The organism is Flaviaestuariibacter amylovorans (assembly GCF_039541815.1).
GTDB classification, from domain to species: domain Bacteria; phylum Bacteroidota; class Bacteroidia; order Chitinophagales; family Chitinophagaceae; genus Flavisolibacter; species Flavisolibacter amylovorans.
In genome coordinates this window covers 1-461,373 of record NZ_BAABGY010000006.1, presented here as the reverse complement: position 1 = coordinate 461,373, position 461,373 = coordinate 1, and the positions used below count along the sequence as shown (strand labels likewise).

The window sequence follows — 461,373 nt, the reverse complement described above, 5'->3', positions numbered from 1 at the left end:
ACAAGAACGCCGAGAACTTCATCGTGATGGTGGTGGGCGGTCCCAATGCCCGCAAAGACTACCACTTCAACAAAAGCGAGGAGCTCTATTACCAGGTGGAGGGCAACATTGTACTCAAGATCATCGACGACGGCGTACCCAAGAACATTCCGATCAATGAAGGTGATATGTTCTTGCTTCCCCCCAACACGCCGCACTCCCCCCAGCGCGGTGCCGGCACCGTAGGCCTCGTGATCGAGAAGATCCGCGACGAGGAAGCCAACGAGGAGGACGCCTTCATGTGGTTCTGCGAAAACTGCGGCAACAAGCTCTACGAGGAATATGCCTTCGTGAAAGACATCGTAAAGCAACTCCCGCCCATCATGGAGCGCTTCTACTCCAGCGAAGACCTCCGTACCTGCAAGAAGTGCGGACAGAAGATGGAGCCGCCGGTCAGAAAATAATCTAAAGATCTCGGATCGCAGATCGCAGATCTACTGCGTCGTCGGCGAGATCTGAGATCATCACATCCGAGATCTGAGATGAAAATCGATATTCACACCCACATCATGCCCGAGCACATGCCCAACTGGGTACGGAAGTTCGGGTACGGTGAGTTCATCCACCTCGAGCACCGCAACTGCAAAGCCTGCATGATGAAGGGCGACAAGCTGTTCCGGGAAGTGGAGGACAATTGCTTCAAACCCGACGCGCGGCTGCCCGAGATGGACGCCACGGGCGTAACCGTACAAGTACTGTCCACGATCCCGGTGCTGTTCAATTACTGGGCGAAGTCACAGGACGGCTATGAGACCTCCCGCTTTTTCAACGACCATATCGCCGAAACCGTGGCGAAGCACCCCGACCGCTTTATCGGCATCGGCACCGCGCCGCTTCAGGACGTGGACCTTGCCGTTCGGGAAATGGAGCGCTGTATGACGGAGCTGAATATGCCCGGCCTCGAGATCGGTACCAACGTCAACCAAAAGAACCTCGGCGACCCCGAGTTCCTCCCCTTTTTCGAAGCGGCCGAGAAGCTGGGTTGCGCCCTCTTTATCCATCCCTGGGAAATGCTGGGCGAAAAAGACATTCAGAAATACTGGCTGCCCTGGCTCGTGGGGATGCCGGCCGAAACCACGCGCGCGATCTGCTCGCTGATCTTCGGTGGGGTGCTCGAGCGCTTCCCGAAGCTGCGCATCGCCTTCGCGCACGGCGGCGGCTCCTTCCCCTACACGCTGGGCCGTATCGAGCACGGCTACGCCGTTCGCCCCGACCTGGTGCAGGTCGACAATACCGTGAACCCACGCGATTACCTGGGCCGGTTCTGGGTCGACTCCCTGGTGCACGATGCACGCACCTTTCAATACCTGCGCGACACGATGACCGACGAAAAGATCTGTGTCGGCTCCGACTACCCCTTCCCGCTGGGTGAGCATCGCCCCGGCGCGCTGGTGGAGGAGTTGCAACTACACCCGGCCGTGCGCGATGGCTTTTTACACCGCAACGCCCTCGATTGGCTGAACCTTAACATGAGCTGATATGAAGCAACTTCTTTCCCTGCTACTCTGCCTGCCCCTGCTGGCTTCGGCGCAGGATGCCACCGACTCGCTCACCGACCAGAAATGGTATCCGGAATACGAGATCATAAACGGCAAGCAGGTGCCTGCCCCGAAGGCGGGCATCCACGGCAACCACTGGATCTATTTCGGAAAGACCTTTTTCTTCGTCGACTTCCGCGGACCTAAAAAAGTAAAGCGGGGCCGCTGGAGCTGGAACGCTTCCACCCGTGCGTTTACCATCAACTCCGGGCAGGGCAAGAAAGCGGAGCGCGGCATTTACAAGGTGCGGCACCTGGGTGCCAACCGGCTCGAGCTCGAATTGCCTGATAAAAAGATCATCGGGATGAACAACGGGCGTGCGAAAGCATCTTGAATCACCCGTGGTTCGGAACGGCCGGAAAAGCTCCTTCAACTATTCACCTACTCCTCCTTTTCGTCGTGATCGTCTTTACTGCCCTGTGCCTGCTTCATCTCGCCCCCGCTCCGAAGCAGGATTCGCTACCCCTGCTCCTCGATCAGAAATGGTACCACAGCTTTTCCATAGAGGACGGCAGGAAGCGCTCCACCACCCGCAAGCCGCTGCACGAGCGGCCCTGGATCTACTTTGGAAAAGAAGGTTTTTTCGAGGACTTCCGCGGTCCCAGGGAGCACTATCGCGGCAGCTGGAAATGGGACGGTGCTGCACGCACCGTGACGCTTAACTGGGACATTGGCAAAAAGCCGCTGCGGATGGTGATGAACGTGCAACAACTGACCCGCGACACCCTGCTACTGGTATCCAACGATCCGTTCGCATCGGGAAACGGCTACCTGAGTGGCCGAACGAATTAGCACCGCCGGATCATTTTGTAATTCGTGAGGGTCACGCCGGATACCGCGACAGTCTGCTCCTGTAAGACGCGGAATCCCTGCTTTTCGAAAAAGGGGCGCGCGGTAATGCTCACATCGGAAGTGACGGTGGCCGCACCTTGGCTGCGGGCATAAACCAAGAGCGCCGCGATGAGGGCCGCAGCCACGCCACAGCGCTGGTGGTTCCGGTGCACATAGAGCAGATCGATATGGGTGCCGTCGAGCGTAACGGAAGCAAATCCCGCGATCGCGCCATGTCGCTCGCCCACAAGAAAATGTTGTTCCTCGATACGTTGTTGAAAGACGTCCGGGCGCGCCGCCCTGCCCGCCCAGGCCTGCACCTGCGCAGCGTTATAGTCGGCGCGATTCACGGTGAGGATGGTATCGCGGAAAAGCGCTTCAAGCTCCGGGGCGTCTGCCGCTGCAGCCGGCCGCAGGGTGATCGCGCTCATTTGGCGCCGAATAACCGGTCGGCGTTCTGCTCCATGATGCGGGCCACTTCCTGTGCGTTCGCATCCTGCTCCTTCAGCTTTCCGATGATGTTGTGGTAGCTCGCCTCGTCGCGGTCCTGGCTCATCTTGAATACGTGCTGGATGTCTTCCACTTCCACCTCGAAGCCCACGATGGCCGCGAGCAGCCGGCCGGTATATGCCTCCGGAAGGTTCTCGTACACCGTGGCGGAGCTGGCATTGCCGCCCTCAAAGAAGAGCGAGGTCTTCTGCAGGATGTCGACGAGGCCCGGTCCGTCGACGAAGCGCATCGTGCCGCGCACGTGCACCGAGCGGTAGTTCCAGGTAGAGCCTTGGGAGGGATTGCTGTACCAGGAGGCGCTAACGTACGTATGCGCGCCCGTGAAGACACACAGCACCTGTGGGTTGGCCTCGAAGGCGAGGTGGTGATCGTTCTTGCGCATCATGTGGCCGCTCAGGTACAGCTTCCCGTCGCGTTCCTCGATGAACACGGGGATCTGCGTGGCAACGGGCCGTCCTTCCGGCGTGGCGCCGATCAGCATGGCAAAGGGATGCTCGTGGATGAACTGCAGCACCCGCGCCGGGTCCTGCTCTTTGTAGTAAGGAAGGTTGTACATGACGGATCGCTTAATTTGCAGTGATGAGAACGGCCCTAAAACTAGCTTTTCTTTCCCTGACTGCCTTCTTGCTGGCGTATGGAACGGCGTTTTGCCAGGATGGAACACCGCCGGAGCCCGACGACGAATTCAACCTGTTCCTGCTCCTGTTCGGGCTCTGCGCCATCGTAGGGGCGCTGGTGCTATTCGTGTTGCTGACCCTGCTGGTGGCGGCCCTGATCCTCGGGCTCAGCGCCGCGGGTGCGCTTTCGGCCTCCCTCATTACGGGCTGGCAGCAGCGCTCGGTGGCCGCGGGCTTCCGCTCCTTCTTACGTACCGGGCTGACGGTGTTCGGAGGCCTCACCGGCGCCTTGTTGATGTGGCTGGTATCGATGTATTTCTTTGAAGACACGCAGGTGCTGCTGCTCTGCACGGTAGGCTTCGTGGCGGGAGCCCTCAGCGGGCTGCTCTTTGCCGGGTTGAGCATCGCCATCCTGCGCTGGAGCCTGCGCTTCGCTCAAAAGAAGCTGGGGGAGCGGGTAATAAAAGACAAAGAACACAGATGACACAGATCGAACGGATAATAACGGATCGAATCCGCGCTTATCCGTAGCCTCCGTTCCCCCGAAGCTTCGGGGCCGTGTTCCTTCTCTCCCGACACCCGATCTTACTCCACCACTTCCGCGATCTGCTCCGTGTTCATGTGCGCGTTGCGCATCGACACGGCGCGGGCCACGAGGCCGGCAAATTCACTGAAGGCCGACTTCGTGATCTCCTCGTCGCTCATCATGATGGGCATACCGAGGTCGCCGCCCTCCCGGATGCTTTGCACCAGCGGGATCTGGCCCAGGAAGGGCAGGTCGTACTCGTCGGCGAGGCGCCTTCCGCCTTCTTTACCGAAGATGTAGTATTTGTTTTCCGGCAGTTCCGCCGGGGTGAAGTAGCTCATATTCTCCACGAGGCCGATGATGGGCACGTTCATCTGCGCCTGCCCGAACATGGCGATGCCCTTCTTGGCGTCGGCAAGGGCCACGTCCTGCGGGGTCGTCACCACCACCACGCCGGTTACCGGAGCGGTCTGCATCACGGTCATGTGGATGTCGCCGGTGCCGGGCGGCATGTCGATCACGAGGTAGTCGAGCTCACCCCAGGCCACGTCGGTGATGAACTGGCGGATGGCGCTCGAGGCCATCGGGCCGCGCCACACCACGGCGTTCTTTTCATCTACCAGCAACCCGATCGACAGCAGCTTGATGCCGAAGCGCTCGAGGGGCACGATCATCGCCTTCTCGCCCACCTGGGTCATCATCGGGCGCTCGCCGCGCACGCCGAACATGATGGGCACGCTCGGGCCGTAGATGTCGGCGTCGAGGAGGCCCACGGAGGCGCCGCCCTGCGCGAGGGCAAGGGCCAGGTTGGCCGATACGGTGCTTTTGCCTACGCCGCCCTTGCCGCTCACCACGGCAATGATGTTGCGCACGCCGGGGAGCACGGTGCTCTTATCGGCCCGCACGGTGCTGGTGCTGGAGGTAAAGTTGACGGTTACGTTGGCTTCTTTATTGACGAGGAGCTTGATGGCGTTGACGGAGGCCTTCTGCATCATGTCTTTCATGGGGCAGGCGGGCGTGGTCAGCACGATGGTGAAGGATACGTCGTTGCCGCTGATCACGACGTCGCGGATCATGTTCAGGGTCACAAGGTCTTTGCCCAGGTCGGGCTCCTGCACGTTGCTCAGGGCTTTCAATATCTCTTCGGTGGTCATGGCTGGTGCTTTGTTAATGAAGTCGCAAAGTTAAGGCAAAGCGGAGCGCCCACCGGCTGCGGTACGGATCAACTGGACTATTTTTGAAGGGATGAAGAAATGGCTACCCCTTCTGTTCGTACTCTTTTTCGCCCAATCCGCCCGCGCCCAGTTCGAGACGACGAAAGACTCGGTGGTGCAGCTGTACGGGGTGGTGATGACCGCCGATTCGCTCGTGGGAATTCCCGCCGTCAGCATCACCATCAAGGGCCAGAACCGCGGCACCATCTCCAACAGCCAGGGCGTCTTCTCCATCGTGGTGCTGAAAGGCGACGTGGTGGAGTTCACCCACGTCTCCTATAAGACGAAAGTGGTCGACATCCCGCGCAGCCTCGTGGGCAACCAGCACAGCGTGGTGCAGCTTATGGTCGAGGACACGGTATACCTGCCTGCCACCATCATCCGCCCCCGCCCCACTCCCGCCCAGTTTGAGCGCGACTTCGTGAAGACGAAGGTTCCCGACGACGATATCGAGGTGGCGCGCCAGAACGTGAGCGTGGCCAAGCGCCGCGTGCTGATGCAGAACATGCCGCTCGACGGCTCCGAGGCCACCAGCCAGCAGTTCCGCAACGTGGCCAACCGCGCCGTTTATGCCGGCCAGCTGCCGCCGCAGAACATCTTCAACCCTGCCGCCTGGGCCGAGTTCATCAAGGCCTGGAAACGCGGCGACTTCAAGCGCAAATCCGATTAACACCGGCGCACATGAACCCCACTACTCCTGCCCGCACGGTGCCGGCGGTCAAAGCCGGACTGATCATTTCGATCGCCGTTTTCATTTTCTATACCTGTATGTACCTGATCGGGGATCCCTATCGCTATAAGGTGGCAGGCGCGCTCTACGAGCTCTTCTTCCTGCCGGCACTGGTGTTGCTGTTGTGCATGCCCCTCGTGTCGGGCTGGTTCGTTATCCGCAAGCGCGGCACCGACCGGCGCCTCGCTGCCCTCACGCTCGCCATCTCGTTTTTCTCCATTGCGATCTTCCTGATGCTGATCCAGCGGCACGGTGGTCATCAATAGGCCGGATACATCCGAAAAAAGCCCCCGACGGTATCGCCGGGGGCTTTTTTAATGGGGTATGGGAAGGATTAGGATTTAATACACGAGGTCCTCGCCCCACTCGGGAGGCGTTTTGGGGTCGCGGGTGCCGCCGGAGCGGTTGGTGGCTTTGTAGGTACGTTCGTCCCGGGTTTCGGGCGTAAACCGGTAGTTAGGGTTACTGTAGCTGCGGTTGGGCTCCTCGGCGACGGGGCGGCGCTCCGGCGCCCGGTCGTATCTGTTCTGCTTCATGGTTAGGGTTTATGGGGATAACGAATCGGCGGCCCGCGGGCGGCCTCCGCTTATTTCAGAAAAATTGATGCCAACCCGGCAGCGTCCCCCGTTTTTTCCCGGAAAACCGCGCCATGTCTGTTTACCAAGACAGGAAAGCAGCTTCAAACCCGGCAGGTTCGCGCAGGCGCGAACCTGCCGGGCTGTCGCCCGGGTCACGACGGCACAACGGCGCAACGGCACGACGCACTTTTTTTCCTATTCCCGGAAAGCCTCATAACGCTAATGTGGCGTTACCCGTAAAAAGCAGCTTGCGCTCGCATTTTTCTGCGCCTTTGCGTCTCCGCGAGCAACCCGCGTGCCGGGTTAAGAAAGGCAGGCTGTTTGCAGCCGCCCTTGCCTGTAAAAGCCAATGCCCTTAATCCAGCAGGAATTTCACATCATCCAGCGTCAGGCTTTTTACGAAGCCCTCCTCGGCCTGGATGAGCTCCTCCGAGATCGTGGCCTTACGCTGCTGCAGCTGGTAGATCTTTTCCTCGATCGAATCGGTGCAGATCATCCGGTAGGCGAACACAGGGCGCGTCTGGCCGATGCGGTGCGTGCGGTCGATGGCCTGTTGCTCCACGGCGCGGTTCCACCAGATGTCGAATAGGAACACGTAGTCGGCCGCCATCAGGTTGAGCCCCGCGTTGCCCGCCTTCAGCGAGAGCAGGAACACCCGCTCGGGCGCCCCGGCGTCGTTGAAGCGGTTGCAGAGCTCCTGGCGCTCTGCCACCGGCGTGCTGCCGTCGAGGCGCAGGGTCGCGATGCGCTCGCGGCTGAGGGCCTTCTCCAGCAGGTCGAGCATGCCGCTGTATTGCGAAAACACCAGCACCTTATGCTCCGGTACCAGTTGGGTCAGCTCCTCGAGCAGCAGCTGCGTTTTGATGGACTCCGTCGTAAATACGTCTTCGTCGCGCACCAGCTCCGCCGAGCAGCAGAGCTGCTTGAGGCGGGTGATACCGGCGAGCACGGCCATCTTGCCCTGCTCCACTCCTTTCTCCTCGATCTCCATCAGCACGTTAGCGCGTACCTTGTCGCGGATGCTCTCGTAGGCCATCCGCTGCTCGGGCTTCATCGTACACCAGAGCACCTGCTCGGTCTTCTCGGGCAGGTCGGTGGCCACCTGGCTCTTGGTGCGGCGGAGCAGGAAGGGAGCCGTAAGGCGGCGCAGGGCCTCGATCTTGTCCGTTTCGCCCCGGCGGTCGATGGCATCGGCATACTGCTGGCGGAAGAATTCGCGCGAGCCGAAGAGTCCGGGCAGCAGGAAGTTGAGCTGCGCGTAGAGGTCGAAGGTGTTGTTCATCACCGGCGTGCCCGAGATGGCGATGCGGTAGCTGCCCTTGAGCTCGCCCACCGCGCGGGTGATCTGCGCCGCCGGGTTCTTGACCTGGTGGCTTTCGTCGAGCACGATCGTGGCGAACACGGTTTCCGAAAGGCGCTCCACGTGCCCCCGTACACTATGGTAGGTAGCGATCAGCACCTGCGGTGCCGTACCGGCTTCGTCTTCAGGTTTTGTAAATAAGCCGATGCGTACGGAAGGCGCAAAGCGCTCCCACTCCTGCTTCCAATTGTAGACGAGCGACGCCGGGCACACGATCAGGTGCTGCCTGCCGGGATCGGCTTCGAGCTGGCGGCAGATGAAGGTGATCGTTTGCAGGGTCTTGCCCAGGCCCATATCGTCGGCCAGGCAGGCGGAGGCGCCTGCCTCGAGCAGGAGTTGCAGCCATTCGTAGCCCTTTTGCTGGTAGGGGCGCAGCGTTGCCTGCACGAGGGCCGGCACGGGGTACAGGATGTCCGTTCCCTTCTGCCAGCGTTGCCATTGCTGCCACCAGGCAGGGTTGATCACCGGCTTCAGCACCGTGGTCTCGGCGCTGTCGGAGGAACCGGTGAGCGCGAGCCAGCGCGGCACCGTGAAGACGTCCTTCTCGATGCGGGCATGGCGGATCAGCGTGGCCCAGGTGTCGAACCACTCGGTGGGCAGCACGCCCATGGATCCGTCCCGTAATAATACGATGCCCTGCCCGGCGAAGATGGCCTTCTGCAGCACGGGCAGGGGCACCTTCTCCTTGCCGAACTGAAGAGCGAAGCGGAGGCGCACCTGCGGGTCGCCCGGGGCCGACAGCAATTCCGTTTCCGTAACCGGCTTGTATTCCGAGCAGCGGAAATGCGTCAGCATGCTGAGGCCGGTGATGGTCACTTCCTGCTCGAGCAGCTTGTAGAAGGCATTGAGGAACCACTGCTTTTTCTGGGCCTCCTCGAAGGAAAGGTAGAAGTAGCCGTTGAGCTGCCCGTCGAAATTGGGGTGCAGCGCGCGGAGGCGGGCCACGAAGGCTTCCTCGGTGGCTTTGCGCCGCCGGATGGTCCACTCGGTGCCACCCGCCTTACGACGCAGCTCGGGCGTCCACACACCGTCTACCTCGATACCGCCGTAGCGCCAGGCGGGTGTGAACACGAGGTAGCGGCCGTTGAGCTCGGAGAGCTGCACGTGGTGCTCGGGCTCCTCGTCGATGATGTTCTCCTCGAAGCAGCCATTGCGGTCTACCGTATAATTACGGTCGAGCACGTCGAGCACCTGTTCGGAAAGCTGTGCCCCATCCTGCGCCCACTGCTCCGGGCGTACCGCCTGCAGCCATTCGAGCGTTTGATAGTCTTTGGTCGACAGCACCAGGAACGTGCTCTCCTTTGCCAGCAGGAAATAGTGGCGCGACCAGCTCTCCAGCGGCGTGCTGCCTTCGTCGGTTTTGACAAAGGCGCAGAGTTGCAGGCCGGCCCCTGTTTGCTCCACGCGGAAGTGCAGCGTGGGCGCGCCCGCCGGGAAGCGGGCCGCCTGCAGGCGTACGCGGTTGCCGTCAACCGGCATGCCGTGGAGCACCCGCAGGCCGGCAGATGCGTCGCGGAAGGCGCGGAAGCAACCGTGCAGGTAGTGAAGCGTACCCTGCTCGAGAAAGGCAGCGGCATCCTGGGAAGTGCGGTGCTCGCGGTATTTCTTCACAAGCTCTGCCCGGCGGGCGATGAGGGCCTCCTCGGTGAGCGCCAGAAGGGCCTGCCGGGTGGTGGCGGGCACGACGGCGAACTGCCGGTTCACGATCCGCACGGTAAGCCTGGCCGGGGGGCCGAAGGAGAACTTGACGGCCGGATCCTGCGGCATCACGTCGAGGCCCGGGTAGGGCTGGCCGGGCTTCTTCAGTTCGAGGCGCAGCACATAAACCGACGCTTCGGGTGCCTTCGTTTTTTGCATAGGGCGGCGAAAATAGTTTGAAGTTTGGAGTTTGCGGTTAGTGGTGACAGCTTCTGCCGGCGCTTTCCCGTTGCCGGTGGCGGCGGTGTTGATAAGTGGAAAAGTTTTCGGGGTTCAGGGAGGTTCAAGGAGGTTCAGGGAGGTTCAGGGAGGTTCGGAAAGGTTCTTAGGGTCAGCACCCGTAACGTCTCGGCGCGCCCGGCAACCTTCAGAACCTTAAAAACCTTCAGCACCCTAAAAGCCTGAACCATCCTGAACTCTTCTGAACCTTTCAAACCCGTCAAAACCTTTCAAAACCCTTCTTCTATATTTGCCCCCTCAAACCTTGCATATGAAGAAAATTGCAGTCATCGGCGCCGGCACCATGGGAAACGGCATCGCGCATGTGTTCGCACAGTCCGGCTTTTCCGTAGCGCTGATCGACGTGTCGGCCGAGCAGCTCCAGAAGGCCATCGCCACGATCGGTAAGAACTTCGACCGCCAGGTCGCCAAAGGCGCCGTGACCGAGGAGCAGAAAGCGGCGGCACTCGGCAACATCACGACCTTTACCGCCATGGAAGAAGGCGTCAAGGACGCTGAGCTGGTAGTAGAGGCCGCCACCGAGAACGTGGAGCTGAAGCTCACCATCTTCCGCCAGCTCGATGGCCTCGCCCCCGAAGGCTGCATCCTCGCCACCAACACCTCGTCGATCTCCATCACCCGCATCGCGGCCGTTACGAAGCGCCCCGAGCTCGTGATCGGCATGCACTTCATGAACCCCGTGCCGGTGATGAAGCTCGTGGAGATCATCAACGGCTACGCCACGAAGCCCGAGGTGAGCGAATCGATCGTGACCCTCAGCAAGCAGCTGGGCAAGATCCCCTGCGTGGTGAACGACTACCCCGGCTTTATCGCCAACCGCATCCTGATGCCGATGATCAACGAAGCCATCTACAGCCTCTACGAGGGCGTAGCCGGCGTGGAGGAGATCGATACGGTGATGAAGCTTGGCATGGCCCACCCGATGGGACCGCTGCAGCTCGCCGACTTCATCGGCCTCGACGTGTGCCTCTCCATTCTGCGCGTGCTGCACGACGGCTTCGGCAACCCGAAATATGCCCCCTGCCCGCTGCTCGTGAACATGGTTACCGCGAAAAAGCTCGGCGTGAAGAGCGGCGAAGGCTTCTACACCTACACACCGGGCTCGAAAGACCTCGTGGTGAGCGCGTCGTTCCGGAAGTAAGCGTTTTCCCATTTTCCGGTCGATCCGGGATAAGTCAAAATTCAAGAGTCAAAACTCAAAATCTCGAAAGCCCGAATCCCTGGATCGGTTGCAGTCAGCAAGCGATGCCGCGCGCAAGGCTTTTGACTTTTGAATTTTGACTTTTTACTTGAACGAGATACCAGACCTTCGGTCCATGGATCCTGAAGAGCAGCCCTACGAACAACCGGTCTATACCATCCCGCTGGACGAGGTGCTGGCGTTTGTACGCATGCAAACAAAGCGTCCCGACGCGGGGGCCGACAGCGACCTTTTCGCTGACCTGCACTGCACCGGCAAGTCGTTCAACAAGCTCGTCGAGGCCTTTGGACGGGAGTTCAATGTGGACGTGACGGGCTATAAATGGTACTTCCATACCGACGAAGACGACCACAGCATCGGCACGATGCTGTTCAAGCCGCCCAACGAGCGGGTACAGCGGATGCCTATTACCCCCGAAAAGCTGTGGGTGATGGCCAATGAAGGCCATTGGAACATCAACTACCCGGAGCACGAGCTCCCCTCCTCCCGCGCCGACATCTTCATCAACATCCTCATCTTCATCGCCGGCGCCCTGCTGCTGGCCTATATCGCGAAGCGCTGGTAGGCCCGGAGTTCCGGCCCCGGCCCCCTGTCCCCCGTAGGGGGAACTTAGGTCATTTCCTTCCCCACGATAGCGGTTCGTATCAAAGCACCAAATGTTGAATTTAGGAGGGGTGGAAAGTGCTTGCAAACCGGTGCCAGCCCACTTCATTTGTTCATATGCTGATATGTTCCTGTATTCACATTCTAGCCTCTTCATGTAGAAAGCCCCGGCGCATCGCGGGGGCTTTCGAATAAAACAAAGTGGAGCAATGGTCCAGGAAAGAAAAGAAGGCTCCACCTAAGTTCCCCCTAGGGGGACAGGGGGCCGGGGCCGCTACAGCGGGCCGCGCACCGACAGCGTATGCATATCCCGCAGCTTCTGCAGGCAGGGCTCCTCGTCTTTTTTCGGTACGCCGATCACCGTACGGCAAAACAGGAGGTTTTCCTGCTCGTCGATGGTGCAGCCGAAACGCTTGACTACGGTCATCACGTCGTTCATCAAAGTATAGTCGAATTGCAGCTCATAGCGCACGAGGATCGGCTTCTGGATGACGGGGGTAAGCTGCAGGGCAAAGGAGGCCGACGTTTTATAGGCGTTGATGAGACCGGGCACGCCGAGCAGGGTGCCGCCGAAGTAGCGTACTACTACGATCGCGGTGTTGGTGATGCCTTTGGAATCGAGCTGCCCCAGGATCGGCTTGCCTGCGGAGCCGGAGGGCTCGCCGTCGTCGCCCGCGCGGAAGTTGTTGCCATCGGTGCCAATGCGGTAGGCGAAACAGTGATGGGCGGCCTTGGGATGCTCCTCCTTGAGGGCCCGCAGGCGTTTCTTGAAGTCGTCCGCGCTGCCGATGGGAAAAGCATAGGCCAGGAAGGTACTGCCGCGGTCGCGGAACTCGGCGAGGGCTTCTTTTTCGATCGTGTGGTAATGCGTCATGCAGGTAGCGGCACGGCGGCCGTGCCGTCGTTTTTGAGTTGGGCCGCAAGTTAGCGCATCCGGCCCAAAGACCCTTCCGCTTTGCGATACGTGTCGGCGCGGTCGGTGCCCAGGACGCGGCTGTGGAGCAGCACGCCGCCGGAAAACTGCGGCGCCGGGATGCCGCTGCCCACGCGGAGCGCCGTATTGGTCAAAACAAGCGTTTCGTCCCAGAGGCCGGAATCGATAAAGCATTGCAGGAGCTGGGCGCCACCCTCCACGAGCAGGCTCTGCAAGCCGCGTGCGTGTAAGGTCTGCACAATGCGCTCCGCGAATCCCGGGGATCCGAAGCCGTCGAGGTGCACATATTCGAGGCCGTGGTGCCGTTCGTTCTTGCCTTCGTTGAGCACGAGCGTGGGCAGGTCGCCGCTGAACAGCCGCAGGCCTACGGGCAGGCGCCGGCGCCGGTCAAGCACGATGCGCAGCGGCTGCGCGCCGGGCCAGTGGCGTGTGGAGAGCTCCGGGTCGTCGAACAGCGCCGTGTTGGTGCCTACGAGGATGCCAGCGTGCGTGGCGCGGAGACGGTGCGTGAGGCGCGCGCTCAGCGCACCCGAGATGGCCGCGCGGCGCCCGTGCAGACCAGCCACCTGCCCGTCGGCCGACTGTGCCCATTTGAGTGTGATGAAGGGACGCTTCTCGGTATGGAACGTAAAGAAGGCGCTGTTGAGCGCACGGCATTCGCCCTCCAGTATTCCTACGGTAACATCGACGCCCGCGGCGCGCAGCTTTTCGATCCCTTTCCCCGCCACCAGCGGGAACGGGTCGCGGCAACCCACTACCACACGCGGGATCGCGTGCCGGATCACCAGGTCCGCACAGGGAGGCGTCTTGCCGAAGTGCGCGCAGGGCTCCAGGGAAACATAAAGCGTGGCCTCCGCAATGAGGGGCTTGTCTTCCTCCCGCACCGACTCCAGGCATTCCACCTCGGCATGCACGCCCCCGAAGCGGCGGTGCCAGCCCTCGCCGATTATACGGTCGCCATGCACCAGCACTGCGCCTACCATGGGGTTGGGCGCTACCGCCCCCCGCCCGTTGCGGGCCAGCTGGAGGCAGCGAAGCATATAGGTATCGTGTGGCAGCATGGGAGCGGTTGGGTTCCAAAAATAAAGAAAGGATTATGTTTGGCTCATGAAAACAGGAGCCGCCGAAAAAGAGCTTGCCCGCCAGCTTGAAGCCGTTTACGATGCCGGTGAAAGCGCGGCCGTGGCGACGCTGGTGTTCGAGGCCCTTACCGGCCTGGACCGCTCGCGGCTGCGGCTGCAGCGAGAAACCGGGCTGACCGACGAGCAGGTGCTTCGCCTTGAGGCCATCACGCGGCGGCTCTTGCAGGAAGAACCGGTTCAGTATGTGCTCAACGAGGCCTGGTTCGCCGGCATGCGCCTGTATGTTGACCCGGCCGTGCTCATCCCGCGTCCCGAAACCGAGGAGCTCGTGGAGTGGATCGTTTCCGACCTACGCGCGCGTGGCCTCGATGTATTTGACAAGGCTCCCAACGGTGCCGACCGCACCGAAGTGCTGAAGGTGCTCGACGTGGGCACGGGCTCGGGCTGCATCGCCCTCGCACTGAAGCAGCGGATGCCGCGCGCCGAGGTGTGGGGCTGCGACGTGAGCGACGAGGCGCTGAACGTAGCGCGCCGCAATGGCTCCACGCTCGACATCCGCGTCGACTTCCAGGGCGTGGACTTCCTGAGTGATGCCCAACAGACGCTGCTCCCTTCGGTGGACGTGCTCGTCAGCAACCCGCCCTATATCCCTTTGAAGGACCGGAGCAGCATGCACGGCAACGTGGTGCAATGGGAGCCGCATACCGCGCTGTTCGTGCCCGATAACGACCCCTTGCTCTTCTACGCGGCGATCGCCCGCTTCTGCAACCGCCGCCTGCATACGGGTGGGGTCGTCTACCTCGAGATCCACGAGGAGCTCGGCGCCGCTGTTACCGAACTGTTCCGGCATGCCGGCTACGCCAACGTAGAACTACGGAAAGACCTGCAAGGTAAGGACCGGATGGTACGTGTGAGCAGGATTTAGAGAAGGGTTCAGGAAGTTTAGATGGTTTAGAAGGGTTGGAGAACAGCCTGACCGCGGGTAAACGGCTGCGGGTAATAGAAAAGGGACGCCACAAAGCAACCCTTTACCAATTAACAAATAGACTAATAGACTATTTTACCAGTGCCACCACTTTGGCGTTGTATTTTTTGGCGATGTTCATGATCTTGAATACTTCGCCGTAATAAGCCGACGTATCGGCGTTCAGCACTACCGACGGGGTATCCACGGCCTTGCGCTGGTTCTCGATCTCTACCCGGAGCAACGTATCCATACGGGCAAAGTCTACCTGGCGGGTGCCGATATAGAACTGGTGATCCTTATTGATGCTGACGACGATGTTCTGCTTCGCCTTCGTGTCTTTGCCACCGCGCGGGTTATTGACCCGTACGAGGTTGGGGTTGGCGAGCGTAGCGGCAATGAGGAAGAACAGCAGCAGGATGAACAGGATGTCGTTCAGCGGGCCGGTGTGCACCTCGGTATGGGCCTTTAGTTTTCTGCGGATGTTCATGGGCGTTCGGGGATTCGGTGATCAATGACCTTATCGGGCGGGCTCCTGCAGTACGTCGATGAACTCAGCACTCGAGGCTTCCATCCGGTTCGCCGTCTTGTCGACCTGCGTGGTGAGGTAGTTGTGCGCGATATAGGCCAGCAGGCCGATGATGAGGCCCGTTGCCGAGGTGATCATTTTGGTGTAGATACCGCCGGCCATCGTCTGGATGGTGAAGTCACCGGTGGAGGCGAGGTTGTAGAACAGCTGAAACATCCCGAAGATGGTACCGAGGAAGCCGAACATCGGCGCGATACCCGCGATGAGGGAAAGAACCGACAGGTTGCGCTCCAGGCGGTAGAGTTCCAGCTTGCCCACGTTTTCCATGCTCTTCTCGATGATCTCGATATCCTTGCCGAGGCGCTGGATGCCCTTGTCGATGATCCGGGCCACCGGGTTGTTGATGTTCTTGGCATAGCTGCGCGCGGCCGATACGTTTCCGTTGACGATGTGGTCGCGGATGATGTTCATGAAGTTGGCGTCTATCTGGGACGCTTTGCGGATGGCCTGCAGGCGTTCGAAGAACATGTAGATCGTAAGCAGGAACAGCACTGCCAGCGGGATCATCAGCCAGCCCCCAAGCGTCAGCAGCTCATAGAATGAGATGGAGCCGTCGTTGTTGGCATCGGTGGCGGCGGCTGCGCCGGAGGCCAGCTTCGTGGCCGTGTCAAGTGTCTGCAGCAGGTTGATCATAGACTCGGTTCTACTTTGAGGTCGTAAATGTAATACAAGCCCCTATAACGCGGGCCGGTACGGCTTATTGTTCCGAAAATAAGAGGGAAAGCCACACTCCCAGTTTAACCGAAGGGCAACTTTGTCGGGGCTTTAACAACCTCACCCCCGGCTCCTCTCCGGGAGAGAGGGGTGCCTCTGTGGTGCCTACTTTATTTCTACGAAACGATCTTAACGCCGGGCATGCGCGTTTGCCAGCTGATACTGGTGCTTGATCCATCTGCGCCTATCGTATCGATCATAGCCTCCGAAGCCTCGGGGCTGCGTTCCTTCTCGCTCCCCGACAAAAAAGGAGCGCCGCAGCGCCCCTTCGATATTCGTTATTCGTTGTTCGTTATTCGATATTCATTTCCCTGCATTCCGGCCGGCTTGATCATCAGCGCCTGGATCTGCTTCATGGTGTTCTCCATGCCCTGCGAGGAGCCGTCGAGGAAGATGACGTTGCCCTTGCCGTACTCGGCGAAGTTCTTGATCGCTTCCGTCCACATGCTGAAGAGGATCACGTTGGTGTCGAGGTTGGCTTGCTTCATCTGCTCGGCGGCCTCGGTCATACCGCGGGCCACCTCCTGCCGGAAGAGCGCCACACCCTGCCCGCGCAGCCGTGCTGCCTCGCGCTCCGCCTCGGCGGCGATCTTGATGGCGTTACCCTCGGCCTCTGCCGATTTGGTTTTGGTGATCAGCAGCGCCTGGCCCTCGTTCTCGGCGGCCGCCTTCAGGTTGTTGGAGGCCACCACCTTGCTCATGGAGTCCAGGATGGCTTTGTCGAAGGTGATGTCGTTGATCTGGAGGTCGAGCAGGTGATAGCCCCACTCCTCGAGGGTATGGTCGATCTCCACCTTCACGTATTCCACGATATCGCGCCGCAGGCCCAGTACCTCGGCCTGCTTGCGGGTGGCCACAAAGGAGCGGATATTGCCTTCGATGGTGCGCACCAGTGCCTGCATCAGGTCTTTCTCGCTGATGAACTTGAAGGCCACCTTCTTGATCGTTTCCTCCTCGGCGTTCTGGACGGCGAAGAGCAGCATGCTTTTGAAGTAGACGTTGGCCTGGTCCTGCGTCACCGCCTGGAACTCGAGCTCCACCGATCGGTTCTGGATCGACACCTTGCGAAAGAGCTGCTCGAGCACGGGGATCTTGAAGTTGAGGCCCGGGCGCACGATGCGCTGGTACTTCCCGAACATCGTGATCACGCCGATATAACCCTGGTTGATGGTGAAGATGCCGCTGAAGATGATGAACAGCACCAGGAGCAGCCACCAGTAGTCGAAGATAAAGCCAACGAAGCCCGAAGGCTCGGTCTGGAGAAGGAACATAAGCAATCCATTTTGATTTGAGCTTAAAGATAAGCCTTGTGGTGTATGGACGCCGATAATGGAACGCGGGGCAATGTAACGGGTTTGTTCTGCATCTTCACCAGGCTTCGTGGCTGGTCCTTTTCAAAAACCCACGGCTGATCCTTCGCTCCAATCGGGATTTCAACGCGGGCCGGCCCTTTTCTAAAACCCACGGCTGAAGCCGTGGGCTGGTATGTTTCGAAAACCCATGGCTGAAGGCATGGGCTAGTGCGAGGCAACCATCCAAAACCAACTAAAACCATCCTAGACCGTTCAAAACCCTTTCCCTCCCCTACCGTATAAATACGTAAATGTCCACCCTGCGGTTGCGGCGGCGGCCCTGGGGCGTGCGGTTGTCGGCAATGGGACGGCTGCGCCCGAAGCCCCGCGCTGCCACCGGCACCTCGATGCTGTATTGCAGGTAGGTAGCCACTGCCTGCGCCCGGTTGGCCGATAGCTCCAGGTTCCACTCCTCGGTGCCCAGGCTGTCGGTATGGCCTTCCACCACCACCGAGTCGAGCACAAAGGCCTGCTGCTTGCGCATGAAGGAATCGAGCGCGAGCAGCGCCCGCTTGTTGAGCTCCCAGCTGTTGGTGGCAAAGAGCACGTCAGGCACCTCGAGCGTATCCACGTGCAGGATCTTGGTAGGTGGCAGCTCCACCGGCTTCGGCGGCAACTCGCTGTTGTCCTTGATCCGGCGCTGCAGGTACTCGTGGCGCTCGTCTTCCTCGTACACCCCTGCGGCGCGGCGGCGCCAATCCGTGCACAGGCGCTCAACGGGATCGAGGGGCAGCAGGGTCACATCGTCGATAAAGAAGAAGTTGTGGTGCTGAATGGCGGGGTGGCTCGGGTAGCGCCAATCGCCCCGGCGGAAGTTGCCAAAAGCAAGGAAGGCCTCGTCGCCCCGGGCCACGTAGTCGATCGTGATCCGCTGCCAGTTCGAATCGATCCGTGCAGCGCGCTCGCGGGCATCCCGGAAAAATACGGACGGCGTCCGCTCCGGGAACGGCTGCTTGTCGAACAAAGGATCATCGGCACGAAACGATACCCCCAGCGAGTCGATCATCGTGGGATAGGGCGACTTCACGAAGAACTGCAGCCGGTAGGTTTTGCCGCGGCGCATGGCGCACAGGAGGCGCGACCGTACGAAGGTGCGGAAATACGGCTTCTCGTAATTGCCGGCCACTACCGCGATGAAGCGCTCTCCTCCATGTGCCCGCCCGGCGCCGATATAATAATAGTCGAAGGAAGGGATCGTATACAGCCAGGCCTCCGGAGCGCAATGCACCCGGTACTCCGCGCAAATGTTCGGCTCCTCAAAGCCACCGTTGAGCAGCAGGCTTTGGGCAACCGCCCGTTGAGACAGCAGGAGCAGGATCAGCAGCAATGCGCGCATTCGGAAACAAACAGCCTTTTTCCGGGCCCGTCACGACGCCGGCTTTTCGGCCCAGATGCTGCATAAATGTACGATTGTTTCCACGGCTTTGTTCATGTCCTGCACACTCACGAACTCCTTCATCGAGTGAATGCCCTGCATGCCGGCAAACAGGTTCGGACAGGGCAGCCCCATGAACGACAGCCGGCTGCCATCGGTACCGCCACGGATGCTTTCCATCTTCAGCTCCAGGCCGCTACGGCGGATGGCTTCCTTCGCGTGTGCCACCACTTCGGGATGCTGGTCGAGCACTTCCTTCATGTTGCGGTACTGCTCCGTGATCGTGAACTCGTAGGAGGCGCCGGGATACTTTTCGAGTACGAGCTCCGTCAGCTCCCGTAGTAACTCCTCTTTGGGGCGGAGCAGCGCGGTATCGAAATCGCGGATGATGAACTCGAGGGTGCAGCGCTCGGCGATGCCCTCGAAGCGTACGGGGTGCACGAAGCCTTGCTTGCCGTCGGTAGTTTCCGGGGAGAGCTCCGACTGGGGCAGGCGTGCGAGCAGCTCGCCGCCGATCTTGAGCGCGTTCACCAGCTTGCCTTTCGCATAGCCCGGGTGCGTGATCACGCCATTGATGACGATCGTGACCGCATCGGCACTAAAGGTCTCGTCTTCGAGCGCGCCGGCCTCGCCGCCGTCGAGTGTATAGCCGAATCGGGCGCCGAGCTTTTGCATGTCCACCTTCGCGGTACCGCGGCCCACCTCTTCATCGGGCGTAAAGAGGATGCGGATGGCGCCGTGCTTTACCTCGGGATGCGTCATCAGGAAATGGGCGGCGTCCATGATCTCGGCCATGCCGGCCTTGTCGTCGGCTCCAAGCAGCGTGCTGCCCGAGGCGGTGATGATATCGTGTCCCTTCAACTGGTGGAGGTAGGGAAAGTCTTCGGGGCTGATGACGATGGTTGGATCGTCAGGAAGCGCGATGTCCTGTCCCGCATAATTACGGTGCAGGAGTGGCTTCACGCCGGTGCCGCTGGCATCGGGCGCCGTGTCTACATGCGAGCAGAAACAGATCACCGGCACCTCATGCTCCACGTTTGAGGGCACCGTGGCGTAGATGTATCCGTGCTCGTCGAGCTGCGCATCCCCGATCCCCATGGCTTTCAGTTCTTCCACGAGGATGCGGGAGAGGTCCTTTTGCTTTTCAGTGCTGGGCTGGCTCGCCGATTTCGGATCGCTCTGGGTATCTACCTGCACGTAACGCATAAAGCGCTCCGCGGCGGTGAAGGCGTAATTCTGGAACATGCCTCAAATGTAGGCGGTCTTGCGAAGTCAAAATTCAAAAGGCAAAAGTCAAAAAACTTAAAAAGCATCATTTCTCAACGGTTTCAGCTTCGTCTTACCTGCGACCGCAAATTCGAACCAGCATACCTACTCCCCAAGCCGATCACAGCATAAGAATGGAAGCTCCGTCCCAGTTGAAACGCCCCTTTTGACTTTTGAATTTTGACTTTTGATTTTCTGAACCCACCCGAAAAGAAAAAGGGCTGCCCGATGAGGAGGAGCCCTTTTTGAATTTAGATTTTTGACTTTTGCCTTATCAAGGCATGATGATGCGCGAGGTCGGCACGATCTCTACGAGCTCGAGGTCGAAGATGAGGTCCTGGCCGGCGAGCGGGTGGTTGGCATCGAGGAGCACGGAATCTTCACGCACTTCGGAGATGGTGACCGGGAACTGCTGGCCCTGGCCGTTGTTCATCATGAGCTGCATGCCTACTTCGGCCTGCATATTTTCGGGGAACTGATTTTTGGGGAACTCGAAGAGCATCTCTTCGCTCTTCTCGCCGTAGGCATCGCCCACGGGGATCTCGATGGTGCGTTTTTCGCCGGGCTGCATGCCCTTCACGCCTTCGTCGAAGCCACGGATCACCTGCCCGCTGCCCACCGTGAACTCCAGCGGCTCGCGGCCTTCGGAGGAATCAAAGGTTTCACCGCTGCGCAGCTTACCATGGTAATGTACACGGATCTTGTCGCCGTTCTGTACCTGTTGCATAGAAATTCAAGTTTTTAGTCTGCAAAAAATGTTCGTATGTCCTTGCGGCTTTCCCGCTTCCGGGATGCTGAACGTCCGCTTCGATCACCAGGTGGGGCAAAAGGGAGAAGGCGTTGCTACAAAGTCTCGCAAAGTACGTTTTTAACGGTTTGCCCGGCAAATTTTCCGGAATTTAGCAGCGCACAAAAGCAATACCATGTTTGCACGCATCCTTCCCGCCGCGCTCCTGCTGAGCCTCTTTGCCAGCTGTGCCGGTGCCCAGAAAACGAAGTCGACAGAGGCCGCTCCCGGCACCTCCGCAGCCGGTAATCCGGCAGGCGCGCAGGGCATTCTGCCCGCAGCCGAGCGCCCCGACCAATACCTGCCTCACCTGAAAGGAAAGCGCGTGGCGCTGCTCGTGAACCAGACCTCTACTGCGGGCGGCAAGCACCTCGTAGACGTGCTCCGCGCACAGGGTGTCACGCTGCAGGTCATCTTCGGGCCGGAGCATGGCTTCCGCGGCAATGCCCCCGACGGTGCCAAGATCGAGAGCAGCACCGACCCGGCCACGGGCGTGCCGGTGGTTTCGCTCTACGGCAAGAAGCTGAAGCCCTCGGCCGAAGACCTCAAGAACGTGGACGTGATGGTGTACGACATCCAGGACGTCGGCACGCGTTTCTACACCTACATCTCTTCGCTGCAGTATTATATGGAAGCAGCGCTCGAAAACAATATTCCCCTCGTCGTGCTCGACCGACCCAACCCGAACGGTCACTACGTCGACGGTCCAGTGCTCGACCGCAGGTTCGCCTCCTTCGTGGGGATGCAGCCCGTGCCCGTAGTGTATGGACTTACGGCCGGCGAGTATGCCCAGATGATCCTGCAGGAGGGCTGGCTCTCCGAGTCCGCCAATGCCGCCTACCGCAACCTGCAGCGTGCGCGCTATGCCGCCGGCGCCCGCTTCTTCCAGCTCCACGTGGTGCCCTGCGCCAACTATACCCACGGCAGCGTATACGCGCTGCCGGTGGCCCCCTCTCCCAACCTGCCCACCATGGCCACGATCTGGTGGTATCCCTCTACCTGCCTGTTCGAAGGCACCGTGCTGAGCGAGGGCCGCGGCACGCCGGCGCCCTTCCGCACGATGGGACATCCGGAGCTGCCGAAGACACTCTATTCCTTTACCCCGCGCGCCACTTCCGGCGCCCCGAATCCGAAGCACAAGGATGCGACCTGCTATGGGTGGCTGCTGCCCGAGCCTTCGGCCGCTACCGTCACCAGCACGCACAACAGGCTGCAACTCGGCACCCTGCTCGAGGCCTACCGCCTCTTCCCGCAGAAAGACTCGTTTTTCAAGGTGAGCACCTTCAACCGGCTCGCCGGCAATGATGTGCTGCTGCAGCAGATCCGGGAGGGCAAGAGCGAAGCCGAGATCCGCGCCAGCTGGCAGCCGGGCATAACCGCGTACAAAGCGATCCGCAAGAACTACCTTCTTTACCCGGACTTCGAGTAGAAAGAGCACGGATGCTACGGATCGAACGGATAAGTACAGATAGATACACACCATCCGTGTCAATCTGCAGCATCCGCCCAATCTGCGTTCTTTCTCGCCCCATCTTTGCCGCATGGAACTGAAGGATCTCCGAATTGTGTTCATGGGTACGCCGGACTTCGCCGTGGCTTCGCTCGATGCCCTCGTGCAGGCCGGTTGCCACATCGTGGGCGTCATTACCGCGCCCGATAAGCCCGCTGGCCGGGGCATGCAGCTGCAGGGCAGCGCCGTGAAGAAGTATGCCGCAGAGCGAGGGCTGCACCTCCTGCAACCGGAGAAGCTGAAGAATGAGGCCTTCCTCGAAGAGCTGCGCTCCCTCCGCGCCGACCTGCAGGTGGTGGTGGCCTTCCGGATGCTGCCCGAAGCCGTCTGGAACATGCCGCCGCACGGCACCATCAATGTACACGGCTCCCTGCTCCCGCAGTACCGGGGCGCGGCGCCCATCAACTGGGCTGTCATCAACGGCGAAACAGAAACCGGCGTCACTACGTTCCGGCTGCAGCACGCGATCGACACCGGCGACATCCTGTTGCAGGAGCGCATCCCGATCGGCGCCGACGAGACCGCGGGCGATGTGCACGACCGCATGAAGGAGACCGGCGCGCAGCTGCTCGTGCGCACGCTGCAGCAATTGACCGCAGGGACGCTGCACCCCGTGCCCCAGGCACACCTCGACCCGACCTCCCTCAAACACGCCCCCAAGCTGGTAACGGAAACCGGCCGCATCGACTGGACGAAGCCCGTACGCGACGTGCACAACCTGGTACGGGGCCTCTCCCCGTTCCCCGGTGCGTTTAGTACCCTTAGCGGGAAGATGCTGAAGATCTACCGCTGCCGCGTGGTGGCCGGCACACCGAACGAAGCACCGGGCACGCCCGTGACGGATGGAAAGACCTACTTGCACTTTACCTGCCCCGACGGCTACCTCGAGGTTGTAGCACTACAGCTCGAGGGAAAGAAGCGGATGCCTGTAGGCGACTTCCTGCGCGGCTATCGCTTCGAGTAGTTTCGCACCTACGCGCCAAAGACGCAACGAACGCCAATGAATGCAAAGAGGGAAAGCGATGCTTTCCCTCTTTGCTGCTTGCTCTTTGCGCAGTCTGCGCTCCTTGCGCGCCCCGAAGCCCCGGAGGCATAAAACTCAAAGCTTCAGCTTTGCCTGCAATTCCGGCGTCAGCGCGGCCTTCGGCAGCACGAGGCTGATGGTGTTGATGTTGAAATATGCTTCCGACACCAGCAGGTAGCCTTTGTACGGCCCCACCGTGCCCCAGGAGTTTTTCACGAGGAAGAAGGTGCGTCCGTCGCGGCTCTTCTCCACGCCCACGATGTGCATCAGGTGATCGTCCTGCGTTACAAGACTCTCGTACAGCGCTTGGCGGAGCGCAGCATCGGCCGGCAACTCAGGCGTTTCCGGGCTGATCTCTTCGGGCTTGTACTTCTTTTTTGCGTCGAGGAACAGAGCGAGCCCCTGCTCCTGCCGGAAGCCGTTGTTGCTGACGTCGGCGTCCCAGGTGATCGAGTAGCCCTTACTCACGGCGGTTTTCACGGTCTCGGTGAGCTCATTGAGCGGCAGGTTGTAGTAGCTGCCGTTGGAGAAGTTGTCTGGTACTTCTACGGCATAGGGCGTATAGTAGGGACGGTGCGTGAACGAGGTCAGGTTCACGAAATCGGCGCTGTTGAAGCGGATCACCTCGGCCGCAAACGACTTCGGCGTGTACTTCTTTCCTGCGTAGGTGAACTCGGCGGGCGGCGCTCCCATCCATTGGTCAAGAATGGCCGTGTATCCGGGCACCCAGTTTGCTTTTACCGCACCCGCCTTTACGACGCTGTCGACATAGCGCTCGAGTTGCTTGAACATTTTTGCGTGGTCGTATTCTTTCTGGCCCGAGCCGAGGCCGCTGTAAGCGCTTTCCGGCATGGCGCCGTACCGCTCCGTGGCGCGCACCGGGTCATGCCCGAGGCCGCCCTCGCTGAACTGGGTCTTGCCCAGCCGCAGGATGTAGTTGTGCGCTTTTTCGATATAGATATTGCGGACCGTGAACATCTCGCTCAGGTCGATCTCCGTAGCGGCGTTGACGATCGCCTGCGACTCGAGCATCGAGGTGGCGGAGAAGCTCCAGCAGGTGCCCGACATCTGCTGGTCTTTTACCGGTGTGGCCTTCACCACTTTCACGGCCAGGAAGCCGGGCAGCTGTATCTCGGTCTGGGCGTGAAGCGCGCTACCGGCCAGCAGCAGGGCAGCAAGGGTTGCGTACGAATGTTTCATATAGCAATTTTTGGAGGGATGCGGTGCATCGGTGAGTGCTTTTTTAAATCTACGAATCTTTGCGCACATCGGGGTTACAAATCGCATCAACCCCGGCAGCGGATCGGGAGAAGCAACATAACAAAAAGAAAGGTCGCCCGTAAGCGACCCATACAAATAAACTAATAGACCAATAGACTAATAAACCACCCGCACCGTGAACTTCTCGGCATCGCCCGTTTCGAGCACCGAGGCCGCGGCGTTGGAGAGCCGCACGTCGAAGCCGGTGTTCTGGCGGATGCCGCTCATGCCACCGAGGACCTTTGCGTAGACGGTCTTGCTGTTGGTGACGTTCACCACCTTTACGATGGTCCCGGGCTCGGCCCCGTCCATCAGGATGTAGTATTTCATGTCCTGCCAGCCGCTGGCCGTTTTGAAGATACCGGCGATGGCGTTCTGGTCCTTACCGGCATTCTGGGTGCGCAGTTGCTGCTCGTAATGCGTTTTAAAGAAGCCGCCACGGCCGTCGCTCACCGCGGTGCGGGGCGGGTTGCCGGCTACGGCCGGCGGCGTCACGGTTTCCACCTTGCGCGGCGGTGTATTGGGATCCACGGCAGGCGGATCGTTCTTGACCGGAGTATCGTTCTTGACCGGCGGGTCAACCTTCGGCGGCGTGGCGGTTCCGCTGCCTGCCGGAGGAGTGGCGGCCGTTGCTCCCGGAGTAGTGCCGGCAGCGCCTGCGCCCGTGGCTCCGGTGGCGCTGCCACCGAGGTAGCCCACCACCAGTTTTTGACCAACGACGATCGCATCGCTTTTCAGGTTGTTCCACTTGCGGAGGTCGGCCATCAGCACCTTCCCGTTCTTGCTGCTCACGCGGAACAGGCCTTCCTTTTCGCCCACCACGTAATGCACCGCGCGTCCCTGCGCGCCCGAAGCCTGCGAGAAGTTGGCGGCGGTAAGCGGGATCAGCACGGTCTGGCCCACGTTGAGGCCGTTCGCCATGTCGAGGCCGTTAAAAGCGGCAATCTCTTTCGGAGCAATGGAATAGGCGCGCCCGAGCGCATAGAAGGTCTCTTTGGCGGCAACGGTATGAACGAGGTGCGGGCCTTTGTCGCCGTGCTGCACAACGAGGTCCTGGGAGAAGCCCCAATACGAAAGGCACAGAAAGGCAAGCAGGATGATGGATCTTTTCATGGTGGTGGAACGTTTCAGTGTTCAGACAGGTAGCAGGCCGCCGGTGGGGCGGGTATACAAATATGTAGATTATTTTTCAAAAGTGGCGTCGTTGCCCGCGCTGCGGATGCGCCACTCGCGTGGGTAATAGTTGTTGAGGCGGTTGGGCAGCGCATTGATCCAGCCAAGCGGGTACCCTCCATACGTGACGGCCTGCCAGCCTTTCTGCGTGTCGAGCGCGAAGTCGGCCCGTTGCAGGTAGCGCACCGCCAGGGCCGCGTCGAGCTCCGTACGCGGAACCGAGGGGTGCAGGCGCGGACTCAGTGCGAGCGCATGATCGGGAATGAGCTTGTCGCGGATGGCCTCCCCGATACCCAGGCCTGCATTCTGGATGTAGAGCGCCCCTTGCAGCGTCGTGAACGACGAGAGCAGCGGCTCGGGCAGCGCGAAAATTCGCCCGCTGTGCCGCAGGAAGCGCAGCCCGTCGGCCTGCACCCAACGTTCGAGCGTCCCCGCTTCTTTGGCAGGCACAAGCTCGGGACGCTGCACTTTCCCTTTCGCAGCCGGGGCCGATTCGCGCTTGCGGAACGCCGCCAGGAAGAACCCCTCTCCTTTTACCTTGTCGGGGTAAAACCGGTAGCCCCAGGCGCCGCCGCCGGGCGACCGTACTTCTACGATACCCCAGCCCTCCTGCAGGCGAACCGGGAGCGACTCCACCGCGAAGCTTTCCGAAAGCCAGTCGAGGATGGCCTCGTCTTCCTCTGGCGAATACGAGCAGGTGGAGTAGATCAGCAGGCCGTCTTCCCTAAGCGCCGGCCAGGCATCGGCGAGGATGCGCTGCTGGCGCCCCTGGCACAGCTGTACGTTGTCGGTACTCCACTCGTTGATGGCCTCGGGATCGCGGCGGAAGAGGCCGGAGCCACTGCAGGGCGCATCCACCACCATTACCTCGAAAAAGCCGCCGAGGCGGGCAAAGTGCTGCGGGTCGTTGTTGGTGACCACCACGTTGTCGGCGCCCCACTTCGTGAGGTTCTCCACGAGGATGGCCGCGCGGCTCTTGATCACCTCGTTGCTCACCAGCAGCGAGCCTTCGGGCAGCAGCGACTGCAGGTGCGTGCTCTTGCCGCCCGGCGCTGCGCAGAGGTCGAGCGCAGTGAGCGGCGTGCTTCCGTCGGTATGCTGCAGCAGCGCCTGCTCCACGAACATACTGGAAGCCTCCTGCACATAGTAGGTGCCGGCATGAAAGAGCGGGTCGAACGTGAAAGACGGGCGCCGGGTTAGGTAATAGCCCGATCGGGTCCAGGGAATGCGCTCTGCCAGCGGCAGCTGCGCGCCGTCGGTGGGCTTGGCCGGGTTAAGGCGGAGAGATGTCACCTGCGCACCGGATTCATGAACGGCCGTAAATGCCGCGCGGTCGTAGCCGGGCACACCCTCGAGGGATTGCAGCAGTTTTTCGGGAATAGGCATGAAGCAAATATCTCAGATTTCAGATCTCAGATTTCAGATTTGTCGCAGACCGATCGCTCACTATAGGTGGCTACGGGGCTTTTGAACAATGGAACAGGGAATAAGGAACAGGGAACACTTTAGGCAGGAGAAGGAGAAGAAGGGAATTTTTAACGCTAAGAAGGGAAGGGGCTAAGGTTTTCGCTAAGAGCCCGGCTTGTCATTGATCTAATCCTACCAACAATGAAGATGGCTTCGATACATCGTACAAAAAGATCTTATGGATGAGAAGACTGGTCGACGCAGCTCAGAAAGCGCTTGATGCAATCATCCGCGCCGATCGTAATCAATCCGTGACATCTGCGTTCCTTCTCTCCTGTTGGCCCAATCGCTTCTCCAATCCCCATAAGAAAGGAGGAACGCGCGTCCCTCCTTCATCATTCAAAATTCCTTATTCCCTGTTCCATTGTTCCCCATACCTACAGGCTCTTGATCTCCCCGATCAGGTCCTGCAGCACCTTTTTGGCATCGCCGAACAGCATGGAGGTCTTGGGCTGGAAGAACAGGTCGTTCTCGATGCCGGCATAACCCGGCTTCATCGAGCGCTTGTTCACGATCACGGTCTTGGCCAGCTCCACGTCGAGGATGGGCATGCCGTAGATGGGTGAGGCCGGGTCGTTCTTGGCAGCGGGGTTCACCACGTCGTTGGCACCCAGGATCAGCACCACGTCGGTGGTCGGGAACTCGTCGTTGGCCTGCTCCATTTCCTGAAGGCGCTCGTAGGATACGTCGGCCTCGGCCAGCAGCACGTTCATGTGCCCGGGCATCCGGCCGGCCACGGGGTGGATGGCGTATTTCACTTCCACACCCTTTTCGTTAAGGAGCTTCTCCAACTCATGGCAGGCATGCTGCGCCTGGGCCACCGCGAGGCCGTAGCCCGGCACGATAAATACCTTGTTGGCATAGGCCATCACCACCGCCGCATCGGAGAGCGAGATCTCTTTATAAGCACCCTGGTCTTTGGTTCCTGCTGCAGCACCCACCGCCGCCCCACCGCCAAAGGAGCCAATGAGCACGTTCTTGAGCGAGCGGTTCATGGCACGGCACATCAGGATGGTGAGCAGCGTTCCGGCCGCACCTACGAGGATACCGCCTGTGAGCATCACCTTGTTGTCGTAGAGGAAGCCGCCGCAGGCCGCAGCTACGCCCGTAAACGAGTTGAGCAGCGAGATCACCACGGGCATGTCGGCACCGCCGATGGGCAGCACGAACAGCACGCCGTAGGCCAGCGACAGGAAAAAGAGCGCATAGAACAGTACATATACGGACGTATCGAAGTGCACGAACTTCAACAGCGGCGCCTGTATCCGTACCCTGTTGGCCGTATTCGTCAGCTCGCCGCTCACCGCGTCGGTAGAGAACGAAGAAGAGATGGTCGACAGCAGGATAACGGAGATGCCGATGATGGCCGCCAGCATCCCGAGGTTCACGAGGTGCTGCCCGCGGAAGGAGTAATCCTTGACCTTGCCATTGAGCTTGCCCCAGGCGATCATGGAGCCGGCAAAGGAAACCGACCCGATGATGAGGCCGAGGAAGATCACGGCCAGCTTGCCGTAGGGCACCGCCAGCTCGCCCTGCCCGATCACGGAGAAATCGCCGGGCAGCGCCACTTCCTGGATGAAGTGGCTTTTCAGGTAGTGGTTGAATTCGAGGATGGAGATGAGCGCGGCGCAGGCCCCGCCCATGCCATTGAAAAGGCTCACCATCTCGGGCATCGCCGTCATCTTGACGCGCCGGGCGCTCAGCACGCCGATCACCGTACCCACCACAAGGGCGAGAAAGATCAGCGGCAGGTTGTGCAGGCGCTCGCGCTCGAAGTTATTGAGCGGGTTCTGGTACAGGAAGATGGTACCGAAAATGGCGAGGGTCATGCCGCCGGCGGCGATGAGGTTGCCCTTCCGGGCCGTCTCCGGGTGCGACAGCATCTTCAGTCCGATGATGAAGGTGACCGAAGCGATGAGGTAGACGAAGGTGAGGATACTATCCAGTACGTTGAGGTTCTCTTCCATAGGACTACTTCTTCTTTTTCGATTTGAACATTTCCAGCATCCGGTCGGTCACCACAAAGCCGCCCACCACGTTGAGGGTGCCCAGCACCACGGCCAGGAAGCCGAGGGTGAGCGCAAAATAATCGTCGGACTTTGCCGAACCCATCACGATGATGGCGCCGATGATCACCACGCCGTGGATGGCATTGGCGCCGCTCATGAGCGGGGTATGCAGTACCGACGGAACGCGCCCGATGATCTCGATACCTACGAAGATCATCAGGATCACGATGTAGAACATTTCCCGGTTGTTGGCGATCCACTCCACTACCGGATTCACTAAAGGATTCATGTGCAGCTATTGAACGTGAGTTGATTTAGGTTTGATCAGGAGGCAAGTGTTCCCTGCAGGCGCTCGTGTACGACTTTGCCTTCGTGCGTCACACAGGCACCCTTCACGAGGTCGTCGTCCCAGTTGAGGTGCAGCGCACCTTCCTTCGTGGTGAGGAGCTGCAGGAAGTTCAGGATGTTCTTGCCGTAGAGTTTGCTGGCGTCGGAGGGCATCGTGGCCGGCAGGTTGGAGTTGCCGACGATGGTAACGCCGCCTTCCACCACGGTTTCGTTGTTTTTCGTAAAGGGCGTGTTGCCGCCGGTGGACGCGGCCAGGTCGATGATGACCGAGCCGGCGCGCATGCGGCGCAGCATTTCCTCCTGCACCAAAATCGGCGCCTTGCGGCCCGGGATCTGCGCGGTGGTGATGACGATGTCGGCCTTCACGATGCTCTCGCCGATGCGGGCCGCCTGCTTCTGCTTGTATTCCTCGGTCTGCTCCACGGCATAGCCACCGGCCTTCGAGGCATCGGCGGCGCCTTCCACTTCCACGAACTTGGCGCCGAGGCTCATCACCTCCTCCTTTACGGCGGGACGCGTATCGAACACCTCCACTACGGCCCCAAGGCGGCGCGCGGTGGCGATGGCCTGCAGCCCGGCCACGCCGGCACCCAGGATCAGCACCTTGGCGGGCGCGATGGAGCCCGCCGCGGTCATGAACATCGGGAAGTAGCGGGGATAAAGCTGCGCGGCAAGCAGCACGGCCTTATAGCCGGAGATATTGGCCTGCGACGACAGTACGTCCATGCTCTGGGCACGGGTGGTGCGGGGCAGCAGGTCGAGGCTGAACACCGTGTGGCCACCTTCCTGGAAGGTGCGCAGGCCGGCCGGATCGGAAAGCAGCTGGTACACCCCGATCAGCACCTTCCCGGCAGGCAGGGTGCCCTGCGGGCGATGGATGGCGAGGAGCACATCGGAAGCGGCAGCGACCTCCGCGGCCGTAGCAATACGGGCGCCGGCGGCGGTATAGTCGGCGTCGGGCGCATAGGCGCGGGCGCCGGCGCCGGATTCCACCAGCACCGAAATGCCTTTTTTGGTCAGGGCGGCCACTGCCTCCGGAAGCAGCGACACCCGGTTTTCGAAAGAGGGCTCTTGCAACACACCGATCGTCATAAGTAGGGCTGATTTCGTTACCCGCGAAAGGTAGTAGTTTTTTTAATGCCGGGCAGAGAGAAGGAACACAGATGAAACGGATGCTGCGGATCTTGACGGATACGGATCCGTTCTTATCAGCGAGATCCGTAAAATCCGTCTTCCCTGTCGCTTAGTACCGGATCGTGAAGTGCTGCCGCTCATGAAACTCCTGCCGGAAGAAGACGAAGCCGAGGAAGAACAGGTCGATGCTGCAACGCACCGCCGGGTGGGCCTTGATCTCCGTCCAGGCACGCTCCATCTCTTCGCTCCAGTGGATGTCGTCGAACACGAGCACGGTATCGTTGTGCCGCTTCCCGAGTAACTGGCTGAAATAATCCATGGTGGGCACGTAGCGGTGGTTGCCGTCGATGAAGGCGAGGTCCACGGAAGTGGCGCCGGCCAGGACTTCGGGGAGCACCTCGTCGAAGTTGCCCCCGAGCGACCGGATATTGCGGAGCCCCAGTCTTTCGAAATTCCGCTGTGCTACCGCCCGCACGGCGGGGCTGCCCTCAATGGTGGTGACGGTGGTGCCCGGCACGGCAGCGGCCAGGTAGGCCGTGGTAATGCCGAGCGAGGTGCCGAGCTCGATGATCGTTTGGGGCTGATGGAGCGCCGCGAGCCGGTACAGCACCTGTCCGTATTTCGGTGGCTTCACGGCCGCGCGGGCGAGCTGCGCCACCGTACGCTGCTTCGTGGGCTGCACCCGCGAGCCGGCGCCGAGGTCCTCGATGCTGAGCAGCGTCCGGTTATTCCTCAATTCTTCGCGTAGGGCGTCGATCGCCGGCGGGGGCTGCAGCTGCTGCCGGTTGTTGAGCACATCGAGGATAAAGCGAAAGCCAAAAGGCGAGTGCATGCCGTGCCCCTTGCCGTTATAGGCGGTGCGGTAATAGTGCAGGTATTTGAGGGCTAAGCGGGAAGAGCTGTACACAGCGGCGAAAATACGTGAATCGTCAATCGTCAATCGTGAGTGGGTCGCTTATGGACCGGCATACCAAAATCGATTGGCCAGGTCGTAGGAAGGCGAGGGAAGAGAAGAAAGGTTTCTAACCGCTAAGAAGCGAAGGTGCTAAGGTTTTCGCTAAGCTCACCAGGCTAGAAAATATCCTACCAACGATCCTACTTACGCAGGACCAGAAAGCAAAGCAACGACAGGTGGCCAACACATCCGCGCCTATCGTATCAAATCCGTACCATCCGCGTTCCTTCTCTCTACGCCGCTCCTTCACGAACCCGCTCCCAAACCTGGAACGTGTGCGGCCAGGGATTCTTATCATCGGCAGGAGCCGGTGTTTCTTTCACCAGCGCCCACTCCGTTGCGGGCAGCTCCGGAAACCAGGTATCGCCGTCGAAGCGGTGGTGGATGCGGGTAAGGTAGATGCGGTTCGCCTGCGGAAGCGCGCTGTTAAAGATCTCGGCGCCGCCGATGAGGAACAGCTCGTTGACGTGGTGGCGTTGCGCGGCCTCGATGGCGTCCTCCACCGAATGCACCACTTCCACCCCATCGTGCCGCCACTCCTGGTTACGCGTGATCACGATCGAATAGCGGCCCGGGAGCGGCTTGCCGATCGAGTCGAAGGTCTTGCGGCCCATGAGGATGGGCGCGCCCCAGGTGAGGTTCTTGAAATATTTCAGGTCGTTGGGCAGGTGCCAGGGCAATTGGTTGTCCTTCCCGATCACGTTGGCTTCGTCGGCCGCCACCAGCAGGCTCAGGATCATACGGCAACAGGGGCTTTGATGGCGGGATGCGACACGTAGTTCTCAAGGGTGAAGTCCTCGTAGCGGAACGCGAACAGGTCGGTCACTTCGGGGTTCAGGCGCATCGTGGGCAGCCCGTGCGGCGCCCGCTCCAGCTGCGTACGCACCTGCTCGAGGTGGTTCTGGTAGATGTGCACGTCGCCGAAGGTATGAATGAAGTCTCCGGAACGAAGCCCGCACACCTGCGCCATCATCATCGTCAGCAACGCATAGGACGCAATGTTGAACGGCACCCCGAGGAAGACGTCGGCCGAGCGTTGATAGAGCTGACAGCTCAGGCGCCCGTTGGCCACATAGAATTGGAACAGCGCATGGCAGGGCATCAGCGCCATCTGCGGCAGCTCGCTCACGTTCCAGGCGCTCACCAACATCCGGCGGCTGTCGGGGTTTGTTTTGATCTGCTGCAGTACGTCCGTGATCTGGTCGATGGTGCCGCCACCCGCGCCTTCCCAGCTGCGCCATTGCTTACCGTATACCGGCCCGAGGTTGCCGTCGGCATCGGCCCACTCATCCCAGATCGAAACGCCGTGCTCCTTCAGCCAGGCGATGTTGGTGTCGCCACGCAGAAACCACAGGAGCTCGTAGATGATGCTCTTGAGGTGCACCTTCTTGGTGGTCACCAGCGGGAAGCCGGCCTCGAGGTCGAAGCGCATCTGGTAGCCGAAGGTGCTGATGGTACCCGTGCCGGTGCGGTCGCTCTTCACGACGCCGGTATCCAGGATATGCCTCAGGAGATCCAGGTATTGCTGCATGCCCGCAAATTAGGTAAGAATCGCTACCGCCTATCCACAGGTAATCCACCAGTGCGAAGCGCGGCAATGGGCAGACAACCCTTTCGGGCCCTTTTCGTATATACTGGAAACGTCACCCCGGCGGTGACCCTTCAAAATAACGCGCACATGCATTACAAAGCCCTGCTCACGACCCTAGGCCTCGCGGCACTCGCTGCTTTTTCTGCCTGCTCCTACGACAAAGAGGAACTGGCCAACCCGAATGCCTGTAATACAGCCGGCACCACCTACCGCCAGCATATCCTGCCGGTATTGCAGAACAGCTGCTACTCCTGCCATTCCAGCGCGGCGGCCGCCCAGCACGGGCGCAACATATCGCTAGAAGGCTATTCCCAGGTACAGCCCTGGGTGCTGAACGGAAAGCTGCTGGCGGCGATCAACCATGCGCCCACCGCGCCGGCCATGCCGCAGGGAGGGCCCAAGCTCGACAACTGTACCCTGGCGCGCTTCTCTGCCTGGGTCGGAGCCGGAGCGCCGGACAACTAGACGTGAATCGTGAATTGTGAAAAGGTGCTCTCTACTTTCCAACCACCAACTCATTGCATGAAACAACTACTGCTTTTTGTATCGCTGCTACCAGCTACACTGCTGGCGCAGGATCGCCATCTCGACTCGCTGATGGGCACCACGCAGCCCGCCCACGGCCGCGCCTACGTCACCGGTACGTTCAAGGGCACCCGCATCATCAACCTGCAGTCTGTCGAAAAGGCGGCGCCGGGCACGCTCCAGTTCCTGATCCAGCACCGCTTCGGGGCGGTCAACGGCGGGGGCTATGAGTTCTTCGGGCTCGACCAGGCCACCATACGCCTCGCGCTCGAATACGGCCTCCACCGCGCCGTGGCCATCGGCGTCGGCCGGAGCTCGTACGAGAAGAACTACGATGCCTATACCAAGGTGACCCTGCTGCGCCAGGCACCCTCGGCCGTGCCGTTCACCCTCGCCTACTTCGGCTCGGTGGTGTACCGCGGGGAGCGCATGGCGCTGAAAGGATTCAACAGCGGCAATGCCCGCCTCTCGTACACCCACCAGCTGCTGCTCGCGCGCAAGTTCACCGACCGGCTCTCGCTGCAGCTCGCGCCTACGTTCGTTCATAAGAACCGCGTGCTGTCGCGCCTCGACCCGAACGACTACTACGCCCTCGGGGTCGGGGGCCGCTACCGGCTTACGAAGCGCTTTTCGCTCAACACGGAGTACATCGGGCGCCTCCCGCCCGCCAACAGGAGCGCGCCGGCCTACGCCGACTTCCACAACTCGTTTTCCCTGGGCGTCGACATCGAAACCGGCGGGCACGTGTTCCAGTTGCACCTCACCAATTCGCTTTCGATGCTCGAAAAAGGATTTATAACAGAATCTTCGGAAAGCTGGGGCAACGGCGGCGTACATTTCGGCTTCAATATCTCCAGAGACTTCACCTTCGGGCGGGGTAAAAAATCGAAAAAGACATGGTAAGCACCTTTCTTCCGCGCGCGGGCCTCGCCCTGCTCCTCTTCCTGGCGGCCGCCACCGGCCGTGCGCAGGCCCAGAACTTCCAGTTCGGTACTTCTACGGTGAGCTTCTTTTCGTCGGCGCCGCTCGAAGACATCGAGGCCGTCAACAAAGACACGCGCGCGGTGATCGATATGACGGCCAAAGCCTTCCTGATCAAGATCCCCATCAAAAGCTTCAAGTTCGAGTCGGGGCTCATGCAGGAGCACTTCAACGACAACTACCTCGAGAGCGACAAATACCCCGAGTGCATCTTCCGCGGCACCTTCACCGGCCCGGTAGACCTTGCGAAGGACGGCGACTACCCGGTAACGGCCACCGGCAACCTGCAGCTCCACGGCGTTACGCGCAAGCGCACTGTACCCGCTACGATCAGCGTCCGTGGCGGTGTGCCGTCCTTAACGAGCAAGTTCCCGATAAAGGTATCCGACCACGGGATCAAGATCCCGAAGATGGTGTTCAAGAAGATCGCGGAGACCGTCAGCGTTACCGTGAACGCTTCGCTCGCACCGTTGTAAACGCGTTTGTTTTATAGATACGAAAAGGCCTGCTCACCTTGCTGTGATGCAGGCCTTTTCTATGGGTGCGAACAGTTTTTCGGTGCGAATTCAAAAGTCAAAATTCAAAATTCAAAAGCGTCGCTATGGAGCAACCGGCCAACGTACAGGAGGCATCGGATTGAGTTTTTTTTGACTTTTGAATTTTGACTTTTAACCTAAAGAAAGCCGCAGAAAAAGGATTACCGTCCCCCTTCAAGCTTTTTCTTCAGTTTCGTGAGCCCGATGTTGAGGTCGGTACCGATGGCATCATCCATATCGTAGCAAAGCAGCATCAGATTGGTCGGATAGGCCATGCGGCCGTGCATGCCCCAGCGCACCTTCGTGCCGCTGCCCTCGGTCTCGGTCACCATCCAGGAGTCGGCATGAGCCTCGAAGGGCTCGATGAAGTGCAGGTCGTATTCGATGCGGCCGCTGGCGTCGATGCTTTTGATGGTCTGCTCGCCGGAGCCTACATCGTCTTTCTGGCTTTCCCAGGCCGATACGAAACCGGGCTGCGCGTCGGTGCCCCGGAATTCTTTCTTCATGGCAGGATCCATACCGGCCCATTTGCTATAGTCGTTCTGATGCTTCAGGTATTTCACGTAGGCAAATACCGAATCCTTGGGTTGCGCGATCACGACGGAGCGCTCCACGGTATATTCTTTCGGTAAAAAGAGGGCCACGATGAGCAGGATACCCACGAGGGCGAGTACGGCGATGCCGATGCGCTTGAGCAGTTTCATAAGCTTGTATTGATTGGTTCGGCGCCAAATATGCGGCCTTTTGCCCGGAAACAAAAGTCGTTTAGCCCACCGGTAGCGCTCCGCGCGGCGAATCGCCGTCCGTCGTCGACGAACGGCGCCCGACCTCGTTCCGGTGCGCCTGACGACCGTCCGGAGGTGTATCGCTCCGGCCACGGCTCACCCGTCTACTTCCCGTCCGGAGGCCTGCTGGGCCGGCTAGCTTTGATGCCATCAATCACCCCAAAATCGTTCGCCATGAAAAGCATCCTCCTCGTTCTCTTCTTCACCATTGCCTACCTCGCCCTCGGCCGCAATGCGCATGCCCGAGCCACCCGCTCTGCCGACACCCTGCTCCAGGCCGCAGCCGAAACGGGCTACTGGGTGGTGGAAAGCAACCTACAGCGCCCGAAGGAGGCCACCGTGTATTTCTACAATGCCGGCCACGAGCTCGTTTACCAGGAAGCCCTCCACGGCGTGCGCCTCAACCTCGACCGGCCCCGCACGGTACGCCGCCTCAACAACGTGCTCCGGGAAACCATCGATGCCCACAGCCGCAAGCGCACCATCGCCGGCAGCGGCACCCTCCTCGCTTCGCAATTCGCCCGCTAAGCCTTTCAGAATCCTCCTGAACCTTTCTAAACTTTCTAAACCCTCTAAACCTTTTCTCAAGCCACCCGCCCTTCCTTTCGGGGAGGGGCTTTTTCGTCGACGAAAGCGGGCTTTCTGTCTTCGATGGTCCTGCCCGCCTTCGGCAGCTCCACCGCTTTGGCTACTTTTGAACCCTATGGAAGCCTATCCCTTCATCTTTGCCAACGACCGGCGCACGCGGCTGCAGCGACACCTGCTGTTCTGGTTCACGTGGTGGGCCTTCCAGAGCTTTCTCTACTCCTTCGCGGCCGGCCTCAATATGGCAGCCTACGGGCAGCGCCTGCCGGTGGCTGCGCTCGAGTCGGCCCTCTTTCTCGTGCCGCATCTCTTTCTGGCCTATACGCTGATGTACGGCGTCATCCCGCAGCAGCTGCTGAAGGGCCGCTACGTTCAGGCCGCGCTCACCGTCCCGTTCATCTTTCTGGCCACCGGCGTCATCGCTTCCACCATGGGCATGTATGTGATCCTCCCGCTGCGGATCGCCGTGTTCGGACCGGTGCCGCGCTTTACCCATGCCAACGAGGTGCACTTCTTTCTCGGGCTCCTCGCGGGGCTGCGCGGCGCCATCACCATCGGCGGCCTCGCTGCCGCCATCCGCCTCATGAAGCTGTGGTACCTCAAAGAGCAGCGCAACGGGCAGCTGCAGCGCGAGAACATGGCCGCGCAACTCCAGTTGCTCACCGCGCAGGTGCACCCGCACTTCCTGTTCAACACCCTCAACAACATCTTTGCGCAGGCGCAGCCCACGGCGCCCAAGGCCGCACACCTCGTTACCGGCCTTTCCGACCTTCTGCGCTATATGCTCTACGAAGGCAGTAAGCCCGAAGTGCCGCTGCACCGCGAGCTCGCCCTCCTCCGCGATTATTTCCTGCTCGAGCAGGAACGCTATGGCAACGCGCTCGAGCTGAGTATCGACCTGCCCGAAGAAACCGGCGACCTCGCCATCGCCCCGCTCCTGCTGCTGCCTTACGTCGAAAACTGCTTCAAGCACGGCGCCAGCCACCTCCTCGAGCAGCCCTGGATCTCGCTGCAGGTAGCCCTCGAGGGTGATTGGATGAGGCTGAAGCTCCTGAACGCGAAGCCGCCCGAGGCGGTGCACCGCGGCAACGGCATCGGCATGAACAACGTGGCGAAGCGCCTGCAGCTGCTCTATCCCGGCCAGCACCACCTCGAGATCACCGACGGGGAAGACGTGTTTATCGTGAACCTGAAGCTGCGCCTCCGCCGCTGCGCGGAGCCGGCACCCAAAACAACGTTCCATGCACCGCAACCTGCCTGAGGGCCGCCCGCTTCGCTGCCTCGTGGTCGATGATGAGCCGCCGGCCCGCAGCATCCTCGAACGCTATATCGCGGACCTGCCCGCCCTCGAGCTCGCCGGCTCCTGCGCCCACGCGCTGGAAGCCCTGCAGGCGCTGCAGCAAACACCCGTGGACCTGCTGTTCCTCGACATACACATGCCGCAGCTGAAAGGCAACGAGCTCCTCAAGATCCTCAAGGCGCCCCCGCGCGTCATCTTCACCACCGCGCACCCCGAATATGCGCTGGAGGGCTACGAGCTCGACGTGGTCGACTACCTGCTGAAGCCGATCCGCTTCGACCGCTTCGTGAAGGCCGTAAACAAGCTCTATATGATGGAACGGGCGCCGCTCCCCGAGCCCGCGCGCCCGCCCGCGCCCGCCCGGCAGGAGCCGTTCATCTACCTCCGCGCCGACCGCCGCATGGTGAAGGTGCTTCTGCAAGACATCCTCTACGTCGAAAGCATGAAAGACTACGTGAAGGTGTTCACCGCCTCGGAAATCATCATCACCAAGCAATCGATCAGCGGTATGGAAGCCATGCTACCCGAAGGGGCCTTTGTGCGCGTCCATCGCTCCTTTATCGTATCGGTGAACAAGGTGCGCACCTTCACCCATGAATTGATCGGCATCGGGAACACCGAGATTCCCATCGGGAAGCTATACCGCCAAAGCGTACTCCGGGCCCTAAGCGGCGGCGGCACCCTGGCGGAGGGATAACGAAAAATGCGGCCCCTGAAGGCCGCATTTTTTATAAACGATTGCATTCAAAAACCTATTTCGCGAGCGACTCGAGCGCTTTCTTCACCGAGCCATGGCGGAGCAGCACGTCGCGTGCCTCGCCGTAATCACGGATGCCGGCGCGCTCCATGAGCATCTGCACCCCGCGGTCCACGAGCTTGTCGTTGGCCAGCTTCATGTGCACCATCTTGTTGTCTTCCACGCGGCCCATCCGGATCATGACGGTCGTGGAGATCATGTTGAGTACGAGCTTCTGCGCGGTGCCGCTTTTCATGCGCGTGCTGCCGGTCACCACTTCGGGACCCACCACCACCTCGATCGGGAAGTCGGCCTCGCGGCTGATGGGTGCACCCGAGTTGCAGCACAGGCTCCCGGTGGCGATGCCCCGGGCGCGGCAGGCGGCGAGGGCCGCGATCACGTAAGGGGTAGTGCCGCTGGCCGCGATGCCGAGTACCACGTCCAGGTCGGAGATATGGTAGGCCTCGAGGTCTTTCCAACCCTGCTCGCGGTCGTCTTCGGCGCCTTCTACGGCATTCTGGATGGCCTCGGTGCCGCCGGCTATGATGCCCACCACGAGGCCGGGAGGCACGCCGTAGGTAGGCGGGCACTCGGAGGCATCGAGGATGCCGAGGCGGCCGCTTGTGCCGGCTCCGATGTAAAAGAGGCGGCCGCCCTTCAGCATCCGCTCGGCAGCGGCTTCGGCAAACGCCGCGATCTGCGGAATCGAACGCTCTACGGCAGGTGCCACCGACTGGTCTTCCTGGTTGATAAGCGTCAGCAGTTCCGCCACGGGGCGCTGCTCGAGATGGCGGTGCGGGGAAGGGGCTTCAGTAGACCTGAAGAAGGGTTGTTGTCCGTTGGCAGGAATGTCTTTGTTCATGATAGGGATTTGGTATCCGGGTCGGGTGCGGTAAGCAAGTAGGGAGCCGGGCTGGCTCCCTACTTCAGCGGTTAAAAATACGGCTTAAAACGCAGGGTCTGCGGGGGTGTTGGGGTTGTTGTCGCGCTCCAGGAACGGGTACGGTAGGAAGTTGCGCTTGCGCTCCGTAAGCGGCCGGTTGAAGCGGCGCATATCCTCCAGGCGAAGCCCCGAAAGCGCGAGCTCGATGGACCGCTGGCGGTAGATCTCGTCCAGGATGGCCTGCTGGGTCGTCAGCACTACCGGCGGCAGGCCGGCGCCCACGCCGAAAGGATCGGCGGAAGGCTGCTTCGTGATGACCTTATTGAGCTCGATGAGCGCGTTGGCGAGATCGGGCGGCGTCATGCGGGCATAGGCTTCCGCCTTGATCAGCGTGATCTCGCCGGGCAGGTAGATGGGGCGGGCCGAAGCGGCGGCAGAATCGAAGCCGGCGATCCGGGACGCATAAGCGGCCGTCTGGTAAAAGCGGATCCGCCTGTCGTTGGGGTCGGGCTGCAGGCCGGCGGGAAGTCCGAAGTTCGCGGCAGCCGACACCACGTTGTTCGTAGAGGTGGAGGTCTCGAATACCGGGTTCAGGTTTACGGTATTGAAGCTGAACACCGACCGCTTCGTGAGATCCACCGCATTGGCGGCGGCGAGTGCCTCGGAATAATTACCGAGGAACAGCGAGTAGCGCGCCTTGAGGGCGTTGAGCGTATTGGGAATATCGATGCCGGACGGGATGTTGGCCAAGAATCCGGCGGTGATGGGGGTGGCGGCGATGCCGGCCTGCGCGGCGTTGATGGCCGCGATGGCACGGGTGTATGCGTCGGCACGGTCCACGAAAGTGACGCGCTCGCCGATGCCGGCGGGTACTTTCTCCCAGTACATAGCGAGGTCGCCCAGCGCCAGAGCCTTCATGATCGTTGCATAGGCCACGAGCCCGCTGGCGTAGCCGCGGTCGCCAAGACCGGCTGCGCCGGCGATGACCTGGTCGGCGTCATAGATGATCTTGTTGCTGGAGGTCCAGAGGCCGCCGAGGATCGTGTTGGTGCCGTCCACGGTGCCACCGCCCTGGCCCAGCTGGTACTCGGCGATATTGCCCTGGTTGATCACCGTGTACTGGTTGGTCAGCAGGCCGTCGAGGGTGATGCGGTTGAACAGCGAGGAGGCGCGGCCGGCGGTGTAGGTGCGCTGCAGGCCGGTGGCTACCGCCGTGAGGGTCTGCGAGGTCGTGAATGCCTGGTCGCTCGGTACGGAGGAGGGATCGGTGTAATCTTTCTTACAGGAACCCATGCCCAGGAGCAGGGCTGCGGCGCCTGCAGTATATATGAGTTTCGAAATGCGGTACTTCATGTTTTCTTGTTTTGAGGGTTAGAAACGGGCGTTGATGCCAAAGCGGAAGGTGCGCGGGATGGGCACGGCGCCGAAGTCGATACCACGCAGCAGCGTGCTCTGGCCGGCGGCGTTGACCTCGGGATCATAGCCTTTGTACTTGTCCCAGGAGATCAGGTTGCGTCCGCTGAGGCTGAGGGTCAGGTCGCTCAGGAACTTCACCTTGCCGAAGTTGTAGCTCAGCGACACCTCGCGCAGCTTCACGAAGGAGCCGTCGTCGATGCGCCATTCCTCGATCGCGTATACGCTGTTGATGTAGCCGCGGGGCAGCACGCCGCGGTGCTCCTGCTCGGCCACCTCGCCGTTGCCTACGCCCTGGCGGGTGCGCCAGTCGGCATTCCATACGTCCACACCCTGAACGGCATCAAGCTGCACGCGCAGGTTCAGCTTGCGGTAGCGGAGCTCGTTTACGAGCGAGCCGGTCCAGTCGGGGTTGGGGTCGCCGATCACCTTGCGCAGCGTGGTGCCCGTGGGCAGTCCCGTAGTGCCGTCGCGGCCGGGCGTAACCGTGGTGGGATCCACCTGCGTACCCCGCTCGATCTGCGGGAAGCCGCTCGCATTCTTGATCTGGTTGCCGTTGGCGTCGGTGGCGAAATAGGTACCGTAGAACACGCCTACAGGGTAGCCCTCCAGCAGCGCCACCGGCGCACCGGGGTTGGTGGAGAAGAGGGTCAGCGCGCGGCCGACCTCGAGCACCTTGTTGCGGTTGCGGTTATAGATCGCCGTTACCTGCCAGGTGATGTCCTTCGTACGCACGGGCGCGCCGGTGAGCACGAGCTCGACACCCTTGTTCTCGAGGGAGCCGAAGTTGTCGAGCAGGCTCGAAAAGCCCGTGGTGGGCGCCATCTGGCGGCTGATCAGCAGGTCGTTCACCCGCTTGTCGTACCAGTTGAACGTCAGGCCAAGGCGGTCTTTGAAGAAGGAGAGGTCGGCGCCTAGCTCCAGTTCGGCCTGGCGTTCCGGCTTCACGTCCTCGTTGGCGAGGCGGCTGCGGCCGGTGAGCGCAAGGCGATTGAGGTAAGGGGCGCTCGTGTAGGTGTTGAAGCGCTCGTAGGCGCCGATACCGGTGAGGTTGCCCGATTCGCCATAGGCCGCGCGGATCTTAAAGGTGTTCCACCAGGGCAGCGCTTCGCGGAAAAAGCTTTCTTCCGACAGCACGTACGAACCGCTGGCTTTCACATAGGTCTGGTTGCGCTGGTTTTCGCCGAACACGCTGGATCCGTCCACGCGCACGGCGCCGGTCAGGAACAGCTTGTTGCGGAAGCGGAAATTCTGCTGCACGAAAACGCCCGACACGGAGAGCTCGCTGCGGTCGTCGATGCTGGGCAACACCGTGGAGGCGCCGTTCACCGTTTCGATGAAGGGCGAAAGGCCGCGGCCCTGGAGCATCGAGTAGCGGTTGCGCTCGTACTGCACCGAGTAGCCTACCTGCGTGGTGGAGCCGAGCGACGGCGTGATGTTGAACTGGTAGTTGGCGTTGAGCTCGTTGTTGATCTGGAAGAACTGGTTGGAGGCGGTGGACGCGTAGCCGTTCAGCGTCGGGTCGAGGCCGGCGGCGCCGCCGAAGAAGGCCGTGCTCACGTTGTAGGTAAAGGGCGGGATGAAGGTGCGGCCGTTCTGCGTGTAGTTGTCGATGCCCAGCGTGTAATCGATCGACAGGCCTTTGAAGGGCTTCACTTTGAGGCCCATATTGGCGAGTACGCGGTTCGTTTCCTGGCCCTGCTTGAAGTCCTCGATGATCGACACCGGGTTCACACGGCCCCGCTCCCCTACTGCCTTCAGGTTACCGTTGGCGTCGCGGGCGAAGATGTCGTGGAAGTTGCCGAGGATGGTCACGGAGTTCATCGGCGAGAAGAAGGAGTTGCCGTCGGGCTTTTCGTTGGCGTTGGAGTTGATGTAGTTGAGGCCCAGGTTGAAGCTGACAACGTTGTTCAGCGTCTGGTCGATGTTCGCGCGGAAGTTGAAGCGGCGGAAATCGGTATTGCGGATGATGCCCTGGTTGTAGAAATACGAGCCCGACAGGTAGTACTTCGTCTTGTCGGTACCACCGCTCACGGCCACCGTATTGTCGGTGCCGGTGGCGGTGCGGAAGATATAGTCCTGGTAGTCGTACCGGGTCACCGCCGTGGTGTTGGTGGCCAGGGCCGGGTTCTGGGCGGTGCCAATGTTGGTGATCAGGTCCTGCGTGAACACGTCGGGGGAACCGCCAAACTTCACCGGCGCCTGGTTCACCCCGATCTTCTCGCGGAGCGACGAGCTCATCACCGAGGTGGAGAAGGTGACCTGCGGGGCGCCGGTCTTGCCGCGCTTCGTGAAGATCTGGATCACGCCTGCGTTGGCGCGCGACCCGTAGATGGCGGCCGCTGCGGCGCCGTTGAGGACCTCGATGCGCTCGATGTCGTCGGGGTTGATGTCCACCATGCGGTTCTGCCCGATATTCCCTACGAAGTTGTTGCCGTCGTAGGAATTCTGGGTGTTGGTAACGCGGTTGGTACTGTTGTTCATGATCACGCCGTCCACGATGTAGAGGGGCTCCGAAGAAGAGAGGATGGAGCTCACGCCGCGCAGGCGCACCGACATACCGCCGGCCGGGTCGCCGGAGTTCTGAACGATCTGCGCGCCGGCGGTCTTGCCCTGGAGGGCTGCCAGCACGTTGCCGGTGGCGCCCCGGGTAAGATCGGCCGCATTGACGGTGGCCACGTAGTTGCCCAGCGAGCGGCGGGTGGTACCGGCCGACACACCCGTCACCACCACCTCGTCGAGGCTGAGGGCGTCCTGGCGCATCGTGGCGTTCACCGTATAACTACTGGCCGAGCCCACTTCCACGTTGGACTCCACCGACTTGGAGTTGACGGCGCTGAACACGAGCGTGTAGCGGCCGGGGCGCAGGTCGGTGCTGAGGGAATAGTTGCCCGTGGCGTCGGTGGCCGTGCCGGTGCCGGAGTTGCGGATCATGACCGAAACGCCCGGGCGGCCGGTGCCCCCTTCGTCGGTGACCTTTCCGGTGATCCGTACCTGGCCGAGGCCCGCGAGGGAGCAGCCGAGCAGCACCAGCAGCATCAGGTGCTGCCGGAAGCGAAACAGTTTCGAAAGCAATCTGAGTGACATAAGCGTGTTTGTTGGTAAAAAATGGGGTTAGAGGATTTCGAGGCCGGTTTTTCTATAGTGCTCCAGGAGGGGTGCCTCCGGGGGTAGTTCGGTGATGATGGTATGGATGCGCGATAGCGGGCATACCTGTATCTTCTGCACGGTATCGATCTTCTCGGAAATGCTGAGGGAGACGACGCGCGCCGAGCGCTCGATCATGGCGCGCTTTACCTGTGCCACTTCCAGGTCGGAGTCGGTTAGACCCTGTGTTACATGGAGGGCGTTGGTGCCGAGGAAGCAGAGGTCGGCGTTGAACTGGCCGATGCGGGCTACGGCGTCGGGGCCCACGGTAAGCTGCGCATCGCGCGACACGCGGTCGCCGATGAAGATGACCTCGAGGTTGGGATGCCGGATGTATTCGTAGGCAGCCGGGAGCGAGCCGGTGATGAAGGTGGCCTGCAGGCGCTCGGGCAGGCAGCGGGCAAGCTCGATGATGGTGGTGCCGCCCGTGGTGAACACGAACATGCCGTCCTGTATGAGGTTGATGGCCTTCTGGGCGATGATCTTCTTCTGCTCGAGCGAGTAGATGTCGGCATTACCAAGGGCGGGGCGGAAGGAGCAGGAAATGGCCCCTCCGTGTACCTTGATAATCCGGCCGGCTTCGGCAAGCTCCGCAAGGTCGCGGCGGATCGTGTCTTCCGACACGCTGATCTTCTGGCTGAGGTCGGTCGACAGCACCTTATTGTGGAGGTGCAGCTGGTGGATGATAAATTCCTGGCGCTCGCGTTTCAGCATGGAGGGGAGCTTTTCTGAGCCAAATAAAGGCAAATGCTCACAAAAACGCAAGCCTACCGTCAAAAAACCGCACAAAACCGCAAAATGTTGAAGAAACCCGGTGAAGATCCCGGGCGACGGGTGTACAGCAGCGGCCAAAATAAGCCGCCTTGCCGATCCCAAACGTTCGTGAGCCCAACCGGTTCCAATGCCTGCGCCACGCCGGCGGTCCCTGTAAAATGAAAAAGTCTTGCCGGAGCAAGACTTTTTTTGTGGGACGTACTGAATTCGAATCAGTGACCCCTTCCATGTCAAGGAAGTACTCTAACCAACTGAGCTAACGTCCCGGGGGGTGTAAAAGTAAGGCAATTAGTAATTAAAATCTCAGATCGGTGATCTCGGATCTGAGATCTTTTGTGTTCCCATCTAAAAAGAGCACCAACTCTGGGGTATGGAGAAGATCACAGATCTGCGATCCGCGATCTGACATCTCACATTCCGCGGCGTTTCATCTCGCGCTGTAACAGCATGAGCTCGCGTCCGGTTTGCCCGCCCACGGAGGTGTTCTCCTGCGCACGGCGCATCAGGTAGGGCACCACGTCGCCGATGGGGCCAAAAGGCAGGTATTTGCTGACGCTGCAGCCGGCGCCGGCAAGGTTATAGGTGATGTTGTCGCTCATGCCGAACAGCTGGCTGAAATGCACGCGCGGGTGGTTCATCGGGAGGCCTTTCTCGCGCAGCAGCTGCACGCCGAGGGCGTTGGAATGTTCGTTGTGCGAAGCAATGATCACCGCCACCACATCGAGCTGGTCCATGCACAGCCGCACGGCGGCATCGTAGTCGCGGTCGGAGCTTTCCTTCGTAGGCTGGATGGGCGAAGGATAGCCCATCTCCTGGGCGCGCTTGCGCTCCTTTTCCATGTAGGCGCCCCGCACCAGCTTGGCGCCCAGCACGAAGCCGCGCTCCCGGGCCGCGTCCACCGACTGCTTCAGAAAGGCAAGGCGGTCGTGCCGGTAGAGCTGGATGGTGTTGTAGAGCACCACGCGGTCGCGGTTATAGCGATCCATCATGATCATCGTGAGCGCATCCACCGGGTCCTGGATCCAGGTCTCCTCGGCATCCACGAGCACGCCCACGTTGCTGCGCACGGCGGCCGTGGAAATGCGTTCCATCCGATCGGCCACGCGGCGCCATTCGGCAGCCTCGGCTTCGGAGAGCAGCGCCAGGGCGGCCTCGTAGCGCTTTACCAGCGAGGGAGCCTCGGTGGTGGCCATCAGCGAATCAAGGCGCTCCAGCAGCGCAAAGCGCGCAAAACCGGTGACCTTGATGCTCATGTAGGGGATGTTGGGCTGGGTGGCAGCGTAGTCGATCACGCGGATGAACTCCTGGCAGGCGAGCTCAAACGACTCCTCCCCTTCTTTGCCTTCGACGCCATAGTCGAGGATGACCTGCACGTTGGAAGCGGCGAGGCGGGCAGCCACGGTTGCGGTCTCGTCGAGGGTTTCGCCGCCCACGAACTGGCGGAAGATCGTTTTCCGGATGATGCCTTTCACCGGCAGGCCGGCGCGGATGCTCCAGGGAGCGAGGCGGGTACCCACCTGCACGAGCCAGGGCTTGCCCATCAGGCCGAACAGCCAGTGGGCTTGTTTAAGCTCCTTATCAGATTTGTTGGCAAAAGCAATCGCAGTGTTATCGAAGGATAAAGGGGAATTCATATGCGGGGCAAAGGTACAAGAACAACGGTTCAGAGGGTTCTTAAGGTTCTGAAGGTTTTTAAGGTTCCTAGGGTTTTTCTGGCTTCGCGCTTCCCGATCAACGCACGCCTATTGTTTTTTTACGGATCCTTCAGAACCATCACAGCCCCAAGAACCCGTCAGAACCATATCTCCCCCCGTACCTTTGGGCCCCAAATCACGTTTTTATGCAGACCAGAAAGCCCTCCGATAGCTATACGATGATGACCGAGCTCGTGCTCCCCAACGACACCAATGTGTTCGGTAACCTGATGGGCGGCCGCCTCATGTACTGGATGGACATTGCCGCCGCCATCGCCGCGCAGCGGCACTGCAACGCGCCGGTAGTGACCGCCTCCGTCGACAACATCTCCTTCGAAAACCCCATCAAGCTGGGTAACACCGTGCACATCGAAGCCAAGGTAACGCGTGCCTTCAATACGTCGATGGAAGTGCACCTCAAGGTGTGGGGCGAGGACTTCACGCAGCAGTTCAAATACAAGAGCAACGAGGCCTACTACACGTTCGTGGCGCTCGACCCGAACCGCCGCCCGCGCGTGGTGCCCGGCCTCGAGCCCGAGACCGACGAAGACCAGAAGCTGTACGAAGGCGCGCTGCGCCGCCGCCAGGTGCGCCTCATCCTCGGAGGTAAGATGAAGCCGGACGATGCCGTGGAGCTGAAGGCGCTGTTTACGAAAGACTGAAGTCTTCCAAGGCAAAATTCAAAAGTAAAAAGCTGCGGCTCGAATAGTCTCAAACGAAACGGCCACTCCGAAATGCGGAGTGGCCGTTTCTGTAAAAAAGGACCCACCAGGGACATCCTTTTGACTTTTGAATTTTTACTTCAAATAAGCCGAATACATCCACACCAGCTTCTCCTGCTCGCGGATATAATCGCTCATAAGGGCCGCGGTACCTTCGTCGCCGGCCTCACCGGCCGCGTCGGCGATGGAGCGCTGGAGCACGAGCAGCGATTGGAAGGAGTCGAGGATGCTTTGCATGGCTTCCTTGCCGCCCGAAATATTCTTCGCTTCCTTGATGGTGGCGATAGCGGTGTAATCACTGAAGGTGTGCAGCGGCGTGTTGCCCAGCGTGAGGATGCGCTCGGCAATTTCATCCACCTTTACGAGCAGGTCGTTGTAGAGTTCTTCGAACTTGGCGTGCAGCTCGAAGAAGCGGTCGCCGGTGATGTTCCAGTGAAAGCCGCGCGCGTTGATGTAGAACACCTGGTAGTTCGCCAGCAGCTGGTTGAGCTGGCCCGACAGGTCTTTCGATTTCTCCGTATCTAATCCGATCTTGTTCATATGCCTGTTTTTTTTGTGGGAGGATGCCTCAAATTTAGGGCCGGGACCTCACCCCCTGCCCCTCTCCAGTGGAGAGGGGTGCCTCTTTGGAAAATGCAGTACACCATTCGAACTTGTATTCAGTTTGAACATGCAGGTAATGCAATGCGACATTCGTGTAACAGTTCGGACTTTGTTCCGCAAACACAAAAAAGACCGCCCGAAGGCGGTCTGACAGATATTTAGGAAAATGACGCGGGAAGCGACCCCTTACTAATAAACCAATAGACCAATAAACCGAAAACTCACGCCGTGAGTTTTTGATCCTTCCACTGGTGCGGGCCCTGCATCATGAAGCGCTTGCTTTGCTCGATGGCGTCCATCACCTGCTCCAGGATCACCTCGGGAGCGGCGTCGTAGTCGATCTGCATCGGCTCCTTGAAGGTAACCGACAGCGGCACGCCGCGCTTCTTGAACTTGAGGCCTTTCTTGTCGAAGGCGCGCCAGAAGCCCTGGATCACCACGGGGATCACGGTGGGCCGCATCTGCTTGATGATGTAGGCGGTGCCCTTGCGGCCCGGCGCATAGGGCTTGGTAGTGCCCTGCGGGAAGGTGATCACCCAGGCCCGGTCGAGCGAGCGCTGGATCTTACGGGTGTCGGAGGGATCGAGGCCACGGCGTGTCTCATTGCCGTCCTTCTTCCAGGTACGGCGCACCGTGAGGGCGCCGGCAAGCGTGAAGAGCCGGGAGATCCACGAGCTGCGCATCGTTTCCTCCGCCGCCACGTAGTACACGCGGGTGAACGGGTTCAGCAGGTAATAGGGAATGCCGAGACGGTTCTTCTTGCGCCATTTCACCGCACAGAAGATGTGCAGGAAGGTGATGACGTCGGCAAAATAGGTCTGGTGGTTGGAGACGAACAATACGTTGCGGGTGGGCAGGTCCTGAATGTGCTCGGTGCCGCTGATCTTCAGCCGGTTCACCAGCATCAGGCCGGGGTAGGAAAAGATGCCCACGAGTGCATAGACGACCTTCCTGACCAGGGGGTACTCCGCCAGTTTTTTCCAGATACTCATTGGTTCAAGCAATTGGGCGGTAAAGGTACGTGTTTCGGAATTGTTAAGAGCGCGGCGCCCCGGTATGCATTTCCGTTACTTAGTAACTCTTACCGGTAACAAAAACGGCACACCATGAAAAAATCATTCCTCTCCTTCCTGCTGGCGGTCGCCTGCCTGGGCGCCCCGGCCCAGTCTCCGGCGGCCTCCTATCCTTTCCCCCGTACCATTTCGGTCACCGGCACGGCCGAGCAGGAGCTTGTGCCCGATGAGATCCATGTGCAGGTCGAGCTCAAGGAATACGGCCGCCCCGGCGCACCCAAAGTAACCCTCGACGGGATCCGCCGGCAGTTCCTGAACACGGTGCGGAGCCTCGGCATCGCCGACTCGCTCGTGAACGTTGTTTCCTACGATGGCTATAACGACGCGGAATGGTGGGAACGCAAGCGCAACCGCAAGGACCAGCTGCAGGCATCGGTCACCTACGGCGTCAAGCTGCGGAGCACGGCACAGGTCAACGAGCTGGTAGATCGCCTCGACCCACACGCGACCCAGAACTTCCAGGTGGCGCGGGTATCGCACAGCCGCATCACCGAGATCCGCCGGCAGCTCAAGATCGCCGCCGTGAAGGCCGCCAAAGAAAAAGCGGCATACATGGCCGAGGCCTCCGGCGACCGCATCGGCGAAACGGTGTCGATCAACGAGAACAGCGACAACGCCGACGGGCCCGTGTGGTGGCGCTCCGGCGGCATGATGACCAACACCGTGCTGCAGGGCCCGCGAAGCGAAGATGCCCAGGAAGGCGCACCCGGCTTCCAGAAGATCCGGCTCAAATTCGAGGTCGCCGCCGTATTTGCGCTGAAGTAGCCTTATTGGGCAACCAACGGCATCGTGGCCGATACCGGGCCCGAAAACGCAACGTAATAAAGACCTGCCGGCAACGCCCCGGTGCGGAGCTCCTGTTGCAGGCTCCCGCCCGTATGCACGCGCGCCACCCGGCGCAGCTCGAGGCCGGAGGCCGTATAAATACGGAACGTGTACGCGCCCGCCGGAAGCGAGGCCGCTCCGAACAGCAGGCGCTCACCGCGAAGCGGGTTCGGTTGCAGGCTAAGTCCCCGGGGCTGCTCCGCGCCAACGGGCAGCACGGCACTCAGCACGGAGCGCCCGCTCCACTCCCGCGCTGCGATGCGGTACCAGAGTCTGCCGGCGGGTGCGGTACGGTCGGCATACCGATAGGAAGCGCTTGCCCCGTTGTTGACCCGGGGCGCAACTGTGGCCACGGTGGCAAACCGGATCCCGTCGCTGCTGCGCTCCACCGCGTAGCTCGTTACCTGGGCTTCGGTGGCATTGGTGAACTCCAGCTGCGCGCCTTCGGAGCCGCGTTGTGCGCGCACGGCAGTAAAACGAACCGGCAGCACGCCCGAAACATTGGCCACGGCAAAGGGCGAAAACTCGCTCTGCTCTGTGATGGTAACCGAACGGGTGCCACCCGGGGTGCCGGCAGGCATTCCTGCGCTCCCTCTGCCTGCCCAGGCGCCGTTATGGTAATTGAACACGCGCACCGGGTCGCCCGTTTTGAAGTCAGCACCAACCTGGCCCGCGTCCTCGTATTGCAGCGTGATGCTGGCGCCCGAAGGCGTACCTGCCGGGGTGATGAACCAGGTGCGTTGTACGGACTTATCACTCTCCACAGGGGATTCCGCATTATACACGCCATCGGTCACCAGCACGCCATAGTCCATGCCGCCGCCATCGGAGATGACGACCGGGTTGTACGTGCTGCGCCCCACCGGGAAGGTCCGTGCGGCTGCACCGACATTCTTCAGGATCAACTCACCGGTACCGCTGGTCTTGATATAGACGGCTCCGGTTCTGATCACCTCGCCCCACACCGACAGATCGTAGTTGCCGATGTCGAGCATGGTATTGAGAAGGGTAACGTGGCCCAGCACGAAGGTGCTGGTGCCGAGGGTCTTGGTGCCGCCGCCCGTCACTACGAGCTCGTCGTAGTCGGCACGCCCCGGTATCACCTGGTTGCCGGCATAAGTGAACCAGACGCTGCTGTTGCTGCCCAGCGTCATCCCGTTGCTCACGGTCTGCGGCGATGCGGAGGTGGCGTGCTCGTAGGCGCCGTTGATGGTAATGCGGTTGCTGCTGCTGAAGGTGCCGTTATGGCCCTGGTGCACGATCTTGACACCGGCAGGCACCGTGATCGCGGAGCTGTTGCTCCAGGTGTCGTTGGCCCGAATGGTAATGGTCTGGCCGTCGCGGAAATCGCCCGACGGAGCGGTGGAAAGGCCCGACAGCGCCACCCATTGGTACGTGCCGAGCAGGAGCGTATATTTCTCCCAGTTGAGGGGGTTGTTGAGGGAAACGCTGCCGAGGAGGCCGTTTGACCGGTAATCGCCCGGTTGCTGGGCAGCGGCGGTAACAGTAAAAATACGGGACAGCAACAGCAGTGCCGCCAGGCTACGGAACAGAGACATGCACAGTTGGTTTTGGTTTGTTTTCGGATGCGGTTCCGTTGGCGGGACTACCAAGATACACTGTCGCGCTAAAGCTCAGCCCTAATGGGAGCAACCATTGGCGGCGATCAGGGATCATTTTAAAGCCGACTACCCCAAAACACTTATATACCGTATTAATACAATGCCCCGGCGCGGCACAAGCAGGTGGACGGGCATAAAAAAAGTCCCGACGTTACCGTCGGGACTTTGCTATTTGAAAATCGTTGAAGATTAAGCTTCGGGGGTGTTGCTGCCGGAGTTGTTCTTCTCTTCTTTCTGGAGGCGCTCCTTGATCTGGGCGAGGGCGCCGAGGTCGCCGAGGGTCGGCTTCTCGACTTTCTGCTGCAGGTTCTTGACGGCCTTCGTGGTCGACTCCGCGTTGGCGCGGGCTTCCTTACGCATGGCGTCTTTCTCTTCCTGCTTGGCAGCTTCCCAGGTGCGGGTGTGCGATACCACGATGCGCTTCTCGTTGCGATCGAACTCGATCACCATGAACGGAGCCACTTCGTCGGCACCTACGCTCTTACCATCTTCCTTCGCGAGGTGACGGTTGGGAGCGAAACCTTCCAGGCCGTAAGGCATCTGCACGATGGCGCCTTTGTCGTCCTTGCGGATAACGGTGCCTTCATGCACGGAAGTGATGGCGAAGGTGTCCTGCAGGGTGTTCCAGGGATCTTCTTCGAGTTGCTTGTGACCCAGCTGCAGCTTGCGGTTGTCCTTGTCGATGCCCAGGATGGCCACTTCGATGCGCTCGCCCACTTTCGTGAACTCGCTGGGGTGGTTGTAACGCTTCAGCCAGCTCAGGTCGGAGATGTGGATCATACCGCCGATGCCCTGGCTCAGCTCTACGAATACGCCGTAGGGGGTGATGTTCTTCACCGTGCCCTGGTGGCGGCTGCCTTCGGGGAAGTTCACCTCGATGTCGTTCCAGGGATCCTGGGAAAGCTGCTTGATCGAGAGGCTCATCTTGCGGCTGTCCTTGTCCAGGGTAACGATCTTGGCTTCATGCTCGTCGTTGAGCTTGAAGAACTCCTTGGCATTGATGGGGGTATTGGCCCAGGTGATCTCGGAAACGTGCACGAGGCCTTCTACGCCCGGCATGATCTCGAGGAATGCACCATAGTCTTCGATGTTCACGACGCGGCCTTTGACCACAGCACCTTCGTGGATGTTCTCAGGCAGCACATCCCAGGGGTGCGGGGTGAGTTGCTTGAGGCCGAGGGAGATACGCTTCTTCTCGTCGTCGAAGTCCAGAACTACTACGTTCAGCTTCTGATCGAGCTTCAGCACCTCGCTCGGGTGGTTGATACGACCCCAGCTGATATCGGTGATGTAGAGGAGACCGTCGAGGCCGCCGAGGTCCATGAACGCACCGAAGTCGGTGATGTTCTTCACGGTACCTTCCAGCACCTGGCCTTTCTCCAGCTGACCGATGATCTGGGCACGCTGTGCTTCGATATCGCTCTCGATGAGGGCTTTGTGCGATACTACGGCGTTCTTGATGGCTTCGTTGATCTTCACCACCTTGAACTCCATCGTCTTGCCTACGAACTGGTCGTAGTCGGTAACGGGCTTCACGTCGATCTGCGAACCCGGCAGGAAGGTCTCCATACCGAATACGTCTACGATGAGGCCGCCTTTCGTCTTGGAAGTAACGGTACCGGTAACGATCTCTCCGGTCTTGTGTACTTCAACGATGCGCTCCCAGGCACGGGTAATGCGGGCCTGCTTGCGGGAGAGGTTGAGGTTACCGTCGCGGTCTTCTTTCTCCACCACCATCACTTCTACTTCATCACCGACCTTCAGGCCCTGGATGTCGCGGAATTCGTTGAGGGAAACGAGGCCGTCCGACTTGAAGCCGATGTTCAGCACCACGTCGGTCTTGGTGATACCCACCACGAGGCCTTTGATCAGCTCGCCGTCGTTCAGCTGAACGAACGTGCCTTCGTACACCTTGTCGTACTTCTGCTGCTCTTCCTTGCTGTAGGTAGCTACGTTGCGCTTGTCGATGCTCCAGTCGAAGTCGTCGTGAGCGGTCTCTACGCGGGGCGCCTTCTCAGCCTTGGGGGCTGCAGCTTCGGCTACGGGAGCAGCTTCGGCAGCTTCCGTTGCGGCAGGGGCATTTGTTGTCGCGGTAGTGGCTTCCGTAGCTTCTGTCTGTGCTACAGGGGCCGTCTCCTGGCCTTCCGCGTTTTGGTTAACAATCTGATTTTCTTCCATAAAATTTCCCGAGGGTTTTGTTCGGGGGTGCAAAGATAGCCAATCCGCCCCATTCGGCACCCGGCTGAGGCCGCCCGAAACCGCCTTTTTGGCGATTTTTTTCATTGAAAATCAACGGGAACCGGCCGGCCGTTTCCATAGGGAGGGGATCGCTCAAAGGCGGCGCGCCGATTTAACGCGAAGGCGCAAAGAGGCCTTTCCCGGTTGTTTACGGGTACAGCCGTTGATTTGCAACAGCGAGCCTGCTGCGTTTCCCATTTTTTCAGGAGCGCGAAGAGGAAGCCCGCACGCGCGCTTCAGCAGGCTCGCCTCCCGCCCTTTTTCGCTAAGTTTGGGAATCCCATGAGGCACCACTACTGCTTATTCCTCTTCTTTGCCGGGCTGCCGCCGGGCCTCCGCGCCCAGACCGCTCCCCCGGAAGCCGCCGTTGGACTTTCGGGACACCTCGGCTCCTTCATCACCAAGATGAGCAAGGCCGACCTGCTCAAAGATTCTTACAGTGAGTTGGTTGCCGTAGAATGGAGCCGCAGCACGGCGCACGCACCCCGTACCCGCCTGGGCGCGGTGCTCCTGCACGGCAACTCGGGCAGCCGGCAATACGTCGGGGCAGTCACGGCCCTGCTGGGCTTTGTAGACCGAACCCTGGTCACGGCCGGACCTGTGCGCCTGCATGCCCGTCTGGGCATCGGGCCCGGACGGATCGCCCGCCCCTTCGACGCGGCCACCAACCCGAAGAACTCGCTGCTCGGCAGCCACCTGAACGCCGCCCTCCAAGGGTCCCTGTTCGGGGAGCTGCATATCGGCCGGCACTGGTCCTGGAACGCCGGTATCTCCTTTCTCCACCTTTCGAGCGGAGCGGCTTCGCTGCCCAACCTCGGGCTCAACATCCCGGCACTGACCACCGGCCTCTCCTACCGGTATGCGCAGACACCCCTGAAGCCGGTTCCGCCGGCACCGCCCGCCCGCCGCGCCCATTTCGAAACCTGGGCCTCTGCCGGGCGCAAGCAATGGCCGCTCGTCAACAGCCCGCGCCGCTGGGTGCAGGTACTCGGGATCGAATGGCAGCGCCGCTTCTCGGCAAACGGCCGCTATGGAGCCGTACTCCAGGTACTGCGCGACCCCACCCCGGTGTCGGGTGTCGATACACTCCAGAAGGCGCCGGGCGGCGGGGGCTGGCAGGCAGGGATCGGGGCCCAATACCTGATGGTGCTTGGCCGCCTCGAAGTGCCGGTGCAGGCCGGCGCGTACCTGTTCAACAAACGCGACGTCAACGCCTGGTACCAGACCTTGGGGGTACGCTACCGCTTCGCCGACCGCTGGCGCGCCGGCATCCACCTGAAGACCCATATGGGCCGCGCCGATTATTTTCACGCCGGTATCGGCTATCAATGGTAATGATGAAAACGCTTTGTTTTGCGATCGTACTGCTTGCGGCCGCCCTCCTTTCGGGATGCAGCCGCCCGGGCTGCTCCCAGCGCGCCGGTCGCGCGCAGCGCCTGCCCCGCACCGTTAATACCTTCTCCCACCTGGTGATCCAGGACAACATCAACGTGGTGCTCACCCAGGGCGACTCCTGCAGCGTCGACATCGAAACCGACGAAAGCCTCCAACCGGTGATCCTGGCCGAGGTGCACGGGCAGCAGCTCCACCTGCGCAATGCCGCCTCCTGCTCCTGGATCCGGCGCCCGGGCGAGTCCATCACCGCCTACGTCACCCTCCCCGACCTGAACCGGGTCGACTACCAGGGCTCCGGCAACGTCACCTGCACCGACACCCTGCACCTCGACTACCTTTCCGTGGAGGCCACGAACGGCGCCGGCACCGTGCGCCTCCTGCTCGACACGCGTTTCACGCTGGCCTACGTCAACAACGAGGTCGCTGACCTCGTGTTCGCGGGCCGCAGCGATTCGGCCTATGCCTACAGCGCTTCGCGCGGCGGCATCGACTTCCGAGATTTTGAAGTGAAACGGTTGGGGGCCGCCTTCGCTTCCGCGCGCGATGGCTACGTGTGGGCAACGGAAAGCCTGCAGGCAACGCTTTTCAATGCGGGCAACCTGTATTACCGCGGCACACCTGCGCGCATCGTCACCGATTACCGCAGCTCCGGTCGGGTGGCGCCGCTTCGCTAGAAGCTGTCTCTAAACCAATAGCGCGCTGGAGCATTGTGAAGCGTGAGGCGTCAGGCGGGAGAAGAAAGCCGTGCCTGTCGGACACTTAACGGCACGGTTCAAGCCTCACGCCTTACGACAATTTGCGGAGTGATCCATTTTAGTACGGCTTCTAGTCACCGCGCAGCAACAGGTCCGTCTTTCTCAGAATAAAATAGTTGAGGATTCCCCGGAACGAAAGTATTTCGATGGTGCGGGGGCGGTCTATCTCAAGCCGCTCCGTGAGCGCCCACTGGTCGATGATGCGGATCAGCGTGGCTGCATTCTCCTGGCTCAGGCGACCATCGGCATAGGGGTCGATCGGGATCCCGGTCCAGTGCTGATAGGTAAGAAAGATCGGCTCGAGTGCGGTAAGGCCGGCATCGTCGATGGAATAAAGGAGTTCCTTGCCGGTAGCATCATAGAGATCAAGCGCCATCTTCCGAAGTTACGCGGGCGTGCCGCTTCCTTTTAACCCGGCTGCGATCCACCCGCTCGTCCAGGCATGCTGGAAGTTGAAGCCGCCCGTGATGCCGTCGACGTCGAGTACTTCCCCGGCGAAATAAAGCCCCGGCACCTTGCGGCTCATCATCGTATTCGGGTCCACCTCGGAGAGCTGGATGCCCCCCGCTGTCACGAATTCTTCCTTGAAAGTGGTCTTGCCCTCCACGTGGAACACAGTGTCCGTAAGGGCGCGCACGAGCGCGTTCTCCGCCTTCGCGGGGAGGTCGGCAAAGCGCTGCTCCTCGGAGATACCCGACTGCCGGAGCAGGAAGTTCCAGAGGCGGGCGGGCAGCTGGCCCAGGTTGTGGTTTTCCAGCTTTTTCTGGGGATGCGTTTTACGGGCGTCGGCGATCGTGGCTTTCAGGTCGGCCTCGGTTTGCCCGGGCACCCAGTGCACGTGTGCTTTGAAGGAGTAACCGCCGGCGGCCAGTTCGCGGGCGCCCCAGGCACTGAGGCGCAGCACCGCCGGTCCGCTGAGGCCCCAGTGCGTAATGAGTACGGGTCCCTCCTCCTGCAGCTTGCTGCCTTCGATCTTGACGCGCGCCCGCTCCACGGCCACGCCCATCAGCGCCGTGATCGGGTGCTTCGGCAGGTTAAAGGTGAAGAGCGAAGGCGTGGGGTCGGCCACGGTATGACCGAGGGCTCGCAGCCAGTCGAACATCGGCGCCTTCGGGTAGCCGCCGGCCGCCACGCACACGAAGGGTGCGCGCAGCTCCTGCCCGCCGGCCAACGTCAGTACAAAGCCGTCGCCGGTCTTCTGCAGGGTCTTCACTTCGGCATTCATCCGGATGTCGACGCCGTAGCGGCCCGCCTCGCGCAGCAGGCATTCGATGACGGTTTCCGACGAATCCGTGACCGGGAACATGCGGCCGTCGGCCTCGGCCTTCAGGCGTACGCCGCGCTCCGCAAACCAGTCGATGCACTCGGCGCTGGAAAACTGGTGAAAGGTCTTCTTGACGAAGTTGTGTCCCCGCGGATAGCGCTTCGCGAATTCGACGGTGTCGAAGAGGTGGTGCGTCACGTTGCAGCGTCCGCCTCCGGATATACGCACCTTGGAAAGCAGCTTACTCGTCTTCTCGAGCAGCACCACCTTCAGCCCCGGGTGCATGCGGGCCGCATTCACCGCGCAGAAGAACCCGGCAGCGCCGCCGCCGATCACGATCAATTGTTGGGAGGAGTGGGACAAGGAGGTTTGATGTTTGGCGTCTGATGTTTGATGTTTCGGAACGATTTGCCACGTGGCTGAATGCGCTTCGGTGCCGGCCACCCACCTCAAACATCAAACTGAATAACGCGCTAATAGTCAGAAAACAACTCTTTATTGGCCTTCTCGGCAGCCTCGATCGGGGCGTAGTTGGAAAGTATGTCGGCCGTGCCCTTGCGTACACATACGTCGTGCTCGAAGTGTACCGACACCTTGCTGTCCTTGGTACGCACCGTCCAACCGTCGGAGTCGGTGAACACGTCCTTCCGGCCCATATTGATCATCGGCTCGATGGCGAGCACAAGGCCGTCTTTCAGTACCGGTCCCGAGCCGCGCTTGCCGTAGTTAGGCACTTGCGGGTCTTCGTGGAGCGAGCGGCCGAGTCCATGCCCCACGAGCTCGCGCACCACGCCGTAGCCGTTCTTCTTCTCGGTGTGCTCCTGGATGGCAAAGGCAATATCACCGATGCGGTTGCCTACCACGGCTTTTTCGATGCCCTTATAAAGCGATTCCTTTGTCACCTTCACGAGCTTTACCGCCTCCGGGCCGGGGTCGCCGATCATAAAGGTATACGCATGGTCACCATGCCAGCCGTCGAGGATCACGCCGACGTCCACCGACACCACGTCGCCTTCCTTCAGAGCGTAGTTGTTCGGAAAGCCGTGTACCACCACATCGTTTACGGAGATACAGGAGTTATACGGGTAGCCGTTGTAGTTGAGGAAGGACGGTATGGCGCCGTGATCGCGCACATAGGCGCCGATCACCTTGTCGATCGAAATGGTGCTGAGGCCCGGGCGCAGCATCGCGGCGATCTCCGCCAGCGTCTGGCTCACCAGCAGGGCGCTCTTGCGCATCGCCTCTACCTGCTCATTGGTCTTGTAATAAATCATCTGGACGGCAAAGATAATTCTCCGGGGCGGGGAAATTAAAAACTCAAAATTCAAAATTCAAAAGCGTTGGCGTCAAATAGCATTCCGCTGCAACTTCTCGCTACAGATTTCCGGAAGGTGCCTACGGGGAAACAAGCGTCCACCAGCAAGACAATTTTGACTTTTGAATTTTGCTTTTTGACTTAAAAAGAAAAACCCGGCAGCAAGCTACCGGGTTCTCTATAGAAAGGAGGTTCCTTCTTAAATGGAAGCCTGCGTCACCGTCTGGCGTCCCTGGATGCGACCGCCCTTCATGAGGCCATCGTACTGGCGCATGAGGAGCTGGGTCTCGATCTGCTGGAGCGTGTCGAGGATAACGCCCACCATGATCAGCAGCGAGGTGCCGCCGAAGAAGGTGGAGAAGTTGGCCGATACGCCGAGCAGCTGCGCGATACCGGGCAGGATACCGACGAGGGCCAGCAGGATGGCACCCGGGAGGGTGATCTTATCCATGATGGCGCCGATATAGTCGGCCGTGGGCTGGCCGGGCTTCACGCCGGGCACGAAGCCGTTGTTCTGCTTCAGGTTGTCGGCGATCTGCTTCGGGTTGAAGATAAGGGCCGTGTACAGGAAGGTAAACCCGATCACCACGGTGGAGTATACCACCATGTACCAGATGTTGGTATGGTCGGAGAATACGCCGGCGATGTTCTGCGAGGTCTCGCTGTTCTTGTTGAAGGAGAACAGCGTGGGCAGGAACATGATGGCCTGGGCGAAGATGATCGGCATCACACCGGCTGAGTTCACCTTGATGGGGAGGAACTGGCGGGCGCCACCACCGAACTGGCGGTTGCCGACGATCTGCTTGGCGTAGTTCACCGGGATCTTGCGCGTACCCTGAACGAGCAGGATACAGCCCATGATGATGGCGATGAGGATGGCGATCTCGATGATGAACACGAGAAGCATACCCACCGGCTGCGATTTGGCAGAGAATTCCTGGCCGAAGGCCTGCGGCAGGCGGGCGAGGATACCCACCATGATGATGATGGACGTACCGTTGCCGAGGCCCTTATCGGTGATCTTCTCGCCGAGCCACATCACGAAGAGGGTGCCGGCGGTGAGGAGCACCACGGTGGAGAGGTAGAAATACGACTGGTAGGCCGGAACGAGCGAAGCAATGTTCTGCTGCGTCATCTGGTTGAGGTAGCCCACGTAGGCCGAAGCCTGAACGAGGGTTACGATCACGGTGAGGTAGCGGGTCCACTGGTTGATCTTCTTACGACCGCTCTCGCCCTCTTTCTGCAGTTTCTGGAAAGAAGGTACGAGTACCGTCATCAGCTGCATGAAAATGGAGGCAGAGATATAGGGCATGATGCCGAGCGCGAAGATGGAAGCCTGGTTGAAGGCGCCACCGGCGAAGGCATCGATCATGCCGAGGATACCGCCCTGGTTCGCATCGGCCGCGGCCGGGTTGATCCGGATGCCGGGGAGCACGATGTGCGTACCGACGCGGTAGATGAAGATAAGAAGAAGGGTAACCAGGATCTTGCTGCGCAACTCCTCAATGCTCCAGATGTTCTTCAGCGTTTGGGTTAACTTTTTCACGGGAAATGTTTACGGTCCGAATTGAAAAAAAGACGCATGATCATTCATGCGCCTGTGCAATTTAAGGAAATTTACTTCACGATCTCAACGGAACCGCCGGCTGCTTCGATGGCTGCCTTTGCTTTCTCGCTCGCTGCGTTGATCTTGAAGGTGACCTTGGATTTCAGTTCGCCGTTGGCCAGTACTTTCACGCGGTCGGTCTGGCTGATGAGGCCGTTGGTATAGAGGTTCTCGAGGCTGAATTCTTTCAGCTCATACTTCTCAACGAGCTGGTCGATCTGGCCGAGGTTGAACACTTTGTACTCGATGCGGTTGATGTTCTTGAAGCCACGCTTCGGAACGCGACGCTGGATCGGCATCTGGCCACCTTCGTGGGCCATCTTGCGGGAATAGCCGGCGTTGCTCTGCTGGCCTTTGTTACCTTTTGTGGACGTGCCACCCTTACCGGAGGCTTCACCGCGGCCAATACGCTTCTCTTTGTGTACGGATCCTTTTGCAGGACGGAGTTCGTGCAGTTTCATACTGTTTGATTTTTACTTTCGGGGAATCGCCCCTCGCTTGTTAATGAATGGGATAATGGGAGAATGGGGTAATGGGATAATATGAAAACGGGAATTACCCCATCAGCACATTACCCCATTACCCCATTCGTTCTTAGGCTACTTCTTCTACGGTGATCATATGCTCCACCTTGCGCACCATACCCAGGATCTGGGGGGTGGCCTCCACTTCGCGGGAGGCGTTCATCTTGTTGAGGCCGAGGGCCTGCAAGGTGAGCTTCTGGCGCTCGGGGCGGTCGATGGGGCTCTTCACCAGCGTGATCTTGATCTTTTTCATGACAGTTTATTTGTGGTTTTACCAGGCTACGCAGGGATGTTTGTCATCCGGAGCGAAGCGAAGGATCAACCGTTGAATACTTTCTTCAGGTTGACGTTGCGCTGGCGGGCCACGGCGATCGGCTCACGCAGCATGGCGAGGGCCGTGAAGGTGGCCTTTACCACGTTGTGCGGGTTGGCGGAACCCAGCGACTTGGCCAGAACGTCGGTTACACCGGCGCTCTCGAGCACAGCGCGCATGGAACCTCCGGCGATCACACCGGTACCGTGAGCGGCCGGCTTGATCAGCACCTTGGCGGCGCCTACGCGGGCGAGCTGGTCGTGGGGAATGGTGCCGTGCATCACCGGAACCTTGATGAGGTTCTTCTTGGCATCTTCGATGCCCTTGGTGATGGCCTCCTGTACTTCCTTGGCCTTACCCAGACCGTGGCCAACCACGCCCTGCTCGTTGCCTACCACCACAAGGGCGGAGAAGCTGAACGTACGACCACCCTTGGTTGTCTTCACCACGCGGTTGATGGCCACAACCTTCTCTTTGAGTTCGAGGTCGCCGGCTTTTACTTTGTTTAAAGTTGCTTTTGCCATTTTCTTTTTTGACTTGATAAGCGCAATTGCTCAGTTAGGTATCAATGGGTCCGGCGGCCTCGAGGGGCCGCCGGGCCATCGTGATGAATTAGAATTGGAGGCCTCCTTCGCGGGCGCCTTCGGCAACTGCCTTAACGCGGCCATGATACAGGTTGCCACCACGATCGAAGACCACGGCCTCGAGACCGAGCTCCTTCGCCTTGCGGGCGATGGACTGGCCAACGAGCTTGCTCTTCTCGGACTTCGTGCCGCTCTGGGCAGCGATGTCCTTCTCGCGGGAAGAAGCGGAAGCAAGGGTTACGCCGTTGGTGTCGTCGATGAGCTGCACGTAGATATCGGAATTGCTACGGAATACAGACAGGCGGGGCTTCTGCGCCGTACCGGCCACCTTGCGGCGGATGCGGTAGCGGATGTTTTGTCTGCGCGTTAATTTCTGAGCTGTTCTCATTTTATTTGAGTTTGGGGCCTTGATACTGCCAAAGCCTCGTGTTATTGAAGATTATTTACCAGCAGCCTTACCAGCCTTCTTACGTACCACTTCGCCCTGGTAGCGAACACCTTTGCCTTTGTACGGCTCAGGCTTGCGGAGCGAGCGGATCTTGGCGGCAACCTGGCCCAGCAGCTGGCGGTCGATACCTTCGAGGGTGATGAGGGGGTTCTGGCCTTTTTCCTGGGCCGTGGCGACCTTGAGCTCCTGGGGGATCTCGAGGAGGATGTTGTGCGAGTAGCCAAGGGAGAGGTCGAGCAGGTTGCCGGTGTTGGCAGCCTTGAAACCTACACCTACGAGCTCCAGCTTCTTGACGTAACCTTCGGTTACACCTCGTACGAGGTTGGCAACCAGGGCGCGGCTGAGGCCGTGCAGGGCACGGTGGCGGATCTGGTCGGTGGGGCGGGTGATGGTGATGGTGCCATCGGCGACGTTCACAGTGATATCGCGGTCGATGGGCTGGGTCAGCTCACCCTTCGGGCCCTTCACTTTAACAACGTTGTCGTTGCCTACGGTGACGGTAACACCGGCAGGAATCGTGATCGGGGCTTTACCTATACGTGACATGATTTATACGTTTAAATGTGTTTATGCTTCCGTTCCACCGGCCGGTCAGCCTAGTATAGCTTCGGCTTAATGTACCGGTGGGATTCGATTAATAGATATAGCAAAGTACCTCGCCGCCTACGTTCTGCGACTTGGCTTCCTTGTCGGTCATCACACCCTTGGAGGTGGAGATGATGGCGATGCCGAGGCCGTTCTTCACGCGACGGAAGTCGGCAGGCTTCGCGTAGTGGCGCAGACCCGGACGGCTCACGCGCTCCAGGCTCTGGATGGCCGGGGTCTTCGTGGCTGCGTCGTACTTCAGGGCGATCTTGATCAGGCCCTGCTTGTTGTCGTCTTCAAACTTGTACTTCAGGATATAACCCTGGTTGTACAGGATCTCCGTCATGCGCTTCTTCAGGTTCGAAGCCGGGATCTCAACGATACGGTGACCGGCCATCTGAGCGTTACGGATGCGGGTCAGGAAATCTGCGATAGGATCTGTTACCATATTAAGGCCCTCCTACACCCCGCCGGAGCGGGATAATTGGATAATTTGAGTGTTAAATGTTGTTAAGTACACACCCCTCTCCTTGCGAAAAGGGACGCAAAGGTAGCGAAAAGATCTGAGGATGCCAGAGGTGATGATCTCAGATCTCGTTAAAGATCTGGGATCTCCACATCAGAGATCTGAGATCCGTTCTTACCAGCTGGCCTTCTTCAGACCGGGGATCATGCCGTTCAGCGCCATATCGCGCAGGGCGATACGGGAGATGCCGAAGTAGCGGCTGTACGCACGCGGACGGCCGGTGAGCTGGCAGCGGTTGCGCAGACGCACGGGCGAAGCGTTGCGGGGAAGTTGGTCCAGGGCAGCGTAGTCGCCGGCAGCCTTGAGGGCAGCGCGCTTCTCAGCAAACTTCTGTACCAGCACTTCGCGCTTACGCTGTCTTGCCTTTACGGATTCTTTAGCCATGTTATGAGTTTGTAATTTTTAGTTTGTAGTTTCTCGTTCGACGGAGCAGTGTGCTAAAAGCATTATCCCATTAGCACATTACCCCATCAGCACATTACTTCTTGATATTCTTGAAGGGCATGCCCAGCTCTTTCAGGAGCTCGTACGCTTCTTCGTCGGTGTTGGCAGTGGTCACGAAGGTGATGTCCATACCCGTGATCTTGTTCACCTTGTCGATGTCGATTTCCGGGAAGATGATCTGCTCGAGTACACCCATGGTGTAGTTGCCGCGGCCGTCGAAGCTCTTCTCGTTCACACCTTTGAAATCGCGCACGCGGGGAAGCGATACGGAGATGAGACGGTCGAGGAATTCGTACATCTTGTCGCCACGCAGCGTTACGCGGGCGCCGATGGGCATGTGCTTACGGAGCTTGAAGTTCGAGATGTCCTTCTTGGAGAAGGTAGCCACGGCTTTCTGACCGGCGATGGTGGTCAGTTCTTCCACGGCGATGTCCACGAGCTTCTTGTCGTTGACGGCACCGTTCACACCACGGTTGATCGAGATCTTCTCGAGGCGGGGCACCTGCATGTTGGAGGAGTAGCCGAAACGCTTCATGAGCGCGTTCACTACTTCGTCCTTATACTTCGTCTTCAGTCTGGGGGTTGCTGTTGTCGTTGCCATTACTTGATTTCCTCCCCTGATTTTTTAGAGATTCGAACTGATTTACCGTTGTTCTTCTGGCGCTTCACCTTGGAGCCCTGCTTGCCGTCCCACAGCATTACGTTGCTGATCTGGATCGGGGCTTCGGTCTTCACGATGCCACCCTGCGTATTCTGTGCGGAGGGCTTCGTGTGCTTGGTGATGATGTTCACACCTTCAACGATCACTTTACCTGCCTCTACCAGCACCTCTTTCACGAGGCGGGGCTTCGTCAGGTCCTTGTCGTCGCCGGCGATCACGACCACCTGGTCGCCCTTCCGGATATTGTACTTGGGTTTAAATCTTGTTTTCATTGTTGTTCCTCTTTGGGATGTTTATACTTTCCTGATACTGCCAGGAATACATTTTATTTCGTTCCGGATCACACCGGCTTCCGGGGCTTAGAGCACCTCGGGAGCCAGGGAGATGATCTTCATGTAGCCTTTGTCGCGGAGCTCGCGGGCAACGGGCCCGAAGATGCGGGTACCGCGGGGCTCATCGGAGGCGTTGAGGATCACAACGGCGTTGTCGTCGAAGCGGATATAGGAACCGTCCTTGCGGCGGAGCTTGTTCTTGGTGCGCACGATAACGGCTTTGGCAACAGTACCTTTCTTGATACCGCCGGCCGGGATGGCGTCCTTCACGGTCACCACGATCTTGTCGCCTACACGGGCATAACGCTGACCGCTGTTACCCAGTACGCGGATGCAAAGCACCTCTTTGGCGCCGCTGTTGTCCGCTACCATGAGACGGGATTCTTGCTGGATCATTTTCTTTAAGCTTTTGACCCCTCCCCGGAGGTGGGGTCGTTTAAAAACATTATTGTTAATGTAGTGCCGGCTGCCGCTCCTCCCCTTTCGGAAAGCAACGACCCACGACGCTTAGTTTACTTCACTTTCTCTACGATCTCCACGAGTCTCCAGCGCTTCGTCTTGCTCAGCGGACGCGTTTCCATGATGCGCACTACGTCGCCGATAGAAGCTTCGTTCTTCTCGTCGTGTGCGTGGAACTTGGTCGTCTTCTTCACGAACTTGCCGTAGATGGGGTGCTTTACTTTACGCTCAACAGCGACGGTGATGGTCTTCGTCATTTTGTTGGACGTAACCACACCGATACGGGTTTTGCGCAGGTTTCTTGCTTCTTCGGCAGCTGCTGCTGTGGTATTTACTGTTTCAGCCATTGTTATAAGCTTTGAGCGGTGAGCTGCGAGCCTTGAGCGTTCAACGCTCTTAGCCCAGGCCCGCTGCTAATTATGCACTAAGTTGTTTCTTCTGTAATTCGGTTTTCAGGCGGGCGATATCGCGGCGCAGGTTGCGGATGCTCATGGGGTTCTCCAGGGGAGACATAGCATGGGCGAACTCCATCTTGCGTAAGCGCATCTCGTCCTCCGCGATGCGGGCGGACAGGTCCTGGGCGTTGAGGCCCTGGATGCTCTTGGTGAAATCGGATGTCTTCGACATGATCTAAAGTTTAATCAGTTATTAAATGCTCCATGGCTTCGTTCCCTTCGCCATGTTGGCACGGCCCTTAGGCGGTGATGAGGTCGCGACGCTTCACGAACTTGGTCGCGATCGGCAGCTTGCCGGCGGCCAGGTCGAGTGCACCCTTGGCTACCTCTTCCGTCACACCGTCGATCTCGAAGATGATGCGGCCCGGCTGCACCACGGCTGCCCAGTACTCGAGGTTACCCTTACCCTTACCCATACGTACCTCTGCAGGCTTGTTGGTGATCGGCTTGTCGGGGAAAATGCGGATCCACACGTTACCTTCCCGCTTCATGTGACGGGTGAGGGCCTGGCGGGCCGCTTCGATCTGGCGCGCGGTGATCCAATGATCTTCCAGCGCCTTCAGTGCGTAAGAACCAAAGGAAATCGTGGCGCCACGCTTGGTGTTACCCTTCATGCGGCCTTTTTGCACTTTCCGGTGTTTTGTTCTTTTCGGCTGTAACATATTATTTCTGTTTTTGACCGGATCGCTCCGATCCCGTTATGTTATTGTTTTCAATTCGATTTCAGATTTCAGATTTCGGATTTCAGATTCAGAAAAATCTGAAATCTGACATCATCACATCTGAGATCTCTTAGCGACGGCCACCGCCACCGCTGCGGCCACCACGGTCACCACCGCCACGACCACCACGGTCGCCACCACGGCCGCCACGATCACGGTCGCGGTCGAAGCCACCGGTCGAGCGCGGGCCATTGGCCTGCTCGGCGCCGATTACGTTGGGGTTCAGGTCGCGCTTCACCAGGATTTCGCCTTTGCAGATCCATACTTTGATACCGATCTTGCCGTACACGGTTTGTGCAAACACGTTGGCATAATCGATATCCATACGGAAGGTGTGCAGCGGCGTGCGGCCTTGCATGAAGGTCTCGTTACGGGCGATCTCAGCGCCGGCCAGACGGCCGCTCAGCTTGATCTTGATGCCTTCGGCGCCCATGCGGAGCGTGGAAGCGATGGCCATCTTCGTAGCGCGCTTGAAGTTGATGCGGTTCTCGATCTGGCGGGCGATGGTATCGCCTACGATCATCGCATCGAGCTCGGGGCGACGGATCTCCAGGATGTTGATCTGCACGTCCTCTTTGCCGGTGAGCTTCTTCAGCTCTTCCTTGATGCGGTCGACCTCACCACCACCTTTACCGATGATGATGCCGGGCTTCGACGTGTGGATGGTCACGATCAGCTTACCGAGCGTGCGCTCGATAACGATCTTCGACACACCACCCTTGTTGATGCGGGCGTTGAGGTAAGTGCGGATCTTGTTATCCTCGATCAGCTTATTGGCAAAGTCTTTTTTGTTACCATACCAGTTGGATTCCCATCCACGGATGATACCTAAACGGTTACCAATAGGATTTGCTTTTTGACCCATTGTTCTGTATTGATACGTTTATTGATTAGTTGTTTTTCGCGTCTACGATGACAGTAACGTGGTTCGAACGCTTACGGATCTTGTAACCACGACCCTGGGGAGCCGGACGCATACGCTTCAGTGTGCGGGCACCATCCACGAAGATGGTCTTCACAACCAGCGCACCCTCGTCACCACCTTCGTTCTTCTGCTTCCAGTTGGAGATGGCGCTCAGTACGAGCTTGCGCAGGGGAACTGCGGTGTGCTTCGTATGGTGCTCCAGCACGGCGAGTGCTTTCTCCACCTGCATGCCGCGGATCAGATCGGCCATGAGGCGCATCTTGCGGGGTGACGTGGGATAATTTCTCAGTTTAGCTACTGCTTCCATTGTATTGAGTTTTTAGCGGCAAGGAGCGATTAACCCTTCTTGCTTGCGTGTCCTTTAAAGTTGCGGGTCGGAGCAAATTCGCCGAGCTTATGTCCTACCATGAATTCGGTAACATAAACCGGGATGAACTTGTTGCCGTTGTGCACGGCAAAGGTGTGACCTACGAAGTCCGGGGTGATGGTCGAGCGGCGGCTCCAGGTCTTGATCACGCCTTTCTTGCTTTTGCCATCGTTCATAGCAACCACTTTGTCTTCAACGTGGTGGGCTACATACGGACCTTTTTTAATTGAACGAGCCATATTCTAGATTCTGATTTCTGTTTTTGAATGAGGTTTTGCTTCGCTTACTTGGCCAGCTTCTTACCGTTCGAACGCTGGATGATCAGCTTGTCGCTGCTCTTGCCCTTCGTACGGGTCTTCAGGCCTTTGGCGATCTTGCCGGTACGGCTGCGGGGGTGACCACCGGAGGCGCGGCCTTCGCCACCACCCATCGGGTGATCCACCGGGTTCATCGCAACGCCACGGTTACGGGGCTTGATGCCCTTCCAGCGGCTGCGGCCGGCCTTACCGAGCGACTCGAGCGAGTGGTCGCTGTTTGAAGCAACACCTACCGTTGCATAGCAGTTGATCAGCACCTTGCGGAGTTCGCCGCTCGGCATCTTCAGAACGGCATATTTCTCTTCCTTGTTCGACAGCTGTGCGGAGGCACCTGCGGAGCGGGCGATCTTGCCACCCTGGCCCGGCTGGAGCTCGATGTTGTGCACCACGGTACCGAGGGGCATGTTCTTCAGCTGGAGGGCGTTACCGAGTTCGGGAGCAACGGCGTCGCCGGAGATCACTTCGGCGCCTACCTGCAGGCCCTGGGGAGCGATGATGTAACGCTTCTCGCCGTCTGCATAGTTCAGCAGGGCGATGAAGGAGGTACGGTTCGGGTCATACTCGATCGTAGCCACCTTGCCGGGGATGTTGTGCTTGTTGCGCTTGAAGTCAACAAGACGGTACATCTGCTTGTGACCGCCACCGATGTAGCGCATCGAGCGACGGCCCTGGCTGTTACGGCCACCCGTGCCCTTCTTGGACTCTACCAGCGACTTCTCAGGAACGTTGGTAGTTACTTCTGCATAAGCATTGCCGATGCGCCAGCGTGTGCCTGCGGTGATCGGTTTGAATTTTCTTACTGCCATGACTTATTCTTTATCAACATTTGCGGCTGTTGCAGCCCTTCGTTTTGAAAATGGATTAGATCGATGCGGTGTAAAGGTCGATGGTCTCGCCTTCGGCTACCGTTACCAGTGCCTTCTTGTAAGCGGGCTTCACGCCGGAGATAAAACCCTTCTTGGTGTAGCGGGTCTTGTTCTTGCCGGGTACCACCTGCGTGTTCACGTCGATCACGTTCACGCCGTAGAATTCCTCAACGGCCTTTTTGATCTCCAGCTTGTTGGCCTTGCGGGCAACTTTGAAAGCAAAGCGGCGCAGGGATTCCTGCTGGGCGTTGGCTTTCTCGGTGAGGATCGGCTTTATCAGTACTTCAGAAAGTTTCATCTGAAAAGTGTTATTGCGTTTATCAATTTGTTGTCGGCGCTCTGCTTGTCATCCCGAGCGCAGCGAGGGATCAGGCGGTTGCCTCTTCTTCGGAGCTGGCGAACATCTGCGCGGCGCTTTCGGTCAGCACGAGCACCTCGGAGTTCATGATGTCGTAAGTGTTCACGTCGGAGAGCAGCGTACCGAGTACAGAAGGAACGTTGCGGACGCTCATGTACAGGTTGTCGTTGTATTCCGGGGTGATCAGCATCAGCTTCTTGTCGCCTACTTTAAGGGCGTTGAGGGCGTTGAGCACGGTCTTCGTCTTGGGAACATCGAGGTTGATGTCTTCGATAACGTAGATGGCGCCTGCCTGGGCCTTGTGCGTGAGAGCGGACATCTTGGCGAGGTCCTTCACCTTGCGGTTCAGCTTGATGTCGTAACCGTGGGGCTTGGGGCCGAAGATGGTACCACCACCCTTGTAGAGCGGGTTACGGATGTTGCCCTTACGGGAACCGCCGGTACCTTTCTGCTTGTGCAGCTTGCGGCTGGCACCCTTTACTTCGGCACGGGTTTTCACCTTGTGCGTACCCTGGCGCTGGGCGGCGAGGAATTGCTTCACGGCGAGATAGATCGCGTGGTTGTTCGGCTCGATACCGAAGATCTCCTCAGGCAGCTCGACCGTGCGGCCGGTCTCCTGACCTTGTATGTTTAATACTTTCAGTTCCATGATTACTTCTGGATTAATACGATTGAACCAATATGGCCGGGAACGGAGCCGCTGACCAGGATGTAGTTTTTGTCGGCGAAGATCTTCACGACCTTCAGGCCTTTGACCTTCACGCGGTCGTTGCCCATACGGCCGGCCATGCGCATGCCCTTCATAACGCGGGATGCGTACGACGAGTTACCGATGGAACCCGGAGCGCGCTGACGGTCGTGCTGGCCGTGGGAAGCTTCACCCACACCGGAGAACCCGTGACGCTTTACAACGCCCTGGAAGCCCTTGCCCTTGGTGGTGCCGACGACTTCAACCTTTTCGCCTTCTTCAAAAATGTCTACTGTGATGGATTCGCCGAGTGCCTGCGTAAGAGAGGTGTTGCGGAGTTCCTTAACGACCTTCTTGGGGGAAGTGGAGGCTTTCGAGAAGTGATTGATCTCGGCTTTAACGGAGTGCTTTTCTTTCTTGTCGCCGAATGCGATCTGAAGTGCATTGTAGCCGTCGGTGTCGACGGTCTTAACCTGCGTTACAACGCAGGGACCAGCCTCGATGATCGTGCAGGCGGTTTGCTTGCCGCTTGCATCGAAGATGCTGGTCATCCCGATTTTTTTACCAATGATACCTTTCATGTTTGAGGGTTTACCCCCCCAAGGTTGTACAAGACAGACCCATATGGTATCACGGGTCTTCAATCCTGGTTCACCGGCGACCTTTTCCTTTATCCGTCCCTTGTGGACGTTCCCTGTAGCGGGATTCAGAAGTACCGTCGGCAAACAAACCTCGAAGGGCTTGTTTTATATATAAGCGCAGATTTGAGTTTGGAGCTGGCCGCCCTCCTATCCGCAGTATCGTGATCAGAGCTCTTTTCTCCGGTTCGCCAGCGTGATGCGTAGCGAAGCAGGTTGAGAGATGATTCTTATTTCAATATCGTGTGGTCCTTTCAGACCGATACCGCTTCCTGTGAAGCGGTACCTGTATCCTCAGCTTTTGCGGGTCTGCCCGCCAAAGCCTTGGCGTAGGCGGGTTAGGCCTTGATCTCTACTTCCACACCGGAAGGCAGGTCGAGCTTCGACAGCGCGTCCACCGTGCGGGAGGAGGAGGTGTAGATGTCCAGCAGGCGCTTGTGGGTTGCCAGTTGGAACTGCTCGCGGCTCTTCTTGTTCACGTGGGGCGAGCGCAGTACGGTAAAGATCTTCTTGCGTGTAGGCAGGGGAATGGGTCCTGTTACTACAGCGCCGGTGCTGCGTACGGTCTTGACGATTTTCTCGGCGGACTTATCAACCAGATTATGGTCGTAAGACTGTAATTTGATTCGGATACGCTGGGACATATTTCAAATAGCCATTTTTGGAATGGGAGTGCAAAGGTAACGGACCTGGCCATTCTTTCCAAGGGTTTCCCTTCTTTTTTCTGCAATAAATGCCTAAAATGCCTTTTTCGGGGGCGAGAACGCCAGTGCGGGCGGCAAACGGGCGCCAAAGCCCGGCAAAAAAAGAAGCCGGGCTCCTCCCGGAGCCCGGCCCTTACCTAATGAGCCCTCAAAAAAACGTTTAGAACTGGATCGTGCGCACGGTATCGGCCCGGTTCGCCACCACCGTCACATTTTCCGTTTTGGGAGCGTAGTTCGTGTTGGTCGGAACGAAGGCAATGCTGTAGGCGCCTGCGCTCAGCCCGCGGATCTGCCAGGCTCCGGCAGTAGTGACCGTGCCAGCTACGGTATCCACCCCCTGGATGGCGTATACCTTCGTCTGGAGGGTGTCGGGCAGCACAAGGCCGCGAAGGGAGCCGCCTGTCGACTGCAGGGTGGCGCGGATCACCGGCTTGAGCATATAGCGCCCGTTGCCGGTGCGGTGGATGGAACGGCCGGCGTCAAAGTCCATGAGGAGTTTATAGGCGATGCCGTCGTTGATCTCCTGGTTGATGTTGAGCTTGAGCCCGGATTGCTGCGCGCTGGGGGTTTCCAGGGCGTGACGCTGCCCGTCTACAACGACGTAGTTGTTGTCGCCAAGGAGCAGGCGGATCTGCTGGATGCGGCCGCTCCGGAGCGCTGTTTCTCCCAGCAGCGTGTCGCGGCCGTTGGCGAGGCGGAGCAGGTCGTAGCGCGCGATGCCCACGGAGTCGAGGCTTTGCCAGCCGGTATCTGCGCTGGAGTAGTTGATGCGGACATCGCGTACGTCAACAACCACGGAATCGTAGTCGCCGGGATCGTCGGTGAGGTACACCTGCAGGGTGGCGTTGTTGCTTTGGGTGCCGGGAATGTCTTTCTTGGAACAGGCGGCGAGGATCAGGCCAGCGAATCCGGCGATTGTCAGGATGCTTAGGAAATGTTTTTTCATCTTACGGTTGTTCGTTGTTCCGCCGGGAGCAAGAAAGATGCCAACCTGTTAAGGCTTCCTAAAAACAGGGACGCAAAACAGGTTGTCTCTTACCTGTTCTACAGGGTTCTTTCCGGCGCAGCGACGTTTCCCGGTGAAGATCGCAATCTTTAGCTGAACGCTGCATTTGAGACGGACCGGGCAAACCCTGTGTTTCAGTTTAGTGCTGTGGTATTCGTAGAAATACGATAGCCCTGCTCATTCGTGTCTAACCTGTTTCTCTTTTCCTTGTTCCTTGTTCCCTGTTCCTTATTTTTTATTCCGTGTTCCCTGTTCCCTGTTTTTGCGCCCCATGGCTAAAGCCATGGGCTGGTACATCTCGAAAACCCACGCCTGAAGGCGTGGGCTGGTTAGCGCTAACCACAAACTTCAAACTAAAAAAGAGCCCCCATCCTTTCGGACAGGGGCTCACTCACTATAAGCAAAAGCGGTAATTAATCTTCTACTTTCATTTTGCCTTTGTTCTTCGCGATCACTTCCTCCGCGATGTTGGTCGGGGCGGGAGCATAGTGCGAGAACTCCATGGTGGAAGAGGCGCGGCCAGACGACAGCGAGCGGAGCTGCGTTACGTAGCCGAACATTTCGCTCAGGGGCACCTTGGCCTTGATCACCTCGGCACCGGCACGGCTGTCCATGCCTTCCATCATACCGCGGCGGCGGTTGAGGTCACCGGTCACGTCACCCATGTACTGGGCAGGGGTGATCACCTCAACTTTCATGATCGGCTCGAGCAGCACGGGCTTGCACTTCTTGCCGGCCTCGCGGAAGCCCTGCTTGGCGCAGAGTTCGAAGGACATGGCGTCGGAGTCAACCGCGTGGAAGGAACCGTCGTATACACGCACCTTCAGGTTGTCGAGCGGGTAGCCGGCAAGTACACCGGTGCCCATGGCGCTCTCGAAGCCCTTCTGGATCGAGGGAACGAATTCGCGGGGGATCGAGCCACCGAACAGGTCGTTCACGAACTGGTACTTCTTGTCAGGGTTTTCTTTCAGGAACTCCTCGTCGGCAGGTCCCATCTCGAAGATGATGTCGGCGAACTTACCGCGACCACCGGTCTGCTTCTTCAGCGTCTCGCGGTGCTCCACGTTCTTGGAGAAGGCCTCTTTGTAAGCCACCTGGGGAGCACCCTGGTTTACTTCCACCTTGAACTCGCGACGCATACGGTCAACGATGATCTCGAGGTGCAGCTCACCCATGCCACGCAAGATGGTCTGGCCGGTATCCTCGTCCGTATTTACACGGAGCGTGGGGTCTTCTTCGATCAGCTTGGAGATCGCCATACCCATCTTGTCCACGTCGGCCTGTGTCTTCGGCTCGATCGCGATGGCGATCACCGGCTCGGGGATGAACATGTTCTCGAGAGTGATGGGGTGATCTTCGTGGCAAAGGGTATCGCCCGTCTTGATCTCCTTGAAACCAACGGCGGCACCGATATCACCGGCTTCGATGAAGTCGATCGGGTTCTGCTTGTTGGCGAACATTTTCATGATACGGGAGATACGCTCTTTCTTGCCGCTGCGCACGTTGAGCACGTAGGAGCCGGCGTCGAGCTTACCCGAATAGACCCGGAAGAAGGCGAGACGGCCTACGAAGGGATCGGTCATGATCTTGAACGCGAGGGCCGCGAAGGGCTCCTTGGCGTCGGGGCGGCGGATGAGCTCCTCACCGGTGTTGGGATCGGTGCCTTTCACAGCCTCGATGTCCACGGGAGAAGGCAGGTAGCGGCACACGGCGTCGAGGGCCGTCTGCACACCCTTGTTCTTAAACGAGGAACCGCACATCATCGGCACGATCGACAGGTCGATCGTAGCCTTGCGGATGGCCTCGTGCATTTCGTCTTCGGTGATCGAGTTCGGATCGTCGAAGAACTTCTCCATCAGCTTGTCGTCGTATTCGGCAACGGCCTCAACGAGGGCAGCACGCCACTCCTGGGCTTCTTCCACCATATCAGCAGGCACATCGATCTCATCGAAGGTCATGCCCTCGGTTTCCATGTGCCAGATAATGCCTTTCATCTTGATGAGGTCCACAACGCCCTTGAAGTCGTCTTCAGCACCGATGGGGAGCTGCAGGGGAACGGCTTTGGAACCGAGCATTTCACGCACCTGCTTCACCACCATGAGGAAGTCGGCACCGGAGCGGTCCATCTTGTTAACGAAGCCGATACGGGGTACGTTATAGCGGTTTGCCTGGCGCCATACGGTTTCCGACTGGGGCTCAACGCCGTCCACTGCGGAGAACAGGGCGATCAGGCCATCGAGTACGCGCATGGAGCGCTCCACTTCCACCGTGAAATCCACGTGGCCGGGGGTATCGATGATGTTGAATGCGTATTTTTTGGTGTTGGCGTCTTGCTTACCTTTTACGGTAGGGAAGTTCCACTGGCAGCTTACTGCGGCCGAGGTAATGGTGATACCGCGCTCTTTTTCCTGCTCCATCCAGTCGGTGGTAGCGGCACCGTCGTGCACTTCACCAATCTTGTGGATCATACCGGTGTAGCGCAGGATACGCTCGGTCGTGGTGGTCTTACCGGCATCGATGTGCGCGGCAATACCGAAGTTGCGTTGAAATCTTAAGTCTGCCATGATTATTGAATTGAAAAAAGTTGTTTTCAGGTTTGCGGCCGCAAACCCTTGCTGAGCATGCGTCCGGACCGATTCGCTTCCGGCCGTTTCCGGCAAGGTTCGATTCGGGCACGCAAAGGTAATGAAAAAGGAGGCAACGCGCACATGTGGAAAAACATTGTTTGTTAATCCGGGACGGCCGCAAATACGCTTTGCACCCCTCTTTTTTTATCTGTTTTTCCCTGTGCATAATTTTTGCAAATCATTTACGAGTTGTAATTTTCAACAGCAATTTGCAATCACTTATTAACCCATTAAACAAAAAACCCCGTTAAACATGGCAAAAGCAACCAAGAAGGCCGCCCCCAAAAAGGCCGCCGCCAAGAAGGCCGCTCCCGCTAAGAAGGGCGTAGCCAAGAAGGCCGCATCCAAGGGTGCCTCCAAAGGCGCCGCCAAAAAGGCCGCGCCGAAAAAAGCAGCCGCAGCCAATGGCGGCCGCGCCACTGCCAAGAAAGCCGCGCCCAAGAAGGCCGCCGCTAAAAAGGCAGCGCCCGCCAAAAAAGGCGCTGCGAAAAAAGCCGCCCCTGCCAAGAAAGGCACCGCTAAAAAAGCTGCTCCGGCCAAAAAAGGTGCTGCCAAGAAAGCCGCTCCGGCCAAGAAAGCAGCCCCGGCTAAAAAAGCTGCTGCTAAAAAGGCTGCTCCTGCAAAAAAAGGCGCCGCCAAGAAAGCAGCGCCCGCAAAGAAGGCCGCACCGGCAAAGAAGGCCGCGGCTTCCAAATCCTCCCCTGCTAAAAAAGCCGCAGCCAGGAAGGGCGGACAGGCGGCCGCTTCTAAAGGTGCACCCCAGAAGGCCGCGGCAGCCCGCAGCGGCGCCAGTGCCTCCCGCAGCGGTGGCAGCTCGTCGTCGCGCAGCGGCGGCGCTGCGTCCACGGCCAAGCGTGGTGGCAGCACCCGCAGCGCAGGCGGCGGTGGCGGCACCCGCAGCAATGCCGGCTCCCGCACCAACCAGCGTGCCCAAAGCGGTACTTCCGGCAGCGGCCCTACGGGCGGTCATTTCAACAACGCCGAACAGACCCGCAGCTCCAATACCAACGGCCTCGGAACTGGCAGCAGCGCCGATAGCCTCGAAAGCGGCACTTCGCTGCCCACCGGCACCGACGAATCGGGTGTTTCCTCTTCCGACGTGCTGGGTGGCGACACTACCGGTACCACGGGCGGCGCCATCGGAGGCGGCGGCATGGATGATACCAACGAGGAAATGTAAGCGTTTCCTGCACCTTCAAAGAAAGGCCCCGACGTTGCAGTCGGGGCCTTTCTTTTGGGAGATGCCCGGGCAGGGGAAAACGATCGTCGCGTCAACGGCCCCAAATGAAAGAAGCACCCTGGAAAGGATGCTTCTTCTGTTCGTATAAATCGAATGCCTTAGACTTTGAAGTGAGCGAAAGCCTTGTTGGCTTCAGCCATGCGGTGCGTATCTTCCTTCTTCTTGAAGGCGGCACCTTCACCCTTGGCGGCAGCTACGATCTCGTTGGCCAGCTTGTCGGCCATCGAGCGACCGTTGCGCTCGCGGCTATAGCGGATGAGCCACTTCATGGAGAGGGAGATCTTACGGTCGGGACGCACTTCGGAAGGGATCTGGAAGGTAGCACCACCGATACGGCGGCTGCGTACTTCCACGGCGGGCGTTACGTTCTGGAGGGCTTTCTTCCAGATCTCGTAACCGTCTTCGCCGGTCATCTTGGCCACTTTCTCAATGGCGGTGTAGAAGATCTCGAAGGCTACGCTCTTCTTACCTTCCCACATGATGTTGTTCACGAAACGGGTCACCAGCTTGTCGTTGTAGCGGGGATCCGGGGCTAACGGGAGTTTTTTGGCTTGTGCTTTACGCATAGTATTCTTTTTTCGACCAACAGGTTCTCAGGCGTTTTGCTGAGCTTCTTGATCGGTTTTAGAGGCTTAATTATTTCTTCTTGGCAGGAGCCTTGGCGCCGCCTTTGTCTTTCTTGGTACCGTACTTGGAGCGCGACTTCTTACGGTCTTTTACGCCGGCGGTATCGAGGGAGCCACGAACGATGTGGTAACGTACACCCGGAAGGTCCTTCACACGACCGCCGCGGATCAGCACGATGGAGTGCTCCTGGAGGTTGTGGCCTTCGCCGGGGATGTAGGCGATTACTTCCACCTTGTTGGTGAGACGAACCTTGGCTACCTTACGGAGCGCAGAGTTCGGCTTCTTAGGCGTGGTGGTATATACACGGGTGCAAACGCCGCGACGCTGCGGGCAGCTGTCGAGAGCACGGGATTTGCTCTTGGCGCGGATGATTTCTCTTCCTTTACGAACGAGTTGTTGAATAGTAGGCATTACGAACTTCGATTTATAACCCCAATTTTGGGACGGCAAAGGTAGGGATAAATTTCAGATCTCAGATTTAGGATCTCAGATTTTTTAACGCCACCGGCCGAAAAGATGAAAAAGCCCTGAAAAATTCGGCTTTTGTTGACTTTTCCCCGGCTCGCCCTCCCCTGTTCTTGTAAAAGAAAGACCGCCGGGCGGCGGTCTTTCAGGATAGCTTATTTACGTGCTTTCTGCTTTTTCTGCGGCACCGCTTCCACCGGCACGGGCGTCATCCAGCCGTACTTGTCTTCGCGGCGGCCTTCGCGGATATCGGTGAGCCACTTCTTGATGGTGGGGGCCGTACGCCACTCGTCCACGTTGAAGGTCATCACGAAGTCCTTGTAGCGCAGTTCCTTGATGTAGGAAATAGTCGCGGCCGTACCGGTTCCGAATACCTCGAAGAGGTGACCGGCCTTATAGGCGTCAATGAGCTCGTCGATCGAGATGGCGCGCTGCTCCACGGTGAAGCCCGCTTCCTCGAGCAGCGTCAGGGCGCTGTCGCGCGTGACGCCGGCGAGGATGGTGCCCGCACCGAGGTCCGGGGTCACTGCCTTGTCGCCGATGATGAAGATCACGTTCATGGTGCCGATCTCCTGCACGTACTTATGCTCGAAGGCATCGGTCCACAGCACCTGGTCGTAGCCTTTTTTCTTGGCTTCGGCCGTGGCGTACATCGAAGCGCCGTAGTTGCCGGCCGCCTTCGCGTAGCCGACGCCGCCGGGCACTGCGCGCACATACTGCTCCTCTACGTAGATCCGCATCGGGGCGTTGTAGTACGGGCCTGTGGGGCTCAGGAGGATCATGAACTTATAGGTTTCGGAAGGACGAACGCCGATCAGCTCGTCCGAGGAGAACATGAACGGACGGATATAGAGCGAGTGGTCTTCCTTATTGGGGATCCAGTTGGCATCGAGGGCAATGAGCTGCTTCATGCCTTCCATGAAGATCTCCTCGGGTACCGACGGCATCTGCATCCGCTCGGCGGATACGTTGAAGCGGCGGAAGTTGTCCTGCGGGCGGAAGATGAAGGGGTTGCCCTCGGCGTCCTTGTAGGCCTTGATGCCTTCGAAGATGGCCTGGCCATAGTGCAGGGCGGCGATGGAGGGGCTCAGCAGCAGCGGCTGGTAGGGCTTGATCTCCACGTTTTTCCACTCGCCGTTCTCGTAATCCGCCTCCAGCATGTGGTCGGAGAAATACTTACCGAAGGGAATGTTGTCGAGGTTCAGGTCGCGCAGCTTACTCTGCCCGGCTTTGCTGATTGTAATGTCCATAGAAGAGGTTGCAAGCATATCGTTGTCGTTTAAAGAAAAGGGTTGCGAGAAAAGGTGCTCATCAAAGAAAAACCTGCTACGCTTGCATTTGTGGGCCGCACCCGCAGAAGGCTTAATTTAGCGCAGCAAAGAAACGAAAAATAAGGGCACCCGCCGCCCTTCTTCCCGAAATCTAATGAACCTTAACGATATCCGCCTTACCCCGCAGCACCTGGCCGGACTCTACAGCAGCTCGCTCGTAGAGCTGGGGACCCCGTCGCCGGGCCACCCCCTGCCCCCTCCCGCCGCGGAGCCCGCGCCTGTGGCTGCCTCCCCCCTAGCCCCCCTCCCTGGCCCTCCCCCCTTCCTGGGCCAGCACGGCAAGGGGATCCTGATGGTCAACAACGACCCGGAAGCCCGCTTCATCGCCGACGGCGACCTTGAAGTTTTAACGAAAATCATGGGCCGGGCGGGTATCGGCCTCGCCGACATCGCCATCGTAAACTGGGCGCAGCTGCCGGCGCCCGATGGCCCCGCGCTGCTCGGAGCGCTGCCCAGCCGGCAGGTGCTCCTCTTCGGACTCGGACCCGACGTCTTCGGGTTGCCGGTGTTGTTCCCGCACTACCAGGTGCAGCAGCTGTCGGGGCGCACCTACCTCTGCGCGCCGCCCCTGTCGGTATTGGCCAATGCCGAAGAGGCCGTCAAGAAAAACTTCTGGACCTCCTTTAAAACCTGGCTCGGCTGATCATGGAACTCATCTTTGCCACCAACAATGCGCATAAGGTCGATGAGCTACGGGCGGTGCTTCCCCCGGGCTTCGGGATCCGCTCGCTCCGCGAGGCCGGCATCGACCAGGATATCCCTGAGCCGCACGATACGCTGGAAGCCAACGCGCTCGAGAAGGCTCAGGTGATCGCAGCCCGCACGGGCGGCGACTGCTTCAGCGAGGACACCGGCCTTGAAGTGGCCGCACTGAACGGCGCTCCAGGTGTGCACAGTGCCCGCTATGCCGGCGAAGACCGCGCTCCCACCGCCAATATGGACAAGCTGCTCCGGGCGCTGGCGGGCAAGCCGGACCGCAGCGCCCGCTTCCGAACCATTATTTGCTTATGTTTACGGGGCTCGGTGCATTATTTCGAAGGCATCTGCCCCGGAACGATCACTACCGCACCCAGCGGCAGCGGTGGCTTCGGCTACGACCCGGTATTTATCCCTGACGGGGGCGACGGGCGCAGCTTCGCCGAAATGAGCTTCACCGAGAAGGGCCGGTTCAGCCACCGCCGCAAGGCTGTGGATAAGCTGGTCGCATTTTTGAAACAAACCCACGAAAACCCGCATTGGTGAACCCCGCAAGCAACCAAATGATCTCGGAAAGCGACTTAATAGACGGGTGTATCCGCGGCGAGCGCCGGATGCAGAAGGAGCTCTATGAGCGCTTTTCGGCCAAGATGTACGGTGTTTGCCTGCGCTATGCGGCAGCCGCCGAGGAAGCGGAGGACATCCTGCAGGAAGGGTTCGTCAAGGTCTTCAACAAGATCGGCTCCTTCCGCAGGGAGGGCTCCTTCGAAGGCTGGATCCGGCGCATCATCGTCAACACGGCCATCGAGCACTTCCGGCGGAAGACCTACCTGCAGCCCATCACCGAGAAAGAGGAGCAGACCGTAGCTGGTAATTCCTTTTCGGTGCTGGACGCGCTCGCCGAGAAGGATATCATCGGCCTCGTGCAGCAGTTGTCGCCGGGCTACCGCACGGTGTTCAACATGTACGTGGTGGAAGGCTACACCCACAAGCAGATCTCGGAGCTGCTCGGCATCTCCGAAGGCACCAGCAAATCGCAGCTCTCGCGGGCTAAAGCCATCCTGCAGGAGCTGGTATATACGCATCTGGAACATAAAAAAAGGCAACCCGGATCATGAGTGAGCAATGGATTGAACGACTGAAGCATTTTGAAGCGCCGCCGCCCGCCACCGCGTGGGACCGCGTGGAAGAATCTTTGGATGCAGCCCCGCTGGCCGGGCGCCTGCAGGAGTTCGCTGCGCCCCCGCCACCCGCGCTCTGGGACCGCATCGAATCGGAACTGGATGCTCCGGCGGTAAGTACGGCCGATGAAGCACCGGTGCTCCCCCGCCGCCGCCGCAACTTCGTTCCCTACGCGGCCGCTGCCGCCCTGTTCGGCGCCGCCCTCATCACCACGCTGGTCCTGTTCAACCGCCCGGGCAGCAACCCCGTAGCCCGGCAGGATGATCCCGCGCCCGGCGCTGTTACCGTCCCCGGTCAAACTTCCGGCGAACCCGGCGTGGATACGGGCGCAGCGCAGACGGCCATCGCCGCTACTCCTGCTCCGGACGATCTGAATCCCGACCCCGCCTCCCCTGCCCGAGCCAATGATACCGACGGGCCGAAGCCCGACCGCTCCCGCACCCGCACCGGTACGCTGTCCGCCTCTATTGCCGGCGCCGACCGCTACCTTGTACGCACCCAGCAGAACGGCCACAAGGTGCGCCTTTCCAAAAAGGTGTCGCCCGTGTTCGACTGTGCCGAGCACAGCACCGGCTTCAGCTGGAGCCTTTGCCAAGTCAGCATCGGGGTACTGCAGGAGAAGCTGGCTGCCCAGCCCTCGGCTATCAACACCGATTTTGGTGGCCTCATCGACCGCATCATGGAACTGGAAGCCAAAACCACCGCCCGCTGATGGCCCGCATCAAGCTCACCCTGCCGGAGACCCTCCCGTTTTCGACCAACATTCCTGTCCGCATCACCGACCTGAATTACGGCAACCACCTGGGCAACCATGCCCTGCTGGGCCTCGTGCACGAGGCGCGGGTGCAATACCTCGCAACGCTGGGGGCCACGGAGCTTTCCTTCTTCGGCGCTGCGCTCATCATGAGCGATGCCGCCATCGAATACAAGAGCGAGGCGTTTTACGGAGATGTGCTCTGCTTTGAAATAGGCGCTGCTGAATGGGGCCGCGTCGGCTTCGAGCTCTACTACCGGGTCACGAAAGACGGGGGAAAAACGGTAGTGGCCCTGGCCAAGACCGGCATGATCTGCTTCGACTACGACGCACGCAAGGTCACGAGCGTACCCGATGCCGCCAAAGCCGCGCTGGGGGGATAGTTTATTGGTCTATTTGTCTAATGGTAAAGGGGTCGTCTACGGTGGAACCTTTTTTCCTGATCGGAGCTCCATCAAGGAGTTACCGTATCGGGTAAATCGACCCTGGAAGAACTTTGGCTTTTCATATCCACCAACCCCAAAACCTCTAAAACCTCCAAAACCTTATTCCCGGTTCCAGAGCTCCCAGGACGCTTCCGCCTGAAGCACCAGCATCTCGTGGCCGTTCTTGATGACGGCACCGCGCTCCTGTCCGTTCCTGAGAAAGGCGGTCACTTCGGGGTTGTAAACGAGGTCGTAGAGCAGGTGTTGCGGGCCGATGCCTTCGTAGGGAATGGAGGGAAGGTCGTCGACCTGGGGCCAGGTGCCTAGCGGGGTGGTATTGATGATCAGCGGGTGGGCCTGCACGTCGCCGGTAGTAAGCGTAGCGTAGGTAAAATCCGCATCGCCGCTGCGCGAAACGATGGAGACGCCGATACCGAGCTTGCCGAGTGCATAAAGTACGGCCTGTGCAGCCCCTCCGGTGCCGAGCACGAGTGCCCGCGTGTGCTGCGGCCCCAATAGCGGCTGCAGGGAGCGCGCGAACCCCAGGTGGTCGGTATTGAATCCCTCCAGCTTTCCATCCCGGATGCGAATGCAGTTGCAGGCGCCCATGGCCAGTACCGGCTCGTCGAGCTCCTGCAGGTAGGCGAGAATGTCGCGTTTGTAGGGAATCGTTACGTTGAGCCCGGCGAGGTCGGGGTAGCGCTCCAGCAACGCAGGGAACGCACGGACCGTGTCGAGCTCGAAGTTCTCGTACTGATGGTCCGTGCGGCCCTCGCGCCGGAATTTCTCCGTGAAGAAGGCTTGCGAGAAGGAATGCTTCAGGGTTTGGCCGAGCAGGCCAAAGCGGCGCATCAGGCCTTCTCTTTGGTCAGGAACAGGTGGAAGGTATCGCCGCGCAGGCCGATGCGCATCGCCTCGAGGGGCAGCACTTCGTTGGGAGCGATGTTTCCGAGGTTGACGTTGCAGCCAAGCAGCTCGATGAAGTATAGCTGCTGGGCCTTCTGGGGAGCTTCCCACAGGATCTTCTCGCCGGGGATCTGCGTCAGGATCTCCTGCACAAGGCCTTCGCGCACCTCGCCCGAGCCGCGGTAGATACCCACGTTGCCGGCCTCGCGTGCCTCGGCAATGACGTAGGTGGAGCCTGCGTTGAGCTCGGCGCGCATCAGCTCGATCCACTTATAGGGAGGGATGATGTGGGCCGCATCCTTGGAGCCCACCTCGCTGAGTACGGTAAAGTGCTTGGTAAGCTTCTCCACGTAGCCGCATTTCTCGGCATGGGGGATCTCGATGGAGCCGTCGCTGACTTCTACGTGCGTGATGCCGTAGTTCTTACAAACGTGGATATAATCGTCGAACTGGTTGCGGATCAGGAAGGCCTCGAAAAGCGTACCGCCAAAATAGATCGGCATGCCGGCTTCAGCGTATACTTTCAGCTTATCCTCGAGGTTGGGGGTAACGAAAGAGGTGCCGAAGCCCAGCTTCACGATGTCGACGTGGGGGCCGGAAACGGACAGGAAGTTCTTTGCTTCTTCTACGCTCAGGCCTTTATCCATCACCATGGTGAGGCCGGATGTACGGGGCTTAGCGATGCGTTCGGGTATCTGGGAGAGGTTGAAATTCATGGTGGAGCAGTTTGGGAGATGGCTTAATTGGGCGCAAAATTACGGAACTGTGCGGAAGCGGGGTAGCAAAAATGGCCGGCATTATGGGATGGCCAGATTCGGGAATCGGGAATCGGCAATGCGTTGCACTCAGGGCCAGTCATCCGAGCATACAGCCGTATCATAACAACCGGAAAAGAAAAAGCCGTAGGACATTCCACGGCTTTCTTCACCAATTTTCCGATAACCGGTAAATGACGAGGGTGAACCACCGGATCATACCTTCTCACTCCGGATTGCCGATTGCCGATTGCCGATTCCCGATTCACGCATCACGCCTCACGATCCTTGTCGCCGCTCTTCTTCCGTGCCCGCTTGTTCCGGGCGATGACCTCCACTACGGGCTGGTTCTGGAGCAGCTCGGGGCACAGCGCCACGAACTTGTTGAGGAGCCGCGGCGCCGCCTGTACGGCTCCTTCGAGCGTCAGCAGGCCTTCCTTGGTGCGGCCGAGCGCGATCTGCACCGCGGCGAGGTAATACAGGAACAGTGGCTTCCCTTCCGTATGCTGGAGGGCGGCATGGGCCTGCACCTGCGCTTCCTCGTAGAACTCGGCCTGGTACAGCGTGCGTATCAGGGCTTCCCAGCCCGATTTGTTGCGCGGCTTGTTGCCCACCACCGTCGAGAAGTAGTGGATCGCTTCCTTGAAGGCGCCGAGCTGCAGCTGGCATTCGCCCATCAGCAGGTTGTACTCGGTTTGCTGCCGGTTAAGGCGCAGGGCCGTCTCCAGCTGTTTTGCCGCGGGTGCCCACTGCTGCTCGTTGAAGTAGGTGCAGGCGATCTTATAATGCAGGCGGGCATCCTCGGCATTGAGGTGCACGGCCTTGCGATAGTGGAAGCGGGCCTGGGCGTAGTTCTTCAGGCGGTCGTAGCAATGGCCGATGGCCTCGTAGATGACGTCTTCGGGCTTGGCGAGCTCGAGCACCTTCTCGAGCGCCTCAATGGCCTCCTTGTACTTGCGGAGGCGGATGTAGGCATCGCCGATATTGCGGTAGGCGAAGTCGAATTTCTCGTCGATCACGAGCGCGTACTGGTAGGCGTCAATGGCTTTTTCATAAAGCTTGAGGCCCTGGTAAGCGGCGGCGAGGTTGAACCAGGCGAGCTCGCTGTAGGGGTGCTCGTCGATGATCGAGAGGTGCAGGCGGATGCTCTCCTCGTAGCGGCCGGTAAAGTCGGCCCAGAAGCAGATCTTGTAGAGCGCTTCCTCCGAGGTCGGGTCTTCCTGCAGGATCAGCTGCAGGCAGTCGAATACCTTTTCGAATTCCTCGTAGTCGTCATAGACGTCGGCGAGCTCGAAGAGCAGCTCGATCTTCTCTTCGCCTTCAAACTGGTCGATGGCCTGCTCGAGGATCTCCACGGCGCGGTCCTGCCGGTCGAGGGCGAGGTAGGCGTCGGTCTTGAGGATATAGAGGTTGATATCGGTGGCATCGAGCAGCTCCACCTTCTCCAGTACGTCGAGCGCCTCGTAGTACTTCCGGGTCGAAAGCAGCACGTCGGCCTTGCGCAGGAGCAGAGAAGCGGAAAACGGGAAATATTCGATGGAAAGCTCCGCGGCCTCGAGGGCCTTGGGAAAATCCTCCAGGTCGTCGAAGTAGTCGATGATCTTTTCGAAGGCATCCTCTTCCAGGAAAGTGGCGTCGCGGCCGGCACGCAGGTTGTCGTAATGCCGCAGCAGCTCTCTCAGGGTCTCTTTATCGTTCTCTAGCGGGTCCGTATTCATTCAATAGGTATCAGGTACAAGATACAGCTATGCAGAAAAGGGACCAAGTTTTCGGCCCTTACAGCTCAGCCTTTTGCACCGGAAAATAGACACAGTCGTGCAAAAAATCTTTTTATAATGTTAAAATAAATTTGTATCTTTGTAGTTATATAAACAAATGCGCTCCTTCAACGCACATATCATCCGGAAAAAGCTCATGACTGCAGGGTTCATCGCCCTGTCGGTAGCGGCTTTTGCTACGTTGGGTGATGGCCGGAGCGCAACCCGCCCGACCCAGCGCGGCGGTGCTTCCTATCACAAACTGCTGAGTGTTCGCCCCAGCGCGGCCCTTCGCCCGGGTTTCTCGCTCCGCTCCGGTTATGCCTATAAGGCCGACCGCATCCTGGAGCCTTCCGCACCGGTTCCCTTCGACCTGATGAGCACCACGGTAACTTACCAAAAGGGCAATACGACGTATATCCTTCCGCTCAAGAGCAAGGGCTTCCTCGACAAGGTGAAGATCAACCCGGCTCCCCAGAAATTCTAAGAACCAAAATCAATCCTTATACAGCCCCGCTCCCGCGGGGCTTTGTTTTTTACTGAGGGCAACCGCAGAACAGAAAACAACGAAACAAAGGCGATCAAGGAAAAGAAGGGATTCTTAGCGCTAAGAAAAGAAGAGGCTAAGGTTTTCGCAAAGGGGGTTTTGGGGTCTATCAGCAAAGGTCGCGTCTCTGCAGCATCCTCTATCGTACCCAAAAAGATCTTATTTGCTGCAGACTGGCAAACGCGGAGTGTAGGCAGTGCAAGAAATCATCGGTGTAAATCGTATCAAATCCATGAAATCTGCGTTCCTTCTCTTTGTTAGCCCGTCGTCATCCCACCGCCCCTAAATAAAAAAGGCCCCGCCAAGGCGGGGTCTCTGTAGTTCGATATTCAAAATTCCTTCTTCAATATTCGCTATTCCCTACCTACCTCCTTTCGGGCCTTTGCTTTCCTCGTACGACAGCACACGGAAGCCGGCCTTGGGCAGGTCAAACTTGGCAGCGGGCACTGGGTTCATGTTGATCTTCGAAACCGTATAGGTCACCTTCAGCGAGCCTACATTGGATTCATACTCCATGGCAAGCCCCGGGAGGTTGCGGTTTACATACTGGAAATCGGTGCTTTCGGGCACGAGGTCGGGCGTATACCACACCACGAAGGTGGATCCGTCGGCCAGCTTGCCTACCGCCTTCGTGCACTTGTACCCCTGGATCGTCTTCGATTCGCTTGTGAACGAGAACTTAACGTCCTCGTAACGGCGGTTCGCGTCTTTCCAGTTAGCGGGCGTCATGCGGATGATATACTTCTGCGGTCCGTATTCCTTTACGTTGAACACCGCCTTGGCCCCATCATCGATGATGGTGGCCTCGGTGCCGAGGGAAGAGACCATCTCCGTGCGGCTCTTGTTGCCCTTCAGGTACACGGTGGACGTGGCCCCGTCGAGGAAGTCGGCGGCGCGCGGTCGCTCCGTGCCCGTGTTGATCACGATGTCATACGTGATCGTGGCTTCGGTAAGCTTTTTCTGCGCCCCGGCCGAAACCGAGAGCAGCGCTGCCGTTATAAAAAGTAGACCTGTTTTCATTTCTATGGGTTCTGGGATATAGACGGTCTAAAGTAGCCATTTAGTTGCTTCACCGGCCAGTGGTAACAGGTACAAAGGGCAAATGTTAATAAAAAGCCCTGTTCCCCCAAGGGGGCACTTAGGCGGTGACAGTTCCTCCAGTAGCCGTCCGTCTCAAAGCTGAAGGAGTTGGATTAGGACATTACCCGATTGCCGGAATTGGAAGCAAATCGGCCCAGGCCTTCGTCACATGTTCGTACGTTGATAAAGTTCTTTATCCTCCCCGAACACCTGAAAATCAAAAGCCCCGACGGTTCCGTCGGGGCTTTTGAAACTAACTGCTTTGAGAAAAGTGCAACGTGAAAAGTATATCCGGCCTAAGTGCCCCCTTGGGGGGACAGGGGGCCTATTTCTTCTTGCCTTTATTCTGCAGCTCCTGCAGTTTGCGCTGCTGCTCCTGCATCGCCTGCATCCGCTCGGCCAGGCCCGGCTTTTTGGGCTTCTTGCGGTTTTCCTCGAGCTGCAGCAGGATCTTGTCGTGGTTGATGATGTAGTTCTGGATCACGAACTGGAGCAGCAGGGTGATCACGTTCGATACCGTGTAGTACCAGGTAAGGGCCGAGGGCAGCTTGTTGAAGATGAAGAGCATCACCACCGGGAAGATGTAGGGCATGTACTTCATCATCGGGTTGTCCTGCGTCGGCGTCATGCTCATGGAGTAGAGCGAGATGGCCAGCGAGGTCAGTACCGCCGTGATGGTGAAGAGGCTCAGGTGCTCGCCCAGCAGCGGGATGTGGAAGCCGAAGTTGATCGGCGCATCGTACTGCGACAGGTCATCGGCCCAGAGGAACTTCTCACCGCGAAGGGCTACCGCCGAGTTGAAGAAGCTATAGAGGGCAAAGAAGATCGGGATCTGCAGCAACGCGGGGATGCAGCCGCCAAGCGGATTCACGCCGGCCTCGCGGAAGAGCTGCATCTGGCCCATCGATACGGCCTGCTGGTCGCCTTCGTGCTTCTCTTTCAGCTTGTCGATCTCGGGCTTCAGGGCCTTCATCTTGGCGCCGCTGAGGTAGCTCGAATAGGTAAGCGGGGAGATCAGCAGGCGGATGAACAGCGTCAGGAGCAGGATCACAATCCCGTAGTTGCTCACAAAGCCGCGGAAGAAGTCGAATACCGGAATGATGATCCAGCGGTTCAGGTACTTCACGAAAGCGAACATACCGGAGCCGAGGTTCACCATGCTGGAAAGGTCGTTGCCGTATTGCTGGAGGATCTTGTAGTCGTTGGGACCGTAGTAGAGGCCGAGGGCGGCGGTGCCCGTGGCGGGCAGAACGAGCTTCATTGAAGCGGTGGCATTCACGATGAGCGGGTTGCGGGCGGCGGAATCGCCCTGCGGGGTCGTCCACTGCACGGTGCCGGAGGCAAAGTTGCTCTTGGCCAGCAGGGTCTGGTTAAAGAACTGCTGCTTCACGGCTACCCAGTTCACCGGCTTCTCGAAGGTGAGCGGGCCGGAGCCGAGCACGTTCTCGTCGTCGTAATCGCCGTCCTCGCGGTAGGAGATCGCCGACATCTGGCGCTCGTAGTCGATGTCTTTCTGCAGGGCCAGGGCATGGTCGCTCCAGTTGAGCGTCAGCTGCTGGCCCCCGGCAGCGGCGGTGGGCACGGTGAGGTTGAAGTCCATCATGTAGTGGCCCTTGCGGATGACGTATTGGTGCTGCACCGGGCCGTTGGGCGTGTTGAGCCGGAAGGTGACCACCTGGGAGCCGTCGGCGCCCGGGGCTACCTGGCCGCCGGTGAAATAGAAGTTCGAAACGCTGCTGGACGCGTTGGTGCCGGTAATAATGTTGTAGTCGATGCGATCGCCGGGAGCGCCACCAAGACGCACGAAGCCGCTGTCCGGGCCTTTGAAGCCCTTCAGCTCTACGTACTTAGGCTGGCCGCCCTTGTTGGTGAAGGCAACGCGGAGGAGGTCGGTCTCCACGGTGGTGAGTTGCTCCGTGCCGCGGATCAGCGAATCCATCTGGCCGGCTGCGCCCACCTGTGCCATCGAATCGTTGTAGCGGGCCTGGCGGGCCTGGGCGGCCGTATCGACTTTCAAGCGATTGATGGAATCCTTTTTTGCCTGCTCGATGCGGGCCTGCTCGTTGAAGGCAGCCTTTTCCTTGTTGATGTAGAAGAAGTAGCCGAAGAAAAGCACGGCCAGGAGCACGAAGCCCAATATGGTGTTGCGGTCAAAATTCATCCGAACCTTGTTTAAAGGCCGCAAAGGTAAGCATCCGGGCGCAAGCGGCAGGGAAAGGTTTTGAGGGGGGGGTTGGAGGTTTTAGAGGTTTTGGAGGTTCTGGGGGTTCTGGGGGTTGCGGGAATCGGCGGGTTGAAAAGGGGCACACCGGGTCGGTTACCGACAGCGCGGCGGTAGCCGCCGGCATCCACGCGCCGGTGGCCGAAAAGCGCGCCCTCCGCCCGCTCCTGCCTTACCTTTAGGACGAAACGAAGGCTCCTGCGGTACCACATCGCGGAGAAGAAAGTCTTTTCCGCCGCCCTCCCCCGCGCCGGCGGCAGGCTTTCGATCCGCCTGTTGCATCCCGCCCTTCCTCGCCAATCCTGATCCATGACCGGAAAAGACCGCATCCAAATTGTAAAGGGCGACATCGCGAAAATCGCCGTCGATGCCATCGTGAATGCCGCCAATACCTCGCTGCTCGGTGGCGGCGGGGTCGACGGCGCCATTCACCGCGCCGGTGGTCCGCAGATACTCGAGGAGTGCCGCGCCATCGTAGCCCGGCAGGGCGGTTGCGCACCAGGCGAGGCCGTGATCACGGGTGGGGGCGCGCTGCCGGCGAAATGGGTGATCCACACCGTAGGACCGGTCTGGAACGGCGGGCACAAGGGCGAGCGCGAAAAGCTGGCGGCCTGCTACCGCAACTCGCTCCGACTCGCGGAGCAGCACGGCATCCGCTCGATCGCCTTTCCGAATATCAGCACGGGCGTGTATCGCTTCCCCAAGGCCGATGCGGCCACCATCGCGTACAGTACGGTGCTGCTCTTCCTCGACGCCACCGATGCCATCGACGAAGTGCAGTTCGTGTGCTTCGACGACGAGAACTATACGCTTCTGCTGCAACAGCACGACAACGCACCCTCCTGAACGCAGCCGGCCCTACATCAGAGCGGCGCTCCTTTCTGCATTTTCCGGATCACCTCGAGTCCCCAGTCTTTGCTGCCACCGGTAGCCAGTGCCCGCGCGCGGGCTTTCAGCTCCCATTCGAGTGCTTCCTTCCGACGGCCAAGGCGGTACAGCAGGTGCGCATAGGTATCGAGGTACTCGGGCCGCATCGCCCCCTCCCCTTCGAGGGTGCGGGCGCTCCATCGCAATGCGTCCCGGAGGCGGACCGAATCTCCTTCGCGCAGGATGCCCCAGGCCAGGGCATTGAGCTCCCGCGGATCCGCATCGGCCGAGGCTCCATAGGCAAGCGCCGCATCGTATGCGGCTTTGTCGTTGCTGTGATAGGCGTAGAATAATTGCTTCACCCGGAAAACAGCGCGGCCCGCGAACTCGGGATAGGCCGCCCGCGTCTGCGCGGTCCAGCGCTCCCAGTCCGCTTCGCTCATCTCCGGGCGGATGCCGTTTTCAGAAAAAGCGTCGCGCACAACCATTCCGAGCAAGAGCTCGTGCAGGTGCGCGGCCGGCGCCACCATACCGAATGCTTCCGGCCGGGTGCGCATGAGCACAAAACCGGTATCGTGGGGCGTACGCGTCACGGTGTACAGGAATTCGGCGTTTTCGGCGGTGAGCAAGTCTGGCTGCGTGGCGAGGTAGGCTGTGCTGTACACCCGCAACGCGCTGTCGTCGTGGGCACGCCGCGCAAGCAGGGCGAGTCGGTGTAAAAAAGGCGCGTCGCGCCGGCCCGCGTTGAAGCGACGCACCTGCAACAGGTATTGCCGGCCCGTATCGAGCGCGGCCCGTCCTCTTTCCAGGAATTCCTCCGGTTTTGCACTGCCTGTTTCCCGGTGCACGAGCTCACCGTCGGCGTTGAAGAACAGGTAGGTGGGAAACACACCGATGGCATACTCCCGCAGGAAGGCTGCCGCCAGGGGATACCGCGCCCGGACATGGGGAGCGTCCGTCGCCGTCGTATTGAGCTGCAGCTTGATGTTGATGAAGTGCTTGTTGAAGTAGTCGCCGACGTCCTTCCGTGGAAATACGGTACGGTCCATCAGGCGGCAGGGCGCGCAGTTGCTGGTGTAGGCATCCACAAAGATGTACTTGCCTTCGCGGCGGGCCTCGTCGCGGATGGCTTGCCAGTCGGCACCCTTCCCGAACCGGATTCCTTGTGCAGACAGGGAGGCGACGGATAACATACAGACACTAAAGGCGACTGCCTTAAGGAAGCGCAGGTGCATGGGCTATTGGTTTAGGGGGCGTTGCGGGCAAGACGATCGCTCCTGCCGGCGGGCACCCAGGCTAGGATACCATGACCGCATCTATTCCATAAACCACCCAAAAAAAGAGACGCACCAGGTGCGTCTCTACTTCGATATTCAATATTCCTTGTTCCTTATTAGATATTCCCTAGATCATCTCGCTTTGCAGCAGCGGGTTCTTTGCGGAGGACGACCGGTTCTCGTTGTAGAGGCGCGCTGCGGCCACGAAGTGTACGAAGAGCGGGTGCGGCGCTTCCACGGTGCTCTTGAGCTCGGGGTGGTACTGCACGCCGATAAAGAAGGGATGGCCCGGCAGCTCCACGATCTCGACGAGGCCGGTCTCGGGGTTGCGGCCCGAAGCCACCATGCCGCCCTGCTCGTATTGCTCCAGGAAGGCGTTGTTGAATTCGTAGCGGTGGCGGTGGCGCTCCGTGATGGCCGTACTGCCGTAGATCTTATGGGCCAGCGTTCCGGCCTTGATTTCGCAGGGATAGGCGCCGAGGCGCATCGTGCCGCCCTTCGCCGTGATGGCCTTCTGCTCCTCCATCATGTTGATGACGGCGTCGGTGGTTGCGGGGTCCATCTCGGTGGAATGCGCGCCCTGGATGCCGAGCTTGTGCCGGCCGTACTCGATCACCGACATCTGCATGCCGAGGCAAATACCGAAGAAGGGCAGCCCGCTCTCGCGCGCATACTTCACGGCCGTGATCTTGCCTTCGATGCCGCGGTTGCCGAAGCCGGGCGCCACGAGAAGCCCGTCGAGGTTGGCGAGTTTCTCGGCGATATTATCTTCCTGGAGGAACTCGGAGTGGATCGGCACCACCTGCACCTTACACTCGTTAATGGCACCGGCATGGATAAACGCTTCGAGGATCGACTTGTACGCGTCCTGTAATTCTACATATTTGCCGATGAGGCCGATCGTGAGCCGCGCCTTCGGGTATTTGAGTTTGTTGAGAAAAGCCTTCCATTTCTCGAGATCGGGTTCGCGGTAGCCGGAGATATTCAGCTTCTTGAGCACGATCTCGTCAAGCTTCTCGTTCTGCATCAGCAGCGGTACCTCGTAGATGGTGCCGGCGTCGGGCGCCTCGATCACCGCCTCCGGCTTCACGTTGCAGAACTGCGCGATCTTTCGCTTGATGTCGTTGTTGAGCGGCTCCTCGGTGCGGCACACGATCACGTCGGGGAAAACGCCGTTCTCCGACAGCATCTTCACCGAGTGCTGCGTCGGCTTCGTCTTCAGCTCCTTGGCCGCTTTCAGGTACGGGATCAGCGTGAGGTGCACCACCAGGAGGTCCTCTTCGGGCAGGTCCCACTGCAGCTGGCGCACCGCCTCGATATAGGGCAGCGACTCGATGTCGCCCACCGTACCGCCCAGCTCCGTAAGTACGATATCATACTCGTTCTTCTGGCCGAGGGCAAGCATGCGGCGCTTGATCTCGTCGGTGATGTGCGGCACTACCTGCACCGTCTTTCCCAGGTAAGCGCCCTCGCGTTCCTTGTTGATCACCGTCTGGTAAATGCGGCCCGTGGTGACGTTGTTGGCCTGCGAGGTGTAGATATTGAGGAAGCGCTCGTAGTGGCCGAGGTCGAGGTCGGTCTCGGCGCCGTCTTCCGTTACATAGCATTCGCCATGCTCATAGGGGTTGAGGGTGCCGGGGTCGACGTTGATATAGGGGTCGAATTTCTGGATCGTTACGCGGAGGCCGCGGGCCTGGAGCAGCTTCGCGAGCGAGGCTGCGATGATGCCCTTGCCCAGGGAAGAAGTGACGCCGCCGGTAACAAAAATATACTTGGCCATCGTTTCAGATAGTTATGCAGGTGATCATTGCTGTTTAAAAAGAAGAAGTGCCGGTTCGACCAGCAGGGAGCGTCCGCCCCGGGAGGTCGTGCAAAGGTAAGCCGATTTTACTGCGGCAAAAAATAAGCCTGCCGGCAAGGGGATAACCCCTATGTTTTCCACATTTACTCCCCGAAAGCGTATCTACCACATCCGTAAACCTTTTTTCCTCGTTCCTGTTATGCATCAAAACCACATTAATGAAAAAAGCATTCGTATTCCCGCTGCTCCTGGCGGGCGCCCTGACCGCCTGCAGCGACAACAGCAGCTCCTCCACTACCGCTGACTCCACCAGCACCACGACCCAGACCACGACCACCGAGCCGGCCCCGGCCACGCCCCCGGCCACTACCGCCGAGCAAGGCGTATCGGTGGGCGGCGCCATGATGGTGCCCTCGAAGAACATCGTGGAGAACGCGGCCGGCTCTGCCGACCACACCACGCTGGTGACGGCCGTGAAAGCCGCCGGCCTCGCTGAAACCCTTTCCGGAACGGGCCCCTTCACGGTGTTTGCACCCACCAACGAAGCCTTCAACAAGCTGCCCGCGGGCACGGTAGAAGGACTTGTGAAGCCCGAGAACAAAGCGAAGCTGACGGGCATCCTCACCTACCACGTGGTACCGGGCGCGCTCCGCGCCGCCGACCTGAAGGACGGCCAGAAGCTCAAGACCGTGCAGGGCGAAGAGCTTACGGTAACCATGAAGGACGGCGCGGTGATGATCGATGGCGCCCGCGTCACGATCCCCGACGTCATCTCTTCCAACGGCGTGACCCACGTGATCGACGCGGTGGTGATGCCGAAGAAATAACTTGTGTTTTGGTTAACTACCGAAGGGCGGCGTCTGCCGCCCTTTTTCTATTGCCGCAACCGGCTTGTGTATGCGGCTACGGACGGCCGCAAGCGGCCTTGTTCACACGGCGGCGCGGCGGCGCGGCGGAATTACTTATCAGACACCCAAAGATTCCGTTCACAAGAAAGGTGATGCAGGAAAACTGTCGGTTGCTTTCACATACTCCATGCTCCGATTTAGCAAGTGATGTTGACGGAAGCGCAACAAAGAAAAAAGGTTTTCTCCGCTGCGTCGCCGTGCCGCTGCGTTGCCGCGTGAAAAAAAGAGGGCCGCTTGCGGCCCTCTTCTAAGAGTTTGCGAATAGCACTATTGCGATCAGAACGGACTGGTCGGGCCGGCCACTTCAGGCACCGCCTGCAGCATCCGCTCGATGGCCGTATCGTAGCGCTCTTTCCATTCGGAGATCCCTCCCCAGCCTTCCCCGTCGATCGTCAGGTGACCGCTGGTCACCGAGCCGAGGCGCTCGAAGGCCACGCCGGCGAGCGCATCCTGGAAGGCGGCGGCCTGCTGCGGCTTCACGCTTACGAGCACGCGGCTCTGGGCCTCGCCGAACAGGAAGGCATCTTTCCGGAGCTCCTTATGGGTCTCGATGGCGAAGCCGAGACCGCGGGGGAAACCGCTCTCGCAGAGCGCCACGAAAAGTCCGCCCTCGCTGAGGTCGTGGGCGGAGGCGATGCGGCCGTCAGCGATAAGCGCCGAAACCGTTTGCTGCAGCGCGTATTCCTCCTCGAGGTCGAAGTGCGGGGCCGGGCTGAGGGCCACGCCGCGGAGCTTCTGCAGGTATTCGGAGGAAGCGAGGTCGTTGCGCGACGTGCCGACCAGGTAGAGCAGATCGCCTTCGGCTTCGAAGGCCAGCGACATCTTTTTATTCAGGTCTTCCACGAGACCCACCATCCCGATCGTCGGCGTCGGGTACACGGGTCCGTCGGGGTTCTGGTTGTAGAACGAAACGTTACCGCCCGTCACCGGCGTTTCGAAGCGGCGGCAGGCGTCGCCCATGCCTTTCACGGCGTGCACGAACTGGTAATACACCTCGGGATCGAAGGGGTTGCCGAAGTTGAGGCAGTTGGTGACGCCGAGGGGCTGGCCACCGCTCACCACGATGTTGCGTGCGGCCTCGGCCACGGCGATCATCGCACCTTTGTAAGGATCGGCGTGCACGTAGCGCGAGTTGCAATCCACGGTCACGGCGAGGCCCTTGCCGGTTTCCTTTACCAGCACCACGGGCGCGTCGGTGGGCGCATTGGTGGAGGTATTGTTGGTGCCTACCATCGAGTCGTACTGGTTGAAGATCCAGCGCTTCGAAGCGATCGAGGGCAGGGAGATCAGTTGTTGCGCCACGGCCTTCAGGTCGCCGGGCTCGCCGATCGTATTGATGTCGAACGATTTTGCCTGTGCAAAGTAGGCGGGCTCGCGGTACTCGCGGTCGTATTGCGGGGCACCGCCGCCGAGCACGAGCTCCTGCGCCGGGATCTCCGCTTCGAGGGTGCCGTGCATATAGAATTTGAGCAATCCATCGTCGGTCACGGTGCCGATCACCGCACTTTCGAGGTCCCACTTTCTAAAGACGGCATTTACTTCTTCCTCGCGGCCTTTCGCCACCACCAGCAGCATTCGCTCCTGGCTTTCGGAAAGCAGCAGCTCCCAGGCCTTCATGTTCTGCTGGCGCATCGGCACCTTGTCGAGGTCGATGCGCATGCCGACGCCGCCCTTGGCGCTCATTTCGGCGGTGGAGCAGATGATGCCCGCGGCGCCCATGTCCTGCATGCCTACTACGGCGCCGGTGGCCAACACTTCGAGGCAGGCCTCGAGCAGCTTCTTCTCCTGGAAGGGGTCGCCCACCTGCACGGCGGGGAGCTCCTGCACGGAGTCGGAGGTGATGTCGGCGGAGGCGAAGGAGGCGCCGCCGATGCCGTCCTTACCGGTAGCGGAGCCTACGTACATGACGGGGTTGCCGGTGCCTTCGGCCGTGGCCGATACCGTGGCGCCGGCCTTTACGATGCCCACGCTCATGGCGTTCACGAGCGGGTTGGTATGGTAGCAGCCTTCGAAATAAATCTCTCCGCCAACGGTAGGAACACCGAAGCAGTTGCCGTAGTGACCGATGCCGTGCACGACGCCCGCGAGCAGGTGCTGCGTCTTCTCCTCCTCAAGCTTGCCGAAGCGGAGCGAGTTGAGGGCCGCGATCGGGCGGGCACCCATGGTGAAGATATCGCGGTGGATGCCGCCCACGCCCGTGGCCGCGCCCTGGAAGGGCTCGATGGCGGAGGGGTGGTTGTGCGACTCGATCTTGAACACGACGCCGTAGCCGTCGCCGATGTCCATGAGGCCGGCGTTCTCCTCACCTGCTTTCACCAGCATGCGGCCGCCTTCGCGCGGGAGGGTCTTGAGCCACTTGATGGAGTTCTTGTAGCTGCAATGCTCGCTCCACATTCCCGAGAAGGCGCAGAGCTCGTTGAAGTTGGGGGTGCGCCCCAGCTTTTGCGTAATGAGTTCGAATTCGGCTTCGGTCAGGCGCAACTGTTTGGCGGTGTGGGCAGTGATCTCCATGATGGGTGGGGTAAATGAGGGCACAAAGCTAAGGACCGGCGGCATTGAGCGGGCGGATGTGGCAAAATGGTGGAAATCGGACGCTATGCGTCCCGTCTATTGGTTTATTTGTTTATTGGTAAAGTCGTTCCGGCGCAACCTTCTTTACCGTGTTGCCCTTTCACACTGCGGCAAGATTCGCTTGAATGCATAAATGCCCGCTTGCGTTTTCAAAGGAGGCTTTTTGCAATTTGTCCTGCGCGAGCGAAAAAAACTTTGATCTGTTAAGCAGGCCATCCCCCATTGAATACTTTCCCTCCAGGTTCTTCTTACCAATACTCCCTGGCGGGAACCAACAATACATTAATGCCCTTGTCATCCCGAGCTTGTCGAGGGACGTTTCTTACCTTGCGCATAAATCTCCGGCTTGAAGTACCTGCTCTTCCTGTTTTACCTGCTCGTGTTCGTGTGGATGCTGCGCCGGATCGCGTTCTTCCGCAACTCGGGACTGACGCAGCGGCAGGTGCAGATCGTTTTCCTCGTGAAGGTGTTTGCCGGGATCTTTTACGGGTGGGTCGGGATCTTTTACAGCATGCAGGGACAGCTCGTAGACACCTGGTGGCTCCATATCCAGGGCCTCAAGGAAGGCCCGCTGCTCCGGAGCGACCCCGGCTCCTTTTTTGCCGAGCTGTTCCGCAACAACTATAAGCACGGCTTCGGCCGATTTCTCTCGAGCCGCGACTCCTGGTGGAACGACCTGCACACCAACCTGTTCATCAAGCTGCTTGCCCTGCTCAACCTCCTTAGCGGTGGCTTCTACTTCGTAAACGTGCTGTTCTTTGCCTTCGTCTCGATGATCGGGTCGGTGGGTCTTTTTCGCGTCTTCCACCAGATCTACCCCGACCGGAAATGGGCGGTATTCGCCGGCAGCTTTCTCGTACCCTCCTACCTGTTCTGGACCTCCGGCATTTACCGCGACGCCCTCGTGGCGCTCGCGCTCGGCCTCATCCTCTACTGCTTTTATTCCGGGCTCCGAAAAGGATGGACAGCCCGCTACCTGGCCACGCTGTTCTCCGGCCTGCTGCTGCTGCTGGTGTTCCGCAACTACCTGCTGGTGGTGCTGCTGCCGGCCTTGGTGGCGTGGTGGGTGGCCGCCCGCAGCCGCCGGCACCCGATGCTCGTTTGCGCCGCCGTCTACGCCGGCTACCTCGTCCTGTTCTTCAACCTGCGCTACCTCGTGCCGGCGCTCGATTTCCCGAGAGTGGCGGTGGAAAAGCAGGAAGACTTCTTTACCCTCATCGGCAATTCGATCATCCCGGCACCGAAGCTCGAGCCGACCTTCCTGTCGTTCCTCGCCAACGGCCCGCATGCGCTCGAGCTCACGCTCCTCCGCCCCTATCCCTGGGATGTCTACAACTTCTTTGTGCTCGTATCCTGCCTCGAAACCTACGGGCTGCTGGCGCTCTTCGGCTACTGGCTGGTCCGGCGCAACCGCGGTCAACCACTGGAGCCCTTCCTGGCCTTCTCGGTGTTTTTCGCGTTGTCCCTCTTCCTCATGATCGGGTTTACGGTCAATTTCCTGGGGGCAATGGTCCGTTACCGGAGTCTCGTACTCCCCCTGCTGGTGACGCCCATGCTGTGCAGCCTCGCCTGGCCGAAGCGGCAGAAGGCAAACGCATTAGTAAAATAAATATATATTCTTTTCCCCGGTGTTTGCACTGAATTTCACCCACTTTCTGCCGAAATGTTTGTCTAAATCTGATTTTTTATCTGAAAATGATGGGATTTTTCCGGAATAGGTGTTCTTTTGCGGAAAATCTATCTTTTTATGTCTTCGCTACGATTCCAGGCTTTGAAGGAACTGAGCACTACGGCGCCCACGGTTTCCTCCACCACCAAGATCACGGCTCTCTTCGCTGAAAACGTATTTACCCACCAGACGGCCCGCCAGTTCCTGGCCGACGAGGCCTACAAGAGCCTCATGGCCTCCGTGAAGAACGGCCAGAAGATCGACCGCGGCATGGCCAACCAGATCGCCAACGGCATCCGCGCCTGGGCCGAGTCCAAAGGCGTGACCCACTATACCCACTGGTTCCAGCCCCTCACCGGCACCACCGCCGAAAAGCACGACTCCTTCTTTACCCTGAAGAGCGACGGCACGCCCATCGAGACCTTCGACGGCGACGCCCTCATCCAGCAGGAGCCCGACGCCTCCTCCTTCCCTAACGGCGGCCTCCGCGCCACCTTCGAGGCCCGCGGCTACACCGCCTGGGATCCCTCCTCCCCTGCCTTCATCATGGACATCGGTACGGGTCGCACCCTGTGCATCCCCACGATCTTCATCTCCTATACCGGCGAATCGCTGGACTATAAGGCCCCGCTGTTGAAAGCCCTCGAAACGCTCAACCACGCCGCAGTAGACGTCTGCAACTACTTCGACAAGAACGTGCAGCGCGTTACGCCCACCCTCGGCTGGGAGCAGGAATACTTCGTGGTGGATGAAGGCCTCTTCAATGCCCGTCCCGACCTCATGCTCTGCGGCCGTACCGTGTTTGGCCACTCGCCCGCCAAGGGTCAGCAGCTCGAAGACCACTACTTCGGCTCCATCCCCGAGCGTGTGTACGCCTTCATGCGCGACTTCGAGCAGGAATCCTACAAGCTCGGCATCCCGCTGCGCACCCGCCACAACGAGGTGGCCCCCGCGCAGTTCGAGTGCGCCCCCATCTTCGAGGAGTGCAATATCGCCGTGGACCACAACACGCTCCTCATGGACGTGATGACCCGCGTAGCTACCCGCCACGGCCTCCGCGTACTCTTACACGAAAAACCCTTCGCCGGCATCAACGGCTCGGGCAAGCACAATAACTGGAGCCTCGCCACCGACACCGGCGTGAACCTCCTCGCCCCCGGCAAGACGCCGAAGACCAACCTCATGTTCCTCACCTTCTTCGTGAACACGATCAAGGCGGTTCATGACTATGCCGACCTGCTGCGTGCCTCCATCGCCTCGGCCTCCAACGACTTCCGCCTCGGCGCCAACGAAGCGCCCCCGGCCATCATCTCGGTATTCGTGGGCCAGTACCTCGCCAAGGTGCTCAACGACGTGAAGGAGCGCGTGGGCGACAAGTTCGACGAGCAGGACGAGAGCATGCTGAAGATGGACATCCACCGCTCCATCCCTGAGCTGCTGCAGGACAACACCGACCGCAACCGCACCTCGCCCTTCGCCTTCACCGGCAACAAGTTCGAGTTCCGAGCCGTAGGCTCCACCGCCAACTGCGCCAACCCCATGACCGTGCTCAACACCATCATGGCCGAAACCCTGAAGAACTTCAAGCGCGACGTGGACGGCCTCATCGAGAAGGGGGAGAAGAAAGAGATCGCTATCCTCCACACGATCCGCGAGTACATCGTTAGCTCCGAGAAGGTACTCTTCGAGGGCGACGGCTACAGCGACGAGTGGGCCCAGGAAGCCGCCCGCCGCGGCCTCGCCAACGTGAAGACGACGCCCCTGGCCCTCGACGCCATGGTGACCGACAAGGCCCTCAAGCTGTTCGAGGACCATAAGATCTACACGCACGCCGAGCTGGAAGCCCGCCACGAGATCGAGCTCGAGAAATACATCAAGAAGGTACAGATCGAAAGCCGCCTCATGGTGGACCTCGCTACCACGCAGATCATCCCGGCAGCAGTTCGCTACCAGAGCACGCTGATCAACAACCTCCGCGGCCTCAAGGAAGTAGGTCTCGAGGCAAGCGGCGCCTGCACCCGCGCTATGATCGAGAAGCTCTCCCGCCATATCGAGGAAGCCACCAAGACCGTAGAAGCCATGGTGGAAGCCCGTAAAAAGGCCAATGCCCTCACCGACACCCGCGAAATGGCCATCGCCTATTGCGAAGCCGTGAAAGAGCCCTACTTCGACAAGCTGCGCTACCACGCCGACAAGCTCGAGCAGCTCGTGGACGACCGCGAGTGGACCCTCCCGAAGTACCGCGAGATCCTGTTCCTCCGCTAAGACATCAAGCAATCGATACAGACGAAGGCCCCTTTCCAGGGGCCTTTCTTATTTGCACGCGGAAACCGCGGAACGTTTTCTCATTGCAGTAGCGTTCCTTAACGCTCGCATACACGCAGCTGCCTGAACCGCATTACGCGAAGCGGCTCATAAATAATTCGCCACACTACCGATGGCAGCGCGTAGGATAAAACGCGGAAGCGCCGACATGAAGGCGGCGCCTATCGCCGCTACTTTTCCGCGGTTTCTACCGGAGTCGTCAATCAGAAAACTGCCGGCGCCTTTGCAACAGGAACAACCATAGGTAGCAACCCGAGACCACCTGAGCGGGCTACCAGGAAAAGCAACGGCCGAAAAAAAAGGTTTCCGCGTTTTCCGCGCATTCCGCGTGCCCTACCTGCGCTTCAGCGCACCGAGGAAGATATGCTCGTAGCTCACCATAAACTGACGGCGCGAGATGCGGTAGATATCGGAGCCGAGTTCGAAGCGGTAGCCGAGATTGAGCTTGCCCGTGCTGTTGAAGATCAGCTGTACGGCCGGGGCGAGGTCGAGGTAATAGCGCTCGCTCCGGAGATCCAGGTTGCGGTTGCCCAGTAGTTCTACGTAGAGGTTCAGGTTCGTTTGCCGGTAGTCGGTGTAGGTGCGGGGAAGTACCAGCACACCTGCCGATACCGCGTATTGCAACGCGCTGAAGGTGTAGGGCTGCGGACGTACTTTGGCCCATCGTTCTTTGGCGAGCCCCTGCACCACGGAGCCCGTTGCCGAGAAGGCCCAGCGGTCGATCAGCTGCGTGGCGATGAGGCCGCCCTGCACGCCACTGTGGTCGCCCATCAGGTTAAGCTCGTTGTGATCGAGGTGGTTGCGGCTATACGCGGCGGCGGCAAACGCGGCCATCCGGAAATGACGGTGAACGCCGTCGAGACTCAGGAAGCGGTATTTGCCATAAAGGCGCGCCCCTTCCCAGATAAAACCCTCTCCGTGCATGTCGGAAAAGTTGAGCGACGCGTGCGCCATCCACTTCTTATTGATCCCGAACATGACCTCCGGCATGTGCCGCTGCCGGAGGTCAGGACTGTGCACGGTGCGCATGACCATTGACGTCAGCTTGGCGCTCACCGAGTGCGCCGGCATATTGGAGGCCGGCTCGGTATAGGGATAGAGCTCCTGCGCGGCCGCCGGCTTGGCCAACAGCGCTCCGCAGAGCAGATACAGGTACTTGCTCATGGTAAAAAAGGCCTCCCGCATACGGGAGGCCGGTTGAAATTAGATGATGACGTGAAATACGCGGGCGTCGGCGCCGCTCCTGAGGCAGCAGGCGGCGGCGCGGCCGGTCTTGACACAGGCCGCCTTGGAAGCGGCGCTCCATTTCTTATGCTCCTTTGCAGGCACGAATCCCTTGTCGACGATCGAAAAGGTGACCGGGCCGGCCGGGGCAGTGCCGGGTGCGTTCAGAAAATGGAAGTATTGTGTACCGATCTTCAGGTGCTCGTCCTTTGCCGGAGCAGCACCGTAGGGCAGCTCGGCGGTCACCTGCAGGGCCGCCACCGAAAAGCCGGCGTCGTCTACCGCGTGTACGAGCGCGTCGAAATCGACCGTGCTGTCGGGGCGGAACGAAAGGTTATACTTCTGGTTCTTGATATCCACCTGCACCTTCTCCACGAAGGGCACTTGCTCGAGGGCTTCTTTCACCGCCTTGGAGCACATGGAACAGGTGAGTCCGCTGGCCTGCAGGGAGGCGCGGGAAAACTGGGCCTGGGCGGCGACCCCTCCACACAGGAAGGCGATCACCAGGATGAGGGTGCGCATATGCTGTTGTTTGAGGTGAGGGATCAATCTTTGGTGCAGCAGGCTTTTTGGTCGCAGCCGCTGTCTTTACAGCAGCTCTGGTCCTTCTTGCAGTGGCCGTCGGTCATGCAGGCGGAACCCTTACACTTTTCCGAGTCGCAGCAGGAGGCGGCAGCAGCGGCGCCGCGCTCGTACTTGCAGCAGCTGTGCAGCTTACTGTAGGATTCGTCGGTAGCCTTGAAGCCGGGGGTATCGTAGCCTACGGCAGCGATGGCTTCCTGGATCTTCGCGGCGCTGGTGGATTTGCTGTTGTAGGAAACGGAGAGCACCTTGGAATCGGTGTTCCAGGAGGCAGAGGTGGCGCCGGCCTTCTTGGCGGTGGCCTCGATCTTTTTCTGGCACATGCCGCACTCGCCGGCAACTTTGAAGGTCTCTTTTTTGGTTTGTGCGGAAGCGGTGGCGGACACGAAAATGAGGGAGCAGGAAAGCAGGAACGAGAGGATCGTTTTCATAATAATGAGTTTGCAGACGTTAATGAAATAAAGGGTGCGTCCACAGATCGGCGTGGGCGCAGGGGGACGAGGGGCCCCGGTCTACAAACGGAAAACGCAGTTACGGAGATAGGTGTCTTGCCTTGACAGCAGTGGCGGGCCGTGCGCCGGCGGCGTGATGGCCTGGGCTGGCACCAGTTCCGGAACCAGGAACAGCGAGGCGAACGAAGGTACTTCGGCAGGCGCCATCAGCGAGAGCAGCGCGTAGTAAGCGCCCGTCGCGTCCTGCTGCACCTTCACCACCTTGACCTCGTCGTGGCAGCAGGCGCCCTTCTTTACTTTCATCCCGCAGGTACCGCACTCGTGGCGATCGCTCGCGCCGAGCTCCCACGAATCGAAGCGGTCCATGCAGAAATGCAGGTTCACCACGAAGCCGGAGCTTACCAGGAAGTAAGCCGCCAGCACGAATATGGTGATCGCCTTTTTCATGAATAGTGTAAAAATACTTCATCCCCGCCGAAAAAGGTGCTGATCGTGCTTAGGAGGGGCAATTTAACAAGGCAGGGAAAAGATAAAGGAGTGTTTTTTCACCGCTAAGAAAAGAAGAGGCAAAGGTTTTCGCAAAGAGGTGTCTATTAAATCATGGGGCTATGGGTTAATTCGGAAGGCGTTGTTGCTGCCTGGGCAGCTATCGAGGCAAACGCCCTGGCGCCCGGGTTAGAGCAAATCAACTCACCGTCCCATTCCTAACCCATCGCTGAAAACGCCGACACTGGTCTGACATCAATAAAATTATATGTGCAAGTAAAAGCCCCGCGTCAGCGGGCCCTATTCTTTGCGAATACCTTAGCTCCTTCTTTTCTTAGCGGTTAAAATCCCTTTTTCTCCTTCACTTGCCTTAGTTCACAAAGCCCCAGAAGATCCCGAACCGGATCAGCATGCCGGGATAGGGATAGGCAGGCGCCGCGAAGTTGTGCTCCCGGAAGCCGGCGGGGGCGCGGAAGCGGAGGGTGTTGAGGTTCTCGGCGCGCACAAAGGCCTTGAAGCCCCGGATCCGGAAATGGAAGAAGGCATGCAGGTCGGGGCGGTTGCGGATCTGGGCGCTGTCCTGGTAGCTGAACTGCCCGATCACCGGAGAGTAGGCATCGGCCTTATAAGGCGTGGCGTAGCGTCCTTCGAGGCCCACGGCCAGGCTAAGGTTGCGGAAGCCGAGGTTGCCCTGGTAGGCGATGCGCTGGTAGGTGTATACCAGGGGCACATGCACGGCGGCGTTGCCGGCCTGCTGCTGCACCCACACCTCGGCGTCCCAGTACACGTTCCGCGTGACCCGGAAGGTCTTGCGGGCGCTGAGCCGCAGCAGGTTGAACACGGCGCTCTCCTGCGCAAGCGTGCGGTAGCCGGTGACGTAGAGGTAGTTGGTGATCAGGAAGTACTCAGCGCCGAGCGCGAGGCGCAGTGCGGGATTGTATACATTGGCAAAGAAGCGGGCGCTGTTCTCCTTGAAGAAGTTCTTCGGCGCGTCGAGGTAAAACTGGCTGCGCGTGTCGTAGATGGCGGGCGGAGTGCGGTTCGTGTTCTCAAACCCGACCTGCAGGCTTCCGAGCTTGGTTCCCAGCAAGCGCTGCAGGCTCGCGAAGGCATGGAAGTCGCCGCGGCTCCAGCCGGTGAGGTGCAGGCGGCCAGAGGCAAGGATATCCCATTTCTGGCTGCGCGTGCGGTTGCGGTATTCGCCGTGCACCGAGATGTTGGCCCAGGAGAGCGTATCACGAAGCCAGCCTTTCAGCGACTGCAGCGTAGCCCCTACCTTGATGAACTGGTTCAGGTTTTTAGCATCCGGGAACTGGTAGGCGGAGAAATCGTTGGTCAGCTCGCGCCAGCGGTCCCGCAGAAATACGGTGTCGGGCGCCGTGTAGGGCGTGAACCGGATGCCGTAGGCATCGTTGTAAAAAGCGGAGTCGATGCGCGGGTCGCTGAAGGTGTACTTGTACTCGGCATAGTGCAGCGTATGCTCGAAGCGCACGCGCGGAAAGAAGAGCGGTACCACGGTGGAGTCGGTAACGAGCGAGTCTTTGCGGCCAAGGTCGTACTGCTGGCGCAACACGGCGTGGAAGTCGTTCTGGCGATTGCCGGTGACGAGGCCGCTGCTACTGCCCAGGAAGCCGCGGGTGCGCTGCGACCCGGCGGCGAGGCGCGTCGGTATGCTGAAGCGGTCGGTGAACCGGACGTCGTCGAGGTAATTCTGATCGGTCAGGATCCCGCCGTTTTCGGCACCATTGAGCTTGTTGGCGGCAATGACGAAGAAGTTATTATAGCGGCGGTTGGTAGACTGGTACCACGACGTGATGAGGTAGTTGTTGTGGTTTGTGACCTGGTTGTTGAAGACGCCCGGCGAGTTGATGAGCCGGTAGCGGAGGTGCATGTTCCAGGTGGGCTTCAGGTTCTGCGTGTGCGTGAGGTCGATGACCTGCTGCTGGCCGGCGCCCAGCACGTAGCCCAGCTCGGTATAGGGGCGGGTAGTGGTATAGAAGCGGGCGCCGTTCACGGTGAAGCGGTAGGCGTCGAGGGCATGAAAGCCGGGATCCCAGCCCCCGCCCTGCTGCGGATGGAACAGGATGGAGCGCGACGGCGATCCGATATTGCCCAGGAACTGGTGGTGCTTGGGGATCGGGAAGCGCTGGTAGAAATCGGTCACCGAGGAATCCAGCTTGTAGCTGCGTGCCGTGTCGAGGTAGCGGAAGGTGATCGTAATGCTGTCCTCGTTCTTGTTGCGCCGGCGGAGCGAGTCGCTGCCGCCGCCGCTGCCGCCCGAGTTGCCGAGGTTGCGGATCTGGTTCAGCACGCGGGGCTCCTGCGCGTCGGCGCGGGCCGCCGTGAAGAGCACGAGCAGCAGCATCCAGAAGGCCGGGAGCCGGTGTGTGCGGGCTTTGGTCAAAGCGTGCGGATCAGTTCGCGGAAGATGAGGGTGAGCTTGGGCTCGGCGGCATGGGCCGCTTCCAGCACTTCCTGGTGGGTGATGATGTTTTCTTCTTCGCGGATGCCAATGTCGGTGATGACGCTCATGGCGAACACGTCGATCCCCATGTGGCGCGCGGCGATCACTTCCTGTACGGTGCTCATGCCCACGGCGTGGCCGCCGAGCGTATGAATGAGCTTGTATTCGGCGCGCGTTTCAAACGTAGGGCCGGTAACGCCGAAGTAGGTGCCTTCGCGCAGCGGGATGCCGTTGGCCGAGGCGATCTCTTTGGCACGGGTGATGAGCTCTTTCTTATAAGGCTCGCTCATGTCGGGAAAGCGCGGGCCGAAGCGCTCGTCGTTGCGGCCGAGCAGCGGGTTGATGGTAGCGAAGGAGATGTGGTCGGTGATGAGCATGAGGTCGCCCACCTTCCAGGAAGAAACGGTGCCGCCGGCGGCGTTGCTCACGAAGAGCGTTTGCACGCCAAGGGCTTTCATGACGCGGATCGGGAACACCACCTCTTCGGGGCCATAGCCCTCGTAGAAGTGAAAGCGGCCGGCCATGGCGATGACGGGCTTGCCGGCGATGGTGCCGAAGATCAGCTTGCCCGAATGGCCTTCGACGGTAGACACGGGAAAGTGCGGTATGTCGGCATAGGAAACGGCGGCCGTGACCTCGATCTCGTTGGTGAAGTTGCCGAGGCCCGAGCCGAGCACGATACCGATGGTGGCGGAAGCCGTATTGTGGGACTGCAGGAAGCGCGCGGCCTCCTGGATCTTGTCGAATTGGTTCATCGCGGCAAAGATAGCCGTGCCGCCCGAACCCCTCGTTAATGAATTCCTTTTTCTATATTCGGCGCTCTAAAGCGAACACCGGATGAAACACCTGCTGTACCTGACTTTCCTTCTTCTTTTCCTGACATCCTGCAAAAAAGACGAGCTCGCCGAAACGGGCTGCCGCATTTCGAAAGTGATGCTGTATGACGGCACCGGCGCCCCCGACGACGAGGCGATCCTCTCCTACTCCGGCGACAACGTTTCCGAGGTAGCGCTGAGCGACGTCCGGTATACGATCACGTACAATGGCGAAGGCCGCGTGGTTCGCCGCACCTTCTTCCGGCCCAACGCTACGTCGCCCTTCCGCTACGATACCCTGATCTATGGCGCCGACCGTACACTCTCCCTGCTCGAGCGCTACAACCTGGGTGTAGGAGGCGGCTTCCAGCGCACCGACTCCGTGCGCCTCGCCTTCAGCAACGGGCAGCTGCAGGAGCGGCGCCAGTACAGCGTCCCGCCCTTTTCCTTCGGCGGCCCGCTGCAGCTGCAGGGCATCTTCCGCTATACCTACGCCGGCAACAACATCACCCGCCTCCAGCGCGAGCACTTCAGCAACGGCGCCCCGAGCTTTACCGTCACCGATGATTTCGAGGCCGACGCACTTCCGAACTACTACAACGGGCAGGGCGCGCAGTTCTACCTCGTGGATCCGACCATGGCCCAGGGACTGCTCGAAACGGTGCACAGCGTGATGATGGCCAATAATATCGTGCGTGTCCGCAGCAACATACAGCAGCCCCCGCTCGACTACCCCCTCACCTACCTTACCAACAGCCAGGGGCTGCTCTCCGAGGTGCGGATCAACGGCACGCCGCTGGTGGCCTACGCGTACGAGTGCCGGTAGAACTACGCATGAGGAGTACAAGCTCATTTGGGTACGCCGGTCCGGAACTACCGGTGCGGATACCGGACCCTTAGCACCGCGTCGCGCAGCGCCTCCACCAGGATGCCGGCGAGCAACAGCACACAGAAGTTCTTGAGCGGCCGCTCCTTCCCGATATAAAAGCCGAAGTGAAACCGGCGTTCGATACAATAGCCGGCAAAAAGGAGCAGGAGCACCGTTAGCGTGTACCGTACAGCCGGCCCTGGCTTCCATCGATTGACCGCGAAATTATAAGGCAGGGAAAGCAGGAAGAGCGGGTAGCCAATGATTACATAATAAAGCAGGTATTCGGCGAGCCCCCCGCCTGGTGGCGGCTCCGTGCCGGCAGCGCCCCGGAGCAGGAGGTCGGCGAGCGAGGAACAGAGCGACAGGATGACGACGATAGCGGCATAGAACAGCAGGTAGCGCACGGGCGCCCATGCCTGGTCTACCTCGGTCCTGATGTAGCCGAATCGCCTAGCTGCCATTCCCTAAAGATAGCCTCCGGGCGTCCGCCGGACGCTGCTGTGCTTCCTTTTGCCGGGGCGGAACGCCCGAACCTCCGCACCCGCCCGTTCCCTTCAAAACCTGTCGGAATGGTTCAAACGCCTTTCCCTATTTTTGCCGCAAATTTTTAGATCATGAATTTGCACGAGTACCAGGCCAAGGAGCTCCTGAAAAAATACAATGTGCCGGTGCAGGAAGGCTTTGCCTGCAGCACCGTACACGAGGCCGAAGAAGCGTATCGCCAGATCAAGACCACCTACGGTTCCCCGTTTGCGGTAGTGAAGGCGCAGATCCACGCCGGCGGCCGCGGTAAGGGAAAGATCAAGGAAACCGGTATCAACGGCGTAAAGGTGGCTAAGTCACTCGAAGAAATCACCGAGTTCTCCTCCAAGATCCTCAACGGCACCCTCGTGACGATCCAGACCGGCGAAGCCGGAAAGGTGGTAAACAAGATCTACGTAGCCCAGGACATGTACTACGACGGTCCTACGGAGCGCAAGGAATTTTACCTCTCCATCCTCCTCGACCGCGCCAAGGGCATGAACGTGATCATGTACTCGACCGAAGGCGGTATGGACATCGAAGAAGTGGCGCACAACACCCCCGAGAAGATCTTCAAGGAGTGGGTGCACCCCGGCGGCGGCCTCCAGGGCTACCAGGCGCGCAAGATCGCCTTCAACCTGGGCCTCAAGGGCGACGCCTTCAAGAACATGATCAAGTTCGTGACCAACCTCTATAACGCCTATGTGGGCGTAGACGCCGCGATGCTCGAGATCAACCCGCTGTTCAAGGCGGCCGACGACAAGATCATCGCCGTTGACTGCAAGCTCTCCCTCGACGACAACGCGCTGATGCGCCACTCCGACCTTGCCGCCCTCCGCGACGTTTCGGAAGAGGACCCGACGGAAGTGGAAGCCGGCAAGTTCAACCTCAACTTCGTGAAGCTCGATGGCAACGTAGGCTGCATGGTGAACGGCGCCGGCCTCGCCATGGCCACCATGGACATGATCCAGCTCTCCGGCGGCGAGCCCGCCAACTTCCTCGACGTGGGCGGCACCGCCAACGCGCAGACCGTGGAAGCCGGCTTCCGCATCATCATGAAAGACCCCAAGGTGAAGGCCATCCTCATCAACATCTTCGGCGGCATCGTGCGCTGCGACCGTGTGGCGCAGGGCGTGATCGACGCGTACAAGAATATGGGCAATATCGAGATCCCCATCATCGTGCGCCTGCAGGGCACCAACGCCGAAGAGGCCAAGAAGCTCATCGACGAGAGCGGCCTCAAGGTACAATCGGCCATCCTCCTCTCGGAGGCGGCGGACCTGGTGAACAAAGCAGTAGCCTGATGATCTCAGATGGGTGATCTGTGATCTCAGATCTTTGTAAAGGACCGCTTCGCGGTCCTTTACTTTTTTACTTTCGTCCCTCAGCGCTGAAGTGTTCGAAAAACTTAGGAAAAGTCCAGACAGGAACAGATCTGAGATCTGACATCATCACATCTGACATCAGAAAGCCCCGGCGCTTCGGCCAGGGCTTTCAAAGATGTAGGCGCAGTCATCAGGATAACTTGCTTTGTCGGAAACAGACGCCTATCGTTTTCACAGGAATCAGATCGATCCGGGCCGGGGCCCGGATCACATAGGGTACGGATCGGATCTGATATATTTGCCGTCGCTGCGCCGCACCCGGAGCAACGCCGCAGCTCATATGTCGGTCTCGAAAGAGGCCCAATTTAAATACAATTTCGCAAACAATTCACCCGATCATGAAAATACCGCAGCCCCCCGCCGACGTACATATACGGTCGATCGCTCCGGCCGACAATGCCGCTTTGGCCGGCGTGATCCGCCGCACCCTCGAGGAATTCGGCGCGGCCCGTCCTGGCACGGTCTACTACGATGAGAGCACCGACCACCTCTACGAGCTGTTCCGCGCCCCGCGCTCGGCTTATTTCGTAGCGGAACAGGAGGGCCGTGTGGTGGGCGGCGGCGGCATCTATCCCACCGAAGGACTTCCCGATGGCACCTGCGAGCTCGTGAAGATGTACCTGCTTCCAGAAGCCCGCGGCATCGGCCTCGGCAGCCACCTGATACGCACCTGTATTGCCTGGGCGGAGTCGGCCGGCTATACGCAGGTGTACCTCGAAACGATGCCCGAGCTCAAGAAGGCCATGAGTACCTACGAGCGCCTGGGCTTCCGCTACCTCAACGGCCCCATGGGCAACAGCGGGCATCATGGGTGCGAATTGTGGATGTTAAAGCAACTATCGCCGCGATGAATTGAATACTCGAGTAATTGAATACATGATTACTTGAATAACCGAGGGGAGGGCGGAATTCAGCAATCTTCCCGCCCCCTCAAGCTCTCGATTACTCATGTACTCTGTTAATCAGGTACTCCCCCCGCTCACCCTCCACCAATCGTACCTCATACACCGGGCTGAACAGGTACATCTTTCCCGTCTTCACCTCGAGGCCCCGGTAGCGCTTGCGCATTTTTTCCTTGCGCTGGAACACGCGGCCGTCGGAGGTCTGGAAAAGTCCGCCTTCGGGTACCGCCTCCACGAGCACAAGGCCCTCGGAGCCCTTATCGTATTTCTTCAGGGTACGCAGCAGCACCTCGTCGGCGCAGGAAGAGGCAGCCGGATTGTGTACGGAGCGCAGCAGCGCGGTGCGGATGTCGTCGGGGAACACGTTGTGCTCGATAAACTGCGCGAGCAGCTTGCCGAACAGCTGCTTCCACTCGGCGCCGTGGGGAGCCACCCGGTTGCCGTATTGCTCGAACGTAAGCAGGTGCGCCAGCTCGTGGAGCAGGGTGATGAGAAACGCATACGGGTTGAGCGTACCGTTGACCGAGATGCGGTGGTTCTGGTCGCGGTGCCGGTGGCGGTAGTCGCCGAGGATGCTTTTGCGCTCACGCGCTACCGTCAGGTGCACGTGGTACTGGTGCAGGTAGGCGGCCACGGGCTCGTAGGTGCCGGGCGGCAAAAAGCGGGCAAGCGCGTTGAGGGGTGCTTCCTGCTTAGCCATTGGCGTTCTCGCTGCGGTTGCGGAGCATCCGGGTGAGCGCCGATACTTCCACGAAGGTGTACACCAGGTAAAGGGCCATCAGCGTAAAAAGCGCAGGCTTATTCAACTGCTTCTTGAAGGTGGCGATGTAGATGAACGCCGCGATCACACAGAGAAACAGCTTCAGCATCACCGAGCCGTTGACGGAGCGCAGGAAGGCGTGCGGGTTGCTGCTTTTCAGGCCCCGGCTGCCCACCAGGAATGAGCCGATGGTGATCAGGAACAACAGCACGTTGCCGATCAGCAGCACGCTCTGGTCGAAGCCGGCGCGCTCGAGCGGCGCACGACCGGCGATGAAGACCGCGTTGAGGATCACAAACAGCAGCACGAGGGAAAAGTAAGGCTTGCGCGCGCGAGGGTTCATTCCGTTATTTTCTTTTGGAGGTATCGTTCACCAGTTTATAGATCATGATGCCCACGGCCAGCAGGGGCAGCAGCCACACGAGCAAAGGTAGGGGTATCCGTAGCCATTTGTCGGCCTTGAGGCCAAGCCAGACGCAGATGCCGATGGTGACGAACAGCTGCGCGCCGAGCCCGGCATAGCGCATCAGCTCCGATGTGTTGGACCTGCGCTCAGGCTTCTGCGGTGCGCTCATGTACTTTCTTTAAGGGAACGAGGGTCGTAACGGTGCCGCCCATCTGGCATTGGCCGTTGAAGGTGGCGGTGGGCTCTACCTGCAGCTTGCCGGCGGCGATATTGCCTTCCACCACGCAGGTACCCCGCAGCTGCAGGAGGTCGGCCACACGCAGGTCGCCGGTAACGCGCCCGGTGATGTCGGCCTGTTGGCTCTCGATATGGCCGTCCACAGAGCCGTCGGGGCCTACTACGATGCGGGCCGTGCTGGTGACGTTGCCACGGACGGCGCCGTCGATGCGGAGGTCATGATCGGATTGTACGTCGCCCGATACGGTGGTACCGGCAGCGATGAGGGTGGCCTTGTTGGAAGAAGCTTCGGGGGATTTTTCGCGGTTGAACATAGGGGGATTGGTTTATTGGTCTATTGGTTTATTGGTAAGGGTCGCTTCAGGTGCAGCAGCCTGCACGTAGCGCACCGGTCCCATTGCACCGGGTCTAAGATAACGAACCAAGACGTAAAAATGCAGGGGACAGCTACCTACTAGGGAATCTCCCGTACGCCGCACGCGAACTTCAAACTTCAAACACCAAACTTCAAACTCACTTTTCCTCTAACAGGCAAAGTCGTCCGTCCATGGTGCTGACAAGCAGGCGGCGCCCGGGCAGCACCCGTACGGTATTCACCATCGAGTTGTCGATCTTATGGGCCCAGCGTACGGAGCGGGTGGCGGGATCCACGGCATACACGACCCCGTTACGGGTACCGAAATACAGGATGCCTTCCGCTTCCACCAGCATCGAAGGAACATGCTCGTAGCCGAAGCCGGCGTGCAGCTTCCAGGCAGCGGGCACTTTCTCCCGCCCGGCAGCAACCGCCACGATCGTATCCTGCATCGTCTTCCCGTAGATCCAGCGGCCGTCGGCGGAAGCCCCGATGCTCTCGCGCACGGTGCTTTCGTTGCTGCGCCAGAGGGTGGCGCCGGTGGCACGGTCGATGGCCGAGAGGTAGCGGTCGGGCGCCACCACGTACACCGTGCTGTCGGTGATCACCGGGGTGCAGGCAGCGGGCGAGTAATTGATGACGGTTGACCCGGTGCTCCATTTCCACGCGAGCCCTTTCCGGTCGAGGTCGAGTGCATAAAGGTGGCGGTCCCAAGCGCCGAATACGAGCAGCCGGTCGCGGACTGCCGGCATGCCGGTTACGGGGCCCTGGAGGCTGTCGTAGCTCCAGCGCAACGCCCCGGTCGCGAGGTCGAGCGCGCGGAAGCGGCCGTCGGAGGCCCCGATATAGACCGTGCCCTCGTGCACTAGCGGCGACCCAAGCACCGCAGCGCCGGCGGCCGTTTTCCAGAGGAGCTTTCCTTTGGTGCTGAGGCAGTAGATATACCCGTCGGCCGACCCGAAAACAAGGCGCCCCGGCGCTGCGGCCGGCGAAGAAAAGATCGGCCCGCCGGTGGCAAAGGTCCATTTGCGCTTTCCGCTCGCCAGGTCATGGGCTTCCATCATCCCGTCCTGGTTGCCCACCACCACGAGGCGGTCGTCGACGACGGCTGGCGTGGAGATGATGTTGGCGGCCGACGCCACGGTCCACCGCGCCCGCACCTGCGGGTAGCGGGTATTTACGGTGAAGTCGGGGCGGGGAAAGGACTTCGTCCGATCATAGCGCTGCTCCCGGAAAGCGACGCGCATCCAGGTCTTCTCGTTGCCCGACAGCGGGCGGCGCTCGGTGAAGAGGAAGGAATCGGTCCGCACATCCACGAGGTTATAGCCGCCTTCGGCCTCTTTGGCCCGCAGGTTGGAGCGCCCCATCACGGCAGGGATCTCCTCGGCCTTCACGGGCCGGTTGCTGTGGCCGTGGCCGCACAGCGCCAGCACCGTGTTGTGCTCCTTCAGCGCGTCCACCACCTCGTACCAGTTGTCGAGGCCGTTGTCGAGCGGGTAGTGATTCAGGAACACCACCGGCTGCCCTTTCGGCACTTTGGCAAGCTCCTTTTTGAGCCAGTTCACATGGCCCCGCGGCACGTGGCCGTCGCTCATTCGCACGTAGGGGCCCGAGGCGCAGCCGATAAAACGAATGCCGCCGTGGTCGAAGGAGAAGCGGTCGTAGCCGAATACCTTCGTTACCGAGAGGCCGCCGCTTTCGCTCCAGCCCGTGTCATGGTTGCCGGGCACCACGAACCAGGGCACATTGAGGGAATCCAGGATCCGTTTGGCGAGGGCCAGCTCGCGGTCGGTGCCGAGCTCAGTGATGTCGCCGGTGACGACCACGAAGGCGATGCCGGTTTGCCGGTTGATGTCGGCCACGGTACGGCGCAGGTCTTCCTCCGACAGGCCGCTGGGCGAGCCGATGTGGGTGTCGGAGAGAAAGGCGAAGCGGAAGGGGGTTGTCTGGGCGGAGGAGGCCAGGGAGAATAGGGTGCAGAGCAGGAGGAGCAGTCTGTGTTTCATAGCAGGCGTGGTGTATCGTGAGCGGGTGAGCAAGTGAGCAAGTGAGCGGGGAGTGCGCGATGCGGTCACTGTGTGGCTGTCTATTGGTCTATTAGTCTATTGGTAAACGGTAAAGGGGTCGATTCTGGCAATAGTTTACCTTCTTGGTTCATCTTTTCACTGCTCACGCCTACGCTAAAGTTTCGGCATGCGGGGCACAGCCGACCTGCTCACCCGCTCACTCGCTCACCTGCTCACCGCCCCCCTCCAAATCGGGCTCAACGAGTTGGGTCGTATCCAGCTTCAGCTCCTCGCCGCCGCTGGCCAGCTGCCGCAGGTTCTCGATGTAGCGCGCCTGGTAGGCCACCTGCTTCTCGAGCGAGTCGGTGCGGTATTTCAGCTTGCGGTAGTTGTAGCCGCCCTGCGTGGAGCCATAGCCGGGGATGTAGTAGCGCACCGGCGTAAAGACCACGATGGCCACCGTGAGGCTCGTCAGCAGCACGAACACCGTGCACAGCGCCACGTACACGCTGAGGCGCGACAGGCGAAAGGTGACCACCTCCTCGTAGGTATCCTCATTCATCACCATGAGGCGGTAGCGGTTGCGGAGCCGCCGGAGGGTCGTGCCGGGATCGAGCTTGCTCATCTAGATTTCAGATTTCGGATGTCAGATTTCAGATTTCAGATTCAGGAAAGTCAACATCTGTCGGCAAATGTGAAATCTCGAATCCGAAATCCCAAATCGCACCGGCAAAGTAGCCCAGTTTCGGCTCTTCTGTAAAATATTGCACTCCTTTTATACTATTTTGCCTGAAAATCAGTTATTACACTCTTAGTTTGTGTTTGAATGAACCACCAACCCCGCTTCTGGCTCTTCCTCGGCCTGGTGCTGGGCAGCCTGTTTGCGCTGCCGGCCCGGGCGCAGCTGGGCTTTGACCTCGATATCAAAAAGCCCGAGCCCTACGACAACCGGGAGACCAAAGCCGAAAAAACACCGGACAAGCCCATCAAAATTCATAAGCGCGCCCTGCAAAACATGGTGACGCACTACAACTACTTCTACAACGCCAACGCGAAGATCAACGAGGTACTCGACGGCGCCAAGCAGTCGCACAAGGACCTCTATACCCGCCTCCTCCCCTTCTACCCCTACACCCTCGACGCCACTGCCGGCCAGGCCCAGCAGCTCGACTCGGTGGTGCTGAAGGCCAAGGCAGGCATCGTGCTCCACGACCTGCGCAACGACTGGATCGACAACCTATACCTCCTCTGGGGCGCCGCGTATTACTTCGAGAAGAAGTTCGACTCGGCCTATACCATGTTCCAGTTCATCAACTGGGCCTTTGCCGACAAGGAAAAGGACGGCTACTACCGCTACATCGGCTCGCGCATCGACGGCAACGCCGCCAACCAGATCGCCAGCCAGGAGAAAAAGCCGACCCTGGTCCGCCGCGCCCTCACGGAGCCGCCCTCCCGCAACGACGCCCTCGTATGGCAGGTGCGCACCCTTATCCAGCAGGAAGCCTACCCGGAGGCCGGCTCCCTCCTGAGCGCCCTCGTCAGCGACCCCGCCTTTCCGGCCCGCCTCCGCCCCCAGCTCGAAGAAGTGCAGGCCTATCTCTACTACCAGCAAAAAGCCTGGGACTCCTCCGCAATCCACCTGGTGAAGGCCCTCCCCGCGGCCGGCACCCGCCAGGAAAAGGCCCGCTGGGAATACCTGGCGGCCCAGATGTTCGAGCGCAAGGGCCGGATCGAGGATGCCAAGACCTGGTACGCCAAGGCCATCGACCACTCCGACGACCCCGTGATGGAAGTGTACGCCCGCCTCAACCTGATCCGCATCAACAAGGAAGGTGGCGACAACTACATCGACCGCAACATCGCCACCCTGCTCAAGATGGCCCGCAAAGACAAGTACGAGGAGTACCGCGACGTCATTTACTCGATGCTCGCACAGATGGAGATCGAGCGCGGCAACTTCCTGATGGCCCAGGAATACCTGCGCCGCTCGGCCAAGTTCCGCAGCGAGAGCCCGAACCAGACGGCCAACAACGAAGCCTACCTCGCGCTCGCCGACCGCTCCTTCGACCAACGCCTGTACAAGACCGCCGCGCAGTTCTACGATTCGGTAAAGCCCGAAGGACTGACGGCCGACGACTCGCTCCGCATCAACGAGCGCAAGCCCCTGCTCACCCAGCTGGTGGCCTACACCAATACCCTGGAGCGCCAGGACTCCCTGCTGCGCCTCGCCGCCCTTTCGGAAGACGAGCGCAAGGACTTCGTGCGCCGCATCTCCCGCCAGCTCCGGCGCGCCCAGGGCCTGAAAGAGGAAGCGGCGGCGGCACCCCGTGGCGGCAACGCCGGGGGCACCACGCCCGACCCCTTCACCACCGGTGGTACCGGCGGCACCGGCGGCAATCGCGGCGAATGGTATTTCTACAACGACAATGCGCGGCGCAACGGCGCAGCCTCCTTCCGCCAGATCTGGGGCGACCGCCCCAACGTCGACAACTGGCGCCGTGCCACCGACGTAACCACGCAGCTCCGCAAGACGGTGCCCGAAGCCACCCGCAACGTGGCCGGCACCGCAGGCCCGCGCCAGTTCGACGACCCGCTCTCCTTCGAGGCGCTGATGGACGCCGTTCCGCTGACGCCCGAAGCGCAGAAAATAGCCAACGACAGCATTCAGTATGCCCTCCGTGGCCTTGGCCTTCTGTACAGCAACGAAATGGGCGACTATGCCGCCACCATCGAAACCCTCGAGGGCCTGCGCAAGCGCTACCCCGCGCCCGACAGCCTCGACGCCGTGCTCTTCAACCTGTATTTCGCCTACCAGCATACCGGCAATACGGCCAAGGCCGAGGAAATGAAGCGTCTCCTCCAGAGCCGTTTCCCGCAGGGCCGCTACACCGCCATCGCGACCACGGGCCAGGACCCGGCAGCTACCAATAAAGTGCAGGCGGCCGCCGCCACCAGGGCTTACGAAAATGTGTACGACCTCTACCTCTCCGGCCGCTTCGTGGAAGCGGAGGCCGCCAAAGTGGTAGCCGACAGCATGTACCGGACGAATAAGTGGGAGCCGCAGCTGCTCTACATCCAGGCCGTGGCCCAGGTGAAGCAGCAACAGGACAGCGCCGCCACCCGCACGCTCAACACGCTGGTGGCCCAGGCACCCAACACCCCGCTTGCCGAAAAGGCCACCACCCTGCTCCGCGTGCTGGGCCGCCGCGCCCAGATCGAAGAGGAGCTCCGCAACCTCCAGGTGGAGCGCCCGGTGGAGGACTCCGTGGCCGTGGTACCCCCACCGCAGGTTGTGACAACAACGCCGACCCCGGTGGTTCCACCCGTGGTCCGCGATACCGTTGCAGCGCCCCCAGCCCCCCGCAGCGTACAGACGCAAACCTCGGTAACGGGCCGCCCCCGCGATACGGCCTCGGTATCCAATAAGCCCGTCGCCGGCAAGCCCCGCATCGATACGTCTAGCCGCACGCGCCCTGCAGTGCCGGTCACAACGCCCGGCTCACCGTACCGCTTCTACGGCGACTCTGCTCAATTCGCCGTCATCGTGATGCAAAAGGTGGATATCGTGTATGTAAACGAGGCGCGCAATGCTTTTGCCCGGTACAATGCCGGGAAAGGACGTACGCAGGAAGCAAGCGTAGTACCCGTCAACAACGACGTGAAGCTGCTGCTGGTGGGCCCCTTTGCCACCGCTGCCGATGCCATCGGCTACGTACAGGAAGTGAAGCCCATCACCCCCACGCAGATCCTTCCCTGGCTCAAAGGCGGCAACTACAGCTACAGCATCATTTCCCCGTTCAACCTGCAGGTAGTGCAGGCCGCGAAGGAAATGGAAGCCTACCAGAAATTCCTGGATAGCCGCCTGCCGGTGAAACTGTAGCCCCCTGTCCCCCGAAGGAGGCACTTAGGTCGACATGTCATTTCACTGCTGTGTTTTTTCTTAAGCAGAATGGCCCGCATCATCCGATGCGGGCCATTCTTTTCCGCTACAGCATGTTCCAAAGCAGGAGAAGAGTCCGGGCCGCAACAAATCTGAAATCCAAAATCTGAAATCTGAAATCCTTGCCTAGTTTTACGCAGCAGCATCTTGCCGTGCCTGGATTAAATTTTCCACGCTTCCAAAGCGGGAGTGGTGTGGCCGTCAACTAGTTGCCCCTTCAGCCCGGTCACGGTGCGAAATTTGGGGCTACCAGTGAGCGTTACAGGCACAGCGTTTGCTCATCCATAACACCTTCTATGAACAAGGCTACTCCGAAAGGCCCCGCGGGGCCCCAACCACCTAAGCCCGCCCGCAAGACGCGCCGCAGCGTACGCATTCTCTGGACCCTGTTCCTGGGCGGACTCGGCGCATTCTTCCTCATCATCGTACTGGCCCTCACGGGCGTATTCGGCAAGATGCCCTCGCTGAAACAGCTCGAGAACCCCTCGCTCCTGCAGTCGTCGGAGGTGTATGCACTCGACGGCACCCTCATGGGCAAGTATTACCGCGAGCGCGGCAACCGGTCCAACGTCGACTACCGCGACATCTCCCCCCACGTCATCCATGCGCTGGTGGCCACCGAGGACGTTCGCTTCTACAACCACTCGGGCATCGACTGGAAGCGCACCATCAAGGCGGTGGCTACCCTCGGCTCCGACGGCGGCGGCTCCACCATCACGCAGCAGCTCGCCAAGCAGCTCCTCGACCAGGGCAGCAAGAACTTCATCCAGCGCTCCGTAGAAAAACTGAAGGAATACATCATCGCCATCCGCCTCGAGCGCAACTTCACCAAGGAGGAGATCATCGCCCTCTACCTCAATGCCGTGCCCTACGGCGACAACGTATACGGCATCCGCAACGCGGCGCGTACCTTCTTTCAGAAAGAACCCGGCGTGCTCGATCCCAACGAGGCTTCCGTGCTCGTGGGCATGCTCAAAGGCAACTACATCTACAACCCGCGCGTGCACTACAAGCGCGCCTTCGACCGGAAGAACGTGGTGCTGGGGCAGATGGAAAAGGCTGCCTACCTGACGCCGCAGCAGGCCGCCGGCTACAAAGGGCAGCCCATCCCGCTCAACTACCGAAAGCTCGACGAGAACACCGGCTACGCCCCCTACTTCCGCGAGGTGCTGAAAGACGAGGTACGCGAAGCGCTCAAGGACCTGAAGAACGCCGACGGCGATCCGTACGACATTTACGACGACGGCCTCAAGATCTACACCACCATCAACCCGAAGATGCAGACCTACGCCGAGGAAGCCGTGGCCCAGCAGATGCCGGCGCTGCAGCGTACGCTCAACCAGCAGTCGAACATCCGCAACGGGTCGGTGTGGAAGGGCCGCGAGAACGTGCTGGAAGCCGCCATGAAGGCCTCCGACCGCTGGCGCTACAGCCGCGAGGAAGGGCTGACCGATGCCGAGATCCGCGCCTCCTTCAAGCAAAAGGTGCCGATGAAAGTCTTTGCCTGGAACGCCAAGCGCGAGAAAGACACGGTGATGACGCCGCTCGACTCCATCAAGTATCACCGCCAGATGATGCAGACCGCCTTCATGGTGGTGGACCCGATCACCGGCGAGGTGCGCGCCTGGGTGGGCGGTATCCACTTCAAGACGTATAAATACGACCACGCCAACATGAAGACGCAGCGGCAGGTGGGCTCCTCGATCAAGCCCTTCCTGTATGCGCAGGCGATGGAAGAGCGCGGCTTCGACTTCGACACCCCGGTTGAGGACGTGCAGCAAACCTTCGGCAAGGACCAGAAGGTGCCGGCTACCGGCAAGACCTGCACCGGCCGCACGGTATCGATGGCATCGGCGCTGGCCTGGTCGCGGAACTGCGCCACGGCATACATCATGAAGCAGGTAGGCCCCGACCAGTTTGCCCGCTTCCTGGGCGAGCACATCAACATTCCCACCAAGGTGGAGCCCCACCCCTCCATCGCCCTCGGCTCCTGCGACCTGTCGCTCTTCGAGATGGTGTGGGGTTATACGGTGTTTCCCGGCCGCGGCTACAGCACGCGCCCCAAGATGATCACGCGCATCGAGGACCGCAACGGCAACGTGATCGTGCGCACCGACCTGACCGCCGGTCGCAAGGAAGGCCTCTCGGAGGCCACGGCCTACAAGATGACCCGCCTCATGGAAGGCCCCGTAACAAAAGGCACCGCGGCCGGCCTCATGCAGGCCCTGGGGGCAGCGGAGATGGGCGGCAAGACCGGCACCACCAACGAGAACGCCGACGCCTGGTTCATGGGCTACAGCCCGCAGCTGCTGGCCGGTGTGTGGGTGGGCTGCGACGACCGCTTCATCCGCATCGAGAGCGCAGCCGGCTATGGCGGCACCGCGGCGCGCCCCATCTGGCAGTCGTTCTTCTCCAAAGTGTACGGCGACCCCACGCTGGGCATCGACCGGAACGCCAAATTCGTGAAGCCGCCGGATATGAACAACGACGCGCTCAACGCCGACGTCGGCAGTATTATTACGGATACGATCCCGAACGCCGAGGGCGAGGACATCGGCAACGGCGACGCCTCGGAATACACGCTCGATACCACTTCGGAGTACATCCCGCCGGAGTCGCAGCGCCCGCAGGACGAGAACGGCAACCCCGCGCAGCCGAATAATCCCAACAAGCCGAAGAAGGATACGACGCGCGCACCGAAGATCGGCGAGGCTACACCGCCGCAGGAGCCCGAAAAGAAAGGCCTCTTCCGCAAGATATTTGGCGGCAAGAAAGACAAGGACAAAGACAAGCCTGCAAACGATTACTGATACGAAGCCCCGGCCCAGCGCCGGGGCTTTTGGTGTCCGGTGCCGCTGTTTATTCTTCGGGGATGCATGCGCGTGAGCATTGGGGAATTACCGGCGCCGGTCGAGCCCGGGAAAAGCGTGTGTGCCCGCCCGCGGCAACGCATTAACATTTCTTTGACCCGGCCTGTCTGTGCCTGCCCTACATTTGTCCACCAATTCAGTAGACAATTACTCTCCGCACATGATCAGGACCAGCGCTCCTTTCCATCAAATGCCGCACATCGTACCGATCGCCGCCAGGCGCGCCGGCGGTTGTTGTTGTTACTGCTGATCCCCCCGCTTTTATTGCACAAACCCACTTCGTTAACCGACTGCGCCCTTTACCCGGGAACGTAGCCTCCTGCCTATACCGATATGTACCTGAACCCATAACGACTTAAGCCCCGGCAGCCATGCGGCAGTGTTCAACGATCGATGGAGCTGTCACTCATGGTCCCGCCGGGCACGAACCGCTTCCGGGCTGCGGCCTCGCCTGTGGCTTCGGCCGCAGCTCCCGGCAAGCCAAGCACTCGAACCCTCCAAAACCTTCCAAAACCTCCAAAACCCGTTCTCTTGAAGTCCCTCGTAGCATTACAACAAGAAGCCGCCGCCTCCGGCGCGCTGAAGCGCTCGCTCGGCGCCTTCCAGCTCATTGCCATCGGCATCGGCGTCATCATCGGCGCCGGACTCTTCTCCCTCACCGGCATTGCCGCCGCCAACAATGCCGGCCCGGCCGTGACGCTCTCCTTCCTGCTCGCGGCCGTAGGCTGCGCCTTCAGCGCGCTCTGCTACGCCGAGTTTGCCGCCATGGTGCCCGTGGCCGGGTCGGCCTATACATACGCCTACGCCACCTTCGGACGCCTCTTTGCCTGGATCATCGGCTGGGACCTTATTCTTGAATACTCAGTGGGCGCCGCCACCGTGGGCATCTCCTGGAGCCAGTACCTGGTGAAGTTTCTCGGTAGCTACGGCATTCACCTCCCGCCCCGCCTGCTGGCCTCCCCTTTTGAAACGGTGACGCTCGCCGACGGCAGCATCGTGAACGGGTTCATCAACCTGCCCGCAGTGCTGGTGATCGTGCTGATGACGGCCGTCATCATCCGCGGCACGCGCGGCTCGGCGCTGTTCAACGCGGTGGTGGTAACGCTCAAGGTCGGTGTCGTGCTCGTTTTCATCGCGCTCGGCTGGAAGCACATCGATCCGGCAAATTATTCGCCCTATATCCCGCAGAATACGGGCTCCTTCGGCTCCTACGGCTGGAGCGGCATCCTCCGCGGTGCGGGCGTTGTGTTCTTCGTGTTCATCGGCTTCGACATCGTGGCCACCATGGCGCAGGAAACCAAGCGGCCACAGCGCAACATGCCCATCGGCATCATCGGCTCGCTGCTCGTGTGCACCGTGCTGTTCATGCTGTTCGGGCATGTGCTGACCGGCCTCGCGCATTACACGGAATTCAGGAACAGCGCGGCGCCGGTAGCCATCGCTATCGCCGAAACGCCGTATCCCTGGCTGGCGCAGGCCATCATCGGCGCCATCCTCGTGGGCTATACCTCGGTAAACCTGGTGGACCTGCTCGGGCAGTCGCGCGTGTTCTTCTCGATGAGCCGCGACGGGCTCCTGCCTCCCGTATTTGCACGGTTGCACCCGCGGCATGCGACGCCTTACAAGAGCAACCTGCTCCTGTGCGTGTTCATCTCGCTCTTCGCCGGCTTCGTGCCCATCCGCGTCGTAGGCGAGCTCACCAGTATCGGCACGCTGCTCGCCTTCATCATGGTGTGCGCCGGCATCATCATTCTCCGCAAAAAGCAACCGGATGTACACCGCCCCTTCCGAACACCGCTCGTACCGCTGGTTCCGATCCTGGGGATCGTGAGCTGCCTGGCGATGATGGTTTCCCTGCCCGGCGATACGTGGCTGCGACTCATCGTATGGCTCGCGATCGGGCTCGGGATTTATTTCTTGTATGGAAGAAAGCGTCCGGCAACGGATGGCAGCGACATCCAGGGCACCGAAACGACTTCCTGACCAAAGCAGCGAATGACGGAACGCACATGCCTTTTCTCATTAGCTTGTATACTATGCGTTTACCCTTGCTTTCGTTGTTGTTTTTGTGTTGGTCTCAGGGCTGGGGGCAAAATGTGCTCATCAAAGGCATTGCGCGCGACACTTCCCGGGAGCAGAGCCGGGTGATCATTTATGTAAACGACACGTTGCTTCGCCATACAGCCCGTTGGCCCTCGGACGAATTCCCAGACTCATTGGAGACCCGGCAGCGGATCCGTAGCGATAAAAACCTGTGTCATTCAACCACGAGGAACGGCCGGTTCCGGATGCGGGTGCGCCTCACCGATAGCCTCTATTTTAAATCTTATCGTTTCGTAACGCAGGTACATGCCGTGTCGGACCTGGTGAAGCGCCGGCGCATCCGGATCCGGCTCGCGCCCGAAGTATGTGTGCCCTATGTTCCGCCGGCCCCTTGCCCCGATACGGTGGGGCAACACTATGCATTTATCGGGAGGAAGGTCAGCGTTCGGAGAAACCTCCAAAAACAGCCTTACTACTGTAATGTTCTCCTTTTACGTGACCCGCAGTTCGAAGCCGAATACGAGCTCGTTGAGCGCCTTTATGGCAATCCGGGCAGCGATACGATCCGCTTCACCGCTTTCGACCATTACGGCTTTCCGAAGTTTGCCGAATATCGCCACGTACTACTTTTTGTAAGCCGGTACTGCAGCGGCCTGATTCATCAGAAGTACCAGTTCTTCGATGTATACCGGACTACCGACGGACGCTGGGCTGCGCCGTACTCCTCGTACGACTACGAAAGGCGTGACAACGACAGCTCGATCCGGCCGGTGCCAATCTCCTTTGCCGAGCCGGTTGTTGTAGACGTTTCGGGCGGAGATTCGGCGACCATCGCCAAAGAATACCCTGCCCCCTACTACCGCATCGAGAACGGAAAGGCTATAGCATTGTATGGCAATTATATTCCCGAGCTTATCGAGATCAAGCAGCGTACGGTATTCAATAACCGGCGCATTCGTTTCCGGTAGCACACCGTCCTGTTAGCACCAATCGAGCAGGGGTCTAAATGAGCAATCGTTACCGATCCGGAATGCCCGCTTAATTCAGTAGGCCGGCGGTGTACAGGATGATGAACGTGAGAAAAGTGGCGTAGAAACACTATAAAAAATACCGTATTTCCTCCATTGTCCGGCTTGATAGAGGCCGCTACTTTCGTGGTATCGGGCTTTACCCTTAATACTTGTTCGGATACAGAGCCATTACGGCCGGCCGCCTCTTCCTGGGCGGCCTTTTTTTGATCCGCACGTGTCGGAATGGCGTCTTTTTTGTCCGACCAGTACAAATCGTATCCTATGGCCCTGCTCAGAACCTGGTGCTGCAGCCTTATGGCTGTCCTGCTGCTGTTTGGCTGCCGGAAGGAACCCGCGGCCACGGCGCTCCCCTCCTCCTTGCCTTCCTATCCCCTGCGCAGCAGTACCGACCTCGATACACTGCTCGCCGCCATCGGCGACACCCGCATCGTGATGCTGGGCGAATCCACGCACGGCACCTCCGAGTATTACCGCTGGCGCACGGCCATCTCGCAGCGCCTCATTGCCGAGAAAGGCTTCGACGCCATCGCCGTGGAAGGCGAATGGGCCGACTCCTGGCGCGTCAACCAGTTCATCAGCGGGCCCCGCCGCGACAGCGCCGCCGCCGTTACGCTCCTGCAACAGTACGACCGCTGGCCTACCTGGATGTGGGGCAACTACGAAGTGGCTTCGCTCGTGACCTGGCTCAACGCCTTCAACCAGGGCCGCGCGGAAAAAGCCGGCTTTTATGGCCTCGACGTATACGGTATCTGGGAATCGCTCCAGGAGCTCAGGCCGCTGCTGCCTGCCAGCGACTCGCTGCAGCAATATGCAGAGGCTGCGCGCCGCTGCTTTCAGCCCTTCAGCGCCGACCCGATCGGGTATGCCAGCGCGGTGGCCAACAGCTCGGCTGATTGCCGGGCCCAGGTGGAACGGCTGCACCGCGCAGCGGAGCGGCGCTACGGCAGCGCTACGGCCCGCTCTGACACGGCTTTTCTTATTCAGCAAAATGCCCTGGTGGCCTACAATGCCGAACGCTATTACACGGCAGCCGCCAGCAACAGCGCCCTTTCCTGGAATATCCGCGACGGCCACATGCTCGAAACGCTCGGCCGCCTGCTCGACCGATATGGGCCTGCTTCGAAGATCATCGTGTGGGCGCATAACACGCACGTGGGCGATGCCCGCTACACCGATATGGCGGCAAGCGGAACCGTCAACCTCGGGCAGCTGGCCCGCGAGGCCTTCGGACCCGAGAACGTGTTCCTGGTGGGCTTCGGCTCGTATAGCGGCAGCGTGATCGCGGCCGACGCCTGGGGCGCCCCGTATAGGTCGATGGCGATGCCGCGCGCGCGCCGTGGATCCTGGGAGGAGCTGCTGCACAGCCAGGGCACGGGCGACCGGATCCTCCTCTCCCGCGACCTGCGCAACGCCGGTCTCGATAAGCCCATCGGGCACCGCGCCGTCGGCGTTACGTACAACCCCGCCTCCGAGAACGGGAACTACGTACCCACGGTGATCCCGATGCGCTACGACGCGTTCCTCTATTTCGATCATACGAGGCCACTGACCCCGATCCCTGTGCGGCGGCGCAATGAGCCGCCGGACACGTATCCGTCAGGTTTCTAGCATCGGCACGCGGACCTACGATTCATGGCCGGAAAACTACAGGTCGCGCAGGATGCAGGGAGCAGGTGCAACGAATGCGGCGGGCCGGAGGTCAGGAGGGCATAAACCAACATTATGCGAAACACCTTGCTCCTCCTCTCTCTTTGCGGCCTCCTCGTAGCCTGCTCCAAAGAACGCATTCCCAACACGCAGCCCCCGGGTAATCCGGAGCACCCGGAGATGCGTTACACTGACCTGCAACATGCGGCGGTGCACTCCGGCTTCCGGAAGGTAGACCTTAACGGAGACGGGCAGCCGGACCTGCATTTCAAGGTACAGCTCGTGGCCGATAACGTGCTGCAGGTAACGAAGAAGCAGTTTTCGGTGCGTGCCGAGATCGGCAGCCGGCTTCTCATCAACGAGCAAAATGAGACACCCGTATTTCCACTGCTCGGGAAGATCGGCGAAGGCCATACCGGCTTCGAATGGTTTGAAGTGAACGAGTCGGTGCTGGCGGAGCGGCTCACCGGCGCCACCGATACCTGGTGGGATGGGCTCTGGAAGAGCGCGCAGCGACGCTACCTCGCTGTGCAGGTGTGGGTGGCCGGAAGGCCTTATCATGGCTGGGTAGAGTTGTCGGTGGATCGGGCCGGCGAGCAGGTGCTGCTGCACCGGGCAGCCCTCAGTGTGGCCGCCGACCGGGTGGTACGGGCCGGGTATTGAGTCCATTGCACTACCGGTGCCTCCGATTACGTACATTAGCCGCAAAGCCATCCATGGAACATTTTTCCACGCGCGACCTGGTGGTAGAGGTCGTACACAAGCTGTTCGTGTATACCGACAACCGTCAATGGGGACGCCTCCTCGCGGAGGTGTTCTGCGGCGAAGTGCAGTTCGACATGTCGTCGCTGGGTGGCGCCGCGCGCCGGATGGCGGCCAAGGATATCTGCCACGAATGGGAGCTTGGCTTCGAGGGCCTCGATGCCATCAACCACTTGTGCGGAAACCACCTCGTGAGCATCAACGGGCCGGAGGCAACCGTGTTCGCCTACGCTACCGCTACGCATTACAAGAAGTCGGCGACCCGCGGCAACACGCGCGAGTTCGTGGGCACCTACGACCTGCACCTCGTACGCACGGCCGTAGGCTGGCGCATCGACGGCTTCACCCACCACCTGAAGTATATGACCGGGAATATCGATTTTAAATAATGGGGTTATGGGTGAATGGGGTTATGGGAGAATGAATGAGTGGCCGTGAACGAGTTCCCGCGTCCGTCACCGACGGTACGGGCATGACTCCGCCTTGCGGACCATGTTTTCATTCTTCGCCCCTTCTTTTATTATTCGACATTCCTTGTTCGGCATCCGACTTTCCTTGTTCGACATTCGATATTCCTTGTTCGACATTCGATATTCCCAAGCTGTTTCCGCCGCATCTTTGCGGCATATGAAACGCCTGCTCACCCTTATCTGCGTACTTCCGTTATTGTCGTCGGCACAAGACAGCGAGACCGGCAACTGGTTCCAGTATTTCGGCAACCAGAAGATCAGCAAGCGCTGGAACTGGCACAACGAGGTGCAGTACCGCAATTATAATTTCGCCGGCGACCTCGAGCAGCTGCTCCTCCGCACCGGCTTTGGCTACAACCTCAGTGAGAACAACAACAACCTGCTGGCCGGCTACGGCTACATCATCTCCGAAAACTACGTTCCCGGCACCGATACGAAGGTCCGCACTACGGAGCACCGCTTCTTCGAGCAGTTCATCACCCGCCAACGCTTTGGCCGCGTATACCTGCAGCACCGCTACCGGATCGAGCAGCGGCTGATCGGGGACCAGGACCTGCGCTGGCGCTTCCGGTATTTCCTCTCGGCCAATGTGGCCCTCAACAAAAAAGAGCTGGCCAAAGGCGCGCTGTACCTCTCGGCCTACAACGAGATCTTCGTCAACGGCCAGCGCCCTGCCTTCGACCGCAACCGGGTGTATGGCGCGTTGGGCTATTGCTTCACCCCGGAGCTGCGTCTCGAGCTGGGCTATATGAGCCAGATCCAGGAAACCCGGCAGCGTCCGCAATTCCAGGTGGCCTTCTTTAACAACCTGCCCCTCACGCGCCGCGACCCTTCGTAAAAAAAGCGACCCGGTGCCGTACCGGAAAGGGTATCTTTAAGGACATACATTTCGATCAAAACCGACCTGCCATGTCCGAAAAGCTGTTTACCCCGAATATGCATACCGCTTCCATCCAGGTGCCCGTGGAGCCGGGCCCTCCTGCGAAGCTGTCTTCCCGCATCGCCTCCATCGACCTGCTCCGGGGCTTGGTAATGATCGTGATGGCCCTTGACCACACGCGCGACTTCTTTCACCGCTCCGCCTTCACCGACGACCCGCTGAACCTGCAGACGACAACGCCGGCGCTGTTCTTCACGCGCTTCATTACGCACTATTGCGCGCCCATTTTCGTGTTCCTTGCCGGCACCTCGGCCTGGCTGCAGGGCCAGCGCAAGTCGAAACAGGAACTAAGCGGCTTCCTCGTCAAGCGGGGCCTGTGGCTGGTTTTGGTGGAGGTGGTCATCATGACCTTCGGCATCTTCTTCGACCCGGGCTTCCACCTGATCATGCTGCAAACCATCTGGGCCATCGGTATCAGTATGATCTGCCTCGGCGCCGCGCTCTACCTGCCCTTCCGGGCCATCTTCGCACTTGGTGCGCTGATCGTGTTGGGTCATAACGCACTCGATTTCTATCAGGCACAGCACCAGGGAGCTTACTCGCCCGCGTATCACTTCCTGCACCTGCCCGGCGGTTTTCCCCTGGGTACCGACCGGTTCGTGTTTTTCGCCTACCCCGTGCTCCCGTGGATCGGGCTCATGATGATGGGCTACTGCTTCGGGCGGCTCTTCACGACGCTTCCCGACAAGGGACGTAACCGCACGCTGCTGCTGGGAGGAGCCAGCCTGTTGCTCCTGTTCGCGGCCCTTCGAGCTACCAATGCCTATGGCGATCCTGCCGACTGGTCAGGACAAAAGTCTGCGCTGTATACCTTCTTCTCGTTCATCAACGTCACCAAGTACCCGCCCTCGCTGCTTTTCATGTGCGTCACCATCGGGCCGGCGCTCCTGTTCCTGGCGCTCACCGGGAATGCACGCGGCCGGTTGTCCCGTATTATTACGGTATACGGCAGCGTACCCTTCTTCTACTATGTGCTCCATTTTTACATCCTGCACACGGTGTCGGCCCTGTTCTTCCTCGCGCGGGGTCACAGCGTCGCGGAGGGCATGGCGGTGACCAACGCTCCGAAGTTTTTGCCCCCCGGCGAAGGGTATGACCTTCCTGTGGTGTATGCCGTTTGGGCTGCCACCGTAATCGCCCTGTACCCGCTGTGCCGCTGGTTCAGCAACTACAAGCGCACGCACCGGCAATGGTGGCTGTCGTACCTGTAGCCGGCTTCTGCCCGACAAGGTGCCAACATCGTTTTACACCCGGGCATGTCACGCACCTCCCCTTAAAAACAAAAACGGCCGGTTGCTTACCGGCCGTTTGTTTTTGGCTTCCGACAAAAGAAGTCGTTTACTGCCCGGTGCGTACCGCGGCACCGGCTACTGTTGCCAGGCCTGCGCGGTGGAGGTACAGCTGCTGGTCGGCAGTGCGGAAAGAAATTTCGGCCCACCCGTGATACAGGCTGTCGCCGCGCTTTACCTGCAGCGGGAAGTATCGGTGCGTGGCTTCCTTCCAGGTACCTTCCCACCTCGGCGGTTCCGTGTTGCTCAACACCTGCTGGGCGATCACGATCGAGGAGGCATTGTACCACTCGTAGCCGGAGAAGGCGTCCTTCGTGATGGGTACATTGACGCCGAGGAAGGGCATCTCCTCGTTGTTGTTCACGGCAAAAAACGTATTAAAGGTGCCGAAGGCGTACCACTGCCGCTTGTCCGTCTGCGTCAGGGGATCACTGACGAGCAGCGTGCTGAATCCGATGTCGGCCGAGCCGTTCTGATCGAGGTCAAAGGAGGCATGCTTGCCGAAGCGGATCGCGGAATCCTTGAAGTCGGTATAGGTCATGGGCACCGGTGGCGCCTGCGGCGGGGCGATGTGCTCCCGCGTGCAGGAAACGATGGTGCCGCCGATCAGGGACGTGCCCAGGATAAGCAAAAGGAAGGTGTTTCTCATGCGGTGAAGTTCCGCACGCAACCGTCCGCTTCCGTTGCGGCCTGCACGAAATGACGAAGGAGCTGCCTGAATTGCAGCTCCTTCGTCCTAAGGAATTTTCTATCCGCGGATCAGGCCAGTGCGTGGCCGGGCCTGCGCTGACCGAGGATAGCCTCGGCCACCTGTAGATCTACGGGACGGGTGATCTTGATATTATCCTCCTCTCCTTCCACGAGCTCGATCTTCAGGCCATAGGCTTCCACCACGGTGGCCTCGTCGGTAAAGCGCTCCTTGTAGTCGATAGCAAAGGCCGACTGCAGGATGCGGCTGTGAAAAGTCTGGGGCGTCTGCACCAGCACCAAGCGCGTGCGCTCGATGGCTTCGTTGTCGGCAGCCGTGAGCAGGCGCACCGAGTCGCGGCAGGGCACCACGGGGATGGCCGACCCGTTCTCGAGGGCTTTGTCGTGGCAGCGGCGGATGAGGTCGGGCGTCAGCAGGCAGCGCACGCCGTCGTGCACGAATACGATGCCGTCTTCGTCGATGAGCTGGAGCCCGTTCTGTACGGAATGAAAGCGCGTTTCGCCGCCGGCCGTTACGCGGATGCGGCTATAGTCGAACCAGGCGTCGATGATCTCGCGGCCCATATCGGTGAAATCCTCGGGCAGCACCAGGATGATCTGAATATCGGGGTAGGCCTCCAGGAAGGTGCGGATGGTGTAATACAGCACCGGCTTGTCGTGGAGCAGCAGGAACTGCTTCGGCGTGGGCGATCCCATCCGGGTGCCGGTCCCGCCGGCCACAATGAGGGCATACTTCTTCATGGATTGCGCTTTTAAGAGGAGGGCAAAGATAACCCCGGAAAGGGTTCAGAAAGGTTCAGGAAGGTTCAGGGGAAAGTCAAAGTAAACTCTGAGTCCGTATCAAGCGGGAGCTCAACCCTTCTGAACCCGTCTAAACCCTCCTGAACCCTTCTACTTATAAATCCCGATCTCGTTGAGCCCGTCGCTGTTGCGGACGCCGCGGTACATGCCCTCGCTGTTGAAGAGGAGCGCGTGGTTGCCCTCCGCATCAACGCCGATCATGCCGCCTTCGCCGCCAATGCGCACGAGCTTGTCGTGCACCACCACGCGCATGGCATCATCGAGCGACAGGCCTTTGTATTCCATGAGGCAACTGACATCGTACGCCGCCACGGCCTTGATGAAGAGCTCGCCGTGCCCGGTGCACGAGATGGCGCAGGTGGCGTTATTGGCATAGGTGCCGGCACCGATGATGGGGCTGTCGCCGATGCGCCCCCACTGCTTGTTGGTCATGCCGCCGGTGGAGGTGGCCGCCGCGATGTTGCCGTCGCGGTCGGTGGCCACGGCGCCTACGGTGCCGAACTTCTTATCCGGAAACTCGTCCTTGTATTCGTTAGTGTGGTCGATCAGCACCTTGTCGGTATGCACCACGCTCTGCCATTGCTCCCAACGCGTTTGCGAATAGAAATACTCGTCGGGCTCAAAGGGCAGGCCTTGCGCACGCGCAAAGGAAACGGCGCCATCGCCGCTGAGAAATACGTGCTGGGTCTCCTGCATGATGCGCCGGGCCAGCGCAATGGGGTTGCGGAGGTTGCGTACGCCCGATACGGCACCGGCGCCAAGCGTACGCCCGTCCATAAGCGCTGCATCCATCTCGTGCAGGCCGGTATGGGTAAACACGGAGCCTTTGCCTGCATTGAAAAGCGGGTGGTCTTCGAGCAGCACCGTAGCCGCCTCCACTGCGTCGAGGGCCGAGCCGCCACGCGCAAGCACGGCATAGCCGCTGTCGAGGGCCGCCTGCAGCGCCGCTGTATACTCCTGCTCGAGCTCGTGGGTCATATCCGAGCGAAGGATGGTGCCGGCCCCGCCGTGGATCGCGATCGTGATCTTCTTCATGATTCAAAAGTAAAAATTCATCCCGAAGCCTCGGGCGTCAACAGACTGGAGGTACAATATTCTTACCGGTTCGGGAGATTCAATTCAAAAGTCAAAATTCAAAAGTCAAAAGCGCGTGACGACGCGACGATGGCGACAATAAGATGGCCACTGGATGGCACGAAAGCAATGAGAGTCCAGAAGGATTCCGGTTGCGATGGGCCGGACTGACGAGCCCGCAAGGAATTTTTGACTTTTGAATTTTGCTTTTTCACTTACCCTAAAAGCCGCTCCGTCTCCCGCAGCAGCTCGCGGCCGTCGATGGCAGCCGTGCCTACCACTTCGCACACGAGTCCGCCCGCGATGTTGGCAATGGCCGCCATCTGCTGCACGTCGCGCGTGGCGGCGTATACCAGCGCAGCCACGGCGATCACCGTGTCGCCCGCGCCCGAAACATCGGCGATGTTGCGGAGGTGCGAGGGCAGCAGTGCTGCAGTTTCACCCTGCTGGTAGAAAACACCCTTTTCCGACAGGGTGATGAACGAGATGCCATGCTTCAGGTGCCGGTACAGCTCGTAGTGGATGTTCTGCAGCTGCAGTTTATCGGCGTCGGCCGTGATGAGGTTGAGCGCTTCCTTTACCTCCTTCAGGTTGGGCTTGAAAATATCGACGCCCTTGTACGCGAAGAAATTCTTGCGCTTCGGGTCCACCGCGGTCAATACGCCGGCCTCCTTGCAAAGGGCGATGACGCGTTGAATCACGCCCTCCGTAAGCACACCTTTGTTGTAGTCCTCGAGCACCACCATATCGGGGCGCACCTCCTTGAGGAAGCGTTTGAAGGCATCTACCAGTGAGTCTTCGTCGGAGCGGTTGAGGTCTCGGGTGATCTCGGAGTCGAGACGCATCATCTGCTGGTTGCGCGAGATGATGCGGGTCTTGTTCGTAGTAATACGGTCGCGGCTGCGGATGCAGTAGGCGGTGTTGATGCCCTGCGAGCCGAAGAGCTGCAGCAGGCGCAGGGCGTCCTCGTCATCGCCCGTTACCGAAAGCACGAAGCTTTGGGCGCCGAGCGAATGCAGGTTGAGCGCCACGTTGCCGGCCCCGCCGATGCGGTACTCCTTATTGTCGAGCGATACCACGGGCACGGGCGCTTCGGGTGAGATCCGCTCCACGTGGCCCCACATATAGGTATCGAGCATCACATCGCCCACAACCCCGACCTTGAGCGAGGGAAAGCGACGAAAGAGTTCAACGTAATTCGGCATGGCGTCAGGCGGCACTTTTTTTCCGCGACAAAGCAATGAAATAAATCGGAATCCCGATCAGCACGATGCCCAGTCCGTAGTAAGGATATTTCCCCTGGAACATCAGCAGCAGGATGCAGAACGCGGTGCCCATCAGGATGTAGAGCATCGGCAGGAAGGGGTAGCCGAAGGCTTTGTACGGACGCGGCGCATCCGGGCGCTTGCGGCGGAGAATGAAAATGCCGGCGATCGTGAGTACGTAGAAGAGTACCACCACAAACGAAACCATGTCGAGCAGGTTGCCGTACTGGCCGCTCAGGCAAAGCAGGGCCGCCATGGCGCACTGGATCCAGAGGGCGTATTCGGGCACGGCGTGGCGGTTGAGCGTGCCAGTGGAACGGAAGAAAAGCCCGTCTTTGGCCATCGTATAGTACACGCGCGCGCCGGCGAGGATGAGGCCGTTGTTGCAGCCGAAGGTCGATACCATGATGAGTACGGCGAGAATGACGGTGCCGATGGAGCCGAATACCTCGTTGGATACGGAAAGCGCCACGCGGTTGTCCTTGGCGAAGGCGAGGTCCTGCACCGGAAGCACCGACAGGTACATCAGGTTAGCGGATACATAGATCACCGTTACGATGAGCGTGCCGAGGAACAGGCTGAGGCCGATGTTGCGCTGCGGGTTCTTCATTTCGCCGGCAATGAACGTGACGTTGTTCCAGGCATCGGAAGAGAAGATGGAGCCCACCATGGCGGCAGCGATGGCACCGAGGGCCGTGATGCCGAAGAGGTTCGTCCAGGAGTCGCCGGTGCCGCCCGTGCGGGTAGCATGCTGCTTGATCGTCCAGGCATCCGTCCAGTTAGTGTCCCAAACGTTCGACTTGGCCGCCAGGAACCCAAAGACGATGAGGCCGAACAGCGCGATCAGCTTGGCCGACGTGAAGGTCGTTTGGATCAGCTTCCCTCCTTTTACGCCCTTTGTGTTGATATAGGTGAGCAGGATAATGAGGGCGATCCCCACCACCTGTGCAGCTGTGATTTTGAAGCCTTCGGCAGATCCAAACAGGATATTGCCGTCGCCGAGCTCCGGTACGAGGTAGCCGAGGAATTTGCCGAAGGCAACGCCCACGGCGGCGATGGTGCCGGTCTGGATCACGGAGAAAAAGCTCCAGCCGTACAGGAAGCCGATAAAGGGGTTATAGGCCTCGCGGAGGTACACGTACTGGCCGCCGGCCTTCGGGTACATGGCCGACAGCTCGCCATAGCTGAGCGCTGCCGTAAGGGTCATAAAGCCCGTAATCAGCCAGGCGGCGATGAGCCATCCGGCCGAGCCGAGGTCTTTGAGCATGTCGGCGCTGACGATGAAAATACCCGAGCCGATCATGGAGCCGGCTACGATCATGGTGCCGTCGAGCAGCCCAAGCGAGCGCTTGAATCCGGTTTCTTCCTTTTGAACGGTCGTGTGTACGGGTTCGACCTGCAGTTCCGCCATGGTGATGATTTGGCGAAAGATAGGAAGTAATGTGCTAATGGGGTGGCTTCGGCTTCGCTCAGCCTGACAAAAGGTTTTTTGTCATCCCGAGCTTGTCGAGGGAGGGGTAATGGGGTAATGGGATAATGAGAAAGGTTCGGGTGGGTTCAGCAAAGTTGGGGCACCCGACGATCCGCCTCCCTTCCCTCCGGGATCACCGAGCGAATGCGACAGTTGCCTACGAAGCGCTGGGAATGGGTAGCCGCGGATGCGTCAAAAACAAGACCCCGCAATAAGCGGGGTCCCTAACTTCTTCATTCGATATTCCTCGTTCGATATTCGATATTCTCTTTATTTCTTCGCAGCGGCCTTATACTGCTCGTTGAGGCCTTTGATGACGTCGCCGGTGATGTTGAAAGCGGAATCGCGGTAGTAGAAGAGACCGGGCTCGTAGGAAACGATATAGCTGTAGGAGCCGTTCTTGTTATACTCTCTCAGGAAATCCTCGATCTTCTTGCGTACGTCGGTGAGCTTGCGCATCTGCAGGTCCTGGTACTCGGCCTTCAGCTGGCTCTCGCGGCTTTGGATGATCTGCTGGCGCTGGAGCATATCGCGCTGGGCCATCTCCGACTGCGTCTGGTTCATGTTCACGGCCTGGGCCTGGTATTCGGAAGCCTTGCTGCGGTAGTCCTTTTCAAGGCGCGACAGTTCATTGGTCATGGCATCTTCCTTCTTGCCGAGCTCCGATTTCACGTCCTTCACCATGGCATACGCGCTCTCGATGGAGTCCATTTCGAAATAAGCGATGCGGCAGGAGCCGGCGGGCGCAGAACCGGGGTTTACGGCAGCGGCTACGGCCGGGCGCGATTCAGTCGCTTTCCGGGAGGAGAAATGCAGGTAAAACAAAACACCGACGGCCACCAGTAAAACCACGTTCAGGGCAAGCAGGCCATTTTTCATGCAGACACGATTTTGTGCAAAATAACGGGCAAATGCCGGGATTGCCCGGCCGTGCGCGGACTTTTTTCAAACGATTAACAGCGGGTACAGCATTTGCTTCAGCCCTGCTAACTAAAGACGATTTTATGGGCATTTTATCCTGGATCTTACTCGGTCTTGTAGCCGGCGCCATTGCCAAGGCACTGAAGCCCGGCCGCGACCCGCAAGGCTGTATCGTAACGATGATCATCGGCATCGTCGGCGCCGTGCTCGGCGGCTGGATCGCCACGATGCTCGGCTGGGGCACCGTCAACGGCTTCAACCTCTACAGCATTCTGGTGGCTACCGGCGGTGCCTTCCTGGCCCTCATCATCTGGGGCGCGATCTCCGGTCGCAACCGCAGGGTCTGACGGGCACGCATAGCCGCGAACATATCGAAAGACGCAACTACGTTCCGCCTCGCGGCGGGATGTATCTGCGTCTTTTTCTTTGGCCACTACTAATGGACTCCCGGCGCAAGCGCCTGGCTTTTCCTAAAATTTGACGCGGGTTTCACGCGGAGACGCAAAGAAGCAGCGAGCGCAGAGATGATTGTGTTAAGTCGGATGCTGTTAATGCGATCCTGACCGGCTGTCGAGAAATAGTAATCGAACACGTTATACCTGAGGCCAGGAAAAAGTAGCGCCGTGCATCCTCTCGATTTTCGCCCTACCTCTTTCTGCTTCAAACACGCGGCGTTGTATTGAGTTCCGCAGGACTCCGAAAAGCGGAGGGCTTGCTTAGCTGAGATCCGCCTCCCGTAGTTCGCATTTCTCCGCGTGCACCGCAACTTTGCGTCACCGCGAGAAACCCGCGCACCGCTTTGCGAAAAAGTAGCCGCTTGCGGCGGATAACGTATGAGCCGGTGACTGCCGGAGCCAATCCGAATAAAAAAGGCCGTCCCTCGGGACGGCCTTCACTTTTTTTTCGTGGTTCGAAAGGCTCACCATGACATCTGTCATCCTAAGCCTGCCGAAGGATTACTCTTCCTCGTCGAAGGACATGGCCTCGCGGGTCGTCTGGAGGAGCTCATACTCTTCCTTCGAGCCTACGATCATGTTCTCGAAGTCGCGGAGACCCGTACCGGCCGGGATGAGGTGACCCGTGATCACGTTCTCCTTCAGGCCCAGCATGTCGTCGGTCTTGCCCTGGATGGCGGCCGAAGACAGTACCTTGGTGGTTTCCTGGAACGAAGCGGCGGAGATCCAGCTCGTCACACCCAGCGAGGCCTTCGTGATACCGAGCAGGGTCGGCGACGAAGTGGCGGGCTTGGCGTCACGGAACTCAACCAGCGTCTTGTCGTTGCGGCGGAGCGCGGAGTTCTCCTCACGCAGCTCACGCAGGCTCACGATCTGGCCGGGGCGCATCTTCACAGAGTCGCCGGCTTCCGTTACCACCTTCTTGTCGAAGATGTAGTCGTTCTCCTCGAGGAACTCGAACTTGTCCACCAGGTCCTCTTCAAGGAACTTGGTATCGCCCGGGTCTACGATCGACACCTTGCGCATCATCTGGCGAACGATCACCTCGATGTGCTTGTCGTTGATCTTCACACCCTGGAGGCGGTATACTTCCTGGATCTCGTTCACTACGTACTGCTGTACGGCGAAGGGACCCTGGATGTTGAGGATGTCCTGCGGAGCGATCTGGCCATCGGAAAGCGGCGAGCCGGCTTTCACGAAGTCGCCGTCCTGCGCCAGGATCTGGCGGGTCAGGGGCACGAGGTATTTGCGGGTCACACCGTCCTTGGCTTCGATGATGATCTCGCGGTTACCGCGCTTTACGGCACCCATGGTCACCACACCGTCGATCTCGGATACGATGGCGGGGTTGCTCGGGTTACGGGCTTCGAAGAGCTCCGTTACACGGGGCAGACCACCGGTGATGTCACGGAGCTTGCCGAGCACGCGCGGGATCTTCACGATCACCTGGCCGGCCTTCACTTCCTCGTTGTCGTCGATCACGATGTGCGATCCAGTGGGCAGGTTATAGGACTTGATCTCCTTACCACCCACGAGGATGGACGGGATCTTCGTTTTATCACGGGTTTCGATAACCACCTTCTCGCGGTGGCCGGTCTGCTCGTCCGACTCTTCGCGGTAGGTAACGCCTTCGATGATGTTCTCGAACTTGATGGTACCGTTCACTTCCGCGATGATCACGTTGTTGAAGGGGTCCCAGGTACAGATGACATCGCCCTTCTTGATCTTCTGGCCATCCTTGATGTTGAGGGTGGCGCCGTAGGGCACGTTGTTGGTAATGAGGAGGCGGTCGTTCTTCTCGTCCACGATACGTACTTCACCCGTACGGCCGATCACGACCTGGGCTTTTTCGCCTTCGTTGTTGGTGACCGTTACCGAGCGCACGCCGTCGAACTGGATGGTACCGTCGAACTTGGCGAGGAGGGTCGATTCTACCGAGGCGGAACCGGCCACACCACCCACGTGGAAGGTACGGAGGGTCAGCTGGGTACCGGGTTCACCGATCGACTGGGCGGCGATGATACCCACCGCGTCGCCGCGCTGGGCCACCGTGCCGGTGGCGAGGTTACGGCCGTAGCACTTCACACAGGTACCGCGCTTCGCTTCGCAGGTGAGCACCGAGCGGATCTCTACCGTCTCGATACCACGCTCTTCGATCTTCTCGGCGAGGTCAGAGGTGATCTCTTCACCCGCACCCACGAGGATGTCGTCGGTGATGGGATCGAATACGTCGTGCAGCGAGGTACGGCCTTCGATACGGTCGGCCAGCGGCTCGATCACGTCTTCGTTGTCCTTGAGGGCCGAGGTAGCGATACCGCGCAGGGTGCCGCAATCCTCCTCGGTCACCACCACGTCCTGGGCAACGTCTACAAGACGACGCGTCAGGTAACCGGCGTCGGCCGTCTTAAGGGCCGTATCCGCCAGACCCTTACGGGCACCGTGGGTGGAGATGAAGTAGTCAAGTACGTTCAGGCCGCCCTTGAAGTTGGAAAGGATCGGGTTTTCGATGATCTCGGAGCCCGTGGAGCCGGATTTACGCGGCTTGGCCATCAGTCCCCGGATACCGGCGAGCTGCTTGATCTGCTGCTTCGAGCCACGGGCGCCCGAATCGAGCATCATGTATACCGAGTTGAAACCCTGCTTGTCGGCCGCGAGCTCGCGGATGAGGGTTTCGGTGATCCGGGTATCCACACGCGACCAGATGTCAACCGTCTGGTTGTAGCGCTCGTTGTTGGTGATGAGACCCATGTTGTAGTTCTCCCACACCTCGTCCACTTCCACCTTCGCGTTGGCCACCAGTTCTTCCTTGATGTCCGGGATGATGAGGTCGTTGATCGAGAAGGAGAGACCACCCTGGAAGGCGGTACGGAAGCCGAGCTGCTTGATGTCGTCGAGGAACTTGGCGGTCTTCGGCACGTTCGTGATGCGAATGATGTCGCCGATGATCTCGCGGAGGTTCTTCTTCGTCAGCAGGGCGTTCACGAAGCCTACTTCCTTGGGCACGTGCTGGTTGAAGATGACGCGGCCTACGGTCGTTTCGATCAGCTTGCGCACGATCTGGCCTTCCTCGCGCACGTTGGCACGAACGCGGATGTGGGCGTGCAGGTCGATCTGCTTTTCGTTGTAGGCGATGATCACTTCCTCCTGGCTGTAGAAGGCCTTGCCTTCACCGCGAACTTTCTCGGTGTCGGTCGACTTCTTGCCTTTGGAGATATAATACAGACCGAGTACCATGTCCTGCGAAGGCAGGGTGATGGGCGTACCGTTCTGGGGGTTGAGGATGTTGTGGGCGGCCAGCATGAGCAGCTGCGCCTCGAGGATCGCGGCGTTGCTCAGGGGCACGTGCACGGCCATCTGGTCACCGTCGAAGTCGGCGTTGAAGGCCGTCGTTACGAGGGGGTGCAGCTGGATGGCCTTGCCTTCTACCAGTTTCGGCTGGAAGGCCTGGATGGAGAGGCGGTGCAGCGTCGGGGCTCGGTTGAGCATCACCGGGTGACCTTTCAGGATGTTCTCCAGGATGTCCCAGATCACGGCTTCCTTCTTGTCAACGAGTTTGCGGGCGCTCTTCACCGTCTTCACGATACCGCGCTCGATGAGCTTGCGGATGATGAACGGCTTGAACAGCTCGGCGGCCATGTCTTTCGGCAGACCGCACTCATGGATCTTCAGCTCGGGTCCTACTACGATTACCGAACGGCCGGAATAGTCGACACGCTTACCGAGGAGGTTCTGGCGGAAGCGGCCCTGCTTGCCTTTCAGCACGTCGGAGAGCGACTTCAGCGCGCGTCCGCCCTCGGCCTTCACGGCGTTGGACTTACGGCTGTTGTCGAAGAGGCTATCCACGGCTTCCTGCAGCATCCGCTTTTCGTTACGCAGGATCACCTCGGGCGCCTTGATCTCGAGCAGGCGCTTAAGGCGGTTGTTGCGGATGATCACGCGGCGGTACAGGTCGTTCAGGTCGGACGACGCGAAGCGGCCACCGTCCAGGGGAACGAGCGGGCGCAGTTCCGGCGGGATCACGGGAATGTATTGCATCACCATCCACTCGGGACGGTTGGAAATGCGGGTCTGGGCATCGCGGAAGCTTTCCACTACCGACAGGCGCTTGAGGGCGTCGGCCTTACGCTGCTGCGACGTTTCCGTTGCGGCGGCGTTGCGGAGGTCGAAGGAGAGCTGGTCGAGATCGATGCGGGCGAGCAGGTCATGCACGGCCTCGGCACCCATCTTCGCGATGAACTTGTTGGGGTCCTCATCGGGCAGGTACTGGTTGTCCTTCGGCATCGAGTCGAGGATGTCGAGGTATTCCTCTTCCGTGAGCAGGTCGCCGTAGTTCTGACCCTTGTCGGCACGGATGCCGCTCTGGATCACCACGAAGCGCTCGTAGTAGATGATGCTCTCGAGCTTCTTGGAGCTCATGCCGAGCAGGTAGCCGATCTTGTTGGGGAGCGACTTGAAGTACCAGATATGCACGACGGGCACCACGAGTTTGATGTGGCCCATGCGCTCGCGGCGGACCTTCTTCTCGGTCACTTCCACGCCGCAGCGGTCGCACACGATGCCCTTGTAGCGGATGCGCTTGTACTTGCCGCAGGCGCACTCGTAATCCTTGACGGGTCCGAAGATGCGCTCACAGAACAGGCCATCGCGCTCGGGCTTGTACGTACGGTAGTTGATGGTCTCCGGCTTGAGCACCTCGCCGAAGCTCTTCTCGAGGATGCTGTCGGGCGAGGCCAGTCCGATCGTGATCTTGGAGAAAACGGGTCTCGGACGATTGTCTTTTTTATTAAAAGCCATAGTGGACTATTTCAGATTTGAGAGCTTGGATTTCAGATTTGCCTCCGGTGCGACACATTCGCACCGGAGGCTCACTGAATGATATTTCTAAAGAACTGTTTCCATTCGAAGGTCACTCCGACCTAAGTGCCCCCTTGGGGGGACAGGGGGCCTAGTCATGGAAGTTCAGGTCCAGACCGAGGCCGCGCAGTTCGTGCACGAGTACGTTGAACGATTCGGGGATGCCGGCACGCGGGATGTTCTCGCCCTTCACGATCGCCTCGTAGGTCTTCGCGCGGCCGATGATGTCATCCGACTTGATCGTGAGCAGCTCCTGCAGGATGTTCGCCGCACCGTAGGCTTCGAGGGCCCACACCTCCATCTCACCGAAACGCTGACCACCGAACTGGGCTTTACCACCGAGCGGCTGCTGCGTGATGAGAGAGTAGGGTCCGATCGAGCGGGCGTGCATCTTGTCGTCCACCATGTGGTGCAGCTTGATCACGTAGATGATGCCCACCGTAGCCTTCTGGTGGAAGCGCTCACCGGTCTCGCCGTCGAAGAGGTAGGTGTGCCCGAAGGTCGGGAGGCCTGCCTGCTCGATGTACTGCGCGATGTCCTCCGTAGAAGCACCGTCGAAGATCGGCGTGGCGAAGCGCATACCGAGCTTCTCACCAGCCCAGCCCAGTACGGTCTCGTAGATCTGGCCCAGGTTCATACGCGAGGGTACGCCCAGCGGGTTCAGCACGATGTCGACCGGCGTACCGTCTTCGAGGAACGGCATGTCCTCGTGGCGTACGATCTTGGCAACGATGCCCTTGTTACCGTGGCGACCGGCCATCTTATCTCCCACCTTCAGCTTACGCTTCACGGCGATGTAGACCTTGGCCAGCTTGAGCACGCCCGCGGGCAGCTCGTCACCGATGGAGATATTGAACTTCTCGCGCTTGTAGCGACCGAGCTCTTCGTTGTACTTGATCGAGTAGTTGTGCAGGAGGATGTTGATCTGCTCGTCGATCACGGCGTCACCGGTCCAGCCCAGCGGGTTGATGTTCTGGTAGTCCAGTCCCGAGAGGTTCTTCTGGGTGAACTTGGCGCCCTTGCCGATCTGCATCTCGCCGAAGTTGTTGCTCACGCCGGCGGAGGCTTTCTCCTTCAGCAGGGTCAGCAGCTTGTCCATCAGCACTTCCTTCAGGTCGCTCTCGTTCTTCTCGTGTACTTTCTCGAGCTTCTCGAGCGCAGCCTTCTCGCGCACCTTGGCGTTCTTGTCCTTCTTCGCACGCTGGAACAGCTTCTTGCCGATCACCACGCCTTCGACACCGTTGGGTGCCTTCAGCGAAGCGTCTTTCGCGTCACCGGCCTTGTCGCCGAAGATGGCGCGGAGGAGCTTCTCCTCGGGAGTCGGGTCCGACTCACCTTTGGGGGTGATCTTACCGATCAGGATGTCGCCTTCCTTGATGTGGGCGCCGATGCGGATGATACCGTGCTCGTCGAGGTCCTTGGTGGCCTCTTCCGATACGTTCGGGATATCCGGGGTCAGCTCCTCTTCACCAAGCTTGGTGTCGCGTACTTCGAGCTCGTACTCGGAGATGTGCACCGAGGTGAACATGTCTTCTTTTACGACGCGCTCGGAGATCACGATGGCATCCTCGAAGTTGTACCCCTTCCAGGGCATGAAGGCCACTTTCAGGTTCTTGCCGAGGGCCAGCTCGCCGTCTTTGGTGGCGTAGCCTTCAGTGAGGAAGTCGCCCTCCTTCACCTTCTGGCCTTTCTTCACGGCGGGCTTCAGGTTGATGGAGGTCTCCTGGTTCGTTTTGATGAACTTGGTGAGGCGGTAGATCTTGAGGTCCTCCTCGAACGAAACGAGGCGCTGGCCTTCGTTGCGGTTGTAGCGCACGTGGATCTCGTTGGCATCCACGAACTCCACCACACCCTCGCCTTCGGCGTGGATCTGGATACGCGCGTCGCGGGCGGCACGGCCTTCGAGGCCGGTACCTACCGTGGGCACGTCGGGGCGGAGCAGGGGTACTGCCTGGCGCTGCATGTTCGATCCCATGAGTGCACGGTTGGCGTCATCGTGCTCCAAGAACGGGATGAGGGAGGCGGAGAGGCCCACGATCTGGTTGGGAGCCACGTCCATATATTGTACTTCCGCGCGGTCGAGGATCGGGAAGTCACCCGTCTCACGCGAAACAATCCGCTCTTCAGCGAACGCGCCGTTCTTGTCGAGCGGTACGTTGGCCTGGGCGATCTTGGCGGTATCTTCTTCTTCGGCGCTCAGGAAGGTCAGTTCCTTCATGTTCACCTTGCCGTTCTCCACCTTGCGGTAGGGCGTCTCGATAAAGCCCATCTCGTTGATCTTCGCGTGTACGCAAAGGGTCGAGATAAGACCGATGTTCGGACCTTCCGGGGTTTCGATCGTACACAGGCGACCGTAGTGGGAGTAGTGTACGTCACGGACTTCGAAGCCGGCGCGCTCACGGCTCAGACCACCGGGTCCGAGTGCGGAGATACGACGCTTGTGCGTGATCTCGGAGAGCGGGTTCGTCTGGTCGAGGAACTGCGACAGCTGCGAGGTACCGAAGAACGAGTTGATCACGGAGCTCAGCGTACGGGCGTTGATGAGGTCCACCGGGGTGAACACTTCATTGTCGCGCACGTTCATCCGCTCGCGGATGGTACGGGCCATACGGGCGAGGCCAACACCGAACTGGGCGTAGAGCTGCTCACCCACGGTACGCACGCGGCGGTTCGACAGGTGATCGATGTCGTCGATCTCCGCCTTGCCGTTGGTGAGGCGCACGAGGTACTTGATGATCTCGATGATGTCTTCCTTCGTCAGGGTCTTCTGCTCCATCGCGGAGTTGAGACCGAGCTTGCGGTTGATCTTGTAGCGGCCCACTTCGCCGAGGTCGTAGCGCTTGTCGGAGAAGAACAGCTTGTCGATGATACCGCGGGCGGTCTCGTTGTCCGGAGCGTCGGCGCCGCGGAGCTGGCGATAGATCACCTGCACGGCCTCGAGCTCGGAGTTCGAAGTATCCTTGTTGAGGGTATTATAGATAATAGCGTAGTCACCGCCCACATCTTCCTTCTGTACGAACACCGATTTGATGTCCATGTCGGAGATGGTGTCGATGGCTTCCTGGTCGAGGATCGAGTCGCGCTCGAGGATCACCTCGTTCCGCTCGATGGACACCACTTCACCGGTGTCCTCGTCCACGAAGTCTTCTACCCAGGAGCGGAGCACGCGGGCAGCCAGGCGGCGGCCTTCGTACTTGGCGAGGGATTTCTTATCACCCTTTACCTCGTCGGCCATGCCGAAGAGCTCGAGGATGTCCTTATCGGTCTCGAAGCCGATCGAGCGCAGAAGGGTCGTTACCGGGAACTTCTTCTTACGGTCGATGTAGGCATACATCACGTTGTTGATGTCGGTGGCGAATTCCATCCAGGCGCCCTTGAAGGGGATCACGCGGGCGGAATAGATCTTCGTGCCGTTGGGGTGCACCGACTGGCCGAAGAATACGCCGGGGGAGCGGTGCAGCTGCGACACTACCACGCGCTCGGCTCCGTTGATCACGAAGGTGCCGCGGGGGGTCATATAGGGGATGTTCCCCAGGAACACGTCCTGGACGATGGTCTGGAAGTCGATGTGCTCCTCGTCGTTACAGGAGAGGCGGAGCTTCGCCTTAAGGGGAACGGCGTAGGTGAGGCCACGTTCCATACACTCTTCGATGGTATAGCGCGGGGGGTCAATAAAGTAGTCCAGGAACTCCAGGACGAAGATGTTACGCGTATCCGTGATCGGGAAATTCTCTTTGAACACACGGAACAGGCCTTCTACGTTGCGCTTGTCCGGCGTGGTCTCTAACTGGAAGAACTCTTTGAACGACTGGATCTGAACGGCAAGAAGATCGGGAGTATCCGCAAGCTTGCCGATCTTTCCGAAATTGATCCGTTCATTCGTTGTAGTTGCTGGCATATGTAAAAAACCGGTTTAATGTTTCAGACGCGGCAATAGGCTACCATGCCCTCTTCTTAGAAAAGAAAAAAGCGCTGATATCCAATGAATTAAGGTAGAATTACCGACGTCAAAATGTTTTTGGCCAAAACTTAAGGAGGGCAAAAGTAAGAAAATTACCGTTGCGAACAAGTTTTTGCCCTCCTCAAACAATGTGCCCCAAATTTTTTTTGACTATTTTGTGAGATTGACCTATCAGGTCCCGTCTTTTCACCAGCCGGTGCCGGAAAAATCACGCTGATTCCTGGTCTTTTTCACATGGTGCCCCCTCCCGGCCGGGGTAGGTTTGGCTCATGAAGCCTTCAAGAGCCCAGACCGGTTATCTCTCCTTCTCCCGGAAGGACCGCATCGCGGCAGCCGGCTTCGTGCTGCTGTTCGGTTTCCTTTACTGCTTACCGCGCCTTGTTGCCCCGCCCCGCCAGATGACAGTAGTCGCAGACAGCCTGCTATATAATATGCCTCCGGATTCGCGGGCCGGCACTCCGGCCGGGGCCAATGACCCCGCCCCCGCCTACGGGCCCGGCGCCGCCGGCTACGGAACCGGTCCGGCAGCGCACCGATCCTACCCTCCTCCTTTCCTCTTCGACCCGAACCGGCTGGACGCTGCCGGCTGGCAACGACTCGGATTGTCGGACCGGGCCGCCCGGTCGATCCTGAAATACCGCGAGAAGGGAGGCCGCTTCCGGAAGCCCGAAGATCTCCAGAAGTTCCGGGCCCTCCCTCTCGGGTTCTACGAGCGGGTGGCTACCCATATTCAGATAGAACCCGAAGAGCGGCCTGACTACGTCTCGGCCGGCCCACCTGCAACCGCCCCTCCGGCTCCGGATCGACCGAAGCGACCGGTGGCAACCGTCCGGATCAATGAGGCCGACTCCGCGGACTGGGCAGCCCTACCCGGAATCGGTGCCACTTTGACAGGTCGGATCCTCAGGTACAGGAACCGGCTCGGAGGCTTCGTCTCCATCGACCAGGTGGGGGAGGTATGGGGGCTACCCGACAGCACCTTTCGAAAAATACGCCCGTATTTAATTTTTACTGGAACAACGGGTGTTCAAAAATTTAATTTGAACAGCGCCACCAGGGAAGAACTGCGCGCGCATCCCTACATCCGGTGGAGCCTTGCGAAATTGATCATCGAATACCGGGAACGGCATGGACCGTACCAGTCAGTAGATGACCTGAAAAACCTCGACCTCATGTCCGATTCCACACTGAAAAGAGTCCGTCCATACCTTTCGATTTTTTAATCATAAGCATCAATATATAAACTCTTTAAAGCAATTCACTCAATTTTAAATTGGCCCAAATAATGCAGTGAAAAATGGTCTATTCTGTCAAAAGGTCATACAAGACATCTAATTAACTGTTTATCAGCAATTAAAAGCACTAATTGATTATAAAAATATAGCATGGCAAGCCCTTGTTGACTTCATTTTTTAGTGTATGTATTTCAAAACTTTAAATTGACTTATCGTCGCTCCAGAAATCGAATCGGTCTGGAGGCACGACTCGAGGGCCATCTTCAGCTCAGCTTTTCCACATCAACACACTAAAACCGTACTTCTGTAAACTTAAATGATTGGTTTACAACAGTTTCACATAGATAGACTAAACTGTTAGCCGAAGTTCCACCATATTCCTTATTCTAGGGAGATAAGTTCGTGAAACAATTGACTACCAAGTTGCTAACCAACCAAAGGCATATTTTGGAGCCAGTGGGAGCACCTGATAAACTTAAATTTGAGCACGTAGTAAATGAGCCGGGGATTACAGCCTTTCTCCCACTTCTACCCCATCTCCTTGGAGGCCCTTTTTAGCCCATTCCAGCCAGCGCTCGGGTGGATGACCCGATGCATCAATCAGTAGAGAAAGGGGCCTAAATCAAGAAAAAAGACTCTTCGGCGATCGCGATATTTTCGTTCAAGGTAACTGCACATCTGTCAGTGAAGGGTAGGCTTGAGCGGATTGCAATGCTGGCCTGGTGGAAGGCAGTCACGCTCTGCTTCTCCTGCGTTTACAGCACAACCGATCCAGGTTAACTTGGAGCATCGGCGCGTTAAACCCTTGCCTATTCTTGGCCAAACCAAGTATATCTATACCATTAAGGGGATACCTCGTCTACCGCAAGAAGACTCGGTCTATTCCCTCCTACCTCTCTTTCTTTGGTCTTACCATTGCACCAAACTTGCTGAAAACCTCCCCTTTCTTTGATATAAACTAGAGCAACTACGCTCGTCTTTTAATGGAGTTGATTGAGTGCTCGTTTCCCGATCACGGGTAGAGTGATCGGGAAAAGCAGGTATCCAACTGCCCGGGAAGGGATAGGGCGGGCCAAGGAACGATTGAAAAAAGGACAGAGACACGGCACATTCAGCCAGGCTTTACCGGAGTCAAAGAGGCACCAACAACCTCCCGATTGGGGACGCGGATATTGGCCAGCTCAGCCAAAAGAATGTAGGTTTCCGCTCTGCTAACGACCCGGATGGGAGACGACTGCATCGGGCGAAAGACCCCGCAAGTCAGGCATTAGGACCGCATCCAATACGGCACGCTGTCCCTCGAAGGGAGAAATCAGGATACCGGGTTCAGTGGCTGGGAATGGCTATTCCAGCCCTCCTGCCCTTTGTAGCCCGGCGGCACACTCACCCCCAAGTGGAAAATGACCAGGTCACAAACACCGGTAACACCGTGTAGTCACCTCCCAGGCGTGAAAAAATTCTTTGGGATGCTGCCATGTTCGACCTGGATGCACAGCCGGCGCCGGCCCGGGAAGGGGCATTTGCAACTGAATGACTAGGGAATATTTGAGTCATTGAGCAGGTTACTTTGCGGTCCTTGCAGGCACAGTATGGGAGGTGTCCCACCTTTCTCGCTCCGAAGCGCTACGGCTGGCGTGAGGCGGCTGTAGCCAACGTTAAGGCTATTGCCCACGCCGTGCGGTCGACCTTTTCAGCACTGGAGCACGGTAGGTCGAACAGCCGCTCATGGGAAGGAGTACCCCAAAGTGCCGGTAAGCGAAAAAAATAGTAAAGGGATACTGAACGGCCCCGTGCAGCCCCGGTCGGGGCGCAGGGAAGTCCGGCGCGTATGCAAAAATGTGATCCATGGCTTGGTAAAGCCGTGAGGGGATCGTCGTTTCCACCGCTTTTGGGGCCTGAATAAGCACGGGAAAACCATCGGAAGGCCCCTGCGCAACACCTCCGGCAGCACTGTTTCCGGCCACTTCCTTCAAGGCTCCGGGAATAGGGATACGGCAACTCCACCGGGCACCCCGAAGGGGCACCGGAAGCGCCGTGCACAAGCTCCTGCAAGCCATTACGTAAAGGATAGCAGGCTGCTGCCGGAATAGTCTATTCCAAGGATCCGGGCATAGGTTCGGTTCAGACGCGGTCCGGGCAAGCCTGGCGGCAACCGACTCCGGAGTAGCCGCAAAAGGGATCCGGAGCCCGGATAACCGGCGCTCTGCCGCTCTTCGGATGCAACATAGGCTGTACGGGACGCTGGCCCGTGTAACCTAGCCCCCGAAAACGACGAAGCCCCGACGTTACCGTCGGGGCTTTATCTTTTCTGTCGCAGGAGGCAATTAAGCGATCTCTACGTCAGCACCAGCTTCTTTCAGCTTGGCGGCGATGTCTTCGGCGGTAGCCTTGTCTACACCTTCTTTCAGGGGCTTCGGAGCACCGTCAACGAGGTCCTTGGCTTCTTTGAGGCCCAGGCCGGTCAGGTCCTTCACGATCTTCACTACGTTCAGCTTCGAAGCGCCAGCGCTCTTCAGGATCACGTTGAAAGAGGTCTTCTCTTCTGCAGCCGGAGCAGCAGCGGCGTCACCGGAAACAACTACTGCAGCAGCAGCAGGCTCGATGCCGTATTCGGATTTCAGGAAATCGGCCAGCTCCTGTACTTCTTTCACAGTGAGGCCTACCAGTTGTTCTGCAAGATTTTTAACGTCTGCCATGGTTTAAAATTTTTTCCGGCTTCATCTCCCCGGTTTAAGGAGGGGATCCGTCGGAGGGTTTAAAAAAATTTTGCCTTTGATAAACCCCAAAGACAAGGGTTATGTAAAGGGCCTTTCGGCCCGTTGCATTAAGAAAAATTACTCGGCTGCGGGCGTCTCGCCTTCAGCAGCGGGCGCCTCGGGAGCGGAAGCTTCCGGAGCAGCAGGTGCGTCTGCGGCCGGGGCCTCAGGAGCAGCAGCTTCAGCAGCGGGAGCAGCTTCGGCAGCGGGAGCGGCAGCAGGAGCTGCTTCTTCCGTACCGGGCTTCTTGATGACGCCACCGGTCTCGTGGAAGTTCTGCAGGGCAGCCAGCACGCGCGAAGCGGGCGACTGCAGCAAGCCGATAACCTCGCCGATGAGCTCGTTCTTGGTCTTGATCTTCGTCAGCGCCTTCAGGTTGTTGTCGCCGGCGTAGATGTCGCCGTTGATGAACGCGGCCTTCAGCTCGGGCTTCTCACCCTTGCTGTCGGTACGGAAGGACGAGATGATCAGGGCCGGCTCCTTGGGGTTCTCCGAGAACAGCAGGGCCGTTACGTTGTTGAGCGACTCGAACATACCGCTGTAGCGGGTCTCGTCGAGGCTCTCGAGGGCCTTGCGGATCAGGGTATTCTTGGCCACCTTCATCTCGACGTTCTTGTCGAAGCAGGCGCGGCGCAGCTTGGAAACCTGCTCTACCGAGAGGGATTCCGTATTGGTTACATAGAAGTTATCGTACTGGGAGAATTTCTCCTTCAGCGCTTCGATCACTTCATTCTTTTGATCTTTGGTCATGTTGAACGCTTTTGAGTGTTATCAATACACTCCTCAAAGCCCCCATCCTTTCGGCTGAGGCCTGCGGAGGGGCTTTTTTAGTGGACGAATGATTTGGTGTCAACCGTGATACCGGGGCTCATCGTGGCAGCCATGGTCAGACCTTTCAGGTAGGTACCCTTCGCGGTCGACGGCTTGGCCTTGATGATGGCGTTGATCAGCTCCTGGCTGTTGTCAGCGATCTTCTCGGGAGAGAACGACACACGGCCGATGGAAGCGTGGATGATACCGGCCTTGTCTACCTTGAAGGCGATCTTGCCACCTTTCACTTCGTTCACCGCGCCAGCCACGTCGTTGGTAACGGTACCGGTCTTGGGGTTCGGCATGAGGTTGCGGGGACCGAGGATCTTACCGAGACGGCCGATCTTGGGCATAACCGCGGGGGTAGCGATGATGACGTCCACGTCGGTCCAGCCGCCGTCGATCTTGGCGATGAACTCGTCGAGGCCTACGAAGTCGGCGCCGGCGCCTTTGGCGGCAGCTTCCTGGTCGGGGCCGCAAAGCACGAGTACCTTCTTGGTCTTACCGGTGCCGTGGGGCAGGGTAACGGTACCGCGGATGGCCTGGTCGGCTTTCTTCGGGTCAACGCCGAGACGGATGTGGATGTCCACGGAAGCGTCGAACTTGCAGGTGGTCACCTGCTTCACCAGCTCAGAAGCCTCGCGCAGCGAGTATGATTTATTCGCGTCAACCTTACCGTTGATCGCTTTTCTTTTCTTGGGGATGAATGCCATTGTGAATTCGTTTTAAGCGTTCAGAAGTTATTTCGCCGGACCACCTTCTACCGTGAGGCCCATGCTGCGTGCCGTACCGGCTACCATGGAGGCAGCGCTCTCGAGGGTGAAGGCGTTGAGATCGGCCATCTTGTCTTTGGCGATCGCTTCTACCTGCTCCCAGGTCACCTTACCGACCTTCTGGCGGTTGGGCTCCTTGGAACCGCTCTGGATCTTGGCGGCGTCCTTCAGCTGAACGGCTGCGGGCGGGGTCTTGATGATAAAGTCGAACGACTTGTCGGAGTACACGGTAAGCAGTACGGGGAGTACTTTACCGGGGCGATCCTGCGTGCGGGCATTGAACTGCTTGCAGAATTCCATGATGTTCACACCTTTGGAACCGAGGGCGGGACCGATCGGGGGTGCGGGGTTGGCCTGGCCACCCTTGCACTGGAGCTTTACGTAGCCCGTGATTTCTTTTGCCATTTTCTTCGTGATTTATTGGTTCAAGCGACCCTCCCATCTCCGCGACGGAGGGGTCTCCCAAGTTCATCTTCCAGGCCGCGTTGGCGGAAGCTGCGGCGGCCTTTTCTCAGTTTGCCTTCCGGTGCGGCGCACCTTCAGACGGGGAAAGAACTAACTTTTGGGAGCGCAAAGGTAAGGATTCCGGTTGAAAAATTTAGCAACAATATTCTTTGCATTTGTTAATCCGGCCCATCCCCCGGCCCTTCCCCCAGCCCCTTCCCTGGGGGAAGGGGAGCTTGGGTACCCTTCCAAAAGGAAAATCTCAGTAAACGATGGGATTATTCCCAGGGTATCCTGCTTCATCATTGGGAGTTTTCCGGTATGGAGCAGAATCTGGAATACTATCATTATCAACGGGCGCTTTCAGGAAACTATGCCGTGCTGAAACGGTATGCCCAGCGGATGCGGGAAGCGCCCACGCCGGCGGAGGATTTGCTGTGGGGCTACCTGCGGGGCTCGCGGCAGCAGGAATTGCACTTCCGGCGTCAGCACGTGATGTATGGATACATCGTCGATTTCATCTGCCTGACGCGCTGGCTCATCGTGGAGCTGGACGGCGGCATCCACGACAGGCCCGAGCAACAGGCGTGGGACGCCCAGCGGACGCTGAAGCTTGAAGCCAAAGGCTACCAGGTATTGCGGTTTCCGAACGAAGCCGTCTTCGCAGCCCCTTGGAAGGTAACCACAGAGATTGTAGCGGCCGCCACTGCCCGCCCCCACCGCCCCCTTAAGGGAGACCAGCCATAGATAAGAAAAGTCAGCCAGCCCCTACCGGTTCAGGGAGCCCACACGTAAGCAGGGGAACAAAGCTCCCCTTCCCCCAGGGAAGGGGCCGTGGGATGGGCTGTTCTGTCACTTTAGATGACTGTTTTGCGGTCTGACACCACTGCGGAGCCGGTTGACACGCCTGCTCAGCAGTTTGACATCGCAGTTCTGCCCTTGAACATGACTGTTTTTCCGGACGACACGCCTGTTTGGGGCCCGGACATGACTGTTTTTCAAGTTGACAGCGCTGCCTCGCCCCCGACACGGCTGCGCTTACCCATACATGCGTGTTTTCTACCATACATGCGTGTTATTTATCATACATGTCTGCTTTTTACCAGACACGTCTGTTCCGGGCCAGACATGCCTGTTCTGATCCGGACGTCCTGCTCCGGGTGCGGCAACGTTGTTTTTAATGTGCAGAAGCCCGGAAACCGTCGTAACTTAATAGGAACTAAAACCTCCAGTCTATGGCACAACGTCTCTACAATCGCTACAGCATGCAGATGGCCGTTAAAGCCTGCATGGAAAAGAACCGGTCACGCTGGGCCGGCAACCCCTTCATCCCGGAAACGATGGACTACATCAGCGTCCGCCTGCGCAAGGCGCAGGAGCTCTTCGACAAGAAAGAGCAGGTCAGCACCGAGGGCCACACGCTATCCAAGAACGTGGTGCTCGACGGCATCGCCGCGCGCGCCTGGCTCATGTCGACCCGCCTGGTCGTCTTCGCCCGCAAGAAGGGCCTCCGCGTGCTGCTTACCGAGGTCGACCACCCGCGGAGCTACTTCGAGCGCGGACCTGAGGTGGAGCGCATCGCCCGCGCCGCCGCCATCACCGAAAAGGCCGAGCACTACCTGCCCCAGCTCGAGCCCTATAAGATCCGCATGTCCGATGTGGCCTCCCTCAACGCTGACATCGAGCAGGTGCGCCCCCTCTCTTCCGAGCGCGACGCCGTGGGCGACGAGGCCCAGCAGCTCACCAACTCCCTGCCGCGGCTGCTGCAGGAGGTGCAGGACAAGCTCTATGAGCTCGACGAGGAGATCACCGCCTTTATGGACGAATTCCCCGACTTCCAGGATCAATACTTCTACGCCCGTAGAACTACGGACCGCAAGGCGACGCACGCGTAGCCTGTACGGATTGCCAGGAAATTCCAGAGACGCAACGGCTGCGTCTCTTTTTTTGCGTTGTCCTGCGTAGGGGAACAGGGCCCCGAAGCCTTGGGGACGGATCCCGCGGATGTCCACGGAGCGATCCGTAATTATCTGTATCAACCGTGCCCCGACCTTTCGGGGCCGCGTTCCCCCTCGTATCTTGCACCGATGTCACCCGACCCCGCACCATACTGGCTACCCGAATCCGAGCGCGCGCACCTCTCCCCCGACAGCATCAGCAACCTCGAGGGCATCCTCCAGCGCGCCCTGGAAGGCGGCACCTACCTGCAGTTCGACACCAGCGAGTACTCGCTCGACGAGGCCCGCCTGCTCCTGCTCACGATCGTTGGCGTGGCCCAGTACCGGAAAGAATGGGTCGGGCACCTCGCCACCCACAAGCTGCACCTGCAGTTCCGCGATGAGGACGGCACCGAGCTCCCCCCTTCCGGCTGGCCCTATGCCGACGGCATCCAGGAGTGGTTCGACGACTTCCGCGCCTCCTGCCCCATCGGCTTCCTGCTGCTCGGCCAGGAAGAGGCCCTGCAGCTTGCGGTGGCCGGCGACATCATCAACAGCATCCCCGACGAAGAAGCGAAGCACGAGGGCGATCACACCACCTATTATTTTTCCGCCATGGAAGCGAAAGCCATGGAAGAGCGCGTATTTCTACAATGCCTCTACTTCCTCGAATACTGCGCGCCCACGGGCACTGACGCCACGCCCCATATCGACGCCCTGATCGACACCCTCGGGTGCAGCTTCAGCAGCGCCGACGTGCGCGCGCAATGGGAAACGCACCGTGCCGATCTTCGTGTCTCCATCCGGTTGAGCGAGAGCGCGTAATTCGAAGCAGACAGGTAATTTTTAGTCGCGAGCGCAACGTAACCCGTCATTGCGAGCGCAGCGTCCCGAAGCCTCGGGACGCTGCGCTCGCAATGACCGTCATCCAGCAAACCGTATAACTACATAAAGAAAGCAGCCCATTGGCTGCTTTCTTTATTCTCGCTAGTCTTACTCGTCGAACCAATTCACGATTGACGATTCCCGCCCTAGTTGGCCCGGTTCTTCTTCCAGCGCTTCAGGTCGAGGTAGTCGAGGAACCAGATCACCTTCACGGAGAAGTTGTTGTTCTGCGGGGCGTCGAAGGTGGCGTCGATGTTGCGGAAGTACTTGCGCTCGAAGCCGGCGTCGGTGTAGCTGTTGCCCATGCTTTTCCAGACCACGTTGAGGAAGGAGCCCGGCGCAAACTGGAGGGTGTACACGGCATCCAGGTTGAACAGGTTGAAGTTCTGGTGGTAGAAGGTAGCCGGGTCAGCAGTCATCGGCTTCACCGACCCGTCGGTCTGAAGCACGAGGAGCTCTTTCACCTCGAACCCGCTCCAGTAGTGGCGGGCGCGCAGCGTCACACCCGAGCGGTTGTTGAAGTTATACTTGAAGAACAGGATTTGCTCCACCGTGTTGCGGTCGCGGCGCGAGAAGGTCGGCCCCGCCCCCACCTGCGGCCCGAAGTAATAGCCCACGTTGTTGTGCGCCGGCGATAAATTGAAATTGTGCGTGATGGAGAACTTGTCGGAAAAGCGGTAGCGGTTCGAAAGGCGGTAGTCGAAGGCCCAGGAATCTTTGAAATCCGGGAAGTAGTTGACCCCGACCTCCGCGGAGATCTGGTACTTCTTCGCGCCATTGGTCTCCACCCAGTTGTAGCTGTTGATCTTGCGGCTCGTGCGGAACGGCGTAACTCCGTTGCGGGCCTCGTAGAAGTCGTTGCCCCGCGCGCTGAAGCCGACGAAGGAGCCGACCCACCACAGGTTCTTGAGCTGGGCGTTGCTGTTGAAGTTGGTAAAGAAGGACTGGTAGTCGAAGGGTTTGTCGCGCATCGACAGCGTTGCGTTGTAGTTGATGCGCAGCTGGTTAAACCACTTGCCCGGCTTCACCCACTTGTATCCCATCCAGAAGCTGTGATCGAGGTAGTTGTTGTTCCACATAAACCCGAGGTCGCTCTTGTCGTACTTGTTGTCGTAGCGCTCCTGGTACAAGTTGAAGTTAAAACGGCCGCCTGTCTTACCGAAGCCGAGCGAGTGCGCCATGCCGGTGACGGTTTGACCCTGGTGAAACAGGTTGCTGACCGACAGGTTGCCGTTCAGGTTCCAGGTGTTCTTCTTGTTGTTGAAGTCGAACATCGCGGAGGTGACGTTGGCATCGTAGTCGGACCCGTTGCGCAGCACATTCGTGTTGATCAGCGATACGGAGGAATTGTTCTTCAGGGTCTGGTCGAACACCACCACGTTGTAGTTGGTCAGCGGCGAGGTGAGGTACTTCTCCCGCTCCTTGCTCTGCGGGTTCTCGAGGGTTGCGTACATGGTCTGCGTGATGGCGTTGAACACGCCCACACCGAATCCCTTGCGGGTACGCCCCGAGATCTTGGTGGCATTCACGAGCTTCGATTGCGCGGGGTTCTCGATCACCGTGAGTCCCTTGTTCTCGGCATAGGCGCGCGCATCGTACTGGTGCAGGGGCGTTTCAATGCCGATCCGGCGGGGATAGAACAGGTTGCCTTTGTTGAACAGCTCGGTGCCTTCGGTAAAGAAGGAGCGGTTTTCCTGGTATTGTACTTCGAAGGGCGACAGGTTGAGCACGGTGTTGTCGCTCACTACCTGCCCGAAGTCGGGTACCAGGGTCATGTCGAGCGTGAAGGCGTCGTTGATCCCCCACTTCACGTCCATACCGCCGTTGATGGAGGTGTTCCAGTCTTTCTGGTTGGGCTCGTCGGTGGGAAAGTGGTTGGCGTAGGCGGAGAGGTAAGGCGAGAACTGAAGACGCAGCGGGGCCACGATCTTCTCGATGCCGGTCCAGAGGCCTTCCTGGTTGATGAAGCCGTTCACCTGCGGGTCTACCGGGTTCCACATAAACTGCTGCCCGGTCTTGTTGCGGCGGCGCGTGATATTGAGGCCCCAGGTCTGGTTTTCTTTGCTCACGAAGCGCAGCATCGAAAAAGGAATCCGCATCTCGAAGCTCCAGCCGTTGGCGTGGATTTTAGAGGCAGAGTTCCAGACAGCGTTCCAGGAGCCGTCTTCCCCGTTGGTGTTGGAGTAGCGGGCGTCGAATTGCTCGCCATAAGGGGTCACGTAAAATCCAAAGGCGTTGATCTTGTCGTTATAGGTATCGAAGGTGACGCCCACGAAGTCGTTGATGCCCACCACGTCGCGGCCCACGAGCTCACGCGACACGGAGTCGCGGGTGCGCTCCTTACAGAAGCCGGCCACGTATACGGCGGTATTGTCGTAGAGGATATAGATCTCGGTGCCGGTCTCGGGGCTTTCGGGCTTGCCGGCGGTGGGGCGCCACTCAATGAAGTTGGTCGCAGGTTGGGCTTCCTTCCAGGCGGCTTCATTGAGCTCGCCGTCGATCTTGAAGGCAGCGGTGGTGCGTTTCGCGGGAAGCTCCCGCCGCGGGGTCTGTGCGGTCGTCTGTGCTGCAGCTTGAAAAGAAATACCTGCCAGGAGCGCCAGGCTAAGTGCGGCTATTCGCATAAGTAGGTTGGGTTTTGTTCGGTCAGTTCGATACGAAATTAGACGTACTAATACGTTAGGAGGTTACCGCTTATCCCGGATTTAATTCTTTGGGAAGGCTTTAACAGGGGGAAGTATATTGGTCTATTTGTTTATTGGTCTATTGGTAAGGGGTCGTTCCGATTCGAACAATCCTTATCGACCGCTGCACCCGGTTTTGAACGCATTGGAGGTAACGACGAATCGGGCAAGGTCCGCGTGGCTTTGCAAAATCTGATCTGAGATCACAGATCAGAGATCATTTCCCGAGGTAATCCTGGAAGGTCTGCTGCTGCAGGGCCTGGCCGGCGCGGATGAGCGAGGCGTTATTGCCGGCGCTCTGCCCGATGGGTTGCCGGCCCACATTGTCGAACAGCACCCAGCTGCTGTCGCGCACAAAGCCGAAGCCATTGTTGAAGGAGAAGAAGGCCCAATCGGCCGGCTGCATGCGGAGGATATTCCGGCTGAAGGGAAAGAGCGCTGCCCCGTCGAGGCCAGCCTCGATCGCGAGGGTGGCGGCAAGGTCAAGCTGGGAGACCGTCTGGCGCCCAAAATGTTCCCTGCTGGCGAGGTGCACCGGGTTCAGCGCGCCACCCAATATGAGTACGGGGATCCGGAAGTTCTCGATACGGCTCCCGGTTTCGGGCAGCGCATGACCGTGATCGGCCACAATGACGAGGAGCGTCTTTTTCCACCAGGACTGCCGTTCGCAGCTGCGCACGAAACGGTACAATACACTATCGGTATAATGCAGCGAATTGAGGAAGAGATGCGCATCGTCGGTACCTGGGATGACGGTAGCGGCTGGTGTCTCGAAAGGCTCGTGCGAGCTCAGGGTGAGCCAGGTGGTAAAGAAGGGTTCTTGCACTGGCGCGAGGTCACGGAGCAGGCGCTCGGCCACGATGCCGTCGTGCGCCCCCCACTTCGAGTTCTGGTCTTTTGCGTGGAAGTCCGACTTCTCGATCAACGGATCGAAGCTATTGTGCAGCAGGTAGGATTTCAGGTTGGCGAATTCGGGCTCCCCGCCATAATAGAACGAAGTACGGTACCCCTGCTTCCGGAGTACGCCGCCAAGTGTATGGAGCCTGTTGGCCTTGTTCGGCAGCCGGATGATCGACGACTGGGGCAGCGCCGGATAGCCGCTCAGGATGGCCGGTACGCCCTTATCAGTACGGTCGCCGGAGGCCCACGCATTCCCGAAATAAAGTCCTTCCTGCTTCAGGCGGTTAAGCCCTGGCGTTACCTCGATACCGTCTATGGCCGTATCGATCATCTTGGCGGTACCGCTCTCCCAGATCACGAGGAGGATGTTGACCCGGTCCTGCTCCATGTCGGTACGGCGGAGGAGTTCCGATTCGCCCTCCGCCGTATCGTGCAGCAGGCTGTCGGCAATACGCTTCGCATCCGGCGCGCTCATGTAGGTATATGGATTCGTCTCGGAGCCTGCGGACGTCTCGCTTACCACGCCGAAGAGGAAATTCCAGGGCGCGTTGAGCGCGGCCTGGTTGGCGAAGTGGTTGGTGGAGAAGTAGACGGAGCTCTGGTTGAGCGGCGTTTGCTGCAGGCCGCCGCGCAGCGGGATGATGAGTGCCGCGGTGGCTCCGAGCAGCAAGGGCAGGACGATGTACCAGCGCTCGCGCTGCTGCAGCGTGGCTACGGTGCGGCGGAGGAGCCGGATCCCGGCGCGGCAGAGGGCAGCATACAGGAGCACAAATGCCAATGCATACCACCACACGGGCAGGTGGCTGACGGAGGCCCAGGCCTCGCGCGGGTTGGAAAGGTACTTGAGCGGCGTGGCGTCGATGCGAAAGCCCCAGATCTGGTACATGGGTACATCTGACAGTACAATCAGGAGAACGGGCAGTAACAGGAGGAGGCTGTAGACCTGGTACGGCGCCGGGCGGCGGAAAAAGGGAACGAAGACCGAGATCAGTAGAAATACGGCCACCGGAAGCGACAGGTAAGCGGCCATCGACGCGTCCATACGCCCACCGTACCAGAAGGAGCCGAGAAGCTCACGGGCGGGCAAGGTTCGGGAATGGCTCCACTGCAGCAGCAGGAAGACGCCGCGCGCCGCCTCGAAGAAGAGCAGCCAGGCAAGGAAGTAGCCGATGAGGAAGCGAAGGCGGGCGGGCATGCGCAAAAATAAAAAGCCATTCCGTTAGGAATGGCCTTATGAAGAATGTTTGAAGACTCAGCTCAGTTTCTCCACCTGCATGTAGTTCAGTTCTACCGGTGTGGAGCGGCCGAAGATCTTTACGGTCACTTTCAGCTTCTTCTTCTCGTCGTTCACTTCTTCGATGGTGCCGTTGAAGTCGTTGAACGGGCCTTCAATGATCTTGATGGTTTCACCGACGATGAAGGGCTCGCTCATGGAAGCGCCACCGGCTTCAGCCATCTCGTCCATCTTGCCGAGCATCTTGTTGACTTCGGATTTGCGGAGTGCGATGGGGTTGTCTTTACCGAGGAAGTGGATCACGTTGGTGATGCCGTTGATGATCTCGCGGAGGTCGTCGGAGAGCTTGCCGTCGGTCACTTCCACCATCACGTATCCGGGATAGTAGTTGCGCTCGCGCATCACTTTCTTACCGTTCTGAACCTTGTATACTTTCTCTACGGGGAGGAACACCTGCTTGACCACATTGCCCCAGCCGCCGCGCGACACTTCCTTATCGAGGTATTCTTTCACCTTGCGTTCCTTACCGCTTACCACGCGCAGCACGTACCATTTGGTCTCGGCCTGCGGGGCTTCGGGAACGGCGCCTTCCATATTGTTCGTTATGTTCTCTTCCATGATTCCGCTCGGGGATTAATAGATAAATTTCATCACGCTGCTGGAGATGAGGTCCATGGCGGCTACAAGGGCGGTGACCACCAGGGTGGCTACCAGCACGATCATGGTGGACTGCTGGAGTTGCTGCCAGGTGGGCCAGGTCACCTTCTGGGTCAGCTCGCGGAAGGATTCGCTGAAGTAGGTGGATACTTTGTTCATGATGGATATAGTGTTTTAGTAGCAATGCTATCAGCAGTACCGAAATCGGTGCGGCTGATAGCATTGCTGGTGCACGGGCGGAGAGATTCGAACTCCCATCAAAGGTTTTGGAGACCTCTATTCTGCCATTGAACTACGCCCGTAGGGCCTCCCCAACCCCTCCGGAGGAGGGGCTTAGGGAGGTTTGTAAAGATATGCTTTTCCTACTCACCCTTTCGGGGGATTTAGGGGGCACTTACTTGATGATCTCCGTAACCTGACCGGCACCTACGGTACGGCCACCTTCACGGATAGCGAACTTCAGACCTTTCTCCATGGCGATCGGCTGGATCAGCTTCACGGTGATGGAGGTGTTGTCGCCAGGCATGATCATCTCGGTACCTTCGGGCAGCTGGCACTCACCAGTTACGTCGGTAGTACGGAAATAGAACTGGGGACGGTACTTATTGAAGAACGGCGTGTGACGGCCACCCTCTTCTTTCGACAGAACGTAAACTTCTGCCTTGAATTCGGTGTGGGGCGTGATGGAGCCGGGCTTGCAGATTACCATACCGCGACGGATCTGGGTCTTTTCAATACCGCGGAGGAGCAGACCGGCGTTGTCGCCAGCTTCACCTTCGTCGAGGAGCTTGCGGAACATCTCAACACCCGTGCAGGTGGAGGTCAGGGGCTGGTCGATGAGACCTACGATCTCAACGGGCTCACCCACCTTGATACGACCGCGCTCGATACGGCCCGTAGCAACGGTACCGCGACCGGTGATGGAGAATACGTCTTCTACAGACATCAGGAAGGCCTGGTCAACCGGGCGGGGAGGCAGGGGGATATAGGTATCCACAGCTTCCATCAGCTCGTTGATCTTAGCGATCCACTTCTCTTCACCAGCGAGGGCGCCGGTAGCAGAACCCTGGATGATGGGGGTATTGTCGCCGTCGAAGCCATAGGAGCTGAGGAGGTCGCGCACTTCCATCTCAACGAGCTCGAGGAGCTCAGGGTCTTCAACAAGGTCTACTTTGTTCATGAAAACAACCAGGCGGGGAACACCTACCTGACGGGCGAGCAGGATGTGCTCTTTCGTCTGGGGCATCGGACCGTCGGTAGCAGCCACAACCAGGATCGCACCGTCCATCTGGGCGGCACCGGTGATCATGTTCTTCACGTAGTCAGCGTGACCGGGGCAGTCAACGTGAGCATAGTGACGGGAAGCGGTCTGGTATTCTACGTGCGCCGTGTTGATGGTGATACCACGCTCTTTTTCTTCCGGAGCACCGTCGATATCGTCGTAGTTCTTCTTTTCCGCCAGACCTTTCTTTGACAAAACATCGGTGATGGCGGCAGTTAAGGTTGTCTTACCGTGGTCAACGTGACCAATGGTACCAACGTTAACGTGAGGTTTATCCCTCTTAAAATTCTCTTTTGCCATTGTATTTGTTTTTAGTTGTGGACTACAAATTTATGCTTCCCGAAAAAACCTTCACTATAAGTATAGGAAGGGTCACTTGCGGCGCCCCGCACCTTTCGGTTCGTTCGCCTTCATATGTGGCCGGCGGCCCGGAGGCCACCTGCTTTTCGGTGGAGCCGTTGATGAGAAAGGAACTCACGACCTTCCCGCCAAAGCGGGATATTCGTCCTGAGCTACGGTCCCATCCGTACTCTGAGCCGTTGATGAGAATTGAACTCACGACCTCTTCCTTACCAAGGAAGTGCTCTACCCCTGAGCTACAACGGCTTGCTCCCATCAGCCCGGGGGCAGATAAGAAGTTTTCGGGAACGCCTTCGCTCAAGCTCCGGCGCTACTCGGTGGTCGCCTTTGCTAAGCTCCGGCGACCGGAGAGCGGGAGACGAGGCTCGAACTCGCCACCTATAGCTTGGAAGGCTATCGCTCTACCAAATGAGCTACTCCCGCGATTTTAATGTGCTAATGTGCTGATTGGCTAATGTGCTAATCAGCAGCACCGGTCACATCATCAAAGAACTACACATTCAGCACATTAGCACATTCACTAATTAGCAAATTGTGTTTGGTGGGCAGGAGAGGATTCGAACCTCTGAAGTCGAAAGACAGCGGATTTACAGTCCGCCCCATTTGGCCGCTCTGGAACCTGCCCGTTTTACCTAAAGAACTGTGAGCCGCTTGTCGGAGTCGAACCAACGACCTGCTGATTACAAATCAGCTGCTCTACCAACTGAGCTAAAGCGGCTTGTTTCACTGGTTCGCCCTGTAGCGAGATACCTGACCGACAAGCTTTAGCGGCTGCGCGGAGACTCTTGACATTCAGCGAACTAGTTTTAAAGAACTCCCCTTTGTTTTCGGGATGGCAAAGGTAACGGAATTCCTCACTTGGCAAAAAAAACACTAAATTTTCTTTAGGATTTTTTTGCGCGACACCCGTCTGTCTTCCCCGGTGCAAAGCGGGCGCGGGTTTCAGCCTTCGAAGATTGCCCCGGCACTGCCACTCCCGTGCCCCACGCGGGCCAGGCGGGCAAAAAAAAGACCTCCCAACGGGGAGGTCTCTGTAATTTTTTTGGCTCACGCAGCGGCGAGCTTTTCTTTTTTACGCTTTATCTGGTTCACCAGTGAATCGAACGCTTCGTCGAAGGATGCCTCGAAGGATTTGCTGGTCGCCTTCACGAAGAAGTCCGCCTTGGGCACATGCACCCGGATCTCGGCGACCTTGTCCTTGATGGTATGAACAACATTATCGAGCTTCAGAAAAACATCCACCTTGATGATCCGGTCATGGAACTGCGGCAGCTTGGCGATCTTGGTCCGTACAAACTCAATTAACTTCTGATCGGCATCAAAGTGCACCGTTTGAATGTGAAGGTTCATAGAATCTATATTTATCGATGAAACAATATGTAAAAGAGCTTCAGTGGCTGGCCGGGTGGCCTGCAATGAAGTTAAGGCAATTCTATTGGAACGGAAAGCAATTTTCCCGGAAAAAAATCAGTCCTAAGTAAAACTTTGGTCAGCCGGAGGAACGGGGTTAAAACCCGGTTAGAAAGGAGCTCCGCCGTATAGCAGGTTCTTCGGGTTCTGAAGGTTCTTAAGGTTTTAAGAGTTTTAAGATCGGGCACATTGAACTTGGAGGCCACCACCAACGAAACCTGCAGAACCCTAAAAACCTTAAGAACCGGTTCTAGGCTTTCGGGTGAAAATTTTTATGGATGTTCTTGAGCTTCTCGATGGTATTGTGGGTATAGACCTGGGTAGCGGCGAGGGAGGAGTGGCCGAGGAGCTCCTTGACGGCATTGAGCTCGGCGCCGGCGCCGGTAAGGTGGGTGGCGAAGGTATGCCGCAGCACGTGCGGGCTCCGCTTTTCGATGGTGGTGACGAGACTCAGGTACTTCTTTACAAACGTATAGACCGAACGCGGAGCCAGCAGCTTTCCCTTTTCGCTCACCAGCAGCACGGTGCGGTCGGCGCCGGCCACCGTCGCCTTTTCGATGAGGTAGGTCTTGATCTCCGCCAGCAGCGTGTCGCTTACCGGGATGATGCGCTCCTTGTTGCCCTTGCCCAGCACCTTGAGCGAGCCATTGGAAGCATTCACCGCGCTTTCCCTGAGCCCGATGAGCTCGGCGAGGCGCATGCCGGTCTGGTAGAGCAGCAGGAGCGCCAGGCGCTCGGTGCGCCCCCTGAAGGTGTCGGGGAACTCGACATAGGAAAACAGGGTGTCGATGTCTTTATCGGCCACGAACTGCGGGAGCCGCTTCTCGTTCTTGGGCGCCACCACGCGGCCCATCGGCGACTGGGCCACGGCGCCGGTCTTCAACTGGTACTTGAAGAACGAGCGGAGCGCCGAGATCTTCCGGTTGATGCTCTTGGCGGTAAGCCCGCCGTCTTTGAGGGCCGCGAGCCAGCTCCGGACAAAGGTATGGGTGATCTCCGGGAGGGCTACCGACCCGAACTGGAGCTCCAGGAAGTCGAAAAAGCCGGTCAGGTCGTTCTCGTAAGAGACGAGGGTGTGGCGCGAGTAGCGCTTCTCGAACTTGAGGTAATCGAGGAAGGACTGGAGCTGGGGATGGGCAACGGGCATAAAAAAAGAATAGCTGCAAGGTAGTGAAACCTTGCAGCTATAAGCTTATCGATGCAGAGGAGGGGACTGGCTTATGCCTCGATCTTACCGCTGGCGATCTGCTGCTTGTAGACGGCTTTCAGTACCTGTCCGCGACGACGGATCGACGGCTTGATGAACGACTGGCGCTCACGCAGCTGCAACAGGATCTTAGCCTTCTCGAACTTCTTCTTGTACTTTTTTAAAGCCTTGTCGATGTTCTCGCAGTCTTTAGAATCGATGATTAACATGCTATATACCTCCTTTGATGTTTTTAAATTTTCGAGCGGCAAAGATAACACCATTTCCGGAACCCTGCCAAAAGAAAATGTAAAAACCCGAAGTTTGCGCCATGTTTACCGGTATTATCGAAGCCTTCGGCACCGTGAAAGAGGTGATCGCCAACGGCGGGAACAAGACGTTCTGGCTTCATTCCCCCCTCGGCCCGGAGCTCAAGGTGGACCAGAGCCTGAGCCATAACGGCGTCTGCCTCACCGTGGAGGAGGTACAGCAGGAGCACTACCGCGTAACGGCCGTGGAAGAAACCCTCGAGAAGACCAACCTGCACACCTGGGGGCCCGGCACCCTGGTGAACCTGGAGCGCTCCCTCCTCCCCTCCTCGCGCCTCGACGGGCATTTCGTGCAGGGGCATGTGGACACGACCGGCATCCTGGAGCACATCGAAGACAAGGAAGGCAGCTGGGAGTTGCAGTTCTGGTACCCGAAGGCCTTTGCCCCGCTCGTGATCGAAAAAGGCTCCATCGCCCTCAACGGCATCTCGCTCACCGTTTTCAACGTGCGGAAAAAGCACTTCACGGTGGCGATCATCCCCTATACCTACAGCCATACCAACCTCCACCGCCTGCAGGAAGGCGGCATCGTCAACCTCGAGTTCGACCTGCTGGGCAAGTACATCAACCGGAAACTGCTCCTCTAACCACTCCAAATGAATTCAAACCGCCGCGACCTGCTGCTGCTGCTCAGCCTTTTTGTGCTTGTACACCTCGCACTGTACGTCAGGGGCGGGATCGGTACCGGCATCGAAGCCACCAAGTACATATACCAGGCCGAGTTGCTGCTGGATGGGCGCTTTCCCAGTGCGCCCAAATACTATTACTACCTGCCGATCATCCTGCTTACCGCCGGCGCAATCAAGACCGGATTGGGCTTCGGAGCCGTGGCGCTCGCGCAATCGGTCTTTTCAGCTTTCGCGCTGACTCTATTGTACAAAGGAACGCTACAAGTGTTCGGTCGGCAGGTGGCCTTCATGGCTTCCCTGCTGCTCTGCCTCTTCCCGCCCTTTTTCTCTTGGGACCTGTACTTGTACTCGGAGTCGATCTTCATCTCGCTCAGCCTTGTGCTTTACTACACCGTGTGCCGCAATGAGAAGTACAGCCAAAGATGGTTGCTCGCTACCGTAGCCATATTGCTGCTGATGTTCTTCACCCGTCCTGTAGGAGTGCTGTTCGCTCCGGCGCTGTTCGTCTATTCTCTGTTCCGCACCTACCTACGTCCCGCCGATCGTTACCTGACATCGGGCCTTTTCCTGTTACTCCTCGGGGTCATGTTCGTATTCATTGACCGCATCCTGCACGGCGGCGAAGACATGAATGCGATGAAGCCTTTGAAGGAGGAGCATGTGGTGTGCTTTGTGGCACAGAACCCAGGGGGCGCAACGCTCGACCTCAAGTACTACGACAACGGGCTGCGGGATATCGTTTATTATGTGACCCACAATCCCGGGCATTTTGCGAAGCTGATGGGGCAGCGCATTCTATCCTTCTTCAGCATGACCCGCCCCTGGTATTCCGCCGCGCACAACTGGGCGATCCGCGTTTTCACGGTACCGGTCTATGTCTTCTTTCTAATTGGCCTGGTCGGCCTTTTCCGGGAACGCCGAAACCTACAACTCTATCTGGTGGCGCTTCTGCTCATGTACCCGCTGGCCATCACGTTCCAGTGCGACGATTGGCATGCAAGGTTCACGATGCCCGTTTTGCCCGCCATTTGCGTGCTGGCCGCCTGCGGCTTTTCCGAAACCTGGAAGCGCATGCGCAAGTATCGGCTGGAGAAAGGCAATTGAAGCAAGGCCTGATGCCTCGCTCAAACGGTGCGCAGGCGCCGCTTCAGCCGGAGGAAAAACCGCTCGAAGAAGTGATAGGACAGCCAGCCAAAAGCAGTAGACAAGCCAAGGGTAAGCACGCACAAAAGCGCAAGCGTTCCATAGCTGTTCTTGTCCAGTTGCGGAATCGCAGCGACCAGGCGGCAAACAAGTACGATGGCGATGATGTGGAACAGGTAAATGCCATAGGAAATGCGCCCGAGCGCCCCCAGCCATGGAGCTTCATAGTTTACGAGACTGTTTTCGCGGAACGAGGCCATCAGCATGAAGCAGGCCATCAACCCAGAAATGTACTCATTCTGCACAAAGGGCAACTCCACTCGCAGGGCGATACTCGCTACCAGCACCGCATACACCAAGAGCTGCACCGTCGGTCTCCGGAAGACATTGATCCAAGGCTTTTGGTAAAAGTAGGCATACCCGAAGAGCGAGCCGATGGCGAAGGTGGAAAAGCGCGAGTACTGCAGGTAGGTGACCGCATTGTTGAAGAGGCCGAGTACGCGACTGCCGCCTTCGTGGCCATGCGACCAGGCGTGCACAGCATTCAACACCGGTATCGTCAATACCAAGAACAGGAACACATGCAGTATGTATTTGCGCGCCCAAAGGAACAGGAGGCCCCAAACCAGGTAGAACTGTTCCTCGATTCCGATCGTGTACGTATGGTGTACGTAAGGAGCCGTAGGGTGAAAGAAGGGTTCTAGGTGCGGCACGAAAAAGAAATAGAACTTGTTGGCATCTTCGGCTACAGGTGCATACCGTTCTGTATACCCGGGGATGCGCCACCATTCGGAATGCAGCAATAACAGCACCACGATGGAAATGAGGAGGTAGTAGGCCGGCCAAATACGAAGCACACGACGGCTGTAGAATTTCTTCAGGTCGACACGATGCCTGCGCTCGCTTTCTGTAAGCAGCAGGTAGGTGATCAGAAAGCCACTGCCCATGAAAAAGAACTGGATTCCGTAATAGCCGATAAGTCCAAGCACCTGCTCGTGGAAAGCCGTGAACCCGAAGGCCGTCATAAACGTGAACAGGTGATGGAGCACCACAAACGTAATCGAAAGGAACCGTAGTCCATCCAGTCCGGCTATATATCTAGGTCGTTCCATTCCGTCAATTTGGTAAACGCGCGCTGCCCCGGCGACGCCGGCAGGCATGGTTGCCTAAAGAACGTAATTTTTCGGGAACGTCAATACGTACGGTCCGGAAGCACGGCGAGCGTGTCTCGGAAGAGCGTCCGAAACAGCAAGCGGAACTGGTTTACGTTTGACACCGAATCATAATATACGCGTGGCGCCCCCGGAAAAGAAAGTGCCGCCAGGTTTGAGTACCGCAGTTTTGACCGGGGGACTTCCCGGCTGCCATGGTCCGAGAGCAGCAGGAATATGCTGCCCGGGCGGGCGGCTGCCCGCATCTGGCGGAGGTAGTCGAGGGCGAACCGGTTCGTATACTGGAGATACCCAAGGTAGAGATCCATCCGTCCCAGGTTTTCGGGACCGGTTGCGGAGGATGGGTTGGGGCGCCCGTTGGCCCCGTAATAATACGGTGCGTGAGGCATGGCAAAATGGGTATATACGAACCGCGGTTCCTGCGGTCGGCGCGCGGCTTCTGCCAACGTTGCTTTTGCCGCCGCCTCGTTGATGTCGCGGGCTTGGTTCACGAGCCCATCGTAAGCGGCCGTACCCTTGAAATACGCATAAATGATATTGCTGTACAAGTCCCGGTACAGGCGCTGCCCGAGGGTCTGGCTGCTAATAAGACGTGCACCTGACACTAAAAGCGTGTTGTCGTATGGCGCTGGGCTGTTCCGGATATCAAAAATGGACAGGTTCCGGATCTCATAGCCTTCCCTCCTAAAGCGGCGCACCACCGGGTTGTCATAAATCTGCGTGTAGCAAAACGTCAGGTTGGCGTCGGTGTAGGTAAAGCGGGGTAGGCTGAGGTAATTCATCTGGAAAAGGGAGGCCATCGAAAAAGGCGTATCCTGATAGTTCGACCGGCTGGCGGCTGCCACCTCGAAGCCAAGCCCCCGCAGACTATCGAGAAAAGGCCGGTTGTCGAAGCCCAGCTCCTGCTGCAGTTGAGGCAGGCCAGCATAGCCGTCCAGGATGATCAGATACACATCGGGCCGCGGACAGCCCGCGCAGGCCGCCAGGGCGGGCCCAATCTCAGCCCGCCCCCGGTTGCGGATGAACGCAATCCCGTCGATCAGTAGCAGTATGAACCAGAGTGGAGCAAGAAAGCCCAGAATTCGCCGTGTACGCCCCCGGTTACCCAGCCACATTACTGCGGCAGCCCAGGCGGCGAGCCAGATCGGCAGAAGAACTGAGTATTTCACTAAAAAAATCCCGGGAAACAATCCGGCGAGCCCGTCTTTCACCCCCCCGAAAAAGAAATAAAACGCCAGCGTGACGGTGGTGTCGAGAACGGCGCGTGACGGGTCTTTACGCCAGGCGCTGAACAGAAGCCACAGGATGCCCGCAGCCAGCAGATATTGCAGCAGCAATAGGGCCGCCTTCTGCACCGGCACGAAGGCAGCGTATTGAGCGAGCCCGTGTCCGACGAAAAACAGAGGGAGGCCGGCCAGCACCCAGGCAGCCTTCGGGTTAGGAGCACGCCTCATCGTCAGATACTTTTTCCTTTCATAGCCTTGCCGATCGCTTCGTCCATCAATCGCTCCGCGTAGGGTCGGGAGATCTCATTGAGCGCCTCGATAGCCGATTGAATGGCATCCTTATCCGTGCCTGCCACCTTGGCTTCGAGGTCCTGCATGGCGCTGCGCGTCACCTGTATTTCTTCGGGTGTGAGCCAGGCTTCGTTCTTTGTAATGAAGGTGCCTGTGGTCTCGAGCAGCACCCGCGCCTCGGTCTGCGCCTCTACCAGTGCGCGAAGCTTCATGTCGCTCTGTGCGTGCTCCAGCGAGTCGAGCAGCATGCGCTCCACCTCGTTGTCGGTGAGCCCATACTGCGGCTTTACCTCGATCGAGGTCTGCACGCCGCTGCGCAGCTCCTTTGCCTGTACGAGCAGGATACCGTCGGCATTGATCAGGAAAGAGACCTCCACCTTCGGGAAGCCGGCGGGCATGGCCGGGATGCCGGTGAGGCTGAACTCGGCAAGCTTGCGGTTGTCCTGCACGAGGTCGCGCTCGCCCTGGTACACCGAGATGCGCATGCCGCTCTGCCCGTCTTTCTGCGTGGTATATTGGCGCCCGGCCTTGGTGGGGATCTTGGCATTGCGCGGGATGAGCACGTCCATGAGTCCGCCCATGGTCTCGATGCCGAGCGAAAGCGGCGTTACGTCGAGCAGCAGCAGGTCCTTATTGCGGCCGGCGAGCACGTCGGCCTGGATGGCGGCGCCGAGGGCCACCACTTCATCGGGGTCCACCTCGGTATGCACGGGCCGGCCGAAGAAGTCGGCCACCGATGCGCGCACGAGCGGCACCCGGGTAGAGCCGCCCACCATCACTACTTCGGCGATCTCTTCTTTCGTCAGTCCCGCATCGGCGAGGGCATTACGGCAGGAGTCGATCGTGCGCTCCACGAGCGTGCGGATCAGCGACTCGAACCCAGCGCGGGTGATCAGAAGCTCCTGTCCGTCGATGATGGTGTTATAGCTATCGGTGACGCTCAACTGCTTTTTTGCTTCTTCAGCCGCGAGCCGTAACTGCTGTGCGAGCGACTTATCCGAAGAAATACGGGCATCGTCCCAGCCGGCCCCGGCAGTCCAGTGCCGCACGATGGCGCGGTCAAAATCGTCGCCGCCGAGGTAGGTATCGCCATTGGTAGCGAGTACCTCAAACACGCCGCCGGCGATGCGCAGAATGGAGATATCGAAGGTGCCGCCCCCGAGGTCGTATACAGCGACAACCTTTTCCTCGTCGTTGCGGAGGCCGAGGCCATAGGCGAGGGAGGCAGCGGTGGGCTCGTTCACGATACGGAGAACGTCGAGGCCTGCCAGGCGCCCGGCGTCGCGGGTAGCCTGGCGCTGGGCGTCGTTGAAATAGGCCGGCACCGTGATCACCGCCTTGTTGACCGGTGTTTTTAGGATATGCTCCGCGCGGGCCTTGAGGGCTTTGAGGATGAAGGAGGAGAGTTCGATGGGTGTATAGAACTTCCCGTTCACTTCCACCTTCACCAGGTTGTCGGTGCCGTCGTCGATGACCTTATAGGTGAAATACGGGGCTACGCCTTCCATGTCCCTATAGGATTTGCCCATGAGGCGCTTTACCGAAAAGATGGTGTTCTGCGGCTCGGTTACGAGGTACTGGCGGGCCTCCTCACCTACCGACATGTTGCCGCCGGGGCCGAAGTGCACGATGGACGGCACGAGGCGCGAGTTATCGAACTCCCGGAGCACGGTGGGCTGGTTGGTGCCGGGATGAATGATCGCGATGAGGCTGTTGGTGGTACCGAGGTCGATGCCCACGATCATCTCTTCCTGCTGCAGCGAGCCCGTGCTCATATTGATGGAGATCTTTGCCATAGCCTGCAAAGCTAACGCACAGCAGAAGAACCGGGTAGAACAAATGAACAGGGAACAGGGAATAAGGAACAAAGAATGGCTACCGCAAACCGGGCGACACCAGGGCTACTCCTTCACATCCGTATTCCCTGTTCCTTGTTCCCCCAAAAAAGGCCCCGCACAGCGGGGCCTTACTTCGATATTCATTATTCCTTATTCGCTATTCGATATTCTTACCGCATCAGGTACATCTTGCCGTACCCGCCCTTGAAGAAGCGGTCGGTCTTGTCCTTGGTATCAGCGTCGATCGAGTTTGTGGAGAGGTTGAACTTCTCCATCGACTTGCCATTGTGGTTGGTGATGATGCGGTACAGGTACACCCCGTTGCCGAGTTGCTGGCCATACTGGTCGGTACCGTCCCACTTGTACTCCGTGATGTTGCGGCCGATGTTCAGCGGGCCGAGCTCCGCCTTCGTGATCTCGCGTACGATCTTGCCGGTGACCGTCAGGATCTGGATGCGCAGGTTCTGCGGCACCTCGGCGCCCGTGATGGTGAACACGAAGGCCGTAGAGGTGGTGAAGGGGTTCGGGTAGTTGAAGATGTTGGAGATCGTAGCCTTATTGATTACCTGGAAGGCCACGCGGTACTCGATGCGACCGGCGCCGTTGCCGCTCTTGTCGCGGCCGCTTACGATCAGCTCATACTCCCCGTCCTCCGTGAAGTGGGGATTGAAGCGCACCTTGGCCTCATTGCCGGCCGACGTGGCGGGCTCGAAGCGGAGGGTGTCGGAGTTGAAGGCATAGCTGCGAACGTTGAGCTGCGGATCGCGCACCTGCACCGTCACCAGCGAGGTGTCGTCGAGCAGGCGGTACTTGGCCTCGTCCTTCAGGCGGATCTCGATACCCGGCTTCGCTGCCACGATGTCGCCGTTGAGGATGTGGCGGTTGTCGAAGGTGACGTCGAGGAGCGGGTTGAGGGTATCGCCGCGCACGAAGAAATTCTTGTAGATAAAGTTGTTGAAATGATACAGCTCCGGCTGGTCGTTGTCGGGGTTGACGTCGACGTACATACTGTTAGCTCCGATAAGGCGTGTATCAACCGGGAAGCGCACGTGCAGGGTATCGCCGGCAGGCAAGGGCTTGAAGCGGCCGAGCGGCAGCACGCGGGTCACGTTGTTGCGGTCGGTGATCACCACCTTCACCTTCAGGCTGTCGAAGGCCACATCGCTCACGTTCTTGAAGGCCAGCTTGAAGTCGAGGGGCTCACCCACGTCGAAGGTGTCCTTCATCTGGAAGAGCAGGTTCGGGGCTACAGCGCCTTCGGCTTTGGGTGTATAATAAAGACGCCAGTGATCGAGCTGGTATGGCGTAAACGAAGAGGTATCGGTTACGGTCATGTGGAGCTGCAGGTACGGGTAGGTGGCAGCCGGTACATTTCTGATATCCACACTCGTCTGCGTACGGCTGATGTTGCGAAGGAGTGTATCAACCGAACCGTCGGTTTTGATGCCGATCAGGTTCAGGGATACGGTATCCTGGCTGGGGGCTTCGAGCGAAGTACCACCCCAGTTGAGCTCCTTCCAGGCCGCCGCCGGACCAAAGCGCGGGCTCGTCATGGTGCCGGTGGAGTCGGTAGCCGGGGCCATTACCGTCATGGTCATCACGTCGAACTTGCCGACCGACATGCCCTGTGCCGGGGTAAATGAGGGTCGGTTCTTCTGGAATACGAACGCAAAGGCGCGCGGACGCGTCACCGAGTCGATGAGCGTGAAGCCGGCCTGCTTCAACACGTTGTAGAAAGTATGATTCGTGCCGTACAGGTTGGCATCGTTGATCCAGTGCGAAACGTACTGGTTCAAGTGGTCTTCGCCCCGCATAATACTGCGCAGCACCACGAAGTTGCCGTCGGGGATCTGGTCCAGGAAGGCCACCGCTTTCCGGCGGCCGGCCGTATCGTTGAGGAACTCATAGTTGAAGCGACGGAGCGTATTTGTACAGACAGCGCTGCCGTACTGGCCGCTGCCGTTGACCCACGGGCGGAACGTGGTCTTGTCGAACACATTGAACACCATGGAATAGTTACAGGCGTTGCGGATATAGTTTACCCCGTTCACATTGATCACGAGGTCGCCGGCCTGTCCCGTAGCGTATCCGGTGCCGAAGACGCCATTGCGGATATAGAGCTCATGCTGCACCGGGTTGAACTGATAGCGGCGGCTCGCCGAATCAAGTCGCATACGGCTAAAGCGGGTACCCTGGTGCTGGAAATAGTGCGATTGGTTGTAACCCGTGTCGGTGCCGGCCCGATAGAGGAAGGAGGCCTCCGCCCAGTTGGGTACGCCGCTTGTCACCACCTCGGCAACACGCCAGTAATAGACCGTGTTGTCGCGGAAGTTTACGCTTGGATTAAACTCCACGATACCACCCGGGGCATTGAGGTCATTGGAGACTTTCAGGGGCGAATTGAACATGGCCGTCGTATCAAGCTCCATCCGGTAGGTGCGCGTACTCGCGAACGGATTCGCCGTCGACACCACGAACTTCACGTTCTGGCGGTTTACGATGGAAAAGTTGTAAGGGTATACAGGACGCGCCTCGTCTTCGTAGATGAAGATATCCTTGGTGATGCTATTGTTGTTTTCAAAGAGTTCGTCCACGGCGCCATCGGCATCTACCGTAACGGTAATGCGGTTGAGTCCTTTGTCGCGCAGTGGCTCAATGGGCACGTCGATCGAGATCGAATCGCGGAAACGGATGCCGCGGAGGGTATCTCGGTAGATGACCAGGCTGTTGCCGCCCGGGAACTCGCGCTTCACCTCCACCACGATCGAGTCGCTCACGGCACGGCCCATGTTGAGCACCTGCGCGCGCAGGCGGAAGGAGTTGTCGGCGACCGATACGAAGCTCGGGCTCGTGCGTACCAGCGGGTCTTCGATCACGTAGTCGGGCTGGGCATGCGGGTTGAGCGTGATGGCCGGGTCGCCGTTGAGGTTGGATTCCTCGCAGGTGGCGCGGGCATAGAAGTCCTCCTGCGTGTTCACCGCAAACACGTCTTCGGTGGAGTGCATCAGGATCTCCCCGATGGAGGCGCCGTAGCTCTTGTAGGTAATATGCTGGTAGATCCGCGCGCTGAGCAGGTGCAGGTAGTCGGTGATCCCGAAGTGGCTCGAGGCAATAAAGCCGATGGAGCCGCGGTTCGGAGCCATGACGAACTGTTCCGACAACGTTTCCAGCGCGCTGAGGCGCGCCGAATTGCCGCTGTACACATTACCGACATTACAGCCAAGGGCCATGAACATCGGGTACTTACCCGGGTTGTTGTATTGATCCGGGTTGTTGAGGTTGTATTCGAGGTGGCTGGAGGCGGAGTGACCGAAGTAGGTGATCAGCGAGATGCCTTCGGTAAAGAGGCGGTCGAGCTCACCGCTGTTGATCTGCTCCACGGTGTTGGCGCTGTTCTTCAGAAAGGTGGTGACCTTGGCGCCGTACAGGGTGTCGGAGATGATCCTTCCGTACTGGCCGAGGTAGGCTGCCAGGATCGCGTAAAGCGTCGGCTCGGTGGAACCCGACAGGTGTACCACGTTCTTCATCCAGGCCTTGTCGGCAATGAGGGGCGACTGCAGGCGCTGCGCGGCTTCGTACTGCTTCACCTTGCTGAGGTAGGTCAGGATCTCGGTACCCGAGATCACCGAAAGGCGCCCTACCGGCGTACGCTGATTGGACGTACCGGGCTCGGCCGTGAGCATGTTGTCGGAGGCCGGGTTGCCGAAGGTCGGCACGAGGTTGAGCCGGGCCATGGTGGGCTGCGCTTCGCCGTTGCGGGCCGACACATAATTGACGCCTTTGCCGATAATAAAGAGGTGGCGCGGGTCGATGCCAAAGCGGTTGCGGGCAAAGCGCGTGAAGTTCACGATCGAACTCGGATGCATCTTGATGCCGAATGCGAACTGGTCCACGAGCTCGTCGATCAGGTAGACCTTAGCGGTATAGGAGCCGCCGTCGGTGGAGCTGCGGTAGGCACGGTAGGCTTCCACCGGGTTGGTACCGTTGACGGTCTGCGTGAGGGCCGCATTGGTCACGATCAGGTAGTTGCCCTGGTTGGCGGCGAGGTTGTAGTTGACGAAGGTGCGCGGCGTGAGGGTGCTTACCGTTTGGGCAGTCGCAGGCGTTTCACCGCGTACCATCACGAGGCGGCGGGGCGTTGCCGACGGCGGAAGCACGAAGCGGTACTGGCCGGCCGTGGCCGTGTTGGCCACGAGGCGAAGGCCGTTCGTCAGGTCGAGGAGCACGGGAGCGGCGCTGCCGGCGCTGAAGTTGCTGACCTGGATATATTGCCCCACGGCGGTTGCCGGCAGGGTGAAGTCGAAGCTGGTGGCATTGCCGAAGTTGAAGAGACGCGGGTAGGTGAGCTCATACTGATGGACCACCATTCTGTCGCTACCAAACGTAGTGACGTTGGTAACTGCCACGGAGGCCGTGCCGGAGGCAAAGCGCGTTACGGGTACCGCCACGCTGTCGGTGACCTCGTTGAAGTAGTTGATCGGGCCGCCCATCAGCGAGTCGCCGTTCAGGTTTACGCGGTAGCGGCGCGGGTTGGTAGCGGTGCCGGCCATGGCGATCCGGAACTGCGGCGTGGGTGCAGCGCCTGTATAGGGAAATAACCCCGTCAGCGACGTGGTGAGGGTAGCGTTGGTGGCGATGTTGCTGGAGCTCCAGCCCTCGGCGCGGTCGTAGGCCGACGAGTACATGTAATCACCCACATTCACGGCATAGCCCGCGGAGATCTGGTTCTTGAAATAGTTGCCGGCCTTGTGGATGAAGTAGGGTTCCGGTGTAAGCGATGTGCCGGCCACGTTGTTGGCGGTGGTTTCGAGGCGCTTGTTGTTGCCTTCGTTCACCGTGAGGAAGTAGGTTGCGGTGTCGGTCTGCAGGCTCCAGCGGCGGTTCATCTGGTAGGCAGGGTCGCGGTAGAGGATGTTGTCCGGGCCGCCGTCGTTCATCTCCCCCCAGAACTCGATGTAATCGCTGCCACCGAGGACACCGTTGGCCACCGAGGTAAACAGGGGTACTTCCTTTCCGTTGCGGAACAACTGGAAGTGTGGTGCCGGCACCGAGCCGAGGCCTGCCGCCGCGAGGGTCGCCTGCGGGATGCGGTACAGGCCGTTACTGCCCACTTTGAACTTGAAGTAGGTTTTGCCGTGGTCGATCCACTCGTTGTTGTATTGCTGGGCCTGGGCGGTAAACCCTGCGAGCACCAGTAATGCGAGTAAAATCCGTTTCATAGTAAGGTGTTTGGAGGTAGGATGATTGGATGTTTATTTATTGATCCCTCCCAGGTCGAGGCTGAGCGAGAACACATGGGTGTACAGCGCGCTGCTCTGGTTGGCGAGGTTGGTAAAGGCATAATCGATGCGGACGTTGCCGAGCCGGAAGCCGGCGCCGAGGCTCGGCTGGTAGATCCATACTTTTTTCTGGTTGGTCGTGTCCTTGTCGGCGAGGGCGCGCTGGAAGTTGTTGACGCCGCCGCGGAGGAAGAGGACGCCGTTGATGTTGGCCTCCAGCCCGATGCGGGGATCGATGTTGAGGCCGTTGGAGCTTACAAGGGTGTTGCGCTGCCCGTCGAAGGTGAGGTCGAAGTTGGCCTCGGCCAGCAGGCCTACCTTCTTGCCGAGCTTGAAGTCGCGGGCGGCGCCGAACACGAGGCGCGGGGCCGTCATCTCGGTGGAGCGCACGGGAATGTCGTTGTTGGTGAGGTAGAGGGCTTCCTTTTCCTGGTCGGTGAAGTTGAACGACCAGGTGTTGAAGGTGGTGGTGATGTCGCGGCCCACGAGCCCGAAGCGCCACTTCTTGACCTGGAGCTGCAGGCCGGCGTCGAGGCCGAAGCCCCAGGCCTTGGCGAAGGTGCCCACAGAGCGGTGGATGACCTTGGCGTTGATACCGAACTGCATCTTGCGGTTGCCCCGGTCTTTCAGCTTTTGAGCAAGGGAGAACAGGAAGGCATAGTCGGCCGAGGAGAAGGAGCGGATATTGTTGTAGTTGATGGTGCCGTCGGGCTCCACCAGGAAGAGCGTGTTGGGAATGTCGTCGACTCCGAAGCGCAGGGCCGTGATGCCGAGGGCGCGGCGGCCGCCGGCAAGGGGGGTGGCGAAGGAAGCATAGTCGTATTTGCCGATCCCGGAGAAATACTCGGCGTGCATCGCGTTTACCTGCTTATAACCGAGGTGGGTGAGGCCCGCCGGGTTCCAGTAGCCGGCGGTTCCGTCGTTGACGGAAGCCACCTGGGCGCTGCCCATGGCCAGGCCACGGGCGCCAACGCCGATGTTGAGGAATTCATTCGAGTATTTGCGAAACTGCGCCCCTGCAGACAGGGAAAGCAGCAACGCTCCACAGAGGAGCGGGCGGGACGGGTTCATTCGGACGATTTTCGGGTCTTCAATAGTTTTGGAGCTGTTCTGAGACAGGGCCAGGCTCTTTACAAATGTACTTCACTTTACGCGGTCAAGCGAATACCCCTAGCCCAACCGGTCCAAAACATCGGTTAATTTCCACTTTTGGAACAAATGGCATGCCTGAGTTAAGAACAAGGTTTAGGGGGTTTAGATGGTTTAGGAGGTCAGGGCCTCGCATATAAATACGGGTAAAGCCGGCAAATAGTTGGCTAGCAACCTCAAATAGGCCCTAGGCTCATTCGTTTCCATTAACCACCGGCTACCAATCCGTACCCCCAAACCGCCTAAACCTCCTAAACCCTCCTAAACCTATATTTGCGCCCATGAATCTCATCGAAGAACTGCGCTGGCGGGGCATGATCCAGGACATCATGCCGGGAACCGAGGAACAATTACTCAAAGAGCCTACAGCGGCTTATATCGGCTTCGACCCGACGGCCGACTCCCTTCATATCGGGTCGCTCGTGCCCATCATCCTGCTCGTGCACCTGCAGCGGGCCGGCCATAAGCCCGTTGCTCTTGTAGGGGGCGCCACCGGGATGGTCGGAGACCCCTCGGGTAAAAGCGCCGAGCGCAACCTTCTCGACGAAGCCACCCTCGACAAGAACGTGGCGGGCCTCCGGGCTCAGCTCGGCCGTTTCCTCGACTTTTCCGGCACCGGTCCTACGGCGGCAGAGCTGGTCAACAACTATGACTGGTTCAAAGGACTCGACTTCCTGAGCTTCATCCGCGATGCCGGCAAACACATCACCGTCAATTACATGATGGCCAAGGACTCCGTGAAACGCCGCCTCGAAGGCGATAGCGGCCTTTCCTTCACCGAATTCACCTACCAGCTCATCCAGGGCTACGATTTTTACTGGCTTTACCAAAACAAGGGTGTCAAACTCCAGGCGGGCGGCTCCGACCAATGGGGTAATATCACCACCGGTACCGAGCTCGTACGCCGTAAGGCGGGCGGCGAGGCCTTTGCCTTTACCTGTCCCCTCATCAAAAAGGCCGACGGCACCAAGTTCGGTAAGACCGAGGCTGGCAACGTCTGGCTCGATGCGGGCCGTACCTCGCCTTATGAATTCTACCAGTTCTGGATCAACGCCACCGACGAAGACGTGGTGAACTGGATCCGAATCTTCACGTTCCTGCCGCAGGACGAGATCAACGCGCTCATTGCCGAGCACGACGCCGACCGGAGCAAGCGGGTGCTGCAGAAGCGCCTTGCCGAAGAGCTTACCGTGTTCGTGCACGGCAAAGAGGCACTCGCGGAAGCCATCGCCACCACGCAGAAGCTGTTCGACAATGCGAGCGCGCCGGCCGAGAGCCTCTCGGTGGAGGACCTCGAGAGCCTTTCAGGCATCCAGAAGATCTCCTGCCCCCTCTCCCACTTCGAGAACGGCACCGACATCGTGTCCTTCGTGACCGAGTTCGGCATCTACAAGAGCAAGCGCGACGCCCGCGAGCGGATCCAGGGTGGCGGCCTCAGCCTCAACCGGCACAAAAGCACCGACATCAACCGGAAGCTCGACCCTTCTCTCCTGCTCCACGGCCAGTACCTGCTGGTGAACGAGGGCAAGAAGAAGGTCTACCTCGTAAAAGCGGAGTAAACGAATTGCCCCCAAGAAAAAGCCCCGGCAGTATCGCCGGGGCTTTTTCTTGGCCTTACTCCCCGTCAGGAATGTCGGCTTCCCGGTAAAAGATCCGCTTCCCGGCGGCAGCGCCGGCGTGCACCATCTCGTCGGCCCCGGCAGAAGAACCGCCGATGCGGAGTACGGCGTCGCAGTGCCCGATGAGGCGGAGGGCCACCGGGTGAAAGATCTCGTTGAAGGCATCGTCGCCGATGGCTTTGGAGCCGGCAGCCTCAATCAGCGGCAGGGCAAACCACTCGCCGAGTACCGGCAGGTGCCCGCGCCGGTAGAGGCGCAGGGCGCAGTCGGTCATGGCTTTGACATTGGCTTCGATCAGTTCGGGTTGGTCATTAGTGCCGGAGCGGTAGGGGCCGGCAACGAGGATCATCATAAGAAAGGGTTTTGGATTGTTGGAATGTCGGGACACGCCATGGAGCGTCCGTACGCGTGTTATAAGAAGGAAGGGGAAGCAGCATGCTGCATACGTGCGCTATAGCAGCTGATGTAGCGCGGCGTATTGCAGCAGCAGAATCGTTTTGCCGTCCCGTATTTCCCCGGAAGCGACCATGGCCATCGCCTGCGCAAACGGGAGCTCCAGCACCTCGATGTCTTCCTGCTCGTGGGCGATGCCGCCACCATCGTCGACCTGCATGCTGCGGTCGTATTCGGCCACGAAGAGGTAGAGCAGCTCCGTAACGGAGCCGGGCGACATATAGGTTTCAAACACCTTGCGCACCTCGTGCACGCGAAAGCCCGTCTCTTCCTCGGTCTCCCGACGGATGCAGTCTTCGGGGTTGTCGCGGTCGAGGAGGCCCGCCGGCACTTCGATCAGCAGGCCGTCGGGGTTGCCGTTCACAAAGGTGGGCATCCGGAACTGCCGTGTGAGGATCACGGTGCCGCGGGTGCGGTTGTAGAGCAGGATGGCCGCGCCGTTGCCGCGGTCGTAGGCCTCGCGGCTTTGCGCCTGCCAGGTGCCGTCGGCGCGGCGGTACTCGAAGTGGATCTTGCGGAGGGTATACCAGTTGTCGGAGAGCACTTCCGGCTGTACGTTGCGCACGCGTTCGTTCATGAAAGGAATTCGTTTGGCCAAATCTAGGTCCCCGCCGCCCCGCGCGCAGGCCTCTATGCATGAATTGTCGTTCTGTACGGGTGGGCTGGTCCGAATGCCTGATGCCCAATGGGTAATCCCTGCGCTGCGCTACGGGAAGACAACGTAAGCTGGTAATGAATCGAAAACCCACGGCTGATCCCTCGGCTACGCTCGGGATGACAACGTGGGCTGGTTCTCGATTACCGATCCAAGGCTTTACCAAGAGATGACGGTTATGTATTGTCGCACATAATGCAACCGTTTCTCTACTTCCCCCATCAATCCATTCTCCCATTAGCACATTACCCCATTAGCACATTAACTCACTATCTTCGGCTCCGTATGAAAAACGCACTGCTCCTGCTTGCCTTTGCAGGCTTCTCTGCCAAAGGCCTTGCCCAGACCAAGACTACCACGTTGCTAGTGGGCACCTACACCCATAAAGGACACAGCACCGGCATTTATACCTTCTCATTCAACCCGGCAGATGCCGCCACGGCGCCGATCGATTCGGCGAAGGCTTCCAACCCGTCGTTCCTCGTACCCGCTCCCAACGGCCGCTACGTGTATGCCGTGAACGAGGACGGGAAGGCCGACGGGGGCGGACGCCTGAGCGCCTTCCGCCTCGACAAGGGCCGCCTCTCGTTTATCAACAGCGTACCGTCGCAGGGCGACCATCCCTGCTATGTGATGGTGGATGAGAAAGGCCGCAACGTGGTCGTAGGAAACTACAGCAGCGGCACCGTAGCCCTCTTCGGCGTGGCGCCCGACGGTGGCGTCAGCGAATCCCTTGTCTCCTTCAATCACACCGGCAGCGGCCCGAACAAGGCCCGCCAGGAGGCGCCGCATGTACACGCCACGGTGCTGAGCCCCGACGGCGACTACGTACTCGTGCCCGACCTCGGCACCGACAAAGTGGTGATCTACCGTATCAGCAGCAAGAACAGCCGGCTCGACGCGCTCGACCGCTCCGTGGCCCTCACGCCGGGCTCGGGCCCGCGTCACCTTGATTTTCACCCCAACGGCAAGTGGGCCTATGTGACCCAGGAGCTGACGGGCACCGTGAGTGCGTTCCGCTACGGCAAGGGAAAGCTCGAGCACCTGCAGGAGATTTCCCTGCTGGCCGACAGCAGCAGGAAGGGCAGCAGCGCCGACATCCACGTATCGCCCGACGGCAAGTACCTCTATGCCTCGAACCGTAATCCTACGAACCACCTCGCCATCTTCCGCATTGATCAAAGTACCGGGCAGTTGACGCCGGTAGGGCACCAGCCTACGGGTGGCCTCGTGCCGCGCAACTTCTCCTTCTCCCCCGACGGGGCCTGGCTACTGGTCGCCAACCAGGAAAGCGACAGCATCACTGTCTTCAAAGTAGACAAGGTCACCGGCCTGCTCACGGATACGGGTAAGCGCGTCGCGGTGCCCAGCCCCGTGTGCCTGCAGTGGGTGGAGAAATAGCAGGTGAGCGAGTGAGCAGGTGATTTGTGCATTGCCCCATATTTCGCATGATTACATACGATAAGTGAGTTGTTTCAATACACTGACTTAAAGCCAGGAGAATCGATTAAACAACTACCAGCATCCATCACGGACCCGAATAAAAAGGGGCTGTCTCTTTGTATTGAGACAGCCCCTTTTCTATTCCAGAAGAAATTTCCGTAGTACCGGTAGCATGATTCCTTCTCGAGTTCACTTGCTCACCTGCTCACCTGCTCACCCACTACCATCCCCCGATCACCGTGCGCAGTTTCCCCCAGAGCTCGTTGTCGAAGCCGGATGAAGCGAGGGTGACGCCGCCCGCTGCGTTGCCGAGCCGTACAACTACAAGTCCGTGTGCCCGTGATACGTAGATCTTCTGGTCGTTCTTTCCGAGCGCGGCAAAAAGGTCGGCGGGCGCCTGCGGCAACAGGGCGCCGGGAAAGGTTTGCTGCGTCTGTGGCACCATAAAGGAGCTTTTCCCGTTGAGCCAGGTAAGGTAGCCGTAGGAGGCATTGAGGGCCTGCGTGCTGTTGACCTGCGTAGCCAACCAGCCACTGTCGGCGATTGAGGTGCCGCTCCACTGCCCCATGTGCTGCAGCAGAAGCCCGAAGCGGGCCGCGCTGCGCGCCGTACTGCCATAGATCAGATTATACCCGCTCATGAACCAGAGGCCGTTCATGCCGATGCGGTCGCGGACCCTCTGTGCGAAATACTGGTTGTACGAAACGCCGGTGGCCACCTCGATCACGTCGTGAAGCTTATTGTGCGCACCATTGTGATAGGCCCATCGCGTGCCGGCATCGGCACGATAGCGAAGGCAGGCCGGCGTGGTGCAGTCGTCGTCAGCAACGGCGTCGTCAAGACCGGAGGTCATGGTGAGGAGGTGCTTCACCGTAATAAGATTTTCTTTCGCGAGGGGGGCACTCGTCCAGCCGGTGCCGAGGTACTGCGACACCTTGTTGTCGATGTTGAGGCGTCCCTCCTGCACGGCGATGCCGGCGAGGAGAGCCGTTGCCGTTTTGCCGGCGGAAGCCCAGTACCAGTTCGAGTCGGCGCTGAAGGTGCCAAAGTATTTCTCGTAGGCGATGCGCCCGTTCTTCAGGATGATGAAGGCTTTTGTGTTTTTGCTTTGCAGCCAGGGTGCCAGGGTGTCGAGGGCTGCGCTGTTCCAGCCGGCAGTGGCGGGAGCAATCGTTTCCCAGGCGGGGCTGCCCGAAGGCGGGAAGTAAGCGGCGGCCGGCGCGACCGGTGGGGTTACCGGCGGCGGGTCGTCGTGCGTATTCTTCTTACAGGAAAGAAGCGCGAGCAGGAGCGCACAGAAAAGCAGTGGTCGGGTCATGGAAGGCAAATATGCTGTTTCTGACAACCAGGATCTCTGAAAGTTTAACGACCGCCGGAAGGCTCCGCCCCTTCGAGATAGGCCTTCAGGTCGAGGAGGCGCTGCCGCACCTCGCGTTGCAGGCGGCGGCGCGCGAAGGCGCCGAAGAGCACGAACGGGAACCGTAATGCGTACGCATATACGAAGACTACCTCCGTGCCGCCCGCGGCTTCCCTGAAGTTCCAGGAGCCGGCAAAGTCTTTAAAGAGCCAGGGGCCGCGCGTCATCTTTACGGCGGCCACGCGCGGCGGCCGGAACGACACATATTCCGTTTCCATGCCGAGGCCGTTGTGCGCCACGCACCAGGCCCGCACGCCGACGGCCGCACGGGGAGCACCGCCCAGCAATTCTGCTTTCACCAGGAAGGTATCCCATTCGAGCCTTCGGCTGTAGTCCTGCGTGATGTCGAACACCGCTTCAGGCGGGCGCAGAATGTGAATGGAGTCTTGCAGGCGCGGCAAGGCAAAAAGGTTTTAGAGGTTTTGACGGGTTTTGAAAGGTTGAGGGCGCAACCTTGCGACGGAGTGACGCGGGCCTATCAGGTTGTTCTAAGAACGGAGGCAGCTCTTGTTCGGTAGATCTACGGTTTGCCTGCAGCGCACCAGGCTCCGTTCCGGATCAGGGCTTTCGGGTGAAGATCCATTTGTCGTCCTTGTAGCCTTTCTGGAGCTCGAGCCGGTCGGCGCTGATGGCGCGTACCACCCACACCTGCTCTTCGCCTTCCTGGACGAGCACCAGCGCACCCTTTCCGGTATCCAGCTTCCACGTGCCGGCGGACTCCATCTTGCCCAGCTGCAGGCGACAGGTTCCGTCAGGGCGCAGGTCGAAGTAGGTGCCGGCAAAAAGCTCGGATACGATGCGGAGTTGCTCTTCGGTGCGGCCCGGCTGCTCGCGGCGCCGGAAGTACCATTTGCGGGCGAGCTGCTCCTTCGAAACCGCCACCGGTGCAGCGGCCGCAGGCTTCGGCCCCGGCGTCATTTGCGTTGTAGTATTCGCGCGACGCAGCTCGTATCCGCCCTTGCGGTCCATCATCAGCAGCAGCGCCGTATCGGACACCGACAGGAGGCGCACGTTGTTGGTCTGCCCGCGGTCGGAGGCCATGGTCAGCGTCTTGGTAGCGCCCACGTAGGCCCAGTTGCCGTCTTCGCTTCTGCCCATCATCGAAGCCCGGTAGCGGCCATCGGCGGAGAAGGTCATGGCCATATCCGCAAACATCTTGCGGGCCATCTCGAGGTCGGCAGGGGCGGCGCCGGAGGAGTCGATGAGGCGGAAGAATTTCCAGGTGCCGGCGATGGCGGCGTCACTTTGGGCGGAGGCATTCAGGCAAAGCAGCAGGAGTACGGGGAGCAGTAGCTTTTTCATGGTTCGTAAAGATATGCCAACCGGGAAGGCGGCGCTCCCGGGGAACCGGGAATCATACAAAAGCCGCCCGGTGGGCGGCTTTTGCTTTATTGTGGTACCATGGCGACGCGTCATGACGCATCGTTACCGGAGGGAGAAAGGAGGGCTATCTACTCCACATGCACCTGCTTCTTGATCAAGCGGCAATCCCCAACCACACTACGTTTGCTTCTTCATCTATCTTTGTAATTGACTATTTTTCAATTAGTTACAAATTATCTGTTTGGTTTTCAACGTTTTTGCAAGGTCAATTACCAAGATAGATCCAAACGAGTTTATGGCAATTGTTATGGCAATTTTTTACACCACCTTCAGGTTCTAAATCAATTTATATGGCTTCAGTCAACCTGATTTTGGACAAACGATCCACCAACAAAGAAGGGCAAAATCCAATCAAGCTGATCGTCAATTATGAGGGTACCCAACGTAGGTTCTCCATCCGGGAGTTCAGCACCCCGGATGCGTTCAAGGAACTATCCCGGTCCAATAAGCATCACCTGAAGGCCCGGTGGAAGGAACTCCAAGCCAAAGTCGATAAGGCAGAAGCAATCATTGAGAAGCTTGATTTCAACTTCACTTGGGAACGGTTCAAGGCCAACTTCAATACAGAGTTCGATATCGTAACCAAGGGAACCAAGATCCACTTGGAAGCCCTTTATCAACCGATGATTAATGAACACGAAGCCAACGGGCGGTTCAAGTCTGCGGCTCACTACCACAATTCAATCACCTCGTTGAAGAAGTTTGCCGGGGATGCGGTGACCCTGCAGGATGTGAAGGTGGAGTTCCTGCAGCGGTACAAGAAGCATATGCTTGTACAAGGAAGGTCGATTTCGACCGTATCCACCTACCTCCGACCGCTCAAGACGGTATACCTGAAGGCCATCAGCGATGGCCTGATTGGATCTGGATCCTACCCTTTCGGCAAGAACGGATATAAGATTGGCGCATCCAGATCAGCCAAGTCAGCCCTTAACCAAGATCAGATCGTGGCGCTCTGGAACTTCAAACCACGAACGGAGAAGCAGAGGCAAGCCAGAAGCTTTTGGTTCTTCTCCCACTTCTGCAACGGGATGGCCCCGGTTGATATCGCTCACCTGAAGTGGACCAACATCAAAAACGGCCATATCGTCTTTTACCGGAGAAAGACCATGCATAGCAACAACACCCCTGAACCGATCTTCATTGAGATCAATCCCCACATCCAAGCCATCATCGATGATTATGGATCCAAAGATGGTCCATTCATCTTCCCCATCATCGATCCAAAGGCCACGGGGAAGAAACAGTTCACTCAAGCGGAGAGGTGGGCTAAGGCGGTTACCAAGAGCCTCCGTTGGGTATCCAAGGAACTGACTCCCGGTGTGACCATCAACTTCTATTCAGCCCGGCATACCTATGCAAACAAGATGATGATTAACGGGGTACCGGTGGCCCACATTTCCGCAGGTCTTGGACACTCCGATCAAAAGACCACCCAAAATTATCTCGGCACCCTTCCGGCCAACATACAGAAGCAGTATTCAAGGATCCTTACCGACTTCATTGAACCTGATCGGAAGCCAATTCTGAAAGCAGTTTAAAAGCAAGGCCGGTGATCACCGGCCTTTTTTATAGCTTTATCCGCATGAAGAAAATCATCACTCTCCTTTTTCTGACCCTCCCCCTATCGATGATAGCTTCAAGTCAAACACTTCAACTTCTCCTTCAGCTTCGAAACAAGAAGCCGGAACAGATCGAAAACATCCTTTCCGGAACCCGGTGGTCCGTTTGGCAAGCATGGGGACCATCTGACTCGACCGTTGGTAGCATCACATATGCACTCGACAAACGATCTGACGAATCCCCGGCTAAAGCCTTACTCACGATAATGTTCATGAAGGGAAATGTCAGAAACCGTGTCCAATGCAATGTGTTCAGAAAATCTCAAAGTGACTTAATTGTATCACATATAAAAGCCGGTGGCTATAAGTATACCAACACTAAGTTTGAAGATAACCTGCTAATCAAAACATATCAGAAGGGTACCGAAGGGATTGAAACCCGCATTGACACAAAGGAAATCACGGTATATGAGTTCCATATATATGACCTATAAGCGACCATACTAACCCGGAAACGGGATAGATGGATTTCAAAAGGTTTCTAAGACAGCTTGCACTATTCGAAGGCATTCGGCTCAACGCCTATCAGGATCAAGTGGGGATCTGGACCATCGGGATTGGAACGATCCGGTATCCGGATGGAACCCCGGTTATGAAGGGTGATAAGATAACCCTTGCTCAAGCCTATCAATATGCGGAAGTTGAAGCAAGACACATGCTTGCTGCACTCACGAAGATGCTTAAGGTTCCGCAGACAGAAGAACAACTGATCGCCCTCCTATCCCTCCAATACAACATCGGCACAGCCGGTCTTGCATCATCAACGGTGATGCGATCCATTAACGCCAAGAAGGATATCGCCACGATTGAACGGGCATGGTTGATGTGGAACAAGGGAACCATCGATGGGAAGAAAGTTGAGATCCCCGGCCTTGCCACCAGAAGGAAAAGTGAGATCAAGATCTATAAAGGCTTACTCAAACCTTAATGCAAGAACCCCGGTGATCACGGGGGTTCATCATTAGAGAGCGTCCTGAAAAATAGTTTGCGACCTAAATACGGCCTATTGCTTGACCTCCGGGAGATCGGGCGGGGTCTTGATATCAGATGCTGGAGGATCGGCTGTATTGGGCTTAAAATCGGTCACGGTATCAACGATTGAATCCACCTTCTTATCAAGTCCATCAACGGTCTTTTCTCCCAACTTCCGGAAGATCCGAACCAGACCCTTGAGAAAGGGGATCTGCGGCATCAGCACCGACAAATTTTCTGACACCGATGTGAGTTCGTAAAATGCGATCAGCACCGTTATCACGAAGGATAGGTAATACCCGGCAATAATGGGAGCCATCAATGTATCGATGAAGAACACGGAGATCAGCAGGATCAAGTAGATACACAATTTTTCCAATAGACCCTTTCTCAACTTCCGGGAGGTGATGGGATCAGAGATCCTCACAGCCTTCATCAGCCCGGTTACCACATCAATGATTGTGAGAGCCGTAATGATGTACACATACGAATGGATTCCTGCGAAGAAGATCCAGATAGCAATCATGGCCTTGAATACGCTTCCCTCCAAAAATTGGTTCCAAAGCTTTTGCAATAACAGTTTAACGTAGTTCATGGGGGAATCAATCTTTGGTTGGTGTAGCGCATTCCTTTTGAGATCGAACCACGTTTAATACAAAGCGGAATACAACTCCGCTAACCCTATCGCCGGTATCATCCCGGAAGGGAACAAGGGAGGTGGATCGGTTGAACTCCCAACCCTCTGCGTATTGCAGGTAGGTCAGGAAATCTTCTGCGATCAGCAAGTTATCGCTGATAACCTCTGTTTGCAGATCCACCTGATCCGCAGCCACCATATCACCGATGGTCACCTTGAAGCTGTATCCAAGCATCTTTCCGGATACCGTGGCTTCAAGGAACTCAATATTAACCACCGGGTAGGACAAGTTTCGTTCAGCCGAAAATTCAAAATCATCGGCCCATACCACCTCGTTCACCTGACCGTGGTTGGTCAGGTAGGTGATAAGCTTCTTCTTGATCTGTTGGAGTGATAGCATAATGGGTTAATAGGCTCTTACTCCGAATCCTCCCAAGGACGGCTTTGAGGGAAGTCAAAGAGGGAAACATTGATTGATTCCTCATCTCCGTTGAATGCATCCGGGAACAGGTCTTTGGTGGCCACAGAGGTGACCCACCGACCGTCAAGCATCTGCCGGGCGTAAAATTGGTTGGCACCATCGGTCATGCCTTGCCATTGCGTGACCACGTTTTGATCGATTACGTAAACCATGATTAAACTTTTCTGCTTAGGCGGGCAAGCAATAGGTCAACAGCGGTTGACAATATGGCTACCTCAGATGTGGTCAGACCCTTACCGGAAATAAGGAACGATATCTCCTTATCGGTGAAGTAGTTTGCCACACCTGCGTTATTACAGGCACCGATATACATCGATATGTTCGGCGTTGATGGTGAGTTCAGGGTCGTGGAAGCAGCGATCTCAACCCCGTTCTTGAACAACCGACCATCCGTTGAATTGATTCGGGAGCCTAAATAGAAGCTGGATCCGTTCGTATTTCCGGACATACCAATCATACCCCCGGAGGTCATGATATATGCCGCAGCGGAGTCTGAACTACCGTTACTATAGTTATTGCCTCTTGAGTGAATCATGAACATCGAGTTGTTGGCAACACGATTACCGAACAGGCTCTCCGTTGTCATACCACTCGTTGACGTTGATGTTCTTGAATAAACACCCAAGTGAGCATCGTTGATTGTTGCTGCGCCGGAAGGACCGGGCCGGTATGTGGTCACACCGTAGTTACTGACCCCGTTGAACTTCACCCCCGTAATCCTATGGTCTGGACCACCCGCCCAAGTGATATTGTAGGCGGTGTTCTTGAAGCTTAAGGATTGGCTTTCGGCCATATTGCCAAGCAGGAACCACATCTCTGAGATCTTGGTCGTATAAAGAGAATTGGCCTTCAACGTGGTGACGAAGTTGTGGATCGCATACTTCTCTGTATTGTTCACGGTATAGCCGGTGGCCACCAACCTTGTGAAGTAAGCCTGAGCATCAGTATCAAAGGACGTGACGGTGTTCCTACGCTTTGAAAAGCCGGAAAGAATCATAGGTTAGGCACTTAGGTCACCGGCAAGAAGCCACGTATCAGCAGCTACCTTGATCAGCGTTCCCACCGAATACTGAACCCTTGTCTTATAGGCGGCATCGGCAGAATTTAGGGTCACTCCGGAAGCCGGGGAGAACGTGACCTGTCCTGTCCCGGTTTGGCTGAAGGATAAGCTGAATCCAATAGCTATGGTTGTTCCCGAAGGAATTGTGGCGGTTACCCCGGAAGTGGAGTTGAACCGAAGCAGCTTGTTGTTATCTGCAGCAGCGATGGTATATGTGGTACCGGTCAGGACATCGATGGTGATGTGAGGATTGACGGGGGTATACCCAAGGGCCGTGGTGACTTGCGAAGATGTTACACCGGTCAGGTACCCCGCATTGTTGGTAAAGCCGGAATTGGAGGTCGGGAAGGCTACCCATTGGCCATCACCCCGTAGGTATTGGGCGGTGGTCCCGCTGTAGCCGATGATGCGATCAAACTCAACATCACCGTTGGCCGCTGCGATCTCCTGATCCACATAATCCAACATGGCTTGGTTGGCCTGAAGGTGTTGGGGGATATCAACAACAGCCGTGAGGATCGATGTTAGTTGACTATTAAGTTGTGTTCTGGTTGGCATAGGTCAGTTATCGTTCAATGAACCATCCGATGGATCCGCTGCTTATGTTGGTATCGGGGTTGTCCGAATAGGTCACCAACGAATTCTTCTTCAGGTGGTCAATCAGACGCAGCTTAAAGGAAGCTGCATTGTTGTCATAGTAATTCTTTAATGCTTCCAACTCCTGCAGCGATACCGACTCCGCCCCATCATCACTTAAACGAAGGACACCCTTGTTTGTGACCTTATATTGGTTCAGGATAAGAAAGTCAGCAGCAACCGCCCAAACCATCCATGGCTTCACATAATCGTTAAGCACTTCAGTATAAGTTTCGCTGAGGGTGGTCCCGGATTGGATTTGATCGGCAACTGCTTGGATTAGGGATCCGTACAGGGTGGATCCAAGAATTTGCTTCAACTGGATCTCCTGAACTGAGTGAATTACCTTGGCTAAAACCTTCGCATCAACGTTGGATTCAACCAAGGCTTGATCCTTCAGATGGCGATCTGATATAAGCAGAACATTAGGCATAGATAGAAAAAGCTTTGATGGTTAGTATGTCAACCACACCACCCTTCGAGGTATTCTGCAATTCTGTAACTTTCAGCTTCAACCAAAAACAAACCGATGTTCGATTTCGAAGAAAATATGATTCCCAATTACGATACTGACGCATACGAAGCCGCTGAGACATTCTTTATGGAAACAATCCGACCCATAGCATACAAGTTTGTTAGGGAGAAAAAAGAAGAAGGATGGTCCTTTAACCTTGCCGACGATTATATTGCTAACCCCGGAATGGGAACAGTCAGCTTAGGATTCGAAATGCACAGGAAGCCAGAATATAAAGGCATTTTTGTTTCAATTAGTTCTGAACCTTGGAGTGAGGATATTGTCATGAAGGCAACCCACGAAAAGAACCTCAACATGCCATTCCAAGCCGAAGAACCTATAGAACAACTTACTCCTAAATTCATCGAGATGTACCTAAGTAATGCAGTACATTTCTTAATGCAGGTACCAGAAATGCCAGATGAACTTGAACTTACCCAATTCACAAAGGAAATCATGGATGATATCAATCAACGTAAAGGTCTTTAACCAATGGAAACTGCAATTATCCATAGTGCATTAATTACAGATATCAAGGACACTATAAACGCTATCCTTGACGAACAGAAGTCCCCGGTTTGGGTGGTCGAATATGATGATGGTTATTCATATAGGGAACGATATGACGATGCTTCTATCTTCAACTTCAGCTTCGCAAATACCAAGACATATGCTTGCATAAGTTTTTCTGTTCTGGCAGATCTTGATCAGCTTTCAGGAACATTAGTAGATACCTGCAACGCAAATGAGCGTATCGTATTATCGTATGATTTCGAACTGAAAAGTGTTAAACATATTTTCCATCTTATAAAGCTTTCAATCTATTCTCTGGAAACCGTGCGCCGTTTTACAGTTGCACCCTTAACCATAGACTATGCTTCCTCGTATCATAATGCGCTGTGGAGAGATTGACACAAAGCCTAATCCCGCATCTTCTACACACCAAAATAAAATTGACTGATATGAGCATCCCCGATTCAGTTCACGAATTCTTCCTTGACACCTTAATCCCTGCGACAGAAGCATTCATACAAGCATCTACGGCGCATTGGAACTACCACACAAAAGACAAAATCCCATCCACCCAAGATGGTCGAATAAGGTATGGTTTCGAAATTATCGGCCATACAACCGCAAACATATACTTCCGATTCGAAGGAAGAAATGATAGTGACACAATACAAATGAAAGCGTATGACGACAAGAACTTCAACTTACAATTCGTAGCATCCGAAACAGTCGATCAGCTTAACGCCGAATACATTCAAGCATTTATGAAGGGCGCAATACATAGCCTTGTAAATGTCAAGGCGCTCACCGACGATATGGATTTGGAACAATACAGAAATGACCTTATTGAAGAATAGATTCAGTTGGAACTACATTGTAGAAGCCGGGCGATCAACCCGGCTTCTTTATTACTTACTCTTTCGTTTCACCTTTAAAGCAGTCCATTGGTGGCGGCAATACGGGGTGGTCTTGTCCTCCACCGGATCGTACTTAAATCCCCCCGAATATCCGAACACATCATATCCGAAAAGCTGTGACATGCTCTGAATGTTTTCCCGGCTAAACAGCTTCTTGCTGTTCATCATCTTCACACAGAAGTCCCTTGAGGTGGGAAGCAGATCAGGACCATTCACCTCCGGTCGCTTGGTGTATCGGTACATGACCAACACCTCCCCCGAATCCGGGAGATCAGCGGTCTTATTGGGCTTCACTTCAATCTTTCCACCGGATCCGACATTGACCTTGAGTACGCCTGATTCATGGAGCCGGTTCAGGATATCGGACAGGTCACCGGAAGCAACCTTCACGTTGATATCTTTTGCGATCAGATCCCGAAGTTGGTCCACCGTGAGCGACTTGATATCTTTTTCGATCAGGTAATTGGCGATATCGGCGTCCTTGTCAAACTTGAACACCTTGCTGAAATCCTCCACGATCTCAAATTCATCTTCCGAATACCCGAGATCCTTCACCTGCTCATAATCTTCTTCGGTCAGCTTGCGGTGGGTGGGCTTCGGATCAGCAGCTACAACCGAAGTTTTTTTTTCAGACTCCATAGGCTCCGCAACTGGATCAGGCACCGGGGCTGCAGGTTCACCGATAAACCGATCTCCACCGGCAATAGGCGGCAATCCTGCTTCCTTTCGGATTTCGTTTATGGTCATGACTGCTTGCTTCATTGCATCGGCCAGAACGGGCTTAAAAAGCTGCTTGTCGGTGAAGGACACCGTGCCGGTGATGGCAGGAACCTCAGCGAACAGGGTATTGAAGGCTTGTTCAAGTGCGTCACGCTTCACACGTACATATGTTGCCTTGAAGATCTCGTAAGAGGTTTCAAGTTCCGCACCACCGAGTTCACCGGGCACCTTAACGCCAAAGAGTTGAGGTGAGGTGATTTGATGGGAGATGAAGATATCATCGGACACCTTCTTTCCAACTTCGATATAGGCATTAGCCCAATCACCACTTGACAGGTTCTTCACTTCAGCACTCTTGCCTTCCGGGGTCTGGAAATCGACTATCACCTTGGACCCATTCTCACCCGTATACGAAGCCTTCAGATCGTCAAGGATCTGCTGCTTCACTTCTTCAGGCACGTTCGAACCTTGGAAGAAGGTGATAAGCGAACTCACCGAGAAGTGGTTGGTGATGTTGTTGTGGTTGAAATCTCCTATGGCAATGCTTGTCAGGATCGACTTGATGGCACCCTTGTATTCGGGCGGGGTATAGGTGGTTTGGGTTGACGGGAAGTAACCATCATAGAAGAAAAGGGTGGACTTCACATCCTTATCATTGGCCTTCCAACGGTCGTACTGGACCGGCTTCTTACCCAATGACCAGTCCTCTGAGAACCAAAACTTGGTCTTGCTCTTGTTGGTCCTGATCCGGTGAGCGGGAACGTGATGCAGTTCGATTATTTCACCGAACACATTACGAACCACCTCAATCCCGAAGTAGTTGAACACAAGGAAGTCCTTCACACACTTCATCACCAATTCCTTGATGTTCTCCGCAGGGTTAATCTTGATGGTTACCGGGGTACCATCTTCATATTGAAGCCCCTCACCAATGATGTAGTTGGACTTACCCTCAATGATGGACGCATGGGTACCGCAGTCGTTAAACAGCTTCAGCAGGAAGTCAGGGTAGGTATTCGATGTACCATAGGTCACGTACTTATCATCGGATGTGTTCTTGCTTTCATAGGGCTTCGGGACCGAACTGGATCCGAAGTTCATGGAATGGATATTCTTGTTCTTCATTGGTGTTCTTGGATAGGATAGGCTTATTCGTGGATCAGGAAATCATCTTCCGTATCATCCACTTCTTGGATCAGGTATGCCTGATCGGTTGCTTGATCAATCACCTTCAGCATACCGGACTTAACCGGTGTACCATCGGCTTCAATCGTGAAGCTGTATAGACCCGGCTCCATCGGTTCAAAGGCCGACCCCGCAACGGTGTACTTGTCGTACCGATCAGGATAGGGTGATGTGCTTTCCGGGAGTTCAACATCATAGGTCACGTTGCTGAAGGTTGAATGAACCATCATATGGAGATTGGATGGAACTGGATCCAACCGCTCACTTACGGTGATGATGAATATGTTCCCTGAAAGGGCTTTATCTGCGATCAGCATATTGGATATCCTTTCTTTCGTAGTATGGCCCGGCAGGTCAAAGAAAAACCCCGGCGATTGACCGAGGTTCCACACGAAAACAAAAACACACGAAGGAGTTAGATCAGCGAAGCGATCAGAGTATCATCAACGATGGGAATCAGCTTGGTGCTGACACCTTCGAAGCCGATGGTATAACCAACCAGATCCGATTCAGCCGTACCAAGGCCACCTTCAAGACTGTTCATTTCAAGCTGACCATTGAGGCCAAGAACGAAATACTTGCCGGTACGGGACTTAACAAGAACCGATACGGGTTGATTCTGGACCGATTCAACCCAAGCTTTATTGGTAGCGTTTACATCAGCGATTACAACCGTAAGGGATTGGGTGAAGTACAGGGTACCATCCTGAGGGTTCTTGGTCATTACCTCTTTAATCCCGGCTGTCGATTTCAACAGACCGACTTCCACATACTTCTTACCGGACACAAGAGAGATATTGCTAATCACGCCACCAGATGTTGCGGTGTAGGGTGTTTGGCCGGACAGGTCAGAATAGGAAATCATATAGAGTTTTTCCAGACCACCAACCACACCTTCCGATCCACAAGAACGGGGCAAGGCCACAAGAGAATTACAAGCCATCTTTAAAAAGATTTATAGAAAGGGGCCGAAGCCCCTGTTAGTTTATTGGGTGGTGTTAGATAGAAGCAACACCGACTTCGGTTTCATCAACCACGGCAACACCAACGGAGAAGTTGTAGTCCAGATACCATTGCTTAGTCTCGTTGGAGAAACGGAGTTCAGCAGAGTCCATATCGGATTCACCATCAAGGCCAAGTTGGAAGTTGGAGATGCGACCGATGTAGATCTTATTCTTACCGTTCAGACCTGCGGTGGGCTGCAGCTTGATCGTGGTACCGAACAGAACCATATCATCAGTTGCCTTGTAGATGTTGGCGTTGGCCAGAGCAACCAGATATTCAGCGTACTTATCCTCACCGATGAAGATGCGAGCATCTTCGGCTTGGCGTACTTCAACCGGCATACCGAGATAAGCGGCCTGAAGCTTAGCGATCAGGGTGGAACCTGTAGCGGTGAGCGCAACACCGGCACCAACCTGCTTCATTATACCGTTGATATGCTTGTTGTTGGTGGTACCGGTCAGAGCCGTATCACCATTCCACAGCATCACTTCAACAGCAGCAGCGATCTTCTTGGAGCGAACATCCATCAGGTATGCAGCGAACTCCGGGGTGAAGCTTTCTTCGGGCGCTTGGCCTTTGGCAAGCATCGAAGCGAAGAAGGTGTTATGGAGCGACTTGGGACATACGTTCTGATAGTCGCTGATCGGCTTAACCGTGATGGTCTTGCTTGTCAAGGTAGTATTACCAACTGCGGTACGGCCACAGCTTGAGCCATCTTGGAAATTCGCATCGGTATCCATCTTCAGGATAGCAGCGGAACCTTTAACGCCGGATTGAACGGCACCGTTCTCAATGAACAGTTTAGCGGTAGTTGCATTGGCAACAGCTTTAAGGGCGATTGCTTTGGAGTTGTTGGCTACATAGGCCGACAGACCGGTTACATCAAATGGCATATTGGGTTTTCTTTTAGGTTTTGGATTATTGGTTGGGACTTTCATCCCGGTTTTTATAGTAGTATGCGGTCCCTGAACGGGTCACATCCTTACTTGGAGTTGAGGATCTTGGCGAGATCAACAAGCTTCTGTTCCTTGCTATCCTTCACGGTGTTGTTCGTGGAAGTTTGGGAGAACTGGACCGGCACCTTGGCAAGCTGAAGGATTGTCTTATTGAGATCAGCAGCGGCCTTGGTGAACTCGGCAACTTCTTCCTTCGATGCAGCGACTTCAACCGAAGCATTCATCTCATCCACCTTGGCGGCGAGATCAGCAAGCTTGGATTCCAGATCGGCAACTTTGACCTTCAGTTCGTCAACTTCAGGATTGGGTTCAGCGGGAAGATCTTCTTTAGGCTGTTCATCAGCGGGGACCTCAGCAGCTTCCACCGCATCTTCGGCGGGGACTTCTGCAGGTGCATCTTCACCTTCAATGGACTCGATCAGTCCATCCTTCACGGTGAACTTGAAACCATTGTCCAGTTCATAGTTGCCATCCGGAGCGGGTTGAAGTTGGCCATCGGCATCGATCAGTTCGACCTTCGATCCAACAGCTTTTTCGCTGATCTTGATCTCGGCTTCCGACCACACTTTGTTTTCTACGAAGTCTGTCATTAAGAGACGGACTGACTTCAGGAGTTGTTGAATTAGGTTCATTCTTATTATTTGGATTTTGCTTTATTCTGAAGCAGGTGATTCAACAGCTTGAGGGCGTTCATCAGTTCCTGTTCATCTGGATTGGTAGTATTCATGGCAGGTTCGAAGAATTCGAATAAACCTTCCACGCTGAAGCCTTTGACCTTACCGGCCTTGATCTCACCCCACACCTTGGGATCAGTCACCTTCACCCCGACCACCCAAGTACCATCCGGGAGATCCAGACCCTTCGGAGCGGTCATTCCCTTTTCGGAATCCACGATATAGGATTGGAATATGAAAGACTTGGCGGGGGTTGCGGTGTGATGCAGGTTCAAGTTGGATTGGAACCCCTTCTTGAAGTACACCTGTGCGATTTCCCTGATCGTATCCTTGCTGAAGAACACATTGTATTCAGTCCCATCTGGATCCTTCCGGAAGATCTTCATATCAGGCACCATTGCTGCGCCTAACAATTCCATCCTTTCATCATTGCTTGCGAACATCTCCCGATGGGCATCCTTGCTAAAGGCTAAGAAGTCTGATTCAATAGCCGGTTCTTCAACCAAGGCGATTGCATCCACGATGGATTGGGATCCTTCATTGATGCGGAGTTCATATAGGGGAAGCTTCATTGATAGTCTTTCTCAAGTAGTAGGACCATCAACGGGGAAAGACTTTTTCAGTAGCTTTAGGCAAACACAGGACTATGGCATACCAACCCCACCACAATGAATTCGACGCTTTCGTAAAACACTTTGGTAGATACACTTTCCATCCTACGCTTAGATCAGAAACACTAAAGAATCTTGGCCTAACTTCATATGACGTAACGAGTAGAAACTCAGGTTCACAGAGAGAGTCCAACCACGTTTTAGTTATTACATTGGAATTTGAAAAAGCAAGTATCTATATCCATGTCAAACTGGACGATTATACAGAGGTGGTAACGATGGAAGCCTGTAATGGAAATAACACCTTTCTTATTCTAACTCACGAATACCGTGTTCAAAATTTTTCAACCAAGGACTTCGTAGAATTCATTTTAGAGGCCATGTGGTACCTGAAATCTGTAGGATGGAGGACCGGAATGAAGAAGGGTATAGAATCCAATTGTAGTAGTATCCTTGATGAAGCAGAAATAGAAATTGCAGAACAAAGAGAAACCCCGGAATAACCGGGGTTCTTTACTTAGATACTTCCAAGCTTGTTGAGGAAGTTGGTTCGTTGTTCGTTCTCCTGAAGATCCCGATCCACGATGTACGCCTTCACCACTTGGTTCTGCGGATTGGTCACCCGCACATCTTGGGGTTGGTTGTTCGCTGCAGATGTGGCCATTGCGTTGATGATGGGGGCGGTTGAGATCGCCGGGGCTGATACCCCACCACCGCCTGATCCACCCTTCGCCGGAACATTAACAGCGGTGATGGCCTTCACCTGACGCATACCAGTAGCCACGATTGATGCCACGCTCACCACTTTCTGGATCGTACCGAAGGGTTCAGGAAGAACGGTCTTGGCCTTAATAACCTCGGACGCACCCTGATAGGTATTGATAAGGGCCGAAGCAATGGCCAACCCTTTACCGGCAACGGTCTGCTTGCCCACGATCTCAGCAAGCATATTGGCCGAATCACCCACAGACTTCAATGCGGCGATCTTGTTATCAGCTTCAAGCTTTGCAAGCTGCATCCTTGACTCCGAATAAGCAGCTTCATCATCGGTGATTTCCTTTTCATGCTTGGCCTTCAGGTTCCTAATCGCATCCTGATCCGACCCAAGCTTGGCAAGATCCTCTTGGAACTTCGCTTCCTTGAATGCCCTCTCCGCATCGTATACGGCGGTAAGCTTGGCAAGCCTCTGCTCCGGTGAATCATCCTCACTCACCTTGTTGTCGGTTTCCACCTTGATCAAGGTCGTTTCCGAATTGATGGTGTTCTTCCGTAAGGTTTCCGACCGATCCAGTTTATTCAACTCATCGGCTTTTAGCTTTTCAAGGATCTCCTTTTGCTTCGCATCGGCAACCTTGATCTGCTGATCGAAGTTTTCAATCAGCTTGCTCCGCTGTCTCTGGAACTCGGTGGTCTGGTAGCCATCAATGAACTCTGTTATCTGCTTCTGATACTTCTTCTCCACCTCAAGATCCAACCCGGCCTTCTCCTTAAGGATTGCGGTCTGTGCGTCACCCGCCTTCAGGTTGATCTCGGCAACCCGCTTGTTGTACTCCGCTTGGGATATAATCTTCTTGGATAGGGCTTCCTTTAGATCAGCAACTTCATCGGCTTGCGTCTGTGCGATCCGCTTCTTCCGTTCCTGATACGATGTATCGATATCCAATAGCTCCTTCTCCCGGTCATTCAACCGGGCTTCTATAGCCTTCCTATTGGCTTCCTCGGTGATACCCTGCAGTTCACCAAGGGCTTGCTTATACTTTTCATTAGCGGCCTTCAGGTCAGCGATCCGCTTTTCATTCTCGGCCTTCGCTTTATCTGCTTCCTGCTTTGCTTTATCAGCATTCTCCTTGGCCTTCTTCCGGGTGGCGTCAGCACGATCCGCATCATCCTGCATATCAGCAAGCTGATTGTCGCCCATCTTCTTCAATTCGGCTTTGGACGCTTCACGAACCTGCTTATCCAGATCGGCAAGGGCTTCCGCACTAAGCTTCTTATCCTTAATCGCCCGGTCGTATTCATTCCGGAGGTTGTTGTAGTGAGCGGATAAGGCTTTCTGTTCTTCTTCCCTACCTTTCTTCCGGACCGCCTTCAATTCATCTTCGGATCCCCCGGCTTTCTTGACCAAGATCTCTTGGGCCTTGCTGTTGAATGCGATTGCATCCAAGTTGTCGTTCAGGCTCTGGTTCAACCCATCCACCGTGTACTTCAGGCTTGCCTGTGCTTTCTCCGCTTCATCTGTTCCGCTGATCCAGTTGGTTATCATGGGAAGCAGGGCAGCGATAGCAACCACAAGGGCACCGATACCGGTGGAGATGATGGCTGTCTTAAGGGCTTTGAAGGCGAAGGAGGTGGTGTTGGTAGATATGCCAAGAAGCTTCATGGCCCCGGTGGCAAGGTTGGTCGATACGGCATTGATCTTCTGGAATGCTGCCGTCGATTGAATAACCGTCCCGAAATTCTTGAACGACTGCTTGATATCATCCACCGAATTGAGCGCATCAGAGAAGGCCATAAGCCCCTGCAGCTTGGCCATCGTTTGGGCCGCTGTCTCTGACTCAACTCCTAAAAATGCCATAGCCCCGGCGACACCCTGCACCGCACCGGTCGCACCTTGAGCAAGTGATACCAGACCCTGAAGTTTGTTGTCAGGATTAAACGCCTCAACTGAAGCATTGAACTCGGAGAACTCATCACGGAGGTTGGCCAACCTCGAAGCTGCTGTTGCAAACTCCTTGGAGGTGGTACCGAACTGCTGTGCAATCTTCTGCGCCTCGTTCGTGGCTTCCTTCAGTTCCTGCTTCAGCGTCCGAATAGGCTTATCAAGGGGGATATCACCCAACCCTTCAAGCTTCTCCCTTGCTTCATCAATACCTTGGTTCAACCCGGAGGTGTCGGCACCAACGCTGATTATAACCTGCTTCCGTTCTTCTGCCATGAAATCTATGTTTCATGGTTAGTAGTCCGAACTCTGCTAATTTGATAAAAGGCACTACCTTGGACGAACCAAAACCGAGCAATAATGAATCGCTATCTTTTGCCTCTATTTATTGTTGTAGCATGTTCCAAGAAGTCAGACAACACACCTTCTACACCAAGGGTGAATCAGTATAATCAATCCCAACTTGTAGGCGTTTGGATAAAAACATCAATGACAGCTTCACAGGCATTCACGTATAATGGTATTACGACCACAAATTACTTCGAAGCATTTCCTGCACTACAAGACAATCGATTCACGCTTAGGACTGACCTTACCGCATCAATCCGACCAAACGCCGGCCTAACTTATAGTAACGCATTTTGGAAAATAGAAGATGACAACTTCATGTGGAAACAGATCGCAAACTCGACATATTATTCGGAACCAATTATATCGGTAACTACATCAAGCTTTAAGACAAAAGGAAACTATACTGCAGCGAACGGCCAAATCCTTGAAGTAACATCAGAATTCACAAAGCAGTAATCACGGCATTGCGATCTTTTGAAGGCTCACCTTGGAAGTTGTCTTGTTATTGTCGTATTGAACCTCAAGGATCTTCCAATACGAGTGACCGATATCACCCATATCAATGAATACCGGTGTACGTAGATCCAGATTGGTGATATCCATTTCATTCAACCTTACCTCCACATCAGCATAGACCACATTGAGGTTGGTAAGATCCGTGGTCTGAGTGATGTAGTACAAATCATAGGCGGTCGGACAGGTGTTCACCTCTGGAACCATATCGAAGTACACCTGCTTGGGCGTACCGAAGTGGAGATCTTCAACCGGGGTCATGTTGAACAGACCCGGCTGATACCAATAGTTCCCGACCTGAGCATACGTGGTGACCCCGCTCACGATATCTGCGGTGGATAGCGAACCAGATACGACCGCATCCTTCGTAACCGAATAGGTTGAACAAGCCTTCAACCCGTTATAGAACAGGATCCGGATGTTGCTCTTGATCGGCTTCCGGGATGTGGCATCCACCTGATAGATAGCGGGGTGGACCCGCTTGGTTCCAAGGTATTGCACCAAGGGAGTTGGGCTGAAGATCAGTTCAACCTTCTTCTGATCAGAAAGACCATAGGCATCATTGAACTCAAAAGTTCCATAGACCTGACTCCAATTGGTTTTATAGGTCTTGTTCATGAAGTCCTGATCCTCCTTGTAGGTGAACAGGTACTTGGTAGGAAGGTGTACGTTGGGACGCACCCGGATCGATGCGGAGCGATCCAACTTGAAGGTCCAATCAACGGCATTGGTGGACAGGTTCAGCGGTGAGGCATACGCATAGAAATCATTATAGGTCTTAAAAATCAGGTGCTTCGACTTGGACTTCTCTGCGTACACATACAGGTTGAACATCCCCATTACCGACTTGATGAAGTCCATCTGCTTCACCCCCTGTGCGGCCACAGGAACCACAGCATCACCGTATTGGGTCAGGAAGGACAGCATACTTCCCGCTTGCTTCGGAAGCCTGAAATGAGATTCAGAAAGGGTATAAAATACCTTGACACCCAAGATCTGTTCGAAGGTCATTGCATCCCCAATCACTTCAATCCTGAGATACAGTAGTTCGTTCTCCTTGAATTCACGTTCCGGTATTTCCATCTCAAGGGTTGTGTTGGAAGCAAGACCGGAGTTGGCCGGAACGTTGATATCCTTTGACGCCACGATGGACCATTCCCCCGGATTGGAGAACTCCGGATCAGAAGATGATATGAATCCCCTGCTGCATAGCTGCAGCGATAACTTGACCGGGGTTCCGAAGGTGTTCGTGAAGCTGCTCATCTTCACCTTCATATACCCCCCTGTGGTGAAGGTCCGGTTGATGATGAAGGTGGTGTTGGCCTCACCGTTGAACGACCCGTAATAAGAGATCAGCGGCGATCCGGTGGTATCCAGATCCTGCAGCAACAACGCCCGGCTCATGTAGGTCTTATCGCCGGTGGCACCGTACTGTGATTGTCCCACGTTCTGCGATTGTGTTCCGGTGGTGGTTGCCGATACCGATACCGTGGTGGTCTGGTTGGCCACATTCTCCGCATTGTTCGGAATCACCAAGGAGTTGAAGCGATCAGTCAGGTCTGCTGATCCTGCGATCTCATAGGTATACCCGGACAGGGATGGCTGCTTGAAGATCCTATCAAAATATTCTTTGGCATAGATGGCCGGTCGGAAGTTGCTGATGTGGATCCTGTTGATATCGCTGTTAGCTTCAAGCTGCTTGAAGGTGTGACCGTAATCCATGAACCCGTACACATACCCCGACCCCTTCACGAAGGGAGAATAGGTGTACCCGGAGGTGGCTGCATTCCAACGTTGGGTACGGACCTCCCATGAATCCTTGATGGCATTCCATGTGAACTCATGCTTCAGATCAGACAGATCCAGAGCATCCATATAGGATTGGGATATCACCTCCCTGAACTCAATAAAGGATCCGGTGATTACCGTCTGATAGGTGATGTTCTGGTTCTTATCAACTTGGATCTCCGTGACCCTCATCGTACCCCGAAGCAGCAACACCGAATCTTCATAGATCAGGCAATCAACCTTCCTTAGCGGGCTATAGTTGAAAAACAACCTGTTCCCAAGTGCGAAGTCGGAAATTCTGTTAAGGTGATACAGATTGCCAAAGGCGTTGTTGTTCACCCCGGTTCCCTTGAAGTTGATGTGCTTGGTGATGGTATCCTTCCGCTTGCTGATATCCGAGAGGTCACCAACGGCGAAGGAGGTGGAGAAGTCCACCTGCTCACAATCCAATTCAACCCAATTGTCCCCATCATAGGGATCTACCAAATAAACCTGATAAGCCATGTAAGTTCTTTACGTGGTTAATAGGGCTTAGAAGCTGTAGGTCTGGTTCCCATAGGAAGTCGGATCCACGGCGGTGATGGTAGCGGAGTAGAAGTCACCCTCACCAGAAGGTACCGTGGCCACGTATTGTGAATAGGAATTTGTCGATCCTGGGGAAATCGTGGCCGTTCCGAATCCTGCAACCCCGGGAGAAATCCCATAATCAAATTCAATATTGATGGAGGTTTCCAATGTATGTGTAGCATAGGCGGTCACATACAACAAATCATCCGTTCCGTTATCCACCGAACTCAAGACGATGGAGATCGTCACATCATCTATGATAGCCATACAAGATCCATTGGCATTGGCATAAGCCTGACCACCCGAATCAAGAGCGGCAAGAGCCTGATCGTCTGCATCCTGTTGCGAGATCGTTGAACCGAATGTTCCACCCAATATGGTGTACTGAACCATTGTTCCCTGTAATCCAGATCCGCAATCGTTCTTTTGGAAGAAGTCGGATTGCTCCGTATTGAAGTAGATCGGATCCTGCTGACACAGGCCATAGTTATTGGCAAAGGTTTGGCCGTTATCCAGAACCCGGTCAAAAGCATTCTGATCCACTAATGACTGAGACACCGTGGAATAGTAATACCCCACCGGAACCCAAAACAGGAACGGCGTTGGGGTATATCCGGACGGACAGGTATTGAAGAACTCATCCTCATGACGTGCGTTCACATAATAGTTCCCGATCCCGGAGGTGATGGATGCTGTATCCCTTGTTGAGAACACATCCAACGGGAAGCGGTTAGCCATGTACGACCAAGCCGTTGATCCAACGGATTCCCATGACTTCACCTGATACTGACCATCCTTGATGATTCCGTACTGGAACGATCCATCAGCTTGCAGGAACTTATTGAGATCCTTCAGGATCTTGGCGTACTTGGTGCTGTTCCCCATCTTACGGTACGCAATAGCCACCGCATAGGAACCTTCCATCCATACTTCCGTTGAACCGGTGGTTGCCTTGTATCCGATGGCTTGAGTCACCGGATCGATAGCAGAATAGTTGGCCTCGATCCGGGCAAGCAGTTGGTTAGCCTTAATTACTTCCCCTTCTTCCTTCAGCATGTATACCCCAAGGAAGTTCGCTTCAAGATTATCGGTGATGGACGCACCATCCTCCTGCCTTCCACCCATAAAGCAGGTGGTACCGGATACCCATAGCTTGTCCATGATTACATCGTAGAGGTCCGAAGCGGCTTGGAGGTACGCAGAATGCAGCACCCGGCCGGCCTGTTTGAAGGCCAAGTAGGCTAAGATGTTATCGGGTGTTAAGGCTCGGTAATCCACAGGAGCCGGGTTAAAGGTGGAGTTGTAGTACGCACCCTGACCGGCTGTGACCAAACCACCATGAAGCCCGATGTTCTGGTTCACGGCAAGGTGCTGCAGCAGCTTGTACAGGTACTGACCCACCTGCGCCACGTTCGTTGCATACGGATTCTTCTCAAGGTAGAAACCAAGAGAGTACGCCACGGTTGCAATGGTGCCGGTCTTGAAGAACAGATCCGGAGCGGGGGTTACCCCGTTACCTGCAGGAGCGATATGATTCACCTTGAAGGGGATTTTACCCGCCTGATCTGCAGCAAGGATACCACCGGTGATTTCTTTGGCAAGCGAGAAGAAGCGACCACCAGAGGCGGCAAGGATGGCAAGGCCCGCATCATAGGTATAGTTGGAAGTTTTGGTATCGGTGTAATACTCTGGATCCGTGTTGGGGATCAGGAAAGACCTTGGAAGAACGCCCCTTGTGGTGGTCGCTGACATGACCACTTGGGTTGAAGCCCGGACAATTTTGATAAGAGATTGCTTATCCTGATCGTCAAATGTGAATTCATAGATATTGGTCGTGGGGATGCTCACAGCATCGATCAGTTCTTCACCCCCGTTCTCAACCAAGAACAGTCTTAGGAATACATCATCATAGAACCCGTTGGTAGAAGGTTCAGTTGAAGGAATAGTAAGAGTACCAGTTAGCGTTCTGATTGCCATTCTTTTCTTTAGTTAGTATTGGTGCGACCCATACGAAAAAAAGAAATACCGAACGCTTTTGAAATGTGCTTACAGACCCGTATATTTTTAATAATTCACTTACCGTTTTGAAAAAGTTCCGGCACGGAATTCTCATTAGCTTTACAGAAATGGATGGTTTAATAGTTGTCTAATAAACTGTCATAACATTCTAAACCTTTGTAGCCGGCAATTAATTAAAGCCATCTACAACAACTCTTATGAACTCTTAATCGACCAGATCAAAAGGAACTAAATCGATCTTGACTTAAGATTTGTTCCAGAATAACTGTTCGAAATTGATCTGAGTTTGTGGAGATGTTTAATTGTCGGCATCGCAAAGACTTTATTACCACTAAATAATTAGAAAAGTTTTAAACACATTAATGTGAATGAATATGCATAATACATTGACACCAAAATGTTTCGCAAATAATATCCACAATTGCACAGAATATTAGCACGATGTGGGCATTTTTTTCTTTGCCACCTCCTTTTTTACTGCTTTCTTGCCGTGTTGCTGAAACCTGTAATAATGCGGTATAATAAAAGTTACCGGATCCCGCTACAGGACTTGTTTTCAGGATCAGGCGGCTTTATCCACCGCCTGTTGATAAAAGAGGGACATCCGGACCAACCGTTTAATTTTAAACCGATTCGTATAAACTATTTTTGACATACACCACCGTAATTTAAAAACGAACGTAAATGAATGAAATTCTACAATCTGTAAGTGAATGGGTAAAAGAAAACAAAACAGAATTGGGTAAGCTGATAATACCGGCTCTCGCTTCGATCTACTCTTTAAGGCGTCACTTTGTTAGGACTCCCCGGCTCCTGCTTTGTAAGGATAGAGCGTATATCAAATGGGATGGCACTTCATTCGAACTAAAGTATAGGTTCGACCTATGCAATCAGGATAGGAAAAGGGCGCTCTATCCGCAAGCTTTTATAAAAACTATGTCTTTTATAGAAATGGGCGGATCTTATAAGTGTTGCACAATTCCGAAAAAAACTGCAGTTCCCGGCCATGATAGAATCTCGTTTGAAATAAAGTTGACGATATCTTCTTCGACCCTCCTTAATGAAACGATAATCAAAGATGTCAAGTCTAAGATTCACAAATGGGTTCCTATTGACGACTTTAATATAGAATGCTTATGTCTTTATATTCAATATCAGACGACAGGCGGCAAGAAGGTATTCCTACCCTACGAGGATCGCAAGCCAGATGCTGATCAGAAGATATTGACTAAAGAACCTTATGAAGCAAAACCTCTTACGAACATCTATAAAAGGGCCGCTTAAGCTTACCTATAGTTCTGTGAATAGTTCGTTGAATAGCTTCTTCCGGTATTTGGGTTGATACCATACCCCGGGATGTTGAGAACGATTGCATTCATCTGCGAATCGATGAACTCAATGCTTGACCTCGTTGTAGCGTAGGCTGTGACCCCTGCAGGGATTACACCGTCAGCCATAGTGAGTTCAATGCTCATCGTGTTTAGGGATCCACGATTATACTTGCCTCTTGGAATCTGGTAGGATGTTCCGTTTAGCATCGCCGGAACCAACTCGCCTGATCCCAATTCCACAAAGACCTGCTTGCTCCTATACAGTTCCTGCAACCAATAAGCTTCAGCATCACTAAGGTGAAGGCTGACCATGCGGGTTGTGGTGGTCGTATTATTTGAGATGATTACATCGGAGGGATTGAAGATCCCGCCCGACTGATCGCTATATACCCCCTCTGCATTTATCGCATGGGTGTTCCGCTTCATGCTGTTGCGGCTCACGTTGATCGTGTCCTGTGGTGCGATGAACTGATATGAATCTACCCCACCAAGGCTATTGATCCAGAGAACATTCACGTAGTCATAAGCACAATCAGCTTCCTCGTAGAAATAAACCCGTTCTTCCGACCGGGCGATTGCCGACTGATCCACGATATCCACCACGTAATATCCAACCCCTTCGAAGCTAAGGTTGGATGAATCCTTCATGGACTTGGGGGATACGTTCAACCGGTAAGCCTGATAGGTATCCAGATCTTCAAGGGCCGTGGTCACGCTATCCACGATGGACCCGGATCCGTCAAAGGTTCTCACCCTTGCATACAAGTTGCTGAAGCTTCCATCCTGAAGGAAGTACAGGTACTCCGCATTGATATCATTGACCTTGTTGTAGTTGGGCTTCCCTGTCAAGAATTGGGCGGTGCTGCTTTGGTTCACCACGTACTTCCCTTGGGTTAAGGTGGATCGCTCGATCCTGCCCAACTCCGCATTGAAGATGTAGCTGATCGCATCATCATCCGTGAACACATCACCATCCGTAAGAACGCCACCCACATTGGTAACCTCGGTGATTTCAATCTGGTAACCACGAACAAGCTTGGCCATCGGAGCAACCAGAAGGTAGGAATCCGTATTGACCTCCCACATCACCACGTTCTGAAGCAGCTTGGATAGATCGATATAGGATCCGTTCTGGTAGGCGGGTGTTGGAAAGATGTTCAAACTATTGATGATACCCCCGCTCTCCGCTTCGCTCACCTTCACCTTGAAGTACACAAGGTTGGGATCCGAACTGGATACTTGCCAGATCAGGTGATTGCCGGAAGGTGAGAAGGTGGAAGGTTTGGTTACGACTGAAATCATCCTACTTTTTTCAGGTTAGTAGTTATTAGGTTTTTCTTATCTTTGAAACTCGGAGGCTCGGGAAAGACTGAGTTCTCAACACTATGACCCTTTGGGTTCTTTTAGAAGCTTTTTGCTTTTAGATCGCAAACCAGATCGTACTAAATGATTTGACTATGAACGGCGAACAGAATTCCGCCGTTCCCACAGTACACCCGCCGTTGCCCGTTGTGTTTCAATTCAACAACTGTGAATTCAACAACACAACATTCGTATCACAATCACCTGCCGTTAATCAAAATGTGGGAACGTGTCAGAAGGACAAAAAGTGTCCCTTCCTGACAGTATGTAAATGGATTTTAAAGATCAAGAAGTTGGTGACCCTGTTCCTTCTTCTGGTTGCTTGGCTGTCGGCTCATTAGGCCAACGCCCAAGTGGGCAACCACTATGCGGGGATCTGCTCTTTGCCACCAACGGACAATGGCAGACCCCACATACATCCAAACCGAGCATATTGGTCTTGGAAGGACAGGTGTTGCATACTCCCAACCGCTCTTGGGATAGGGCTTCTATTGCCTGATCGGAATGAACCACGTTCTTCCACCCGGTCAGGATCTGGTTGATCTTCTTCATCAGCTTGGGATTGTTCTATTGCCTCCCCCGTCTCGGGGGTTGATATCAATCTTCTGATTGATCTGCTGTATTGCGAAGTCTGTGAACTGTGCGGTGAGATCGTCAATCAGCTTGGGAATCTCCTTGCTGTAGATCCGCCTTGGTCTGAAGCCCTCGTTGAAGATCTTGGTCGAGACCGCCCAAGCAGCACGTTCAATCTTCTGCTGATCTGTCAGTTCCTTGAAGGGCCGATCCTCCGATCTTTCCTGATCGGAAATCCTATCATCCATCTTTCTATGGTAATCGTTCTTGGCGGTCAGGAAGCCTTGCTTGCTCTTGACCCAATCGATGAAGGCTGAAGCCGGGGGACGCTTATCGGTGTAGCGGTGAGGCGTATCATATCGCTTCTTCTTGGATCCGTTCACCCCTCGGTCCTGAAAGATCAGGTGAGGGTTGGCCATCACATGAACTACATCCCCTACAACCTTGATGCTGATATCGGAGATCTTACCGGTGGTGACAAAGTTCTTTTCCTTGCTGATGTTGGCTTGGACCCGTTCAATGAACTCACCAACGATGGTTTCCAATACCGATAGTTCCGTATCGAATTGGGATTCATCCGTTCCAAGTCTTGCAGCTTGGGTGTTCAGCGCCCGCCTTGTTGCGGCCTTGCTTGCTCCACGTATGTTCTTAGCCATGATTCAATCTGTTCATTTCATTCTCCATCTTTATGATTTGGACCATCGATAGAACATCAATGGCCGGGCGTTCCATTACTTCAAAGTAGGTACACCGGGTGTAATCCGCTACTTGCTTTCCAAGGAAGAACCATCCGTAAGATTGTTGGATCTGCTTTCTTGCTTCCTGCTGATTCGCTTGCATCGTGTGACCGCCTTGGTCCATCCCTCCTGAACGATCAGCCTGATCGCCTTCCATGCTGTAGATCTGGATGTAGTCTTGAAATATTTTCTGACATACATCCGTAACGTAAAAAAACCGGACATAGCCTCCTGCGTCGATAGGTTCAAGATCTCATCCTCAGTCAGCTTGTTCTTGCTGAAGGCTTTGATCAGCAGGTGGAGGTTGGGAAGGGGATTCTTGGACAGTTGTTGGAAGGTCACGAAATCATCATAGGATACGGACTCAACATCCTTCCATTGGATAAGCCCTTTTTTAGAGGGCTTTAAAGGCTCCGATATGAATGCAAGCTTCTTCCCCATCTCCATGACGATAGAGGCAGGAAGGGCTTCTAATGCATCGATGGGGGTATTGGTGAGGACGGCCGCAACCCGGATGGTGTTATCCAGACCGGTGAACAGGTTCAATGGATCCTCCGGGTCTTGATCTGCGATCTCCACTTGGGTCAGCTTGATGTAATCCTTCAGCGGAAGTTCATCCCAACTTGAGGGGAGCGATTGGATCAGGGTCTTTGTGTTGATGTGTGCCTTCATGAAGGGTTAGTATCTTCCTGCCATGACAAGCAACATCTTCGAACTGATCCAATGGTTGATACGGATGGGGGTAACCAATGCGGATCGAAACCGCCCGAACTTCACAAATGACTATTGGATCTTGTTAAGAGAACTCGGACAGATGGATGATTTATCGAAGCAATGGATCCGGTCACAAATGGGTATTGATGCGGAGGTTCCATATCAGAAGGTTATCGAGATCCTGTTAGAACGGGAAATGAATGAAACGGAGTTGAAGCAATTTAACAAGCTACAAGGGGTCAGCAAGAGGGGTAAGAAGAATTAACGCCACCACCTAAAGCCATACACAGGAATTATTAAGAACCGCTCCTGATCGTATGCTATCTCAGCAGATCTACCTTAGAATCATGAACCGAATAGACCCCCAATTCGAGAAGGTGAAAAAGGCATACGGAAACCGATTAAACCGCTATGCAGTTCTACCTGCACACATGAATGACATGTATTATCACCGATGGAAGATTGACAACCCTGATGGTTCAATCCCTGACTATATGACTTATTTCTGCGAAAGGATGTTGGAACGTATCGAAAAGCTACCGTTATCAAGAAGGTCAAAAGCCATAAGGGATACATACCAGATGCTTCGAGATTACCGGGTGGAATACAACATTCCTCTCGACGGCATTCAAGAGCAACTTGATCAGCAGATCGTTTATGTTGATATGTTTGGCTGATCAGCGATACAGCCGCCAGTTCTGAACTGCCTGAACCTGATCCCGGAAGTAAGCTGCCATAGCCAAGGCCATCACCGTATCATCGTGGTACCCGCTCATGGCTTGGTACTTCACATGACCGGTGGGTGAATAGCTGTATTCGAAAACCATCATCTCCTGCGCAACAGGCTCAATGAACTTAACGTTCCCTGCTTCTATCTCCCGGATCAGGTGGATCAGGATCCTTGGCTTGGACTCCGATGTGAAGGTGAACCCCCTCACGTTCCTACAGTTTGCTTGGAGGGCTTCAACGATGGGTGCGCCTACCCCGGTCTGATCCACGATCTTCGGGATCCCTGCGGATAGCTTCTGGATCCTATCGATGGTCTGGTTGTACGGGAGTTGGAAGCGGTCATAATAACTCATGGCCCCTTCATCATCCAACCCGATAATCACGGTGTGGTCACCTGACCGTGCAAGGTCAATCCCGTATATCACCGTGGGGTTCCTGCTTAGGGCCGGGATGGTGTTGATCCGGATGTTCTCGGTACCAAATGGGTTGGCTGCATTCTCGCCCGGTATGGCCAGATACTCCTGATTGAATTGCGCAAGGGGCATAGAGGCTCTTGCTGCCTCTATTTCCTCCCGGCTGATAAATGGGTTGTCGTAGGTGCTAAAGTGGAAGGAAGCGTATCCATGCTCCCCATTTACCCCCTTCTGATACAGAGCATCGAAGAAGCCCCGACCCCTTGGGGTTGAGATCAGCAAAGCATCACCTGCATAGTCGGTCAGGGTCGGTCTGATCGATGTGTTCCATTCATGCTCAAGATCCGGGATGTACGCAGCTTCATCAACCACCAAGAAGTGGAACTTCCGGCCACGTAGAGAATTAAGGGCTTCACCTGAGAAGAACCGGAGCGATCCACCGGTGATAAGTTCAATGGTCAGTTCGCTCTTGTTGTCGGTCCTGATAAGCTGCTGTGGTAGGTACTGAAGGATCTCCTTGAAGAAGGACTTGGATAGGCCATACTCCGGACAGATGTACCCACAGGCTTCACCGTTCAACATTCGTTGAATGCATATGACCATTGCGATCAGGCTCTTGCCGAACCTGCGCCCGCACATCAATACCCGGAACCTTGCCTTGCTATCCAGTACCCGCTGCTGCGCCTCATGTGGTCGGGGTAACCTAATGCTGATCTCGCTCACCTATCGTTCATTTCTGCTATGCGTTTTATGGAGTACGATACCCCGGTGATACATTATTTGATTCTATCATATGTACCCAAATACCGATGCTAAGTCTTTTGGGAGGCCATAAGTGATTGAAGAACAACCACTTTAAAACAGGTTAACATAATCAGAGTTACCCGCCCGTTTAAAATGGAGGCTCCTGCAGCAGATCCTGATCAGGAATTGCTAAGGGTGTTGGCACTTCTATGGCCGGATCAATCATCAAGGAGGTGGGTGGCTGATCAGCATATTCCACCTTGATCGTCACCTGTCCATCCGTGGTGTTCTGGTTCTCGTTCTTCGACAATGTTGGAAGGAAGTATTTGCTGATCTTATCCAGTATCATCCAACGAGCCGTTGGACCCATCCGGTCCAGATCTTCTTCAAGGCGCTCAAGGTTATTGTCAACAACCTTCTGAATGAACTCTCTGATCTCCGCTGTTGATCGGTGCTTAGCCCCCTTTGGCTTTCCCTTATTTCCCTTCTTGAACCATCCATCTTCTCTTGGCATATGCTTCCGTATTTGCTCCGTTATTACATCTCCCATTGGGGTAGTATTACGATCTTGCATGGTTGATAAAAATTCTCATATTTTTGTCAAAACCCAAACTAAACTGCTATGATTGATCTTAGGAAGGCGAAAGAATTTGCCGCATTATGGGACACCTATACCGAACTTGAAAAAGAGTATGAAAAAGCTTATGCTAAGAAGCAAGCAGATTACATTCTACAATTGGTAGGTGAATTCAAAAGCTTCTTTGAAAAAAGTGGAATTGAGGTCGAAGAACCAAAATTGGTTGAGGATCCACCCCAGATTTTCACCAAGGTAGTTAAAACGAACCTATCTACTTTGTCCTGCACGCTCACGTTGAAATACACAAAGAGCAAGATAACTAACATCTCCCTTGTTTGGGCTACCGAAGATCTCACGCCCTGCTACCAGTATTTTGAAGCAAAGCCCGACAGAAAGCTTGAAAAACTGAAAACAGCCACTTCTAAAGACATAGACCAGAATATTGCAGCTATTTCAAATGCAATAGCTCAAATCAAACAAAACATAGCAAGCGACCTTACTTACCAAATCTGGTCAACCGGCGTTGACCACCGCCCATCGGAAGGCGGAACATTCATGAATCTGAAAAAAGTAAATTCCTTGACTGAAGTGTTAGATGGAATATATAAATAGAAATATCTATCCTCTGCATCTTTATTCCACGATTTGGTTCTCTAAGGTCATTCTTATTTTGTGCATATGAAATCGATTCTAACTATACTATTCGTGCTTGGATTCCTGATCGGATCAGCACAGTCCAAATGGGCAGAACTCATTACGGGTACTGAATACAAAATGTATTACAACACTTCACGAACTACAAGAGAAGGATCAATAATTACTGCATGGTTAAAAACAGTAGAATCGGGAAAGAGCCTTGCAAAAAGGAGACTGTCAATGCGAAAGCAATTTCCAGATTTTGCTGCACTTGCGCCCAAATTTTCTTATGAAATCATAAAAAGAGAGTATGATTGTGATGCAAAGCGTTATAGATTAAGAGGTATTACTGGATACACAACTGACGGGAAGGTTATCTATACATTTGTTTGGGATGAATTTGAGGCCGAATGGGAGGAAATAGTCCCGGACAGTAATGCAGAACTTACTCTTGATGCATTGTGTGAGGAAATACAATGAAATAACCCCCGGAATTCCGGGGGTTCTATTTTATTGGTCCTTCTTCTTAGGAGTTGCGTGATCCGCTTGAGGGTTTCAAAAGTTGGCAGCAATTGGTATATATTGGACTCTAAACCAATTAACATCATGGCAAATTTCCGCTTTGCTCAGTATGACGACACACATTATAACCTCCACCGGCTATCAGCAGTAAAGGTTGTTAATGACAATGACACATACCTGATCGCATACTTTGTTGGCGTTGCTGATCCTGTCGTTGTTCGAAAGGGCAGCACTCACGCATATCAATTCATTGGCGAATTGCACCAACAATCAGGAGTCGATCTATTAAGGCTTGTCAGATGAATAAACCCCCGGAATTCCGGGGGTTCTCTTTTAATCCTTCTTCTTACGTCTGGATCCGTTCTTGGATGTGGCGGGTGGATTCGTTGAAGCAGCATCTTGAGTTTGCTTGGCTTCCATCTTTAGTTGGGCTTCAATCCATCGGATGTATTCACGTTCGTAGTACGATTCCAGAACCGAGAGATAATGGATGATGCAGGAGGGACAGGCAAGGTCCATGCTTGTTGCCGTGGGATAGATGGTCAGGTAGACCTGCCGTAGCAGCAGCTTCTGATCTGCGTCCATCTTGGCTGATCCTCTACGCCTGTATTCCTGCAGGATCGGGAACAGGGTGGTTATTGCGTTGAATACTTCTTGTTGGTTCATATTGATACTCGTTTAATTCCGGCATCTTTTACGATGCTCCTTATCTGTTCTTCAATCATGGGGTATCTGATCCGGAATGCTTTTGGTACCACCCCCGATTTCTTGTTAAGCTTCAAGTATTCGTCAAGGGCTTGGAGGTTAAGTGGATCAAGCTTCGACCTGATCAGGCCCATGATGTTGATCTTGTTCTCATCTGGTTCCTCCGTGGTTGGATCCACCAAGGTTTGATGGCTGTGATGTTCACCTTCGCTCTCACCAGATTCCGTGGGACACACGAACTTCAATGATTGAAAGTTGGAGGTCCAGAGGATGTGTTGGCTCAGGGAGTGCTTGGGGTAATCCCCTCTTTTGGCATAACACTTCCATATCAGGATCCTAACGGCCAACCCGAAGATCCGCCTTGGGCTATCGTTGTACATCTCTGCGATCTCTTTGGCCTCCTTCCGTTGGATCCAGTACGCAACCTCTTGGATTGCATCATCCACGATCTGTGAATCCTTGGGTATATGGTTCCGGAATTGAATACCCTCAGCCTTCTTCCGGAATTCTTCGCTGTAGATGATTTCCCGGATCGCTTTTTCCTTAATCTGTTCGTGGGTTAGCTTACTTGCTTTCTTCAACGTTGGTGATGGATTTGGGCTTCTTATGCTCCTTTGAAGCGATCCATACCTGCAGGTGAAGGATTGGGTTGGCGATTAGGTCGATGATTGAATACCACCCCCGCAATAGCTTGTATCGGATCGGGATGTGGATCGGGTTGGGTTCTGTGCTTTGTTTCATAGGTTGCTTGGGTTTAATTATAGTTGGTTTTATTTCACTTGTGTAGCGTTGGAGGTGATGGTCTGCTTCGGGAATAGGTACATCCGGGACCAATAGTTATCACCCCCGCTCACCGTTCGCATGTACTTGCGTTCGCTGATCAGGCTCTTGAGGGTGGTGGTGGGTACTGTGTAGAAGGTGGGATCTCCGGGGAAGCTGAACACCCAATAGTCAGCTTGGGTCGTACTTATGCCTGTGGGCGTGGATTCTTCTTCATCCCGGATCTTGCAATACTCCACCGCAATGTTCCCGGTCTTGCTTGCCATCTTATCGTACTTCACTTCGAAGGTGGTGGTACGGTTGGTCTTGGGGTTGATGGCCGCAACATCATATGGAGTCGTTTCCATGTATCCAACGACCGTAACCTTATATCCCTTGCTGCGAAGCTTTGATCCGAATTCGTTTTCCTTGATTTTGCTTTGGTCGATATCTGACCAGAAAGTTGCGCCCATGTGCTGTTTATAGATAAATAGTCTGCAGGTGGACCAAAAGCTTTGAATCGTCAAAATATTTTCAAAATAAAAAGCCCCGCATAGAGATGCAGGGCGTATAGAGTGATATTTATGGACTTAATTATCGGTGATTATTTCGGCTTTGTCAAGCGGATCGGGAGATTTAGCGCATCAATCTTTTCCTTCTCCACGTAGCATGTGGTCACGGGATATCCTCCGAGATCCACGGTCTTGCTGACCGGCTCAATTCCTTGATCCTGCAGCAGCTTTTTGTAGGCTTGTTGGCTGATCTGGTACTTGGTCAATACCTCTGTTTGGCTGTAGTAGTTGTGTCTTGGGAACATCGGATCCGGTTGAATGATAAAGGTACCATAGGTATCGTTGAAGAAGATGTTCATTGCTCTGATTAGTTGCTGTTCTGTCATATCTATAAATATTCGTTGGTTGAGCAAAAGCTACCAATCAGACAGTTGTTGTATATTTCTAAAAATTAACTGTAAATGAGACGATCAACAGTAGCCCTTGCTATCCTTTCCTTAGCCTCTGTTTCAGCCCAGAGCCAAACGCCTTTGCTTACAAAGGCCATGATTTCGGCCCTTGGAAACAAATCAATCCTGCTCAATTACAAAGACACAGATGGACCCAAGGTTCTCGTATATAACTTGAAGTATGATGCAGCTACTAAGAAGTTGGCAATTACTAATATCACAGTAAACCATGACCGGTACACAGCAAGCTATAAGTCGAACCTCATTTTAGATAGCATTGGGAAAAGCCTCTATTTTTCAGGAGATGTATCCATAACAACTCAGAATGGACAACAAGGCGTTGTTGGCGGAATAGTTGAATTGAATTTTTATGAGTCACAACCGACAAAGGTCTACACCAACTTCGCTGTAAACTGCCAATGTGCCTTAGACCGGATCGGCCCATTCGGTTCCGCTAAAGTTGTCCCCAACGGTGAAGCTGCCAAGTTTCTTGCAGCAGTAAAGAATTCACCATCACCAACGAAGGCATATGAATTTCGCAGCGAACAATCAATCATGTTCTATGCATCTGGCAAGAACTTTAGGTCTGAAGATGGAATTACAGTTCGAATTAGCGAACCCCAGATCTACGTAAATCAGGCACCATCTATGTTAATTAAGTCCAAGTCCGTTATTGCGCCACACATCGGATCGATCCACGCAGTTTCGAACGACGGTGTTGCGGTTTGGATTACGGTAGATAGCCGAAACGAAAAGCTGATTATCCAGAAGAAAGAGTACAAGTTGGTGCGGCTCTAACTAAATCACCCCGCCCGGAATTTATTAACTTGGCTTATGGACAAGTCCCTGATTCCAATGCTGCCATCAAGCGAAGCGAAGAAGGCGTATGAACTTCTTCCTTGGAAGCTATTTGCTCGGCGCATTACACACAACCCGTATGTGAAGGCTTATCTAAATAAGCGGGACGGGGGAATCTGCTCATATTGCCAACAACCGACAGGTGATAGCCCGCTAATCCATCATATAAGCTATGACCATTGTTGCACCTATGGAATTGAAATTGGTATTCCGAAGGCGACAGAAAAGCGCCCGAACCGCATTCGCAAGACACCTGATTGTGAAAGTTGCCATCTTGATAATTCAGACCGCTTTGAAACTTGTATGGGTAAGCTAAGACTCGTTCATAGTATCTGCAATAAGCTTATAGAACACGATGCAAACGACTTACGTACTGACCATGACCAATCGAATAATTCATAAACCAACTATATATGTTCGGCCTATTTAAAAAGAAAGAACCCGCCAAGGCTGTTGAAACCGCATACCATTGCATCGGTGTGCGCTACGATCAGGAGATTAGCATCGATGGTGAGAACCTTGACAAGCTGAAGGAAGAACTGTTTGTTAAACTGAAGGATAAGGTCTATACCAGAACGGAGATCGACACCATCACGGAGAAGATCGGCTATGATATCTGGAAGTCGTTTGGATGGTTTGAAGCAACCCGGAAGGGCAATCCCGCTCCGGAGGTGAAGCGGTCCGTTGATCTGAAGTATCGCTTTCTTGGGTATAAGGATGGCTTGGTGTTCCCTGAAACCCAAGAGAAGGCCAACAAGCACCTGACCATCGGAATGTTCTATAAGCGCACCGAGATTGAGAATGCATCGATGCGGGCCGGGGTGAGCCTGTGGGACCGCTGCGATTGGGAGCAATACCGGATCCACAAGCTTTCCATCCCATCCAAAGGGATTGAAGTTGAATATCAAGAGAAGGATCCCAAGACCAAAGCCAAATAATAAAGCCCCCGTTGATCGGGGGCTTGTCTTTATTGAATCTTGCGGTTAGTACGTGCATCCAGAACCTCAAGTTTCAGCTTAGGATTGCTGATGTTGCTGATCGCAGCTTTCTTCTTCTCGGCTTGGTCTTGGATGAACCGGGTCACCTGATCGGGTGACCACATCTTCTTGACCTCTTGGTTGAAGGTTTCACCGATCAGGCTTTGAATCTGCCTCCTTGCTTTCTCCGGGTATTGAAGAACGAACTCCCGCACCTGCCTCATGTAGCTTTTATTAAGATCCTGAAGGGTGTGCGCATCCTCGGGTTGTTCCCGGACTTCAGGTTGAGGTGGAGGTACTTTCTTAGTTGAAGGCTTCACCGGAGGCTCCTGCGCTTCTGGTTGAATAGTACCTGTGTTGAGATCTCCCAATTCGGATACCTGATATTCCCAATCCTTATGACCCGAAGAAAGGATGATTTGAGTCTGGATCAGGTAGCCATGTTCAATCAGCTTCTTGGTTGCTGTCTTGCGTCTGCTTGCGCCCCATCCAAGTTCGTTGGCAAAGTATTCAAGACGGATCTTCCATCCATCTACGTTATTAAGAAGGGTGAACAGCAGGTGAAACGGGTCGCCGCTGATGTTCTTATCTCTTGCTGCTTTAAATGCAATACGACCGTATTGCTCCTTGTCGAAGTCGATTCTTTTAACCATTGTATATGCTTTTTCATGGGTTGGATAATTTGCTTTTTTTAAACGGGAAGCAAACCTCCGGGTAGCTACCCCGGAGGAACCCGCCACCATGAATGGTGATATTGATAAATATGACCATGATGATGTAAATCCGTAAAACGATAAAGATTTTATTTCGATGAATCAAGTGGGTGGTGAACTGATCGTGAATTGGGGTTGGGATACACAGCCTCACGGCCTTCACCGGAGTACGGTTACCGCCCCCGGTGTCACCATCCCCGGTGAACCCATCGATGGTGTTACCGTCCCCGGTTACCGTACCCTTAATTAGAATAACTCAATTAGAATAATTGAAATAGAATAAGAGAATTATATAAAGAGAAATAGTCTTAATAGAAGCGAAGCTGATTCCTTTTCTATTTCTCTTGGCTTATATGGGGTGGTGGTTCTCAATTGAGCGAAGCGATGGGTTATCCAATGGAGCGGAGCGACTATCTGCATGATCCACTTGTGGATCCGATCTACTTAATTGAAGTGGGTGTATCCAATGTGAGCGAAGCGATTGGTTCTTCAACTTAAAGTTTATCCAACCCCCGGTTGCTCCGGGGTTGGTCTTATCCAATTTAAATTAGGATTTACATCATCACGAAGAATAACCATACTTAACCAATAAAGGGTTAAGACCATGCTATACCTACACCTCGTATCTAACCAGAACTTCATCACCATACCACGATCAGCATCAACCATCACCCACCGGTTCAACGTGATTGAAACAATCGTTGGAGGTAACATCAAGTCACCATATGATGATGTGGACAGCCTTACCCTGTCCAACGAATACATCACCAACTTCAGCGAAGCGATCAGGAAGGGTACCAAGATCAAGGGTATCGGTATCCAAGTATACGTTCCGCTTGAAATGACTTCGGCTCACTACATCACCCGCTGTGCGGATCTGATCTCGGTGGATGATTATGTGGATCGTCTTGCATTCATCACCCCGTTGGGTAACGTGGTCATATCAAGCTGCAAGGGTAAGTTCCCGGAGCATGTGAACAGGAAAGGAGAACCCACCCTGTCAAGGTTCGCTGAGGTGTCGATCAACATCTTCAAACCAGAAACCGCATTCAACATGACACCGGTATATCTCAACTTCATCACCTCACCTCAATTCCATCTGGAACTTACGATGAATGCATTGGTGACCATCGACCGGATCCCGGACCACGGCAATCTCTGGTTCCAAGGGCTGAAGTACCAGATCGTTCAACACCTTAAGACCTTGGTTAATCACTACAACAGCCTGACCCTTTTAAAGGCCGTTTAAAGCCCAAATAAGAGAACCCCCGGAATTCCGAGGGTTGCGCTGTCTCGATCCAGATATGGTCAGAATGAAGCTGTATTGAGGCCGTGGCGGTGTTATGGCTTCGATGGTGGTGGCACCGACCGGACCTCAGTCTTGGGTTGGTTCTCCGGGAAGAATTTGCGCTTCAGGTATTCCTTGCACAAGTCACTTGCAATACTCATAACAAAAGCAATGACCGCAAACAGGAACCAAAACTTCTTTGGAATGTTCTCCCACCATTCCCGTCTTTCTCGCTCACTTTGAAGCTGCTGCAGGTAACCATATGGATCGCCTTTGAATTCATCGGGTAAGCGATCAAGGAATAAGGCCCCGTCTATCGACAGGTAATAAATCCAATTTCGACTAACAACATTATTCTGATCGATTTCATCATGTCTTCCTCTATCAAGTAACCATCCTTCACCAACTTAAGCCTTGCTGCAGATAGATCCGTTGGGCGCAGTCCAAGTGAGGTTGCCACCCTCTCGGTATCCTCTGCCGGATGAGGATTACGGTTACCATAGAAGTACATGAACACCTTATTGAAATCTATACCGATTTGGTTAGTCTGGTTTGCCATGTGACAAGTATAAGAAAAACCCCCGGCCTTGATTAGAGTTCCGGGGGTATAGCATGTATATATATTAGCGATGCTGTATAAACAGCCTACGACTGAAATTACAACTCAATCTCATCGTAAATCTTCTGTGTAATCGTGTTTCCATCTCCATCGTCACCATCTTCGATTGCAGAACCTACTGGATTCTTCGAGAAGCGCACAGTAGCCTTCGCTTTGTAATTCGTGTCTGTGGGATAAATACCCTCATGAAATAGCACATAAAAAGAATTAGTACTGAAGGGTGGAAGAATTACGTAACCTTCGGTGTTTACATTAACACCACCGCCGTTATATGCATGCACGATATTCACCTCTACCGCATTCCGCTTCGATCTGTTTATTAGAGTAATGGGGCCGGCTCCGTTTCCACCGTGCTCATGACCATTTCTCGCACCACTATTAATGTCTGCGTTATTAATCGAGGTTATCCACTTTATTTCATGTGGAAATGCAGCGTAAGGAAAGTCCAAGGAAATAGTGGCTGTCTGAAGCGGAGGCACCGTAAATTTTAAAGGCATGGCAATTAGGTTTTGTTGAACTTAAACTTACTAAAAGGATCTGAAAAGAAGAAACCCCGAACCTTGACCAGAGTTCCGAGGGTTTCCGGCCAAATCCTGATCGAAAAAACATCATCGGAATTTGGTATAGGTCACCTTCATATCATACACATCTTCAATGGCCACGATGCGATCAAACAATGCACCGAAGCCGAGCTTATCATACAATACCTCATTCTTCCGGTGGTACTTCCTGCGCATCTCCATCAGCAGGTTGAAGTGGAGTTGGATGGTGGCTTGATCTGGTTGAAGCTTGGGTTCCTTGCGAACCACGGTCAGGTGAGGATACTTTAAAGCAGTCATTGGATATGAGTTTGGACCCTGAAGCTACCACCCCCAACGACCGTGAAAAAGTCAATTACCAAGATAGCAGCCAATCTTTCGTTAAAGGGGTTTATCAGGTTTCAGGCAGGTACAGCACCCCGGAAAGGGTGTCTCAACTGTTAAGGAACTGTTAAGAACCGGTATATGGCAACTGTTATGGCAAGCAGGTTATGAAATGAGGGCAAAAAAGAAAGGGTTCCATTGCTGAAACCCTTGCCTGTATTGACTTTCCGAAGAATAAAATATGGTCTATTTATTCAACATGTACTTGTTTCTTGATCAGCGCGCCTTCGCGGGCTTCCATCAGGTAGGTCCGCTCCTTTACGAGGTAGCCGTTGCCTTTCTCGCAGAAGTGCACCTTCAGGTTTTCGATCGAGATCGGGTTGCCTTCGGGGATGTCGGCGATATTGGAGTACATGATGTCGTGGCCGTCGAGGATCATCACGAGGCCGGAGCCGATGGCTTCCATCTTGTTGCCCTCGGTGATGAGCATACCCGTGTCCTCACCAAGCCCGATACCGATGCAAGACGGGTTGGTGGCCACGGCCTGCGCCAGGCGCCCGAAGCGGCCCCGCTTCTCGAAGTGCGAGTCGATGATGACGTGGTCGACGAGGCCGAGGCCCGTGGTGATCTTGACCTTGCCTTTGAGGTGGGCTTGGGCGGCATCACCCTCGTAGATCATGGTGTTGCTCATGGCCATGGCGCCCGCGGAGGTGCCGGCGATGAGGAAGCGCGACTCATTGTGGTAACGGTGCAACAGGATCTGGCCGAAGCGCGTGCCGCCGAAGGTGGCGGAGAGCCGCAGCTGGTTGCCGCCGCTCATCATCACGGCGTCGCAATTGAGGAGGCGGTCGATATATTCCTGCTCGGCGGCGTCGGCACGGTCGCGGATGCGCATCACGCCCACGTTGGTACAGCCGATCTTGCCGAAAGCGTTCAGGTAATTGGCTCCCACCTCGTCCGGGATCATGGAAGCGGTGGTCACCACCTCGATGCGCGACTCCGGGCCGCCGGCTTCCTCTACGATGCGGCGGAGAATGCCGAGCTCGAAGAAGTTGAGGTTGTTGCGGCGGATCTCGCCTTTTTCGAGGTCGGTGCCTTTATCCTCGGCGCCGCCCACCGCGATGAGTTTTCCTTTAGGATATTGCTGGGTCATGTGGCTCTTACGATTGGACCCTGCCCGTTCCCTTCCGAAGGGAAGGACTTGGGAGCGGGGTTCCCGACAAAACTACAGTTTTGGGCCGTCGGGGGCCGCTTTTTTCTGTTAAATACAGGCGACGGACGGCGAGTGCGCCATTTCGGTGCCCCAGGAGGCTATTTTGACGGTAAAACCGGGGAAAATAGCATTGAACCCGGCGCAGGCGCCTGGCCCTTGCTAAAGCGGCACGCGGATTTCCCGCAAAGCCGCCAGGACGCGGAGACGCAAAAAGCTTTTATGGGCTAGCTCTTCTCATTTAAGAAGAAGCTTGACTTATTCGATCACTGCTCATCGGACCGCGCAAGCGCGGGGAGCGGGGCTGATGCCCCTGTCACGACGGCACAACGGCGCTCCCGAAGCCTCGGGAGGCACGACGGCGCGACATAGAAAAACAATCTGTTCTTTTTACTTTTCGTCGTGCCTTTGCGCCGTTGTGCCGTTGTGCATCGAGGCCGCTTGCGGCCGACCATTTCACCCTTTATTGATGATCATTTAACTCAAACAGCCTTTGAGCTGCGCTGCTTCACCCGTTGTACTTCATATTGCCCCAGGTAACATCTCTAAACTCTGGAATCCCGCGGGCGCCAGCCAGATCAAAGATCCGAGATCCCAGATCTGAGATCCGAATTCTCAAGATTTCCCCGCATAGCGCCGGATGCCGTCCACCAGCAGGTCAAGTTGCTTGAGGGTAGTATAGACGTTGGGCGTGATGCGGACACCGCGGACGCCGTTCCAGTCGATGGTGGTGCAGTGGATCTTGTAGTTCGCATACAGGTAGGAATCCAGCTCGTTGGGCTTCTTCCCTTCAAACGAGATCATCCCGATGGCGCCGCTCCACTTTGGGGCGAACGGCGTGGAGAGGCGCACGCCGGGGAGGTCTTTTACGCGCTCCATCCAGTAATTCTTCAGGTAGTACAAGCGCTCCTGCTTGCGCTTGAGCCCGATGCCCTCATTGAACTCGACGGCCTTGTGCGTGGCCTGCTCGATGTAAAAGGGACGGGTGCCGAGGTGCTCGAACTTACGGATATCATCAACCGAAAATTTTTCCGCCCCGTGCAGGGGCCAGAGCGCCGCGATCTTTTCGGGCCGCACCCAAAGGGCCCCGGTGCCGATGGGCGCATAGGTCCATTTGTGCAGGGAGGTGGCGAAGTAGTCGGCCCCGAGGTCCGGGATCCTGAAATCGAGCTGCGCAAACGAATGGGCGCCATCCACCAGCACGGCGATGCCGCGCTTCCGTGCTTCGTCGGCAATGGCGCGTACCGGCAACAGCTGCCCGTTCCAGTTGATCATGTGGGTGATGGTAACCGCCTTCGTGCGCGGCGTGAACGCGTTGACATACTGCTGCACGAGGTAATGCTCGTCTTCCGAAGGCAGCTGCAGGTCCACCCAATTGATCCGGATGCCGTCGCGCGCCGCGCGCTGCTGCCAGGAAAACACCACGTGGTTGTAATCCTGCCGGCACAGCACCACCTCGTCGCCGGCACTGAGCGGCAGCCCGAAGATGACCGTGTCGAGCCCTTCGGTGGCGTTGCGGTTGAGCGCCAGCTCATTGGGGTTGCAGCCGCCAAACGCCGCGAGGCTCCGCCGCAGGGGCTCCCGGCCCTGGTCCAGGATCCGCCACATGTTGAAGCTCGGCGCGCCGTTGCTAAAATCATAATTGCTTTTCATGGCCTCGGCCACGACGCGCGGTGCCGGCGATACGCCCCCGTTGTTGAAGTTGATCAGCCCCGGCGTACCGGTGAAGGCCTGCTGGATGTAGTACCAGAACTCTTCTTCGGCAGCAAGGTCGCCTGGCGCCACTCCTTCCGCGTCGCGCAGCGCGCGCTGCAGCCCCCGGCTCCAGGCCGGCTGAAAAACGGTACCGAACAATCCGGCGGCGGCGAGCCCGGCGGAGCGGAGGAAGTGACGGCGATGGGGCATGCGGGTAGTTTGAAGTGTGCAGTTTGGGGTTTGAAGTTAGGAGTTACCGCACACTCCGGAACTACCGCGGCCCATGGTGTACATACAACAACCTACAAAACCTTCAGAATCTTCAAAACCACCAAAACCTGATTTTGGGAGGCATGGCGATTGCAGCTACGGAAACCCGATTAACGTATATTGCTGACACTAACCCCTTGCAATGAAGATCCTCGAATTGAAAGTGCTGCGCGGCCCCAACTACTGGAGCGTCCGCCGACCCAAACTGATCCAGATGAAGCTCGACCTGGAGGAGCTCGAGCAAAAGCCCACGCATAAGATCCCCGGCTTCCGCCAGCGGATCGAGCAACTGCTGCCCTCGATGATCGAGCACCGTTGCAGCGAAGGCACGCGCGGCGGCTTCTTCCACCGCGTGGAGGAAGGCACCTGGATGGGCCATGTGGTGGAGCATATCGCCCTGGAGCTCCAGACCCTCGCCGGTATGAACTGCGGTTTCGGACGCACCCGCGGCACCGGCGAAAAAGAGGGTGTGTATTACGTGGTGTTCAACTACGAGGAGGAAGAAGCGGGGACCTATGCCGCCAAAGCTGCGGTACGGATTGCCCAGGCGCTCACCGACGGCACCGAGTACGACCTCGAGAAAGACATCCAGGAGCTCCGCGAGATCCGCGAGGAAACGCGCCTCGGCCCCTCTACCGGGTCGATCGTGAACGAGGCGCTGAAGCGCAATATTCCCTTTATCCGGCTCAACCGGCATTCGCTCGTGCAGCTCGGTTACGGCGTGCACCAGAAGCGCATCCGCGCCACCATCGCGTCCACTACATCGAGCATCGCCGTGGACCTCGCCGGTGATAAGGAAGATACCAAGATGCTCCTCGAAGCCGCAGAGGTGCCGGTGCCCAAGGGCGTCATCGTCCGCAACGAGGAAGAGCTCCGCGAAGCCATCAGCGACCTCGGCTACCCGCTGGTGCTGAAGCCTGTGGACGGAAACCACGGCAAGGGCGCCACCACCAACATCATCAACGAGGAGATGGCCCTCAAAGCCCTGGTGGAAGCCCAGCGCTACGGGCGCTCCGTGATCTGCGAAAAGTTCATCACGGGCTACGACTTCCGCCTCCTCGTCATCAACTACAAGTTCGTGTGCGCCGCCCGCCGCACGCCGGCCGCTGTGTGGGGCGACGGTGTCAGCACGATCCAGCAGCTCATCGACGAAACCAACAAGGACCCGCGCCGCGGCTACGGCCATGAGAAGGTGCTCACGCAGATCACCATCGACAACTTTACCTGGAAGATGCTCAACGATAAGGGGTATACGCTCGAGACCGTTCCCGCCAAAGGCGAGGAGGTGTGGCTAAAGCCAACGGCCAACCTGAGCACGGGCGGTACTTCTACGGATGTGACCGAGGAGGTACATCCCGCCAACATCTTCATGGCGGAGCGCATCGCCAAGATCATCGGGCTCGACATCTGCGGCATCGACATTATGGCGCCCAACCTCTCCGAGCCCGTATCGGAGAACGGCGGCGCCATCCTCGAGGTGAACGCGGCGCCCGGCTTCCGCATGCACGTGGAGCCCTCCGAGGGCCTGCCGCGCAACGTGGCCGAGCCCGTGGTAGACATGCTCTTCCCGCAGGGGGCCGACGGCCGCATCCCCATCATCGCCATTACCGGCACCAACGGCAAGACCACTACCACCCGCATCACCGCCGCCATTGTGCGCGCTGCAGGCCGCAAGGTGGGCTACACCACTTCGGATGGCATCTATATCCAAAACCAGATGATGATGTCGGGCGATACGACGGGCCCGGTATCCGCACAGTTTGTACTGAAGGACCCGACGGTGGACTTTGCCGTGCTCGAGTGCGCGCGCGGCGGCATCCTGCGCGGCGGACTCGGCTTTCAGCAGTGCGACGTGGCCATCGTCACCAACATCGCCGCCGACCACCTCGGTATGGGCGGCATCAACTCCGTGGAGCAGATGGCGCGCGTGAAGCAGGTGGTGCCCGAAACCGTGTGCGACAAGGGCTACGCCATCCTCAATGCCGACGACGACCTCGTCTACAAGATGAAGAACGACCTCAGCTGCAAGATCGCCCTCTTCTCAATGCGGGAAGACAACCCGCGCGTGATCGAACATTGCGCCAAGGGGGGCAAGGCCTGCATCTTCGAGAACGGCTACGTCACCATCATGAAAGACAGCTGGAAGGTGCGCGTGCTGCCGGTGAAGGATATTCCCGTTACGTATGGTGGCAAGGCGGCCCACAACATCGCCAACGTACTGCCCGCGGTGATGGCCACCTACCTGTTCAAAGCAGTTACGATCGAGGACATCCGCCACGCGCTCCGCACCTTCGAGCCCTCGGGCGTGCTGACGCCGGGACGGCTCAACTTCTTCCACCTGCGCAAGTGTACCTTCCTGGCCGACTTCGCCCACAACCCCGCGGGCGTGCAGCTGCTGAAGGACTTCGTGGGCCAGCTCAATTACCCGCAGAAGATCGGCGTCATCACCGGCACCGGCGACCGGCGCGACGAGGATATCCGTGCTATCGGCGCCATCAGCGCAGGCGCTTTCGACCACATCATCATCCGCATGGATAAAAACCTGCGCGGCCGCACTGCGGAGGAGATCGCCGGATTGCTCCAGGACGGCATCCGCAGCGTGAATCAGGAAGTGCCCGTGGAAGTGGTGAACGATGAGACGGCTGCCCTGCGCCGCGCCTACGATGTATGCGAGCGCGGCGCCCTCGTGACGGCCCTTTGCGACAAGGTGGAGGCTACGCTCGAGAAGATCGCGGAGCTCCGGGAAGCCGAGGAAACCGGGGCGCCGCAGCTTGCCACCCAGCGCGGGTGACGGGCGCTTTGGTAAAGAGGATCAAAAGATTATGCAGAAGATTCCGAATTTTTTTTGGTAGGAATCTGTGAACCTTTATTTTTGCACTCCCTTACAGGATTGAGCTATGGTGTAACGGTAGCACTACAGATTTTGGTTCTGTCTGTCTAGGTTCGAATCCTAGTAGCTCAACAAAGAGCCCCGCAACAGCGGGGCTCTTTCGTTTTCAGTACGTGGCGCCGACCGACCCTGCCAACGAGCCCGTGCAGTAACGCCTGGCATTCGGATGACGATATACGGGCACCCGCCTGGACCCGGACGAAGATGTCCGGAACGGACAGGCAGGCGCCCGCACTTCACGGCTGCAGCTAGCTACCCGCATTGCAACGGCAATTTTGATCATTCTGATTATCTGTGAAAAGACAATGGTGCGTCAGCGGAGGTCCGCGCCGCACGATCAACGGCTCCCTGCCCCTTCGGGCTGTGCGGCCAGCACCGGCGCGCTCATCGGCAACAGCACCGTGAAGGTGGCGCCGGCGCCGGGTTGTCCCTCGGCGCGGATGAACCCATGGTGCTGCTCCACGATCTTCTTCACGATGGCGAGGCCGATGCCCGTGCCGGGGTAGGTATGCGCCGGGTGCAGCCGCTGGAAGATCTCGAAGATCTTCCCGGCGTACTCGGCTTCGAAGCCGATGCCGTTGTCCTGAACCCGGATCTCGGCCCACTTCTGCTGCTGCCGAACCGCCGCGGGAAGCGAAAGCTCCCCAAGCGCTTCGCGCACGGCGGGCGGGAGCTGGGCCAGGGGCAGCACCCCGCCGTTGATGCGGATATGCGGGGCCACTCCGGGCTGCTGGAACTTAATGGCATTACGCAACAGGTTCTGGAACAGCTGGCCCAGCTGGGAAGCATTCCCGGGCACCGTAGGCAGGTCCGACACCTCGATTACGGCGCCACTCTGCGCGATCGACAACTCCAGGTCCTGCTGCACCTCGGCCAGCACTTGCGCCAGGTCCACCGCTTCGGCAGGGGCTTCGCCACGTCCGAGGTTGGAAAAGCGCAGGATGTCGTCGATGAGGCGCTGCATCCGTCCGGCCGACTGGTCGATCTTTTCGAGATAGCTCCTTCCCCTGTCGGAGAGAACGCCGGCTTCCGCCTGCAGCAGGGACGAAAAGGTAAGGATCTTGCGGAGCGGCTCCTGCAGGTCGTGTGAGGCCACGTAGGCGAACTTCTGGAGCTCGATGTTGGAGGCTTCGAGCTGGGCCGACTTCTCGCGCAGCGATTGCTGTACCTGGAACCCGTCGGTGATGTCTTGCCCGGTACCGATCATCCCGGTGATCTGGTCATCGCCGTCGAGCAACACCTCTCCTTTCGCCTGGATCATCTTGACGCTGCCGTCGGGCTGCAGGATGCGGTGGGTGAAGGGCTGGAATTTCTTGGTGCCGAACGCCTGCCGGATGGCCTCGTCCACGAAGATGCGGTCGTCGGGGTGCACCTTGTCGAGGAAGGCCTCGTAGCTGAGTCCGCCGCCCTGCGCCGGAACGCCGTAAACCTTGTACATGCCTTCCGACCAGGATACCGAATTCGTGCGGATGTCCCACTGCCAATGCCCCATGCGGGCGATCTCCTGGGCTTCGTTGAGTTGCTGTACGGTAAGGCGCAGCTGCGCTTCGGCCTTCTGCCGCTCTGCGACCTCGCGCTCGAGCTCCTCGTGCGACTTCAACTTGAGGGCCGTGGGCATCAGCTTGATGATGTGGAATACAGTTACCCAGCTCACCACACCGGTGACGAAGCGCACGAGCGCGCTGAGGCGGTAGGCCGGGAACCAGAAGATGACGGCGTCGAGCAGGTGCGTGGAGCCGCAGGCAAGGATAAAGGCGGCGAACAGGAAATAGGTACGGGTAAAGCGCGCGTTCACCCGGCGGCTCACGAAGCGCAGGATGGCCAGCGGGATGGCGAAATAAGCCGACCAGATCAGCAGGTCGGAGATGATGTACAGCCAGCCATGAAAATCGCTCCATTGGCCGCAATGCCAGCGGGGCGGCCAGTCGGAGGTATCGAATAAGTTACGGAAAAAGTCCAGGACGGATTCCATTCAGCAATTAGTTGGGTGCAGCAGCGAAGCCCGAAGATAGCAAATCGGGCGCACTACAGGGGCTGCCCGCACCGGAGCAGCGCCAGGCATTCGGAGAGGCATCCCGACCAGTTGCGGATGTTGAGGCCATAGGTGTTCCGGATCTTCCCGGTATCGAGCACCGACCACGCGGGACGCGCCGCCGGCGTCGGGTACTGGTCTGTGGCAATGGGCCGCAGCACGCAGGAAAAGCCGCAATGCGCTTTCACGGCAGCAGCAAAGCGGTACCAGGTAGTCGGTCCGTCGTTGCTGTAGTGGAAGATGCCCGGCACCCAGGTTCCGGACCCGATGATGTGGAGTAGTGCTGCAGCGAGGTCGGCGGCATAGGTAGGACAGCCCTGCTGGTCGTCGACGATGGAGAGGCTTTCCTTCTGCGGCATGAGGCGCAGCATCGTTTTTACGAAGTTGTGGCCGAATGCCGAATACACCCAGGCCGTGCGGATGATCACTGCGTCGGGGTTGACTCTGAGGCATAGCTCCTCTCCTGCTCGCTTCGAGGCGCCGTAGACGCCGATGGGACCGGTCGGGTCTTCCTCGCGGTACGGAGTATTGGCACTCCCGTCGAACACATAATCGGTGGAGAGGTGCAGGAGCCTTGTACCGGCATCGGCGCAGGCAGCAGCGAGGGCGCCCACGCCGTCGGCATTGACGCGGAACGCAGCATCCGGCTCCGACTCGGCCTTGTCTACCGCGGTGTAGGCGCCTGCGTTGATGCAATAGTCAGCGCGCGCTGCCCCGATCACCGATGCGATACGCACAGGATCACCGAGGTCGAGGGTGCTGCGGTCGTGAAAGGAAAATTGATAGGTCGGGAAGCGCTCCGCGAGGGCCTGCAGCTCCTGGCCGAGCTGGCCGCCGGCGCCGGTTACCAGGATCTTCATGCGGTGAAGGTAGCACGCAGGTCGCTAAAAAGCGGAAGCTGTGCGTCGCGCTCCGAAACGGTGGCTTCCGCAACATTCACCTTCCAATCGATCGCGAGCGACGGATCGTTATAGCGGATACCGCCTTCGCTTTCCTTGTTGTACAGGTGATCGCATTTATACAGGATGGCGGCCGTGGGCGACAGCACCGAGAAGCCGTGGGCAAAGCCGGCGGGGATAAACAGCTGGCGGCGGTTGGCGGCCGAGAGCTCGAGGGAAAAATGCTGGCCGAAGGTCGGCGAGTCGGGACGGATGTCCACCACTACGTCGAGGATGGTGCCCTCCATCACGCGGATCAGCTTGGCCTGCGCATGCGGGGGCCGCTGGAAATGCAAGCCGCGGATGACACCATAGGTCGACTGCGACTGGTTGTCCTGCACGAACCGGTTGGCGATGCCCTGCGCTGCGAATACCGCTTCGTTGTAGGCCTCGTAGAAGTAGCCGCGGCTGTCCTCGAAAACGCGGGGCTCGATCACCACGAGACCGGGAAGTGCACATGTACTGAAGTTCATATCGCTGGGCAATCGGCTCTTAAGAAACAGTTCCTCCTTCTGCCGGGAGGCATCGGGAGGAACTGCCTGATAAAATCATTGTCGGGCATCCCTGCATCAAAAAGAAGCAAGGCAGGGAAACATCGTTTAGAAGCTGAAGTACTGACGGCTCTTCACCTTGCTGCGGAACAGGCCCTTGATGTCGGCAACGAGGGCATTGTCCTTGGTGATGGAAGTGAAGAAGGCATCGTCATAATCCGCGTAGGGCTCGTGGCACACGGTCACGATCACGGCGTCGTAGTCCTTGCCGATCTCGGGCGTGAGGCCGAAGCCATACTCGTGCATGAGCTCGTCGGTGTCGGCATACGGGTCGTGCACTTCCACGTTGAGGAAGAACGACTGCAGCTCCTTCACCACGTCGGCCACCTTGGAGTTGCGGATATCGCTCACGTTCTCCTTGAAAGTCGCGCCCAGCACCAGCACGCGCGCGTTCTTGACGTCGCTCACGTTCTTGATGATGTGCTGCACCACCTTGCGGGCAAGGTAGTTCGACATGTTGTCGTTGATGTAGCGGCCGGCCAGGATGACCCGCGAGTTGTAGCCCAGCTCGGAAGCCTTGTAGGTGAGGTAGTAGGGATCCACGCCGATGCAGTGACCACCCACGAGGCCCGGGGAGAACTTCAGGAAGTTCCACTTGGTGCCGGCGGCCTCGAGCACCTCGTAGGTGTTGATGCCCATCTTGTCGAAGATGATCGAGAGCTCGTTCATGAGGGCGATGTTGAGGTCGCGCTGCGTGTTCTCGATGATCTTGGCGGCCTCGGCAACCTTGATCGAGGAGGCACGGTGCACGCCCGCATCCACCACCAGCTCGTAGGTCTTGGCGATCTCCTCGAGCGACTCGGCGTCGCAGCCGGAGGCTACCTTCACTACGGTGCGGATGGTGTGCTTCTTATCGCCCGGGTTGATGCGCTCGGGCGAGTAGCCCAGCTTGAAGTCCACGCCCATCTTGAGGCCGGAGAGCTTTTCGATGATCGGCAGGCAGTCCTCTTCGGTGCAGCCGGGATATACGGTAGATTCGAACACGACATAGTCGCCCTTCTTGATCACCTTACCGATGGTTTCGGAGGCTTTCTTCACCGGCGTGAGGTCGGGCACATTGTGCTCGTCCACGGGCGTGGGAACGGCCACCACGAAGAAGTTGGCTTCGCGCAGCTCCTCGAGGGTGTGGGTGAACTGGATGTCGGTGCCTTCGAAAGCGGAGGACTCGAGCTCATTGCTCGGGTCGATGTGCTGCTTCATCAGCTCCACGCGCTTCTCGTTGATATCGAAACCGATAACGGAGATGCGGCGCGCGAATTCAAGGGCGATCGGCAGGCCCACATAGCCGAGACCGACTACGGCGAGCTTTGCTTTCTTGTCAAGGAGTTCCTGGTACATGGTGGTTGGTAGTTGCTTAGTTCGTTTTCGTGAATTCTTTGGGTTGCTTGGTCCATTCCTCTTTCGGGAGGTTCTTGAAGTACTCGTAGGTAACCTTGAGGCCTTCGCTGCGATGCACCTTCGGCTCCCAGCCGAGGAGTTCCCTGGCTTTCGTGATGTCCGGCTTGCGCTGCTTCGGGTCGTCCTGCGGCAGGGGCTTGTACACGATCTTCACCGTATTGCCGGTCAGCTTCAGCACTTCCTCGGCGAAGTCCTTCAGCGAGATCTCGTCGGGGTTGCCCACGTTCACCGGCATCGTGTAGTCGCTCATGAGGAGGCGGTAGATGCCTTCCACGAGGTCGTCGACGTAGCAGAAGGAGCGCGTTTGCGAGCCGTCGCCGAATACGGTGAGGTCTTCGCCGCGGAGGGCCTGGCCGATGAAGGCCGGCAGGGCGCGGCCGTCGTTGAGGCGCATGCGCGGGCCATAGGTGTTGAAGATGCGCACGATGCGCGTCTCTACGCCGTGGAAGGTGTAGTAAGCGCGCGTGATCGACTCCATGTAGCGCTTCGCTTCGTCGTACACGCCGCGCGGGCCCACGGGGTTCACGTTGCCCCAGTACTCCTCGGTCTGCGGGTGCACCACGGGGTCGCCGTACACCTCGGAGGTGGAGGCCACCAGCATGCGCGCACCCTTGGCCTTGGCGAGGCCGAGGCAGTTGTGTGTGCCCATGGCGCCAACTTTCAGCGTCTGGATCGGGATCTTGAGGTAATCGATGGGCGAAGCCGGCGAGGCGAAGTGCAGGATATAATCGATGCGGCCCGGCACGTGGATGAACTTCGTCACATCGTGGTTATAGAATTCGAACTGCGGCAGCGGGAAGAGGTGCTCGATATTTTTCAGGTCGCCGGTGATCAGGTTGTCCATGCCCACTACATGGAAGCCTTCCTTGATGAAGCGGTCGCAGAGGTGCGAGCCCAGGAAGCCGGCGGCCCCGGTGATGAGTACGCGTTTTTGTTCCATGTTATGCGGTTACGGGTGTGGATTCGGTTACGGGGGCGGCCACCGGCTTACGGCCGATGCTCTCGTAGTGGAAGCCGAGCTTCTCGATCTCGCCGAGGTCGAAGAGGTTGCGGCCGTCGAAGATGGCGTTGCCCTTCATCCGCTCTTTGATGCGGCCGAAGTCGGGCGTGCGGAACTCGTTCCACTCGGTGGCGATGATGAGGGCGTCGGCGCCGTCGAGGGCTTCGTACTGGCTTTCGGCGTAGTTGATCACGTTGTCCATCACCTTGCGCACGTTGTTCATGGCTTCGGGGTCGAACACCGTTACGGTGGCGCCTTCGCCGATGAGGGCCTTGATGATGTAGAGGGCCGGGGCCTCGCGGATGTCGTCGGTATTGGGCTTGAAGGCCAGTCCCCAGAGGGCAAAGTGCTTGCCCAGCAGCGAGTCGCCGAAGTATTTCTTGATCTTGGGTACCAGGAAGGTCTTCTGGTCTTCGTTCACGGCCATTACGGATTCCAGGATGCGGAAGTCATACTGTACCTCGTGGGCGGAGCGTACGAGCGCCTGCACGTCCTTGGGGAAGCAGGAGCCGCCGTAGCCGATGCCGGGGAAGAGGAAGCGCTTGCCGATGCGGTCGTCGGAGCCGATGCCGCGGCGCACCATGTCTACGTCGGCGCCGAGCTTCTCGCAGAGGCGCGCGATCTCGTTCATGAAGGAGATCTTCACGGCGAGGAAGGAGTTGGCGGCGTATTTCGTAAGCTCCGAAGAGGCTTCGTCCATGAAGATGACGGGGTTGCCCTGGCGCACGAAGGGTGCATACAGGTCGCTCATCACCTTGCGGGCGCGCTCGGAGGTGGTGCCGATCACGACGCGGTCGGGCTTCATGAAGTCCTCCACGGCCACGCCTTCGCGCAGGAACTCGGGGTTGGAGATCACGTCGTATTCTACTTTGCAATTTTCGGCGATGGCGTCGCGCACCTTCTTGGCGGTGCCTACCGGCACGGTGCTCTTGTTCACGATCACCTTATAGTCGGTAAGCAGCTTGCCGATCTCCTTGGCCACGCCGAGCACGTACTTGAGGTCGGCTGAGCCGTCTTCGCCGGGAGGCGTCGGGAGGGCCAGGAACACGATCTCCGCGTCGCGGATGCCGTCGGCGAGGTTGGTGGTGAACACCAGTCGCTCCTCCTTGAGGTTACGCTGGAAGATCTTCTCCAGTCCCGGCTCATAGATCGTGATCTGGCCGTTGGAGAGCTTGTCTACTTTTTCCTGGTCGATGTCAACACAGGTGACCGTGTTGCCGGTCTCGGCGAAACAAGTGCCTGTTACAAGGCCTACGTAGCCGGTTCCTACTACCGCAATTTTCATGTTAAGTCTTTATTGGTTTATATAGTTAAGGACGGATTGAATGATGTGCTGCTGCTGGTCTTCTTCCATCTCGGTGTGGATCGGCAGCGACACGACGCGCTCGGTGAGCCAGTCGGTGACGGGCAGCTCGGTTTCCGGGAGGTTGAAGGAGGAGAACATCTGCTGGCGATGGGCCGGCACGGGATAATAGATCATCGAGGGCACGCCCTGTGTGGCGAGGTAGTCGACGAGGCCGTTGCGGTCCACGCCTTCGAGCAGCAGGGTATACTGGTGGAAGACGTGCTTGCCGTAAGCGGCGCGGAAGGGTGTGGTGATCTTCGGGTGGTTGGCGAATGCGGCATCATAGGCATCGGCCACCTTGATGCGCGCGTCGATATAGCGGTCCAGGTGCTTGAGCTTGATCTCGAGGACGGCGGCCTGGATGGTGTCGAGGCGGCTGTTGCAGCCCACCACGTCGTGGTAGTAGCGCTTGCTCTGGCCGTGGTTGGCCACCATCCGGAGCTGGGCGGCGAGGGCGTCGTCGTTGGTGAAGATGGCGCCGCCGTCGCCGTAGCAGCCGAGGTTTTTCGAAGGAAAGAACGAGGTGCCGCTCACGGTGCCGATGGCGCCGGTCTTGACGGTGCGGCCGTCGCTGTAATAGTAGTCGGAGCCGATGGCCTGGGCATTATCCTCGATCACGTGCAGCTTATGGGCTTCGGCGATCTTCATGATGGCCTCCATGTGGGCCGCCTGCCCGTAGAGGTGCACCGGCACGATGGCTTTGGTCTTCGGCGTGATGGCCTTTTCGATGGCGGCCGGGTCGATGCAGAAGGTCTTCGGGTCTACGTCCACGAACAAGGGTGTCAGGCGCAGCAGGGCGATGACCTCGGTGGTGGCGATATAGGTAAAGGAAGGGGTGATCACTTCGTCGCCGGGCTCGAGGCCGAGGGCCATCATGGCGATCTGCAGGGCATCGGTACCGTTGGCGCAGGGGATCACGTGCTTGCTGCCGTTGTAAGCCGAGAGGGCTTCGGCGAAGCGCCCGACGGCCGGACCGTTGATGAAGCCGGTACTGTCGAGCACCCCCAGCACAGCTGCGTCGATCTCTTCTTTGATCTTCAGGTATTGTTGCTTCAGATCAACCATCTGGATGGTGCGCATAACGAAGGGCGGTTTGGTAAAAAGTGGCGCAAAAATAGGAAAATATGGGTGGGAACAAGGGGAAGCCCCTACTTTTGTCCCTGCCCCTACTAACCGGGCTCCGGTGCTGTTTTACCCTGTTTTCATCGCCCTTTTCGCTGTCGGCGTCCGCATTGCCGGACTCTTCTCGTCCAAGGCAAGGGCCTGGGTGGAAGGGCGGCGGAATTGGGCGCAGCAACTCGAAAAGGAACTGGCCGGCAACACCGCACCGCTGATCTGGATGCATTGCGCGTCGGCCGGGGAATTCGAACAGGGGAAGCCAGTACTGGAAGCCCTCAGGCTGCAATTCCCGGGCCACCTCATCCTCGTCTCGTTCTTTTCACCGTCCGGCTTCGGGGTGGGGAAAAAATACAAGGGTGCCGACCACATCGTGTACCTCCCGCTCGACACCGCCCGGAATGCGCGCCGCTTCCTGGCCCTCACCAAGCCTTCCCTCGTCATCTTTATCAAGTACGATTACTGGTACCGCCACCTCCGTGCCGTGTACGAAGCGGGCATCCCGCTCCTGATGGTTTCGGCCATCTTCCGGCGCCAACAGGCCTTCTTTAGATGGTATGGCGGGCTCCACCGCCGGATGCTCACTTATTTCACCTGGCTCTTTGTGCAGGACGAAGCGTCCGTCGACTTATTAAAGACCATCGGCATTACCCGGGCTTCCGCCAACGGCGATACCCGCTTCGACCGGGTGGCCACCATTACCGAGGCGCCCGCTCCCCTCCCGCTCATCGAGGCATTTGTGCAGGGCGAAGGTCCGGTGCTCGTGGCCGGCAGCACCTGGACCGAGGACGAGCAGGTGCTCGCGGGCCTTTCTTCCCACGTGCGGATGATCATCGCCCCCCACGAGATCAGCACTGCCAACATCACCCGGCTCCGGGAGCTATTTCCCGGCGAGGCCGTGACGTACAGTGCGTTGCAGGCGGGCGGGGCGGGTCCGGCCGCGCGGGTGCTGCTGATCGATAACATCGGGATGCTGTCGCGGCTGTACCGCTATGGGCACGTCACCTATATCGGCGGGGGCTACAACAAGAGCGGGATCCACAATACGCTGGAGGCGGCCGCCTGGGGCAAGCCGGTGTACTTCGGACCGAATTACCAGAAGTTCCGGGAAGCGGTGGGGCTGATCGAAGCCGGCGCCGCGGAGTCGGTCAACAATGCCGAAAAGCTGCAGCAGCGGATCGACAGCCTGTACGAACACCCCGAGCACGGGGCACAGGTAGGCGAAGCCGCCGCGCGCTATGTGCGGGAAAACATCGGTGCCACGGGCCGCGTGGTCGCCTTCATTCAGGAAAAGCGTCTTCTTACGAGCTGATCGAACTGCTGCACCGTCTCGCTGCCGTCGGGCCAGCCCAGTTTCAGCTTCAATTCGCGGTTGATCCAGTATTCCGCCTCCGGCAGGATATGAAAGCCGTTGATGGTCTTGATGCTGCGCTCGTACATGGCCTCGTCGCCGCGGAACAGCTCGGAGATGAACAGGTAGCGGTCGTTGAGCGAGATGCCTTTGCGCAGGTCCTTGATCGGGCCGCCGGTCAGCTTTTTCCCCAATTCCACATGCTCCTGCTTCAGTCTGTCGTTGAGCGAGGCACCGCCCTCGCCGAGGGCGCGGTGCACCTCCGGGGAAGGAGCCTGCTGCGCAAGGGTGGGTACCTCCTCGAGCGGGTTGAAGGCGGGTGTCGTATAAGCCGAGGGCGGCGGGGTGGGCGGAGGCGTGTAGGCGGGCGGCGGGGGCTCGTAAGCCGGGGGCACATAGGCCGGCTGAGCGGGCGGGGCCGGCGCAATGACCTCGGGCTTTTGCAGCACATAGGGCTCCGGTGCTGAAGGAGCCGGCGCTGCCGGCTCCGGGGCAGGCGGCTCGGGCACCGGAGGTGCCTCCACCGGTGCTGCCGGCACTTCGGCCGGCGGCGCGGCTACCGGGACGATGGGTGCCGGTGCGTCCGGTTCCGCAGCTGCGGGCGTCTCCACAAAAACGGGCGCGGGGTTTACGGGGGCAGGCTCCTGCTGCGGAGCCGGTACGGCAGCAACGGCAGCGGCTACGGGCAGCGCGGGCATCAGTACCGCCACGCGGCCACCGGCCGGCAGGGCTGCCTGCTGCTGTTGCGCCCCCAGGGCGGCGTGTAATTCCTGCACGGTCTGCAGCAGTTGTGCGGGCGTGGCGCCGCCGGCTTCCTGTGCTGCTAATTTTTGGATCAAAACACGGACACGTTCCATTAGTTTCCAGTAGTTTTGGCGCCCCTCGAAAATAGATAATGAGGCCCTCGGGGACACCGTGGCTAAAAGTACGAACCCCACTTAAACAAGCGTCAAAAATTACGGGATATGTTTATCGAACCCCATATTAAAGGTGAATGCGGCGGATGGATCGAAGTGGTATGCGGGTCGATGTTTTCCGGTAAGACGGAGGAGCTGATCCGGCGCCTGAAGCGCGCCAAGATCGCGAAGATGAAAGTGGAGATCTTCAAGCCCGCCATCGACGTGCGCTACGACGAGGTGAAGATCGTGTCGCACGATGAGAGCTACATCCACTCCACGCCCGTGGATCATTCGGGGAAGATCCTGCTGATGGCCCAGGACTGCGACGTGGTGGGCATCGACGAGGCGCAGTTCTTCGACGACGGCCTGCCCGACGTGTGCGAGCAGCTCGCCTGCCGCGGCATCCGGGTCATCGTGGCCGGCCTCGACATGGACTTTATGGGCAAGCCTTTCGGGCAGATGCCCTTCCTGCTCGCCAAGGCCGACTACATCACGAAGCTGCACGCCATCTGCATGCAGTGCGGCAACATCGCCAACTACTCCTACCGCAAGATCCCCAACGAAGACCGCATCATGCTCGGCGAGAAGGACGTGTACGAGCCGCGCTGCCGTCGGTGTTACCAGCTGGATGGGGCCATATCGTGAGGCCGCTTCGCGGCTGTTTATTGGTCTATTGGCTTATTGGTAAGGGGTCGCTTACAACGCATGAGTCATTGCGCGGCTGGGAAGTCATTGCGAGCACAGCGTCCCGAAGCCTCGGGACAATCTCCCCCGTTACGCGAAGTGATCGGTTTCGTGGAGTTCTTGGCTAACGGTGTGGGCTGGTACCTATTGAAACCTACGGTGGAAGGCGTGGGCTGGTTGGTTATCTCTGACTGTAAAATGCGTTACCGGGTTCATCTTCTCACCCGCTCACCTGCTCACCCGCTCACCCGCTCACCCGCTCACAAAAAAAGCCCCGGAGGGCTCTTTCGTCATATAGCAGCAAACGATACGTCCTTACGATTTGGGCTTGCCGGTGAAGGTGCCTTTGGAGGTCATCTTCATCGGTCCTTCGAGCGCCAGGTTCACCTCGCCGTTAAGCACGAGGCCCGTCTTTCCGTCTACGCGCATCGTGCCGGTCTGGACGCCTTTCATGGACTGCTGGCCCGTCATGCTCACGTCCGATTTCGCGTCGAGCACTACGTTGCCGCCCTCGATGGCCTTCACCGTGTACGTGGTTTTCGTGTTGAGCGGGGTGCGCTCGCCGGCGAAGGTACGCGTCCAGGTGTCGCCCACTTTCACGGGCTTGTTCGGGAAAATGTTGAACGATTGCGAAAAGGTCTCCTTCAGGCTCTCGTCGTTGAACTGCTGGGAGAAGCCCTGCAGCACGCCGGCACGGGCTTCCTCGGGAAGTCCCATTGAATTCACCACGGCGTCGGCCATCTGCTGCATGCCCTCGATGGACACCACCTTGCCCTCGCGGTTCACCTTCATGGTAAAGGCCTTGCCCTTCATGCTGCGGAACATCTTGTTCATCATGCCCTGCATGTTGGCGGCTTCGGCGGTACCCGTGGCGGTGTCGCCTTTGTCGGAATCGACGGTGATGGTCTGATCCGGCGTCACCATATTCATGGCGATGCGGTCGTAGGTCATGCGCAGGGTCTTCAGGGAATCGGTCTCGTCGGTCACTTCCATCGAGTAGTCGCCCTGGATCCTGGAGTTGATCGTTTGCCCTTGCACCTCCTGGCCGATGGTGTAATCGACGGAATAGAGGAAGGTCTTGCCCTTGGGCAGGTTGAAGGCAAAATTGTCGGAAGCGTTGTTCTTCGACGAGTCGCTACAGTGCGCCAGCGTGAGGCAAAGCCCTGCGCCCGCCAAAAGTCTGATTAGTTTCATATCCGGGTTTTGAGGCCGGTAAAATAGAACATTTTGGACAGGGGGACGCAGGGAGGCGCTATTTTCGCCAAAAATCACCCCATCGGTTCCCTTTCGCAAATAGGCGCGCTGTTCCGCAAAGACCTGCTCCTGGAGCTGCGGCAGCAATACAGCTTCTACGGCGTCGTGCTGTATATCGGCGCCACCATCTTCGTCTTATACATGGCGCTCGAGTCGCCGGAGTCGCGCGTCTGGAACGGCCTCTTCTGGGTGGTGCAGCTCTTTATCTGCATCAATGCCGTGGCCAAGAGCTTCCTGCAGGAGGCGCCGGGGCGGATGCTGTATTACGGCACGCTCGTGAGCCCGGTGTATTTCGTGCTGTCAAAGCTGCTCTTCAACGCGCTGCTGATGCTGGCCATGAGCACGCTCTCCTACGGGCTCTTTTCGCTTTTCCTGGAGCACCCGGTGCTGCGTCCCGGTCCCTTCTTCGGGCTCGTGCTGCTCGGAGGGGTGTCGCTCTCGCTGGTCTTCACCTTCCTGGCAGCCATCGCGGCCAAGGCGCAGCAGAATGCGGCCATCATGGCCATCATGGGCTTCCCGATCATCATCCCGCAGCTGATCCTGCTGATGAAGCTGTCGATGGCGGCCTTCAGCACGGTGGGCACCTTTCCCACTACGCCCCTGCTGATGCTCGGCGCCATGGACGTGATGGTGGTGCTGCTGGCGTCGATCCTGTTTCCGTATTTGTGGAAAGACTAGCTAATGGGTTAATGGGTTAATCTGCTAATGTGCTAACAAGCAACGGTTTGCCGCCATCGTAGGGACACTTGTGATCAGGTACGAATGAACCGCACCGCATGCCCCCAAACAATCGTCGATCGGTTTTCGCGAATTAGCACATTAACTTATTAGCACATCAGCACATTCCCTATTTTTGCGCCATTGTTTCAAAACGGCGGCTCCGCCGTCCTTTCTTATGCGCAAAAGCTGGTGGAAAATACTCAGTGTCATCCTGCTGCTCTACGCCTTCGCGGCCGGGCTCAATGTGTTTGACCTGCCGGTATTCCAGGTGCCGCGCCTCCCCATCATCAACGAGTCGATCCGCAACCTGTATTACCACGTGTCAATGTGGTTCGCGATGATGATCCTTTTCGTGATCTCGGTGGTGCATGCCATCCAATACCTCTCGAAAGGGGAGCTTAAATACGACATCCTTTCCCGCCAGTACGCGGTGGTGGGCATGCTGTTCGGGGTGCTGGGCTACGCCACGGGCGCCATCTGGGCCGCCTTTACCTGGGCCGACCCCAATGGCGCCGCCGGCGGCAACTTCGCCGCCATCGCCCGTGAGCCGAAGCTGATCGGAGCCGCCATCGCCCTCCTGATCTATGCCGCCTACCTGGTGCTGCGCGACTCCATCAACGACATCGACAAGAAAGCCCGGATCTCCGCGGTCTACAACATCTTCGCCTTCGCCTTCCTCTTCCCCTCCATCTGGATCATCCCGCGCCTCCTGCCCTCCCTCCACCCCGGCGGCGAAGGCAGCGACAACCCCGGCATCGATCCGAAGAGCCTCGACTGGCGGATGCGCATCGTCTTCTACCCCGCCATCGCCGGCTGGACCCTGCTCGGCGTGTGGATGGCCACGCTCAAAGTGCGCCTCATGTACCTGAAGCAACGCGGCCTGCTCGAAACCGATCCCGTAAACGACACAACCAAAGACCGATGAAAAAAGCGCTCCTCCTGCTCGCGCTCCTGATGGCCCACGGCTGGGCCTCCGCACAGGGCGGAACGGCCGAGATGGCCGACGTCTTCCGCAGCAACGGTAAAATCTTTATTGTCTTTGCCGTCATCGTCACCATCTTTGCCGGGATCGTGCTGTACCTCGTGCGCCTCGACCGCAAGCTGAGCCGCCTCGAGAAACAACCCTATCACTGATTACGCGGCCGCCCTGCGGTGGCCCTCCTTATAACCTTTTAATCGATTGCTTAACATCTAAACTAAACGATTATCATGTCGGCTAACAACGAATACAGCTTTTACCAGAGCGTAGTCAAAAGCTTTGACAAGGCTGCCAAGTTCACCAAATGGGATCCAGGTATCCTCGAGCAGATCAAGGAATGTAACTCCGTGTACTCCATGCGCTTCCCCGTGCGTATGGACGATGGCCGCATCGAGGTCATCGAAGCCTACCGCGTGCAGCACTCCCAGCACAAAACGCCTACGAAGGGCGGCATCCGCTTCGCCGCCGAAGTTAACCAGGATGAAGTGATGGCCCTCGCCGCGCTCATGACCTACAAGTGCGCCATCGTGAACGTACCGTTCGGTGGCGGCAAAGGCGGCATCAAGATCGCCCCGAAGAAATACAGTGTATACGAGCTCGAGAAGATCACCCGCCGCTACACCGCGGAACTGGTGAAGAAGAACTTCATTGGCCCCGGCACCGACGTTCCGGCCCCCGACTACGGTACCGGCCCGCGCGAGATGGCCTGGATCGTGGACACCTACCAGAGCCTGCGCCCCGGTGAGATCGACGCCGCCGGCTGCGTTACCGGTAAGCCCGTGACCCAGGGTGGCGTACGCGGCCGCACCGAAGCCACCGGCCTCGGTATCTTCTACGGCATCCGCGAGGTCTGCAACATGACCGATGTGATGGAGAAGCTCGGTCTGACCACCGGCCTCGCCGGCAAGCGCATCGTAGTGCAGGGCCTCGGCAACGTAGGCTACCACGCTGCTAAGTTCTTCCACGAGGCAGGCGCCAAGATCGTGGCACTCGCCGAGTACGAAGGCTCCATCTATAACAACGACGGCCTCGACGTGGAAGCCGTGTTCCAGCACCGCAAGTCGTCGGGCTCCATCCTCAACTTCCCCGGCGCCCAGAATTTCGCCAAGAACACCGATGCCCTCGAGCACGATTGCGATATCCTCATCCCGGCCGCCCTCGAGAACGTGATCAACGGCGACAACGCCCTCCGCGTGAAGGCCCGGATCATCGGCGAAGGCGCCAACGGCCCCCTCACCCCCGAGGCCGACGAGGTGTTCATCACCAAAGGCACGCTCGTGGTGCCCGACATGTACCTCAACGCCGGCGGCGTTACCGTGTCGTACTTCGAGTGGCTGAAGAACCTGAGCCACGTGCGCTACGGCCGTATGGAGAAGCGCTTTACAGAGAACATGAACCACCACATCCTCGGCCAGATCGAGGAGCTGACCGCCAAGAAGGTGAGCGACTCCGAGCGCAAGTTCATCATGCACGGCCCTGAGGAAGTGGACCTCGTATACTCCGGCCTCGAGGAAACGATGATCACCGCCACCCGCGAGATCATGGAGACCTGGAAAGCCAACCCGCAGATCCCCGACATGCGCACCGCTGCCTTCGTGGTAGCCATCAACAAGGTGGGTACATCGTATGCCGAGCTGGGTATCTTCCCGTAATGGAGGATCTCAGATCTCGGATTTCAGATGTCAGATTTTTGGAGCCCCGCACCTTGTGTGGGGCTTCTTGTTTATGGTTTCTTGCACGAGCTCGCTTATTCAACGCAATGCCGTGGAATATTGAAAAAGTCGGCTGCAAGCTGCCTCTATGCGCAACGACACGGCGGCGCAACGAAGCAAAAGCGACGGTTTTTCTATCCTATCGTTGTGCGTTGTGAAACGGGGGCGGAAGCCCCGTATACCGTGCTCGCACAGTTCATTGGGCGCAACCTTATAATTCAAATAGTCTCTAGAAACCCTAAGAACCTTGAAAACCTTCAAAACCCTAAAAAACCCCATTACCCCATCAGCACATTACCCCATTAGCACATTAACTTCACCGTATGACTCCCGAACAAATGCAGGAGCGCTTACAGGCGCTGAAGGAAGAATGGAAGCAGTACGAGCACCTGCTGCAACCCAACTTTGCCTCGCCGGCCGAGTTCGAGTCGTTCAAGGCGGCCCACCGCGCCGAGTTTGAAAAAGCAAAGACCATCAAGGAAGAAATGGTGCGCCTCCGCTGGGCCCTCCTGAGCCCTGAAGACCGCGAGAAAGCCCAGGAAATGCAGCGGCTCATGCAGGATAAGGACAAGCCGGATTCTTAAGGAATACGATTCTTTCTTGCTTCGAAATGACTTCAAATCAAAAGCCAAAAGTCAAAAGTCAAAAGCTCCAGCAGCGGCAATGTGGTCCGCGTAGCCGTTCCCGGCGTTAGCCTTTTTGAATATTAACTTTTGACTTTTGACTTCCCCCCCACCGCCCCGCTCCTACCTTTAGCATCCCGCATTCGTGGTATGAAACCTGCGGGTATCCTTCTCATGCAACAACTCCGGAACAGCAGCTTCAGAAAGGATTTCATCACCCGCTTTCCCGGCGACGAAAGCGGCAGCCGCAAGCCCCGCCAGACGCCCGGCGTTTTGTGGAGCAAGGCGGAGCCCACGGCCGTACCCGAGCCGAAGCTACTGGCCTGGTCGGAAGCACTCGCCGCGGAGCTTGGCCTGGGAGCACCCGAGGCACAAGACGTAGAAATACTGGGCGGCAACCGCCTTGCCCCAACGATGTACCCCTATGCGGCCTGCTATGCCGGCCACCAGTTCGGCAACTGGGCCGGACAGCTCGGCGATGGCCGGGCCATTACGTTGGGCGAGCTGCCGACGCCCTCGGGCGTGCAGGAGCTGCAGCTCAAAGGCGCTGGTCCTACGGCCTACTCGCGCCGCGCCGACGGCCGCGCCGTGCTCCGCTCCTCCGTGCGCGAATACCTGATGAGTGAGGCCATGCACTATCTCGGAGTGCCCACTACGCGCGCGCTTTCGCTGGTGACCACCGGCGAGCCCGTGCTCCGCGATATGTTCTACGACGGGCACCCGGCCCATGAGCCCGGCGCCATTGTGTGCCGCGTGGCGCCTTCCTTCCTGCGTTTCGGTAACTACGAGATGCCGTCGGCCCGCGGTGAGAAGAAGAACCTGCAGGATCTTGTGGATTGGACCATCGACCGCTATTTCCCGCAGCACCAGGGCAGTGAAACCCGCATCCTCGACTGGTTTGCCGAGGTGGTGGCCCGCACTGCCCGGCTTATGGTGGAGTGGCAGCGCGTGGGCTTTGTGCATGGGGTAATGAACACCGACAACATGTCGATCCTGGGCCTGACGATCGATTACGGCCCGTATTCGTTTGTGGATGCCTTTGAGCCCAACTTTACGCCCAACACCACCGACCTGCCCGGACGCCGTTATGCCTTTGGCAAACAGCCCGCCGTGGCCAAATGGAACCTCGGCTGCCTTGCCGGGGCCCTGTTGCCGTTGTTCGGCAGCCAGGAAGCGCTCGTGGCGGTACTCGACACCTACGACGGCATTTATTGGAAGCACTGGTTCCGCATGATGGGCAACAAGCTGGGATTGGCCGAGCTGACGGCTGACGACCAGGCACTGATCGAGCAGGCCGAGCTGGTGCTCGGCACCGTGCAGCCCGACTACACGATCTTCTTCCAGCTGCTGGCTGATTATATCGGGTCGGAGCAGGATGCACTGGCCCATTTTACCCCGTCTTTCTACGGCACACCCACCGATGACCAGGAGGCTCTGCTGACCGAATTTATACGGAACTGGACCGCGCGCATCTCCGGCGAGGACCCGGAGGCGGCGCGCGCCCGGATGCAGGCGGCCACCCCACGCTTCATCCTGCGCAATTACCTGCTCTCACAGGCGATCGAAGGATTGGAGAAAGGTGATGACAGCGTCCTCCGCGAGTTGGAGGCGGCCCTCCGCGAGCCGTACAGCAACAGGCACGATAAGTTCATGCAGAAGCGCCCGGAATGGGCGAATGCAAAGGCAGGCTGCTCGATGCTTTCGTGCAGCTCGTGAAGCAATGTGCTAATGTGCTAATGTGCGGAATCAATCCGGTTCGGCATCGAGCGTCTATTTGTAAAGGAGGAGTGTCCCGCTGGTTAGCGCATGAAGCTGAGCGATGACTCGATGATCATCGTGATCACAGCGGAAACTCCTGTGGGACGATCAGCTGCGGCGCCATTTCTCAATCCTACCTGGCATCAAACCACTTGCAACCTAACTTCAAGCTTCACGCTAATCGGTATTGCATTGGCTCCGGAGACATCCGCGCTCGTCTTATGGATCGTAGAAATCGTCGTTCCCTTTCTTTCCCGGCGCCCTCATTCACGTACCAGCCCCTCTACAAGCGACTTCCACTGGAACTTGGAGGCCGCAGCGATCGCGCCGGAGGCAACGGCCAGGTTGCGTGCCTTGTCGACCAGCTTTTCCGCGGCGGTGTTGGGCTTCTCGTTGCGTCCATATACGGCGGCCGTAACGGTAGTGCCTTCGCGGCGCACCATGAAGGAGGAGGTAGCATCGTCGGAGAAGAAATGGGCCACGTCGGGACGCGGGGTATTGGGGTCGGTAGCCGGCCGTACGCGGATCGTCAGGTGCTCAGCGCCATCAGCTTCGCCCTCGTCGATCGCCTCCACCTGTACCCAATCGAAGCCCTCGCCGGTAACGCTGCCTGGCCCGGGTATATCGATCTTGAAATGGTCGCCGGCCTGCACGGTGCGGTCTACTTCCAGCCCCTCCGCATCGGTGAGCTGGAACACGGCAGTAGCGGCACCCGCCATGCGGTGCCAGTCGTTGACGTTGAGCAGCCTCGCTTTCAGCACATCGAAAAACGTATTCGCCTCGGCCTCCGAACCGAAGCTGCGGCTCGCCTCCGTATTGCTCTGGCCACCGCCTTCCTGCGGCGGCACCAGTCCTGTTTTCTCTGGATCCATGTCCATCAAACGAAAAAAGTCGTGCCGGGAACGGTACGACTGATATACGCCAAACAAAAAATCTTGGGATGTCAGATCTGAGATCTGCAGGAGTGCCACCCTTCGTTGCAATCTTCACCTGCATCAGATGCCAGGTAAAAGAAGAAGTCTATCGCACTGGAACAGATCCCAGATCCGCGATCCGAGATCTGAGATCTACAAAGAGAGTTTCCCCTCGGTGCTGTCTGCAATTTTGGAGTTGCCGGTAACGGCGCCCACGGCCATCTTGAGGAACTGGACCATCTTGCCGGTCTCGGCGTCCCAGTAATAGCAACGCTCGGGGTGTACGTGCAGCAGCGCGATATTGGGGTCTTCGGGGCCGTTGGGAAACCAGGGCTTCACCATCGGCGTGAACTTCTCCTTGATCTTTGCGCGATCCGTGACAACGTGCGAGGAGCCCCACAGGTCGAGGTAGCTCTCCTTGCCGGGGTGGGCAAAGGTGAGGTGCACCTTGTGCGTTTTTTCCACTTCCTCCACCTTGATGGAGCGGATATCGGTAAAGAACCAGAGCTTTCCGTCGGGATCGACATCCACCACCGACATCGGGCGCGTGTGGTCCACGGCATCGTCGGCATTGGTGATGAACATACATACGCGGATCTCTTCGACGAGCTTTTTCAGCTTCGCCTGGGCTTCTTCGTTCTGCAAATGCTTTTCCATATCTGTTGATTAAGGTTCCGGGCTCTTGCCCGCAGTGTGTGCTAAAACTTCATGCCATATCCGGGCTGTTCAAAAAACGCGGGAAAGAAGCCGGCGCAGGTAGGACAAAAAAGCGACCGATGGGCGTCAGGAGTTGTCCGCCGCATGCGGCTGGCTGTTCTCAAAGCACAATGCGGGTTTCACGCAAAGGCGGAAAGCCGCAGAGTACGCAAAAAATACTGATCTGTGGGAAGTGCCCGTTATCGCGAGCGCAGCGTCTCGTCCCGAAGCTTCGGACTTCGGGACAATCTCCGGCGTTACCTCGGGTGTCGGTAATGGTAAGTACCAGTTGCCGTGCCGCTACCAAGTACGATGGGCCTTGGTTTAGCCTCATGCGTAACGGAGGAGATTGCTTCGTTGCTGCCCACCTTCGGTGGTCATCTGCCTCGCAATGACCGCACGACACCCGTCCTCATGCGAAACGTAAGTTGCGCTGCGCCGCCCTTCGCCGCGCCGCTGCGCGAACGTCCTGCCGCAGGCAGGACCTAGAACTTGGATCGCTACCCCTACCCTATCTCCTTCGCCGCCTCTTCGGTGCTGATGAGCCCGATCTTGCGCGAATGCAGGATGGCTTCGTCGCTGTGCCTGAAGAAGCAAACCGGTACGCCTGCCGCCTCGATCTTGGCGAGTACTTCCAGCACCGCGGGGCGGCTTTTCTGGTACACGTCGCGGATATACACGGCATGGATCCGGCCGGGGAAGTGCCGCACGATGGACTCGTAGATATACGGGTCGCGCTGCGAGGAGTCGCCCAGCAGCACGAAGCGCTGCTTCGGGAAACCCTCCACGATGCGCACGATGCGCGCGAACTTACCGTTGTGGTTGCTTTGCCCGGTCTTCAGCAGCTCCCGCACCTGCTTCAGCACGTTGAGCAGGAATACGCCCCGTGGCAGGGCCTGCACCCTCGTGAATTCGAGCAGGTATTCGTACAGGTTCCATTCGGAGCTCGACACGTAAAAGAACGGGTTGGGCGCATCCGGCGTCGTATTGCCCTGCGCCAGCAGCTGGTAGTGGCGAACCACGCCCTCGAAGGGCCTCCGGCTGCGGGCGTTCTGGGTAAAGAGCACGTAGAGCCGCTTGCGGAGGTTGGCCGAATGCGAGATGAGAAACGTATCGTCGACGTCGGAGATAAAGCCGTACTGCGTCGCATACGGGATATACAGGCTGCCGGTACCCGTTTGCCGAACCTGTCCCCGGCTCCCGATCAGCTCCACCTTCAGCTCGTGCCAGCCCTGCTCCAGGGGCGGGTTGTCCTGCCACTCGAACTTGTAAAAGCCATCGCGGTCGGCGGTCGTTTCCAGTACCTGCCCCTGCCATTGCGTGCGCAGGCGTACATTGGGGAGCGGCTTCACCATAAAGAGGCGGAGCAGCGCCCAGGTATTGTTGAGCACGCTCTGCCGGTAGCGCCTGCGGGGCAGGGCGCTCTGGCGGAATACATGACCGTAGAGCACCAGCTGGCTCGCATGACCGTAGCCGTGGTATACTTTTATTACCGTTTCATTCGTCAGGCCGAGCCTGCGGAAGACCCGGCCCCGGACCACCCGTAGCCCTCGCCTCAGCCGGTGAACAATGCCCATGAACCCATAGATTTACAGAAAGGTAATGCAGAAAGAAGGCCAGCTTAAGTTCCTCTTCGTCATCAATCCCGTTTCGGGCGGCAAAGCCAAGTCCGACTGGGAGACGCAGATCCGCACCCACATGCGCGACTCGCCGCATGCGATGGAGTTCTTCCTGCTTACGGGCGACGCCGACGAGACCTCGGTGGCCCATCATATCGAACAGGTGCAGCCCGACCGGGTGGTGGCCGTGGGCGGCGACGGTACCGTGAAGCTGGTGGCCGAATTGCTCCAGGAGCGCCGCATCCCACTCGGGATCCTGCCCGCCGGCTCCGCCAACGGCATGGCCCGCGAGCTGGGCATTCCGCTCGACCCGGCGGAAGCGCTGAAAGTGGTCACCGGCGGGCAGGAGCAGGCCATCGACCTCATCCGCATCAACGACGAGGAGATCTGCATCCACCTCTCCGATCTCGGGCTCAACGCCATGCTCGTAAAGTACTTCGAAGGATCGAAAGGACGGGGTATGTGGGGCTACGGCCGAGCCATCTTCCGCGTACTCTGGCAAAAACAGAAGATCTACGCTACCATCCACACCGAAAAGGGCATCCTCAAGCGAAAGGCCTACATGATCGTGCTGGCCAACGCGCGCAAGTACGGCACCGGCGCCAACATCAACCCCGAAGGCAACGTGGCCGACGGCTACTTCGAAGTGGTGGTGCTCCGCAAGCTGAACCTCATCGAGATCCTGAAGGCGCTCTTCACCAACCGCTCCTTCAAGCGCGAGCGGATCGAGATCATCAGCACCCGCACGGTACAGATCCGTACCCAAAAACGCACCTACTTCCAGGTCGATGGCGAGTATCGCGGCCGCACGAAGGAAGTGAGCGCCAGCATACTTCCCGGTGCATTGGTGCTGCTGCTGCCTGCCCCCTGACCCCCGAAGGGGGAACTCAAGTCGCGGCTTTCCGCACGAATGCGATCAGGCGGTGGCATGGAAATTCGTGCGGTGCACTGAATCGAATCGTACACAAACTAAAACCCACATCTATGGACAGACTAGAACTGAAGGGCCAGTGGAACGAGCTCAAAGGCAAGGTTAAGCAGGCTCATGGCGACCTTACCGACGATGACCTGCGCTACGAGGACGGCAAGGAAGACGAGCTCTTCGGCCGCCTGCAGCAGAAGCTCGGCAAGACCCGCGACGAGGTCATCCATTGGCTCCGCGGATTGGGCAAGTAAGTCGAAAAAGAGAAACGATTGTTTCTCTTTTTTTTGTGCCCGCCGGAAAATAATTTTTGGAAGCGTTGTGTCCCGACCCTACATTCGTAGCAGTTCTTTCAATCACTTATCCAGAAAGGCTGAGGGTAATGGCCCTGAGACGCCTTGACAACCTGTCCCGACCGTAGCGTCGGGATAAGGTGCCAATTCCATCACGACCGCAGCGTCGTGAAAGATAAGTCAGATCAACGCTCTATTGTTTTCCAGTCAAAATAGTGAAGCGCTTCTGAGTTATCGGGAGCGCTTTTTTTATGTCCGTAGTGCACGACGGAGGTAAAGAAGGCCCGTACCGGTAAGCCCTCTGCGATAGGTATTTCTACAACATCAAAAAAAACCTATCCACATGAGCAACGCAACCCGCATCATCCACAGCATTCCCACCGACCCGCTTACCGGCGCCATCGCCGTACCCATTTACCAGACCTCCACCTTCGTGCAGGAAGCGCCCGGTGTTAACAAGGGCTACGACTATGCCCGCACCGGCAACCCCACGCGCGCCGCGCTCGAAAGTATCGTCGCCGACCTCGAAGGGGGAAGCACCGGCACCGCCTTCGCCTCGGGCCTCGCCGCCATCGACGCCGTGCTGAAGCTCCTCTCCGAGGGTGACGAGATCGTGGCCGTGGACGACATCTACGGGGGTGCTTACCGCCTTTTCACGCACATCTACGGCAAGTTCGGCATCAGCGTGCGGTATGTCGATACCACGCGTCCCGAAGAAGTATTCGACGCCATTACCCCAAAGACGAAGCTGGTCTGGATCGAATCGCCCACGAACCCCACGCTGAAGGTGAGCGACATCGCCGCCATTGCGCGCATCACGAAGGCCGCCGGCGTACTGCTGTGCGTCGACAACACCTTTGCCACCCCGGTGCTGCAGCAACCCCTCGCGCTCGGCGCCGACATCGTGGTGCATTCGGCCACAAAGTACCTCGGCGGGCACAGCGACCTCATTGCCGGCGTGGTAGTGACGAAAGACCCCGGGCTCGGCGCGCGCATCCGCTTTATCCAGAACGCCAGCGGCGCCATCCTCGGCCCCTTCGACGCGTGGCTGGTGATCCGCGGCATCGAGACCCTTTCGTGTCGGGTGCGCCTGCATTGCACAAACGCGCTGCGCGTAGCGCAGTTCCTCGAAACCCATCCCGCGGTGGCGGAGGTATTCTACCCCGGCCTCCCCTCCCATCCCAACTACGAAGTGGCGGCCCGCCAGGCCACCGGCTTTGGTGGTATCGTGTCGTTCTCGCTGAAGCAGGACAGCGAAGCAACAGCAGTCAGCTTCGTCACCGGCACGAAGCTGTTCCAGCTTGCCGAAAGCCTCGGCGGCGTCAAGAGCCTGCTTTGCCACCCGGCCACGATGACCCACAAATCGATCCCCGAGGGACAGCGCCGCGCGGCGGGTATCCGGCCTTCGCTCGTACGGCTTTCCGTGGGCCTCGAGGATGCCGGCGATCTCATCGCCGACCTCGACGCCGCACTCGCGCGCGTGGCTGCGGCGCGCACTACAGCCGTTGCCAATTCCCTCGCCGACGCATCCTGATGCGCACCGACGCGCCCTGGCCCGCCTCGACGGAAATCCTAATTATATCTCCCGCTTGGACACGCCATGGCGCGTCCCGTATCCCTTCATCTTATCATCGTAAGGACGCGCCATGGCGCTTCCCGACAGCAACTTAAAATCAAGTATGCCTAATCATCTCACCATCGGCCTCTTTGGCTTCGGCGTCGTCGGCGAAGGCATCTACCGCGTACTCGAAGAACTGCCCTCCCTGAACGCCCGCATCAAGACGATCTGCATCCGCGACCCGCATAAGCCGCGCGCTGCGCCGTCCGCTCTTTTCACCACCGATGCCGCGCAACTACTGCAAGACCCCGACATCAACCTGGTGGTGGAACTCATCGACGACGCAGCCGCGGCGTACCGTATTGTTACGGAGGCCCTGCGCAGCGGCCGCCACGTGGTGAGCGCCAACAAGAAGCTCATCGCGGAGCACCTGCCCGAGCTGCTGCGGTTGCAGCAACAACACGGCGGGTCCTTCCTCTACGAGGCGGCCGTGTGCGGCTCCATCCCCATCCTGCGCAACCTCGAGGAATACTACGATAACGACCTCCTGCATGCGCTCAGTGGCATCGTCAATGGGTCCACCAACTACATCCTCACGCAGCAGGCCAAGGGCCTCGATTATGCCGGCGCGCTGAAACAGGCGCAGGAACTCGGGTTCGCCGAATCGGACCCATCGCTCGACGTGGAGGGCTGGGATGCCGCAAACAAGCTGGCGCTCCTCCTCGCGCATGCCTGGGGCATCGTGACACCGCCCGAGGCGCTGCTCCGCAAGGGCATCACCCGCCTCCGGCCGCACGACTGGGCACATGCCCGTGAAAAAGGCTGGCGCATCGCGCTTACCGCAACGGCCACCCGCCTGGCCGACGGGAAGGTAGGCGCCCTCGTGCTGCCCCGGTTCGTGGACGAAGGCCACCCCTTGTATGGCGTGCGCGACGAATACAACGGGCTCGTGCTCGAGAGCCGCCTCGCCGACCGGCAGTTCCTCTCCGGCAAAGGCGCCGGTCGCTACCCGACGGCATCGGCGGTGGTATCCGACATCTCGGCCCTCTCCTACGGGTACCGTTATGCCTATAAGAAACTGCGGGCCGGCACCGGTGGCGGGCTGAGCGACGAGTTCAGCCTCGATGTCTTCGTGGGCTACGGCGAAGGCACCCGCACCGGCGCGAGCGCCTTCGACGAAGTGTATAGCACCTTCCATTCTGGCAGCGGCGGCTACATCACCGGCCGGATCACGGCGGCGCGGCTGCGCGCTACGGCATGGTGGCAAGATCCCGATGTTTCGGTAATCGCACTCCCTGAGGGCTTTACAGCTCCGGAGCGGACGCGCGTCAGCCGGGGAAAGGTGCGCGACTTGCTCATAGCTGAGCCCGTGGCCTGAGCTCAAACACACAAAAAGGGAAGCGCCCCCGGTGCACGTGCCCGCTTCCCTTTTTGTCCCCCCTTCGCTGTTCCGTGTTCCTTGCTACCTGTTCTTGCTGTTGCCCTCCACTGCTTCCTGTGCTGTCGGCAACGACTGTGCAAAGAAGAAATCTATGACCTAAGTGCCCCCTTGGGGGGACAGGGGGCTTTATCTTTGCGCCCTATGCATTATGTGACGGCACAGGAACTGACGAAGGCCTATGGCACCAAGCCCCTCTTTGAAGGGCTCACCTTTCACATCGCTGAAGGCGACAAGATCGCGCTCGTGGCCCGCAACGGCTCGGGCAAATCCACCCTGCTCAAAATCATTGCCGGCACTGAAGTGGCCGATACCGGCTCGGTGTGGATCCACAAGGACGTGGACGTGGCCCTGTTCGAGCAGGAGCCGCAACTGATGGAGAACGACAATATCCTCGACAATATCTTCCACCACCGCCACCCCGTCATCGATGCCATCCGCGACTACGAGGCCGCGGTGGATGCCGGCAACGAGACCGAGATTAATGCAATGCTGGCCCGGATGGACGAGCTCAATGCCTGGGACTTCGAGGCCAAGGTGAAGCAGATCCTGGGAAAGCTCAACATCCACCACCTGCAGCAGCCCGTGGGCACCCTTTCGGGCGGACAAAAAAAGCGGGTGGCGCTCGCCCGCACCCTCATCGACATTGGCTTCGAGCACCGCCACATCCTGCTGGTGATGGACGAGCCCACCAACCACCTCGACGTGGAGATGGTGGAATGGCTCGAGCACTACCTCAATAAAGAGAATACGACGCTCCTCATGGTGACGCACGACCGCTACTTCCTCGACGCCGTGTGCGAGGAGGTGTGGGAGCTGGAGAACGGCACCCTGTATATCCACAAGGGCGATTATGCCAATTACCTCGAGAAACGCGCCGCGCGCGAGGAGAGCGAAGCCGCCTCGCTGGAGAAGGCCCGCAACCTGTATCGCAAGGAGCTCGAGTGGATGCGCAAGCAGCCCAAGGCCCGCACCACCAAGAGCAAGAGCCGGCAGGATGCGTTCTACGACGTGGAGAAGCGCGCCAAGCAACGCGTGCAGGAGCAGCAGCTCGAGCTCCAGGCCAAGATGAACCGCCTCGGCGGTAAGGTGGCCGAACTCAAAAAAGTGTATAAGAGCTACGGCGACAAGGTGATCCTGAAAGGCTTCGACTATACGTTCAAGAAGGGCGAGCGCATCGGCATCGTGGGCAAGAACGGCGCCGGAAAATCCACCTTCATCAACGTGCTCCAGGGTATCGAGTCGGCCGACTCCGGCAAAGTCAACATCGGTGACACGGTGGTGTTCGGCAACTACTCGCAAACGGGCCTCGAGATCAAAGGCGACCTGCGCGTCATCGAGTACGTGAAGAACATCGCCGAGAACTTCCCGCTCGCCAACGGCTCCTCGTTGAGTGCCGCGCAGTTCCTGCAGCTGTTCCTCTTTCCGCCCGAGCAGCAGTTCACTTACGTGTCCAAGTTGAGCGGCGGTGAGAAGCGGCGCCTGCACCTCCTCTCCATCCTGTTCCGCAACCCCAACTTCCTCATCCTCGACGAGCCTACGAACGACCTCGACTTGCCGACGCTGTCGGTGCTCGAGAACTTCCTTCTTGAATACGGCGGCTGCCTCCTCATCATCTCGCACGACCGCTACTTTATGGACCGCCTCGTGGATCACCTTTTCGTGTTCGAAGGGGCTGGCGTTGTCCGCGACTTCCCCGGCAACTTCAGCCAGTACCGCGAGCAGCAGAAGCTCGATGCCGCGCAGGAAGCCGAAGTGCGTCGCGAGGAGAAGGCTGCTGCTCCGCCACCGGTGGCCGCCGCAGCGGCAGCGCCTCCAAAGCGCAAGCTCTCGTTCAAGGAGCAGCGCGAATTCCAGCTGCTCGAGCAGGACATCGCTGCTTTGGAAAGAGAACGCGCGGAACTCACCGACAAGATGGCCGCCGGCACACTCGGGTACGAAGAACTACAATCCGCCGCGGCCCGAGTTGCACAGATCAACGAGTCGCTCGACGAAAAGGAATTGCGCTGGCTGGAGCTGAGTGAGCTGGGATAAGCGCTGCGCGCTTGTTTATTGGTCTATTGGTCTATTGGTTTATTGGTAAAGGGTCCTTACAGCACGAACGTCCTGAAGCGCGCAGCGACAATGGTCATTGCGCGCGCAGCGTCCCGAAGCCTCGGGACAATCTCTCCCGCTACGCGGAGTGATCCTACAGGCCGCGGATCTAGGAACACACCGTTATTTGTGGAGATTGCTTTCCTTCGACTTCGCTCAGGACAGGCTCGCTCGCAATGACGTTGTCCGGCACTCCCGCTTGCGTCAGCAAGATTTCAGATCCGCGATCCGGGATCTGAGATCTCCCCCTTGGCCCTTGATTTGCAACAGGCGGCATTAGTCTGCTATGCAATCCTGGCTACACATACTGGAGCAACTAGGGCTCGTGATCCTGGTGGGGGGCGTGATTGGTGCCGAGCGGGAATACCGCAGCAAATCGGCCGGCTTCCGCACCATGATCCTCATTTGCCTCGGCTCCTGGATCTTCACGAGCATCTCCATGACCCTCACCCACAGCACCGACGACCGCATCGCCTCCAACATCGTCACCGGCATCGGCTTCCTCGGTGCCGGGGTCATCTTCAAGGCCGACAACCGGATCAACGGTATTACTACAGCCGCCACCATCTGGGTCACGGCGGCACTGGGCATGGGGATCGCCGACGGCGCCTATACCCTCGTGCTCATTTCTACGGGAGTGGCCCTCGGCGCGCTGATGGTGCTCACACCGCTCGAGCGCTGGATCGACCAGGTGAATCAGACGCACACCTACCGGATCGTAAGTGAATACAAGGAAGACCTGTTAAAGGAATACGAGAACCTGTTTGAAGAATGCAGCCTTCGCTACAAGCGGATCAAGCGCACCCGCAAGGGCGACAGCATCATCGGCACCTGGGTGGTGATGGGCTCGGAAAAAAACCACAACCGCTTCACGAAAACGCTGATGCACCACCCTTCAGTGAAAGAGTTCGAATTTTGACCCATCCCCGGCCAGCGCTACACGCGCAACCTTCGCCTTCGCTCGGTTGTCCACAGGGAAGGGGTGACTCCGTGTACCCCTGTCTCATGTTCGGATCATTACTTGGAGCTGAAAATGCCTGAGCGCCTACATAGGAAGCACACACCTGCTTTGTGACAGACGGTTTCCTTCGATGAAATCGTACCGGTCAATCATACAGACAGCGGCGCTGGGCGGAATTGTGCAAGAATGATCCATCTGCGGCCATCGTTTCAATCATACACCCCGAAGCTTCGGGGCTGCGTGCCTTCCTTCCATTACCCCATCAGCACATTACCCCATTACCCCATTACCCCATTACCCCATTCGCTCACTCTTTCTTCCATAGCCGCTCCTCGGCCATGCGGGCGAGCTGCTCCATATCCTGCCGGTTCATGCACTTGAAGTGGCCGAGCGGGCAGCGGTCGCGGCCGGTGCGGGTGCAGGGGCGGCACCACAGCTTCACACCCGACTCCACTGAGGGTGCGGGGTTGCGCTCGAGGACGCGAGTGCCATAGTAAGGGCTCATGCCCTGCGCCGGTACCGTAGAACCCCATACCGACAGGATCGGCTTCTTCAACGCGGCCGCGATATGCATCAGCCCCGTGTCGTGGGTGATCACCAGCTTCGCGCGCCGCAGCAGGTCGGCACTTTCGTGGAGGGAGAACTTGCCGCAGGCATTATATATTTTGATGGGGTCCACGCTCCTGATCTCCTCGCCACGAGCTGCCTCCTCCGGGCCGCCGAGCAAAATGATCGGGTGGCCGATACGGGCACATAAGGCTTTCAAGTGCGCTACCGGCAGCCGCTTGGTATACTTCGAGGCGCCGATTACGAGGGCGAGGTAGCCCAACTGGTGCGACGTGGGGATATCGCGCATCGGCACTTCGGCTTCGCGCGGAATGAAAAAGTCGAGGCCTTCGCCATCGTTCGCAACACCGAAGGGCGCCACCGCCGCAAAGTTGCGGTCTACCTGGTGCTCGCGCGGAAGCAGGTTCCACCTCAGGCTCGTGAACAACCGGTGTTGCCAGTTGCGCGCGGGCACCCGCAGCGGCTCCACGCCGATGGCCCCGGTGAGCAGCCGGGAGGCCTCGTCGTGCTGCAGATCCACCACATGATCGAAGCCGGCATCGCGGAGGGAAGTGGCGAAGGCATTCCCCTGCTCGTAGAAATACAGTCGGGAGAGATAAGGGTTCGGCTCCAGCACCGCACGGTGTTCTTTCAGCAACACGTAGTACAGCTCGGCGTCGGGAAACTTCTTCCTGAAGCAGCGCAGCACAGGTGTGGTGAGCACCAGGTTGCCGATGGCGCCGAAGCGGATGAACAAAACCTTCATGGATGATATCGGTTGAGTGATGGTACCGGCATCAAAATACGAAGAGGCCGGCAATACCATCGACGCCTTTGCGTCAGCCCTTCCGCCGCAGGAGCTCCTGCACGCGCTCCGCCACCAGCAACGGTGCAATGCCCCGCATACAGGCGCGGTCGTTAGGACAATCCTTGTTGCCGAATACGGAAGAAGGGCGGCAGGGCAGCCCGATCTGCACCGCGTTGGCAGGATCCTGCCGCCAGCCGTAGAAACCGAGCCAGGGATGGGTGCCGCCCCAGACGGACACCACGGGCACGCCGTAAAGAGAAGCAAGGTGCATATTGGCCGAGTCCATCGAGATCATGACGTCGAGCGAACCGATATGCCCGAGCTCCTCGCCAAACGACATCTTACCTGCCAGGTTATAGACGCGCGGGATCGCGCCTTGCCATTCCTCGAACTGCGCCGCATCGCCCTTACCGCCGAAGAGGAAGATGCGGTTGCGTTCATCAGAACAGAGGAGGCGGAGTACTTCGGCCATCAGCTCGGGCGGATAGGTCTTCTCCCGATAGGCAGCGAACGGAGCCACGCCGATAAAGCGGATGCCGGCTGCGCGGCCTTGCTGCATGTGGGATGGAACGGCGGTTTCCCGGAAGGGATAGGCAGCCGAAAGGTCCACGTCGTAGCCGAGTGCGCCGAATACATCGGCGTAGCGCTGGTGCATCGGCTTCAGCGGGCGGAGCTCCTTGTTGTGCGCGCGGGTGAGCTCCTTCTTTTCGGCGCGCCCTTTATCAACAGCCGCCGCCGGAACGAGCGTGAAGCGGAAGAACGAGCGGAGGATCTTGGTGCGGAGCACGTTGTGCAGGTCGGCAATGCCGGTGAACGTATGGGTGGCGCGCAGCTCGCGGAAGAGCCGGTAGAGCCCCGCCACCCCTTTGTGCGCTCCGTTCAGGTCGGCTGCCACGAAGTGCACGCGGCCCATGCCGGCAAAGAGCGGACGTACGAAGCCGGTAGACACGAACGTCACTTCCAGACCCGGGTGTTGCTGCAGCAGGAGTTGGATCACGGGCACGGTCATCGCCACGTCGCCGAGCGAGGAAAAGCGAAACACGAGCAGGTGCGGCCGCGCCCCCACGCTATTTGTTTTTTTGCTGGTAGAGCACCGGGTTCAGGCTTTCGTCGTTGTACATCTTCATCTGCTTGTACACCTTCATGAACTTGCGGCCGGCGGCGATGTCTTCGAGCAGCTGATCGATGGCCGACGACAGGTCGGTGCGCTGCTCGAGCAGCACGTTCAGCTTTTCCTGAGCTTTGCTGCGGTGCTCGTCGGAAGCTTCGGCACGCGTGGCCTCGACCTGCATGTGGTAGATCTTGAGTGCCAGGATGGAGAGGCGGTCGACGGCCCAGGCGGGGCTTTCGGTGTTGATGCTGGCGCCGGGCTGCGGCGTAACGGCGCTGTGCTGCTGCAGGAACCAGCTGTCGATATACTCCACCATGTCGGTGCGCTCCTGGTTGGAGGCGTCGATGCGGCGCTTGATAGCCAGGGCCTCCACCGGGTCGATGGCGGGGTTGCGGATGATGTCTTCGAGGTGCCACTGCACCGTATCGATCCAGTTCTTGACGTAGAGCAGGTGCTCCAGCGAATCTTTCGCATAGGGATTCCGCACCGGCGTGTCTACGTGGTCGGCCAGGTGGTAATCGTCGATGCTCTGCTGAAAGATGCGGTTACAGGTAGCGCTGATCATGGGCGCAAGTTAACAGGTTTATTGGTCTATTGGTTTATTGGTCTATTTGTATGGGCCGCCTAAAGCGCGGGTTTTCCTTCAGGAGGAAATTTTCTTTCTGCGGCGAATCAATCCAGAAACGCGGTACCTTATGCGGTTGCTTGAAATCTGAAATCGGAAATCTGAAATCGGAAATTTGAGATCCGAGATCCGCGATCTGAGATCACACATCTGAGATCCGAGATCATTCCTCCACGTAATTGAGGTCCTTGTGAAAGGTTTCTTCGGTGAAGTAAGCGGCGACGAGGGTGATGGCCATCACGAGGATGCCGGTAACGATGGCCGACTGCAGCAGGGCCCAGCCCCAGGAGTCCTGGAAGAGGTCCTTGAACATGAGGTTGATGAGGGGCAGTGCACCGCGTACCATGTTGGGAATGGTGGTGGCGGCGGTGGCCCGCAGGTTGGTGCCGAACTGCTCCGCGCCCATCGTTACGAAGATGGCCCAGAAGCCCGTGCTGAAGCCGAGGTAGCCGCACACGAGGTACATCCGGAAGTCGCTGTTGTTCCAGGAACTGAAGAAGAGGACGCCACCGAGGATAGTGAGGGCGTAAAACAGGTAAAGCGCTTTTTTGCGGCTGCGGAAGGCCTGGCTCACGAAGCCGATACCGATGTCGCCGAGGGCGATGCCCACGTAGGCCCACATGATGGCGCGGCCGCTTACGATGGCGTTGGTGCCGTACAGCTCCCCGGCAAAGCGGTTGCTCAGGTTCACCAGCACACCGATCACGTACCACGTAGGCAACCCGATGAGGATGGCCAGGGCGTATTTGCGGAAGCGCCGGCGGTCGTTGATGAACATCAGCATGTTGCCGCGCGATACGTTGCTGGCCTTTACTTCATGGAACATACCGCTTTCGGCCACTTTGATCCGCAGCAGGAGCAGCAGGATGCCCAGGCCGCCGCCGATCTGGTAGCAGAGGCGCCAGTTCTCATTGGTGAACTCGAACGTGAAATAAGCGCCCACTGCGCCGAAGAGCCCGATGCCGGCCACGAGCGAGGTGCCGATGCCGCGCTTTTCCTTCGGAAGGAGCTCGCTCACGAGCGTGATGCCTGCGCCCAGCTCGCCGGCGAGGCCGAGGCCCGCCACGAAGCGTGCGGTGGCATACTGGTCAACGGTCTGCACGAAGCCGGTCAGGAAGTTGGCCACCGAATAGAGCAGGATCGACCCGAAGAGCACGCTGAGGCGGCCTTTCTTGTCGCCCATGATGCCCCACACGATGCCGCCGATAAGCAGGCCCAGCATCTGCCAGTTGATGATCTTCGTGGAGGCGGTGAGCATCTCCCGGGCGTTGTTCTTATCCACACCGATGCCAACCAGCGAGGGCTCGCGTACGATGGTGAAGAGCAGCAGATCGTAGATGTCGACAAAGTAGCCGAGGGCGGCTACGATGAGCGCGAGGCTGAAGAGGGGCGTTTCCTTGCGGGGCATCACAGAACGGCGTTGGAGTCGTTTTCGTCTTTCGGCACTACGTGCTTCTTGGCGAAGAACAGCTTCCAGATCACCGGAAGCGTGGTGACGAGGATGATGATGAGGGCGATCATCTCGATGTGCTCCTTCAGGCTGAAGCCGAATCGGTTCATTACCCAGTCTTGCAGGAAGTAGCCACCGAGCATCATCGAGCACACCCAGGCAATAGAACCAAGGATGTTATACAGCAGGAAGGTGCTGCGGTCCATGCGTACGATGCCGGCGATGATGGGTGCGAAGGTGCGGATGACGGGAAGGAACTTAGCCAGGAAGATGGTGCCCTTGCCGTTCTTCAGGTAGAATTCCTGGGCGCGCATCAGGTGTTTCTTGCGGAACAGCCAGGTCTCCTTACGCTCGTAGATCATGGGGCCGGTCTTGTAGCCGAACCAGTAGCCTACGAGGTTGCCGAGGATGGACGCAACGGTCACGAGCAGGAGGATCAGCGCGATCTTCCAAGGCGCTTCTGTATCGTCGCCGATCTCTTTACAAAAGTTTCCAATATAAATTCCGGAAGCAAACAGGAGCGAGTCGCCCGGCAGGAAAAAGCCGACCAGCAGGCCGCATTCGGCAAAGACAACGAACAGCAGGATATACAAGCCGCCGTTCTCGATGATCCAGGTAATCAGGTCGTGGAGCATTACGGTAGAGGGTTCTTAAGGTTTTGAAGGTTCTGTGGTTCTGAAGGCAGAAGACCAAACGGTTTGCAAAGTTACGGACCGTACTCCCTCCCATTGGAAGGGTTGGGTGGGTTATTCGCCGAGCTCTCCTTCCCACTTGCTCACCACGGAGGTGGCGATCGAGTTGCCCACTACGTTGGTGGCCGTACGGAACATGTCGCAGAAGTGATCGATGGGCAAGATAAGGGCAACGCCTTCCGGCGGAATGTTAAACATGGCACAGGTGGCGAGCACCACTACGAGCGAGGCCCGGGGCACGCCCGCTACGCCCTTGCTCGTCAGCATCAGCACCAGCAGCATCGTCAGCTGCTCGCCCATCGGCATCTGGATGCCATAGGCCTGCGCGATGGCCAGCGAGGCGAAGGTCATATACATCATGGAGCCGTCGAGGTTGAAGGAGTAGCCGAGCGGCAGCACGAAGGCGACGATGCGGTCGCGGCAGCCGAAGCGCTCGAGCTCCTCGGTCAGCTTCGGGAACACGGCTTCCGACGACGTAGTGGAAAAGGCCACGAGCAGCGGCGACGAGATGCGGCGCATCAGCTCCTTCATCCGGTTGCCGAGGATCAGGTATCCCACGCCGAGGAGGAGCATCCAAAGCAGCACGATGCCGATAATAAAGTAGAGGAAGTAGTTGGCGTAAAACTCGAAGATCTTGAACCCGCGCGATGCAACTACGGCTGCAATGGCGCCGAAAACGCCGAGGGGTGCGAAGTTCATCACATAGTTGACGATCTTCAGCACGATGTGCGATACCCGCTCGAGGGCGTACACCACCGGCTTCGCATAGTCGCCGATGGCAGCGGCGGCCACGCCGAAGAAGATCGAGAAGACCACGATCTGCAGGATCTCGTTGGTAGCCATGGCCTCGATAAAGCTTTTCGGAATCACGTGCTCCACGAAATTCTGCAGCGAGAAGCTCTTTCCCTTCGTGGCGAGGTCGGCCAGCCCGGCGTCGTCGCGCTCGAGCCCCTTGATCAATGCGCCGGGCTCAAAGTAGTTGACCAGCACCATACCCAGCAGCAGCGATGCCAGCGAGGCCGTGATGAACCACAGGATGGCCTTGCCGCCCACGCGGCCTACTGCCTTAAGGTCGCCCAGCTTGGCGATGCCGACCACCAGCGTCGAGAACACGAGCGGCGCGATGATCATCTGCACGAGGCGGATGAAGATGGTGCTGAGCAACTTTACGTTCGTCGCAAAAGAGGTTTTAAAACCGGCCCCGGCCTGGTAATGAACGAGGGCTCCCGTGGCGATCCCCAGGATCATCGCAAGAATAATATATAATGTCAGCCGGCTTCCTTTATTCATATACACGCATTCGGAGCGCCGAAAATCGGAAAAAAACCGGGTGCCGCGAAACTTTAATTGCATGGCGGCTACACCCGCTCGTGGAAAACATCGCGGGCCGTTTATGAATTAATGTCTTATTTTACGACCCAAATTTTTTCTCAACAACCATTGTTTATGAGTTTATTTATCAAGAAGCCTCTGGACCAGGTGCTGGCGCAGGCGGCCGACAATGAGAAAGGCCTGAAGCGAACCCTCGGCGCAGGCAACCTCGTAGCCCTCGGTATCGGGGCCATCATCGGTGCCGGTCTTTTCGTGCGCACGGCAGCCGCCGCCGGACAGGCAGCGGGTCCGGCCGTAACGATCTCCTTCATCATCGCCGCCATCGGCTGTGCCTTCGCCGGACTTTGCTACGCCGAGTTCGCCTCGATGATCCCCATCGCCGGTTCGGCCTACGCCTATTCTTATGTGACGATGGGCGAGCTCGTGGCCTGGATCATCGGCTGGGCCCTCATCATGGAGTACGCCCTCGGTGCCGCCACCGTTTCGATTGCCTGGAGTGAATACCTGAACAAGCTTTTGGACGGCGGGATACCATACGAATGGTCGCACTCCCCCTTCGAAAGCATCACCGACGCCGCTGGCGTGGCCCACCGCGGCATCATCAACGCCCCGGCCCTCATCATCCTCCTCCTCCTGACGCTCCTCCTCATCAAGGGTACCCAGGAAAGCGCCGTGGTCAACGGTATCATCGTATTCATCAAGGTGGCCATCGTGATCCTCTTCATTGTGCTCGGCTGGCAGTTCATCCGCCCCGAGAACCACACGCCCTACCTGATTCCCGAAGGCACGCCCCCGGTGGTCGACAACGCCGGCAAGGTGCTCAACAGCTATGAAGGCGTGTTCAAGCACGGGTGGGGCGGCGTACTCGGTGGCGCGGCCATCGTGTTCTTCGCCTTCATCGGCTTCGACGCGGTATCTACGGCCGCCCAGGAAGCCAAGAACCCGAAGCGCGACATGCCCATCGGTATCCTCGGCTCCCTCGTGGTGTGTACCATCCTCTACATCCTTTTCGGCCACGTACTTACCGGTGTAGCGCCCTGGCGCGATTTCGTTGACCCCACCAAGGGCAGCGAAGCTTCGGTAGCCTACGCCATCTCACAGTACATGACCGGCTTCGGCTGGCTGTCCACGGCCGTTACGGTGGCGATCCTCGCGGGCTTCTCCTCGGTGATCCTCGTGATGCTGATGGGCCAGAGCCGCATCTTCTACACGATGTCGAACGACGGACTCATCCCGAAAGCCTTCGGCGACCTGCATCCCAAGTACAAGACGCCCTACAAGGCCAACTGGATCCTGTTCGTATTCGTGGGCCTCTTCGCCGCCTTCGTTCCCGGCGACGTTGCGGGTGACCTGACCTCCTTCGGTACCCTGTTCGCCTTCGTGCTGGTAAGCCTTGGTGTGCTGATCCTGCGCAAGAAGGAGCCCAATATGGCGCGCCCCTTCAAAACGCCGGCGGCTCCCGTTGTTTCCGTGCTTGGCGCCCTCATCTGCACCGGCATGATCGTGGCGATCGATACGCGCACCCTCGTGGTAGCCTTCTTCTGGATGCTGCTCGGTCTCGTGGTGTACTTCGCCTACAGCAAGAAACGCAGCACGCTGCGCAATGTGCCCCCGGCCAACTTCCTGCCCACGGCCGACGACTTCGAGCGCAACCGCCCGTAACCGTCCTGCACCGCATAGAAAAGCCGCCTCCCGGGCGGCTTTTTTCTTAACGGGAACCTGTAAATTTGCCCGCCTACGCTACCCTTCGACAAGCTCAGGGTGACAAATGCCTTTGTCATGGTGAGCGTAGTCGAACCACAAATCTCAAACAACAAACGTCAAACTCATTCTATGGGTCGCATATTCGAAGTACGCAAGTCCGCCATGTTCGCCCGCTGGGACAAGATGGCCAAGAACTTTACCCGGATTGGTAAGGAGATCATCATTGCCGTAAAGGCCGGTGGCTCCGACCCGGGCACCAACGCGGCCCTGCGCCGCTGCTTCCAGAACGCCCGCAGCGTGGGCATGCCGAAGGACCGCGTGGAAGCGGCCATCAAGCGTGCCCAGGGTAAGGAGCTGGTGAACTACGACGAGATCCTCTACGAAGGCTACGGCCCCCATGGCGTGGCCATCCTCGTGGAAACGGCTACCGACAACCACGTGCGCACCGTGGCCAACGTAAAGTCCATCTTCAACAAGGGCGGCGGCGCGCTGGGCAACTCCGGCTCCGTGGCCTTCCAGTTCAAGAAGATGGGTGTGTTCAAGCTGAAGCCCGAAGGCCTCAGCCAGGAAGACCTCGAGCTCGAGCTCATCGACTTCGGCCTCGAGGAGCTGGGTGAGGGCACCGGTGAGAACGGCGAAGAGGTGCTCGTGCTGCGCTGCGCCTTTGCCGACTTCGGCAACCTGCAGAAGGGCCTCGAAGAGAAAGGCATCAACCCTATCAGCGCCGAGCTCGAGTGGATCCCCACCACGACGGTCGAGCTCGACGAGGAAAAGGCCCAGGACCTGCTGAAGCTTGTCGACAAGCTCGAGCAGGACGAGGACGTGCAGAAGGTGTTCCATAACCTGCAATAGGATCTCAGATCTCAGATCTTAGATGTAAGATGTAAAAAACGGATCGCTACGCGATCCGTTTTTTGTGCCCCGACCTAAATAATCCGGGATCAGCTCTAAAACAATTGCGTCGCTTTGCTCCAGATCCCAGATCCGCCATCACAGATCTCAGATTGTTCCGTCGCTATGCGACAGATCCCAGATCCGAGATCACAGATCTGAGATAACTTGCAGGATGGAGCACCCGGTAGTACTCTTCGATGGGGTTTGCAATTACTGCAACGGAATGGTCAACCGTACGATACGGCTGGATAAGAAAGGCCGGATCCGGTTTGCGCCGCTGCAGTCGGCCGCCGGGCAGCGCCTCCTGAAGGAGCACCGCTTGTCGACAGAAAACTTCAATTCTTTTGTACTGATCGATGGCGGCAAGACCTATACGAAATCGGGCGCGGCCATCCGCCTGCTGCGCTACCTGCCCTGGTGGCTGCAGGAGGCCCGCGTGCTCTGGGTGGTGCCCCGCCCCTTCCGCGACGCCATTTACGACTTCATCGCGCAAAACCGCTACAAGTGGTTCGGAAAAATGGACCAGTGCATGATCCCGACACCCGAGGTAAGAGCGCGTTTCCTGGAGTAGAGAAAGAACACGGATTGTACCGATTCGGCAGATCAGAACGGATCAATCCGTGTACATCCGTCATATCCGCTTTATCTGCGTTCGTTCGCTCCTACCCCAGGTGGATCTCCCCGGTCATAAACAGGGCGCACTTGCCGGTCATGAGCACACGGCCGCCCTCGAGGCTGCACCAGAGATCGCCGCCGCGGGGCGAGAGCTGGCGGCAGTGCAGCTTCGTGGCCGACAGCTTCTGGGCCCAGTAAGGAACAATGTTGCAGTGGGCCGATCCGGTGACGGGATCTTCAGGGATGCCGGCTCCTGGATAGAAGCAGCGCGAAACGGTGTCGGTGTCGCGGCCCTTCGCGGTTACAATCACACCGATCGTATCGAGGTCCTTCATGATGGTGTAATCCGGCTCCACGTTGCGCACCGCGTCCTCGTCGGGGAGCACCACGAAGTAGTCGCGCGAGCGCAGCACTTCCACGGCCGTAGAAATACCTAAGCTCTCGAGCAGGCCTTTGGGCACGTCGCAGGGCTCGGGCATGCGCGCCGGGAAGTCGAGCGTATACTGTCCGTCGTGCGCCGACGCTTTCAGCGGACCCACCTTTTCCGTGGTGAAGTGGATCTCGTGCACGTGTGGCTCGAGAAAATTCTTGATGACGTAGGCCGATGCCAGCGTGGCGTGGCCGCAAAGGTCGATCTCGTACTCCGGCGTGAACCAGCGGATGTGGTACGACGCTTCGAGCCCGCCGGTAGCGTCCTCGTTCTTCACGAAGAAGACCGTCTCGCTGAGGTTGTTCTCCATCGCGATCTGTTGCATCAGCTCCGTGTCGAGCCATTCGGTGAGGGGCAGCACGGCGGCGGGGTTGCCTTTGAAGACGCTCTCGGCAAAGGCATCGACCTGGTATAAGGGGAGTTTCATACAACGAATTTAAGGGGCGGACGGCCGCTGCAAAAAGCCCCGGCATTGTTGCCGGGGCTTCGCGTTACACCAAAGGCGTCATCAGGGCTTTTTCTTGAACACCACCTTGGCCTGGCTGAATTTATAGGCCGGCTCCAGGAAGGCTACATAGTTGGGCCAGTTCGCTTTCGGATCAAAGTTCTTTTTGTACACCTTGCGGGTGGTCACCAGCAGCTTGTTGTCCTCCACCTTGGCGGTGCTCACGAACGTGCCGCTTTCGTTGTCGACCGAAACGTTCAGCTCCTGCAGGCCCTCTACCGAATACCCGGCGGGGATCGTAATGGAGATGTTGTTCTCGATGCTGCGGGCCGTGGAAAGGTAAATGTCTGTCTGGCGCTCCTTAAGCTCCGATTCCTCGAGCTTGATCTGCCCGCCGATCAGCTTGCCGATGTCGAACAGGAAATTGCGCCCGGCCTTGCTGATCATTTTCCTGAGGCGGAAGCTTTCCCGGAACTGCAACAGCGAGGTATCCCCGGAGCGACCGTCCTGCAGCAGCACGAAGTCGCCGTACTGATCCACGTCGAATTCGCTCTTCAGCGTCTTCTCGAAGATCTCCTTCCGGTCTTTGATGCGCAACTCCTTGTCCGGGTCGTCGTAGCGCGGGGGCTCCGGCGAGGCGTCCTTCTTTTTGGAAGCCACGAAGTATTTCTGGAAGTCGCGGTTCAGGTACTCGCGGTCGAGGTTGGCCTGGGCGATGACGTCGGATTTTTCGGCGCCGAGGTAGGAGCTGGTGCGCTCCACGTTGACCGCATCGAGGGCATCGGAAAAGGCGATCGCGAACTCCTTGCGCTCGAAGTTGTCGTCGGGGGCCGAGGCGGGTACCGTGGTGCGGTAATAGGAGTTGGCCTGCTCGTAGCCGATGCTGTAGCCTTCCACGCTTTCGAGGTAGCTGCGCGGGGTACCAAAGGCATCGAAGTTGTTGAATGCCTCGAGGTAATAGTATTTGCGTCGGCCTTTTACCTTCATCACGAAGTCGAGTTCCTCCATGAAGATAGCGTCGCGCCAGGCGCCGAGCTTCCGCGGCACGTACACGTAGAGCTCTGCCGGCAGGCGCTGCACGGCGAGGGCGCTGCGCAGGGCCGTGGAGAAGGTCACGATGTTCATCCGGATCTCGTCCTCGCGCTCCTCTTTCTTACCGGCCTCTTTTTTCTCCTGCTTCAGTACCTGCCGGTACACGCGGCGCCCGCTGAAGTATTTTTCGAGCTCCGAGTGCACCGGTCCTTTGTAATACATTTCCAGGAACGCCTTGCGCAGGCAGTAGTAGGTTTCCTTTACGATATCATCCTCGTTCTTGAGGGCACCTTCGGCGCGCTTGGCATTGATGTATTCGGTAGTGTAGGCCACGAGCGTATTCACCGTGGGCGTCGTGTACATCGCGGCACCCGCATAGGCCTTGTAGACATCCTCGATGTTGAGCCCCGAGCGGTCCACCATGGCTTCGCCGAGGCCTTTCGAGTCGGGGTCGTTGTCGGCGAGCAGCACCACGCGGAACTTCACGCTGGGCATGCTGCGCAGCTCGTAGCTCCAGCGCTCCTCCACGCTCTTTTCGCGATCCTTGTCGAGAAAGTAGTAGCTCAGGTAGGAGTTCTTGTCGCCATACACGGAAGCCTTCGGGTCGTAGCGCATATTGGGTGCCCCGTTGAAGGCACGGTAGCGCACCTTCATGCCGTTGGCCATGGTGAAGCGGTATTGCTGATAGAGCGTCGGGTAATTGTTGGAAAGCGAAAAGATAAAGGGTACGAACTGGATGCCGTTCGTCTTCATATCCCAGTCCATGGTGGAGCGGATCGTGTAGTCGATGATGTCGCCGACCTCGAGGTTGGGGATCGCGATCTTCATCTTCTTCACGCTCATCTTGTAATAGATCGGGCGGTAAATTGCCGGCACCTCCTGCTCGTCTTCAAGCGCGCTTTTCATGTCTACATCCACTGCCTGGCCGCCGGCCTTGATGACCTGGTAGGTGGCCTTGCCCTCGGCGCCCATCGTAACGTAATAGAACGTGGAGAACTTTTCGAGCGCCGCCTTGTCCTGCAAGCGCACCCGCTTGTGCACGTACTCGTTGATGCGCACCGCGTAGGGATTGCGGCCACCCGGGCGCGAAAAGAGGTATTCGACCTTCGAGCCGAGGATCACGGCACTCTCGTTCTTCCATTTGTCGGGTACGGTGGAGTTCTTGAATTCTTCCTCGACGGTGACGCCGAGCTCCGGTGCCTGCGCCAGGGCAGGCCGGCACAGCAAGGCGCCGAGGCAAAAAAGCAAAAGGCTACGGTACATACAGTAGTATTTGGAGGTTACTTGGTCAATACGACCTGTTCGTTGTAGAATTTGTTGACATCGGAAAGGAACGCATTCCAGGCCGGGAAGTCGGCCTTGCGCAGGATCGGCTTGCTGATGACGATCGTCTTGGTGTACACGATGGTCCTGCCCTTGCTGCTGTAGCTGCCCTCGAAAGAGCAACCGGGGCCGGCCTTCTTCAGTGCCGCGGGCAGGTAATCCACCTTGTAGCCTTCCGGAAGCTGCAGCTCCTTTTGAACGGTATAGTGGTACTTCTGACTGAACTCGTAGTCCGAAAGCCGGTCTGCCGGCATCTCGAGGTCGCCGAAATCCTTATCCCAATCGAGTCCCACGTACAGCTCGTTGCCGGTGCGGGTCACCTGGTTGCTGGTTTTCACCGTGTAGCTTACCTGCAGGGGCTTCTGGCGCTCGGTGACGTCGGAGTTCTTCATGTTGGCGACCACCACATTGTCGTTGCCCTTGCGGAGGTAGTTGCCCAGGGCATCCTCTTTCTTGTCGTTGCGGATGGTGGCATACACGCTCTGGAGCATGCTCTTCGACTCACCGTTGTACTCGATGGCGCTCGATCCGCTGAGGGCTACCCCGTCGATGGCAAGCTTTTCGGAAAGCTTCACCTTGTTGTGATCGGCGGGGAACTCGGGCACCTTTTCGATGATGTAGTTCTTACCGTCCTCGATGAGCACCTGCTTACCCTGGATACGCTGCGCATAGTCGTTAAGGGCCATGTAGTACTCGGTGCCGTCGAGATAGTATTTCTTCCCGCCGACGATCACCGTGCAGATCATGTGGTTGTCCACGGCGAGCGAAGGCAGCGTGTAGTCGTATGGGAGGTCCGAGGTGCCGATCCAGGTAAGGCGTGCGTCGAAGCCGGCGAGCTTCAGCATTTCCTTCAGCAGGTTTGCTTTTCCCTTGCAATCGCCGTATTTCTTCTGCAGCACGTTCTGAGCGGCGTCGGGCTTGAAGCCCATGATGCCGTCCTCGAAGGCGATGTAGCGGATGTTGTCCTGTACCCAGTAGAAGATCGCTTCGACTTTTTCCAGGTCGGTCTTCTTTCCGGCGGTAAGGGCCGTTACCCGCTCCTTCAACTCCTCGGGGCGGTTGCCGATCTCTGCGCACACGCTGCTGTACCAGCCATAAAGGTCTTTCACGCTTTCGAAGAGCGGCTGCCGGGCGCCGTTCGCGGTAACGGCCTTGCTCACGCAGACCAGGTGCGGCATGCTGTGGGCGCGGCTGGGCGCGTGCCCCTCGCGCGGGCTGGCGGGCACGTCCTTCATACGGAACGTGGCGACCGTGAGGTCGCCTTCCTTGCGGGTGGCCTTTTCGATGGGCGCACCGGCGAAGTTGAACTCCCGCAGGTCCACATCGAGCCAGGCCGGGATGCGGAACTCGATGAGGCGCTCCACAGCGGGCAAGTGTTGATTGAAGTAAACCGAGGTCAGGAACTTGACGTCGCGGTAGTGCTCGGTATAGGTGTAGGTGAACGGCTTGCCTTTCTCGGCAAGCGGAAAGCGCACCACGCACAGCTTCATATCACTGTGGAAGATGTTATCCTCCTGATAGGAGCCGCACAGCTTGTCCACCGCCACGTTCTTTCCTTCGGCGCTCGTGGCCTTCAGACCTTCGATCTGGAGCTCGTCGTAGTAAAAGAGTCCATCTTCGAACTTCATGAAGTCCTTCAGCGGCACCAGCTGGATCTCGGAGGTGACCCGGGCCTGCACCTTTCCCTCGCCCGGCTTCGGCGCGGGGTTGAGCTGGAATTCGACGACTTCCTTGAATACATGGGCCACCACATCGCGTTTGGGGAACTGGATCTTCCAGGCCTGCACCTTGTCGGCAAAGGAGGCCTGGGCCCCGGCGGGCATGGAAAGGCTAAGCGCGAGCAGGAACAGGAGCAGAACCCGGATCATGGAGGATGGTTTTGGTGTAGAAAAACAAGTTAAGGTTTTTTCCCCAAAACCGGCACCCGTAAGAATACGATAAAAAACAGGAGCTCGCCCCATCCCCGGCGGCACCGCCTCTACCCGTTCAGTTGCTCGTCCTTGTAGAAACGGGGAAGCGAGAGCCGGTAGCGCACGGCGATCCAGCGGATGGCGAAGATGAGGCCGATGCAGGCGATCTTGGAAACGTCCTCATTCAGCGGGGTCTTGCGGAGAAAGTAGTAGGCAGTGCCGCCGGCGATGCAGGCGAGCGCGTAGATCTCGCGGCGGAAGATGAGGGGCACGCGGTTGAGCAGCACGTCGCGGAGCACGCCGCCGAAGCAGGCCGACATGGTGCCGAGCGCGATGCAGATGGAGGCGCTGAAGCCTTTCTGCATCCCGATCTCGAGGCCGATGATGGTGAAGAGCCCGATGCCGAGCGCATCGAACAGGAAGAAAGCGGTTTGCAGGTGCTTCAGGTATGCGCCGAAGAACATCGTTGCGATCGCGGCGCTGAAGATGACGAGGATGGCCGTTTCGTTGGTGAGCCAGCCCACCGGCAGGTTGCCCACGAGGATGTCGCGGAGCGTGCCTCCGCCGATGGCCGTCACAAAGGCGATGATGAGCACCCCGAACGGATCGAGCTTCCGCTCCATGGCCGAAAACGCACCCGATATGGCGAACGTGGCCGTACCCAGGATGTCGATGAGGGAGAGGAACTGGCTGTAATGCATCGTGAATCGTCAATCGTGAATGGGTCGTTTGTGACCGGCCATTTCTTTCGTGTACCGAAGATCATGAAAAAAGCCGGGAAGCGGCGCTTTCCGGCTTTGAATATGGCGTAAGCCAGCACGCCCCACGGCGGCCGTCTATTCACGATTGACGATTCACGATTCACGTCCTCACTCTGCCATCATCTCCAGCACGTTCTCGAGGATCTCCTCGGGGTTCGGCTTCGAGAAATAGTCGCCGTCGGAGCCGTAGGCGGGGCGGTGGGCCTTCGCCGTGATGGTGCGCGGGGAAGCGTCGAGCCAGCGGTAGCCGCCCTGCTCTTCCATCACCTTGTTGAACATGTAGGCCGCGGCGCCGCCGGGCACGTCTTCGTCGATGAAAGCGATGCGGTTCGTTTTCTTCAGCGAGTCGAGGATCTTGTGGTTGATGTCGAAGGGAAGGAGCGTCTGCACGTCCACCACCTCGCAGCTCACGCCCTGCTGCTCGAGGAGTTGCGCGGCCTCGAGCACCACGCGGAGCGTGGAGCCGTAGGTCACGAGCGTGATATCGGAGCCGGCGCGCACCACCTCGGGGATACCGAGCGGCACGGTGTAGTCGAGCAGGTTGGCCGGCAGCTTCTCCTTCAGGCGGTAGCCGTTGAGGCATTCCACCACGATGCCGGGATCGTTGGCGCGCAGGAGCGTGTTGTACATGCCTACGGCCTGCGTCATGTTGCGGGGCACGCACACGTGCATGCCGCGGAGCGAGTTGATGACCATGCCCATGGGCGAGCCGCTGTGCCAGATGCCCTCGAGGCGGTGCCCGCGCGTGCGCACGATGAGGGGACAGCTTTGCTGGCCCTTGGTGCGGTAGTGCAGCGTGGCCACATCGTCGGAGAGCGGCTGAAGGCCGTAGAGCAGGTAGTCGAGGTACTGGATCTCGGCGATGGGGCGCAGGCCGCGCATGGCGAGGCCGAGGCCCTGGCCCATGATGGTGAGCTCGCGGATGCCGGTGTCGAAGATGCGGCTCTCGCCGTATTTGGCCTGCAGACCCGAGAAGCCTTGGTTCACGTCGCCGATGTAACCGAGGTCCTCACCGAAGGCCACCGTTTTTGGATTCGAAGCAAATAGCTGGTCGAAGTAGTTGTTGAGCACCTCGAAGCCGTTGAGCGTCGGGGCGTCTGCCGCAAAGTCGGCCTTCACCTCGGGAACCTTCAGGGCGCTCTTCGGGCCCTCGTTGTATAAATACGTATTGTACAGCGACGTGTTCTCTTTCTTCAGGTCGTTGTAATAGTCGCGGAGCCAGAAAGCGGCATCGTGGTTGCCGGCGAGGGCGAGGGCGGCCCGCAGCACGCGGAGCACGTCGCGGCGGAGCGGCTCGCGAAGTCCGGACAGCTCTTTCGACAGACCCTGCAGCTTGTCGGCGGCGGCGGGGATCTTGGCGGCTACGTCCTGCAGCAGGTCGGTAGCGCGGGTCACCTGCTGCTTTATCGGGGCGAGGTAGCCGTCCCAGGCGGCTTGCTTGCTTTGGCGCACCTCTTCGCGAACGGCGGTCTCGATTTCTTCGAGCTCGGATTCTTCGGCCAGGGCGTTGGCGATGATCCACTCCCGCATCTTTACGAGGCCATCCCACTGGCGCTCCCACTCGAGGCGCTCGGGCGTTTTATAGCGCTCGTGCGAGCCGGAGGTGGAGTGCCCCTGGGGCTGCGTCACCTCTTCTACGTGGAAGAGTACGGGGGTATGCGTTTCGCGGGCAATGCGGATGCCTTCCTCGAAGGTCTCGCAAAGCGCCGCGTAATCCCAGGCCTTCACCTTGAAGATGCGGAAGCCGTTGGTGCCGTCCTGCTGCTGGAAGCCCTCGAGCACATCGGAGATGGAGGCCTTGGTGGTCTGGTATTTCTTCGGAACGGAGATGCCGTAGCCGTCGTCCCACACGAACACGGCGAGGGGCACCTGGAGCACGCCGGCAGCGTTGATGGTTTCCCAGAAATGGCCTTCGGAGGTGGAGGCATCGCCGATGGTGGTGAAGCAGACCTCATTGCCCTTGTCGGAAAGGCCCGTTTCGCCGGCGAGGCCGGGGATGTTGCGGAAGCACTTGGAGGCAAAGGCGAGGCCGAGGCCGCGGACCATCTGGCCGGCGGTGGGCGCGATATCGGAGGAGATATTCTTGCGGTTGACGAGGTCGAGCCACTCCCCTTCTTCCCCTACCCAGCGCGTAGCGAAGTGGGCGTTCATCTGGCGGCCGGCCGAAAAGGGGTCGTGCTCGATGTTGGGGTCGGCATAAAGCTGGGCGAAGAACTGCTGCACGGTGGCGAGGCCCGACGCGAACATAAAGGTCTGGTCGCGGTAATAGCCGGAGCGGAAGTCGCCGGGGCGGAAGAACTTGGCCATGGCCACCTGGGCCACCTCCTTGCCGTCGCCGAAGATGCCGAACTTGGCTTTCCCGGTCAGCACTTCCTTACGGCCGAGCAGGCTTGTCTCGCGGCTCAGCACCACCCAGCGGTAATCCTCCAGCACGGCGTCGCGGAAGCGCTCGAAGGACAATCCTTCAGCCGACGGCCCTACCTCTTCGTATGTATGTTCCATGAGGCAAAAATAAGGTTCCGGCCGCCACCTTTAAAAAAAGCTAAAGCGTCGAAACGGCTGCCGGGTTTTGGCGGATTGTCTTATTTTTGAAGGGACAACGCTGATTTATGAAAAGACTGACCGTCCTTTTTGCATTCCTGCTTTCCTTTTCGGCGCTCCAGGCCCAGACCGAGGTGCTGCAGCTGAAGGAAACGGAATACAACTTTGGCAAGATCCCCCAGGGGAAGCCGGTATACCATGAGTTCGAGGTGCAGAACACGGGCTCCGCTCCCATGAAGCTCGACAATGTGTCGGCCTCCTGCGGCTGCACCACGCCCGAGTGGAGCAAGGAGCCGATGGCCGCCGGCGCGCCGTCCCGGATCAAGGTGGGGTATAATGCCGCCGCGGAAGGTCCCTTCGAAAAATTTATTACGGTTACATACAACGGAAACCAGACGAAAATCATCAAGATCAAGGGTGAGGTCTGGAAGGCGCCTGCCGGTGCCGCTCCCGCCAATGCTTCTGTTCAATTTTTAAAACAACAAATACAATAAGATGAGAAAACTCCTCCTTTTGGCTGCCGTACTGGTGGGTAGCCTCGCCGGTAATGCGCAAGACAAAAAGGCCGAAGAAGTGATCAAGGTAAACACCGAAGCTTATTCCTTCGGCAAGATCAAGCAGGGCGTGCCCGTAACGACCTACTTCGAGGTGACCAATATCTCCGACAAGCCCGTAGTGATCGAGAATGCCTGGGGCTCCTGCGGCTGCACCACGCCCGAGGTTCCGAAAGAGCCCATCGCGCCCGGTCAAACCACGAAGGTGAAGGTAGCCTACAACGCCGCTGCCATGGGTGCGTTCAACAAGGACGTGTACATCAAGCTGGCCGGCGTGAGCGCCCCCAAGAACGTAAAGATCAACGGTGAAGTAGTGGATGCCGCTTCCTTCGACAAGTCTGCCACGAGCGCCAAGCCGGCCGTGAAGCCCGCTGGTGAAGTAAAGACCAAGGTGAAGACCGAAAATTCCAAGACCAAGGTGAAAGCCAAGGCCTGAGGAATATCGAATAGTGAATAAAGAATATTGAATACCGAAGTGGAGCCCCGCAGTAGTGCGGGGCTTCTTATTTCGGGAAAACAGGGAATAAGGAACAGGGGAAAGAAGAAGGCAGGTGCCGCCCTTGCAAAGAGGTTTGGGAGTACCGTGCGGGCATCCGGAGAGAAGGAACGCAGATGATACGGAATTGATACGATTAACGCGGATGATTGCTGTTGGCCGGTCAGGCTGCGCACCTGCCGGCCTCCAGGCCGGGTAAGATTTTCCAGTACGATAAGGAATGTTTCGCCGGACACGACTTACCAATAAACAAATAGACCTTCTCTCCTTAGCGAAAACCTTAGCCCCTTCTTTTCTTAGCGGTAAAAAAAACACTTCTTCTCCTTCTTCTGGTTTCCCTTTTGCGGTCCGACATTCCTTGTTCCTTGTTCCGCTGTTCCCTAGCTTTGCGGCATGCTTCAAATCTCCCAGCGCGGCCAGCAGATGCCGCCCTCCCCCATACGCAAGCTCGTACCCTATGCGGAAGCCGCCAAGAAGAAGGGCGTGCACGTGTTCCACCTCAATATCGGGCAGCCCGACGTGGAGACCCCGCCCGCCATCCTCGATGCGGTGCGCAATGCCGACATCACCGTGCTCGAATACAGCCACAGCGCCGGCAACGAGAGCTACCGCCGCAAGCTGACGCAGTATTATAAAAAAGTAGGCATCAACGTAACCCCCGAAGAGATCATCATCACCACGGGCGGCTCCGAGGCCATCCAGTTCGGCTTCTTCACCTGCCTCAACCCCGGCGACGAGGTGATCGTGCCGGAGCCTTATTATGCCAACTACAACGGGTTTGCGGTGGCTGCCGGCGTAACGGTGGTGCCCATCACGGCCCGCATCGAGAACGGCTTCGCCCTTCCGCCCATCTCCGACTTCGAGACGGTGATCACGGAAAAGACGCGCGCCATCATCGTCTGCAATCCCAATAACCCCACCGGCTACCTCTATAGCCGCGAAGAGATGGAAGCGCTCAAGACCATCTGCCTGAAGCACAACCTGTACCTCTTCTCCGACGAGGCCTACCGCGAGTTCTGCTACGATGGCGCCTACATCTCGGCCCTCCACCTCGAAGGCATGGACGAGCACGTGGTGCTGATGGACACGGTAAGCAAGCGCTACAGCGCCTGCGGCGCCCGCCTCGGCGCTTTCGTGACCAAGAACAAGAACGTTCTGGCAGCGGCCATGAAGTTTGCGCAGGCACGCCTTTCCCCCCCGGGGCTGGCCCAGATCCTGGGTGAGGCCGCCGTAGACCTGCCCGAAGCCTATTTCGACGCCCCCAAAGCCGAATACATGGCCCGCCGCGACCTGCTGGTGCGTCGGCTCAACGCCATCGACGGTGTGTTCTGCCCCAACCCCGGCGGCGCCTTCTATGCCATCGCGCGGCTGCCGATCGACGACTCCGACCGCTTTTGCCAGTGGCTGCTCGAGTCGTTTGAAAAAGACGGCAATACGGTGATGCTCGCACCGGCCACGGGTTTCTACGGTACACCCGGTCTTGGCAAGAACGAGGTGCGCCTCGCCTACGTGCTGAACCAAAAGGACCTCTCGGCAGCTATGGATTGTCTTGATGCCGCGCTCAAGGTGTACCCGGGCCGCACGGAAGCAGCGCCCACGGCTGCCCTCGCGCAGTAGTTTCACGCGCCGCCGGCGGAGGCCGGCCCAAAGCCAGGCACGCAAATACTTTAAGAGACGCCCCCTCGGTGCGTCTCTTTTCGTTTTACGGGCATGCGTGCCTGTTGCAGTTCATTTGCGCTCGTTGCCCTGTTAGCGCCTTTGCGCGAAACGGTTGCCCGCGCCAGGAGGCGCGTAACGCCCTTGGGGAAATTGCCCCTCATTCACCCGGGGGAGCCGGCAAATCGGGCGCTGCGCGGTGCCCCTGCCTGAGGGCACAAGTTTTGCAAAAACTGCCGCAACACTTCATCTAAACAAACCCTGCAGTTATGGCAAATAACGAGAACTACGGCAGCTGGCATGCCGACAATGAATTCCAGCCCACAGAGGGACAAAGCGGCGTGGTCAACGTCGGGCAGACTGAGCGCCTGTTCAGCACCGCGATGGGCGCCTTCCTTCTTTCCTCCGGCCTCAGCAACCTGTTCCGCCACCCCGTAAACGGGCTGCTGAAAACGGCCATCGGCGGTTACCTCATGTACCGCGGCGCCTCCGGCCACTGTCCCCTTTACAGTACCATCGGCAAGACCCGCGACGTAGAGCGTACCCAGGCCATCAACATCCGCACGAACCTCATCGTGAACAAGCCCAAGGATGAAGTCTACCGCTTCTGGCGCAAGCTGGAGAACCTGCCCCTCTTCATGAAGCACCTCGCCTCCGTCACCGAGATCGACGAGAAGCACTCCCACTGGGAAGCCGTCATCCCCGGCGGCATCGGCCGCATCAAGTGGAACGCCGAGATCGTAAAAGAAGAGGAAGGCTACCTCATCGGCTGGCAGTCCATTCCCAACGCCACGATCTCCAACGCCGGCAAGGTGGTCTTCCACGACGCTTTGGGCGGACAGGGCACGGAGCTCGAGGTGGTGATCTCCTACCATGCCCCCGCCGGTGAGCTCGGCGCAGGCATCGCCAAGGCCCTCAACCCCGTCTTCGAGCGCATCATCCGCCAGGACGTCATGAACTTCAAGGAATACATCGAGACCAAACACGGCGCCACGGGTAGCGGTGCTTCGGCTGCAGCCACTTCCGGCAGCAACAGCAATAACGCCAATAGCAACAGCAACGCCGGCAGTGGCAATGGCGGCACCCCCACCATGAGTGCCAATACCGGCAGCGGCAGCGAGGGCGGCAACGCAGGCACTTCCGGCAACGCCGGCAGCAGCGACAACCCGGGATACCAGGCACACTAAGCACACCCGGCGCCTTGCCCATAAAACAAAAGAGAGACGCTCCCTCAGCAAGGAGCGTCTCTCTTTTTGTATACCAGCACCGGCAAACTTCCGCCTAGAATTAGTGTTTCGTTAAGCACAGAAACCAGCTTGTGTTAGATTTTTTTCGCCTTTGCGCCTTTGCGTGAAACCCGCTTCGAACCGTGAGCAGGGCCAGGCGCCTGCCGCGGGTTCATCCAAAGGGGGCTCCGGGCATGATGTGCGACATAGAATTTCGTTCCACCGGAGGATCGCTATCGCAGCGGCAAGAGCCCGGCGAGATAAACCCGCTATTCTACGATTAACAAAACGCTAGAAGCGGCAGCGATCGCCAAGCTGCACGGCCAGCGCTTCGAGGTCCTCGAAAAGAATCGGCTTCGTCAGGAAATCGACGTTCCACTGTTTAGCGAAGCTGCGATCCTCGACGCTGTTGGAGGTGGTGAACAACAGCACCGGGATGGCGGCATAGCCTGCATTTTGCCGGAGGAGGGCAAGCGTTTCGCGGCCGTCGAGCTGGGGCATATTGAGGTCGAGCACGATGAGCCGGGGCAATTCCGCTTCCGGGGTAGCGGCAAGCGCCTCGAGTAGCTCCGCACCGTTGCTGAAATGACGGATCCGGATATCCGGCACCCGCTCGAAGGCAAGCTGGAAGAGGTAGAGATCATCGAGATCGTCCTCGGCGTAAAAGATGGTGGGTTGGCGCATATGGTGGCCGCAACCGCGGCGGGTGGATTTTCGTTACGAATGAGGGGTTCCGGCGGTGCCGCCGCGCTGCACGAGCGCCTGCAGCCGTTGCTCGAGGTCGGCGATCCTGCTGATTACCTGGTCGGCCGGGGGAGCCAGCTCCGAAGAAAGTACGTATAGCACCTGCCAGAGCTCCAGCAGCTCCGCCGGACGCAGCTCGAGCAGGCCGGTACCGGGGGCATCGGCGATCAGCTGCAGGCAACCGGTGGCTGGGATGCGATTCAGTACCCGGCGGAGCAACAACTCGCGGCCGGCAGCGAGCAACAGGTAAGGCTGACCGTCCAACACGGCCCCGGGCCCTGCTACGGCGCGGCAGATCACCCGGTCGCCCGTACGGAAACGGGAGGCCATGCTGTCGTCCGCCACCTCGAACACGCGGTAGCTCCCGGGCGGAAGGCCAGGCATCGAAAACTGCGGCAGCGCCGCCAGCCAGGCGGGGTCCTGCCGGTACGCGGCGTACCAGGCGGCGTCGCGGCAGGATACCGTGGCCATGGATACGGGAGTAGCCGGGGGCGCGGCGGTCTCCCGTTCTTTAGTGCCCGTGGCGGGGGGCGCGGAAGCACGGACCGCCGGCCGCGGAAACCCGTTCGGCGGACCGCCGAAGGCATGGGCAAGGTCGCGGGTCAGGAGCTCGTCGATGCTGACGCCGAACACCTGCGCGAGGCGCACCAGCACCTCAGGGTCGGTGGGGCTCGAGAAGCCGGCTTCGTAGTTGGCGATCGTGGTGCGTCCAAGCCGGATGTCGTGGCCGAGCTGCTCCTGCGTTTTCGCGGAGCGCTTGCGCAGGTGCCTCAGGTTTTGTGCGAAGTAGGTCAAAGGATCGGGTTAAGAAGTGAATTTCCAATTATACTGACAATCGCGGGGCGAAAATGTCAAGATGTTGAACAAAGTTTAAAAAAAATCTTCGATTCTCCCAGCTAAACTTTCACAACAATGCCTAACCGTATAAAAACTAGCTGGCGCCAACCAGCCATATATGGATGAGGTTCACTTGTCTGGCAAGCAAGTGTGAGTTACGTGCAAGTCTACCCGCTTCAATAAAATTCTTCCAATCGAAAAAGGCCCTCCAAACAGGAGGGCCTTTTTCGATCGGCTCGCCGACGCGCGGCCAGCCGGTTCGATCTATAGCGTGCGGATGCGGATGTTGCGGAACCACACGGGGTCGCCATGATCCTGAAGGGCGATGCGGCCCGAGCGGAAGGTTCCGAAGCCGGGCATGTCGCGGAACTTGCTGCCGGCCACCAGCCGGCGCCATTTATCGCTCCAGAGGGTGGTTCGGAGCACCGCGATGCCGTTGAGGAAGAATTGCAGGTCGCCGTTGTGAGCAACGATACGGGCCTCGTTCCACTCCCCCGGCGGGCGTGCCGCTTCCTGTGCCACCACGAGGTCGTAGAGGTCGCCGGCCCGGTGCGACCGGATCTTGCCGTCGGGGTGCCGCTCATTGTCGAGCACCTGCATTTCGGGTCCCGTTTGCCAGGGATAGGCGTAGCGGGCGCTGTCTTCCTGCACGTAGAACATGATGCCGCTGTTGCCGCCGGCTGCGATCTTCCATTCGAGGCGCAGGTCGAAGTTGGCAAAGGTCCCGGCACTGACGAGGTCGCCGCCAGGGAGGGGCTTGCCGTTTTGTGCCGCGCGCGGATCGAGGTGGAGTGTGCCGTCGGCCACTTTCCAGGCCCCGCCGGCCTCCATGCGGCCATAGCTGTGCCAGCCCGTAGTAGTACGGCCGTCGAAGAGGGGGCGGAAGCCGGCCTGCCGCTCTTCGGCAGACAAGGAGCTCGTGGAGTCGGTGGTCATCGCATGCGGTTGCGCCGGGCGGCAGCCCGGGAGCCCGGCGGCCAGCAGCAAAGGGAAAAGCACTTGTGTCAAGTGGGTCATCGGCAGCAAGATAAGTCCTTGCCGCGCAACCCGGACCACGGCAACAGCCTCGGCAAAGAGCGGTTCACCGGCACCGTTAGCGCCCCAACTTCTCCAGTGCTTCCTGCTGCTTCGGGTCGATGTCCAGCGCCGTGCGCCAGGCCGCGCGGGCATCTTCCCTCCGTCCCTGCAGCCAACGCAGGTCGCCCTGCCGCAGCCATACCACTGCCGAGCGCGGGTGCTGCGCGAGCGCTACCTCGAGGAGTGCTTCCGCGGCCCCGGTGTCGACGTCGCGCCGGTTCAGCCGCTCCCAGATGCGGTAGGTCTGCGCATACTCATTTTCGTTCAGTGCGGCAAAGACCACCTTTGCCTCGGCATAACGTCCCTCCGCAAGCAACTCGGACGGGGTTCGCTCACCGGACGCCATCCGCGGCATCGCCTGCGCCCCGGTTTGGAAGGCCGTTCGGAAGGCGCGCACCGCGCCGGAGCTGTCGCGCAGGAAGTAGCCCGGCACCCCGAAGTCGGTCAGCAGCAACGTGTCGCGCCCCGTGGGGAAGCTGTAGATGGGCCGTCCGCCGTTGATGCGCTCCACGAGGTAATCGCCTTCGCGGGTAAAGGCCACCACTTCGTCGGTGCCTTTCCGGTAGCGGCCGCAGTAGCTGTCGAGCAAGGCGCCGGGCAGTGTCACCGGCAGCACTTCGTCGGGGAGGAAGTTCGTCCAGCCATATGCCCGCGCCACGGAGCGCCGCAGCTCGGTGCCGAGGCCGTTGAAGTCGTCGCCCGTATTCATCAGGATCACGACGCCCTTGCCGCCGGTGACCGAGCCGATGGCAAAGGCCGTAAACCCGGCATTAACGCCCTGGTGCTCGAAATACTTTCCATCCGGGCTCTTATTGTCCGTGCGCTCGAGCAGGAAGGCCCCCAGCCCCATCGACTCGCGGTAGGCGCCCTCGCTGATCGGGGCGGCGGGGCTGACCATCGCCTGCACTGTTTCCCGCTTCAGGAGCCGGCCCTTGCCGGCAGCGCAGCGTTGCAGCTCGATCAGCAATAGCGCGAGATCGGTTGCAGTCGTATAAAGTCCGGCGGCCGCCCCTTGCGGGTACACATAGGGCACACCCTTGAACCAGGGCGCCGCGGAATAGGCTCCCGACGCTTTCTTCTGAAATGAAGCCGGCAGCGGCTGCGCAAAGGTGGAGTGGCGCATGCCGAGGGGCCGGAACAGCTCCTCCTGCGCGATGCGCTCGAAGTCTTTTCCGAGGAGGTCGGTGAGCGCCAACTGCAATACCATCATGCCCCCGCCCGAATAACGGAAGCCCGCGCCCGGCTCGCTGTTTACGATCACCGGGTTGCAGTCGGTCCCGGGAGCGCCACTCAGTATCTGCACCACCGTAGGCAGGGGCGACTTATCGGGCAGGTAGCCCCAATAGGCGGATTGGGAGGCACCGCCCGTATGGCTCAGCAGCATCCGGACTGTCACTTCCTTGTTCCATTGGTTGGGCGGCAGCTTCCAGCTGCGCAGGTAGTGGTTTACGGGGGTGTCGGGGTGCATCCGCCCGCGCTCTACCTGCCGGTGCACCAACACGGCGGCCACGAGCTTGCTGATGGATCCGGCCGAGAACATCGTCTCACGCCCTACCGGCACCCGGCGCACCGTATCTGCCAGCCCGTACGACGCGGTCCAGTCGATGTTATAATTGTCGATGACGGCGATGGAGAGGCCCGGCACCTTGTATTCGGCCATGCGCGCCGGGAGGTTCCAGCCCGGGAAGCCACGCACGGGGGTAAAGGGCATCAGCCCGTTCTCGACGGCCTTTTTGCGGGACGCCGGGGTACCGCCCTGGGCGTTCGCACCGGAGACGAGCAGCAACAGAAGAAGCGAGGTCAGGATTCGAAGCATGAAGTGATTTTAGGGCAAGATGGCGCCACCGCTGCCTTCCGGTCGCCCCGATTTATGATCTGACCCCACCTTTTCCAGCGAGAGTACACGCATGCTGCCGGGGCGCACGGCGTTATATTCACTGGGCGCATGGCCGGTGTGCTTGCGGAAGGCCCGGTTGAAGGTATTCTTGGAATTGAACCCCGAGTCGAAGGCGATGCCGAGCAGGGTCTGCTGCTCCTGCTCGCCCGCCGCCAGGGCTTCGAGTACGGCACGCACCCGGTAATGATTCACAAAGTCGTTGAAGTTGACCCCGAAGCCGCGGTTGATGGTGCGCGACAGCGTTGCCGTATTGGTTCCCAGGAGGCGGGCCAGGGCGCCGAGGTTGAGCTCGGGGTCGCGGTAAGGGGCAGCCGAAACCATGAGGTCGAGCAGGCGGCCTTTCCAGGCAAGCAGCTCCGGGTCGGGCGGCTCCGGCTCGGGGTCGGTGGCGGGCAGCAGGAAGCCCGGCTCCTCGGTGCCGTTCCCGTGGAGCGGCACCACGCGGTATCCCTCCCCTTCGGCGGCAAACCGGAGTACGGTCCGCTCCCGGCTCATCAGCGCGTTGAGGCCAATATAGTATAGCAGCACCGCAAAGGCCAGGAAGGACCACCACTTGAACGTAAAGCCACCCCAGCCGGGCCAGATCAGGAACACGGCCAGGCCGATGGCCTGTACGGCGCCGAAGGCCAGGAGATACTTGCGGATCCAGGAAAAAACGGCGTTGCCGGCATCGCTCACCGACTCCAGCAGCAGGCGCCGGTATACCCGGTAGTAGCGGTAAGCAGCCCAGAGGTAACCCCCCATCGACACCATGCCGGCCACGGCGTACCAGGTGTCCAGGTCGCGGTCGTGCCCGTCGGCATAGAACCAAGGGCGCCCGAGCACGAGCTTGTCGGTCACGAACATGACGCAGCTGTAGCCGATATACAGCGCCGCCGGGAGGAAGTGCAGGAGGTCCCGCCTGCGGAAGGCAGCCTCGGGGTTCAACAGGCAGCGGGTATAGCCATAGAGCAGGGGGCCGATGAGGAAGCGGTGCTGCAGCGGCAGGTAAAAGAGCAGGTCGCGGTAGGGCTGCTGGCTGTACCAGCCGGCATGCCCGAGCATCCAGGGCGCGATATAGAGGCAACCCGCGACCAGGAAGGCGGCCAGCCAGTAGTACGCGGGCTGCCCTTCGGCCTTTCCCTTGCGCAGCAGCAGCGCGGCAAAGAGCAGTGCCTGCAGGAAGAACAGCAGCAGGAAGGAGCTATAGAACGAGAAGTGAAAGTGCATCGGGCGTCCCGGTTTTCACCCTGAAAGTACGTGCTCCGGCGCGTGCAGCCTTGGCATTTTGGCGGGAATGCGTCGCCGTTCCCAGGAAAGAGCAAAAAAAGAGCAAGCGACGGTTCGGCAAGCCTGCTCTTCCCGGGCCCCGCAGACGGGCCTAGCGTATCGCTACCCTTCGCTCCCGTTACAATTTTATAAGCTGCCGCTGCACGCTGCGCCCCGTGCGGGCATCGCGCAGCACGAGGATGTAGGTACCGGACGCGAGCCCGCCGACATCGAGTGTAGCCGTGTTGCCCGTAAAGGAAATGGAGCGGCCGGTAGCAGCGCCCACCTTGCTGATCAGCGTGGCGCTCAATTGCCCGCTGTGGCGGCCGGTGAACCGGATCCGGACCTCCGTGCGTGCCGGGTTGGGGCTCAGCGAGAGGTTGGCGGCATCGAAGGCCGCCGGATCCACGGGCCGCAGGTCGTTGAGGGCCGTGGCTACGCCGGCGATAACAGTCAGCGGGAAGGCCAGCGTGTCGCTTTGCGTGCCCTCGAGCAACGGGTGGGCATAGCCCACGGGCACCGTATAATTACCGGTCAGCGACGGCGTGTAGGAGCTGTCGCTCAGGAAGGTGTACCAGGTCCGTCCGTTGATGATCACGGAATCGGCAGGAACGGGATTGCTGACGGTATTGTCGGTTACGGGGCTCAGGCCGGGCACTGCGCTGGCGCGCCAGGTGATGCTGCCCAGGCGCAGCGGCGATTGCAGCGCAAAGCGGAAGGCCTCACCGGCTCGGACCGTGGTGTTGGTGGTGACCGTACCGGTGGCCGTGCGGAGCGCGGATTGGGCGTCGAGGTTACGCACGAGCATCCCGACGTTATAGCCGTAGCTCTCGGCAGAGCCCAGGCCATAGGTCAGTGCCGTGAAGGCGGAGTCGGATTGTATTTGTACGGATGCCTGCGCGGCCGTCCAGCCCTTGATCGCCACCTTGTAACCGGGGAGGCGCGGGTGGTCGTAGCTGTGGTCAAGGGCCGCGCTGCCGTCGATGCGCAGCGAGGCGAGCCCGGCGGCGGGAAGAATGACGGTTACATAATTGGCGGCGATGGCCTGGCTGTTGTTGCGGAAAAACCGGGCCGATCGGATGCCCTGGTCGAGAGGTGTCAGGAAGATCATCTCCGGGTCGCCGACGGAGCCTGCGTTGCAGGCCGATCCGCCCGACATGAACTGGCCCACCATGACCGGCTGATCGGATTCGATCAGCTCGGGTTGGTTGCTGGTGAAGCTGTACCAGCCGGTGGGGCTGGTGGGGGTCAGGATCGTTCCGTTGCGCCGCACCGTGGTGTTGGGCCAGCGCGGCACGATCTTGTAAACGCTCGTCTGGGAACTGGCAGGCAGTAGCGTAGAGGCGGTGGCGGCCGAGAAGGGAGCGGTAAGGTAACGGGTGCCCCAGGCGTTTGCGGGCAGCGATTGCTGGATGTCGTTGTCGCGGCCGGAGGTGGCGCCGCAGGCCGTTTCGCCCTGGGTGCGCGAGCTGCCCGAGAATACTGCGATCGGATGCCTTGCCCCGAGGCTGTTGGTGACCGAGCGCACGGTGCTGCCGGTGAGCTGTCCGCCGTTGCCGGACGCATCGGCCTGCCCGAGCAGCTGGTAGATCTCGCCCTTATTGAGCGTTACGGTAAAGGTCTGGCCGGCAGGCTTGCCCAGCCGGGTGGCCACCGAGGGCATGATCTGTACCACGGTGCTGTCTTCCTTCGCCACTACGTACAACCACGAAAAAGCCGGGCCGCCGGCGTTCACCTGCTCGCTGTTCATCGAGGTATACGAATAGCTCCAGGCGTCCGACGGCAGCAGCAGCGTGGCGCCCGACGACACCGTGGCGTAGATATGGGCATAGGCCACGATGGGCACATCGCTCTGGATGCGGATCGAGCGCGCGAATATTCCTTCGCCACCGTTGCCGCCAAAGGCCACCGGGGGCGACACGAGCCGGGCATCGGTGCTTCCCTGTTTCGGGATCGCAGCCGTTGTGATCGTGCTGTTGGCCGGAATGCTGTAATTCAGGACAGACGTGGTGCTGGCGCCCTTGATGGTAACCGTAACGTTGGCCGCCTGCTCGGCGCTGAGGTACAGCACCATTTCCTGGCTGTTGTTCTGACCGGGCTCCATGTACTGGTGGTGGCCGTAACCGACCCAGAAGTCCCGGCCCCGGTTGGAAAGCTGCTGGGCGCGGGCCGGGAGCGAGCCGGCCATCAAAGCGGCAGCCAGCAGCATGCCCGGAGCTAGTATGCGACGGAAAGGTTTTGGTAGCATTTGCGTTGTGGGTGTTTGGTGGAGAAGGCGCCCGTGCAATGCCGTATTCCTACAACCGAGCCTCATAAAGGTGGGTCAAAAAAACCGAACGGGCAAAATGATACGACCGCCGCGGCCCTGTTGGAGCAATGGGGCGAATACCGGTACCCACAGGGAGCGCCTCAGCCGCAACGGGAGGACCAGGCCCGCCCGAAACACGGCCGGCGGATCATTGCCCCGGTCGCCGGCGTCAGGCCTTTGCGGCGGGTTCCGGCGGCGATTCCAGTTGAGCGTCATGGAACTTGATCACCATGCGGCTCATCACCGATGTTGCCGTGAGGCCATGCACGATGATGGAAAGCAACACAGTGAACCCGGTTACGGCCCACAGCTGCCCGCGTTCGGCGAAGGTGGCTTCCATCACCGCGAAGGCCAGGTAATAGAACGAGCCGATGCCCTTGATGCCGAAGAATCCGATGGTCAGCTTTTCCTTCCAGTGCATGCCGGTACCCCAGAGGCTGAGTGCGCCGATGACCGGCCGCAGTACCAGCACGAACGAGATCGCGGCGCCCGCGAGCGGCCAGGTCAGGTCCTCCAGCAATCCCGCCACGAGGCTGCCGCCGAACAGCAGCAGCACGATGCACACGAGGAGGCGCTCGATCTGGTCGGTGAACGCATGCAGGGTCTTGTGCATCTTGTGGTGCCGCTCCACGCCCCGCAGGGTAACGGCGGTCACGAACACGGCAATGAACCCGTAGCCGTGCGCGGCCTCCGTGATGCCGTATACCAGCAAGGTGCAGCACAACGCAACGAATCCATCCCGCACCTTCGCGCCATCCACCATTTCGGGCAACCGGAAAAACAGCCAGCCGAGGATCCGGCCCAACAGCCAGCCCAGCAACACGCCCGCCGCCAGTTTATAGAGCAGCTCGTACTGCAGCCATCCGGTCCAGCCCTTTTCTTCCAGCCCGCCGGTCGCCATCAGTACGGCCAGCCAGGTGAACGGGAAGGCGGTACCATCGTTCATGCCCGCTTCGGCCGTCAGGGCCACCTTGGAGTGCGTATGGTCGCCTTCGCCGGGCGCGCCTACCTGCACATCGGCGGCCAGCACCGGGTCGGTGGGGGCCAGCACGGCGCCCAGCAACAGGGCAGCCGCCGGGGAAAAGCCCAGCCAATAGTAGCCCACCGCCGCCACCGCCGCTATCGACAGCAGCATGGTGATGCTGACCAACCGGAGGGGGACCTTCCAGTTGCGGAAGGAGAACGGGCGGTCGATCTTCAGCCCCGAGCCCATGAGCGAGATGATGACCACGATCTCGGTGAGGCGGAGCGTTGCCTTGTTGTAGGCGATCGGGTCGGGCAAAGGAAGGAAGCCGCTGAGCGTTGAGTAGATGAGTGCCCCCAGGGCCACGTACAGGATGCTGTACGAGATCTTGGTGGCCTTGGTAAACGCAGGCATCCAGGCCATGCCCAGGGCAGCAAGGCCAACCACGATGAGGATCAGGATATAGGGGTTCAAAGATGCGTTTGTGCTCCTGTCCGCAACAACTATGCCCCCGGGGTATGGTTCGGCCAGCCTGGCTGCCGGCAGCATCGCCCGCTGCGGCGGATAGCAACAGAAAATACAGGCCCGGTACGAATGGCCTGGCTTTGTTTTTTTTCGATATGAGGGCCAGGGTACGGGTTCCCGGGCCGACCCGAGCGGTGGTACCGACGGTGCTGCCGGGATCTGAATCCGAGGCAGCTCTTTGAAAGTAAAAGCCCCGACGAAGGTGTCAGGGCTTTGTACCGAGGAGCAGACTTGAACTGCCGACCTTCGGGTTATGAATCCGATGCTCTAACCAGCTGAGCTACCTCGGCAACTGTCCGCCAGAACGTTAGCCGTAGCGGAAAGGGCTGCAAAAATAAGGATTGCCGCCATTCCGGAAAAACAAATTTTGCCGCCTTTGGGCTACTTTGCGCCCATGAAGGCCCCCGAAGTCCTGATCCGCCCTGCCACACCCGCCGATGCCGCCGCCTGCCTCGCCATCTACCGCCCCTATATCGAGGATACCGCCATCACGTTCGAAGCCGACGTGCCGTCCGTTGCCGAATTTGCCGCCCGCATCGAACGCTGCCTCGCCACCTATCCCTGGCTGGTGTGCGTGGTCGACGGGCAGGTAGCCGGGTACGCCTACGCCGCGCCCTACAACGAGCGCGCCGCCTACCAATGGGCCGCCCTCTGCTCCATCTACCTGCACGACGCCTTCCATGGCAAAGGCATCGCCCGCCCGCTCTATGCCGCCCTCTTCGACCTCCTGCGCGTCCAGGGCTTTCGCTCCCTCTTCGCCCTCATCACGCTGCCCAACGACCCGAGCGTGCGCCTCCACGAGCGGCTTGGCTTCCTGCCCTTTACGGTGTTCGAGCACATCGGCTACAAGCTCGGCGCCTGGCAGCGCGTGGGCTGGTGGCGCCTCGACCTTGCCGACTTCCCTGCCGACCCACCCCTGCCCCTCCCCTTCCCGGAGCTGGACAGCGCCGATGTCGGACTGATACTCGCCGCAGCCATCATCAAGACCGAAGTAGCCCTGGGACGTCGCTAGCCGCCGTTCGGGGGCATGAGCTGCCCGACGCCGCCCGACCTGGCTGGCCCGCCCCTAGCTTTGCCCCGGCCCTCCGGGCATCACCAAAAAACAGGAAACCATGAACAACAAAGTAGCCTATATCACCGGTGGCAGTAAAGGCATCGGCCTCGGCATCGCCCAATCCCTGCTCGATGCGGGCATGAAAGTCGCCTTCACCAGCCGCAGCCAGGAAGCCGCCGACGAAGCGGCCCGTACGCTCGGCAACCCGGAGCGGGTGCTGGCCCTGCAATCCGACGTAAGCTCGCTCGCATCCGAGCAGGCCGCCATCAGGGCCGTTACGGAGCGCTTCGGCTCGCTCGACGTGCTCGTAGCCAATGCCGGCGTAGGCCATTTCGCGCCCATCGACAGCCTTTCCGAAGAGCAGTGGCACGAAACGATCGACACCAACCTCACGGGTGTCTTCAACAGCGTGAAGGCAGGCGTGGAGGGATTGAAGGCTTCAAAAGGCTATATCATCACCATCGCCTCGCTCGCCGGAGCCAACTTCTTCGAAAATGGGGCGGCCTACAATGCCAGCAAGTTCGGACTCGTCGGCTTCACACAGGCCATCATGCTCGACCTGCGCAAGCACGGCATCAAGGTCACCACCATCATGCCGGGCTCCGTGGCCACGCATTTCAACAACCACACACCGAACGAGGCCGACGCCTGGAAGATCCAGCCGGAAGACATCGGGCAAATGGTGGTCGACCTGCTCAACATGAACCCGCGCACGCTACCCAGCAAGATCGAGGTGCGCCCGGCGCAGGTGAGCAAGTAACGCTCCGATACCGCTGCTTACGCACAGAACAAAGCCCTCCGATCCGAGGGCTTTTTTCTGTGCGTATTGTCGCTACGTTCATCGACCAGCGGGCTGACCTCCGTCCTGTACAAAGAACGGAATATTGGCCGTCGCCACCTTGTTCTTTCCATCCGATGCGTACACGAACACGCGGTAGGCCCCCGGCTTCGTGGGCACCGTCAGCAGCACGGCTCCCGGGTGCTGGATCCGGAAGGGCGAAGCCGTCGCCTTCGGGCGGTCTTCATGATCGCCGCCCTCGCTCACCTTCACCACTTCGGGCAGCAGCTCCCAACGGTACTGCAGCCGGTCGCCGTCTGGGTCGGTGGCGGCGGCTTGCACGCGGTAGGCCTGCCCCGGCTTCAGGTAGATGCTTTCGTCGGCGCGGCGGCCGTCGAGCTCCATCGAAAAGAGGTGCGGCGCGTGGTTGCGCGGCCAGCGGCCGCTCCAGAGATACTGCATAGCGTCGGTCACCTCGGTCTCCTCTCCTTTCTCGGTAAAGAGTCCGTACCACGTGGGCGTCCGCTCCTGCTTCTGTCCCCAGAGAAATACATAGGAGCCAAGACACTTTGCGCGGTCGCTGGCGATCCCGTATAAATACCGGCTACGGTATACCGCAGCCTTCTCGGAACTCGTTTCCTCGATCGGCTGTTTCCAGGCCGTCTGCAGGCACTCCCAGTGCCCGGTGGGTCCCCATTCGGTTACGAGGTAGGCGCCGGTCCACCCAACGCGGGCGATGGTCTCGGGCAGCGAAGCAAGCTCGCCATAGGCATTGATGGAAAGCAGGTCGATGTCGGTACAGCGCTCCTTCACATAGTCGGCCACGGGCTTCGAAATACCGGCCAGCACCGTGGTGGTGGGATGATTCGGGTCGAGGGCGTGGATCATCTTCGAGATGTCGTTCACCGCGTTCCACACTTTAGGGTTCGTGTACTGGAGGTTGAGCTCGTTGCCGATGCCCCAGGCCAGCAGCGCGGGATGGTCCTTGTACTGCAGCACTTCTCCGCGCAGCCGCTCGAGCTGTTTCCGTACGGCGGCGGTATCGTTATAGTCGAAGCCGTGCCGCTCACGAGCAACGTCGAGACCGAGCAGCACCGTGAGGCCGTACTTCTGTGCCGAGTCGAGCACCTGCCGCGCTCCGCGGGTGCCCCAGGTGCGGATGGAGTTGCCGCCATAGGCCTTGATGCGACCGGGATAAGCGGAGCCGCCGGCGCCTTTCACGTAATAGGGCTGGCCATCGCGAAGCAAGCTGTATGAACCTTTGTTTTGCCGCACGGTTACTTTAACGGGGCCCTGGGCACAGGCGGAAGTGGCGAGACCAAGCAGGAGACAGAGCGGAAATAACTTCATAGTCGGAGATTAGGGCGAACCACAAATATCGGGGTGGACGCGGGCATCCTGGAGGATAGATCGCATGCTCCTATTTACCGCCGCAAGCGGCTGGCATTCGTAAAAGCGGGACGCGGGTTTCATTCCGCCGTTGGCGCGACAGGCTGCCGAGAGGCCAAGACGCAAAGGCGCAGGTCATAGAGGTTTAGGATCGACAACGGTATTCGCTGTGTCGTTGTACCGCCGTGTGCTTTATTCCTGACGCAGGTAGGAACCTGCCTTGGCGTACCCGCACCTTTGCGCCTCTGCGTGAAACCCGCGTCCACCTGTAAAAAAGCAAGGCCGCTTGCGGCCGCCAGGAAGGAAAGCTGCGAAGTGCCGCCGTATCTGCGCCTGCACTTCCTGCCGCAGGCAGGATCACAAACTCCGGACATAGAGTTCCTCCACCTTCGTGCGCGCCCAGGGCGTCTTGCGCAGAAAGGTCAGGCTAGACTTGATGCTGGGGTCCTTTTTGAAACAGTTGACGTTGATACGCGCCGCCAGGCCTTCCCAGCCATAGGTGGCCACGAGGTGCTCGAGGATGACCTGTAGGGTCTTGCCGTGAAGGGGATCGTTGGACATGGAATTCAAAAGTAAAAAGTAAAAATTCAAAAAGGTTTCTCCGGGATCTTTCCTATGGCCGGTTACCTTCAATCAGGCTGCATATGCTCTGAACGATAGCGCTGGGCGAACATCCGGATGAGCTCATCGCGCCGAACGCGTTGCCACAGAAGAAATGTAAGTGCCGAAAACATGCCGCACCAAAGCTTTTGAATGTTGCCTTTTGAGTTACCGCTTCTTCTTCGCCCCGCGCTTGATCGGCTTCCCGTATTTCTGCATCATCCGGTCCTTGCGCGAGATCACTTTGTTCACCTTCTGGTTCTTGGCCGATTTCTCGTGGAAGGCAGCGCCGCCCTCTTCTTTCTTTTTCGGTGCCGCCGACAGCTCCTTCATATACACCTTCGGTTGCTCTTCGTCGGTGAGCACCTCGGAGATTTCGAGTCCTTCCGGCAGGGCCAGCAACTGAAGCGGGCCGCCCAGGAAGGCCTCGAGCGCCGAGCGGGTTTCTGCATCGCGCCCGGTAACGAAGGTGAGCGCGGTTCCGCGCTCCTCGGCGCGGCCCGTGCGGCCGATGCGGTGGATGTAGTGTTCCGGCAGCTCCGGCAGGTCGAAGTTGACCACGTGCGTAACCCCCGTGATGTCGATACCGCGGGCCACGATGTCGGTAGCGATCAGCACGCGGTAGGTGCCGTCCTTAAAGCGCGCCACGGTATTGAAGCGGTGGTTCTGCTCCTTGTTGGAATGTATGAGGCCCACGGTGCCGGGAAACTCCGGCTCGATGAGCTCGTGCAGCGTATCGGCCATCTTGCGGGAGGCAGTGAACACCACCACGCGCTCCATCGATTCGTCCTCCTTCAGCAATAGCTTCAACAGGTTCACCTTCGTATGGAAATTGGGCACTTCGTAGGCCCGCTGTGTCACCTGCTCCACGGGCGTGCCTGCGGGCGCGGCCTCTACGCGCTTCAACTCGCCGAAATACTCATCGAAGAGTGCTTCCACCTCTTCGATAAGGGTGGCGGAAAAGAGCAGGTTTTGCCGGCGGGGCGGCAGCAGGTCGAGGATGTTCTTCAGCTGCGCGCGAAACCCGAGGTGCAGCATCTCGTCTACCTCGTCGATCACCAGCTTTCTGACCGAACGCACCTTGAAGGCGCCGGCCATCGCCAGGTCGAAAAAGCGGCCGGGCGTGGCCACGAGCACGTCGTAGCCCTGCTCCAGCTGGAGTTTCTGGGTGTTGATATTGACGCCACCCCAGATGCCCATCACTGTGGCGCCGAGGTAGGTGCACAACTGCTGCACTTCCTCCGTCACCTGCAGTACGAGTTCGCGTGTGGGCACCAGCACCAGGATCTGTGGGTCGCGCAGCTTATCGTATTTCCACTGGTTGAGCAGCGGCAGCAGGTAGGCGATCGTCTTGCCCGTACCGGTCTGTGCAATGCCGCACACGTCGGCACCGCTCATCACCACGGAAAACACTTTTGCCTGGATGGGCGTGGGCTGCGTAAAGCCACGCTCTTCGAGGGCGCGCAGGAGGCGCTTGTCGAGCTTTAGGTCCTGGAACATATCGGCGGTGAAGATAGTTTGAAGTTTGCTGTTTGCCGTTTGTTGTTCCGGCAGCCGCCCTGACTGCGCAAGAACAGGGATGGCGCGGATCTTATGGACAAATACGGATCAGTACCCGGGAAGATCCGTGCCATCCGCGCTCTTTCTCTAAATGCGAAGCGGGAAGCTTTCGCTCCCCGCTCCGGTGTTCTTCATCTATCAGCAACGCCTTCCGGATCATAGCCATTCATAGGAAGCGGTTTGTTATACATGCGAAGGATCGAGTTCCCGCTCATGGATCGGGTGCGGCGTATAGTCTTCCACCATCAACTGGCTGATCGGCCGGGGCTTCCTGCCGCGGTTGACCTTCGTGATCAGCTTGTCGAAGATGGCGTACATCACCGGCACCACTACCAGCGTCAGGAAGAGCGACGACACCAGGCCGCCGATGATGACCCAGGCCAGGCCGTTCTTCCACTCGGCACCCGCGCCGGAGGCCAGCGCGATGGGCAACATACCGATCACCATCGCGATCGTCGTCATCAGGATCGGGCGCAGGCGCGCGTGGTTGGCGTCGATGAGCGCATCGTAGGTAGAGGCGCCCTCCGCCTTCCGCTGGTTGGTGAAGTCCACGAGGATGATCGCGTTCTTGGCTACGAGGCCGATCAGCATGATGAGGCCGAGGATGGTGAAGATGTTGAGCGAGTTGTTCGTCAGCGCCAGCGCCAGGAAGGCGCCCACGATGGCGAGCGGGATCGAGAACAGCACCACCAGCGGGTACACGAAGGAGTTGTACAGCGCCACCAGGATGAGGTACACGAGCGTGATGGCCGCCAACAGCGCGATGCCCATCGAGCCGAAGCCCTCCGACTGGTTCTCCATATCGCCGCCCCACACCCAGCGTACGCCGGTGGGCGCTTTCAGGTCCTGGAACTTGGTTTGCCACTCGGCGGCGATGGAGCCCGTGGGGCGGCCCACCGACTGCGCCTGCACCGTTACCGAGGCGCTCTTATCGCGGCGGTCGAGCTGGCTCGGGCCGGAGCCTTCCTTGATCGTAGCGAACTGCGAGAGGCGGATTGCCTGCCCCCCATTGTTGATGAACTGCAAATTGCCCACGTCCTCCGCGCTCTGGCGGTTGAAGGAGCCGTAGCGCACATTGATGTCGTACTCGTTCTCGCCCTGGCGGAACTTGCCGTTCGTATTTCCACTGAAGGCCGTCTGCATGGTGGCACCCACCGTAGAGAGGTTGAGGCCGAGGGCCGCCATCTTATCGCGGTCCACCTGCACGCTCACTTCAGGGTTTCCCGTTTCCACGGAGAGGCGCATCTCGGTGGCGCCGGCCACGGTGCGGAGCTGGTCCATCGCGGCATTCGCGAACACCATGGCACTATCAAGGTCGGGAGCCGTGACGATGAGGGCGATCGGTGCCTGCTCGGCCGAGCCGAGGATCGATACGGGAACCGTCTTCACCTTGGCGCCCACCAGCAGGGGCTCGAGTTCCCGCTTCACCTTAGCGGCATATACATAGGAGTCGTCGGTACGTTTCTGCTTCGCTACGAGCTGCACGCCGATCTCCGCTTTATACGGCGTCGACTGGCTCGCGCCCATACCGTCGCTCGACTGGCCCACGGTGGTGATGAGGCGCGTTACTTCCGGCTTTTGCTGCAAGTATTTCTCGGCGGTCTGCACCAGGGCGTTGGTGCGTTCGATGGACGCATCCTTCGGAAGCTCCACCTGCACGAGGAACTCGCCGCGGTCGCTCTTCGCAAAGAACTCGGCACCTACGAAGCCGGCGCCTACGAGCCAGAACGAAGCCACCAGCAGGCCGAATACGAGGGCCAGCGTCGTCTTCTTGTGCGCGAGCGACCACTTCAGCAGGCCCGTTACCCAATTGGTAAAGCGGTTCAGCCCGCGCTCAAACGATACGATGATGCGGCCGAAGAAGGTCTTGCCGGTGATCTTCTCAAGGCGGCCGAAGCGCGAGGAGAGCCAGGGCACGATCGTGAACGACGACAGCAGCGAAAGCAGCGTGGCGATGGACACCGTCACACAGAACTGCTTCAGGATATCAGCCGCAAGCCCGGTGGAAAGCGCGATCGGGATGAACACCACTACGATGACGAGGGTGATGGAGGTCACCGTGAAGCCGATCTCCTTCGTAGCGTCGTAGGCCGCGCGCACGCGGTTCTTGCCCATCTCCATGTGCCGGTAGATGTTCTCGAGTACTACGATGGCATCGTCAACAAGGATACCCACCACCAGCGAGAGACCGAGCAGCGACATCAGGTTGAGCGTATACCCGAGCAGGCTCATCCCGATAAAGGTGGCGATGAGCGAGGCCGGGATGGCCACCATCACGATAAGCGCGTTGCGGATCGAATGCAGGAAGAACAGCATCACGAAGGCTACGAGCACGATGGCGAGGATCAGGTCATGGATCACGGCGTCGGCCGACTGCAGCGTATAGGTGGAGGCGTCGTTGGCCACGGTGAGCGTGAGGCCGCTTTTGGCATAGTCCTGCTGCAGCTTCAGCAGCTCGGCGCGCATCTGCTCGCTCACGGCCACGCCGTTGGCGTCCGACTGCTTGATCACCTGCAGCGCGATGGAGGCCTGCTGGTTCACGCGGGCGATCTTCTCCACATCCTTGGAAGCATCCTGCACGTCGGCCACGTCGATGAGGCGCACCTGCGCTCCAGCCGGCGTCGTGGCCACCACGAGGTTGCGCAGCTCGTCCACCGTGCGGAACTTACCCGACAGGCGGATGAGGATGTCGCGGTCGCGGGTTTGCAGCGAGCCGGTAGGGAAGTCGAGGTTGGAGGAAAGCACCGCCTGCTGCACCTGCAGGAGCGTGAGGCCGTAGCCCTGGAGCCGGTTCGCGTCGATCGACACCTGGATCTCGCGCTCCTGGCCGCCCACGAGGTTCACCTGGGCCACGCCCTGCACCCGCGACATCGTGGGCGCCACGCGCTGGTCGATGAGGTCGTAGAAGGCAGCCTCATCCAGCTTCGCCATGGCCGAGATGGTCATCACCGGCAGGTCGTCGAGCGAGAATTTATTGAGCGTAGGCGGGTCGAGGTCTTCGGGCAGGTCCTTGAGGATGCCGTTTACGCGGCGCTGCGCATCGTTGAGGGCATAGTCCACGTCGGAGCCGCTCTTGAGCGTGATGGTCACGATCGAGACGCTTTCAAAGGAGCGGGCCTCGAGCTTCTTGATGTTTTCCATCGCCGATACCGCTTCTTCCACCTTCTTGGTCACGGTGTTCTCCACCTCGGAGGGCGAGGCGCCGGGGTATACCGACACCACCGACACCACGGAGGGTGAGAACTTGGGCAGCAGCTCGTAGCCGAGCGAGGTATAGCTCAGGACGCCACCCAGTATTAATACGACAAAGAGTACGATCACCAGCGTAGGCCGCTTGATCGATAGTTCTGCAATTTTCATTTCTTTCCGTTTTAGTGCTATTGCGTTGCCCTCGACGCCGTAGGGCATCATTGCGAGCGCAGCGTCCCGAGATTCGGGACATCACCTGCGTTACGCAGACTGTTAGAAGACTAATGCGATCTCTGTGCTCAGATCACACACGATTTCGAGCATTGCGCGCTTTCCGGAGTTTGCTTTGCTGCGCTCGCAATGACGCTTCGCGCCCGCTTCACAGCAACCGCTCTCCGGCAAATAGAAAACCTACTTCAATGGCGCCACCTTAGAGCCGTCGCGCAGGTTGATCTGGCCGCTCGTGATCACCACGTCGCCTTCGTTCAGGCCCTGGAGGATCTCGACCTCTTCACCGATGGTGCGACCGGCCACCACGGGGCGGAGGCGCGCTACGTTGCTGCTATCGAGCACGAACACCTGGTTGGAGGCCGTGCTGCCCACAAAGGCCGTACGGGGCACCACCAGCGAAGGCGCGCGCTGCGGGAAGTCGAAAAGGGCGGTGCCGTACATACCGGCGCGGAGCACGTTGCCGGGGTTGGCGGCCAATGTTATTTCTACGGGGAAGTTGAGCGCGGCGTCGGCTTTTGGCGCGATGAAGGTGACGTTGCCGGTAAAGGAGCGGTCGGGAAACACCGACGCCTTCACCTGCACCGGCGCGCCGACCTTGAGGGCGGCTACCTGCGTCTCGTTCACCGTTACGGCGAGCTTGAGGCGCGATACGTCCACGAGCTCGAAGAGGGCCGTGCCGGGGTTCACCACCATGCCGGGCTCCACCATGCGCTTGTTCACAATGCCGGAGATGGAGGAGCGCACGCTCGAGTTGCCGGCGCGGATGCGGGCCTGCTCGAGGCGCGACTTGGCCGTAGTGGCCTGCAGGCGCACCTGGTCCACCTGCTGCTGCGTCACACCGCCGCTCTTGATAGCGTTCTCGAAGCGCTGCTGGTCGCGCAGGGCGCTCTGGTAAGCCGCTTCCGCGCTCTCGACATCGATATTGAGCTGGTCCATCTCGATAACGGCGAGGGTCTGGCCGGTGCGCACAAAGGAGCCTTCATCCACCAGCACGCGCGTCACGCGGCCGGCGTTCTCGGAGGCAAGATTCACCTGCTGCGCGGGCGCGAAGTTGCCGTTGACGTTGAAGGCAGCCTCGAGCTGGCGGCGCTGCACGGTACTTACCCGCACGGCCACGTCGGAGCCCGCTTGCGAAACGATGGCCGTCTTGGCGGCGTTCTTCTGCTTATTTTTCTGGAGTACGGCGGCAATGCCCCCAATTGCCGCGGCAACAAGGGCGAGGGTGACCAGGACACGTACGATGCGGTTCTTTCTCATGATCGATTTCTTGTAGTTGGTTGTTTTATTGGGTTAATGTGCGAATCCCACCGCGGGCCTTCACGAGCTGTACTTCCGACACGCGGTAGTTGAGCAGGGCCGCGGAAAGATTGCTGCGGGCCTCGGTGAGCGAGCGCTCGGCGTCGAGCAGGTCGGTAAGCGTGGCGAGGCCGTTGTTGTAGTTGTTCTGCGTGTTGCGGAACACCTCTTCGGCCAGGCCCACGTTGCGGCGCTGGTTGTTGAGGGTGATGATGTTGTTGTTGATCTGGGTGCGCGCGTTCTCGTAGGCGAGGTTCAGCTGCAGGCCCGTATTGGCGATGTCTTCATTCAGCTTACGGATGCTGACGTCGGCCTGCTTGATCCGGGCCTTTGTGGCGCCCCCGTTGAAGATGGGCACACGCAGGTTCAGCGACACCGAGGCCGTCCCGAACCAGTTGGCGCCCGCGCTCTGCCCCTTGAACACCGGGAAGGCGTTGCCCATGCCCATATAGTTGTAGTTGCCGCCAAGCGACAGCGAGGGAAAGTATTCGTTGCGGTAGTTCTCCTTCTGCTGCTCCAGGAGCTCGCCCTGCTTCTGCAGCACCAGGAACTCGGTACGCTTCTGCAGGTCGATGCTGTCGGTGGCGGGCACGGCCTGAGGCACGATGGATTCGGGGTTTACGTCGGGAATCGTGACCGGTGTGGCGATTGGCAGGCCCATATAGAGCTTCAGCTGGTGCTCGAGGAGCGCCACGCCGTTAATTACCTGCTGCCGCTGGCTTTGCAGGTTGGTGATGGTCACCTCGATGCGGTCCACGTCGATCTTTTTCGCGAGGCCGTTCTTGTAAAGGCTCGCCAGTACGCCCTGCACGCGTTGCGTATTGGCGATCGACGAGTCGACCACCGACACCTGCTGGCGCTGCACGAGCACCTGGTAGTAGGTGGTGGCCACCTGCTCGATGATCTGCTCCTCGGTGAGCTGCGCGTTGAGCTGGTAGAACTCGCGGCTCGTGCGCGCGGCCTTGAGGCCCGTGAACACCGATTTGTTGAACAGGTTCTGCTGCACCGAAAGGCCCGCAACCGCATTCCATTTTTGGCCGAAGGCCACGAGGATCGTTTCGTTCGGGTTGCCGCCGAAGAAGTTGGGCAGGGCCGACTTCTGGAGCAGCGGGTTGTAGGTAAGGCCGGCGGAGCCGCTTACCTGCGGCAGCGCTGAGGCGCGCACCTCGTCGATGCGGTATTCGGCGTTCTCGATATCGAGGCGGGCCTTCCGGGCTTCGGCGTTGGCCTTGAGCGCATAATTGACGGCGTCCTTCAGCGCCAGCGGCGAAGGAGGCGTAACGGGCGCCTGGGCGGTGGCCGCGGTGCCCAGCAGGGTAAGGCCCAGCAGCGTCCAGAGGGAGCGCCGGTTCGTCCTGCTACGGTTAGCTTGCTTGTGTGTCATTATTGGGGTTGAAGTGTTCGTTAATGAGTTTTCGTCCTTTTGCGGTACCGATCGCCTGCAGGTAGAATTCCGTGAGCGCACGAATGAGGCCCGTGGGCTCGGTGCGCCGCTCCGTAAAGCCGGCCGGGTTCAGTGCCGTGCGGAGCTGCTGCAACCGTATTTCCACGGCAAGCGCCTCCGGCACTTCGTCGCGGTACAATCCTTCGCGCTGCCCGCGCCGCAGGTTGGCCACGATCCGCGGCGTCATACAGGTCCGCCGGTATTCCAGCAGTTGCATCCAGGTGGCCGGGAAGTACCGCTCCAGCTCGTAAAAGAAGCCCGGGCTGATGCCGGCGAGTAGGCGGAACGGCACCCGCACCTGCAGTGCCACCTCGGCTACCGCGTTGCGGGCCTTCGCGGCACAGTCGCCCGCCTTTTCGGTGTGCGTCGCCAGCAGCCCCGCCACCACGCGGTCAACGAGCTCCTGCTTGTCGGCGAAGTGCTGGTAGAGCGTTTTCTTGGAGATGCCCGAAAGCCGGGCGATATCGTCCATCGACACGCTCTTCAGCCCATAGGCGAAGAAGAGCTCGCGGGCCTTATCGAGGATCAATGCTTCCATGCTTCGTTCTTTAAACCGTTGTAAAGCAGGTGGGCGAGCGCGGTCTGGCGCACGGTCACCTGCTCGAAATCGGCCAGCGAAGGCAGGCACTTGAAGTGCAGCTGCCGCGACAGGGCTGCGAGCGTTTCGATCAGGAGGGTGGCGGTGGCGTCGGCGTCCATCGGCCGCACCTCGCCGCGCGCGATGGCGCTGCGCAGGCAGTCGGCCAGCAGCCCCGCCTCGCGCCGGAGCACCTCGTGGAGGAGGCCGATGGCGCCCGCGGAGGGCTCGTTACTGCCGGTGTCGAGCTGGGCGATGAGCGGGTAATAGCTCCGGAAAAAGCGGGCGCGTACCGCCACGATGCCCTCGAGGGCCTTGATGATCGGAACGCCAGGGGCCAGCTCCTTCCCTACCGCCGCTATGTAGGTGTCGGTGATTTGAGCAATCACGGCGCGGGTAAGGCTCGCTTTATCCGGAAAATAGTAATGGAGTGCCTGCTTCGACAGCGACAGGTCCTCGGCGATCTCCGTCAGCGTCGTCTTGCGCACACCGAAGTGCGCGAAGCGCTTCAGGGCGGCTTCCAGGATCTGTTCGTGACGTACGGGCTGACTCATGACCTTTTTACCTTTTGACTTGCTGACTTTTTTAATTCAGAAGTCAAAGGTAAGGGCAAAAAAAATGCGATCAGCGATCGCAGGTCAGTCCGTTCATAAAGATCCGTGAAAATTCTTTCTCCCGTTTCAGGATCGCTGAGAACTGCTTGCGGTCGGGGAAGAAGTTCTGCTGCTGCGCCAGCGTGGCGAAGCGGAAGCCGTCGAGGAAGTCGAAATACAGCTCTGCGGTCTTTTTAGCGTTGTCGATCTTGAATTCCCCGGAGCGCTGCCCCTTTTCCATGATGGCGGTGACGCGCCCGAGCTCGCGGGCCCGCAGGGGCCCAAAGATCTTCTGGAGCGGCTCCGGCAGGTTCAGCGGGGTATACGACTTGAGGTGCTCGAGCAGCTGGTAGTATTTCAGGATGAATTCCGTCCGGTAATCCAGGTAGCGGTCGATGGCCTTGAAGGGATCGGCTTCGCGCTCCAGCTCGGCCTGCTGCTTGTCGGTGCCTTCCCCGATGATGTGCTCCAGCACCGCGGCATAGAGGCTCATCTTGTCGGGGAAGTAATAATACAGGAGGGCCTTGGAGATGGAGAGGTCGGCCGCGATCTCGTTCATCGTCGTTTTCGCCACCCCGAAATGCGCGAAGCGCCGGATCGCTGCCTCGAGGATCGCCTCCTTCTTCTGGTCCGTTGCCATAGTTCCCAAAGAAAGACATTATTCCGGAATGAGACTAGACTTGCGGGTTCGGCGTGCCGGTCAAGGATTTGAAGGAAGGAAGGTTTTTTTACCGCTAAGAAAAAAAGAGGCTAAGGGATTCGCTAAGAAGCTGTTTGAGTTAAATGATCATCCGGACAGGGTTAAAAGGTCGGCCGCAAACGGCGTTGATGCACGACGGCGCTCCCGAGGCTTCGGGAGCGCCGTCGTGCCGTCGTGACAGGGCGTCAGCCCCGCGCCCCGCGCTTGCGCGGTCCGATGAGCAGTGATCGAATCATTCAAATAGCCGCTAAGTGGCTCTTTCCGGACGCTGTCGTAGGCCGACGAACTGGTTGCACCGGGCTTTGTCCCAATGTCATCAGCGGAGGATCCGTACACCCGCCGGTCGCCCGACCCGGGCTATACGAGCTTCCTGCGCACATAGCGGTAGCTCTCGCGGATGCTGTCGAAGGGATCGCCCGGCGTGCTGTCCTGCTCCACGAAGAAGTGCTGCATGCCTGCGGTCTCTCTAGCGCGGAAGATGCGGCGGAAGTCGATCACCCCATTGCCGACTTCTGTAAAGTGCTGTTGCGGCGTCGCATCCATATCCTTCACATGCCAGAGCGGGAAGCGGCCCGGGTGCTTCCCGAAAAGGGCCACCGGGTCCTGCCCTGCCTTCGTGGTCCAGTACAGATCGAGCTCCATCTTCACCAGCGCCGGATCGGTGTCGCGGAGCAGGAGGTCGTACGGAACCTGCCCGTCGATGGGCGCAAACTCGAAGTCGTGGTTGTGATAGCACAGCTGGATGCCGGCATCGGCGCAGGTCTTGCCGGCCACGTTCAGGTCGGCGGCGAGGCGGCGGTAATTGTCGAGCGAGGAGCGCTCCGTTTCCGAAAGCCACGCCAGCACCATATAGCGCACGCCCACTTCCCTGGCATCGGCCACCGCCTTTTCCCAACCATTGCGGATCGTGCCGCGCACCGGCGTCCCGCTGTCTACGGTGCCGCCGTCGGTTGCGCCTTTCGGCACGTCGAAGCCCCAGCGGTAATGGTTGGAGGGCATGGTAAGACCTGCTGCGGCAAGTGCGGCGGCAAAGGCCTTCGGCGTCATCCCGTAGAATTGCTGGGTGCCCGAGTAGGTAGCGCCTTCCACATAGCTGAAGCCGGTAGCGGCCACGCGGGTCAGCGTCCCGGCAACGTCCCTGCTCATCGCATCGCGCACGGTGTAGAGCTGCACGCCCACCGGCTTGCGTTTCGGGAGATCGACGTAGGAGGAGGCGGCGGCACCGAGCGTAAGCAGGGACCCGGTGCGGAGAAAGGAGCGGCGGCTGATCATAGCTGGGAGTTTAGCGGCGGCCTGGGCCGGCCGCACTAAGATAGCCTGAAGTTGTCGCTAAATCGATCATTCCGCGGGTTGTCGTGAAGCGTGAAGCGTCAGGCTTGAGGAGGAGACTCCTGCAGCAGCAGCTTTCTTCTGACACCTCACGACTGTCCAGGGAGATCTTCGTGCAACCACCAATTCCCATACTCCCGACTCCGGATAGGCTTACTTGCGCCGGAACAAACGATCGGGAATGTCGAGGAAGCGACCGAGCGGCGCCTTGTTATCCCAGCGCAGCTTGTTGATGTATTTCTTCGGGGTCATGCCGGTGGCGTCGTGCCGGGCATCAAAGGTGCGCTCGCTGCGCGGGTTTTCGCGGCCCACCGGGGTGCCGGGCTGTCCGCCGCGGATCGTCATGGGGCGGCCCGTTTCGGGGTTGGTGCCTTCCGCTTTCCAGGTATGCTTGCCGCTGTCGTCGCGGCTCAGTTTGAATCGTGCCATGGTCTTGCTTTTCCGGGAAAATCCGCAAGGAAGGTGCCGGCACCCACTTGTCTAGCAACATTCCGGGAGCTCACTATAGTCCTTCCACAAATGGGTCAGCCCTGCTTTTCGGTGAGGTATTTCCAATAGCGGCGCGGGAGGTGCTGCAGGTGCAGCTTGCTGTTTTTTCGTGCCGGGATGTTCACGCTTTTGAAATACTGTTTCCAGGCTTGCTGGTACAGCTCCTCCGAAGGATCATAAACAGGGCTTGCGGCCCGTCCGCCGCCTACTGCCTCGTCGAACCGTAGTTCCACGGTCTCGGTCCGTTCACCGTCGTAATACAGTCCGTACCGGCGGCGGCCGTCGTAAATGAGCCAGCGCTGGTCCGCATAGCGGCTGGTGAAGTGCGGGGCGATGAGCGGCAGCACGTCGTGGTCGGGCTCGATGAAGCCGTAGTAGAGTCCGTCGCCCGTGCGCTGAAAGCGCACAAAGGCTTCCATGCGGTGCTGCTCGCGCCACACCTTGCGGCCCATCTGCGTTACGTAGAGCACGGCCGGGTGGCTGAAGTCGGTTTCGACGGAGGTAGTATGGGCAAATACATGCTGTACATACTGCAGCAGCACCGTCTCCGCCCCGTCGGCCTCCGATAGGAACGTGCGGTACACGTCTTTCAGGGCATCACCCGACAACTTCGCCTCCAGCCCCTTCCAGACGCGGGCACTATGCCGGGCGTCGTTGCGCACCGTATGCGCCGCGCCAAACAGGTTGCCGCGGAACCTCGCCTCCGTTACGATCTCCGCGTTGCCGAACTTATAGTCGTACACGTCGAACACGGCGCAAAGCCAGCCGTCGAAGGAGCCGTCGTAGAGTACCGTCTGCAGCATCAGAACAGGGCCAGCTGGGGTGAATGATTGGCGGCGAACTTGCTGTGGGCCGTGCCGACGATGAACTGCCGGATCTGGTCGGGCGTATAGTCGCTCCGCCGGCGTCCCTCGATCTTGAGGTCGAGAAAATACTTCGCGCGGCCGGCCGCGATGTTGAACTGCTTCAGGTGGTCCCAGGTAAGGGAGCGGAACTTGCGGGCCTCCCAGATCTTCTGCGCCGATTTAATGCCGATGCCCGGGATGCGGCGGATGACCTCGAGGTCGGCGGTGTTGATGTCGACGGGAAACTGGTCAAGGTGCTTCAGCGCCCATTGCAGCTTCGGGTCGATCTGCATGTCGAGAAACGGGTCGTCGGGCGAGAGCAGCTCGTTCACTGAAAAGCCATAATACCGCAGCAGCCAGTCGGCCTGGTAAAGCCGGTGCTCGCGCACGATCGGTACGGGCGTGCCAATGGTGGGCAGGCGCTTGTCGTGGCTGATGGGCACATAGCCGGAGTAGTAGACGCGCTTTAGCCGCAGGTCCTTGTAGAAAGCATCGGAAAGCTGCAGCACCTGCAGGTCGCTTTCGGGCGTAGCGCCGATCACGAGCTGCGTGCTCTGGCCCGCGGGCGCAAAGAGCGGTGCTTTCACCAGCGCCTTCCGCTCGTCGCGGTTGGCGATGATCGAATCTTTGAGATAGGTCATGGGCTTGATCACGTCTTCCTGCTTCTTGTCGGGCGCCAGCAACTGCAGGCTCTGCTCCGTCGGCAGCTCCATGTTTACACTGAGGCGGTCGGCGTAGAGGCCGGCTTCCTGCAGGAGCTCCTCGGAGGCACCCGGGATGGCCTTGAGGTGGATGTACCCGTTGAAGCGGTGCTCGGTGCGCAGCTTTTTGGCGATGCGTACGAGGCGCTCCATGGTGTAGTCGGGGTCCTTGAAAATGCCGGAGCTCAAAAAGAGGCCTTCGATGTAGTTGCGGCGGTAAAAATTGATGGTCAGGTCCACCACTTCCTGCACCGTAAACGCGGCGCGCTTCACGTCGTTGCTGCGACGGCTTACGCAGTAGGCGCAGTCGAAGATGCAATGGTTCGTCAGCAGGATCTTGAGCAGCGAAACGCAGCGCCCGTCTTCGGTGTACGAATGGCAAATACCCATGCCCTCCGCATTGCCGAGGCCCTTGTCTGCGTTCTTACGCTTGCTGCCGCTGGAGCTGCAGGAAACATCATACTTGGCTGCGTCCGCAAGTATGGATAGCTTTTCCACGATCCGTTCATTCATAGGATAACCGTTCGCGCGAATTTACTAAATAACTTAGCGCGAAACCGGAGTGGCAGGCGCAATTAGCAAAAGCTTTTAACCTGTTGAATGATCAGGAGTTACTGGCAAAAAATAGTGAACAAAGCTGACTTAGAACACGGATCGCACGGCTGTCACGAATGGGTACCGATCCGTTAAGATCCGTAGCATCCGCACCATCCGTGTTCTCCCTACGCGCTAATCCTCCTTCTTTCCAAATACCCTGCGCAGCCATTTGCCCACCTTGGTCCGCTCCTTCTCTTTGGGCTTTTGCTCTGCCTCCTGTGCCTTGCGGATCGCCTCACGGCGCGCTACATCGGCGAGCGAGTCCTCACGTAGTTTCCGCTCGAGATCGGTCTTGGTACTGTACAGCGCGGTGCCGTAAATGAGCCGGTGCTGGGCATTGTCGCGGTACACCGGTACCGGCGGGTTGGGGATGCTGATGGAGCGCCCGAGTCCGTCGCGGAGCGCTGCGGGCAGCGTATCGCGCCGGGTCCACTCGTAGGTGGCCGTATCGAGCCAGTAATAGCGCTCCCGGTCCTGGTCGAAGTAGGTGTTGGCCAGCGGGTAGTAGAGAATGCGCTTTCCCTGCGGCTCGTCTTTCCTGGCTGTGTCGCCGCAAGCCATGAGGCACAGGCATAGCACCGCCACAAGGCCCGGCCCGGCCATAACCTTCCATCGGTTCTGCTCGGGTATGCTCATGGTTGCGGGTTTTGCGGATCGGGGTTGCCGCCGCTGTTCAGGCTGAGCTCGTCAACGAGGCGGCGGGCCGTGGTATCGCCGCCGGCAACGGCCTCCATCAGCAGCCGCGTGCCCTTGTACACGTTGCGCTCGTAAAAGCAGTTCTCGTAGTTGTTGATACGCAGCACCTCGGGGTTGTCGGCAAAGACGTAGAGCAGCCCGAGGGTGCGCTTCGCAGGTACGTGGCCCTTGTCGGCCGCCTTCTGCACATAGCCCCACGACTTGCCGCAGTCGACACCCGCCGCGCGCTTCTGCAGGCCCAGGTTCCCGTATTCATACATGGCCTCGGGCACCTCCTGCTCGGCAAGGTAGCGGTATACGAACGTAGCCTCCTCCACCTGCCCGCCCTCGAGCTGGCGGCGGGCCGTTTCGAGCTGGTTGCGGATCTCCTCGGGCGTCAGTTTGGGCTTCTGCGGCTCGGGCTGCTGGCGCTGGCGCGCGTTCCACTCGTCCATCGTCATCAGGTCGCGGCGGCGGAGCCAGCCCTTCGAGCGCTGCCCCCGGTCGTTGGTGAAGTCGGTATAGATATAGCCGTTCTCCTCGCGCAGGCCGGTCACCACGTCGGTGGAAGGCACCATGTAGGCTTCGCGGCGCGTGCCGGCGTCGGGCTCATTGTAGAAATACGCCCGCGCCGACTTTACCATGAACTGCCCGATGGGCCTTGCATCCGGCCCGGGCTCCGTAGTGGCTCCCGTCTCCGTATCTCGCCCGCCGATCCCGGGCCGACCGATCACGATCCAGGCCACGAGCCCGAGCACGCCGAGTACGATTATCCACGACAGCCAGGGCGTCCGGCCCCGGCGGCGCTCCCGTACCGGCGGCGGTGGCGGTGGTGGGGGTGTGGGCTCCGCAAAGGGCCGGCGTTCGGCAGTTGCTGCCGTTTCGCGGCGGAACTGCTGCACCTGCTCGAGCTGCTGCCGCAGCGTGCGGTTCTCCTCCTGCAGGCGGGCGTTCTCCTGCTGCAGGCGCGCCACGGCGATGTCGGACACGGGCTGCGTGGTGGCTTCATCAGTCTTGTGCGTACTGCGCAGGATTATGTGGTCGTGCAGCATCACGCCGTCCTTGAAGCGACGCTCGGGGTCTTTCTGCAGGCAGATATAGACGGTATCGATAAGCCACTGCGGCACCTGCAGCTCGCGCTGCTTCTTCTCCTCGGGCCAGTCGGCGGGGAGCGCTGCGCGGCGCAGCTCCATGAGGTCGGGCGGCGGCGTCTCCATATGCGCCAGCATCACCTGCGTGCGCATCGTCTCACCACGGTCCTTCAGCGGAAAGGGCACCTGGCCCGCCAGCAGCTCAAACAGGATCACGCCGAAGCTGTATACGTCGGTCGGGAACAGGATGCGCCCTTCGTTCTGCTCCGGGGCCATGAACTCGATAGCGCCGGCATGCCGCAGGCTCGTGCGGCGCTGCTCGTCCGACATGATGGCCAGTCCGAAATCGAGCAGCACGTAGTTGCCGGTATGTACGTTGTATTTGACGTTGTTGCTTTTGAGGTCGCCGTGCTTCACACCCACGCGGTGGCAGTGCGCGAGCGCATTCGACAATTGATCGGCAAGCCGCACCGCTTCCTTCACCGTAAACACGGGTCCATGCGGCGGGCGCAGCAGCTCCTCCAGGTCGGGACCCTCCACGAACTCCATCTCGATATAGGGGAAGGAGCCGCTCTCGGTGAGGCCCGAGCTCAGGATGCGCACCACGTTGGGGTTGGGCTGCTCGTTCACTTTTTTCAGCTTCGTTACCTCGCTCAGGAAGGCCGCATAGTGCTTATCCTCCGGCGATTCGCTGTGGATCGGCGTCGGCAGCAGCTTCACGGCGGTGATGATCTCGCCGGTGCGGCGTCCTTTATACACCGAGCCCTGGCCGCCCGTCTTCAGCGCACCCATATTCTCCAGTCCGGCCGTGATCGTAAATACTTTTCCCATGAAACTAGCTTTGATCGGTTCTGAATTCGAGCAGGGCCGAGTGCCCCAGCATGATCTGGTCGCCATCGCGCAGCAGGTGGGGCACGCCGGTACTCTGCAGCTTCACCGGTTGCGAGTCGGCACGGCCCTTCACCTTCACCTTGTTCTGCGGCGGCACGCCCCCCTCGTCGGCATAGAGCAGGAACTGCCCCATGGCCTCGTCGAAGCGGATGTGCGCATGCTGCCGGCTCACGTACTTGTTGGCCTCGTTGGAGCTCTCCGGCGGAAAGCAAATGGCGTTGACACGCAGGAAGCCGTCGCGCTGCTGCACGTTCTTTTCGCGGCCGATGTTGATGCGGCCGTCGCGGGCGCGGAGCTCGTAGCGGGCCTGCTCGGCCTCGCCCTGCAGCACCAGCAGCAGTGCCGTGGCATTGGCCGGCGCGGCCTTGGCGGCCGTAGCGATCCAGAGGCTGATGGGCTGCCCGGGCACCGGCGTCGCATCGGGCGGCAGCGTTTCGGTGAACTCGGTCTCGAGGGTCCATTGCGCCGGCAGGTCGAGGGCATAGTTGTCGGCGATCCGCTCCACCTCCTGCCGCAGGCGCTCCTCCTGCCCGTAATAGACGGCGGCCTCGTACTCGGGACGCAGCTCGGGTGGTGGCGCCAGGTAGAGCGTGAGGCCGCGGATATGGCCGCCCTCGCCGCCTTCCACCGAGGCGAGCTTCTGCCGGATGGCGTAGAGCAGCTCCTCGCGGATCGACTTGGCATCGCGGGCGGGTGGTTCGTTCTTATTCCAGTTGAAAAGGTTCATGGTTGTTGTCTTAAGGGTTTAGCGGCACCACGGCGCCGCTGTCGATGCGAAGGCTGTCGGTTCCGGCGCGGTTACTGCCCGGTGTGCGCGCTCCGCCGGAAGCATTGCCGAAGCCACGGATATAGCCGCGCCGGAGCAGCTCCGGGATCACGTGGCGGCCGGCGGTGCGCACGGCATCGCTGGAGCCTTTGGTATCCTCGATGCGGATGCAGACCACGATGTGGCCGGCGCCCGTTGCCTTCGGTGCAAAAAACACGTACCAGCCGTCGTTGATGCGGCGGCCCCGGAAGATGCGCTCCGGCGTGCCTGTTTTGCCGGCCACCTGGATGCCGAGCTGCTTCACCTTGCCGGCGCTCTGCGCCTTCATGAACGCGGTCAGCAGCGCGGTATTGCCGGGATCGGCAGCCACAGGTACCGCCGGCTTCGATGCCACTGCCGAGTCGGCGATCTTCAGCACGAAGCGGTGCGGTACGATGCCGCCATGGGCGATCCCTGAGGCTAATCGGGCCACGGCCGCCGGCGTCGCCGTCAGCTCGCCCTGCCCCCAGGCCATACCGGAGATGCCGAGGCCGCGGGTCTTGCGTGGGTTGTTGACGTCGTAGCGCCGGATGCTGCGGAACTCGGTCTTGCGCCAGGTTTCGCGCCACCCCTCTTCCCGGAAGTCGTTGCCCGGCGGCCGCTCGAAGAAATAACCACCTACCCCGCGCAGGAACATACCGGTTTGCAGGTACAGCGTCCCCATCTGCTCCTCTATGCGTTGCTCGTTGGCGAGGCGGATAAAGTAGGCATTGTTGGAGCGCACGAGCGCGCGCTGCATATCGATGCGGCCCGGCTCGTCGGGCTCGGGGCCTTTGATGCGGATGAGGTCCTGCTCGCGGACGGTGATCGGCTTCGTGGCGATGGCCGCACCGTATTTATTCAGTGCGGCGAGCGCCGTGGCCAGCTTGGCGGTGGAGCCGGGCTGCGTGGCGTGGGTGAAGCCGAGGTCTTTAAGTGTAAGCCAGCCCGCGGCCCTCGCGGCCTCGCGGGGCGTCAGCGTCAGCTGCTCCCAGTCGTTCACCGGCGGCAGGGGCCAGCCCGCGGAGGTCAGCACGTCGCCGGTGCTGTCTTCGAGCACCACCACCGACACGCGGCGGCTGCGGAGCGAATCATCGAGCGAAAAGCTGCGTTGCAGCGCGGTCTGCAGGCCTGCGTCCATGCTGAGCTGCACGTCGCGGTTCTGCTTTTTGAAGTCTTCCACGAGGCGGCTGTTGATGCCTGCGAGCAGCATCGGCGAGAGGGCACTGTAGTCGCGGCGCAGCACGGTCATCTCGCGCTCCGCAGGCGGCAGGAAGCGGTCTTCGCGGAAGCGGCTGGCCTTCACCGGGTAGGTCGTTTCCGGCATCGGGAAGCCCCGCAGCTCGGCGCCCAGCTCGTACTCTGCGAAGTAGCCGTTAAGCGAGCCGGTAAATACGCCTGTGTTGGCATCGCCGGTCCAGAAGAACATCTGGTCGCCGTAGGGGTAGTAGCGGTCGTTGCGCTGGTGCGAGAGGCGTACGATGTTTTCGGGGAGCACGCCGCCCTGCACGAGCGTGTCGCGCTGGCTCAGGAGCCGCTCCTTGCGGCTGGTTGCCAGCAGGCGTCCCTGCCGGTCGTAGAGGGCGCCGGCCTCGAGCTTGTTCATCAGGATGGCGATGCGCGGGTTGTAGCTGAACATGCGCGCGCCGGAGCGGTCGGCCACGAGCGCCGGCTGCACCACCCATTCGGCGGGCTTGAAGAGGTAGCGCGATACGTTTACGGTAAGCAGGATGATGCCCAGCGTAGCCGCCGCCAGCGCCGGCACCAGGTTGCGATCCTGTTGCTTGCTGATGTATGCCATCTGTACCTCGGAGCCGCGCACAAACGACGCGGAGAGCAGGAAGCCCGCCGCCAGCAGGTTGCACAGCAGCGAGGAGCCTCCGTAGGAGATGAACGGCAACGCGATCCCCGACAGCGGCAGGGCCCCGGTGGAGCCGCCCGCGATGAGCAGGAACTGCACGAAGGTGCTGACGCCGATGCCGCCCGCGAGGTAAAACAGGAAGGGCCTGCCCGTTTGCCGCCCGATGAGCAGTGCCCGGTGCAGGTACACCAGGAAAAGAACAAACAGGCAGCCGATGCCGGTCCAGCCGAGCTCTTCACCGATGGCCGGCAAGATCATGTCGGTATGCGCCTCGGGGATCGTTTTGGCAAAGCCCTCGCCGATGCCCTGGCCGGTGGTACCGCCGGAAGCCATGGCCCAGATGCCGTTGGCCACCTGGTCGCCGCCGTATACCTCGTTGTCCCAATTGTTCTGCCAGATGGCCTTTCGGTCTGCGAGGCGCTGCACGGGACCGGGAAACAGGCGGTCGAGCAGCGGCACCTGGTCGATCAGGAGGAAGCCTGCCAACACCACCAGCGCCATCACGGCCGACTCGGAAAGCCGCTTGTAGCCGAACCGTAGATATACGGCCAGCGCGAGCACCGTCACGCCGGTGGCGATCCAGACGTTATCGAAGATCCAGTTGGCGAGTACATACAGCGCCACCGTTCCGGCCATGACGGCAAAATCGCCGCGGGTGAAGGAGAAGAGGATGATAAAGGAGAAGCACACGACCACTGCGGGGCCCAGGTCGCCCAGCATGAGGAAGAGCAGGATGGCGAGCAGCACGGCGCCCAGCGCAGGGTAAAAGAACTTCCAGCGGCGGCCCGCCGTGGCGTACTCCGCGATAAAGCGCTCGTTGGCCGCGAGGAAGCCCGCGAGGAACAGCAGGAGCCCGAACTTGATGACCTCGGAGGGCTGGAAGCCGAACAGGTTCACCTTGACGCCGCTGCCCTCGGGGCCGGAGCCCAGCGCGATCGTCGCCAGCAGCAGCACCACCGCGAAGGCGGCCCACTGCAGGCCGCGCTCCCCGCTCCTCCCCTTCACGGCAAACATCCGGTAAAAACCGGCGTCGGGCGTGAAGCGCCGCAGGTCGAACAGCAGCATCAGCGTAAGCACCGCCATCCCCCCGAGGAAATACCAGAGCGTGTTGAGCGCCAGGAAGCGGTCGCGGAGCGGGTCCTGCAGGCTCAATAAGGTCAGGAGCGAGATGCCCGTCAGCAGCATGATCAGGGGCAGGATGAACGCGTCGGCGGTACGCAGCTTCGCGCTCAGCAGCCCGTGCACCGCGAAGAACGGCAGGAGAAAAGCCGCCACGATGATCCAGTACCACTGGCGTACCTCTTCGGGCGTGCGCACGATGAGCGCCTTCTCGCGTTTCAGGTTGTTGAAGTCGCGGCCGGAGAAGAGGCGCAACGTATGCGGGCTGCGGGTGAAGGAAAGATCGAGCGTGCCTTTCAGCGATGAGGTACCCTTCGGTGCGCCAAAAGCTGACCCGGGCTGCAGCGGCAGCACCTCCCAGGCGGCGCCCTCCTGCAGGCCGGTGAATGAAAACTTTCCCTGCGCGTCGGTACGGGCATAGGCGGCAAGTGAAGCGTATTTGCCGTTGGTGCCGCGGCGGTAGCGCAGCGTCGGCGTCACCGTCTCGCGGAGGTCCTCCTCGTCGGTCTCGCCCGTATAAATACTATCCTGCGGCAGCACGAGCTCGAGGCGCACGAGCGCTCCGCCAACAGCGGCGCCTTCCCGGTCCTCGATGCGGCCCGCGATGCGGCCGCCGCCGGCGCCGAGGTCTACCGTTGGCGGCAGGGGTGGCGCCGAGCGGAGCTCCTGCGCATAGCGCACCGAGTCGGGACCGGAGAAGCCGAGCAGCCGGTACGAGAGCCGCGCACGCTTGTGGAACACGGCCCCACCCTTGTGCAGCGCGTCTTCCGCCGGTATGTTGTAGGCACGCTTATTGAGCTCGCCGATATTGTCGATGCGGGTGCCGGGCGTCAACTGTACCGCCACCGAGTTGCGGATGAGGGTGATGTCGCGCGGGTCTTCGAGGTAATAGCCCTGGCGCAGCAGCTTCGCGAGCGCGTCGGCCGGCGCGGGCGCGTTGAGGTGCACCATGGAGCCGTCCTGCAGGCGCGGCGCTACTTCGGCAAAATCTTTTTCCAGCACTTCGTACAGGCGGAAGAAAAACGCACCGAGCACCCCGGCAATGAGCACGAGGAGGATCCGTTCGATACCGCGCTTTCCGATTCTGTTCATGGGTTCTTCCGCTTTTGGGTCATCAGGTCTTTGAGGGTGCCGGTCACGAGCGTATCGGGCAGCAGCAGCGGCGCGCCCAGCCCCGCCGCTACGCCGCGCAGGCGCACGCTGTCGAAGTAGAGGGCGCCGGCCCCGTCGGCCGCGATGCGCAGGTCGATGTCGCGAAGCTCCAGCCCTTTGAGGTGCAGTCTTTTTATCGTGGGTGCCACCTGTAATGGCAGGCGACCCGAGGCCGGCTGCAGCACCGTGCGGCCGGTGCCGATCAGCACCAGCGAGTCGCGGTGGATCCAGAGCGAGTCGCGGAGCAGCAGCGTGTCTCCGAACACGGCACCCGTGAGGCGCAGCGTATCCGCAGCAGCGTCGAGCGTATCCTGCAAGGCTGCCTGCGGGTACGCCGCGTTGACGCCGGTGCCCACCGGGCCCGGCGCTTCCTTTGGACGAATGAAATAGAAGAGGGCCGCGGCGGCGAGGAGGCCTACGATCCAGGGCAGCACGAGGGCCAGCGTGCTCCGGCGCGGCAGCGGCGGCGGTGCGGGAAGCGGGCGGGAAGGCGCCGCTTCGATCGGGACCGGGCGCGGCGCCGGGCGGGGGGCGCCATCCGGACGGGGTTGCACCCGGGCCTTCGAGTGCCGCAGTAATACTACGGTAATATTGTCCTTGCCCCCGTTTCCGTTAGCGGCCGCCACCAGCGTGCGGGCCATGCCTTCGAGCGTGTCGCCCGACTGCAGCACGGTGCGGATCGCGTTGCTGTCCACCATATCGGTGAGGCCGTCGCTGCACAGCAGCAGCAGGTCGCCGGGCAGGAAGGGCGCGCTCCCGGTGTCGATATAGCGCTCGGGGTCGGGTATCGTTGGAAGAAAGCCAAGGGCGCGGTCGATCTCGTTGCGCTTCGGGTGCTCCATGGCCTCCGTCTCGGAAATGCGGTTGCTGTCTTCGAGCAGCCCCACGAAGGAGTGGTCGCGGGTCAGCTTCACGAGCGACCCGTCGCGGAACAGGTACAGGCGGGTATCGCCCACGTGCGCATACAGCACGCGCGCCGCGTCTTCATCGGCCCAGGCGCAGCTCAGCACGCAGGCCATTTCCTGCAGGCGCGGGTCGCGTTGCTTTTCGGCGATGATGGCCGCGTTGGCGGCGAGCAGGGCCTCCCGTAATACTACGGTGTCGGGGCGGGCGGCCGCGGCCACCCGGGCGCCGAGCGTATCGCGGGCGAGGGCGGCGGCCACCTCTCCCCCTTCATAGCCGCCCACGCCGTCGATGACGGCCCCGAAGGGATAGCGGCCTCCTGCGGCCACGAACGCATCTTCGTTGTTGCTGCGCGCGCGGCCCGTATCGGTGAGTCCATGGAGCTGCTTAGCCATTGCGGTTCGAGCGTTTGATGTCGAGGAAATGAAGCGCCGCCAGGAGCACGCACACCAGCAGCAGCAGTACCGACAGGATCGATGACATAGGCTCAGGGTTTGAACAGGTTCAGTCCGACGATGCCGTTCAGCACGATGCGCGAGTGCAGCGGAATCTCGGACCACGACGGGTATTGCGGGTTCGACGGGGCGATCTCTTTCTCATTCACCACGGTCTTCTCGCCGAAGGCGGCAATGTAAAAGCGGTCTTCGCCACGGTTGTAGCGCAGCTTCAGGTGCGGTGTGTCTACCCACTCCGACGGGATCCGGAAGATATGCGGCTCGTTGCGCTGGTCGGCCGGACCGGTGATGAGGATCTCCTCGTCGCGCATCAGGAACTCGATCTTCTTGCCCGCATACGCCTTATCCGGCACCACGGCCTCGAAGCGCGCATAGGCGCCCGGGCTGCCCACGGAAGGCGCAGCCGGACTGCCACCGGTGGCGCCGGCGCCGGCCCCTTCGAATCGATAGGGCAGCTCGTAATAGCCCTCGCTGTAATAAGTGAACGCCGTCAGCGATTCCGGGCTCAGGTCCACCGTTTCGGCCATGCCGGTCTGGCGGGGGATGTAGGTGACGCGCAGGTTCTCGCTCTTTTCGGTGGCGCCGGGCAGCAGCTTGCCGATAAAGCCCTTGTCGCCCCGACCGTACTGCGGCGCCGACACGAAGCGGAACACCCACTTGTTGGCCGAGGGGATCACCGCGCGGCCCTTTGCCGCCTCCTGCTGCAGGATGCCATAAAAGGCGTTGACGGCTTCCTGGGCGATGAGCCCGAAGATGCCCTTCTTGCCTTCCTGGAACTCCTTGTAGTCGTCGGGGTTGAACACGATGATGTACTCGTGGTAAAACACGATGCGGTTGGCAAAGGAGAGCTCGGCGAGCGATCCTTCGAACTGCTGCAGGATGTAGTTGTAGATGATGCTGGGCGACAAGAGGGCGGCCGACTCGCGGGGAGCGGCCTCGGGCTTGTTGAGGAACCAGCTGTGCAGGCCAAGGCGCTGCCAGAAATTGGGCTTTGAACTCATGGTAAGGGATCTCCCTGTAAATGTAGCGGTTTGCGGCAAAGCGCAGGACCGACTGCAGCACAGGAAAATCCATGCCGGATTGCTGAGGTCAGGTTCCCCTGCGCTTGTCAAGAAAGGCCGCCGGCCGGGGAGAACCCCGCCGAACGGCCCGTATGATAAAAAATCATCTATGAAAGCGTTTATAGCCGGTGCGCAAACACTTTGTTAAAGCAAGTGATCGATGCCGGGCGAAGCACTGCAGCCGCCCCGCCCCACACTCCGGCGGTGGATGACTGACGCCTTAGAATACCAGGTCCTTACCGACACTGAATGTTCCCTTGAGCCCGCCTACACGCACTTCGAAAGTGCCGGCTTCCACGTGCTTCCTCAGGTCGGTACCCACAAAGGCAAGGGCCTTAACCGGGAGGCGGAAGCGTACGGTGCGCGACTCACCCGGGCGCAGCGCGATCTTCTCGAAGCCACGCAGGCGCGTGATGTCGGGCGTGAGCGAAGCCACGAGGTCCGAAACGAACAGCTGCACCACCTCTTTGCCTTCGCGCCCGCCGGTGTTCGCTACCGTCACCGATACCTCCAGCGTGTCGGTGGGTGCATAAGCAGTGCGGCCGATGCGCAGCGCGCTGTAGGTGAACTGCGTATAGGAAAGCCCGAACCCGAAGGGAAACTGCGGGGCGGTTTCGCCGCCCTGTGGGTTGGTGGCCCCTTCAGAAGGCTTGTGGTGGTAGGGCGCCAGGTCGTTGGCATAGCGCGGGTAGGTGATCGGCAGCTTGCCGCTCGGGTTCACCGCGCCGGTCAGTATATCTACAAGGGCATCGGCACCGTAGTTGCCGGGCAGGTAGGTGTGCACAATGGCCGCGGCGCCGGGCTCGATGCGCGAGATGATGCGTGGGCGTCCTTCGTTGAGGATCAGGACTACCGGCTTGCCGGTAGCCTGCAGCGCGCGGGCGAGCGCGAGCTGGTTGTCGGAAAGGTTCAGGTCGTTCGTATTTCCGGGCGTTTCGGTATAGGAGTTCTCGCCGATGCAGAGCAGTACGTAATCGGCGCCCGCAGCAGCCTGCACGGCCGCATCGATACTCACCACCGAGTCTTCAAAATATTTACCCTGCTTGCTGTAGAGCACGCCGGGTACGTGCGTCACATTGGCGGCGCCCATTTTCTCCCGAAGCGCGTCCACGATCGTATGGTAGCGGCCCGCGGCGATCTCGTCGGTGCGCTCGCCCTGCCAGGTGTAGGTCCAGCCGCCGTTGAGGGCGCGCAGTGAGTTGGCGTTCGGACCGGTCACCAGCACCCGGGCGCCCGCACGGAGCGGCAGCGTGCCGCGCTCGTTCTTGAGCAGCGTCATGGATTCGGCAGCGGTGTTATAGGCGATCTGCGCGTGCTCCTTACCGCCGAACTTCGGGTAATCGCGCACGTTGGTCACGGGCATTTCAAACAGGCCGATCTCCATCTTCACGCGCAGGATCCGGCGTACGGCGTCGTCGATGCGGCTCTGCTTCACCTTGCCTTCCTTTACAAGAGCGATGAGGTCGGTGGTGAACGACTTGTAGTCGTACGGGATCATCGACATATCGTTGCCCGCGTTGATCGCGAGCGCAATGGCTTCCTTGATGGAGTTCGTCATCCGGTCGCGGCGGTACACGTTCTCGATGTCCTGCCAGTCCGTAACGATAAATCCCGTGAAGCCGAGCTCGCCTTTCAGGATGTCGGTCAGGATCTGCTTGTTGACGTGCGTGGGCACGCCGTTGATGAGGGCGGAGTTCACCATCACGTTGCGCGCGCCGGCCTTCACCGCCGCCACGTAGGCCGGCAGGTGGTACTCGCGCAGGTAGTGCTCGGGGATCCAGGCGTCGGTGCGGTCCTTGCCCGACTTCGGATCCGAATAAGCCATGTAGTGCTTCAGGCTCACGATCAGCTTATCCTTCGCGCCCAGTGGGTCTTGCACGCCGCGCACAAAGGCTGCACCCAGCTCCGACACCAGGAACGGGTCTTCACCGAAGCCTTCCCAAAGCCTTGGCCAGAGCGGGTTCACGCCGAGGTCAAGCACGGGCGAAAAAGTCCAGGGCACGCCGGCGGCGCGGCCTTCATACGCCGTTACCACGCCGGCCTGGCGCACGAGCTCGCGGTTCCAGGTGGCTGCCTGCCCGATCTGCTGCGGGAAGAGGGTGCTGCCGTTGACGTAGTTGGCGCCGTGGATGTCGTCGAGCCCATAGAGCACCGGGATCCTGCGCGGCGTGCCGGCAGCGGCCGATTGTATTTCTCCAACGATGCGGTTCCAGGCATCGGGTGTAGGCGGGTAGCCCGGGTTGTTGAGGATGGAGCCTACCTTGTAGTTGACGACGGCGTCACGCATCTTTTCGGAGAAGCGGAAGTTGTTGCCTTCGCCGGTACCGAGCGACTCGATCGACACCTGGGCCATCTGGCCTACCTTTTCCTGGAGGGTCATGCTCCGGAGGAGGGCATCCACGCGGCGCTCGATCGTGGGGTTCAATGTTTGCTGGGCAGTGGTGCTGAGGCCGGTCATCACGACCGTAAGCGCAAGCAGGCTGCGCTTAAGCGAATGCATTCGATTCATGTGTTTCCATCATGCGTGTGCCTTACCCGTTGGGGCGGCGGGTGAAAAAAATGGGTGCAGTTGGCCTACGCAGATCTCGTTCAGGAAGCAGTCCGGCTAAGGTACGTTGTTTGATGCAGGCTTACGGCCGCCTTTTTTTGCCTTTTTCGGATGTACCGGCACCACACCGCGCTGTGCGCGGGCATAGCGGTCCAGAAGGTACCAGGTGCTGCGGTCGGAATCGAACACACCGTAGAGGCTTTGCTCCTCCATCGGCGGGTCGCCCATATAGTCGTCGCCGGGCTTCCAGAACGCCTGACCGGGCCGCGGGCGCGCCTCCCCGTTAAAGGCCCAGAAGTTGGCGCCCGCAATGACGCCGCCGGTATCGGCGCTCCGCTTCCAGTGTCCGAACACGAGGTCGTAATAACGGTCGCGCGCAACCGTAGCCGACGATGGGCTGAAGGAGAAGCTGTCGCGCACGAGTCCGAATTCCTCGATCACCACGGGCTTGTTCATCCGCTGTGCCGCGCGCACATGGTCCCCGATATAATCGGCCGTTTTCTGCGCGGCCACGGGATAATCCTCCTCGATATGATCGGCACGCAGCCAGCCCCAGTTCTTCGGCCAGATATGAATGGTGCTGTAGTCGACGTTGGGATCCTGGTGCACGGCCTCGAACAGCTCCATGCTCTCGGTGCCGATGGAGCCCTCATGTCCGAGGGTAACGAGGTGGCGCCTATCCTTCGACTTGATATGAGCCGCCGTGGCGGATATCCAGGCGCGGTAGGCTTCGCTGGCGGCCGGCCGCATCGGGCGCGGCTCGTTGGCGAGCTCCCAGGCCATGATCACGGGATCGTCGGTATAACGCCTGCCGGTGACGGTGTTGGTGCGGGCCAGTACGTAGTCGACCTGGCGGCGGTAATCGTCGCGGCAGGGCGCGCAGGCGTAGAAGCGGCTCACCGCGTCGCGGAGCTCGTCCCAGGAAAGCTTGCGGCGGAAGTCGCTGTCGCTGATGACGCCGTTCCAGCGCAGGTATTGCAGGAAGCCGCCGCTCCACTCCCAGTTGTTGCTGAAGAAGACGATCGCCTTCATGTCGCGCTTGCCCATCTCGGCCAGCAGCACGTCGAGCCCATCGAGCACCGTAGGGTCGAAGCGTCCCTTTTGGGGTTGCAGCGGAGGGCCCACGCGCGGCACGCCCTGGATGGTGCCGCTGCCTTCAGCACCGGCCAGCACCCGCAGGTTTCGGACGCCATGCGCCTTCAGGAAGTCGAGCTCGCGGCGCAGCCGGTCGATGCCGCGGGCCCTGTTGGCCTGCAAGGGAAGCAGCGAGCCGTACCAGTAATTGGTGCCCACGTAGTAATACGGTTTGCCCCGGAGCAGGAACTGGTGCCCCTTCCGTTGCACAAAGTCCGATTGAGCCGAAGAAGGTGCCGCGGCCAGGACCAGGCAGGCAGCGAGGAGCAGGTTGGTTAGCTTCATGTGCGGCGCGTTGGTTGAGCGACGGCCAAAATAAGCGAAGCCGCCTAACAAACGGGCAGCCGGCCAAAATTTAAGCGGTAGCACGTCGGCGTAAACGGCCACCCGAAGTCGCGGCCGTTGGGGCCCTGTCCCGGGCGCCGGTCCTGCCCTCCTACCGGTCCTCAGCAAAAACAACACGCGCTCCGGCGTTTGGGGGCCGCTCGTCCCGCCTCCTTTGCCCCGCCGCAAAAAATGCGTACTTATACGTACCAATCCCACCCGATGATCCACGCACTGCCTCCACTGCTACAGCGGTCGCTGGCCTCGCTTGCTCCCGGCGCAACTGATGATGCCGCCGCCTTTACCCTCGACCGCCAATGGCAGGTAACGCACTGGAATGCCGCGGCGGCAAGCCTGTTTGGCCGGGAGGCGCACGATACCATCGGCCAGCCGCTCTGGCAGGCCTTTCCCGACACCTTCGACGCCGCTTTCTACCAACAGTGCGTGGATGCCGCCGGACTGGCCCGCCCGGTGCATTTCGAATACGAAGGCGCGGGCCGCTGGCTCGACTGCATCGTGTATCCGTGCTCCGACGGACTCACCTGCGTGCTCGAGGACATCTCCGCTCCGAAGGCCGAGGCCGCGCGCGTGGCGCAGCTCCACGACATCTACCGAAACGTGTTTCAGGCCACCTCCGACGCCATCTGGCACTGGAACCTCGACGAGGATTTCGTGTTCCGCCACGGCGAGCACTTCCGCAAGCAGTTCGGCTATGATATCGTAGACACCGTTTTCCCCACGGCCCTCTGGCACGAGGTGGTACATCCCGACGACATGCAGCGCGTGCTCCGGAACCTCGAAACCGTACTTGCCGACCCGGCACAGCCACACTGGAGCGACCAGTACCGCTACAAGCGCTCCGACGGCTCCTTCGCCCACGTGCTCGACACCGGCTATATCCTGCGCGATGACACGGGCCGTGCCCGCACGATGATCGGCGCACTCCGCGACATCACCGAGACCGAGCTTGCCAAGCAGGCCCTGCTCGAAAGCCGCAACCAATACCAGCAGCTCTTCGACTCCTCGCCGCTCGCCAAGTGGATCTACGACGAGCGGACCTTGCGCATCCTGGAGGTGAACCGCGCCGCGCTGAAGCAATATGGCTATACCCGCGAAGCCTTTCTCCAACTCAACCTCCTCGACCTGCATCCCAAAAAGGAGCAGCGCCGGGTGCTGCAGCTCTCCCGCGCCGGCAAGCGCAGCGACGCCCGCTACGAGGGCCGCTGGCACCACCTGCACCGCGACGGCAGCGTCGCTGCCGTGGAGATCGCCAGCACCGGCATCACCTACGAAGGCACCGACGCCACCATAGCGGTGGTACACGACATCACCGAGCAGCTGCGGCTGCAGGATACGATGCTGCGCGAAAAGATCCTGCGTCAGAAAGAGCTCACCCGCGTCATCCTCAACACGCAGGAAAAGGAGCGCCACGAGATCGCCACGGAGCTGCACGACAACATCAACCAGGTACTCACCACCATCAAGCTGTACCTCGAGATCGCCCTCACCGACGAGGCCGCGCGCCCCGCGCTCATCGAGAAGAGCTACCGCCAGACCCAAGCCGTCATCAACGAGATCCGCTCACTGTGCCGCACCATCATCGCACCCACGCACACCGAGCCCTGCCTCGTCCACAACATCCGCGACCTCATCGCCTCCTACGAGCCCGTGGCGCCCTTTACCGTGCACTTCGACGCCGCACCCGACTTTCCCGCATTGCCGCCGGAGATGAGCCTCACGCTCTTCCGCATTACTCAGGAAGCCCTCAACAACGTGGTGAAATACGCGGGCGCGCAAAACATCTGGATCACGCTGAGTGCGAAGAAGGGCTGCGTGCGCCTAAAGGTGCGCGACGACGGCGCCGGGTTCCAGCCGGCCCGCCGCCGCAAGGGCGTAGGCATCACCAACATGCAGAACCGCGCCTCGCTGTACGGCGGGCGCGCCACCATCAGCAGCGCGCCCGGCCTCGGCTGCACCCTCGAGGTGGAACTGCCGGTGCCCGCTCCCGCAACCACCGACGTACGGACGACGAGCGCGTAACCAATATATCAAGCGCACAAAAAAACAACGGCGGCCAACCGGCCGCCGCTGCTTCGATAGTCATCATTCAAATTCGATATTCGATATTCTAAAGGGCTTCTATCGACAGCTTTGTGTACCGCTCGCGGCGGTTGTTCTCCACCACCATGATGTGGCCCTGCTTGGCAGGGAAGATGGCCGTGCTTACACTTCCTTCGCGGGCCGGCACCGTGCGCACGACGCGGCGCGTGGTCACGTTGTAGATGATGGTCTTGCCGAAGTCGTCCACGATCAGGAAGTTCGACTGCGTGGCGGGGTTCGACACGGTGTAAAAGGATTTGAACCCGTAGTACGACAAGTCCATCTTGGCGGCATAGAAGCGGGACGACTGGCCCTCGATGGCATTCTCGAAGCGGAGGCGGCCGGCAGAGTCCTGGCGCAAGAGCACGGCGTCCACGGCCTTACCCTTGTTGTAGCCGCCGGCGGCAATGAAGATCGGGAAAATGACGGTCGGCGAGAGCAGGATCGAGGCTACGATAGAGCCGACCTTGGCCTTGCGGATGTAGGAATTGCCAACGAAGTAGGTATTCCCCTTGAAGTCGCGGATGGTGCTCGAAAACCGGGGATAGGCGTGGTTGTCGCCGAGCAGGCCGCTGGCGCTGATCTCCGGCGCCTTCGAGCCGTCGCTCCAGTACGAGAATGTTTCCTTGATGTCGGCGCGGCGCGGGCCGTTCAGGGCAACGGTGAAGACACCGTCGTAGGGACCCTTACTCAGCGCCGTGACCGTGTAGAAGCTGTTGCCGCGCACCGGGTCGATGATGGAGCCGGTGATGATGGGCTTGCCGGTGGTGGGGTCGATCTCGAAGCCAAGCACCTTGAGCTGGCTGCCGTTCCGGTCTTTCAGCTCGTACTTATCATGGGCCGCGCCATCGCTCACGGCAAAGCCACGCACCTCGTAGCCGCCTTCCACCATTTCCATCTTGCGCTTCGAAAGCACGTACACATCACTGGCGGTGGTGAGCATGGCGAAGGCCTGCGCATCGGGAATGTTCTTGCTCCACAGCTCCTTGCCGGAGATGTCGAAGGCGAAGAGCCGGTTCTTTTCCTCGTCGCCGTAAAAAGCCATGAAGCCTTTACCCGGGATGTTCTTGACCACGAGGTCGTGCTTGAGGCGGCCGGCCACGGCACTGGGGCGGGCATTCTTCACATAGGCCAGCTCCTCTTTCAGCTTCAGGTCCACGCGGATGGAAGCCGTGTGGATGATCTCGCCCTTGAGGTTGATCAGCTGCGTGAACACGGCGTTGCCGCCCTCATCCATGGCCTGGCGGATCTTCTTCATGCTCGTGTTCTTCAGGTCGGCAAGATCACTTTTCACATAGCCGAGGCAGAGCACGTCCTGCTCGAACGACACGGAGCGGAGCTCGAGGTTCTTGTCCTTGAAATGGAGCTTGCCGATGTCGTTAAGGTTCTCGTCCATGATGCTTACCTGGTAGTTGAATGAGTCGGCGTTCACCTTCTCGAGCTGGGTGAACATCAGGTAGCCGATCAGGGCTTCGTCCTGCGTGATCAGCTTCATCTGCGAGGAGATCTCGCTGCTGACCTCACGGAAAACTTTCGATTGCGCGCGCGACACGATCGTGCACAGCAGGAGGCACACGAATACCGGCAGTGTCCTTTTCATCGGGTAGCGGTTTGTATTCGGGAGTTATTTGGAGAAGTGTTCGGCGAACTCGCAGTACATGCTTTTCGGGTGCGCCATTTTGAAGGTGCGCGCAGCGGCCTCACGCTCTTTGGGTGTGCCTTCCTTCTGCAGCAGCGTGGCGTAGAGCGGCTTCAGCCCGCGGGCGTCGGCCGGCAGCTCCTGCCAGAAGGCCTGCGCTCCGAAATGACGGTAGTATTGCTCGAGGCTTTCGCGGGGCATCTGCTCCAGCATCGTCTGCAGCTCGAAATAGCTCGGCGCCACATCCTCCTTCGGGCGGATCTTTACCACGTTGAAGCGGTTCAGCTCGTTGTCGGAGTAAAACAGTCCGAAGAACACATTGTGCATCATGAACGTGTACCAGGCGTCGTTGTTTCCGCTGTCCCTTTCCTGGAGGAGGCGGTACAGGCAGGCGGTGAGGCTCTGGTTGTCGAAGAGGTTCCAGAGAATGATCTTGCTGGCCTTTGCCTGCACCGAAGCGGGTACGGGCGTGAGCGGCCCCGATACGGTAGACCAGGGCAGCGTGCGGGTGTAGCGGTCCTTACAGTCGGGGTGCGTCTTCAGCGAGTCGGCATTCTCCTTGCCTTTGTTGAAGTTGAAGTTGCGCGCCGAGAGGCCCTTCGTGGCCTTGCGGGCCCAGCTGTCTTCGAAGGGCAGGCCGAGGGCGGTGAAGTAGGCTTTGACCGGCTGCGCCAGCGGGCGCTGGTACTGCATATCGGAGGAGTCGAGGCGGAGAAAGCACGCGGGGTCGAAGGCGATCTTGCCCTTCTTCAGCAGCACCACGGCCAGCGAGTCGGCCTCGCCCTCGTGGTAGCGGTTGTGGCGCGTGCGGCTGAAGGTATAGCCCTCGAGCACCTTCTTGAGGCGGGTAAAGCGCTCGTAGCGCGAGTCGAGTACTTCGTTGAGCGACTTCTTGTATTCATCCGACGTGAGCCATTCGGCGCGCTCGCGCATGGAGCGGCCGGCGTGGTCGAGGATGTCGTGCGAGAGCTCGTGGGCGATCACCAGCGCGATCTCCTCGCGGCTGCGCGCGAAGGTGATGAGGCCGAGATTGACGGCGATGAGGTGGCCCCCCACGGAGTAGGCGTTCACGGAAGCGCTGCGGTCGATCAGCAGCACCGGCTTCTGCGGGATGAGGTCCTTGTTGGCGGCACAGATCTGGCTAACGATGCCGTCGATGAAGGCATGCAGCTCCTGTTCCTCGATGAAGTCCTTGTTCTCGATGGCGTTGACCACGAACTCGGTGCGGCCTTCCCAGAACTCCCTGAATTTCTTTTGCGTCTCCTTGTCCTTGAACGCGGCAGGCACGCTCCAGCTTTTTTTCAGCGAGTCGCGGAGACGCTGGTGGGCCAGGTGGGAAAGCACGGGATAATCGTATGGGTTGGCGAGCTGCGCGCGCAGGTCGCCCGCGAAGACGCAGAGCAGGAGGAGCACACAGGAAACGAAGCGCCGGAAGGGCAGGTACGGGGCGGAACGATGCACGATTCGTGTTTTGGTACTGAAGGGAAAGATACGCGTTTTACCGTGGGCGGACCGTTAAATTAGAATAATTCACCCGGTGTATCGGCGCTCCTGTACTGCATTTGCACGAAAAACCCCGCCGGTGGCGGGGCTTTAAAAAACCAGGCAGGAAGCAGGGGTAACGATTGCTGCACGAAAAGAACCTGCTTGCACTGCCTGGCCACACACGCTTTCAGGGAAAGCCAGGTGCTCCGCCTATTGGTATACGCGGATATAATCTACGACCATCCATTGCGGCAGGTAGGTGCTGGCGTCGGGGTTGCCCGGCCAGTTGCCACCCACGGCAAGGTTGAAAATGAGGTAGAACTCCTCGTTGAAGGGCCAGTTGTTCACGCCCACATCGGCCTTGCGGGCCGTGGAGAACAGGTTGCCGTCCACGAACCATTTGATCTCGTCCTGCTTCCACTCCACCGAGAACACATGGAACTCGTCGTGGAAGGTGCCCGAAGGCAGGGTGTAGCCGCGGCTGATCTGCTGCGAGCCGGGGCCGGGGCCGAAGTGGAGGGTGCCGTACACCTTGTTGGGCTCATGGCCTACGAGCTCCATCAGGTCGATCTCGCCGCTGCGGGGCCAGCCGCCAAATACGTTGTTCTGGGGCAGCAGCCAGAGCGCGGGCCAGATGCCCTTGCCCTTCGGCAGCTTGGCGCGGATGTCGATGCGGCCGTACTTGAAGGTCTTCTTGCCGCGCGTCAGGATCTTGGACGAGGTATACTGCTTGCCGCCGTACGACTCCTTCTGCGCGAGAATCACCAGCTTGCCGTCCTGGAAGAACAGGTTGTCGGGGCGGTCGGTATAGTACTCGAGCTCGTTGTTGCCCCAGCCGCAGATGTTCGGACAGCCGTCGCCGTTCTCGTTGGTCCAGAAGGTGGAGTTGAGGGCGGGTCCGTTGAAGTCGTCGCTCCACACCAGCGAGTAGCCCGGGTACGAGGTCGGCGCGTCGTAGCCGGCATTGGTGAAGGGGATGCGCGTGTCGTCGTTCTGGATCGTGGCGGTGGCCGTGGCGCGGCTCAGGGTGGCGCCGCTGGGGCTGGAGAGGGTCACGGTGAACACGTCGTCGCCTTCGCGGGCATCGTCGGCCACCACAGGTACCGCCAGCAGCTTCTCGCGCTCGCCGGCGGCGAAGGTGAGGGAGCCGTTGGTCACGGAGGTAAAGTCCTCGGTGGCCACACCGGTGCCGCCATTGGTCGTGTAGTACACCGTTACCGGGCCGGAGGCGGCCTCGCTGAGGGTAACGCGGAAGTTGAAGTTGTTGCTGCCGCCGTTGCCTTCGGCCTGCGTCAGGTCCTCGATGGAGATGCGGGGCAGGGCCGGCGTGTTGCCGCCGCCGCCGTTGTTACCGCCTTTCTTGCAGCCGGCGGCCAGGGCCAGCAGGAGGAGGAATGGAGTCATTTTCATACGTTATGGTTCAAACAGTTTCTTGATCAGATTCGATATTACCAGACATAGGTGCCCACAGCGCCCGCGTCGAGGGAGGCGGAGGCCCAGCGGCCCTTGTAGCGGATGTTGAAGCCGGCCGGCGTGGAGCCGTCGTTGAGTGCCACCAGCACCTTCCTGCCGTCGGCGCGCCGGAAGGCCACGGTGTACAACGAGCCGCTGTTGTTGGAGGCGATGCGCTCCGAGCCCGGGGGCACGAACTTCGAGATTTGCCCGATGATGTAGTAGGCCACGTTGCGGCTGATCGTGCCGCCGCTGATGGTGATGGCGCCCTTACAGGTAGTGCAGCCGCCCGGTGTGTGCGGACCGAAGCTGGCGTTGTTGGCCAGGTTCCACTCCAGCGCGATCCGGCTCCAGTTGCGCATCGACCCGATGATCACGTTGCGGTAATGCCACTTCAGGTCCCCACCAAAGGAGCCGTTGGAAGCGGTATACTGCTCCGTGAAGTAGATGTTCTTGTCGGGATGTGCGTTGCGCACCTGGCTAAGGGCGCTGATGTCGCCGGCGTACAGGTGAAAGGCGGAACCGTCGATGAAGGCCTTCGCCGCCGGGTCGTTCAACACCTGGATGGGATAATCCGGGTGATCAGCGTTGTGGTCCCAGATGATGATCTTGGTCGTGAGGCCCGCGGCCTGGAGGGCCGGGCCGAGGTTGTTCTTGATGAAGGTCGCCTGCTGCGCCGCGGTCATCAGCATGCTCGGGTTGTTGCCGCCGTGCATCGGCTCGTTCTGTACCGTGAGCGCATCGATCGGGAGGCCGCGCTGCTGCATGCCCTGCAGGTATTTCACGAGGTAGCGGGCATAGACGTCGTAATACTGCGGAAGCAGGGAGCCGCCCACGCTGCTGCCGTTGTCCTTCATCCACGAAGGTGCCGTCCAGGGTGTCGCCATCAGCTTGATGTTCGGGTTCACCGCGCGCACGGCCTGCAGCATCGGGATCACCGTGAGCTCGTCGGGCGCCAGGCTGAACTGCGCCAGGGTAGGATCGGTCTGCCCGAAAGGAAGGTCGTTATACGTATAGACCGAGGCACTCAGATCGGAGGCGCCTACCGACACGCGGAGGTAGCTCACGCCGATGCTGTTGCCGGTGGTTCCGAACAGCTCCTGGAGCAGGCTGCTGCGCGTAGCCGCCGGCAGGGAGGCGATGAGGTCGGCGCTGCCGCCGGTAAACGTGTAGCCGAACCCGTCCACCGACTGGTAGGCTACCGCCGAATCAACGTCGATGTAGGGCAGGTTGCTCGCCGTGGTGCCGAAGCCGAGCGGCAGGGTTTGCTGCTCGATGAGGGCGCCACCGTCGCCGCGGGTGATCCAATACGAAATGTCGTTGGCAACTACCGGTGGGATCACGGGTGTGCCGCCACCGCCGCCGCTATTGCCGCCGCCGTTGCCACTATCCTTCTTCTTGCAGGCGCCGAGGGCCAATGCAAGGAAGGCAGCGCTGTACAGGATGTTTTTCATGCTGTTCATCCCCGAAAGTTACAGGTTTACCGTGCCTTTGAGTGCAATGGCACGCGAGGAGCCGCCCACCAGGATGTCGAAGCCACCGGGTTCCAGCACCCATTTGCTTTGTGCATCGTTGTAATACTGGAAGGCATCCTCACCCAGGTTCAGCGTCACCACCTTCGACTCGCCGGGCTTCAGGAACACCTTCTGGAAGGCCTTCAGCTCTTTTTCGGGGCGGGGCAGCGCGCTCTTCTGCTGGTGTACGTATACCTGCGCGGTCTCGGCGCCGGCGCGGCTGCCGCTGTTGGTGATCGTAAAGGTGACCGTAGCCTTCTTACCCTTGCCTTCCACCTTCAGGCCGCTGTAGCGGAACGTGGTGTAGGAAAGGCCGTGGCCGAATGCGAACTGGGGATCCACCTTCCAGGTATCGAAGTAGCGGTAGCCCACGTAGATATCGTCGTTATAATAGACCTGGTCGCCGCCGGGATACTGGCCCAGCTTGTGCGCCGGCGCTTCCGCGAGGGTGCGCGGGAACGACATCGGGAGCTTGCCCGAGGGGTTCACGTTGCCGAAGAGGATGCCGGCGAGGGCGTTGCCGCCTTCCATGCCGGGGTACCAGGCCTGCACGATGGCGCGGGCATCGCCCACCCACTGCGTGAGGTCGGCGGCGCCGCCGCCCATCAGTACTACTACGGTACGGGGGTTGGCTTTCAGTACCGCGTTGATCAGCGTATCCTGACCGAAGGGCAGCTTCATATCGGGCTTGTCGGTGTCCTCGGCATCATAGGCGTTGTCGGCCCAAACGGAGTAGTTGTAGCCGTGCGTCCAGCCGCCCACGTAGATCACCGCGTCGGCGCCGGCAGCGGCGGCGGCGGCTTCCCGGATGGCAGCAGCATCGGCGTTGGCACCACGGGCAATGGTGTAGCCCGGCACATAGGTCACCTGCACCCCGGGACCCACGAGCTTGCGGATGCCCTGGAGCGGCGTGATCTCGTAGTTGGCTTTTACCTGCGACGAGCCGCCACCCATCGATTGGGGACGGTCGGCGTTGATGCCGATCACGGCGATGCGCTTGATGGCGCCGGCATTGAGGGGCAGGAGGCCGCCTTCGTTCTTGAGCAGCACGATGCCTTCCTCGGCTACCTTGCGGGCCACTTCCTGGTGCTGCTTCGTATTATAGCTGCCGGCTTTGCGCTTACCGTCGATCACGCCGGTCTTCAGCATGATGTAGACGATGCGCTTCACCTTGTCGTCGATGAGGTATTCGGGAACGACGCCGGTGCGCACGAGGGTCACCACGGTATCGCCCATGAAGAACTTGCCGTAGTTGGGCTTGGGCAGCATCGACAGGTCGGTACCCATCTCCACGTCGCAGCCGTTCCAGAGGGCTTGCATCGTGCTGTGCACCGCGCCCCAGTCGGAGATCACCGCGCCCTTGAAGCCCCACTCCTTCTTCAGGATGTCGTTCATCAGGTAGTGGCTCTGCGTGGCCCACTGGCCGCGCACTTTGTTGTAGGAGCCCATGAGCGTATGCACGCCCGCCTCCTGCACCGCAGCCTTGAAGCCGGGCAGGTAGATCTCGCGGAGCGCGCGCTCGCTGAGTTGTACATCTACGGTATTGCGCTTCGTTTCCTGGTTGTTGAGCGCGTAGTGCTTCACGCAGGCGGCCACACCCTGGTCTTGCACGCCTTTGATGTAGCCCACCACCATCTTCGATACCAGGTGCGGGTCTTCGGAGGCGTACTCGAAGTTGCGGCCGTTGAGCGGGCTGCGGATGATGTTGATGCCGGGGCCGAGGATGACGTCCTTGCCGCGGAAGGCGGCCTCGGAGCCCAGCACGCCGCCGAAGGCGTAGCCCAGCTGCGGGTTCCAGGTGGCCGCGAGGCACACGCCTACGGGGAGGTAGGTGCCGGAGTCGTAAACGTTCTTATCGGCTTCCCAGTCGCGGCCGTGCTCCACGCGCACGCCGTGCGGTCCGTCCGACATCACCCATTCGCGGATGCCGAGGCGGGGCACGCCGCCGGAAGTAAACGACGAAGTGGCGTGGATCATGTTCACCTTCTCCTCGATCGTCATCTGGCGCACGAGCGATTCGGCGCGTGCCAGCAGGGAGGCTTCCGTGTCGGGGGTAGTAGCAACGGCGCGGGTGCCGGCCATCAGGGTCGTGTTCTTTTGCGCGCTCCCGGTTGCTGCCAGCAGGGAGCAGCAGGCAGCGAGGAGTATTATGCGAAGGCGCTGGGCGTTTCGGATCATGTCGGTTGTTTTAAGGGTAAATGGTGTTTAGAATCCGCCTGCTGCCGTGGCCGGCAGAAAGCGCAGGTAGTTGAGGTTGACGAGCCCTTGCTGGCTTCGGAGCCGGATCTGGTTAATGCCTTTCTTAAGGTAGATGCGTGGGAAGCGCACTTCGCCCCAGCCGCTGCTGCCATTCGTTTCCCGGACGCTCGAAAGCCCGTTGGCGAACAACTCCATTTTCAGCGGCTCGGTTCCGGAGAGCCGCAGGCGCACTTCGTAGGTACCGGCCGTCGGCGCCACTACACTCCACTGCAGCCACTCGCCGGGGCCAAGGCCATCCACCTGGAAGCCGTTGCCGGAGGAATCGGTGCAGGGGGTGATGTCGATGGCGTCGTTGCGGTAGGTCCAGCCGCGGTTCCACTCGGTGCGCTTGCCCGACGACACCCAGTAGTTGCCGGAGTCGCGGCTGAAATACGCGGAGCCGTTCGGGCCCATGTCGAAGTCGACGGCATAAACCGTCGGCGATTGCGCGAGGTCGTGAACTGCAAATGGAAACGTACGGTTGTCGCGCGGCTGGCGGAACATAGCGTCCACCACATCGGGATGCGCGGTATTGCGGTCGCTGCGGCTGTCGTCGGCGAGCTGCATCAGTCCCCGGAAAGCGGCGTCGGAATCGGGTTTCGGCCCGGCGCCTTTCCACCAGGCTACGAGTTGCTTGTAGTCGGGGTTGGAGCGGATCTCGAGGGGATTGTTGATGCCGATCTTCTTGAGCGGCCACCAGGCCCAGCCGATGCCGTGGCGCTCGAGCAGGGCGATGGCGTCGCGGAACCAGGCGTTGGAGTTCTCGCCCGACTCGCCCATCCACACCGGCACGTTGTGCTGGTCCCGTAATTCTACGATCGAGCGGAGCGCGCCGTCGGTATTGTCGTTCCAGTATTTGTGAAAGCTCAGGACGGTGTTCTTGTCCCAGGGGGGCAGCATGCCGCGGTAATTGTTGCCCCAGCAGTTGCCCTCGATGATGATCAGGTGCTTTTTGTCGACGGCTCGGATCGTGTCGGTGATGCGTACGAGGAGATCGCGGATGGGGCCGTTGTTGGCCTCGGCGCAGCCGTTCTTGTCCTTCGGGTCGGAGAAGCCCCAGTTGGGCTCGTTGATCAGGTCGTAGGCGCCGATCCAGGGCTCGTTCCGGTACCGCTCGGCGAGCTTCCGCCAGAGGGCCACGGTCTTTGCCTGCGCTTCGGCACTCTGCCACAGTGAGGCCTTCGTGGTATCGCGGTCGGAGATCGCGAAGTCGGCGCCTTGCCCGCCGGGCGCGGCATGGAGGTCAAGAATAAGGTACATTTTGTTGGCGGCACACCAGCGCAGCAGCGAGTCGGTGAGCGCGAAGCCGCCGGGCAGCCAGGTCTGCTTTCCGGGCGCAGGCTCCTGGTCTACGGGAAGCGTGTACAGGTCGTAGTGCATCGGCAGGCGCACGGAGTTGAAGCCCCAGGCGGCCATCGAATCGATATCGGCCTTTCGGGTGAAATTCTGCAGCCAGGCTTTGTAGAAGGTGGCGGTGCGCTCGGGCCCGATCACGGCGGAGATCTTCTTCCGGATATCGCTCTGGTTGGCGGCAGTGCCCGAAAGACCCAGCATGTAAGGCTCCTGCAGCATCCAGCCGCCGAGGCCCATGCCCCGTAATAATACGGTGCGTCCCTGGCCGTCCACGATGCGGGTGCCTTCGGCCCTCAGGTATCCCTGCGCCGTAGCGGAACCGCTCCAGAGCAGGCATAGTAAGGGCAGCACGCCCCGCAGGAGCGTTAAAAAGGGAATCTTTCTCACAATTCGGATTTAGGGAAGAAGAAGAGAAGGGAAAGTAAGAAAGGAGGCCCTCCGCCTGGAAAGGCCGAGGGACCCCGCTTTCTTTGTCTGCTTATTGAAAGAGAAACTGCGAAAAACGATTAGGGCTTCGGTACGAACGTGAAGCGCCACTGGCCCCAGCCATACAGCTTGCGCACCACGAGCTTCGTGGGCGTCAGCTCCATGATCTCGTAGGTGTTGCTGCTCTCGGGCGCGCTGATGGTGCCGTTCTGGCCGGCCTTGTACAGGCCAAGGTGCGCACCGAGGCCGTTCACCTTGAGCTGGTTGTTGCCGATGATCTGGTAGGTGAAGTTGCCGGAGCCCCAAGGACGGTACTGCGGCTGAATGGCGGTCGAAGCATAGCAGGCGATGGCGGTGCCGGGACCGGCCATATCGGCGGGGAAGGGCTGACCGCCCTCATCATCCACGCGCATGTCGCCCTTGTCGTTGAACACGAAATTGCCGTTCATGCTGAAGGTGTACTCGTCGTTGAAGAGGCAGGTGCGGTCGGGGGCATTCACATCGCCGGCGCCGTTGCTCCACCACTGGCCGCCACCGGGGTCGCCTACCCAGAGGGCGCCGCCACCGGGCTGCTGCAGGATCCAGGTCTTGGAGCTGTTTCCGGTAAGGATCTTCTGGGGGGTCATTGCAGCCGGGTCGTCGGCGGCTACGACCACCTGCTGGCTGGAGCTGTCCACACCGCTATGGCCGTAAACGAGCAGGCGCACATTGTAGGTGCCGCGGTCGGGGAAATAAAGCGTGTCGGTGGCGCCGCCCGTGCGGTAGCCTTGCCCGTTGGCCTTGTCCCAGTCGTAGCGGAAGGCGTTGGTGGAGGTGCTCGTGAGCAGGTAGCGGTTGGTCATGCCCGAGATGGGCGTTACCGTGAAGGACGCGTCGGGCGCGGGACCGAGGTCGCGCGTTTCGTATTTACAGGCGGCGATGCCCAGGAGGCCGAGCAGGGCGCCACTGAGGAGGAAGCTATTGTTTGTTTGCTTTTTCATGTCGTTGTGGTTTTACGGATCAATAACCGGGGTTCTGGGGAAGACGGCCGGAGCGCACGTCGTAATCGGGAATCGGGAGCACTTCGTGCTTGCCGGTCACAAAGCCAAGGCTCTGGAGTTCCTGGCTGGCCTTGCCCCAGCGCACGAGGTCCTGGAAGCGGAGGCCTTCGAAGGCGAGCTCGAGCTGGCGCTCACGCATGATGTCGTCCATCGTCACGGTGCCGAGGGCTGTGAGGCCGGTGCCCGGGCGCTGGCGTACCATGTTGATGTACTGGAGGGCCTTGGGCGTACCGCCCGAGTTGAGCTGTGCTTCGGCCGCCATCAGCAGCACGTCGGCATAGCGCAGGTGGCGCCAGTTGGTGCCGTAGTTCAGCTCGCCGATCGGACCGCCGGTCTGCGACTGGAAGGAGCCGTACTTCCGCTGGAAGAAGCCCTCGTAGTCCCAGGCAGTGGGGTTGGTCCAGTTGCCGCCGGCGGCGATGAGCTCGGCCTGCGACATGATGGCCTGGCGGCGGCGGTTGACGTCGCCTGCTGCCACGAACGCATCGTACAGTTTCTGCTTCGGCAGGTTGAAGCCCCATCCGCCGATGAGCGAGTCGCTCGGCGCCTTCGTGTAGAAGTCGGCACGGGGGCCCATCAGCTGCACGTGGATGTTGCTCTCGGGAGCGGCGCCCCAGGGGAAGTTGCCCCAGTCGTAGGAGCGGGCGTTGGTGTAGTTGATCTCGAAGAGCGACTCCTGGCCGAACTCACCACTCTGCGAAAATGCTTTGCCGATGGTGGGCTCGAGGCCGTACTGGTTGGAGGAGATCACCTGCTCGAAGGAAGCAGCCGACTCGGCATACTTCTTCTGGAACAGCTGGGCCTTGCCGAGGAGGGCCTGGGCGGTGCCTTTGGTGACGCGGAAGCGCTCACCGCCGGTGTAGCCGCTGCGCAGGGGCAGCACGGCAGCCGCTTCGGTGAGGTCCTTCTCGATCTGGGCCCATACCTGGGCCTTCGGCGCGCGCGGGGTGTTGGTGAAGCCGGAGGGCGGGATATCGCCGAGCACCAGCGGCACGTCGCCCCAGAGGGTCACGAGCTCCATGTAGTTGTAGGCGCGGATCACCTTCGACTCCGCGATGAGGCGGCGGCGCAGGTCGGTCTCCGGCGCCACGAGGTTGACCACCTTGTTGGCGCGGTTGATCGTGTAATACATCATGCGCCAGGCGTCGCGCACCTTGTCGTTGGTGGCGTCGAAGGTAAAGTTGTCGAGGGTCTGGTAGCCCGGCTGGTCGCCGGCGTCGTTGCCGCCCGCGTTGCTTTCGTCGGAGAGCATCGTCTTGACCATGTAGATGCTGGCCCAGTTGCTGTTGTAGTGCGCCTGCATCATGTCGTAGACGCCGGTCACGGCCTGCACGGCATCGGCATCGGTCTTGTAGAAGTCGGCCTCGGTGAACGAGTTGGGCACTTCCTGGTCGAGGAATTTCTTACAGCCGCTCGTGAGTGCGAGGGTAGTGAAGCAAACGAGCGAGGTCTTTATAATAAGATGTTTCATTGAATCAGGTTTAAGCGATTAGAAGGAAAGGTTCAGACCAACAACTGCCTTGCGGGGGATGGGATAGCCGCCGCGGTCGATGCCCTGGCTGTTGCCACCGTTGTTGCCGCCTTCGGGATCCACACCGGGATACTTGGTGAAGGTGAAGAAATCATCCAGCGACACGAACACACGGAAGGAAGTGAGGCGTGCGCGGCTCAGGATGCTCTGCGGGAGCGTGTACCCGAGCTGCAGCTGGCGGATGCGGACGAAGGAGCCATCGAACACCATCAGGTCGCTGTTGTAGATATACGGGTTGGAGGCGTTGGGCGCGAACCAGGTGTTGGTGCTGCCGGGGCCCGTCCAGCGGTTGGAGTAGAAGAACTCGGGCTTGTTGGCCGTGGCGCGGTCGAGTCGGTTGAAGCCCATGAGGATGTCGTTGCCTTTCTGTCCCTGTGCGAGCACGAGGAAGTCGAAGCCCTTGTAGCTTGCCTGCATGCGGGCGCCGAAGGTAAAGTCGGGCAGTGCCGATCCGATCTGGGTCATGTCGGCGGGCGAGATGATCTTGTCGCCGTTCACGTCCACCACGATGGGCTCACCCGGCTTCGGGGCATAGCCCGTGAGGCCGTTCTTGCTGATGTAGTTGTTGATCTCGGCCTGGGTCTGGAAGATGCCGTCGGTGCGGTAGCCCTGGAAATACCAGATCGGCTTGCCCACTTCCATGGCGGTGGCGGTCCAGCCCGTACCGACGCCGGCGCCCGGGATGAGCGGCGTGTTCGGGTCGAGGTAGGTCACCTCGTTGTTCACGGTGCTCAGGTTGGCACTGATCTCCCAGGTAAAGCCGCTGGCCTTGCGGGCGGGGTTGCGGTAGGTGGCTTCGAAGTCCCAGCCCTTGTTCTGGACCGTACCGGCGTTCACCGTAGAAATGAAGTTACCTACGTACAGCGGCACCACGCCGGAGGTGAGCAGGCCTTTCGTCTGCTTCTTGTACCAGTCGATGCTGATGTTGAGTCGGTTGTTGAGGAAGCCGAGGTCGGTACCGATGTTGAGCTGCTCGGAGGTCTCCCAGCTCAGCTCGGGGTTGGCAAGGCCGCTCGGGGCAGCGCCCACGAGCAGGTTGCCGTTCGCATCGGGGTAAACGATGCCGGAGGTGGCGATGCGGTTCATCCACTCACCAAGGCCCATGTTGTTCACACTGCCGTTCTGGCCCCAGGAGGCGCGGAGCTTGGTGTAGCTGAGGGTGTTCTTGAGGGCCGAGGGGAAGAAGCGCTCGTTGCTCAACACCCAGCCGGCCGACACACCGGGGTAGGTTTCCCAGAGGTTGCTCGGGTCGGGCTTGGAGGAGCCGTCGCGGCGGATGACGCCCTGCAGCAGGTAGCGTCCATCGTAGTCATAAGTAACGCGGCCGAAGAAAGAAGCCAGCGTAACGGTGGAGGCATAGGAGCCGATGCGGTCAAGATCGTCCGGAACGAAGGCGCCGTAGGAGAAGCGGTCGGCCTCGCGGAACAGGCCCGAGTAGGAGCCGCCCATGTTCTGGTAATAGTTCTTCTGGGCCGAGACGCCGCCGAGGAGGGTCAGGTTGTGGCGGCCGAACTTGCGGTTATAGGTCGCGAAGTTCTCCCAGAGCCAGTTGAACCAGGTATCGGAGTAGTCGTAGCCGTTGGCCACCGCGTTCTTGCTCTCCTCGGAGAACCAGAAGGTGGGCGTCCAGCCGTGGCCCATCTGGAAGGCGCCGTCGATGCCGAAGCGCGAGGTGAGCTTGAGGCCCTGCACCGGCTCGGCCTCCGCGAAGAAGGAGCCGATGATCTTGTGCTGCTTGTTCTCGCCGTGGGCATGCTCGATGCGGGCGAGCGGGTTGCCGTACTCTCCCTTCAGGTAGCGGGAAATGCCGTAGTAGTTGCCGTTAGGATCCTTGAGCAGGGGGTTGTTGGCCGACAGCGCCGCCTGCACGTGCGCGGGCAGGTTGTTGTTGTCGGTGTAGGTTACCGGCGTGGTGGGGTCCATGACGAGGGCGGAGCCGAGGATGGAGCCGAACTCATTGTTGTCGGAGATGGCGCGGCGCTTGTGGTGCGAATAGGTAAAGCGCAGGCCGGTGTTCAGCCAGGACTTGATCTTGTTGTCCATGTTGAAGCGCACCGTGTAGCGGTTGAAGCGGGCCGCATCGCCGCCGGCGATGCCGTCCTGGGTAAAGATGTTACCGCTGAGGTAGTAAGTGGTGCGCTCGGTGCCGCCGCTGAAGGCGAGCGTGTGCTGCTGCTGGGGAGCGGTCTGCAGCACGGCGTCGAGCCAGTTGGTGCCGGCGCCGATGCCCGCCACGTCGGAGAAGCTGGGCGCCCCGGCCACGCCCGCCTCGTTGAGGTACTGGGCATATTGCTGGGCGTTCATCATCTTGACATAGTCCTTACGGGCCGATTGCGACACGTACTGACCGGAGTATTCGATACGGGCGGTATTGCGGCGACCCATCTTGGTGGTGATGAATACGACGCCGTTGGCGGCCTCGGAGCCGTAGATGGCGGCGCCGGCCGCGTCCTTGAGGATGTCGATGGAGGCGATGTCCTGCGGGGCGATGGATTCCATGCCGCCGGCTTTCACCCCGTCGATAATATAAATAGGTCCGGTGCCGCGGTTGGAGGCGATACCGCGGATGGCGATGTTGAGCCCGGCGCCCGGAGCACCGCCGGTGGGGCTCACCTGGACGCCCGACACGCGACCCTGGAGGGCCTGCTCGAGGCGGGTGTTGGAAATGTTCTGGAGCTGCTCGGCCTTCACGGAGGAAACGGCCGTGGTCACCTGGCCGCGGCGCTGCTGGCCGTAGCCCACTACCACTACTTCATTCATGGTGCCGGCGGAACCCGACATGGTGACGTTGACGGTGCTCTGACCGCCTACCGACAGCTCCTGGGCTTCCATGCCCACGTGCGACACCCGGAGCACGGAGTTGGAGCGCGGTACGGTGATGGTGTAATTGCCCTGGGCGTCGGTGGTCGTCGCCACCGAGGTCCCCTTCACGGAGACCGTTGCACCCGAGACGGGTTCATTGTTCGCCCCGATGACCCGGCCGGTCACCCGCTGCTCCTGGGCAGAAGCAGTAAAGAAGGTCGGCGAAAGCAATGCGCAGACTAGTGCAAATTTCAATTTCATACACAAGCATTTTGTTAGATAAAAGGAAGAAGTGTTCGGCGTTCTCCCCCGGAGCCAACGCAGCCATAAAAGTAGACTACCCAGCCGTCAAACCCATCAAACAGTACTACATCACCACTACATCAACCCATATAAAACCTTTGTTTTTAAAGGTTTTCCACCCCAACACCACTACATCAATTAAAAAAATGTTATTTTCACTTCCGACGATCTGCCATGCGCTTCCACCGGTTCCTGCTCCTCCTCGTTCTGCTCGCCGCCAGCTCTGCCTCAGGGCAGCACACCATCGGTTTGCCGGATATCCTGAACTATACCAAGGACGGTTATAAGGCCGGCACCCAGAGCTGGGACATCCGCCAGGACGCCCGCGGCGTCCTCTACTTCGCCAACAACGAGGGGCTGCTCACCTTCGACGGGCACTACTGGAAGACCTACCCCCTCCCCAACCGCACCATCGTCCGCTCCGTGGCCATCGGGCGCGACGGGCGCATCTATGTAGGCGGGCAGGACGAATTCGGTTATTTCGCCCCCGGCCCCAACGGCGCCCTGCGCTATCACTCCATGAAAGCCCTGCTTCCGGCCAGGGATCGCTCGTTCGCCGACGTCTGGGACATTGTATTTCATGAAAAACAGCTTTTTTTCCGCACCAGCCAGCGCCTGTTCCAGTTCAACGGCGACCAGGTGACCGTTACCTACGGCGCCGACTGGCGCTACCTGGATACCTGCGGCGGCGCCCTCATCGCACAGGACAACGAGCGGGGCCTGCTCCGGTTCCGCAACGGCCTCTGGGAGCCCGTGGTTCGGCCCGGCAGCCTTCCCCGGAACTTCCTCGTTACCGCCATCCTGCCCTGGAGCCGCGATTCGATGCTGCTCACCACCTTCCGGCAGGGCTCCTTCTTCCTCAGCGGCGACCGCCTCCTCCCCTTCGAGACGCCCGCCCTGCGCGAGATCGCCGGCAAGCTCATCTATACGGCCACCGTGGCCGACCCCGATCACTTCCTGCTGGCCACCACCCTCGACGGTGCCTATATCGTAGACCGCCGCGGCATTGTGACCCAGCGCTTTACCCGCAGCGAGGGCCTGCAGAACAACAACATCCTCTCGGTTTTCTTCGACCGGGAAAAGAACCTCTGGCTCGCTCTCGACAATGGCATCGACTTCGTTGCCTACGACTCGCCGGTGCGGCATATCTATACCTCGCCGCAGAACGAAGGCTCGGGCTACACCTCCCTCCTCTACCGCGACCACCTTTATATAGGTACGTCCAACGGGCTGTACACGGTGCCGCTCGAAGGCGGCGGCGACCTGTCGTACCGCCAGGGAACCTTCAGCCCGGTGCCCGGAACCCGCGGGCAGGTCTGGAACCTCTCGGAGGTGAACGGCCGCCTGCTGATGGGACACCACGAAGGCGCCTTCGGCGTGGAGCCGGGTGGCGCAAAGCCCATCGACAACTCCTTCGGCTATTGGGCCTTTCTCCCCTATGGCAACGTGCTGCCGGCCGGGCTCATGGTTACCGGCAACTACTATGGCGTGCGCCTGTTTCACAGCTCGGCCAACGGGATCGGCAAAGAGGCTGCCACCGCCCCCTTCGAGTCTTCGCGCTTTATCACGGTCGATAATAACGACGGCACCATCTGGGTAGCCCACCCCTACAAGGGCATCTACAAGGTGCGTTTCGACGGGTCGCTGAAGCCCTCCATCCGCCGCTATGCGACCGGCGACGGGCTGTTCACCATCAACAACAACTACATCTTCAAGGTGCGCAACCGCATCGTGGCCACCACCGAGGGCGGCATCTACGAGTACGACGCCCCATCGGACCGCTTTCTGCCCTCGAAGTACTTCAAGGGCATCTTCGACCACGCCAACATCCGGCTCATGCGCGAGGACTCGGAAGGCAATATCTGGTTCGTGCACGACAAGCAGGTGGGTGTCATCGACTTCAGCGCCGACAAGCCGCGGATCCTCTACATCCCCGAGCTCACCAACAAGCTGGTAAATGGCTTTGAGCACATCTACCCCATCAACCCGCAGAATATCCTCATCGGGGCCGAGAAGGGCTTCGTGCACATCAACTTCGAGAAATACAAGCGCCCCGGCGCCCTCCTGCAGGTGCAGATCCGCGACGTGCGCGCCATCGGCCCTTCCGACTCGCTGCTTTTTGGCGGGTATACGAACGGCGCCACCCCGCGCGCCGAGGTGGCCAACGCCTTCAACACGCTGCACTTCGCCTTTTCGGCCACGGCCTACGGCCTGCAGAAGAACGTGGAGTACAGCTACTACCTGAAAGGCTACGACAAAGCCTGGTCGGAATGGAGCGGGAAGGTGGAAAAGGAATATCCCTACCTGCCGGCCGGCACCTATACGTTCCAGGTGCGCGCCCGCACCACGCTGGGCACCGCCTCCGAGATGAGCACCTTCACGTTCACGGTGTTGCCGCCCTGGTACCGCTCGGGCTGGGCCTACGCGGTGTATGCCGCGCTGCTTGTGGCTGGCGGGCTCTGGCTCGTACGCTGGCAGCGCCGCAAGTTCGCGCGGCAGCAGCAGCGCCACGAGGAGGAGCAGCGCCGCCTCCTGTACCTGCACCAGCTGGAGCTTGAGAAGACCGAGAAGGAAATCATGCGGCTCAACAACGAGAAGCTGGAGGCCGAGATCGAGCACAAGAACACGGAACTGGCCTCCTCGGCCATGCACCTCGTGCAGAAGGGCGAGCTCATCGGCCGCCTCCGCGAGGAGCTGACGCGCATCAAAAAGAAGATCGACACCGACGTGGCCGACGCCGAGTTCCGCAAGATCATCCGCATCCTCAACGAGGAAGACAAGGTGAACGAGGACTGGGACCACTTCGCCCACCACTTCGACAAGGTGCACGGCAACTTCCTGACGGCCCTCAAAAAGCAATACCCGACCCTGACGCCCAACGAGCTGAAGCTGAGCGCCTACCTGCGGATGAACCTGAGCTCCAAAGAGGTGGCGCAGCTGATGAACATCTCGGTGCGGGGCGTCGAGATCTCGCGCTACCGGCTGCGCAAGAAGCTGCAGCTGCCCACGGAAACGAACCTCTTCGAGTTCCTCATCGCGGTGCACCCGAACTAGTCGTCTCAGAATAACGATCACCCTGCAGTGTCGTGAGGCGTCAGGCGTGAAGCGTGAGTAGGAGCTTCCCGGGATGAGTGAATTTCCTTCCGACGCGTCAAGCTTCACAGCCCGCCCTGCTTTGGCGGGGCCTCCCGATGGAAGGTGGTGGAATCAATTTAGCCCTCCTGATACGACAGCCAGAGACAGGCATTCCCTTCCGGAACAAGGAGCCATAAGCGGGGGAACCCACATCCTGGACGGGGCCACCAACAGAATGATCGTTCCGGAAGATGCGCACGCCAATAGGTGTTGCCCATCATAAAGTTTTTTTTACACGGTTCCCGTGGCGGCAGCAAAGGGACTAGGGCCCCAGAAGTTCCGCTGAATCGTACTCAATGGTCCATCTTCCGCAGTTGGTTTCCATCTCCACTTTGTATTGCGACGTCAGTATAGTGCCGTCGGCCAGACGGTACACATGTTTTTCCAGCTGGCTTTCCCTTATTTCCAAAATCGTCGGCGCACCGGAAAAAGGAATCTCCTGCTTGGCATAGTAGATCGCGTTCCGGAACCGGAGTATCCGGTGCTCGAAAATGCCTTGCTCCCAATCCAGGGGGAAATCAAGGTAGAAGTCCAACGTCTGTGTCGACGACTCTTCGACTACTTTAAGAATGGCCGCATCGTGAAAAGAAAGCTGGTCGAATATCATGCTGGTTGAGGTTGCCGCTGGCGGCCAGGCGTTGCGCTGGCCGGGTTTCTTTGGGAAAGATCGGAGCGAAAACGACCGGGGTTAGCGCTACCGCCCAATATTGGCGCCGCTGGTAGATTTAGAGGTGTACGGTCAGCTTTTGCAGGTACCTGGTAGCCCAGAAATATCCTGCACCGATAAAGATCATCGGAAGCGCTATCGAGATCGATACGATCGTCCACCCGAAGGCGCCGAAATAAGTAAGTACCAGGATATCGCCGTCATCATGCGGAACGACCAATGTTGCCTGATCACCCACCTCCCAGGAAGAAGGGCTGGATCCGACTTTGTAGATAAACGTGCGCTTCTCGCCACCGGCATGATACTGGAATACCGGGCGATACATCAGGTCGTTGTCACTGTCCCGGTAAGACTCCACTTCGGCCACGGTGGCTGAAACGCGCTCACCAGCCCGGATGGTTGCCAGGCTTCTGTTGAAACGAGCTACACCGAACCCGAATAAAATCAGTCCGATAGTCAAAACGATCCCATACCACATCGTACAATATTAACTGCATCAGATACAGGTTGCGTGTGCCTGCCACCGAATATCCGCGCTGCATTCCGGTTCGCCAGGCTTCCGGGCCCGGGTCGGTAAGGTGATCGCCAATAAGATGCCTTTTATTGCTTCACAAAAGACGCCTGCCGGGTGCCGGCATTGGTCTGTATCAGCACGGTGTACGTTCCAGGCAACAGGTGCGCCACATCGATCGAATACCGGTCGGCCGTTTCCCGCACGGGCGCCCCGCTCAGCACCGTTCGCCCCGAAGCATCCACGATGCGGCAGGAGAGCTTGCCCATCGCAGCCGCGGCCAATTCGAACCGGAGCTGCGACCGGGCCGGGTTGGGATAAAGCGTCAGGGGGACGGGCGTCGCCGAAAGGGCACTTGTTGACAGCGTCAGCGCATTGCTGTTGAGCCGCCACAGGTCATTCAGCTCCCCCCAGCCCGCCGTCTCTCCATAGCCAAGGCCGCCGAAGATCCAGAGATCGTTGGCCGGGGCAGACCAGGACATGGCGCTCCACCGGCTTCCGGGATTGTTGCCGGTGCTGGGCGATCCCTGCGTTCCATAAATCCCGTAGGCATTCAATTCGGCACCTTTCATCCACGTCCACTGGTTGGTAGCCGGCGAATACTTCCACAGGTCGTTGAGTCCGCCAACGATGGGTGAGCTCGGAGCGATGCCCCAGCCGCCGAACAACCAGAAGTTTCTCTGCAGGTCGGTAAAGCCCGCGCCAGCCACCCGGGCACCCGGCCTGTTCTGGGGATGCGCCACGCCCTGCGTGCCCGTAACCGCCGGGGATAGCGGCAGCGAATCGCCATGGATCCAGGTCCACTGGTTGTTCTGGGGCGTATACTTCCAGAGATCGTTGTACGAATAGGAGCCGTGCGATCCGCCAAACAGGTACAGGTTGTTGGCGGCATCGGTCCAGGCGTGGCCATAGGCTCTTGCCCCGGGTGTGTTGGTGGCGGCGGGGATCCCGATGGCGCCATAGACAATCGGTGCGTTGCCGGAAGTACTTCCGTTCATCCAGGTCCAGGTGTTGGTGGCGATCGAATACCGCCACAGGTCGTTCGTCCGTTGCGATAAATGGTTGTACCCCCCGTACACCCAAAGCTGGCCGGCGTTATCGCGCCAGAACATCATATTGGTTCTTGCCGACGGCATATTGCTGCCGGAGGCAACCCCCTGCTGGCCATAATTGCCGGCTGCGTCGCGGAAATGGGAACCGCCCATCCAGACCCAGTTGCCGGTGCTGACCTGGAATTGCCACAGGTCGTTCAGGAATCCTTCCTGTCCGGAGGCGTCCAGCCCTGTGCCGCCGAAGAGCCAGAAATTCCCGTCGCTATCCACCCACGATGCCGCGTCCGAGCGCGCACCGGGGCTGTTGGCTGGGGCGGCAACGCCTATCGAACCATAGCTCCCGGCTGCATTGGGCGCACTGCTGCCCTTCATCCAGGTCCAGTTGCCTGTGGCGGGGTTGAACTGCCACAGGTCGTTGAAGTAAAAATACATGGGCGCCGGCAGGTAGTTAAAGCCACCAAACAGCCACAAGTTGCCGCTGTTGTCTTTGAACGTACTTCCCGAATAGCGCGACATGGGCACGTTGCCGGGAGCCGCCACGCCCATCGTCCCCGGGTTCCCGCCATCGTAGGGTTCTTTGGGGCCCTTCACCCAGGTCCAGGTGGTTTGGAGGCCAGCCTGGCTGTAGGCAGCGGGCACAGAGGCGATTAAGGAAACAAGCAGTGCAACCGCCCGTGTGGTAAGGAGCGACGTTGCCGGGAGGGAAGGTTGTTTCATGACAGCGATTGGGTTGTGGTTCTGGTAGTTGCTGGTACGAACGCGCGCTCCACCTGCCGTTGCGCGGTGCCCGGCAACAGCTCCTTCCCGCTCCCGCCGCACCAGTCATCCGGGCGCACGTCATTCAGCGAAAGATCAAGAGTCGTCCCAGTCACGCGGCTGTTCGTGCCCCGCGCAGCCATCCGGCGCAGACCACAGCCCGGAAGCGGGTAATAGTTGAAAGTTACCAAATTCCCGGGAAGGATACACGGGCACCCTCGCATTCCCCTGCTCGCCGTAACGTGAGCATCTTCGAAAATGCAGCCACGCAAAATCAGAAGCCCTGTAACCGGAAACGCACCGCCCGGCCGGGGTCAGGCTACGAAGTCCCATTGGACCAGCAGGAAGTGCTCCGGCCGGAGCCCACACTGCAGCGCAGCCCGAAGCCAGCCCTGCTGGCTTTCCCGGATAGCGTCCTTCTTCGACCGCTTGGATTCCGCAAAAATGACCAGCTCTCCCTTTTTCGCCACCACGTCCCAGCAGCCCGAGTAACTACCGTTTTCACGGGCAATATCGGCAAGCAGGCGCGTGATCGGTTCATCGGCAAAGGGCACATGCTCCTGGTTCCGGTACGCATCATCCTTCCAGGCGGTCAGGCATTTCGGCGGCCGCGTTCCATAGGTCTCCACCCAGCGGGCCTCCCAGCCATCTTCGGCGAACCTTTGCCGGATCGCCAGCTCGGCGAACAAGGGCTGCCCGGAGTAGTCGATGACCGGCTTCCGGCCGAAATCATGAATAAGCGGCTCCCCTTGCCACTTCCGGAACAACACGTTGCATTTCGGAACCGGCACGGTACTCGCGTCCACGATGAAGCGCTCAGTAGCATCCGGCAGGAAGAGATCGGGGTAGGTCATCGCTTCAAGATACTGCCTTCGCTTCTTCGGAAGGATGATACCCGGCACCAAAAACAAAAAGCTGCCCGGAGGCAGCTCATTCGTTAAAAAAGTAGTGTTAGTTGCTTTGCTTCGGGGGATTGTTCTTCGCAAACTCCGCGTAGAAAGCGTCAACCGACTTGATCTGGTCGGCCGTAAGGAATTCGGAGAACTTTTTCATCTTGTCGGCTTTCAGCTCGGCGAGGCGTGCGCTGCGGTCGGCATCGCTGAGGCCCTGCAGCTCGCGGGAAGCGGTAAGGCGCATATCCAGGTTGAGCTCCAGCACACGGTCGACCTGTGCGGCGCTGAGGCCGGTTTTCTCGATCATGCCGGCCTTGAACGTTTCTTTCATTTTTTCCAGCAGGGATGCGCGGTCCATACCCGGGTTAGCGGTGCTGGCCGGGGTCGCCTTCGCGGATTCCTTCGCGGGCTCGGCTGCCGCGGCCTGGGCCGTTTGCGCCTGTGCGGTGGTGGCCATCAGGGCACCCGCCATCAGGGTCAGGAGTACAAGCTTCTTCATAAAAACGGTTTTAGTTGTTGAACGGGAAGTTATCTTCTTTTACCACCGCGGCATAGCGAAAGCGGTACGACCGGCACCGATCAACGGCGGTAAAGGCCGTCTTTCTCCATACCACCTCGATCGGCCGGATCCGCGGTGTCTGAAATGTACAGGGTCCACCCTGGTCAGGAGCAACAACAACCGTGCACTGCCCTGGCCGGCAACCTACGGTTGCGGCGGCCCGCCTGCTGTGTAACGGTCTCTTCCCGGGGGTTGCCAGCCCGCCTCCGCCAGTTGCCGGATCACGGAGTTGCGCCGTTCCAGCAACCGGTGCATATAACGATCCAGGAACGCCCATTCGGCAAACGTGCCCAGCAGCCCATACGGTGCCGAATAATCAAAGCGATCCCGCATGAGGGTCGTGCCTCCGGCCGCTTCAAAGAAATGATCATGGATAAAGCCGGCGAAGGCGCCTTCGACCATCCGGTCCTGGAAATGCGCATAGGGCCTCATTTCCGTGATGGCAACCGTTAGGTGCTGGTAGATGCCGAAGTGCCGCGCGCGCCAGGTGATCCGGTCACCCAGCTCGCAGAGGCCCCGGAGCCGCCCCGAGACTGCCCTTTCGTGGGTATGAGACGTCGACTCCAGGTGCACCTCCACGCTCCGGGCGAGGTCGAAGCATAGGTCCACCGGTGCCTGGATCCGGGTTTCCAATAGAAGAAGGGACACGCGTAATTCGTTTAAAGTGGCGGGATGCCTTGGTACTTGCGCAACCGGCTTATCGCAAACGACAAGGGCTTGCCGCATTGCCGAAAAAAGATACCGACACCCAGGGCATTTTGGCGGCACCCGTATTTTTACTGTCCTGCCGGTACGCTGCTCACGCCGGTACAGCTACCACCCGCGTACCTGCGAGCCGGTCGCCGATCCGGCGTTGCGGGTTGAAAAACGTAACGACGACTTCGATCATCCAAAGGGGCACGAGTAAATTCCGAACAAAGCACTGCACCGGCGATGCGGTGTTCCCCGAGTTCCGGTCGATCACCTGTAGCTTCAGGACACGCTTTCCCACACTCCTGCCCCCGAAGCTGTCTTTCAGGGCATAAACGGTGATCATGCCGATCATCCCGATCCAGTCTTTCGTTTCGAAAAACACGCCTCGCTCCGGGGTATCGGAATCGAAGCTGGAAAGAACGAATGGCGTCATAACGATTCCGAGGATACAGCACATCACTACGTGGTCGAGGAGCATGGAAAGAAGGCGTTGGCCAACGGTCGGCAGTTGTTGCATTATGGGTTGGTTGACGGCGCTTGAAGATCGGGGTTTTGCGCCGGGAACAGACAAAAAATTACAGGCGATCCCGCGCGGACGACCCGGGCGATCAGCCCTGCCTGCGGCGGCATCCCGGGCCGGCCCCGAGCCCCTTTCCGGAGTACGCGGGCCTGGAGCTTCCGCATCCGCACCCGGAGGGTTTGTCCGCGCCCGCCACGCACCGGCACGTCACTGACGATGAAGCAGCGGTATCCCTCCGAAGAAACATGAAGGTCCCAGTTGCCGTCGATTTGCTCCTGCATGACCGATAGCACACCGATCTTGTCTGACCACCCGACCAGCGTATCGCCGCCCCGGATCAGGAGCATCTGCGATAATAAAGGCACCTTCGTTTCCAGGTCGGTAACAATCACGCTCACGCCGGCCGCGGTCGTATCGAAGGCCACCTCCGGCTCGATCTGTAAGCGATGGTCCGACGCTCCGAAAGGGCGCACCTCGCAAGTGACTTGCAAAGCGGTTCTCCCGGAAGTGCAGCCAACCACGATCAAACAACATAAAGCAAATCGGTACAACATGGGGAAAGGGATTGCGGGTACTGCCCAGGCGTTTATGCCGGTGCCTGAAATTACGAAAGGATGCCTGGTAAAAGCAGGGGACTTCGGGGGCCCGGGCCGGGAGTCGAATAAAGCGGGCTTAACGGAAGGCCCTGCACGCAAAGGAACGCTGCGGGCGTCAACCGGACCCGGGATCTGCCCAAAGGCATCGAACAGATTGAAGCGCTGCCCGGAGGCAAGGGGTTAGCATACTTCCGGGGCGCACCGGGAGTTGGCCGGTAGTCAAAAGATCAGCAAGAGGTTGTAAGTTTAGGGAGCCCGCGTCATTGTTCTCCCCAACTCATTTACACATGAAGCCCTGGCTTACTTCGTTTGTTGTCGTTCTGTTTAGTCTTAATGCCTTCGCCACGGGGCAGTACCCGGATCGTTTTATTCACGAAGGGACGGAATACAGCCTTGACATTTATCCGCTTGAGGAGTACTTCCACCAACACCCGGAAAAAAGGCTGCCTGACACCATTTCGAATTCGGGCCTTGCCCGGGGCTACATCGCCACCTATGAGATCATCGAGGGACAATTATTCCTTACAGACATCCAGGTACAGAAGTACCGGCCTAATCTGATCGGTGCTGCCGAATTTACATGGGTGAGTGCCCTGAAAACAGTATTCCCCGGAGCAGCGCGCGTTAAAGTGGATTGGTTCACCGGCTTGCTCGACCTCTCTTTCGGAGCACGGCTTTTTGAAGAAAAGGGTGACCCTGACCCCTACTTCTATTACCAATACTACCTGGTCCTGGAAATCGACAAAGGTGATTACCGCAAGGAAAAATGCTTTACGTTTCCGGAGTTCCGCGTCTTTGTGGAGCAACAACGGGAAGCGTTCAAAAAAACGCCCGGGTACGCCAACCTGAAAAAGGAAGTTGACGCGACGGTACTTGGGTATGTGCAAGGGAGACATGGTCCTATCTCCAGGAATATACTCCGGTATCTCCCCAGGATCCTGGAAGATTAGACCACGACTGAAAGTGGAGCAGAAAACAGGCAGGGCAGCCTGAATACCAGTTCAACGCCATAGCGAAACAGGATTGCTTTCACTTACCCTTGTGTATGCTTACAAAAAAAGAGCTGTCACTGTTGCTGTTATGTAGATCACCACAAGGAAGGTGTTTTTCGCAGTACTGATACCCTGTGCCTTTCGAATTCTAAAGTAACGGTCTATCACCCTGTCTTTACCTCCTCTCACCAGCAACAAATAGTTGATGTACATGAGCGGAAAAAGAGAAAATAACGAAAGCAGTGTCGCTCCACCTTCACTAATTGAAAAGTTTGCCTGCGACTTGATGACTGGAACAAGTATGTTCAATTGCATACATACGGCGACATAACAAACCCCGGAAGCGGAAACACTATCCGGATCTTTATCGACCCTGGCTACAACAGTTCTGATCGCATAAAAGAAGTAATAATAGAAGCGAGGCAGTCGGATTCTTCTTGGCAGCATTACAGCTCTGGTCGCTCTAAAGGCAGTGTTAACGATTGGCTTCATAATACTAGGTATAACGACCAGGGCTTGCTATCGATCCCGGAATGAAATTAAAGGTTTTGGAGTATGCGGAGGCATAGCGCTTCAGCCCCTACGAGGCGCCGTTGTGCCATTACCGGGAAGGCCACAATCGGAATAGCATCTTATACTTCCCGGGATGAAACTCGTCAGGTGATAAGGCAATCTGATTATACTCCAATTCTTCGGCCTCCGTCTTGTCGGAGTAACCGGCAGCCTGCACTGCTCCAACAACTCTTTTTTTACGCTTGGTGCTTACCCGATCAAAAGCATGGCACAGCCATTCAAATCCAGCAACCGCATCCGCTCTTGAATCGAATAAAAACCAAAGCTGAAAATCCGTGATTCCCCGCCCCGCAGAATCATGTTCCTGTGAAAAGACCTCCAACCTACCCCCCGAAATCTCCTTTTGAAAAATGGATGCTCAGTAAAGAATATCGAATGCGCTGTCTTTTCATAGACCGGCATAGGACCGGGCGGGTAGGACGTCCATCCTCCACTGATCCTCGGCTTCGTAAATGCCGGAAAGCATCGCTTAAAGAAGGGCAGCATGGCTGAATCAGGTGAATGGTCTAAAAAGCTGAAAAATAAATTATTCTCCAAGGCCTGAAAAGGGGATACTCGATCTTGCCCTATTGACTCCGTCACAAGACCAAAAAACGTAAGTAAAGTAAAAATGAAGCATCTCATGATTTCAGGTCTATAGTGGCGCATAACGGCAAAGGCTTGCAGTGTGGCAAAGGATGAAACTATAAAGTTTCGGAATGCGCTGAGGCTGTAGCCGAACAGCCCCTATCGTGCGCAGCCGGTCCTTTGTGGCTCCGGCAAGACCTTGTCAATGCCGACGAATGGCGTAACGGGTAACCCTGCGATGGCTCCAAAAAGACCTGCCGCGAGGGCGGCGCTCCTGGACGGTGCATTGTATTCATGCGTACCGGCCTATCTTTACCGGCCTGTTGCCGGTCGCCTCAACGCCCGTAACGGACGGGAACCGGCAAAAACAGATACGCTGCAACCCTAAGTACCTCATTCACGCACTTTAAAATTTATTGTATGGCAAAAAAGACAGCCCACCCCCGCAAGAATAAGCCCACGCAAAAGAAAAGCTCCGCACAGAAGAAAGCAAAAGCACAGCGGAAGGCACGGTAATATTCGGAAAGCACGGCGCCCGGCTCACAAAGCCGGGCTTCTTTTTACCCCGGTTGGCGGCGTTGTGGTGTATGGTTACTCGCTTCGAGGTTTCCACAGGCTACTCAATGAACCGGTTGATACCGGGGCACAGGCCTGGCTGCCGAACATTTTGGTGCGGGCGGAAGATGCACGACGCCCAGGAATGTGACCGGTGTTCCAGGATAACGCATAAGTTACGGGAAGTGCGGTACCCCATAGCGCAATAGCCGATGTCGGCCGCTGCCCGCCCAATGGTCCGTAAGGCCTGCAGCCTGCCACCTCACAAACTAGATTTCAAATACCAGTTTCAATGCACCGTTAATGCGGTCCTGGAGCAAATCGATCAGCTCTTCGTCCATAAACTCGTAGACGTCATCAATATCCAGCACTTCGATGCGCGGAAGATCCAGGTGAGCAAACGCGCTGGAGATCCGGCTGGCCTGGCGGCGCTCCATCACAAATACTATATCGGCCCAATTGATGTCCTTTTCTGTAACAACGCGGTCGCTCGACGGCGAAATGCCGGCGGAACGGACAGAAAACCGATCATCGTTCTTGAAGATATGCTCGGCCGTCCGGCTCCGCTTTTTGTTGCGTCCGCAAATGACTAAGACATTCGGTCGGTGATTTTGCATTGTAGGGGTATCGGTTGCGGCCAACGGCCAGGGCTTTGCGCTGCGGCCAAGAATGAATGTACGAATTGTGACCTGTTTGCAGGCCATAGCGCAACAGCGCTTATTAGCGGCTGCCGCGTTTGATACGAGGGGGAATGAAGGGAGTGGTGTCCATAACCGGAGGCGGCCCTGCCGGCAGAAGGTCAATGACCCGCTTTAGCTCTCCCTGAACCGAGTCAGCTTGCTCACCCGTTACGACTTCTCCCCTTCTTCTTACAATGCCGCCAAGTCCACTGTAAAAGCTTTTTATATCGTCTGGCACACGGGAACTGTAGAACCTTACCAGCTGTTGTCCCGCAGCGCCCTTGGTATAGATCAGGGTTGAATACCCATCATAAGCCAAATCGAGGTCGCCTGTCAGGTCACCCACCGGTCGCGCGGAATCCCTAATAAACCTGTTTATAGTTTCCATTGCCGGGTCCGGCACGCTATTCCGGTACACTGTGTCGGGTTCGGAAGCCAGTCCGAACTCAGGCATATCAATGATGAAGCTGCGCCCTGCCCTGTCTATTATCAGCCCCTGAGCGATGTCGACATTCCACTTCGGGGTATCCAGGGATCCATAACGCTGGTAAGTTACCATCACAAGGCTGTCGGCGTCCAACTGGACCGTCCCAACCATTCGATCAATTGAAGTGCAGCTGTAGCAGGCTATAACTATCAATACGAAATATGCTGCACGAAGAAGTGAGATCATACTGGCTTTTATGCTTGGCTCAGGATAGCCGCTAAGAGCGAAGGCTTTGCGCTCTGGCCGAGAATGAAAGTACGAATTGTCACGCTGTTCGCAGGCTATAGCGCAGCAGCCCATGTGGTGCGCTGCCGCATAGTTAGGGGACGCTCTGAAACGACCTTAAGGTCATTTCGGACGAATAAAGCCAATTCTTGAACTATCGCTGACAAAGAACTTAGGGTATAAATCGTCTTTGGTGCCCAATACCTTATCTATCCCCTTCGAACATAACTGATACTGGCTGCCCAACTTTTTATAGAAAAAAGGCACATTGGCACACCGTAAACCAGTCTGAGTTATGTCAATTATTCGCACATGCTGATCCTTGGGTAATTGTTGCAAGCTGTCCGGATACTGTCCATATTGTAACTTATGAAACTCTATGCTTTCGACAAGATCGTTTAGTTGCATTTGAGCCATTCCAACAAAGGCAGATCCAGATCTTGCAGTTCTCATGGTAATTGAAAACATGGCGGAATAGACTGCGACGGTAAATACTATTCCGAAAATCCCAATTAGTATGAGCCACTTGTCCTTATATCTGAAAATCCCATATAGCAGAAGCCCCAGTCCTACGAAAGCGCCTACAAATGGAATCAATCCAAGTAATCCAAGTAAATATGGTGGCTTCGAATTGTATGATGGTCTAGCTATTTGCATATTAGTTTCTTTGGAAAGAGGGAACAAACAAACCCAATCGGCCGGAGAACCCTAGTAGCGCACAACGAACAGGGCTTTGCGCTGTGGCCGAGGATGAATGAAGGAAGTTTGGGAGTGCCCGGAGGCCATAGTGCAATAGCGCCTGTTATGCGCCGCCGGTGATGCTTTGAAGAGTAGCCACCGAACAACCAATCCGAATGATCTGCCCGCCTAGAAAGGAGTATATAATGTCGTCATCTACATCCGGAACAGATTGATCCAAAAATCGTTCGTCTTCATTGCGCTCATCGGATGGGTAAAACGTCACTTCGGATAAGGTCTGAGAGTCGATAAGAGGAACTGTTTCTGACATAGGCTGAACTTTAAAGAAAGTCACGTCAAAATGGGTAATTGCGATGGCCGCAAGTTCGTCCGATGAAATCCAGTCACCGGTGTCTTTTACCCAATGAAGAGTGACCTGTGCTTTTGCCAGGTCATAGTTGAACCCCTCAAAAAGGAAATTGTTATGAAGATCAATATGCCTATTCTCAAAACGAATGTCTCTGAAGAGTTCTATCTCAAAATTTGCTTTCATGAACTATAGGAATTGCAGGTGGCGCATAACGACCAGGGCTTTGTACTATGGCCCCAACTAAATTAGCGTTTTACTGTGAACGACCGAGCCTGGCGCACTAGCCCATGTTGGCCGCTGCAGATCAGGCGGAGGCTATCACAATCGGTCCTGCCGGCAATAACTCTTTCAGTAAATGTTCGTGGACTAGCGGTGAAAGCGTGCTCAACTCTGCATAGGTATTATTGAAGCCGGTAAGTATAAAGACCGCAATGGTATACTTCTGAGAATGCTGCTGATGCGGCAGGTTTTATCGAAGGCGAAGTAGCGCATCGAAGCCGTCCGCGATCATTAGCTGCATCTGTTGGCCGTTCTTAATACCGTTCCAGCCTTTGTCACGAACGGTGTATACTTCATGATCGGGAAAGTCGAGTTCAAGCCGCTTGGGCAGATGCTCGTCAAGCAGCAATTTCATAGAGCTGCAACACATTCCTGGAGGTCAGAAGGCGATTAGCGATCTCAAGCAGCCCTACCGATTGCTCCCGGCTTACAAAGGGAAAATCATTCAGGAAGACCTCCAGTGAATCCCCTACGTGCGCCTTAACTTCAGCGGAGGCCGCAAGCAGCCTCAGCACGCGGCGGCGCGGCGGGAGGCGGCGCGGCGACGATAAAATGTAAGGAGAAATAGGTAACATATTTCCGATTCGCTGTGCCGCCGGGCCGCCGTGTGAAACAGGCCGCTTGCGGCCGCATACTCCCATCAGCTACTCAGCCCGCCGCCTCCAGCACACTCAGCGGGAACCGCACTTCCAGCCGGCAGCCGCCGCCGGGCGAAGCGTCGATGCGCACCGACCCGTGGTGCAGCAACGCGCGCGTCCCGATGTTCTTGAGCCCCACGCCCGTGGAGTGCCGCGCCGGGTCGAAGCCCACGCCGTCGTCCTGCACGCGCAGCAGCACGCCCTCCTCCGTCCGGCCCAGGAACACCCGCACCTGGCGCGCGCGGGCATGGTGCACGATGTTGTTCAGCTGCTCCTGCACGATGCGGTACACGGTCAGCTTCAGCTTCTGCGGCAGCTCCGCCTCGTTGAGGTCGCGGAACGACAGCTGCACCCGGAAGGCGCCCGCCTGCTCGGCGGCGTCGAGCAGGTGCCGCAGCGCCTCCTCGAGGGTTTCGCCGCTCAGCGAGGGCGGAATGAGCGTATGACTGAGCTTCCGCACCTCCTGCATCGCCTTCCGGATGATGGCGGCGCTCCGGTCGAGGAAGCCGGCCGCGGGGCCGTCGGCGCTGCGGGCGAGGTTGAGGTAGAGCGCCGCACTCGTCAGGATCTGGTTCACGTTGTCGTGCAGCTCGGCGCCGATGAGGCGGCGTTCGTTCTCCTGGCCCTCCACCATGGCGTCGGTCAGCTCCTGGTGGCGGCGCTGTTCCGCCTCCTGCAGCAGCCGCTCCGTTTCTTTGCGCGCCGTGATGTCCTGGGCCGCGCCGATGATGCGCACCGCCGTACCCGCGGCGTCGCGCAGCACGTACCCGCGGTCGAGCAGGTGCACCACCGAGCCGTCGTCGCGCAGCACCCGGAACTCGAGCTCGATGAAGTCGTCGGGGAAGCCCTTGGCGCGCTGCTCCTCCATGTAGTACAGCGTCCAGTGGTCGTCGGGGTGCAGGCGCTGCTTCCAGGCATTGAGGTCGCTGGCCGCCGACTCCGGCACGTCGTGAAAGAGCCTGCGCCAGCCCTCGCGGTTGCGGTAGATGCTGCCCGTGCGCAGGTCCCAGTCCCACACCATGTCGTTGGTGACGCGGCTCACGAGGTCGTAGCGCTCCTTACTTTTCTGGAGCTCCTCCAGCAGCTGCACCTGCTCCGTTACGTCGGAGGCCACCAGCAGGATGCCCTGTGGCCGCCCATGGTACAGGATCGGATCGGCGGTCAGCAGCACGTCGATGGCGGGGCCGCCGGCCGGGGGCTGCAGCCGCACCGGCACGTGGCGCACCGACTCCCCGGCGGCGGCGGGCGCCAGCACGGTGGCGCGGAAGCGTTGCGCGGCATCGGCGTCGGGCAGCAGCTCCTCGGGCAGCGGGCATCCCATGCGGCGGGCGATCCAAGGCAGGCGCTCCTGCGCGTAGGGGTTGCCGTACAGGAGGCGGCCGTCGGGGGCGGCCACCAGCACGATGCTGGTCAGGTGCTGCAGCAGCTCCTCCACGTTCACCGACTCGGCAATGTCGAAAAGGCGGTAGCGCCGCAGCGATACCAGCACCGCGAGCGAAAAGAGGGTGAGCATCCGCGCCGTCACGGGGATCTCCTCCTGCCGCAGCACAATGGGCAGCAACACCTGGAACAGCAACCCGCCCAATGCCGGCAGCAGGATGCCGAGGGCCACGAAAAAGGCCTGGAGCTTGCGCTCGCGGTCGTGGCGCACCTGGTAGGCATAGCGTACGATCACCACCACAGCGGCCAGCGTCACGATCGAAACGGCCGTGCGCAGGAGTGCGTCCACGAGCCCCGTTTCGGGAGCCGTTACCCAGCCCCAGGTGGCGCTGTAGCGATAAAGCGTCTGGTGGCCGGAGATATACACGCGGTAGCCGATGGCAAAGGGAAGGTATACGGCGGGCACAAAGAAGCGGTGGTCGGCGATGCGCAGCCCCGCGTAGCGGCAGGCAAAGTGAAAGCCCAGGGGCGCCGTCGCGATCCAGCCGATGCAGAGGAGGTTGTCGAGCCGGTTCGCCTCTTCCAGGGTGGCGGCGCTCAGGAACAGCGCGTCCTGCACCTGCCACACGGCAAGGGCCAGCACGAAGTAGCCGAAGAGGCGCAGGGTGCGGTTGGGCGGCCGGAAAAAGAACAGGTAGACCGCGATGGCGATGTTGAACAGGGCCGGTCCGTACGACAGCAGGGTATACAAAAGGGAAGCAGTCGTTTTCAAGAATAGGAGTTTTGGCGAAGCACGCGGGTGGGTTCTTTCAAAGTTAGGACTCCCGGGGATAGCGACCGTATTTTTACGGGGCGCCTAACCGATAACCCCTAGCGTGCGCGCTTGGAAGTTCATTAAGCAAAGTTTGGGGACATCAGGAGAAAAAGACGGCCGCAAGCGGCCTCGATGCACGACGGCGCAACGGCGCGACGTAGGAAAACAATCTGTTCTTTCCACTTTGCGTCGTGCCTTTGCGCCGTCGTGCCGTCGTGACAGGGGCGTCAGCCCCGCTCCCCGCGCTTGCGCGGTCCGATGAGCCCTGATCGAATAAGTCAAACAGCCTCTTAGCACGCCCCCAAAGCTTCGGGAGACGCGACGGCGCGACGATGAAATGCAGGAAAGAAGCTTCAGCACATCGCCGCTCCGCTGTGCCGCCGTGTGAAACAGGCCGCTTGCGGCCGACCATTTCAGCGTTTTCGGAGGCGCCGGTAACGCAAACGGCTTTTACGTGAAGGCGAGGCCGGCCCGCCATAGCTTTAGCGAAGGCAGAGATTTTTTAACGAACCGCTACCGCACAGGGTCTTATTTTTGCTTTACAAGGGGCCGGACGGATATGCACCGGATTCCCTATATATTTGCACCCTCAAAATGAACACGAGCACACATAACAAACACTTCATCTTCCATACACCCGGGGCCACCCGGATGTACGACGTGTGCTTCGACCTGTTCCGCTACCTCTCGCGACGCGGAATCTGATAGGCCGAGCCCGCGACCAAGGCCCCTATCAGTGAACGCCTTCCGCACCGGTTAATTCATGGGATTGGTTGTCCCGTACCAAATTCTTTTTACGACATCGTGGAAAATCAGATCATCATCAGGGTAGCCACCCCTGCCGATGCGGTCTATGCCAGCACCATCACCGACGAGATGGAAGCTTCGGCCAGGGCCCGCGGCACCGGCATCGCCAAGCGCAGCCCCGAATACGTGGCCCAGAAGATGGCCGAAGGCAAATCCGTGATCGCCCTTACCGAATCGGGCGACTGGGTCGGCTTCTGCTACATCGAAACCTGGGAGGGCGAGTACGTGGCCAACTCCGGGCTTATCGTATCCCCCAACTTCCGCAAGAGCGGTGTGGCCAAGCGCATCAAGGAGCGGATCTTCCAGTTGAGCCGGGAGAAATACCCCGACGCCAAGATCTTCGGCCTCACCACCGGCCTCGCCGTGATGAAGATCAACAGCGAGCTCGGCTACGAACCCGTCACCTACTCGGAGCTGACGCCCGACGAGAAGTTCTGGGCCGGCTGCAAGAGCTGCGTCAACTACGAGATCCTGATGAGCAAGGAGCGCAAGAACTGCCTCTGCACGGCCATGCTCTTCGACCCGAAGGACCATGTGCCGCCGCAGGAGCTGAAGGCCGACTTCGAAAAGCGCAGTCCCGTGTTCGAGCGCCTCCTCCGCCTCAAGCAGCACCGCTTCCTGAAGCGCCTCCAGATCGACCGCAACTCCGGCCGCAAGCTGAAGCTGTTCTTCTTTAACCTGATGCATTAATAACGGCAATCGGGAATCGGCAATAGCAAATTCGACATAAACGGCAATCGGGAATCGGCAATCGGCAATCGCAAATTCGATATAAACGGAATCGGCAATCGGCAATCGCAAATTCGACATAAACGGGAATCGACAATGGGGTGTTTGTATAGAGATGCTCTCCGAATCCCTTGAAACCATTGCCGATTCCCGATTGCCGATTCCCGACCAACCACGGAAACTACCACCATGAAAAAAATCGTCCTCGGATTCAGTGGCGGCCTCGACACCACCTACTGCGCCCTCTACCTCGCGGAGCAGGGCTACGAAGTGCACAGCATCATCGTGAACACCGGCGGCTTTTCGGATGAGGAGCTCGCGGGCATCGAAGCACACGCAAAGCGCCTCGGCGTCACGACGCATACCACCGTCGACGCGGTGAAGTCCTACTACGACCGCATCATCCGCTACCTCGTGTACGGCAACGTGCTCAAGAACAATACCTATCCCCTCAGCGTGAGCGCCGAGCGCCTCGTGCAGGCCCTCCACATCGCGGAGCATGCGAAGGCGGTAGGCGCCGAAGCAGTAGCCCACGGCTCCACCGGCGCCGGCAACGACCAGGTGCGCTTCGATATGATCTTCCAGATCCTGGTGCCCGGCCTCCCCATCCTGACCCCCATCCGCGACGGGCAGCTGAGCCGCGAGCAGGAGATCGCCTACCTCACGGAGAAAGGCGTGCAAATGAATTTCGAAAAGGCGCAATACTCCATCAATAAAGGCCTCTGGGGCACCTCCGTGGGCGGCCGCGAAACACTGCACTCCAACGGCATGCTGCCGGAGGAAGCCTGGCCCACGCCGGTAACGAAGACCGGTACCGAGGCGCTGCGCCTGCACTTCGAAAAAGGCGAGCTCACCGCCGTCAACGGCCACCCCTTCGCTCATCCCACGGAGGCGATCAAACACCTGCAAGACATCGCCGCGCCCTACGGCATCGGCCGCGACATCCACGTGGGCGACACCATCATCGGCATCAAGGGCCGCGTAGGCTTCGAAGCCGCCGCTCCCCTCATCATCCTCAAAGCCCACCACGCGCTCGAGAAGCACGTGCTCACCAAGTGGCAGCTGAACTGGAAAGACCAGCTCGCGCTCTTCTACGGCAACTGGCTCCACGAAGGCCAGATCCTCGACCCCGTGATGCGCGATATCGAAGCCTTCTTTACAGCCTCCCAGCAGCAGGTTACGGGCGACGTGTTCGTACAGCTCCTGCCCTACCGCTTCCAGGTCACCGGCATCGAATCCGCCTACGACCTCATGAGCGCCCGGTTCGGCAAGTACGGCGAGATGAACACGGGCTGGACCGGCGCCGACGTGCGCGGCTTCACGAAGATCTTCGGCAACCAGGTATCCATCTATCACCAGGTAAAAGACGCGGCCGATGGCAACGATTAAGGCCGGCATCATCGGCGCGGCGGGGTACACCGGCGGCGAGCTCCTGCGCCTGCTGCTCCACCATCCGCAGGTCGAAATTGCCTTCGCGCACAGCCGCAGCACCGCCGGCAAGCCCGTGTACTCCGTGCACAGCGACCTCCTCGGCGACACGGAGCTCCTGTTTGCATCGGAGTTCCACTCCGACGTCGACGTGCTCTTTCTCTGCGTGGGCCATGGCGAATCGAAAAAGTTCCTGGAGGCAAACGCGATCGCGCCTTCGGTAAGGATCGTCGACCTCTCCCAGGACTTCCGCCTCGAAGCGAACGCCGTGTTTGGCGACCGCACCTTCACCTACGGGTTGCCCGAACTGAACCGCGAGGCGATCCGCACCGCGGTCAACATCGCCAACCCAGGCTGCTTTGCTACGGCCATTCAATTAGGACTGCTGCCACTAGCGAAAGCAGGACTGCTGGGTGATGTATACACCACCGGCATCACCGGCTCAACCGGCGCCGGCCAAAGCCTCAGCGCCACGTCGCACTTCAGCTGGCGGGCCAACAACATCGGTGCCTACAAAACACTGACGCACCAGCACGGCGGCGAGATCGGCCGCTCCGTAGCGCAGCTCGGCGCCGCGGACTTCCACCTGCACTTCGTGCCCTGGCGGGGCGATTTCACGCGCGGCATCTTCGTTTCGTCGACGGTCCGCTGCGATCGCTCCCCCGAAGAAGTACAGGCGCTGTTTGAACAGTATTATTACGGTCACCCGTTCGTAGCCCTCAGCCAGGATCCCATTCACCTGAAGCAGGTGGTGAACACCAACAAGTGCGTGCTCCAGCTCGAGCAGGAAGGCGATCACCTCGTGGTGCACAGCGCCATCGACAACCTGCTCAAAGGCGCGTCGGGGCAAGCCGTACAAAATATGAACCTGCTCTTCGGCCTCGATGAGCGGGCAGGACTCGGACTCAAACCAACCGGATTTTAATATGAAAGCAACCATCCTCGGGGCCGGAAATATCGGGATGGCCCTCGCCGAAGGCCTCCGCAACTCGGGCCGCTGCAGCGCCGCCGACATCACGCTGACGCGCCGCAATGAAGCCGCACTCGTAGCCCTTCGGGAGCAGGGATACTCCGTAAGCACCGATAACGCGGCTGCCATCGAAGAAGCCGACGTCGTGTTCCTCTGCGTGCTCCCGCAGCAGCTGAAAGGCGTGCTCGCCGAGATCGCGCCGGCGCTGAACACGGAGCAGCAGCTCGTGGTGTCGGTGGTCACCGGCGTGCCGCTGCAGGACCTGCGCGCCGCCCTGGGCGACGGCCTGCGCGCCGTACGCGCGATGCCCAACACCGCGCTCCGCGTGAAGGCTTCGATGACCTGCCTCGCCGCAGCCGGCGCTACACCGGAAGACCTGCAGTTCGTACAAGGACTATTCGATACCATGGGATCCTCCATCGTCATCAACGAGGAGCTCATGAGCGCGGCTACGGCCCTCTGCGCCTGCGGCATCGCCTTCTTCCTCCGCTCCATCCGCGCCGCGGCGCAGGGCGGCGTGGAGATCGGCTTCCATGCGCACGAGGCCATCCGCATCGCCGCACAGACCGCGCTCGGCGCCGCGCAATTGCTGGCGGAAGGCGCCCACCCCGAGGAAGAGATCGACAAGGTGACCTCTCCAAAAGGCTGCACCATCGCCGGCCTCAACGAGATGGAGCACCAGGGGCTTTCCTCCGCCATGATCAAAGGCATCAAACTCTCGGCGAACATCGCCGGTCAACTCTACCAGAAATGAAGCTGTTCGACGTATACCCCATCAACGACATCAATATCGTGTGTGCCGAAGGCTCCCGGGTATGGGACGATCAAGGCCAGCGCTACCTCGATCTCTATGGCGGCCATGCCGTGATCTCCATCGGCCACACGCACCCGCATTGGGTGCGGCGCATCGAGGAGCAGCTCCGCCAGATCGCCTTCTACTCCAACTCGGTCCGCATCCCCATCCAGCAGGCGCTGGCCGACAAGCTCGGGGAAGTGAGCGGCCGCCCCCACTACCAACTCTTCCTGATCAACTCAGGCGCCGAAGCCAACGAGAACGCGCTCAAGCTCGCCTCCTTCCATACCGGCCGCAAAAAGATCGTAGCCTTCCAAAAAGCCTTTCACGGCCGCACGTCGCTCGCCGTAGCCGCCACCGACAACCCCGCGATCGTGGCCCCTGTAAACGAGACGGAGCACGTCACGTTCCTGCCGTTCAACGACGAAGCCGCGCTGGATGCCTACTTCCGGGAACACGGTGCCGACACGGCCGCCGTGATCATCGAGGCCATACAAGGCGTAGGCGGCATCACCGTGGCCAGCGACTCCTTTCTTCAGGCGATCCGCCGCCACTGCACGGAAAGCGGCGCCCTCTTCATTGCCGACGAAGTGCAGTGCGGCTACGGGCGCAGCGGCAAATTCTTTACGACGGACTGGGCGGGCGTCGATGCCGACATCTATACGATGGCCAAGGGCATGGGCAACGGCTTCCCGGTGGGCGGCATCCTCGTGGCGCCGCACATCGCCCCGAAGCACGGCATGCTGGGCACCACCTTCGGCGGCAACCACCTCGCCTGCGCCGCGGGCCTTGGCGTACTCGAAGTGATCGCGCAGGAGGACCTCCTGCAGCAGGCGGCAGAAAACGGCGCCTACCTGGTGGAACGCCTGCAGGCAATGGGACACTTCGAGAACGTACGTGGCAAGGGCCTCATGATCGGCTTCGACCTGCCGGCGCCCCTCAAAGACCTGCGCAAGCACCTCCTGATGGAGCAGCACATTTTCACCGGTGAAGCGAAACCGAATGTGGTGCGCCTGTTGCCGGCCCTCAACATCACCCGCGCCGAGATCGACGAGTTCCTCGCCGCGCTCGCAGGCAGCGTGCACGCACTGACGGCAACCTCCACCAACGCATCACTTCAACCGTAATACTACCGTGAAACAGTTCCTTTCCGCTCACGACGTTTTCGACATCGACGCACTCGTAGCTACCGGGCTCGCCTACAAGGCAGACCGCTTCCGCGACAAGGGCCTCGGCGCCGGCAGGCGCATCGGCCTCCTCTTCCTCAACCCGAGCCTGCGCACGCGCCTCTCCACCCAGGTGGCCGCGCAGCACCTCGGCATGGAAGCCATCGTATTCAACGTAGGCGCCGAAGGCTGGGCCCTCGAGTTCGCCGACGGCGCTGTCATGAACGGCAGCACCGTGGAGCACGTCAAGGACGCCGCGCCGATCCTCGGGCAATATTTCGACATCCTCGCGCTGCGCACCTTTCCTTCGTTGCAGGACCGCGCGGCCGATTACAGCGAACGCACCCTCAACGCCTTTGTGCGCTACTCCGGCATTCCGGTGGTCAGCCTCGAGAGCGCCACCCTGCACCCGCTGCAAAGCCTCACCGACGTACTCACCATCACCGAAACATTTAAAGAGCAGCGCAAGCCCAGGGTGGTACTCACCTGGGCGCCCCACGTAAAACCCCTGCCCCAATGCGTGGCCAACTCCTTCGCGCAATGGATGACCGCCTGGGGCGCCGCCGACTTCGTGGTCACGCACCCCGAAGGCTACGCGCTGAAAGAGGAATTCATAACCGGAGCCACACTCACCTCCAGCCAGGACGAAGCATTGGAAGGCGCCGATTACGTCTACGTCAAGAACTGGAGCGCCTATGAAGACTATGGGAAGATGCCGCCCGCATCCGGCAACTGGATGCTGACGCTCGACAAGCTGAAAGCCACCAACAACGCCGGGGTGATGCACTGCCTGCCCGTGCGCCGCAACGTGGAGCTGTCCGACGAAGTACTCGACTCGCCCCACAGCCTCGTGACCCAACAGGCAGCCAACCGCGTATGGGCCGCCCAGGCCGTACTTTCGGAAATCCTGAAGCAAGCATAATGGAACCGGTATACGTCATCAAGATCGGCGGCAACATCATCGACGACGCGCAAAAGCTGGCGGCCTTCCTCGAGGCCTTCGCCGCCCTGCCGGGCAAGAAAGTGCTCGTGCACGGCGGTGGAAAGCTCGCCACCCGCATCGGCGACGCCCTCGGTATTCCGCAACAGCTCGTCGACGGCCGCCGCATCACCGACCCTGAGACGCTGAAGGTGGTGACCATGGTGTATGCCGGCTATATCAACAAGAACATCGTAGCGGGCCTGTACGCCGCGGGCTGCCCGGCGATCGGGCTCTCCGGCACCGACGGCGACGCGATCCGCGCGCACAAGCGGGCGGCCAAAGGCGCGGTCGATTACGGCTTTGCCGGCGACGTGGACGCCGTGAACCTGGACCTGCTGTCAACGCAGCTCGATAGCGGGCTTTCAGTGGTGCTGGCCCCGATCACGCACGACGGAAACGGACAATTGCTCAACACCAATGCCGACACCATCGCGCAGGAAACGGCGAAAGCCCTCGCTGCGCGCTTCGACGTACACCTCGTGTATTCCTTTGAAAAAAGCGGCGTGCTCCGCGATGCCGATGACGATGCCTCGCTTATCGCTTCCATCACGCCCGCTTCCTATGACCAACTGAAAACCGACGGATCCGTGCACTCCGGCATGATCCCCAAGCTGGATAACGCCTTCGCCGCGCTGCGCAGCGGCGTACGCGAAGTGCTGATCGGCAAGGCGGAAGACCTGCCGCAACTGGTGCAGGGACGAACCGGCACCCGCATCGTACATGAATAAGGAACGCCTCCATACCGTCACCGAAGATGCCGGCACGCTCCTGCGCGGCCTCATCGCCATCCCCTCGCTGAGCCGGGAAGAAGCGGGTACCGCGCAGCACATCGCCGGATTCCTGCAGGCGCGCGGCGTATCCGTGAAGCGATACGGGCACAATGTGCTCGCCCGCAACAGGCACTACCGCCCCGGGCTGCCGACCTGGCTGCTCAACTCCCACCACGACACCGTTAAGCCCAACCCGGGCTACACCCGCGCCCCCTTCGTGCCCGCGGAGATCGACGGCAAGCTCTATGGTCTCGGCAGCAACGATGCCGGCGGCCCCCTCGTATCGCTGATCGCCGCCTTCCTGTATTTCTACGAGGAGCCGGACCTCCCGTTCAACCTGGTGCTCGCGGCCACGGCCGAAGAAGAGATCTCGGGAACCGGCGGGATCGAGTCGGTACTCCCGCTGCTGGGCCCGGTCGATGGCGCGCTGGTGGGCGAGCCCACGCAAATGCAACTCGCCATCGCCGAGCGCGGCCTGCTGGTGATCGACGCCGAAGCAACCGGCCGGGCCGGCCATGCCGCGCGCAACGAGGGCGACAATGCCCTGGTAAAAGCCGTCGCCGATATCCAGGCTCTGTACGCCACTTCGTTCGATAAGGTCTCCCCCTTTCTTGGCCCGGTGTCGCTGAACGTGACCGTGATCGAAACGGAGAACAAGGCGCACAACGTAGTGCCCGACACCTGTCGCTTCGTGGTGGACGTGCGCCTGAATGAATGCTACACCCACGAGGAAGTGCTGGCGCTGCTGCAATCCCGCGTGCAAAGCACCCTGACGCCGCGCAGCTGCCGCCTCCGCTCCACGCTGATCGCGGAAAGCCACCCGCTGGTGCAGGCGGGGCTCGCGCTGGGCCGCAGCACCTATGGCTCTCCTACTTCCTCCGACAAGGCGCTGATGCCCTTCCCGGCGCTCAAGATCGGACCCGGCGACTCGGCCCGCAGCCACACCGCCGACGAATACATCCACCTCCACGAGATCCGCGAAGGCATCGAATTGTATATCGAACTCCTAAAGCATACCGCATGAAGCTCTGGCAAAAAGACAATACCGAGGTAGCCCAGCGCATCGAGCGCTTTACCGTGGGCCGCGACACCGAGTTCGATGGGCTGCTGGCCCGCTACGACGTGCAGGGATCGATCGCGCACGTCACGATGCTCGGTGAGGTAGGACTGATGACACCGGAGGAATCGGCGACCGCCGTGGCTGCGCTGCAGACGATCGCTCAGGAGATCGAGGCCGGCACGTTTGGGATCGAACCCGGCGTGGAAGACGTGCACTCACAGGTAGAACTACTGCTCACGCAGCGCATCGGCGACACCGGCAAGAAGATCCACAGCGGCCGCAGCCGCAACGACCAGGTGGCTGTCGATATCAAGCTGTTTCTCCGTGCACAGTTGCTGGAACTACGCGATGAAGCGCGTACCCTTTTCGACCTGTTGCTAGAGCAGAGCGAGCGCTTAAAAGACAAGCTGCTGCCCGGCTACACCCACCTGCAAGTGGCCATGCCTTCCTCGTTCGGCCTTTGGTTCGGGGCTTATGCCGAGAGCCTCACCGACGACCTCGACCTGCTCGCCACCGCCTACCGCCTCTGCAACCGCAACCCGCTGGGCTCCGGCGCCGGCTACGGCTCCTCCTTCCCGCTCAGCCGCACGCGCACCACGGAGCTCCTCGGCTTCGACGGGCTGCACCACAACGCCGTATATGCGCAGATGAGCCGGGGTAAAACGGAACGCACGGTAGCTATGGCCCTTGCCGGCATCGGCGCCACGCTCGCCCGCCTGTCGATGGACTGCTGCCTGTACCTGAGCCAGAACTTCGGCTTTATCTCCTTCCCGCCGGAGCTCACCACCGGCAGCAGCATCATGCCGCATAAGAAGAACCCCGACGTATTCGAGCTGATCCGCGCCAAGGGCAATCGCCTGCAAGCCCTGCCCAACGAGCTCGCGTTGCTGCTCACCAACCTCCCCTCCGGCTATCACCGCGACCTGCAGCTGACGAAGGAGATTCTCTTCCCTGCGCTGGACGAACTGAAGCAGTGCCTGCAGATGGCCCACCTGATGCTCTCGAACGTAGAAATACGGGGCGGCATCCTGGAAGAGGAGAAATACAAATACGTATTCAGCGTAGAAGCCGTGAATGCGCTGGTGAACCAGGGAATCCCGTTCCGGGAAGCCTATCGGCAGGTCGGCAACGACATCGAGGCCGGCACCTTCGGCTGGGATCTTTCCAAAGGGCTCCATCATACCCACGAGGGCAGCCTGGGCAACCTGGGCACAGAAGACATCCGCGCGCGGATGAACGAGGTGCTGGGTGCATTCGGGAATCGTCAAACGTGAATCGTGAATGCTTCGTTGTGGAGAGGAGCGCTGGTGGACGTATCCACTTTTTAAAAGAGAAAGAACACGGATTGCACGGGTGGTACGGATAAAAACAGATCCGCGTGCATCCGCCGCATCTGTACCATCTGCGTTCCTTCTCTCTACTGCAGCAAAAAGGCCCCTTACGGGGCCCTTTCTATTCGCTTTTCAAGGATTTACCAAAGGTTGCGGGGGCAGGTATCGCCGTACTTGTTGCCCAGCAGGAAGCCGATCATCACCTCGTGCGTGCCCCTGCTGTAGTTGCGCAGGCCCGACGTGGTGTAGTCGTAGGCATACGATACGTTGAACACGTTCGAGATGTTGAGGCCTGCCATGCCGGCGAAGCCGTCGCGCATCCGCATCGAAGCACCGATCCAGGCGCGGTCGAGGTACTGCAGTTTCAGGTTGGCGTCGAACTGCATCGGCACCGGGGAGATGTACTTCACCAGCACCGAGGGCATCAGGTTGAAGTTCTCGCCGATCAGGAAGCGATAGCCGGCCGTGCCGAACAGGTGCGGCACCTGCTTGTTGCCACCCGTCATGGGCGTACCATTCTCGGAAAACGTGTAGTCCACCGGCGCGATCTGCTGGGCCGAAAGCCCCACGAAGAAGTCGGAGGAGTACAGGTAAAGGCCGGCGCTGATATCGGGCTTCAGCTTCTGAAACGCGGTATTGCCACCTACGGCGGGGTCGGCCTGCCCATTACCGAAATCCAGCTTGCTGGGATCGAGCTGCAGGCGGTTGACGCCAAGGCCCACACCACCCGAAAGAGAGATCTTCTGCGTAAGACCGAGGTGGTAGGCATAGGTCACCGCGGCGGTCACCTGGCTGATCGGACCGGTGCGGTCCTGAATCAGCTGCAGGCCGATGCCGTGGTGCGGCTTTGCCGCCTCGTAGTTCTCCCAGTAAGAGGAGCCGCGCAGGTTCTCCCCGATCATGCCCAGCGAGGTGGCCGTACTGCGGTAGTCGCTCTTGCCGATCGGGGCATGGATCGTCAGGTAGGTCGTGGTCGGCGCATCCTGGATGCCCGTCCACTGCTGGCGGTGGCTGATCTTAACGTCCGTGTAGTTCTCGATGCCCGTTACGGCGGGGTTCACGATGTACTGGTTCAGGACATACTGGGTGTAATGGGGCTTCTGCTGCGCCGATACGGCGAGCGTGCTGCACAACAGAAGTCCCGTTAAGATCTTTTTCATGGGTGTTTTCTATGAGTTGTGAAAAGGTTCGTCAGTTCTTGATCACCTTAAATTCCGTTCTCCTGTTCTTCTCACGTCCTGCCGGGTTGTCCGTGCCGTCGGGGTTCTTGTTGGGCTCCAGCGGTTGCGTCTCGCCATAGCCTTTCACCACGAAGCGGTCGGTGGTAATGCCTTTGCTGATCATATAATTCACGACGCTCTGGGCACGTGCCTCGGAAAGCTTCATGTTGGCGGCATCGGAGCCGACGGCATCGGTGTGGGCGCTGATCTCGGCCTTGATGTTCGGGTTATCCTGCATCAGCTTCACCAGCTTGTCGAGCTCGGGGAAGGACTCCTCTTTCAGGTCGGCCTTTCCGAAATCATAATACACGTTGTCGACCACTACCGGTTCGTCGTACTTGATGGCCGTGAGGCACAGCTCGGGGTTGGTCAGCTCGTCTTCGTCGGTATTGGCCGGCGTGTTGAACGAGAGGAAGTTGGCGTAGTAGTTATTGTTCGAAGCCACGGCCTTCAGCGGCTGGAACTCCTCCAGCGTAAAGGAGTAGCGGCCGCTCGCATCGGTGGTGAGCGTGGCCACGGTGCGGTTGTTCACGGTGTCCATGATGTTCACCTGGGCGCCGGCGATCGGGGTGCGGTTGTCGCAGGACATCACGGTACCGGAGATCATCTTCAGCGGGCGTTTCTTCTGGAGCGAGAACAGTTCGAGACAGCAGGCCGAGGAGCGGTCGGAGGAGAAGAGCACATCCTCGAGGATGTTGCGGGCGGTGCCTTTGGAAGCGAAGTAGATATCGTCCTTCACCGAGTTCACCGGGTAGCCGAAGTTCTGGGGCTCGCTCCAGTTACCGGCCGTGCCCTTGCTCCAGTACAGGTCGAACTCCCCCATGCCCACGCGGCCGTTGGACGCAAATACCAGCGAGCCGGAGGCGGCATGATAGTACGGTGCCTGCTCGTCGAAGGCCGTGTTGATGGAGGGACCGAGGTTGCGGATATTGCTCACAGAGCCGTCAGCGCCGAGGTCGGCCATATAAAGGTCGTAGCCGCCCGAGCCGCCGGCGCGGTTGCTCGAGAAAAGGAGCTGCTGGCCGCCGGGCATCACGAAGGGCTGCTGCGTGTTGGCGCCGTCCACGTTGAGGGAAGCGAGGGGCTCGGGGTTGCTCCAGGCACCACCGCTCTTGCGGGCGCTGTAGATGGAAGCGTTCTTGCTGCCTTTGCCGATGGTCCAGCGGGTAAGGAACATCGTGTTACCGTCGGGGGTGGCGGCTACCACGCCCTGGTGGGTCTCCCCCTCCTGGGCAAGGCCTACGGGTACCACACCGGAAGGCACGCCGCCCGACATCGTGGCCTCGTATACGCGGTTGATATAGGATTTGCTTTTGTCGTTGGGTACGGGGCGCGTGGAGGTAAACAGGAGGCTATTCTCACCGATCCAAACGGGGGCATAGGCGGCGCCGGTGTCGTTGAGTCCGGAAGTGGCCTTGTTCACCGTGAAGAGGCGCATGTCCTTACGCCCCAGCTGCTGCTGGATGAACTGGAGGTTCTGGATCTCGCGCTGTGCGGCCGCGCTATAGGTATCCGTCTGGCCATAGCCTTCCATGAACGACTTGAATGCGGCTTCCGCCTCGGCATAGCGCTCGAGGGCGCGCAGCGTGGTGGCGTAGTGGTATTTCGCAAGCGGGAACTGCGCGGCATATTGCTCCGAGGCCTGCTTGTAGAAGGGCTCCGCCTTCACGTGGTAGTTCAGCTGGCGGTAGCTCTCTGCCGTGTTGTAAACGGCTTCGGCATCGGAAGACGGGCGCGCGCCGGCGGTCTTCTTGCTGGCCGCCTGCACCACGTAGGGGTTCTGGCCGCCACCGGCGTGCTTGCCTTTCTTGTTGGCGAGGTACTTCTCGTAGTACTGTGCGGCGGAAAAGAAGTCGCCTTTACGGTAATAGTCGTCGGCAGCCCGGAGGTAATCAAACGTGAATTGTGCCTGGGCAGCCGTGCTGAGGAGGGTGGCAGTCGCTATAACGGCGAGGGTTCTCATGTCGTTCTGTATTTTGGTCGGGATCGGGGTCCCGGGTAAAGTAGCGGTTGTCGGTTCAGGTAATGGCTTACAGGGTCGGGCAGACGAACTCTACCTCGGGGGTCTTGGCCTTGCGGCGGCCGATATAGGTCAGCGACAGCTCGAAGGCGTTGGCGCCGCGCACCATCCGGCTCAGGTCGGAGGTGTTCACGTCGTAGCTGAGGCCCACCACCAGGTTCTTGTAGCCGAAGCCGGCATAGGGCGATACGGCGTCCTGGAAGCGGTAGTTAACGCCGAGCAGCAGGTCGGTCTCGGGCGTCACCTTATACTGGCCATAGGCGCCGATCATCTTTTCCTCGGCCGTGCCCTGGCGCAGGTAGAGCGCGTTGGGGGTCAGCGTGAAGTTGTCGGCGATGGAGATGCGCACACCAGCATGCACCGTCGTGCGCACGGGAAGCTTTACGTCGCCGGTTCCGCCGAAGTTGTCGGTGGGCCGGGTGAGGTGCGCGAACGAGACACCACCATACACATTGGCCTTCTTGCCCGGTGTGGCGTCGAAATAGAGTACGCCGGCGCCTGCGTCGAACGAGGTGTTTTTGCGGTTGCCCGTGGCTTCACCGGTGGGGTTGGTGGGCACATACCCGGTGGCGGCGTTCCATTGGTCGCCGAAGGTCATCTTCGACGTGTTCCAGCGGCGGTCGATGACACCGGCCTGCAGGCCGAACACGATGCGGTGCGTTTGGGCGGCACCGAGGCGCACGCCGGTATAGGCGAAGTTGGCGTAGCCGGTGGTGTAGTTATAGCCGCCGTTGCCCGCGGTCTGGTTCAGCACCGAGGCGCCAAAGTTGATGTTGCGCTCCGAGGTCATGTCGAAGGCGAGTCCCTTGGTGGCGAAGGGGCTGCTGATATTGCCCCACTGCGAGCGGTAGATGCCGGCTACGCGGTAGTTGCCGTCGAAGGCGCCGGTCAGGGCAGGGTTGAGAAAGGACGGATACACATAATACTGGGAAAAGTGCGGATCCACTTGCGCCTGTGCCTGCTGGCAAAAAGAGCCTGCAAGCAGGACCAGCAAAAGGGTTTTATTCGATGCGCTCATATTCATTCGTTTTGATGTAAAGTAGATGGTTAGTGTGTCGCGGTTATTTGATGATGGTGATGGTGCCGGTGATGGGTGCGAAGCCGTTCTGCAGCACGATCACGTAATAATACGTGGCGAAGGGCAGCAGGGAGCCGTTGTACCGGCCGTCCCAGGGTACGGAGTAGCCGTTGGAGAAGTACACGCGCTGGCCATAGCGGTTGAACACTTCCACCGTTGCGCCGGGGTAGTCTTTCAGGCTTTCGATCGCCCAGGTATCGTGCTGGCCGTCGCCGTTGGGCGAGAAGGCGTTCGGGATCTTCACCGGCAGCAGGATCTTCACGGTAAGCGAGTCGCTGGCGGTGCAACCGCCAGCGCCCGTGGCCGTCAGGTAATAGGTGGCGTTGCGCTGGGCCAGCATCGTCGGGCGCAGCGTGTTGGCGCCGGAAAGACCGCCACCCGGCGTCCACTGGAAGTTCAGCGTCGAAGAGTTTACGGTCGGATTGAAGCGCACCTGGGTGCCTACCGGTACTACGAAGGACGGGCCCGCGTCAACTTTCGGTTGGAGGTGCACGATCACCGGCTTCACCGTGTCGGCGGTGCAGCCCACGCCGTTCGTGACGCGGAGGCGTACCTGGTAGGTACCGGGCGTGGCAAACGTAGTGCGGGCGATGGCGGCCGTATCGGTCTTGCCGTTGGCGAAGGTCCACTGGCGGCTCGCAATCGTGCTGTTGGGAGCGGTGCTGATGTCGGTGAAGACGCTTTCCACACCCTGGCAGAGCTCGGCGGCGTTCATGGTGAAGTCAACCACCGGCTTGTCGTAGAAGGCAGAAAGCACTTTGCTGGTATCGCTCACGCAACCCCAGGCCGAAGTGGCCGTCAGGGTAATGGTATAGGAGCCGGTAGCGGCATATACATGGCTGACGCTCGCGCCGGTCGCGTTCGGCGAGGCATCGCCGAAGTTCCAGACGTAGCTGAGGGTCGAGCCATCCCCTACCGTCGACGTGCTGGCCATCGACGCCACGCCGCCCGGCATACATACCGAGGCGGGCAGGCTGAAGTCGGCCACCGGCAGCGGGTGTACGGTGAGGGTGCGGGTGTAGGGATCGCTCACGCAGCCCTGGTCGCTTACCACCGTCAGGCGGATCGTAGCGGGGCCGGTGCTGGGGTACGGTACGGTGAAGGTGCCGCCCGTGCTGTTGGAAGGCGTGTTGCCGTTGCCGAGGTCCCAGTTCCAGGTAGCGATGGCGCCGGAGCTGATCGTGGAGGCATCCGTTACGGTGGCCACGCCGTCGATACAGATATCGGCCGAGGCGGTAAAGAGGGCGGTCGGCTTCGGATGCACCGTGATCGTGCTCGTGATGGTTTCCTGGCAGCCTGCGGCCGACGTAAAGGTGTAGCTGATGGTGTTGGGTCCTACGTTGGCAGCGGCGGGATTGAAATTGCCGGCGGCATCGGTGCCGGGTCCGGAGTAAACGCCCGTACCCGCAACGCCGTTCGTGACCGTGGCATAGGCTACCGAGTAGGTGCCGGTGGCGTTGGCGCACACGGCCGTCAGCGGACCGAAGCTCAGTTGCGGCTTGATGCTGAACGGCATCGTGATCGTGGTGTCGCCCGAGCAGCCGTTCGAGGCGGTTGCGGTCAATTGGATGTTATAGGAGCCGGTACCGAACACGTGCGTCGGGTTGGCGGCAGTTGAAGTATTGGGGTTCGACGGAGTGGCCATCGCGTCACCGAAGTTCCAGGCGTAGCTGAGGGTGCTGCCGGCAACCGGGGTGGTGCTGTTCGTGAAGGTCACCGTGCCGTCCACGAGGCAGGAGCCGGCGCTGCTGCTGAAGTTGGCGAAGGGACGGGCCTTCACATTTACAGTGCGGGTGATGGTCTCCACACATCCTGCAGTCGAAGTGAAGGTATAGGTGAGCGTGTGCGGACCTACGCCGGCGGTAGCCGGGTTGAAATTGCCTGCCGCGTCGATGCCGGTGCCGCTGTACACCCCGGTGCCGGTCACACTGTTGGTGACGGTAGCCGTGGCGAACGAGGTAGCGGCTTCATTTACGCAAAGATCGGCCGGCTGCGCCCAAGCCAGCTGCGGCTGGATGCTGAAGGTAGCCGTGATGGTCGTATAGGCGGAACAGCCGTTGGCCGCATTCGCGGTGAGCTTGATATTGTAGGTGCCGTTGCCGAATACGTGTGAGCCGTTCTGGGCAGTCGACGTGTTCGGGTTCGAAGGCGTGGCAGCGGCGTCACCAAAGTCCCAGGCCCAGGTCATCGGGGAGGCCGGGTTGATCGTGGTCGTGTTGGTAAAGGTCACCGTACCGTCTACGAGACAGCCGCCGGGAGGATAGGTGAAGTTCACGAAGGGACGCGGCTTCACGGTCACCGTGCGGGTAATCGTCTCGATACAGCCGGCATTCGAAGTGTACGTGTAGGTGAGCGTATGCGGGCCTACTCCTGCCGTGGCCGGATTGAAGTTGCCGCTCGCATCGATGCCTATACCGCTGTAGGTTCCGGTTCCGGCGACGCTGTTGGTAACGGTGGCCGTTGCGAAGGACGTGGCCGTTCCGTTCACGCACAGGTCGGCGGGCTGGGGCCAGGCGAGCTGGGGCTTGATGCTGAAGGTGGCCGCGATGGTCGTGTCGGCAACGCAGCCGTTGGCGGCGGTTGCCGTCAGCTTGATGTTATACGTGCCATTCCCGAATACGTGCGTGCCATTGGTCGCCGTCGACGTATTGGGATTACCGGGCGTTGCGGCAGCGTCACCAAAGTCCCAGGCATAGGTAAGTGCAGATGCAGGGCTAATGGTCGTTGTGTTGGTAAAGGTCACTGTGCCATCCACGAGGCAGCCGCCGGCAGGATAGGTAAAGTTGACAAACGGACGCGGCTTCACGGTTACGGTGCGGGTGATGGTCTCCTGGCAACCGGTCGACGAAGTGAAGGTGTAGGTCAGCGTATGCGGACCCACGCCGGCAGTAGCCGGGTTGAAGTTGCCGTTGGCATCGATGCCGGTGCCGCTGTACACGCCGGTGCCGGTTACGCCGTTGGTGACGCTCGCGGTGGCGTAGGAAGCAGCGGCTCCGTTCACGCACAGGTCCGCAGGCTGCGGCCAGGCCAGCTGGGGCTTGATGCTGAACGTAGCGGTGATCGTGGTGTCGGCGGCGCAGCCGTTGGCAGCTGTGGCCGTGAGCTTGATGTTGTAGGTCCCGTTACCGAATACGTGCGTGCCGTTGGTGGCGGTTGATGTATTCGGGTTGCCCGGTGTAGCGGCGGCATCACCGAAGTCCCACACGTAGGTCATGGGCGAAGCCGGGTTGATGGTGGTCGTGTTGGTAAAGGTGACCGTGCCGTCGGTAAGACAGCCGCCGGGAGGATAGGTGAAGTTGACGAAGGGACGCGGCTTCACCGTAATGTTACGGGTGATGGTCACCGTGCAGTTGGCGGCGGAAACGAAGGTATACGTGAGCTCGTGGGTGCCGACGCCGGCCATGGCCGGGTCGAACTGGCCGGCGGCATTAACGCCGGTTCCGCTGTAGGTACCTGCGCCGGGCACGTTGTTAGTGACCAAGGCCGTGGCCACGGATACCGGGCTTCCATTGACGCATACATCGGCAAGGTTCGTCCAGGCGAGTTGCGGCTTGATGCTGAAGGTGGCGGTGATCGTCGTGTCGGCGGAGCAACCGTTAGCGGATGTAGCGGTCAGCTGGATGTTATAGGTGCCGGTCGCGAAGTTGTGCGATCCGTTCACGGCGGTCGAGGTGTTGGGGTTGGAGCCCGTGGCCGCCGGATCGCCGAAGTTCCAGGAATAGGTCATCGCGGAGCCGTCGGCGATCGTGGTCGTGTTGGGGAAGGTCACGAGGCCGTTGTCGAGACAGCCGCCGCCCGGTACGGTGAAGTTGGGCCGGGGGCGCGGCTTCACCTGGATCTGGCTGGTCACGGTATCGGCGCAGCCCGAAGGCGCGGTGAAGATGTAGGTGATGGTGTAGGTGCCTGCTCCTACGGCCGAAGGGGTGAAGTTGCCGGCGGCGTCCACGCCCGGGCCGCTGTACACACCGGTTCCGGGCACACCGTTGGTGACGGAGGCTGTAGCCACCGACACGGTGCCGGTCATGTTCTCGCACACAGCAGCGAGGGCCGGGTAGGTAGCCGCCGGAGCAATGCTGAATGTGAAGGTGATGGTGGTATCGGCGGAGCAGCCGTTGGCCGACGTAGCAGAAAGCTGCACGTTATAGGTACCGGTGCCGAAGGTATGCGTGCCGTTGGTGGCTGTAGACGTGTTAGGGTTGGCGCCGGTGGCCGCGGGGTCGCCGAAGTTCCAGCTGTAGGTCAGGGCCGAGCCATCGGCGATGGTGGTGCCGTTGGCGAAGGTCACCACGCCGTCGGTGAAGCAGCCGCCTGCAGGCCCGGTAAAGGTCGGGCGCGGGCGCGGCTTCACGTTTACGATGCTCGTGACGGTGTCGGCGCAGCCGGCGGTGGAGGTAAAGATGTAGGTGATCGTGTTGGGGCCAATGGCGGCGGCGGCGGGGTTGAAGTTGCCCGCGGCATCGGTGCCGGGGCCCGAGTAGACGCCCGTGCCGGGAACGCCGTTGGTAACGGAGGCGGTAGCCACGGAGAAGGCGGCGCCGTTCTCGCATACTGCCGGGAGCGCCGGGAACTGGGCATCGGGCTGGATCTTGAATTCAGCCGTAATGGTGGTGTCGGCAACGCAGCCGCTCGACGAGGTGACGGTGAGCTTGATGTTGTAGGTACCGGTGCCGAAAACGTGCGTCGGGTGCTGTGCCGTGGAAGTGTTCGGGTTCGTGGCGGTAGCCGCGGGGTCGCCGAAGTTCCAGAGGTAGGTCAGCGTGGCCCCGTCCGAAACGGTCGACGTGTTGGTCAGCGTCACGGTATCGTTCACGAGGCAGCCGCCGGCGGGGATGGTAAAGGCCGGCCGGGGACGCGCCGCCACGGTGATGGTATTGGAGGCGCCGGTGGCACAGCCGCCACCCGAGGGAAGATAGGAGTAGGTAACCGTGTGGGTGCCTGGGCCAGCTACTGCGGGGTTGAACGTACCGTCGGGAGACACGCCCGGTCCGCCATAGGTACCGGAGCCCGGAACGCCGTTGGTCACTACGGCCGTGGCGATCGAGACCGTACCCGAGGCGTTGGAGCAAACCGCGGGTAAGGGAGGCCACGAGATCGCGGCGCCGGTCTGGAAGGTGAGGATGATCGTCGTATCCTTGATACAGCCTTGTGCAGTGGTTACCGAGAACTTGATATTGTAGGTGCCGATGCCGAATTTGTGCGACGGGTTGGCAAGGGTCGACGTGTTGGGGTTCTGTGCCGTGGCGGCGGGATCGCCAAAGTCCCAGTAGTAGCTGGTAGCGGCCTGGCCGTCGGGGATGGTCGTGGTGCTCGTGAAGGTCACGATGCTGTCGGCAGGCAGGCAGCCCGTAGGCGAATAGGTGAAGTTGGGCCGTGGCTTCGCATACACCGTGAGCACCTTGCTCACCGTATCGCTCAAACAGTTGGCCGTGGCCTTATACACGTGGCGCACGGTATACGTGCCGTAGGAAGGATAGTTGATCGTTTGAGGCGTGTTGGCATTCAGCGTTACCGGGGTGCTGCCGTTTCCGAAATCCCAGTACCAGCTGGCGCCGGCCGGGGGCGTGCCGCCGGTGGGGTTGGTGAAGGTCACCGAGCCGCCTTCGCAAACCGGTGAAGGGGCCATGGTAAAATCGGCCGAGGGGCGGCCGCCCACCACTACGGTACGGGTCGTGTCGTCGACGCAACCTTCGTTGGTCACCACGGTGAGCTTGATGTCGTAGGTGCCGGGCGCAAACAGGGTATCGCGGTTCGGGCGCGTGGAGTCGCCCGGGTTGAAGCTCCACACGTACTTGCCCATGTTGAAGCCGGGGGGCGGCACGGCCGCAAAGCGGATCGTGTCGGTGGTACAGCCGGTATGGTTGAAATTGTAGGCAGCCACCGGTCCCGGGTTCACCGTCACCTCGATGAACAGCGGCTCGGTGTGCGCGCAGTTCGCGATCATGTTGTTGGTGGCGTCGATCGGGATGAGGAAGGTACCGGCGCGGTTGAATTTGTAGGTGCCGGGCAGGCGGTATTTGTAATACTTGACGTTGTTGATGGTGGTGGAATCGATCGGCGTCGGGTTGGCCATGGCCACATCGGCGCTCGGGTCGATGATGCCGGCCAGGGTGCTGAGCTTCCACACCATCATCGTGGGCTTGTAGGCCATGAGGGCCGACAGCTCCACCGGTGTGTTCGGGCAGGTGTACGCGTGCGTCTTCACCGAGGTGTCGAGCTCGTTGTGGATGTCGGCTACGGCGTTGAGGTTCTTGAGGAAGGTACCGGCGTTGTAGGCATAGCTCTCGGCGGACCCCATACCGTACGTGATGGCGTTGAAGGGTTCCGAACTGGACATCAGTGCCTGGGCCGGGGCGGCGGTCCACCTGCGGGTTACCACTTTATAGTTGGCATCCCGCGGATGGGTGTATTGGGGAAGCGTGCTCGCCTGTACGCCGTCGATCACCAATGACGCAACTCCGGTGGCCGGTATGATTACGGTTACAAAATTACTGGTGATGGACTGCTTGGTATTTCGATAAAAGCCTACTGATTTGATCGCTTGCTCCACCGGGCTTAGAAAAACCATCTCCGGGTCGCCTTGCCCGCTCGAAGGATTACAGGTGGACGAGCCCGAGCCGGCCATGAACTGGGCGACCATAATCGGCTTATCGGCTTCGATAAGCTCACCTTGGTTGCTGGAAAATTCCCAATAACCAGCAGCATTCGGGGTGATAATGTTCGTGTTCCTGCGCACCGTTGTACCGGGATCCCGCGCGACGATCTTGTAATAGCAGGTCTGGTTTGCCGAGGTATTGTTGGCAGCAACAAACGGCGCGGTCAGATAGCGCTTTCCCCAGGCGTGTGCCGGGAAGGCCTGCTGCATGTCATTGTCGCGCCCGGCGACGTTAGCACAGGGAATCTGTTCCCCCTGCGTACGGCTGCTGCCACTGAATACTGCGATGGGATTACATACGCCGGCACCGTTCGCGATCGACTTTACCGTAGTGCCGGTGAACTGGTTGCCGTTGCCTTGCGCGTCGGACTGCCCGATGAACTGGTAGATCTGTCCCTTGTTCATCGTAATGCGGAACGGTACGTTCGCCGGCTTACCAAGTCGGGTCGCCACCTTGGGATTGATCTCGATAACGGTGTTGTCCTCTTTCGCGATCACATACACCCAGGAAAAGCCCGGACCGCCTGCGTTGATCTGCTGGCTGTTGATGGAGGTGTACTGATAGCCCCAGGCATCTACCGGGAGCAGCATCGTAGCACCCGACGACACGGAGGCATAAATGTGCGCATAGGCCACAATGGGAACGTTGCTCTCAATATGGATTGACATGTTGTAGAGGCCCTCTCCCCCGTTTCCGCCGAAGGACGGCGGGACGTCGTAAAGGCGTACATCGTTCGTGCCTGATTTGGGCATCACCGGAGTAGCAACGACCGTGTTCGCCGCTACGTTATAGGTATTGACAGTAGTAGCGCCACGGCCACGGATCGTTACCTTGACTTGTGCTGCCTGCGCTTCTGCGCTAAAGTAGAGGACCATGTCCTGGTCGTTCTGAAAACCCGGCTCCATATACTGGTGGTGGCCATAGCCCACCCAGAACTCTTTACCGCGGTTGGTAACGTTCTGGGCGGTGCTACGGAATCCTGCCACTAGAAAAAGGACGCTCAGTACGAGCCGGAACAATTGGGTCATCGTGTTTTTCTTACCGGTTATTAGCGAATGAGGTTGATGGAACCTTTCCGTTCAAGCACATTGCCGTTGGCCAGCACAATACGGCTCACATACATATACACACCCGAGGGCTGGGCCTTGCCTTTGACGGTACCATCCCAGGCGCGGGTCGGGTCGGTGGATTCATGCACTTTCTCACCCCACTGGTTGAAGACATAGAACCTCATCTCGCGGATGCCGCCGCCATATACGCGCAGCACATCGTTGAGTCCGTCGCCGTTGGGTGTGAAGGAGTTCGGGATGAAGATATTGTCACCCAGCGTACGCTCGGCGAAGTTCCCGATGCCGCTCGTTTCGCAGGCCGTGGTGCCGAGGGCACGCACGTTCAGCGTTACGAGTTGCAGCGGCGTCAGGCCGGTCACGAGGTGCGAGAGGCCGGTCGGGCCCGTCGAGGGAACCGTCCATACACCGCTGTTGTTGAGCGATACCTCATACGAGGCCGCGCCCGGAACTGGGTTCCATTTGAAGCGGATCGAATCCACGCCGATGTTCTGGGCCGTTACTACCGGCGTCGGCAGCGGTACGGTGAGGCGGGCAACGATCGGGGTGCGCGGGTTGCTGGTGCAACCGTTGAGCGAGGACTCCACGTAGTAGGTCACACTGCCCGTGGTGGCCGGCGCGGTGAACGAGGTGCCGGTGCTGAGGACTGTGCCGCCGGTGGCAGCGCTGTACCAGGTATAGGTGGCGCCCGCTGCCGGGTTCTGGATCTGGAATATAGCGGCCGTGCCGGCGCATACACCGATCGTGTCTTCCACGAGGGTCACTGCCGGGGCTGCCGTCACCGCTACCGTTACCGGTACGCGGGGCGAGCTCGTACAGCCATTGCTGGTACCCTCTACATAGAAGGTCGACGTACCCGTGGTGACCGTGGGCGTATAGGCCGTACCCGTAGCGAGGGCCGTGCCACCGGTAGCGGCGCTGAACCAGCTGTAGGTAGCACCGGCAACCGGGTTCTGGATCGTAAAGGTCGCCGGGGTGCCGGAGCAGACCGACAGGTTGGCGTTGGCCACCGTTACCACAGGAGCCGTATTCTGTTCCGCTTTCACAATCTTACGCTGCGAGGTACAAACGCCGTTGGAAGCCTCTACGTAGTAGTATACCGAACCGGTGCCGGCGGGTGCCGTGAAGGTGGTGCCCGTAGCGATGGCCGTGCCGCCGCTGAGCGTAGTATACCAGCTATAGGTGAGGCCCGCATCGGGGTTCTGGATCGTGAACACTGCCGGGGCCGGAGCGCACACCTGCACGGTGTCTACCGTGATGGCCAGGGTCGGCAGCGGGCTAATCGTCACCTGCTTCGTCGTGTCGCCCACGCAACCGTCGGTGGACGTTACGCGGAGGCTGACGTTATAGGTACCGGCAGCCGGGAAGTTGGCCGTCACGGTCTGCGTGGTGGCCGTGGCAGGCGTACCGTTGTTGATCGTCCAGGCCCAGGTGTTGGCCGGGGTCGCCGAGGTCAGCACCGCACCCGTCATGGTGATGGGCGAGCCGGCGCAGATTGCCTGGTTGTTGTTGAAGTCGACCTGGGGTGCTTCGCGAACGGAGAGCGGGTAGGTCGTCTCGGCCGTATTGTTACAACCTTCGATCTCGGGGTGCGTGTAACGGATCGGAACCAGGTAGGTACCGGCGTTGTTCACTACGTAGTTGGTCGGCACGGTGTACTGGTAGAACATCTGGCCGCCGATCATCACGGTGCCGGAGGGGATCGGGTTGTTCTGCACTACGTCCTGGTTGGGCTGCATGCCCGGAACGGCGCTGAACTGCCAGGTGATCGAAGTCGGCTGTACCGGTACCTGGATCGTGAACTGGAACGGAGCGCGTGCGCAGGTGTAGGGGCTGTTGCCCGGGATGCTCGCCAGCGTATTGGTGATGGAGGGCACGCCATTAAGGTTCTTGACGAGCGTACCTACGTTGTAGCCATAGCTCTCTACGGAGCCCGTACCGTACACGATACCGGTGAAGGCGGAGTCGGAGCGGACGATGCTCTGGCCGGCCGTACCTGCCCAGCGCTTGATCACCACGGAGTAGCCGGGGCGGAAGTGCGCATAGGTGTGGTCGAAGCCGCCGGCGCTGTGCAGCACACCGTCGATCGACAGGGTGGCGAGGCCGCCGTTCGGGATTACGAGCGTGAGGTAGTTCTGGTCGATGTTGAATTCGTCGTTGCGGTAGAAGGCGGCGTACTTAACAGCCTGCTCCACGGGGCTCAGGTAGAACATCTCGGGGTCGCCGTCGCCGGTGTTACCGGGGCAGGTAGAACCCGAAGAGGCCATGAACTGGGCCAGGAGTACCGGCTTGTCGGTGGTGATCTGCAGTGCGTCTGCGCTCTCCAGCTGGTAGAAGCGGCCGTTCTGCAGCGGCACCGCGATCGGCGCACCGTTAACCTGTACCTGCGTGGTGGCGTCTTTGACGAGGATGCGGTAGATATTGGTCATGAAGCTCGAGGCGGCAGTGCCCTGCGAAGTGGGCGCCGTCAGGAAGCTCTTGCCCCAGGCCTGGTAGGGGAACACCTGCTGCATGATCACGTCGCCGTTGGAGCCCGTGCTGTTGCCGCAGGAGATGGCCGTACGGGTAGAACCGGCGAATACGGCGATCGGCCAGCACTTGCCGTCGGCGTTGGGGAGCGACTTCACCTTGGAGCCGGTCATGTCGTAGCCGTTGGAGCCATCGATGGTAGCACCGAGCACCTGGTACACGTCACCCGCGTTCAGCGTTACCGTGAAGGGAACGCCTGCGGGGCGGCCCGTGGTGGTGGGGTTGGCCGGGGTGATTTCGATCGTAGTGTTGTCGCGGTCGGCGATCACGTAGAACACGCTGTTGTTGTCGGACGAATAGTACTGGCGGGAGCTCAGCGTATAGTATTCGTAGCCGTAGGTGCCCACCGGCAGCAGCATCGAGGCGCCGGAGTTGGAGCCGTTGTAGATGTGCGCATAGGCCGTGATGGGAACGTCGCTCTCGATGGAGATGCCGCGTCCGTAGAGGCCTTCGGCCAGGAGGCGGGCGTCGATCATGCCGCCTTTCGGGATCCGGTCGGAAGTGATCGCGGTGAATGCCGGGATGTTGTACGTACGTACCCAGCTCGTACCCTTCACCTTCACGGTAACCGTGGCCGGCTGGGCATCGGTGCCGAGGTACAGCAGCATGTTCTGGTTGTTGCTGCCGGAGAAGAAGTCATAGCCACGCTGGTAGGCTACCCAGAAGCGCTTGCCGCGGTTCGAGGAGTCCACCTGCACCTGGTAGATGCCGCCGGGGTTGGCGATGAGCGCATTGCCCATGAGGCCCGTGAAGCGGTCCATATAAGACAGCGAATCGCGGTTGTACCAGTTGGTCAGGGTATCGAGCGTGGTGCGCTCTTCCATGATCCAGGTGCCGGTATTGTTGGTGCGGCCGGTGCGGATAAAGCCTTCGGCGGGGATGAAACCAAGCCAGGATTCTACATAGAAGTTCTTCAGGTTGAAGTTGGAGGTACCGCCACCGGTCGTCTCCATCTGGTTGTAATAATACATGCTGCGGTCGGTGGGTGCGAGGCCCGTGGGCAGCACGCCCGAGTAGCGGCGCAGGGTCATCGTGGTGGGCACCGTGGAGTTGGCGTTCCAGGTCACACGCGATACCGTGTCGGTACCGAACATAAAGTACTGGCTCGTGCCGGGGGCAGCCACGGCGGGCGTCGGCGTCAGGGCCGGGGGCGCCACGGCCGGGAAGAACTCGTAGGCGCCGAGGTCCGGCACACCCGTCGTGAGGGTGGTCGGGCGCGGAGCGCCGTTGAAGTCATACCAGCTGGCCGGGATCTGTACGCCGCGGCCGTGCATGGCCCATACGTTGGCCACGTTCACGTCCGGACGCAGGTCGGTGTTCGAAACGAACTCCGGCTTGATCACGATCGACGTGAGGTCCCAGTATTCGTTGCCCTGCCAGTCGGCGAGGGTGGCGCGGTTGTTGGCACCGGCGCGCACCAGCGTTGCGCCGGAGGTATAAAGCAGGTTGTAATCGGAGTAGATGTTGTTGCCGTTGGCCACTTCCATCGCACGGCCGCCACCGCTGTGCGCGAACACGTTGTTGCGGATGTCGACGGGTCCGAACGTACCGCCGCTGTGGTTGAAGTACGCGGCGTTGTTGGCGGTGCCGTTGGGCGACAGGTTGTGTACCGAGTTGTTGTAATAGTGATTGTTGGAGCCACCGGTGCTGTACAGGCCATGCGAGGTCGTGCCGGTAGTGCTCAGCACGATCACGTTGTTCATGCTGTAGTTGTTGGTGCTCGCGTTCTGGTACATGCCGTAGAGCGTGCCCGTGTTGCCGGTGAGGGCCTTGATCACGTTGGACGTGACGCGGGCCGTATCGTTCAGGCGGGCGTCGCAAAGCGTCAGGTAGAGGCCATAGCCGGTGCCGGTAACGCCGTCGAGGTTGATGACGTTGCGCTGCACCTGGTAGTTGGAGTCTACGTTGGTGAGGAAGATCGCGTAGTTGGTGGCGTTCATCGGCGCGGCGCGGTTCACGGTGTTGGCGATCACCTGCGTGTTCCACTGGGTGCCGAGGTAGATGCCATAGTAGTGGGCGCCGTTCACCGTGTTGTTCGACACCTTGATGCCGTTCGGTTGGAAGCCGGTGACGCCTACGATATAGATACCGGAGACGCCGTTGCTGATGCTGTTGGAATCGATCACGTGGTTACCGCCGCGCAGGTTGCCGGAGTAGATACCGACCACGCCGGTACCGGTACCTGTTGCCACCGGTGCGCTGATGATCAGGTTGTGGAGGCTGTCGTTGGAGGCGGTATTGGCCAGCTCGATTACGCGTCCGTTGGTGCTGTTGGTACCGGCGATGGTCATATCGCGGAACGTGATGTAAGAGGCCGAGTCGAGCTGCAGGGTATAGTTGGCCGTGGCCGTGCCGGCATTGGTCAGGGTTACCGAAGAAGGAATGCCGTTGGCCGCCTTGAAGGTGACGCGGTCGTTGGGCGAGGTGCCGGCGATGTTGCGGATGCGGATCTGCTCGGTGTACGTACCCGGGGCCACCAGGAAGGTCACGTCGTCGGTGATGCCGCACTCCATGGCCGCCACCGCGGTGGCAAACGACTGGAAGTTGGGCAAGGCGGCGGGCAGTGCCGGGTTGATGGTGTACACCCCACCCAGGAAGGCCGGGTTCAGGGTCACCTGAGCGGAGGTCGAATAGGTGGTGTTGCCGGAGCAGGTCACCGCCACTCTGTAGAATTGACTAACGGATGCCTCGATGGTCGTGTCGGGGAACATCATCGACGAGCCGAGGGGCAGCCAGGTGCCGGGAGCGCCGGTCACGGAGTATTCCCACTGGTAGGTCTGACCGGAGCCGGAGGAGTTACCCGTTACGCTGAGGGCGATGCGGGCACCCATGCAGATGCCGGTGTTGGGCACGGCGGCGGCAGCGCCGGCAACGGGCGGAGTCGTACATGCCGGGATGGCGAACTCGAAGGCGCCGATATCCGGGGTAACGAGGCTGCGCGCCTGGTTGGTGATGTCGAGCGTGATGCCGGCGATCGGGGTGCCTCGGTTGTCGAGCACCGGGTGGCGCGGGCTCAGGTCGCCGGTGGCCGGCGAAGTGAAGAGCGGGTCGAGGGCATACGAAGCGGCGTCCTGGCCGGTGGCGGCCTGCCAGTTGGCGAGCGTCAGCTGGTTGGCGCCGTTGAAGCCTACATAGCTCGTCGTGGGCGTGCCTACGACGTGGTAGTTGTTGTTATTGAGCTCAATCGTGGTGGCCGCTGTAGACAGGTAGACCGCCTGGCGGGTGCCCTGTCCGGAGCGGGTGATCGAAATGTTGTTGTTCTTGAAGATAAGGCCGGTGGCGGTGGTCACCTGGTGGAAACCACGGGTCCAGTCGGCGGTGGAGTAGCTGGCGGTCTGGTCGTTCAGCGCGATGGTGTTGTGGTAGTACCACACGTTGTCGGACGATGTATTATAGATACCGTATTGGTCGCTGTTGCCGTAGAACTCGTAGATGGCGTTGTTGCTCACGATGTTCTCGAGGCCGGCGAGGGCATCCACCCCGGTGAAGTAGATACCGTAGGTGACCGAGGTGCTCGTGGGAGCGCCCTTCATGATGTCGTGGATGCGGTTCTTGTCGATCAGGAGCCTGGTGTTCAGGCCCGTGGCGTAGATGCCGTAGGTGGTGGTCACCGTGGTGCGGCCCGGGTTGCTGAAGTCGTTGCTCCGGATCAGCGTATTGGAGTTACCTGTCAGATAAGCACCGTAGGCGTAGAAGTTCACGAAGCGGTTATTGGTCACCTCGTTGTGCTGCACCGCGTCGGTGGTGCTGCCCACGAGCGTGATGCCGTAGTAGCCCCCCGTTACCGTATTGTTGTTGAACTTGTTGCCGTCGCACAGCGTAGCCCCCGTGGTGGTGGCCGAGGTGGCGGAGTTGCTCATCACGATGCCGGCGAAGTTGAGCGAGGTCGATGTGGGGTTCACGAAGATCTGGCAACCGTTGAACGTGTTCGAGTCGGCATTGTTCATCAGCTGCACACCGTAGCCGTATTCGGTGGTGGCGGTGCCGAGGGCGCGGATCACGAGGTTGTTGAAGGTCGTGTAGTCGGTGCCGTTCAGCTTGATGGTGGCGCGCTCGTCGTTCGTGGTGGAGAGGAACTGCAGCGTGTTGCCGTTGCCGTTGAACGTGATCGTGCTGGTAGCCGAGGTACCGGGCACCGCGTTGAGCACGAGTTGCTCGTTGTAGATGCCGGCATTGGCGCCCGGGAGCACGTTGAAGACAACGGAACCTGTAATGCCGCAGGCCAAGGCGGCCTTCGCATCGGCAAAGCTGGTGTAGTTCACCAGGGGCACCGTAGGCGCGGCCGAGTTGATGGTATAGGTACCGGCAGGCAGGGCAGGGTTCACCGTCAGCAGCACCGCCGTGGAGAAGGTCGTGCTCGGTCCGCAGGTCACGGCCACGCGGTAGTACAGCGTCGTGGAAGAAAGGATCGTCGTGTCGGGGTTCGTCAGCGCGTTACCGATCGACACGAAGGAGGCGGGGTCGCCGGTGGGCGAGGTCTGCCAGGTATACGTTTGTGTGAGGCCGGTGGAGTTGCCCGAGAGGGACAGCTGCACGGAGTTGTTCACGCACACCGGGGTAGTCGACACGGCGGCGACGCCGGGCGTGGGCGGTGTGGTACAGGGCAGCGGCGCAAACTCGTACGCACCGATATCGGGGAAGTTCGGATCGCGGGTCACGCCGAGGATGTCGTTCGTAATGCCGACGGGCGTGCCCAGGTCGTTCACCGAAGCGCTCGTAGGCTTGAAGTTGCCGTTCAGCGGATCCGTGAACACGGGGTTCGTCGTTACCGAGTTGGCATCCTGCGTGGAAAGGGCCTGCCAGGCAGCGAGCGTAGCGGCGCCCGTGGTGCCCACGCTGCCGACCTGGTTGATGCCGCCGGTCGAAGTGATGTAGAAGTCGTTGCGGTTCGACACGATGGTGCTGGCCGCCGTGTTGAAGAAGATGGCCGTCTTGGTGCCGTTGCCGCCGCGGCTGATGGCCACGATGTTGTTGCGGAACTCGATGCCGGCAGCGCTCGTGGTCTGGTAGAAGCCACGCGTCACCGCGGTGTTGCTGCCGGTGCCGTCGAGCACGATGGTGTTGTGGTAATAGAAGACGTTGTCGGAGCTCGTGTTGTAGAAGCCGTACGCATCGCCCGTGCCGGTGATATTGTATACAAGGTTGTTGGCGATCACGTTCTCCAGGGTGCCGAGCGCGTCCACGCCGGTCATGAATACTGCGTAGGAAGTGCCCGTGCTGGCGGGGGCGCCGCCGTAGGGATTGGTGAAGGTGTTGCGCGTGATGTCGACGCTCGTGCTGAGGCCCGTCATATATACCCCGTTGAAGGTCGAAACCGTGGCACGGGTCGGGCGGCTGATCACGTTGGAGTCCACCTGCGTGTTGAAGTTGCCGTTCAGGTACACGCCATAGAAGTAGAAGTCCTGGATCCGGTTGTTCAGCACACGGTTGTTCATCACCGCCTCGGTAGCGCTACCTACGATCGTAATGCCATAGTAGCCGCCGATGATGGTATTGTTACGGAAGGTGTTGAAGTCGCACTGCGTGGCGCCGGTGGCGGTAGCCGAGGTGGCCGAGCCGCTCATGACGATACCCGCGTAGTTGGTGTTGGTGTTGGTGGTGTTGATGTTGATCGTACAGTTGGCCACCGTGTTGGAGTCGGCGTTGTTAAGCAGCTGCACGCCATAGCCGAAGTCGGCCGCTGCGGTGCTGGTGGCCGTGATCACGAGGTTGTTGAACGTGATGTGGTCGGCGCCGTCGAGGCGGATCACCGCGCGGGACGCGCCCGTGCCGATCGACTGGATGGTGGCGCCGTTACCGTTAAAGGTCACGGTGTTGACGCTGGAGGCGCCGGGCACGGCGATCATCTCCAGGCGCTCGTTGTACGGACCGCTGCCGGGAGCCACGTTGAAGATCACGTCGTCGCTGATGCCGCACTTGATATAGTTATAGGCATCGTTGAAGCTGGTGAAGTTGGTGCCGCCGGTAGGCAGGGCGTTGTTGATGGTGAAGGTACCCGATACGGCCGCAGGGCTCGTCACCAGCACGCTCGACGAGAAGCTGGAGCTGCCGCCGGCGTTGGTACAGGTCACCTTGAGGCGGTAGTAGGTCGTGGTCAACTGCGTAGTGGTGAAGCTGTAGACGTCGCCACCGGCGATGTCGGTCCAGGGATCCATGTTATTGGGCGAGGACTGCCACTGGTAAGTAAGGCCGGTAGCGAGCGAGGTACCCGAGGGCGTCAGCGTGAAGGGGGTGCCCAGGCAAACCACCGCGGTACTGGAAGTGGCGGTACCGCCCGTGGGAGCGCCGGCGCAGGCGGCGGCTGGGGTATAGGTGAAAATGATGTTGGGACGCGTCGTCTGCGTCCCGGTGTTGGTGGTAACGGTAGTGCCGCAAAGGTTACCGAGGTTGTCGGCAACGCGGGTGTGGGAGCCGTTGAAGGCGAGGCCCGTGGTCCAGGCAACGATGGTATTGCTGGTCCAGAAGTCGGCCCCGGCGTTGCCCGGGTCGCCATGGCAGACCTCCACTACAATATTGTCAACACCATTCCAGAAGAACGGTGCGCTGAAGTTAAAGGCATTCCAGCCGGTAGTGGTGTTGGTGTAGGAAGCATTGGTATACACCGTGTTCGTGACCGTCTCCCAGGTGTTGTTGGTGAGGGACGCGGTTGCGGTGGTGCCGATCCGGATCGTGAAGTTCTCGATCGGCGGCGCGCCCGGGTCCACATCCGTGTTCACCGTCAGCACGTTCCATTTCAGGGATGTGATGTTGCCCGGCGACATACCGGCAGCAATGAGCTCAGAGGCCCGGTACAGGTACTGGGCACGCATCCCCTCGAAATAGTCGGCGATGGGCGTCGGGTAGGTGGTCGGCCCGTTACCGGCTGCGCCCGTACCGATCTGGATATCGGTCTGGGCACCCAGTCGGGCAAGGCTGCCCAGCAGAACCATCATCAGGAAAAAGCTTCGTTTCACGAAGACAGGTAGACATTTTCTCATAGCCATGTCGGTATAGATCAAGTATAAAAAGCGTTTCAAGCAATAGTTACGTCCGTTATTTACAACGGGGGAAAAGGGGTCGGCGCATAACCGGCAAAAAGACGGTCGCTGGCGGGGGGCCATCCGGTTTTGTTTCTTTCTCTCGTACTTAGCTAGTGTGCACTATTCGGTCGCTTCGGTCGGTTCTCTAGGTCAGTCTCGGTAATTCTTTCCGGTCAGCCGGTCTCTTGTTCGGATAGGAGTATTCGTTAAAAAAGACTGCGCAATCTACCGAAATTTCAGACTTCTTTAAGATTAGAGTTTGGTTTTATTAACACTAATTCCTCTCTAATCCCCCTATCTATAGGGTGAATTTAAGCATTTATACTTAATAGAAGGGGCATAGTGTATTTGCGACACCCTTCGTAAAACTACGCAGGCTCATCCGTGGAAAGCGCTATGTGACAAATCCCTACCCCACCCGCCCGCCTGCAGGCGAAAAAGGCGGGCCCGTCGGGCCCACCTGAAAAATTGTGGAAAACTTGGACGCTTTTACCGTCTTCCCGCTCCACGGAAGTAGTCAAGCACCTGCTTCCGGAGCACGAAGTCGTACCGGGCCATGATCAGTCCGATCCGCGCCCGGTCCATCCGGTCTTTGGCGATCAGGTAATCGACCGAGGTGCCCACGCCGGCCTTGTAGCGGACTTCGGCGGCGGCATAGGATTCGGCATAGGCGTCGGCCTGCGTCTCGAGGAGCCCGAGCCGGTCTCCCGCGTTGGTCAGGTTGAGCCAGGCGGCCTCTACCTGCTGCCGCAGCTGCTGGGTCACGAGCGCCTCCTGCACCCGGGTGGCCTTCCATTCGATCTCGGCGAGCCGCACCCGGCTTCTCCCCTGCAGCCGGTTGAACAGCGGCACCGTGAGACCCACGCCTACCGTGGTCGAGAAGTTGTTCCGCAACTGGCTGTTGTACGAGAGCTTGCCGCTGCCGTCGCGCGCGGCGCTGGAATAGGCTGTAGCGAGCCCCCCACCTACAGACAGCACCGGGGCGCGGGAACCGCGGGCCGAGAGGATGCCGTGCCGCGCGCTTTCCGTGCGCAGCCCCGCCGCCTTCAGGCTCGGGAACTGCCCCGACGCCTCCTCCAGCACCTGGGCCACCGTGGCGCCGTACGGCTCGCGGAAGGCACTGGTGTCGATCCGGGCTACGGTGAGCCCCGTGTGGTAGGGCTTGTTCAGGAGCTGGGCCAGCACCAGGCGCGCCGTTTCCAGGGCGTTGCGGGCATTGCTGATGGCAAGCTGGTCGGCCATCCACTGCCCTTTCATGTCAGACAGTTCGGAGGGCCGGATGGCGCCCTGCCGGTGCATCAGCTCCAGCCGCTCGTATTGCTGGCGGCTCAATTCGGCCTGGCGCGTCACGGCCTGCAGCAGGTCCTCGTTGATCAGAAGCTGCAGGTAGGCGGTGATCACGTTGATGGCCAGGAAGTCTTTTGCCTGCTGCACCTCGAGGCGTGCGGCCTCCCAGGCAGCAGCCCGCTGCAGCTGCGTCTGGCGGAGGGCGCCGCCGTTGAACAGCACCACCCCCGAATTGAGCTGGTAGTTGGCGAAGTTGAGGCTCTGGTTCACGTACCCGTTGGAGGTAGGGTCGATGCCCCGCCCCTGGTTGAAGGCATGGTACAGATCGCCGGTCAGGTTGGGCAGGCGGGCGCCGCGGGCCTGCTGCAGCTGCACTTCGGCGCTCTCGGCACCTAGGGCGGTGCGGGCCACGTCGAGGTTACGCGCCAGCGCGGTGTCGATGCATTGCTGCAGGGTGAGGGTCTGGGCGCCGGCCAGGCGGGCGGCCAGTACAAATACGATCAGTAGAAATACACGGTGCAGGGTCATACCGGTTGGGATTGCGGTTGGGAAATGGCGGACACGCGCCCGTCGAGGAGGTGGACGATACGCCCGCCCCAGGCGGCGTTGCGCTCGGAGTGCGTGACCTGGATAATGGTGACGCCGTCCTCCTCGTTGAGGCGGCGGAACAGCTGCATGATCTCCTCCCCTTGCTGCGACGACAGGTTGCCCGTGGGCTCGTCGGCCAGCAGGAGGCGCGGGCGGGCCACGATGGCGCGCACGATGCCGACCAGCTGCTGCTGCCCGCCGGAGAGCTGGTGCGGGAAGAGGTCCTTCTTGCCCACGATGCCGAAGCGGTCGAGCAGGTCGGCCACGATGGCCTTCCGCTCGGAGCTTTTGACATCCTGGTACAGCAGCGGCGTCTCGATGTTCTCGTACACGGTGAGCTCGTCGATGAGGTGGTAGGCCTGGAAGATGAAGCCGACGTTCTTCTTATAGAGCTCGTGCCGCTGCTTCTCTTTCAGCCCGAACACGTCGTGGCCGGCGAAGGTGTAGCGGCCCTCGTTGGGCTTGTCGAGCGTGCCGATAATGTTGAGGAGCGTGCTCTTGCCCGAGCCCGACGGGCCCATGATGGAAAGGAACTCGCCCTCCCGCACGTCGAGGTTGATGTCTTTAAGTACGAACGAGGGCCTGCCGCCGACGTCGTACCATTTCGATATATGTTCGAGGGAAATCATCTTTAAATAGGTTTTGAAAGGTTTTGGTGGTTTTGAAAGGTTCTGAAAGGTTGGAGGGCTCAGTAAGGTTCGGGGTGATCAAGGGAGCACGGATTCCCGATTCCCGATTATCGATTGCCGATTCCCGATTCCCGATTGCCGTCCCTACTCCGACCGCAGGCTGCGCACGGGGTTGGCGAGGGCAGCGCGCACGGTTTGCAGGCACACGGTGGCGAGGGCTATGACGATCGTGGCCCCGGCCGCGGCGCCGAACACCCAGAGCGGGATGTCGATGCGGTAGGCGAAGTCCTGCAGCCATTTGGAGAGCATCCACCACGCGAGCGGGAAGCCCCCGAGCGCGGCAAGGCCCACCAGCAGCACGAAATCTTTCGAGAGCAGCGTCACGATGGAGCCCACCTCCGCGCCCAGCACCTTGCGGATGCCGATCTCGCGGGTACGGCGCACCACCACCAGCGTGGCCAGCCCGAAGAGCCCCATGCAGGCGATGAACACCGAGAGCCCCGAGGCCCAGCGCACCACCGTGCCGAGGCGTCCCTCCTGCTCGTAGGCGCTGTTGAGGGCCTCGTCGAGAAAGCGGTATGCAAACTCCTGGTCGCCGGCCACGCGCTTCCAGGCCGCCTGCAGGGCAGCCAGGTGGGCACCGTGGTCGCCGGCGCCAAGGCGCACCGTGAGGCGGGGCCGCGGCGGGGTGGCATAGCTCACGTCCGAAGAAGCCCGGAAGATGCTGTCGGGACGCAGGGCCATCACCGCCGGCCCGATGGCCGTATGCAGCGACTCGAAGTGAAAGTCTTTTACCACGCCGAGGATGCGTTCCCCGTATTTATACGGAAGCTTCGCTCCCACCGGGTCCTTCAGCCCGAAGGCCTTCACGAAGGCCTCGTTCACGAGCACGAAGCCGGAGTCGGCGGGGTTCGTCTTCGAGAAGTTGCGGCCGGCCACGAGCTGCACCCCATGCGCGGCCACGAAGTCGGCGTCCACGGCGTTGAACGAGAAGCTGCGGAAGCGGCCGCCTTCCTCACTGTAGCCCAGCGACATCCAGCCGGCCTCGGCCATCGAGTAGAGCGAGACACTCGTTTGCTGCACGAACGGGAGCTTTTCGAGCTCGACCCGGTAGCGGGCGGCCAGTGCGTTGCCTTCGAGCCGCGGCTGGTTGGTGGGTAATACGACCAATTGCTCCCGGTTGAAGCCAAGGTCCTTGCTGCGCAGGTATTGCAGTTGCCGGCCCACCACCACGGTGCAGATGATCATGACGATGGAAGCCAGGAACTGACCGGTGATCAGCGCCTTGCGAAAGAGCCCCACGTTGCCGCCGGCCTGCAGGCGCCCCTTCAGCACCTGAATGGGCCGGAAGCGCGAAAGCACGAGGGCAGGGTACACGCCCGCGATCAGCGCGATCACGGCGATGATGCCCCCGCACAATGCGAGCGTGGTGGCATCCAGCCGGGGCACCAGCGCGCGGTTGGCGAGTGCGCTGAACGGCTTCAACGCGACCGCCGCCAGGCCTGCGCCTAGCACGAAGGCCATCAGCGTCAGCAGCAGGGCCTCGCCCCAGTATTGCGCGAGCAGCTGCGGGCGCGCGGCACCCAGCACCTTGCGCACACCGACCTCCAGCGCCCGCGTCGCGGAGCGCCCGATGGCGAGGGTCACGAAGTTGATGCAGGCGATGAGCAACACCAGAAGCCCGATGGTGGCGAGGATATAGGCATACTTCGGATCGCTCACCGGCTGGTTGCCCTCCGGCAGGCTGTTGTCGAGGTGAATGTCGGTGAGGCGCTGCAGCCGCACGTTGTACTCGCCCGGCTTGTAGGTGGCCTTCACCAGCGGGTTCAGCACCGAGGCAATACGGGCCTGCACGGGCTCCGGTGTGGCGCCGGGCGGCAACAGGAAGTAGGTTTCCACGGCCACGTTCGACCAGGCCGACGTGCGCGTGTTGGCGCTCCAGAGATGCGGGGCCTGCGCAAAGGAGATCAGCATCTCGAAGCGGATGCTCGACTCCAGCGGCGGGTCTTTCAGCAAGCCTGCCACCGTGAAGAGCACCGTATCCTCGCCCAGCCGCAGCTCCAGTTCCTTGCCCATCGGCGGGGTGGCGCCGAAGAAGCGCTTTGCGGCCGACTGCGTGAGCAGGATCGCCTGCGGCGCATGGAGCGCGCGCGGGTTGCCCTCAACGAAAGGGAAGTCGAACAGGTCGAAGAAGTTGGAGTCGACCATGTTGACGTCGCCGCTCAGCACCGTGGCGCCGTTGCGCACGAAGGGCCGCAGGGCCGCTACGCGGCAGTAGGCTGCCACATCGGGCACGCCTTCCTTCACCACCGGCCCGAGCGGGATCGGCGTGACCGTGTTGGTGAATACCTCGCCCTTGTAGTGCTCCTGCAGCCACGCGCGGTAAATGCGACCGGACTTTTCGTGGAAGCGGTCGAAGCTCCACTCGCTGCGCACGAACAGGGCGAGCAGCAGGCAGCAGGCGATGCCTACCGAGAGCCCGAGCAGGTTCGTGGCCGTATAGCTTTTATGACGCAGCAGGTAGCGAAAGGCGACCTTGAGGTGGTTGCGGAACATGGTACTGTATTTATTCGGTACGAAGAGTCTTGACGGGATTGCCGAGTGCGGCCTTCAGGGTCTGGAAGCTTACGGTAAGCAGCGCCACCAGCAGCACACCGCCGGCAGCAAGGGCGAAGATCCAGGGGCTGAGGCCCACCCGGTAGGGGAAGTCGGCGAGCCAGCGGCTCATGGCCCACCAGGCGACCGGGAAGGCCAGCAGCGTTGCCAGCGCCACGAGGCCTAAAAAGCTGCGCGAAAGCAGTGCGGCCAGGTCGAAGAGCGAGGCGCCCAGCACCTTGCGGATGCCGATCTCCTTCACGCGCTGCTCGGCGGCGTAGGCGGCGAGGCCGAAGAGGCCCATGCAGCCGATGAAGATGGCCATGGCGGTAAAGATCCAGAGCAGGCTCGCCAGCTTTTCCTCGGCCCGGTACATGGCACCAAAGGAATCGTCGAGGAAGGCGGGATCGAGCGGGTCGGGCACGAAGCGGGCCCAGGCGGCCCGCACGTGGGCGAGGGTGCGTTCCATATCGCCGGTGCGCACCTTCACGGCCATCTTATAGTATTCGGGCCAGTATTGCAGCGTGAGCGCGCCCACCTTATCGTGCAGGCTCCGGTAATGAAAGTCCTTCACCACGCCGAGGATGCGGCCCTTCTTGACCGGGCGCGGGTTCTCGTTGCTCCAGGTTTCCCAGTGCAGGGGCTGCCCCACGGCCGCCTGTGCGCTGCCGAAACCGAACTCGCGCGCGGCCGACTCATTGATCAGGAAGCCCTCGGCCCGGTCGGTGGCGATGGCTTTCGAGAAGTCGCGGCCGGCTACGATCCGCAGGCCCAGCGTCTTCACAAAGTCCTCGTCGCCGTTGAACAGCACGGTGGTCTTGCTTTCGCCGCCGTTGCGCAATACGGTAACGGCATCGGTGGCATAGATGTCGCCGGGAAGGCCATAGCCCGCCGTCGCCGACACCACGTCGGGCGAGCGGAGGAGCTCCGCCTTCAGGGCTTCAACATTATGGGCAAAGGAGTCGGGCAGCTGGAAGGTGAGCACCTGCTCTTTCCGGAAGCCCAGCTCCTTTTGCTGGAGGTACTGCACCTGCCGGAAGACGCTGAGGGCGCACACGATGAGCAGGGCCGAAAGCGAGAACTGTATTACTACGAGCCCCTGGCGCAGCAGGCCGAGGCGGCCGGAGCCGCCGTTGCCCTTGCTGCCCTTGAGCACCTGCACGGGGCGGAAGCGCGCGAGCACGAGCGAAGGGTAAAGGCCCGCGAGCACCCCGACGACGACGGCGCCGAGCAACAGACCGAGGCCCAGGAGCGGTGTACGGAAAGGATTGAAAGAAAGCTCCTTCCCGGTGAATTGGTTCAGTGCCGGTAGCACCAGCGCCGTGATCCCCGATGCCAGGAGCACCGCGATAAAAGACAGGAAGACGGTCTCTACCGTAAACTGCGCGAGCAGTTGCCCGCGGCCGGCGCCGACGACCTTGCGCACTCCTACCTCGCGGGCCCGGCGCATCGAGCGTGCCGTGGCCAGGTTCACGAAGTTGAAGCCGGCGATCAGCAATACAAATACGGCGATGAGCGAAAGGGCGTTCACGTAGGTTCCGTTGCCGCGCTCCGCCACCTCGTACTGGAAATCGGCCGAGCCGAGGTGCACGTCGCGCAGGGGCTGCAGGCGGGCCACGTGCCGCTCGTCGGACACCTCGTCGGGGGCGTTCACGAAGGGATCGACGGCCTTACGGAACTTTTCGATAAAGGCGTTGGCATCGGCTCCCGGCCGCAGGCGCAGGTAGGTGAAGAACTGGTTCCAGCCCCAGCGCTGCATCCGCTCCGCGGGCACGTCGAGCGCCGAGAGGGGCAGCAGGTAGCTGAACTTCAGGTGGGTACGCTCCGGCAGCTCCTCCAGCACGCCCGTGACCTGGTAGGGCTCCTTCGAATACAGCACGGTCTGCCCCATCGGGTCGCTGTTGCCGAAGTATTTTTTGGCGAGCTCCGCGCTCAGCACGATGTCGGTGCGGCCATTGAGCGCTGTGGCCGCGTCGCCCTGCCGCAGCGGCAGCGGCAGGATGCGGAAGAAGCTCGAGTCGGCCATAAGGCCGCCCTCTTCGTAGCCCTTTTTGTTGCCGGCCTCCACCAGGTAGCGGCCGTTGACGGCCATCACACGCGCCGTTACTTCGACCTCGGGAAACTGGGCCTGCGCATAGGGACCGAAGGTGGGCGGCATGAGGGCCATGCGGATATTGCCGTCGGGGTCGATGCGGTCGTCGTAGAAGCGGTAGGTGCGGTCGGCGCCCGGAAAGCGGTCGTAGCTGCGCTCGTCCCATACGAAGAGGCCGAGGAGCAGGCAGCCGGCGATGCCGATGGAGAGGCTCGCGATATTGATGGCCGAGAAGCCCTTGTAGCGCAGCAAATTGCGGATGGCGGTAAGCAGATAATTACGGATCATGGGTGTTCATTTTCAGGCGGCGCCCGTATGCAGGCGCCGCCACGCGTGTCGGAAGGGAATTACTCGGTGCGCAGGTTCTTGACGGGGTTGGCCGATGCTGCCCGCAGGGCCTGGAGCGACACGGTGCAGAAGGCGACGAGCGCCGCTACTGCTCCGGCTACCAGGAACACCCACCAGGGCATATCGATGCGGTAGGCGAAGTCCTGCAGCCAGCGGCTCATCACGAACCAGGCTACCGGGAAGGAGATACAGGTGGCCAGCAGCACCGGGCGCAGGAAGTCGCGGCTCAGTAGAAATACGATGCTTCCCGCATCGGCACCCAGCACCTTGCGGATACCGATCTCCTTGATGCGCTGGCTGATGGCGAACACCGACAGGCCAAGCAGCCCGAGGCAGGCGATGAACAGGGCAACGGCAGCAAAGGTCGTAAAGAGCTTTGCCTGGCGCTGCTCCGAGGCATAAAGGGCGGCATAGCTCGCGTCCAGGAAACTGTAGTCGAAGGGCGCCTGCGGCAGGTATTTCTTCCAGGTCGACTCGAGGTGCGCCAGCGCTGCCCGTACGTCGCCCGAGACCTTTATCGAGAGGCGGCCGTAGCCATTACCGGGAGGCGCCTTGGCCAGTACGAGCGGGATGATGCGCTGGTGCAGCGATTCGAAATGGAAGTCGCGCATGACCCCGATCACCGTACCCTGGACGCCGCCGTACTGGAAGACCTGCCCCACGATATCCGCGGGACGTTTGACACCAAGCACCCGGGTAGCGGCTTCGTTGAGCACGAACCCTGTCGAGTCGCTGCCGCGTGCCCGGTCGAAGTTGCGGCCGGCGGCCATCTGCATATTGTATACGGGAATGAAGTCCTCGTCGGCCAGCACATACTTGATGTCGGCGCCGGTGGGCGCGAGCGAGTCGCCGCTGCGGAGCATGGAGCCGCGCGAGTCGAGCAGGCGGCCCGTAGGAATACGGGTAGACCGGGCCACGCCGGTGATGTTGCGGCTCGCCATCAGGTCGTTGCGGAACGCAGCGAAGCGACCATCGAGCCCGCTGTTGTTGAACAGCGTCACCACCTGCTCGCGGTCGTAGCCCAGGTTCTTTTGCTGCAGGTAAGACAGCTGACGGAACACGACGGCCGTGGCGATGATGAGGATGATGGACACCGAGAACTGCAGCACCACCAGCGCCTTGCGGAGCGAGAGGCTGCCGCTGCCCACGCGCAGGAAGCCCTTGAGCACCTGGATCGGCTGGAAGTTGGAGAGGAACAGGGCCGGGTAGATGCCGGCGAGGCCGCCCACGATAAAAGGCACGAGCAGCAACGGCAGCAGGAAGGCCGGACGCAGCAGGGTGGTCACGGAGAGGTCGGTGCCCGCCGTGCGGTTGATCCAGGGCAGCAGCAGCACGGTAGCGGCCACGGCGATGACCGTAGCCAGCAGGGTGATGAGTACCGACTCCATCAGGAACTGGGCGATGAGTTCCTTCCGCTGCGCGCCGATCACCTTGCGCACCCCGATTTCTCGGGCCCGCAGCAGCGAGCGCGCCGTCGACAGGTTCATGTAGTTGATGCAGGCGATGAGCAGGATGAAGAGTGCGATCACCGAGAAGATATATACCCGCTTGATGTCGCCGTTGGGCTCCGCCTCGTCGTCGAGGTGCGAATGCAGGTGAATGTCGGTGAGCGCGCGGAGCGACAGGCGCGAATACTTGGAGGGCTTGATGGAGCCATTGTCGTCGGAGGGCAGGTGACGATCCTGGAAGGCCGGGAACTGGGCCTGCAGGCGCGCTGGGTCGTAGCCCGCGGGCAGTACGAGGTAGGTAAAGAAGGCGTTGTTCCCGAAGTTGGTGCGCAGGTTCTGCTCGCCGTAGATACTGGAGTCGCGCAGCGTGTTGAAGGAGATGAGCGCCGCCGGGTGCAAGTGGGTGTTGGGGGCAAACGCTTTGTATACGCCGGTGACCTTGCAGGGCAGGTTGTTATCGAGCTGTACGAGCTGGTTGAGCGGGTCGGTGTCGCCGAAATATTTCTTTGCCACTTCCTCCGACAGCACCACGCTGAAGGGGTCCTGCAGCGCCTTCGCCGGGTTGCCGCGCAGCAGGGTGAAGTCGAACACCTTGGGCAGGTGCTCGTCGGCGAAATAGACGTTGGGCTCATAGAACATCTTTTCGCCGAAGCGGAAGGCCGTTTGCCCGTTGGGCAGCAGGCGCGTGATGGTCTTGACCTCGGGAAAGTCGTTCTGCACCAGGCCGGCGAACGGAGGCGCCACCGCCGAAAGCTGCAGCGACACCGAACCGTCGTTGAAGTTCAGGAAGGTGCGCTCGAGGCGATAGGTATTCTTTGCCTGCGGGTGCTGGCGGTCGTAGCTCAATTCGTGGGTGATGTAAAGCCCGATGAGCAGGCAGCAGGTAAGGCCCACGGCGAGCCCGAACAGGTTGATGCCGGAGGTGAGCTTGTGGCGCATCAGGTTGCGCCAGGCGATCTTCAGGTAATTGCGGAGCATGGGAGGTGGTTTCTTTAGTGGGAGATGCATGAAAGGAGCCGGCAATCGGCAATCGGGAATCGGCAATGACTTCCCGTTGTATAAGGTTCGGCAAAAAGCAATCAGTGCAGGAGTGCAGCACAATCTGATCTTTCCCGATTCCCGATTGCCGATTCCCGATTTCCGGTCACACCATCAAATTCTCGAGCACGGCCTGGCCGTCGAGCATGCGGATGATGCGGTGGCTGTAGCGGGCGTCGTGCTCGGAGTGCGTCACCATTACGATGGTGGTGCCTTGCTCGTTGAGGTCGGTGAGCAGCTGCATCACCTCGTTGCCGTTGGACGAGTCGAGGTTGCCCGTGGGCTCGTCGGCGAGAATCAGCTTCGGGTTGTTGACCACGGCGCGGGCCACGGCCACGCGCTGCTGCTGACCACCGGAGAGTTGCTGCGGGTAGTGGTTGCGGCGGTGCATGATCTGCATCTTGTCGAGCACGTCTTCCACGCGCTTCTTGCGCTCGCCGCCTTTTACACCCAGGTAGATGAGTGGGAGCTCCACGTTCTCGAACACCGACAGCTCGTCGATGAGGTTGAAGTTCTGGAACACGAAGCCGATGTTGCGCTTGCGCAGCTCGGCGCGCTTGCGCTCGTTGAAGTGCGCCACCTCCGTTCCGTTGAACAGGAAGGAGCCGGAATCGGGATCGTCGAGCAGGCCGAGGATGTTGAGCAGCGTACTCTTGCCGCAGCCCGAGGGGCCCATCACCGAAATGAATTCTCCTTCCTTCACCTCGAAGGAAAGCTTGTTGAGGGCGACGGTCTCCACGTCTTCGGTGCGGTAGATCTTTTCGAGGTCTTTGATCTTGATCATGTTTGAAGTTTTGAGGATCGGCTTCCGGCGGTCAGCGGGGGCTTCGGCGGTCAGCGTTGGTATCGTTTATAAAAAATTGCTAGTAGAAAGAAAGCGTGATCGGGTTCAGCGGGCATCCGACATCGGCGGCACCAGGCTCCGCCGGTGGCTCTACGCGCGAACGGCCGCAGGTGGCGCAACTCAGGAGGCAGAACAGCAGCAATACCTTCATGGCGTTGGTTTGGCGCGGAGGGCCCGCGGTTACTTTTTGATTGTGAGCTCCTGCATGTTGGTGTAGGTCTCGTAGCTCGAGGTGATCACCTTGTCGCCCGGCTTAAGTCCGCTCATCACCTCGTAATAATCGGGGTTCTGCCGGCCCAGCTGCACGTCCACCTTGTAGGCGGTGCTGCCGTCGGGGCTCACGCGGAATACCCAGTTGCCGCCGGATTGCTGGTAGAAGCCGCCCTTCGGAAGGAGCAGCGCCTGCGTCTCGTCGCTCAGTGCAAGGCGGATCTGCAGCGTCTGTCCGCGGCGGATGCCGTCGGGCACGGCGCCCTCGAAGCGCATGTCTACCTGGAAGCGGTTGTTGGCCACCTGGGTATAGATCTTGGTGATCGTGAGGGTGTAGGTCTTGCCGGCCAGGGTGGCCTCGCCCTGCAGCCCGTTGAACACGCGCGGCAGGTAGTGCTCGTCGATGTCCACGCGCACTTTGTAGCCGTTGAGCACATCGATCTGGCCGAGGCGCTCGCCCTTGTTCTTGCTCTGCCCGATCTCGGCTTCGAGCGAGGTCAGCTGACCGTCGACCGGGGCACGCACGATGAGGTCGCCCACCTTGCGCTTCATCACGTCGAGGGCCGTGGCGGCGCCGCGGAAGGAGGTCTGCGCCTGCGCTACCTGCTGGGCGTTGGAGGTCTTGTCCTGCGCGAGTATCTGCTCGGTGAGCTTTTTCTTTTCGAGCTGGTACTGGTAGTTGTTCTCCGACTGTTTGAACTCCTGGAGCCCGATGGCCTTTTGCTCGTACAGCGTTTTATTCAGCTCGTACACGCGCTTTGCTTCCTTGAGGGTGCTCTCCACGTCGGTCATCTGGTTCAGCTTGGTAGTGGTGTTCTGCTGCGCGGCGTTGCGGGCAATCTGCATCTGCGTGATCAGGTTATACACCGATGTCTGCTGGTTCACGAGGCTCAGCTCGAGGTCGGTGTTGGAGAGGCGCAGAATGGGCTGGCCCTTGCGCACCACGGCGCCGTCCTCCACGAGCTTCTCCTCCACCCTTCCGCCTTCCACCGCATCGAGGTAGATGGTGGTGAGCGGCATGATGACGCCATTGACGGGGATGAACTCCTGGAAGGCGCCTTGCTTCACCTCGGATACGGTGATGCGCTCGCTTTGCACATTCAGTTTGCTGCCGCCGCCGCCCAGGGCGAAGGAGGCGGTGATGAGGCCGATGAGGGCAACGACCCCGGCAATGGCCAGGATCCGCTTTTTCGTCCATGTCTTCTTTTCGATCTTACGGTCCACGTGGTTGCTGTTTTGGTGGTGTCCGGCAGGCGCCGGTACGGGTTCAGTGTCGAACACTTTGTAAGGAAAGGAATGCCAGAATTAAAAAGCGCTGATTTTCAAACGATTACAACCCGGCCGTTGGAAGCAACTGTACGCTTCCGCACAAAAAGTGTCCGGATCCGTACAGTGACGTGATGAGCGGCGCGCCTGCCGCCCCTCATTATCAGGCAGTTACAGGACCGGCATAATTCTTAGTTTCGTATGACCAACTGCTTACATGCATACGCTCATCCCCCGATTTGCCTTCGATGAAGAAAAGTTCGACCTGTGGCCACTCTACGGGGTCATCAAGGAGCACTACCCGCTGGGTACCTTCCTCGACGGCCCGGCACCGGCCACCGCTCCGGAAAGCGCGAAGCTCGAGGCAGCGATGGCGCCGTTGTACAACCGGCGGCAATACAGCAAGCTTTTGGCTGAAATCATGAAAAACGTCCGGGCAGCAATAAAGCGAAGGGTGTACGGCACCACGTACGGCTACTCGCCCAGCATCAGCATTTGCGCCGTACTGGCCACGCAGCGCACCGGCAACCTCACCCGCACCAAGGAGCTTCATATGAGTGTAAGCCTGATCGGGCCATACTACACGATCGTAGGCTTCGACCATTCGGTGATCACCTGGCCGGAAGAAAAGGTTGCTGTTACAAACTGTATGGTGGTGAGTCCGTTTGCCGAATACGAAGACGGCTTCCGGGCCCTGATGCGCGCCGCGGAAAGCACCTATCCCGGGTTTCGTTTTGTGCCCTATTATATCTACTGTATGGAGATCGCAGGTTTGCGCGTGCGCATGAGCGACGGTGAACACAACAAGGTGTACCATGCGCTGTTCCACCTGTACCCCGACATCACAGCCGCTCCCGTTGGCGACAAGGCATTCGGCCTTGAAAGCTGGATCCGCGCCGGGTATGCCGATACCGGTGAGCGCTGGGTGAGCTATCCGCCCGCACCGCCTTTTCCCGAACCGACAGCTGATCGCAATCCCCAATAATAACTGCTTATGTCCCTGAAAAATGCCTCCGTGCTGGTGATCGATGATGACGTGGACGTGCTCACGGCCGTGCGCCTCCTGCTGAAGCCCGAAGTGAAGAGCATCACGATCGAAAAGAATCCCGAAGAGATCCGCCACCACCTGTCGAAGCAGGAGTACGACCTCATCCTGCTCGACATGAACTTCAACTCCTCCATCAATACCGGGAATGAAGGCATCTACTGGCTGAAGAAGATCAAGGAGGAATACCGCTCCGGGGCGGCGGTGATCATGATCACCGCCTATGGCGCCATCGACCTGGCCATCCGCTCGCTCAAGGAAGGCGCCTTCGACTTCATGGTTAAGCCCTGGCACAACGAGCGGCTGCTCGAAACGCTGCGCGAGGCCATGGACCGGCGCTCGTCGGAGCGCGGGCCCCGTAAGAATACGGGCGCTACCCCCTTCGAAAGCGAGCTGCTCGGCGCCTCCGACGTGATGCAGGACATCTTTTACAAGATCCAGAAGGTGGCGCCCACCGACGCCAACATCCTCATTCTCGGCGAGAACGGCACCGGCAAGGAACTCATCGCCCGCGCCATCCACCAGTGCTCGCTCCGCGCGCAACGCCCCTTTGTTAAAGTGGACGTAGGCGCGCTCACCGAATCGCTGTTCGAAAGCGAACTATTCGGCCACCGCAAGGGCGCCTTCACCGACGCGCGCGAAGACCGCCGCGGCCGCTTCGAGGAAGCCCACACCGGCACGCTGTTCCTCGACGAGATCGGCAACATCCCGCTGCACCTGCAGGCCAAGCTCCTGAGCGTGCTCCAGAACCGGCAGGTAACGCGGCTCGGCTCCAACGAGGCGATCCCCGTCGACATCCGCCTCGTGTGCGCTACCAACTGCCCGCTTAGCGAACTCGCCAACGAGGCGCATTTCCGCAAAGACCTTGTGTACCGCATAAATACGGTGGAGATCACGGTGCCGCCGCTGCGGCATCGGGGGAGCGACATAGGGCTGCTTGCCCGTCATTTCATCCGCACCTATTGCGCCAAGTACCTGAAGCCGGTGCTGGAGCTCGACGAGACCGGGGAGGAGAAGCTGCGGGCCTATCCCTTCCCAGGTAACGTGCGCGAGCTGCAGTACGCCATCGAGCGGGCCGTGATCATGGCCGAAGGGCCGGTGCTCTCCGCGCGCGACCTCCTCTTCTCCCCCATCGAGACGGCCCTGCCCGCCGGCACCGACGATACCCACCTCGGCAACCTCGAGAAGAATACGATCCTGCGGGTGATCGAGAAACACAACGGAAATATCTCCAAAGCCGCCCGTGACCTCGGCATCACGCGCACGGCACTCTACCGCCGCCTCAACAAGTATGACCTTTAGCCAATACCCGGCGCGCATCCTCCTGCGCACCCTGCTGCTCTTCGTGTCGCTGCTGGCAGCCGCCGTTGCGCTGGCAAAGGGGCTTTTTATCCTGGCAGCCCTGATCGCGCCGCTCATCGCCTGGCAGCTCTGGGAGTTTGTGCGCTACCAGGCCAAGACCCGCGAGGAGCTCGACCAGTTCATCGAATCGATCCACTACCGCGACTTCTCGCGCCAGTTCGACGTGCGTCATGCGCCCGCCGACCTGCAGTCGCTTCGCCGCGGCTTCAACGAGATCACGTCGGCCTTCAAGGTCATCTCGAAAGAGAAGGAGACCCAGTACCAGTACCTGCAGAAGATCCTGGAGCTCGTGGACACGGGCATCCTCTCCTACGAGCTCGACTCGGGCGACGTGGTGTGGATGAACGACGCGTTGCGCCGTATGCTCCAGCTTCCCTACCTGCGCAACATCACCTCGCTGGGCCGCCGCGACGCGTCACTGGCGGAGGAGGTCACAGCGATCCGCCCCGGCGAGGTCCGCATCGTTACGGCCCACCTCGAGCGCGGGCGCTTCCGGCTCCTCCTTTCCGCCACGCTGTTTCAGACAGAGGGCAAGCGCTATAAGCTCATCGCCTTCCAGAATGCCAATGAGGCCCTCGACGAAACCGAGTCGAAGGCCTGGGAAAAGCTGCTTTCGGTGCTTACGCACGAGATCATGAACTCGATTGCCCCGATCTCGTCGCTGGCAGAGACCCTGAAGCATCGGCTGCAGCAGAAAGACGACAGTATTTTCGAAGACCTCGAGCTCGGCATCGATACGATCCGGAGGCGCAGCGAGGGCCTCCTGCAGTTTGCCGAGACCTACCGCCACCTCAACCGCATCACCACGCTCAACCGCCGGCACGTATATCTACGGGAGCTCTTCGGTAATCTGCACGGGCTCATGCAGCCCACCTTCGAGCAAAAGGGCATCGAGCTCGAGATCATCCTCCGCGACCCCGAGCTGGCCCTGGAGGCCGATGCCAGCCTGCTGGAGCAGGTGCTCATCAACCTCTTGGTGAACGCCATCGAGGCGGTGAAGGAGCGGCCCGCGCCGCGGATCGTGCTTTCGGCAGAGCCCACCGCTAACGGCAGGGTGCAACTCCGGCTCGCCGACAACGGGCCCGGCATCCCGGAAGAGATCCTCGACAAGATCTTCGTGCCCTTCTTCAGCACGCGTAAGACCGGCTCCGGCATCGGGCTGAGCCTCTGCAAGCAGATCGTGCTGCTCCATAAAGGCACCATCCAGGTACAGTCGGTGCCCGGCACCGGCACGGCCTTCCTGATCACGCTGGATAAGGGAGGCAATACAGAACAGGGAACCGGGAACAAAGAACAAGGAATAAAGAACCGGGAATAGAGAACAGGGAACGGCACACTATGCCGGCGCTACTTTAGCTCGATCGGTAAGACGCATTGTAAAGACGCATCCATATGCGTCTCAGGGAGCGGGAAGCGGGACCAGCATTCTGAGGCAGGCGCAAAAAAATGCGGTTCCCGAGGGAACCGCTGTGTTTAGGATAGGTTAGCAACCGTTCCGCTAAGTACGGAACCAAATAAGGTTGAAGAAGCGGCCGTCCCATTCATCACTTACCGCCGAAACACACACGCGGCCTGCATCTTCGAGTATATACTATCGAAGGATTATGCCAGTTTTTAACGAAAGAAGCCCCCGAAGGGGCATTTAAAAAGGGTGTATCCACCTTTTCCCGAATTGACCTCGCGCGTCCTCATTTTGTTCAGGGGAATTGAGACGTATGCATCACGGGAGTCCACAAAAAGGGGGTGTACAAGTAGAATTACGGCCCCAGGACCACACTTAACAGCCCAGCAGGCCGTCGAGGGAGATCGCATCGAGGTAGGGATCCAGGTGCTTCGGATCGCGGAAGGAAGCAACGCGGAGCACCACGTTGAAATGGCTGTGCTGGATCACCTCCACATAGTTGCCGTCGAGCTCGTAGAGGCGGAAGCGATGAAAGCCCTCGCGGCGCTCGGCGAGGAACACGCCCTGCTCCCAGACGGGCAGGATGGGCGCATTATTATCGAAAGAGGTGGGGTTGTTCATAGCGGATATTTTGGAACGACGAATATCCGAAGCCGGGTGGACGAAGAAAAGCCAAAATAGGCAGGGCGCGGGTTTTGGGCGTCGGGAACCGGATGCCCGTCGCCGGCTCCAGCGCGCGTCCGGCTGTTGAGGCGCCTATTTACCCGGTTCATGACCGGAATTTACCAATCCGGCGCCCTGCGGCCCCCTATTCCCCAGAAACACAATAACTTGTACCCCCGTACATGAGCTTGCGTATCCTGAGCATACCGCGCTATACCGGCAAGGACGGCAGCATTCTTCTTGCAAGCATGCTGCCCCTTGCGCTGCTGCTGAACTTCTTCCTGTTCGGCCCCCGCTACGTGGCGCGACCCGGTTCCTTCCTCGCTGCCACCGGGATCACCTTTGCGGTGCTCGGCGCCGCCTACCTCTACTTTACGCATGTGGCCCTGCTGCTCGCGCACCGCTTTCCCGGGTCAAAGCGCACCACGCGCCGCCTGCTGATCGTCCTTTTCATCTTCCTGCTTTCCGATTTCGTGATCCTCTCCCTGCTGCTGCGGGGCTACGACTACGCCGGATTCCTCAACTACCGCTACCAGGAATACGACCTCGTGATCGTGTTCTGCTTCTGCGCCATCCTCACGGTCTTCCTCACCTTCCTCAACGAAGGCATTGCGCGCTATGCCTCCTATCGCCGCACACTGCGCGAAACGGAAGAGCTGCGCCAGGCCTATATGCAGAGCCAGCTGCTCGGCCTTAAAAGCCAGGTCAACCCGCACTTCCTGTTCAACTCGCTCAATACGCTCTCCTCGCTCATCTCCGACGAGCAGGATGCTGCGGCCGAGCGCTTCCTCGACGAGCTCAGCAAGGTGTACCGCTACCTCCTCCGCAACAACGAGGACTACCTCGTGGTGCTGCAGCAGGAGCTGTCCTTTCTCCGCTCCTACGCCTACCTCCTCCGCGAGCGGCATGGCGCTGCCTTTCAGCTCACCATCGCCGACACCGACGACGTGGCCGATCTGCAGGTGCCGCCGCTGACGTTGCAGTTCATCCTGGAAGACATCCTGGAGCAGAACTCCTTCAGCCGCGAGGCCCCGCTACTGATCTCGGTATGCAGCATGGGCAAGGCCCTGGTGCTCGCGCACAACCGGCAGGAGCGCCACGCCTCCGGCCGCGAGCTTACCGGCGAGGCCGGGCTCGAGAACCTGCGTGCCAAGTACCGCCTGCTCGCCGGCAAGGACCTCCTCATCGAGGAGCAGGGCAGCGAGCGCCATATCATCATTCCCCTCATTGAAGCCGAAGCCGCCGTATGGAGCCCCACCGCATGACCTGGACGCGCCCGAACCGTACGGAGTGGCTTTCGTTCCTGATCGCCATGCCCTTCCTGTCGATCATGGTCAACAGCATTCTCTTCGGGTCGCAACTGCTGCACAACCTGTCGGTGTGGCTCATCTCGGTGCCCCTCGTGTACGCCGGTGGCTTTGTGGGCTGGTATGTGCTCATCCTCGTGATGCACTGGCTGCGGCAACGCTACCCGCTCGTGTCGCAAACGGTAAAGCGCCTCGGGGTGCTGGCGGTGGCCCACCTCGGGATCACTACGGTCGGCTTCCTGCTGCTCTTTCACGGCTACGACGCCCTCGGCATCCTGGGCTTCCGGTTTCACCAGGGCAATTTCATCTTCGCACTCGTGATGGGGCTTGCCCTCATCATGATGGCGACGGCGCTCTGGGAGTCGGACTATTTCTTCTTCCAGCTCAAAAGCACCCTGAAGGAAAAGGAGCTCCTCGAGCAGCTGCACCTGCAGCAGGAGTTCAATACGCTGAAGAGCCAGGTCAACCCGCACTTCCTGTTCAACTGCTTCAATACGCTCTCCTCGCTCATCTCCGAAGACCGCAAGGGCGCCGAGGCCTTCCTCAACGAGCTCAGTCATGTGTACCGGTACCTGCTGAAGAACAACCAGGACGGCCTCAGCACGCTGCGCACGGAGCTGCGCTTCATCGAATCGTACTTCCGCCTGCTGCAGACGCGGCACGGCGCCTCGGTGCAGCTCCGCGTGGAGGTCGACCGCAAGTACGAGGCCTACCTCCTGCCCTCGCTGAGCCTGCAGCTGCTGGTGGAGAATGCCGTCAAGCACAACATCCTCTCGCGCGACCAGCCGCTCGTGATCGACATCTTCACCACCGCCGGCAACCGCCTCGTGGTCAACAACAACCTGCAGCGCCGCAACGCGCAGAAGTTCTCCAACAAGGTCGGCCTCAAAAACATCGAGCACAAGTACCAATTGCTGAACCAGCCCGGATTTCATATCTTGGAAGACGAGAAGAACTTCTGCGTCGTACTGCCCCTTATCTGGAGCAAGAGCATGGATAAAACTTTTATTCCCACAACTACTGCCAACACACTTTAAAACCTTCGCTTATGAATATCCTGATCGTTGAAGACGAAGAGCTCGCCATCAAAAAACTCAAAAAGACCCTTGCCTCCGTGGACGAAAGCGCCGTGGTGGTGGGCGAGTCGGACAGCATCAAGGGCACCGTCACCTGGCTCGAGGCCAACCCCGCGCCCGACCTTATTCTCATGGACATCGAGCTTGCCGACGGACAGAGCTTCGAGATCTTCAACCACACGCCGGTGAAGAGCCCCGTCATCTTCATCACCTCCTACGACGAGTACGCCCTGAAGGCCTTCAAGGTGAACTCGATCGACTACCTGCTGAAGCCGGTGCAGAAAGAGGACCTGCAGCAGGCCCTTGAAAAGTTCCGCCAGGTGCGCGGCTTCTACAAGCAATCCGAGTCGGAGGCCCCAAAGCTCTCGATCGAGGAGATCGTAAAGGAGCTGCAGCAAAAGCTACAGACGAAGGACTACCGCAAGCGCTTCCTCGTGAAGCTCGGTCAGAAGCTCGTGTCGATCGAGGTGGACGACATCGCCTATTTCTTCTCCGACGGCCGCCTCAACTTCTTCAAGACCTTCGACAACCGCAAGTTCGTGGTGGATTATACGATGGACGAATTAGGCGACATGCTGCGCCCCGATTCCTTCTTCCGCATCTCCCGCTCCTTCCTCGTGTCGGTCAGCAGCGTGCACCAGATCCACGACTACTTCGGCAACCGCCTCCTCCTCGAGCTGAAGCCCGAGGTCGACAAGGAAGCCATCGTGAGCCGCGAGAAAGTATCGGAGTTCAAAACCTGGCTGGGGAAATAGATCGGACCCGGCCCCCTGTCCCCCGAAGGGGGAACTTAGGTGGACTATTCATTTATTGCTCTGACTTGTCTCAAAGTTGTTTATACGAAAGCCCCGACACCGTCGGGGCTTTCTACATCAACGAACAAATGAGCAATAGAATACATGAGCATATGAACATTCGAGGGCAGTTAAGAGGGCGAAGAAAAAAACTTCACTCTTCACTACATCTTCCCTTCCTTCATGTATTCATTTGCTCATGTATTCTATTGCTCAAGTATTCTTCTTCAAACAACAAGGGAAGCTTGAACCTGTAAGTACAACTCCGGCCTAAGTCCCCCTCTGGGGACAGGGGTGCCGCCGCACCAGAAGTACAGTTGAATTCAGTAAAGAATATTCGACCTAAAACAGATCTGAGATCCAAGATCACACATCTGAGATCGTCACAAGGGTACCCGCAATACCACGGACAGGCTGCTCCTGTCGGGCGTGATCTCGAGCAGGCCGCCCATGGACTGGACGCGCTTGCCGATGGCGGCGTGGAAGCGGTTGCGGAAGTCGGGCACTTCTTCCTCGCAGGCGGTAATGATCTCCACCAGCAGAGTCGAGCGTTTCAGCTTCAGGTTGATGAACACCTGGTCGCAGATGACATGCTGGAGCAGGAACTGGAGCGTTTCCTTGTAAAAGAAAAAGAGCTCGTGGCGCAGGACCATGCTCAGCTCCAGTTGCTCGATCTTGCGGTCCACGATGAGGTCGATATCCATCGTGTGGTTGCTCTTGATGCCGTCGGTGAACTCGCGGATGCGCATCAGCGTGCGCTCCATCGAATCGTTCTTGGGGTCGATGCTCCAGAGTACGTCGTCCATCGCTTCCATCATGTTGTGGCTCTTGCGGGAGATCTGGTCGATGAAGGCCTTCGACTGCTCCACGTTGGTGCCGGCGCGGATCTTGGCGATCTCGGAGAGCACGTGAATGTCGCTGAGCGTCGTTTCCACTTCCTGGTGCAGGTTGCCCGCGATCTGGGTGCGCACCTGCTGCAGCGAGCGGAGGCGGCGCAGGCGCTCGCGGTCGATGATGTAGAGGCCAAAGGCGCCGATGAGGATCATAAGCCCGTAGAACCACCAGGTTTGCCACACCGGTGGCCGCACGCGGATCGGGATCGAGAAGGCCGCGGTGCTCGTGAGGCCGTCGGCGTCCTCGCTCTTTACCTGGAAGGTATAGTGACCCGGCGGCAGGTAATTATAGATCGCGCGGTTGTCGTTTTCGAGGTGCAGCCACTCCTTGTCGAGGCCTTCAAGCTTGTAGAAATAATGGAATTTCTTCTGCCGGATATAGGTGAGTCCGCTAAACTCGAACGTGAGCGCGTTGCGGTCGTAGCGCAGCATCAGCGAGCCTTCCTGCGCCAGCGAGTCAAGTGGCAGCGGCTCGCCCTGCAGCGTCATGCCGGTGATCACCGGCGGTGGCGGCGGGGTTGTTTGCGAGAAGCGCTTCGGGTCGAACATCAGCATGTTGTGGGCTGTGTAAAAGATGATGCGCCCGCTCGAAAGGCGCTCCACGCCGGCGGTGATGAAGTTGTCGTGGATCATGCCGTCGCGGCGGTCGTAGAACACCGCGGTGCGCTTCTTCAGGTTGAGGCGGCAGAGACCGTTGTTGAGCCCGATCCAGACGATGTCCTGGAAGTCGCGCTGCAGCGACATCGCATTGTCGGAAGGAAGGCCGTCGGCACTGCTGAAAAAGGTGACGGCGCCCGTGCGCAGGTTCACGATGTTGACGGCGCCCGCGGTAGCGAGCAGGGTCGTATCGTTGAACTGTGTCATGTCGGTGACCTCGTTGCTGAACAGCCGGAAGCCCTCTGGCCCTTCGGCATGCCACTCCTGCACCACGCGGCCCGACACGGGGTGGATCTTATAGAGCCCGCGCTTTTCGCCCGCGACCCAGAGATAGCCGTGGCGGTCGAGGTGGATCTTGTTGACGGGGCCCGTGCGCATGATCGGAATGTAGCCCTTCGCGGGATCGCCGCCGGAGAGGTGAATGTCCCACTTCAACACGCGGCCGTCGTGCAGGCCGATCCACATATTGCCCTCGTAGTCGGATACCACCTGCCGCACGGTAACACCCCGCAGGATGGCCGGCTTGTAATGCCGTGCGGCTTTGCTCGTTTGATTATACACGATGAGGCCACCGGGTTGCAGGCCCATCCACACCTCGCGCGTACGGCGATTGATGCCCATATCCCAGTATGAAGGCAGCTTCAGCGCAGCGAGGTCGGGCGGCAGGGGCAGCGGGTTGAAGTCCTTGTCGAAATAGAAGATGCCCTTCGACCAGGTGCCCACGAAGAAGGAGGAGTCGGTAAGCTGGCACAGCACCATCACGGGTGCTTCCACGGGGTCGCCGCCGGGGCGCACGAGGCTGTAGGTATTGAACAGCTGGGCGTCGGGGTTGAAGAGGTAGAGGCCGTTGTCGGTGCCGAGCCAGAGGTTGCGCTCCGCGTCTTCGTAGGCCGTATACATACGGTCGAAGCGGAGGCCCTGCTCGTTCTGCACATTGTGCGAAGATACCTGCTGGAACGGGCGCGCGCCATCGGTCCACTCCCCCAGGAAGGGGCTGCCATACACCCACATCCGCCCTGAGCGCTGGCGCAGGAAGCCCGTCACCTCGTGGTAGCCGAGCGGCATCTCCGACGAGAGCACGTGGCTCGACTTCTGGCCCGTACGCTTGTCCATCCGCACCACCACGGGATTGCCGACGTTCAGCAGCCAGTACCAGTAATAGAGATACTGCTCGGTGACATATACCTGGTATACCCGCACCTGCCCGCCGGCGGCCTCGATGTGGGGATCCTTGCCGGGATTGTTTCCATACAGGTTATAGTGGCCGGTACGCGGATGGTACGTGGTGAGCCCGGTGTCGGAGGCCATCCAGTACTTGCGTTCCCAGGGGTCCCAGGCCATCATGGTCGTGCCGCGACCCGATTTCAGGAAGGGCATATTGTCGACGCTGCGGAACGAGAAGGAGGCGCTGTCGAAGCGATAGAGCGGCCCGAAGGCTTCGTGGAGCAGCAGCTGGCCGCCGTCGCCTTCGAAGAGGTATTTGTTGGCGAAGGTGCTGTGCGTGCGTGCGGGCAGCACCCGGGCCTCGCGGTAGCGGAAACGGCGGGTATCGAGCAGGGCCACGCGGTTGTTGGTGCCGAGGATCCAGATGCGGCCGCGCGCATCGCGCCAGAGCGCCTCCACCTTGTCGATAAGGCCATCGCGCGACGACTCGGGATGGATCTGCGCTTTCAGGAACACGTTGCCGTCGTAGCGCTGCAGGCCGTTCTTGGTGGCCACCCAGATAAAGCGGTCGGCATCCTGGACGATGCTGGTGATGAAGTTGGAGCCGAGGCCCTGCGCCGTGGTGAAATGCTGAAAGGAATACTGGCGGGTACGCTGCGCCCGGAGGCCGGCGATGCCGCACAGGAGCAACAACAGGAGCAGTAGGAAGGGACGGCGCACGCAGTTCGGAATTTCGGTAGGTCAAAGGTAGGTCCTCCGGCGATACCGGCACCCGTGAAGCTCAGCTTTTCGCCGATGGCGGAGATCGCATCGATAAAGACCGGCCGATCGTCTCCTGCCCTTAGTTGGGGTGCCTTCCGGGATGTTGAAATGATCGGCCGCACGCCGTCGGCCGTAGCCTATGGCGGGGAAGCCGGGGCGGCCCCGGCGCGCCCCCGATGCTTCGGGAGACGCAACGACGCGACGATGAAATGCAACGAGGAACTCTCGGCGGATTGCTACTTCGCTGCGTCGCCGCGCCGCTGTGCCGCCGTGTGAAACAGGCTGCTTGCGGCCTTGCCGGCCCGTCAGCTAAGCTAAACAGGCTTTTAGGCACGGCCGATTTTTACAGAGAGAAGCCACCAACCGGTCCGTAGAAACACAGTTCCTGTACTCCTGTAAACGCAACGCTTCCATTGTTACATGCGCACTTCCCGAACCATGTTCCAACAACGACAACGGCCCGGTAACGCCTTCCCGCAATTCATGCACGGAGCCGCTCAATTCACGCGCGGCGGCGGAGGAAAACACGTCAAAACCCGCGCTGGAAGCGGCCCACAGCCCATTCCTCTTTTTCACCGGTTCATGCACGCGGGCCTTGCCGCCGCCCTCCCGCCGCTGCATTTTTGTGCAACGAAACCAAGACCTCAGCAACCTATTGAATCCACCACCGAAGTCCAATATCCTATAAAGCCAAACCCGGAACCTCATGCCACGCGTCAATATCTTCACCCTCATTCACAAAGGCCTGCGTACACTGTTGTACGAGACGGCCAGCTGCCTGCAACAAACGGACTTCACCCACGACGCCGAAACGGAAGCCGCCCTCGATCACCTGCGCGAAGCCTTGTTCCTTTTCGAAGAGCATGCCCGCCACGAGGACATGCACATCCTGCCTGCCGTTGCCGCCTATGAGCCCTCGGTGGCCGACTGCTTCGGGCAGGAGCACGACACCGACGCGCAGCTCGCCGCGGAGCTCAGCGCCACAGCCGACACCTTCTTCCTGCTGCCCGACGCGGCCGCACGAACCGAAGCAGGCACTGCGCTCAACGTTGCGTTCGCGGAGTTCGTTGTCTTCAACCTGAAGCACATGGCGTGCGAGGAGCGCCTGCTCAACGAGCTGCTGTGGCGTTACTACAGCGACACCGAGATCCTCGCCATCCAGCAGCGCATCGTGCTCAGCCAGGAGCCCTGGACCGCCGACCTGTATTGGCGCTGGATGCTGCAGGGCAACAACCATCCCGACACCCTCCGGTGGTTCCGCGCCGTTGCCGCTCTTGCTCCCGCCGCCGTGCTGGAGCAGCTGCTGCGGAAAGCCGCCACCGTGCTGCCGCCCACACGGGCCGTGGCGCTTCACCAGGCACTGGCCGCTGCGCCGGTAGCCGCATAACCCTACTCCAAAACCACGAACATGAAAAAGACCTTACTCAGCCTCGGCGCTATCGCTTTCGTAACGCTCGGTGCCCTCGTAGCCTGCAATGCCGATCAAAAGCCTTCTGAAAAGACCGAAGGGCTCGTAGTGGCCGGCGCCACGACGCCCAGCGCCGACGAAATGATCGCCCGCGGCCGCTACCTCGTCACCATCATGGGCTGCGGCGACTGCCACACTCCCAAGATCATGACGGCCCAGGGGCCGGCTCCCGACACGGCGCACCTGCTCGGCGGTCACCCGGCGCAGCTGTCGGTGCCGGCGCCCAACCAGGAAGCCCTCAAATCCTGGGTGCTCTTCTCCCCCACCCTCACCGCCTACGCCGGTCCCTGGGGCGTTTCGTATGCCGCCAATATCTCGTCCGACGAATCGGGCATCGGCAACTGGAGCGAAGAGCAGTTCTTCCGCGCCATGCGCGAAGGCAAGTACAAGGGTCTGCCGAATGGCCGCCCGCTGTTGCCGCCCATGCCCTGGCAGCAGTTTGCACAGGCCACCGACGAGGACCTGCGCGCCATCTTCAGCTTCCTGAAGTCGACGCAGCCCGTAGCCAACGTAGTGCCCGCCGCCGCGCCGCCCACAGCCGCCAAATAAGTAGAAATACAATACACCCTTTCCTGTATGAGAAACCAATTTTCTTCGCTCAAAAGCCTGAAGCCCGGCACGAAGGTGCTCTTTGCCTGCGTGCCGGCCGATGGCCACTTCAACCCGCTCACCGGGCTTGCGCGCTACCTCGCCAACCGTGGCTGCGACGTGCGCTGGTACACCTCGGTGCACTATGCGCCCAAGCTGCGGGCGCTCGGCATCCCGCATTACCCGCTGCATGCGGCCTTCGACATCGCCGCTTCGCAAAACCCCGAGGAGCTGTTTCCCGAGCGGGCGCAGCACCGCTCGCAGCTGAAGAAGCTGGTCTTCGACCTGATCCACGTGTTCACGCTGCGGGCACCGGAGTATTACGACGACCTGAAGGCGATCCGCACCGACTTCGAATTCGAGGCCCTGGTCTGTGACATCACTTTCGGTGCCATTCCCTTCGTCACCGACAAGATGGGCATTCCCTGCTTCGCGATGGGCATCATCCCGCTCACCGAAACCTCGCGCGACCTGCCGCCCGCTGGCCTCGGGCTTACGCCCTCGGCCTCGTTCCTCGGTCGCCGCCGGCAGGACGTCATGCGCTTCGTGGCCGACAACTTCCTGTTCGCAAAGCCGAACAAGGTGCTGCGCCACCTGCTTGCCCGGCACGGCATCAGCGCGCCCGGCTCCAACATCTTCGACATCATGACCCGCAAGGCTACCCTCGTTTTCCAGAGCGGCACCCCGGGCTTTGAATACCGCCGCTCCGACATGGGCCGCAACATCCGCTTCGTAGGCGCGCTCCTGCCGCACCGCAGCGAAAGCGTACGCACGCCCTGGTTCGACGAGCGACTCAACCGCTTCGAGAAGGTGGTGCTGGTGACGCAGGGCACCGTGGAGAAGGACATCGAAAAGCTGCTCGCACCCGTGCTGGCCGCCTTCCAGAACAGCGAATACCTCGTAGTGGCCACTACCGGCGGCTCCGGCACCCACGCGCTCCGCGACCGCTTCCCGGCAGCCAACCTGATCATCGAAGATTTCATTCCCTTCGGCGACGTGATGCCCTATGCCGATGTGTACGTCAGCAATGGCGGCTACGGCGGGGTGATGCTGGGCCTCGAGCATGCGCTCCCGATGGTGGTGGCCGGCGTGCACGAAGGCAAGAACGAGATCAACGCCCGCATCGGCTACTTCGGCCTCGGCATCAACCTGAAGACCGAAACGCCCAATCCCGTACAAATACGGAAGGCGGTGGAGACCGTGCTGGCCGACAGCAGCTACGCCGCAAAGGCACGGGAGCTGTCGGAGGAATTTGCCCGCTATCCTACCCTCGCGCTCTGCGAGAGCCATATGGCAGAAATCATCGGGGCCGCAACGCCCGTTACCGTATAAGATCGCCTTCAGCGATAAAGAGTTAGTGTTCGGATCATAAGCAGTATGTACCAAGGCCACCTTTCCAGGTAGCCTTTTCTTTATTACCGGATACTCGGATCGGTGCGAGGTACCACGGGTTGAAGACGCCGCCCCGTTGCGGCTGCCGGCGGCAGGCAACAACGGCACACGGGAGTTACCGCCGCTGCCGCAGGGGCATAAAAAAACCCTCCGCGAAGGAGGGTCTTTTGTCAAGAGGCTATCGTTAATTAATAACGGTTCTTGTTATAGCCGCCGCCGCCGGAGTTGCCGCCGCCGTAGCCACCGCCACCGCGGTTGCCACCACCGTAACCGCCGCCGCCGTTGCTGCGCTCGGGACGATCTTCTTTCGGACGGGCTTCCATCACGCGGATGGTGCGACCTTCAACCACACCGTTGTCCAGCTCGGCGATTGCCTTCTGGGCAGCTGCGTTATCGGGCATCTCAACGAAGCCGAAGCCGCGGCTCTTGCCGGTGAACTTGTCGGTGATCACTTTAGCGGAGGATACTTCACCGTACTCGGTGAAAAAAGACCGGAGGTCTTCGTCCTGAACATTGAAGCTCAGGTTGGAAACGTAAATGTTCATCTTTTACTTTTTGAACGATAAAAAAAATCTTGAGCGTGAGGCAAGGGAGTAAAGATGAACAAAAAAGGCAGTTTAACTGGACGAAATTGATCACTTACTTACTGCGAGGCACTCAAATAACGATGTAAAGATAGGTGTTTATAAACGCGCTGAATTCTTTCCATTAATAATCTTTCGTTAAGCCACAGGCCCCCGCTCCGCTCCGGATGGGCTTCTTCGGGAATCAGCACCCGGCAGGCGCGCGCCGCCGCATCAGCCCGGCCGTGTAGCATTTTCTACACATGGCGCCCGCTCATCCGCCGATGCAGCGCCCCCGCGGGCTTCGTACCGGCGCTCTTGCCGGGTCTGTTATTTGCGGGGATGGGGCAACCCAGAAGCACCTTCCGATGTCGACAGAAACCCTTTCCTCCGCCCCGGCTCCTGCCCCCCGCCCCCGGCGCACCGTGGTGCAGCGCGTGGCGCGCGTGCTCCTCAAGACCGTGCTCTTCCTGCTCCTGTTCGTGGTGCTGGTGATCCTGTTCCTGCTCACGCCGCCCGGCCAGCAGTTCGCCACCAACCGCGTGGAGCGCTTCCTCGAGAACAAGCTCAAGACCCGCGTCGAGATCGGGTCCATCCGCATCGGCCTGCCCCGCAAGGTGGTGCTCGAGAACATCTACGTCGAAGACCGCACGAAGGACACCCTGCTCTATGGCGGTACCGTTCGCGCCAATGTAGAGCTCTTGAAGTTGTTCAACAACGAGGTCACCATCAACGACCTGCAGATCGAGAACATGACGGCCAAGGTAAAGCGCGTGCTGCCCGACACGGTGTACAACTTCCAGTTCGTGGTGGATGCGTTCATGACCCAGCAGGCCGCCAACCCCGACACCGCCGCCGCGCCCGTCATGAAGATGGCCGTCAAGAACCTGGGACTCAAGAACATCAACGTCGTATACAAGGATGTGCTCACCGGCAACGACATGAATGCCCGCATCGGCAACCTCACCGCGCGCATGGACACCTTCGACGTCAACAACCAGCGCTTCGGCATTCCCTCGCTCGCCATTAACGGGTTGCACGTTCGTTATTACCAGACCCGCCCGCTTACGGCGCCGGCGATCAACGCCGCACCCGCCACCGCCAAGGCAGTGCTGCCCAGGCTCGATATCGGGCAGGTGCGCCTCCGCGACATCCACGTCGACTACGGCAACGAGACCTCCGCCTTCTACACGAAGCTTGACCTCGGCAACCTGCTCCTCGACGGCAAGGACCTCGACCTTGACCGCAACCGCATCCACCTGGCGCGGGTACGCATCGACGACAATAACACCGTGATCCGCCTCGGCCGCAAGCAGGCAGCCCGCGATCTCGCCAACGCGGTAGAGGCCGGAGCCGATTCGGCCGTGCAGCAGGACTACCTCGTGCGGGTCGACCATTTCGAGCTCAACGGCAACCGCATCCGCTTCGACAACGACAACACGCCGCGCACCCCGCAAGGCATCGACTTCGCCCACTTCGACGGCTCCGACCTCAACCTCGCCATCCAGAACCTGGTGCTTAATAAAGACTCCATCGCCGGCCGCATCACCCGCGGCTCGCTGCGCGAGAAAAGCGGCTTCGTGCTCAACTCGCTTCAGGGCGACCTGCTGTATGCGAACAACCAGGCTTATATCAAAGACCTCGACCTGCAAACGCCCGGCACGCACCTGAAGCGCTACGCCGTGCTGCAATACACCTCGCAGGATGCGCTCGTGAAGCAATTCGAAAAGACGGTCCTCAACATCTCCATCGAAGACAGCCGCGTGCAGGTTAAGGACATCCTCGCCTTTGCGCCGCAGCTCCGCTCCCAGCCCGCCTTCGCCAACCCGAACGCCGTATGGACGGTCGATCTCCGGGGCTCGGGTACGATGGACCGGCTCAACATCTCCTCGCTGCGCTTCAACGGCCTCCGCAATACTAGCATCGACGCATCAGGCACGCTCGCCGGCCTCAGCAACCCCAACGCCGCCGGCGGCACCTTCACCATCCGCCGCCTGCACACCTCGCAGACCGACCTTGCGCTCTTTACCGGCGGCAAGCGCCTCTCCAACGCGCAGATGGACCTGCCCGAGACCTTCACCGCATCCGGAACCCTGTCGGGGAACATGGCCAACATCAACGCCAACATGAACGTGGCCACGGCCTACGGCAACGTGGGCGTGAACGGCAACTTCGCCAACCTCACGAGCCCTGCGGGCGCCCGCTACAACGCCGTGGTGCGTACGCGCTCGCTCCGCCTCGACCGCATCCTGCGCGGTGCCGTGCCCGTAGGCGCGCTCACCACCGACATGCGGATCACCGGCACCGGCTTTACGCCCGAAACCATGAATGCCCGCTTCAACGGCACCGTAAGCTCCGTGGTGTACAACAAATACAACTACCGCAACATCCGCCTCGACGGCTCCCTCAACAAGAACTCGTTCGTTGCCAACACCGACATCCGCGACCCGAACATCGACCTCACGCTGAAGGCCAGCGGCTCCTTCGGGGCCAACACACGCTTCAAGGTGAACGGCTTCATCGACTCCATCAAGACCGGGGCGCTCGGCCTCACCGCACAGCCCCTCACCTTCCGCGGCCGCATCAACGCCGACGTGCGGAATATGAATGCCGACTTCCTAGATGCGGACGTGCTCATCACCGAGGCGCTGTTCGTATCGGGAACGCAGCGCGCGCCGATCGACTCCCTTTCGTTCGTATCCGGGCAAACGGGCAGCGAGCAGTTCATGCGCGTGCGCAGCAACTTCCTCAACGCCGATCTGAACGGGCAATACCGCTTCTCCGACCTGGGCTTCATCATCCAGAACAATATCCAGCCCTACTTCTCCACCGACAACAGCTACCAGGTGCGCAATGTGCGTCCCTATGATATCAGGTTCAAGATCGACGCCGTGAACTCGCCGGTGCTGGCAGCCTTCGTGCCCGGCTTCGACATGAGCCAGCCCCTTCGGGCTGAAGGCACGATCGCCACCGGCCGCGGCCTCAATGCCACTGTGGACGCGCCGGCGCTCGCCTTCGGCGGCAACTCGCTCTCCGGCCTGGGCCTGAAGGTCACCACTACGGCCGACGGACTGCAGGTGAGCGGAGACGTCGCCCACTTCGTAAGCGGCACCATGGATATTTACAATACCCGGGTGGCGGCCACGATCCGTAATAATACGATCGACTTCAACCTCGGTGTCAACGACAAGGGCAACAAGCCGAAGTACCGGCTCAGCGGCCTGCTCACGCAGCCTTCCGCTGGCACCTACACCCTCAGCCTGCGCCCGGATTCGCTGCTGCTGAACTATGAGCTCTGGAGCGTAGCCGCCAACAACGGGATCAGTATCTCCCCCAACAGCATCTCGGCCAACAACTTTGTGCTGAGCCGCGACGGCCAGCAGCTCGCCCTGCAAAGCACCAGCGGCGCCGGCGGTCCGCTCAACGTGACCTTCACCGACTTCCGCCTGGGCACCATCACGGGCTTCCTGCGCGCCGATTCGCTGCTCGCCGACGGGCGCCTCAACGGCACCGCCACCTTCCAGGGCCTGCCGAAGAACCCGCTCTTCACCTCCGACCTCCGCATCAACGACCTTTCGTTCCGCAAAGACACCATCGGCAACGTAACGATGCGGGTGAGCAGCGCGGCCGGCAACCGCTATATCGCCGACGTGAACGTGACCGGCAAGGGCAACGACTTCGGGCTCAACGGCTCGCTCACGCAGCAGGCCGGAGGAGTCATCGGCCTCGACCTCGACCTGGCCATCCGCCGCCTCGAGCTCCGCTCGCTGCAGGGTGCGCTGGCCGACTTCGTGACGAGTGCCAACGGCAATATCACCGGCGGCGCCAAGATCTCCGGCACCACGGCCGCGCCCAAGGTGAACGGAACGCTCAACTTCAACCAGGCCAGCATCAGCACGCTCGCCATCGGCGGACCCTTTACCATCGACAACGAAAAACTGGCGGTGACCGAGGAAGGCTTCCGGTTCGACAACTTCTCGATCCGCGACTCGCTCAACAACCCGCTGACCATCGACGGTACGGTGCGCACCAGCAATTTCATCAACTACCGGTTCGACCTGGACGTGAACGCACGCGATTTCATGGCGGTGAACACGCAGAAAAAAACCAACAGCCTGTACTACGGCAAGATGAACATCACGACGCGCCTCCACGTGGGCGGCACCGAGGCCAACCCGGTGGTGGACGGCAACATCGCGGTGAACCAGGGCACGGCCTTTACGATCGTGGTGCCGCAGCGCGAGCCCGGCATCGTGGAGCGCGAGGGCGTAGTGCAGTTCGTGGACTTCAGCAACCCCGGCGTCGATTCGTTCTTCATGGCGCTCGACACCCTCAACAACACCAGTATCAAGGGCTTCGACGTGGCCGTGAACATCGACATCAACAAGGAGGCGACCTTCAACGTGATCGTAGATGTGGCGAGCGGCGACCTCCTCAACCTCAAGGGCACCGGCAACCTCACGGCCGGTGTGGACCCGAGCGGTAAGATCACCCTCACCGGCACCTACGTGATCGACGAGGGCGGCTACCAGTTTGCGCTCAACTTCCTGCGCCGCCGCTTCATCCTCGACAAGGGCAGCCGCATCACCTGGCTCGGTGAGCCCACGGCCGCCGAGCTCGAGGTAACGGGCCGCTACGTGGCCAACACCGCCCCCCTTGATCTCGTGGAGCAGCAGATTGCAGAAACCACGCAGCGCAACTTCTACCTGCAGAAGCTGCCCTTCCAGGTGCTGCTGTACCTGCGCGGCGCGCTCATGAAGCCCGACCTCACGTTCGACATCCAGCTGCCGCCCGGGCAAAACTTCAATGTGAGCGGCGACGTGCTGAGTACCGTGCAGACGCGCCTGACGCAGTTGCGCTCGGAGCCCACCGAACTCAACAAGCAGGTGTTTGCCGTGCTGCTGCTGAACCGCTTTGTGGGCGACAATCCCTTCTCCTCCAACGGGGGCGGCTTCAACGCAGGCACCTTCGCCCGCACCTCGGTGAGCAAGCTGATGACCGAGCAGCTCAACAACCTCGCCGCCGGCCTCATCCAGGGCGTGGACCTCAACTTCGACGTAGCCTCCAGCGACGACTATACGACGGGCGAGCGCCGCGCGCGCACCGACCTCAACGTGGGCCTCAGCAAGCGCCTCCTCAACGACCGCCTGACGGTGACCGTAGGTAGCAACTTCCAGCTCGAAGGGCCACAGCAGAACAACAACTCCGGCAACAACATCGCCGGCAACATCCAGGTCAACTACCAGCTCAGTCGCGACGGGCGCTATATGCTCCGCTTCTACCGCCGAAACGATTATGAAGGATACGTGGACGGCTACGTGGTGGAGACAGGCCTCGGCTTTATCATCAGTGTAGAATACAACCGCTTCCGCGAGATCTGGCAGGCGCGTCGCGTACGCCGCGACGTGAAGCGCAAGGAAAAGGAAGCAGCGAAAGAACAGCAACCTCCGAAAGAACAAACGACAGAAACGCAAGCAACGGAACAACCCAGTCATGACTAAGGCATTTTATCCATTGGCACTGACGGCCTGCCTCCTGTTGGCAGCCTGCAGCGGCACCAAGCACCTCCCGCCCGGCGAAAAGCTCTATACAGGCGCACGGGTCGATCTCCGCAACGCCAGCGGCCTCACGGCCCGCGAGCGCAAGACCCTGCACGCCGACCTCGTCGGCATCACCCGGCCGCAGCCCAACACACGCTTCCTCGGCCTTCCGATCAAGCTGGGCTTCTACAATATGTTCCGGAAGGCGAAGCCCAACTCCTTTTTCGGTCGCCTCCGCGACCAGCTGGGTGAGCCGCCGGTGCTCCTGAGCAGCGTCAATAGCAACAACAGCGTCAAGCTGCTGCAGAACCACATGGACAACAAGGGCTTCTTTCAGGCCAAGGCAAGCGGCGACTCTGTAGTGAAGGGACGCAAGGCACGCATGGACTACAAGGTAGACGCCGGTCCGCAATACACCATCAACGCCATCCGCTTCCCGCTAGACAGCACCGAGCTTTCGGAGAACATCCGGGCATCTCAGGCAGGCTCCCTGCTCCAGGTGGGCGCACCCTACGACCTCGACGTCATCCGCGGCGAGCGCAACCGTGTGGACGCCTTCCTGAAGGAGCGTGGCTTCTACTTCTTCAACCCCGAGTACCTGCTGATGCAGGTCGACAGCACCGTGGGTAATAACAAGGTGGACATGGTTCTCACGGTGAAGAACTCGGCGCCCGACGAGGCGATGCGTGCTTACCGGATCCGGAATACGTATATCTACGCCAACTACCGCATCAACGCGCAGCGCCTCGACACCAGCCTCGCCGACGCGGAACTGTATGGGGGCTACCACATCATCGACCGGCGCAAGCGCTTCAAGCCCTGGATGTGGCCGCGGATCCTGGTGTTCGACTCGGGTGCCCTCTATAACCGTACGGATCACAACACCACGCTGAGCCGCCTCATCAACCTTAACGAGTTCCGGTACGTCAAGAACCGCTTCGAGCCCGTGACCGACTCCTTCAAGCTCGATGCGTATTACTACCTGACGCCGCAGCCCAAGAAGTCGATTCGCGGCGAAATCACGGCCACCTCGAAGTCAAACAACATGAACGGCTCTCAGATCAACCTGACCTGGCGCAACCGGAATACGTTCCGCCAGGCGGAGCACCTCGCCGTCTCCGCCTACGTGGCATCGGAGATCCAGTTCGGCGGCACCTTCCAGGGCTACAACACCTACCGCACCGGGGCTGAGGCCACGCTTGCCATCCCGCGCTTCGTGGTGCCCTTCTTCAACGTGAACACCACGAGCGCCTACGTGCCGCGCACCAACATACAGCTTGGCTACGACCTGCTGACGCGCAACCGGCTTTATACGGTCAACTCGTTCCGCGGAAGCCTGGGCTACACCTGGAAGCCTTCCCTGGAATTCTCGCACGAGCTCAACCCGGTCTCGATCAACTATGTGCAGCCGATCAATGTGACCGCTGAGTACCGCGACTCGGTGCGCCGCTATCCCTACCTGCAGCGCGTGGTGGACTCGCAGTTCATCCTGGGCTCCACCTACCAGGTCACCTTCAACCAGCTCGTAAACGGCCTGCAGCGCCCGAATGCCTTCTTCGTGAACGGCCTTGTGGACCTTTCCGGCAACGTGGCCGGACTCATGATGGGCGCCAATGCGAAAGGCGGCGACCCGAAGCGGATCTTCAACGCCCTCTTCGACCAGTACATCAAGCTGGAGGTGGACGGCCGCTGGTACCATAAGATCGGGCTCAAGTCGAGCTGGGTGAACCGTGTCAACATCGGCTACGGCATCCCCTATGGCAACTCGATGCAGCTGCCCTATATCAAGCAGTTCTTTGCGGGCGGCAACAACAGCCTGCGCGGCTTCCGCAGCCGCTCGCTCGGGCCGGGCACCTTCCGCCAGCCCACACGTACCTTCCTGGCCGACCAGACCGGTGACATCAAGTTCGAGTTCAACACCGAGTTCCGACCGCACATCTCCGGACCGCTCTATGGCGCGCTCTTTATCGATGCCGGCAATATCTGGCTCGCCAACGAAGATCCCGACCGCCCGGGCTCCGGCTTCTCGGGCTCCTTCTTCAACGAGCTCGCGGTGAACACCGGTGTGGGCGTGCGGCTTGACGTCACCATCTTCGTCATCCGCCTCGACGTGGGCATCCCACTGGTAAAGCCCTGGGAGAAGAACCCCTGGGTGATGGACCGCCTTGATCCCAAAGACCCGGCGCTCAAGAAGGAAAACATCATCTACAACCTGGCCATCGGCTATCCGTTCTAGGACGCGGTTGGTTCGAAAAAGAGGGATGCGGCCGCGTCCCTCTTTTTTTTACGCCTGGCGCCCGCGCTCTTTTAAGGCCAAACAATTACACTCGGTTATGGGGGAAAGTGTATGCGTCCGAAAAAGAAACAGCACCCGTAAAAACACGATCGGCCGCCCCGTATTTTTACCAGCATCATCACTAACTTATTATGCAACAAGAAAACGCCCTGAAGAATACGGTCTTCTTCGTGGACGGCAACCCGGTGGCTTATAGTATTTATACGGACGGCACAGGCCTTCGCCTCGTTCCCCAGATATACACGGAAGCTGTTGCGGCCCCCATCATCACCGCCGCCTACAAAGAGGGTGGCTGGCAACTGCGCCCGCAGCTTCACCGCGACCTGGCCGACCAGGTGATCGAAGACCTGTCGTTGTACTTCCCGCAGTGTGCGCTTTGCTGAGCGTATGCCGCTACGATGACCTAATAAAAAGCCCCGACGGCAACGTCGGGGCTTTCTATTGGATCGGTTGGCGGATCAGAGTTGCATTTCCGGGATGTCGCCGTCGATGATCAGCTTGCCGGCCGTCTTTTGCCGGATCTCCTCCACGCTGACGCCGGGTGCGCGCTCCAGGAGGCGGAAGCCGTCGGGCGTCACGTCGAGCACAGCGAGCTCGGTCACTACCTTTTTCACGCAGCCCACGCCGGTAAGCGGCAGCGTGCAGCGCGGAAGCAGCTTGCTCTCCCCCTTCGGGTTCGTGTGCATCATGGCCACGATGATGTTGCGTGCGGAGGCCACGAGGTCCATGGCGCCGCCCATGCCTTTCACCATCTTGCCGGGTATCTTCCAGTTGGCGATGTCGCCGTTCTCAGCCACTTCCATCGCACCCAGCACGGTGAGATCGACCTTGCCGGCGCGGATCATGCCGAAGCTTTCGGCCGAGTCGAAGAAGGCGCCGCCCGGAACGATGGTGACGGTTTCCTTACCTGCGTTGATGAGATCAGCATCGATGGCCGCCTCTTCGGGATAGGCGCCCATGCCGAGCATGCCGTTCTCCGACTGCAGCATAATGAACATGCCTTCGGGCACATAGTTGGCCACCAGTGTCGGGATGCCGATGCCCAGGTTCACATACATGCCATCGCGCAGCTCCTGCGCGATGCGTTTGGCGATGCCGTATTTGTCTAAAGCCACAGAGAATGGTTTTGGAGGTTTTGAAAGGTTTTGGAGGTTGGACTCCCTCCTTAGATCACAGATCCGCGATCACAGATCTGAGATTATTTGGTGAGTTGCACGGTGCGGCGCTCGATACGCTTTTCGTATTGGGTGCCCTGAAAGATGCGGTGCACATAGATGCCGGCTACATGGATGTCGTCGGGATCGAGTTGACCGGGCTCCACGAGCTCCTCCACTTCGGCGATGGTGATGGTGCCTGCCTTGGCCATCGAGGTGGAAAAGTTGCGGGTCGTCTTCCGGAAAACGAGGTTGCCGAAGCGGTCGCCCTTCCAGGCCTTCACGATCGCGAAATCGGCGCCCAGCGCGGCTTCCATGAGGTACTGCTTGCCGTTGAACGCCCGTACTTCCTTGCCCTCGGCGATCTCGGTACCGACGCCTGCCGGTGTGAAGAAGGCCGGGATGCCCATGCCGGCCATCTGGATCCGCGTAGCAAGCGTGCCCTGCGGGATCAGGTCGACCTCGAGCTCGCCGGAGAGCAGCTGCCGCTCGAATTCGGCGTTCTCGCCCACGTAGGAGCTCATCATCTTTTTGATCTGCCGCGACTGCAGCAGCAGGCCAAGACCGAAGTCGTCGACGCCGGCATTGTTGGAGATGCAGGTGAGTCCGGTAACACCCATTTCTTTCAGGGCGCTGATGCTGTTCTCGGGAATGCCACAGAGGCCGAAGCCGCCGAGCATGATGGTGGCGCCGTCGCGGATATCGTGCAGCGCCGCGGCCGCGTTGTCGTAAACCTTGTTCATACGCAAGTAATGTGCGCCAAAAATAAGGGAAACGCAGGGGCGGGAACGTCAATCGTGAATCGGCAATCGTGAATAAAGCGATGTGGATGCGAGGGCTCCCTTTCGTAAACATAAGGCGGCAGGCATGAGACCAGCCGTAGCCCTCTATATGGAGGGGGCCGAAAGTTCTGTCATTCATTAGCGGGCCACAACGAACAGTGCCTCTGGCGATGAAAGCACCCGGTACGTTTATGGTACGGGTGTACCCGCTCTCTGACTGCCCCCTCCCTTTGGGAGGGCCGGGGAAGGGTCACAGCTTCTTCGGCGCAGGCGCGTTATCGCCCACCGGCTTCGGCGGGGGTGCCTGCAGCGCATCGATCACTTCTTTCAGCAGCTCGGGCCGGCTTTCGTAGTACCGGAAGCTCTTTTTGAATACGGCCTCGGAGATCCGGTGGCGCAGGAGGATGCTCCGGTACAGCACAATGCTGCTGTCGGCGCGGTTGTAGGTGGTATCGGTCTCGCGGCGGAACTGCACCCAGTCGTCGGCGGTGAACACGTCGCGCAACACCGCCTTCATACGATGGGGTGGCAGGATGTCATCGGGCACCCGCGGCTCGCTGTCGCAGGCGGCCACGAATAGCAGCAAGCAGAGAAACAGGTTCTGGGCGCGACGGATCATCTGAGGTCTTTATACGTACTGGTATTGGTCACGTCGAGGCGGGTGAGCAGCTCACGGGCCTTGGTCTTCTGTTCGGGCTTCGCTTTGCTGAACAGCTTGAAGAGCTCGTTGCTGCGTCCCTGGAAGAACACCTGCATATACATGGTGGCGGGGTTGTCGCGGTTGAGGCTCTCGAGGCTCGTCAGGGCCGCCAGCACGCCCGCGCGGGCCGCGTCCTCGTCTACGGTCAGCTGGTCGAAGCCGGTGCGGTAGTAGGCGTACAGCGCGTCGTGGAACAGGTTGAAGCGGGTGTCGGTGAGGTTCTGTATGAGGCGGAAGCGGTTGCGGACACCGTCGAAGGCCTTCCAGCCGGAAATGTCGCGGCCCTCGGGGGCGCTGTTCACGATGTTCTGCGCACGCTGGTAGAAGGCGTCGCCGCCCCGCGGGCTGAACGAGTCCTGGTCAAGGCCGATGATCAGGTTCACGTAGTAGGCGAGCATGGCGGTGATATTGGCCACCAGCGGGTCGGTGCCCTGCACGCGGTTCTCGTTGAACTCGATGGGCTGGAACTCGATGTAGCGGAACACGAAGTCGTTGTCCTGGATGTTGAGCAACGGCGACTCATAGGTGCTGCCGTAGATTGGGCGCGCGGCCTGCACGGTGAGGGAGGCCTTGAAGACGTTGCCGCCCATGTCCTGGTCGATGGTGATGAGGAAGTTGCACTTGATGCGCTCCTGCGGCTGGTAGGTCAGCTGCGTCCACTTGCGGCTGTTGAGGAAGTTGGTGAGCGCGCCCTGGAGCGTATTGAAGATCCGCTTGTCGACCTGCGTGCTTACGCGGCCGGCCATCACGGAGATCTTGGACTGGAGCTCCTGGGCACCGGAGGCGGTGCTCCACAGCAGGAGGGCGATCAGGAGTAGTTTTTTCATTTAGAACAGTTCGGTTATAGCATCCACAATGTCACGGGCCACTTCGGTCTTCGGGCGCAGCGGCAGGTCGCGGCTGTGCCCGTCGCGATAAAACAGGGTCACCTTGTTGGTGTCGACGGCAAAGCCGGCACCGGCGTCGTTGAGCGAGTTGAGCACCAGCAGGTCGGCGCCCTTGCGGGCGAGCTTTTGCCGGGCGTGCTCGGCCTCGTTCTCGGTTTCGAGGGCGAAGCCCACCAGCAGCTGCCCGTTCTTCTTCCGGGCGCCGAGGGCGGCCAGGATGTCGTCGGTCTTGCGCAGCGTCAGGGTCAGCTCGCCGTCGCCCTTCTTGATCTTCTGGGCGCTCACGTCCACCGGGGTGTAATCGGCCACCGCTGCCGCCATTACGGCGATGTCGTAGTCGGCCAGCTCCATGCAGGCCTCGTACATCATCCGGGCGGTGGGCGCCTTTACCAGGTGCACACCAGGCTCGGCCGGCAGCGACACGGGCCCCGACACGAGGTGTACCTCGGCGCCGCGGCGGGCCAGCTCGCCGGCAAGGGCGTAGCCCATCTTACCGCTCGAATGGTTGCCGATAAAACGCACGGGGTCCAGCGCTTCGTATGTGGGACCGGCCGTCACCAACGCTTTTTTCCCGGCCAGCTCGCCCCGTTTTTCCAGAAAGCGGGCTGCCCAGGCCACGAGGGCTTCGGGCTCGGCCATGCGTCCCTCCCCGATGAGGCCGGAGGCGAGCTCCCCGTGGCCTACCGGCAGCACCTGCACCCCGTAGGCGCGGAGGCGCTCCAGGTTGGCGCGGGTGGCGGGGTGGTGCCACATGTCCTCGTCCATGGCGGGCGCTACTGCCACTGGACAGGTAGCGGAGAGATAAGTGGCGAGCAGCAGGTTGTCGCAGGCACCGGCGGCCATTTTGCTCAGGGTATTGCAGGAGAGCGGCGCCAGGAGGAAGAGGTCGGCCCAGCGGCCCAGCATCACGTGGTTGGACCAGGCACCTTCATCGAACAGCTTGCTGAGCACCGGCGCCTTGCTGAGGGTGGAGAGCGTAAGCTCCGACACGAAGTCCTTGGCGGCATCGGTCATCACCACGCGCACCTCGGCGCCTTCCTTGACGAGGAGGCGTACCAGTACGGGGATCTTGTACGCGGCGATGGAGCCGCTGATGCCGATCAGGATCTTTTTGCCGTTCAATGACATGGGTTAAAGATAGGGGCCCGGATGGTAACCGGGTAATAAGGGGCCGTTAAAGCCCGGCAGTAAAGTAAAAGCCATATCGGTTCGATATGGCTTTTTATACAGTAAGAGACAACGGGTCTTAGCGGAACAGGTCGTCCTCGTTCTTGCGGTGGTAGACCTTGTCTTCCATAAACTCCTGGGTGGCGAGCAGGGCCGGGTTCGGCATCTTCTCGTAGGCGCGGGAGATCTCGATCTGCTCTTTGTTCTCGTGCACTTCCTCCAGGCTGTCGGTGTGCGTGGCGAACTCCTCGAGCTTGCTGTGCAGCTCCTCTTTCAGGGAGATGTTGATCTGGTTGGCCCGCTTGGCGATGATCGCGATCGACTCGTACAGGTTACCGGTACGGGATTTCAGGTCGTTCAGGTCCTTCGACTCCACGTTGGCGGGGAGGTTGGCACTATGCTGACGTCTTAGACGGCTGCTCATGGGCGATTGATTTTAACTGTGTTTGAGACAAAGATAAGAATTGTTGCACCTGTTTGGCGTACCCGCTTTGCGGGAAGCGGTCCATGAAGTCCTGGCAGGACTCTACCACCTTGCCGTAGCGCTCCGTCCGCTTCTCGTCGACGCTCATCTGGGCGAACTCATAATAGGCTTTGATGGACATGAACTTGTAGAGGTCGGTTTGCTCCGAATCCGGGTAGTTGTTCATCAGCGCTTCGTAGGCGACGGCCGAGGCACGGAACTGGCCGATGTCGAAATAGAGCTTGGCCGCGTTGCGGTCTTTTGCCTCGAGCTTCGTGCGGCAGGCGTCAACGATGGCGCCGGCTTCCTTATTCCGGGTGGAGCCGGGATGGGTGTTGATGAAGGTCTGCATCATGCCCATCGCCTTGATGGTATTGGTCTGGTCGAGCTCGGCCTTCGGCGACTGCTTGTAGAAGGTAAACGCGCGCATATAATCCATCTCTTCGGCGCGGGCGCTGTTCGGGAACACCTCCATGTAGGTCTTGAAGAGGTTCTCGGCGTTCATATAGTCGCGGAGGTGGTAGGCAGTGTAGGCGTACTTGTAGTAGATGTCCTCGAAGCGGGCGGTACCCTTGTAGTTGGGCATCACATCTTCGTAGAGCTGCTGGGCGTGGTTGTACTTCTTCTTGGCGAAGTAATCCTCGGCCTTGCGCAGCTTGTATTCCGGGTCCTTGCTCTTCATGATCTTGGTGATCGGATCGCATCCGGTCGTCAGGATCAGGACAAGGCTGAGTGCAGCAAATAAACGCATAAAGGAGGGCAAAGGTAATTAGTTGGCGCCAATATTCGGAAATCCGCGTCATACGCCGAAAGCGCGGCCGTTAAGATTTAACTAAATCGGGCGGCAGAAATAGAAAATGCAAAAGCAGAAGTGAGGCATGCGGTGCCCCCTCTCTTTACCCTGGGCTTATCACAAAGCGCGGGATGAGCGAGAAAGAACGCAGATGACACGGATCTGATACGATAGGCGCGGATGGCTGTCGCTTCCTTTTCAAGCTTACTTCATTTAGCGTTGCCGGAATGATTGGTTTGTACGACTAGGATCAGTTGTGGAGAACCGACCATTTACTTGGTAAATGCACTGGCAATCAAACCAGGTCACCTTAGCGACACCCTTAGCCCTTTCTTTTCTTAGCGGTAAAAAAACGATAACCCCGCTAGCCCCTTCTTCAATTCATCATTCCTTGTTCCTTGATCTCCGGTTGCCCTCCCAAAAGAAAAAACCCTCCACGAGGGAGGGTTTTGTATTAGGGACTTGAGACAAGCCACGTTTAGTTGCCGCGACGCTGCAGGTTCGGGTGCGGAGCCGGAACGTTGGTCGGGCCATCCTCACCTTCAGAAGCGCCACGCAGGTCGACCGTGTTGCAGTCGCCGCCTTCCTGGCCGTACTGGAAGATGAAGCGGTCGGCGCCTACGCCTTCGCGCTCAACCATGTAGTTGATCACGGCGTTCACGCGATCCCAGCTGCGCTGCTGCTCAGCCTTCGTGCTCTGGCAGTAGCCGATCACCACCACCTTACAACCGGGGTTGTTCTTGATGCGGGCGGCTACGGAAGCGAGCATGCTCTTGGCAGTGGAGCTCAGTGCCGGGGAAGCGCCGGAGAACGTGATCGAGGGGAGCTGACCCAGGGCACGGGCACAAGCGCCAGCGGTATTGGAGGTATCAACCACCTTGCAACCATCGGGGCAGGGGCACTTACCTACACCATCGGCATCCACCGGCTGGCATACGGTCGGGGTAACGAGTTCTTTGTCGCGGAAGTCGGGCACACCGTCGCCGTCGGTATCGCGGCTTACGCCATGGGCGTCAACCGGAGCACCGGCAGGGGTCTGCTCGAGGTCAAACTGGTCGGTCACACCGTCGCCGTCCGTATCCGGCAGTACCGGCTTCGGCAGCTTCATGAGGCGGGGGTTGCGGATCTCGCTGTACGCGTAATCCAGCGGGTTCATCCACCACAGGGGCTCCGTGGACTTCGAGCCGAGGTTCATGTTGATACCCAGCGAAGCGAAGTTGTAGGCATCGAAGTTCTGGGTGAGCACCGGCTCGCCAGGCACCTGCTCTGCCCAGCGCTGACCGTCGAACAGGTCGTCGTTGGTGAACGTGAAGCGGTCTTCGATGGCAATGTTGAAGCGGTTGCTCAGCTTGAAGGCAATACCGAGACCAACGGAACCAACGGTCATGTAGCTGTTGCCGAACAGTTTCGGGCGCAGCGGGCCATGGTTCTCGGCGGGCGTTTCGTAGGTATTGTCCATCATGCTCTTCAGCGCCTTGCGGGTGTCCTTGCGGGTCTTCCAGGTGTTACCGGCGATGCTGTTGAAGTTGTAGGCATTACCGTTGGCGTCGAGAGCGTTCACCTTGGCATCGTACATCGAGCCACCCACACCGGCGAAGGCATAGAGTGCATAGCCGGTCTTGGAGCGGTGGAAGCGTACGTTGTTCAGCGTGATCACACCTTCGAGCATGAGGTCCTGAACGTTCGTCTTGTAGTTGTAGTAAACCGGGAGATCGCCACCGGGGTTGGCGGGGATGTTGGCCGGGCGGTAGCCGGCGTTGCTCCAGGCGGAGTTGTTGCTGTAGTTATACGCAGGCTTCCAGTTGAGGCCTTTAGCGATACCATAGGTGTACTCGAGACGTGCGGAGAAGAGATAGCCGAATGCTTTGCGGACGTGCGCGCCGAGGCCGAAGCTCGGGAGAGACGCCACATCGCCGCTGATCGTGAAGAGACCACCCTTGATACCGATCTCCCACTGGTTGCGGGGTTTCGCCGGGTAGTTGTAAGTGCCTGCCATGAATTCAGAGTGCTGCGGCATCCTGCGCGAGGGGATCACGGTCGAGTCGCTAACGCCGGACTTACCCACCCCTGTGGTGGATCCCGTCGTTTGCGCGAAACCGTACGATGCCAACAGACATAAAGAGCCTGTCAGAAAAGAGTACTTTTTGCTTGCCATAACTGTTTATTAAATTTTGAAAACTAAGTCCTAATTACCGGCAAAAATAAAACTTGGAGTACAAAAACCAAACTTTTGTATTTTTTTCAGTTAAATAGGTACGGTAATGATTTGTCCGGCTCGGCTGCAATTCCCATACCATAGCAATTATTAATCAACGCCTTTGTACCTTTCCGGCCAATTTACGAATGCGGCTACCTGTTAATCTTATCGAGGAGGAATTGCGGATCTTTGAGCAGAAGTTCAAGGAGGCGGCGAGCAGCCAGGTGGCCATGCTGGACCGCATTACGCGCTATATCGTGAAGCGCAAGGGCAAGCAGCTCCGCCCCATGTTCGTGTTCCTCTCGGCCAAGCTTTGCGGCACCGTCAACGAGTCTACCTACCGCGCCGCTTCGCTTGTAGAACTACTTCATACCGCCACCCTGGTGCACGACGACGTCGTGGACGATGCCCTCGAACGTAGAGGCTTTTTCTCAGTCTACGCCCTTTGGAAAAACAAGATTTCCGTGCTGGTGGGCGATTACCTGCTGGCCAAGGGCCTGCTCCTTTCCCTCGACAACTCCGACTTCCGCATCCTGCAGATCCTCTCCGGCGCGGTGCGCCAGATGTCGGAAGGAGAGCTGCTCCAGCTTGAGAAATCGCGGACCCTCAACATGGACGAATCGGTCTATTTCGAGATCATTTCCGGCAAGACGGCCTCCCTCCTCTCCGCCGCCTGCGCCGCGGGCGCCTTCTCCGCCTCGGGCGACGAGGAGCTGACCGGCCGCATGGCTGCCTTCGGCGAGAAAGTAGGCATCGCCTTCCAGATCAAGGACGACCTCTTCGACTACGCAGCCGACGACGTAGGCAAGCCCACGGGCAATGATATCAAGGAAAAAAAGCTTACCTTACCCCTGATTTACACCCTCAATAATACGGACGCCGCCACGCGCCGTAAGCTGATCCACATCATTAAAAACGACAACAAGGACCGCCGGAAAGTACAATACGTGCTCGATGCCGTGCAGCAGCACAATGGCATCCGCTACACCCAGGAGGTCATGCAGCGCTACAAGCGCGAAGCGCTCGACCTGCTGGCCACTTTCCCCGACTCGCCCATTCGGACGGGCTTTTCAGAACTGGTAAATTACGTAACCGACCGGAGGTACTAATGGAATCAAAAACGCGTCCCCTTTCGTCAAAACGCTGGCGGATGGCCTTTTCCGAGAAGGAGCGGGCACAGTCCCTTTTTCAGCAGCTGCGCATTCACCCCGCCCTGTGCCACATCCTCGTGCAGCGCGGCATCGATACCTACGAGGGCGCGAAAGCCTTCTTCCGCCCCACCCTCGAGCAACTCCACAGCCCTTGGCTCCTGAAGGATATGGACAAGGCGGTGGACCGGGTGCTGGAAGCCTTCAACCGCGAAGAGAAAATACTCGTGTTCGGCGACTACGACGTCGACGGCACCACCAGCGTGGCCTGCATGTACCATTTTCTCTCGCGCCATTACGACCGGCTGGACTTCTACATCCCGCACCGCTACAAGGAGGGCTACGGCGTCAGCCGCGCCGGTATTGATTACGCCCATGCCAATGGGTTCACGCTGATCATCGCGCTCGACTGCGGCATCAAGTCGGTGGCCCTTATCGCCTACGCCAAAAGCCTCGGGATCGACTTCATCGTATGCGACCACCACCTCCCCGACGAGGTGCTCCCGGAGGCCGTCGCCATCCTCAATCCGAAGCAAAAGGACTGCCCCTACCCGTTCAAGGAGCTGTGCGGCTGCGGCGTCGGCTTCAAGCTCATTTGCGCCCTTACCGAGCGGATGCGCCTGCCGATGACCGAGGCCTGGCAATACCTTGACCTCCTGGCCACGGCCATCGCCGCCGACATCGTGTCGATGAGCGGCGAGAACCGGATCCTGGCCTACTGCGGGCTCGAGAAGGCCAACCGCGAGCCCAACAACGGCATCAGGGCACTCAGCACCATGAGCGGCCTGCAAACGAAGCTGGAGATCAACAACCTCGTGTTCATGATCGCCCCGCGGGTGAACGCCGCCGGCCGTATGGACGACGCGCGCAAGGCGGTGCAGCTGTTCCTCGCAGAAACGGCAGAAGCCGCCATGGAATGGGCCGAGCAGCTGCAGACCGACAACTCCGAACGCAAGCTTGCCGACAGTAGTATTACGGAAGAAGCCCTCGCACTTATCGAAGGCGACGAAACGCTCCTCAACCGCCTCAGCACCGTACTCTACCAGCCCCATTGGCACAAGGGCGTCGTGGGCATCGTGGCCTCCAGGCTCATCGAGCACTACTACCGCCCCACCATCGTGCTTACCCAGAGCGGCGACGTGGTGGCGGGCTCTGCGCGCAGCGTGACAGGCTTCAATGTGTACGAGGCCATCCACCAGTGCAAGGACCTGCTCCTCGGCTATGGCGGCCATTTCTACGCTGCAGGCATGACGCTGCACCCCGACAACGTGGATGCCTTCTGCCAGCGCTTCGAGGCCGTGGTACAGGAGTCGATCCACCCCGACCTGCTCGTGCCGGAGATCGTGATCGATATCGAGCTGAACTTCCGCGACATCACCCAGAGCTTCTACAACATCCTGGCACAGATGGAGCCCTTCGGCCCCGACAACCTGCGCCCCACCTTCATCTCGCGCGGCGTGCGCAACACCGGCTACAGCAAGATCGTGAAGGAAAAGCACCTCCGCTTCTCGCTCCGCCAGGATGGCGTCACCTTCTCGGGCATTGGCTTCGGCATGGCCGACAAGATGCCCCTCCTCGAGAACAACAAGCCCGTGGACGTGGTCTATAAGCTGGACATCAACGAATGGAACGGCGAGAAGACGCTGCAGCTGCGGGTAGTCGACGTGAAAGCGTCGGAATAACCCGTAAAGACGCATTCATAGGCGTCTCGCCCCGGTAAGGAGGCATCCACATAGGCGTATCCCTGGAACAGCAATATCGAATGCAGCGCGTTGGCCTGCATCCCGACCAGGGCGTTGGAAGAAGGAATGATGAATATCGAAATGAAGACCCTGCCGAAAGCAGGGTCTTCTTCATGTTGGATGATCTTTTTCAGGTGGTCGCGCAACGAATGATCTTTTAAAGTCTGGGGCTACTCCTTTCCTCCCGGATGCCCCGTTCAACATTCGATATTCCTTCTTCGAAATTCGGTATTCAACAAAAAGGCCGCTCCTTTCGGAGCGGCCTCTATCGTTTTTGACCAACACTGACTTACCGAACGAAGATGCGCGTCGTGGCATTCACTTCCGTGTTGCTGACCACGCGTATGAAGTACACGCCGGAGGCCAGCGAGGCCGGGAGGGCGATGCGCTCGTTGATGTAGTTCGACTGGACGTTCAGGTCCTTACGGTACACCTCGTCGCCGATGCTGTTGAACACGCGGATGCCGTGGTAGCCGGCGCTGACGTTGTTCAGCGTAACGCGCAGCTCCTGGCCGCCGGTGGCAGGTGTCGGGAATACGCGGAGGCCGCTCAGCAGGGCAGGCAGCGTCACGCTCTTCACGGCACCGAAGCCCAGGGAGCCGGCGTTGCGGGCATAGGCGCGGTAGTAGTACGTGGCGCCCGGGACAAGACCCGTGAGGTCGGCCGAGAAGGTGCGGCCCGAAAGGTTCGACGCCACTACACGTGTGCCCGTGCCGCCGGGGAAGTTAGGGATACCGCTGTATTCGATGCCATACTCCGTTACCGCAGAACAGCCGAAGGTATCGATGCGACCAGCTACCGTTACGCGGTCGATGCCAATGGCGCTCGAGTCGAGCGTGACGACAGTCGGGCCTTCCACCTTACCAGTGGCGTTGGTGAAGAGGCTGAAGGTAGCGGGAGAGCCGCCGCCTACTACCGGGATACTGCCGTTGTACGACTGCACGGCCGTGGGCGCAAATTGTACAAATACGTTCTGGCTGTACGTGCCGCCCGGCTGGGCCAGCGACAGCGAAGGCGTGTAAACGCCACCCGCCGTGGTGCTGAATGAGAAGCCGGCAAGCGGGCCTACCGTTACCGGGTCAGTGGAGAGGTTGGATCCGTTGATCGTAAAGCTGCGGGGAGCAGACACGGCACCCACGCAAACGCTGTCGAACGTTGCAAGCGGGGTAGCCGTGAGCAGGATCACCGGGCCGGCGGCCGTGGTGAACGATTGCTGCGCGCCCCAGCCCGTGCCGTTGGCATTGGTGGCGTAGGCCTTGTAGTAATACACCGTGCTGGGCGTAAGACCGCTCAGCGTAGCCGTAAACGAAGAGCCCGCGAGGTTGGTGGAGGCCGCCTGCGTGCCGGTGCCGTTGGCGAAGCCGCTGGTGGTGCTCCACTCGATGCCGTAGGCAGTCACCGCGGTGCAACCGGGGTTGCTGATGGTGCCGCCCAGCGTGGCTGCGAGGTGCGTGATGGCGGAGGCAGAGCCGGTGGTTACCGTGGGCGCGTTGTTGGCGCCGGCGCCCGAAGCAGCTACGTTGATGGCCGTAGCGCCGGCACCCGATACGGGGATGTTGCCGTTGTACGACTGAACCGCCGTGGGCGTGAACTGCACGAACACGGGCTGGCTGAAGGTGCCGCCGGCCTGCGTGAGCGTGAGCGTGGGCGTATAGGTACCGCCGGAGGTCGTGCTGAAGGCGAAGCCGGAAAGCGGGCCTACGGTGATGTTGGCGTTGGTGAGGTTGGCGCCGTTGATCGTGAAGGACGCGGCCGACGAGGTGCTGCCCGGGCACAGGTTGCCAAAGGCCGCCAGTGCCGTTGCCGTCAGGCTCGGGGCCACCGCGGTCGTCACGGGGATCTCGTTGGAGTTCGGCGAGGTACCGGCCGCGTTGGTGGCACGCACTACGTAGTAATACTGGGTGTTGGGCTGCAGGCCGGTGACCGCATAGGTGGTCACGTTGCCTACGTTGAGGTTCTGGTAGCCAGTCACATATACCGGCACCGGGCCGCCGCCGCCCGTGGCAGATTTCACATAGATACCGGAAATACGGCTGGTACCGCCGGAGGCTACGGTGCTGTTGTTGATGCTGGTCTCGGAGGTCATCAGCCAACGGAGCGATACGAGGGGCTGGTTGTCGACTGCGGCGGGAAGCGGGAGGTCGGTAACGACGCCCCAGGTAGCCGGTGTTCCCGGAACTACGGCTGCAGCCGGGATAACGATAGTGCCGCCGGGAACATCCGTCCAGGTGCCGGCCGCGCCTACGCGGTATTGAATCTTGAAATCTTTCGGACCGGTGTTGGATCCGCCCTGGTTCGAGCTCACGGTGAGGTTGGTAGCACCGGTCGTATTGACGTCGACCTGCCAGTATTTGGTACCCGCGCCACCGTTCCAACCGTTGCTGCTCACCGAGTACGGGTTGGGTGTACCACTCGTGCCCGAGTAGCCGGAAGGATACGAGATCGTTCCGCCGGTATTCGTAGTCAGTTGCTGGATGCCGTTGTTGTTCACATTCCCACTGTCGGCCGTTGCTGCTGCAGCGGTGTTCACATCGGTGTTCCATCCGGCCACGACGCTGCCACCGGTGCCGGTGCCCATCGTGTATACGTCGAGGAAGTAGCCCGTAGCGCCCGTTACAGCGTTCCAGTTGGCAGTAAAGCCCGTTCCGGTGATGGCCGTAGCCGCGGTGGCGACCGGAGCTACCGGGATGGTGGCGTTCGAAGTGGTGGTGAAAGTGCCCTGCGCGCTGTACGTGGTACCGCCCGCGTTGGTGGCATAGGTTACGTAGTAATACGGGGTACCTGCGGCGAGGCCGGTGAGGGCCGTTGTGAAGTTGCCGCCCGCGAGGCCGGCGCCGGCCACGTTGGTGCCCGACACGGCGGGGTTGAAGCCGCTGGCGGTGCTGTAGATCACACCGTAGGCAGTTACCGCCGAGCAACCGGTGCTGGTGATGGTGCCGGGGATCGTCGCCGTTGTAGTGGTGACGGCGGTAGCCGTACCTGCGGTCACCGTCGCCGCGGTATTGATACCGGTGCCCGAAGCAGCCACGTTGATGGCCGTGGCCGAGCCGCCGCTTACCGGGATGTTACCAATGAAGGCCGCCGCCGAAGTGGGCGTGAACTTCACGAACACTTCCTGCGTAAAGGCGCCACCCGTCTGCGGGATCGTGAGCGAAGCCGTATAGGCACCGTTCGCCGTCGTGCTGAAGCTATAGCCGGCAAGCGGACCTACCGTGATGTCGCCGGCAACGAGGTTGGTACCGGTGATCGTGAAGGAGTTTGCGTTCGTCGTCGTGTTCACGCAGCTGTTGCCGAAGGCGGTGAGGGCTGTGGCGCTCAGCGTCGGGTTGGCCGTGGTGAACGACTGTTGCTGGCCGTAGCCGGTGGCGTTGGGGTCGTTGCTGGCGAAGGCCACGTAGTAATACGTCGTGTTCGGCGTAAGACCCGTCATGTTCACCGAGAAGTTATTGCCGGACAGGTTGGTGGCGCCCATCGTGATTACCGACGGCGACGCCGATGTGGGATCAAAGCCGTTGACGGTGCTCACCTTAAAGCCATAGGCAGTTACGGTAGCGCAGCCGGCGGCGGTGATGGTGCCCGACATGGTGGCCGAAGTGGACGTAATGTTGGAAGCCGCGCCGGTCGTGACCGAGGGTGCGATCCGGACGCCGTTACCGGTTACCGGTACGTTCACGACGGAGGCGATACCACCACCATTAACAGGGATGTTGCCATTATAAGGCTGTACCGCGGTGGGCGCGAACTTCACGAACACTTCCTGGCTGAAAGTGCCGCCGGTCTGGGGAATGTTGAGGATGGCCGTGTAGGTGCCGCCGGTCGTCGTGCTAAAAGTATAGCCCGCAAACGGACCTACCACTACATCGGCGTTGGTGAGGTTGGAGCCACTGATGGTGAAGCTACGGGGCGCGCTCACCGTGTTGGCACACACATCGCCGAAGGAGCCGAGGGCGCTGGCGCTGATGCCCGGGTTGAGGCTCGTGGTGAATTGCTGCTGCGTGCCATAGGCGGTTCCACCCGCGTTGGTGGCATAGGCCACATAATAATAGGTGGTGTTCGGTGTGAGGCCGCTGAGGTTGACGGTCCAGCTGTTGCCGGTAAAGCCGGTACCAGGCACCGAGGTACCCGTAGCGGGCGCAAAGCCGTTCGTCGTGCTATAAACGATCCCGTAAGCAGTTACGTTGGAGCAGCCGCGGCTGGTAAAGGAACCCGCCAGGGTGGCTGCCGTCGTGGTGACCCCGCTGGCGCTGCCGGTGACAACCGTGGGCGTGGTATTCACACCCTGGCCGCTCACGGCTACACTGATCGCCGAAGCACCGCCGCCGCTGATGGGGAAGGAACCGTTGAAGGCACCTACCGTCGTGGGCTTGAACTGCACATAGATCGGCCGGCTGAGCGAGCCGCCGGGCTGGTTGAACGTAAGGGTCGGCTGGTAGTTGTTGGCGCCGGTGCCGAACTGGTAGCCTGCCAGCGGGCCCACCGTGATGGCACCTGCAGTGAGGTTCTGCCCGGTCAGCAGTACCGAAATAGCGCCATTCGAGGTATCGCTGACGCAGACGTTGCCGAAGGGAGCCAGCGTGCCGGCAGTCAGCGTGGGCGTGCCGCCCGAAGTGAGCACGGAGATCTCGTTCGAGCTGGCCGAAGTGCCGCCGGCATTCTCGGCGCGCACTACGTAGTAGTAAGTGGTGTTGGGGCTGAGGCCGGTCACGTTGTGGGAAGTAACGTTACCGACGGAGAGGTTCTGGTAGCCCGGAACATAAGTGATGACATTGCCGGTATAGTTGCCTTTCACCTCGATGCCGGAAATGCGGCTCGTGCCACCCGATGCTACCGTGCTGCCGTTCACCGACACGTTGTCGGTCATGATCCAGCGGATGTAGACGAGCGGAAGGTTCTCCACGGCTGCGGGGAGCGCGAGGTTGGTGAGCACGCCGAAGGTGGCGGGGTTGCCGGCAGATGCTGCGGCCGGGATCGAGACGGTGCCGCCGGCTACGTCGGTCCAGGTACCGGAGGAACCGATGCTGTACTGCACCTTGAAATTCTTCGGACCAGTATTGGAACCACCCTGCGCGGAAGAGAGCGTCAGGTTGGTGACGCCGGTAGTGTTCACGTTGATCACCCAGTACTTGGCGTCCTGGCCGTTCTGCCAGTTCGGCGTCGACACAGAGGAGTAACCGACGGATCCGGGGGTAGACGAAACGCCTGCAGGGGTGCTGTAGACAGGTGCCTCCGGGGCCAGCATCGCCACGAGCGAGTCGTTACCGATATTGATCGTGGTGCCGGCGTCGGCGAAGCGGTTAGTGAAGTTGGGCGAGGTGTTGCTGGCGGGCATCGTCCACACGGCCACGGGGCCGCCGGTGATGGTGCCGGTAGCCTGCGTGTACACGTCGAGGCGGTAGCCGGTAGCGCCGGTCGCACCGTTCCAGTTGGCGGTGAAGCCGTTCGACGTTACGCCGGTGGCTGGGGTAGCAACCGGGGCAGCAGGTACGGGGATAGCGGCGCCGGTGCCGGAGACGGTGAAGCTGGAAACGGCTCCGCCTCCTGAAAGGTTCACCGTACCCGTTTTGTTACCGGCACTTTGCGGGCTGAACCGTACATATACGGGAGTTGCGGCCAGTGTAGCGGAAGAGAACGCGATCGTAGTGGAGCCGCTAAAGTTCGTATTGTCGTTCGATACCTGGAAATCGGTGGATGAAGCGGTAACGGTGATCGTGCCGGGTGCGCCGGTAAGGTTGGCGCCTGATACGTTGACAGTGGCAGAAGCAGAGGTACTTCCGACAGTGACAGACCCGAAATCCGGTACCGGGATACCCGTCAGTGTGAGGGTCGGAGAAACGGTAGTGCCGGTAGGCGTTACGGAAGCGTAATCAAGGCCAACGCGGAGTTCGTCGAACTCGACGAAGGGAGTGCCGAGCGCATCATTCTGGCGAAGCAGGAAGCGGCCTACTCCCGAAGTACCGAGGTCGGTGCCGGGAACTGCCGTAGCATCTGCCGCAGGAGCAGCGCCGCCCAGTGCAGTCGGGTTTACCCAAATGCGGGCAACGTCGTCGGTGGCCGTAGCCGCATTGATGTCGTAGGAAATCACCACCAGGTTGGTGGTGCCCAGGTTATACAGTGTGGGAAGCCAGCTTGTGGCCGAAGCGGTGGTCCGGGTGTTGATGCCAATCTGGTACTGATTGGTACCGGCGGCACGGAGCCACACGGTAGCGCCGTAGTTCGTGGTGCTACCTGCCTGGATAAAGCCCGCAAAGTAGCCACCATTTGTGGTGCTTTGTGTGCCCGTGAGCGCGGTCACATTAAGAAGGAACGACGCATACACCGAGCCGCTGGTTTGCGCGGTGAAGCCGGTGTAGGCATCAGAGCCTGCGGCATCGAACTTCACGCGGTTGCCCACGGAAGCAGCAAGGCCGGGATAGTTGAGACTACCGGTTTCGATAAGAATGGAGTCACCGGTATTAAGCAATGTCCATACGCCGGCACTCTGCGCATGCAGGCCATTCGTCGCATGAGCGGGATAGTCGAAGCGCTCGGTTAGGAGGATCTGGCTGTATCCGGTGATGCTGGTAAGAAGGAGAGAGAGAAAAAAGTAAAGTTTTTTCATATAGGCGTTTTATACAACTGCGCTTTGAGAAAAAAGCATAAGCCGCTTTAGGGGCGGCTTATTCCAAAGGGTGTTTTATTAGCTCCAGGAGAATTTGATGTTGTCGAAAGCCGTCACCGGTCGGGAGCCCCCGCCGCTGGTAGCGGTCTTGGCCACGATGCGGATCCAGACCTTGCCGCTTTGGTTCGCTACCGCTGCCGGCAGGTTCACCGTCACGTTACTGTTGCCCCAGCTCAGGTTGCCGGTGGTGGTCGATCCGCTGGCCGGCGTCACAGCTGTCCACGACGTCGGCGAATCGCCCAGCGCATATTCCACCGTCCAGGCCGTAGAGCGAGTAACCGAAGGATCGAGCGACTGGATGCCGAACTCGAGCTTCAGGTTGTTGCGGCCCGTCGTGTTGGCGAGGATAAAGGTCAGCGTAGCCCCGGGGTCGCCGATGGTGCTCGTCTGGCGGATGCCCAGCGCGCGGTCCGAAGAGGCGTCCTGGGTGGCCAGGTCGGAGCCCTGCGTGATACCGGCGCCCGTGGCCGAGGCGAGGTTCTTCCAGCCGCCGCCGGTTCCTGACCAGATATTGGTGATGGGATTGAAGACAGTACCCGTATCGTTGGTCGTTGCCGTTGATGCGCTGCCGATACGCACGCCTGCCGGAAGACCGGAAGCGAGGTTGTTGAAGTTGATCGTGTACGGCGAGGTACCGGTGAGCGTAAAGGTCGGGGCGCTGGTGCCGCCACCGCCGCCGCCCGTACCGCCGCTGGTGCAGCGCGGGTTATTGAACTGCACGTCGTTGGTATCGCGCAGCGTCAGCTGCTTCGTGCTGCCAAAGAAGGAGTAGATGCCCGCCAGGGTGCCGCGCCCGCTCGGGATGCGGCTCGTGGCGAAATTGGAGAAGTCGCTGGTGCGCACCGTGATGCGCGTGTTGGTGGCCGTGGCGCAGTTCTGGTTGGCCACGCGGTTGCCGGCGGCGCCGATGTCGGCATACCCCTTCGTTGTATCCGCCGCGGCAAACTGGTAGTCTACGAGCTGGATCAGCGTGTTGGCGTAGCGGTCCTGGCGGTTGGTGGTCAGGTCGGTGACGCTCACCACCTTCGGAAGGATCGGCTGGTTGAACGCGCCCTTGATGATGTGGCGGTCCTGGAGCACCGGGGAGAGCATGGTCACGCCGCCCTCGATCGAGTCGGCGCCGCCACCGAGCTGGAGCATGCCGCCGTATTCGCCGAGGTAGAGGTCCTTCACTTTCACAAAAAGCTGTCGGCCTACCGGGTACGATGTGTTCAGGTTGGAGCCGGCGAGGCGCAGGATGATGCCGCCGGTGGAGTCCTGCATCGAGATCTGCTGGTAGTAGTTACCGCTCTTGTCGTCCATGTTCACCACGCCGGAGATCACGAGGTCCTGGGTGATGTGCACGACGCTGTAGGGAGCCGTGTCCATCGCCTTCAGGTCGCGGATGGTGATGTTGGCTACGATGCCCGGGGCGCCGGTGGGCGGCGGGTCGTCGTAGGTGCGCTTGCAGGAGGACAGCACCACGGTGCCCAGGAGGAGCACATAGGCGGCGGCCATCAGGTTCTTAACGGAGATGCGATTCATATATGCGTTGTTTTCGTTCGCACCGGCGGGCCGGCACGTCCGGGTTCGTTTTTAGTTCCAGGTGAATTTGACGTCGTCGATGGCAGCGGTGCCGCGGTTCTGGGAGCCGGTGCTCGGCGCGAGCGTGGCGATGCGCACCCATACCTTCTGGTTCTGGTTGCTGACCGCGGCGGGGAAGGTCACCGAAATGGCATTGTTGCTGAACACGCGGTTGCCTGTGGTCAACGTGCCGGTGATGTTGGCTGCAGGTACGGCCGTGAAGGTCGTCGGGTTGTCGCCGAGGGCATAGTCCACTACCCAGGTCGTGGTGCGGTTCACGTTGGAAGCCGTATCGAGCGACTGCAGCTGGAAGTCCATCTTCAGGTTGTTCTTACCCGTGGTGTTGGCGATCAGGAACACGAAGGCCGCGCCGGGGTCGCCGCCCGTGGTGAGCGTGCCGGTCTGGCGCACGCCGAGCGCGCGGTTGGTGGCCGCTACCTGCGTGGCGGAGTCGGTGCCCATGTTGAGGCCCGTGGCCGAAGCGTAGTTCTTGAAGCCGGCCGTGAAGGTCTTCCAGAGGCTGGTGTTGGTGGTGCTGTTGAAGTTGGCGGAAGCACCCACCGTATCGCCGCGGGCGCCGAGGCGCACCGAAACGCCGGCCGGCAGCATGCCGTTGCCGATGTTGTTGAAGTCGAAGGTCACCGGTGAGTTGCCGAGCGTAAAGCCGTTGCCGTTGGCGCCGGGGCCGCCGGGAACCACATCGGAAAGGGTACGCACGATCACCTGCGGGGTAATGATGCCGGTGGTCTGCGACTGGAAGATCGAAACGTAGCCCGTGAACGACTGCGCGTTGCCGGTGGGCAACACGATGCCCGATGTGGCGCGTACGAAGGTCACGATGGTGCCGGTGGCGTCGGTGATGTTGTAGTTCTGGCCGGTGGCGCTGGGGTTGCCGCTCGTGGCGATCGTCACGTTCTCGATCTTCACCACGGTCGACGACCAGTCCTGGATAGAGTCGATCACCTGGCGCACGGTGGCCACGCGGGGCGTTACCACCTTGTTGGAGTCGATCTTGGAGAAGGCCGTGGCGTCGAGGCCGCGGATCTGCATGTCGCCGTTGAACTTGCCCACGGTGCCGCCGTTGATGTTGACGTCCACCACCGAGCCGAGGCGCAGCTTCGCCGTGTCGGTGAAGCCCGTGCCGAGGAACAGGTTGATGCCGCGGCCGCTCTCGTCCTGGATGCGGTAGTTGCCGGCCGCCTCGTTGGTACGGTTCGATACAACGGTGGCGCGGATCTTTTTCGTGTTGGCGGGCACCGCTGCGTCGGCGCCGCTATAGAGCGCGCGCACGGCTGCCAGGTTGGTGTAGTTGAACGCGCTGTACGGGTCGGGACCGGTGGGGCCTACAGGCTGCTTGTTGCAGGCGGCCAGCGCCACAAGCGCCATCAGCGCCACCCCGCGGGTGTTTTTTATGAAGGAAGGAAGGTTCATATACAATGTCGTTATGGGGTGGTTTAGAAGCGGACGCCGAAGGAGGCGAAGTAGTTAATGCCGTAAGCATAGAACAGGCGCGGCGGGAACTTGTCGACGCGCAGGCTGTTGTCGACGCCGGCAGTGCCGTCGAAGCGGAGCTGCTCGAAGCCGCCGGAGAGGATGCTGCGGTTGTTGGTGATATTGCTCAGGCCGACGTTGAACACGAGGGTAGTGGGCTTGCCCTTGATATTATAGGAACGGGGCAGGCGCTTCGTGTAGCCGAAGAAGAAGTCGAGCGTGAACTGGTTGTCGAACTGCGTCTGGTCGAAGATCCGCTTGTAGTCGGCAGCGCTCGTCGCGTTCTGCACGGCGTCCCAGGTGCGGCGCAGCGGGTTGATGGTGAGGTACGACTGGCGGAAATGGTTGCCGGTGAGGCTCACGAACCAGTAGCGCGGCGAGCGGTAGGTGGCGCCGAGGCTGTAGGCTTCCTGCGGCGTGGGCAGGCGGAAGTTCTTGATATAGGTCTGGCGGGCGCCGAGCACTTCCGACGTGTTGTCGGCGGTGATCACGGCCAGCGGGTTGGAGTCGTAATAGTAGCGGCCTACGGCGGCGGCGGCGTTGATGCTCACGCCCTGACCGAGGTTGTACTCCACGCCGAACTCACCACCGAACATCTCCTTGCTCACGCCGTTGAGGGCCATGTTCACGAAGTTCTGCACGAGGTCGTCGTAGTACGACATCACCTCGAGCTGGTTGTCCATATGGGTGTAGTAGCCACCGATGCGCACCTTGAGGCGGGGAGCCGTGTGGATGTAAGCGCCTTCGAAGCTCTTGACCTCCTCGGAGCGCACGTTCTCCTGCTGGGTGTGGCGCGTGCGGGGAGAGATGTAGACGTTGTCGAAGTAGGGCGCGCGCGTCAGGAACGAAGCGTTCGCATACACGTAGTTGCGGCCGTTGATCTTGTAGGTGGCGCCGCCTTTCACGGCATAGTTCAGGAACTCGTTGTGCTTGCCCTTGCCGAAGGAGGCGTTGGGGAAGAGGCCGCTGCGCACGTAGCCCACGCGCTGGAACGTCGTCGAGGAAAGCTGGGCCGAAGCGAAGAAGTCGAACTTCGAGAACTTGAACACACCCTGGGCCCAGGTAGTGGCCTGCTGCAGGTTGATGTTGTAATCGTAGCCGTAGCGGTCGCCCTTGCGGATGATCCGGTTCGGGTTGTTGAGGTCGTTCTGGTTCGACGAGCCATCGTTGAACTGGCGCTCGGCAAACTGGTTCAGGTCCATGTAGAAGTCGCCGCCGAGGAGGTCGTTGAGCTTCTGGTAGTAGTGGTTCTTCTGGTTCTGGTAGGTAGCGCCGAACGTGAAGTCGACGTGGTCCGACAGGCGCGCGTTGAGCGTGGTGCTTACGTTGATGCGCTGCGTGTTGATGATGCGGTCCTGGATCACGTAGCGCGAGCGGAGGCCGCTCACGGGCTGGCCCTTGCCGTCGGTAACGGTGAGGAAGTTGGCGCGGTTCACGTCGTAGAGCTTCTGCCAGTTGATCTGGCGCACGTTCACGTCGTTCATCCAGGCGTCGCGCACGCGGCGGGCCTGCTCGGGGTCGATCACCGAGGCGAAGCGGTCGAGGTAGCTCGGGAGGTTGCGGTAGTAGTCGGGGCGCGGGTCGGGAGCGTTGTACCAGTCGAGGGCGGTCACGCTGCGGTCGCCGAACGAGTAGCCGATGCCGGTGAGCAGCGACACGTTGTTGCGGATGCGGAAGTCGTGCGTGAACAGGATCACGGGCTGGTTGGTGGTGCCCACGGAGGCGTTGCGCTTCTTGCCGTTCTGGAAGCCCCAGTTCGGGTTGTAGAAGGGATCGCCGGCGAGGTCCATGGCTTCCTGGGTAGTGGAGCCCTGGCGGCCGTTCTCGGTGGGGGCGCCGAATACGGCGAGCGAGAGCAGGTGCCGCTGGCGGATGCGCTTGTCGACGGCCGCGAAGTAGGAGAAGCTCTTATAGTAGGATCCCGGGATATAGCCTTCCTCGGCCCAGCGGGCGGAGAGCGAGCCGGCGAAGGACCAGCCCTGGCGGTTCTGGCCGGTGCCGTGCGTCAGCATCACGCGGTGGGTGTAGTTGCGGTTGGCGATGGCGTAGTTCACCGAGGTCTGGGCGCGCTGGCGCGAGGCCCGCACGTCGATGTTGGTGTTGGAGCCGATGTCGCCGTAGGCAAACGTGTTGGGGCGGAGGCCGTACTCGACGTCGCGGTTGCGCATCACGTCGTTGAGGCCGCCCCAGAGGCCGTAGGGCGCGAAGCCGTTATCGAGGTTGTCCATCGGCACCCCGTTCATATACGTCGAGAAGTAATCGTTCTCGAGGCCGCGGAGGCGGAAGCGGACGGAGCTGAAGTTGAAGGAGGCGGCATTGAAGAAGGGATCGCGGCCTGCCGTCAGGATCGAGGAGATGTTCTGGGTACCGCCATCGCCCATGTCGTTCTCATCGAGGGAGATCACGGGGATGTTGTCGAGCACGCCCTGCTTGAGGTCCTCGATGGTGGTGTCGCGGGCGAAGCGGGAGCTGTCGAGCGGCCTTTTTTCCTGCGCCTGGGCAGAAATGCCGGCGCAAAGCAGAAGGGGCAGCAATCTCAATTGGGGCATAAACAGTTAATTGTAAGGGGTGCAAAGCTACAGATTCGGTTCCGGTTGCGGGGTTAGATTTCGGCAGTCACGGGCAGTTTCCCGGCGGGCTAACAAATAGATAATACGCGGGCAGCCTTTTGCGGAGGGCGATCGTCTTGATTCAGTACCTTTGCTCCTTCTTTTTTGAAATTGTGCGCAAATTATGAAAAAAGCCTGCCTGCTTCCCCTCTTTATTATTCTTTTTTTTAATGCCTTCGCCCAGAAGCAGGAGTATAAAGTGGCCGTGATCGCCTTCTACAACCTGGAAAATTTCTACGATACGCTCAACAACCCGATCGTGGACGACGAGGAGTTCCTCCCGAACGGCGCGCGCAACTACAACACGAAAGTGTATTACGACAAGATCGGCAAGCTCGCCCAGGTGCTCTCCCAGATCGGCACCGAGGTGTCGCCCGACGGGCCCGCCGTGATCGGGGTGGCCGAGATCGAGAACGACACCGTGCTGAAGGACCTCGTGAAACACCCGCTGCTCGAAAAGCGTGGCTACCAGATCGTGCACTACGACTCGAAAGACGCCCGCGGCGTGGACGTGGGCCTGCTTTATAACCCCAAATACTTTACCCCCGAAGCCTCCGCGCCGCTGCTCGTGAACCTGCCCACAGGCGCCAAGGAAGGCCGCCGGTACACCCGCGACGTGCTCTGGGTGCAGGGCAAGATGGACGGCGAGACCGTGCATGTGTACGTGAACCACTGGCCGAGCCGCGTAGGTGGCGAGGAGCGCAGCGCCCCGGGCCGCGCCGCCGGCGCCTTCACCTGCAAGGTGCACACCGACTCCATCCTGAAAAAGGACCCCTCCGCCAAGTTCGTGATCATGGGCGACCTCAACGACGACCCCACCAACGTTTCGGTAACCAAGGTGCTCGGCGCCAAGGGCGACCCGAAGGACGTTAAGGCGGGCGGCATCTACAACCCCTGGGTCACCTTATATAATAATGGTATCGGCACCCTCGCCTACCAGGACGCCTGGAGCCTCTTCGACCAGATCCTGGTGTCCCAGGCCTGGCTGCCCCGCGAGCAGAACGGCTTCTTCTTCTACCAGCAGAAGATCTTCAACCGCGAGTTCCTCACCGAGAACATGGGGCGCTACAAGGGCTACCCGATGCGCACCTGGGACGGCATGGCCTACCGCGGGGGCTATAGCGACCACTTCCCGACCTACCTGATCTTCCTGAAAAAGCGGACACGCCCCTGACCGCCGGTCAAAAAGGGACGCTTCGACCTGCAAAAGGGCCCGCCCGGCGTTGGCGCCTGTGGCCGGATGCGAAAATCCCGGTACCTTTGCCCTCCTACTAGCTACGAAAATGAACAACAAACTGACCCTGGCCGGCGCCGTCCTGCTGCTGACGATCACGGCCTGCGATAAGAAAAAGACCATCACCGACGAGCCGGTACCGGCGCCCGTGGCGCTGGCCGACAACCACCCGCTGCTGCTGGGCAACCCCACCGACGCCCGCCGCTCCGCGCAGTTCTCGGAGAACTACCTGATGGAGGAACCCACTTACGCCATCGCCTACAGTGCCTCCCGCGGCATCCCTGTTTGGGCCGCCTGGCACCTGTCGAGCGAAGAGCAGGGCCCGGTGAACCGCCAGGATGACTTCCGCGAAAACCCCAACCTGCCGGCAAGCTGGTACGACGTGCGGCCCGCCGATTATTCGAGCACCACCTTCGACCGGGGCCACAACGTGCCTTCCGAAGACCGTACCGCCTCCATTGCCGCCAACTCGAGCACCTTCCTGATGACCAATATGATCCCGCAGGCGCCCCAGTTCAACCAGGGCCCGTGGGCCAATATGGAAACCTATATCCGCAGCCAGATCGGCACCACTACCGAGGCCTATATCTATATGGGCAACTACGGCGTGGGCGGCGTAGGCACGAACGGGGTGGTTTCCAATGCGATCTCTTCCGGCAACGTAACGGTGCCGAAGAACGTGTACAAGATCGTGGTCTTCATGCCCAAGGGCGGTGACGACGCGAACCGCATCGACACCTCGGCCCGCGTGCTGGCGGTGGACATGCCCAACGACAACCGCCTCTACCCTACCGGCTCTTCGGCCACGGCCTGGCAGAGCTACAAAGTGCCCATCGACTCCATCGAGGCGCGCCTTGCCCGTGCCGGCCGCCCGCACACCTTCCTCGGCGCCGTTCATGCCGACGTGCGGAACTACCTCAGAATGAAGCCTTCGCGGTAACCCTTCGACACCCTTCGACACCCTTCGACAAGCTCAGGGTGACAAGAGCGGACACCTTAAAATAGAAAGCCTCCTTGCGGAGGCTTTTTCTTTGGAGGTTTCCTGCTTCAGCCTTCCTTCCTGTTTGGGGGACCGCCGCAAGCGGCTACTCTAAAGCGGCACCGGGGTTTCACGCGGAGGCGCCAAGGCGCAAAGACGCGGATCGGTATTCGCGAAGTGTACCCCGCAGGGCGGGGCCTCACACGGCGGCGCGGCGCTCCCCATCGCGTTTTTTCCGGAAACAAGGCCGGGCATTCCCGAACGGGAGGTCATCCCATGCACCAGTATAAACGCGCCGTGCCGCAGGGCCGCCGTGTGAAATCGTCCTGCCGCAGGCAGGACTCGACCCTTTGCGTGCCCCGCGTCTTGGCGCCTCCGAGTGAAACCCGCGTACTTCTTTAAAAAAGCCAGGCGCTTGCGCCGGGAATATTATGGCTGGTAAACCCGTGCAGCACCTTAAAGGCGTCCAGGCGCTTGCGCCGGGAAGAGTAAAAGGAAACAGCCCCCCCGAGCCCCCTCCCCCGCTTTTAACAGCCGCCGGTGCGTGTTATTTGCCCGGGAAGCCTTACCTTTGCGGGCCCATCGGCAGGCCTGTGCCTGAAACGAAGGGAAATTTATCTAAACAACCAAATCACGAGTAATGAACAATTACGAATTGATGGTGATTTTTACCCCGGTACTCAGCGACGAGGAGTTCAAGGCGGCCCAGCGCAAGTATACTGCCCTGGTAACCGACAACGGCGGCTCCATCGTAGGCGAGAACCCCTGGGGACTGAAATCACTGGCGTACCCCGTCCAGAAGAAGACCACCGGTCTCTACTGGGTGATGGAATTCACTGCGCCATCCGACTTCAATGAGAAGCTGAAGACTCAGCTTCTGCGTGACGAGAGCGTCCTCCGTCACATGTACACGAAACTCGACAAATACGCCGTCGAGTACAACAACCGCAAGAGAAGTGGCGTACCTACCGGAACCGAAAACGTACAGGAGGCTTAATCATGGCACGCCAAAATGAGATTAAATACCTGACCGCCATTAAGCAGGAGAAGCGCCCGAAGAAGTTCTGCCGCTTCAAAAAGTATGGTATCCGCTACATCGATTACAAAGACATCGAGTTCCTGAAGAAGTTCCTGAACGACCAGGGCAAGATGCTCCCCCGCCGTATCACCGGCAACTCCCTGAAGTACCAGCGCCTCGTGAGCGAAGCCATCAAGAAGGCCCGCCAGATGGCACTGCTGCCCTACGTCACGGACCTGATGAAGTGACCCCACCCGGCCCACCCCTAACCCCTCCCGAAGGGAGGGGAACAGTGAAGCCGCATATTGAAATTCACTGGGAAAAAACAACACAACAATGGACATCATTCTCATTCAAGACGTAGACAACCTCGGTGGCAAGAACGAGCTCGTGAAGGTGCGCAATGGCTACGCCCGTAACTTCCTCATACCCCAGGGCTTTGCCGTGGAGGCCAGCCCCTCCAACCGCAAGCAGCTCGAAGAGCGCCTGAAGGTGGCCAAGAAGAAGGAAGACGCCATGCTCGCCCAGATCCAGAGCGTGATCGCCAAGCTCCAGGAAGGCCCCGTACAGGTAGGCGCCAAGACCGGCACCTCGGGCAAGATCTTCGGTTCGGTAACGTCCCTGCAGATCGCCCGCGCCATCCGCGACCAGAAAGGCTACGACATCGACCGCAAGAAGATCTCCATCACCGACGAGGTGAAGGAGCTCGGCAGCTACAAGGCCGCCATCGACTTCGGCAACGGTCACCACTCTGAAGTCGCTTTTGAAGTGGTTGCTGAATAAGCACCACAGTATCGCTTGAAAAAGTCCACACCTCCCGGTGTGGACTTTTTTCGTTTTGGCCCCTTCGGGCCCGGTGCATTGCCACCTCCTGCCCGTTTTGGGGTACATATTGTAGAAACTGGCATTCGTAAGCGTGGAATTGGTCCACAGTAAGGGTAAACGTTAAAAAATCGGCACGGGATTGGAAAATTCCAATACAGATGCGGCACACAGCGCATCACGAAAAACACCCCTATCCAACCCGTCCAGTCCCCTCTGAAAACCCTCCCAGGGAGTAACCTGTAACCGATTTTTTTAACGACATAACGCTAACCTCATGAAAAAAACCTTTACCCTTCAGGGGCTCCTTGTAGCCCTGTGCCTCGCCACCGCCTCTACGGCCTCTGCTCAATACCGCACCACCGTAGCCCCGAGCAACCAGTGCCAGGTCATCGAAGACTTCGACGCCACCTTCGGCGGCTTCCGCTCCCCGAGCATCTTCACCGAGTCCGACTACACCGAGTTCAACTGGGATTCCCTCGCCGGCAATTGGCAGGAAACCTCGGGCCTCGGTACCCGCAGCGGCTCCCTGATCTCCCCCGTGTACATCAACCAGCAGCCCTCGGGCGGCATCGACATCGGCTTCAAATACAAGGTGTGCGCCGGTGCCCAGTACCGCATCCGCATCATCAACGTGCAGTGCACCTGCATCGGCGGCTACGACATCGTGGCCACCACGGCTACCGGTCCCGTATGGACGAATTTCCCGAACGAGGAAGGCCGCCTCTGCATCCGCATGAACGACGGCGACCTGTACCAGGGCCAGAAGTTCCGCGTGGAGATCTCCTACCGCAACACGACTCCCTGCAACTGGGAACTCGATGACTTCTCCCTCGGTGGCGAAGACGGCGCCATCATCCTCCCGGTAACGTTCATGGGCATCACCGCCCGCAAGGAAGGCGCCGGCACCCGGGTGCAGTGGGATGTGGCCGACGAAGTGGATGTGCTCGGCTACGAGATCGAGAAGAGCACCGACGGTGTCCGCTTCAACCGCGTAGGCTATGTGCCCGCCTCCAAGAAACCCGCTTACAACTATAGCGACGCCGGCGCCGAAGGCACCGTATACTACCGCGTGAAGAACGTGGACGTGGACGGCAAATTCAAGTACAGCTCGGTGGTGAAGCTTTCCGGTGGCAAGTCGTCGGTCATGCTGAAGGCCTTCCCCCTGCCGGCCCGCGACCAGCTGACGGTGCAGCACGAGAAGATGGCCAACGGCGCCCTGGTGCTGAGCACGGCCGACGGCCGCGTGGTACGCCAGCAGCTCCCCGCCCCCGGCAGCATCCAGACCAATGTGGGTCTCGCCGGCCTCACTCCGGGCCTCTACATACTCCGTGTGGATGATGGCAATGGAAACGTGGAAAGCCTCAAAGTGGTGAAGCAGTAAGAACTTGACGCGCAATTGACAACACTCGCACGAGAAAAAGTCCCGCTTCGGCGGGATTTTTTTTGCTCCTTGATTTTTGAAGGAAAAAAGCTTATTTTCGTTACGATCACATGTTCTTTCAGTTCCGGGTTTCTTGAACGTAAATCAACAGGTTCAGACGGAGGGCTGCTAGTACATTTTTATTTTTTAAACTCTCGATCATGAACATTTACGTAGGAAACCTCAGTTGGAACCTGAAAGACCAGGACCTGAGCGATCTGTTCGCCCCTTTCGGTGAAGTTTCGTCGGCCAAGATCATCCAGGACAAGATGACCAACCGCAGCAAAGGCTTCGGCTTCGTAGAAATGCCCAACGACTCGGAGGCCCAGGCGGCCATCGCGCAGTTGAACGGCTCCGAAGTTGACGGCCGTAACCTGGTGGTTAACGAATCCCGTCCGAAAGAAGGCGGTGACGGCGGCGGCGGCTTCAAGAAGAAAAGCTTCGGCGGCGGTGGCGGCTATGGCGGCGGTGGCAACCGTGGCGGTGGCGGTGGCGGTTACGGCGGCGGCGGCGGCAACCGTGGCGGTGGCGGCTATGGCGGTGGCAACCGCGGTGGCGGCGGCTACGGCGGTGGCGGCGGTTTCAAAGACAGCTACTAAACGTTCGTATCACCCGATACTCCGAGCCCGGTCCCTGCGACCGGGCTTTTTCGTGTGGAGGAGCAACAGGGAACAATAGAACAGGGAATAAGGAACAGGGAACCGTCGAAATTGGCCCTGACGCTATGTTTGGCAGTTGTTTACTGTTGAGCAAACAAGAGAGGAGAAACGCAGCCCCAAAGCTTCGGGGGTACGGATTTGATACGATGAGCGCGGATGCTGCGACTTCGTCTCCCCCGCCGACACGTACGCAACCTTCCACCGGTACGATCTTCCGGTACGATAACGTATGCCGCACAGAAACGACCCATTACAAATCGACGAATAGACAAAGAGACAACCCTCCTTAGCGAAAACCTTAGCCTCTTCTTTTCTTAGCGGTAAAAAAAACCTTCTTTTCCTTCTATCGCCTTTCTGAAACCCGCCCGGGAAGGAACAGGAACCCAGGAAACAGACAACCACAAATCTCAGATCTGAAATCTGAGATCACAGATCTGAGATCCCCCGCGTGGCCCAACTTCTGTATCATCCTGCCCAAACTTCCCTCCCATGCTTCCCATCGGCGACGATAACAGCGACCGCATCCGGACTCCCTATATCAACTACGCGCTCATCGCGCTGAACGTAATCGTATTCGTCTGGCTGCAACAGCTCGGGAGCAACACGGCCTTTACCCTCGGCTATGCCACCGTGCCCGCCGAGATCCTGACCGGCCGCGACATCATCATCCCCTCCGGTGCCACAACCCTCGACCCCATCACGCAGCAGCCCATCCAGGTGCCGCTACAGGCTTCTCCGCACCCGGTGTACCTCACCCTGCTCTCCTCCATGTTCATGCACGGCGGCATCGCTCACATTTTCGGCAACATGCTCTACCTGATGGTCTTCGGCGATAACCTGGAGAACGCGATGGGCCACCTCCGCTACCTGCTGTTCTACCTCCTTACCGGCGTGCTGGCGGCGCTTGCGCACGTAGCCAGCACGGTCTTCTTCAACGGGAACCCCTACATCCCCGCACTGGGCGCCTCGGGCGCGATCTCCGCCGTGCTGGCAGGCTATATGCTCCTCTTCCCGACCCGGCGCGTACGCGTCTGGTTCATCCTCGGGTTCTGGCCCATACCGGCCTTCCTGGTGGTGGGACTCTGGTTCGTGTTCCAGGTCATCAACGGGGTGGGTGCGCTCGGCGCCCGTGAGGGCAGCGGCATTGCCTACGCCGCGCATATCGGCGGCTTCATTGCCGGCCTCGTGCTCGTCCACCTCTTCACCCGGCGCGAAGACGTAGCCCTCATGCGCGAGCGCGCCGAGGCGGTCCGGCGGCGGAGCCAGTACTATTAAGTCAAAATTCAAATGTAAAAATTCAAAAAATCTTCACCCGGTTAGTGGCCAGCACGCCCGGAGAAGGTCTCCATGGGAAGCCTTTTGACTTTTGAATTTTGACTTTTGAATTGCAGGAAGGCAACTACACAGAAAACAGGAACTTCCCCGGCAGCACCTCGATCTCGAAGCGGCTGTTCGAATAATACTCGCCGTCGAGGTGGGCAGGCAGCTCCCGCGGGCTTTCCACCAGCACGCGGCGGCCCTGGAGGTACTGCACGAACGGGAGCTCGAGGTGCTCGCCCCGCTCGATCACCGGCAGGTAACGCATCCGCTGCAGGGCGGCAATGCGCCCCACGATGTTGAGATCCAGCAGCCCGTCGTCGAGCGAAGCCTTCGGCGCCACCTGGAAGCCGCCGCCATATCGCTGCCCGTTGGCGATGGACAGCAAGAGGCAGTCCTGCTCTACCAGAACACCGTCGGCATCAAGGCGCACCGGCATCTCGGAAAAGCTCAGGATATGCTTCAGCACGGAAAGAAGGTAAGATGCCTTGCCGGCGAGCTTTCGCTTGCCTACCAGGTCTTTGACGATGGCGCCGTCGAAGCCGATGCCCACGCCGTTAAGGAAGATCCGGTCGTTGCACCGCCCCGCGTCTACACGGCGCGTATTGCCAGCGAGCAGGCGCGCTACCTGCTGGGAAACCGTGCTTTCGCCATAGAGCATCCAGTGAAAGTCATTGCCGGAGCCTCCGGCCAGGGTGCCTACCGGTATTTCTACGGACGGGTAGCGGTTGATGAAGTGGTGCAGCGTGCCGTCGCCGCCGACGACCCACACAGCGGTGAAGCCTTCCAGGCTGTCGGGCCAGGCGAAAATAAAGGTCTGAAAGCGAATGCCCTCTTTCTTCAAGAGCAGGCTGGCCTCGTCCGTCACGCGGAGGGCCTTTACGTTCTCAGGACCAGGGTTACACAATATCGCAATGCGGGGCTCCATAAAAAGAAAAGCGGGATGACCGTGGCCACCCCGCTAAAGATAGGATTTGATTGGGACTCGCTTCTCCTTGCCGGCTTCTTTCAAGTCAAAATTCAAAAGTCAAAAATCTCCGGATGGAAGCATTCCGAACGTCTACAACCAGGTGCACGTTGAGCGCTTTTGAATTTTGACTTTTGAATTAGGAAAAGCAACTATTGAACAACCCGCACCACTCCCGCACCATGATACGAGTGGATCTCGCCGCGGTAGAGTGCATCGGCGCTGACCGGGCCCCGCTTATACTGGCCGGGCGACACGGCACGCACTGCATAATAATAGGTCTTGCGGTCCTCCCGGGCATCTACGAACAGGTGGATGCGGTCGTCGCGCACATCGATGGCCGTGGGCGTTCCCGCGTCCTTGATCCAGTCCATACCCGGCAGCTCCTTCGTGCGCGGGTTCTCGATCTCGAAGCCGGCCGGCAGGATGTCGGTGAGCACCAGGTTGTCGATGGTATTGCTGTAGGCCCGCTCGAGCGTGATGCCCACGATCACGAGCTCGTTCTGCCGGAACGTAGTGCCGGAAAGCGGCTGCCCGAAGCGGTTGTAGTAGCTGCGGCGCACGCGCACGTAGCTGTCTTCCTCCTTGTAAGCGCCGCTGCGACTGATCCCCTCGGCCACCCACGTGTAATACATCGTGCCGCTGCCGCTCACCGTAATATCGATGGGCCCGCTGCCCAGCTGCGTCCCCGTTCCTTTCCAGGCGCCTTCGCGCACCTGTGCCAGCAGCTTGCCGCCAGAGCGGATCTCGGCCGATGCGGTGCTGCCCGCATTGCGCCGGGCGAGCTTACCGAGCGCGAGGAAGGAGAACACCCGCTCCTGCGTGTTGAGGTAGTGCTGCGTCTTGAGGCGGGCAGCCACGTGACGGGCCATCACCGGCACCTGCGCATGGCCCGGGTCTACGTCGATGAGCGCATTGAGGGCGATGGCCTCGTCGCGCGCCTCGCTGTAGAACGATCCGCCCGACTGCGGCACGGACACTTCTCCCGCAAACGCACCGGGCAGGAAGCCCCCGAAGCTGCGGCGATCGCCGGCAAGCGCATAGGCGGCGGAAAGCAGGTAGCGGCCGTCGAGCGCCAAGAACTGCGGGTTGGCCTTGTAGTAGTTCATGGTGGGCACCTGCGGGCGGTTGGCGAGTGCCAGCACAAACAGGCTGTACGGCACCTCCTTGGGCGCGATGCGCCGGCTCTGGTCGCGGTTGTAATAATACGGGATGGTTTCCCGGTTGCGCAGCTTGGTACCGAGGTAGCTCAGGATGGTTTCCAGGAGGCTGTTGTCGATCTCGAAGCCGGCCTTGCGCGCCTCGATGAGGAAGTGCGCGGCGTAGGTGGTGGCCCACCAGTCTTCGGTGCCCTCGCCATCCCAGAGCGTGAGGGCGCCGTTATAGAGCTGGCGCATCCGGATCTTGCGGACTGCCTCCTGCACGTTGGCATGTGCGTTGGCCTTACCTGTTCCCTTGTCGTTCACGAGCGCGGCGATATCGCCATAATACAGTTGCGGGAAGGCGGCCGAGATCGTCTGCTCCGTGCAGCCATAGGGATACTGCACCAGGTAGCGCAGGTGCTCCGAGAGCTCCACCACCGGTGAGCGGCTCACGAAGAGGCGGTAGGTGCTGCCCGGCAGGAAGTCGGCCGTGGGCAATGCAATGCGCTGGCTGTTGCCGCCCGTAATGGCGCCGCTGCCGCTGCGCTGCTGGAGTGTGGAAGGCGGGCGCACCGAAAGTTCCGTGCTTTGCGTAAAGGTCTCTCCCATCGATTGCACGGTCACGGTCACCGTGCCCACACCCAGCGCGGAGGTGGCCACGATACGGAAGGGCGCGCGGGACTCGTTGTTGGCCGGCAGCGTCACCGACTGTGCGGCAGTGCCTTCGATGCGGAGGGGGCCGCTCACCTGCAGCGTCACCTGGCCGGTGGCGGCACGGGCCGTGGTGTTGCTTAGCGTTACCGGTACGATGGTAGTATCGCCGGGGCTCAGGAAGCGCGGGAGCGCCGACGAGATCACCACGGGATCCGCCACCTGCATCGTGGCCTCGGCCGAGCCGAAGCGCTCGTCGCGCGAAGCCACCGCCATGAGGCGCACCTGCCCGCTGAAGGGCGGCACCTCGAAGGAGAAGTCGGCATAGCCGCTGCCGTCGGTCTTACGCAGGCCGCTCCAGTACGAGAGGATCTTCACGCGCTTCGCCGGCATCGGGTTCACGCGCTTGTTCATATCCGAGTTGCCGTCGCCGCCCGTGCTGCTGCCCCGCACCGATAGCTCCGGGAAGAGCAGCGGGTACATATCGTAGGAGAACACGTCGAGCGCGCGCTTCTGGTAATAGTATTTATACGGGTCCGGAGTCTGGAAGTCGGTGATCTGCAGCACGCCGTTGTCGACGGCGGCCAGCGTCACCCAGGAGTTGGGCGCCGCCTTTACGCGCACGCTCTGGCGCCGGTTCGAGCGCGAAGCCTTCTGCGCCTCGATCGCGACGGCGATGTTGCGCGCCGGCTCCTCCACGGAAATGCTCTTGAACCCATGGGCCACGGTAAGCGGGATATCGGTCATGCTGTGCGGCTTGATGAGGGTGGCCGTGACATATACGTTGGGCACATGTGCCCCGCCGAGGGGCAGCTCGATGGAAGCGCTGCGCTGCGGCACGTCCACGTATTGCCAGGAGAGTACGCCCTCCCGCTCGGTGGTTACGAGCAGGCGGCCGGAGAAGGGCGTCTTGAAGAGGATGCGCGCCTTCTCTCCTGCCTTATAGCGCTCCTTGTCGGGCTCGATCGACACGTTGCCTTCCTTGTCCACGTCGAAGGCATTGCCGCCCGAGCCCCAGGCGCCGTAGCTGTAAAAGTCTTTTTGCACATAGGCACTGGCGCCCGGCCGGTAGACCCGCAGCTCGTAATAGCCCGGAGCCCGCGGCACAAACAGCACCGAGGACCCGTTGCCGACCGTGCGCTCCTCGTCTACGATGGTGCGCGTCACCTCCTGCGACTCGTAGCGGAAGTAGCCGCCGTTGCGGGCCAGCACCGTGCGGTACTCGTGGCGGATCACCTGCACCCGCGCGCGGGCCGTTACCGGCGCGCCCTGCGGGTTGAGCGACACGAGCTGGAAGGTGACGCCCTGGTTGAGCGGGTAATAGGAATAGCCGTCGCGGCGGATGCCGTGAAATACGTCCTGTGTATGGATATCGGCCGTAGCTCTGCGGCTCACGGGGCGCCCGGTCTCGTCGAAGACGGTGGCGAAGAAGCTGGCTTGCAGGAGGCCGTTGTTCTGGTACAGCTCCGGTACCGCGTAGCTTTCCTGCGCGCCGCCCGTGGCATCGGTGGTACCTTCCTTCACCTCCTTATCCGTAACGGAGGCCTGTCGCGAAAGCGAAAAGTCGTATTCACCGAAACCTTTAGCCGTAAACGCCTTCTGCTTCACCTGCACCTCGAGCTCCCAGTTGCGGCCAGCCGCCGGCGGCCCGAAGAAATTGACCGCGCTCACGCTGAGGCGCGCCTCTTCACCGGGCTTGTAAGCCAGCTTATCGAGCTTTGCCGTCACCTTGATGCGGTCGGGCACGAACTCCTCGATCATGAAGTTCTTCGTGGCGAGCAGCACGTCGTTGGAGCTGTACACCTCCAGCACATAGGAGCCGGTGATGGCCGAAACGGGGAGGTCGATGGCCGCCTCGGTAGCGCCGCCTTCATTGAGGCTTTTGAGCAGGCTGCGAAATTCCTTGCCGTTGGGCAGCAGTAACTTCAGCTTCAGCGGCAGCTCGCCGGGGCTTTTCCAGTTCTGGTCGCGGAGCAGCACGGCAAAGTGTACGGTCTCGCCGGGGCGGTAGATGTCGCGCTCGGCATAAACGAACGCGTCCACGCCCGCGGGATTGAGGTGCTTGCCGCCCACGTCGAAGCGCGAGGTCTTCACCTTCGTACCGCTGAACGGCAGGTAGGTGAGGTCGTCATTGGTCTTGGCGATGATCATCGCCGGGCGAAAGCCCGCATAGGCCCGCTGCTGCAGCTTCACTTCCGCTACCCCGGACTCGTTGGTGGCCCCGGAGCCGATCAGCTGGTTGTTGCTGCCGTAGACCTGCACGGCTACGCCGCCCATCGCCGTTGCGTTTTTTATCGAGTTGGCAAACACGAAGAGCTTGCCGCCGCCCTGGCGGGCGATGAGCCCGATGTCGGAGGAGGAGATCAGCCGGCTGTCGCGGATCCAGTAGTCTTCCGTCGACCGTAGTTCTACATGATAGACGCCGCGCAGGTCGGGCAGGCGGTCCTGGAACTGCTTCAGGTTGAGGAGGCGGCCATGGCCGGATTTGGGGAGGCTGCGGGTGTCGATATCCTTGGTGAAGATCACGTCGCCGCCCAGCACCTCGTTGTCCTCATACCGGTACTCATCGTCCTCGTCTTCCTCATCCGAATAGGAAGCATGGCGGGCCGCCCCTTCTTCCGGCACCCGCGGCGAATAGCCGTTGCGCTGCACCAGCAGCAGGTTGCTCTCATAGATCTTGGAGATGACGAGCTTGACGCGCGGCGTGTTGGTGATGAGCACCTCGATATTGCCACTACCCTTCTTGGAAAGAAAGAGTGCCTTGCTGCTCGTGAAGCGGATCTCCGACTCGAGCTCGCCGAAGGCCACCGGGCTGCTGGTGGGCTCCTTGAGCACGCCCCCGATGCGGCCGCGCAGGCCCTTGTCGATCTGGAGCTCATAGGTCATCTCCGGGCTGAACTGCTCACTGCGCAGGGCCACGCCGTAGTCGGTATACTCCACCGTATACCGCACGGCAGGATCGAAGCGCATGTACTGTGTCACGTTCTCGCCCTGCAGCTGCTGGCTGGTGTTGACGCGCACGATCCCCTCGGTGCCGTCGTGCTCCGAGGAAACGCCGGTCACGGAAAGCAGGTAGGGCGACGACATCGTGAGTTCCGCGGCGAGCGGCTCCGTGGTCATGTTGCGCCCGCCTTCGGGGAGCAGCCCCGCTCCCACCTGCACCTTGAGCGGGTAGGCGCGGTCCTCGCCCTTAAAGCCTGCAAGCCGCAGCAGCATACTGTTGGCCGGCGACACGGTAAGCAGTTCATAAGGAGTCGGCTTACCGTCAACGCTTACCTGGAGGTGCTCCTTCAGGGCGGCCGGCGCCACGGGGTAGTTGAATTCGAGCGCGAGCTGGGGCACGGCCTGGCGGCCGCCATCTTCCTGCAGCACCCAGGTCATCTGGGCGTCGGAAAGGCTGAGGCCGGCAGTGTGAAAGTGGATCGGCTCGCCGCCCTTGATGTCGTTGAAGCGGCTGTGCGCGAGCAGGTCCGGGCGCAGCGTTGCGGTATAGGTAGTGGCCGGCGCCAGCGGGTCGCGCGGGGAAAACACGAGCTCGTCGGGCGCCTCCCAGCGGAAGCGGCCGGGGATGCGCGGCTCGAAGCGGATATACTCGGTCGAATCCCACTGCTGCAGCAGCGAGTCGGAAACAAGTGATTTACTAAAGCGAAAGGTGAGGTTGCCGAGGCGCGGCACTTCGCCGCTGGCATTGGTGCTACTTAAGGTAACGGTACGGCGCTGACAGGCCGCAAGAAGCAGTGTCGCCACGAAAAGGGCGGACACAAGGAGGCGGTTACGCATACGGGAGGCGTTGTTGGTTGGATGTGTTTGTTGAGCGGAATGGGGAAATGTTAAATTGCCGGGAGGCTGGCTGAATCGCAGCGGAATTCCGGAATTTAGGAGGAATAAAAAGTAGCTACGGAGGATGACTCGATGAGTCCATATAGAAGATTACGACAGAAAGTTACCGTGTCTTTTTTCAAGGCCGTTGTTAAAAGATTGGTAATCCTCTCCGCTGCTGCGTTCCTGCTTTTTCTACTGCTGAACTGGTGTTTTCCACTGCGCGACCGCATCGATTATACCACGGTGATTCGTGACCGCAACGGTGGCGTGCTGCACGCGTACCTGACGCCCGACCAGAAGTGGCGCATGCGCACCGAGCTCTCCGAGATCTCGCCGCTGCTGCGCCGCACGCTCATCGCCAAAGAGGACAAGTATTTCTACAGTCACCCCGGCGTGAACGTATTCGCCGTGCTCCGCGCGGCGGCCAACAACCTTACGAAAGGGCGGCGTACCTCCGGTGCTTCCACCATCACCATGCAGGTGGCCCGCGCCCTCGAGCGGCGCCCGCGGCATTTCGGTTCGAAGATCATCGAGAGCTTCCGCGCGCTGCAGCTCGAATGGAAATACAGCAAGGACGAGATCCTGCAGCTATACGTCAATGTGGTGCCCTACGGCGGCAACATCGAGGGCGTAAAGGCGGCTGCGCTGCTGTATTTTCAAAAGGCACCCGATCACCTGTCGCTTGCCGAGATCACAGCGCTCTCCATCATCCCCAACCGCCCCTCAACGCTTGTTCCGGGACGCCACAACGCGGCCATCGTAGCGGAGCGCAACCACTGGCTGCAACGCTTCGCCGCCGAACAGGTGTTTACGCAAAAGGAGATCAGCGATGCCCTGGCCGAGCCGCTCACGGTACGCCGCAACACCGTACCGCGCCTCGCGCCGCACCTTTCCCTGAAACTGAAGCGGGGCGCCGAAAGCCTTCAGGTGCGGAGTACACTGCAGCCCAACCTTCAGGCCAAGGCTACCAAGCTCACCGAAGACTACGTACGCGCCCTGCGCTTCCAGGACATCCGCAATGCCGCGGTGATCGTGGTCGACAACGGCACGCGCGAGGTACTTGCTTATGTCGGCTCCGGGTCGTTCACGGATACGGCCGACGGCGGGCAGGTGAACGGCGCGGCCGCTATCCGGCAGCCGGGCAGCACGCTGAAGCCCCTGCTTTTCGGGCTTTGCTTCGATGAGGGACTCATGACGCCGCACACGGTGCTCACCGACGTGCCGGTGAACTACAGCGGCTACCGGCCGGAGAACTACGACCAGCAATTCAATGGCTACGTAACGGTGGAATACGCGCTCGCCAACTCGCTCAACATCCCCGCGGTGAAAGGCCTGCAGCAGCTGGGCACCGAAAAGATGATCGCCGCTCTCGCATCCGGCGGGCTGAAGCAGGTGCAGAAAGACCGCAACAAGCTTGGGCTCTCGCTGGTGCTCGGCGGCTGCGGCGCTACCCTCGAAGAGCTTACGGGGCTTTATTGCGCACTTGCCAACGGCGGCACCTGGGCGCCGCTGCGGTACACGCCCGACGCACCGAAGGGCAAGACGGAGCAGCTGCTTTCGCCAGGCGCGGCCTTTATGGTCACCGATATCCTCGCGCAGCTGGGCCGCCCCGATTTCCCGCTCAACTGGTCGGCCACCGAGAACCTTCCGAAGATCGCCTGGAAAACAGGTACCTCGTATGGACGCCGCGACGCCTGGAGCATCGGCTACAACAAGCGCTACACGATCGGTGTGTGGGTGGGCAACTTCTCCGGCACCGGCGTGCCCGAGCTCAGTGGCGCCAATACGGCCACGCCCCTGCTCTTCCGCCTCTTCAACAGCATCGACTACGACAGCGACGGCGAATGGTTCACGCCGCCGCCCGACGCCGCGCAGCGCCTCGTGTGCCCCGAGAGCGGGCTGCCGCCGGGCCCTCACTGTAGTGCTACGGTGATGGACGCCTTCCTGCCGCTTATCAGCAGCACCGTTGCCTGCTCGCACCTGAAGGAGGTAGCCTTGTCGGCAGACGGATCGGTGTCATACTGCGGCGGATGCCTGCCCGAAACCGGCTACCAGCGAAAGCTCTTCCGGGTGCTGCCACCCGAGATGCAGGAATTCTACGCGGCGCGCAACCAGCCCTATGAGCGGGTGCCACCGCACCACTCCGAGTGCGAAACCCTGCAGCGTGGCGACGGTCCGCTGATCACGGCGCCGCAAAATGGGACGGAGTACTTCCTCGAAGACCGCAACCCGGAGCCGCTGCAGCTGAGCGCCCGCGCTGCCGCCGACGTAGCCCGCCTGCACTGGTACGTCAACGACCGCTTCTACCGGAGCACCGCACCCGGAGAAAAGCAGTTCTTCGTGCCCGAGGGTGAAGGGCCGGTCAGGATCGCCTGCACCGACGATAAGGGGCGCAGCCGTACGATCGTGATCCAGGTACGGAGGGTGAGGTAGGTTTTGAAAGGTTTTGAAGGTTTTGGGGGTTGGTTTTGGAGAAAATGGACCTCAGCCACCGCCACACATTTCTGTTTTCTACATATCTAACGTGCACGTTCGCAAGCGCTTTTGTTAAAGGAATTCAAAGAAGAGGCATGCGTTTTCGCCTGAAACGGGCTTTCGGACCTCGGTATCGGCCATTATTAAAACCCAGATCGGATTCCGGCCGGCGCTTTGTCTGATGATAAGGGAAGCAATGACCCTTGTGCGTATGAACCACCTTCTTATTGGCCTTTTTGCCACCTTTTTCACGCTTGGCGCCGCCGCCCAGCCGGCCGACGTGCAGCTTGCCGGCGGACCCGCCATCGTGCCTCCTGCGGCTCAATTCTATATTCCTGAAGAAGAAGAGATCGATTCCATCGTGACCCGCTATGCCATCGAGCCGACGGCCACGGGCAACGACACGATGATGGTGCTGCGCCTGCGCTACGAGCGCGGCGGCGGCCTGCTCGAGAAGCAGATCGCCCTTACCCCGCTGCGCCTGAAGCAGATGGGCTATACCGGCGAGCCGCGCCCCTACTTCTACCAGTATCGCTACGATAAGGAAGGCCGCCTCATCTATTACCGCGATTACCTGGCAGGCAGGTACACCGTGGTGGATCATCCCGGCGACAAGGAAGTACGCAAGACCTTCGATTCAGCTACCGGCCGCCTACTCGAGCAGGAAGTGGTTTCGGCGACGGCAACCGGCAATCGGGAATCGGTAAACCCACTCAATGACATCCTTTTCATGCAAGGCGATCGATAAACGACTTCATAAAATAAAAAGCCGCAACGACCTGGTCCTTGCGGCTTTTTCTGTATGGGTCTGCCGGTTCGTGTGACTTCCGGCTGGAGCTTCTATTGCCGGTCCCCGCCCTTCGACGGGCTCAGGGTGACAGCGCTTTTTTGTCATCCTGAGCTTGTCGAAGGATGTCGAAGGATCAATCCGCTTTCCGGATATTGCCCGAGCCATGGATGGATTGATTGACCTCTCCGCCGCCCTTGTACGACACGTCACCGGAGCCGTTGATGTCGATGTCGAGGCGCTTGCTGGCGTGTACCTGTGCATTGCCGGAGCCGGAGATGTTGACGCGGGTGCGCTCGCTGAGGAGGTTGTAGGCATAGAGGTCGCCGGAGCCGTGGATCTCGGAACGCAGGAGGCGCGTGGTGCCCTGCAGGCGGATGGAGCCCGAGCCGTTGATGTCGGTGCTCATGTCGGGTGTATCCACGTCGAGCACCACGTCGCCGGAGCCGTCGACGTCCACCTCGAGGCGGGGCGAGGACAGGCGGGCGGAAGAGGTAAACTTGCCGGAGCCGGAGATCCGCAGGGCTTCCAGCGCAGGAGCGGTCACATATACCTTGAGGCCTGCGCGCGGGCGCAGGTTGACCCCGTCGCGGGTCTTGACGTAGAGGCGGTTAGCGCTCACCTGCAGCTCGATGTATTCCTGCAGGTTGCCGTCGGTAGCGATCCGCACCGGCCCGGCGGCGCCTTGCGTCAGCAGCACCTCGATGGGGCCGCTCACCTCTACGGCGTTGAAGTTACCGACACTGCGCTCGCGGGTCACGAGCTCACCGTTGCCTTTGATGCGGCGTCCGCCCCCGAAGCGGCAGGAGGTGGTCAGTAGCAAAACGAAGCACAGGGCAAGTAGCGGTTTCATGGCGGGAATGATTTACGTATTAGACAACCGGGATACCGGCTTGGTTACACGAATGAAGCAGTAAAGTAAGTGATTCCGGCTACCGGCACAAAGAATCTCGGATGTCGGATGTGTGATCTCAGATTTATTGCTGACGCACGACACGAGAGAAGGAACGCGGATGCTACGGATTTGATACGATTAACGCGGATCATCGGTCCTCATGCATCAGTTTCCGCGTCCGTTGACCTACGTGTGTATGTTATTTCGGTACGATAGGCTAGGGCGCACAGAACACGGCCTTACCAATAAACCAACAGGCGAATAAACAAGTAAACTGTAATAGTTAGGAGTTGATCTGACAGTTCGGGTTGTTTGGAGGGTTATTCAAAAGGATTTGGATTTTAGGATAAGGGTTGATTGAACTGCGTGT

General features: G+C 59.4%; 381 protein-coding genes, 8 tRNA genes and 1 riboswitch (1 of these 390 only partly in view). Of the genes, 132 read left to right on the top strand and 257 right to left on the bottom strand.

Annotated elements, in window-relative coordinates; all coding sequences use genetic code 11:
- The 4 genes from ABD937_RS08325 to ABD937_RS08310 all read left to right on the top strand — a co-directional run.
- On the top strand, window positions 1-443 hold the 3' portion of the coding sequence (locus ABD937_RS08325; RefSeq protein ID WP_345255007.1) for a 3-hydroxyanthranilate 3,4-dioxygenase. 88 nt of this gene lie to the left of the window's left edge; only the last 443 of its 531 coding nucleotides appear in the window; the start codon falls outside the window, past its left edge; it ends in the stop codon at window positions 441-443.
- 78 nt (window positions 444-521) lie between these two features.
- Window positions 522-1,517, top strand: a complete 996-nt coding sequence (locus ABD937_RS08320; protein WP_345255006.1) for an amidohydrolase family protein — start codon at window positions 522-524, stop codon at window positions 1,515-1,517.
- Between the two features lies 1 nt (window position 1,518).
- Window positions 1,519-1,911, top strand: a complete 393-nt coding sequence (locus ABD937_RS08315) for a hypothetical protein (protein ID WP_345255005.1) — start codon at window positions 1,519-1,521, stop codon at window positions 1,909-1,911.
- 65 nt (window positions 1,912-1,976) lie between these two features.
- Window positions 1,977-2,369 carry a hypothetical protein gene (locus ABD937_RS08310; RefSeq protein ID WP_345255003.1) on the top strand — a complete coding sequence of 131 codons (393 nt, stop codon included), beginning with the start codon at window positions 1,977-1,979 and terminating at the stop codon, window positions 2,367-2,369.
- On the opposite strand, the gene ABD937_RS08305 is transcribed toward ABD937_RS08310, so the two are convergent.
- Complete coding sequence (locus ABD937_RS08305; RefSeq protein ID WP_345255002.1) at window positions 2,366-2,839, bottom strand: GNAT family N-acetyltransferase; 474 nt, start codon at window positions 2,837-2,839, stop codon at window positions 2,366-2,368. The genes ABD937_RS08310 and ABD937_RS08305 overlap by 4 nt on opposite strands.
- Entirely contained in the window at window positions 2,836-3,474 is a 639-nt protein-coding gene (locus tag ABD937_RS08300; protein ID WP_345255000.1) for an FMN-binding negative transcriptional regulator, read from the bottom strand. Before ABD937_RS08300 ends, ABD937_RS08305 begins: the two co-directional genes overlap by 4 nt.
- Window positions 3,475-3,497: 23 nt before the next feature.
- Here ABD937_RS08300 and ABD937_RS08295 point away from each other — a divergent pair, with 23 nt between their 5' ends.
- Window positions 3,498-4,019, top strand: coding sequence for a hypothetical protein (locus ABD937_RS08295; RefSeq protein WP_345254999.1), 522 nt, complete (start codon window positions 3,498-3,500; stop codon window positions 4,017-4,019).
- A 101-nt stretch (window positions 4,020-4,120) separates the two neighbouring features.
- Here ABD937_RS08295 and ABD937_RS08290 read toward each other — a convergent pair whose 3' ends face one another.
- Window positions 4,121-5,215 (bottom strand): Mrp/NBP35 family ATP-binding protein, encoded by a 1,095-nt coding sequence (locus ABD937_RS08290; protein WP_345254997.1) that lies wholly within the window; start codon window positions 5,213-5,215, stop codon window positions 4,121-4,123.
- 91 nt (window positions 5,216-5,306) lie between these two features.
- On the opposite strand from ABD937_RS08290, the gene ABD937_RS08285 reads away from it, so the two are divergent.
- Both ABD937_RS08285 and ABD937_RS08280 read left to right on the top strand, forming a co-directional pair.
- Window positions 5,307-5,945: a carboxypeptidase-like regulatory domain-containing protein gene (locus ABD937_RS08285; RefSeq protein ID WP_345254996.1), complete on the top strand. Its 639-nt coding sequence runs from the start codon at window positions 5,307-5,309 to the stop codon at window positions 5,943-5,945.
- 11 nt (window positions 5,946-5,956) lie between these two features.
- The gene (locus tag ABD937_RS08280) at window positions 5,957-6,271 is read left to right on the top strand and encodes a hypothetical protein (RefSeq protein ID WP_345254994.1); all 315 of its coding nucleotides are present in this window, start codon (window positions 5,957-5,959) and stop codon (window positions 6,269-6,271) included.
- Between the two features lie 75 nt (window positions 6,272-6,346).
- On the opposite strand, the gene ABD937_RS08275 is transcribed toward ABD937_RS08280, so the two are convergent.
- Window positions 6,347-6,541, bottom strand: coding sequence for a hypothetical protein (locus ABD937_RS08275; RefSeq protein WP_345254992.1), 195 nt, complete (start codon window positions 6,539-6,541; stop codon window positions 6,347-6,349).
- Between the two features lie 397 nt (window positions 6,542-6,938).
- On the bottom strand, window positions 6,939-9,800 hold the full coding sequence (locus ABD937_RS08270; protein ID WP_345254990.1) for a DEAD/DEAH box helicase: 2,862 nt from the start codon (window positions 9,798-9,800) through the stop codon (window positions 6,939-6,941).
- A gap of 331 nt (window positions 9,801-10,131) precedes the next feature.
- Here ABD937_RS08270 and ABD937_RS08265 point away from each other — a divergent pair, with 331 nt between their 5' ends.
- Both ABD937_RS08265 and ABD937_RS08260 read left to right on the top strand, forming a co-directional pair.
- Window positions 10,132-11,022: a 3-hydroxyacyl-CoA dehydrogenase family protein gene (locus tag ABD937_RS08265; protein ID WP_345254988.1), complete on the top strand. Its 891-nt coding sequence runs from the start codon at window positions 10,132-10,134 to the stop codon at window positions 11,020-11,022.
- A 175-nt stretch (window positions 11,023-11,197) separates the two neighbouring features.
- On the top strand, window positions 11,198-11,647 hold the full coding sequence (locus ABD937_RS08260) for a DUF1493 family protein (protein ID WP_345254986.1): 450 nt from the start codon (window positions 11,198-11,200) through the stop codon (window positions 11,645-11,647).
- Window positions 11,648-11,959: 312 nt separating this feature from the next.
- Here the strand turns inward: ABD937_RS08260 and ABD937_RS08255 are convergent, their stop codons facing one another.
- Both ABD937_RS08255 and ribD read right to left on the bottom strand, forming a co-directional pair.
- Window positions 11,960-12,559 carry an IMPACT family protein gene (locus ABD937_RS08255; RefSeq protein ID WP_345254985.1) on the bottom strand — a complete coding sequence of 200 codons (600 nt, stop codon included), beginning with the start codon at window positions 12,557-12,559 and terminating at the stop codon, window positions 11,960-11,962.
- Window positions 12,560-12,609: 50 nt separating this feature from the next.
- Window positions 12,610-13,680: a bifunctional diaminohydroxyphosphoribosylaminopyrimidine deaminase/5-amino-6-(5-phosphoribosylamino)uracil reductase RibD gene (ribD, locus tag ABD937_RS08250; protein WP_345254983.1), complete on the bottom strand. Its 1,071-nt coding sequence runs from the start codon at window positions 13,678-13,680 to the stop codon at window positions 12,610-12,612.
- A gap of 46 nt (window positions 13,681-13,726) precedes the next feature.
- On the opposite strand from ribD, the gene prmC reads away from it, so the two are divergent.
- Window positions 13,727-14,626: a peptide chain release factor N(5)-glutamine methyltransferase gene (prmC, locus tag ABD937_RS08245; RefSeq protein WP_345254982.1), complete on the top strand. Its 900-nt coding sequence runs from the start codon at window positions 13,727-13,729 to the stop codon at window positions 14,624-14,626.
- Between the two features lie 130 nt (window positions 14,627-14,756).
- Here prmC and ABD937_RS08240 read toward each other — a convergent pair whose 3' ends face one another.
- The 6 genes from ABD937_RS08240 to ABD937_RS08215 all read right to left on the bottom strand — a co-directional run bounded on the left by ABD937_RS08240 (window position 14,757) and on the right by ABD937_RS08215 (window position 20,688).
- The gene (locus ABD937_RS08240; protein WP_345254980.1) at window positions 14,757-15,155 is read right to left on the bottom strand and encodes an ExbD/TolR family protein; all 399 of its coding nucleotides are present in this window, start codon (window positions 15,153-15,155) and stop codon (window positions 14,757-14,759) included.
- A 30-nt stretch (window positions 15,156-15,185) separates the two neighbouring features.
- Window positions 15,186-15,887, bottom strand: a complete 702-nt coding sequence (locus ABD937_RS08235) for a MotA/TolQ/ExbB proton channel family protein (protein WP_345254978.1) — start codon at window positions 15,885-15,887, stop codon at window positions 15,186-15,188.
- A 359-nt stretch (window positions 15,888-16,246) separates the two neighbouring features.
- Window positions 16,247-17,239 carry an SPFH domain-containing protein gene (locus tag ABD937_RS08230; RefSeq protein WP_345254976.1) on the bottom strand — a complete coding sequence of 331 codons (993 nt, stop codon included), beginning with the start codon at window positions 17,237-17,239 and terminating at the stop codon, window positions 16,247-16,249.
- Window positions 17,240-17,552: 313 nt separating this feature from the next.
- The gene (locus tag ABD937_RS08225; RefSeq protein ID WP_345254974.1) at window positions 17,553-18,656 is read right to left on the bottom strand and encodes an OmpA family protein; all 1,104 of its coding nucleotides are present in this window, start codon (window positions 18,654-18,656) and stop codon (window positions 17,553-17,555) included.
- 30 nt (window positions 18,657-18,686) lie between these two features.
- The gene (gene pepT, locus ABD937_RS08220; RefSeq protein ID WP_345254973.1) at window positions 18,687-19,940 is read right to left on the bottom strand and encodes a peptidase T; all 1,254 of its coding nucleotides are present in this window, start codon (window positions 19,938-19,940) and stop codon (window positions 18,687-18,689) included.
- A 295-nt stretch (window positions 19,941-20,235) separates the two neighbouring features.
- Complete coding sequence (locus ABD937_RS08215) at window positions 20,236-20,688, bottom strand: FKBP-type peptidyl-prolyl cis-trans isomerase (protein WP_345254971.1); 453 nt, start codon at window positions 20,686-20,688, stop codon at window positions 20,236-20,238.
- Between the two features lie 196 nt (window positions 20,689-20,884).
- Between ABD937_RS08215 and ABD937_RS08210 the strand changes: the two genes are divergently transcribed.
- Both ABD937_RS08210 and fmt read left to right on the top strand, forming a co-directional pair.
- Window positions 20,885-22,177 (top strand): exo-beta-N-acetylmuramidase NamZ family protein, encoded by a 1,293-nt coding sequence (locus ABD937_RS08210; RefSeq protein ID WP_345254969.1) that lies wholly within the window; start codon window positions 20,885-20,887, stop codon window positions 22,175-22,177.
- 112 nt (window positions 22,178-22,289) lie between these two features.
- Window positions 22,290-23,222: a methionyl-tRNA formyltransferase gene (gene fmt / locus ABD937_RS08205; RefSeq protein ID WP_345254967.1), complete on the top strand. Its 933-nt coding sequence runs from the start codon at window positions 22,290-22,292 to the stop codon at window positions 23,220-23,222.
- 135 nt (window positions 23,223-23,357) lie between these two features.
- On the opposite strand, the gene ABD937_RS08200 is transcribed toward fmt, so the two are convergent.
- The 9 genes from ABD937_RS08200 to ABD937_RS08160 all read right to left on the bottom strand — a co-directional run bounded on the left by ABD937_RS08200 (window position 23,358) and on the right by ABD937_RS08160 (window position 33,159).
- Window positions 23,358-24,482 carry a C1 family peptidase gene (locus ABD937_RS08200; RefSeq protein ID WP_345254966.1) on the bottom strand — a complete coding sequence of 375 codons (1,125 nt, stop codon included), beginning with the start codon at window positions 24,480-24,482 and terminating at the stop codon, window positions 23,358-23,360.
- A 177-nt stretch (window positions 24,483-24,659) separates the two neighbouring features.
- Complete coding sequence (locus tag ABD937_RS08195; protein WP_345254964.1) at window positions 24,660-25,655, bottom strand: LysM peptidoglycan-binding domain-containing protein; 996 nt, start codon at window positions 25,653-25,655, stop codon at window positions 24,660-24,662.
- 69 nt (window positions 25,656-25,724) lie between these two features.
- On the bottom strand, window positions 25,725-27,101 hold the full coding sequence (locus ABD937_RS08190; RefSeq protein ID WP_345254962.1) for a methyltransferase RsmF C-terminal domain-like protein: 1,377 nt from the start codon (window positions 27,099-27,101) through the stop codon (window positions 25,725-25,727).
- Between the two features lie 458 nt (window positions 27,102-27,559).
- Window positions 27,560-29,149 (bottom strand): NAD(P)(+) transhydrogenase (Re/Si-specific) subunit beta, encoded by a 1,590-nt coding sequence (locus ABD937_RS08185; RefSeq protein ID WP_345254960.1) that lies wholly within the window; start codon window positions 29,147-29,149, stop codon window positions 27,560-27,562.
- Between the two features lie 4 nt (window positions 29,150-29,153).
- On the bottom strand, window positions 29,154-29,480 hold the full coding sequence (locus tag ABD937_RS08180; RefSeq protein WP_425185806.1) for an NAD(P) transhydrogenase subunit alpha part 2: 327 nt from the start codon (window positions 29,478-29,480) through the stop codon (window positions 29,154-29,156).
- 35 nt (window positions 29,481-29,515) lie between these two features.
- On the bottom strand, window positions 29,516-30,631 hold the full coding sequence (locus ABD937_RS08175; protein WP_345254958.1) for an NAD(P) transhydrogenase subunit alpha: 1,116 nt from the start codon (window positions 30,629-30,631) through the stop codon (window positions 29,516-29,518).
- A gap of 151 nt (window positions 30,632-30,782) precedes the next feature.
- On the bottom strand, window positions 30,783-31,580 hold the full coding sequence (locus ABD937_RS08170; RefSeq protein ID WP_345254957.1) for an O-methyltransferase: 798 nt from the start codon (window positions 31,578-31,580) through the stop codon (window positions 30,783-30,785).
- Window positions 31,581-31,861: 281 nt separating this feature from the next.
- Window positions 31,862-32,368 carry a dihydrofolate reductase gene (locus tag ABD937_RS08165; protein ID WP_345254955.1) on the bottom strand — a complete coding sequence of 169 codons (507 nt, stop codon included), beginning with the start codon at window positions 32,366-32,368 and terminating at the stop codon, window positions 31,862-31,864.
- Window positions 32,365-33,159, bottom strand: a complete 795-nt coding sequence (locus tag ABD937_RS08160; protein ID WP_345254953.1) for a thymidylate synthase — start codon at window positions 33,157-33,159, stop codon at window positions 32,365-32,367. The genes ABD937_RS08165 and ABD937_RS08160 overlap by 4 nt, the downstream gene beginning before the upstream one ends.
- Before the next feature lie 147 nt (window positions 33,160-33,306).
- Between ABD937_RS08160 and ABD937_RS08155 the strand changes: the two genes are divergently transcribed.
- The 3 genes from ABD937_RS08155 to ABD937_RS08145 are packed head-to-tail and all read left to right on the top strand — an operon-like array spanning window position 33,307 to window position 35,201.
- The gene (locus tag ABD937_RS08155) at window positions 33,307-33,684 is read left to right on the top strand and encodes a hypothetical protein (RefSeq protein ID WP_345254952.1); all 378 of its coding nucleotides are present in this window, start codon (window positions 33,307-33,309) and stop codon (window positions 33,682-33,684) included.
- A 57-nt stretch (window positions 33,685-33,741) separates the two neighbouring features.
- Window positions 33,742-34,647 (top strand): DUF5777 family beta-barrel protein, encoded by a 906-nt coding sequence (locus ABD937_RS08150; protein WP_345254950.1) that lies wholly within the window; start codon window positions 33,742-33,744, stop codon window positions 34,645-34,647.
- Window positions 34,641-35,201 carry a YceI family protein gene (locus ABD937_RS08145; protein ID WP_345254948.1) on the top strand — a complete coding sequence of 187 codons (561 nt, stop codon included), beginning with the start codon at window positions 34,641-34,643 and terminating at the stop codon, window positions 35,199-35,201. Before ABD937_RS08150 ends, ABD937_RS08145 begins: the two co-directional genes overlap by 7 nt.
- Window positions 35,202-35,422: 221 nt before the next feature.
- Here ABD937_RS08145 and ABD937_RS08140 read toward each other — a convergent pair whose 3' ends face one another.
- A complete protein-coding gene (locus tag ABD937_RS08140; RefSeq protein WP_345254946.1) occupies window positions 35,423-35,965 on the bottom strand; it encodes an SRPBCC family protein in 543 nt (180 codons plus the stop codon).
- Window positions 35,966-36,220: 255 nt separating this feature from the next.
- Between ABD937_RS08140 and ABD937_RS08135 the strand changes: the two genes are divergently transcribed.
- The 3 genes from ABD937_RS08135 to ABD937_RS08125 all read left to right on the top strand — a co-directional run bounded on the left by ABD937_RS08135 (window position 36,221) and on the right by ABD937_RS08125 (window position 38,628).
- Window positions 36,221-36,574 carry a hypothetical protein gene (locus tag ABD937_RS08135; RefSeq protein WP_345254944.1) on the top strand — a complete coding sequence of 118 codons (354 nt, stop codon included), beginning with the start codon at window positions 36,221-36,223 and terminating at the stop codon, window positions 36,572-36,574.
- A gap of 175 nt (window positions 36,575-36,749) precedes the next feature.
- Window positions 36,750-37,892, top strand: a complete 1,143-nt coding sequence (locus tag ABD937_RS08130; protein WP_345254943.1) for a sensor histidine kinase — start codon at window positions 36,750-36,752, stop codon at window positions 37,890-37,892.
- Window positions 37,873-38,628 (top strand): LytR/AlgR family response regulator transcription factor, encoded by a 756-nt coding sequence (locus ABD937_RS08125; RefSeq protein WP_345254941.1) that lies wholly within the window; start codon window positions 37,873-37,875, stop codon window positions 38,626-38,628. The genes ABD937_RS08130 and ABD937_RS08125 overlap by 20 nt, the downstream gene beginning before the upstream one ends.
- A 55-nt stretch (window positions 38,629-38,683) precedes the next feature.
- On the opposite strand, the gene murQ is transcribed toward ABD937_RS08125, so the two are convergent.
- The 6 genes from murQ to ABD937_RS08095 all read right to left on the bottom strand — a co-directional run bounded on the left by murQ (window position 38,684) and on the right by ABD937_RS08095 (window position 46,518).
- The gene (murQ, locus tag ABD937_RS08120; RefSeq protein ID WP_345254939.1) at window positions 38,684-39,529 is read right to left on the bottom strand and encodes an N-acetylmuramic acid 6-phosphate etherase; all 846 of its coding nucleotides are present in this window, start codon (window positions 39,527-39,529) and stop codon (window positions 38,684-38,686) included.
- 84 nt (window positions 39,530-39,613) lie between these two features.
- The gene (locus ABD937_RS08115; RefSeq protein ID WP_345254937.1) at window positions 39,614-40,903 is read right to left on the bottom strand and encodes a RagB/SusD family nutrient uptake outer membrane protein; all 1,290 of its coding nucleotides are present in this window, start codon (window positions 40,901-40,903) and stop codon (window positions 39,614-39,616) included.
- 18 nt (window positions 40,904-40,921) lie between these two features.
- Window positions 40,922-44,050 carry a SusC/RagA family TonB-linked outer membrane protein gene (locus ABD937_RS08110; protein ID WP_345254936.1) on the bottom strand — a complete coding sequence of 1,043 codons (3,129 nt, stop codon included), beginning with the start codon at window positions 44,048-44,050 and terminating at the stop codon, window positions 40,922-40,924.
- 27 nt (window positions 44,051-44,077) lie between these two features.
- On the bottom strand, window positions 44,078-44,824 hold the full coding sequence (locus tag ABD937_RS08105) for a DeoR/GlpR family DNA-binding transcription regulator (protein WP_345254934.1): 747 nt from the start codon (window positions 44,822-44,824) through the stop codon (window positions 44,078-44,080).
- Between the two features lie 252 nt (window positions 44,825-45,076).
- A tRNA-Val gene (locus tag ABD937_RS08100) sits at window positions 45,077-45,150 on the bottom strand.
- A gap of 144 nt (window positions 45,151-45,294) precedes the next feature.
- Complete coding sequence (locus ABD937_RS08095) at window positions 45,295-46,518, bottom strand: proline dehydrogenase family protein (protein WP_345254932.1); 1,224 nt, start codon at window positions 46,516-46,518, stop codon at window positions 45,295-45,297.
- Between the two features lie 206 nt (window positions 46,519-46,724).
- Between ABD937_RS08095 and ABD937_RS08090 the strand changes: the two genes are divergently transcribed.
- Complete coding sequence (locus tag ABD937_RS08090; protein ID WP_345254931.1) at window positions 46,725-47,240, top strand: acyl-CoA thioesterase; 516 nt, start codon at window positions 46,725-46,727, stop codon at window positions 47,238-47,240.
- A gap of 135 nt (window positions 47,241-47,375) precedes the next feature.
- On the opposite strand, the gene ABD937_RS08085 is transcribed toward ABD937_RS08090, so the two are convergent.
- Window positions 47,376-47,840, bottom strand: a complete 465-nt coding sequence (locus tag ABD937_RS08085; RefSeq protein ID WP_345254929.1) for a Dps family protein — start codon at window positions 47,838-47,840, stop codon at window positions 47,376-47,378.
- Between the two features lie 284 nt (window positions 47,841-48,124).
- Window positions 48,125-48,895, bottom strand: a complete 771-nt coding sequence (locus ABD937_RS08080) for a lysophospholipid acyltransferase family protein (RefSeq protein WP_345254927.1) — start codon at window positions 48,893-48,895, stop codon at window positions 48,125-48,127.
- 114 nt (window positions 48,896-49,009) lie between these two features.
- Here ABD937_RS08080 and ABD937_RS08075 point away from each other — a divergent pair, with 114 nt between their 5' ends.
- The gene (locus ABD937_RS08075; RefSeq protein WP_345254926.1) at window positions 49,010-49,741 is read left to right on the top strand and encodes an SIMPL domain-containing protein; all 732 of its coding nucleotides are present in this window, start codon (window positions 49,010-49,012) and stop codon (window positions 49,739-49,741) included.
- Window positions 49,742-49,743: 2 nt separating this feature from the next.
- On the opposite strand, the gene ABD937_RS08070 is transcribed toward ABD937_RS08075, so the two are convergent.
- Window positions 49,744-51,360 (bottom strand): hypothetical protein, encoded by a 1,617-nt coding sequence (locus ABD937_RS08070; protein ID WP_345254925.1) that lies wholly within the window; start codon window positions 51,358-51,360, stop codon window positions 49,744-49,746.
- A gap of 252 nt (window positions 51,361-51,612) precedes the next feature.
- On the bottom strand, window positions 51,613-53,601 hold the full coding sequence (rpsA, locus tag ABD937_RS08065) for a 30S ribosomal protein S1 (protein ID WP_345254924.1): 1,989 nt from the start codon (window positions 53,599-53,601) through the stop codon (window positions 51,613-51,615).
- A 342-nt stretch (window positions 53,602-53,943) separates the two neighbouring features.
- Between rpsA and ABD937_RS08060 the strand changes: the two genes are divergently transcribed.
- Both ABD937_RS08060 and ABD937_RS08055 read left to right on the top strand, forming a co-directional pair.
- Complete coding sequence (locus ABD937_RS08060; RefSeq protein ID WP_345254923.1) at window positions 53,944-54,996, top strand: acyloxyacyl hydrolase; 1,053 nt, start codon at window positions 53,944-53,946, stop codon at window positions 54,994-54,996.
- Window positions 54,996-55,730, top strand: coding sequence for a GIN domain-containing protein (locus ABD937_RS08055; protein ID WP_345254922.1), 735 nt, complete (start codon window positions 54,996-54,998; stop codon window positions 55,728-55,730). The genes ABD937_RS08060 and ABD937_RS08055 overlap by 1 nt, the downstream gene beginning before the upstream one ends.
- Before the next feature lie 151 nt (window positions 55,731-55,881).
- Here ABD937_RS08055 and ABD937_RS08050 read toward each other — a convergent pair whose 3' ends face one another.
- From ABD937_RS08050 to fusA, 27 genes are all read right to left on the bottom strand, one after another.
- Window positions 55,882-56,187, bottom strand: coding sequence for a hypothetical protein (locus tag ABD937_RS08050; RefSeq protein WP_345254921.1), 306 nt, complete (start codon window positions 56,185-56,187; stop codon window positions 55,882-55,884).
- A gap of 9 nt (window positions 56,188-56,196) precedes the next feature.
- Window positions 56,197-57,438, bottom strand: coding sequence for a BaiN/RdsA family NAD(P)/FAD-dependent oxidoreductase (locus ABD937_RS08045; RefSeq protein WP_345254920.1), 1,242 nt, complete (start codon window positions 57,436-57,438; stop codon window positions 56,197-56,199).
- 110 nt (window positions 57,439-57,548) lie between these two features.
- A complete protein-coding gene (map, locus tag ABD937_RS08040; protein ID WP_345254919.1) occupies window positions 57,549-58,349 on the bottom strand; it encodes a type I methionyl aminopeptidase in 801 nt (266 codons plus the stop codon).
- 240 nt (window positions 58,350-58,589) lie between these two features.
- A complete protein-coding gene (secY, locus tag ABD937_RS08035) occupies window positions 58,590-59,936 on the bottom strand; it encodes a preprotein translocase subunit SecY (RefSeq protein ID WP_345254918.1) in 1,347 nt (448 codons plus the stop codon).
- A gap of 71 nt (window positions 59,937-60,007) precedes the next feature.
- Window positions 60,008-60,457: a 50S ribosomal protein L15 gene (gene rplO, locus ABD937_RS08030; protein ID WP_345254917.1), complete on the bottom strand. Its 450-nt coding sequence runs from the start codon at window positions 60,455-60,457 to the stop codon at window positions 60,008-60,010.
- 133 nt (window positions 60,458-60,590) lie between these two features.
- The gene (gene rpmD, locus ABD937_RS08025; protein WP_345254916.1) at window positions 60,591-60,773 is read right to left on the bottom strand and encodes a 50S ribosomal protein L30; all 183 of its coding nucleotides are present in this window, start codon (window positions 60,771-60,773) and stop codon (window positions 60,591-60,593) included.
- Between the two features lie 65 nt (window positions 60,774-60,838).
- Entirely contained in the window at window positions 60,839-61,357 is a 519-nt protein-coding gene (gene rpsE, locus ABD937_RS08020; protein WP_345254915.1) for a 30S ribosomal protein S5, read from the bottom strand.
- 88 nt (window positions 61,358-61,445) lie between these two features.
- The gene (gene rplR / locus ABD937_RS08015) at window positions 61,446-61,805 is read right to left on the bottom strand and encodes a 50S ribosomal protein L18 (protein WP_345254914.1); all 360 of its coding nucleotides are present in this window, start codon (window positions 61,803-61,805) and stop codon (window positions 61,446-61,448) included.
- Window positions 61,806-61,856: 51 nt separating this feature from the next.
- Entirely contained in the window at window positions 61,857-62,411 is a 555-nt protein-coding gene (rplF, locus tag ABD937_RS08010; protein WP_345254913.1) for a 50S ribosomal protein L6, read from the bottom strand.
- A gap of 88 nt (window positions 62,412-62,499) precedes the next feature.
- The gene (rpsH, locus tag ABD937_RS08005) at window positions 62,500-62,898 is read right to left on the bottom strand and encodes a 30S ribosomal protein S8 (protein ID WP_345254912.1); all 399 of its coding nucleotides are present in this window, start codon (window positions 62,896-62,898) and stop codon (window positions 62,500-62,502) included.
- A gap of 192 nt (window positions 62,899-63,090) precedes the next feature.
- Window positions 63,091-63,360 carry a 30S ribosomal protein S14 gene (rpsN, locus tag ABD937_RS08000; RefSeq protein WP_345254911.1) on the bottom strand — a complete coding sequence of 90 codons (270 nt, stop codon included), beginning with the start codon at window positions 63,358-63,360 and terminating at the stop codon, window positions 63,091-63,093.
- A 94-nt stretch (window positions 63,361-63,454) separates the two neighbouring features.
- On the bottom strand, window positions 63,455-64,021 hold the full coding sequence (gene rplE, locus ABD937_RS07995) for a 50S ribosomal protein L5 (protein ID WP_345254910.1): 567 nt from the start codon (window positions 64,019-64,021) through the stop codon (window positions 63,455-63,457).
- Window positions 64,021-64,353, bottom strand: a complete 333-nt coding sequence (gene rplX, locus ABD937_RS07990; RefSeq protein ID WP_345254908.1) for a 50S ribosomal protein L24 — start codon at window positions 64,351-64,353, stop codon at window positions 64,021-64,023. Before rplX ends, rplE begins: the two co-directional genes overlap by 1 nt.
- Before the next feature lie 87 nt (window positions 64,354-64,440).
- A complete protein-coding gene (gene rplN, locus ABD937_RS07985) occupies window positions 64,441-64,809 on the bottom strand; it encodes a 50S ribosomal protein L14 (RefSeq protein WP_345254906.1) in 369 nt (122 codons plus the stop codon).
- Between the two features lie 116 nt (window positions 64,810-64,925).
- Window positions 64,926-65,219: a 30S ribosomal protein S17 gene (gene rpsQ / locus ABD937_RS07980; RefSeq protein ID WP_345254905.1), complete on the bottom strand. Its 294-nt coding sequence runs from the start codon at window positions 65,217-65,219 to the stop codon at window positions 64,926-64,928.
- A 70-nt stretch (window positions 65,220-65,289) separates the two neighbouring features.
- Window positions 65,290-65,499, bottom strand: coding sequence for a 50S ribosomal protein L29 (rpmC, locus tag ABD937_RS07975; RefSeq protein ID WP_345254903.1), 210 nt, complete (start codon window positions 65,497-65,499; stop codon window positions 65,290-65,292).
- A gap of 67 nt (window positions 65,500-65,566) precedes the next feature.
- Window positions 65,567-65,989, bottom strand: coding sequence for a 50S ribosomal protein L16 (rplP, locus tag ABD937_RS07970; protein WP_345254901.1), 423 nt, complete (start codon window positions 65,987-65,989; stop codon window positions 65,567-65,569).
- A 130-nt stretch (window positions 65,990-66,119) separates the two neighbouring features.
- Window positions 66,120-66,914 carry a 30S ribosomal protein S3 gene (gene rpsC, locus ABD937_RS07965; RefSeq protein WP_345254899.1) on the bottom strand — a complete coding sequence of 265 codons (795 nt, stop codon included), beginning with the start codon at window positions 66,912-66,914 and terminating at the stop codon, window positions 66,120-66,122.
- Between the two features lie 25 nt (window positions 66,915-66,939).
- Complete coding sequence (gene rplV, locus ABD937_RS07960; RefSeq protein WP_345254898.1) at window positions 66,940-67,281, bottom strand: 50S ribosomal protein L22; 342 nt, start codon at window positions 67,279-67,281, stop codon at window positions 66,940-66,942.
- 29 nt (window positions 67,282-67,310) lie between these two features.
- Complete coding sequence (gene rpsS / locus ABD937_RS07955) at window positions 67,311-67,580, bottom strand: 30S ribosomal protein S19 (RefSeq protein WP_345254895.1); 270 nt, start codon at window positions 67,578-67,580, stop codon at window positions 67,311-67,313.
- 44 nt (window positions 67,581-67,624) lie between these two features.
- Entirely contained in the window at window positions 67,625-68,464 is an 840-nt protein-coding gene (gene rplB / locus ABD937_RS07950; protein ID WP_345254893.1) for a 50S ribosomal protein L2, read from the bottom strand.
- Window positions 68,465-68,519: 55 nt separating this feature from the next.
- On the bottom strand, window positions 68,520-68,822 hold the full coding sequence (rplW, locus tag ABD937_RS07945) for a 50S ribosomal protein L23 (RefSeq protein WP_345254892.1): 303 nt from the start codon (window positions 68,820-68,822) through the stop codon (window positions 68,520-68,522).
- A 70-nt stretch (window positions 68,823-68,892) separates the two neighbouring features.
- Entirely contained in the window at window positions 68,893-69,531 is a 639-nt protein-coding gene (gene rplD, locus ABD937_RS07940) for a 50S ribosomal protein L4 (protein WP_345254891.1), read from the bottom strand.
- Between the two features lie 2 nt (window positions 69,532-69,533).
- A complete protein-coding gene (rplC, locus tag ABD937_RS07935; protein ID WP_345254890.1) occupies window positions 69,534-70,151 on the bottom strand; it encodes a 50S ribosomal protein L3 in 618 nt (205 codons plus the stop codon).
- Between the two features lie 395 nt (window positions 70,152-70,546).
- A complete protein-coding gene (gene rpsJ / locus ABD937_RS07930) occupies window positions 70,547-70,852 on the bottom strand; it encodes a 30S ribosomal protein S10 (RefSeq protein ID WP_028787065.1) in 306 nt (101 codons plus the stop codon).
- Window positions 70,853-71,072: 220 nt separating this feature from the next.
- Window positions 71,073-71,858, bottom strand: coding sequence for a DUF4382 domain-containing protein (locus ABD937_RS07925; protein ID WP_345254889.1), 786 nt, complete (start codon window positions 71,856-71,858; stop codon window positions 71,073-71,075).
- Between the two features lie 473 nt (window positions 71,859-72,331).
- Complete coding sequence (gene fusA / locus ABD937_RS07920) at window positions 72,332-74,482, bottom strand: elongation factor G (RefSeq protein ID WP_345254887.1); 2,151 nt, start codon at window positions 74,480-74,482, stop codon at window positions 72,332-72,334.
- Between the two features lie 316 nt (window positions 74,483-74,798).
- Between fusA and ABD937_RS07915 the strand changes: the two genes are divergently transcribed.
- Complete coding sequence (locus ABD937_RS07915; protein ID WP_345254885.1) at window positions 74,799-75,725, top strand: hypothetical protein; 927 nt, start codon at window positions 74,799-74,801, stop codon at window positions 75,723-75,725.
- 158 nt (window positions 75,726-75,883) lie between these two features.
- Here ABD937_RS07915 and rpsG read toward each other — a convergent pair whose 3' ends face one another.
- The 3 genes from rpsG to ABD937_RS07900 form a co-directional block, all read right to left on the bottom strand.
- Window positions 75,884-76,351, bottom strand: a complete 468-nt coding sequence (gene rpsG, locus ABD937_RS07910) for a 30S ribosomal protein S7 (protein ID WP_345254883.1) — start codon at window positions 76,349-76,351, stop codon at window positions 75,884-75,886.
- 70 nt (window positions 76,352-76,421) lie between these two features.
- Window positions 76,422-76,823 carry a 30S ribosomal protein S12 gene (rpsL, locus tag ABD937_RS07905; protein ID WP_131850560.1) on the bottom strand — a complete coding sequence of 134 codons (402 nt, stop codon included), beginning with the start codon at window positions 76,821-76,823 and terminating at the stop codon, window positions 76,422-76,424.
- A gap of 209 nt (window positions 76,824-77,032) precedes the next feature.
- Complete coding sequence (locus ABD937_RS07900) at window positions 77,033-78,127, bottom strand: branched-chain amino acid aminotransferase (RefSeq protein WP_345254879.1); 1,095 nt, start codon at window positions 78,125-78,127, stop codon at window positions 77,033-77,035.
- A gap of 175 nt (window positions 78,128-78,302) precedes the next feature.
- Here ABD937_RS07900 and ABD937_RS07895 point away from each other — a divergent pair, with 175 nt between their 5' ends.
- The 5 genes from ABD937_RS07895 to ABD937_RS07875 are packed head-to-tail and all read left to right on the top strand — an operon-like array spanning window position 78,303 to window position 81,223.
- Window positions 78,303-78,851 carry a hypothetical protein gene (locus tag ABD937_RS07895; protein ID WP_345254877.1) on the top strand — a complete coding sequence of 183 codons (549 nt, stop codon included), beginning with the start codon at window positions 78,303-78,305 and terminating at the stop codon, window positions 78,849-78,851.
- A 2-nt stretch (window positions 78,852-78,853) separates the two neighbouring features.
- On the top strand, window positions 78,854-79,450 hold the full coding sequence (gene rdgB / locus ABD937_RS07890) for an RdgB/HAM1 family non-canonical purine NTP pyrophosphatase (protein WP_345254875.1): 597 nt from the start codon (window positions 78,854-78,856) through the stop codon (window positions 79,448-79,450).
- Window positions 79,447-80,022, top strand: coding sequence for an RNA polymerase sigma factor (locus ABD937_RS07885; RefSeq protein WP_345254873.1), 576 nt, complete (start codon window positions 79,447-79,449; stop codon window positions 80,020-80,022). The genes rdgB and ABD937_RS07885 overlap by 4 nt, the downstream gene beginning before the upstream one ends.
- Window positions 80,019-80,798: a hypothetical protein gene (locus ABD937_RS07880; protein WP_345254871.1), complete on the top strand. Its 780-nt coding sequence runs from the start codon at window positions 80,019-80,021 to the stop codon at window positions 80,796-80,798. Before ABD937_RS07885 ends, ABD937_RS07880 begins: the two co-directional genes overlap by 4 nt.
- Window positions 80,798-81,223 (top strand): acyl-CoA thioesterase, encoded by a 426-nt coding sequence (locus tag ABD937_RS07875; protein ID WP_345254869.1) that lies wholly within the window; start codon window positions 80,798-80,800, stop codon window positions 81,221-81,223. Before ABD937_RS07880 ends, ABD937_RS07875 begins: the two co-directional genes overlap by 1 nt.
- 162 nt (window positions 81,224-81,385) lie before the next feature.
- Here ABD937_RS07875 and ABD937_RS07870 read toward each other — a convergent pair whose 3' ends face one another.
- From ABD937_RS07870 to ABD937_RS07860, 3 genes are all read right to left on the bottom strand, one after another.
- Window positions 81,386-82,117, bottom strand: a complete 732-nt coding sequence (locus tag ABD937_RS07870; protein ID WP_345254867.1) for a shikimate dehydrogenase family protein — start codon at window positions 82,115-82,117, stop codon at window positions 81,386-81,388.
- Entirely contained in the window at window positions 82,117-82,887 is a 771-nt protein-coding gene (locus tag ABD937_RS07865; protein WP_345254865.1) for a phosphosulfolactate synthase, read from the bottom strand. Before ABD937_RS07865 ends, ABD937_RS07870 begins: the two co-directional genes overlap by 1 nt.
- A 311-nt stretch (window positions 82,888-83,198) precedes the next feature.
- Window positions 83,199-84,644: a tetratricopeptide repeat protein gene (locus ABD937_RS07860; protein ID WP_345254863.1), complete on the bottom strand. Its 1,446-nt coding sequence runs from the start codon at window positions 84,642-84,644 to the stop codon at window positions 83,199-83,201.
- Between the two features lie 157 nt (window positions 84,645-84,801).
- On the opposite strand from ABD937_RS07860, the gene ABD937_RS07855 reads away from it, so the two are divergent.
- A complete protein-coding gene (locus ABD937_RS07855; RefSeq protein WP_345254861.1) occupies window positions 84,802-85,170 on the top strand; it encodes a hypothetical protein in 369 nt (122 codons plus the stop codon).
- A gap of 420 nt (window positions 85,171-85,590) precedes the next feature.
- On the opposite strand, the gene ABD937_RS07850 is transcribed toward ABD937_RS07855, so the two are convergent.
- Together ABD937_RS07850 and yidC are read right to left on the bottom strand one after the other, a co-directional pair.
- Window positions 85,591-86,250: a DUF4412 domain-containing protein gene (locus ABD937_RS07850; protein WP_345254860.1), complete on the bottom strand. Its 660-nt coding sequence runs from the start codon at window positions 86,248-86,250 to the stop codon at window positions 85,591-85,593.
- Window positions 86,251-86,635: 385 nt separating this feature from the next.
- Complete coding sequence (gene yidC / locus ABD937_RS07845; protein ID WP_345254859.1) at window positions 86,636-88,471, bottom strand: membrane protein insertase YidC; 1,836 nt, start codon at window positions 88,469-88,471, stop codon at window positions 86,636-86,638.
- Window positions 88,472-88,840: 369 nt separating this feature from the next.
- Here yidC and ABD937_RS07840 point away from each other — a divergent pair, with 369 nt between their 5' ends.
- A complete protein-coding gene (locus tag ABD937_RS07840) occupies window positions 88,841-89,377 on the top strand; it encodes an O-acetyl-ADP-ribose deacetylase (protein WP_345254858.1) in 537 nt (178 codons plus the stop codon).
- 17 nt (window positions 89,378-89,394) lie between these two features.
- Here the strand turns inward: ABD937_RS07840 and ABD937_RS07835 are convergent, their stop codons facing one another.
- Window positions 89,395-90,633, bottom strand: coding sequence for a thioredoxin family protein (locus ABD937_RS07835; protein ID WP_345254857.1), 1,239 nt, complete (start codon window positions 90,631-90,633; stop codon window positions 89,395-89,397).
- 169 nt (window positions 90,634-90,802) lie between these two features.
- A complete protein-coding gene (gene pyrG / locus ABD937_RS07830; RefSeq protein WP_345254856.1) occupies window positions 90,803-92,455 on the bottom strand; it encodes a CTP synthase in 1,653 nt (550 codons plus the stop codon).
- 239 nt (window positions 92,456-92,694) lie between these two features.
- On the opposite strand from pyrG, the gene ABD937_RS07825 reads away from it, so the two are divergent.
- A complete protein-coding gene (locus ABD937_RS07825) occupies window positions 92,695-93,303 on the top strand; it encodes a fasciclin domain-containing protein (RefSeq protein WP_345254855.1) in 609 nt (202 codons plus the stop codon).
- Window positions 93,304-93,660: 357 nt separating this feature from the next.
- Here the strand turns inward: ABD937_RS07825 and purL are convergent, their stop codons facing one another.
- Window positions 93,661-95,895, bottom strand: a complete 2,235-nt coding sequence (gene purL, locus ABD937_RS07820) for a phosphoribosylformylglycinamidine synthase subunit PurL (protein ID WP_345254853.1) — start codon at window positions 95,893-95,895, stop codon at window positions 93,661-93,663.
- Window positions 95,896-96,301: 406 nt separating this feature from the next.
- Here purL and ABD937_RS07815 point away from each other — a divergent pair, with 406 nt between their 5' ends.
- Complete coding sequence (locus ABD937_RS07815; protein ID WP_345254852.1) at window positions 96,302-97,564, top strand: hypothetical protein; 1,263 nt, start codon at window positions 96,302-96,304, stop codon at window positions 97,562-97,564.
- Window positions 97,565-97,702: 138 nt separating this feature from the next.
- On the top strand, window positions 97,703-99,889 hold the full coding sequence (locus ABD937_RS07810; RefSeq protein ID WP_345254851.1) for a glutamine synthetase III family protein: 2,187 nt from the start codon (window positions 97,703-97,705) through the stop codon (window positions 99,887-99,889).
- A gap of 393 nt (window positions 99,890-100,282) precedes the next feature.
- Here ABD937_RS07810 and ABD937_RS07805 read toward each other — a convergent pair whose 3' ends face one another.
- The 6 genes from ABD937_RS07805 to ABD937_RS07780 form a co-directional block, all read right to left on the bottom strand.
- Window positions 100,283-101,113: a hypothetical protein gene (locus ABD937_RS07805; RefSeq protein WP_345254850.1), complete on the bottom strand. Its 831-nt coding sequence runs from the start codon at window positions 101,111-101,113 to the stop codon at window positions 100,283-100,285.
- A gap of 39 nt (window positions 101,114-101,152) precedes the next feature.
- Window positions 101,153-101,695: a heavy-metal-associated domain-containing protein gene (locus ABD937_RS07800; RefSeq protein WP_345254848.1), complete on the bottom strand. Its 543-nt coding sequence runs from the start codon at window positions 101,693-101,695 to the stop codon at window positions 101,153-101,155.
- Between the two features lie 23 nt (window positions 101,696-101,718).
- Complete coding sequence (locus ABD937_RS07795; RefSeq protein ID WP_345254846.1) at window positions 101,719-102,186, bottom strand: heavy-metal-associated domain-containing protein; 468 nt, start codon at window positions 102,184-102,186, stop codon at window positions 101,719-101,721.
- Window positions 102,187-102,267: 81 nt separating this feature from the next.
- Window positions 102,268-102,654 carry an HYC_CC_PP family protein gene (locus ABD937_RS07790; RefSeq protein WP_345254844.1) on the bottom strand — a complete coding sequence of 129 codons (387 nt, stop codon included), beginning with the start codon at window positions 102,652-102,654 and terminating at the stop codon, window positions 102,268-102,270.
- Between the two features lie 409 nt (window positions 102,655-103,063).
- On the bottom strand, window positions 103,064-105,097 hold the full coding sequence (locus tag ABD937_RS07785; protein ID WP_345254842.1) for a putative porin: 2,034 nt from the start codon (window positions 105,095-105,097) through the stop codon (window positions 103,064-103,066).
- Window positions 105,094-105,912: a purine-nucleoside phosphorylase gene (locus ABD937_RS07780; protein ID WP_345254841.1), complete on the bottom strand. Its 819-nt coding sequence runs from the start codon at window positions 105,910-105,912 to the stop codon at window positions 105,094-105,096. The genes ABD937_RS07785 and ABD937_RS07780 overlap by 4 nt, the downstream gene beginning before the upstream one ends.
- Before the next feature lie 82 nt (window positions 105,913-105,994).
- Here ABD937_RS07780 and ABD937_RS07775 point away from each other — a divergent pair, with 82 nt between their 5' ends.
- Window positions 105,995-106,798: a hypothetical protein gene (locus ABD937_RS07775; RefSeq protein WP_345254840.1), complete on the top strand. Its 804-nt coding sequence runs from the start codon at window positions 105,995-105,997 to the stop codon at window positions 106,796-106,798.
- A 47-nt stretch (window positions 106,799-106,845) separates the two neighbouring features.
- On the opposite strand, the gene ABD937_RS07770 is transcribed toward ABD937_RS07775, so the two are convergent.
- Complete coding sequence (locus ABD937_RS07770; RefSeq protein WP_345254839.1) at window positions 106,846-107,304, bottom strand: hypothetical protein; 459 nt, start codon at window positions 107,302-107,304, stop codon at window positions 106,846-106,848.
- A 153-nt stretch (window positions 107,305-107,457) separates the two neighbouring features.
- Here ABD937_RS07770 and sucC point away from each other — a divergent pair, with 153 nt between their 5' ends.
- Window positions 107,458-108,669 (top strand): ADP-forming succinate--CoA ligase subunit beta, encoded by a 1,212-nt coding sequence (gene sucC, locus ABD937_RS07765; protein WP_345254838.1) that lies wholly within the window; start codon window positions 107,458-107,460, stop codon window positions 108,667-108,669.
- 419 nt (window positions 108,670-109,088) lie between these two features.
- On the top strand, window positions 109,089-109,601 hold the full coding sequence (locus ABD937_RS07760; RefSeq protein ID WP_345254836.1) for a GNAT family N-acetyltransferase: 513 nt from the start codon (window positions 109,089-109,091) through the stop codon (window positions 109,599-109,601).
- A gap of 91 nt (window positions 109,602-109,692) precedes the next feature.
- Here ABD937_RS07760 and ABD937_RS07755 read toward each other — a convergent pair whose 3' ends face one another.
- From ABD937_RS07755 to ABD937_RS07730, 6 genes are all read right to left on the bottom strand, one after another.
- Window positions 109,693-110,352 (bottom strand): SprT-like domain-containing protein, encoded by a 660-nt coding sequence (locus ABD937_RS07755; protein WP_345254834.1) that lies wholly within the window; start codon window positions 110,350-110,352, stop codon window positions 109,693-109,695.
- Window positions 110,345-110,755, bottom strand: coding sequence for a hypothetical protein (locus tag ABD937_RS07750; RefSeq protein ID WP_345254833.1), 411 nt, complete (start codon window positions 110,753-110,755; stop codon window positions 110,345-110,347). The genes ABD937_RS07755 and ABD937_RS07750 overlap by 8 nt, the downstream gene beginning before the upstream one ends.
- 4 nt (window positions 110,756-110,759) lie before the next feature.
- Window positions 110,760-110,987, bottom strand: coding sequence for an AtpZ/AtpI family protein (locus tag ABD937_RS07745; protein ID WP_345254831.1), 228 nt, complete (start codon window positions 110,985-110,987; stop codon window positions 110,760-110,762).
- The gene (locus ABD937_RS07740; protein ID WP_345254829.1) at window positions 110,965-111,369 is read right to left on the bottom strand and encodes a bactofilin family protein; all 405 of its coding nucleotides are present in this window, start codon (window positions 111,367-111,369) and stop codon (window positions 110,965-110,967) included. The genes ABD937_RS07745 and ABD937_RS07740 overlap by 23 nt, the downstream gene beginning before the upstream one ends.
- Window positions 111,370-111,568: 199 nt before the next feature.
- Entirely contained in the window at window positions 111,569-113,416 is a 1,848-nt protein-coding gene (locus ABD937_RS07735; RefSeq protein WP_345254828.1) for an outer membrane protein assembly factor BamB family protein, read from the bottom strand.
- Between the two features lie 217 nt (window positions 113,417-113,633).
- Window positions 113,634-114,041 carry a hypothetical protein gene (locus ABD937_RS07730; RefSeq protein WP_345254827.1) on the bottom strand — a complete coding sequence of 136 codons (408 nt, stop codon included), beginning with the start codon at window positions 114,039-114,041 and terminating at the stop codon, window positions 113,634-113,636.
- Between the two features lie 201 nt (window positions 114,042-114,242).
- Between ABD937_RS07730 and porW the strand changes: the two genes are divergently transcribed.
- The 9 genes from porW to ABD937_RS07685 all read left to right on the top strand — a co-directional run bounded on the left by porW (window position 114,243) and on the right by ABD937_RS07685 (window position 128,330).
- Window positions 114,243-117,296, top strand: coding sequence for a type IX secretion system periplasmic lipoprotein PorW/SprE (gene porW / locus ABD937_RS07725; protein ID WP_345254825.1), 3,054 nt, complete (start codon window positions 114,243-114,245; stop codon window positions 117,294-117,296).
- Window positions 117,297-117,652: 356 nt separating this feature from the next.
- Window positions 117,653-120,166, top strand: a complete 2,514-nt coding sequence (locus tag ABD937_RS07720) for a transglycosylase domain-containing protein (protein ID WP_345254823.1) — start codon at window positions 117,653-117,655, stop codon at window positions 120,164-120,166.
- Window positions 120,167-120,757: 591 nt separating this feature from the next.
- Window positions 120,758-122,209 (top strand): amino acid permease, encoded by a 1,452-nt coding sequence (locus ABD937_RS07715; protein WP_345254821.1) that lies wholly within the window; start codon window positions 120,758-120,760, stop codon window positions 122,207-122,209.
- A 26-nt stretch (window positions 122,210-122,235) separates the two neighbouring features.
- A complete protein-coding gene (locus ABD937_RS07710) occupies window positions 122,236-123,237 on the top strand; it encodes a hypothetical protein (protein WP_345254820.1) in 1,002 nt (333 codons plus the stop codon).
- A gap of 324 nt (window positions 123,238-123,561) precedes the next feature.
- Window positions 123,562-124,908, top strand: coding sequence for an erythromycin esterase family protein (locus tag ABD937_RS07705; RefSeq protein ID WP_345254819.1), 1,347 nt, complete (start codon window positions 123,562-123,564; stop codon window positions 124,906-124,908).
- Between the two features lie 114 nt (window positions 124,909-125,022).
- On the top strand, window positions 125,023-125,610 hold the full coding sequence (locus tag ABD937_RS07700; protein WP_345254817.1) for a hypothetical protein: 588 nt from the start codon (window positions 125,023-125,025) through the stop codon (window positions 125,608-125,610).
- 53 nt (window positions 125,611-125,663) lie between these two features.
- A complete protein-coding gene (locus ABD937_RS07695; RefSeq protein ID WP_345254816.1) occupies window positions 125,664-126,098 on the top strand; it encodes a nuclear transport factor 2 family protein in 435 nt (144 codons plus the stop codon).
- A 238-nt stretch (window positions 126,099-126,336) separates the two neighbouring features.
- Window positions 126,337-127,017: a DUF2490 domain-containing protein gene (locus ABD937_RS07690; protein WP_345254815.1), complete on the top strand. Its 681-nt coding sequence runs from the start codon at window positions 126,337-126,339 to the stop codon at window positions 127,015-127,017.
- Window positions 127,018-127,088: 71 nt separating this feature from the next.
- Complete coding sequence (locus ABD937_RS07685; RefSeq protein WP_345254813.1) at window positions 127,089-128,330, top strand: acetyltransferase domain-containing protein; 1,242 nt, start codon at window positions 127,089-127,091, stop codon at window positions 128,328-128,330.
- 127 nt (window positions 128,331-128,457) lie between these two features.
- Here ABD937_RS07685 and ABD937_RS07680 read toward each other — a convergent pair whose 3' ends face one another.
- From ABD937_RS07680 to ABD937_RS07655, 6 genes are all read right to left on the bottom strand, one after another.
- Window positions 128,458-129,057 (bottom strand): hypothetical protein, encoded by a 600-nt coding sequence (locus ABD937_RS07680; RefSeq protein ID WP_345254812.1) that lies wholly within the window; start codon window positions 129,055-129,057, stop codon window positions 128,458-128,460.
- 110 nt (window positions 129,058-129,167) lie between these two features.
- Window positions 129,168-129,857, bottom strand: coding sequence for a 2-C-methyl-D-erythritol 4-phosphate cytidylyltransferase (locus tag ABD937_RS07675; RefSeq protein ID WP_345254811.1), 690 nt, complete (start codon window positions 129,855-129,857; stop codon window positions 129,168-129,170).
- A gap of 150 nt (window positions 129,858-130,007) precedes the next feature.
- Entirely contained in the window at window positions 130,008-130,952 is a 945-nt protein-coding gene (locus tag ABD937_RS07670) for an isoaspartyl peptidase/L-asparaginase family protein (protein WP_345254810.1), read from the bottom strand.
- A 254-nt stretch (window positions 130,953-131,206) separates the two neighbouring features.
- Window positions 131,207-132,196: a bifunctional heptose 7-phosphate kinase/heptose 1-phosphate adenyltransferase gene (locus ABD937_RS07665; RefSeq protein WP_345254809.1), complete on the bottom strand. Its 990-nt coding sequence runs from the start codon at window positions 132,194-132,196 to the stop codon at window positions 131,207-131,209.
- A gap of 4 nt (window positions 132,197-132,200) precedes the next feature.
- Entirely contained in the window at window positions 132,201-133,667 is a 1,467-nt protein-coding gene (locus ABD937_RS07660) for an APC family permease (protein ID WP_345254808.1), read from the bottom strand.
- Between the two features lie 330 nt (window positions 133,668-133,997).
- Window positions 133,998-134,606: an OmpH/Skp family outer membrane protein gene (locus ABD937_RS07655; RefSeq protein WP_345254807.1), complete on the bottom strand. Its 609-nt coding sequence runs from the start codon at window positions 134,604-134,606 to the stop codon at window positions 133,998-134,000.
- A gap of 125 nt (window positions 134,607-134,731) precedes the next feature.
- Between ABD937_RS07655 and ABD937_RS07650 the strand changes: the two genes are divergently transcribed.
- On the top strand, window positions 134,732-134,995 hold the full coding sequence (locus ABD937_RS07650; RefSeq protein WP_345254806.1) for a GlsB/YeaQ/YmgE family stress response membrane protein: 264 nt from the start codon (window positions 134,732-134,734) through the stop codon (window positions 134,993-134,995).
- Window positions 134,996-135,604: 609 nt separating this feature from the next.
- Here the strand turns inward: ABD937_RS07650 and rpoC are convergent.
- The gene (rpoC, locus tag ABD937_RS07645; protein ID WP_345254805.1) at window positions 135,605-139,897 is read right to left on the bottom strand and encodes a DNA-directed RNA polymerase subunit beta'; all 4,293 of its coding nucleotides are present in this window, start codon (window positions 139,895-139,897) and stop codon (window positions 135,605-135,607) included.
- Window positions 139,898-140,048: 151 nt separating this feature from the next.
- Entirely contained in the window at window positions 140,049-143,855 is a 3,807-nt protein-coding gene (rpoB, locus tag ABD937_RS07640) for a DNA-directed RNA polymerase subunit beta (RefSeq protein ID WP_345254804.1), read from the bottom strand.
- A gap of 332 nt (window positions 143,856-144,187) precedes the next feature.
- On the opposite strand from rpoB, the gene ABD937_RS07635 reads away from it, so the two are divergent.
- Complete coding sequence (locus ABD937_RS07635) at window positions 144,188-145,141, top strand: ComEA family DNA-binding protein (protein ID WP_345254803.1); 954 nt, start codon at window positions 144,188-144,190, stop codon at window positions 145,139-145,141.
- Between the two features lie 2,336 nt (window positions 145,142-147,477).
- On the opposite strand, the gene rplL is transcribed toward ABD937_RS07635, so the two are convergent.
- The 4 genes from rplL to rplK all read right to left on the bottom strand — a co-directional run bounded on the left by rplL (window position 147,478) and on the right by rplK (window position 149,897).
- Window positions 147,478-147,849 (bottom strand): 50S ribosomal protein L7/L12, encoded by a 372-nt coding sequence (gene rplL, locus ABD937_RS07630; protein WP_345254802.1) that lies wholly within the window; start codon window positions 147,847-147,849, stop codon window positions 147,478-147,480.
- Window positions 147,850-147,987: 138 nt separating this feature from the next.
- Window positions 147,988-148,659 (bottom strand): 50S ribosomal protein L10, encoded by a 672-nt coding sequence (gene rplJ / locus ABD937_RS07625; protein ID WP_345254801.1) that lies wholly within the window; start codon window positions 148,657-148,659, stop codon window positions 147,988-147,990.
- A gap of 77 nt (window positions 148,660-148,736) precedes the next feature.
- A complete protein-coding gene (gene rplA, locus ABD937_RS07620) occupies window positions 148,737-149,432 on the bottom strand; it encodes a 50S ribosomal protein L1 (RefSeq protein ID WP_345254800.1) in 696 nt (231 codons plus the stop codon).
- Between the two features lie 27 nt (window positions 149,433-149,459).
- On the bottom strand, window positions 149,460-149,897 hold the full coding sequence (gene rplK / locus ABD937_RS07615) for a 50S ribosomal protein L11 (RefSeq protein ID WP_345254799.1): 438 nt from the start codon (window positions 149,895-149,897) through the stop codon (window positions 149,460-149,462).
- A 360-nt stretch (window positions 149,898-150,257) separates the two neighbouring features.
- Between rplK and ABD937_RS07610 the strand changes: the two genes are divergently transcribed.
- The 3 genes from ABD937_RS07610 to ABD937_RS07600 all read left to right on the top strand — a co-directional run bounded on the left by ABD937_RS07610 (window position 150,258) and on the right by ABD937_RS07600 (window position 152,698).
- Window positions 150,258-150,683 (top strand): endonuclease domain-containing protein, encoded by a 426-nt coding sequence (locus tag ABD937_RS07610; protein ID WP_345254798.1) that lies wholly within the window; start codon window positions 150,258-150,260, stop codon window positions 150,681-150,683.
- A gap of 488 nt (window positions 150,684-151,171) precedes the next feature.
- A complete protein-coding gene (locus ABD937_RS07605) occupies window positions 151,172-151,831 on the top strand; it encodes a hypothetical protein (RefSeq protein WP_345254797.1) in 660 nt (219 codons plus the stop codon).
- Window positions 151,832-152,023: 192 nt separating this feature from the next.
- Window positions 152,024-152,698, top strand: coding sequence for a hypothetical protein (locus ABD937_RS07600; RefSeq protein ID WP_345254796.1), 675 nt, complete (start codon window positions 152,024-152,026; stop codon window positions 152,696-152,698).
- 206 nt (window positions 152,699-152,904) lie between these two features.
- Here ABD937_RS07600 and ABD937_RS07595 read toward each other — a convergent pair whose 3' ends face one another.
- The 13 genes from ABD937_RS07595 to rpsU form a co-directional block, all read right to left on the bottom strand.
- Complete coding sequence (locus ABD937_RS07595; RefSeq protein ID WP_345254795.1) at window positions 152,905-155,382, bottom strand: DUF5916 domain-containing protein; 2,478 nt, start codon at window positions 155,380-155,382, stop codon at window positions 152,905-152,907.
- A 277-nt stretch (window positions 155,383-155,659) separates the two neighbouring features.
- Window positions 155,660-157,537, bottom strand: a complete 1,878-nt coding sequence (locus ABD937_RS07590; protein ID WP_345254794.1) for an LTA synthase family protein — start codon at window positions 157,535-157,537, stop codon at window positions 155,660-155,662.
- Between the two features lie 57 nt (window positions 157,538-157,594).
- A complete protein-coding gene (gene nusG, locus ABD937_RS07585; RefSeq protein WP_345254793.1) occupies window positions 157,595-158,194 on the bottom strand; it encodes a transcription termination/antitermination protein NusG in 600 nt (199 codons plus the stop codon).
- Between the two features lie 15 nt (window positions 158,195-158,209).
- Complete coding sequence (secE, locus tag ABD937_RS07580) at window positions 158,210-158,392, bottom strand: preprotein translocase subunit SecE (RefSeq protein ID WP_345254792.1); 183 nt, start codon at window positions 158,390-158,392, stop codon at window positions 158,210-158,212.
- 72 nt (window positions 158,393-158,464) lie between these two features.
- Window positions 158,465-158,535 (bottom strand) — tRNA-Trp (locus ABD937_RS07575).
- Window positions 158,536-158,627: 92 nt separating this feature from the next.
- A complete protein-coding gene (gene tuf, locus ABD937_RS07570; RefSeq protein WP_345254791.1) occupies window positions 158,628-159,815 on the bottom strand; it encodes an elongation factor Tu in 1,188 nt (395 codons plus the stop codon).
- Window positions 159,816-160,049: 234 nt separating this feature from the next.
- Window positions 160,050-160,121: transfer RNA gene (locus ABD937_RS07565), tRNA-Thr, on the bottom strand.
- A 104-nt stretch (window positions 160,122-160,225) separates the two neighbouring features.
- Window positions 160,226-160,298 (bottom strand) — tRNA-Gly (locus ABD937_RS07560).
- A gap of 116 nt (window positions 160,299-160,414) precedes the next feature.
- Window positions 160,415-160,500 (bottom strand) — tRNA-Tyr (locus ABD937_RS07555).
- A 20-nt stretch (window positions 160,501-160,520) separates the two neighbouring features.
- A tRNA-Thr gene (locus tag ABD937_RS07550) sits at window positions 160,521-160,593 on the bottom strand.
- A 329-nt stretch (window positions 160,594-160,922) separates the two neighbouring features.
- Window positions 160,923-161,225, bottom strand: coding sequence for a ribosome hibernation-promoting factor, HPF/YfiA family (hpf, locus tag ABD937_RS07545; protein ID WP_345254790.1), 303 nt, complete (start codon window positions 161,223-161,225; stop codon window positions 160,923-160,925).
- 310 nt (window positions 161,226-161,535) lie between these two features.
- Complete coding sequence (locus ABD937_RS07540; protein WP_345254788.1) at window positions 161,536-162,432, bottom strand: tyrosine-type recombinase/integrase; 897 nt, start codon at window positions 162,430-162,432, stop codon at window positions 161,536-161,538.
- A 71-nt stretch (window positions 162,433-162,503) separates the two neighbouring features.
- The gene (gene rpsU / locus ABD937_RS07535; protein WP_345254786.1) at window positions 162,504-162,701 is read right to left on the bottom strand and encodes a 30S ribosomal protein S21; all 198 of its coding nucleotides are present in this window, start codon (window positions 162,699-162,701) and stop codon (window positions 162,504-162,506) included.
- Window positions 162,702-162,802: 101 nt separating this feature from the next.
- Here rpsU and ABD937_RS07530 point away from each other — a divergent pair, with 101 nt between their 5' ends.
- On the top strand, window positions 162,803-163,387 hold the full coding sequence (locus ABD937_RS07530) for a riboflavin synthase (protein WP_345254784.1): 585 nt from the start codon (window positions 162,803-162,805) through the stop codon (window positions 163,385-163,387).
- Window positions 163,388-163,396: 9 nt separating this feature from the next.
- A complete protein-coding gene (locus ABD937_RS07525; RefSeq protein WP_345254782.1) occupies window positions 163,397-164,533 on the top strand; it encodes a glycosyltransferase family 39 protein in 1,137 nt (378 codons plus the stop codon).
- A 20-nt stretch (window positions 164,534-164,553) separates the two neighbouring features.
- On the opposite strand, the gene ABD937_RS07520 is transcribed toward ABD937_RS07525, so the two are convergent.
- From ABD937_RS07520 to ABD937_RS07500, 5 genes are all read right to left on the bottom strand, one after another.
- A complete protein-coding gene (locus tag ABD937_RS07520) occupies window positions 164,554-165,684 on the bottom strand; it encodes an acyltransferase family protein (RefSeq protein WP_345254780.1) in 1,131 nt (376 codons plus the stop codon).
- An 80-nt stretch (window positions 165,685-165,764) separates the two neighbouring features.
- Window positions 165,765-167,198 carry a hypothetical protein gene (locus ABD937_RS07515; RefSeq protein ID WP_345254778.1) on the bottom strand — a complete coding sequence of 478 codons (1,434 nt, stop codon included), beginning with the start codon at window positions 167,196-167,198 and terminating at the stop codon, window positions 165,765-165,767.
- Between the two features lie 2 nt (window positions 167,199-167,200).
- Entirely contained in the window at window positions 167,201-169,057 is a 1,857-nt protein-coding gene (hscA, locus tag ABD937_RS07510; RefSeq protein WP_345254776.1) for a Fe-S protein assembly chaperone HscA, read from the bottom strand.
- A 212-nt stretch (window positions 169,058-169,269) separates the two neighbouring features.
- Window positions 169,270-174,318, bottom strand: a complete 5,049-nt coding sequence (porU2, locus tag ABD937_RS07505; RefSeq protein ID WP_345254774.1) for a putative type IX secretion system sortase PorU2 — start codon at window positions 174,316-174,318, stop codon at window positions 169,270-169,272.
- A gap of 33 nt (window positions 174,319-174,351) precedes the next feature.
- Window positions 174,352-175,449 (bottom strand): putative type IX sorting system protein PorV2, encoded by a 1,098-nt coding sequence (locus tag ABD937_RS07500; RefSeq protein ID WP_345254772.1) that lies wholly within the window; start codon window positions 175,447-175,449, stop codon window positions 174,352-174,354.
- 359 nt (window positions 175,450-175,808) lie between these two features.
- Between ABD937_RS07500 and tyrS the strand changes: the two genes are divergently transcribed.
- Complete coding sequence (gene tyrS, locus ABD937_RS07495; RefSeq protein WP_345254770.1) at window positions 175,809-177,086, top strand: tyrosine--tRNA ligase; 1,278 nt, start codon at window positions 175,809-175,811, stop codon at window positions 177,084-177,086.
- Between the two features lie 55 nt (window positions 177,087-177,141).
- Here tyrS and ABD937_RS07490 read toward each other — a convergent pair whose 3' ends face one another.
- A complete protein-coding gene (locus ABD937_RS07490; RefSeq protein WP_345254768.1) occupies window positions 177,142-177,498 on the bottom strand; it encodes a hypothetical protein in 357 nt (118 codons plus the stop codon).
- A 99-nt stretch (window positions 177,499-177,597) separates the two neighbouring features.
- Entirely contained in the window at window positions 177,598-178,176 is a 579-nt protein-coding gene (gene nudK, locus ABD937_RS07485) for a GDP-mannose pyrophosphatase NudK (protein ID WP_345254766.1), read from the bottom strand.
- Window positions 178,177-178,539: 363 nt separating this feature from the next.
- Between nudK and ABD937_RS07480 the strand changes: the two genes are divergently transcribed.
- The gene (locus ABD937_RS07480) at window positions 178,540-179,655 is read left to right on the top strand and encodes a lactonase family protein (protein WP_345254764.1); all 1,116 of its coding nucleotides are present in this window, start codon (window positions 178,540-178,542) and stop codon (window positions 179,653-179,655) included.
- A gap of 262 nt (window positions 179,656-179,917) precedes the next feature.
- Here ABD937_RS07480 and ABD937_RS07475 read toward each other — a convergent pair whose 3' ends face one another.
- From ABD937_RS07475 to ABD937_RS07465, 3 genes are all read right to left on the bottom strand, one after another.
- Window positions 179,918-181,015 carry a serine hydrolase domain-containing protein gene (locus ABD937_RS07475; protein WP_345254762.1) on the bottom strand — a complete coding sequence of 366 codons (1,098 nt, stop codon included), beginning with the start codon at window positions 181,013-181,015 and terminating at the stop codon, window positions 179,918-179,920.
- A 44-nt stretch (window positions 181,016-181,059) separates the two neighbouring features.
- Window positions 181,060-181,515, bottom strand: a complete 456-nt coding sequence (locus ABD937_RS07470; protein ID WP_345254760.1) for a type II toxin-antitoxin system RatA family toxin — start codon at window positions 181,513-181,515, stop codon at window positions 181,060-181,062.
- Between the two features lie 157 nt (window positions 181,516-181,672).
- Complete coding sequence (locus ABD937_RS07465; RefSeq protein ID WP_345254759.1) at window positions 181,673-182,416, bottom strand: hypothetical protein; 744 nt, start codon at window positions 182,414-182,416, stop codon at window positions 181,673-181,675.
- 371 nt (window positions 182,417-182,787) lie between these two features.
- On the opposite strand from ABD937_RS07465, the gene ABD937_RS07460 reads away from it, so the two are divergent.
- Genes ABD937_RS07460 through ABD937_RS07450 form a run of 3 tightly spaced genes read left to right on the top strand, consistent with a single transcriptional unit; the run spans window position 182,788 to window position 185,047 of the window.
- Window positions 182,788-184,038 carry a tyrosine-type recombinase/integrase gene (locus ABD937_RS07460; protein WP_345254757.1) on the top strand — a complete coding sequence of 417 codons (1,251 nt, stop codon included), beginning with the start codon at window positions 182,788-182,790 and terminating at the stop codon, window positions 184,036-184,038.
- A gap of 44 nt (window positions 184,039-184,082) precedes the next feature.
- The gene (locus ABD937_RS07455; RefSeq protein WP_345254755.1) at window positions 184,083-184,553 is read left to right on the top strand and encodes a hypothetical protein; all 471 of its coding nucleotides are present in this window, start codon (window positions 184,083-184,085) and stop codon (window positions 184,551-184,553) included.
- Between the two features lie 29 nt (window positions 184,554-184,582).
- Entirely contained in the window at window positions 184,583-185,047 is a 465-nt protein-coding gene (locus ABD937_RS07450) for a lysozyme (RefSeq protein WP_345254753.1), read from the top strand.
- 75 nt (window positions 185,048-185,122) lie between these two features.
- Here ABD937_RS07450 and ABD937_RS07445 read toward each other — a convergent pair whose 3' ends face one another.
- From ABD937_RS07445 to ABD937_RS07420, 6 genes are read right to left on the bottom strand one after another with little or no spacing between them, the layout of a single operon-like run.
- Window positions 185,123-185,686 (bottom strand): phage holin family protein, encoded by a 564-nt coding sequence (locus ABD937_RS07445; RefSeq protein ID WP_345254751.1) that lies wholly within the window; start codon window positions 185,684-185,686, stop codon window positions 185,123-185,125.
- Window positions 185,687-185,693: 7 nt separating this feature from the next.
- Window positions 185,694-186,128: a hypothetical protein gene (locus tag ABD937_RS07440; RefSeq protein WP_345254749.1), complete on the bottom strand. Its 435-nt coding sequence runs from the start codon at window positions 186,126-186,128 to the stop codon at window positions 185,694-185,696.
- A gap of 17 nt (window positions 186,129-186,145) precedes the next feature.
- The gene (locus ABD937_RS07435) at window positions 186,146-186,361 is read right to left on the bottom strand and encodes a hypothetical protein (protein ID WP_345254748.1); all 216 of its coding nucleotides are present in this window, start codon (window positions 186,359-186,361) and stop codon (window positions 186,146-186,148) included.
- A 2-nt stretch (window positions 186,362-186,363) separates the two neighbouring features.
- A complete protein-coding gene (locus ABD937_RS07430) occupies window positions 186,364-187,206 on the bottom strand; it encodes a hypothetical protein (RefSeq protein WP_345254746.1) in 843 nt (280 codons plus the stop codon).
- Between the two features lie 3 nt (window positions 187,207-187,209).
- Window positions 187,210-187,827 carry a hypothetical protein gene (locus ABD937_RS07425; RefSeq protein WP_345254744.1) on the bottom strand — a complete coding sequence of 206 codons (618 nt, stop codon included), beginning with the start codon at window positions 187,825-187,827 and terminating at the stop codon, window positions 187,210-187,212.
- Between the two features lie 7 nt (window positions 187,828-187,834).
- Window positions 187,835-188,338, bottom strand: a complete 504-nt coding sequence (locus ABD937_RS07420; RefSeq protein ID WP_345254742.1) for a DUF6712 family protein — start codon at window positions 188,336-188,338, stop codon at window positions 187,835-187,837.
- Between the two features lie 96 nt (window positions 188,339-188,434).
- Between ABD937_RS07420 and ABD937_RS07415 the strand changes: the two genes are divergently transcribed.
- The 3 genes from ABD937_RS07415 to ABD937_RS07405 are packed head-to-tail and all read left to right on the top strand — an operon-like array spanning window position 188,435 to window position 189,786.
- Window positions 188,435-188,908, top strand: a complete 474-nt coding sequence (locus ABD937_RS07415) for a hypothetical protein (RefSeq protein ID WP_345254740.1) — start codon at window positions 188,435-188,437, stop codon at window positions 188,906-188,908.
- Window positions 188,909-188,911: 3 nt separating this feature from the next.
- Window positions 188,912-189,331: a hypothetical protein gene (locus ABD937_RS07410; protein ID WP_345254738.1), complete on the top strand. Its 420-nt coding sequence runs from the start codon at window positions 188,912-188,914 to the stop codon at window positions 189,329-189,331.
- Between the two features lie 50 nt (window positions 189,332-189,381).
- Entirely contained in the window at window positions 189,382-189,786 is a 405-nt protein-coding gene (locus ABD937_RS07405; RefSeq protein ID WP_345254737.1) for a hypothetical protein, read from the top strand.
- Window positions 189,787-189,837: 51 nt separating this feature from the next.
- Here ABD937_RS07405 and ABD937_RS07400 read toward each other — a convergent pair whose 3' ends face one another.
- The 6 genes from ABD937_RS07400 to ABD937_RS07375 form a co-directional block, all read right to left on the bottom strand.
- Window positions 189,838-191,691 (bottom strand): phage portal family protein, encoded by a 1,854-nt coding sequence (locus tag ABD937_RS07400; protein WP_345254736.1) that lies wholly within the window; start codon window positions 191,689-191,691, stop codon window positions 189,838-189,840.
- A gap of 23 nt (window positions 191,692-191,714) precedes the next feature.
- Window positions 191,715-192,068: a hypothetical protein gene (locus tag ABD937_RS07395; protein WP_345254734.1), complete on the bottom strand. Its 354-nt coding sequence runs from the start codon at window positions 192,066-192,068 to the stop codon at window positions 191,715-191,717.
- A 98-nt stretch (window positions 192,069-192,166) separates the two neighbouring features.
- Complete coding sequence (locus ABD937_RS07390) at window positions 192,167-192,694, bottom strand: hypothetical protein (protein ID WP_345254733.1); 528 nt, start codon at window positions 192,692-192,694, stop codon at window positions 192,167-192,169.
- A gap of 55 nt (window positions 192,695-192,749) precedes the next feature.
- Window positions 192,750-193,694 (bottom strand): hypothetical protein, encoded by a 945-nt coding sequence (locus ABD937_RS07385; protein ID WP_345254731.1) that lies wholly within the window; start codon window positions 193,692-193,694, stop codon window positions 192,750-192,752.
- Between the two features lie 44 nt (window positions 193,695-193,738).
- The gene (locus ABD937_RS07380; protein WP_345254729.1) at window positions 193,739-194,344 is read right to left on the bottom strand and encodes a prolipoprotein diacylglyceryl transferase; all 606 of its coding nucleotides are present in this window, start codon (window positions 194,342-194,344) and stop codon (window positions 193,739-193,741) included.
- Between the two features lie 5 nt (window positions 194,345-194,349).
- Complete coding sequence (locus tag ABD937_RS07375; RefSeq protein ID WP_345254727.1) at window positions 194,350-194,958, bottom strand: XkdF-like putative serine protease domain-containing protein; 609 nt, start codon at window positions 194,956-194,958, stop codon at window positions 194,350-194,352.
- Between the two features lie 74 nt (window positions 194,959-195,032).
- Between ABD937_RS07375 and ABD937_RS07370 the strand changes: the two genes are divergently transcribed.
- Window positions 195,033-195,500, top strand: a complete 468-nt coding sequence (locus tag ABD937_RS07370) for a hypothetical protein (RefSeq protein ID WP_345254725.1) — start codon at window positions 195,033-195,035, stop codon at window positions 195,498-195,500.
- A gap of 14 nt (window positions 195,501-195,514) precedes the next feature.
- Here the strand turns inward: ABD937_RS07370 and ABD937_RS07365 are convergent, their stop codons facing one another.
- From ABD937_RS07365 to ABD937_RS07355, 3 genes are all read right to left on the bottom strand, one after another.
- Window positions 195,515-197,932: a hypothetical protein gene (locus ABD937_RS07365; protein WP_345254723.1), complete on the bottom strand. Its 2,418-nt coding sequence runs from the start codon at window positions 197,930-197,932 to the stop codon at window positions 195,515-195,517.
- Window positions 197,933-198,463: 531 nt separating this feature from the next.
- Entirely contained in the window at window positions 198,464-200,812 is a 2,349-nt protein-coding gene (locus ABD937_RS07360; protein WP_345254721.1) for a hypothetical protein, read from the bottom strand.
- Window positions 200,813-200,839: 27 nt separating this feature from the next.
- Complete coding sequence (locus ABD937_RS07355) at window positions 200,840-202,852, bottom strand: DUF5977 domain-containing protein (RefSeq protein ID WP_345254719.1); 2,013 nt, start codon at window positions 202,850-202,852, stop codon at window positions 200,840-200,842.
- Window positions 202,853-203,578: 726 nt separating this feature from the next.
- Here ABD937_RS07355 and ABD937_RS07350 point away from each other — a divergent pair.
- A complete protein-coding gene (locus tag ABD937_RS07350) occupies window positions 203,579-204,178 on the top strand; it encodes a hypothetical protein (protein WP_345254717.1) in 600 nt (199 codons plus the stop codon).
- 2 nt (window positions 204,179-204,180) lie between these two features.
- Here ABD937_RS07350 and ABD937_RS07345 read toward each other — a convergent pair whose 3' ends face one another.
- The 3 genes from ABD937_RS07345 to ABD937_RS07335 form a co-directional block, all read right to left on the bottom strand.
- The gene (locus tag ABD937_RS07345; RefSeq protein WP_345254715.1) at window positions 204,181-205,527 is read right to left on the bottom strand and encodes a hypothetical protein; all 1,347 of its coding nucleotides are present in this window, start codon (window positions 205,525-205,527) and stop codon (window positions 204,181-204,183) included.
- A 611-nt stretch (window positions 205,528-206,138) separates the two neighbouring features.
- Window positions 206,139-206,816, bottom strand: a complete 678-nt coding sequence (locus ABD937_RS07340; RefSeq protein WP_345254714.1) for a hypothetical protein — start codon at window positions 206,814-206,816, stop codon at window positions 206,139-206,141.
- A gap of 108 nt (window positions 206,817-206,924) precedes the next feature.
- Entirely contained in the window at window positions 206,925-207,569 is a 645-nt protein-coding gene (locus tag ABD937_RS07335; protein WP_345254711.1) for a hypothetical protein, read from the bottom strand.
- A 22-nt stretch (window positions 207,570-207,591) separates the two neighbouring features.
- Between ABD937_RS07335 and ABD937_RS07330 the strand changes: the two genes are divergently transcribed.
- The gene (locus ABD937_RS07330; protein WP_345254710.1) at window positions 207,592-207,876 is read left to right on the top strand and encodes a hypothetical protein; all 285 of its coding nucleotides are present in this window, start codon (window positions 207,592-207,594) and stop codon (window positions 207,874-207,876) included.
- A gap of 82 nt (window positions 207,877-207,958) precedes the next feature.
- A complete protein-coding gene (locus ABD937_RS07325; protein ID WP_345254708.1) occupies window positions 207,959-208,288 on the top strand; it encodes a hypothetical protein in 330 nt (109 codons plus the stop codon).
- Here the strand turns inward: ABD937_RS07325 and ABD937_RS07320 are convergent, their stop codons facing one another.
- Window positions 208,289-209,476, bottom strand: coding sequence for a terminase large subunit domain-containing protein (locus ABD937_RS07320; protein ID WP_345254706.1), 1,188 nt, complete (start codon window positions 209,474-209,476; stop codon window positions 208,289-208,291).
- Between the two features lie 169 nt (window positions 209,477-209,645).
- On the bottom strand, window positions 209,646-210,011 hold the full coding sequence (locus tag ABD937_RS07315; protein WP_345254705.1) for a hypothetical protein: 366 nt from the start codon (window positions 210,009-210,011) through the stop codon (window positions 209,646-209,648).
- Between the two features lie 108 nt (window positions 210,012-210,119).
- Between ABD937_RS07315 and ABD937_RS07310 the strand changes: the two genes are divergently transcribed.
- The 3 genes from ABD937_RS07310 (at window position 210,120) to ABD937_RS07300 (ending at window position 211,535) form a co-directional block, all read left to right on the top strand.
- Window positions 210,120-210,686, top strand: a complete 567-nt coding sequence (locus tag ABD937_RS07310; RefSeq protein ID WP_345254703.1) for a hypothetical protein — start codon at window positions 210,120-210,122, stop codon at window positions 210,684-210,686.
- Between the two features lie 66 nt (window positions 210,687-210,752).
- A complete protein-coding gene (locus tag ABD937_RS07305) occupies window positions 210,753-211,190 on the top strand; it encodes a surface-adhesin E family protein (RefSeq protein WP_345254701.1) in 438 nt (145 codons plus the stop codon).
- Window positions 211,191-211,316: 126 nt separating this feature from the next.
- A complete protein-coding gene (locus ABD937_RS07300; RefSeq protein WP_345254699.1) occupies window positions 211,317-211,535 on the top strand; it encodes a hypothetical protein in 219 nt (72 codons plus the stop codon).
- A 30-nt stretch (window positions 211,536-211,565) separates the two neighbouring features.
- On the opposite strand, the gene ABD937_RS07295 is transcribed toward ABD937_RS07300, so the two are convergent.
- From ABD937_RS07295 to ABD937_RS07275, 5 genes are all read right to left on the bottom strand, one after another.
- Entirely contained in the window at window positions 211,566-211,898 is a 333-nt protein-coding gene (locus tag ABD937_RS07295; RefSeq protein WP_345254697.1) for a hypothetical protein, read from the bottom strand.
- Window positions 211,895-212,518, bottom strand: a complete 624-nt coding sequence (locus ABD937_RS07290; protein WP_345254695.1) for a hypothetical protein — start codon at window positions 212,516-212,518, stop codon at window positions 211,895-211,897. Before ABD937_RS07290 ends, ABD937_RS07295 begins: the two co-directional genes overlap by 4 nt.
- Window positions 212,502-212,678, bottom strand: coding sequence for a hypothetical protein (locus ABD937_RS07285; protein ID WP_345254693.1), 177 nt, complete (start codon window positions 212,676-212,678; stop codon window positions 212,502-212,504). Before ABD937_RS07285 ends, ABD937_RS07290 begins: the two co-directional genes overlap by 17 nt.
- A 29-nt stretch (window positions 212,679-212,707) precedes the next feature.
- The gene (locus ABD937_RS07280) at window positions 212,708-213,169 is read right to left on the bottom strand and encodes a hypothetical protein (RefSeq protein ID WP_345254691.1); all 462 of its coding nucleotides are present in this window, start codon (window positions 213,167-213,169) and stop codon (window positions 212,708-212,710) included.
- A 131-nt stretch (window positions 213,170-213,300) separates the two neighbouring features.
- Entirely contained in the window at window positions 213,301-213,567 is a 267-nt protein-coding gene (locus ABD937_RS07275; RefSeq protein WP_345254689.1) for a hypothetical protein, read from the bottom strand.
- Window positions 213,568-213,669: 102 nt separating this feature from the next.
- Here ABD937_RS07275 and ABD937_RS07270 point away from each other — a divergent pair, with 102 nt between their 5' ends.
- Genes ABD937_RS07270 through ABD937_RS07260 form a run of 3 tightly spaced genes read left to right on the top strand, consistent with a single transcriptional unit; the run spans window position 213,670 to window position 215,453 of the window.
- Complete coding sequence (locus ABD937_RS07270) at window positions 213,670-214,455, top strand: hypothetical protein (protein ID WP_345254687.1); 786 nt, start codon at window positions 213,670-213,672, stop codon at window positions 214,453-214,455.
- Between the two features lie 36 nt (window positions 214,456-214,491).
- On the top strand, window positions 214,492-214,917 hold the full coding sequence (locus tag ABD937_RS07265) for a hypothetical protein (protein ID WP_345254685.1): 426 nt from the start codon (window positions 214,492-214,494) through the stop codon (window positions 214,915-214,917).
- Window positions 214,918-214,928: 11 nt separating this feature from the next.
- The gene (locus ABD937_RS07260; RefSeq protein WP_345254683.1) at window positions 214,929-215,453 is read left to right on the top strand and encodes a hypothetical protein; all 525 of its coding nucleotides are present in this window, start codon (window positions 214,929-214,931) and stop codon (window positions 215,451-215,453) included.
- A 29-nt stretch (window positions 215,454-215,482) separates the two neighbouring features.
- On the opposite strand, the gene ABD937_RS07255 is transcribed toward ABD937_RS07260, so the two are convergent.
- Window positions 215,483-216,145 (bottom strand): hypothetical protein, encoded by a 663-nt coding sequence (locus ABD937_RS07255; RefSeq protein ID WP_345254681.1) that lies wholly within the window; start codon window positions 216,143-216,145, stop codon window positions 215,483-215,485.
- A 664-nt stretch (window positions 216,146-216,809) separates the two neighbouring features.
- Between ABD937_RS07255 and ABD937_RS07250 the strand changes: the two genes are divergently transcribed.
- Window positions 216,810-217,454 (top strand): hypothetical protein, encoded by a 645-nt coding sequence (locus ABD937_RS07250; protein WP_345254680.1) that lies wholly within the window; start codon window positions 216,810-216,812, stop codon window positions 217,452-217,454.
- Window positions 217,455-217,806: 352 nt separating this feature from the next.
- Here ABD937_RS07250 and ABD937_RS07245 read toward each other — a convergent pair whose 3' ends face one another.
- The 5 genes from ABD937_RS07245 to ABD937_RS07225 all read right to left on the bottom strand — a co-directional run bounded on the left by ABD937_RS07245 (window position 217,807) and on the right by ABD937_RS07225 (window position 222,090).
- A complete protein-coding gene (locus ABD937_RS07245; RefSeq protein WP_345254678.1) occupies window positions 217,807-218,052 on the bottom strand; it encodes a hypothetical protein in 246 nt (81 codons plus the stop codon).
- A 98-nt stretch (window positions 218,053-218,150) separates the two neighbouring features.
- Window positions 218,151-218,609, bottom strand: coding sequence for a hypothetical protein (locus tag ABD937_RS07240; protein WP_345254677.1), 459 nt, complete (start codon window positions 218,607-218,609; stop codon window positions 218,151-218,153).
- Window positions 218,610-218,720: 111 nt separating this feature from the next.
- Complete coding sequence (locus ABD937_RS07235) at window positions 218,721-218,951, bottom strand: hypothetical protein (RefSeq protein WP_345254675.1); 231 nt, start codon at window positions 218,949-218,951, stop codon at window positions 218,721-218,723.
- 274 nt (window positions 218,952-219,225) lie between these two features.
- Window positions 219,226-220,128 (bottom strand): cyanophycinase, encoded by a 903-nt coding sequence (locus tag ABD937_RS07230; RefSeq protein WP_345254673.1) that lies wholly within the window; start codon window positions 220,126-220,128, stop codon window positions 219,226-219,228.
- Window positions 220,129-220,800: 672 nt separating this feature from the next.
- A complete protein-coding gene (locus ABD937_RS07225) occupies window positions 220,801-222,090 on the bottom strand; it encodes an aminotransferase class V-fold PLP-dependent enzyme (protein ID WP_345254672.1) in 1,290 nt (429 codons plus the stop codon).
- Window positions 222,091-222,292: 202 nt separating this feature from the next.
- Here ABD937_RS07225 and cphA point away from each other — a divergent pair, with 202 nt between their 5' ends.
- Both cphA and ABD937_RS07215 read left to right on the top strand, forming a co-directional pair.
- Window positions 222,293-224,941: a cyanophycin synthetase gene (gene cphA / locus ABD937_RS07220; RefSeq protein WP_345254671.1), complete on the top strand. Its 2,649-nt coding sequence runs from the start codon at window positions 222,293-222,295 to the stop codon at window positions 224,939-224,941.
- 100 nt (window positions 224,942-225,041) lie between these two features.
- Window positions 225,042-225,112 (top strand) — tRNA-Gln (locus tag ABD937_RS07215).
- A gap of 265 nt (window positions 225,113-225,377) precedes the next feature.
- On the opposite strand, the gene ABD937_RS07210 is transcribed toward ABD937_RS07215, so the two are convergent.
- The 7 genes from ABD937_RS07210 to ABD937_RS07180 form a co-directional block, all read right to left on the bottom strand.
- Complete coding sequence (locus ABD937_RS07210) at window positions 225,378-227,012, bottom strand: sensor histidine kinase (RefSeq protein WP_345254669.1); 1,635 nt, start codon at window positions 227,010-227,012, stop codon at window positions 225,378-225,380.
- Between the two features lie 53 nt (window positions 227,013-227,065).
- The gene (gene rfbD, locus ABD937_RS07205) at window positions 227,066-227,932 is read right to left on the bottom strand and encodes a dTDP-4-dehydrorhamnose reductase (protein ID WP_345254667.1); all 867 of its coding nucleotides are present in this window, start codon (window positions 227,930-227,932) and stop codon (window positions 227,066-227,068) included.
- Window positions 227,929-228,483, bottom strand: coding sequence for a dTDP-4-dehydrorhamnose 3,5-epimerase (gene rfbC, locus ABD937_RS07200; protein WP_345254665.1), 555 nt, complete (start codon window positions 228,481-228,483; stop codon window positions 227,929-227,931). Before rfbC ends, rfbD begins: the two co-directional genes overlap by 4 nt.
- A gap of 126 nt (window positions 228,484-228,609) precedes the next feature.
- Window positions 228,610-229,899, bottom strand: a complete 1,290-nt coding sequence (locus ABD937_RS07195) for a nucleotide sugar dehydrogenase (RefSeq protein WP_345254664.1) — start codon at window positions 229,897-229,899, stop codon at window positions 228,610-228,612.
- Between the two features lie 16 nt (window positions 229,900-229,915).
- Entirely contained in the window at window positions 229,916-230,899 is a 984-nt protein-coding gene (locus ABD937_RS07190) for a UDP-glucuronic acid decarboxylase family protein (protein WP_345254663.1), read from the bottom strand.
- A gap of 1 nt (window position 230,900) precedes the next feature.
- Window positions 230,901-232,244 (bottom strand): UDP-glucose dehydrogenase family protein, encoded by a 1,344-nt coding sequence (locus ABD937_RS07185; RefSeq protein WP_345254661.1) that lies wholly within the window; start codon window positions 232,242-232,244, stop codon window positions 230,901-230,903.
- 9 nt (window positions 232,245-232,253) lie between these two features.
- Complete coding sequence (locus tag ABD937_RS07180) at window positions 232,254-233,384, bottom strand: DegT/DnrJ/EryC1/StrS family aminotransferase (protein WP_345254660.1); 1,131 nt, start codon at window positions 233,382-233,384, stop codon at window positions 232,254-232,256.
- Window positions 233,385-233,487: 103 nt separating this feature from the next.
- Between ABD937_RS07180 and ABD937_RS07175 the strand changes: the two genes are divergently transcribed.
- On the top strand, window positions 233,488-234,732 hold the full coding sequence (locus tag ABD937_RS07175) for a 3-deoxy-D-manno-octulosonic acid transferase (RefSeq protein ID WP_345254659.1): 1,245 nt from the start codon (window positions 233,488-233,490) through the stop codon (window positions 234,730-234,732).
- Here the strand turns inward: ABD937_RS07175 and ABD937_RS07170 are convergent.
- Window positions 234,705-235,610, bottom strand: a complete 906-nt coding sequence (locus ABD937_RS07170; RefSeq protein ID WP_345254657.1) for a hypothetical protein — start codon at window positions 235,608-235,610, stop codon at window positions 234,705-234,707. The two genes, ABD937_RS07175 and ABD937_RS07170, sit on opposite strands and share 28 nt — an antisense overlap.
- A gap of 126 nt (window positions 235,611-235,736) precedes the next feature.
- Here ABD937_RS07170 and ABD937_RS07165 point away from each other — a divergent pair, with 126 nt between their 5' ends.
- Entirely contained in the window at window positions 235,737-236,315 is a 579-nt protein-coding gene (locus tag ABD937_RS07165) for a thymidine kinase (protein ID WP_345254655.1), read from the top strand.
- Between the two features lie 354 nt (window positions 236,316-236,669).
- Here ABD937_RS07165 and ABD937_RS07160 read toward each other — a convergent pair whose 3' ends face one another.
- The gene (locus tag ABD937_RS07160) at window positions 236,670-237,548 is read right to left on the bottom strand and encodes a DUF6263 family protein (protein WP_345254653.1); all 879 of its coding nucleotides are present in this window, start codon (window positions 237,546-237,548) and stop codon (window positions 236,670-236,672) included.
- Window positions 237,549-237,581: 33 nt separating this feature from the next.
- Here ABD937_RS07160 and ABD937_RS07155 point away from each other — a divergent pair, with 33 nt between their 5' ends.
- The 6 genes from ABD937_RS07155 to ABD937_RS07130 all read left to right on the top strand — a co-directional run bounded on the left by ABD937_RS07155 (window position 237,582) and on the right by ABD937_RS07130 (window position 243,358).
- The gene (locus ABD937_RS07155) at window positions 237,582-238,286 is read left to right on the top strand and encodes a heme exporter protein CcmB (RefSeq protein WP_345254651.1); all 705 of its coding nucleotides are present in this window, start codon (window positions 237,582-237,584) and stop codon (window positions 238,284-238,286) included.
- A 175-nt stretch (window positions 238,287-238,461) separates the two neighbouring features.
- On the top strand, window positions 238,462-239,253 hold the full coding sequence (gene ccsA / locus ABD937_RS07150; RefSeq protein WP_345254649.1) for a cytochrome c biogenesis protein CcsA: 792 nt from the start codon (window positions 238,462-238,464) through the stop codon (window positions 239,251-239,253).
- Entirely contained in the window at window positions 239,250-239,462 is a 213-nt protein-coding gene (locus ABD937_RS07145; RefSeq protein WP_345254647.1) for a CcmD family protein, read from the top strand. Before ccsA ends, ABD937_RS07145 begins: the two co-directional genes overlap by 4 nt.
- A 75-nt stretch (window positions 239,463-239,537) precedes the next feature.
- Entirely contained in the window at window positions 239,538-240,959 is a 1,422-nt protein-coding gene (locus ABD937_RS07140) for a Glu/Leu/Phe/Val family dehydrogenase (RefSeq protein ID WP_345254645.1), read from the top strand.
- A gap of 383 nt (window positions 240,960-241,342) precedes the next feature.
- Complete coding sequence (locus tag ABD937_RS07135; protein ID WP_345254643.1) at window positions 241,343-241,603, top strand: hypothetical protein; 261 nt, start codon at window positions 241,343-241,345, stop codon at window positions 241,601-241,603.
- A gap of 213 nt (window positions 241,604-241,816) precedes the next feature.
- Window positions 241,817-243,358 (top strand): protein adenylyltransferase SelO, encoded by a 1,542-nt coding sequence (locus ABD937_RS07130; protein WP_345254641.1) that lies wholly within the window; start codon window positions 241,817-241,819, stop codon window positions 243,356-243,358.
- 305 nt (window positions 243,359-243,663) lie between these two features.
- On the opposite strand, the gene ABD937_RS07125 is transcribed toward ABD937_RS07130, so the two are convergent.
- The 3 genes from ABD937_RS07125 to ABD937_RS07115 form a co-directional block, all read right to left on the bottom strand.
- The gene (locus ABD937_RS07125; protein ID WP_345254639.1) at window positions 243,664-244,272 is read right to left on the bottom strand and encodes a hypothetical protein; all 609 of its coding nucleotides are present in this window, start codon (window positions 244,270-244,272) and stop codon (window positions 243,664-243,666) included.
- A 195-nt stretch (window positions 244,273-244,467) separates the two neighbouring features.
- Window positions 244,468-244,971: a pyridoxamine 5'-phosphate oxidase family protein gene (locus ABD937_RS07120; RefSeq protein ID WP_345254637.1), complete on the bottom strand. Its 504-nt coding sequence runs from the start codon at window positions 244,969-244,971 to the stop codon at window positions 244,468-244,470.
- A 545-nt stretch (window positions 244,972-245,516) separates the two neighbouring features.
- Window positions 245,517-246,587: an App1 family protein phosphatidate phosphatase gene (locus ABD937_RS07115; protein WP_345254635.1), complete on the bottom strand. Its 1,071-nt coding sequence runs from the start codon at window positions 246,585-246,587 to the stop codon at window positions 245,517-245,519.
- 25 nt (window positions 246,588-246,612) lie between these two features.
- Between ABD937_RS07115 and ABD937_RS07110 the strand changes: the two genes are divergently transcribed.
- The 6 genes from ABD937_RS07110 to ABD937_RS07085 all read left to right on the top strand — a co-directional run bounded on the left by ABD937_RS07110 (window position 246,613) and on the right by ABD937_RS07085 (window position 253,853).
- A complete protein-coding gene (locus ABD937_RS07110) occupies window positions 246,613-247,500 on the top strand; it encodes a diacylglycerol/lipid kinase family protein (RefSeq protein ID WP_345254633.1) in 888 nt (295 codons plus the stop codon).
- A gap of 113 nt (window positions 247,501-247,613) precedes the next feature.
- Window positions 247,614-247,805, top strand: a complete 192-nt coding sequence (locus ABD937_RS07105; RefSeq protein WP_345254631.1) for a CsbD family protein — start codon at window positions 247,614-247,616, stop codon at window positions 247,803-247,805.
- Window positions 247,806-247,908: 103 nt separating this feature from the next.
- Window positions 247,909-248,026: riboswitch (SAM riboswitch) on the top strand.
- A 161-nt stretch (window positions 248,027-248,187) separates the two neighbouring features.
- Complete coding sequence (locus tag ABD937_RS07100) at window positions 248,188-249,378, top strand: trans-sulfuration enzyme family protein (RefSeq protein ID WP_345254629.1); 1,191 nt, start codon at window positions 248,188-248,190, stop codon at window positions 249,376-249,378.
- 145 nt (window positions 249,379-249,523) lie between these two features.
- Entirely contained in the window at window positions 249,524-250,780 is a 1,257-nt protein-coding gene (locus tag ABD937_RS07095) for a homoserine dehydrogenase (RefSeq protein WP_345254627.1), read from the top strand.
- A gap of 204 nt (window positions 250,781-250,984) precedes the next feature.
- Entirely contained in the window at window positions 250,985-252,874 is a 1,890-nt protein-coding gene (gene abc-f, locus ABD937_RS07090) for a ribosomal protection-like ABC-F family protein (protein ID WP_345254625.1), read from the top strand.
- Between the two features lie 346 nt (window positions 252,875-253,220).
- Window positions 253,221-253,853, top strand: coding sequence for an MgtC/SapB family protein (locus tag ABD937_RS07085; RefSeq protein WP_345254623.1), 633 nt, complete (start codon window positions 253,221-253,223; stop codon window positions 253,851-253,853).
- Between the two features lie 349 nt (window positions 253,854-254,202).
- Here the strand turns inward: ABD937_RS07085 and ABD937_RS07080 are convergent, their stop codons facing one another.
- From ABD937_RS07080 to ABD937_RS07055, 6 genes are all read right to left on the bottom strand, one after another.
- Entirely contained in the window at window positions 254,203-255,207 is a 1,005-nt protein-coding gene (locus ABD937_RS07080) for a glycosyltransferase family 9 protein (RefSeq protein WP_345254621.1), read from the bottom strand.
- A gap of 73 nt (window positions 255,208-255,280) precedes the next feature.
- Window positions 255,281-256,315: a glycosyltransferase family 9 protein gene (locus ABD937_RS07075; RefSeq protein WP_345254619.1), complete on the bottom strand. Its 1,035-nt coding sequence runs from the start codon at window positions 256,313-256,315 to the stop codon at window positions 255,281-255,283.
- 1 nt (window position 256,316) lies between these two features.
- Window positions 256,317-256,925, bottom strand: a complete 609-nt coding sequence (locus tag ABD937_RS07070) for a DUF4254 domain-containing protein (RefSeq protein ID WP_345254617.1) — start codon at window positions 256,923-256,925, stop codon at window positions 256,317-256,319.
- Between the two features lie 223 nt (window positions 256,926-257,148).
- Window positions 257,149-258,393 carry an MFS transporter gene (locus ABD937_RS07065; RefSeq protein ID WP_345254615.1) on the bottom strand — a complete coding sequence of 415 codons (1,245 nt, stop codon included), beginning with the start codon at window positions 258,391-258,393 and terminating at the stop codon, window positions 257,149-257,151.
- A complete protein-coding gene (locus tag ABD937_RS07060; RefSeq protein WP_345254613.1) occupies window positions 258,393-259,070 on the bottom strand; it encodes a DedA family protein in 678 nt (225 codons plus the stop codon). Before ABD937_RS07060 ends, ABD937_RS07065 begins: the two co-directional genes overlap by 1 nt.
- Before the next feature lie 111 nt (window positions 259,071-259,181).
- A complete protein-coding gene (locus tag ABD937_RS07055; RefSeq protein ID WP_345254611.1) occupies window positions 259,182-260,417 on the bottom strand; it encodes a dicarboxylate/amino acid:cation symporter in 1,236 nt (411 codons plus the stop codon).
- 156 nt (window positions 260,418-260,573) lie between these two features.
- On the opposite strand from ABD937_RS07055, the gene ABD937_RS07050 reads away from it, so the two are divergent.
- The 3 genes from ABD937_RS07050 (at window position 260,574) to ABD937_RS07040 (ending at window position 263,628) form a co-directional block, all read left to right on the top strand.
- Complete coding sequence (locus tag ABD937_RS07050) at window positions 260,574-262,121, top strand: amino acid permease (RefSeq protein ID WP_345254609.1); 1,548 nt, start codon at window positions 260,574-260,576, stop codon at window positions 262,119-262,121.
- A gap of 171 nt (window positions 262,122-262,292) precedes the next feature.
- The gene (locus ABD937_RS07045; RefSeq protein ID WP_345254607.1) at window positions 262,293-263,015 is read left to right on the top strand and encodes a YebC/PmpR family DNA-binding transcriptional regulator; all 723 of its coding nucleotides are present in this window, start codon (window positions 262,293-262,295) and stop codon (window positions 263,013-263,015) included.
- 214 nt (window positions 263,016-263,229) lie between these two features.
- Window positions 263,230-263,628, top strand: a complete 399-nt coding sequence (locus tag ABD937_RS07040; RefSeq protein ID WP_345254605.1) for a thiol-disulfide oxidoreductase DCC family protein — start codon at window positions 263,230-263,232, stop codon at window positions 263,626-263,628.
- A 91-nt stretch (window positions 263,629-263,719) separates the two neighbouring features.
- On the opposite strand, the gene ABD937_RS07035 is transcribed toward ABD937_RS07040, so the two are convergent.
- From ABD937_RS07035 to ABD937_RS07015, 5 genes are all read right to left on the bottom strand, one after another.
- Window positions 263,720-264,529, bottom strand: coding sequence for a PhzF family phenazine biosynthesis protein (locus ABD937_RS07035; protein WP_345254602.1), 810 nt, complete (start codon window positions 264,527-264,529; stop codon window positions 263,720-263,722).
- 81 nt (window positions 264,530-264,610) lie between these two features.
- Window positions 264,611-266,842, bottom strand: a complete 2,232-nt coding sequence (locus tag ABD937_RS07030; RefSeq protein ID WP_345254600.1) for a DUF3857 domain-containing protein — start codon at window positions 266,840-266,842, stop codon at window positions 264,611-264,613.
- Between the two features lie 17 nt (window positions 266,843-266,859).
- Entirely contained in the window at window positions 266,860-268,770 is a 1,911-nt protein-coding gene (locus tag ABD937_RS07025) for a transglutaminase-like domain-containing protein (protein WP_345254598.1), read from the bottom strand.
- 110 nt (window positions 268,771-268,880) lie between these two features.
- Entirely contained in the window at window positions 268,881-269,513 is a 633-nt protein-coding gene (locus ABD937_RS07020) for a trimeric intracellular cation channel family protein (protein WP_345254596.1), read from the bottom strand.
- 168 nt (window positions 269,514-269,681) lie between these two features.
- A complete protein-coding gene (locus ABD937_RS07015; RefSeq protein ID WP_345254594.1) occupies window positions 269,682-272,075 on the bottom strand; it encodes an alpha-ketoacid dehydrogenase subunit alpha/beta in 2,394 nt (797 codons plus the stop codon).
- A 107-nt stretch (window positions 272,076-272,182) separates the two neighbouring features.
- Between ABD937_RS07015 and ABD937_RS07010 the strand changes: the two genes are divergently transcribed.
- The 4 genes from ABD937_RS07010 to ABD937_RS06995 all read left to right on the top strand — a co-directional run bounded on the left by ABD937_RS07010 (window position 272,183) and on the right by ABD937_RS06995 (window position 276,007).
- Complete coding sequence (locus tag ABD937_RS07010; protein WP_345254592.1) at window positions 272,183-272,608, top strand: DUF1573 domain-containing protein; 426 nt, start codon at window positions 272,183-272,185, stop codon at window positions 272,606-272,608.
- Window position 272,609: 1 nt separating this feature from the next.
- Entirely contained in the window at window positions 272,610-273,104 is a 495-nt protein-coding gene (locus tag ABD937_RS07005) for a DUF1573 domain-containing protein (RefSeq protein ID WP_345254590.1), read from the top strand.
- A gap of 453 nt (window positions 273,105-273,557) precedes the next feature.
- Complete coding sequence (locus tag ABD937_RS07000; protein WP_345254588.1) at window positions 273,558-274,781, top strand: pyridoxal phosphate-dependent aminotransferase; 1,224 nt, start codon at window positions 273,558-273,560, stop codon at window positions 274,779-274,781.
- 308 nt (window positions 274,782-275,089) lie between these two features.
- The gene (locus tag ABD937_RS06995; protein ID WP_345254586.1) at window positions 275,090-276,007 is read left to right on the top strand and encodes an SRPBCC family protein; all 918 of its coding nucleotides are present in this window, start codon (window positions 275,090-275,092) and stop codon (window positions 276,005-276,007) included.
- Window positions 276,008-276,337: 330 nt separating this feature from the next.
- Here the strand turns inward: ABD937_RS06995 and ABD937_RS06990 are convergent, their stop codons facing one another.
- The 8 genes from ABD937_RS06990 to ABD937_RS06955 all read right to left on the bottom strand — a co-directional run bounded on the left by ABD937_RS06990 (window position 276,338) and on the right by ABD937_RS06955 (window position 285,936).
- The gene (locus tag ABD937_RS06990; RefSeq protein ID WP_345254584.1) at window positions 276,338-276,730 is read right to left on the bottom strand and encodes a response regulator; all 393 of its coding nucleotides are present in this window, start codon (window positions 276,728-276,730) and stop codon (window positions 276,338-276,340) included.
- Between the two features lie 33 nt (window positions 276,731-276,763).
- Window positions 276,764-277,585 carry an XRE family transcriptional regulator gene (locus ABD937_RS06985; protein ID WP_345254582.1) on the bottom strand — a complete coding sequence of 274 codons (822 nt, stop codon included), beginning with the start codon at window positions 277,583-277,585 and terminating at the stop codon, window positions 276,764-276,766.
- 306 nt (window positions 277,586-277,891) lie between these two features.
- Window positions 277,892-278,644 carry a 3-keto-disaccharide hydrolase gene (locus ABD937_RS06980; protein WP_345254580.1) on the bottom strand — a complete coding sequence of 251 codons (753 nt, stop codon included), beginning with the start codon at window positions 278,642-278,644 and terminating at the stop codon, window positions 277,892-277,894.
- A gap of 76 nt (window positions 278,645-278,720) precedes the next feature.
- Window positions 278,721-280,520, bottom strand: a complete 1,800-nt coding sequence (locus tag ABD937_RS06975) for a serine hydrolase domain-containing protein (protein WP_345254578.1) — start codon at window positions 280,518-280,520, stop codon at window positions 278,721-278,723.
- 9 nt (window positions 280,521-280,529) lie between these two features.
- Window positions 280,530-281,810, bottom strand: coding sequence for an AraC family transcriptional regulator (locus ABD937_RS06970; RefSeq protein ID WP_345254576.1), 1,281 nt, complete (start codon window positions 281,808-281,810; stop codon window positions 280,530-280,532).
- A gap of 178 nt (window positions 281,811-281,988) precedes the next feature.
- Window positions 281,989-284,058 (bottom strand): T9SS type A sorting domain-containing protein, encoded by a 2,070-nt coding sequence (locus ABD937_RS06965; protein WP_345254574.1) that lies wholly within the window; start codon window positions 284,056-284,058, stop codon window positions 281,989-281,991.
- 268 nt (window positions 284,059-284,326) lie between these two features.
- A complete protein-coding gene (locus tag ABD937_RS06960; RefSeq protein WP_345254572.1) occupies window positions 284,327-285,595 on the bottom strand; it encodes a cation:proton antiporter in 1,269 nt (422 codons plus the stop codon).
- A 267-nt stretch (window positions 285,596-285,862) separates the two neighbouring features.
- Window positions 285,863-285,936, bottom strand: a tRNA-Met gene (locus tag ABD937_RS06955).
- Between the two features lie 104 nt (window positions 285,937-286,040).
- Between ABD937_RS06955 and ABD937_RS06950 the strand changes: the two genes are divergently transcribed.
- Window positions 286,041-286,658 carry a GNAT family N-acetyltransferase gene (locus tag ABD937_RS06950; protein WP_345254570.1) on the top strand — a complete coding sequence of 206 codons (618 nt, stop codon included), beginning with the start codon at window positions 286,041-286,043 and terminating at the stop codon, window positions 286,656-286,658.
- A 100-nt stretch (window positions 286,659-286,758) separates the two neighbouring features.
- Window positions 286,759-287,460, top strand: coding sequence for an SDR family oxidoreductase (locus tag ABD937_RS06945; protein WP_345254569.1), 702 nt, complete (start codon window positions 286,759-286,761; stop codon window positions 287,458-287,460).
- A 78-nt stretch (window positions 287,461-287,538) separates the two neighbouring features.
- On the opposite strand, the gene ABD937_RS06940 is transcribed toward ABD937_RS06945, so the two are convergent.
- From ABD937_RS06940 to ABD937_RS06840, 21 genes are all read right to left on the bottom strand, one after another.
- Entirely contained in the window at window positions 287,539-288,828 is a 1,290-nt protein-coding gene (locus ABD937_RS06940) for a glycoside hydrolase family 2 TIM barrel-domain containing protein (protein WP_345254567.1), read from the bottom strand.
- A 396-nt stretch (window positions 288,829-289,224) separates the two neighbouring features.
- Window positions 289,225-289,428, bottom strand: a complete 204-nt coding sequence (locus ABD937_RS06935; protein WP_425185805.1) for a VF530 family protein — start codon at window positions 289,426-289,428, stop codon at window positions 289,225-289,227.
- Between the two features lie 207 nt (window positions 289,429-289,635).
- Window positions 289,636-290,967, bottom strand: coding sequence for a DEAD/DEAH box helicase (locus ABD937_RS06930; RefSeq protein ID WP_345254563.1), 1,332 nt, complete (start codon window positions 290,965-290,967; stop codon window positions 289,636-289,638).
- Between the two features lie 243 nt (window positions 290,968-291,210).
- Window positions 291,211-294,387: an efflux RND transporter permease subunit gene (locus tag ABD937_RS06925; RefSeq protein WP_345254561.1), complete on the bottom strand. Its 3,177-nt coding sequence runs from the start codon at window positions 294,385-294,387 to the stop codon at window positions 291,211-291,213.
- 240 nt (window positions 294,388-294,627) lie between these two features.
- A complete protein-coding gene (locus ABD937_RS06920; protein ID WP_345254559.1) occupies window positions 294,628-295,704 on the bottom strand; it encodes an efflux RND transporter periplasmic adaptor subunit in 1,077 nt (358 codons plus the stop codon).
- A gap of 25 nt (window positions 295,705-295,729) precedes the next feature.
- Window positions 295,730-297,127: a TolC family protein gene (locus ABD937_RS06915; protein WP_345254557.1), complete on the bottom strand. Its 1,398-nt coding sequence runs from the start codon at window positions 297,125-297,127 to the stop codon at window positions 295,730-295,732.
- On the bottom strand, window positions 297,108-297,725 hold the full coding sequence (locus tag ABD937_RS06910) for a TetR/AcrR family transcriptional regulator (protein WP_345254555.1): 618 nt from the start codon (window positions 297,723-297,725) through the stop codon (window positions 297,108-297,110). Before ABD937_RS06910 ends, ABD937_RS06915 begins: the two co-directional genes overlap by 20 nt.
- A complete protein-coding gene (locus tag ABD937_RS06905; protein WP_345254553.1) occupies window positions 297,713-298,318 on the bottom strand; it encodes a TetR/AcrR family transcriptional regulator in 606 nt (201 codons plus the stop codon). Before ABD937_RS06905 ends, ABD937_RS06910 begins: the two co-directional genes overlap by 13 nt.
- A gap of 70 nt (window positions 298,319-298,388) precedes the next feature.
- Window positions 298,389-298,997 carry a TetR/AcrR family transcriptional regulator gene (locus tag ABD937_RS06900; RefSeq protein ID WP_345254552.1) on the bottom strand — a complete coding sequence of 203 codons (609 nt, stop codon included), beginning with the start codon at window positions 298,995-298,997 and terminating at the stop codon, window positions 298,389-298,391.
- A 417-nt stretch (window positions 298,998-299,414) separates the two neighbouring features.
- Window positions 299,415-300,329, bottom strand: coding sequence for a sugar phosphate isomerase/epimerase family protein (locus tag ABD937_RS06895; RefSeq protein WP_345254551.1), 915 nt, complete (start codon window positions 300,327-300,329; stop codon window positions 299,415-299,417).
- A gap of 210 nt (window positions 300,330-300,539) precedes the next feature.
- On the bottom strand, window positions 300,540-300,815 hold the full coding sequence (locus ABD937_RS06890; protein ID WP_345254549.1) for a hypothetical protein: 276 nt from the start codon (window positions 300,813-300,815) through the stop codon (window positions 300,540-300,542).
- 95 nt (window positions 300,816-300,910) lie between these two features.
- The gene (locus tag ABD937_RS06885) at window positions 300,911-301,678 is read right to left on the bottom strand and encodes a TIGR03915 family putative DNA repair protein (RefSeq protein ID WP_345254547.1); all 768 of its coding nucleotides are present in this window, start codon (window positions 301,676-301,678) and stop codon (window positions 300,911-300,913) included.
- A complete protein-coding gene (locus tag ABD937_RS06880) occupies window positions 301,678-302,934 on the bottom strand; it encodes a putative DNA modification/repair radical SAM protein (RefSeq protein ID WP_345254545.1) in 1,257 nt (418 codons plus the stop codon). The genes ABD937_RS06885 and ABD937_RS06880 overlap by 1 nt, the downstream gene beginning before the upstream one ends.
- A gap of 216 nt (window positions 302,935-303,150) precedes the next feature.
- Window positions 303,151-303,654: a hypothetical protein gene (locus tag ABD937_RS06875; RefSeq protein ID WP_345254544.1), complete on the bottom strand. Its 504-nt coding sequence runs from the start codon at window positions 303,652-303,654 to the stop codon at window positions 303,151-303,153.
- Window positions 303,651-305,615, bottom strand: coding sequence for a protein kinase domain-containing protein (locus ABD937_RS06870; RefSeq protein ID WP_345254542.1), 1,965 nt, complete (start codon window positions 305,613-305,615; stop codon window positions 303,651-303,653). Before ABD937_RS06870 ends, ABD937_RS06875 begins: the two co-directional genes overlap by 4 nt.
- A gap of 4 nt (window positions 305,616-305,619) precedes the next feature.
- Window positions 305,620-306,402 carry an FHA domain-containing protein gene (locus tag ABD937_RS06865; RefSeq protein WP_345254540.1) on the bottom strand — a complete coding sequence of 261 codons (783 nt, stop codon included), beginning with the start codon at window positions 306,400-306,402 and terminating at the stop codon, window positions 305,620-305,622.
- 10 nt (window positions 306,403-306,412) lie between these two features.
- Entirely contained in the window at window positions 306,413-310,531 is a 4,119-nt protein-coding gene (locus ABD937_RS06860; protein WP_345254538.1) for an FtsW/RodA/SpoVE family cell cycle protein, read from the bottom strand.
- On the bottom strand, window positions 310,528-311,889 hold the full coding sequence (locus ABD937_RS06855; protein ID WP_345254536.1) for a PP2C family protein-serine/threonine phosphatase: 1,362 nt from the start codon (window positions 311,887-311,889) through the stop codon (window positions 310,528-310,530). The genes ABD937_RS06860 and ABD937_RS06855 overlap by 4 nt, the downstream gene beginning before the upstream one ends.
- A gap of 92 nt (window positions 311,890-311,981) precedes the next feature.
- On the bottom strand, window positions 311,982-312,950 hold the full coding sequence (locus ABD937_RS06850) for a hypothetical protein (RefSeq protein WP_345254534.1): 969 nt from the start codon (window positions 312,948-312,950) through the stop codon (window positions 311,982-311,984).
- Window positions 312,951-313,230: 280 nt separating this feature from the next.
- Window positions 313,231-315,510 (bottom strand): glycoside hydrolase family 3 N-terminal domain-containing protein, encoded by a 2,280-nt coding sequence (locus tag ABD937_RS06845; protein WP_345254533.1) that lies wholly within the window; start codon window positions 315,508-315,510, stop codon window positions 313,231-313,233.
- Window positions 315,511-315,615: 105 nt separating this feature from the next.
- Entirely contained in the window at window positions 315,616-316,977 is a 1,362-nt protein-coding gene (locus tag ABD937_RS06840) for a glycoside hydrolase 5 family protein (RefSeq protein ID WP_345254531.1), read from the bottom strand.
- 261 nt (window positions 316,978-317,238) lie between these two features.
- On the opposite strand from ABD937_RS06840, the gene ABD937_RS06835 reads away from it, so the two are divergent.
- Window positions 317,239-319,056 (top strand): PAS domain-containing sensor histidine kinase, encoded by a 1,818-nt coding sequence (locus ABD937_RS06835; protein ID WP_345254530.1) that lies wholly within the window; start codon window positions 317,239-317,241, stop codon window positions 319,054-319,056.
- An 88-nt stretch (window positions 319,057-319,144) separates the two neighbouring features.
- Here the strand turns inward: ABD937_RS06835 and ABD937_RS06830 are convergent, their stop codons facing one another.
- The 9 genes from ABD937_RS06830 to ABD937_RS06790 all read right to left on the bottom strand — a co-directional run bounded on the left by ABD937_RS06830 (window position 319,145) and on the right by ABD937_RS06790 (window position 334,857).
- Window positions 319,145-320,716, bottom strand: coding sequence for a DUF6770 family protein (locus ABD937_RS06830; RefSeq protein WP_345254529.1), 1,572 nt, complete (start codon window positions 320,714-320,716; stop codon window positions 319,145-319,147).
- A 24-nt stretch (window positions 320,717-320,740) separates the two neighbouring features.
- The gene (locus ABD937_RS06825; protein ID WP_345254527.1) at window positions 320,741-322,216 is read right to left on the bottom strand and encodes a M48 family metalloprotease; all 1,476 of its coding nucleotides are present in this window, start codon (window positions 322,214-322,216) and stop codon (window positions 320,741-320,743) included.
- A gap of 234 nt (window positions 322,217-322,450) precedes the next feature.
- Window positions 322,451-323,644, bottom strand: a complete 1,194-nt coding sequence (locus ABD937_RS06820) for a family 16 glycosylhydrolase (RefSeq protein ID WP_345254525.1) — start codon at window positions 323,642-323,644, stop codon at window positions 322,451-322,453.
- 44 nt (window positions 323,645-323,688) lie between these two features.
- Complete coding sequence (locus ABD937_RS06815) at window positions 323,689-325,155, bottom strand: glycoside hydrolase family 30 protein (RefSeq protein ID WP_345254523.1); 1,467 nt, start codon at window positions 325,153-325,155, stop codon at window positions 323,689-323,691.
- Between the two features lie 9 nt (window positions 325,156-325,164).
- Entirely contained in the window at window positions 325,165-327,384 is a 2,220-nt protein-coding gene (locus ABD937_RS06810; RefSeq protein WP_345254521.1) for a glycoside hydrolase family 3 C-terminal domain-containing protein, read from the bottom strand.
- Between the two features lie 27 nt (window positions 327,385-327,411).
- The gene (locus ABD937_RS06805; protein ID WP_345254519.1) at window positions 327,412-329,184 is read right to left on the bottom strand and encodes a cellulase family glycosylhydrolase; all 1,773 of its coding nucleotides are present in this window, start codon (window positions 329,182-329,184) and stop codon (window positions 327,412-327,414) included.
- A 119-nt stretch (window positions 329,185-329,303) separates the two neighbouring features.
- On the bottom strand, window positions 329,304-330,203 hold the full coding sequence (locus ABD937_RS06800) for a hypothetical protein (RefSeq protein ID WP_345254518.1): 900 nt from the start codon (window positions 330,201-330,203) through the stop codon (window positions 329,304-329,306).
- 19 nt (window positions 330,204-330,222) lie between these two features.
- A complete protein-coding gene (locus tag ABD937_RS06795) occupies window positions 330,223-331,734 on the bottom strand; it encodes a RagB/SusD family nutrient uptake outer membrane protein (protein ID WP_345254516.1) in 1,512 nt (503 codons plus the stop codon).
- Between the two features lie 18 nt (window positions 331,735-331,752).
- Window positions 331,753-334,857 (bottom strand): SusC/RagA family TonB-linked outer membrane protein, encoded by a 3,105-nt coding sequence (locus ABD937_RS06790; protein WP_345254514.1) that lies wholly within the window; start codon window positions 334,855-334,857, stop codon window positions 331,753-331,755.
- A gap of 216 nt (window positions 334,858-335,073) precedes the next feature.
- Between ABD937_RS06790 and ABD937_RS06785 the strand changes: the two genes are divergently transcribed.
- Entirely contained in the window at window positions 335,074-337,953 is a 2,880-nt protein-coding gene (locus ABD937_RS06785; protein ID WP_345254512.1) for a triple tyrosine motif-containing protein, read from the top strand.
- 343 nt (window positions 337,954-338,296) lie between these two features.
- Here the strand turns inward: ABD937_RS06785 and ABD937_RS06780 are convergent, their stop codons facing one another.
- From ABD937_RS06780 to ABD937_RS06745, 8 genes are all read right to left on the bottom strand, one after another.
- Window positions 338,297-338,641, bottom strand: a complete 345-nt coding sequence (locus ABD937_RS06780) for a hypothetical protein (RefSeq protein ID WP_345254511.1) — start codon at window positions 338,639-338,641, stop codon at window positions 338,297-338,299.
- A 118-nt stretch (window positions 338,642-338,759) separates the two neighbouring features.
- On the bottom strand, window positions 338,760-339,179 hold the full coding sequence (locus ABD937_RS06775; protein ID WP_345254510.1) for a DUF3592 domain-containing protein: 420 nt from the start codon (window positions 339,177-339,179) through the stop codon (window positions 338,760-338,762).
- A 122-nt stretch (window positions 339,180-339,301) separates the two neighbouring features.
- Window positions 339,302-340,981 (bottom strand): Kelch repeat-containing protein, encoded by a 1,680-nt coding sequence (locus ABD937_RS06770; protein ID WP_345254508.1) that lies wholly within the window; start codon window positions 340,979-340,981, stop codon window positions 339,302-339,304.
- A 353-nt stretch (window positions 340,982-341,334) separates the two neighbouring features.
- The gene (locus tag ABD937_RS06765) at window positions 341,335-341,874 is read right to left on the bottom strand and encodes a hypothetical protein (protein ID WP_345254505.1); all 540 of its coding nucleotides are present in this window, start codon (window positions 341,872-341,874) and stop codon (window positions 341,335-341,337) included.
- A gap of 97 nt (window positions 341,875-341,971) precedes the next feature.
- The gene (locus ABD937_RS06760; RefSeq protein ID WP_345254503.1) at window positions 341,972-342,412 is read right to left on the bottom strand and encodes a hypothetical protein; all 441 of its coding nucleotides are present in this window, start codon (window positions 342,410-342,412) and stop codon (window positions 341,972-341,974) included.
- Between the two features lie 204 nt (window positions 342,413-342,616).
- On the bottom strand, window positions 342,617-343,120 hold the full coding sequence (locus tag ABD937_RS06755; protein ID WP_345254501.1) for an SRPBCC family protein: 504 nt from the start codon (window positions 343,118-343,120) through the stop codon (window positions 342,617-342,619).
- A 151-nt stretch (window positions 343,121-343,271) separates the two neighbouring features.
- On the bottom strand, window positions 343,272-343,682 hold the full coding sequence (locus ABD937_RS06750; protein WP_345254499.1) for an RDD family protein: 411 nt from the start codon (window positions 343,680-343,682) through the stop codon (window positions 343,272-343,274).
- Window positions 343,682-344,239 (bottom strand): hypothetical protein, encoded by a 558-nt coding sequence (locus ABD937_RS06745; protein WP_345254497.1) that lies wholly within the window; start codon window positions 344,237-344,239, stop codon window positions 343,682-343,684. The genes ABD937_RS06750 and ABD937_RS06745 overlap by 1 nt, the downstream gene beginning before the upstream one ends.
- A gap of 329 nt (window positions 344,240-344,568) precedes the next feature.
- On the opposite strand from ABD937_RS06745, the gene ABD937_RS06740 reads away from it, so the two are divergent.
- Complete coding sequence (locus tag ABD937_RS06740) at window positions 344,569-345,231, top strand: hypothetical protein (RefSeq protein WP_345254495.1); 663 nt, start codon at window positions 344,569-344,571, stop codon at window positions 345,229-345,231.
- A gap of 99 nt (window positions 345,232-345,330) precedes the next feature.
- Here the strand turns inward: ABD937_RS06740 and ABD937_RS06735 are convergent, their stop codons facing one another.
- The 7 genes from ABD937_RS06735 to ABD937_RS06705 form a co-directional block, all read right to left on the bottom strand.
- Window positions 345,331-345,765, bottom strand: a complete 435-nt coding sequence (locus ABD937_RS06735; protein WP_345254493.1) for a hypothetical protein — start codon at window positions 345,763-345,765, stop codon at window positions 345,331-345,333.
- A 1,472-nt stretch (window positions 345,766-347,237) separates the two neighbouring features.
- Window positions 347,238-347,672, bottom strand: a complete 435-nt coding sequence (locus ABD937_RS06730; protein WP_345254491.1) for a low molecular weight protein tyrosine phosphatase family protein — start codon at window positions 347,670-347,672, stop codon at window positions 347,238-347,240.
- A 16-nt stretch (window positions 347,673-347,688) separates the two neighbouring features.
- A complete protein-coding gene (locus ABD937_RS06725) occupies window positions 347,689-348,321 on the bottom strand; it encodes a hypothetical protein (RefSeq protein WP_345254489.1) in 633 nt (210 codons plus the stop codon).
- Between the two features lie 162 nt (window positions 348,322-348,483).
- On the bottom strand, window positions 348,484-349,017 hold the full coding sequence (locus ABD937_RS06720) for a hypothetical protein (RefSeq protein WP_345254488.1): 534 nt from the start codon (window positions 349,015-349,017) through the stop codon (window positions 348,484-348,486).
- 145 nt (window positions 349,018-349,162) lie between these two features.
- Window positions 349,163-349,591: a hypothetical protein gene (locus tag ABD937_RS06715; RefSeq protein WP_345254487.1), complete on the bottom strand. Its 429-nt coding sequence runs from the start codon at window positions 349,589-349,591 to the stop codon at window positions 349,163-349,165.
- A gap of 286 nt (window positions 349,592-349,877) precedes the next feature.
- Window positions 349,878-350,042, bottom strand: a complete 165-nt coding sequence (locus tag ABD937_RS06710; RefSeq protein WP_345254485.1) for a hypothetical protein — start codon at window positions 350,040-350,042, stop codon at window positions 349,878-349,880.
- Between the two features lie 293 nt (window positions 350,043-350,335).
- A complete protein-coding gene (locus ABD937_RS06705; RefSeq protein ID WP_345254484.1) occupies window positions 350,336-352,477 on the bottom strand; it encodes a histidine kinase N-terminal 7TM domain-containing protein in 2,142 nt (713 codons plus the stop codon).
- Between the two features lie 846 nt (window positions 352,478-353,323).
- Here ABD937_RS06705 and ABD937_RS06700 point away from each other — a divergent pair.
- From ABD937_RS06700 to argH, 9 genes are all read left to right on the top strand, one after another.
- Window positions 353,324-354,016 carry a GNAT family N-acetyltransferase gene (locus tag ABD937_RS06700; RefSeq protein ID WP_345254483.1) on the top strand — a complete coding sequence of 231 codons (693 nt, stop codon included), beginning with the start codon at window positions 353,324-353,326 and terminating at the stop codon, window positions 354,014-354,016.
- A gap of 228 nt (window positions 354,017-354,244) precedes the next feature.
- On the top strand, window positions 354,245-355,444 hold the full coding sequence (locus ABD937_RS06695; protein WP_345254481.1) for an argininosuccinate synthase: 1,200 nt from the start codon (window positions 354,245-354,247) through the stop codon (window positions 355,442-355,444).
- A complete protein-coding gene (gene argC / locus ABD937_RS06690) occupies window positions 355,431-356,408 on the top strand; it encodes an N-acetyl-gamma-glutamyl-phosphate reductase (RefSeq protein ID WP_345254479.1) in 978 nt (325 codons plus the stop codon). Before ABD937_RS06695 ends, argC begins: the two co-directional genes overlap by 14 nt.
- A 1-nt stretch (window position 356,409) precedes the next feature.
- A complete protein-coding gene (proC, locus tag ABD937_RS06685) occupies window positions 356,410-357,207 on the top strand; it encodes a pyrroline-5-carboxylate reductase (protein ID WP_345254477.1) in 798 nt (265 codons plus the stop codon).
- Window positions 357,204-358,373 (top strand): aspartate aminotransferase family protein, encoded by a 1,170-nt coding sequence (locus ABD937_RS06680; RefSeq protein WP_345254475.1) that lies wholly within the window; start codon window positions 357,204-357,206, stop codon window positions 358,371-358,373. The genes proC and ABD937_RS06680 overlap by 4 nt, the downstream gene beginning before the upstream one ends.
- Before the next feature lie 7 nt (window positions 358,374-358,380).
- Window positions 358,381-359,334, top strand: a complete 954-nt coding sequence (locus tag ABD937_RS06675) for an N-acetylornithine carbamoyltransferase (protein WP_345254473.1) — start codon at window positions 358,381-358,383, stop codon at window positions 359,332-359,334.
- A complete protein-coding gene (argB, locus tag ABD937_RS06670) occupies window positions 359,334-360,122 on the top strand; it encodes an acetylglutamate kinase (protein WP_345254472.1) in 789 nt (262 codons plus the stop codon). The genes ABD937_RS06675 and argB overlap by 1 nt, the downstream gene beginning before the upstream one ends.
- Window positions 360,115-361,188 carry a M20 family metallo-hydrolase gene (locus ABD937_RS06665; protein WP_345254471.1) on the top strand — a complete coding sequence of 358 codons (1,074 nt, stop codon included), beginning with the start codon at window positions 360,115-360,117 and terminating at the stop codon, window positions 361,186-361,188. The genes argB and ABD937_RS06665 overlap by 8 nt, the downstream gene beginning before the upstream one ends.
- Entirely contained in the window at window positions 361,185-362,498 is a 1,314-nt protein-coding gene (gene argH, locus ABD937_RS06660) for an argininosuccinate lyase (RefSeq protein WP_345254470.1), read from the top strand. Before ABD937_RS06665 ends, argH begins: the two co-directional genes overlap by 4 nt.
- 197 nt (window positions 362,499-362,695) lie before the next feature.
- Here the strand turns inward: argH and ABD937_RS06655 are convergent, their stop codons facing one another.
- The 13 genes from ABD937_RS06655 to ABD937_RS06595 form a co-directional block, all read right to left on the bottom strand.
- Complete coding sequence (locus ABD937_RS06655; protein ID WP_345254468.1) at window positions 362,696-363,715, bottom strand: PorP/SprF family type IX secretion system membrane protein; 1,020 nt, start codon at window positions 363,713-363,715, stop codon at window positions 362,696-362,698.
- Window positions 363,716-363,746: 31 nt separating this feature from the next.
- Entirely contained in the window at window positions 363,747-365,738 is a 1,992-nt protein-coding gene (locus ABD937_RS06650; RefSeq protein ID WP_345254466.1) for an OmpA family protein, read from the bottom strand.
- A 67-nt stretch (window positions 365,739-365,805) separates the two neighbouring features.
- A complete protein-coding gene (locus tag ABD937_RS06645) occupies window positions 365,806-366,813 on the bottom strand; it encodes a PorP/SprF family type IX secretion system membrane protein (RefSeq protein ID WP_345254465.1) in 1,008 nt (335 codons plus the stop codon).
- Window positions 366,814-366,856: 43 nt separating this feature from the next.
- Window positions 366,857-374,554: a PKD domain-containing protein gene (locus ABD937_RS06640; RefSeq protein WP_345254464.1), complete on the bottom strand. Its 7,698-nt coding sequence runs from the start codon at window positions 374,552-374,554 to the stop codon at window positions 366,857-366,859.
- Window positions 374,555-374,574: 20 nt separating this feature from the next.
- Window positions 374,575-384,054, bottom strand: a complete 9,480-nt coding sequence (locus tag ABD937_RS06635) for an Ig-like domain-containing protein (protein ID WP_345254462.1) — start codon at window positions 384,052-384,054, stop codon at window positions 374,575-374,577.
- A 576-nt stretch (window positions 384,055-384,630) separates the two neighbouring features.
- Window positions 384,631-385,956, bottom strand: coding sequence for a TolC family protein (locus tag ABD937_RS06630; protein WP_345254460.1), 1,326 nt, complete (start codon window positions 385,954-385,956; stop codon window positions 384,631-384,633).
- Window positions 385,953-386,645: an ABC transporter ATP-binding protein gene (locus ABD937_RS06625; RefSeq protein WP_345254458.1), complete on the bottom strand. Its 693-nt coding sequence runs from the start codon at window positions 386,643-386,645 to the stop codon at window positions 385,953-385,955. The genes ABD937_RS06630 and ABD937_RS06625 overlap by 4 nt, the downstream gene beginning before the upstream one ends.
- 144 nt (window positions 386,646-386,789) lie before the next feature.
- Complete coding sequence (locus tag ABD937_RS06620) at window positions 386,790-389,201, bottom strand: ABC transporter permease (protein ID WP_345254456.1); 2,412 nt, start codon at window positions 389,199-389,201, stop codon at window positions 386,790-386,792.
- Window positions 389,202-389,211: 10 nt separating this feature from the next.
- The gene (locus ABD937_RS06615; RefSeq protein ID WP_345254454.1) at window positions 389,212-391,620 is read right to left on the bottom strand and encodes an ABC transporter permease; all 2,409 of its coding nucleotides are present in this window, start codon (window positions 391,618-391,620) and stop codon (window positions 389,212-389,214) included.
- Window positions 391,621-391,679: 59 nt separating this feature from the next.
- On the bottom strand, window positions 391,680-394,106 hold the full coding sequence (locus tag ABD937_RS06610; RefSeq protein WP_345254452.1) for an ABC transporter permease: 2,427 nt from the start codon (window positions 394,104-394,106) through the stop codon (window positions 391,680-391,682).
- 166 nt (window positions 394,107-394,272) lie between these two features.
- On the bottom strand, window positions 394,273-394,950 hold the full coding sequence (locus ABD937_RS06605; RefSeq protein WP_345254450.1) for an ABC transporter ATP-binding protein: 678 nt from the start codon (window positions 394,948-394,950) through the stop codon (window positions 394,273-394,275).
- Between the two features lie 79 nt (window positions 394,951-395,029).
- Window positions 395,030-395,161, bottom strand: a complete 132-nt coding sequence (locus ABD937_RS06600; RefSeq protein WP_345254448.1) for a hypothetical protein — start codon at window positions 395,159-395,161, stop codon at window positions 395,030-395,032.
- Window positions 395,162-395,190: 29 nt separating this feature from the next.
- The gene (locus tag ABD937_RS06595; RefSeq protein ID WP_345254446.1) at window positions 395,191-396,444 is read right to left on the bottom strand and encodes an efflux RND transporter periplasmic adaptor subunit; all 1,254 of its coding nucleotides are present in this window, start codon (window positions 396,442-396,444) and stop codon (window positions 395,191-395,193) included.
- Window positions 396,445-396,703: 259 nt separating this feature from the next.
- On the opposite strand from ABD937_RS06595, the gene ABD937_RS06590 reads away from it, so the two are divergent.
- Genes ABD937_RS06590 through ABD937_RS06580 form a run of 3 tightly spaced genes read left to right on the top strand, consistent with a single transcriptional unit; the run spans window position 396,704 to window position 400,211 of the window.
- On the top strand, window positions 396,704-397,471 hold the full coding sequence (locus tag ABD937_RS06590; protein ID WP_345254444.1) for a hypothetical protein: 768 nt from the start codon (window positions 396,704-396,706) through the stop codon (window positions 397,469-397,471).
- 9 nt (window positions 397,472-397,480) lie between these two features.
- Window positions 397,481-398,833, top strand: a complete 1,353-nt coding sequence (locus ABD937_RS06585; protein ID WP_345254442.1) for a sigma-54-dependent transcriptional regulator — start codon at window positions 397,481-397,483, stop codon at window positions 398,831-398,833.
- Window positions 398,823-400,211, top strand: coding sequence for a sensor histidine kinase (locus tag ABD937_RS06580; protein ID WP_345254440.1), 1,389 nt, complete (start codon window positions 398,823-398,825; stop codon window positions 400,209-400,211). Before ABD937_RS06585 ends, ABD937_RS06580 begins: the two co-directional genes overlap by 11 nt.
- Before the next feature lie 459 nt (window positions 400,212-400,670).
- Here the strand turns inward: ABD937_RS06580 and ABD937_RS06575 are convergent, their stop codons facing one another.
- Window positions 400,671-400,916: a hypothetical protein gene (locus tag ABD937_RS06575; protein WP_345254439.1), complete on the bottom strand. Its 246-nt coding sequence runs from the start codon at window positions 400,914-400,916 to the stop codon at window positions 400,671-400,673.
- Between the two features lie 224 nt (window positions 400,917-401,140).
- On the opposite strand from ABD937_RS06575, the gene ABD937_RS06570 reads away from it, so the two are divergent.
- The 3 genes from ABD937_RS06570 to ABD937_RS06560 are packed head-to-tail and all read left to right on the top strand — an operon-like array spanning window position 401,141 to window position 404,096.
- Window positions 401,141-402,223 carry a sensor histidine kinase gene (locus ABD937_RS06570; RefSeq protein ID WP_345254438.1) on the top strand — a complete coding sequence of 361 codons (1,083 nt, stop codon included), beginning with the start codon at window positions 401,141-401,143 and terminating at the stop codon, window positions 402,221-402,223.
- Window positions 402,205-403,302 (top strand): sensor histidine kinase, encoded by a 1,098-nt coding sequence (locus ABD937_RS06565; RefSeq protein WP_345254437.1) that lies wholly within the window; start codon window positions 402,205-402,207, stop codon window positions 403,300-403,302. Before ABD937_RS06570 ends, ABD937_RS06565 begins: the two co-directional genes overlap by 19 nt.
- An 11-nt stretch (window positions 403,303-403,313) precedes the next feature.
- Window positions 403,314-404,096 (top strand): LytR/AlgR family response regulator transcription factor, encoded by a 783-nt coding sequence (locus ABD937_RS06560; RefSeq protein ID WP_345254435.1) that lies wholly within the window; start codon window positions 403,314-403,316, stop codon window positions 404,094-404,096.
- Between the two features lie 422 nt (window positions 404,097-404,518).
- Here ABD937_RS06560 and ABD937_RS06555 read toward each other — a convergent pair whose 3' ends face one another.
- The gene (locus tag ABD937_RS06555) at window positions 404,519-407,569 is read right to left on the bottom strand and encodes a ligand-binding sensor domain-containing protein (protein WP_345254433.1); all 3,051 of its coding nucleotides are present in this window, start codon (window positions 407,567-407,569) and stop codon (window positions 404,519-404,521) included.
- Window positions 407,570-408,317: 748 nt separating this feature from the next.
- Between ABD937_RS06555 and ABD937_RS06550 the strand changes: the two genes are divergently transcribed.
- The 3 genes from ABD937_RS06550 to ABD937_RS06540 are packed head-to-tail and all read left to right on the top strand — an operon-like array spanning window position 408,318 to window position 410,999.
- Window positions 408,318-408,998, top strand: coding sequence for a hemerythrin domain-containing protein (locus ABD937_RS06550; RefSeq protein WP_345254431.1), 681 nt, complete (start codon window positions 408,318-408,320; stop codon window positions 408,996-408,998).
- Between the two features lie 21 nt (window positions 408,999-409,019).
- On the top strand, window positions 409,020-409,628 hold the full coding sequence (locus tag ABD937_RS06545) for a diheme cytochrome c-553 (RefSeq protein WP_345254429.1): 609 nt from the start codon (window positions 409,020-409,022) through the stop codon (window positions 409,626-409,628).
- 27 nt (window positions 409,629-409,655) lie between these two features.
- Window positions 409,656-410,999 (top strand): glycosyltransferase, encoded by a 1,344-nt coding sequence (locus tag ABD937_RS06540; RefSeq protein ID WP_345254427.1) that lies wholly within the window; start codon window positions 409,656-409,658, stop codon window positions 410,997-410,999.
- Between the two features lie 248 nt (window positions 411,000-411,247).
- Here ABD937_RS06540 and ABD937_RS06535 read toward each other — a convergent pair whose 3' ends face one another.
- The gene (locus ABD937_RS06535) at window positions 411,248-411,604 is read right to left on the bottom strand and encodes an RNA recognition motif domain-containing protein (protein WP_345254425.1); all 357 of its coding nucleotides are present in this window, start codon (window positions 411,602-411,604) and stop codon (window positions 411,248-411,250) included.
- A gap of 386 nt (window positions 411,605-411,990) precedes the next feature.
- Between ABD937_RS06535 and ABD937_RS06530 the strand changes: the two genes are divergently transcribed.
- The 3 genes from ABD937_RS06530 to ABD937_RS06520 all read left to right on the top strand — a co-directional run bounded on the left by ABD937_RS06530 (window position 411,991) and on the right by ABD937_RS06520 (window position 419,841).
- On the top strand, window positions 411,991-417,123 hold the full coding sequence (locus ABD937_RS06530; RefSeq protein ID WP_345254423.1) for a translocation/assembly module TamB domain-containing protein: 5,133 nt from the start codon (window positions 411,991-411,993) through the stop codon (window positions 417,121-417,123).
- On the top strand, window positions 417,116-419,398 hold the full coding sequence (gene tamL, locus ABD937_RS06525; RefSeq protein ID WP_345254421.1) for a translocation and assembly module lipoprotein TamL: 2,283 nt from the start codon (window positions 417,116-417,118) through the stop codon (window positions 419,396-419,398). The genes ABD937_RS06530 and tamL overlap by 8 nt, the downstream gene beginning before the upstream one ends.
- Window positions 419,399-419,589: 191 nt before the next feature.
- Complete coding sequence (locus tag ABD937_RS06520; protein ID WP_345254419.1) at window positions 419,590-419,841, top strand: hypothetical protein; 252 nt, start codon at window positions 419,590-419,592, stop codon at window positions 419,839-419,841.
- 75 nt (window positions 419,842-419,916) lie between these two features.
- Here ABD937_RS06520 and ABD937_RS06515 read toward each other — a convergent pair whose 3' ends face one another.
- The 8 genes from ABD937_RS06515 to ABD937_RS06480 form a co-directional block, all read right to left on the bottom strand.
- Window positions 419,917-420,573 (bottom strand): 3-oxoacid CoA-transferase subunit B, encoded by a 657-nt coding sequence (locus ABD937_RS06515; protein WP_345254417.1) that lies wholly within the window; start codon window positions 420,571-420,573, stop codon window positions 419,917-419,919.
- A gap of 83 nt (window positions 420,574-420,656) precedes the next feature.
- Window positions 420,657-421,355, bottom strand: coding sequence for a CoA transferase subunit A (locus ABD937_RS06510; RefSeq protein WP_345254416.1), 699 nt, complete (start codon window positions 421,353-421,355; stop codon window positions 420,657-420,659).
- A 289-nt stretch (window positions 421,356-421,644) separates the two neighbouring features.
- Window positions 421,645-422,013: a DUF4296 domain-containing protein gene (locus ABD937_RS06505; protein ID WP_345254414.1), complete on the bottom strand. Its 369-nt coding sequence runs from the start codon at window positions 422,011-422,013 to the stop codon at window positions 421,645-421,647.
- Window positions 422,010-422,921 (bottom strand): type IX secretion system protein PorD, encoded by a 912-nt coding sequence (porD, locus tag ABD937_RS06500; RefSeq protein WP_345254413.1) that lies wholly within the window; start codon window positions 422,919-422,921, stop codon window positions 422,010-422,012. Before porD ends, ABD937_RS06505 begins: the two co-directional genes overlap by 4 nt.
- Window positions 422,922-424,109: a bifunctional phosphopantothenoylcysteine decarboxylase/phosphopantothenate--cysteine ligase CoaBC gene (coaBC, locus tag ABD937_RS06495; protein WP_345254412.1), complete on the bottom strand. Its 1,188-nt coding sequence runs from the start codon at window positions 424,107-424,109 to the stop codon at window positions 422,922-422,924.
- A gap of 118 nt (window positions 424,110-424,227) precedes the next feature.
- A complete protein-coding gene (locus tag ABD937_RS06490) occupies window positions 424,228-424,572 on the bottom strand; it encodes a DNA-directed RNA polymerase subunit omega (RefSeq protein ID WP_345254410.1) in 345 nt (114 codons plus the stop codon).
- Window positions 424,544-425,362: an outer membrane protein assembly factor BamD gene (locus tag ABD937_RS06485; RefSeq protein ID WP_345254409.1), complete on the bottom strand. Its 819-nt coding sequence runs from the start codon at window positions 425,360-425,362 to the stop codon at window positions 424,544-424,546. Before ABD937_RS06485 ends, ABD937_RS06490 begins: the two co-directional genes overlap by 29 nt.
- Before the next feature lie 520 nt (window positions 425,363-425,882).
- A complete protein-coding gene (locus ABD937_RS06480; RefSeq protein ID WP_345254408.1) occupies window positions 425,883-427,400 on the bottom strand; it encodes an OmpA family protein in 1,518 nt (505 codons plus the stop codon).
- Window positions 427,401-427,747: 347 nt separating this feature from the next.
- Between ABD937_RS06480 and ABD937_RS06475 the strand changes: the two genes are divergently transcribed.
- Together ABD937_RS06475 and recJ are read left to right on the top strand one after the other, a co-directional pair.
- Window positions 427,748-428,710 (top strand): polyprenyl synthetase family protein, encoded by a 963-nt coding sequence (locus tag ABD937_RS06475; protein WP_345254406.1) that lies wholly within the window; start codon window positions 427,748-427,750, stop codon window positions 428,708-428,710.
- A gap of 41 nt (window positions 428,711-428,751) precedes the next feature.
- Window positions 428,752-430,431, top strand: a complete 1,680-nt coding sequence (recJ, locus tag ABD937_RS06470) for a single-stranded-DNA-specific exonuclease RecJ (protein WP_345254404.1) — start codon at window positions 428,752-428,754, stop codon at window positions 430,429-430,431.
- Between the two features lie 349 nt (window positions 430,432-430,780).
- On the opposite strand, the gene ABD937_RS06465 is transcribed toward recJ, so the two are convergent.
- The 4 genes from ABD937_RS06465 to ABD937_RS06450 all read right to left on the bottom strand — a co-directional run bounded on the left by ABD937_RS06465 (window position 430,781) and on the right by ABD937_RS06450 (window position 442,752).
- Window positions 430,781-437,089 carry a T9SS type A sorting domain-containing protein gene (locus ABD937_RS06465; protein WP_345254402.1) on the bottom strand — a complete coding sequence of 2,103 codons (6,309 nt, stop codon included), beginning with the start codon at window positions 437,087-437,089 and terminating at the stop codon, window positions 430,781-430,783.
- Between the two features lie 78 nt (window positions 437,090-437,167).
- Complete coding sequence (locus tag ABD937_RS06460) at window positions 437,168-438,673, bottom strand: DUF5689 domain-containing protein (protein ID WP_345254401.1); 1,506 nt, start codon at window positions 438,671-438,673, stop codon at window positions 437,168-437,170.
- Window positions 438,674-438,724: 51 nt separating this feature from the next.
- Entirely contained in the window at window positions 438,725-440,143 is a 1,419-nt protein-coding gene (locus tag ABD937_RS06455) for a DUF5689 domain-containing protein (RefSeq protein ID WP_345254399.1), read from the bottom strand.
- Window positions 440,144-440,166: 23 nt separating this feature from the next.
- Window positions 440,167-442,752 (bottom strand): TonB-dependent receptor, encoded by a 2,586-nt coding sequence (locus ABD937_RS06450; protein WP_345254397.1) that lies wholly within the window; start codon window positions 442,750-442,752, stop codon window positions 440,167-440,169.
- Between the two features lie 184 nt (window positions 442,753-442,936).
- Here ABD937_RS06450 and ABD937_RS06445 point away from each other — a divergent pair, with 184 nt between their 5' ends.
- The 8 genes from ABD937_RS06445 to ABD937_RS06410 all read left to right on the top strand — a co-directional run bounded on the left by ABD937_RS06445 (window position 442,937) and on the right by ABD937_RS06410 (window position 450,222).
- Entirely contained in the window at window positions 442,937-443,986 is a 1,050-nt protein-coding gene (locus ABD937_RS06445) for an endonuclease/exonuclease/phosphatase family protein (protein ID WP_345254395.1), read from the top strand.
- A gap of 109 nt (window positions 443,987-444,095) precedes the next feature.
- Window positions 444,096-444,986, top strand: coding sequence for a DNA/RNA non-specific endonuclease (locus ABD937_RS06440; protein WP_345254393.1), 891 nt, complete (start codon window positions 444,096-444,098; stop codon window positions 444,984-444,986).
- Between the two features lie 679 nt (window positions 444,987-445,665).
- Window positions 445,666-446,022, top strand: coding sequence for a 30S ribosomal protein S6 (rpsF, locus tag ABD937_RS06435; protein ID WP_345254392.1), 357 nt, complete (start codon window positions 445,666-445,668; stop codon window positions 446,020-446,022).
- 2 nt (window positions 446,023-446,024) lie between these two features.
- Entirely contained in the window at window positions 446,025-446,291 is a 267-nt protein-coding gene (rpsR, locus tag ABD937_RS06430; RefSeq protein WP_131852137.1) for a 30S ribosomal protein S18, read from the top strand.
- A gap of 88 nt (window positions 446,292-446,379) precedes the next feature.
- Window positions 446,380-446,826 (top strand): 50S ribosomal protein L9, encoded by a 447-nt coding sequence (gene rplI / locus ABD937_RS06425; RefSeq protein ID WP_345254388.1) that lies wholly within the window; start codon window positions 446,380-446,382, stop codon window positions 446,824-446,826.
- 316 nt (window positions 446,827-447,142) lie between these two features.
- A complete protein-coding gene (locus ABD937_RS06420; RefSeq protein ID WP_345254387.1) occupies window positions 447,143-448,249 on the top strand; it encodes a T9SS type A sorting domain-containing protein in 1,107 nt (368 codons plus the stop codon).
- Between the two features lie 200 nt (window positions 448,250-448,449).
- On the top strand, window positions 448,450-448,887 hold the full coding sequence (locus ABD937_RS06415; RefSeq protein ID WP_345254385.1) for an RNA recognition motif domain-containing protein: 438 nt from the start codon (window positions 448,450-448,452) through the stop codon (window positions 448,885-448,887).
- 549 nt (window positions 448,888-449,436) lie between these two features.
- Window positions 449,437-450,222, top strand: coding sequence for a rhomboid family intramembrane serine protease (locus tag ABD937_RS06410; RefSeq protein ID WP_345254383.1), 786 nt, complete (start codon window positions 449,437-449,439; stop codon window positions 450,220-450,222).
- A 124-nt stretch (window positions 450,223-450,346) separates the two neighbouring features.
- Here the strand turns inward: ABD937_RS06410 and ABD937_RS06405 are convergent, their stop codons facing one another.
- Window positions 450,347-451,192: a diacylglycerol/lipid kinase family protein gene (locus tag ABD937_RS06405; protein WP_345254381.1), complete on the bottom strand. Its 846-nt coding sequence runs from the start codon at window positions 451,190-451,192 to the stop codon at window positions 450,347-450,349.
- A gap of 191 nt (window positions 451,193-451,383) precedes the next feature.
- A complete protein-coding gene (locus tag ABD937_RS06400; protein WP_345254379.1) occupies window positions 451,384-456,804 on the bottom strand; it encodes an alpha-2-macroglobulin family protein in 5,421 nt (1,806 codons plus the stop codon).
- 198 nt (window positions 456,805-457,002) lie between these two features.
- Here ABD937_RS06400 and pbpC point away from each other — a divergent pair, with 198 nt between their 5' ends.
- Both pbpC and ABD937_RS06390 read left to right on the top strand, forming a co-directional pair.
- The gene (gene pbpC / locus ABD937_RS06395) at window positions 457,003-459,279 is read left to right on the top strand and encodes a penicillin-binding protein 1C (protein ID WP_345254377.1); all 2,277 of its coding nucleotides are present in this window, start codon (window positions 457,003-457,005) and stop codon (window positions 459,277-459,279) included.
- A gap of 253 nt (window positions 459,280-459,532) precedes the next feature.
- The gene (locus ABD937_RS06390) at window positions 459,533-460,069 is read left to right on the top strand and encodes a hypothetical protein (protein WP_345254375.1); all 537 of its coding nucleotides are present in this window, start codon (window positions 459,533-459,535) and stop codon (window positions 460,067-460,069) included.
- Window positions 460,070-460,244: 175 nt separating this feature from the next.
- On the opposite strand, the gene ABD937_RS06385 is transcribed toward ABD937_RS06390, so the two are convergent.
- Entirely contained in the window at window positions 460,245-460,961 is a 717-nt protein-coding gene (locus tag ABD937_RS06385) for a head GIN domain-containing protein (protein WP_345254372.1), read from the bottom strand.
- Window positions 460,962-461,373: the final 412 nt, after the last annotated feature.

Excerpts from the sequence above, each read along its gene's own strand:
- ABD937_RS07595 (WP_345254795.1), bottom strand. The coding sequence starts at position 155,382 with ATGCGAATAGCCGCACTTAGCCTGGCGCTCCTGGCAGGTATTTCTTTT.
- ABD937_RS07050 (WP_345254609.1), top strand. The coding sequence starts at position 260,574 with ATGAGTTTATTTATCAAGAAGCCTCTGGACCAGGTGCTGGCGCAGGCG.
- ABD937_RS08235 (WP_345254978.1), bottom strand. The coding sequence starts at position 15,887 with ATGATCAACCTGCTGCAGACACTTGACACGGCCACGAAGCTGGCCTCC.
- ABD937_RS07840 (WP_345254858.1), top strand. The coding sequence starts at position 88,841 with ATGACCGGAAAAGACCGCATCCAAATTGTAAAGGGCGACATCGCGAAA.
- ABD937_RS08070 (WP_345254925.1), bottom strand. The coding sequence starts at position 51,360 with ATGTCTCTGTTCCGTAGCCTGGCGGCACTGCTGTTGCTGTCCCGTATT.
- ABD937_RS07020 (WP_345254596.1), bottom strand. The coding sequence starts at position 269,513 with ATGCATTACAGCCAGTTCCTCTCCCTCATCGACATCCTGGGTACGGCC.
- ABD937_RS07095 (WP_345254627.1), top strand. The coding sequence starts at position 249,524 with ATGCCTAATCATCTCACCATCGGCCTCTTTGGCTTCGGCGTCGTCGGC.
- murQ (WP_345254939.1), bottom strand. The coding sequence starts at position 39,529 with ATGAACAAAGACATTCCTGCCAACGGACAACAACCCTTCTTCAGGTCT.
- ABD937_RS06540 (WP_345254427.1), top strand. The coding sequence starts at position 409,656 with ATGAGAAACCAATTTTCTTCGCTCAAAAGCCTGAAGCCCGGCACGAAG.
- ABD937_RS07105 (WP_345254631.1), top strand. The coding sequence starts at position 247,614 with ATGGACAGACTAGAACTGAAGGGCCAGTGGAACGAGCTCAAAGGCAAG.
- ABD937_RS06615 (WP_345254454.1), bottom strand. The coding sequence starts at position 391,620 with ATGATCCGTAATTATCTGCTTACCGCCATCCGCAATTTGCTGCGCTAC.
- rplW (WP_345254892.1), bottom strand. The coding sequence starts at position 68,822 with ATGAAACTTTCTGAAGTACTGATAAAGCCGATCCTCACCGAGAAAGCC.
- ABD937_RS06585 (WP_345254442.1), top strand. The coding sequence starts at position 397,481 with ATGTCCCTGAAAAATGCCTCCGTGCTGGTGATCGATGATGACGTGGAC.
- map (WP_345254919.1), bottom strand. The coding sequence starts at position 58,349 with ATGATTTATTACAAGACCAATGAGCAGGTAGAGGCGATGCGCAAGAGC.
- ABD937_RS07420 (WP_345254742.1), bottom strand. The coding sequence starts at position 188,338 with ATGCCTAATGTTCTGCTTATATCAGATCGCCATCTGAAGGATCAAGCC.
- rpsF (WP_345254392.1), top strand. The coding sequence starts at position 445,666 with ATGAACAATTACGAATTGATGGTGATTTTTACCCCGGTACTCAGCGAC.
- rpsN (WP_345254911.1), bottom strand. The coding sequence starts at position 63,360 with ATGGCTAAAGAATCCGTAAAGGCAAGACAGCGTAAGCGCGAAGTGCTG.
- ABD937_RS06630 (WP_345254460.1), bottom strand. The coding sequence starts at position 385,956 with ATGACCCTGCACCGTGTATTTCTACTGATCGTATTTGTACTGGCCGCC.
- ABD937_RS06810 (WP_345254521.1), bottom strand. The coding sequence starts at position 327,384 with ATGATCCGAAACGCCCAGCGCCTTCGCATAATACTCCTCGCTGCCTGC.
- ABD937_RS07295 (WP_345254697.1), bottom strand. The coding sequence starts at position 211,898 with ATGAACCAACAAGAAGTATTCAACGCAATAACCACCCTGTTCCCGATC.
- ABD937_RS08110 (WP_345254936.1), bottom strand. The coding sequence starts at position 44,050 with ATGTCACTCAGATTGCTTTCGAAACTGTTTCGCTTCCGGCAGCACCTG.
- ABD937_RS07660 (WP_345254808.1), bottom strand. The coding sequence starts at position 133,667 with ATGGCGGAACTGCAGGTCGAACCCGTACACACGACCGTTCAAAAGGAA.
- ABD937_RS07260 (WP_345254683.1), top strand. The coding sequence starts at position 214,929 with ATGTTCGGCCTATTTAAAAAGAAAGAACCCGCCAAGGCTGTTGAAACC.
- ABD937_RS06870 (WP_345254542.1), bottom strand. The coding sequence starts at position 305,615 with ATGGGAAAAGTATTTACGATCACGGCCGGACTGGAGAATATGGGTGCG.
- ABD937_RS06560 (WP_345254435.1), top strand. The coding sequence starts at position 403,314 with ATGAATATCCTGATCGTTGAAGACGAAGAGCTCGCCATCAAAAAACTC.
- ABD937_RS06510 (WP_345254416.1), bottom strand. The coding sequence starts at position 421,355 with ATGAACAAGGTTTACGACAACGCGGCCGCGGCGCTGCACGATATCCGC.
- ABD937_RS06460 (WP_345254401.1), bottom strand. The coding sequence starts at position 438,673 with ATGAATCGCATCTCCGTTAAGAACCTGATGGCCGCCGCCTATGTGCTC.
- ABD937_RS06665 (WP_345254471.1), top strand. The coding sequence starts at position 360,115 with ATGAATAAGGAACGCCTCCATACCGTCACCGAAGATGCCGGCACGCTC.
- ABD937_RS07125 (WP_345254639.1), bottom strand. The coding sequence starts at position 244,272 with ATGGATCCAGAGAAAACAGGACTGGTGCCGCCGCAGGAAGGCGGTGGC.
- porD (WP_345254413.1), bottom strand. The coding sequence starts at position 422,921 with ATGAAAAAACTACTCCTGATCGCCCTCCTGCTGTGGAGCACCGCCTCC.
- rplO (WP_345254917.1), bottom strand. The coding sequence starts at position 60,457 with ATGAAACTGCACGAACTCCGTCCTGCAAAAGGATCCGTACACAAAGAG.
- ABD937_RS06410 (WP_345254383.1), top strand. The coding sequence starts at position 449,437 with ATGCTTCCCATCGGCGACGATAACAGCGACCGCATCCGGACTCCCTAT.
- ABD937_RS08265 (WP_345254988.1), top strand. The coding sequence starts at position 10,132 with ATGAAGAAAATTGCAGTCATCGGCGCCGGCACCATGGGAAACGGCATC.
- ABD937_RS07380 (WP_345254729.1), bottom strand. The coding sequence starts at position 194,344 with ATGAACCTAATTCAACAACTCCTGAAGTCAGTCCGTCTCTTAATGACA.
- ABD937_RS06570 (WP_345254438.1), top strand. The coding sequence starts at position 401,141 with ATGAGCTTGCGTATCCTGAGCATACCGCGCTATACCGGCAAGGACGGC.
- ABD937_RS07375 (WP_345254727.1), bottom strand. The coding sequence starts at position 194,958 with ATGAAGCTTCCCCTATATGAACTCCGCATCAATGAAGGATCCCAATCC.
- argH (WP_345254470.1), top strand. The coding sequence starts at position 361,185 with ATGAAGCTCTGGCAAAAAGACAATACCGAGGTAGCCCAGCGCATCGAG.
- ABD937_RS07460 (WP_345254757.1), top strand. The coding sequence starts at position 182,788 with ATGGCTTCAGTCAACCTGATTTTGGACAAACGATCCACCAACAAAGAA.
- ABD937_RS06925 (WP_345254561.1), bottom strand. The coding sequence starts at position 294,387 with ATGAAAATTGCAGAACTATCGATCAAGCGGCCTACGCTGGTGATCGTA.
- ABD937_RS06795 (WP_345254516.1), bottom strand. The coding sequence starts at position 331,734 with ATGAAACATCTTATTATAAAGACCTCGCTCGTTTGCTTCACTACCCTC.
- ABD937_RS06775 (WP_345254510.1), bottom strand. The coding sequence starts at position 339,179 with ATGTGGTATGGGATCGTTTTGACTATCGGACTGATTTTATTCGGGTTC.
- ABD937_RS08225 (WP_345254974.1), bottom strand. The coding sequence starts at position 18,656 with ATGCGCGCATTGCTGCTGATCCTGCTCCTGCTGTCTCAACGGGCGGTT.
- tyrS (WP_345254770.1), top strand. The coding sequence starts at position 175,809 with ATGAATCTCATCGAAGAACTGCGCTGGCGGGGCATGATCCAGGACATC.
- purL (WP_345254853.1), bottom strand. The coding sequence starts at position 95,895 with ATGGAGATCACTGCCCACACCGCCAAACAGTTGCGCCTGACCGAAGCC.
- ABD937_RS08085 (WP_345254929.1), bottom strand. The coding sequence starts at position 47,840 with ATGAACAAGATCGGATTAGATACGGAGAAATCGAAAGACCTGTCGGGC.
- ABD937_RS07120 (WP_345254637.1), bottom strand. The coding sequence starts at position 244,971 with ATGGAAAAGCATTTGCAGAACGAAGAAGCCCAGGCGAAGCTGAAAAAG.
- ABD937_RS06480 (WP_345254408.1), bottom strand. The coding sequence starts at position 427,400 with ATGGCAGGCACTTACAACTACCCGGCGAAACCCCGCAACCAGTGGGAG.
- ABD937_RS07800 (WP_345254848.1), bottom strand. The coding sequence starts at position 101,695 with ATGCGCACCCTCATCCTGGTGATCGCCTTCCTGTGTGGAGGGGTCGCC.
- ABD937_RS07445 (WP_345254751.1), bottom strand. The coding sequence starts at position 185,686 with ATGAACTACGTTAAACTGTTATTGCAAAAGCTTTGGAACCAATTTTTG.
- rfbC (WP_345254665.1), bottom strand. The coding sequence starts at position 228,483 with ATGAACTTCAGTACATGTGCACTTCCCGGTCTCGTGGTGATCGAGCCC.
- ABD937_RS06815 (WP_345254523.1), bottom strand. The coding sequence starts at position 325,155 with ATGAACAGCATGAAAAACATCCTGTACAGCGCTGCCTTCCTTGCATTG.
- ABD937_RS06905 (WP_345254553.1), bottom strand. The coding sequence starts at position 298,318 with ATGAGTCAGCCCGTACGTCACGAACAGATCCTGGAAGCCGCCCTGAAG.
- ABD937_RS07690 (WP_345254815.1), top strand. The coding sequence starts at position 126,337 with ATGAAACGCCTGCTCACCCTTATCTGCGTACTTCCGTTATTGTCGTCG.
- ABD937_RS06785 (WP_345254512.1), top strand. The coding sequence starts at position 335,074 with ATGCGCTTCCACCGGTTCCTGCTCCTCCTCGTTCTGCTCGCCGCCAGC.
- rplK (WP_345254799.1), bottom strand. The coding sequence starts at position 149,897 with ATGGCAAAAGAAATCACGGGCTACGTAAAGCTCCAGTGCAAGGGTGGC.
- ABD937_RS07605 (WP_345254797.1), top strand. The coding sequence starts at position 151,172 with ATGGCACAACGTCTCTACAATCGCTACAGCATGCAGATGGCCGTTAAA.
- ABD937_RS08295 (WP_345254999.1), top strand. The coding sequence starts at position 3,498 with ATGAGAACGGCCCTAAAACTAGCTTTTCTTTCCCTGACTGCCTTCTTG.
- ABD937_RS06800 (WP_345254518.1), bottom strand. The coding sequence starts at position 330,203 with ATGAAAAAGCAAACAAACAATAGCTTCCTCCTCAGTGGCGCCCTGCTC.
- ribD (WP_345254983.1), bottom strand. The coding sequence starts at position 13,680 with ATGCTGCCACACGATACCTATATGCTTCGCTGCCTCCAGCTGGCCCGC.
- argB (WP_345254472.1), top strand. The coding sequence starts at position 359,334 with ATGGAACCGGTATACGTCATCAAGATCGGCGGCAACATCATCGACGAC.
- ABD937_RS08055 (WP_345254922.1), top strand. The coding sequence starts at position 54,996 with ATGATGAAAACGCTTTGTTTTGCGATCGTACTGCTTGCGGCCGCCCTC.
- ABD937_RS07325 (WP_345254708.1), top strand. The coding sequence starts at position 207,959 with ATGAACCGAATAGACCCCCAATTCGAGAAGGTGAAAAAGGCATACGGA.
- ABD937_RS07900 (WP_345254879.1), bottom strand. The coding sequence starts at position 78,127 with ATGGACATTACAATCAGCAAAGCCGGGCAGAGTAAGCTGCGCGACCTG.
- ABD937_RS06940 (WP_345254567.1), bottom strand. The coding sequence starts at position 288,828 with ATGAAGTTATTTCCGCTCTGTCTCCTGCTTGGTCTCGCCACTTCCGCC.
- ABD937_RS06565 (WP_345254437.1), top strand. The coding sequence starts at position 402,205 with ATGGAGCCCCACCGCATGACCTGGACGCGCCCGAACCGTACGGAGTGG.
- ABD937_RS07385 (WP_345254731.1), bottom strand. The coding sequence starts at position 193,694 with ATGAAAGTCCCAACCAATAATCCAAAACCTAAAAGAAAACCCAATATG.
- fusA (WP_345254887.1), bottom strand. The coding sequence starts at position 74,482 with ATGGCAGACTTAAGATTTCAACGCAACTTCGGTATTGCCGCGCACATC.
- ABD937_RS08230 (WP_345254976.1), bottom strand. The coding sequence starts at position 17,239 with ATGTTCCTTCTCCAGACCGAGCCTTCGGGCTTCGTTGGCTTTATCTTC.
- ABD937_RS07520 (WP_345254780.1), bottom strand. The coding sequence starts at position 165,684 with ATGGAACGACCTAGATATATAGCCGGACTGGATGGACTACGGTTCCTT.
- ABD937_RS06915 (WP_345254557.1), bottom strand. The coding sequence starts at position 297,127 with ATGACACACAAGCAAGCTAACCGTAGCAGGACGAACCGGCGCTCCCTC.
- ABD937_RS07110 (WP_345254633.1), top strand. The coding sequence starts at position 246,613 with ATGCAGAAAGAAGGCCAGCTTAAGTTCCTCTTCGTCATCAATCCCGTT.
- ABD937_RS06730 (WP_345254491.1), bottom strand. The coding sequence starts at position 347,672 with ATGGCCTGCAAACAGGTCACAATTCGTACATTCATTCTTGGCCGCAGC.
- ABD937_RS08190 (WP_345254962.1), bottom strand. The coding sequence starts at position 27,101 with ATGCCTATTCCCGAAAAACTGCTGCAATCCCTCGAGGGTGTGCCCGGC.
- ABD937_RS07185 (WP_345254661.1), bottom strand. The coding sequence starts at position 232,244 with ATGAAAATTGCGGTAGTAGGAACCGGCTACGTAGGCCTTGTAACAGGC.
- ABD937_RS07395 (WP_345254734.1), bottom strand. The coding sequence starts at position 192,068 with ATGCTGATCGCAGATAAAGCCCTTTCAGGGAACATATTCATCATCACC.
- rpsA (WP_345254924.1), bottom strand. The coding sequence starts at position 53,601 with ATGGAAGAAAATCAGATTGTTAACCAAAACGCGGAAGGCCAGGAGACG.
- ABD937_RS07760 (WP_345254836.1), top strand. The coding sequence starts at position 109,089 with ATGAAAATACCGCAGCCCCCCGCCGACGTACATATACGGTCGATCGCT.
- ABD937_RS07275 (WP_345254689.1), bottom strand. The coding sequence starts at position 213,567 with ATGAACATCTTCTTCAACGATACCTATGGTACCTTTATCATTCAACCG.
- ABD937_RS08160 (WP_345254953.1), bottom strand. The coding sequence starts at position 33,159 with ATGCAGCAATACCTGGATCTCCTGAGGCATATCCTGGATACCGGCGTC.
- rplR (WP_345254914.1), bottom strand. The coding sequence starts at position 61,805 with ATGAGAACAGCTCAGAAATTAACGCGCAGACAAAACATCCGCTACCGC.
- ABD937_RS08280 (WP_345254994.1), top strand. The coding sequence starts at position 5,957 with ATGAACCCCACTACTCCTGCCCGCACGGTGCCGGCGGTCAAAGCCGGA.
- ABD937_RS07790 (WP_345254844.1), bottom strand. The coding sequence starts at position 102,654 with ATGAAAAAGGCGATCACCATATTCGTGCTGGCGGCTTACTTCCTGGTA.
- ABD937_RS07115 (WP_345254635.1), bottom strand. The coding sequence starts at position 246,587 with ATGGGCATTGTTCACCGGCTGAGGCGAGGGCTACGGGTGGTCCGGGGC.
- rplD (WP_345254891.1), bottom strand. The coding sequence starts at position 69,531 with ATGGAACTGAAAGTATTAAACATACAAGGTCAGGAGACCGGCCGCACG.
- prmC (WP_345254982.1), top strand. The coding sequence starts at position 13,727 with ATGAAAACAGGAGCCGCCGAAAAAGAGCTTGCCCGCCAGCTTGAAGCC.
- rpsH (WP_345254912.1), bottom strand. The coding sequence starts at position 62,898 with ATGGTAACAGATCCTATCGCAGATTTCCTGACCCGCATCCGTAACGCT.
- ABD937_RS06590 (WP_345254444.1), top strand. The coding sequence starts at position 396,704 with ATGCATACGCTCATCCCCCGATTTGCCTTCGATGAAGAAAAGTTCGAC.
- coaBC (WP_345254412.1), bottom strand. The coding sequence starts at position 424,109 with ATGTCATTGAACGGCAAAAAGATCCTGATCGGCATCAGCGGCTCCATC.
- ABD937_RS08140 (WP_345254946.1), bottom strand. The coding sequence starts at position 35,965 with ATGAAACTGCTCAAGCGCATCGGCATCGCCGTACTCGCCCTCGTGGGT.
- rplF (WP_345254913.1), bottom strand. The coding sequence starts at position 62,411 with ATGTCACGTATAGGTAAAGCCCCGATCACGATTCCTGCCGGTGTTACC.
- ABD937_RS06970 (WP_345254576.1), bottom strand. The coding sequence starts at position 281,810 with ATGCACTTTCACTTCTCGTTCTATAGCTCCTTCCTGCTGCTGTTCTTC.
- ABD937_RS07635 (WP_345254803.1), top strand. The coding sequence starts at position 144,188 with ATGAAGCCTTCAAGAGCCCAGACCGGTTATCTCTCCTTCTCCCGGAAG.
- ABD937_RS07675 (WP_345254811.1), bottom strand. The coding sequence starts at position 129,857 with ATGAAGAAGTATGCCCTCATTGTGGCCGGCGGGACCGGCACCCGGATG.
- ABD937_RS07750 (WP_345254833.1), bottom strand. The coding sequence starts at position 110,755 with ATGAACCCTCGCGCGCGCAAGCCTTACTTTTCCCTCGTGCTGCTGTTT.
- ABD937_RS06865 (WP_345254540.1), bottom strand. The coding sequence starts at position 306,402 with ATGAACCTTTTCAACTGGAATAAGAACGAACCACCCGCCCGCGATGCC.
- ABD937_RS07720 (WP_345254823.1), top strand. The coding sequence starts at position 117,653 with ATGAACAAGGCTACTCCGAAAGGCCCCGCGGGGCCCCAACCACCTAAG.
- ABD937_RS06655 (WP_345254468.1), bottom strand. The coding sequence starts at position 363,715 with ATGAAAAAGATCTTAACGGGACTTCTGTTGTGCAGCACGCTCGCCGTA.
- ABD937_RS07500 (WP_345254772.1), bottom strand. The coding sequence starts at position 175,449 with ATGAACCCGTCCCGCCCGCTCCTCTGTGGAGCGTTGCTGCTTTCCCTG.
- ABD937_RS08290 (WP_345254997.1), bottom strand. The coding sequence starts at position 5,215 with ATGACCACCGAAGAGATATTGAAAGCCCTGAGCAACGTGCAGGAGCCC.
- ABD937_RS07000 (WP_345254588.1), top strand. The coding sequence starts at position 273,558 with ATGCTTCAAATCTCCCAGCGCGGCCAGCAGATGCCGCCCTCCCCCATA.
- ABD937_RS06790 (WP_345254514.1), bottom strand. The coding sequence starts at position 334,857 with ATGAAATTGAAATTTGCACTAGTCTGCGCATTGCTTTCGCCGACCTTC.
- porU2 (WP_345254774.1), bottom strand. The coding sequence starts at position 174,318 with ATGAAACGGATTTTACTCGCATTACTGGTGCTCGCAGGGTTTACCGCC.
- rpsQ (WP_345254905.1), bottom strand. The coding sequence starts at position 65,219 with ATGGCTGAAACAGTAAATACCACAGCAGCAGCTGCCGAAGAAGCAAGA.
- ABD937_RS07055 (WP_345254611.1), bottom strand. The coding sequence starts at position 260,417 with ATGAATAAAGGAAGCCGGCTGACATTATATATTATTCTTGCGATGATC.
- ABD937_RS07925 (WP_345254889.1), bottom strand. The coding sequence starts at position 71,858 with ATGAAAAAACATTTCCTAAGCATCCTGACAATCGCCGGATTCGCTGGC.
- ABD937_RS07780 (WP_345254841.1), bottom strand. The coding sequence starts at position 105,912 with ATGAACCAATTCGACAAGATCCAGGAGGCCGCGCGCTTCCTGCAGTCC.
- ABD937_RS06390 (WP_345254375.1), top strand. The coding sequence starts at position 459,533 with ATGAACCACCTTCTTATTGGCCTTTTTGCCACCTTTTTCACGCTTGGC.
- ABD937_RS06420 (WP_345254387.1), top strand. The coding sequence starts at position 447,143 with ATGAAAAAAACCTTTACCCTTCAGGGGCTCCTTGTAGCCCTGTGCCTC.
- ABD937_RS06635 (WP_345254462.1), bottom strand. The coding sequence starts at position 384,054 with ATGATGGTTCTGCTGGGCAGCCTTGCCCGACTGGGTGCCCAGACCGAT.
- ABD937_RS08155 (WP_345254952.1), top strand. The coding sequence starts at position 33,307 with ATGCATTACAAAGCCCTGCTCACGACCCTAGGCCTCGCGGCACTCGCT.
- ABD937_RS06680 (WP_345254475.1), top strand. The coding sequence starts at position 357,204 with ATGAAGCTGTTCGACGTATACCCCATCAACGACATCAATATCGTGTGT.
- ABD937_RS07590 (WP_345254794.1), bottom strand. The coding sequence starts at position 157,537 with ATGCCCGCCCGCCTTCGCTTCCTCATCGGCTACTTCCTTGCCTGGCTG.
- ABD937_RS07070 (WP_345254617.1), bottom strand. The coding sequence starts at position 256,925 with ATGATCAGCGCTACCTGTAACCGCATCTTTCAGCAGAGCATCGACGAT.
- ABD937_RS07025 (WP_345254598.1), bottom strand. The coding sequence starts at position 268,770 with ATGATCCGGGTTCTGCTCCTGTTCCTGCTCGCGCTTAGCCTTTCCATG.
- ABD937_RS06620 (WP_345254456.1), bottom strand. The coding sequence starts at position 389,201 with ATGTTCCGCAACCACCTCAAGGTCGCCTTTCGCTACCTGCTGCGTCAT.
- rplP (WP_345254901.1), bottom strand. The coding sequence starts at position 65,989 with ATGTTACAGCCGAAAAGAACAAAACACCGGAAAGTGCAAAAAGGCCGC.
- ABD937_RS07450 (WP_345254753.1), top strand. The coding sequence starts at position 184,583 with ATGGATTTCAAAAGGTTTCTAAGACAGCTTGCACTATTCGAAGGCATT.
- ABD937_RS08075 (WP_345254926.1), top strand. The coding sequence starts at position 49,010 with ATGAAAAAATCATTCCTCTCCTTCCTGCTGGCGGTCGCCTGCCTGGGC.
- ABD937_RS06990 (WP_345254584.1), bottom strand. The coding sequence starts at position 276,730 with ATGCGCCAACCCACCATCTTTTACGCCGAGGACGATCTCGATGATCTC.
- ABD937_RS06490 (WP_345254410.1), bottom strand. The coding sequence starts at position 424,572 with ATGAGCAGCCGTCTAAGACGTCAGCATAGTGCCAACCTCCCCGCCAAC.
- ABD937_RS07285 (WP_345254693.1), bottom strand. The coding sequence starts at position 212,678 with ATGAAACAAAGCACAGAACCCAACCCGATCCACATCCCGATCCGATAC.
- ABD937_RS07440 (WP_345254749.1), bottom strand. The coding sequence starts at position 186,128 with ATGCTATCACTCCAACAGATCAAGAAGAAGCTTATCACCTACCTGACC.
- ABD937_RS07085 (WP_345254623.1), top strand. The coding sequence starts at position 253,221 with ATGCAATCCTGGCTACACATACTGGAGCAACTAGGGCTCGTGATCCTG.
- ABD937_RS07135 (WP_345254643.1), top strand. The coding sequence starts at position 241,343 with ATGACTCCCGAACAAATGCAGGAGCGCTTACAGGCGCTGAAGGAAGAA.
- ABD937_RS07140 (WP_345254645.1), top strand. The coding sequence starts at position 239,538 with ATGTCGGCTAACAACGAATACAGCTTTTACCAGAGCGTAGTCAAAAGC.
- ABD937_RS06965 (WP_345254574.1), bottom strand. The coding sequence starts at position 284,058 with ATGCTGCTGGCTGCCGCTTTGATGGCCGGCTCGCTCCCGGCCCGCGCC.
- ABD937_RS07305 (WP_345254701.1), top strand. The coding sequence starts at position 210,753 with ATGAAATCGATTCTAACTATACTATTCGTGCTTGGATTCCTGATCGGA.
- ABD937_RS06720 (WP_345254488.1), bottom strand. The coding sequence starts at position 349,017 with ATGCAAATAGCTAGACCATCATACAATTCGAAGCCACCATATTTACTT.
- ABD937_RS06455 (WP_345254399.1), bottom strand. The coding sequence starts at position 440,143 with ATGAACCTTCCTTCCTTCATAAAAAACACCCGCGGGGTGGCGCTGATG.
- ABD937_RS07250 (WP_345254680.1), top strand. The coding sequence starts at position 216,810 with ATGCTATACCTACACCTCGTATCTAACCAGAACTTCATCACCATACCA.
- hscA (WP_345254776.1), bottom strand. The coding sequence starts at position 169,057 with ATGGCAAAGATCTCCATCAATATGAGCACGGGCTCGCTGCAGCAGGAA.
- rplX (WP_345254908.1), bottom strand. The coding sequence starts at position 64,353 with ATGAAAACAAGATTTAAACCCAAGTACAATATCCGGAAGGGCGACCAG.
- ABD937_RS07880 (WP_345254871.1), top strand. The coding sequence starts at position 80,019 with ATGAGTGAGCAATGGATTGAACGACTGAAGCATTTTGAAGCGCCGCCG.
- ABD937_RS08240 (WP_345254980.1), bottom strand. The coding sequence starts at position 15,155 with ATGAACATCCGCAGAAAACTAAAGGCCCATACCGAGGTGCACACCGGC.
- ABD937_RS06840 (WP_345254531.1), bottom strand. The coding sequence starts at position 316,977 with ATGAAGCTAACCAACCTGCTCCTCGCTGCCTGCCTGGTCCTGGCCGCG.
- cphA (WP_345254671.1), top strand. The coding sequence starts at position 222,293 with ATGAAGATCCTCGAATTGAAAGTGCTGCGCGGCCCCAACTACTGGAGC.
- ABD937_RS06995 (WP_345254586.1), top strand. The coding sequence starts at position 275,090 with ATGGCAAATAACGAGAACTACGGCAGCTGGCATGCCGACAATGAATTC.
- ABD937_RS07430 (WP_345254746.1), bottom strand. The coding sequence starts at position 187,206 with ATGATTCTTTCCGGCTTTTCAAAGCGTAGGAACACCGTCACGTCCTTT.
- ABD937_RS06930 (WP_345254563.1), bottom strand. The coding sequence starts at position 290,967 with ATGTTCCAGGACCTAAAGCTCGACAAGCGCCTCCTGCGCGCCCTCGAA.
- proC (WP_345254477.1), top strand. The coding sequence starts at position 356,410 with ATGAAAGCAACCATCCTCGGGGCCGGAAATATCGGGATGGCCCTCGCC.
- rpsJ (WP_028787065.1), bottom strand. The coding sequence starts at position 70,852 with ATGTCCCAGCGTATCCGAATCAAATTACAGTCTTACGACCATAATCTG.
- ABD937_RS06735 (WP_345254493.1), bottom strand. The coding sequence starts at position 345,765 with ATGAAGCCAATCGTTAACACTGCCTTTAGAGCGACCAGAGCTGTAATG.
- ABD937_RS06920 (WP_345254559.1), bottom strand. The coding sequence starts at position 295,704 with ATGAGAAAGAACCGCATCGTACGTGTCCTGGTCACCCTCGCCCTTGTT.
- ABD937_RS06780 (WP_345254511.1), bottom strand. The coding sequence starts at position 338,641 with ATGATATTCGACCAGCTTTCTTTTCACGATGCGGCCATTCTTAAAGTA.
- ABD937_RS06980 (WP_345254580.1), bottom strand. The coding sequence starts at position 278,644 with ATGACCCACTTGACACAAGTGCTTTTCCCTTTGCTGCTGGCCGCCGGG.
- rplB (WP_345254893.1), bottom strand. The coding sequence starts at position 68,464 with ATGGCAGTAAGAAAATTCAAACCGATCACCGCAGGCACACGCTGGCGC.
- rplE (WP_345254910.1), bottom strand. The coding sequence starts at position 64,021 with ATGGCAACGACAACAGCAACCCCCAGACTGAAGACGAAGTATAAGGAC.
- ABD937_RS07515 (WP_345254778.1), bottom strand. The coding sequence starts at position 167,198 with ATGAGGCGTGCTCCTAACCCGAAGGCTGCCTGGGTGCTGGCCGGCCTC.
- ABD937_RS08305 (WP_345255002.1), bottom strand. The coding sequence starts at position 2,839 with ATGAGCGCGATCACCCTGCGGCCGGCTGCAGCGGCAGACGCCCCGGAG.
- ABD937_RS07235 (WP_345254675.1), bottom strand. The coding sequence starts at position 218,951 with ATGACTGCTTTAAAGTATCCTCACCTGACCGTGGTTCGCAAGGAACCC.
- ABD937_RS07130 (WP_345254641.1), top strand. The coding sequence starts at position 241,817 with ATGCAACAACTCCGGAACAGCAGCTTCAGAAAGGATTTCATCACCCGC.
- ABD937_RS08125 (WP_345254941.1), top strand. The coding sequence starts at position 37,873 with ATGCACCGCAACCTGCCTGAGGGCCGCCCGCTTCGCTGCCTCGTGGTC.
- nusG (WP_345254793.1), bottom strand. The coding sequence starts at position 158,194 with ATGGAAGAGAACATAACGAACAATATGGAAGGCGCCGTTCCCGAAGCC.
- ABD937_RS08080 (WP_345254927.1), bottom strand. The coding sequence starts at position 48,895 with ATGAGTATCTGGAAAAAACTGGCGGAGTACCCCCTGGTCAGGAAGGTC.
- ABD937_RS08130 (WP_345254943.1), top strand. The coding sequence starts at position 36,750 with ATGGAAGCCTATCCCTTCATCTTTGCCAACGACCGGCGCACGCGGCTG.
- ABD937_RS07310 (WP_345254703.1), top strand. The coding sequence starts at position 210,120 with ATGATTGATCTTAGGAAGGCGAAAGAATTTGCCGCATTATGGGACACC.
- ABD937_RS08095 (WP_345254932.1), bottom strand. The coding sequence starts at position 46,518 with ATGAATTCCCCTTTATCCTTCGATAACACTGCGATTGCTTTTGCCAAC.
- ABD937_RS06530 (WP_345254423.1), top strand. The coding sequence starts at position 411,991 with ATGTCGACAGAAACCCTTTCCTCCGCCCCGGCTCCTGCCCCCCGCCCC.
- rfbD (WP_345254667.1), bottom strand. The coding sequence starts at position 227,932 with ATGAAGATCCTGGTAACCGGCGCCGGCGGCCAGCTCGGCCAGGAGCTG.
- ABD937_RS07895 (WP_345254877.1), top strand. The coding sequence starts at position 78,303 with ATGAACCTTAACGATATCCGCCTTACCCCGCAGCACCTGGCCGGACTC.
- ABD937_RS07610 (WP_345254798.1), top strand. The coding sequence starts at position 150,258 with ATGGAGCAGAATCTGGAATACTATCATTATCAACGGGCGCTTTCAGGA.
- pyrG (WP_345254856.1), bottom strand. The coding sequence starts at position 92,455 with ATGGCCAAGTATATTTTTGTTACCGGCGGCGTCACTTCTTCCCTGGGC.
- ABD937_RS07490 (WP_345254768.1), bottom strand. The coding sequence starts at position 177,498 with ATGATGATCCTCGTTGCCGGCCCCTACCGCTCCGGCACTAATGACCAA.
- ABD937_RS07670 (WP_345254810.1), bottom strand. The coding sequence starts at position 130,952 with ATGAAGAAGATCACGATCGCGATCCACGGCGGGGCCGGCACCATCCTT.
- ABD937_RS07745 (WP_345254831.1), bottom strand. The coding sequence starts at position 110,987 with ATGAGCGCACCGCAGAAGCCTGAGCGCAGGTCCAACACATCGGAGCTG.
- ABD937_RS07100 (WP_345254629.1), top strand. The coding sequence starts at position 248,188 with ATGAGCAACGCAACCCGCATCATCCACAGCATTCCCACCGACCCGCTT.
- ABD937_RS07795 (WP_345254846.1), bottom strand. The coding sequence starts at position 102,186 with ATGAAAACGATCCTCTCGTTCCTGCTTTCCTGCTCCCTCATTTTCGTG.
- ABD937_RS07060 (WP_345254613.1), bottom strand. The coding sequence starts at position 259,070 with ATGCTCCACGACCTGATTACCTGGATCATCGAGAACGGCGGCTTGTAT.
- ABD937_RS06860 (WP_345254538.1), bottom strand. The coding sequence starts at position 310,531 with ATGAACAGAATCGGAAAGCGCGGTATCGAACGGATCCTCCTCGTGCTC.
- ABD937_RS06550 (WP_345254431.1), top strand. The coding sequence starts at position 408,318 with ATGCCACGCGTCAATATCTTCACCCTCATTCACAAAGGCCTGCGTACA.
- ABD937_RS08050 (WP_345254921.1), bottom strand. The coding sequence starts at position 56,187 with ATGGCGCTTGATCTCTATGATGCTACCGGCAAGGAACTCCTTTATTCC.
- ABD937_RS07710 (WP_345254820.1), top strand. The coding sequence starts at position 122,236 with ATGCCTTTTCTCATTAGCTTGTATACTATGCGTTTACCCTTGCTTTCG.
- ABD937_RS08165 (WP_345254955.1), bottom strand. The coding sequence starts at position 32,368 with ATGATCCTGAGCCTGCTGGTGGCGGCCGACGAAGCCAACGTGATCGGG.
- ABD937_RS07350 (WP_345254717.1), top strand. The coding sequence starts at position 203,579 with ATGAATGAAATTCTACAATCTGTAAGTGAATGGGTAAAAGAAAACAAA.
- ABD937_RS06750 (WP_345254499.1), bottom strand. The coding sequence starts at position 343,682 with ATGCAACAACTGCCGACCGTTGGCCAACGCCTTCTTTCCATGCTCCTC.
- ABD937_RS06580 (WP_345254440.1), top strand. The coding sequence starts at position 398,823 with ATGACCTTTAGCCAATACCCGGCGCGCATCCTCCTGCGCACCCTGCTG.
- ABD937_RS07475 (WP_345254762.1), bottom strand. The coding sequence starts at position 181,015 with ATGACCCGACCACTGCTTTTCTGTGCGCTCCTGCTCGCGCTTCTTTCC.
- ABD937_RS07680 (WP_345254812.1), bottom strand. The coding sequence starts at position 129,057 with ATGAGAAACACCTTCCTTTTGCTTATCCTGGGCACGTCCCTGATCGGC.
- rplN (WP_345254906.1), bottom strand. The coding sequence starts at position 64,809 with ATGATCCAGCAAGAATCCCGTCTCATGGTAGCGGACAACAGCGGCGCC.
- ABD937_RS08180 (WP_425185806.1), bottom strand. The coding sequence starts at position 29,480 with ATGAATCCTTTAGTGAATCCGGTAGTGGAGTGGATCGCCAACAACCGG.
- ABD937_RS07165 (WP_345254655.1), top strand. The coding sequence starts at position 235,737 with ATGTTTATCGAACCCCATATTAAAGGTGAATGCGGCGGATGGATCGAA.
- hpf (WP_345254790.1), bottom strand. The coding sequence starts at position 161,225 with ATGAACCTTCACATTCAAACGGTGCACTTTGATGCCGATCAGAAGTTA.
- ABD937_RS07465 (WP_345254759.1), bottom strand. The coding sequence starts at position 182,416 with ATGAAAAAGCTACTGCTCCCCGTACTCCTGCTGCTTTGCCTGAATGCC.
- ABD937_RS07010 (WP_345254592.1), top strand. The coding sequence starts at position 272,183 with ATGAAAAGACTGACCGTCCTTTTTGCATTCCTGCTTTCCTTTTCGGCG.
- ABD937_RS06875 (WP_345254544.1), bottom strand. The coding sequence starts at position 303,654 with ATGAGCATACCCGAGCAGAACCGATGGAAGGTTATGGCCGGGCCGGGC.
- ABD937_RS07270 (WP_345254687.1), top strand. The coding sequence starts at position 213,670 with ATGAGACGATCAACAGTAGCCCTTGCTATCCTTTCCTTAGCCTCTGTT.
- ABD937_RS07045 (WP_345254607.1), top strand. The coding sequence starts at position 262,293 with ATGGGTCGCATATTCGAAGTACGCAAGTCCGCCATGTTCGCCCGCTGG.
- ABD937_RS06715 (WP_345254487.1), bottom strand. The coding sequence starts at position 349,591 with ATGAAAGCAAATTTTGAGATAGAACTCTTCAGAGACATTCGTTTTGAG.
- ABD937_RS07390 (WP_345254733.1), bottom strand. The coding sequence starts at position 192,694 with ATGGCTTGTAATTCTCTTGTGGCCTTGCCCCGTTCTTGTGGATCGGAA.
- ABD937_RS07695 (WP_345254816.1), top strand. The coding sequence starts at position 125,664 with ATGGAACATTTTTCCACGCGCGACCTGGTGGTAGAGGTCGTACACAAG.
- ABD937_RS07415 (WP_345254740.1), top strand. The coding sequence starts at position 188,435 with ATGTTCGATTTCGAAGAAAATATGATTCCCAATTACGATACTGACGCA.
- ABD937_RS06850 (WP_345254534.1), bottom strand. The coding sequence starts at position 312,950 with ATGAGTTCAAAGCCCAATTTCTGGCAGCGCCTTGGCCTGCACAGCTGG.
- ABD937_RS06640 (WP_345254464.1), bottom strand. The coding sequence starts at position 374,554 with ATGACCCAATTGTTCCGGCTCGTACTGAGCGTCCTTTTTCTAGTGGCA.
- ABD937_RS06725 (WP_345254489.1), bottom strand. The coding sequence starts at position 348,321 with ATGATCTCACTTCTTCGTGCAGCATATTTCGTATTGATAGTTATAGCC.
- ABD937_RS07405 (WP_345254737.1), top strand. The coding sequence starts at position 189,382 with ATGAGCATCCCCGATTCAGTTCACGAATTCTTCCTTGACACCTTAATC.
- ABD937_RS07805 (WP_345254850.1), bottom strand. The coding sequence starts at position 101,113 with ATGAGCAAGTACCTGTATCTGCTCTGCGGAGCGCTGTTGGCCAAGCCG.
- ABD937_RS07835 (WP_345254857.1), bottom strand. The coding sequence starts at position 90,633 with ATGCACCTGCGCTTCCTTAAGGCAGTCGCCTTTAGTGTCTGTATGTTA.
- ABD937_RS06650 (WP_345254466.1), bottom strand. The coding sequence starts at position 365,738 with ATGAGAACCCTCGCCGTTATAGCGACTGCCACCCTCCTCAGCACGGCT.
- ABD937_RS07210 (WP_345254669.1), bottom strand. The coding sequence starts at position 227,012 with ATGGAATCCGTCCTGGACTTTTTCCGTAACTTATTCGATACCTCCGAC.
- ABD937_RS07700 (WP_345254817.1), top strand. The coding sequence starts at position 125,023 with ATGCGAAACACCTTGCTCCTCCTCTCTCTTTGCGGCCTCCTCGTAGCC.
- ABD937_RS08195 (WP_345254964.1), bottom strand. The coding sequence starts at position 25,655 with ATGAAAAGATCCATCATCCTGCTTGCCTTTCTGTGCCTTTCGTATTGG.
- ABD937_RS08285 (WP_345254996.1), top strand. The coding sequence starts at position 5,307 with ATGAAGAAATGGCTACCCCTTCTGTTCGTACTCTTTTTCGCCCAATCC.
- rpmC (WP_345254903.1), bottom strand. The coding sequence starts at position 65,499 with ATGTCGAAGACATCCGATTTCACCAAGAGCATCCAGGGCCTCAACGCC.
- ABD937_RS07340 (WP_345254714.1), bottom strand. The coding sequence starts at position 206,816 with ATGGCTAAGAACATACGTGGAGCAAGCAAGGCCGCAACAAGGCGGGCG.
- ABD937_RS07335 (WP_345254711.1), bottom strand. The coding sequence starts at position 207,569 with ATGAAGGCACACATCAACACAAAGACCCTGATCCAATCGCTCCCCTCA.
- ABD937_RS06600 (WP_345254448.1), bottom strand. The coding sequence starts at position 395,161 with ATGAAGGTATTGCTGCTGTTCTGCCTCCTGAGTTGCGCCACCTGCGGC.
- ABD937_RS06880 (WP_345254545.1), bottom strand. The coding sequence starts at position 302,934 with ATGAATGAACGGATCGTGGAAAAGCTATCCATACTTGCGGACGCAGCC.
- ABD937_RS07435 (WP_345254748.1), bottom strand. The coding sequence starts at position 186,361 with ATGGTTTACGTAATCGATCAAAACGTGGTCACGCAATGGCAAGGCATG.
- ABD937_RS07865 (WP_345254865.1), bottom strand. The coding sequence starts at position 82,887 with ATGAATTTCAACCTCTCCCAGATACCCGAACGCATCGCTAAGCCCCGT.
- ABD937_RS07230 (WP_345254673.1), bottom strand. The coding sequence starts at position 220,128 with ATGACCCAGCAATATCCTAAAGGAAAACTCATCGCGGTGGGCGGCGCC.
- ABD937_RS06440 (WP_345254393.1), top strand. The coding sequence starts at position 444,096 with ATGAACAACAAACTGACCCTGGCCGGCGCCGTCCTGCTGCTGACGATC.
- porW (WP_345254825.1), top strand. The coding sequence starts at position 114,243 with ATGAACCACCAACCCCGCTTCTGGCTCTTCCTCGGCCTGGTGCTGGGC.
- rpsG (WP_345254883.1), bottom strand. The coding sequence starts at position 76,351 with ATGCGTAAAGCACAAGCCAAAAAACTCCCGTTAGCCCCGGATCCCCGC.
- ABD937_RS06890 (WP_345254549.1), bottom strand. The coding sequence starts at position 300,815 with ATGGCACGATTCAAACTGAGCCGCGACGACAGCGGCAAGCATACCTGG.
- tamL (WP_345254421.1), top strand. The coding sequence starts at position 417,116 with ATGACTAAGGCATTTTATCCATTGGCACTGACGGCCTGCCTCCTGTTG.
- rpsR (WP_131852137.1), top strand. The coding sequence starts at position 446,025 with ATGGCACGCCAAAATGAGATTAAATACCTGACCGCCATTAAGCAGGAG.
- ABD937_RS08270 (WP_345254990.1), bottom strand. The coding sequence starts at position 9,800 with ATGCAAAAAACGAAGGCACCCGAAGCGTCGGTTTATGTGCTGCGCCTC.
- ABD937_RS07400 (WP_345254736.1), bottom strand. The coding sequence starts at position 191,691 with ATGAAGAACAAGAATATCCATTCCATGAACTTCGGATCCAGTTCGGTC.
- ABD937_RS06625 (WP_345254458.1), bottom strand. The coding sequence starts at position 386,645 with ATGATTTCCCTCGAACATATATCGAAATGGTACGACGTCGGCGGCAGG.
- ABD937_RS07180 (WP_345254660.1), bottom strand. The coding sequence starts at position 233,384 with ATGCGCACCATCCAGATGGTTGATCTGAAGCAACAATACCTGAAGATC.
- ABD937_RS08105 (WP_345254934.1), bottom strand. The coding sequence starts at position 44,824 with ATGCTGAAACGCGAGCGCCAGGAATTTATCATCCACCAGCTGCACCTC.
- ABD937_RS06975 (WP_345254578.1), bottom strand. The coding sequence starts at position 280,520 with ATGCTTCGAATCCTGACCTCGCTTCTTCTGTTGCTGCTCGTCTCCGGT.
- ABD937_RS07030 (WP_345254600.1), bottom strand. The coding sequence starts at position 266,842 with ATGTACCGTAGCCTTTTGCTTTTTTGCCTCGGCGCCTTGCTGTGCCGG.
- ABD937_RS06710 (WP_345254485.1), bottom strand. The coding sequence starts at position 350,042 with ATGAAATTGCTGCTTGACGAGCATCTGCCCAAGCGGCTTGAACTCGAC.
- ABD937_RS07855 (WP_345254861.1), top strand. The coding sequence starts at position 84,802 with ATGCGCTCCTTCAACGCACATATCATCCGGAAAAAGCTCATGACTGCA.
- recJ (WP_345254404.1), top strand. The coding sequence starts at position 428,752 with ATGGCCTTTTCCGAGAAGGAGCGGGCACAGTCCCTTTTTCAGCAGCTG.
- ABD937_RS06445 (WP_345254395.1), top strand. The coding sequence starts at position 442,937 with ATGAAAAAAGCCTGCCTGCTTCCCCTCTTTATTATTCTTTTTTTTAAT.
- ABD937_RS07870 (WP_345254867.1), bottom strand. The coding sequence starts at position 82,117 with ATGCGCCGCTTTGGCCTGCTCGGCCAAACCCTGAAGCATTCCTTCTCG.
- ABD937_RS07530 (WP_345254784.1), top strand. The coding sequence starts at position 162,803 with ATGTTTACCGGTATTATCGAAGCCTTCGGCACCGTGAAAGAGGTGATC.
- ABD937_RS07265 (WP_345254685.1), top strand. The coding sequence starts at position 214,492 with ATGGACAAGTCCCTGATTCCAATGCTGCCATCAAGCGAAGCGAAGAAG.
- ABD937_RS07365 (WP_345254723.1), bottom strand. The coding sequence starts at position 197,932 with ATGGCAGAAGAACGGAAGCAGGTTATAATCAGCGTTGGTGCCGACACC.
- ABD937_RS07280 (WP_345254691.1), bottom strand. The coding sequence starts at position 213,169 with ATGGGCGCAACTTTCTGGTCAGATATCGACCAAAGCAAAATCAAGGAA.
- ABD937_RS07300 (WP_345254699.1), top strand. The coding sequence starts at position 211,317 with ATGGCAAATTTCCGCTTTGCTCAGTATGACGACACACATTATAACCTC.
- ABD937_RS07330 (WP_345254710.1), top strand. The coding sequence starts at position 207,592 with ATGACAAGCAACATCTTCGAACTGATCCAATGGTTGATACGGATGGGG.
- rplJ (WP_345254801.1), bottom strand. The coding sequence starts at position 148,659 with ATGACCAAAGATCAAAAGAATGAAGTGATCGAAGCGCTGAAGGAGAAA.
- ABD937_RS07850 (WP_345254860.1), bottom strand. The coding sequence starts at position 86,250 with ATGAAAACAGGTCTACTTTTTATAACGGCAGCGCTGCTCTCGGTTTCG.
- ABD937_RS07240 (WP_345254677.1), bottom strand. The coding sequence starts at position 218,609 with ATGCCTTTAAAATTTACGGTGCCTCCGCTTCAGACAGCCACTATTTCC.
- ABD937_RS08145 (WP_345254948.1), top strand. The coding sequence starts at position 34,641 with ATGGTAAGCACCTTTCTTCCGCGCGCGGGCCTCGCCCTGCTCCTCTTC.
- secE (WP_345254792.1), bottom strand. The coding sequence starts at position 158,392 with ATGAACAAAGTATCCACCTACTTCAGCGAATCCTTCCGCGAGCTGACC.
- ABD937_RS06820 (WP_345254525.1), bottom strand. The coding sequence starts at position 323,644 with ATGACTCCATTCCTCCTCCTGCTGGCCCTGGCCGCCGGCTGCAAGAAA.
- ABD937_RS07065 (WP_345254615.1), bottom strand. The coding sequence starts at position 258,393 with ATGCCCCGCAAGGAAACGCCCCTCTTCAGCCTCGCGCTCATCGTAGCC.
- ABD937_RS06745 (WP_345254497.1), bottom strand. The coding sequence starts at position 344,239 with ATGTTGTACCGATTTGCTTTATGTTGTTTGATCGTGGTTGGCTGCACT.
- ABD937_RS07735 (WP_345254828.1), bottom strand. The coding sequence starts at position 113,416 with ATGAAACACAGACTGCTCCTCCTGCTCTGCACCCTATTCTCCCTGGCC.
- ABD937_RS07370 (WP_345254725.1), top strand. The coding sequence starts at position 195,033 with ATGGCATACCAACCCCACCACAATGAATTCGACGCTTTCGTAAAACAC.
- ABD937_RS06945 (WP_345254569.1), top strand. The coding sequence starts at position 286,759 with ATGAACAACAAAGTAGCCTATATCACCGGTGGCAGTAAAGGCATCGGC.
- ABD937_RS06400 (WP_345254379.1), bottom strand. The coding sequence starts at position 456,804 with ATGCGTAACCGCCTCCTTGTGTCCGCCCTTTTCGTGGCGACACTGCTT.
- ABD937_RS07015 (WP_345254594.1), bottom strand. The coding sequence starts at position 272,075 with ATGGAACATACATACGAAGAGGTAGGGCCGTCGGCTGAAGGATTGTCC.
- fmt (WP_345254967.1), top strand. The coding sequence starts at position 22,290 with ATGGAACTGAAGGATCTCCGAATTGTGTTCATGGGTACGCCGGACTTC.
- sucC (WP_345254838.1), top strand. The coding sequence starts at position 107,458 with ATGAATTTGCACGAGTACCAGGCCAAGGAGCTCCTGAAAAAATACAAT.
- ABD937_RS08315 (WP_345255005.1), top strand. The coding sequence starts at position 1,519 with ATGAAGCAACTTCTTTCCCTGCTACTCTGCCTGCCCCTGCTGGCTTCG.
- ABD937_RS06465 (WP_345254402.1), bottom strand. The coding sequence starts at position 437,089 with ATGAAAAAACTTTACTTTTTTCTCTCTCTCCTTCTTACCAGCATCACC.
- ABD937_RS07225 (WP_345254672.1), bottom strand. The coding sequence starts at position 222,090 with ATGCCCCATCGCCGTCACTTCCTCCGCTCCGCCGGGCTCGCCGCCGCC.
- ABD937_RS06740 (WP_345254495.1), top strand. The coding sequence starts at position 344,569 with ATGAAGCCCTGGCTTACTTCGTTTGTTGTCGTTCTGTTTAGTCTTAAT.
- ABD937_RS06485 (WP_345254409.1), bottom strand. The coding sequence starts at position 425,362 with ATGCGTTTATTTGCTGCACTCAGCCTTGTCCTGATCCTGACGACCGGA.
- ABD937_RS07650 (WP_345254806.1), top strand. The coding sequence starts at position 134,732 with ATGGGCATTTTATCCTGGATCTTACTCGGTCTTGTAGCCGGCGCCATT.
- ABD937_RS06910 (WP_345254555.1), bottom strand. The coding sequence starts at position 297,725 with ATGGAAGCATTGATCCTCGATAAGGCCCGCGAGCTCTTCTTCGCCTAT.
- ABD937_RS08135 (WP_345254944.1), top strand. The coding sequence starts at position 36,221 with ATGAAAAGCATCCTCCTCGTTCTCTTCTTCACCATTGCCTACCTCGCC.
- ABD937_RS07705 (WP_345254819.1), top strand. The coding sequence starts at position 123,562 with ATGGCCCTGCTCAGAACCTGGTGCTGCAGCCTTATGGCTGTCCTGCTG.
- ABD937_RS07245 (WP_345254678.1), bottom strand. The coding sequence starts at position 218,052 with ATGGCAAACCAGACTAACCAAATCGGTATAGATTTCAATAAGGTGTTC.
- ABD937_RS07665 (WP_345254809.1), bottom strand. The coding sequence starts at position 132,196 with ATGCCGAATTACGTTGAACTCTTTCGTCGCTTTCCCTCGCTCAAGGTC.
- ABD937_RS07810 (WP_345254851.1), top strand. The coding sequence starts at position 97,703 with ATGTCTTCGCTACGATTCCAGGCTTTGAAGGAACTGAGCACTACGGCG.
- ABD937_RS06505 (WP_345254414.1), bottom strand. The coding sequence starts at position 422,013 with ATGATCCGTCGCGCCCAGAACCTGTTTCTCTGCTTGCTGCTATTCGTG.
- ABD937_RS06475 (WP_345254406.1), top strand. The coding sequence starts at position 427,748 with ATGCGGCTACCTGTTAATCTTATCGAGGAGGAATTGCGGATCTTTGAG.
- ABD937_RS06415 (WP_345254385.1), top strand. The coding sequence starts at position 448,450 with ATGAACATTTACGTAGGAAACCTCAGTTGGAACCTGAAAGACCAGGAC.
- ABD937_RS07775 (WP_345254840.1), top strand. The coding sequence starts at position 105,995 with ATGAAACACCTGCTGTACCTGACTTTCCTTCTTCTTTTCCTGACATCC.
- ABD937_RS06385 (WP_345254372.1), bottom strand. The coding sequence starts at position 460,961 with ATGAAACCGCTACTTGCCCTGTGCTTCGTTTTGCTACTGACCACCTCC.
- abc-f (WP_345254625.1), top strand. The coding sequence starts at position 250,985 with ATGCATTATGTGACGGCACAGGAACTGACGAAGGCCTATGGCACCAAG.
- ABD937_RS07755 (WP_345254834.1), bottom strand. The coding sequence starts at position 110,352 with ATGGCTAAGCAGGAAGCACCCCTCAACGCGCTTGCCCGCTTTTTGCCG.
- ABD937_RS07190 (WP_345254663.1), bottom strand. The coding sequence starts at position 230,899 with ATGGAACAAAAACGCGTACTCATCACCGGGGCCGCCGGCTTCCTGGGC.
- ABD937_RS07425 (WP_345254744.1), bottom strand. The coding sequence starts at position 187,827 with ATGCCAACCAGAACACAACTTAATAGTCAACTAACATCGATCCTCACG.
- ABD937_RS06770 (WP_345254508.1), bottom strand. The coding sequence starts at position 340,981 with ATGAAACAACCTTCCCTCCCGGCAACGTCGCTCCTTACCACACGGGCG.
- ABD937_RS06695 (WP_345254481.1), top strand. The coding sequence starts at position 354,245 with ATGAAAAAAATCGTCCTCGGATTCAGTGGCGGCCTCGACACCACCTAC.
- ABD937_RS07410 (WP_345254738.1), top strand. The coding sequence starts at position 188,912 with ATGGAAACTGCAATTATCCATAGTGCATTAATTACAGATATCAAGGAC.
- ABD937_RS07355 (WP_345254719.1), bottom strand. The coding sequence starts at position 202,852 with ATGGCAATCAGAACGCTAACTGGTACTCTTACTATTCCTTCAACTGAA.
- rplV (WP_345254898.1), bottom strand. The coding sequence starts at position 67,281 with ATGGAAGCAGTAGCTAAACTGAGAAATTATCCCACGTCACCCCGCAAG.
- ABD937_RS07040 (WP_345254605.1), top strand. The coding sequence starts at position 263,230 with ATGGAGCACCCGGTAGTACTCTTCGATGGGGTTTGCAATTACTGCAAC.
- ABD937_RS06610 (WP_345254452.1), bottom strand. The coding sequence starts at position 394,106 with ATGCTCCGCAATTACCTGAAGATCGCCTGGCGCAACCTGATGCGCCAC.
- rpsU (WP_345254786.1), bottom strand. The coding sequence starts at position 162,701 with ATGTTAATCATCGATTCTAAAGACTGCGAGAACATCGACAAGGCTTTA.
- ABD937_RS06765 (WP_345254505.1), bottom strand. The coding sequence starts at position 341,874 with ATGACCTACCCCGATCTCTTCCTGCCGGATGCTACTGAGCGCTTCATC.
- nudK (WP_345254766.1), bottom strand. The coding sequence starts at position 178,176 with ATGAACGAACGCGTGCGCAACGTACAGCCGGAAGTGCTCTCCGACAAC.
- tuf (WP_345254791.1), bottom strand. The coding sequence starts at position 159,815 with ATGGCAAAAGAGAATTTTAAGAGGGATAAACCTCACGTTAACGTTGGT.
- ABD937_RS07860 (WP_345254863.1), bottom strand. The coding sequence starts at position 84,644 with ATGAATACGGACCCGCTAGAGAACGATAAAGAGACCCTGAGAGAGCTG.
- ABD937_RS08175 (WP_345254958.1), bottom strand. The coding sequence starts at position 30,631 with ATGACGATCGGTGTGTTGCAAGAGCCCTCTTTCGAAAACCGGGTGTCG.
- yidC (WP_345254859.1), bottom strand. The coding sequence starts at position 88,471 with ATGAATTTTGACCGCAACACCATATTGGGCTTCGTGCTCCTGGCCGTG.
- ABD937_RS07740 (WP_345254829.1), bottom strand. The coding sequence starts at position 111,369 with ATGTTCAACCGCGAAAAATCCCCCGAAGCTTCTTCCAACAAGGCCACC.
- ABD937_RS06900 (WP_345254552.1), bottom strand. The coding sequence starts at position 298,997 with ATGGCAACGGACCAGAAGAAGGAGGCGATCCTCGAGGCAGCGATCCGG.
- ABD937_RS06885 (WP_345254547.1), bottom strand. The coding sequence starts at position 301,678 with ATGCTGCAGACGGTACTCTACGACGGCTCCTTCGACGGCTGGCTTTGC.
- ABD937_RS07315 (WP_345254705.1), bottom strand. The coding sequence starts at position 210,011 with ATGCCAAGAGAAGATGGATGGTTCAAGAAGGGAAATAAGGGAAAGCCA.
- ABD937_RS07915 (WP_345254885.1), top strand. The coding sequence starts at position 74,799 with ATGGCAAAAGCAACCAAGAAGGCCGCCCCCAAAAAGGCCGCCGCCAAG.
- ABD937_RS08200 (WP_345254966.1), bottom strand. The coding sequence starts at position 24,482 with ATGAAACATTCGTACGCAACCCTTGCTGCCCTGCTGCTGGCCGGTAGC.
- rplL (WP_345254802.1), bottom strand. The coding sequence starts at position 147,849 with ATGGCAGACGTTAAAAATCTTGCAGAACAACTGGTAGGCCTCACTGTG.
- ABD937_RS07360 (WP_345254721.1), bottom strand. The coding sequence starts at position 200,812 with ATGGCTTATCAGGTTTATTTGGTAGATCCCTATGATGGGGACAATTGG.
- ABD937_RS08260 (WP_345254986.1), top strand. The coding sequence starts at position 11,198 with ATGGATCCTGAAGAGCAGCCCTACGAACAACCGGTCTATACCATCCCG.
- rplI (WP_345254388.1), top strand. The coding sequence starts at position 446,380 with ATGGACATCATTCTCATTCAAGACGTAGACAACCTCGGTGGCAAGAAC.
- ABD937_RS07825 (WP_345254855.1), top strand. The coding sequence starts at position 92,695 with ATGAAAAAAGCATTCGTATTCCCGCTGCTCCTGGCGGGCGCCCTGACC.
- ABD937_RS07345 (WP_345254715.1), bottom strand. The coding sequence starts at position 205,527 with ATGATTTCAGTCGTAACCAAACCTTCCACCTTCTCACCTTCCGGCAAT.
- ABD937_RS07160 (WP_345254653.1), bottom strand. The coding sequence starts at position 237,548 with ATGAAACTAATCAGACTTTTGGCGGGCGCAGGGCTTTGCCTCACGCTG.
- ABD937_RS06605 (WP_345254450.1), bottom strand. The coding sequence starts at position 394,950 with ATGATCAAGATCAAAGACCTCGAAAAGATCTACCGCACCGAAGACGTG.
- ABD937_RS06405 (WP_345254381.1), bottom strand. The coding sequence starts at position 451,192 with ATGGAGCCCCGCATTGCGATATTGTGTAACCCTGGTCCTGAGAACGTA.
- rpoB (WP_345254804.1), bottom strand. The coding sequence starts at position 143,855 with ATGCCAGCAACTACAACGAATGAACGGATCAATTTCGGAAAGATCGGC.
- rpsL (WP_131850560.1), bottom strand. The coding sequence starts at position 76,823 with ATGCCTACTATTCAACAACTCGTTCGTAAAGGAAGAGAAATCATCCGC.
- ABD937_RS08215 (WP_345254971.1), bottom strand. The coding sequence starts at position 20,688 with ATGCAACAGGTACAGAACGGCGACAAGATCCGTGTACATTACCATGGT.
- ABD937_RS07525 (WP_345254782.1), top strand. The coding sequence starts at position 163,397 with ATGAATTCAAACCGCCGCGACCTGCTGCTGCTGCTCAGCCTTTTTGTG.
- ABD937_RS08115 (WP_345254937.1), bottom strand. The coding sequence starts at position 40,903 with ATGAAGTACCGCATTTCGAAACTCATATATACTGCAGGCGCCGCAGCC.
- ABD937_RS07875 (WP_345254869.1), top strand. The coding sequence starts at position 80,798 with ATGGCCCGCATCAAGCTCACCCTGCCGGAGACCCTCCCGTTTTCGACC.
- ABD937_RS07035 (WP_345254602.1), bottom strand. The coding sequence starts at position 264,529 with ATGAAACTCCCCTTATACCAGGTCGATGCCTTTGCCGAGAGCGTCTTC.
- ABD937_RS06645 (WP_345254465.1), bottom strand. The coding sequence starts at position 366,813 with ATGAGCGCATCGAATAAAACCCTTTTGCTGGTCCTGCTTGCAGGCTCT.
- ABD937_RS06520 (WP_345254419.1), top strand. The coding sequence starts at position 419,590 with ATGCAACAAGAAAACGCCCTGAAGAATACGGTCTTCTTCGTGGACGGC.
- ABD937_RS07080 (WP_345254621.1), bottom strand. The coding sequence starts at position 255,207 with ATGAAGGTTTTGTTCATCCGCTTCGGCGCCATCGGCAACCTGGTGCTC.
- ABD937_RS08150 (WP_345254950.1), top strand. The coding sequence starts at position 33,742 with ATGAAACAACTACTGCTTTTTGTATCGCTGCTACCAGCTACACTGCTG.
- ABD937_RS06895 (WP_345254551.1), bottom strand. The coding sequence starts at position 300,329 with ATGATCAGCCGCCGCTCCTTTCTCCGCACCGGGTCCCTGCTTACGCTC.
- ABD937_RS07655 (WP_345254807.1), bottom strand. The coding sequence starts at position 134,606 with ATGAAAAATGGCCTGCTTGCCCTGAACGTGGTTTTACTGGTGGCCGTC.
- ABD937_RS06845 (WP_345254533.1), bottom strand. The coding sequence starts at position 315,510 with ATGCATTCGCTTAAGCGCAGCCTGCTTGCGCTTACGGTCGTGATGACC.
- ABD937_RS06575 (WP_345254439.1), bottom strand. The coding sequence starts at position 400,916 with ATGAACAACCCCACCTCTTTCGATAATAATGCGCCCATCCTGCCCGTC.
- ABD937_RS08060 (WP_345254923.1), top strand. The coding sequence starts at position 53,944 with ATGAGGCACCACTACTGCTTATTCCTCTTCTTTGCCGGGCTGCCGCCG.
- ABD937_RS07480 (WP_345254764.1), top strand. The coding sequence starts at position 178,540 with ATGAAAAACGCACTGCTCCTGCTTGCCTTTGCAGGCTTCTCTGCCAAA.
- ABD937_RS08300 (WP_345255000.1), bottom strand. The coding sequence starts at position 3,474 with ATGTACAACCTTCCTTACTACAAAGAGCAGGACCCGGCGCGGGTGCTG.
- ABD937_RS06545 (WP_345254429.1), top strand. The coding sequence starts at position 409,020 with ATGAAAAAGACCTTACTCAGCCTCGGCGCTATCGCTTTCGTAACGCTC.
- ABD937_RS07540 (WP_345254788.1), bottom strand. The coding sequence starts at position 162,432 with ATGCCCGTTGCCCATCCCCAGCTCCAGTCCTTCCTCGATTACCTCAAG.
- ABD937_RS07600 (WP_345254796.1), top strand. The coding sequence starts at position 152,024 with ATGTCACCCGACCCCGCACCATACTGGCTACCCGAATCCGAGCGCGCG.
- ABD937_RS07685 (WP_345254813.1), top strand. The coding sequence starts at position 127,089 with ATGTCCGAAAAGCTGTTTACCCCGAATATGCATACCGCTTCCATCCAG.
- ABD937_RS06830 (WP_345254529.1), bottom strand. The coding sequence starts at position 320,716 with ATGAAAAGGACACTGCCGGTATTCGTGTGCCTCCTGCTGTGCACGATC.
- ABD937_RS07455 (WP_345254755.1), top strand. The coding sequence starts at position 184,083 with ATGAAGAAAATCATCACTCTCCTTTTTCTGACCCTCCCCCTATCGATG.
- ABD937_RS06935 (WP_425185805.1), bottom strand. The coding sequence starts at position 289,428 with ATGTCCAACGATCCCCTTCACGGCAAGACCCTACAGGTCATCCTCGAG.
- ABD937_RS06835 (WP_345254530.1), top strand. The coding sequence starts at position 317,239 with ATGATCCACGCACTGCCTCCACTGCTACAGCGGTCGCTGGCCTCGCTT.
- rdgB (WP_345254875.1), top strand. The coding sequence starts at position 78,854 with ATGGAACTCATCTTTGCCACCAACAATGCGCATAAGGTCGATGAGCTA.
- ABD937_RS07145 (WP_345254647.1), top strand. The coding sequence starts at position 239,250 with ATGAAAAAAGCGCTCCTCCTGCTCGCGCTCCTGATGGCCCACGGCTGG.
- ABD937_RS08185 (WP_345254960.1), bottom strand. The coding sequence starts at position 29,149 with ATGGAAGAGAACCTCAACGTACTGGATAGTATCCTCACCTTCGTCTAC.
- ABD937_RS07255 (WP_345254681.1), bottom strand. The coding sequence starts at position 216,145 with ATGGTTAAAAGAATCGACTTCGACAAGGAGCAATACGGTCGTATTGCA.
- rpoC (WP_345254805.1), bottom strand. The coding sequence starts at position 139,897 with ATGGCTTTTAATAAAAAAGACAATCGTCCGAGACCCGTTTTCTCCAAG.
- rpsS (WP_345254895.1), bottom strand. The coding sequence starts at position 67,580 with ATGGCTCGTTCAATTAAAAAAGGTCCGTATGTAGCCCACCACGTTGAA.
- rpmD (WP_345254916.1), bottom strand. The coding sequence starts at position 60,773 with ATGAAAAAGATCAAGATCACGCTGGTGAAGAGCCCCATCGACCGCCCC.
- pepT (WP_345254973.1), bottom strand. The coding sequence starts at position 19,940 with ATGTTCCAGAATTACGCCTTCACCGCCGCGGAGCGCTTTATGCGTTAC.
- ABD937_RS07770 (WP_345254839.1), bottom strand. The coding sequence starts at position 107,304 with ATGGCAGCTAGGCGATTCGGCTACATCAGGACCGAGGTAGACCAGGCA.
- ABD937_RS07195 (WP_345254664.1), bottom strand. The coding sequence starts at position 229,899 with ATGTACCAGGAACTCCTTGACAAGAAAGCAAAGCTCGCCGTAGTCGGT.
- rplA (WP_345254800.1), bottom strand. The coding sequence starts at position 149,432 with ATGGCATTCATCCCCAAGAAAAGAAAAGCGATCAACGGTAAGGTTGAC.
- argC (WP_345254479.1), top strand. The coding sequence starts at position 355,431 with ATGGCAACGATTAAGGCCGGCATCATCGGCGCGGCGGGGTACACCGGC.
- ABD937_RS07005 (WP_345254590.1), top strand. The coding sequence starts at position 272,610 with ATGAGAAAACTCCTCCTTTTGGCTGCCGTACTGGTGGGTAGCCTCGCC.
- rplC (WP_345254890.1), bottom strand. The coding sequence starts at position 70,151 with ATGAAAGGTATCATTGGTAAAAAAATCGGGATGACCAGCATCTTCGAT.
- ABD937_RS06760 (WP_345254503.1), bottom strand. The coding sequence starts at position 342,412 with ATGAAGAAGCTTGTACTCCTGACCCTGATGGCGGGTGCCCTGATGGCC.
- ABD937_RS08090 (WP_345254931.1), top strand. The coding sequence starts at position 46,725 with ATGCAGACCAGAAAGCCCTCCGATAGCTATACGATGATGACCGAGCTC.
- ABD937_RS08320 (WP_345255006.1), top strand. The coding sequence starts at position 522 with ATGAAAATCGATATTCACACCCACATCATGCCCGAGCACATGCCCAAC.
- ABD937_RS06450 (WP_345254397.1), bottom strand. The coding sequence starts at position 442,752 with ATGCCCCAATTGAGATTGCTGCCCCTTCTGCTTTGCGCCGGCATTTCT.
- ABD937_RS06950 (WP_345254570.1), top strand. The coding sequence starts at position 286,041 with ATGAAGGCCCCCGAAGTCCTGATCCGCCCTGCCACACCCGCCGATGCC.
- ABD937_RS06855 (WP_345254536.1), bottom strand. The coding sequence starts at position 311,889 with ATGGCTAAGCAGCTCCATGGACTCACCGATACGGGCCGCGCGCGCAGC.
- ABD937_RS08210 (WP_345254969.1), top strand. The coding sequence starts at position 20,885 with ATGTTTGCACGCATCCTTCCCGCCGCGCTCCTGCTGAGCCTCTTTGCC.
- ABD937_RS07730 (WP_345254827.1), bottom strand. The coding sequence starts at position 114,041 with ATGAGCAAGCTCGATCCCGGCACGACCCTCCGGCGGCTCCGCAACCGC.
- rpsE (WP_345254915.1), bottom strand. The coding sequence starts at position 61,357 with ATGGCAAAAGCAACTTTAAACAAAGTAAAAGCCGGCGACCTCGAACTC.
- ABD937_RS06535 (WP_345254425.1), bottom strand. The coding sequence starts at position 411,604 with ATGAACATTTACGTTTCCAACCTGAGCTTCAATGTTCAGGACGAAGAC.
- ABD937_RS08255 (WP_345254985.1), bottom strand. The coding sequence starts at position 12,559 with ATGACGCATTACCACACGATCGAAAAAGAAGCCCTCGCCGAGTTCCGC.
- ABD937_RS08275 (WP_345254992.1), bottom strand. The coding sequence starts at position 6,541 with ATGAAGCAGAACAGATACGACCGGGCGCCGGAGCGCCGCCCCGTCGCC.
- rpsC (WP_345254899.1), bottom strand. The coding sequence starts at position 66,914 with ATGGGTCAAAAAGCAAATCCTATTGGTAACCGTTTAGGTATCATCCGT.